We start from the raw sequence: 447,224 nt of genomic DNA, 5'->3' as shown, positions 1-447,224 counted from the left end.
GCAGCGACCCAGATCATCGCCAGCAACCAGACCGCGGTCGACGCCGCCGCCCTCAGCCTGGAGGGCGTGCGCGCCGAGAACACGGTCGGCAATCGCACGATACTCGACATCCTCAACGCCGAACAGGAACTGGTCAACGCGCGAGCGCAGCTGATCACCGCGCGGCGTAACGCCTACGTAGCCGGGTTCAGCCTGCTTGCCGCGATGGGCAGGGCGGAGGCGCGCGATCTGGGCCTCGAGGACGACGGACCGCTCTACGATCCGCAAGTCAATTACGACCGGGTCCGGAACAAGTGGAACGACTGGTCGCGGGACCCCGACCCGACCGTGCAGTCGACGCGCACCGTTGACATCCCTGCCCCGACGGCGGAGATTCGCGTTAACGATGATTCGGCGCCGCGTCGGATCGTCGATTGAAATCGAGGGCTTAGGGGGTCTGCGAACATGCGCCAGGAAGGCGAGGCTTCGGTCGAGGAAATTCTCGAATCGATCAAGAAGGTGATCGCGCGCGACAACCGCGCGACCGCGATCGAAACGCGCCGCCGCCGCGAATCGGACGGGCTCGACGCCGTTCCCGAACCCGCGGATGCCGACGAGGCCGAGGAAGTGCTTGACCTCGCCGCCGCCGACTTCGTTGAGCAGGCGCCCGAGTTCGCCGAGACGAACGCCGGTCGGTCCGATGACGACCTCGACGAAGACCATGACGAGGCGCCGAATGCCGAAGCACCCCTGCTGACCGCCAGCGCACGCGACGCGATGCGCGAAAATCTCGCCGCGCTCGCGATGCTGGCCGAACCAGGCGTCCCGCCGCAGATCGTCCGCTCGGGCGAAACCTCGCTCGAGGGGCTGACCCGCGACCTCCTGCGTCCCATGCTTGCCGAATGGCTCGACAAGAACCTGCCCGGCATGGTCGAGCGGATGGTCAAGGACGAGATCGCGCGGATCGCCGGCAAGCGCGGCTGATCCGCGTCGTTCCCACTTGGTGAATTCCCCCCACGAGATAGCAAAGGCGCGCGCCGCGCTGGCCAAGATCGGCGGCGAGCGGGTCGAACGGCAGATTTTCCTCTGCGCGATGTCGGACAAGCAGAAGTGCTGTTCGCGCGAGGAGGGCGTGCGCGCCTGGAAATACCTGAAGCGCCGGCTGAAGGAGCTTGGGCTAGCGGGCAGCTCGGTGCAGCGGACCAAGGCCGATTGCCTCCAGGTCTGCGATGCAGGGCCGATCGCTGTCGTCTGGCCCGACCGGGTCTGGTACCATTCGTGCGACGAGGCCGCGCTCGAACGGATTATCCAGCAGCACCTCATCGGCGGTGAGCCGGTCGAGGACCTGCGCTTGCGCGAGGCCCCGGGCGAGTCAACCTAGTCGCGGTCGTCGAGGGGATCGACCACCGACTGGTCGTGGCCCGTGCCGTTCGACATGAAGACGAGCCCCATCAGCGCGCTCATCAGCAGCATCGAGAGCCCCACGCCAAGACCGACCGCGATGTAGAAGTGGACCGAAACCCCGGGCAGCGCCACCCAAACGTAGGTGAGCACAGCGATCACCGCGGCCAGCGTGATCGCGGCCATGAATCGCATCATCCGCTTCCAGCGCGCCCAGGCGAAGGCAGCGTTTTCGGGATCGTCGAGCGGCGAGGGCTGGTTCATCGCGGGACATGTGGGCCCCCGGCAAGCCCGTGGCAATGCCCGCAAGCTGGCTTTCGCAGGCAATCCGTGGCATCCTGGCCGTCCTCGAAACAAGAACAAGGGAGAGTCCGATGGACATCGCCCGATTGCTGGCGAACCGCGCGAGCAGCGATGTGATCACCTGCGACGTCGACATGACCATGCGCGAGGCGCTGGGCATTCTCGCGACGCGGCGGATCGGCGCATTGCCGGTGATGCGCCACGGCGAGGTCGCGGGAATCTTCTCCGAACGCGATGTGATCTACTGCATCGAGCGCGAAGGCGAGGCGAGCCTGTCGAAGAAGGTAGGCGAAGTGATGACCGCGCCGGCGATCACCGTCGAGCCGGGCACGAAGGTCGACGAGGCGCTCGAACTGATGACCCGGCGCCGGGTTCGCCACCTTCCGGTGGTGCAGAACGGCGCCATGTGCGGCTTCGTTTCGATCGGCGACCTGGTGAAGACGCAGGTCGACAGCCTGGCGCAGGAAGCCGAGGCGATGCGCGCCTATATCCAGACCGCTTGAGCAGACAGGTCGCAGCCCCCATATCGGCGCCATGGCCGAACCGCTGACCCTGACCGAAAACGCCGCGAAGCGAGTCGCGGCAATCGCCGCACGCCAGTCGCGTCCGGCGATCCTTCGGCTGTCGGTGGAGGGCGGAGGGTGTTCCGGTTTCCAGTACAAGTTTGACCTGGCGGACGGCCCCGAGCCGGACGACAGCGTGAGCGAGACCGCCGGGGTCAGGCTGGTGGTCGATCCCGTCAGCCTCGATCTCATTGCGGGCAGCACGGTCGATTTCGTCGAATCGCTGGGCGGCGCGGCTTTCAGGGTGGACAACCCGCAGGCCGCGGCGGGATGCGGTTGCGGTTCCAGCTTCGGCATCTAAGACCGGCGGGATGCGGATAGCGTCCTTCAACATCAACGGCGTGAAGGCACGCCTGCCCAGGCTTCTCGAATGGCTTGAAGAAACTCGCCCCACGGTCGCCTGCCTGCAGGAGATCAAGAGCCAGGACGAAGGGTTTCCTCACGAGGAATTCGAGAAGATCGGCTACCAGGCGATCTGGCACGGCCAGAAGGGGTTCAACGGCGTCGCGATCCTTGCCGACGGCATAGCTCCGGTGGAGGCGCAGCGCACCCTCCCGGGCGACCCGGGTGACGAACACGCGCGCTACATCGAGGCAGACGTCAGGGGCGTGCGAATCGCGTGCATCTACCTGCCCAACGGCAATCCCGTTCCGGGTCCGAAGTTCGACTACAAGCTTGCCTGGATGGAGCGCCTGCGTGCCCGCATGCGGGAATTGTGGGCACTCGAGCGACCTGTCGCCGTGGTCGGCGATTTCAACGTGATCCCGGAAGACAGGGACGTCTGGTCCCCCGCCGCGATGGCGGCCGACGCACTGATGCAGCCTGAATCGCGCGACGCCTATGCAAGGTTGCTCGGCGAGGGCTGGACCGACGCGCTGGGCACGCTGAACCCGCGCGGCGGTGTGTGGACCTACTGGGACTACCAGGCCGGTGCATGGCCGCGCGACCACGGCTTCCGGATCGATCATCTGCTGCTGTCGCCCGAACTGGCCGACCGGCTGGTCGCCGCGGGTGTCGACAAGGATCACCGCGGGCGGGAGAAGGCCAGCGACCACGCGCCCGTGTGGGTCGAGGTCCGCGACTGAACGGAAACCGGCAGCGGCGCCCTGCCCTTGGCGCGCCGCACCGGGCCGGGTTCAGCGGTAGAAGATGTGCGTGTCGATCGTCGCTCGCGCAATCTTGGTCCGGCTCCACGACGGGCGGACGTAGTTGGCGTGAAAATAGAGCGAGTCGCCCGCCTTGCTGTCCCACAGGCCTTCATGAGCTATGCGGGCGATGGCCTTGGCGCGGGTCCACGCGGCCGACGACCGGTTGATGCGAGGCATCGTGCCGCCGCGAACGAACGAGAACTGCGACTTCTGGAACACGACGCCGCAATAGTCGGAAGGGAAGGATCCCGAATCGGCCCGGTTGATGATGACCTGGCCGACCGCGAGCTGGCCTTCGAGCGGCTCGCCGCGCGCTTCGAAATAGATCGCACCCGCAAGGCATTCCATTTCGCGCGACAGGGTTGCCGGGGCGTCGATCTGCGACACGAGTTCGCGCAGCGAGCGGGCGCGCGGAGCGTCACTCGCCTCGTCGGCGGTAGCGAGCGGCTGGACGACTTCATTGGAAACGAATTCGACCGCAGAGGTTTCAGGAACCGTCTCGTCGGTCAGGACAACCTCGGAGGGGGTTGTCGGACGAATCTCGCTGGGTTCAGCGTTGGCGCCGGATCCGTCGGCGGTGAACAGGGTAAGGACCACGGTCGCGGCAAGCGCCGCGATGGTCGAACGATGAAACTGCATTGATCCCGTCGGTCAAGGCGGTGAACTGCCTGTCGCAGGCTGGGACCCATCCGCGTTACATGCGGTGATGGTCGGGTCCGTTTGCAGCCTGCCGGCCGTTCCCCGTCTGCGCGCTGGCTGGAAGACCCCATGTCTCCCGCGCCGCCTGCGTCCGTGAAGGTGCGGGCCAGATAATTGCTGCAGCTGCGAAGTCAAATCAGGCAGGCAATCCTGCGACGAACCGTTCCCTATCCGGGACATCCGCCTCAATTAACCATAAATCGGGGTCCCGGGCGGCTCTCCCGCGCAGAAGCTCGGAAAATTCCTGTCTATTTTCAGCATCTTCCTGGACCAGACAAACGAAAGACCGGTTCCCGTCGATCTGCGGCATACGTTCGTAAAGCTCCGCCGGTTCACCGCGACCGATAATTACAATTGCAATCGTGCCCGCATCGCGCTCGCCTTTGGCGAGCACGGTCGCGAAACCACCAAGCGATTCGGCGAGCCGGCGGATCCCCGCCACTTCCAGATGCGCGGGCAGGCGGCCAGCCATGGTTCAGTCCCCTGCGGCATAGCCGGGCAGACCCGAGAGCGGGATCCGCGAACGCATGAACGTACCGGTGCCGCGACCGATTTCGTCGCCTTCGGCATCGACCAGCCGCGACTCCGCGACGAGCACGCGCTTGCGGCCACTGATCCAGCGCCCTTCGGCCACCACCTCGCCCTGCCGCACCGGCTTGGTGAAGTGGAGGTTGAACGACGTCGTCAGCAGGAAGCGGTCGGTCACGAGGGTATTCGCTGCGTAGAACGCCGCGTCGTCGAGCATCTTGAAATAGATCGTCCCGTGCGCCGCGCCCGCCGCGTGATAGACGGCCGGATCGACGGTGAAGACCAGGCGCGACCGGCCCTCTCCGATGATTTCGAGGCGTGAGGCGAACAGTGCGTTGACCGGGGCAGCCGCGTAGAGCCGCTCGAGCGCGCGATAGTGCAGGCCGGCGCCCGCGACCGCGCCCCCCGCCGCGTCAGGCCGCGTCACGATCCGAAGCGTTGGTCAGCAGCGCGTAAAGCGTTTCGGTGTCGCTGGCCTCGGTCAGGGCCCGGTGCATGTCCTCGTCGCGCACCATGCGGGAGAGCGCGGCGAGGGCATGCAGGTGCGTGGCTCCCGCGTTGGTCGGCGAGAGCAGCCCGATCGCGAGATCGACGGGCATCCGGTCGGCCGAGCCGAATTCGATCGGTCGCGCGAGCTTGAGCAGGGCGGCGACCGGGCGCCGGAGACCTTCGATCCGCGCGTGCGGCAGGGCGATGCCCCGGCCGAAACCGGTGCTGCCCAGGGCCTCGCGCTCCTCAAGCCCTTCGAGAACCACGGCCCTGTCGAGCGAATAGACCTGTGCGAATCGCGTCGCGAGCGCGGCGAGGACGCCGTTCTTGTCGGCCGGTGAATCGATCCACACGGCTTCGGGGAGGAGCTTGAAAATGGCGTTCATGGCACTGGCAATCGAAACGGCGCCGGAACCGTCCGGCAATTTTGCGGATCCCTCTGGCGATGCGTCGACCGTTTGGCGAACCCGCGCGATTGGCGTCAGCGCGGTTCGACCCACCCGATCGACCCGTCGCGGCGGCGATAGACCATATTGTGCCGGCCCGTGCCAGCGTTTTTGAAAAGCATCGCGTTGGTATCGCGCAGGTCGAGCATCATCACCGCATCGGCCACGCTTGTTTCGGGAATGTCCGATGTGGTTTCGGCGATCACCATCGGGGCATCGCTTTCCTCGACCTCATCGACCTCGGCGTCGGGCGCGGCAAAGATCGTGTAGGCGGCGGTCTCTTCCCGCAACGCGTGATCGGCCTGCTCGTGCCGATCCTTGATCCGCCGCTTGTACCTGCGCAGCTGCTTGTCGATCTTTTCCGCGGCCTGGTCGAGCGCCTGGTGCGCGTCCTGCGCGACTCCGTGCGCCTTCAGGATCAATCCCTGCATGACGTGAGTGACGATATCGCAGCTGAACGCGCCCGCCGGTGCCTTGCCGAAGGTGACCTGGCTGGACAGTGCGCGGCTGAAATACTTGTCGACGATAGAATTGAGACGATCGGTAACATGTTCCTGCAAGGCTGCGCCGGTATCGACCTGGTGGCCCGAAACGCGAATGTCCATCGGCACGCTTTCTCCTTTATTGTGCGACCCTTCGTCCGTGCAACGCTAGCCTGACCAGATGGCTCCCTCGATGGCCGCGACAAACGCGCTGTGGCGCGCGATTTCGGCGGCGGAGGGACCGTGCGGGCGAGGCGGGCGGAAAGCCCGGTCCCGGACGGGCTGAAACGCGGGCTCGACAACCGAATCGTCGCTACTGCACGCGGCCAGCGCAAAGCCGATCTGGCGGCCGCCGGTCAGTTCGACGTAGACCTGCGCAAGCAGTTCGGCATCGAGCAGGGCACCGTGCTTCACGCGGTGGCTGCGATCGATCCCGTAGCGGGTGCATAATGCGTCGAGCGACAGCTTGGCGCCGGGATGCCGCCGCTTGGCCAGGGCTACGGTGTCGACCATTCTGGTCGTGCACACCGCCTCGAGACCGCAGAGGTCGAGCTCGGCATTGAGAAAGGCGAAATCGAAGCCGGCGTTGTGCGCGACGAGGGGGGAATCGGCGATGAACGACAGCAGTTCGTCGCACTTGTCGCGGAAGCGCGGCTTGTCCGACAGGAACGCGGCGGAGAGGCCGTGGACGGCTTCGGCCTGCTCGGGCATGTCGCGATCGGGGTTGAAGTAGGCGTGATAGGTCGCGCCGGTCGGCACGCGGTTGACCAGTTCGACACAGCCGATCTCGACCATCCGGTCGCCCGTTCGCGGGTCGAGGCCGGTCGTTTCGGTGTCGAACACGATTTCGCGCATGAGAACCCTATCTATTCACCCGTTGGCCCAGCGTTGCAAGGGTCTCTAGCGATCCGCGCCGGTCAGCCGCGCGCGAGGGCGGCGATCAGCGACTTGACCGCCTCCTCGGTCCTGGCCAGCGTCGTTCCCGTGTCGATGACGTAGGTGGCCCTCGCCCGCTTTTCGGCGTCGGGCACCTGCAGTGAGAGGATGTGCGCAAACTTTTCCGGGGTCATTCCGGGACGAGCGAGCACGCGGGCCCGTTGTACCTCAGCCGGAGCCGAGACCACCGCGACGGCGTCGACCTGTTCCCAGCCGCCCTTTTCGAACAACAGCGGAATGTCGAACACCACGAGCGGCTCGCCCGCATGTTCGATCATGAACGCGTGCCGTTCCGCGGCAACGGCGGGGTGGACAATGCCTTCCAGCCGCGCAAGCGCCTCGGGATCCGCGAACACCTGCGCTCCCAGCTTTTCGCGCAGCACCCCTGCGGGGCCGGTCGAGCCGGGAAACGCGGCCTCGATCGCGGGCACCAGCGTGCCGCCTGAGCCCTGCAACCGCCGCACTACCGCGTCGGCATCGAACACCGGTACGCCGGCCGCCTCGAACATGGCGGCAACGGTCGACTTGCCCATGCCGATCGAACCGGTGAGGCCGAGGACAAAGGGACGGCTCATCGCGTCATCGCGAGCATCGCGCGCAGTTCGGCGTCGAATGCGCGAGGAGGAGGGCGTCCGAAGAACCGTTCGAATGCAAGCGCGGCCTGTCCGAGCAGCATCGCGAGGCCATCGATCGCCCGGTGCCCTGCCGCGCGCGCGTCGTCGAGGAAGGGCGTGGCCAGCGGGTCGGTGACGATATCGTAGGCGATCGCGCCGGGCGGAGCATGGCTCCAGTCGAATGCCAGCGGCGGCTGCCCGCGCATCCCCAGCGGACTCGCGTTGACCACGAGATCGAAGCAGCCCACCCGGTCGTCGAATGCGAAATCGGTCGGGCCTGCAAAATGCGCAAGGTCCACCGCATGGTGTTCGCCGGCCGGATCGAGAGCGGCGAGAACCGCGCGGGCCTTGGCCGGATCGCGACCGGCAAGGACAATCGTGAACCCCGCGTCGGCGAGCCCAGCCACGATCGCGCGCGCCGCGCCGCCGGTTCCCAGCACGCGTGCCATGCGGAAGTAATGGGTGCGGGTCAGATCCTCTGCCAGCGGTTCGAGAAATCCGCCGACGTCGGTATTGCCGCCTACCAGCGTGCCATCTTCGCACGTCACCGTGTTCACCGCCCCGACACGCTTCGCATCGGCATCGAGCCGGTCGAGCAGCGGGACGATCGCTTCCTTGTGCGGCATGGTGACGTTGCACCCGCGCCAGGCAGGATCCGAGCGGCGCTGGGCAAGATAGGCGGCGAGCCCGTCCGGCGGTACGGGAAAGGCGCGATAGTCGCCATCGATGCCAAGCTTGCCGAGCCAGAACCCGTGGATCGCCGGCGACTTCGATTGGCTGACCGGATCACCGATGACTTCAGCGAACGGGCGGCTCACGACGACAGCACTTCTAGATCGCGCAGCGCCCCGAGCACCGCGAGGAGCGGCATGCCGAGAACGGTGAAATGGTCGCCCTCGATCCTCTCGAACAACTGGACGCCGCGGGCCTCTATGCGAAACACCCCGACGCAGTGCGCGACTTCCGGCCATTCCGCGTCGAGATAGCCCTCGATGAACTCCTCCGACAGCGCACGCACGTGCAGGGTGGCCAAGGCCGAATGGCGCCAGGCCACCGTGCCGGCCACCGCGAGCGCGGCCGCGGAGTGCAACTCCATCGCCCGGCCAGAAAACGCCCGCAGATGCTCGGCCGCCTCGTCGCGGGAGGCAGGCTTGTCGAACCTCCGGTCGCCCACGACCACCAGCGAATCGCTGCCGAGGACCGGGCGTACGGGTTCCTCGACCGCGAGCGCCTTCGCCTCGGCAAGTGCCAGCGCGACACGGTCGGGCCCCGCGCCGGCCATCGATGCTTCCAGAGCGCGTTCGTCGATTGCCGCCGGCCGCGCCTCGAACCGGACGCCGGCCGCCAGGAGCATGGCGGCGCGCGAGGCACTCCTCGAGGCGAGGACGAGCGTCATATCGGCTTGGGCCCCACGACCGGCGGGGTGCTGCGAGCGCGGCGCTCGGACAGCAACCGGATCACTGCAGCGGCGGTTTCCTCGATCGATCGGCGGGTAACGTCGATCACCGGCCAGTCGTTGTCGGCGAACATCCGGCGCGCGAAACGCACCTCCTCGGTCACCCGCTCGGCGTCGGCATATGTCGATTCGCGCCCCTCGGCGATGGTCAGCAGGCGGTTGCGGCGAACCTGGACAAGCCGTTCCGGCGAGGTGGTCAGGCCCACGACGAGCGGGTGGCGGAGCGCGAACAGCGCCGGCGGGGGCGGGCTTTCGATCACGAGCGGGATATTGGCCACCTTGTAGCCCCGGTTGGCGAGGTAGATGCTGGTGGGCGTTTTGGAACTGCGCGACACCCCTGCGAGGACGATGTCGGCCGCCTCCCAGTCCTCGTGCGCGATCCCGTCGTCGTGCGCGATCGTGTACTGGATCGCCTCGACCCGGGCGAAATAGGCGGCATCCATCGCGTGCTGGCGGCCCGGTCGCCCGTGCGCTTCCTGGCCCAGGTGGCTCTCGAGCGCCGCGGTGACCGCGTCGAGAACGGGCACCGCAGGCAGGCCGAGGACGCGGCAATGTTCCTCGAGCCGGGCGCGGGTCTCGTCATTGACGAGCGTGTAGAGGACGAGCCCCGGATTGGCGGCAAGATCGGGGACGATCCGGTCGAGGTGCTGGCGGCTGCGAACCATGGGCCAGAAATGCCGCTGGATCTCCGCCTCCTCGAATTGCGCGAGCGCCGCCTTGGCAATCATCTCCAGCGTTTCACCGGTGGAATCCGACAGCAGGTGAAGGTGAAGGCGGGGCATCGGCTCCTGACGGGTGCCTGTGGAGAATGCGCGGCATAAACCACGGGAGAGAACCGGGGACAAGCAAGCGGCGCGGTTTCATGCCCGCTGGCCCGATTCCGCAACGAGGCTTGTGGACATGCCGGCTGGCTTTTCGACAGGCCGGGGATAACGGGGACAAGCTTCGGTTGACGCGGATTCATCGCGATTCGCGCACCTGCAAATTCTGGCCAGAGCGGGAAAAATCGGGCAGGGCGCCGCTGTCCCCGAAATCCACAGGGCCAACAGACTCCTTCATCTTATCTAAGAATCTAATTGAATTGGATTAGACGCGATGCCCGGTTTGCTTCTCGACACGTTGCGCGGATCGCGGACCGGGCAAGTGCCCATGTGGCTGATGCGCCAGGCCGGCCGCTATCTGCCCGAATACCGCGCGCTGCGAGCCGAGAAGGGCGGTTTTCTCGAGCTGGTCTATGACACCGGTGCCGCGGCCGAAGTCACGCTGCAACCGATCCGCCGGTTCGGCTTCGACGGGGCCATCCTGTTTTCCGACATCCTGATCGTGCCCTATGCGATGGGCCAGGACCTGCGGTTCCTTGCCGGCGAGGGGCCGCAGCTCTCGCCCCGGCTCGCCGATCATGCACTGGAAGCCCTTGAAGGGGTGCCTGAGCGTCTCGAGCCGATCTATGCGACCGTGGCCGCGGTAAAGACCGGACTCGGCCCCGAGACCACGCTCCTGGGCTTTGCGGGATCGCCCTGGACCGTCGCCACCTACATGGTGAACGGCGAGGGTTCCAAGGATCACCATGCCGCGCGTGAGCTGGCCTATCGCGACCCGCCTGCCTTTCAGGCCATCATCGACGCCATCGCGGCAATCACCGTCGACTATCTCGTGGGCCAGATCGAGGCGGGAGCCGAAGCGGTGCAGCTGTTCGACAGCTGGGCCGGCAGCCTTGCTCCCGACGAGTTCGAACGCTGGGTGATCGCGCCCAACGCGGCGATCGCAGCGGCGGTGAAGGTGCGCTGTCCGCACGCGCCGGTGATCGGATTCCCCAAGGGTGCCGGGGCCAAGCTGACCGCCTACGCCCGTGAAACCGGGGTGGACGCGGTGGGGATTGACGAGACGATCGATCCGGCATGGGCGGCGCGCGAGCTGCCGGCCGGGATGCCCGTGCAGGGTAATCTCGATCCTCTGCTGCTGCTCGCCGGAGGGGACCGGCTGGTCGAGCGAACGCAGGCCATCCTGCGCGCCTTCGCCGAGCGCCCGCACGTATTCAACCTCGGCCACGGGATCGGGCAGCACACCCCGATCGAGCATGTCGAGATCCTGCGCAACACGGTTCGCGGATGGAGGGGGTGACGATGATGCCAAGGGTTTCTACATGGCGTGGATGGAAAGCGTCCTCGCGATGACGTACCTCTGGCTCAAGGCCGGTCACGTGATCTTCGTGATCTTCTGGATCGCGGGACTCTTCATGTTGCCGCGCTACCTCGTTTATCACCAGGAAGCGGCCCCCGGCTCACCGGAAGAGGCGCTGTGGGTCGAGCGCGAGCGCAAGCTGCTCAAGATCATCCTCGCCCCCTCGATCATCGCGGTCTGGGTGTTCGGGATCTTGCTGGCGGCCTCGCAGCAGCTGTGGACCGCACCCTGGCTGCACGCCAAGCTCTTCCTCGTGCTGTTACTGTCGGGCTACCACGGGTGGCTGTCCGCCTATGCGAAGAAACTGGCACGGGGCGAGCGGACGCTGACCGGCAAGCAGCTCCGGCTCCTCAACGAGGTGCCGGGTCTCGTCGTCGCGCTGGTCGTGGTTCTGGTGGTCGTCCGGCCTTTCTGACGCCAGGGTCTGGCCCACGTGCGACGGGCCGAGCACCGAGCGAATTGACCGCGCCGCGCGGTGCGCCTATTTCCCGCGAACCAACCGGTACCCGCCGGTCCGGCAGCTTCCTTCCGGACCGGGTCGCGCTTTCCCCAAGCCCATACGACGACCGGCCGCATTTCCAGACTACGGACAACGACACATGCACCTGAGAGACCTCAAGAAGAAGACCCCGGCCGAACTCGTCGAGATGGCCGAGGAGCTGGGCGTCGAGGGCGCCAGCACCATGCGCCGTCAGGACCTGATGTTCTGCATCCTGCGCGAACTTGCCGAGGACGAGGAATACGACGACCAGATCATGGGCGTCGGCACGATCGAGGTGCTCCAGGACGGCTTCGGCTTCCTGCGCAGCCCCGAGGCGAACTACCTCGCCGGGCCCGACGACATCTACGTCTCTCCCAACCAGGTCCGCAAATGGGGCCTGCGCACCGGCGATACCGTCGAAGGCGAGATTCGCGCGCCGCGCGAAGGCGAGCGCTATTTCGCGCTGACCAGCCTGACCTCGGTCAACTTCGACGATCCCGAGGCTGTCCGCCACCGCACCAACTTCGACAACCTGACGCCGCTCTATCCGGAAGAGAAGCTGACGCTCGACACGCTCGATCCGACGGTCAAGGACAAGTCGGCCCGCGTGATCGACATCATCTCGCCCCAGGGCAAGGGCCAGCGCGCGCTGATCGTCGCCCCGCCGCGGACCGGCAAGACGGTCCTTCTACAGAACATCGCCAAGGCGATCACCGACAACCATCCGGAAGTCTTCCTCATCGTCCTGCTCGTCGACGAGCGTCCGGAGGAAGTCACCGACATGCAGCGCAGCGTGAAGGGCGAGGTCATCTCCTCGACCTTCGACGAACCCGCGACGCGCCACGTCCAGGTCGCCGAGATGGTGATCGAGAAGGCCAAGCGGCTCGTCGAGCACAAGAAGGACGTCGTGATCCTGCTCGATTCGATCACCCGCCTCGGCCGCGCCTACAACACCGTCGTGCCGAGTTCGGGCAAGGTGCTGACCGGCGGTGTCGACGCCAACGCCCTGCAGCGCCCCAAGCGCTTTTTCGGCGCGGCGCGCAACATCGAGGAGGGCGGATCGCTCTCGATCATCGCAACCGCGCTTATCGACACCGGCAGCCGGATGGACGAGGTCATCTTCGAGGAATTCAAGGGTACCGGTAACTCGGAAATCGTCCTCGACCGCAAGGTGGCCGACAAACGCATCTTCCCCGCGCTCGACGTCGGCAAGAGCGGCACCCGCAAGGAGGAACTGCTGGTCGAGAAGGACAAGCTGTCGAAGATGTGGGTCCTGCGCCGCATCCTCATGCAGATGGGCACGATCGACGCGATGGAATTCCTTCTCGACAAGATGAAGGATTCCAAGACCAACGAGGACTTCTTCGCGACGATGAACCAGTAAGGACAGGTGCGGCGGGGCGCTATTCGCCCGCCGCCGCCTTCGACCGCTCGAGCTGGGCGCCCATCATCTCCCAGACCTTGTTGATCGCCTTGAGCGGGCGGACCATGACCTTGAAGTCGGCGATCATGCCGTCGGCATCGAAGGTAATGATGTCGACGCCGTTGATGTGGATCCCGTCGAGCTCGGTGACGAATTCGAGCAGGGCGTCGTTGCCGTTGCTGAACTCGCGCACGTACCGGAACTTGTCGGTGTTGAGGACGACCCCCGCCGCGGCAAGGTAGGCAACGACCAGCGCGCGGCCCGATTGCGGCGTGTGCACGACGGGGGAGTGGAATACCGCGTCCTCGCGGATGATCGCCTCAAGGTCTTCGGGCCGGTTGCCGCCATCGAGCACCCGGTGCCAGTTCTGCAGTCCCTTGTCGGCGCTCATGGGGCCCTCGCAAAGCTGCCGGCCTGCGCGGCCGCCCAGAACCGGGCATACTGCGTCGCGCCGGGATCGTCGAGAAGCGCGCCGTCTTCGAGGAAGGCGTAGATCTCGTCGATCGGAGCGGACCGCGCGCCGTCGAGCCGCTCGCTGATGTGACAGGGGGTGATCTGCCACGGGTTTTCCAGCCCCATCGCGACGACCATCTCGCGCAGACCGTGCAGCGTCTGGCGCTGGAAGCGGGCGACCCGTTCGGCCTTGTCGGATACCACGAGGCCGCGCTGCCGGGTCGCGTCCTGAGTCGCCACGCCGGTGGGACAGGTATCCTCATGACAGCGCATCGACTGGACGCAGCCGAGCGCAAACATGAAGGCGCGCGCCGCGTTGCACCAGTCGGCACCCAGCCCGAAATTGATCGCCATGCCAGCGCCCGAATGGACCTTGCCTGCCGCGGCGAGCTTCACGTCGGCCTTAAGCGATGCGCCGACGAGCGCGTTTCGGACGAGTATCAGGCCTTCGCGCAGCGGCATGCCGACCCGGTTCGACAGTTCGACCGGAGCAGCGCCGGTCCCGCCCTCGGCCCCGTCGACGACGATGTAGTCGAGCCGAATGCCGGTTTCGCGCATCGCCTTGACCAGCGCGAACACTTCGTGCGGCTGGCCGACGCACAGCTTCACCCCGACCGGCTTGCCACCCGCCAGGTCGCGCAGCCTGGCCGCCCATTCGAGGAGCTCGACGGGGGTCGAGAATGTCGAATGCGCAGGCGGCGATACGCAGTCGTGGCCCTCGAGTACTCCGCGGGCGGCCGCGATCTCTGCACTGACCTTCGATCCGGGGAGCATGCCGCCGTGGCCCGGCTTGGCACCCTGGCTGAGCTTGATTTCGACCATCTTGATCTGGTCGATCTGTGCCGTGTCGGCAAACCGTGCGGTGTCGAACCGGCCGTCCGCGTCGCGGCATCCGAAATATCCGCTGCCGATTTCCCAAACCAGGTCGCCGCCCCCCGAGCGGTGATAGCGCGACACGCCGCCCTCTCCCGTGTCGTGATAGAAGCCGCCGGCCGCGGCGCCCTTGTTGAGCGCCATGACCGCGTTCGCGGACAGCGAGCCGAAGCTCATCGCCGAGATGTTGAGGAGGGCGGCGTCGTAGGGCCGGGCGCATCGCGAACTGCCCACCGGCACCCGCCACTCGAGCGGCGCCCCGGCATTGGGCACTATCGAATGCGCGAGCCATTCGTACTCGTTCGAATAGACGTCGAGCTCGGTCCCGAACGGATGCGAATCGAGCTCTCCTTTGGCCCGCGCGTAGACGAGTTCGCGCTCGTCGTGGTTGAACGGGCGGCCCTCGAGGTCCCCCTCGATCACGTAAGCCCGGGCATATGGCCGCAGGTCCTCCATGACCCAGCGCACGCGGGCGACCAGCGGATAGTTGCGCCGCAGCGTGTGCTCGTCCTGGAAGAAGTCCCATGTCGCGATCGCGAGAAGGGGGAGGGTGCCGATCAGCAGCCAGGCCCACCAGCCCCCGGCGAGCGCAAAAGCGATCGACAGCACCAGGCACGCCGTGGGCAGCGCGAACCGTGTGGCCACGTTCGCCGACCAGCGCCACTGGGCGCGGTTGATCATCTAGGCGAGATGCTCGGCGAAGAAGGCTTCGGTCCGGCTGTCTGCAAGCTGGGCACCCGCCTCGTCCCGGCGATTGCCGCTTTCGGTCGCGAACCCGTGGTCCAGGCCCTCGTAGTCGTGGAGGGTGACCCGGGGATGATTGTCGAGCGTGGCATGCATCCGGGCCTGCGCCTCGGGCCCCACGAAATGGTCGGCCGTCGGAATGTGGAGCATCAGCGGGTTGGCGATCGCATGGGCCTCGCCCAGCATCTGGTCGATCATGACCCCGTAATATCCCACTGACGCATCGACATCGGTGCGTGTCGCGGCGAGATAGGCCATCCGGCCGCCAAGGCAGTACCCCACGAGGCCGACCTTGCCGCAATCCTGATCGCGCTTCAGCCAGTGGATCAGCGCCTCGATGTCGCGGATGCAGTCGTCGGCGTCGAACTTTCCCATGTTCGCGATCGCCCGGTCGAACTCGGCGGACACATCGGGATCGAGTTCCTCGCCCTCGGCGAAACGCCAGAAGATGTCGGGCGCGGCCGCAATATACCCTTTTTTCGCCCAGGCGTCGCATTTTGCGCGGATACCCCGATTCACCCCGAAGATTTCGGGGATGACGATGATCGCGGCCGACGCCTCTCCCTCGGGCCGGGCGAGGTAGACCGGAAACGAGCCTTCGTTCTCGAGGGTCGGAATGCGATGCATGTCGGACAAGTGTCTTCTCCCCGTTGAGCGCGCAGCCTAGCGCCGCGCGATGGACTTTGCCAAACCCGTGTGACAGGTGTCGCCGCCACAACGCAGGAGGCTGCCATGAAGGTCCACATCGAGATCGACTGTACACCCGAAGAGGCCCGCACCTTCATGGGTTTGCCTGATGTGGGCAAGGTGAACGACGTCTACGTCGACGCGGTCACCAAGGCGATGAAGGGTGTCGGCAGCATCGAGAAGCTGCAGGAATACGCGACGCAGGTCGCGCCGATGGGGCAGATAGGGTTGAAACTGTTCCAGAATTTCGTCGAAGGCGCCGCATCGGCCAATCGTTCCACCGAGGGTGGAAAGCCAGGCAAGGGCAGCTAGTCGGATAGCCTGACAGCTGCGTACCGTGGACACGATTTTCGCCTTGTCGAGCGGGGCGCCGCCCGCAGGGATCGCTGTCGTGCGCATCAGCGGGCCGGGGGCGGGCGATGCCATTGTCCGGCTAGCCGGCAAGCTGCCGGCGCCCCGCCGCGCGGTGGCGGCGACCCTCCGCGCATCCGATGGCCACGAACTCGACCGGGCGCTGGTGCTCTGGCTGCCCGGGCCGAATACGGCGACCGGTGAAGACGTGGCTGAGTTGCATCTCCACGGGGGGCGCGCTGTTGTCGCCGCGGTCGAAACGGAACTCGCCTCGGCGCCGGGGCTGCGGCGGGCGGACGGGGGAGAGTTTACCCGGCGAGCGTTCGCGAACGGCCGGATCGACCTGGCGGAGGCCGAGGGCCTCGCCGACCTCCTGGCAGCCGAGACCGAGAGCCAGCGCCGCTCTGCCCTGGCGATGGCAGGCGGTGCGCTGTCGCGCGCGGTCGAGACGTGGCGCGAGCGGGTGCTCGCGTTGTCCGCCGCGGTGGAAGCGGTGCTGGACTTCGGCGATGAGGACGACGTCGGTGGCCTGCCGGCCGAATTCGGCGAGCGTGTTCATGGGCTGGAAGACGAGATCGCGGGTTGGCTCGCCCGCCCTTCGGCGGAGCGGCTGCGCGAGGGTATACGAATCGTTCTCGCAGGTCCGCCGAATGCCGGAAAGTCCAGCTTGTTCAATGCTTTGCTTGATACCGATGCGGCGATCGTCACGCCTGTCGCGGGTACGACCCGCGATGTAATCGAGCGTCCGGTGGCCGTCGAAGGCATCCCGTTCGTCCTCGTCGATACCGCGGGGCTGCGGGGGGGAAGCGCGGGCGAGATCGAGGCAATAGGCATCACCCGGGCCCAGGCCGAGATGGTGCGTGCAGACATCGTCCTGTGGCTGGGCAAGGAGGGCAGGGGGCCTGAAGGGGCGCTGGAGATCGATGCGAAGTGCGATCTCGGACGTGCCCAAAAACGCAGCGCGTTCGGCAGAGTGTCGGCTCTAACGGGGGCGGGAATAGCGGATCTCTGGCATTCTCTCGCCGAACGTGCGCGAACGCTCTTGCCTGCGCCAGGCGAGGTTGCGTTGAACCGGCGGCAGCGCGCGCTCATCGAGATGGCAGTTGCCGAACTCGCGCGTGCTCGGGGGGAGCACAGGCCCCTGATTCTTGCGGAGCAGTTGCGACTGGCGCGGGTCGCATTCGATCGCCTCACCGGACGGGCCTCGACCGAGGATATGCTCGATGCGCTCTTCGGGCGATTCTGCATCGGGAAGTAGTGTTTCACGTGGAACACGGCGCGCTTTGACGATATGCGCGGGCTGCCTTAGGGGCGTGCGGACATGCGCACCTATGACATCATCGTGATCGGCGGCGGGCACGCCGGAGTGGAAGCGGCGGCTGTCGGCGCGCGCATGGGCGCGCGAGTTGCGCTGGTGACCTTCGATCGGACAGCGATCGGTGCGATGAGCTGCAATCCCGCCATCGGCGGCCTCGGCAAGGGACACCTGGTCCGAGAGGTCGATGCGCTTGATGGTCTGATCGGGCGGGCTGCTGACGCCGCGGCGATCCACTATCGCATGCTCAACCGGTCCAAGGGCAGCGCGGTGTGGGGGCCGCGTGTCCAGGCAGACAGGACCCTGTTCCGCAGGGCCATACAGGCCGCCCTGCTTCGGCAAGGCGATCTGGAGGTGATCGAGGGCGAAGCCGCCGCGCTGCGCATGGCGGGTGGCAGGGTGGCCGGAGTTGATCTCGCTGACGGGACTTCGCTAGCCGCTGGCGCGGCTATCCTGTGCACCGGCACCTTTCTTGGCGGACGCCTGTTTCGGGGAGAGGACCGTTTCGAGGGGGGGCGGATCGGCGAAAGTGCCGCGCACAAGCTCGCGGCGCAACTTCGCGCTGCCGACCTGCCGATGGCGCGGCTCAAGACCGGCACGCCGCCCAGGCTCGATGGTCGCAGGATCAACTGGGCCGTGCTCGAGGAGCAGCAGTCGGATGCCGACCAGTGGACGATGTCGCCGCTGACGCCCCACCGGGTGAACCCGCAGCTCTCTTGCGCCATTACCCGCACGAACGCGCGTACGCACGATTCCATCCGTGCCGCGCTGCACCGATCGCCGCTGTTCAGCGGGGCGATCGGCGCCCAGGGACCACGATACTGCCCGTCAATCGAGGACAAGATCCACCGGTTTGGCGATCGCGACGGACACCAGGTGTTTCTCGAGCCGGAAGGACTGGACACGCATCTGGTCTATCCCAACGGGATCAGCACTTCGCTTCCCGCCGATGTGCAACTCGACATGGTTCGTTCGATGCGGGGACTCGAACAAGCCGATATCGTGGTCGCCGGCTACGCGGTGGAATACGACCATGTCGATCCTCGCGCACTCGACAGGGGTCTGCAGGTTCGGGCGATGCCGGGGCTGTATTGCGCAGGCCAGATAAACGGGACGACCGGGTACGAAGAGGCGGCTGCGCAGGGTCTCGTCGCTGGAGCCGCCGCTGCGGCTGCTGTATGCGACCGCGATGCGCTCGCGCTCGACAGGACCAACTCATATCTTGGAGTGATGGTCGACGACCTGACTCTGCACGGTGTGTCCGAACCATACCGGATGCTGACTGCGCGCGCCGAGTATCGTCTCCGTCTTCGGGCGAACAACGCCTCGACCCGTCTGACCCCGGTTGGGGCGAAGTCAGGCTGTATCGGGCCCGAACGTAGGGACTGGTTCGAGCAGCGGGCGATCACCCATGCCGTTTGGCAGGCGCGACTTACCGGCAGCCTTTCGGGGAAGGAGCTGGCCGATGCCGGGGTCGATGTTCGCCGTGATACGGCGAGGCAGCCCCTGTCGGAGTGGATGGCCCAAGGAATTGCGGCTGAATGCCTGGCCCCATGGCTACCGACTGGGTTCGCGGACGATGAACTCGGGATCGAACTGGCAGAGGATGCGGCCTACGCACCCTATATCGCGCGTCAGGAAGCCGAGCTTCGCGAGGTTCGCGCAGCAGAGGGACTTCCGCTTGGGGAAGACTTCCCCTTTCATCTTGTACCGGGGCTTTCGAACGAGATGATCGAGCGGCTTCGCGCCTCGCGCCCTTCGACCCTGGCTGCGGCCGGGCGGATTCCGGGCATCACGCCCGCAGCACTCGCTGCGCTTCTGGTCCATGCGCGGCGTCTCGAACGGCAACCGGCATGATCCTTCGGACCGAAGAGGAATCCAGGGCCTACGTTGCCGAGCGGTGCGAACCGGAGGCGATGGCGCGGCTCGAAGAATTCAGCGCCATGCTGCAGACAGAAAACGAGCGACAGAACCTCGTCTCAGCCGCATCGATCGACTGCCTTTGGCGTCGCCATATCGCGGATAGCGCCCAGTTGCTTGACCTGGCACCGGCAGTTCCACGTGGAACGTGGATGGATCTGGGTAGCGGGGCCGGCTTTCCTGGCCTTGTCATCGCGATCATGCGCCCCTCGTTTCACGTGGAACTCGTGGAAAGCCGGCGGCTGCGTACGGACTGGCTCGCTAGATGTGTTGATGCGCTCGAACTCGAGAACTGCGATGTGTTAGCCGGACGTGTTGAAACCGTGACGGATCACAAGGCGGCGGTGATCAGCGCGCGAGCGTTCGCACCGCTATCGAAGACTGTCGCGGTCGCACGGCGCTTTTCCACAGCCGACACTGTCTGGCTGTTGCCCAAGGGCCGTTCCGCGGCGCAGGAAGTGGAACAGCTTCCGCGTTCGATGCATGCAATGTTTCACGTGGAACAATCCGTCAGTGCCGCTGATGCGGGTATCCTGACGGCGCAGATAACGGAGAAAGCCGGACGATGATCACCATCGCAGTGGCCAACCAGAAGGGCGGGGTGGGGAAGACCACCACGGCTATTAACATCGCCACCGCGATGGCCGCAACCGGTTGGAAAACCTTGCTTATCGATCTCGATCCGCAGGGCAATGCCTCGACCGGAATGGGCATATCAAGCGAAGATCGAGGCCGCTCGAGTTACGACCTTCTGGTTGACGGCGCCCTGCTTGGTGACTGTATCGCTCCCACCTCGATTCCTGGGCTCGACATCGTTCCCGCAACGGTCGACCTGTCGGGTGCCGAGGTAGAGCTGGTCAACGTGGAAGACCGGACCGCTCGGCTTACGGCCGCGCTTGCTGACCACCGAGGCCATGAGATTGCCTTTATCGACTGCCCGCCATCCCTTGGCCTGCTGACGTTGAACGCTCTGGGAGCCGCGGATACGTTGCTGGTCCCGCTCCAGTGCGAATTCTTCGCGCTTGAGGGGTTGTCACAATTGCTCCTGACCGTCGAGCGAGTCCAGCAGCGCTTCAACCCCGACCTGGGGATCATCGGAGTGGTGCTGACGATGTTCGACCGGCGCAATCGATTGACGGACCAGGTGGCCGACGATGTTCGCGCGTGCCTTGGTCCCCTGGTTTTCGAATCGGTCATTCCACGCAACGTGCGCCTCTCCGAAGCGCCGAGCCACGGCCTTCCCGCGCTGGTCTACGATCACAACTGCACCGGCAGCCGCGCATACATGGCCCTCGCGCGCGAGCTGATCGGGCGTTTACCCGCCGAAAGGAAGGCCGCATGAGCGAATCGAGCGATCCAATCCGGTTCTCGATACCCGAACGGCCCAAGGACGATACGCGCAAGCGCCTGGGCAAGGGGCTGGGGGCCCTGATGGGCGAAACACGGCGGGAAGAGCCACTTGCCCGCAAGGAAAATGAGGAAAGTTCAGGGGGTTCTTCGACCGGAGGCCTCGCGTCGCTTCCCGTTTCGGCGATCGAACCGCTGCCGGGACAGCCGCGCCGCCGCTTCGATGAGGCCGCGCTGGACGAGCTTGCCGCGTCGATATCCCAGCGGGGCGTTATCCAGCCCGTTATCGTGCGACCGCTCGCCGGTGGCCGGTACCAGCTGGTGGCGGGCGAGAGGCGTTGGCGGGCTGCGCAAAAGGCTCGGCTCCACGAAATTCCCGCACTCGTCCGCGATCTCGACGAGCGCGAGGTCATGGCGCTCGCCCTGATCGAGAATCTCCAGCGCGAGGATCTCAACCCGGTCGAGGAGGGCAGGGCGTACCAGCGACTTGCCGATTCGGAAGGGATGAGCCAGGCAGAGATCGCGACCCTTGTCGACAAGTCGCGCAGTCATGTCGCCAACCTCCAGCGACTGCTGCAGCTGCCCGAACCGGTGCTCGAGCTTGTCGAGGAAGCGAAGCTGTCGATGGGACACGCGCGCGCGCTGATCGGCCATCCTGACGCCGTCATGCTCGGTGCCCGTGCAGCCCGTGACAACCTTTCGGTGCGCGAAGTCGAGTCGCTTGTCCGCCGCTCGAACGCGCGCGAAACGAGCCGGCGACAGGCTCGGGTACCCCGCGATCCGGCGAAGGATGCCGACATCGCCGCCGTCCAGAGGCATCTCGAAGAATTCCTCGGTCTGACCGTCCGGATTAAGACCGACGAGGATCCCCGTTCGGGGGCAGTAACCATTCGATACCGGACACTCGATCAACTTGATCTTGTTTGTCAAAGGCTTACAGGCGGAGATATCTGAAATCCCGCCTTCGACGAGGTCATCGCTAAGGGGCAGCCGCTTTAACTTTAACCTAAGGCATTTCCCGTAGCCCACCCTGCAGGCATAGCGGGGGAACGGTTTTTTGGGCCTGGTTCGTACCAGTGCAGCGATACTGTTCGCGGGGGCATTCGGGCTCTCCGCGCAGCCGAGTCTCGCCAACCAGGCGACTTATACCATGCCGGTCTCGGTGAACGTCACTCCGGGCTGCACCGTGTCGGCCGCCCCGCTCATCTTCCTCATGCCGGTGCCGACCAACGCGAACATCGACAGCACGTCGACCATCACGATCTCTTGCTCGCCGGATCTCGACTACACGATCGATCTGGATTTCGGACTCCACTCTCTCGGAACCAATCGCCGGGTGTACAATGCCGACGCCGACGCCTTCATGATCTATGAGATCTACAAGGATCCGCCGCGCAGCAAGGTTTGGGGCCGGGGGAACACCCGCAACCTGGCGGGCAATTCAGGTCCTACCGGAACAGCCGTCTATCCCGTCTACGGGCGTTTGCAGGCCAAGGCCAATGCCAAGGCCGGCGGATATAGCGACCTTGTGACGGTTACGCTGAACTTCTGAATAGCCGATCGCTCGATGAAGTTGGTTAAAAATCCCGGCGACGACAACTTAACGTTAACTATATTTCCCTAGGTATCGATACGTAAGCAGTTCGAAGTTTCCTCTACACCGTTAGGGAAATTTCAAGACGAATCGAGCATTGAGGCAGTCGACCATTGGGTCAGACCACTTTTGGGGGATACCAAAATGCGTAAGATTGCTCTCGGGTTCGCCGCACTGGCTGCGACCACGGCTGCGCCGGCTCTGGCCGGTACCGCCACCAACAACATGCCCGTTTCGGTGAACGTGCTCAATTCGTGCACGGTTTCGGCCACGCCGATGGCCTTCGGCTCGCCGACATCGATCGGCGGCGTCGACATCGACACCACTTCGACCGTTTCGCTCGTCTGCACCAACGGTGCGAATTACGACGTCGCGCTCGACCGCGGCCTCAACGCCTCGGGAACCCAGCGCCGGATGTCGAACGGCGCGGCCACCCCGGTCTACGTGAACTACGGAATCTTCAAGGACGCTGCGCGCACCACCGACTGGGGTGCGGGTGTCGGCGCCACGCAGGCTGGTAACGCGGGTGCAAGCGGCCTGGTTTCGCTGACCGCCTATGGCCGCATTCCGGCCTCGGCCGCGTCGGTCGGTGCGGGCACCTATACCGACACCGTGACGGTCACCGTCACGTTCTGATTTTCGAGGAAGACGAAGGATGACCCGACCCGCCACGTTACTGCGTACCGCCGTACTGGTCCTGGCGGGCGGGTCTTCCCTTCTCCTTGGTCCCCAGTCGTTGGCGAAGGCTGAGGAATCCGATGCTGCTTCCGCCCGTGCCGAAGCGCTGACTGCGCCCCTGCCGTTCGGAGGCGCTCGCCTGAACATTGCTCCGCTCCGTCTCGAATTTGGAGGGAACAATCAGGTCGCCACCATAAGCTTGACGAATACTTCGGGCCGCGAGGTTGCAGTCCAGTCCCGCCTGTTCGCCTGGAGCCAGGCAGACGGCGAGGACCAGTTCGCACCGAGCAACGCCCTTACCATCTCTCCGTCCATCATCTCGATATCGCCCGGGGCTACCCAGACGGTCCGCTTGCTCCGCAGCGGACAGCCTTCCCGGGGCGAGAAACGGTTCAGGCTGGCTGTCGATCAGCTGCCCGATCCCGCTTCGGCGCAATCCGGTGCCGCCGAGGCCCGCTTGCGGTTCACTCTTCCGGTTTTCCTCGATCGCGATACCGCCGAGCCTGCACGGCTCGAATGGGAACTGGTCGATGGGCAACTCGGGCTTGCCAACCATGGCGGTGCCACCGCCAGAGTTCTTGCCCTGGAAGTGAAGACCGCATCGGGACGCTCCGTACCTGTCGGGCGCAATTCGCTGCGCTATGTCCAGGGGGGTGTCAGGATTGCCTGGCCGATCGAGAACGCCTGCAGCCTCGGGCCGGTGACAATCACCGCCCAGGTCGATGGGCAGACGGTTGATGGCAGCGCTACGCCGGCCTGCTAACGGGATCCTTGCGCTTCTTGCGGCCGTAGCGGTCGCCCTCGGCGGAACCCCCGCTGCGGCGCAATCGGACCCGTTCGCCCTGCCCAAGGGCCTGACCACGCAGAACCTGCCGGTCGATGACGGCCCGCTCATGTCGGAAATTTCGGTCGACGGAGAACTCAAGAAGCGCCTCGTCGCGCTGGCATGGCGCGGCACCGTGCTGACCATCGACGCTGATTCGGCGCGGGTCGCCGGCTTGCCGGTCGACGATTCGGCGCAAGGACCTATCGAGATCAAGTCGCTTCCCGTAGCGAAGTGGTCGTTCGATACGCTCCGCCAGCGGCTCGAGATCCAGCTCCTGCGCCGGAGCGACAAGGGAAATTTCCTCGATCTTCACTCCGGTCCGGAGATGCGCGGCGAAACCAGGACGGTCACCGCCTTCAGGCTGGATTACGATGTCAACGCGACCGTGGCCCGCGGCCGCGCGTTCGCATCCGGTCTGTTCGACGCGGCGATCGTCCGTGGCAACCTTTCGGTATCCTCGACCATGCAGCTCGCCAGCCGCCCGCAGCCCGGCACGCGGCCATTCACGCGTCTCGACACCGTGCTGCGATTCCAGGCGCCGAAGCTGGGCGTGACCGCGATCGCGGGCGATTTCGTTTCGGCGGGGGGGCAAAGCCAGCGCGCCGTCCGGATGGGAGGCCTGCAGGTGGGCTCCGATTACTCCCTGCGGCCCGACCTGGTGACGATTCCGCTCCCAACTTTCAGCGGCCAGGTCGCGGTGCCGACCGGGATCGACCTCATAAATGGGGATCAGCGCTTCAAACTGGGCGATATCGAGCCCGGCGAATTCACCGTGCGCAATATTCCTGCACATCTGGGCAGCGGAGAAGTTGCCGTCATCACCCGCGACGCGCTCGGGCGAGAGATCGTTCAGAGCACGCGATTTTATGTATCGCGCAACTTGCTGGCGCCCAATCTTGGTGAATTTGCGGTCAACGCCGGGTTCGTCCGACGAAGATACGGGACCGCCAGCGGCGATTACGGACCGCTGGCGGGCTCAATCTTCTACCGACGGGGACTGACTTCCCAATTCACCCTCGAAGGATCAGCCGAATGGACCGCGGGCCTCTTCAACGCAGGCGTCCGCGGCGACGTCGCATTGGGGGGATGGGTGCTCCTGACGGCAGAGACGCGGTTCAGTCGTGACAGCGAATCGGGCCGGTCGGGCAAACTGCTCAATTTCGGCCTCGAATCGGCCGGGGGACGACTTTCGGGCCGTCTTGGCGCAACTTTACCCTCCTCGGGCTATCGCGACGTGGCTGCCAAGCTCGGCGATCCGTCTCCGCCCCGTCTCTTTGTCGCGCAGGTCAGCTTCGATCTGGGGAATTTCAATCGCTTGCAGCTGTCTGCCAGCCGCCAGGAGCAGGTGAAGACCTTCAGGCCCTTCGCGGGCGAACGGGTGGTCGACGTCGTCAATGCCTCTTTCCGTACCAAGATCAGCAGCTCGATCGATCTGTTCAGCTCGCTCGGCTACCGGTACGGAGACAGGACCGGCAAGGGGTACACCGCATTCGCCGGGCTATCGATCCAGCTCGGAAACGGCCGCAATTCCAACGTGACCGCCTCGCGGGGGACGGGTTCGGGGTTTTCCGGCAACGCCAGCCTCCGCCAGTTCGACACCGAGGACCGTCCGCTTGGATACGCCATCGACAAGTCGCTGGGTCAATCGTCCCGGACGGCGGGGTCGCTGGCGTTGAGGACCAATTTCGCTCGCTTCGAAGGCGAGGTCGAACGTGTCGGCAGCGCCGTTGCAACCCGCGCGAATGCCCGAGGTACCCTGATCGCATCCTCCGGGGCCTTCTTCGCGCGGAACAAGACCGGTGGGACTTATGCCATCGTGCGCACGGGCAAGGTGGGGTCGGTCCCCATTCTGCGGGAGAACAGGCCGGCCGGCACGACAGGCAAGAACGGAATCCTTCTCGTCGAGAACATTCCGCCCCAGGTGGCGATCAGTTTCGATATCGACGCAGACCGCCTGCCGCTCGACGCGCTCGCCCGCGACGTGAAGAAGCGCGTGGTCATTCCGCGGGGCGCGGTCGGGCTGGTGGCCCTCGATATCATCCGGTTCGTTCCGCGCCAGGTGCGCATTGTCGACGGGGCGAGCCGCCCCCTCGCGGCCGGCCTCGGCGTGCGCGCCATGCCGTCGGGCGAAATGACGCTGACCGGGTTCGACGGGGTGGTCGAGATCAATGCCGGAGCGGACAATAGCCGGCTGCTGATCGGCGCGCCGGGCAGCGGCTGCGTCGTCGAGCTGGAAGGCGTGGACCTTACGGAAGAGGACGCGGCGCCGCTCGTCTGCCGGCCGGCGATCATCGCGAGCGAAGACGACGGCGCTGATTCGGTGGCCGCGAAGGCTCCGTCGCCTGATGCCCGGCTAGTCGCGCGGCGCAACTAAGGCCGGGCGACCGGTCACCGGGTCTTGATCAGCTTGGTGCGCTTGCCCGCGGAGGGCGGAGCGTGCGGGGCGCTCTTTCTGCGCGGCAGGGATCTCGTCCTGGTCGGGACCGGTTCGTCGACCCATTCCTCGGTCACGTATTCGCGCACCACCGCGCGTTGCGGGACCTGGACGAGAACCGGAACATAGGTAACCGCGGGATAGCCGTACCCATAGCCATAGCCGTACCCATGGCCGTAGCCATAAGCGGGATAGCCGCCCCAGGCGGCGCCGGGCGCGGTGTAGGGACCGGCCAGGTAGCGATCGAGGTGCCAGGCGCATTCGTCCTCGCGCCTCCGGTCGCCCGCCGCGGCGATCGCGCTGCCGATCGCAAGCCCGGCGATGCCACCGACGCTTGCGCCCAGCAGCGTGCCGGCCAGGCGCTGCGAATCCCAGGCCCGGTTTCCGATCACGCCGCCGGCAGCAGCGCCCAGCAGGCCGCCGATCACCCTGGCGCGATCATCGCGGTTCACGCCGCGGATGCGATCGCGGCAATCGGCCAGCCATGCGTCCCGATCGAACACGGGCGGTGAGGATGGATGATACGCCGGGACGGCGTGCGGGGCATGGCCGTGGCCGTAATACGGGGGATGGGCCGGGGGCGTGGCTTCCGGTGCGGGAGGAAGACCGGCGGTCTCGCGCGCGGTCTCATAGATGATTACCTCTTCCTCCTGCTCGGCGACCGGCGGCGCGATGGGCGCAGGAGCGTCGACTGGCTGGACCACCGGCACGCTTTCGAACACAACCCCGCCCGGCGTATTGGGCTCCGCCGCGACGGGCGCCCCTGCGGCGATGGCTCCGGCAGCAGCTGTGAGGGCGAGCAGGCGGTGGACGGTCATGCGCTGTCTTCTCCGTGTATGCACAGGTTCCGACCCGGCGAGTCGTGCTGCGTTAACGGAAAATTTAGCATTACCTAACGCGGCGACCCAAGTGGTCGCCCCTTGCCTGTCCCGAAACGGGGCGCCTAGATGCGGCTGGCAAGCAACGCGGCGAGTGCCTCGATGCCGGTCGCATCCTCCCGGTCGAAGCGGCCGGTCTCGGGACTGTCGAGATCGATCACCGCGATCGCGGCGCCGCCACGAAGCACGGGTACGACGAGTTCGCTTCGGCTCGCCGCATCGCAGGCGATATGTCCGGGAAACGCATGGACGTCCTCGACGAGCTGGGTTTCCCCGCTCGCAGCCGCCGTGCCGCAGACCCCCTTGCCAAGCGGAATGCGGATGCACGCGGGACGCCCGACGAACGGTCCGAGGACGAGTTCGCCCTCGACCGCACGATAGAACCCCGCCCAGTTGAGCGCGGGTACGAACTCGCCGATCAGCGCCGCGACATTCGCCATGTTGGCAACCGCGTCGGGCTCGCCCGCGGTCAGCGCATCGGCGGCCGCAACGAGCTGGCGATAGAGTTCGGGTTTGGCGAGCGCCTCGTCAGGCCTGAAATCGTACATCGGCGCAGGCTCTAGCGCAGCCGGCCGTTGCCGCAAGTCGCGTCAGCGCCTATTCCGGACGCCATGAGCACCGGCCGCAAGATCCTCGCCGGCTTCCTCGTCGCTGTCCTGTTGGCCATCGGCGTCGTCGCCTACCTCGTAACCCCCGACACCGCCCGCCAATCGGTCGAAGACCTCGCGGGTACCGATCCCGAACTCCTGAGGCCACGTTACGAGACGGTGCCGACGGTGGGGGTGGCCGACGCGGTCGGCTGGCCGGGCGGTGAAGTGCCCGTCGCGGCCGAGGGGCTTGCGGTGACCCGCTTCGCACAGGGTCTCGATCACCCGCGTACTATGTACGTCATGCCGAACGGCGATGTTCTCGTCGCGCTGACCAACCGGCCGCCGTCCAAGGGGCCAGGCGGGATCGAGGGCTGGATCATGAATCTCCTTTTCAAAAAGGCCGGCGCGGGCGGACCTTCGCGGAACGCGATCGCGCTGCTCAGGGACACCGATGGCGACGGCAGTGCCGACCAGCAATCCCTCCTGACCAACGACGCCCTCAGCTCCCCGTCGGGCATGGCCTACCGGAACGGCACGCTCTACGTCGCCAACCACGATGCGCTGCTTGCCTTCCCATACGAAGAGGGCGCTACGACGCTGGAGGGCACACCGAAGAAGTTGATGGACCTGCCGCCGGCGGGCAATCACTGGATGCGCAACATCGTGCTCTCGCCGGATGGCAAGCACGTCTACGTGGCGGTGGGTTCGGCTTCCAACGTGGGCGAGCGCGGGCTCGACGAGGAAATCGGCCGGGCGGCGATCTGGGACTACAACCTCGAGAACGGCCGTCAGCGGCAGTTCGCGAGCGGCTTGCGCAATCCCAACGGGCTCGCGTTCTCCCCATGGAGCGGGGAACTTTGGACCACCGTCAACGAACGCGACATGGTCGGGTCGGACCTCGTGCCCGATTATCTCACCAATGTGCCGATCGGCGCGCACTATGGCTGGCCGTGGGTCTGGTGGCGCAACAACTTCGACGACCGCGTCGACGAACCGACCCCCGACGGGTTCAATCCCGACTACGTGCGGATTCCCGAATACGCGCTGGGACCGCACGTTGCCGCGCTAGGACTGGCCTTTACCGGCAATGGCTCGACCCTTGGTGAGAAATACGCGTCCGGCGCCGTCATCGCCCGGCACGGTTCGTGGAACCGAAAGCCGAAGTCCGGCTACGACGTGGTCTACGTTCCGTTCGACAATCGCGGCAATCCCGTCGGCAAGCCCCAGCCGATCCTGACCGGGTTCCTTGCAGAGGAGGGCGACACGACGCGCGGCCGGCCGACCTGGGTTGCCTTTGCGAAAGACGGCGCGCTGCTGGTCACCGACGACACCGCGGGAATCGTGTGGCGGGTCGCCGCGCCGGGCGCGCGTCCGTCGCCGCCGATCGAGCGCCTCAGCGGCAACCGGCTGCCGCCGCAACGCGAACTGCGCGGTGGACGAGCGACATTCGACGAGGATTACGCGCGCGTGCCCGTTCCCTAGGGGCAGCGCGCTCTCGCGGCTCGATCGCGTCAGGTGGTCCGGCCGGCCCGTCCGGCAAGTTCGGTGACGTATTGCCACGCGGTTCGGCCCGATCGGGCGCCGCGGCGGCTGGCCCATTCGAGAGCCTCCTCGCGCTCCCAGGCGAGGCCGAGCGGGCCTGCGTACCCTGCCACGATTGCGAGGTAATCGTCCTGGCTCGCGGCGTGAAACCCGACCGACAGGCCGAACCGGTCGGCGAGGGCCTGAAGATCGTCGAGCGCATCGCGGGGATTGACCGGGTCGTCCTGCTCGCTGAGATGGCGCGGCACGATCGCACGGCGATTGCTGGTGACGGCAAGGCGGACGTTCGCAGGGCGGGCGTCGACCCCGCCTTCGAGCCACGAACGCAGGTGCCGTGGTCCTACGGTATCGCCGTCGGCGAACCCGAGGTCATCGAGATAGACGAGAAAGCCGCGCGGCTGGTCACGCAGCCCTGCAAACAGGTCGGGAAGCGATGCCATCGCGTCGGGGGCGACCTGAACGAGCGCTAGCCGGTCCGGGTCACTGGCCTGGACGGCGATGGTCGCCGCGCGCACCAGCGCGCTCTTGCCCATCCCGCGCGCGCCCCACAGCAGCATGTCGTGCGCCGCCGCGCCGCTGGCAAGCCGCGCGATGTTACACGCGACCGCCTCCTTCTGCCGTTCGATACCCTTGAGCTGGTCGAGCGCGGGTGCTTCGACCCGGCTCACCGGCCGCGCCGCGACGCCGGTCCAGACATACGCCGGGGCGCATTTCCAGTCGGTCGTTTTCGCCGTCTCCCCGACGAGGGCCTCGAGCGCCGCGGCAATTCGCTCGAGCGGGTCGGTCATCCGGCCAGCGCCTCCGCCGGGAGCGCATAGAGCAGGTCCGCGCCGCCGCGAGCCGACGCGGAAAGGCCGAGTGCCTCGGGCACGATGCGGGTCGCGAAAAAGCGCGCGGTGACCGGTTTCGTCGCGGCCAGCGCTGGCGCCGCGCCATCGGCGACCGCGCGCGCCTGGCGCGAAAGCTGCCAGCCGGCGACGGCCACCGCGCACATCGCCGTGAACGGGACACTGCCAGCGAGCCGGTCGTCGATCGAGGCTTCTTCGCGCATCCAGCGCGCGATCTCGCGGCAGGTCATTGCCAGGTCCGCCAGCGACCCGTCGGAATCGCGCTCCACGTCGGCGAGCAGCGCGTCGAGCGCCTCGCCGTTCTCGAGGCCGAGCTTGCGGGTGACGAGGTCGGCGGCCTGGATGCCGTTGGTCCCTTCGTAGATCGGCGCGATCCGCGCGTCGCGATAGTGTTGCGCCGCACCGGTTTCCTCGACGTAACCCATCCCGCCGTGAATCTGGACCCCGAGGCTTGCGATCTCGACGCCCGCGTCGGTGCCCCATGCCTTGAGCATCGGGACGAGGCATTCCGCGCGCGCGCCTGCCGCAGCATCACCCAGGGTGCCCCGGTCGACCTGGCCGGCGGTATAGTAGAGCAACGCGCGCACGCCTTCGGTGAGCGCCTTCATCCTGACCAGCATTCGGCGGACGTCCGGATGCTCGGCGATCGCGACCGGGGACCTGTCGGGCGAACCGGCGCGGGCCGACTGGACGCGGTCGGCCGCGTAGGCGAGGGCGGCCTGGGTCGCGCGCTCACCGATCTGGACGCCCTGGTTGCCGACGTTGATCCGCGCGTTGTTCATCATCGTGAACATCGCCATCAGGCCGCGGTTGGGCGCGCCGACGAGTTCGCCGATGCAGTCTCCGCTGTCGCCGTAGCTCATGACGCAGGTCGGCGAGGCATGGATGCCGAGCTTGTGCTCGAGGCTGACGCACTTCACGTCGTTGCGCGGGCCGAGGCTGCCGTCGGGCGTCACGAGGTACTTGGGGACGACGAACAGCGAGATGCCCCGGCTGCCCTCGGGCGCGTCCGGCAGGCGGGCCAGGACGAGGTGGATCACGTTGTCCGCAAGCTCGTGATCGCCCCAGGTTATGAAGATCTTGGTGCCGGCAATCCGGAACCTGCCGGTATGCTCGCCATCCTTGATCGGCGTGGCGGTCGTGCGCAATGCGCCAAGGTCGCTTCCCGCCTGCGGCTCGGTCAGGTTCATCGTGCCCGACCATTCGCCGCTGATCATCTTCGGCAGGTAAAGCGCCTTCTGTTCGTCCGAGCCGTGGTGCTCGAGCGCGTCGATCGCCCCGGTCGTGAGCATCGGCAGCAGGTTGAAGGCGAAGTTCGCGGTGCCAAGGTTTTCGAGCACGTTGCACCCCAATGCGAAGGGCAGCCCCTGACCGCCATAGTCGGCGGGGGCGGCGATCGCGTTCCAGCCCTGCTCGACATAGCGTCCGTATGCCTCGGCAAACCCGTCGGGCAGTCGGACGACGCCGTTCTCGAGCACCGCGCCCTCGAGGTCGCCGGTCCGGTTGAGCGGCGCCCATTCGCCCGCGGCGAACGCCCCGATCCCTTCGACGATCGCGGACACCATGTCGGGCTCGGCCGCGGCGAAGCGTTCGCTTCGTGCCAGTTCGCCGATACCGGCGCATACCTCGAGCGCAAGGAGCTGATCGGCGGTAGCGGGGCGGTACATGGTCGGGTTTCTCCGGATCGCGGGCTTGTCGGACGCCGCCATCGCTTATAGCGGCCGGGGATGAGCGACAAGCACGCTACGGAACGGCTGGCGGCAGGCGCGGGCGGAATCGCGCGGGCAGCGAGTCTGCTCGAATCGGGCGGCCTCGTGGCGCTGCCGACCGAGACGGTTTACGGTCTGGCAGGCCGCGCCGACCGGGCGGAGACGGTGGCGGCGATCTACCGCGCGAAAGGGCGGCCCGATTTCAATCCGCTCATCGTCCACGTGCCCGACGTCGCGGCGGCGCAGCGCCTTGCGCATCTCGATGACCGGGCACTGGCGCTGGCGGCGCGGTTCTGGCCCGGTCCGCTGACGATGGTCGTGCCGCTCGCAAAGGGTGCGCATGTCGCGGCGGCAGTGACGGCAGGGTTGCCGACGATAGCGCTTCGCTGTCCGGCGCATCCGCTCATGCGCGCTGTCCTTGAGGAAACCGGTCTTCCGCTCGCCGCACCCTCGGCCAATCGGAGCGGCGCGGTCAGCCCGACGACCGCCGCCCACGTCGCCGCTTCGCTCGACGGGCGGATCGAGGCTGTGCTCGACGGAGGGCCGGCTGCCAATGGCCTTGAATCGACGATCGTCGCGCTTCGCGAAGAAGGCGGCTGGCAGTTGCTCCGCGAAGGACCCATCGCCGGGGAGGAACTGGCCCGGTTGCTCGGTCCGGCGACCCCGGTGACCGAAACGCGGATCGAGGCACCCGGGCAACTTGCGCAGCACTATTCGCCGGGAAAGCCGGTGCGTCTCGGCGTGCGCGTCGCGCAGGATGATGAATTTCACCTCGGCTTCGCGGCCGTGAGGGGCGACTGGTCGCTGTCGCCATCGGGCGATCTCGCCGAGGCGGCGGCGCGCCTTTACGACGGGCTGCACCGTGCTGCGGCGTCAGAAAGGCCGCGCGTGGCTGTCGCACCGGTGCCCGACGAAGGGCTGGGCCGGGCGATCAACGACAGGCTGCGCCGCGCGGCGAGCTAGTTCGGATCGTCGGTTTCGGCGGGCACCTGCGGCATCAGGGTCTGCATCTCGGCGTTGACCTGCGCGGCCTCGTTGCAGGCGCGCCGGTCGCCTTCGATGCACTTCTTCTCCAGCTTTTCGCGCTGGCGACCCAGCTGACCCAGGCGCTCCTCGCGCTTGCGGATCTCGCGTCCCCGCTTCTCGTCGGCTTCGGATTGACTGGTGGTGGCAAGATCGACCGCCTTGGACGCTACGCGCACCGGTGCCGTCGCGACGTCGAACGCAGTCTTGGCGAGGCATCCGGACAGACCGAATGCCGCGATTGGAAGAAGGAACAGGGTTGGGCCGCGCATCGTGCAATCCTTTCGATACGCGGCCCTAGGCACCCGGGTGTTGCGGTCCGATGAACTTCTATGGAGCGTCCGGAACCCTGGGGGGCGTCGGCGTCTCCGGTGACGGGGGGGCGGGCGGGGGCGCGTCGGAAGACGCGGCCTGGCTGCTGCCGGGATTGCACCGCAGGGTGCCCGAGCCCATCGACTTGATCGTGCAGGTGGCGGACCCGGTTACGGTCACGTCACCCGACCCCATCACGGTTGCTTTCACCTGTCCGTTCGAGGCGAACGACGATTTGCCCGATCCAGCGATGGTGATGTCGGCAGTCTGCACTTCGAGATCGGCCATGTCCGCATTGCCCGAGCCCGCCACGGTAAGGTCGAGCTTCTCGACCCTGCCGGCCGCGCTGTAGCTGCCCGACCCGGCGATGGTAACGTCGAGCTGTGACGACGAGACCGAACGCGTGCGCGCAGTGCCGCTTCCCGCGATCGTCACTTCCGACTTGCCGGCGAGCGATGTCGCATCGACCGTCCCTGAGCCCGCAAGGGTGAGTTTTTCGAGCCTCGGCATGGTAACGGTTACGGTCGCCCTGGCGTCGATGTCGGCGGTATCCTTCTTCCGCAGGATGCCCAGCGCCTCGTCGTCGAGGGTGAAGCGCAGCGCCGAGACCGCCTCGGGATCGCCGGCAACGTCGATCTCGAGCGCGGCGCCCTCCTTCACAAGGACCGTGTCGGGGCCGGCAAGCACGAGCGCCGTCGGGGCCTTGCCGGAGGTATCGAGTTCCCCGAGCGGCACGCCCTTGTCGCCGTTGATCGAGATGGTACCGTCGCAGCCACTCGCGCCGAAGGCGGCGGCCAGGGCGACAACGGGAGCTATCCCCCGCAGGAGCCGGTGCAACATGATCTGCTTCCTCCTCGCTGGTTGCGTGTTGCCGATATAATACAGCAAGCATCCCGGGGCAACCGCACGAACAGAAAGGGCCGCCCTTGCGGACGGCCCTTCATCGGCGCGAGACGACGCTTGGTCGAAATCAGGCCTCTTCGGTATTCTCGTAATACTGCGGAGCGTGTTCGCGCAGGACCTCGAGGATCTTGCCGAGTGCGGTCGGCTCGTCGGTCTTTTCCATCGCGGCAAGTTCGCGGGCGAGACGGCTCGAGGCAGCCTCGAAGATCTGGCGCTCGGAATAGGACTGTTCGGGCTGGTCTTCCGGGCGGAACAGGTCGCGGGTAACCTCGGCGATCGAGACAAGGTCGCCGGAGTTGATCTTCGCCTCGTATTCCTGCGCGCGGCGCGACCACATGGTCCGCTTGACCTTGGGCTTGCCCTTCAAGGTCTCCATGGCTTCCTTGAGCGTCTTGTCGCTCGACAGCTTGCGCATGCCGATCGATTCGACCTTGTTGACCGGCACGCGGAGCGTCATCCGCTCCTTCTCGAAGCGGAGAACGTAGAGGTCGAGCTTCATGCCGGCGATTTCCTCGCTCTGCAGCTCGATCACACGACCCACGCCGTGCTTGGGATAGACCACGTAATCGCCGACGTCGAAGGCGGGGGCCTGGCTAGCCATCAATAATCCTTTCGTGCGGGCGCGAGCCGGTGCGATCGGACAGACTTTCCTCAGGCCGGGCCCCGGTGAAAACGAGGGCGCGGTCCGGATAATCCTGTCGTATCGCTAAAGTGCTGGCGCCTTTCTGACCGTTCGCTTCGCCGCCGGGAATCGCTCACCGGCGGGCTTGTTGGATTATATAGCAAGGATGCAACAAAATTTCCACCCTGAGCTTACGCGGGCGTAAGGAAGGCTCGACGGGATGCCACGGGCGCGCGGTCGGCGCGCGCCGCTCAGTCGCCCTCGCCGGGCTCGGGCGTGAAGTATTTCTCGAACTTGCCTTCCTCGCCCTTGTGCTCGTCGGCGTCGGCCGGCGGTTCCTTCTGGCTCGTGATGTTCGGCCATTCGGCGGAGAACTTGGTGTTGAGTTCGAGCCATTTCTCGAGTCCGTCCTCGGTGTCGGGCAGGATCGCCTCGGCCGGACATTCCGGCTCGCAAACGCCGCAATCGATGCATTCGGACGGGTTGATGACGAGCATCGTCTCGCCTTCGTAGAAGCAGTCGACCGGGCAGACCTCGACGCAGTCGGTGTATTTGCATTTTATGCAGGCGTCGGTGACGACGTAGGTCATTGCGGGTGGCCCCTCTCAGGCGGTTGGTCCTCGCCCGCTGCTATGCCGCGAAGGGGGTGCGGGTCAAGCACGCGGTAGCAGGCGCGCGCTTCGGCGGGAGGACCGCGCCGAAGAGGAATTGAAGCGAGCTCGATCACCCGGACTCCGCCGGGCAGGGGTATCGTCAGCGTGTCGCCGATCGCGACGTCCTGGCTGGCGCGGACGACCCGTGCGCCGTTGCGCCGGACGTGTCCCGCCTCGACAAGTTCCTGTGCAAGGCTGCGGCTCCTGGTCAGCCGGAGCCGCCACAGCAGCTTGTCGATCCTCATGCAGGCCTCACAGCGACAGGTCCGCCAGCGCCGCGAAGGCGCTGCCTTCCCGGGGGCTTGGCCGCTGTGGCGGGGGTTCGCGGCGAGACGGACGCCAGGTCCAGCGATCGGGCGAGGGAGGCCCGAACGCACCGCCATTCAAGCGGCGGCCGCGCTGGACCCTGAACCCTGCCGCGCCGAGGAGGCGGGCCCAGCTCTCGGCCTTCAGTCCGGTCGAGACCGCCAGCGCGGGATCGAGCGCGAATTGACGGGCCTGCGCGCGAACCCGCGCATCGTGCGCCGTGCGGACCAGCTTGTCGGCGATATCGACGCGAACGGCCTGGGCGCCGGCTGGGCGGTATCCGGCCGGAAGACCGCGCGACGATGGAAGGACCGGTGGCATCTGCGCAGCGAGAGGCCGGCGATCGATCCCGGCCGCATGCAGGGCTTCGCGCGCGGCGGGCCTCAAGAGAGCTGGCGCGAACACGTCGAGCGCCCCGAATACGACGCCAAGACGCCGCAGGAACGGGCGCACTTCGCGCGGCAGGTGCTGGATGCCCGTCCGCTCGCGCGGGGCCGCGCCGTGTCCGGCGACCAGTGCAAGGAGCAGCGCGCGCGCCTCGCTCCCGGCTGCCGGGTCGCGGGTCGCCGCCTCGAGCCGCGCAAGCGGGGCGAGCGGCGCGAGGCGCGATTCGAGCCAGCCCTCGATCGCGGTGACGAGCGCGGCGCGATCGCCTTCCGCGAGCGGGGCAAGCTCGCGCGATGGCTTCAGTTTGATGCCTCCCGCGCCACCCGAAGTTTCAAGGCGCGCGACCTCGCGTCCGTGCCACCGCACGGATCCGCGGACGAGCTCCAGACCCGTGCTGTCTCCGGCGAGCGCGTTCGCGCGCGCAGCCAGCAATCGGGGCAGCGCCTTTTCCGCCGCGGCGAGCAGCATGCGGCGGTCGGCATGCCCGGCGAGCGGATCGACAACGAACCGGAATCCCTCGAGATGTCCGATGGCCTCGCCCTCGACCGTCACGATGTCATCGTCCTCGAGGGCGACAGGCAGGAGAGCGGGGTCGGTGCCCAGGCTCTTCATGAGGATCGCAGTCCTGCGGTTGACGAACCGCTCGGTCAGCCGCGCATGGAGCGCGTCGCTCAGACGCGCCTCGACCGCCCGTGCCCGGGCGGCCATCTCGTCTCGCGCGAGCACCCAGTCGGGCCGCTGGGCGATGTAGGCCCAGCTGCGAATCGCCGCGATGCGCCCCTGCAGGGTGTCGATGTCGCCCTGCGGCCGGTCGAGTTCGGCGATGCGCGCGGCGACGTAATCGGCGCCGAGATGTCCCTTGCCCAGGTCCTGCCACAGCCGCGCAACGAACCGGGCATGGGTGTCCGCGCCGCTCTGGCGGAAATCGGGAAGCGAACAGGCCTCCCACAGCCGGCGCACCTGTCCGGCGCCGCGCACCTCGGCTGCGAGCGGTTCCGTGGCCAGGCGCTTGAGCACGGCAAGATCGACCGCCTCGGGCGCACGGACGAGGCCCGGCTCGGCCGGCGGCGCCTCCAGATCGGCGATGAGGGCGGCGAGGCTGTCGAAGCGCGGTTCGGCCTCGCGCCAGTAGAGCGCGGGGACCGGCGCAAAGCGGTGTTCCTCGATCGCGTAGACTTCCTCGTCGGTGAACTCGGGCGCCTGTCCGCCTGTACCGGCCAGCGCACCGAAACTGCCGTCGGTCTGGTGCCGCCCGGCCCGCCCGGCGATCTGCGCCATCTCGGCCGGGGTCAAACGCCGCTGCCGCACCCCGTCGAACTTCGAAAGTCCGGCAAACGCGACGTGCCGCACGTCGAGGTTGAGGCCCATTCCGATGGCATCGGTGGCAACGATGTAGTCGACCTCGCCCGACTGGAACAGCGCAACCTGCCGGTTGCGGGTATCGGGCGACAGGCCGCCCATCACCACCGCTGCCCCGCCGCGGAACCGGCGCAGCATTTCCGCCACGGCGTAGACCTGCTCGGTCGAGAACGCGACCACCGCGCTGCGCGGGGGCAGCCGGCTGAGCTTGGCGGTACCGGTGTACGTAAGGGTGGAGAAGCGGGGCCGGGTGACGATTTCCGCTGCGGGGACCAGCGAGCGGACGATCGGCTCGAGGGTCGATGACCCCAACAGCATCGTTTCCTCACGCCCGCGCGCGTTGAGCAATCGGTCGGTGAAGACGTGCCCGCGCTCGCGGTCCGCGCCCAACTGCGCCTCGTCGAGCGCGACGAACGCGTGGCCGCCGCCGAGCCGCGGCATCGCCTCGGCCGTGCAGCAGAAATAGCGCGCGTCCCGAGGCTCGATGCGCTCCTCGCCCGTGATCAGCGCGACCGCGTTCTCGCCCTTGATCGCGACCACGCGATCGTAGACCTCGCGCGCGAGCAGTCGGAGCGGGAACCCTATCGCACCCGAGGAATGCCCGCACATCCGCTCGATCGCGAGATGGGTCTTGCCGGTATTTGTCGGCCCGAGGACCGCCTTGATCGTCACGCCGTTCAATGTGGCATCGCCCGCGCGCGCTGCCAACCTTTCGCCGTCCGCATCCCACAGCCCGTCTCAGCCGGGACTCGGGTCGTCGGATTTTAGCGCGACATTAACTTCAATCGGGCAGGAAAGTCGGGCACGGGACCCGTCGGGTCCGGGTCGCACGGGAAACGGGATTTTCCAACGCGCGACCCGCTTGTTTGGAGGGCGCGTTGTTCCAACCGCGCGATATTGAGGCGTCGGGGCACGGTCCCGCGGACGGCATGCCGGGCTGGCGTGCCGCGACGCTGACGCACGCCCAGATCGAGCAGGAGCGCGAACCCGCCGTGCTGCGCCGGGTGCGCGGGGTGGCCGAACGATGGGACGCATTGCGCTGGCGCGCGGAAGAACGGTTGGCACGCGTCGACCTCGCGCCGGACCTGGCCGAGGGAATCGGCAGCCGCCGCTGGTTTCGCGGGTTGGGCACGTTCATCGGCCTTGCCACGTTCAGCCTCGCCTTCTGGCCGGGCTTTGCTCCGCTCGAGGCAGCGCCCGCGACCCGGGTGGACGATGCGGTCCGCGACGAGTTTCGCAGTCAGATGATCACGCCGTTGGCACTGGGCGCCGACAGCGGCCGCCAGATGTCCGCAACCGCGAGCGTGGTTCCGCTCAGGTCCGCGCCGGAACGCCCGTCGATCGAACTCGTGGCCACGCTGGCCGGCGGAGACAGCTTTGCCCGCATGCTCCAGCGCGCCGGCATCGGCGGCGCCGACCTTGCGCGGGTGTCGTCGCTGGTCGCGCAGGCCATCCCGCTCGACGAGATCGAGCCGGGAACGAAGATCGACATCACGCTGGGGCGCCGGACCGAGCCCGGGGCTGCGCGCCCGCTCGACGCGCTCGAATTCCGCGCCCGCTTCGACCTTGCGCTGGCAATCGAGCGCGGCGATGACGGGGGCCTCGCACTCGAGCGCAGACCGATACGGGTCGACAATACTCCGCTCCGCATCCGTGGCCTTGCCGGCGAGAGCCTGTACCGCTCGATGAGGGCGGCCGGCGCGCCGGCCAGCGCGGTACAGCAATACCTGAAGGCGCTGGGCGACCAGGTCGACCTCGATGAGGGTGTGCGCCCGACCGACACGTTCGACATGATCCTGTCGTACAAGCGCGCCGCGACCGGCGAACGGCAGGCCGGCCCGCTGCTCTACGCCGGGATCGAGCGCGGCGGCAAACCGCGCGCCCAGCTGATGCGCTGGGGAAGCGACGGGCGGTTCTACGAAGCCTCGGGCGCGGGAGAGCAGCGCAGCGGGCTGCTGGCGCCGGTTTCCGGTCGGGTGACCTCGGGCTTCGGCATGCGCCGTCATCCGATCCTCGGCTACAACCGCCGCCACGCGGGGATGGACTTCAAGGCCAGCTATGGCCAGCCGATCGTCGCGGTCACCGACGGCCGGGTAGTGTCCGCCGGTCGCGCGGGTGGTTGCGGAAACGCGGTCCGCCTCGCGCACGCCGGCGGCATCCAGACGCGCTATTGCCACATGAGCCGCATGGCGGTGAACGCAGGGCAGAGCGTGCGGCGCGGCCAGGTCATCGGCTATGTCGGTTCGACCGGCCTCTCGACCGGGGCGCACCTCCACTACGAGATGTACCGCGGCGGCGTGGCGGTGAATCCCGCCAGCGTGGCCTTCGTCACGCGGGCGCTTCTCTCCGGCGAGAACCTGCGGAGGTTTCGCGAGGTCCTCGCCCAGCTCAAGACCGTCGAAGCCGGCGCCGCGCTCGCCGACCTCGCGCCCACCGGCGCGGAAACCGCCCCCGACGAGCCAGCGCGCGAGATCGACCGGGTCGAGGCGGCGAGGACCGTCCTCTGACCGCGATTGCGCCCGGCCGCGCATTGCGGCAACAGCGCAGACGATGACTTCCGCCGCCTACCCCAACCTGCGCCTTCGCCGCACCCGGGCCAGCGACTGGAGCCGGGCGCTGCACCGCGAGACCGTGCTCACGCCGGCAGACCTCGTCTGGCCGCTGTTCGTCACCGGCGGGACGAACGTAGAGGAGCCGGTCGGCAGCCTGCCGGGCGTCTCGCGTTGGTCGGTCGACGGGATCGTGCAGAGGGCGAAGGAGGCGAGGCGCCTCGGCATTCCCTGCATCGCGCTGTTTCCCAACACACAGGCTGAGCGGCGCAGCGACGACGGGGCCGAAGCGCTCAACCCCGACAACCTGATGTGCCGGGCGATTCGCGCGGTGAAGGACGCCTGCGGGTCGGACCTCGGCGTGCTGACCGACGTCGCGCTCGACCCCTACACCAGTCACGGTCAGGACGGACTGCTCGACGATGCAGGCTACGTGGTCAACGACGATACCGTTGCGGTCCTCGTCGACCAGGCGCTTAACCAGGCCGAGGCGGGGGCCGACGTGATCGCACCGTCGGACATGATGGACGGGCGGGTCCGCGCGATCCGGATGGCGCTCGAGATGAACGGCCGGCCCAACGTGCAGATCATGGCCTATGCCGCAAAGTACGCGAGCGCGTTCTACGGCCCGTTTCGCGATGCGGTGGGCTCGGGCGGACTGCTCAAGGGCGACAAGAAATCCTACCAGATGGACCCGGCCAATGCCGAGGAAGCGCTGCGCGAAGTCGCGCTCGATATTGCCGAGGGCGCCGACAGCGTGATGGTGAAACCCGGCCTGCCCTATCTCGACATCGTCCGGCGGGTGAAGGAGCGATTCGAGGTGCCGGTGTTCGCCTACCAGGTCAGCGGCGAATACGCGATGATCGAGGCCGCCGCCGCCGCCGGCGCGGGCGACCGCGACGCGCTGGTGCTCGAGACCTTGACGGCTTTCAGGCGCGCGGGGTGCAGCGGGGTGCTGACCTACCACGCGGCCCACGCCGCCCGGCTGCTGAATGGCTGACGGGGTCCGCATCGAAACCGACCGGCTGGTCCTGCGCGACTGGCGCGAAGGCGATGCGGAGCGTTTCTTCGCCGGAACCAACACGCCCGCGGTTATGCGCTGGCTGGGCGGCGTGATGGACGAGGAGGGCCGGCAGGCGCTGCTCGACAGGGTATCGGCGTGCCGGGCGCGCAACGGGTTCTGCTTCTGGATCGTCGAACGAAAGTCCGACGGCGAGGTGCTTGGTTTCTGCGGCCTCAAGCGCGCCGATGCCCCTGGCTCGTCGGTCGCGGGCCAGTTCGAAGTGGGCTGGCGCCTGCGCGAGGATGCCTGGGGACGCGGATATGCCAGGGAGGCCGCGAGCGCGGCGCTCGATGCCGCGTTCGATCGCTTTGGCGCCGACGAGGTGGTCGCGCTCACGGTTGACGGAAACGAGGCGAGCTGGGGATTGATGAAGCGGCTGGGGATGCGCCGGCGCGAAGACCTCGATTACGTCGATCCGCGCTTCGAACCGCCGCTCCGCGATACGATCGTCTACTCGATTGCCAGAAGCGACCGGACGGAGACCGAATGACCCGAAATCCGCGGACGCTCTTCGTCGCCACGATCCTGCTCGGCAGTTTCCTCCTCTTCCTCGTCCAGCCGATGGTGGCGCGGATGGCGCTGCCGCGCCTCGGGGGCGCGCCGAACGTGTGGAACAGCGCGATGCTGGTGTACCAGGCGCTGCTGCTGGGCGGTTATGCCTATGCCCATGCGCTGGGGCGGGTATCCCTGCGGCGGCAGGCGATTATCCATGTCGCCGTGCTAGTGCTCGCCGCGTTGACTCTGCCCATCGCACTGGCCGATCTCCCACCCGCCGCGCCCGGTTCGGAGGTGGTGTGGGTGCCGCTGCTGTTCTTGGCGACGATCGGACCGCTGTTCTTTGCCGTGTCGGCACAGGCGCCGCTGATGCAGCGGTGGTACGCCGCCCAGCCCGGAGCGGGCGATCCCTACCCTCTTTACGCAGCCAGCAACCTCGGCAGCTTCGCCGGGCTGATCGCCTATCCGCTGCTGGCCGAACCGTTGCTGCCGATCGCCGTCCAGAGCACGGTGTGGGCGGCCGGCTACGCGGGCCTCGTCGTGCTGGTGATCGTGGCGGGCCGCCGCCTGCCGCACGCGAACGGCGGACGGGTCGCTGTGGCCGAGGAGGCGCCCGCCAGCCCGGAGACGATCGGATGGCGGCGGATCGCGCTGTGGATCGCCCTTGCGGCGGTGCCTTCGGGACTGATGCTGTCGACGACGACCTTCCTCACCACGGATATCGTCGCGATGCCGCTGCTGTGGGTCATTCCGCTCGGCCTTTACCTGCTCTCGTTCTCGATCGCGTTCGCCGAGCGGCGCGCGGTCGCCGATGCGTTCGCGCGCCATGCCGCGGCGCTAGTCATGGTGCTCGGGTCGATCACTATCCTGGTCTCCGCCAATGGCTCGATGCCGGCGGCGATAACCAGCATCGCCCTGTTGCTCGTCGTCGCCGTCGCCCTGCACGGCCGCCTCTACGAAAGCCGGCCGTCGCCGGCGCGGCTGACCCTGTTCTACCTCGTCATGTCAGCGGGCGGGGTGCTCGGCGGGGCGATTACCGCGCTGTTCGCGCCACTCCTGTTCGACTGGACCTGGGAGCATCCGCTGCTGATCGTCGCGGCGGCACTGCTCGTCCCGCTGCCCGCCTACTCGCGCTGGACCGGACGCTTCGGGTGGTCGGACGAGCGGTCCCGCATCGTCATGGCCATTGCACTTGCCGCAGCGATCCTCGCGGTGAGCTTTCTCGCCAACGCTGTCGCCGCGAATCCTCGCTCGCCGATCCTGGTGCAGGTCCTTCTCGCCGCAGTGGTGGTGCTGGCGTTGCTGGTCGTCCGCTGGCGCGCGGCCTTTGCCGGCATTCTCGCTCTGTCGATGCTCGCGCTCGGGGGAATGGATTCGCTGCGCACCACGATAGCCGGCGATCGCAGCCGCAGCTATTTCGGCATCTACACCGTGCGCGATTTCGACAACGGACTGCGCACGCTGGCCCACGGCACCACCCTGCACGGCACGCAGAAACAGGCGGCGGGGCGCGAGCTCGATCCGACCAGCTACTACGGGCGTTCTGCGGGTGTGGGTCTCGTTCTCGGCGCGGGCGAGGGGCTGCTCGGGCGCAATGCCAAGGTCGGGATCGTCGGGCTCGGGGTGGGAACGCTCGCCTGCTACAAACGGCCGGGCCAGACCTGGACCTTCTACGAGATCGATCCGGCGGTCCTCGACTATTCGCGCGACGGCCGCTTCACCTTCATCGATCGCTGCGCGCCCGACGCGCGCATGGTGATCGGCGACGCGCGTCTGGAACTCGCCGCCGCGCCAGCGGGCACCTACGATGTCCTGGCGATCGACGCGTTCTCGTCGGACGCGGTGCCGCTGCATCTGCTGACCGACGAGGCGTTCAAGGTGTACCTGCGCACGCTGGCGCGTGACGGGCTGCTGCTGTTCCATATCTCGAACCGCTACATCGACCTTGCCCCCGCTCTCGAGGCGGCGGCGCGCGCCAATGGGCTGTCGGCGATCCTGCGCCGCGACGTCGGCGTGAAGCCACCATTGGCCCCTTCGGTCTGGATCGCCATGGCGCGCGACCCGCAACGGCTCGAGCGCGTCCGGGAGGTGACAGGGGCCGAATGGTCCGCGCTGCCGCGGGAAGACCGGGCGGTCTGGACCGATGACTACGCGTCGATCCTGTCCGACCTCAACTGGAGCAAGTTCCTGTGACCATCACCCGACCCGGCGTGACCATCATCCCGATCCACGGCAGGTCGCCCCGTATCCACGACACCGCGTTCGTCGCGCCCGGCTGCGCGATCATCGGCGACGTCACCATCGGCGCGGGTTCCAGCATCTGGTACAATTGCGTGCTGCGGGCGGATGTAAGCCGGATCGTTATCGGCGAGCGGACGAACGTGCAGGACGGCAGCGTGCTCCACTGCGATCCCGAGCGGCCGGGCGATCCGGACGGCAGCCCCCTGATCATCGGCGACGACGTGCTGATCGGCCACATGGCGATGGTTCACGGATGCCGGATCGAGAATCGCGGCTTCGTGGGCCTGGGCGCGATCGCGATGAACAAGGCGGTCATCGGCACGGACGCGATGCTCGCCGCCGGGGCAATGCTCACCGAAGGCAAGGTGATGGGCGCGCGCGAGCTGTGGGGCGGGCGCCCGGCGCGCAAGATGCGCGATCTCGACGACATGGCGGTCACCGGGATGCGGATGGGCGTGGCCCACTATGCCGAGAACGCGAAGCATCACGCTTTGGCGGTGGCGGGAGCGCTTGGACCCCACCCCGACGACGGCCGTACTCAGGGCTGACCTCGGTCCTCGGAAACCGGGCGTGAGTGCCGTGCTCCGTTGCCGAACTGTTGCGCGGCGCGACTTCGTGCGGGGAGATCCGGCCGGTCAGTCCTGCACCAGCGCGCGCAGGCTCTCGATCCGGTCGGCCTCGTGCACGGGTTTGTCCCACCGGATGCGGTGAATGCGCGGGAACCGCATGGCGAGGCCGGACTTGTGGCGCTTGCTCTCATGCACCGAATCGAAGGCGACCTCGAACACCAGGCTTCTGTCGGTTTCGCGCACGGGTCCGAAGCGGTTGACCGTGTGTGTGCGCACGTGGCGGTCGATCTTCTTCAGTTCCTCATCGGTGAAGCCCGAGTACGCCTTGCCGACCGGTAGCAGTTCGGCACCCTTGTCGGGATCGCCGTCCCAGCAGCCGAACGTATAATCGCTGTAGAAGCTCGATCGCTTTCCGCTTCCACGCTGGGCATACATAAGCACGCAGTCGATGAGCAGCGGATCGCGTTTCCACTTGTACCACAGCCCTGTCCTGCGCCCCGCGATGTAGGGGGAATCGCGGCGCTTGAGCATGAGGCCCTCGATCGCCTCGTCGCGCGCGCCCTCGCGGATACTTCCGAGCTGATCGAAGTCGATCGCCTCCACCACCTGGCTGAGGTCAAAATGGCTCTCCGGCAGCCGGTCCATCAGCCGCTCGAGCACCGCGCGGCGATCCGACCACGGCCGCTCGCGCAGGTCCTCCCCCTCGAGGATCAGCACGTCGTACAGGCGCACGAACGCCGGATACTCGGCGAGCATCTTCCTTGCGACGGTCTTGCGCCCCAGCCGCTGCTGGAGCGCGTTGAAGCTCGCCGCGCCGCCCACTTCGCCGCCCTGGGTCGCGCCGCGCACGAGCAGTTCGCCATCGAGCACGGCATCGACCGGCAACACGTCGAGCAGCTCGGGAAAGGTGGCCGAGATGTCGTCGCCCCCGCGCGAATAGAGCCGGCCTTCGCCGCCCATCCGCACGAGCTGGACCCGGATGCCGTCCCACTTCCACTCGGCGACATAATCGGCGAGGTCGACCACCGTGTCCTCGAGCGGGTGTGCGAGCATGAAGGGGCGGAACGTCGGCAGGTTGGCAGTGTCCGGCGGCGGCGCGCCATCCGCGGCCCACGCGAACAGCGGCGCATAGGGCGGGGCAAGCCCGTGCCAGTGCTCCTCGACCTCCTCGACCGGTACGTCGAAGGCCTGCGCAAACGCGACTTTGGCGAGCCTGCTCGACACGCCGATCCGCATTGCCCCGGTCGCAAGCTTGAGCAGCGCGTAGCGGCCCGACGCGTCGAGCCGGTCCATGAGGACGGGGAGATCAGTCAGGACCGACTTGCGTGTCATCTTCGACAGCAGTTCTACCGTTTCGGACACGCTGGGTGGATCGGGGTGCGCGGCGGGCTGAGGCCAGAGGAGGCTGGCGGTTTCCGCGGTGTCGCCGACGAAATCGCGGCTGAGCGTCCACAGCACGGGGTCGATCCGCTCCATCAGCAGCGTGCGGATCGCCGACGACTTGACGGCAGGAAAATCGAGCCCGTCGGTCAGCGCGGCCAGCGCCCACCCGCGATCGGGATCGGGCGTCTCGCGCAGGTACTCGGCGATGAGCCGCAGCTTCTCGTTGCGGCTGCGGGTGTAGACCAGCGCGTCGATCAGGGCGGCGAGCTCTTCCATCTAGGCGGGGTTCAGCTTCGCGGCTACAAGGCGCGCGGGCGCGGCCGGAAGACCGCCGCGCGGACAGAGGAAACCGCACGAATGAACAAGCTTGTGTTCGCCGCGATCGCGATGATCGCCGCTCCGGCCGCCGCGCAGACCGCGACCGCCACCGACCACTCGATGCACGGCGATCACGCGGGCCATGCCGGTCACGCGGCGGCGACGGCGAAGTTTACCCTCGACACGCCGATTGCCGCGATCGCAGCCGACGAGAAGGGCAAGGCGATCCTCGATGCCAACCTTCCCGGCCTGACCACCCACGAGCATTTCGAGCACATCAAGGGGATGAGCCTCAACCAGCTTGCTCCCATGGCCGGCGATCGCCTGCCCGCCGAGGCGCTGGCCAAGCTCAAGGCCGATTTCGAAGCGCTGAACTAGGTCAGTCATCCTCGTCCTCGTAGCCGACGAGGGCGAGCGCGCGCGCCCTGCGCTGGTGCAACTGGTGCCAGCGCAGGAGCGCTTCCTCCCGGCCGTGCGTTATCCAGGTCTCGGCGGGGTTCACTTCCTCGACCGTGCGGGTGAGTTCGCCCCAGTCGGCATGGTCCGAAATCACCAGCGGCAGCTCCACGTTGCGCTGCCGGGCGCGCTGGCGCACGCGCATCCAGCCCGATGCCATTGCGGTGATCGGATCGGGCAGGCGCCGGCTCCAGCGATCGTTGAGCGCGCTCGGCGGGCAGACGATCACGTGCCCCCGCATGTCGTCCTTCGAGGCTCCGCTCACCAGCCTGAGTTCTCCCAGGTCGACCCCGAATTCCTCGTAGAGCCGGCACATCTTCTCGAGTGCGCCGTGCAGGTAGATCGGCGCGTGGTGCCCCGCGGCGCGCAACTCAGCGATAACCCGCTGCGCCTTGCCGAGCGCATAGGCACCGACCAGCACGCAGCGGTCGGGATGCGCGGCGAGGCGGCCCAGCAGCTTGGCCATCTCGTCCGCGATCGGCGGGTGGGTGAACAGCGGCAGGCCGAAAGTCGCCTCGGTGACGAAGATGTCGCACGGCGTAACCTCGAACGGCGGGCAGGTAGGGTCAGGTCGCCGCTTGTAGTCGCCGGTGACCACCACCCGCTCGCCCGCGTGCTCGAGCAGGATCTGCGCGCTGCCCAGCACGTGGCCCGCCGGCACGTAGGTCGCGCTGACGCCGCCCTTCAGCCGGATCGTCTCGCCATAGGCCACCGGGGTGGCGCCGTCGCGGGTTTGGTAGCGCAGGTCCATGATGGCCAGCGTCTCGGGTGTCGCGACCGTGACGCCGTGACCGCCGCGGGCGTGGTCCGCATGACCGTGTGTGACCAGCGCGTGGGGAACCGCGCGCGAGGGGTCGATCCACGTGTCGGCGGGGACGACATGGATGCCAAACGGTTCGGGCCGGATCCAAGCGAAGTCGCGCGCCATCGTGTCGATTCAAGCGAAAGGGGCGCGAAGCGTTCCCGCTCCGCGCCCCCTGTCCCAGCAAGACCGTCCTCTCAGGACTTGCCTTCGCCCTTTTCCCTGGTGCCTTGCGCATCGGCGCCCGGCTTTTTCGCGGGTGCCTTTTTCGCTGCCGCCTTCTTCTTGCGGGCGGGGCGTGCCTTGGGCGGAGCGGGGGTAAGCTCGAAGGCCGGCTGGCCGTCCTTGAGGCTCACGTGGACCTCTCCTCCGCTGGCGAGCTTGCCGAACAGCAGCTCCTCGGCGAGCGGTTGCTTGATCTTCTCCTGGATCAGGCGAGCCATCGGCCGGGCGCCGTAGAGCTTGTCATAGCCCTTGTCGGCGAGCCAGCCGCGCGCGTCCGAGTCGAACTGGATGTGCACGTTCTGCTCGGCGAGCTGGAGCTCGAGCTGGAGGATGAACTTGTCGACCACGCGGGCGACCGTCTCGCGTCCGAGGTAGGTGAACGGGACGATCGCATCGAGCCGGTTGCGGAATTCCGGGGTGAACATCTTCTTCACCGCATCTTCCTGCGCGTCCTCCTTCGACACGTCGCCGAAGCCGATTCCCTGGCGCGCCATGTCGCTCGCGCCCGCGTTGGTCGTCATGATGAGCACGACGTTGCGGAAATCGACCGTCTTGCCGTGATGGTCGGTCAGGCGGCCGTTATCCATCACCTGCAGGAGGATGTTGAACAGGTCGGGGTGCGCCTTTTCGATCTCGTCGAGCAGCAGGACGCAGTGCGGCTGCTGGTCGATCGCGTCGGTAAGCAGGCCGCCCTGGTCGTATCCGACATAGCCCGGAGGCGCGCCGATCAAACGGCTGACGCTGTGCCGCTCCATGTACTCCGACATGTCGAAGCGCTGGAGTGGGATGCCCATGATGCTGGCGAGCTGGCGCGCGACCTCGGTCTTGCCAACGCCGGTTGGGCCGGAAAACAGGAACGAGCCGATCGGCTTGTCGGGGTCACGTAGCCCGGCGCGGCTGAGTTTCATCGCGGTCGACAGTTTCTTCACCGCGACGTCCTGTCCGTAGACGACCTGCTTCAGGTCGCGCTCGAGGTGCTCGAGCGCCTTCTTGTCGTCGCTCGAGACGGACTTGGGCGGGATGCGGGCCATCGTTGCGATGACCGCCTCGATCTCGCGCGCGGTGATCTTCTTCTTGCGGCGGCTCGGCGGCACCAGCATCTGCATCGCGCCGACCTCGTCGATCACGTCGATCGCCTTGTCGGGCAGCTTGCGGTCGTTGATGTAGCGGGCCGACAGCTCGACCGCGGTCTTGATCGCATCGGGCGTGTACTTGACCTGGTGGTGCTCCTCGAACGCGCTGCGCAGGCCCTTCAGGATCTTGACCGTGTCCTCGACCGTCGGTTCGTTGACGTCGATCTTCTGGAATCGCCGCAACAGCGCGCGATCCTTCTCGAAGTGGTTGCGGAACTCCTTGTAGGTGGTCGAACCGATGCAGCGGATCGTCCCCCCGCTCAGCGCGGGCTTGAGGAGGTTCGAGGCATCCATCGCCCCGCCGCTCGTCGCGCCGGCGCCGATGACGGTGTGGATCTCGTCGATGAACAGCACCGCCTCGGGCATCTTTTCCAGTTCATTGACGACCTGCTTCAGCCGCTCCTCGAAATCGCCGCGATAGCGCGTGCCGGCAAGCAGCGCGCCCATGTCGAGCGAGTAGATCACCGCATCCTCGAGGACTTCGGGCACCTCGCCCTCGACGATCTTGCGCGCGAGGCCTTCGGCGATGGCGGTCTTGCCGACGCCGGGATCCCCCACGTAGAGCGGGTTGTTCTTGCTGCGACGGCAGAGAATCTGGATCGTGCGGTCGACCTCCGGCCCGCGGCCGATCAGCGGGTCGACCTTGCCGCTTTTGGCCTTCTCGTTGAGGTTGACCGTGAACTGGTCGAGCGCGGACTGGTCCTTGCCGCCCTTCGCGTCGCCCTTGGCTTCCTGCTGGCCCTCGCTCTCGCTCGCACCCTGCGGGGCCTTCGATTCGAGCTGCTTGCCGCCCTTGCCGATGCCGTGGCTGATGTAGCTTACCGCATCCAGCCGGCTCATGTCCTGCTGCTGGAGAAAATAGACCGCGTAGCTGTCGCGCTCGGAGAACAGCGCGACGAGCACGTTTGCGCCCGTAACGGTATCCTTGCCGCTCGACTGCACGTGGAGGATCGCGCGCTGGATCACCCGCTGGAACCCGGCGGTCGGTTGCGGATCGGCCTCTTCGGGCGTTTCCAGCTTCTGGTATTCCTCGTCGAGGTAGCGCCGCACCACTTCGCCCAGCTCGCTGAGGTCGACCCCGCAGGCGAGCATGACTTGCGCCGCGTCCTCGTCGTCGATCAGCGCGAGCAGCAGGTGCTCGAGCGTCGCGTACTCGTGTCGCCGCTCGGCCGCGCCCGCGAGCGCGCCGTGGAGGGTCTTTTCGAGGTTCTGGGCGAAACTGGGCATTCAGGTGTCTTTCGTGGTGACGGGGACGCTCCCCCCGTTTCGGAAGTATGGGCGATGATGGTTAACGCCGCTTTTACACCCGACGGGTCGGGTGAAGTGTCGGGAAACATGCACCGATATAGGGGGCGGCCCGGCGAATGCGAGGGCCGCCCGGCTCACGATCCGGGCTTTCCGAACAGCGCATCGGCCGCGCTGCGATGCGCGGCCGCCTTGAGCCGGTGACTTTCCACCCGCGCGATCTCGCGCTCGAGCAGCGAGATGCGTTCGCTCAGTTCTTCCTGCGAATAGGGACCCAGGTCCTCCGTCGCGAGGAGGCTGGCGGCATCGCCCTTGGGTCTGGGACGGTCGTCGTCCATCGGAAGGAATCATCGCAAGGCCAGACGCTTGCTGTCAATGGCCCGCGCCGCTAGGTGCGCGAGGCGCCTGGCGCGCTGTCGCAAACCGGCAACAGGGGGCTGTTTTGCCAAAGGTCATTCCCGCAACGATGACCGCCATGGGCTACGACGCGCCCGGCGGCGCCGACGTGTTTCGCCCCGAAGAGCTGCCAACGCCCGAACCGGGTGCGGGGCAGGTGCTTGTCAGGGTCGCCTTTGCCGGGGTGAACCGGCCCGACGTGATCCAGCGCCAGGGTTTCTATCCGCCACCGCCAGGAGCCTCGCCAATCCCCGGACTGGAAGTGTCGGGTACCATTGTCGCAATCGGCAAGGGCGTCGAGCCCGAGATGCTCAACCAGCCGGTTTGCGCGCTGGTCTCGGGGGGCGGCTACGCCGAGTACTGCCTCGCCGATGCGCGGCATTGCCTCGCCGTGCCGGACGATCTGCCGATGGACCAGGCGGCGGCGCTCCCCGAAACGCTGTTCACGGTGTGGCACAACGTGTTCGAGCGCGCCTACGCCAGCGAAGGGGAGGCGCTGCTCGTACACGGCGGGACGAGCGGGATCGGGACGATGACGATCATGCTCGCCAAGGCGTTCGGACTGACCGTGATCGCGACCGCGGGCAGCGAGGACAAGTGCGCCGCCTGCCGCCAGCTCGGGGCAGATCTCGCGATCAACTACAGAGACCAGGACTTCGTCGAGGAGGTCCAGGCGTTCACCGCGAGCAAGGGGGTCGACGTCGTACTCGACATGGTGTCGGGCGATTACGTCGCGCGCAACCTCCAGTGCCTCGCCGAGGATGGGCGGCACGTGACGATCGCAGTTCTGGGCGGGCTCAAGGCGACGATCGACATGGCGCTCGTCATGCGCAAACGGTTGACGCTGACCGGATCGACCCTGCGCCCGCGGTCGGACGAGTTCAAGGCACTGCTCGCCGACGAAATCGCCGATGTCGCCTGGCCTCTCGTGCTCGACGGCACGGTCCGGCCGGTGATGGACCGCACGTTCCCGCTCGCCGAGGTGGCCGCCGCGCACCGGCGGATGGAAGGTGGGGACCATATCGGCAAGATCGTGCTACAAGTGGCGGGTGACTGACGATCCGCCTCCCCAGCTGACCCTCCACGAGGATCCCCGCAGCGGGAACTGCTACAAGATCAAGCTGACCGCCGCGCTGCTCGGCACGCCGCTGGCGGTCCGCGAATACGACATCATGCGGGGCGAAACCCGTACTCCCGAGTTTCTCGCCGCGGTCAACGCCAACGGGCGGATTCCGGTCCTGCAGATCGGCGCCGAGGGTGAGGGCGCACGGTTCCTGCCCGAATCGAACGCGGCATGCTGGTACCTTGCGGAAGGCAGCGCGCTGATACCCGAAGAACGCTTCGAACGGGCCGACATGCTGCGCTGGATGTTCTTCGAGCAATACAGTCACGAGCCGAACATCGCGACGCTCCGCTTCTGGCTGGCGTTCGTGGGCGAGGCGCACCTGTCCGAGCAGCAGCGGGCGATGATTCCCGCCAAGCGGATGGCTGGCGAGGACGCGCTGGCGCTGATGGACAGGCATCTGGCGACGCGGGAGTGGTTCGTCGGCGGCGCGATCAGCCTCGCCGACATTGCACTCTACGCCTACACTCACGTCGCCGAAGCGGGCTGTTTCCGCCTGCACGACCGGCCGAACGTGTGCCGCTGGATCGAGCGGGTGGCGGCGGTTCGAGGCTATGTTCCGATGAGCCGGCCGGGCGGCTGACGCCCGCCGTCCCGCGGGCCGCGACCGGCCGCGAAACCGTCGCCGTACTGTCGCATATGGCCGCTAACCGAACCGCACCCGAAGAAGCTTCAGAAAGGACGCGGCGATGCTCATCGAATGGGAAGCCGGCGCTATCGGCAACAATCCGGGATCAGTGGCCCGGTTGCCGCGGTGGCAGTCGGCGGCGCGCGTCGTAATTAATCCAGTGCGTGGACTGCGCGCGCGAAAGGCCGACAGGCCGGGGCTGCCCTCGGCCGCCTGACGATACCCTTGCCTCGCAGGGCCGCATGGCCTAGATCGGGTCCAACGGCCGCCCCGCGAGGGGCGGCCTCTCTATTTTCAGGACACCGATCATGGCCGACCAACCCAAGCCGCTGATGCCGCACGCGACCGCCACCTGGCTGGTCGACAACACCGCGCTCTCGTTCGAGCAGATCGCCGAGTTCTGCGGCCTCCACATCCTCGAGGTGCAGGCGATGGCCGACGATCTCGCCGGTGCCAAGTACACGGGGCGAGATCCCGTGCACGCTGGCGAGCTCACCAACGAGGAGATCGACAAGGGCCAGGCCGACAGCAGCTACTCGCTCAGGATGCACAAGGCGCCCGTCGCGGTCAGCCGCACCAAGGGGCCGCGCTATACCCCGGTTTCCAAGCGGCAGGACAAGCCCGATGGCATCGCCTGGATCCTGCGCAACCACCCCGAGGTGTCCGACGCGCAGATCGGAAAGCTGATCGGCACGACCCGCAACACGATCGCCGCCATCCGCGAGCGCAGCCACTGGAACATCCAGAACATCAATCCCAAGGACCCGGTTACGCTTGGCCTCTGCTCGCAGCGGGAACTCGACGCGATGGTCGCGAAGGCCGCCAAGAAGGCAGGCCTCGAGGAAGACACTGGCGCTCGCGAGGCGCGGCTGGGCACCGATCGCGAGGCGCTGATCGAGGAACTGCGCGCCGAGCGCGAAGCCGCCGCGAAGGCCGCGGTCGAAGCCGCGCAGGAGGCCGAGGCCGCCGCCTGGCTCGAGAACAAGCGCGCCGAAGAGGCCAGCGAAAGCTAATCCATCGACGGCTTCCCGGCGAGTCCGCTTGCCAAAAGCGAAGGATTCCAGCATCCTGCTGACATGGATGTCAGTAGGATCGACCGTCCCGCGCCCGAACACTACGCGCACCCGTGCGCCTGGGATGTCGTGCTTCCCGATCTGACCGTGCCCGGCCTGCTCGAGCGGGCCGCGGCCGATACGCCAAGCCGGCCCCTCATCGATTTCCTGGGGCGCGAGTACACCTATGCGCAGGTGCTGGACGAAGCCCGCCGGGTGGCTGCCGGACTGCTTGCCCGCGGCATCGCCGCCGGCGACCGCGTCGGCCTGTTCCTGCCCAACGTGCCGATCTACCTCTCGGCCTATTACGGCGCGATGATGGCTGGTGCGGTGGTGGTGAACTTCTCCCCGCTTTACACCGCCGAGGAACTGAGCGCGCAGGTTGCCGACTCGGGCGCGCGCATGCTGGTGACGGTCGATGTCGCCAGCCTGCTTCCCACCGCGCTCGAGGTGCTCGACCGTTCGGGGCTTGAGACGCTGGTGGTGGGAAACCTCGGCGCGATACTCCCGTGGACGAAGCGGATCGCGCTCAAGGTGCTGGGACGCAAGGCGCTGGCGCCGATTCCCACGCGCCCCGGGGTGTGTCGATGGGACAATCTGCTCCGCGAAGCCGATGGCGCGTTGCCCACCCTGGCACACGCCGACCTCGCCCTGCTGCAATATACCGGCGGCACCACGGGCCGGCCCAAGGGAGCGATGCTCACCCATGCGAACCTTGCGACCAACGCCCTGCAGGTCGAGGCGATCGACCCCCGGCAGGGCGAGCGGGACGTGATCCTGGGCGTGCTGCCCCTGTTCCACGTCTTCGCCAATACCTGCGTCCTCAATCGCACCGTCGCCAACCGGGGGTGCATCGCGATGCTGCCGCGGTTCGATGCAAAGCAGGCATTGAAGACGCTGCAGCGGGTCCGGGCAACCGCCTTTCCCGGGGTGCCGACGATGTACCAGGCGCTGCTCGACCACCCCGACCTTCAGAAGACCGACTTCTCGTCGCTACGGGTGTGCATATCGGGCGGCGCGCCGCTGCCTGCGCCGGTGCGCGAGAAGTGGGAGGCGGCCACCGGCTCGCGGCTCGTCGAGGGGTACGGCCTTACCGAAAGCAGCGGCGTGGTTTCCACCAATCCCTACGAAGGTACCCGCAAGCCGGGAACGATCGGCCAGGTCCTCCCGCATACCCGGGTCCGCCTGCTCGACAAGGAGGACCCGTCGCGCGATGCGCCGGCAGGTGCTCCCGGCGAACTCGCGGTCGCGGGACCGCAGGTCATGCAGGGCTACTGGAACCGTCCCGATGCCGCGGCCAACGCATTCGCCGACAGGGACGGCACGCGCTGGTTGCGCACGGGCGACGTCGCGGAAATCGACGCGGACGGTTTCATCGCCATCGTCGACAGGATCAAGGACATGATCGCGGTCGGGGGGTTCAAGGTTTTCCCGAGCCAGGTCGAGGCGGTGCTGCTCGATCACCCGGCGGTGAAGGAGGCGCTCGTCCTCGGGCTACCAGACCCATATCTGGGCGAGATGCCGCGAGCCTATGTCACCCTGACGGATGATGGCCCAGTTGCGGCAAGCGATCTGGCCGATTGGCTCAACGCCCGCGTCGGCAAACACGAACGGGTCAGCGGCGTCGAGATCCGCGACGAGATGCCCAAGACGATGATCGGCAAGCTCGACCGCAAGGCCCTGCTGGCCGAAGTGACGGAGCAGGCCGCGGGCGGGTGAACCCCGACGCGGCGATCAGCCCGCCAGCGTCAGCTTGGGCTCGCCGTCGTCGTGCGGCTTGGCGACTGCGGCCGGCCTCGAAGGAACGCGGTGGGCGAACCGGCCCTCTACCTCGGCGCCCTGCTCGATCGTCAGCGCGTCATAGTGAACGTCGCCGTTTATCCGCGCGCTCTTGAGCACGACCAGTTCGCGCGCGGTGATCGACCCGCTGATCGTCCCGGCAAGCCGGGCGCTCTCCGCCTCGATCGCTCCTTCGACGTGGCTGTCCGCGCCTTGGACGAGGCTGGCGCAGGTGATGTCGCCCTCGACCCGGCCGTCGATGTGAAGATCGGCCGTAGCCTCGATGTTGCCGCGAATGGTCACGTCGCTCCCGATTACCGAGAACGTCGATCCGCCGGGTGCCTGCCTAGCCATTGGCGGGCTCGATGGTGCGGACTCGTCGGGCTTCTTTGAGAACATTGGGGGCTGCCTCCAGGAAGGGGCGCGGGTTCACCGCGCGGTCGTTGACGCGCACCTCGAAGTGGAGGTGCGGACCGGTCGAACGGCCGGTCGATCCGATCGCGCCGATGACGTCGCCCGCGGCGACTTTCTGCCCCACGCGCGAACGGAACTTGGACATGTGGGCGTACCGGGTGATCATCCCGTTGCCGTGGCTGATCTCGACGACGTTGCCGTACCCGCTCTTGCGACCGACGAAGCTCACGCGGCCGTCCGCGGCGGCATAGATCGGGGCGCCGGTGGGACCGCGGAAGTCGAGCCCCTGGTGCATCGCCGACGCGCCGGTGAACGGATCGCGGCGGAACCCGAAGCTGGACGTCAGCATCTCGACCTTGGCCGGGCGGTACTGGGGAATTCCCGACAGGCTGCGATCGAGCGCTTCCATCCGGGCAAGGCTGAGGCCGAGCCGCTCGAAGCGTGGATCGATCGTGCCGTCGCTTTCGGTTGCCAGCTTCTGGAGCGGGCCGCCCATCGCGCCCCTGCTCGCGGCGCGGAGCATCGCGTTGGGGTCGAGTCCGAGTTTGCGGATCGCGGCGGCGCTCTTTTCGGCGCGCCGGTCGGCATAGCGGGTCAGTTTCTCGACATAGGCGAGCTGGCGCGCCTCGATCCGGGCAAGAGCACCGGCTTCGGGGATAAGCGCCGATACCTTGGACACCGTCTTGGCCGCTTCGCCCGTCGAATCGGTTACCGTACCGACGCGCTTTACGTCATCGGGCAGCGATTCGGTCATTTCCTCGATGAAGTCCTGGCGCCGCTGGAGGTCGTCGGCGACTTCCTGAATGTTCGCGCGGTACGCGCCCACACGCTCTTCCGACTTGGCGACGGTCGCCTCGCGCTCAAGGAGCGAGAGCCGGTCGGCGGCGGCGCGATATTGCAGCCAGCCCATGACGGCCATCGAGATGCCCCATGCCAGCAGGGCCGCGAGCGCGGCACTCGCGGCGATCATCTGCACCCGTCCGGTGATCTTGATGAAGCGGACCTGGCCCTGCGAACGCATGAAGAATTCGCGATCCGGAAACCAGGTACGCAAGCGGCCTTTCCAGCCGCCGGCGACAGCATTCATGTGAGGTACGACCCCTATGTCCCGTTCTTATCCCGGTCGGGCGGCTAGCAAACATGGCCACGTGGGTCGAATCGACTCGTTAACTCTCGGGGCGAGTCGTTAGAGTCGCGGGACGAAACGTTCTCAAGCTGCGAAATTTTCTTCTTCAGTCGGGAACTGACTCGCATGGCGGGAGTTTGAGGCCGCCCAGTTTTCCTGACTGGTTCCTGCGCGTCGGGATGATAGACGCCGCCGATGGCCTCGGGAAATTCCTCAAGTGAAGCGACTGAGCTGGTAACCCGGCTGGCACGGGCCGGCCGCGCGGCCCAGCAGGTCCTGGGGCGCATCGATCCGGAGAAAAGGGCGGCGGCGCTCGATGCCGCCGCTGCCGCTCTCCGTGCCGACGCGGCGGCGATCCTTTCTGCCAACGCGAGGGACCTGGCGGCGGGAAAAACCGCCGGCCTTGCACCGCCCATGCTCGACCGCTTGCGGCTCGACGCTGACCGGCTCGAGAATATCGCCGTCGCCGTAGGCACCGTGGCCTCGCTGCCCGACCCGTTGGGCGAGGTCATCTCGCGCCAGCACCGGCCCAACGGGCTGGTCCTCGAACGGGTGCGGATACCGATCGGCCTGATCGGCATCATCTACGAGAGCCGGCCCAACGTGACTGCCGATGCCGCGGCGCTCTGCGTGCGGGTCGGCAACGCGGCGCTCCTGCGCGGCGGGAGCGAGGCCGTGGAATCGAACCGCGCGATCCACGCGGCGATGGTGCGCGGCCTCGAGAGCGCGGGCGTGCCGGGCGCGGCGATCCAGCTGGTGCCAACCCAGAACCGCGCGGCAGTGGGCGCGATGCTCGCCGCGTCCGGCCTGATCGACATGATCATTCCGCGTGGGGGCAAGAGCCTCGTCGCGCGGGTCCAGGCCGAGGCTCGCGTGCCCGTGCTCGCGCACCTCGACGGGATCAACCACACCTACGTCCATGCCGCCGCGGACCCCGACAAGGCCCGCCGCATCGCGCTCGACGCCAAGATGCGCCGCACCGGTATCTGCGGCGCGATGGAGACGTTGCTCGTCGATGCCGCCTTTCCCGGCGCCCAGGCGGTCATCGCAGACCTCGTCAAGGCGGGTTGCGCAGTGCGCGGCGACGCGCGCGCGCAGGCGATCGATCCGCGGGTGACCCCGGCGAGCGATACGGACTGGGACACCGAGTACCTGGACGCAGTGCTTTCGGTCGCGGTGGTCGACGGTCCGGACGAGGCGATGGCGCACATCGCCGCGCACGGATCGCACCATACCGATGCGATCGTCACCGAAGACGCGCAGGTCGCGGACCGCTTCCTGCGCGAAGTCGATTCGGCGATCGTCATGCACAATGCCTCGTCGCAGTTTGCCGACGGGGGGGAGTTCGGCCTCGGCGCCGAGATCGGCATCGCCACCGGTCGCCTCCACGCCCGCGGTCCGGTCGCGCTGGAAGGGCTGACGACCTACAAGTGGCTCGTGAGAGGCAGCGGGCAGGTGCGCGGCTGACGTCCATCCGCATGCTTGACGGAGGGGCAGCGGTTGGCGAAGCTCCGTCTCATCCAACCGACGGGGGCAGATAGCATGGCTGACGTGGATTTTCGCGCATTCCAGAGGGAAATCGTGAAGCTCGGCTTCTATTCGTACGACGAACAGCAGTCGATTTTCGATCTCGCCAAGCGCTGCGCCCGCACGACGGGGCTGTCGCTGGGCGGGGCGGGAGCGGTCGGTACCGCCGCGCTTGGGCCCGGGGCCGCGGTCGGATTCCTCGCCGGCCTCGCGACGGGGACAGCGGCCTGCACGGCCGGGTCGCTGCTCTATCGCGAACAGATCAAGCAGCTTCTCGAGGAGGCGCAGTGACGGCGCGGTCGCAAGTCCTCGATGCGCGGGATTTGCCGCAACGCCGGCGCGGCTGAGGAATGAAGCGCAACGGAGCGCGCGCGGCCACGCCTGCGGCGAGGCGCCCTGGCCGCGTGACCGGCCTGCTCGGGGGCAGCTTCAATCCCGCGCACCGGGGTCACCGCCGCATAAGTCTCGCGGCGATCGACCGGCTCGGGCTGGCGGAAGTCTGGTGGCTGGTATCTCCCGGCAACCCGCTCAAGTCGGGCGGCGACATGGCCTCCCTCATAGCCCGTTTCGCCTCGGCGCGCGCGGCATCGCGCCGCGCGCCGATCCGCGCCACCGCGATCGAGAGCGAGCTGGGGACGCGCTACACCGTCGATACCCTGCGCGCGCTGGTCAGGCGCTACCCGCGCCGGCGCTTCGTATGGATCATGGGGGCCGACAACCTTGCCCAGTTCCACCGGTGGAAGGACTGGCGGGCGATCGCGCGGCTGGTCCCGATCGCCGTGTTCGCAAGGCCGGGCTACGAGGCGGCCGCGTTCGCCAGTCCGGCGATGGCATGGCTGGGCCGGTATCGCACGACACCGGCGACATTCCGGAAGGCCAGCGTGCGTGCGCCGATGCTCGTCTGGCTGCGCTACGATCCCGATCCGATTTCAGCGACCGCTTTGCGGGCTGCGGACCCCGCGTGGGCCGAACGGCACATGCACGCAAAGGGCCGGGACGAGGTCACCGGACGCCCGGTCGGCTGACGGCGGTCAGTTACCCCGCAGTTCGGTGAGCTTTCGCTCCCATGCGAGCGCGTGGCGCACGATCGTGTCGAGATCGGCGTATCGCGGCTCCCAGGGCAGGGTCGCCTTGATGCGCGCGTTGTCGGAAACGAGGCAGCCGGGATCGCCCGCGCGGCGCGGCTCGAACCGGCGCTCGATCGGGGTATTGGTCACCCGGTCGACCGCATCGAGCACCTCCAGCACCGAGAACCCCCGCCCGTAGCCGCAATTCATCTGCAGCGAGCGGCCCGGACTGGCGGCGAGCGCTTCCAGCGCGAGGACGTGCGCCGAAGCAAGGTCGGAGACATGGATATAGTCGCGCACGCCCGTGCCGTCGGGAGTGTCGTAGTCGGTGCCGAAGACCGCGACGTGTTCGCGCTTGCCCAGCGCCGCCTCCACCGCGACCTTGATGAGGTGGGTCGCCCCCGCGGTCGATTGTCCGCTGCGCCCGTCCGGGTCGGCGCCGGCGACATTGAAATAGCGCAGGGCGCAGTAGTTCATCGGATGCGCGAACGCGGTATCGGCGAGCATCCGCTCGGTCATCAGCTTCGACCATCCGTACGGGTTGATCGGGACTTGCGGGCAGTCCTCGGCCACCCGCTCGACCGCCGGCACCCCATAGGTCGCTGCAGTGCTCGAGAAGATGAAATGCGGCACGCCTGCCGAGACCGCCGCCGCGATCAGTGCCCGGCTCTTGGCGGTGTTGTTGTGGTAGTACTTGAGCGGGTCCTCGACCGATTCCGGCACCACGATCGAGCCTGCAAAATGCATTACCGCACCCGTGCCGCCGCCCATGCCCTGCTCGGCGAAGATCCGGGCGAGGAGCGCGGAATCCTCGATGTCGCCCTCGTAGAAATCCGCGTCGTCCGGCACGGCGAAGCGAAACCCGGTCGTCAGGTCGTCGATGACCGCGACCCGGTAACCCGCGTCGCGCAACGCGAGGACGGCATGGCTGCCGATGTAGCCCGCGCCGCCGGTGACGAGGACGGGGTGGGCCTGTGCGGCGCCGGATGGTTTGCTCACGTCGCTATTCGTCCTGTCCGCTGGCCTTGCCGATGGGGCGCCCTATCGCAGCCGCCCGGCGGCGGTGCAAGGCGGCGCGCGGACGCATCGTCATCGTCGTTGCAGGCCGGGCGCGCACAGGCTATCATGGGATCGTCCGGCGGGGTGCCCGCACCCGCCCGGCGCCTTCCTGACCGCGGGCAACGGGAGTGCATCGGCCGCACGTGCTGACGCGTTGGAATGTCGACAGTCTTCCGGCTCCGCGCCGGGATGCCAGCCTTCAGGCCGCGCCGCTCCCCGGTGCTCATCGCAGATCGTTCCCGGGCCCGGAGGAAACTCCGCAGGAATGACGTGCGTTGGTACATCCGTGCCGTTGTCCATTCCATCGAAGGAGCACGTCAAACGCCTATGCAACAGGCGCATCCCCTGCCGGCTGGTGCCGGCGTTTCCCCCGGAGGTCCGGTGACGCAAACCGACAAACCCGCCGACCGCCTGCACGCGCTCGTCCTCGCCCAGCTCGACGACGACCAGGCGCAGGACCTCGTCTCGATCCCGCTCGCGGGCAAGAGCTCGATCGCCGATCACATGGTGATCGCGTCGGGCCGCTCGACCCGGCAGGTCGCGGCGATGGCGCAGAAGCTCGCCGAGAAGGTCAAGGCCGAGGGCTTCGGTCCCGCACGCGTAGAGGGGCTGCCCGCCGCCGACTGGGTGCTGATCGATGCCGGCGACGTGGTTGTTCACCTGTTTCGCCCGGAAGTCCGCAGCTTCTACAACCTTGAGCGAATGTGGGGTTTCGGCGACGAGAAGGTGTCGTCGACCGGCACGGCTTGAACGCGACCGCGCGCCCTCTCGCCGCGCGACGCTGTCCGATCGAGCGCGGATAGCTCGACGTGCTGTTGCACCTGATTGCGCGCGGCAGGATCGGTCGCTCGCCCGAGGCCGAACTCGTCGCGCGGTACGAGACACGGATTGCCTGGCCGGTCAGGCTTACCGAACTGCCCGAGTCCGGGGGCCGGGTGCCCGACCCGCTCACGCCGCTGCGGACCGTCCTGCTCGATGAACGGGGCAAGGCGCTTTCGTCGGAAGAATTCGCCGGGGTCCTCGGCCGGTGGCGTGACGACGGGGTGCGCGAGGCGCGCTTCGTGATTGGCGCGGCCGACGGTCACTCCGACGGGGAGCGCGAGGCGGCGGACCTACTGCTGGCGATGGGCGCGATGACCTGGCCGCACCTGCTGGCCCGCGCCATGCTGATGGAACAGCTCTACCGCGCCACGACCATCCTGGCCGGGCATCCCTATCATCGCAGCGGCTGATCGCGCTACAGGGGGCCGATGCACGCGCGCTTTGCCTTGGCCGCTCTCGTGGCTCTCGCCCTCGGCGGAGCGGCCGTCGCCCAGATCGGCAGCGGCTATCGCGATGCGGGCGAGACGCGCACGGCGCTGGCCGAGGCGCGGGCGCAGGCGAGGGCCGCAGGCGCCCGGGCAGCCCGGCTCGAGGTCGAGGCGCGCTCGACGCGGGCCGCAGCGCAGAGGACTGCGCGCGAGGCCGCGGCCGTCGCCGCGCGCATCCAGCAGGCAGAGTCCGAGATCGCGGCGGCACGGGCACGCATCGCGCTTGCGCGGAGTGCCAGGGCGGGGATCGAGCGGCGGCTGGCAGAACGGCGCGAACCCCTGGCCCGGCTCACGGGCGGGCTGCAGAAGCTCGCGCGCCGCCCGCTTGCACTTGCCGTGTTGCGCCCGGGATCGCTGCGGGAGACGGTGTACCTGAGGGCAATGCTTGACGCCACGCTGCCCGAAGTGCGTCGCCGCACCGCTGCGCTGCGGGGCGAACTCGATCGCGCGCAGGCAATCGAGGCCGAGGCGCGCGCCGCCTACGCCGCGTTCAGGGACGGCGAGCGGGTCCTGGCCGAACGGCGCACCCGGCTTGCCGCGCTCGAGACACGCCAGCGGCTCGCCTCGCGCGAGGCGGGCGGTGCTGCCGCGCGCGAGGCGGAGCGGGCGCTCGCGCTCGCCGAGGAAGCGCGCGATCTCGATGCGCTGGTGACCCGCCTCGACGCCGCGGGCACCTTGCGGGCGCGGCTCGCGGCCCTTCCGGGACCGCTCCTGCGGCCCCCGCGGCCCGGCGCGAGCGAGGTTCTCGTCGACGGACCGGCGGCCGCCTCGCCGCGGGAAGTGACCCGCCCCCGGTTCGTGCTCCCGGTCAATGGCCGGACGGTCGCCGGTTTCGGCCAGCCGGGTGTCGGCGGCGCGCTGTCCGACGGGATTGCGCTGGCCCCGGCCGCCGGGGCCCAGGTCGTCGCCCCCGCTGCCGGACGCGTCGCGTTCGCGGGCCCGTTCCGGGGGTTCGACCGGATCGTCATCGTCGAGCATGCGGGCGGCTTCACCAGTCTGGTAACCGGGCTTGCGCGGGTCGACGTGACGGTGGGCGAGGAACTGGTGGCAGGTGCTCCTGTCGGGGTCGCCGGCGGCGGCCGGCCGATCGTGGGGTTCGAGCTGCGCCGAGAGGGCGAGCCGGTCAACCCGGTCGACTACCTGCGCTGATCGCCCCGCGCGCGCAATCCCGCCGCGGGACGGGCTTTCGCCTCATCTGGCGTTAACGCCGGCTGCGCGATACATAGCGGGCCTGTCATTCGAGGATCGCCGTTCCATGAAACTCGCCGCAATCGTCCGTTCCGCCGCCCTGGTCAGCGCCATCGCGCTGATTCCCGCGACCACGGCGGGCCTTGCCCAGGTCGACGGACGTGCGGGACCCGAGTTCGCCAAGCTGTTCGCGGTCTACCAGCGGATCAAGGCAAGCTACGTCGAGCCGGTCGAGGACGACAAGCTCATCCGCGGCGCCATCGACGGCATGCTCGCAAGCCTCGACCCGCACTCGGCGTACCTCGATGGCGGCGATCTCCAGCGGCTCGAGACGATGATTGACGGCAACTACTCGGGCCTCGGTCTGTCGGTCGTGATGGACGACGGCGCGGTCAAGGTCGTCTCGCCGTTCAAGGGCAGCCCCGCCGACAAGGTCGGCATCAAGGCAGGCGATTACATCACCCATCTAGATGGCAAGCTGATCTACGGCGGCGAGCTCGACGACGCCGTCGCCAAGATGCGCGGGCCGGCGGGTTCGACCATCCGGCTGACGATCTTCCGCACGGGCCGCGAGGAGCCGTTCGACGTTACCGTCACCCGCGGCGTGATCGAGCTCGAGCCGGTCACTCACAAACTCGAGGCGGGCAACATCGGCTACATCTCGGTCAACGAGTTCAGCCGCGATGTCGGCACCGACGTGCTGAAGGCGTGGAACGAGCTGAAGAAACAGGCGGCGGGCCGGGTCAACGGTCTCGTCCTCGATCTGCGGCAGAACCCCGGCGGTTCGCTCGACGAGGCGGTGGCGCTGTCCGACCTGTTCCTCGAGAAGGGCCAGATCGTCTCGCAACGCGGCCGCGCGAAGGGCGAATCGCTCGTCTACAGCGCGGAGAGCGTGTTCCGGGGCGACATGGCCAAGGGCGTCCCGGTGATCGTGCTGATCGATGCCGGGTCGGCCTCGGCGAGCGAGATCGTGGCCGGGGCGCTGCAAGACCAGCGGCGCGCTGTGGTGATGGGTGAGCGCAGCTTCGGCAAGGGCAGCGTCCAGACCCTGCTGCCGCTGGGCCGGACCGCGGCCCTCAAGCTGACCACGGCGCGGTACTATACGCCTTCGGGCCATTCGGTTCAGGAAGGCGGGATCGATCCCGATATCCGCGTTCCGCAGCTGTCCGATCCCGATCTCGCCAAGCGCGAGAAGTTCCGCCTGCGCGAATCGGACCTGCGCGGGCACCTCGTCAACGAAGCGGCTCTCAAGGACGAGGAACTCGAACGCGACCGCAAGGACGATCCGCGGTTCCAGATGACGGCCGAGCAGCTGAAGGAAAAGGGCATCGAGGACTTCCAGCTCACCTATGCCCTCGACACGCTTCGGCGCACCGCGCCAAGCGCGATGGCCCGCCGCAATTGATGCTGTCTGCCTCCGACAAGCTGGCCCAGCGCCTCGCGCTGGCCGTCCCGGCCCTACTGCTGGGAGGGGCGTACCTCAGCGAATACGGGTTCGGCCTCTACCCGTGCGAGATGTGCTGGTGGCAGCGCTACCCCCATTTCGCCGCGATCGGGTTCGCAGTGTTCTCGACCGTTGCCGCCCCTAAGCGGCTGTGGATTGCGCTGGCCGGCTTTGCGATCCTGGCCTCGGGCGGGATCGGGGCGTACCATGCGGGCGTCGAATACGGGTGGTGGGAAGGCATGACGGCGTGCAGCTCGCCTGCCGCTGCCGGCGGCGATCCGCTCGAATCGATCATGAACGCGCCGCTGGTGCGCTGCGACCAGGTGCCGTGGAGCCTGTTCGGGATTTCGCTCGCGGGGTGGAACGCGCTGATCTCGACCGGCACCGCGCTCGCCATACTTCGCCTTCTGGGACTGCGCAGTGAAACCTGACACTGCCCGCATGATCCGCGTCGACCAGGCCGGGGAGTACGGCGCGCAGCGGATTTACGCCGGCCAGCTCGCGGTGATGGGCGACCGTGCTCCGCACGCCGCCGAAATCGCCGGCATGGCCGAGCAGGAGCGCCGCCACCGCGAGGCGTTCGACGCGCTGATGGCCGCGCGCGGAGTGCGCCCGAGCGCGCTCCAGCCGTTCTGGCACGTCGCGGGGTATGCGCTGGGTGCGGGCACCGCCCTCCTCGGGCCGGAGGCAGCAATGGCGTGCACCGCGGCGGTCGAGGAAGAGATTGACCGCCATTATTCGGCCCAGCTGGATGCCCTGAGGGCGGACGGCAGCGATCCTGCCCTCGCCGCGATGATCGCGGAATTCCGCGACGACGAGCGCGAGCATCGCGACGCCGCTCTGGCCGCCGGGGCCGAGCAGGCGCCGGCCTACGCGCTGCTTTCGGGCGCGATCCGGCTCGGCTGCCGCATCGCGATCCGGCTCGCCGAGCGGATCTGAGGAACTTTGGCGCAGATCAATGCGCTTGGGACAGGGCGCTTCATGGACGGTTCAGCGCCGGCGAGGCCGAATGACCGCCGCTTTTCGACGAGGATGACACGATGATCCGCCAGATTGCACTTCCGTTGCTTGCCGCCGCTTCCGCGGCGTTCGCAACACCCGCCGCGGCGCAAGACGCGGGCGGGGACAAGGTCCGCATGGTCATCGTCTATGGCGACGACCCTGCTCCGCAGGCGCAGGGCGACGAGATCGTCGTCGTCGCGCGGCTGCCCGAGAACGACCGTTACCGCATTCCGGAAGCGCTGCGGTTCAGCGACGACCCGGCCAACATGGCGTGGGCGCGCCGGGTCGAGCGGCTGGACATCGTGGGGCGGTCGGGGACCATGTCGTGCTCGACCGCCGGCGCAGGCGGGTTCACCGGCTGCACCCAGCAGCTCATCGACGCGTTCTACGCCGACAAGCGCGAGAGCGCCAACGTGCGCTTCTCCGAACTGATCGCCGCGGCGCGGGCGGAGCGCCTGGCGACGATCGACCAGGAAGCCGCCGAAACCCAGGCGCGGGTCGAGCAGCTGGAGAAGCAGTACATGGAACGCCTCGAGCGCGAGCGCGCGGGTGCGTTGCCGGGCGAAGGTGACAAGACGCCGCCGCCGCCGCCGGGCAAGTAGTCACAGCCGTCTCCGGCACCCTCTGCTTGAGGGAAAATTAACCAAATCCCGCCACTCAAGCGAGAGGCAGGGATTTGGGGGGCTTCATGAACGCGACGCTGGACCGCTTCGACGGTTTTGAGGTGACCGGGATCGACCGTCCCGACGTGACCATCGTCATGCCCTGCCTCAACGAGGCGATCAGCCTGCCGCACTGCATCGGCAGGGCGCTCGAGACACTCGCCAGGCTGCGCGTCGAACTCGATCTGTCGGGCGAGATCGTCGTGGCCGACAACGGGTCCACCGACGGCAGCCAGGCGCTGGCGACCGAGCTCGGTGCACGGGTCGTTCCTGTCGCGGACCGGGGCTACGGCGCGGCGCTGATCGGCGGGTGCCGCGCGGCGCAAGGGACCTACATCCTCATGGGCGACTGCGACGGCAGCTACGACTTCACCGAAGGCGTGGCGATGATCGCCGAGCTCGTCTCGGGGCGCGACCTGTGCATGGGCAATCGCTTTCGCGGCGGAATCGCGCCCGGGGCCATGCCGTGGAAGAACCGGCACGTGGGCAATCCCGCGCTGACCGGGATCCTCAACGTCTTCTTCCGCACGGGAATGGGCGATGCCCACTGCGGGCTGCGCGCAATCCGCAAGGACGCCTTCGACCGGTTGAACCTCACCGGCAGCGGGATGGAGTTCGCCAGCGAGATGGTGATCAAGGCAGCGCTGCTGAAGCTCGACATGGCCGAGGTTCCCGCCACGCTCTCGCCCGACCTGCGCCAGCGCGCGCCGCACCTGCGGCCGTGGCGAGACGGCTGGCGGCACCTGCGCTACCTCTTCATGCTCAGCCCGACATGGGTTTTCGGCGTACCCGGCGCGCTGGCGCTTGTGCTCGCCGCGATCATCCTCGGCAGCGCCTCGCTTCATGCCACCGGAGTACTGACCAGCGAGAGCTTCTTCGGCACCAGCTGGACGATCGTGGGGGGCTTCCTTGCCACGGGCGGCCATTTCGCCCTGCTCTGCGCGGCGGCCACGCACCTTCACGGTGTGAACAGCGGCTATCGCCGGTTGCACCCGCTGATCGCGCGAATCGGACCGCTGTTCACGCTCGAGACCCTGCTGCTTGCCGGTGCGGGTCTCGTTGCGACATCGCTCATAGGGCTCGGCGCGATCGGCACGAAGTGGATCGGCAGCGGCCTCGCCGCGCTCGACAGCCAGCTGCCGCTGACGCTGGCCGTCATGACCGGTGCGATCGGCATGCAGACGCTGATCGGCGGTTTCATGCTCGCGATCATCGCCGGCAACGACAATCGCTTCACCCCGGCCGCGAGGTAGCGAGGCCGTGCCCGGCCGGCTCCTGACGGTCGTCATGCCCGTTCACGACGGGGGGCGCTGGCTGGGCGATGCGCTCCGCAGCCTGCCGGGCTACGACTCGCGAGTGGCAGTTATCATCCGCGATTCGACGCCGTCCGGACCGTGCACCGAGCTGATAGCCGCCCACGCGCAAAGACTGGCGATCGATTACGCCTGGTGGCCGGACGTGCCCAGCTGGACTCGCAAGACCAATCTTGGCGTTGAGGCTTCCACGAGCGAATACGTCTGCACGCTTCACCAGGACGATCTGTGGCTGCCCGGCCGGATGGATGCGTTCGTCCGCGATCTCGGGTGCGCGCCGGATGCGTCGCTGTATCTCGGGGCTTGCCGGATCGTCGATGCCCGCGGTCGCCAGTTCGGCACCTGGTCGGTACCGGTCTCTCCGGGACGCGTCGACCGCGCCGCGCTCTGCGACGCGCTGCTGGTCCAGAACACCATCGCCATGCCGGCTCCCGTGTTCCGGCGCGACGCCTACCTGGCCGTAGGCGGGATGGACGAGTCGCTCTGGTATACGCCCGACTGGGACCTCTGGCTCAAGCTCGCCGCGCTTGGCGCCGCGCACTACGACCCGGTGCCCCGCACCGGGTTTCGCATTCACGGCGGTTCGCAGACTATGACCGGATGCCGGAGCGACCTGGCCGCCCAGCTTGGCGCGGTGCTCGACCGGCACCTGCCTCCCGCGAGCCCGCTCGGTCCGATCTGTCACGCCTCGGTCCGGATCAACGTCCTCCTTGCGCGGGCAGCGGGCGGCAATCCCTGGGCCGCGCTGCGCGGCCTGGCGGAAGTCGCAAGGCTTGGTCCCGTCGCGGCGGCCCGCTACCTTCGGCTGTCGCGCCTCGGCCAGCGCGTGGCACCCCGCGTGCGCGCCCGCCTGTCCGGCGCGCTTTAGGATCGCTGCTAGTCCAGCGGTTTTCCGCAATCCAGATCGCCGGCCAGCCCCACCAGCGCGGCGTATCGGGGACTGCGCCGTTCGCGCCCGTCGCCCTGCACGTCGGGCGGGACCCTGACACCGTGACGGGCAAGCGCTGGCGCGTCCGCAAACGTAACGGTGCCCATCGCGCACAGGGTTGCGACCTGCTGCTCGGAAAGACCCCTGCTCGACAGCAACAGCGGCCGGTTCGACAGGTCGGCGCGGTTGCGCACCTGGTCGATGAGGGCACGGTCTGAATCGGTATCGACGATCACGAAGTCGGCGGTCTGACCTGCAAGGGCGCGATAGACCCGTTCGTGCGGCGCCAGGAAGGCATGGGCCGACCATGCGAGCCATGGGAGCGTGAGCAGCGCGGTAAGCCCGGTCGTCACCGCGAATGTGCCCCCTGCCGTCTCCCGATCCTTCTGCCGCCAGCGCACGAACCCGTAGCCCGCCAGAAGCGCGAGGTTGCCGATGAGGCCATGGACGTACCGGTATCCCCAGCCGTGGCCCTGGTACGGCAGCAGGACGAACATCGCGGCGAGGGTCAGCGCGAAACCGGCGAACAGCGGCAGCGCAATGCCGCGTCCGTGGCGCACGTCGGGCCAGGCAAGCGCGACGAATGGGGCCACGAACAGCGGCATCCAGGCGCAGAGCCGCAGCAGGTTGTACACCATGTAGCCGACCCCGCCGGTTGCCCGGTCGGTGAACAGCGGGAGAATCCGTCCCTCGACGAACGGCGCGACGCCTGCGGCCGACCCGGTCTGGGGGACGACATCCGCCATCGACGCGATGAGCGAGGGATAGGCGAACCAGAACAGGACTCCCGCGGCGTAGACGAGCGCGTAGGCGCCGAAGAGCGCCCACCGCCGCGCGGCCAGCAGCGTGAGGATAAAGGGACCGGCGAAGAGGGGATGGAACACGACCTGGTGCAGCCCCATCGCGTAGAGTCCGACAGCCATGGCGCACGCGTGAAGCCAGGGCCGGTCGCGCAGGAATAGCCAGAGCCAGACGAGGTTGAAGACAAGATGCGCGGTCATCGCGTACGGCGTCATCGCCGCCACCAGGACCTGCGCCGACAGCACGACAGTCGCGAGCGCGACCCACACGGCAGCAGGACACGAGCCGAGGGTGCGGCGCGCGATGTCCCACAGCGCAAGGATAGCGATCGCGAGGAGAACGGGGTTGGCAAGCTGGGGCTCGGCAACCCTGGCGAACAGCGTGCGCAGCAGGGCGTTACCGGGGAGGTAAGTCGACACAAGCAGGGCGTGGCCGGGAATATCCAGCAGGAAGTCGGGGATCAGTGCAAGGGCGAACGGCCGCCAGAACGGAGCCAGCGGCTGTGCGAGCTTGCCGCTTTCGAATATGCGGGCATCGAACACCGCCATCTGGGTGTCGCGCGCAAGCTGGTAGTCGAGCATCAGCCAGTGCGTGCCCGTCCATGTCGCCAGGGCAATCAGGAGCGCGATCGCGCCGGCGGCGAAAGCGCCTGGCGCCCGGGGTTCGAACCGCAACCGCACGGGCCGCAGCGCGAGGCCGACGAGCACGACGCAGAGAAGGGCGATGACCGGCGACCCCTGGGTGCTGAAGTAATGCGCCGAGAGCCCGTGATGCCCCGCCGCAAGAAGCGTGGCGCCGAGGATGCCCGCCACAAGCGCGATCCATGCGAGGAGCCTGCGCTCGGCTGTCAGGTGGACACGCTTCATACCCCCGACCCTCGCCTCATCCAGATCGGGATAGCGCGCGGTTGGCTGATGACCGCGCCCCGGTTGTCCGTCTACACGTGGGTGTCAGCCCCCCGGGACCCACGACTGCATGCCGCCCGCAATATCGATCCTGTTACCGACCTTCAACGGTGCGCGGTACCTGCGTGCCCAGCTCGATTCGATCGTCGCACAGACCTTCGGCGACTGGGAACTGCTCGCGATAGACGACGGCTCGTCCGACGACACGGTCGCGATCCTGCGCGAGTACGCCGCGCGGGATCCGCGGATCACGCTCCTCCCGTCGGAAGGGAACCGACGCCAGAAGGCGCGCCTCGTCGAGCTGCTTCGGCTGGCCCGGGGCAAATGGATCGCGATTTCCGACCAGGACGATATCTGGGCCGCCGACAAGCTCGAGCGGCTGGTCGCCGCGATCGGCGACGCCGCGCTCGCGTTCGGGCGTTCGGACCTCATCGACAGCGATGGCCGGCCATTCGGCCGCGACCTGTTGCGGGTCCTGCGTTCGAGCAGGCGGCCCGACGACCGCCTGCTGACGATCTTCCGCCCGCAGATATCGGGTCACGCGATGATCGCGGTGCGCGACGTCATGCCCGAGAGCGTGTTCGCTTCGGACGAACCGTTCGACTGGCTGATCGGTCTGCTCGCGGAATTCTCGCGCGGGATCGTCTACGATCACCAGGCGGTCGTCCAGCACCGGTTGCATGCGGCCAATTCGCACAACGACACCATCGCGCTGCGGATCAATCCACTCCTGCTCAGGCCGCGGCATTTCCTGCTCTGGCTCGAACGGATCAACCGTTCGCGCGAACGGTTGATGGCCGCGATCGATCTCTTGGCGCATTCGGAGGTCGTCCGCCCCGAGGCACGGGCGGCGTTCGGGCGTCTGCACCGGGTGTCCCGGCGCTGGGTGGCTTCGGGCGGGAAGCGGGACAGGGCCATCGTGCGAATGACGGCCTTGCGCGAACTGCGCCCCCTTGCCGGCTCGATAGAGGACTTTCGCCGCGCGGCGCGCAGCATCGATGTCGCCGTGTTGGGGGAATGGCACCCGCGGGTCCTGCTGAAGGCCTACAAGTTCTACTCCTGAGCGTCCGTCGGACCGGCGAGCGCGCTTAGTTCCCCGAACAGCGCATGCGCTTCGGCAAGGAGCCTGACGTCGTAGCGATAGGACAACCGGTTCGGGTCGGGCGGCGGGGTCGGCCGCGCCACCGAGGCGATCGGCACCGGGTCGAGCAGGAACCCGTGATCCGTCAGCCACCGGATCGCCGCATCGGCCTGCCCGACCAGGTCGGTCACCACGAAGCTTTCGCTCAGCCGGATGTGGTCCAGCAGGCAGCGGTTGTAGTGAACCCAGGCGCCGAGAAACGCGTCGTGGCTGCGATGCCGGCCATCGCGCCACGAGCGGAAGCGGTTCCGCAGGTTCAGGTTCTGCCTGACGAGGGCGCGGTCCCGCCGGTCGAGCGAGCGGACGACATCGTCGAAATGCCGCACCACCACGAGGCTTGCCGCCGCTGGCAGGATCTCGCGCCAGAGCGGCAGGAACAGGCAGGTGCGCGGCTCCTTCCAGCCGAACTGGCCGGGCCGGCTTGCGACGAGGTCGGCCGCCTCCAGTCGCGCCGCCTGCCCGATCTCGATCCCTGCGAACTGTTCGAACCGGAACGTTCGATCAGCAGGGAACCGCAGGCCGTCTTCGGGCAGGCCGTTGTCGCGCAGGATCTTCTCGTGCAGCGCGAGGAATTCGAGATCCTCGAAATGGCCCTCGTCGTTGCCCTCGGACCCGCCGAGGAGGTTCGCGCCGATGTCGAGGCCGCACCTCATCAGCCAGTGGGCAGTTAGCGAGGTGAACGAGCGGTGCATGCCCAGGATCATCAACGCGGTCATCGGGACCTCCGCGTCAGCACCATCACGGCACCAAGAAGGGTCGGGTCGAAGCCGAACCGTCGGCGCACCAGGACGACGAGAACGAGGTTCCAGGCAGCGATCCCGCCCGCCATGCCGAGCGCAGCGCCGAGCGCGCCGTAGACGGGAATGAGCGCGATCCCGATCGCGACGTTGAGGGCAAGGCCGAGCAACTGGCCGCCGAGAGCCCATCCGCTGCGGTCGCTCATGATCAGCAGCGTTCCCACCGGCCCGCACGCTGCGTTGAAGATCTGCGCCGCGGCGACGATCCACAGAAGGTGCGCGCCCTTGACGAAATCGGGGCCGAACACGCCGAGGAGCAGCGGCCCCGCCAGCGCGATCGACAGCGCCGCACCTGCCGTCATGGCGGCTGTCAGCGCGGTGAACCTGGCCGTCAGCGCGCGAATGGCATCGACTTCGCCGCGCTGCCAGTGGGCGGCCACGAGCGGCGCGAATTGCATCAGCGCGGCCTGGACCGGCAGCATGATCAGCGGCGCGATGCGCACGACCGGCTGGAATATGCCCGTCTCGAACGGGCCCGCGAGCGCGCCGACCATGAGCGTGCTGACCTCCGCTTCTAGCAGGCCGGTCAGGCCGAGGCCGAGGAAGGGCAGCGCGGCAATCACGTGTGATCGGCCAGGTCCCCTCCTGCTCGGCGCCGGAAGCGCCGAAAGTTCTGCGCGCCACAAGAGGCAGCCAAGGACGATTGCAGCGATCCACGTGCCCGCGATCGCGGTCCGGATAAACGGCACCGGCCCGAAAGCCGTACCGGTCGCGATCGCGCCCGCCATTGCCGCGATCAGGATGCCCGGCCGCACGAGGTCGCCCGGCACCTGGGCGAGCACGACCCGCCCGAAGCCCTGGGCGATGCCGCGCAAGAGGGCAATCAGCGCCAGCGGGGGAATCAGGAGGCCGCAGAGGGCTAGGATCTCGTGATAGTCCTCCGCGACCCAGCTCGCCCGCGCGACAAGCCAGACGAAACATGCTGCCGCGATCGACGACAGGATGCCCACCGCGGCGATGGACACGATCACGAATGCGGCGACCCCGGCGGTGTCTCCGGCAGCGCGGCGCGCAGGGATCTCGCGCACCGCCAGGGGGCCGAAGCCGAGCAGCGAGACCGTCGCCACGACCGAGACGAGCGACATCGCCCAGGCGACGCTGCCGTATCCTTCAGCGCCGAGCAGGCGCGCGGCGAAGAGCGCCTGGACAAAGGCCGCCCCGACCGCCGCGAGCTGGATCGCGAGGCTTGCGCCGGTCGCGCGCGCGGACGGGTCGTTCATGCGCCGGACCATGGTCCCAAGATGCGGTTTTGCGAGCGCCAAACGACCGGTTCCGTTGTGTAACAAAGGGTTGCGAGGGCGTCGCGCAGACTCCCCGGATGCGCGTGGGGTCTATCGGCTCATGGTTAATAATTCGGTCAAGGCGCTCGCGGTCCCGGCCCGCCGTTCAGACCCCGTAATAATCGCGGTACCAGGCGACGAAGCGCCGGACGCCCTCGCGGTATCCGGTTTCGGGCCGGTAGCCGGTCAGGCGCCTGAGCAGGTCGGCATTTGCCCATGTCGCGGGCACGTCGCCCTTCTGCATCGGCAGGTAGTTGCGCACGGCCTCGCGCCCGCATTCGGCCTCGATTGCCTCGACGAAGTCGAGCAGGCGTATCTTCTCGCCGTTGCCGATGTTGACCACGCGGAACGGGGCGACCGGGCTCAGGCTGTCGCCCGGTTCGATCTCTCCGGCGGATTCGGGCCGCACGGGCGGGGCGTCGATCAGCAGCCGGATCCCGCGCACCAGGTCGGTGACGTAGGTGAAGTCGCGGTACATCTCGCCGTGGTTGTAGATGTCGATCGGTTCGCCGTTGAGGATGCCGCGCGTGAACTTGAACAGCGCCATGTCGGGCCGGCCCCACGGGCCGTAGACGGTGAAGAAGCGGAACATCGTCGTGGGGATGCCCCAAAGGTGGGCATAGCTGTGGGCCATCGACTCGTTCGCCTTCTTCGTCGCGGCGTAGAGCGTCATCTGCGTCTCCACCCGCTCCAGCTCGTCGAACGGCATGTCCTCGTTGGCGCCGTAAACGCTGCTGGTCGAGGCCATCAGGAGGTGATCGACGCCCAGCTCGCGTGCGCACTCCATCACGTTGAACGTACCGACGATGTTCGCGTCGATATAGGCGCGGGGGTTCTCGAGGCTGTATCGTACCCCCGCTTGCGCGGCGAGGTGGACGATGACGTCCGGCTTCTCGGTGAGCGCCAGGTCGCGCAGACGGTCGAAATCCTCGAGCAGCCCGACATGCGCGGTGAAATGCTGGTTCTGCAGCAGCATCTGGTGCCGCCGCTCCTTGATGCGGACGTCGTAGTAGTCCGTCATCCCGTCGAAGCCGACGACGCGGAACCCCTCGTCGAGAAGGAGCTGCGACAGGTGGAACCCGATGAACCCCGCGCTCCCGGTGACGAGGACGGTGCGCATCGTCACAGCGTCCAGTCGGCCGCGGGTCCGAGGACCCCCTTGAGGTCGGCGAGCTTGCCGCCCGGTGCGACGCTACCCCGCAAGGCGTCCCCGCCTATCGCCAGGTACTCGCGGTGGGGGACGGCCAGCACCACCAGATCGTGCGGCCGCTCGAGCGCGGCGGCGTCGAGCGAGAGGCCGTACTCGTGGGCCGCCTCGGCGGGATCGGCGTGCGGATCGTGGACCGTGACGTCGTGCCCGTGACGGGCGAGTGCGGCGACAAGATCGGCGACCTTGCTGTTGCGCAGGTCGGGCACGTCTTCCTTGAAGGTCAGTCCGAGCACGAGGACGCTCCCGGTCCTGCCGCCCTGCAGCGCATGGAGCCGGTCCGCCACCCAGTCGGCCATGCCGTCGTTCGTGCTGCGCCCCGCGAGGATGACCTGGGGATGATGGCCGAGCTCCTCGGCGCGGTGCGACAGGTAGTAGGGATCGACGCCGATGCAGTGCCCGCCGACGAGGCCCGGGCTGAAGGGCAGGAAATTCCACTTGGTCCGGGCCGCGGCGAGCACGTCCCACACGGAAATGTCCATCTTGCCGAAGATCTGGGCGATCTCGTTCATGAAGGCGATGTTGATGTCGCGCTGGGCATTCTCGATCACCTTCGCGGCCTCTGCCGCCTTGATCGACGCCGCGCGGAACGTGCCGCCCGTCGTCACCGCACCATAGAGGTCCGCCACCCGGTCGAGCACGTCGGGCGTCTGTCCGGAAACGACCTTGGTGATCTTGTCGACGGTGTGTTCGCGGTCGCCGGGGTTGATGCGCTCGGGGCTGTAGGCGAGGAAGAAGTCCGTGCCGCACACCAGGCCCGATTCCGCTTCGAGGATCGGACCGCACAGGTCCTCGGTCACGCCCGGATAGACCGTGCTTTCATAGATCACCACCGGTTCGCGGCCGTCGGCTACGGCAGCCGGCAACATGCGCCCAACGGTGCGCGAAGCCGCCTCCACGATCGAAAGGTCGGGCCGGTTTTCGCCATCGATCGGGGTGGGAACAGTGACAATGTAGAAATCGGCCGGCAGACAGGCGGCCGGATCATCGGTCAGGGCAAGGGTCGAGGCGGCAAGGCGGTCGGGCTCGATCTCGCCGGTACGGTCGCGTCCGTTCCTGAGTTCGGCGATGCGGCCCTTGTCGACGTCGAGGCCGGTAACGGTGAAATGCCGTGCAAGCGCGACCGCGAGCGGAAGGCCGACGTAGCCGAGGCCGACGACGACGACACGGGTCGTTGGGATGTTCTGCGACAGGGGACGAATCCTTCGAATGGAGACCGGGGCGTTCAGCGCGCGTGCGCCTCTAGGTCGACCGGCCCGACATGGCAACGCCAAGGAAAACGGTGCCCCGCCGGTGGCTGCGTTGCAGGCCATCGATCGTTCTGCCATAGGCGCGGGCCGCTCAATCCGGAACGACGATGACCACCCATTACCACCGGCATTCCTGGCGTGTCCGGGCCACATCCTCGCTCGCGCTGCTTGTCGTCATGCTCGTCGCGGCGGCCGCGATGGGCGGCTCGGCGCGGGGCGATACCGCGTCGCTGATCGTGCTGAGGCCGCTGGCGATCGTGCTGGCGATGGTGGGCCTGGCGCGGCTCACGCGCGAAGCAGCGTCCCGCCATGCAGGGCCACTGACGCTCCTGGCAGCGTTCGCGGGGATCGTCCTGCTCCACGCCGTGCCGTTGCCACCGGCGGTCTGGTCGGCGCTGCCCGGACGCGAGATCGTCGTCGAGATCGATCGCGCGGCCCGGCTCGGCGCGGTCTGGCGTCCGTTCACCCTCGATCCATGGGCGGGTTACAACGCGCTGTTCGCGCTGGCGGTGCCGATCGCAGTTCTCGTCCTCGGTGCAGGGCTCGATCAGCGCGGACGCCAGCGCGTCCTGGCGGCGATCATCGCGATCGGCCTTTTCTCCGCGGCACTCGGCGTGTTCCAGTTCGCCAGCGGACCCAACGGCCCCCTTTACCCCTACAGGATATCGAACAACGGATCGGCAATCGGCCTTCTTGCCAACCGCAATCACCAAGGGGTGTTCCTCGGAACGCTGTTCCCGCTGATCGCCGCCTATGCGGCGGTCGTGTTCGGACGCGAGGCGCGCCGCGGCGCAGACGGACGGGTGGCGGGCGACGCCCGGCGATGGGGCGCGGCGGTCGTCGCTGCAATGATCGTTCCGGTGGTGTTCGCGACGAGTTCGCGCGCCGGCGTCGCGTCGGCCGCGATCGGCATCACCGGGGCCATGCTCGTCGCCTGGCCCCACTATCGCCAGGCGGTCCGTTCGGCCGGGCGTTCGACGCGCGCCCATCATCGCAGGGGGGTGGTCGTCAGGCCGTGGTTCAGGGCCACCCTGCTCGGCATCGGCGCGCTCGGCTTCATCGGCTTCGCCGTCGTCGCGGTCGGTCTCGCGCAGGGCAACGCGATCGACCGATTGCTCGCCGACAGCGGCGCTGCCCCCGAGCTACGCGCCCCGATCTGGAAGGCGACGTGGGAAGCGGTTGGATCCTTCTTTCCCCTGGGCAGTGGCGCCGGCTCGTTCGTCGCCGCGTTCCAGATCCACGAGCCGCGCGCGCTGCTCACCCCGCTTTACGTGAACCACGCGCACAACGACTATCTCGAGCTGCTGCTGGAGTATGGCGTGCTGGGACCGGTCCTTGTCGCTGCTGCCGCGATCGTCGTGCTGCGCGACGCGTGGACGGTCTGGCGTGCCGACGGCACCCGCGCTTCGGTGACATTCGCCCGGGCGGCGTCGATTGCCCTTGGTCAGTTCGCCTTCGGCAGCGCGTTCGACTACCCGCTCCGCACCCCGTTGCTGGCAGCGGTCGCTATTGCACTCGTCCTGCTGCTGCGCGCCGGCGCCAACGAGGTGCGCAAGGGCCGGGCCGCCGCCTAGCGCAGTTCCGAACGGGCCCGGGCGAAGCCGGTGGCGCGGATGCCGTCGGCACCGACCAGCCGGGCCCGGTTGCGCACGAGCAGGAGGCCCGCGGGCTTCGTCCAGCGCCCGCCCGGCGCGGCGAGGTCGACGCCCGAAAACCGGATCGTGCCGGTCGTATCCTGCAGGCGGATCGCGGCGGCGTCGTTCGCACCTTGCGCATCCCCGGCATTGCCAGCCGCGACACGCACGTTCTCGAACGTGACGTTGCCGCCGCCGTTGAGGATGATCCCGTTGCGGGCCGTGCCGCCGACTGCGAACCGTCCGCCGCGCACCGAGGCGCCGGCAGGCAGGTCGAGCTCGACCCGGCTGGCGGACGCCACCCGATCGATTCGGCCGACATACGCGGCCTGGCCCGGGTTGCCACCGGCGATACCGATCCATCGGCCGGCATCGTCGGGCTCGAACGCCGGGCGGTTTACCGTGAGGACCGACGAACCGCGGTCGATCGTCGCCCCCCCGCCCTCGAACTGGCGGCCGGTGCGGCGGTCCGTGATCGCGATGTTGCGCAGCAGGATGTCGGAGAAATCCTGCGACAGCACAATACCGAAGATCTCCGGACGGGCCGGGATCAGCAGCGCCGCGGGCGCGCTGCCGGGATCCTCGATCGTCACATCCGAGATCACGCCGTGGCGTGCGCCCACGAGGCCGATGCTGCCCTGCCGCGGCTCGATCGAGCGCAGCCGCTCGAACGCGAACTGCTCGAGCCACGAACCGCGCAGGAATTCGAAGTGGATGTCGCGGTGACACCGCTCGAACCGGCAGTCGGAAATGCGGTAGTTCCGCAAGGCTCCGAGTCCTGTACCCGCGCCGCCGCCACCAATCCCGCCGCCGTTGCCCGAGCCGAGCGCGTAATCGTCCATCCCGTTGAACCTGCAGCCCGTGATCGACACGTCGTTGCGGAGCGGCATGGCCCCCGAGCCTCCGTCGGCCTCGGGCACGGTGAGCGACAGCTCGATCCCGTAGTTGGCAATGTTGTCGAAGACGCAATCGCGCACCGTCACCCGGCCGCAATTGCGAAACAGGAGGCCGCTCTCCCCGCTGTTGAGGATATGCACGCCCGAGACCGCCACGTCGGAAGACCGGCGGGCGAAGATGGCGGCGTTGGCGGGTCCGGAGATGCCGCGGACCGACGCGATCGTAAGGTGACTGTACTGGTTGGGTATGCGGCCAGGGGTGCCGATTGCGCGCGGTCCCTCGCCATTGAGATCGACGGTGCCGCCGACCAGTTCGAACCGGGCGTCGTGCAGGCCGTCGAGGACGAAGATGCCGCGGGATCGGACCCCGGCCGCGCCGTGCTTGACGAGCACTGCCCCCGCGTCGAGCTGGACCCGGATCCCCCGGTGGCGCACGGCGACCTGGTCGACCCGGTACCGGCCGGGGGGAACCCGCAGGACGCCGCCGCCCCCCAGCCGGTCCAGCGCCGTCTGGAATGCCCGGGTATCGTCGCTCCGCCCGTCGCCCCGGGCGCCAAGGTCGCGCACCGAAAGGTCGCCCGGATAGGCCTTTGCGCGGCAGGCTGCTCCGCCCAGCAGGACGAGGCCCAGCGCGCCGTTCACGATCGCGCGGCGGCCAAGCGCAAGCCGCGGGCGAGAGTTTTGAGTGGTCTGAAACATTGTCATACGATAGCAGACCCTCGATTTACCGCGCCTGTCAGCGCGCTCCAGTAGTGATGAACCGTGCCCATGAACGTCCTGCGCCGGAACCTGTCCGATTTCTACCATGTCGCCACGGACCCGCGGCGCCGTGCGTTCGAGCGCCAGCGCCGGATCCAGCAACTCGCCGAGCGGCAAGAGCGTGCCGAGGCTGTCGCACAGAGGCTTCCGCGCGCGGACGACCTGATCGCGCTTGGGGGAAGCGAGGGCGCGGCCGTTGGCGAAGAGCTGGCCCGGCGCGGCCGCGCAGACCTGCCCGACCTGGTCAGTGCTGACCAAGTTCGAAAAATCCGCGATCACCTGGCCGGGCTCCTCGCCCACGACCCCTATCGCCCCGAGCTCGGCCGTTACCGCGCGCCCGAGGCGGTTCCGCCCCAGACCCACGTTTCGCACTACCGCGACGCGGATATCATGCGGGTTCCGCACCTTCTTGAATTAGCCAATCATCCGCGGGTACTGGCGCCGGTGGCGCGGTGGCTCGGCGGGCGCCCGACGTTGGCGGCGCTGCGCCTGTGGTGGTCGACGCCGTCGGGCGACGGCACGCCCGAGCACGCCGAGTTGTTCCACCGCGACGTCGACGACCTGCGGTTCGTCAAGCTGTTCGTCTATCTGACCGACGTGACCGACACCACCGGTCCGCACGTCTTCGTCGATGGCTCGCACCTCGTCGACCGGCTGACCGAGATCCGGCGCTACGAGGACGACGAGGTCGAGGCGGCGTTCGGCGCGGACAATATCCGCCGCCTGGTCGGCCCGGCGGGGACCGCATTTCTCGAGAACACCTACGGAATGCACCGGGGTGTGCCGCCGGTCGCCGGTCCGCGGCTGATATTCCAGCCGCTCTATGCGCTCAGTCCGCTGATTTACGGCCCCCGGAGGCCGGTCATCGATGCGGCCGCTGCCCCGGCCGGCCTCGACCCCTACGTCAACCGGGTTTTCGTGCGCCCCCAATAGGTCTTGCCGCTTCCTGACGCCGCGTCTAGTGCACCCCGCGAATTGGCTTGCGTGACGGACACGGATCCGCTCACGCCTGGTCGCGTGAAAAACATTGCGGACGGGAGTTGCCGGCGGTGGGCGGCGACATGTCTGGCAAGCAGCTGGCTCCGCCGGAGATTTGAATGAACGTCGCTAGCGAAGACATCCGTTTTGGCGGGAGTGCTTCCAGGGATCCGGACGCCTATTCCGGCGATGGCGATTTCGTACCCCCGATCCTGAAGCAGTACTGGGATGCGGTGCGCCGCAGGCGCTACGTCATCATCGCGATCGTCGCCGCTGCGGTTGCGGCGGGCGTCGCAATCACGCTGCTGATGCCGCCGATCTACACCGCGACGACCCAGCTCGAGATCGAGCGTGCGCAGAAACAGGTCACCAACGTCGAAGGACTCGAAGCGCAGACCGCCGCGCAGGACCAGGAGTTCTACGCGACCCAGTACGCGCTCTTGAAGACCCGCCCGGTCGTCGAGCGCGTCGCGCGCGACCTCCAGCTCGAGCGGAACGAGGAGTTCTTCGCCGCGCACGGGGTCGATCCCGACGAGCTTGCCCAGGTCGACACCGCGGCCGCGCGGCGGGCGCGGATGGACGTCGTGGTCGACCTGTTGACGAACAATGTCAGCATCGACCCGGTGCGTACCTCGCGGCTTGTCGGCGTCAGCTACTCGAGCCGGTCGCCCGACCTTTCGGCGCGCATCGCCAACGCTTGGGCGACAGCCTTCATCGCCGTCAGCATGGATCGCCAGTTCGCCTCCACGGCCGATGCCCGCAAGTTTCTCGAGGAACGGCTGGCGACGCTGAAGGAACGGCTGGAGCAATCCGAGCGGGACGCGGTCAACTATGCCGCCGACCAGGGCATCGTCGCGCTCGACCAGATCCGCGACGGCGAAGGGCGTACGCTGGGCAACCGGACACTCGCCGGGACCAATCTCGACGCGCTCAACACGGCGCTTAACGAGGCGATCGCGGAACGGGTCAAGGCACAGGCCGCGCTCGGCAGCGGCGGTGCCAACTCGCCCGAGGCGCTGGCGAGTGCAACGCTGGCCGGCCTGCGCCAGCAGCGCGAGACGGCGGCGGCCGAACGCGCGCGCCTGCTGACCCAGTTCGAACCCGGCTACCCGGCGATCCAGGCGCTCGACGAACAGATCCGTTCGCTCGACGCGGCGATTTCGCGCGAGACGGCGCGGATCGGCTCCTCGCGCAGCAGCGCCTACCGCGAGGCCGCCCAGCGCGAGGCGAGCCTGCGCTCGCAGGTCGAGACCCTGCGCAACCGGCTCACGAACCAGGACCGCGCGAGCATCCAGTACAACATCTACCAGCGCGAGGCGGATACGAACCGGCAGCTCTACGACGCGTTGCTGCAGCGCTACAAGGAGATCGGCGTCGCCGGCACCATCGGGATCAGCAACATCTCGATCGTCGAGGCGGCCGAGGTGCCCACCGCTCCGTCCTCGCCCAACCTTCTGGTCAACATCGCGCTGGCGCTGCTCGCGGGCGGCCTGCTGGCCGGGCTCGTGGTCATCGCGCTCGAACAGATCGACGAAGGCGTGCGCAATCCCGGCGAGGTGCGCCAGCGCCTCGGCATCCCGCTTCTCGGCGCATCGCCGAGCGTCGAGGGCAGCGTCATCGAGCAGATCGAGGACAGCAAGTCCGAACTCTACGAAAGCTACTTCAGCATCCGTTCGAACCTGGCGTTCACGACCGAGCACGGGTTTCCGCGCACGATGTCGGTCACCAGCACGCGGCCGGCGGAAGGCAAGAGTTCGACCTCGCTGGCGCTGGCGACGATCCTTGCCCGCCTGGGCAAGCGCGTCCTTCTGATCGACGCCGACATGCGCTCGCCGAGCGTCCACGTGCTGGCGCAGCTGCCCAACGATGCCGGGCTCAGCAACTACCTGTCGGGCAACGACGACTGGCGCGCGCTGCGCAAGCCGTCGAAGATGGCCAACCTCGAAATCATCTCCGCCGGGCCGATTCCGCCGAGCGCCGCGGAACTTCTCAGCGGGGCACGGCTCGCCACGCTGCTGGCCGAGGCGCGCAGCGATTACGACCACGTCATCGTCGATTCGCCCCCCGTGCTCGGCCTTGCGGACGCCCCGATCATCACTCGCACGGTCGAGGGTTCGGTGCTCGTGGTCGAGGCGGCCGGCCCCCCGATCCGCGGCGTCCGCGCCTCGATCGACCGGATCCGTCAGGTCGGCGGGCACGTGTTCGGGGCGATCCTGTCCAAGGTCGAGCGCGCCGACAGCGGTTATGGCTATGGCTATGGCTATGGGTACGGATACGGCCTGCGCTACGGCGACACCGCGGACGGCGCGCCGGCCGATAGGGCCTGATCGGCGTGCGCGGTCCCGGCCGGTCCGGCACGCTTGCGCGGCGCATCGCCCTCGTCGGGGCGTCGGCCGGGCTGGCCCTGATTGCCGCCTGGCATGCCACCGCGATGGCGATGCACGGCCCCAACCCGGCGCTGGTCGTGGCGATCGACCGGACCAATCCGCTCGCCTTGCCGATGGTGGTCGACCAGCTGTCGGCGGTCGACAAGAAGCCCGGCATGCCGCGGGAAAACCTCCTCGGATTGGTCCGTACCGCGCTGAAGCGCCAGCCGCTGACCCCGCGGGCGCTTCGCCAGCTCGCCGCATGGGAAGAATCGAAAGGCCAGCTGAAGGAAGCCCGTGCGCTGCTTGATGTCGGCGCGCGCGTCGGACGCCGCGACCCGCTGCTCAACATTATGCTCGCCAAGGATGCGGCCCGCGAAGGCGACGGGCCGCTTGCGCTCCGCCACCTCGATGCCGCGCTGAGCACTTTCCCCGAAGCCGACCGCGAGGTCTTTCCGTTGCTCACCCGTTCGCTTGCCGACCCCTCGCTGCGAGGAGAGTTGAAGCGGTACATGGACCGGCCCTGGGCCGAGCCGTTCATGCTCCACGCGGCGCAGAACGGCGAGCCGGAAGCCGTACTCGACCTCGCGCTGTCCGCACCGCGGGTACAGACCTCGACACGGTACGAACGTTTCCGCTCCGAGCTCGTGTCGCACCTCGTCAGCGGCGGCGCGCCCGGCAGCGCGGTCGCCTACGTGCGGAAGGTTGCGCCTAGGCCGGGCGCGCTGGAAGAAGCGAGCGTGACTGCCGCCACCACCGACACGCGGTTCGCTCCCGTTACGTGGCGGCTGCGCAATGCCGACGGACTTTACGTGACGGCCGAGGGCGGCCGGTTCATCGTATCGCTCGACCCCGCGGCCCGGGGGCGCGCGCTCGAACGGGTGTTCGATCTTCCCGCCGGACGGCACGTCCTGTCGGTCGCGTCGGAGGTCCCGGAAGGAACCGACCCCGTGATGGCCACGTGGACGGCCAGCTGCCTGCGCGGACGCGAAAGTGTCCCGCTCTCCTCGCACGAGGGGCGAATCGGATCGGGCACCGTTGCCCTGCCGTTCGTCGTGCCGGCGGGCTGTGACGCGACCGGTCTGACGCTCGACCTCGTCAGCCGCAGCGATCAGCACCCGGTCGAATACGGCATCGTGTCGATCCGCCTTTCCGGGACGGGAGCCTGAGCCATGCAGATCGCCGGCCGGCCTATCGGGAGCGAGCACCCGCCCTTCGTGATCGCGGAAGTCGCCCAGTCGCACGAGGGTAGCCTGGGCAACGCCTTTGCCTTCGCCGAGGTGGCGCGCGATTGCGGCGCCGACGCGATCAAGTTCCAGACTCACATAGCGGCCGAGGAAAGCACCCCGGGCGAGCCTTGGCGCATCCCGTTCAGCAAGCAGGACGCGAGCCGATACGACTACTGGCGGCGGATGGAATTCACATTCGACCAGTGGGCCGAGCTGAAGGCGCATTGCGACCGGCTCGGCATCGTGTTCCTCAGCTCGCCGTTCTCGCTCGAGGCCTGTCGCTGGCTCGACCGGCTCGACGTGCCCGCGTGGAAGGTCGCGTCGGGCGAGATCCACAATCCCGAACTGATCGATCACATGGTCTCGAGCGGCCGCCCGATCCTCGTATCCACCGGTCTCGCCTCGCCGGACGAGGGGATCGCCGCGGTGCGCGAAATCGCCGGTCGCGGCGCGGAGGTCGCGCTGTTCCACTGCACGACGCGGTATCCGACCCCCCCGCACGAGGAAGGGCTGAACGTCCTGAGCGACTACATCGCCGAGCTTTCGCCGATCCCGGTCGGGCTGTCCGACCATTCGGGCACCGAGGCTGCGGGCACGATCGCGGCCTACCTCGGCGCGTCGCTGCTCGAGGTGCATCTCACCCTCCACGAAAAGGCATTCGGCCCAGACGTGTCCTCATCGCTGACCCCGCCCGCGCTCGAGCGGTTGGTGAAGGCGGCGCGCGCGGCCTGGGAAATGCGGATGCACCCGGTCGACAAGCAGACCCAGCTCGGCGACCTGGCGGCGGTTCGCCAGACCTTCACCCGCAGCCTGGTCGCCGCGCGCGACATCGCGCGGGGTGAGATGATCGGCGCCGGGGACGTGGCGTACAAGAAGCCGGCCGGCGGAATGCCCTACGAACGCAAGGCGGACCTCGTCGGTCGCACGGCCCTGCGCGACCTGCCGCGCGACCACCAGTTCGGGGACGGGGATGTCGGTTAGAAAAGTTCTCGTCGCGATCACCGCGCGGCCAAGCTACTCGCGTATCCGTTCCGCACTCGAATGCCTGCGCGACGATCCCGCGGTCGATCTCTCGGTGCTGTGTTCGGGTTCGGCCCTGCTCGACCGCTACGGCCGGGTCAGTTCGCTCATCCGCGCCGACGGGTTCGACGTGATCGAGGAGCTGTACACCTTCGTCGAGGGCGACGACCTCGTGAACATGGCGCTGACAGCGGCGAACACCATCACCCACACCGCAGGAGTTCTGCGGCGCCTGCGGCCGGACATGGTGGTGACCATCGCCGACCGGTACGAGACGCTCGGCACGGCCGTCGCCGCGTCTTACCTCAACATCCCGCTGGTCCACATCCAGGGGGGAGAACTGACCGGCAACATCGACGAGAAGGTCCGCCACGCGATCACCAAGCTCGCCGATCTCCACCTCGTCGCGACCGAGCGTTCGGCGCGCCGGCTCGAACGGATGGGCGAGGCGCCCGATTCGGTCGTCGTGACCGGCTGCCCTTCGATCGACATCGCCCGCGAATCGCTCGAGATGGACCGCTCGCTGGTCGCGGCCGAGATCCAGCGTATCGCGGCGGGGCGCGACCGGACGCTGCGCGACGATTACATCGTCGTGCTCAACCACCCCGAGACCGACACCCACGAGCGGAGCTTCGACCACATGGCGATGCTGCTCGACATCGTCGAACGCACCGGCAAGCAGGCGATCGTGTTCTGGCCGAACGTCGACGCCGGTTCGGACGGGACGTCCAAGGCCGTGCGCATTTTCCGCGAGAGCGGCCGGGACGGCAATTTCGTGTTCGTGAAGAACCTCGAGGGGCACATGTTTCTCGCCCTGCTGCGCGGGGCGCTGTGCCTCGTCGGCAATTCCAGTGTCGGCGTGCGCGAGGCCTCGTTCCTCGGCGTGCCGGTCGTCAACATCGGCGATCGCCAGCAGGGCCGCGAACGCGCCGCCAACGTGCGCGACGTGCCGTGGGATGCGGAAGCCATCGCCGCGGCGGTAACCGGTCAGATGGCGCACGGGCACTATCCGCGCAGCGACCTGTACGGCGACGGCTTCGCCGGTAAACGGATCGCCCGCAGGATCGCCGCGTCCGCCCCGCATCACGTCAAGCGTTTCCACGATGCCTGAACGCGTCGCCGTCATACCCGCACGGGCCGGGTCGAAGGGTGTGCCGGGAAAGAACAAGCGGCTGGTCGCCGGCAAGCCGTTGATCGCGTACAGCTTCGCCTCGGCGATGGCGGCGCGTGCGATCGACCGGATCATCGTTACAACCGACGATGCCGAGATCGCCGCGCTCGCCCGCGCCGAAGGGATCGAGGTCGTCGACCGCCCGGCTCGGATCGCCGGAGACGAGAGCCCGGTGGTCGACGCGGTGAACCACGCCCTCTGCCAAGCTCAAATCGCCGACCCTGCTGCCGTCGTGTTGCTCCAGCCGACCTCGCCTCTGCGAACCGGGGCCGACATCGACGCGGCGCTGGCGCTGTTCGAGCAGACCGGCACTCCCGTGTGCAGCGTCGTGCGGGTCGAGGACGCACACCCGGCACGGATGTACCGGATCGAGGAAGGGCGGCTCGTGCCCGAGATTCCGGCGCTGGCTTCGGCGCGGCGGCAGGACCTGCCCGCGCTCTATCTGCGCAACGGCGCCATCTACATCGTCGGGCCGCAGGAGCTCGCGCGCGGCGAAATCATCTGCGATCCGATGGTGCCCTACGAGATGCCCGCAGACCGCTCGGCCAATGTCGATGCGGAGATCGACCTCGTGGTTCTCGAAGCGCTGCTCAAGGCCGCCCCATGATTGTCCAGGTCCTCGAGCCGGAGGATTTCCCGGGCGAGGCGCGCGAACTTCTCGCCACCCTGGGCGAAGTCGTGCCGGGCGAGATCGACGCCGCGAGACGGAGCCAGGTCGGCGTCGTCTTCACGCGGCTCGCCCGGCGGCTCGATGCGGCGTTTCATGCCGACTACCCGGCCTTGCGCTGGATTGTCTCGCCGACGACAGGTCTCGACCATATCGACCTCGACCATTTCGCCGCGGCGGGTGTGGGGGTCATTTCGCTGCGCGGCGAGACTGCGTTTCTCGACACCATCCACGCCACCGCCGAGCACACGCTGGCCCTAACCCTCGCCCTGCTGCGCGATCTGCCGGGAGCGGCCGCCGCGGTCGCCGCTGGCCGGTGGGACCGGACCCGGCACAAGGGCCGCGAACTCTTCGGCAAGACAGTCGTGCTGCTTGGCTACGGGCGGATCGGGCGGCTGGTGCATCCGATTTTCGAGGCGTTCGGGTGCCGCGTGGTCGCGCATGACATCGTTGCGGGCCGCGTCCCGGCCACGCTTGCCTGCGACTGGCCCAGGGCGCTGACAGGTGCCGACATCCTGTCGGTGCACCTGCCGCTGAACGGGGAGAGCGCCGGGTTCGTCGACGGCGCGCTGCTCGACCGCCTGCCTCCGCGCGCGATCGTGGTGAACACCGCGCGCGGGGCGGTCGTCGACCAGGAGGCTCTGCTCGATCGGCTGGAGGACGGGCGCCTCGCGGGCGCGGCTCTCGATGTGCTGGCGGGGGAGCCCGAACCACTCGACGGTGAGCTCGCTGCGCGCATCGCAGCGCTTGGTCCGCGACTCGTGGTCACTCCGCATATCGGCGGGTACACCTGGGAATCGCTCGACGCGGTCGAGATCTTCGTCGCCCGCAGGCTCCTCGAGGCGATCGATGCTGCGCGCTAGCGCCCTTTATGTCACCCGCCGCTTCGAATCGCTCATGGCAATCGCGAACTTCGGCGCGTCGAGCCTGTACTGGCTGGCGATCGCGTTCATCGTGAGCGTGAGCGACTACGGCGTCCTGATGACCGCGCAGGCGGCGATCCTCCTCGTGGTCGCCCTGTTCACCCTGCGCACGCACGACATGGTGTTCTTCCTGTCGGGCACGCACGGATATTCGATAGGGCATGCCTGGCGGGCGGCATTCACGATGGAAGTCGCCGCGCTCGCGCTTTGCCTTGCCGCCGGAAGCGCGGTGATCTTCCTGGTGGCGTCCGACACTTTTCCCAGTCGGGCCGTGGCGGCGCTGTTCCTGGCCCTTTCGGCGACAGTCATCTTCCAGCAGGCGTCGATCGCCAAGCTGAGGCGGCTCGAGCGGCTGCGCACGATTCACGCCGCCAACGGACTCATGCTCGTCCTCTGGGCGCTGGCGCTCGTCTGGCTGGCGCTCGGCACGCACGGATCGCTTGGCGATTTCCTGGTCGTCGGAGCCGTGCCGCTGGCCGGCCGCTCGCTGATTCTCGTGGTCGGCGCGCTGGCCGCTCGCGATCCGGGCGCCACGACGACGGGACCGACCGATTGGGGACGCGTCGTTCGATTCGCGGTCAGCGGGCAGGCGGTCAACTTCGTCAAAAACGGTGCAACGTCGATCGAAACGACAATCCTGGCCATCTTCGTCCCTCCGGCCCCGGTCGCGCTCTATCGTCTGACCAAGTCCGCCCAGGGCATGGCGACCGCGTTCAGCAACGTGGCCTTCCAGCAGGGTTCGGACTCGATCGCGTCGGCCTCCGCGCCCGGTCATCGCCGCGACCTGCTCCGGCGGCTGCGTCTGCGCGGGCTGCGGGGCTCGCTGGCGACCTATCCCTTCGCGGCCGCTTTCGCCGCCCTCTACGCATGGTGGAAGCCTGACGTGGGGATGGGCGAGTTCCAGCTGATCATGGCGGTCTCGTTCGTGGCGATGCTGCCGCAGATCATGCTCCAGGGCGCCTTCATCGTCCTTTCGCTCGCGGGCCGGCACGCACGGATAAACGCGATCTATCTGCTCTCGGCCGCGGCGCTGGGCCTGTTCAGCTGCGCACTCTTCGTCGTGCCGTCGATCTGGGTGTTCCTTGCCGGCCTGACTGCGGCCAACGTGCTGCGCTGGGCCCTGCTCGAACGGGCCGCGATGACCCTTTTCCGTTCGGAACAGGGATCGCCGCCGCACGCCCCGGTGGGGGCCGGCGCGGCGTGAGGCTCTTTCTGTTCGCCATCGGTGCCCGGGACCGCGCGAGTTCGCGGTTGAGGGTATGGGACCACCTCGACTGGCTGCGTGGGCAGGGCCACGCGGTCGAGTGCGACAGCCTGACCCCGCGGATGAGCGAACTGACCCGTGCCGGACTTGCGGGGCGCATCATCGCGCGGTTGCCGCGCTGGATTGCCGCGTTCTTCCGTGCCGACGCGATCGTCATCCAGGAAACGCTGCTGCTCTGGCCGCTCGTCCCCTTGCGCAACCTGGGCAAGCGCCGCCGCCTCATATTCGACTTCTCCGACCCGGTGGACCGGATCCACGCCGGACGAGGGGCCCTGGCGCGGCTGCGGGCGCTGGCATTCGACCGGATGGTGCGCGGCGCCGACGTCGTGATGGTCGAGAACCGGCGATACGAGGCGAGACTTTCGGGACGGGCGCGCCGGATTGCCCACCAGTACGGACCGGTCGATGCCGTGCGTTACGCGCAAGGCCGGGACCAGGCGCGGTCACGCGCGCAGGGCGCCGGCCAGTCCGGGCTGCGCATCGGCTGGACCGGCAGTCCCGGCACCTATCGCTTCATCGCCCCGCTGATCCCCATCATCGACAGGATCGCCGCCGAGGTGCCGATCGAGATCGCGCTGATCGGCGTCAAGGCGGTCCCCGAGACGGTCGAGCATGCGAGGCTCACCCTGATCGACTGGACCGAAGGCGGCGAGTTCACCCAGGTTCCCTCGTTCGACCTTGCGCTGTTCCGTCTCGAGCCGACCGAAGATGCGCGGTGGCGGGGCGCGGGCAAGCTGTTCATCTACATGGCATCGGGCGTCCCGTTCCTTGCGACGAAGAGCGGAATCGCGCATGACGCCATGCAGGAATCGCGGGTCGGCTTCGCTGTGGCCGATGACGCGCACTGGGAGCAGGCGCTCCGGACCGCCATCGCAGACGGGGAAGAACGGAAACGCATGTCGCAGGCGTCGATCGCATTCGCGCAAGACCAGCTGTCGTACGAACGCTATCGCACCCAGCTCGCCCGGCTCATCGAAGAGGGCGCGGCATGATCGCGGGACTCGTCTCGTTCGTCACGGTGATCTTCTGCCTCGCGCTGGCGCGGCTCGCGTGGCGCTGGTGGCCCAATTACCTGAACCCGGTGGTGATCGGCATTTTCGCCTGGATCCCGGCACTGGTGATGATCAACTTCCCGCAGTTCTTCGTCTCGGCCATCTACATCCACCAGAATCGCCCGTTCAGCTGGCTCGTCTACCTGGCGATGGCGATCGCGTTTATCGGCTTCTGGGCCGGGTGCGCGACGATCAAGGCGCTGACCCAGCAGCGCGTGTTCCAGCGCGACGCGTCGCGGCGGACGCTGACGATCGACCCCTTGCGTCTTCTCGCTCTCTACGCGCTCGGCGCGGCCATCTTCATCTACGGGTACCTGACGTCGGGCCTGCTCGACATGGCCTATATGGACGAACAGCAGGTGGCCGAGAGCCGGCTGGCCCTTCACCTCGGCCCGATCAGCTTCCTCAATCTGCTGATGGATATCGGCGCAATCGGGTTCTTCGCGCTGTTCCTGCAGAAGCGGAAATGGATCTACGCACTGCCGCTGCTGTTCGCGCTCGTCCTCTACAGCGGCACGCTGCAGAAAAGCGCGATCGTGTGGATGCTGACGGCGGCGATTTTCGTGAGCGCGCTCTACCCGCGCGCGTTCTACGAACTGCTGCTGCGCAAGGCGGTAACCCAGATCCTGCTGGTGTTCATGGGCGTCGGGTCGCTGGTGGTGCTGGCCCTCACCAACACCGCGCGGGGCATCACGGCATCGACCTTGACGACGGCATCGAGCCCGTTTCTCGAGCAGTTCTACATCTACAGCGGCGCGACAGCGATCAAGAACCTGTCGGTGACGATCGAGGGCTACCTGCCATCGGAGGGACCCACCCTCGGCGCGTACCTGATCCGCACGATCCTGTGGAACCTGGTCGACCGCGAGATCTTCGATTCGGGGCGCTATTTCGAAGGCGTGAACGCGGCGACCTACCTCAACAACGCGTGGATCGATTTCCGCTGGCCGGGGTTCTTCATCGTTCCGTTCCTGACCGGTGCCGCGGTGATGCTCTACCTGCGCTTCGCGATGACCGGGCGCCTTGTCGGCCTGATGTTCGGGGCGGTCGCGATGCGGGCGGTGATCTTCTCGATCGGGACCGACATCATCTTCGAACCGGTGACGTGGTACATGCTGATCCTCGCGATTGCCGCGGACCTGTTCGTCCAGCAGCGCGGCAAGGAACTCGCCCGCAGGCTCCCGGCGGCACGGACCGGCGTGCGCCCACCGCAGGGCCGGTCTGCGCCGCGCCCGCGCGCATGACCGCATCAGGCAGCAGGCAGCACCGGTTCCCGTGACGATCGAATCCGCCATCGACGCCGGCCGCACGGCACCGGGGCCCGGCGCGGCACGCGGCGTGCGCTTCAATAACGTAAGCCATCTGCGGTTGCTGTTCGCCGCTTCGGTGATGCTGTCGCATTCGCTGCTGCTGCTCGAACCTGACGGATTCCGGCTGATCCGCACGATCCTGAATTCCGAAGCCGCGGTGCAAGGCTTCTTCATCCTGTCGGGCATGCTCGTCTTCGGCAGTTTCTCGCGGATCGAGCGCTGGGGCACCTTCTGGCGCCGGCGCGCGGCACGGATCTACCCCGGGTACCTCGTCGCCGTTCTGTTCTTCCTCCTGCTCGCGCTGCTGCAGGCGCACCTGCGCGATACCGCGATCGCGTGGGGGCAGTTGCCGCGCTACCTCGCGGCCAATCTCTCCACGCTGAATTTCCTCCAGCCGACGATCGAGGGGGTCTTCGCGGGCAACCCGCACCCGGCGATCAACGGAGCGCTGTGGTCGATCAAGGTCGAGATCATGTTCTACGCCTGTGTGCCGGCGCTGTTCTGGATCGGACGGCGCATCGGGTTCGCGACGCTGGCGGCGGCGCTGATCGTGGCGGGTGCGTTGTGGTGGCCGGCGCTGCTCTGGCTGGGCGAACAGACGGGCCATGAGGTGGCCTTGTCATACAAGTTCCAGCTGCCGGGGCAGCTGCACTACTTTGCGCTGGGCGTGGGGCTGTTCGCCGCAACGCAGGGCACGATCGGACGCGGCGCGCTGGCCGGGCTCGTCATGCTGATGATCGCGCTGCTGGTCCTTGCCGGCCAGCCGCGCGAGGCGGTGCAGGCGCTGGTACTGGTGAGTGTGATCGGCGTGTTGACCCACCTTCCCGCCATGCGCGAGCCGTTCGGCGGACGCGACCTGTCGTACGGCATCTACCTGGCGCATTTCCCGATCGTCCAGCTTCTGGTGGCCGCGGGGATCGCGGCGGCCCTGCCGGTGCCGGCCTATGTCGGGTTGGTGGTCGCCCTTGCCGCCCTCTACGCGCTGGGCAGCTGGCATCTGGTGGAAAAGCCTGCGCTGGCACTCGGAGGCCGCAAGTGAACATCGGGATCGACCTCCACAACATCCGCGACGGGGGAGGGGTGAACTATATCCGCAACCTCCTCTCGGCCGCGGACCCCGGGCGCGACGGGTTCGAGCGCGTGCACCTGTTCGGCTCGCCCGGCAACCTGGCCAATTTTCCCGATCGCCCGTTCGTCGTGAAGCATCCGCTCGATGCGCTGGCGGGGGGATTGCTCAGCCGCGTGCGCTGCGCCTTCGGCGCGCTGCCGCGACTCGCACGCGAGGCAGGGTGCGACATCCTGTACGCGCCCGGCGGCATCGCGTTCGGACAGTTCCGGCCCTACGCCACGATCAGCCGCAACATGATGCCGTTCCGTAAGGACCTGTGGTCGCTCTACCCCGAAGGCAGCGCCGAACGGATGCGGTTGCGCGTGCTCCACCGCCTCAATGCGCGCACGTTCGCCAGGGCGGATGCGATGATTTTCCTCACCGACGGCGCGCGCGAGGCGATCGAGCCCTACATGCGTGGCAGGCCAAGGCGCACCGCGGTGATCGCGCACGGGGTCAACCGCGAGCGCTTCGTGCCCGCCGACCGCACGCGCCAAGTGCGGCCGGACGGTCCCATCCGGCTTGTCTACCCGAGCCGGTTCGAACCCTACAAGCACCAGATAGAGGTAATCGAGGCGGTGGCCGCGCTGCGCGGCGAGTTCCCCGGCCTGACGATCGATCTCTCCGGTCCGGCAAATGCCGCCTACATGGCACGGTTCGAGGCGGCGCGTGCCCGGCTGGACCCCGAAGGTGCGTTCGTGCGCTACCTGGGCGAAGTGGACAACGCCGCGCTGCCGCAGCTCTACGCGGACAGCGATCTCCTGGTCTTCGCGTCGAGCTGCGAGAACCTGCCCAACATCCTGATCGAAGCGATGAGCTGCGGCATTCCGATTGTCAGCGCGGACGCGCCGCCGATGCCCGAGGTGGTGGGCGATGCAGCGCTGTTGTTCGACCCGACCCGACCGGAGTCGATAGCCGATGCGATCCGCCGCGCGTTGCTCGACCCGGAGGCCATGCGCCAGAGGGCCGCGCGCGGGCTGGCGAGGGCGGGACACTATTCATGGGAGCGCTGCGCAACGCAGACGTTCGGTTTCCTGGCGCAAGCCGCGGAACGCTCCGACCAAGACAGGAAGGATATCGACGCGTGAAGGTTCTGATTACCGGCGGGATGGGGTTCATTGGCGGCAAGCTCGCGCGGCGACTGCTCGCCGACGGGCACGCGGTGTCTATCGTCGACAACCTGTCCGAGCAGATCCATGGCGCGAATCCCGTGCCCGATGTGCCCGCCGGGGCCGAATTCCACCGCGTCGACGTGCGCGACCTGGCCGACCGGGCGGACCTGATCGACGGGTGTGACGCGGTGTTCCACCTCGCCGCCGAGACCGGCACCGCGCAATCGATGTACGAGGTGCGCCGCTACGTCGACGTTAACGAGGGCGGCACCGCCGCGCTCCTGGAAGGGATCGCGAAGGCCGCCCGGCGTCCGCGCCGAGTAGTCCTGTCGTCGAGCCGCAGCGTCTACGGCGAAGGCGCCTACCGGGACGCCGACGGGGCGCTCGTCCAGCCCGCGCCGCGTACCCGCGAGGACATGGATGCCGGACGCTGGGAGCCGCGCGACGCGCAGGGCCGAGAACTGAAGGCCATCGCCACGCCGGAAAATCTGCCATTCGCGCCGGGGTCGATCTACGCCGCGACCAAGGCCTCGCAGGAACTGCTGCTGCGTGCCGCGGGCGAGGCCCTGGGCATCGAACCGGTGATCCTGCGCTTCCAGAACGTCTACGGCGAAGGGCAGTCGCTGCAGAACCCCTACACCGGGATCATCTCGATCTTCTTCAACCGGGCCCGCCAGGGCAAGGGCTTGCCGATCTACGAGGACGGCAGGGAAACCCGAGACTTCGTCCACGTCGACGACGTGGTCGATGCGCTCGTCGCCGCGCTCGACCCGAAGGTCCCGGCGGGAACAGTCTGCAACGTCGGTGCGGGCGTCGCGACCCCGGTGATCGACCTGGCGCACGAGCTGTCGCGCGCAGCCGGGCTGGCGCCCGAGATCACCGTGACCGGGCAGTTCCGCGTCGGCGACATCCGCCACAACTTTGCGGACATCTCGGCCGCGCGCGAGCATCTTTGCTATGAACCGAAAATCGGCCTTGCGAGCGGGCTGGCGCGGTTCTGCGAGTGGGCGGCAGGACAGCCCGAGTACGAGGATCGGCTCGACGCGGCGACCGAAGAGCTGCGCCGCAAGGGGCTTGCCAATTGACCACCGCCGCCCGCCCCCACGACGAGGCGCCACCAACCGGGGTGAGGCGGCTCGCGGTGATCGGGCCGACCTTCTTCTCGTACACCCAGACCATCGCCGCAGAATTCGCGCGGCGCGGGATCGAGGTCGCCGATTTCGACGAGAAGCGGTCGAACCGCAAGCGCAGCAAGATCGCCTACCGCCTCGGCCTCGGGGTCGGGGCCAATTCGGCGCAGTCGCGCTATCTTTCTGACCTCGCGGACCGGATCATCGCAGCCGGGTACCCGGACGTGCTGCTCGTCGGGGTAGAGGTGGTCGACCGGGCAACGGTCGCCAGGCTTTCGGCGGCGGGGGTGCGGGTTCATCTCTACATGTGGGATGGCAGTGCCAACAAGGGTCGCTTCCGCGATTACCTCGACCTGCTTGCCACGCGTGCCACGTTCGATCCGAACGACGCGAAGGCCTACGACATGGCCTACGTCCCGCTGTTTGCCGAGCCGCTGTTCGACGACGGGCAGCCGGTCGAGACGCGCTACGACCTGTCGTTCTGCGGGACGATGCACTCGCTGCGCGTGGCGATCGTGGCGCGCCTGTTGTCGGCGTCGTGGGCGAGGGGTCTCCGCCTGGGCCTGCTGCTTTACTACCATTCGCGCGTGCTGTTTTTCCTGAAATCGCTCCTACAGCCCGCAGGGCTGCGCGTGCTGCCGCTGGTTCGCGATGTGCCGTTCCCCAAGCAACAGGTCGCCCGTCTCGCGCGCGAAAGCCGGGCGGTGCTGGACATCCCGCACCCCGGGCAGGCAGGGCTCACCGCGCGGACCTACGAGGCGCTGACGGCGGGCGCGCGGCTGGTCACGTTCAATCGTCTCGCGGGCGAGATGCTCCCTCCTGCCTTTGCCGACCGGGTGGTGGTGATCGACCGGATCGACGACCTTGCCGCGCTCGACCTGACCGCCCCGCGGCCCGGTCCCCTCGAGCACGAGCAACGTTACTACCTGTCGCTCGACCGTTTCGTCGATCAGCTGCTGAGATTGATGCAGGGCGATCCGGATTGGCAGCAGCCCTCGACGCCCACTATAGCGCCCGCCCAGACCGCATGAGGACACACCAATTGGCCTATAATGACGAAGCCGCATCCGGAAGCCCGACGAAGAAATCTCTCGGCGGGTTCATCAGGGACCAGGCCCGCGACTGGGCCCGCTTTCACCGCGAACTGGGTGACGGCATCTGGCAGCGCGTGCTGGTGCGCACCGGGGGCAAGCGCTTCACCGCGCTCTACAACACCGGCGCGCGGCTGCGCGGGGTCGACGTGCGCACCGAGTTCGACCCAGCGCAAGGGCGCGCCACGGTGTCCTCGGGCGGGCACACGGTCGAGGCTTATCCGCAGCGCCGGGCGCTCAACTATGCCCGCGGCATCGAGGCCCGTGCGAAGCAGCTGGGCGAGGATTACCTACTGCCACTGGTCGCGTTCTCCGACGGCGACGTCGTGATAGACTGCGGCGCAAACGTCGGCGACCTCAAGCTCTATTTCCGGCACATCGGGGCCGACGTCGAATATGTCGCGATCGAACCGGGACCGGGCGAATTCGCGGTGTGCGAACGCAACGTCGCGCCGTCGCGCGCGATCAACGTCGGCCTGTGGGACAGCGACGGCGAACTGACCTTCTACGTCTCGTCGAACGGCGCCGATTCCTCGCTGATCGAGCCGCCGAGCTACGACAGCGTCACCCGCGTGCCGACGCGGCGGCTCGACACGCTCGTCGATTACCCGCGCATCCGCCTGTTCAAGCTCGAGGCTGAAGGGGCCGAACCCGAAGCGATCGCCGGTGCGGCGGGTCTGTTCGACCGCATCGACTACATCACCGCCGACCTCGGGGCCGAGCGCGGCAAGGAGCAGACGAGCACCTTGCCAGAGGTGACCAACTACCTGCTCGCCAATGGCTTCGAACTGGTCGCGGTCAACCACCGCCGGGTCGCGGCGCTGTTCCGGCGCAAGGGGCTGGAAGGCTGAAGCCCGGCGCTAACGGCGCGCGGCGAAGTGCGAGGCGATGACCTCGCGCAGCGGCACGAAGCCCTCCTGACCGGCCAGCAGGTTGGCCTCCGCCGCGAGCACGCTCGACGCGAACAGGCGGTCGGCGAGGCCGGGCGATACTCCGGCGAGCAGGCGGACCGCGACCTGCGGTACCGGCACGCGGGCCACAGCCAGTCCCGCTTCGCGCGCGACCTCGGCGAGGAGGTCATACGTGAATGGCTGCGGATCGGCCGCGATTGCCAGCGGACGCGGTTCGGCCTCGAGCAATTCGACCGCCCGCGCCATCGCGTCGTAGGAGATCATCGACCGCTCCACGCGGGCCCGCGGTGCCGGGACCGCTCGGATGCGCGCCGAAAGGCTCGCGAGGCGAGCGAGCTTGTCCGGTTCGCCCGCTGCGCCTGCCGGTGAAACGAGGATCGGCACCCGCAGGATGCTCGTCGCCATTGCGCCGGTTCCCTCCAGCGCCGTCTCCGCATCGCGCTTCGACATGCCATAGCCGCTTTCCGGCGCGGGAGGAGTGTCGGACCCGATCGCCGCGCGGCGGCCATAGACCGAGAAGCTCGAGATCTGGATGAACTGGCGCGCGCCGGCCGCTTCCGCCGCCCCTGCCCAGGCGATCGGGACCTCGACGTTGAGCGCGGCGAGGTCCTCGGGGTCTCCCCGGTCGGTCCCGACGCAGTTGATGACCGTCGCGTTGGCCAGCGCCGCGCCGTCGGGGATCTTCCGGTAGTCGGAGATCAGGACGCGTTCGCCGGGGCCGTCGCGGCGGGCGATCAGGACGACTTTCCGGCTGCTGCTGCGCGCCGCGATCGCCGCGGCGGCACGGCTGTCCCCTCCCACAAGGACGAGCGGGCCCGCCACGCCGGCCGGACGGGCGGACCCGGCCTGTCTATTGTCTTGTCGTGCAGGCATATCTAGAAGCCGCGGCCTATCGAAAAGCCCATGCGAACTCCATCCCCCTTTAGGCGCGCGTGCGAACTTGCGCTGGCCATCCCTGCGGCCGTGCTTGCGCTGCCCGCGGTCGTCGCGCTCCTCATCGCGGTGCGGGTCGAGACGCCGGGCGCCCCGCTGCTCGTCCAGCGGCGCGTCGGCCGCGGCAGGAAGCCGTTCCGCCTGTTCAAGATCCGCACGATGTTCCGCGACACGCCGCACGTCGCCTCGCACGAAGTGGGCGAAATGCGCGTGACCCGGCTGGGCGCGGTGCTTCGCCGCCTCAAGCTCGACGAACTGCCCCAGCTCATCAACATCATCAACGGCACGATGAGTTTTGTCGGCCCGCGTCCCTGCCTGCCGGAGCAGGCCGAACTGATCGCCGAGCGCGAGCGCCGCGGGCTGTTCGCGCTGCGGCCAGGGGTGACGGGGCCCGGGCAGGTTGCCGGCATCGACATGTCGACACCCGTCCTGCTCGCCGAAACCGAGGCGCAGTATTTTCGGGACTCGACCTTGTCTTCGGACCTCGGCATCCTCGTGCGGACCGCACTGGGTTCGGGACGGGGCGACGCAGCCAGCAGGCGGGGAGCCTGAGGCGGTGAATTCGCGCTACGACCCGGCGCCATCGCGGCGCACGTTTTCGCAGCGAATCCTCGACATCCCGCGCCCGATGAAGCGGCTGATTGCCCTGTCGATCGACGCGGCAGCGTGTGCCTTTACCGTTTGGCTCGCCTATTACCTCCGCCTCGGTTACTGGCCGGATCCGCTGCGCGATCCGCTCCACCCGATATTCGCTTCGGTGGCGATCGGCCTGCCGATCTTCGTGAGTTTCGGACTCTACCGCGCGATCTTCCGCTTCGCCGGATCGCACGCGATGCAGACCATCATCCGCGCCGTCGCGCTCTACGGGGTGATCTTCGCTGCAATCTACACCCTCTACGGGATCTCCGGCACACCGCGTACGGTCGGCCTGATTCAGCCGATCCTGCTGTTCGTATTCATCGGTGCCTCGCGGCTCGCGGTTCGCCTCTACTTCGCCGAGAGCTACACGGCGCTATGGAGCGGGCAGGAGATCGAGCGGGTGCTGATATACGGCGCCGGCAACGCGGGCCGCGAGCTGGCCGCCACCCTCCAGAATGCGCGCGACATGAAACTCGTGGGGTTCGTCGACGACGACCGCACGCTGGCGGGGTCGATTCTCGAGGGGGTAACGATCCACGGCCCCGACGGCATCGGCGGCCTGGTCAACCGGCTGCGGGTCGATGGAGTGCTTCTGGCAATCCCTTCGGCGAGCACCCAGCGCCGGAGCGAGATCATCGCCGACCTGAAGACGCTGGGCCTGCACGTCCGCACGCTGCCGAGCCTGACCGACATCGCGCGCGGGAAGATCTCGGTCGGAGATCTCAAGGAACTCGACATTTCCGACGTGCTGGGCCGCGCCCCTGTCCCGCCCGACGAAGCCCTCCTGCACAAGCTGATCCGTGGCAAGACGGTCCTCGTCACCGGCGCCGGAGGCTCGATCGGCAGCGAGCTGGCGCGCCACATCGCCGCCGGCGATCCGGCGACGCTGTTGCTGCTCGATCATTCCGAATTCAACCTCTACAGCATCGATCGCGAGCTGGGTGACCTGGCGAGGCAGGACCCGTCCCGGACCACGCCGGTCCCGCTCCTCGCATCGGTCACTGATGCCGGGCGGATCGCGCAGATCTTCGCCCGCTGGCAGGTCGACACCGTGTTCCACGCCGCGGCCTACAAGCACGTGCCGCTGGTCGAGGCAAACCTGCTCCAGGGGCTGGGCAACAACGTGATCGGCACCCGCACCGTGGCCGAGGAAGCGGCGAGAGCGGGGGTGCGCGATTTCGTGCTCATCAGCACCGACAAGGCGGTGCGGCCGACCAACGTGATGGGCGCCTCCAAGCGCTGCGCGGAAATGGTCATGCAGGCGTTCGACCGGGAATTTCCTGGCACGCGGTTCTCGATGGTACGGTTCGGCAACGTGCTGGGATCGAGCGGTTCGGTCGTCCCCCTGTTCCGACGACAGATCGAGGAGGGCGGACCCGTCACCCTGACCCACGCCGACATCACCCGCTACTTCATGTCGATTCCGGAGGCTGCGCAGCTCGTCCTGCAGGCAGGCGCGATGGCGAAGGGCGGCGACGTGTTCGTGCTCGACATGGGCGAACCCGTGCGGATCTACGATCTGGCGCGGACGATCATCGTGCTGTCGGGCCGCACGGTGCGCGATGCCGACAATCCGGCGGGCGACATCGAGATCCGCATCGACGGTCTGCGGCCGGGCGAGAAGCTATACGAGGAGCTGCTGATAGGCGGCGATACCTCGCCCACCAAACACGAGCGCATCCTTCGCTGCCATGAGCCCTTTCTCGGATGGGACGAACTCGAGCCGCTTCTCGGCGAGCTCGAGACGGCGGTCGCGGCAGGCGAGGTGGCCGAGGCCTACGAGGTCCTGCGAAAGCTGGTGAGCGAGTTTACGCCGACCACGCCGATCACGGACGCGGTCGGGTGCCCGGACGCGGTCAGCGGTCCCGCGCCAGGATCTGCTCCACCGTCTCGCGCAGCACGCGCGGATATGCAGCCGAGTTAGCGGGCACGTACATCGCCTCGAAACCGGCGTGATCGATATCGGGAACGGTTTCTCCGCCAAGATAGCCCCGAACGAAGGCGATCACGTCCTCGGGCGACCGCGCGAGCGGCGGTTTGGCTATCCGCAGCAGGTCGGCGAAGTGATTGTACTCGTAGAAACGGCAGATCGCGTCGCCCTTGCCGTCAGGCTCGAAAGCGACATTGAGGACAGGCTTGCCGACGGAAAGCGCATCGATCGTGATCGTCGAGGCCATCGAGACGACGCAGGCGGCAAGGCCGATCTGCGCGGCGAGGTGCTGCTCGTCGCTCTCGCCCATCACCCGTTCGACATAGGCGTCGCTGCGGCCGGGCACGAAGACCTTTACCCGGTCCATTCCGTCGAAGAAGCGCTCGTCGTCGTCGCGGCTGTAGGGATGGAGGCGGATTACCAGGCAGGTGTCGGCGGGCAGGGTGGGCAACAGGCTTTCGGCCACCTGCCGCAGCAGGATGAACTCGCGCGGGGTCTCGTCAGGCCGGGTGCGGGTCAGTTCGCCGTAAGAGGCGCTGTAGAGCACGAAGCGGCCGTACCCCTCCATGCCCAGATGCGCGAGGTAGCCGGCCGGATCGGTGAACGCGCCGGTATCGCGCAGCAGCGCCTGGCGCGGATACCCGGCGACGACGATCTCCTGCTCGTCCACGCCGAACAGGTCGACCAGCTCGTCGGCCATCTTGCGGTTCCACACGACGGTTTTCTCGACCGGAAAGGGCAGGAAGCCCTTGGTCGTGAAATTGTCCCAGCTGCTCGCTACCGTCATCAACGGCAGGCCACGATTGACCGCCTCGCAGATGAACGGGAATTCGAGCGAGGCGACCAGCGAGCGGGTGCCGATGACCAGGTCGGGACGCCCCTCGATGACGTGCGCGCGGCTCCGCGGGACGGCGGCCAGCAGCAGTTTCCCGAACCAGCGGACCGCGCGGCGGTTGCCCAGCGTGCGCCGGACGAGACTGAGCCCGCGTGCCATCACGATCCGCGACGGACGGTGTTGCAGCACTTTCTGCAGGTAGACGAACCGGTCGTAGAAGAGGAGCGGGTAGACATGCCGCAGCAGCTTTTCGAGCCGGCCCGGTGCGGGTTCGGGCAGCGGCTTCAGTTCGACCTGCCCGGACGCGGCGAGCGCGGCGAATTCGGGCATACCGGGGTTCTGGGTGTAGATCTGGATCCGCGCGTCGGGGATCGACAGCAGCTCGCGCAGGGTACCGGTGTGGACCACGTCGCGGATCGTCACGGCGTTTGGCAGGGCTATGGCGATTGTCGGCATGGCGGGAGGGAGGTCAGCTTTATCCGGATGCGGCCCGGGAGGGCCTGGGGCGTCGGGGTTGCCGGTCAGACCGCGGGTCGAAAGGCGCGGAGCCAGGCGTCGACGTTGATCCATTGCCAGATGAAGAAGGCGTTGTCTCCATCGCCTGCGCAGTATTCGGCGAATGCGCGGTCGACCTCGGCCGGATCGAAGAACCCGTTGGTGCGGAACGACTGGCTGGCGATGAGATCGCCGATCTTTTCGCGCAAGGGACCGCGGATCCATTCGCGCTGGGGGGTGACCACCGCGCGCTTGGGCGTGCTGCCGTAACTCCCCTCGAGCTTGCGGTCGAGCAGCCGGCGCATGATCGCCTTGCCCTCGTCGCCGCGCAGTTTCTTGTCGTCGTCGAGACGAAAGGCGAGCTCGACGACCCGGTGATCGAGGAAGGGCACGCGCAGCTCGCGGCTGTGCGCCATCGACAGCCGGTCGTTCATGCGCAGCACGCGCGGCAGCTTGGCGTGGCGTACGTCGCGGTAGAGCCGGTTGGCGAGCGTGCCTGGAAACGGTGCGGCGGATTCGGGCTCCGGCGTTCGGTCGCGCAAGGCAGGGGCCAGCGTTTCGGGCCGCAGGAAACGGCTGCCGTCCTGGTACACCCCCGCTGCGGCGGGCTGGCGGTAATAGGCATAGCCGGCGAACAGTTCGTCGACGCCCTGGCCCTCGAGCACGACGGTCACACCTTCTTCGCGGATGCGGCGGTGCAGGTTGTAATAGGCAAGCGTCGCGATGCCGCCGAACGGGGCCTCCTCGTGGCGCGTCAGCGGATCGATCAGACTCCAGGCCTGTTCGGCGCCCAGGCGCTCGATGTGCTGGGTCCAGTGGCGGCGCCGGGGCAGGCCTTCCGCGAACTGGGCCTCGTCGTATTTCGGGTCGTCGAACCCGGCGGTGAAGCAGTTGAGATCGGCGGCGGCGCCCTCTGCCTGGTCGACGAACGCGAACAGCAGGGAGGAATCGAGCCCGCCCGACAGGTTCACGCCGAGCGGCACGTCGCTGCGCAGCCGCAGCCGCACCGCGTCGGTGATCAGCGCGTCGAGCCGCTCGAGCGCCTCGTCATCGGTAAGCGAAAGCGGCGCTCCGGCAGCCTGCGCAAGCTGCCAGTAGGGCGCGATTGTCGTCTTGCCGAAGCGCCATGTCAGCGTGTGGCCGGGAGGCAGCGTCCTGACGCCGACGAAGAACGTCGCCTCGCCATGGTCGTAGAGCCCGTGCTCGAGATAGGCCCCCCAGGTATCGAGATCCGCGCGCGGGGCCATTCCCGCAGCGATCAGGGCCTTGATCTCCGAGGAGAAGGCGAACGTCTCTCCCAGCTGCGCGTAATGGAACGGCTTGATGCCGAGCCTGTCGCGGGCGCAGAACAGCGTGCCTTCGGCCTCGTCCCAGATCGCGAATGCGAACATGCCGATGAACCGCTCGACGCAGGCAGGGCCCCAGCGGTCGTAGGCCGCGAGGATGACTTCCGAATCGCTCGCACTGGTGAACGGATAGCCGGAGAGTTCCTCGCGCAGCTCCACGAAGTTGTAGACTTCGCCGTTGAAAGCCAGCCAGCGTCGGCCCGACGCGTCGGCCATCGGCTGCAGCCCGGCGTCGCTGAGGTCGATGATCGAAAGGCGGTTGTGCCCCAGCGCGGCGCGGCGCGCAGGGTCGAGGTAGACGCCCGAACCGTCAGGTCCGCGGTGGTGCTGGACCTCGACCATCGCCCCGATGCGCGCGCGGTCGATCGTGCCGCCGGCAAGCCCCGAAATGCCGCACATGGTGCCCGGTCAGCCCGCGCGCCGCGCGGTCAGTCGATGGTGTCCCTGGCCGATTACACGGTCCATCGCCTCGGTTTCGTCCATCCGTCCGGTTGCTACCTGTTCGATGAACCAGCCGATGGCCGACAAGACTTCCGCGGTCAACTCCGCTGCCCGGGCGAACAACGGGTGGAGGCCGTGATCGGCCCCGGCCGCGAGGATTTCGTACAGCGCGGCAAGATCGGCGCGGTAGGCCGCCAGATCGTGTTCGTGGTCGAGCCGGGCGGCGGCGGGCCAGCGCTCGAACGCGGTGAAGCCCGCGTCCGACAGGTCGGCAACGAGCCGGTTCCATTCAAAGAAATCGAACTTGGGGACGAAGAGGTCGTCGAGGAACGTCCGACGCTTGTTGGCGGGCGCTGCCGCAAGCGTCATGGCCTCGTCGATGAGGTCCTTGCCGATCGCGCCGGCCAGCGGCCGCAACAGCTTGATCAGCGGCCAGCGCATCCCGCCGGTGGCATAGACGAGGAAATAGATCATTCCGCCCGGCCTCAGCACGCGCGCGAGTTCGGCGAGCACGCGCGATTCGTCCGCCGTGTGCATCAGCACGCCGGCGCACCAGACCACGTCGAAATGCGCGTCGGGAAAGGGAATGTCGGTGAGCGAGGCCACCTGAAAAGTGACGTTGTCCAGCCCGGCCGCGCGCACGCGGGCGTCTTCGATGCCCCTTTCCCCGATATCGATCCCGTGCACCTGCGATGCGCCGAGCCGGGCCATGGCGATCGCGTTGCGTCCCCCGCCGCAGCCGGCATCGAGCGCGCGTGCGCCTTTCAGGAATTCGGTTCCCATCCCGGACAGCTCGAGGCGCCGGGTGAACAGGGCGACCGATTCCTCGAACAGCTTCTCGTCGTAGGGGCCCCACAGTTCGCCGAACAGCGCGCCCGTGGCGCGCGAGATGTCGCAGACCGCAAGATCGTTCACGCATTGTCTCCCAGTCGCGCGAGCACCCGGTGGTGGCCCTGCCCGATGACCGTGTCCATCGCCTGGTCCACCGGCATCAGCCCGCTCGCGGCGGCGTTCTCGAACCAGCGCACGGTGCCGATCGCCGCGGTCACAAGGTCCTCGCCGCACTGGAACAGGGATGCGCGTGCGGTGTCGCGACCGCGGCCGTGCACGAAGACCTTGCGAAGTTCGTCCATGTCATTTCTGTATTCGGCCAATCCGTGTTCGTGGTCGAGCCGCGCGGACCTCGGCCAGCGGTCGATATTCCCGTATCCGCGCTTCTCAAGCATGCCCCGCAGACGGGGCCAGTTGTAGAAGTCGAGCTTGGGGCAGTAGAGGTCGTCGAGGAAGGTACGCTGCTTGCCGGCGCTCGTTCCCGCCGCTTCCATCACCTCGAGCATCCGGTCGTGCCCGATCGCCGCAGCGATGGGGCGCAGCGCATTGATGAGCGGCCAGCGCAGGCCCTCGTCGGCGTAGACAAGCAGGTAGAGCAAGCCTCCCGGTTTCAGCACGCGCGTCAGTTCCTCCAACGCCGCGTTCTCGTCGGCGGTGATCATCAGCACGCCGGCGCACCAGACCAGGTCGAAGCTGTCGCTCTCGAACGGGATGTCGAGGATCGAGGCGACCTCGAACCGGGCGTTGCCCATACCGCGGGCGCGGCGACGGGCATCCTCGATCCCGGCAGCGCCGATGTCGATGCCGATGGCGTCGGCCGCACCGAGGCCGGCCATGGCAATCGTGTTGCGCCCCCCGCCGCAGCCCGCATCGAGCACCCTCTTGCCCTGGAAGAAACCGGTATCGAAGCCCACCGCCTCCAGGCGCCGGCGGAACAGGGCGACGGACTCGCGGAACCGATCCTCGTCGTATGGAGACCACAAGCGCTCGAATATAGCGCTGGTCCGGCTTTCGAGCCCCTCGCGGTTCATCATTCCTCGTGTCATCTGCTTGGTGCCGGACATATCGAAGGCAGGGGGACGGGGCTAGGCGCGCAGGCCTCGGTCCATCGGCAGAAGGGGGCAAGTCGTCGGAGCGACGATGCCCGTTAACTGGTTAGTTTGGCGGGATTTACTGCGAGACGATTTGGTCGATCCGGCTCCTGGCGACCACGTAACGGGCACCAGGCAGGGTGAGGTGGCCGTAGTCGAACTGCATCGGCGCGCCGCCGGGGGCGGTCAGGCGGCATTCCGGCGCGCAGATGACCCGCAGGGGCGAAACGTAGAGCGCGCCGGTCGGCCGGACGGTGCGCTCGAGAGAGCGGTCCCATTCAACGGCGTCGCTCACCCGCCAGCGATCGACGAGCGCCAGGTCGCCGCGCTTGAGCGCCCGCGCCAGGATGGCTGGGAACGTGCCCTGGTATTCGACCGTGCCCCCCATGAAAACGACGCGCGCTCCCGCGGCGCGGACGTGCGCGATGGTCGGCGCGACGGCGGGGAGATCCTCCGGCAACCAGCGCCCGGCAAGCACGACCGCGTCGATCCTGCCGGTGGCGAGCAGAGGCCCAAGGACATGGTCGACCACTTCGCGGCATCGCACGTCCCCGCCGGTTCCCACCAGCGGGCGGCAGCCCGACGCGGTCGCCTGCATGACGTTGGCGTCGGGCAGCGCCAGCGCCACCGCCCGCCAGTACTGCGCGGCGTAGCTGTCGCCCAGCACGACCACGTTCGGCCTGTCGTCGCGCAGGGCGACACACCGCTCCGGTTCGAAAGGGATGTCGGCCTGTGCCTCGCCGCGAAAGCAGGGGCCTCGGCGGAACTGGTACTGGTATTCGGGGGTCTCGATATAGTTGTCGTAGGCGGCGATCCGCTCGACCTGCGGATCGATCCGGCGCCAGTGCGGCGCGGAAACGAGGAGCGCTGCGGCCACCGCGACGCCTGCGGCGAGGCCGGCGACGCCCACCCCGACGATCCTCGCGGACGAGCCGCGCGTGCGGTAGCGGTCCATTAACGGCTTTTCGACCGCGTGGTACGATATCCCGCCGGCGGCCAGCGATGCAGCGACAAGGCCCACCGTCTCGGCCGCGCCCAGTTCGATGCCGGTCTCGATCCGCCAGAATGCGATGAGCGGCCAGTGCCACAGGTACGTGGAGTACGAGATTCGCCCGATGTAACGCATCACGCCGAGCGACAACGCCCGGCCGACGAGCGTGCCCTCGCCGAAGCCGATCACCAGCGCCGCGCCGAGCGTGGGAACCAGCGCCTCGGGCATTGGGAACGCGGGCCCGTCGCGCACGAACAGGATCGCCGCGACGAGGAGCAGCGCACCCGCCAGCGCGGCGCCCTCGCGCAGCGCGTTCCATCGTGTACCGGGCGCGGGCCTGCCGGCCGCTATGCCCGACACCGCGACCAGCGATCCGGCGAGCAGTTCCCACGCTCGCACGGGGAGAAGGTAGAACGCCGCGACGGGCGATTGCAGCGCCACGATCCAGCCCCCGGCGAACGAAAGGAGGGCGGCGAGGGCGAGCAGGGGGAGCAGCCAGCGGCGCGCGACCCGGGCCGCCACCAGCATCGCCAGCGGGAAAAAGATGTAGAATTGCTCTTCCACGCCCAGCGACCAGGTGTGCAGGAGCGGCATCAGCTCTGCCTCGGGCGCGAAATAGTCCGCGACCAGCCAGAAATGGATGTTCGAGGCGAACGCCAGCGCCGCCATCGTGCTGTGCGCGAGCCGCTCGAACTCGCCCGGCAGCAACCGCCACGCGCCCCACCCCACCGAAAGCGCGCACACCACGAACAGGGCGGGGAAGATGCGCACCACGCGCCGGCGATAGAAATCGACCAGCCGGAACCTCCCGCCGTCGATCTCGCGCACGATGATCGAGGTGATCAGGAACCCCGAGATGACGAAGAAGATGTCGACTCCGACGAACCCGCCGGCGAGCGCCGATACCCCCGCGTGGAACAGCAGGATCGGCAGGATCGCGACCGCGCGCAGCCCGTCGATGTCGGTCCGGTGGCGCAGCGCGGTGCTCATCGCGGGGACGTCCGCTCCGCCTGTCGGTCAGGAATGGTCGCGGGCGAAATCGAGCAGGTACCGCCCGTAGCCGGTCTTGGCGAACAGCTCGGCGCGCCGTCTTACCTGCTCGATGCCGATGAAGCCCTTGAGGAAGGCGATCTCCTCGAGACAGGCGACCTGGCTCGACTGGCGCTTCTGGATCGTGTGCACGAACTCGGATGCCTCGAGCAGCGTCTCGTGGGTACCGGTATCGAGCCACGCGAACCCGCGCGACATCTTCTCGACGTAAAGGTCGCCGCGCTCGAGATAGACGCGGTTCACGTCGGTGATCTCGTACTCGCCGCGCGCCGAGGGCGCCAGGTTCGCGGCGATATCGACCACGTCGTTGTCGTAGAAGTAGAGACCCGTCACCGCGTAGCGGGATTTCGGATTTGCGGGCTTCTCCTCGATCGACAGCGCCCGGCCGTCGGCGTCGAGTTCGACCACGCCGTAGCGCTGCGGATCGTCGACGAGATAGCTGAAGACCGAAGCGCCCTTCGTGCGCGCCACCGCGTTGGCGAGCAGCGCGGTGAGGCCGCTGCCGAAAAAGATGTTGTCGCCCAGGATCAGCGCGACGGGATCGCCGCCGATGAATTCGCGGCCGATGGTGAACGCCTGGGCGAGCCCCTCGGGCCGGGGCTGCACGGCGTATTCGATCGAGATTCCGTATTCGGACCCGTCGCCCAGGAGGTGACGGTAGTTGTCGAGGAATTCCGGGCTCGAGATGATCAGGATCTCGCGGATGCCGGCCAGCATCAGCACCGACAGCGGATAGTAGATCATCGGCTTGTCGTAGATCGGCAGCAGCTGCTTGTTGACCGCCAGGGTGGCGGGATGGAGCCGGGTGCCCGATCCGCCGGCAAGAATGATGCCCTTCATGTGCTCTTCTTATCCCGTGCTGCGGTGGAGGTCAGCCGAGTCCGCGGCGCTTGTCGGCGCCGCGCTCGGCGATCAGCGTTTTCCACCAGTCCTCGTTCGAAAGATACCAGTCGATCGTCTTGGCAAGCCCGCTCTCGAAGGTTTCGGCCGGCTCCCAGCCAAGTTCGTCGCGGATGCGGCTCGCATCGATCGCGTAGCGCGCGTCGTGGCCCGGGCGATCGGGCACGAACGTGATCTGCTCGCGGTACGACTTGCCGTCGGCGCGCGGGCGTTTCCGGTCGAGCGCGTCGCAGATCGCCTCGACCACCTGCAGGTTGCGCCGCTCGCAGTTGCCGCCGATGTTGTAGCTGCGCCCCGGCTCCCCCCGCTCGAACACCGCGCGCAGCGCGCGGGCATGGTCCTCGACGTAAAGCCAGTCGCGCACGTTGCTGCCCTCGCCGTAGACCGGCAGGCCCTCGCCCGCGAGCGCCTTGGCGATCATCAGCGGGATCAGTTTCTCGGGAAAGTGGAACGGGCCGTAGTTGTTCGAGCAGTTCGTGATCAGCACCGGCAGCCCGAAGCTGTGGTGCCACGCGCTGGCAAGGTGGTCCGAACCCGCCTTCGAGGCCGAGTACGGCGAGCGCGGGTCGTATGGCGTGTCCTCGGTGAACAGGCCCTCCTCGCCGAGCGAGCCGAACACCTCGTCGGTGCTGATGTGGTGAAAGCGGAAATCGTCCTTCGCCGAGCCATCCAGCCCGCGCCAGTAGGCGAGCGCGGCATCGAGCATCTCGTAAGTGCCGACAAGGTTCGTGCGGATGAACTCGCCCGGCCCGTCGAGCGAGCGGTCGACATGGCTTTCGGCTGCCAGGTGGGTGATCACGTCGGGCCGGAACTGCCCGATCGCCGCGCGCACCGCCTCGCGGTCGCAGATGTCGCCCTGCACGAACGAGAACCGGTTGCTGGCCGAGACCGGCTCGAGCGCGGTCATCGTGCCGGCATAGGTCAGCTTGTCGTAGACGCAGATCTCGGCGTCGCTGTGGTCGATCAGGTGGCGCGCGAGCGCCGAGCCGATGAAGCCGGCGCCGCCGGTGATGAACACGCGCATGTCAGGGGTTTCCGAAGCTGTCGGGGCCGAGCGGCAGCAGCGGCCGGCCGTCGTAATCGAAGGGTGAATCGAAATCCGAAAGCAGCGGCTGGACCCGGTCCTTGTCGGACAGCACCGGCGCGCCGCCGCTGGGCAGCGGCCAGTCGATGCCGATCTCGGGATCGTCCCACCGCACGCCGCCGTCGCATTCGGGAGCGTAGAAGTCGGTGCACTTGTAGGCGACCTCGCAATCGGGCTCGAGGGTCACGAAGCCGTGTCCGAAGCCGACCGGGATCAGCAGCTGGCGGCCGTTATCGGCCGACAGCTCCGCGCCGACCCACCTGCCATAGGTCGGTGAGCCACGCCGCAGGTCGACCGCGACGTCGAGGATTCGCCCGCGGGCGCAGCGCACGAGCTTGTCCTGGCCGCGGGGAGGGCTCTGGAAATGCAGCCCGCGCAGGGTGCCGGTCGGCCGGGACAGCGAGAGGTTGTCCTGCACGAACGGCCGGTCGAACCCCGCCTCGGCCAGCGCGCGCTCGTTGTAGGTTTCCATGAACCATCCGCGGGCGTCGCCGAAGCGGCGCGGGCTCAGAAGGAGGACCGGGTTGTCAGAGGGCAAAGAAAAATCCAGCGATTTCAATGGTATTTCTGCAGGAGGACTGCTCGGCGAGGTTCCTATACGCTGGTTCAGGCGAGCGCAACCCGGGCATCCTAGGGACCGTGCCGGCGTCCGGGCGACAACCGGTTGACCCGGATGCGCAAAACGGCGATTTGGCCGCAACGATCCACGGCGCCGGACCATCGAGACCGAACCGGCCTGCAGCGAGTTCACTTACGTCCATGATGCCCAAGTTCTTCCATCGCTTCGTTGCCGCGCTCGTGCCGGCGATCGCCCTGTCGGCGTGCAGTTACGGTCCGTCGGGAGGTGATCTCGGATCGACCGGCATGACTCAGGTAGTCGATACGATGCCCGCCCCCGCGGCGGGCGCCGGCGTGCCCGCCGGGCAGCCTTACGCGATCGGTCCGTATGACAAGCTGCAGATCGGCGTGTTCGGGATCGAGGGCATGGAGCCGCGCGAGGTCGTGGCCGATTCGGCGGGGCGCATCTCGTTCCCGCTCGCCGGATCGATCGATGCGGCGGGCAAGTCGCCCGATGAGGTTGCCGCGATCATCGCCCAGCGCCTTCGTGCCAACTACGTCCGCGACCCGCAGGTGACCGTGAACGTTACTGAGGCGATCAGCCAAGTCGTCACCGTCGACGGACAGGTCAAGCAGCCGGGCGTCTATCCGGTCACGGGCAACATGACGCTGATGCGGTCGGTCGCACTGGCGAAAGGCCTCGACGAGTTCGCCAAGGCCGATGACGTGGTGATCCTGCGCACCGTGGGCGATCAGCGCTATGCCGGGCTCTACAACCTCGCCGCGATCCGCCGGGGCAACTACCCCGACCCGCAGGTCTATGCCAACGACACCGTGATCGTCGGTGAAAGCCGCCAGCGCCGCATCTTCAAGGACATCCTGCAGATCGTCCCGCTGCTGACCACCCCGGTCATCGTCGCGCTGCAGAACAACTGAGCGCCGACGCGCCCGGTCATCCCAGCGCGATGTCGGGCGCGTCTTCCTGCTTCATGCCGACGACGTGGTAGCCCGCGTCGACGTGGTGGACCTCCCCGGTCACCCCGCTCGACAGGTCCGACAGGAAATAGAGGCCCGAACCGCCGACATCCTCGATGGTCACGTTGCGGCGCAGCGGGGCATTCAGCTCGTTCCACTTGAGGATGTAGCGGAAGTCGCCGATCCCGCTCGCCGCCAGCGTCTTGATCGGCCCCGCGCTGATCGCGTTGACCCGGATCCCGTCGGGGCCGAGATCGTTGGCGAGGTACTGCACGCTCGTCTCCAGAGCGGCCTTGGCGACGCCCATCACGTTGTAATGCGGCACGACCTTTTCCGCGCCGTAATAGCTCAACGTGAGGATCGACCCGCCCTTCGCCATCATCGCCGATGCCCGCTTGGCCACCGCGACTAGGCTGTAGGCGGAAATATTCATCGTCATCAGGAAGTTCTCGAGACTGGTGTCGAGGTACTTCCCGCGCAGCTCGTTCTTGTCGGAGAACCCGATCGCGTGGACCACGAAGTCGAGCGTGTCCCAGCGCTCCCTGAGCCGGTCGAACGCCGCGTCGAGCGCGGCCATGTCGGATACGTCGCATTCGAAGCAGAAATCGCTGCCGAGCTGGTCGGCCAGCGGGATCACGCGCTTGCCCAGCGCCTCGCCCTGGTACGAAAACGCGAGTTCGGCGCCATGCTCGGCAAGCTTCTTCGCGATCCCCCACGCCAGCGATTTGTCGTTGGCAAGACCCATGATCAGGCCCCGCTTCCCCGCCATCAGCTTGCTCATTCGATTCCCTCGTATTCGGCCTTCTGGGCCTCGATGCTCTCGCGCGACCGGGCCGCAGCCCGCCGCCGGTCGTCCGCCTGCCCGATGCGGTTTTCGGCCTCCTCGGGCGTTTCGGCGAGCGCGGCGTTGAGCTCGGCCCCGATCACCATCCCTAATCCGACGAGGTAGAAAAAGAAAAGCGCGATCATGATCCCGGCAAGGCTGCCGTAAGTCAGGTCGTAGCTGAAGAAGCTGCGGATCGCGGGCGGCAGCGCCGCGGTGACCGCGAGCCACCACAGCGTCGTCGCCAGCGCGCCGGGCCATTTGGGATAGCGCCGCTTGCGATAGGCCTTGGGGGTGAGCGTGTAGAACAGCAGATAGAGCGACGCGAACAGGCCCAGTGCGGGGACGATGCGCGACAGCCGCAGTTCGCCGATCGCGTTGCTGAGCTGGGGGATGTAGGCGTCGATCACTTCCTGCGCGGCGCCGATGACGACCTGCGCGAGCAGGCTCAGCATCAGGAGGACGACCGCGCCGAAGATGATGCCCGCCGACCACAGCCGGTACTTCCAGAACGCGTGCGTCGCCGGCGTGCCGTAGGCGCGGCGCAGGATGTCGCGGATCGTCTCGACCAGGCTCGACACGGTCCACAGGCCGACCAGCCCGCCGAGCCACAATACCCATCCCGTGCGCGCCTCGACCACGTTGCGGGCGACCGGTTCGATCACGTTGCCGACCATCGGCGGCAGGGCATAGAGCACCGCGTTCACGCTCGCCGCACGTTCGCCCTCGTCGCCGATGAAGCTGAACACCGCGGCGCCGAGAATGAAGAAGGGGAATATCGCGATGATCGCCATGTAGGCGAGGTTGCCGGCGTGGATGAAGCCGTCGTTGTAGGCGCCGATCGCCACCCGCTTGGCGACTTCCCAGGCCTTGGTACCCGGTCCCACGCGGCTGATGACCTCGCTGCGGAAACCCGGGCGGTGCCTGAGCGCGTCCCTGCGACGCTCCTCGGGCGAGAGGGTGTGCAACTCGCGCTCGGGCACGTCAGGAACCAGTTTTTCGCTCATGCAGCCCTTTCGGTAGCGGCCTGCCGCGCGGGGCCGCGACGCCGGACGGGCCTAGACGCCGAGCTTGCTGCGCGGGTTGCGGTCGTCCTGCCAACCTTCGAGCCGCTTGGCCAGTTCCGTGACGTCACCGGGCAGGTCGATCTCGAGCGTCACCAGCTGGTCGCCGCGCTTGCCGTCCTTCTTCGAAAAGCCCCTCCCGCCAAGCCGCATCACCGTGCCGCCGCTGGTGCCCGGCTTGATTGTCAGCATGACCGGACCGTCGACTGTGGGAACCTTGACCTTGGCGCCGTGGACCGCCTCCGCCAGCGTGATCGGCAGGTCGAGCCGCACGTCGCTGCCGTCGCGCCGGAAGAACGGGTGGCGGTCGACCGATATGGTGACGATCCCGTCTCCTGCACCCCCGGGACCCTGCTGGCCCTTGCCCTTGAGACGCATCTGGGTGCCGTCCTCGAGGCCGGCAGGCAGCTTGAGGTCGATCGTCTTGCCGTCGGCCAGCGTGATGCGCTGGTCCTTGCGGGCGGCCGCGTCGACGAAGGGCACGCGCAGCTTGTAGGCGATGTCGCCGCCCTTCTGCGGCGGGGGCGGGCGGCGCTGTTGGCCCGCAAAGCCGCCGCCCATGCCTCCGAAGGGGCCACCGCCGCGCGCCGACCGCGCGCCTCCGCCTCCGAAGAGGCCCTCGAAGAGATCGCCGAGGTCGACTCCGTCGGCCTCGCCTGCGAAGCCGCCGCCCCGGAACGGATTTTCGCCGCGCAGGTCCTCGGGCCGGAAGCCCCCGCCGCCGAAGCCGCCGCGCCCCATCCCGGCGAAGGGATTGGCAGGATTGCCCTCCGCGTCGATCTCGCCGCGGTCGAACGCGGCGCGCTTGCCCGCGTCCGACAGCAGGTCGTAGGCGCGCGTCACCTCGGAAAAGCGCTCCGCCGCCCTGGGGTTGTCCTTGTTGCGATCGGGATGCAGCTCCTTGGCGAGCTTGCGATAGGCGGACTTGATGTCCTTCTCGCTCGCGGACCTGGGGACGCCTAGGGTTGCGTAGGGATCGGCCATGGCGTGTTAGCTAGGTGACACGCCCGCCTCCTGCAAGCAGCGAGACTTTCCTACACCTCGCGCGCGGGTTAGGAGCGCGCCATGGCTCGTTCCTTCGACCGTCTCGTGCAGCGCAAGGCCGGCATCCGGCGTCGCCCCGTTTTCCTTTGCCATGACTGTGTGACAAGTGTGACACGCGCCGCCTGCGGACGGGACGTCGCCCGATGAACGACGCACGTTCCGCACTGCCCGAAGGCGACCCGCTGGCCCTGTTCGGTCACTGGTACGCCGAGGCCCGGGAAAGCGAGCCCAACGATCCCAACGCAATGGCGCTCGCCACCGCGACGCCGGGGGGTGCGCCGTCGGTGCGGATGGTTCTGCTCAAGGAATGGGGCACCCACCTGGGACCGTGGGGCGGCTTTACCTTCTACACCAACGCGCAAAGCCGCAAGGGCGGGGAAATCCTCGCCAATCCGCAGGTCGCGCTGCTGTTTCACTGGAAAAGTCTGCGCCGGCAGGTCCGCATCGAGGGACCGCTGACCGAGGTGTCGCCCGAGGCGGCCGACGCCTATTTCCATTCGCGCGCCTTCGTCAGTCAGGTCGGTTCTGCGGCAAGCGACCAGTCGCGCCCGCTGGCAGACCGGCAGACCTACATCGACCGGGTCGAAGCGATCGAGGCGGCCTGCAAGGCGGCAGGAGAAGTGCCCCGCCCGCCCTACTGGACCGGGTTCACCCTGGCGCCCACCGCGATCGAGTTCTGGCTGGACCGGCCGGGCCGGCTGCACGACCGGCGGCGGTTCACCCGGGCACAAGGGGGCGGCTGGACCAGCACGCTGCTCTATCCATGACGGGCGACGCACGCGCGACCCGCGCCAACCTTACCCGCAGCGCGGCGCTTGCCTCGATCGCGATGGCGCTGTTTCTCGGCGTGCTGAAGGGCTGGGCGACCTGGCGCACCGGATCGACCGCGATGCTCGGCAGCCTTGCCGACACCTCGCTCGACCTCGTCGCCAGCCTTGCGACGCTGTGGGGGGTGTGGTGGGCCGCGCAGCCCGCCGATGCCGAGCACCGCTGGGGCCACGGCAAGGGCGAGGCCCTGGCGGCAATTTTCCAGGTGATGCTGATCGCGATCTCGGCCGCGGCAATCGCATTCCGCGCCTTGAGCCGCCTCGTTTCGGGTGGGCCGGAAACCACGGCGGCAGGCGAAGGAATACTTGTCTCGGGCGTGGCCATCCTGGCCACCTTCGCGCTGCTCGCCTGGCAGCGCCACGTCATCCGGCGCACCGGAAGCATCGCGATCCGCACCGACGCCTTGCACTACAAGTCGGACCTCTTCCTCAACCTCGCCGTAATCGCCGCGCTGGTGCTCGACCAGTATCTGGGCTTCGCGGCGGCCGATCCGCTGTTCGGGCTGGCTATCGCAGCCTGGCTGCTGCTGGGCGCGTGGCGCGCGGCGAGCGAGGCGGTCGACCAGCTGCTCGACCGCGAATGGCCCGAGGACAAGCGGCTCGCCTTCGTAGCGGCCGCGGCCGAGCATCCCGAGCTGTCGAACCTGCACGACCTGCGCACCCGCTCCTCCGGCGCGCACGATTTCGTGCAGTTCCATGTCGACCTGCCCGCCGAGATGACCGTAGGCGAGGCGCACGACGTTATCGACAAGGTGGAAGAGGACCTGTGCCGCCGGTTCCCCGGAGTCGAACTGCTGATCCATATCGATCCCGCCGGCCACGTCGACGAGCCGGGCAACCCGCTGGTCGAGGAAGACCAGTTCTCGCGCCTCGATTCGACGCCGTGAGCCTGCGCTACTGGCACGTCGATGCCTTTGCCGCGCGGCCCTTCGACGGCAACCCGGCCGCCGTGGTGCTGGTGGAGGACTGGCCGGACGAGGGGCTTCTGCAGGCCGTGGCCGCCGAGAACGGACTGCCGGCAACCGCGTTCGTCGCGCCCGACCGGGCGATCCGCTGGTTCTCGCCTTCGGGCGAGATCGCGCTCTGCGGGCATGGCGCGCTGGCCGCCGGCCATGTCCTGCTGGAGGCCGAAGGCGGGGAAAGGGCCGCATTCCGCACTGGCGCCGGAACCGCGATCGAAGTGGTGCGGGACGCGGGAGCTTATGCGGTGGCGCTTCCCGCAATCCGTACCCGGCCTGCCGACCCGGGCGATGCGGCGCACGTGCTTGGCGCACGGCCGCTGGAAGCATGGTGCAGCAACGCGCGCCACCGCATTCTACTGTTCGCGAGCGAGGCCGCGGTGCGCTCGCTCGCACCAGACGTCGCCGCGCTCGCCGCGGGTGCGAACGACCAGCTGATCTGCACCGCGCCGGGCGACCGGACCGACGTGGTCAGCCGGGTCTTCGTCGGCGGACCGGGCGCGCGCGAGGATGCGGTGACCGGCTCGGCCCATGCCGCGCTGGCCCCGTTCTGGGCACCGCGCCTGGGCCGGGATCGCTTCACCGCGCACCAGGCCTCAGCGCGCGGTGGAGACCTCGAGTGCCGGATCGAAGGGGACCGGGTGTGGCTGACGGGGCGCTGCGTGACGATCGCCAGGGGCGCGCTCTACCTTCCGGGGTAAAGCGCGATCACGTCGGCCAGCTGGGGCATCAGCACGCCGCGCTCGTCGGCGTCGGAATGGCCGAGGCGGACCACGGTCAGCCTCCGATCGGGCGCGACGAGGACATACTGGCCCATGTGGCCTATCATTGCGAACAGGCTTTTCGGTCCGCGCTCCGCAAACAGCGGGTCGTCCCCCTCCGGCGGGTCGCGATTGAGCCAGGTCTGCGCCCCGTAGTTGCCGCGCCGGGGCGACGGGGTGGCCATGAACTCGACCCACCGGCGCGGAACGATCTGGGTGCCGCGGTAGCTGCCTTTGTTGCGCAGGAACTCGCCGAACCGCGCCCAGTCGCGCGCGGTCGCATGCATCAGGCTGCCCCCGACGAGAGTTCCCGACCGGTCGAACTCGGGCACGATGGAGGTCATTCCGAGCGGGCCGAATAGCCGCGTCTGCAGGTAATCGGCCATGGCCTTGCGCCGGGCGTCGGGGTCGGTGCTGGTCGTCAGTGCCCGTGCGGCGATGTCGGCGAGGATCACCGTGGTGTTGCTCGAATACTCGAACCAGGCGCCGGGTTCGGCCTCGAGCGGCTGGCTTTCGGCGAAGGTCGCCATGTCGTCGCGCCCGTCGAGAAAGAGCATGCGCACCTCGCTCGATTCGTAAGGTACGTCGCCCGATTCGGTGTGGCGCAGGCCGCTGCGCATCTGCAGCAGTTGCCGCAGGGTGATCTCCCCGCGCGGATCGCCCGGCCGCCGCCAGCGCGGGATCGGCGGCGGCTCGTCGAGCGTGAGACGGCCGTCGGCTATCAGCATCCCGATCATCGTCGCGGTCACGGTCTTGGCCATCGACCAGCTGACGAAGCGAGTCTGCGGGCCGTAACCCGGCGCATAGCGCTCCGCCGCGACCGATCCGGCGTGCATGACGACGACCGCACGGGTCTCGCCCAGGTCGTCGATCGCGAACAGGTCGTCGACCTCGCGCGCGATCTGCTCGGGCGGGGCGCCCGGATCCGGCTTGACCGCGCCCAGCGCCTCTTCGGTCAGCGGCGGCGGGGCTTCGGAGCGCGACGAACACGCGGTCAACACGGGCAGCAGGGGTGGCAGCAGCAGGACGGCGGCGATAAGGGGACGCATCGGCGGGGCTTCGCACGGAGGGAATCGGGTTGGCAACGGGAAAGAGGACGGCACGCGGCAGGCGAAGCACCGGCGGTCTCTTCTGGCTCGCCGCACTGGTCGTTGCCCTGCTCGCGCTGTGGTTCGCTTTCGGGACCGCGGCAACCGGGTATGCCAACGCCGCCACCGCCTACAGCGCGCGTGTCGCCTGCTCGTGCCGATTCGTCGCGGGCCGCGATATCGAGGATTGCGCGAAGGACAAACTGTCCGGGATGGAACTCGTCACGCTGTCGGCCGACGACGACGACAGGTCGGTGACCGCCCGGCTGCTGATCGTCAGCGACACCGCGCGAATGAAGCCGGGCTACGGCTGCGTGCTCGACCCCTGGGACGCCTGAACGGCGGGTTCGGTCGCGTCGATCCAACCGCCGCCAATCACCCGCTCGCCGGCATAGAGCACCGCCGCCTGCCCCGGAGCGACACCGAATTCAGGCGCCTCGAAGCGGATCGTGGCCGGCGCACCGTCTCCGAGCGCTCCCTCCACCATGACCGGCACGGGCCTGGCGAGGCTGCGGACCTTGGCCGTCACCGATCCTGCGGGGACCGGGCCGATGCGGTTGGTCTCGACCAGCCGCGCGGCCCCGACCGCGAGGAGGGCCTTGGGTCCAACGCGCACTTCTGCCGCTTCGGCATCGATTCCGACGACGTAGAGCGGTTCGGGCTGTCCGCCGATCTCGAGCCCGCGGCGTTGGCCGACGGTGAAATGGATCACGCCCCTGTGCTCGCCCAGCCGCTCCCCGGTCAAAGCGTGGACGATCGCGCCCGGCCGCGCGCCTGCGGGGCGCAGCCTGGTGACGATCTTCGCGTAGTCGCCGTCGGGCACGAAACAGATGTCCTGGCTGTCGGGCTTTGCCGCGTTGCGCAGCCCGGCGGCCTCGGCAAGCTGGCGGACCTCGGCCTTGGGCAGGGCGCCGAGCGGGAACCGCAGGAAATCGAGCTGGGCCTCGGTCGTCCCGTAAAGGAAATAGGACTGGTCGCGCGCCGGGTCGACGGCGCGGTGCAGCTGCGGTCCGGCCGTCCCGACGATGCGCCGGACGTAGTGGCCCGTCGCGAGGCAATCGGCGCCCAGCTCGCGCGCCATGCGCAGCAGGTCGGTGAACTTGGGTCCCATGTTGCAGCGGATACAGGGAACAGGAGTCCGCCCGGCGAGGTAGTCGTCCGCGAACCGATCGACCACGTCCTCGCGAAACGCGCTCTCGTGATCGAAGACATAGTGCGCGATCCCCAGTCGGTCGGCCACAGCGCGCGCATCGCGGATGTCGTCGCCCGCGCAGCACGCGCCCTTGCGGCCCGTGGCGGCGCCGTAGTCGTAGAGCTGCAGGGTCACTCCGATCACCTCGGCCCCGCTGGCATGCGCGAGCGCGGCGACGACCGACGAATCGACCCCGCCCGACATCGCCACGACGATGCGGCAATGCTCGGCATCGTGCGGCAGGTCGAACAGCGCGGCGGCGGCGCGGGGCGCGAGGAGCGCGGGAAGGGTTGCGGACGGGCTCATGGTCTTGATACGGGCGCGGCCCTTACACGCACCTGCCCCGCGGCGCCAGTTTTGCGGGCCCTGGGGCTTCCAAGCTCCTAACCGCGGGTAAATTCGCGCTTTACCGCTTCTTGACCGATAGGCGTCTATCAGCGGCGAATGTTCGAAGCAGCCATCCTGCCGGCCGCCGCGGAAAGCGGCACGGGTCTTCGCCCGCTCGAGTGGGGCGAGCTTGCCGCGCGATTTTCCGCCGCCCGCGACGTGCGCGCTCACCTCTGCCGTCCGATGATTGCGGGAAGCAGCTTCGGCGCGCGCGCGGCCACCGGACTGCCGCACGATTCGAGCCGGGAGGAATACGGCGAACGACCTGTTAACCTTGTAGGTTTAGAGGCCATGAAACCGCTTGCGACGATAACCGCAGCCACAACGCACAACGTGGCCGAGGGCGACCAGGGAACGCAATGATCGAGAACCAGAAAATCCGTCCGGCCCAGGTCATCGGCCCGCTCGGCGAGCCGCTGGGCATCGAGGACCTGCCGCCGCCCGATACCAAGCGCTGGGTCGTGCGCCGCAAGGCCGAGGTGGTCGCCGCGGTCAACGGGGGCCTGCTGACCATCGACGAGGTGCTGGAGCGCTACGGCCTCACCCTCGAGGAATTCGCCTCCTGGCAGCGCGCGGTCGACCGGTCGGGCATGCAGGGCCTGCGGGTCACGCGCATTCAGCACTACCGCGATCTTTACGAGCGTCAGCTCAAGTACTGATTCACCCCTGGCACTCCGGTCGGCTTTCCGTCCGCCCAAACCCGCAAGTCATCCCCTTCCCCCCGACTGGTCGCAGTCGGGGAACGCCTTGCCGTGCCCGCCGTTTCACCGGCATACAAGCAAGTTCGGGCGCAAAAACTAGAGGAGTGCCGGGAAAATGGGATGGATTATCGCAATTATCGTTGGCGGCGTGGCCGGCTGGCTGGCGAGCATGGTGATGGCGCGTGACGCGTCGATGGGTATCCTGTGGAACATCATCGTCGGCATCATCGGCGCCGTGATCGGCAACTGGCTGGCATCCGCGCTCTTCGGCATCGAAGGTACGATCCAGTCCTTCAACCTGACGGGCTTCATCATCGCGATCGTCGGTGCGATCGTGCTGCTGGCAATCGTCAATTTGGTCCAGCGCGGACGAGTGCGCTAAGCGTTCAATCGTTACGACACGAAAGGGCGGCGGAGCGTCGGCTCCGCCGCCCTTTTTACGTTCCCAGCGCGACGGCTCAGGCCGGGCGGAACGTCATGGCCGCGCCGTTCATGCAGTAGCGCTTGCCGGTCGGCTTGGGTCCGTCGTTGAACACGTGGCCGAGGTGCCCGCCGCAGTCGGCGCAAAGAACCTCGGTCCGCGGAATGCCGATCTTGTAATCGGTGTCGGTGGCGATCGCACCGGGCAGAGGTTTCCAGAAGCTTGGCCAGCCGGTGCCGCTGTCGTATTTCGTCGCCGAGGAATAGAGCGCGTTGCCGCAGCCTGCACACAGGAAGGTGCCCTTGCGGTATTCCTTGTCGAGCGGGCTCGAGAAAGGCCGCTCGGTGCCCGCCTCGCGCAGGATCCGGTACTGGGTCCTGGTGAGTTTCGCCTTCCACTGGGCGTCGCTCAGCCCCTTGGGCCACGCCTTCGCCTCGGCCGCCGACGAACCGCCGCAGGCTGCAACGATGGGAACCGCTGCCCCGGCGCCCAGCCAGGCCACGAACGAACGGCGTGATGTGCGGACTGTCATGCGGGCACCATAGCACGGTTTTCCTGCGGCCCGCATGAACGTCAGAACTCGGTGACCTCGACTTCCAGCTTGCGGAAGCCGTGGACGAAGTTCGCGCGGACCCGTTCGACGTCGCCCGCGACATGCACCCGCATGCGCCGCTTGTGCATTTCCTCGAGCAGGACGCGCAGTTGCAGTTCCGCCAGCCGTGCCCCGACGCAGCGATGGATGCCATAGCCGAAAGCGAGGTGACGGCGGGCGTTCTCGCGCGTGATGTCGAGCCTGTCGGGGTTCTCGAACACGCTCTCGTCGCGGTTGGCCGAGATGTACCAGAGGATGAGCTTCTCGCCCGCCTTCACGGTGTGCCCGAACAGTTCGCTGTCCTCGGTCGCCTGGCGGCGCATGTGGGCGAGCGGGGTCTGGTAGCGGATGCATTCCTGCACCGCGTTGGGAATGAGGTCCGGTTGCTCCTCGAACAGCTTGCGCTGATCGGGGAACTTGTCGAACGCATGGACGATCCCGCTCATCGTGTTGCGGGTGGTGTCGTTGCCGCCGACGATGAGCAGGATGAGGTTGCCCATGTATTCCTCGGGGCTCATCTGGTTCATCGCGGGAGAGTGGATCATCATCGAGATGAGGTCGGGCCCGGGCTCCTTCTGCGCACGCTCCATCCACAGCTGGGTGAAATAGGCCCCCATCTCGCGGATGATGCCCTGCCGCTGCAGGTCGAGGTCGCGGATCAGGCCGATCTCGGTGTCGCCCGCCCAGTCCGACCAGAACGTGAGCAGCCGGCGGTCCTTCCACGGGAAGTCGAACAGGATCGCGAGCATCCCGGTGGTCAGCTCGATCGAGACGGTGTCGACCCAGTCGAACACCTCGCGCCGCGGCAGGGTGTCGAGCAGTTCGCCGGTGCGCTGGCGGATCTCGTCCTCCATGTCGGCCATGTTGGACGGGGTGAACTTGGGCGCGACAGTGCGCCGCTGGCCGGTGTGCTTGGGCCGGTCCATCGCGATGAACATCGGCAGTTCGAACCGGTCGCGGCCGAGCTCTGCCAGCTGCTCGTCGGTAAGCCGGTCGAGAATGGTGATGCCCTCGGCTGACGAATACAGCTCGGGCAGCGCCTCGATATGCTGGATGGCCCTGTGGCTGACGACGTTCCAGTGCGGGCCGAAGGGGGTGTTTTCGACCTTGTGCAGGTCGCCCGCCGCCCGCATCTCGCGGAAGATCGGCTGCCAGCGGTCCTCGTAGTAGATGTCCGACCGGCTGACGTCCCACTTCTCGGTATGTTCGGGCACGGCCTGGGGGTTCTTGCGAAGCGCCTCCTCCAGCGCGTCGGCGGCGCGGGGCGAGGTTGTCCATTCCTTGGGCGCTTCGAGTGGCTGGGTGGCCATCGACTCTCTCCTGTTCGGGCGACTCCCTGCGGGCCGCCTCTGGTCGCGGGCTATCCTGCGCCTACTTACTGCAGTGTCAATAGCCAGTTGCTAAATGCGACCGATATTGCCGCGCGGGGAAGGCTTCCTCAGCCCCGTGCGCGTGCAAAGATGCCGCGCTTCTTCACGGGCGAGGGCCCGGACTTCATCACGCGGCGCCGGAACATCCCCGCGCCGAACCGGACGAAAAGCGCGACCCATAGCGCCTGCCACGCGAGCGCCAGAATATGGGGCCACAGCGCGGCTTCCTGCGCCGCACGGCTGACCATGGCATAGGGGTTCGAGAGCGGGAAGCCGAGCGCGGCGAGTTCGGCCGGCGAGCCGAGGCTGCTCGTCGAATAGGTCGCCAGGAAGAAGACGCCCAGTTGCAGCATGGTCGCCGGCAGCGAGAGCGTCTGCACGTCGCGCACGGTCGGCGCCATCGCCCCGATGGTGAGATAGATCGACCCGATGAGCAGGTAGGCCATCGAGAAGTAGACGAAGAACAAGAGGATGAAGAGCGGCCACCCGACCGCTGGCGCCGCGGGCGGCTGGAGCGCACCGCCACCAAGCGAGAGAACGAGCCCCGCTACCCCGCCCCACACCGCGATACCGACGAAGCTGACCCCGAGCATGGCGAACAGCTTGCCGATGAACACCGCGTCCATCGGGATCGCGGCGGCAAGGATCTCGATGATCTTGTTCGCCTTTTCCTCGACGAGGTTGGACATGACCATACCCGCGAGCAGCATGGTGAGGAGAAACATCAGCGTGAGCCCCGCGGTTGCCGTCTGGCTCCGCGCGCGCTTCTCGCTCGACTGGCTCGTGCTGGTGCGGGCGAGCGCGACCGAAGGGAAGGTCCCGGGGCCGTCGAGCGCGGCCGCGGCGATCAGCGCGACCGGCCCCTCCCAGCGCTCGATGCGCTCGGCGGTGCCCGTCAGCCTGGGCGCGGCGAGCGTCCCGCTGAGGACCGCGCCGTAGTTCCGGTCGCCTTCGCCGAGCAGCGCCGCGGGCGAAGGCGCGCGGTTGCCGGCCACGATCTCGATTCGCGGAACCTCGACCCGTTTGTCCAGCCGGGCGTGGGCCGCCTCGAAGGCCCTTGCCTCCTCCCCGGACAGCACGACCGCCAAAACCGGAGGGTCGGCATTCCGGGCCGCGCTTCTGCCGAGCGAGGCCGAGCCGAGGAGGACCAGGCCGAAAAAGACCGGCCCGAGGAGAAAGAACAGGAATGCCTTGGAAAACAGGATCGCCCCGAAATCGCGCCTGGCGATCACGAAGGCGGCCTTGGCCAGCGGCAGGCGGCTCATCGGCGTGTCATCCGGCTGCGGGGTCATCGCGCCTGCTCCGCCGGGCTCGCTTCGTCGAGCGCGCGTGCCGCCGCCTCGCCGGCGATGTGCACGAAGGCATCGTGCAGGCCCGCGCGCTCGATCGACAGCGAAAGGATGCCTGCGTCGCCCTCGATCAGGGCGCGAAGCAGCGGCTCGATCCCGCTCTCGGGGAGCGAGAACGTCCAGAACCTGCCCTCGGCGCGGGCGTCTGCCGGCAGTGCGGCGCGCCAGGGACCCTCGCGGGCTTCGGTCTCGAGCCGGACCTGCGCCGGAATCCGGTCGCGGGCGGCGTCGACGCTGCCTGCGTATGGCACCTTGCCGCCGGCGATGATCGCCACGCCCTGGCACAACCGCTCGGCGTGGGCGATGACGTGGGTCGAGAAGATCACCGTGGTCCCGGTGTCGGCCAGCGCGCGGATCATCCCTTCGAGCTTGCCCTGGTTGATCGCGTCGAGCCCGCTGAACGGCTCGTCGAGGACGACGAGACGCGGCTCATGGACCAGGGTGCCCAGCAATTGCACCGTCTGCGCCATCCCCTTCGACAGCTGCCGGATCGAACGATCCGCCGCGTGGCCGAGGCCGTGTTCTTCGAGCAGGGCACGGCCGCGCGCCTTCGCCTCCGCGAGCCGCATCCCGCGAAGCGCGCCGAGAAAGCCGATCGCCTCGTAAGCCTTCATCGAGGGATAAAGCCCGCGTTCCTCGGGCAGGTAGCCGATCAGCCGGGCGATATCGTGCGGGCGTTCGTGACCGAATATCCTGCGCACTCCCTCGTCGGGATCGATGATGCCGAGCAGCATGCGCAGCGTCGTGGTCTTGCCGGCGCCGTTCGGTCCGAGCACTCCGTAGATCGCCCCTTGCGGCACCGACAGGTCGACCCCGTCGACTGCGATCGTTCCGTCGAACCGCTTGACGAGCCCGCGCGCCTCGATCGCTAGCGGGATGCCGGGGGTGACGGGCCGGTTGTCGGGAGCGGCGGTTGCGCCTAGCGGGACGTGCATGGCTGCGGGCGTTAACCCTGCGGCGTGAACGGGAGCAACCCCAAGGTTGGTTAACGCCATGGTTCCGCCCGATCTGCGGGCACGGCTGATCGAACGGGCGCGGGTCGAGGGATTCGCCGCGGTCGGTATCGCGCCCGCGACGCTCGACCGCGGCGAACAGCTGTCCCAGTGGCTGGCGGGCGGCAATCACGGAACGATGGACTGGATGGACCGGCGCACGGACGAACGAGGCTCGCCGCAAGGGTTGTGGCCCGAGGCGCGGAGCGTGATCGCGCTGGGCATGAGTTACGCCCCCGAAGCCGACCCGCTCGCGCTCGAGGCCCATCCGGACCGCGGCAGGGTCTCGGTCTATGCCCAGGGCCGAGACTACCACGACACGGTCAAGAAGGCGCTGAAGCGGCTGGCGCGCTGGCTCGTGGCCGAGGTGCCCGGTGCAAAGGTCAAGGTCTTCGTCGATACCGCGCCCGTAATGGAAAAGCCGCTGGGCGAAGCGGCAGGGATCGGCTGGCAAGGCAAGCACACCAACCTTGTAAGCCGCGCGCACGGCTCGTGGCTGTTCCTTGGCGCGATCTACACGACGCTCGAGATCGTGCCCGATGAACCGCATCCCGACCGCTGCGGATCGTGCGACGCGTGTCAGCGCGCCTGCCCGACCGACGCCTTTCCCCGGCCGTACAGGCTCAATGCGCGGCGCTGCATCTCGTATCTGACCATCGAGCACGCAGGTCCGATCCCGTACGAGTTCCGCAAGGCCATCGGCAACCGCATCTACGGGTGCGACGATTGCCTCGCGGTCTGCCCGTGGAACAAGTTCGCCGATGCGGCGGCCGCGAACCGTGCTTTCCTGCCGCGCGCCGAACTGGCTGCGCCGCGCCTCGGCGAACTGCTCGCGCTCGACGACGCGGCGTTCCGCTCGCTGTTTTCGGGCAGTCCGATCAAGCGCGTTGGACGGGTCCGGTTCGTGCGCAACTGCCTGATCGCGGCCGGCAATTCGGGCGATCGGGCGCTGCTGCCGCAGGTTGGAATGCTGACGGGCGACCCTGACCCGGTGATCGCCGAGGCCGCGCGCTGGGCCCTGAACGAGCTTACAGCAGGTCCTTGAGGGGGCGCTCGATGTCGGCGAGAGCGGCGGGGTCGGGCGCGGCACGGGCTTCGATCAGCTTGCGGCCCTGGACGTAGTCCTTCGTCGCGTTGACGCAGTCGAGCGCGATCACCCGGCCTTCCTTGAGGTAGATCACCGAAAATTTTGCCTCGGCCGGGTCGCCGCGCACGACCGTCGCATCGTGGCCGATCGACAGCCCCGCGGTCTGCAGCCTGAGGTCGAACTGGTTCGACCAGAACCACGGGAACGCGCGGTAGGGTTCCTCCGTGCCGGTAATGTGCCGGGCGACGGTCGTCGCCATGTCGTTCGCGTTCTGCACCGATTCGAGCCTGATGACCGCGCCATCGGCCCACGGATTGGCGTGCGCCGCGCAATCGCCGATCGCGTAGATATCGTCGAGGACGGTGCGGCAGTATTCGTCGACGTCGATCCCGTTGGCGCCGGCGGCGCCCGCGGCGATCAGCGGTCCGGCCGCTGGAACGATGCCGATTCCGACGATAACCATGTCGCAGTCGATCGTTTCACCGTCGGCCAGAAAGACCCGGCGGACCCAGCCGTTTTCCCCCTCGATCCTCTCGACCGTGGCGTCGAGCCGCAAATCGACTCCGCGGGCGCGGTGAAAGTCCTGGTAGAACTCGCTCAGCGCCTCTCCCGCCACGCGCGCAAGAACGCGCGGCAGCGCCTCGAGAAGGGTGACGCGGCAATCCAGCTTGGTGAGCACGGCGGCAGCCTCGAGTCCGATGTATCCGCCGCCCACGACCACCACGCGCCTGGCGCCGTGGTCCAGCTCGGCCATGATCCTGTCGGCATCGGCCTTGTCGCGCACCGCGTGCACGCCCGAAAGGTCTGCGCCGCTGCACGACAACCTGCGCGGATCGCCGCCGGCGGACCAGATGAGCTTGCCGTAGCCCACTTCGCCGCCGCCACCCAGCTTGACGACGTGCGCCTCGGGATCAACCCCGATGACGGCTGTGCCTGCCATGATCCTCACCCCCCGCTCTTCCCAGAAGGATGGTGGGCGGATCAGAATCCGCTCGAACGGCTTCTCGCGGGCGAGATATTCCTTCGACAGCGGGGGACGCTCGTAGGGCGGCTCGGGGTCGCGGCCGATGATCAGGATCGACCCGTCGAACCCCTGCTGACGCAGCGCGATCGCCGCCTGGGCGCCCCCATGGCCCGATCCGACGATGACGACATCCGCGCTATCCATGCGCGGGGGACTTGGCCAGCGGACCGTCCATCGTCAAGCCGGTAGCTACCGGCCGAGCAGGTTGCGTGCCTGGCTGGCGATCTGCGCGAGCATGGCCGGTGCGACGGGGCTGTGAGTCTGCGCGCGTCCGATCACGCCGCGGAACTGGCGCACGGCGGCCGCATTCTCCTGCGCCCAGGTGGCGACGGCTCCGGCCGGATCGTCCTTCGCGCCCTTGCGCCGCGACAGCCGGCGGAGGAAGTCGAGCCGCATCTGCTGAAAGTCGCGCGACAGCCCCGCGACGAGCATCCGTTCCCAGACGTCAGACGGATTCATCATCGCCGCGGTCCCTTGCGCCCAGTCGAGGCCGAGCCGGTCGCCGAGATCGGTGAAGGCCGAGGTCAGCGCGCGAGCGTCGATTTCGGCCAATTGCGAGAGCGAGGCAAGGCCGACGGCCCCGTCGAGATCGTAGAGGTGCACGACCTTGGCCGCGAGTTTTTCGGGCGCGCCCATCGCGACGAACTCGGCGATCAGCGCGTCGGACTGCTTGCGCGAGGAATCGGGCAGCAGGTCGCCCGTGGCGGACGACAGCTGTTCGATCCGGCTGTGGAGCGTCGCGATCATCCTGCTGGGCGGGGTGGTGCTGGCGCCGACGCGGATCAGGTCGGCCATGTGGCTGCGCAGCGCGCCTGCGGTGTGGCGGAACATGTAGATCCGCGCGCCTTCCGGCATCCGGGCCGCCTCGAGTTCGGCCCAAAGCGCCTGCACGCCGAACAGCTTGTCCGCCGCCACGAACGACGCGCAGACGTCGGCAAGGCCGACCCCCTCCTCGTCCGACAGCTCGAAGACGTGGACGAGCCCCATCCGGTTGATCACCAGGTTGGCAAGGGCGGTCGCGACGATCGCCCGGCGCAGCTGATGGCTCTCGATCTGGCGCCGGAAGTCCTTGCGCATGGGGGTGGGAAAATACCCCGCCAGCAGGTCGTCGAGCGCGGAATCGTCCGGCAGCGAAGATTGTTCGATCGCGTCCTGCAGGACCAGCTTGGTCGACGAGAGTAGAACGGCAAGCTCGGCTCGCGTCAGGCCCTGCCCGTCGCTGGCGCGGTGCGAGAGAACGTCGCTCGGCGCGAGTCCCTCGGTCTTGCGATCGAGCGCGCCGCGCGCCTCCAGCGATTCGATCAGGCTGAGCTGGGCGGCCATCGCCTCCGGCCCGCCGGCATGTGCGATCGACAGGGCGAGCGCCTGCAAGCGGTTGTCTTCGAGCACCAGGGCGGCGACCTCGTCGGTCATCGATTCCAGCAACTTGACCCGCTTGGCCTCGCTGAGCTTGCCCGCCCGCTTGGCCGCGGCGAGGGCGATCTTGATGTTGACCTCGTTGTCCGAGCAGTTGACGCCGGCGGCATTGTCGATGAAGTCGGTGTTGATCCGGCCCCCCTGGCCATCGTCGCCACCGATCAGCGCGAACTCGATCCGGCCCGCTTGCGTAATCCCCAGGTTGGCCCCTTCGCCGATGACCCGTGCGCGCACCTCGCTAGCGTCGACCCGCAGCGCATCGTTCGCCGGATCGCCGACCTGCGCGGTCGCCTCGTGGCTGGCCTTGATGTAGGTACCGATGCCGCCGAACCAGATCAGGTCGACCGGGGCCTTGAGGATCGCCGAGATCAGCGCCTCGGGCTCGATCTCGGTCGCCTCGATGTCGAGTGCCGCGCGGACCTCCTTCGAAAGCGGGATGCGCTTGAGCGACCGCGCGAACACGCCGCCGCCCTTGCTGATCAGCTTGGGATCGTAGTCCTCCCAGCTCGACCGGGCGAGGCCGAACATCCGCTTTCGCTCCTTCCAGCTCGCGGCCGGGTCGGGATCGGGGTCGAGGAAGATGTGGCGGTGATCGAACGCGGCCACCAGCTTGATCGCCTTCGACAGCAGCATGCCGTTGCCGAACACGTCGCCCGACATGTCGCCGCAGCCGACGACGCGCGTGGTATCGGCTTGGACGTCGATGCCCATCTCGAGGAAGTGGCGCTGGACGGAAACCCACGCGCCCTTCGCGGTGATCCCCATCGCCTTGTGGTCGTATCCGTTCGAGCCGCCGCTGGCGAAGGCATCGTCGAGCCAGAAGTCGCGCGCTTCGGCGATCCCGTTGGCGATGTCGGAAAAGGTCGCCGTGCCCTTGTCGGCAGCGACGACGAAATAGGGGTCTTCTCCGTCGTGGACGACGACGTCGGCGGGATGGACGACCTTGCCGTCCTCTATGTTGTCGGTGATCGACAGCAGCGTGCGGATGAAGATCTCGTAGCTGGCGCGGCCTTCGGCCGCCCATGCCTCGCGGTCGCGCGCCGGGTTGGGCAATTGCTTGGGATAGAACCCGCCCTTCGCCCCGGTGGGAACGATGACCGCGTTCTTGACCCGCTGTGCCTTCATCAGGCCGAGGATCTCGGTACGGAAGTCGTCGCGCCTGTCGGACCAGCGCAGGCCGCCGCGGGCGATCGGACCCGCGCGCAGGTGGATACCCTCGACCCTCCGCGAATAGACGAAGATCTCTCGCCATGGCACGGGCTTGGGAAGGCCGGGAACCAGCGCGGAATCGAACTTGAGCGCCAGCGCTTCGCGCGCCGCGGGAGCGAACGCGTTGGTCCGCAGGACCGCCGAGATCGCCTCCTGGTAGAGCCGCAGCAGACGATCGTCGTTGATCGCCGCGACCTGGGTCAGGCCCTGGCGGATCGATCCCAGATGCCTCGCAGCCGCCGCATCGCGGTCGCCATCGAATGCCGGATCGTGGCGCGCCGCGAACAGCGAGACGAGCGGTACGGTAACCTGTGGCGCGCGGCGAAGCGCATCGACGACCGTGTAGATCGTGAAGCCCATGCCGGTCTGCCGCAGATAGCGATAGAACGCGCGGAGCCAGTCTGCTTCGTGGGACGACAATCCGGTCCCGAGCACGAGGCGGTTGAACGGATCGTCCTCCGCCGCGCCGTTGAGAACGTCGGCGATCGCCTCCTCGATCTGCATCGCGCGGTCGAGCAGCGGCTCGGCCGTGTCCCCTTCGCCGAGTTCCAGCGTGAAATCGTGGATGGTCCCGAACCGGCCGACCCCGTCCTCGCCCGCGCCGAGCGGCGTGGGCACTTCCTCGAGCACGCGGAAACCGAAGTTCTCGAGCGCGGGCACCGCGTCCGACAGCGCGAGCGCACCGGACATCTGGTAGACCTTCAGCCGCAACCGCCCGGGCTTGTCGCCCGGCATGCGGAACAGACGCACGTCGCGCATCGGCAGCGCGCCGTCGTCCTCGGAATCGAGCGCGGCGAGGCGGCGAAGCCGGCGCACGTCCTGCGCGGCCTCGCCCGGCCCGTAGGCAGCGCGGTAGGCGGTCGGGAAGCTTTCGGCGAAACGCGCCGCCAGCGCCGCGGCGCGAGAGGTCTCCTCGCCCGTCGCGACGAGTTCGCTCTCGACCGCTTCGCCCCATCCGCGCAGCAGCGCCTGGATCGACGCCTCGATCCCGTCGGCGTCTGGCGCGCCGGTGCTTTCGCGATAGTCGAGCACGTAGCGCAGCATCGCCAGGTTGCCGCCTTCGACCTGCAGGCTCCAGTCGAGCGCCTTGGCGCCCGATCCTTCCTCGAGCAGGTCCTCGATGCGGTTGCGCACCTGGGTCGAGAGCATGTCGCGTGGCAGCCAGACGAACGCGAAGAGGTGACGGCTGAGCGGCGCCTCGACGAGCGCGAGCCGCGGGCGCGGCCGGTCGACCAGGCTCATCATCGTCGTCGCAACGCGTTCGATGTCGTCGTCTGAAAAGCCGATCACGAGGTCATGTGGCAGCGCGGTCAGCGCGTGGACCAGCGCCTTGCCGGCGTGGCCGTGTGGATCGAATCCGAACTTCGCGGTGAGATCGGCCAGCTGAGTGCGCAGGCGCGGCACCTGCGCCGGTGGGGTCGCGAGCGAGGCGCTGGTCCATACACCCGCGTGAATCGACAGCGCGGCGACCTTTCCGCTCTCGATCACCGGGACGATGAACAGGTCGAGCGGAACCCGCCGGTGGACGTTGGATATCCGGTTCGCCTTGACGATCAGCGGTGCCCGGCCGCGCCCGGCCCCGGCGTCGTCGAACCACGCGAAGGCCCGCTCGTAGCTGGGGTCGGCGAGGATTGCCCGCGCGCTCTTGCGACAGATGCCAAGCATCGAGGTCTGGCTGCCGTCGCGCCGGCGGGTCAGGTGGCCGAGCTGGGTCAGCATCCCGTCTTCGAGCCAGCGCAGCAGGGCCGCGCCTTCGCTGTCGGCGAGCTGTGCGGCATCGTCGAGCAGCACCTCGCGCATCTTCGGCCAGTCGGCGACTGCGGCGTGTACGTCGGCCAGCGTGACCTTGAGGTCGCGCAGGAGCTCGCGGCGCTGGCGCGCGTCGGCTCGCGGCGTCTCGATGTAGATCATCGATTCGCGCGCCGCCCCGCTCGCATCGCCGCCCTCGGGAAGCGCCGTGAGATTGCCCTTCGCATCGCGCCGGACCGGCACCACGGGGTGCAGCAGGCGGTCGATCGACAGGCCGTGGGCGGCAATCGTCGAGGCGATCGAATCGACGAGGAACGGCATGTCGTCGTTGATCAGAGCCAGCCGCATGAAGCGGCGTTCCTCGCTCGCCGAGGCGATTTCGATGACCGGCTCTCCCGGCTCGCGGCACCTGGCGGCTTCGATGACGAATTCGGCCGCTTCGAGCACGCGCTTGGCTTCCAGCGCGCGATCGTCGGGCAACAGCGAATCGCGCATCCGTTCGGCCAGCGTTTCGGCGCAGGCGCCGCTCCGCTTGCGGCGCGGCGAATCGGGGTTCGAACTCGGGACTTTGGCGGCCATCCTGCGTGCTCCGTCGACCCGTCGGTCGCGCGCGGGTCGCTATTATTTTGTTGCCGCGTGTCGCAGCAATGTGGCGCGCGTTACGCTCATGCGCCGAGCCTCGCAAGTCTGCGTGAGGGCCCGCCGCATTTCCACTACGCGTGACGCGCCCGGTTTATCCGGACAGCGCCTCGACAGTCAGCTCGAGCGACCGTTCGCGCGCCTCCGGGTCGAACGTCGCGCCGGAAACGATAATCTCGTCTGCCCCGGTGCGCTCGACGAAGCGGCCGATCGTCTCGCGCACCGTTGCGGGCGACCCGATTGCGCTCGCCTGCCCGATGTGCGCGAGCAGCGACTGGGCCTGGGCCGGAAGGCCCGCGCGGTAGTTGTCCACCGGCGGAGGAAGCTTGCCCGGGCGCCCGGTTCGCAGCGCGACGAAACTCTGCTGCTGGCTGGAGGCGAGCAATTCGGCCTCCGCATCGGTCTCCGCCGCGAACACGGTCATTGCCGCCATCGCATGCGGTCTCTCGAGCCAGTCGGACGGCTGGAACCGCTCGCGATAGAGTTTCAGCGCAGCGTCGAGGTGGTCGGGCGCGAAGTGCGAGGCGAAGGCGTAAGGCATGCCGAGCCTGGCCGCGAGGTCGGCGCCGAACAGGCTCGAGCCCAGCATCCACATCTCGACCCGCGCGCCGCGTCCCGGGATCGCCTGCACTCCGAGCTGCGGGTCACCGTCGAACAGCGCGCGCAGCTCCGCCACGTCCTGCGGAAAAAACTCGGACGCCTGGTGAAGGTTCTTTCGCAGCGCGCGCTGAAGCTCCGGCCCCGCGCCGGGCGCCCGGCCGAGCCCGAGGTCGATCCGTCCGGGGAACAGCGCGTCGAGCGTGCCGAACTGCTCGGCGATGACAAACGGGTTGTGGTTGGGAAGCATGATTCCGCCCGACCCGATGCGGATGGTGCGGGTGGCATTGCCGACGTGGCCGATCACGACAGAGGTCGCGGCACCTCCGATCCCTTCCATCGTATGGTGCTCGGCGATCCAGAACCGCCTGTACCCGTGCCGCTCCGCCGCTTGGGCGAGGCGCGCCGTGGCAGCGTACGCGTCCGCCAGCGTGCCGCCCTCGCGCACCGGCACGAGGTCGAGAACCGAAAGCGGGATCATTCCTCGAGCTGCGCCAGATACGTGTTCGCCGCGGCGGCCTGGGGACTGCCCGGGAAGGCCGCGACGACCGAAGCGAACGACTGCCTTGCCGCATCATCCCTGCCGCCGAGCGCGGCGATCACCCCCGCTTCGAGCCCGATGGCGGGATCGCGCGGCTCGATCAGGGCGGCGCGCTCGATGTGCTGCTGTGCCGCCATGAGATCGCCCTGCCTCCGGGCCAGCGTGGCCGACAGAAGCCAAGCCTGCGCATCGCCGGGGACCATGGCGCGCGCTTCGCTCAGCGCCGTGGCGGCTTCGCCCTCGCGGCCGAGGGCGACCAGCGCGGCCCCCCGGTCGAGCGCGACCGCGCCGACGAGGACCGCATCTCCCGCCGCTGCCTCCCGCGCCGTGTCGAGCGCCGAAAGGGCATCGGCGAACCGTGCGTCCGCCAGCATCGCGCTGCCGGCAAGCGCACCCATCCGCGCCCTGAAACCGGTGTCGTCCGCCTCGTCGCGTGCCGCCAGGAATGCAGCCGCCGCCGCCGCCCAGTCGCCCTGGTTTCCTGCCGCGACACCAAGGCAGTGGCGTCCCGTGGCGCGCTGCAGCCCGTCGGTGCGCGCGACCCACTCTTCCGCAAAGGCGCGCGCCTTTCCCGGATCGCTGCGCGCGGTGTCGAGGCAAAGGTCGATCGCTGCCCGGCTCGCTGACCGGTCGAGCATCGGGGCGGTGCGCACCGCCTCGCGGGGGGGACGGTCCTGCAACTCAGGCGGAACCGCGGTGACCGGCGAAGCGGTCGGCGCGATGCCGACCTGCATCAGGGCGACGGGGAGGAGGAGCTCGAGCATGGGTCTCCAGATGAGAGCAATCGGGCCACGCGCAAGAGCATCGCGATGTCCTGGTCGCGGCTCAGCCGGTGGTCCCCGTCCTTGACCAGCAGCAGGTGAACGTCGCTCGAACGCAGAGCATCGACAAGGCGGCGCGATACTTCCCACGGCACGTCGTCGTCTCGCATCCCGTGGATCAGCCGCACCGGGCAATCGATCGCGATCTCGCGGTCCAACAGCAGTCCGGCTTGCCCGTCGGCCCAGAAACGCGGGTGCATCGGGGTCGGCTCCGGCCCGTAGGGATTGGTATCGAAGACCGTTTCGCCCGCCGCTAGGCGCGACTTGTCCTGCTCGCTGTATCCCCACTCGGTGAAGTCGGGAGCGGCGGCAATGCCGACGAGGCCTTCCACCCGCGCGCCAAGTCGCAAGCCGGCGAGCAGCATCAGCCAGCCGCCCATGGAGGAACCGACGAGGATGGCCGGCCCGTCGATCAACGCCTCGACGAGCGCGACTACCTCGTCGGTCCAGCGAGACAGCGTCCCGTCGGCGAAGTCCCCGTCCGATTCGCCGCAGCCGGAATAGTCGACCAGGAGGCACGCGCGCCCCTGGTCCCGTGCCCAGTCGGCCAGCGCTGTCGCCTTGCCGCCGGTCATGTCCGACATGTAGCCGGGCAGAAAAACGAACGCCGGCCCCCGGCCCGCGATGAGCCGGTAGGCGATCCGGCGACCATCGGGCATCACGTGGAACGAAACCGGGACCATGCCCGGACCATGCCCGCGGGCGCGCCGGATTGGCAAGCCGCGGTTATTCGATCAGTGGAAGCAACACGGGTGGCCTGCTTTCGCCGTCCCGCCCGTCCTGCCGATCGTTTCGATCGCACGCGGCGGCGAGCAGGGCCAGCACGACGGCGGTCAGCCTAGGCATTGGCGCAATCTCCAGGATCCGGCTCGAACACGTCCTCTATGGCAAGGGCGAAGACCGCGGCAATGCGAAACGCAAGGGGAAGGGACGGATCGTAGCGTCCCGTCTCGATCGCGTTGACGCTTTGCCGGGACACCCCGAGTCGCTGGGCGAGGTCCTGCTGGCTCCAGTCGCGCTCCGCCCTGAGGACCCTGAGGCGGTTCTTCAAAGCGCCCCCCACGACCCGTAGGCAATGCGGTTGGCGACCGCGCCGAGCATCTGGCCGAAGAACCAGACGACGGCGACCCAGTATGCATCGACATGGGGGACGACCTCGGCGGCCTCGAGAAAGCCCCACAGTGTCGCCGTGCCCAGCGCGAGGGCCGTCGCGATGAGCACCTGCCGCACGACGAGCATGCGCTGGAACTCGTCGGTCTCCTCGACGATCAAGCGACCAATCGACCAGAACACGCCAAGGACCGCAAGCGCCGGCAGCACGGCCAGCGCGGCCCGCAGGCCGACCGACGCCGAATCCTCGGCACTGACCATCGTCTGCAATGCGAAGGCGAGCAGGTAAACTGCGGTGAAGGCCATGATGCGTCGGGTATAGCGCTGCCGGGCTTTGCCCCGGTTACCGCATGCCGCGTCGCGTGACGGATCGCCTGTGAGCCGAAGCGCCCGATAGAAGAGCGCGGCAGGAACGATCAGCGAGACGACCGCGACCGGCTTTCCGATCGCCTGGGCGAGTGCGAGCATGACGACCGCGCCGAACGCTGCGAACGCGAGAAGTGCCCAGAACGGGGGCGAGCGCCAAAGGTCGCCGACCGCGGCCATCCTCAGGCCATCCCGGGCTTGCACCGGCAGCCAGTCCGGCCGCTTCCGATCCAGGCGCCGGGGAACAGCGCGAGAAGCGCGATCGGACCGTATTCGCCGGCCCATTCGGGAACGAGCCCGTATACCGCGAGAAGCGCGAGGCCGATCATCGCTGCACCAAGAACAAGCGCCTTGTAGATCTGGCTCATGTCAAATTCCCTTTTCATGATGTAAAGGTTGTTTGTCATATTAAAGGTGGGGTGTCAAGTTTGCTTTCCAGTCACGCCTGGCGCTCCAGCCGCGTGCGATGACATGGTGTCCATTGACGCAGTCCCGTGGCCAACGGAGACTACGCTGATGCGCGAATCTTCCGCCCCGCCGCCTGCCTCGAGCCCGCTCGCGATGCTTGATCGGCGGCGTTTGCTCCAGGGCAGCTTCCTTGCGGCGGGGTTCGCCGCGGCGCCGCTTTCCGCCGGTATCGGGGGCGGGTTCACCCACGGCGTGGCGAGCGGGGAGCCGCAGGCCCGATCAGTCCTGTTGTGGACGCGCTACGTCGGGACCGCGCCCACGCGGCTGCGCTACGAGCTGGCCGAAACCAACGCTTTTTCCCGCACCGTTGCCGGGGGCGAGGTGGAGGCGTCCCCTGACCGCGACTGGTGCGCCAAGGCGGTGGCGGATGGGCTCGAGCCGGGCCGGTGGTACTACTACCGTTTCGTCGCCCCGGACGGCACGATGTCGGCTACCGGACGCACGCGGACCTTGCCCGAGGGGGCGACCGACCGCTTCCGGATGGCGGTTTTCAGCTGCTCTAATCTCGGCTTCGGCCACTTCAACGCCTACGCCCATGCGAACGAGGCCGACGAATTCGACCTCGCCGTTCACCTCGGCGACTACTTCTACGAATACGGTCCAGGCACTTACCCGACCGAAAGGCAGCGAGTTGCCGGGCGGCTTGCCGAACCGCCGGGCGAGACCGTGTACCTCGCCGACTATCGCCTGCGCTATGCCAGCTACCGCCGCGATCCCGACCTGCAGCGGCTGCACCAGCTGTATCCGATGATCGCGATCTTCGACGATCACGAGACAGCGAATGATTCGTGGAAGGGCGGGGCGGAAAACCATCAACCGGCAAGCGAGGGCCCGTGGACCGCGCGCACTGCGGCGGCAATGACGGCGCGCAGCGAATGGATGCCGGTCTCGGACGCGCCGTGGGCGGGCTACGACATCGGCGATCTCGCGACACTGCTGCGCGTGGAAACCCGCATCACCGCCCGAGACAGGCCGCTCGACCTGTCCTCGCTCGCCCGCGGCCTATCGCCCGATCGCCTGGCCAGCGCGCTCGAGTCTTTCCGCGGCGGTGCGTGGCGCGACCCATCCCGCACGCTGCTGGGTGACACGCAGGAGCGGTGGGTCGCAGCGACGATGGCCGCGTCGGTGCGCGCGGGGCGCCGGTGGCAGGTCCTCGTGCAGCCGGTGGTCATGGGCGCGCTGCGCCTGCCGACCGCGATCGATCTGAGGCTAGAGCCGGACCTCGCGAAGACGTTTTCCGGCCGCATGGCGGTGGCGACAGCCGTGTCGGACGCCGGTCTCCCGTTCAACATGGACGCGTGGGACGGATATCCCGCCGCGCGCGATCGGCTGCTGGCCGCAGCGCGCGAGGCCGAGGCGAATCTCGTCGTGCTGTCGGGTGACAGCCACAACGCCTGGGCCTGCGAACTCGGCGGAGCCGGGGTGGAGTTTGCCGGCCATTCGGTCACCTCGCCGGGCGCGGAAGCCTATTTCCAGGGCATCGCCCCCGCCGATCTGGCCGCCGCGCTCGTCGCGAAGAACCCGCAGCTCAAGTGGTCCGAGGTGTCGGAACGCGGCTACATGGCGGTGGAACTCACGCCAGCGCGGGCGAGCTGCGAATGGCGTTTCACCGAAGGGGTGCGCCACCGTTCGGCGGCCCTTGCAGGAACGCGCCGGATGGGCACCGACCATGGTGCCCGCCGGTTCACGGCTTGAGAACGCGCTCCTTCGCGGCTATGCCGGCAGCGATGATCTGCGGCCGCGCTCCTGCACTGACTACCACCACCCCGGTCACCCGGGGGCGGTGGAGCTTGCGCTAGCACGATCCGCCGCCGCCCGGTTTCGTGCGGAACGGCGTCATCCTCCCGAAGCCTCGCGAACCAACTGACGCCTTCCGGCGCCGTGCCCTTTGTGCCAAGGGCGCGCCACACGAGACGAAGGTACCCATGAGCGAGCTTCTCAAGATCAGCCTCCCCGACGGTTCGGTTCGCGAGGTCGAACCCGGCACCACGCCGGCCGATATCGCCGCCGCCATCGGGCCCGGCCTTGCCAAGGCAGCGCTCGCGGCGCGCGTCGACGGCGAGCTGCGCGACCTCAACCGTCCGCTGGAGAACGATGCGAAACTCGCCCTGGTGACCAGCCGCGACGAGGACGACGCGCTCGAACTCGCCCGCCACGACTACGCGCATGTCCTGGCCGAAGCGGTACAGGCGCTGTGGCCGGGCACGCAGATCACCTTCGGCCCGGCGACCGACGACGGGTTCTATTACGACGTCAAGGCGCCCGACAGCCGCGATCCGTTCAGCATGGACGACCTGCCCGCGATCGAGGAAAAGATGCGCGAGATCATTCGCGCCGACAAGCCGCTCACGCGAGAGGTGTGGAGCCGGCAGCAGCTGATCGAGAAGTGGCAGTCCGAGGGCGAGACATTCAAGGCCGAATGGGCCGCCGAGCTGCCCGAGGGCGAGGAACTGACGGTCTACCGCAGCGGCCCAAAGGATTCAGAAGATTCCTGGCTCGACATGTGCCGCGGGCCGCATCTGGCCTCGACCGGCAAGCTCGATCCGCAGGCGTTCAAGCTGATGCGCGTGGCCGGAGCCTACTGGCGCGGCGACCAGAAGAACGCGCAGCTGACGCGGATCTACGGCACCGGCTGGCTGAACAAGAAGCAGCTCGACGCGCACCTGCACCGACTGGAGGAGGCGGCCAAGCGCGACCACCGCAAGCTGGGCCGCGAGATGGACCTGTTTCACCTGCAGGAAGAGGCGCACGGAAGCGTGTTCTGGCATCCGCAGGGATTCCGGATCTGGCGCGAGCTCGAAGCGTACATGCGGCGCAAGATGGATGCTGCCGGCTACCTGGAGATCAAGACGCCGCAGCTGATGGACGTGCGACAGTGGGAGCAGTCCGGCCACTGGGGCAAGTATGCCGAGAACATGTTCGCGGTGCCCGATATCGTCCCGGAAGTCGACGGGCTCGGCGACGGACCGGCCAACCCGCACGTCGCGCCCGATGCCGACTGGATGGCGATCAAGCCGATGAACTGCCCGGCGCACGTGCTCGTCTTCAAGCAGGGCATCACCAGCTACCGCGACCTGCCGGTCCGCCTGGGCGAGATGGGCTGCTGTCACCGCAACGAACCGCACGGCGCGCTGCACGGCCTGATGCGCGTGCGCCAGTTCACGCAGGACGACGCGCACATCTTCTGCACCGAAGCCCAGGTGGTCGACGAGGTGCGCGCGTTCTGCAAGCTCGCCGACGAGGTCTATTCGGACTTCGGTTTCAGCTACCACGTGAAGCTCGCGCTGCGGCCCGAGAAGCGCTTTGGCAGCGAGGCGGACTGGGACAAGGCCGAGCAGGAACTGCGCGACGCGGTCGCGGAGGCCGGGATGGCCAACGACGACTACGGCTGGGAGGAACTCCCCGGCGAAGGCGCGTTCTACGCGCCCAAGCTCGAATGGCACCTGACCGACGCGATCGGCCGCACCTGGCAGGTCGGCACGATCCAGGGCGACCGGGTGCTGCCCGAGCGGCTCGACGCGAGCTACGTCGGCGAGGACGGCGAGCGGCATCGTCCGGTCATGCTCCACCGCGCGATCTTCGGCTCGTACGAACGGTTCATCGGGATCCTGATCGAACACTTCGCGGGACGCCTTCCCGTCTGGCTCGCGCCGACCCAGGCCGTGGTGGCGACGATCGTGTCCGACGCTGACGGCTATGCGCGCGACGTCGTGAACCGGCTTGCCGCGGCGGGCATCCGTGTCGAGAGCGACCTGCGCAACGAGAAGATCAACTACAAGGTCCGCGAGCACTCGCTCGCCAAGGTCCCGCACCTGCTGGTGGTCGGCAAGCGCGAGGCCGAGGAGGGCACGGTCGCGGTCCGTACGCTGGGCGAACAGCACCAGAAGGTCATGCCGCTGGCCGAGGCGCTGGCGATGCTGAAGGCCGAGGCGACCCCGCCCGACCTGCGCTGAGGCAGCCGCGGCTTGGAGTCGCTGATCGGTTTCGGCTGGGCGCAGGTTGCCGGCGCGCTGGCGGCGGCGTTCGCGGCCGCCTACGTACGCGGGATCGCGGGGTTCGGGATGGCGATCCTCCTGGTCCCGGTCCTCGCGCTTGCGATGAGTCCGCTGGAGGCCGTGCTGGTCACGAACGGCGTGTCGGTGCTCATCGGTCTTGCCGACCTGCCCGTTCTCCTGCGTCAGGCCGAGCGGTCCGCCTGGCGGATCATCGGCTGGGTGACCGTCGCCACCGCACCGGGTTTATGGCTGCTTTCGGTCACTCCGCCGCCGGTCGCGCGCCTGCTCATCGCGCTCGTCGCGCTGTCGGCCTTTCTCGCGGTGCTCCTGCCCCGCCGCCCCGGGGACTTGCCCGGCCGCCTCCATACCGGCGCCACCGGCCTTGCGACCGGGCTGCTGACAGGGTTCGCCGGCATGCCTGGCCCACCGGTGGTGCCCTACTACGTGGGCAGGGACATCCCGCGCGCGGTCGCGAAGGCATCGATGCTGCTCGTGTTTGCCTCGTCGTCGGCGGTCAGCCTCGTGTCGGGCGCGGCGCTCGGCGTGCTCGAGCCGAGTTACCTCGTGCTCGCCGCGCTGCTCCTGCCCGCCGTGCTGGCGGGCAACTGGCTCGGCGCGCGCAAGTTCGGGCAGGTCGAGGAGCGCACGTGGCGGGTGATCGTCGCGCTGGTGCTGGGCGCGACAGCACTCGTCGCGCTGGCCAAGCTCGCGTTCTAGAACGGCAGCGCGCGGCCGGCGAAGATCAGAGCGAGCGGGCAGGCGGTCGCGATCAGAAAGCGGGCCACCTCGACGAGAGGCGACTCGGCGGTGCTGATATAGGCAACGGCTCTGGCCATTCGCGCAGCCTGCGCGCGGAATCCCTAATTCGGGGTTAATGCCGTCCGGACAGTCGGGGCATCTGCTGGCTCGCGCAATGGAAGCCGCCACCGCCCGCCAGTACGGCGTCGGCCGGCAGGCCGATCGTCGCGCGGTCGGGGAACAGCGCCGCGATCGCGGCAACCCCGTCGTCGTCGTGGACCGAGCCGAAGGTCGGCACGACGACGAGATGGCTCGTGATCGCGAAGTTCGCGTAGCTGGCGGGTTCGACGAGGTCGCCTCGGGTGACGAGGCCGGGCGAGGGAATCTCGGTCACTTCCACGCTGGCCGCTTCGGCCCGCGCCTTCGCGTCGGCGTAGATTGCGGCATTGGGATCGCCGGGGCCTGTGGGGCGCGGCAGGGCGAGACGGTTGGGGGCGACGAACCGCGCAAGGTTATCGACGTGACCATCGGTGTGGTCGTTGACGAGGCCGTCTCCCAGCCACAGCACTCGATCGAAGCCGAGATCGCGGCGCAAGCGGTCCTCGATCTCGGCGCGCGACAGTCGCGGGTTGCGGTTGGGATTGAGCAGGCACTGTTCCGTGGTAGCGACAAGGCCGGTGCCGTCACCGTCGATCGCCCCGCCCTCGAGGATCCAGTCGCCCTCGACAACCGGCAGGCCCGCATCCCGCGCAAGTTCGGCGCCCACGGCCTGGTCGCCTTCCATGAGGTACTTGCCGCCCCAGCCGTTGAAGCCGCACCGCAGTGCAGCTCCGTCCGCGCGGACGAGCGGCCCGGTGTCGCGCAGCCACACGTCGCCGTAGGTGCGCCGCTCGAGCGTGACCGCTGCCGAGACCAGCGAACGGGCCCGCGCCTCGTTCGCCGCGTCGCGGACGAGCAGGCGCACCTCCTGCCCGCTTTCGGCCACCGCGCTGGCGAACGCCGCGATCTGTTCCTGCGCGCGGCCCAGGTAGCCCGGCCATTCCCCGGCATCGTGCGGAAAGCCGATCCACAGCCAGTCCTGCGGCGACCATTCGGGCGGCATGAGCGCGGTCATCGGCGACTTCAGCAGCCGCCCTCGGCGGCGCAGCTCTTGTCCCGCGCGGCACGGAATTCGTCGCCCTCGTTCCAGTTAGGCCAGCTGGGGCTCATCGCCATGCTGCGGCCGATCCGGTAGTACAGCTGGAGGATCTGCATCGCCCCGTCCCAGTTCCAGTCAAGATCGAATTCGTCGCTGGGCTGGTGGTAGATCTCCTCGGTCCATTTCCTGGCGTAGGCTTCGCCGGCAGCACGGCCACCTTTCTCGAAGTCGTCGCCGCCCTTGAGGTAGAGCATCGGCACCCCGACCTTGGCGAGGTTGAAGTGGTCCGAGCGGTAATAGAACCCCTTCTCGGGGGTCGGCTCGGCGTTGATCGTCAGCTTTTCCGCTTCGGCGAACTTGCCAAGGAACGCATCGAGCGCGCTCTTGGCGCCGCCAATCGCGACCACGTCCCTTGCACGTCCCCCCATCGGCATGCCGTCGATATTGATACCGCCGACCGTGCGGTCGAGCGGGAAAATTGGGTTGGCGGCGTAGTAGTCGCTTCCCAGTAGGCCCGATTCCTCGGCGGTCACCGCGAGGAACACCTGGCTGCGGCGGGCGGGTCCGGCCTTGGCGTTGGCTTCGGCGAGCGCGATCAGCGCGGCTGTCCCCGTCGCGTTGTCGACCGCGCCGTTGCAGATATCGTCGCCCGTGGCGTCGGCCTTGCACCGGCCGAGGTGGTCCCAGTGCGCTGTGTAGAGGACGTACTCGTCCTTCGCCTCGGCGCCTTCCAAGACGCCGACGACGTTCTGCGATTCGAACTTGCGGACGGTGTTGGAAAACGAGGTCGAGGCCGTCACCCCCAGCGGAACGGGCTTGAAGCCCTTCTTGCCGGCTTGTGCCGACAGCGCGGCGAGGTCCTTACCAGCGGCGCCGAGGATCCTTTCCGCGACCTCCTTCTGGATCCATCCGTTCATCTTCGTCTGGCTCGCGCCCTTGTCGGCGCGCTGGGCATAGGCCTGCGGTCCGGTCCACGAGCTTTCCACCACGTTCCACCCGTAGGCGGCGGGAAAGTCGTCGTGAACGATCAGCGCCGCGGCCGCGCCCTGCCGGGCAGCTTCCTCGTACTTGTAGGTCCAGCGACCGTAATAGGTCATCGCGCGGCCGTTGAATTCGCCGCCCAGGTCCTTGGCCATGTAGTCGGGATCGTTCACCAGGATGACCGCGGTCTTGCCCTTCATGTCGACGCCGGCGTAGTCGTTCCACCCCTTTTCGGGGGCCACGATTCCGTAGCCGACGAAGACCAGTTCGCTCCCGTCGATGCTGACTTCGGGCGCTTCGCGGTAGGTCGCGCCTACCCAGTCCTTGCCATATTCGAACGCCATGGCCTTGCCGTTCGGACCGGTCACGGTGAGCGGCGCGTACCGGGCCCCGGTAATCTCGACCAGCGGGGCCTTCTGGATCCACGAGCCGTTGTTGCCCGGCTTCAGCCCCGCCTTCCGGAACTGTTCGACCAGGTAGGCGACGGTCTTCTCCTCGCCCGGCGTGCCCGGGGCGCGGCCTTCGAATTCATCCGAGGCGAGCCGCTCGACGGCGGTGCGAAGGGTCTCCTCGGACAGCGGCCCGGCTGCGACGTCGGGGACCTCGATGGTGCCGGACGCGGTTGCCGGCTCTCCGGTGGCGGTCATCGAACAGGCGGCCAGCGACAGCGCCGCTGCGGCAGCAAGCAAGGTGCGAACGGTCATCGGGGAAGTCCTTTTCTGCGATGCGCGCTCATCGCAAAGCGGGACCGCCGCCGCAAGACCGCAGCTTGCACGCAGCGTGCGGAAGCGGCAGGGCCCGGTGCGATGGCGGCGGACTGGACATCGGCGATCGATCGGGCGCGCAGCGAGGCGCCGTTCCTTGCCCGCGCGCTGGATCGTCTGCCGGGACTCGCCGAACTGCTCGAGAGGGGGGAAGGCGAGGCGGCCATGGCGTGGGCAAAGGCGGCGGGCGAACGCGCCGACGACGCGGGAATCGCGCTGCGCCGCGAACGGCTGGCGCTTGCCACCGCGCTGGCCGTGGGGGACCTTGCCGGCGCGTTTCCCCTGGCGCGGGTGATGGAGGAACTCTCGGATTTCGCCGACCGGGCGCTTGGCGCTGCGCTCGCCGCGGTGATGCGCGCGCGGGTTCCCGATGCCGAGCCCGCCGGCATGATCGCGCTGGCGCTCGGCAAGCACGGTGCGCGCGAACTCAACTACAGTTCCGACATCGATCCGATCCTGCTCTACGACCCCCGGCTCCTTCCCCGGCGCGAGCGCGACGAGCCGGGCGAGGTCGCCCAGCGATACGTCCGCGAGGCGGTCCGGCTGTTGAGCGAAGTGACGAGCGAGGGCTACGTGTTCCGGGTCGACCTGCGCCTGCGCCCGGCGAGCGAGGTGAGCCCGCCGGCTATACCGGTCGATGCGGCGCTCACCCATTACGAAAGCTCGGCGCTGGCATGGGAGCGCGCCGCCTTCATCAAGGCGCGCAGCGCTGCAGGCGACGTCGCCGCCGGCGAGGCGTTCCTCGCGGCAATCCGGTCGTTCGTCTGGCGGCGCAGCCTCGATTTCGGGGCGATCGGCGACATCCGCCGGCTGTCGGCGCGCATCCGGGCGAGCCACGCCGGGCCGACGAAGCCCGGCCCCGGGTTCAACGTGAAGCTTGGTCGCGGCGGGATCCGCGAGATCGAGTTCTTCGCCCAGACCCACCAGCTGATCCACGGCGGGAGAGACCCGTCGCTCCGCCAGCGCGGAACCCGGGCCGCGCTCGACGCGCTCGCCGCAGCCGGGATCGTCTCTGCCGACGATGCAGCGGCCCTGGGCGATGCATACGACAGGCTTCGCACGGTCGAACACCGGCTCCAGATGATCGGGGACCAGCAGACGCACCGGCTTCCGGACGGGGATCGGCTAGACGCGGTCGCGCGGCTTGACGGGCTGGCGGACGGGGCCGCGCTGGTGGCCGAACTCGAAGGGATTACCGCCCGCGTTGCGGCATCCTATGACCAGCTTGTCGCCGAAGACGCGGACGGTGCTCCGCCGGTCGTTGCCACCGGCGAGGCACTGGAAGGCCGCCTCGCCGAGCTGGGTTTTGCCGATCCTGCGCGCCTGTCGGAACGGATCGCCGGGTGGAGCGACGGGCGCATTCGCGCCTTGCGCTCCGAGCCGGCGCGCGCGGCGCTCGAGGCGCTGTTGCCCCTTCTCCTCGAGCGCTTCGCTGCGGCGCCCGAGCCCGACCAGGCCGTGAACCGCATGGAACGCGTCCTGACGGCGGTGCCGAGCGCGCTCAACCTCTTCAATCTCCTGCTTCAGCGGCCCGCGCTGCTCGACCAGCTGGCGCGGATCCTCATTCTCGCCCCGGCGCTGGCCGACGAGCTTGGCCGCCGGCCCGAGCTGCTCGACGCGCTCATCGGCCGGCAGGCACTCGAGTTGCCCGGCCCGGTCGCGGATATCGCGGGGCTCATGGTGGCTGCCGACGACGGCGACGACTACGAGCGCCGGCTCGACCGGATCCGCCGGGTGACCGGCGAACTGCGCTTCGCGCTCGGCCTGCAGACCGTCGCCGCGGTCCACGATCCGCTCGCGATCGGCGAGGCGCTGTCGCGCACCGCGGAAGCCGCGCTGGCGGTCGCGCAGGATGCCGCCGTTGCCGAGTTCGAGCGATCGCATGGGCAGGTGCCGGGAAGCGAACTGGTCGTTCTGGGGCTGGGGCGCTTCGGTGGGGGGACGCTGACTCACGCATCGGACCTCGACGTCGTGTTCCTGTTCAGCGGCGACTTCAGCGGGGAATCGGACGGCCCGCGCCCCCTCGGGGTCACCCACTACTTCAACCGGCTTGCCCAGCGGGTAACCGCGGCGCTTAGCGTGCCGACCGCCGAGGGCGCGCTTTACGAGGTCGACACCCGTCTCCGCCCGCAGGGCGCCCAGGGGCCGCTCGCGGTCAGTTTCGACAGTTTCGCGCGCTACCAGCGCGAGGAAGCCTGGACCTGGGAGCACATGGCGTTGGCGCGCGCGCGCGTTCTGACGGGGTCCCCCCCCGCACGCGCGGCGCTTCGCGCGATAATAGACGAGGTGCTCCGTCGCCCGCGCGACCCGGTGGTGCTGCGCGAAGACGTCCTGAGGATGCGGGCTGAAATGGCCGCGCACAAGCCGCCGCAGGGGCCGCTCGACGCAAAGCTCCTGCGTGGCGGGCTCGTCGATCTCGAGTTTCTCGTGCACTACCTGCAACTGCGCGAGCGGACCGGTTTCGATCCCGACCTCGGGCAGGCGGTTACGGCCCTGGCCAGTGGGGGGCTGGTCCGGCCGGACGTGCGCGAGGCGCTGGCCCTGATGACCCGTCTGCTGATTGCAGGGCGGCTGCTGGCGCCCGATCTTGCCCAGCCTCCTCCCGCCGCCGCCGCAGCGCTTGCCGAGGTCTGCGGATTTGCCGACCTCCCGGCGCTCTTGCGCGCATTCGCCGCGGCGCGGCAGGAGGTCGCGGCAGCCTGGACCGATTCGTTCGGCGAACCTCTCGCCGAACTCGAACCCGGAGAAAGCGAATGACCACACCCGCTCTCGGCGATCCGATGCCGGACATCGCCATGGAGACCCCCGACGGGGGGACGATCCGCCCCTCCGACTTCAGGGGCCGACCCGCCGTGATCTGGTTCTATCCGAAGGACAACACGCCGGGTTGCACCGTCGAGGCCAAGGACTTTTCTACGCTGGCCGGTGAATTCGCGCACGCCGGCGTGGCCCTGCTCGGGGTGAGCAAGGACAGCCCGCAGAAGCATCGCAACTTCATCGAGAAGCAGGATCTCGCGGTGCCGCTCGCGACCGATCCAGCCGAAGGGGGCTTGTCGGATGCGCTGGGGATCTGGACCGAGAAGAAGCTGTACGGAAAGACCTTTCTGGGGATGGTCCGCACGACCTATCTGCTCGACCCCGAAGGCCGCATCGCGCGCGTGTGGAACAAGGTGAAGGTCAAAGGCCACGCCGAAGAGGTGCTGGAGGCGGCGAAGGCGCTGTGAGTCCAGATGGCCCCGCCGTCGGCGCCGCGATCGCGGGCGCGCTGCTTACCTCCGCGCCGGCAGACAAGGTCATGGCGACGCGCAAGGTCGCGCGCGACTGGCGGCTCGGCCGGCTGACCTTTGCATTCGATGAGGCGATGCCCCCTCGGCCAGCGCGCCCGGATTCGCCGCGGTTGCTCCCCCCAGGCCAGATGCCCAAGCGCGGCAAGGCCGGGTCGCTGCGCGGCCGCATCGCCCTGTGGCATGCGCTGGCGCACATAGAGTTCGTCGCGATCGATCTGGCGCTCGACATGGCCGGGCGTTTCGGCCGCGAGATGGGGCCGGGGTTCGTGAGCGACTTTCTCTCCGTCGCCGCGGACGAGGCGATGCACTTCGCCCTCCTCGACCGGCATCTCGGCGCGATGGGCTGCCGCTACGGCGACCTGCCCGCGCATGACGGGCTGTGGCAGGCAGCTGCCGAAACGGCTCATGACGTCGCCGCGCGGCTCGCGGTCGTCCCGATGGTTCTCGAGGCGCGCGGTCTCGACGTTACTCCCGCGACGCTGGTGCGCGTGCGTGATCAGGGAGATGAAGCCGGCGCGCGCATACTGGAACGAATCCTTGACGACGAGATTCGGCACGTCGCGATCGGCGTCAAACATTTCCGGGACTGCGCCGAAATGCGCGGTTCCGAACCCGAATCCCTGTGGATTTCCCTTGTGCGCGAGCATTTTCGCGGGGGCCTTAAGCCGCCGTTCAACGACTCGGCGCGTCTTGCAGCCGGTTTGTCGCTCAGCGCGTCCCACGCACTTGCGTCATAAATCTTTCGCCGGCTAACCCATAATCCACGAGACGGCGGGGGGTTCCGATCAGTCTCAGGAAATAGTCGCGAAGGCCGGTTTTGCGGTCGTTTCGCACATGGGTTCGCTGCGGTGCCGGGGGGCATCGCAAGATAAGTAAGGACGGGAAACTTGGTCGCACAACTCATCCAGCGTCGTATCCTCGCAGCTCTCGCGGTTGCCGGTGCGTTTTTCTCGATGGGCACCGCGCCCGCTCTCGCCAACGCCAGCGCTGCTGCTGCCGACATCGCCGCTCCGGTGCGCGATGCCCGCGCCTCGGGCGTGACGTCGGGCGATGAGCAGTTCAAGCAGCTGTTCGCCAGCTGGCAGTCGCTCGACACCGGCCGCTCGCCGAACCCCGTTGCCCCGACCACTGGCGTGTCGATCCCGTCGCGCGCGCCGCTTGCGGCCGCCACGACCACCAGCAGCTACGGCATGCGCAACCATCCCGTTCTGGGTGGAATGCGCGCCCACAAGGGCATCGACCTTGCCGCGCCGACCGGAACGCCGGTCTATGCGACCGCCGACGGCGTGGTCGAGCGCGCCGAGCGCTTCTCCAGCTACGGCCTTTACGTTTCGATCGAGCACGGCGGCAACCTCGAGACCCGCTACGCCCACATGTCGCGCCTTGCGGTCGCCGCGGGCGAGCGTGTCCGCAAGGGTGACGTGATCGGTTACGTCGGTTCGACCGGCCGTTCGACCGGTCCGCACCTCCACTACGAAGTGCGTGTCGCCGGCGAAGCGGTCAATCCGATCCCCTACATGGCCGAAGCCGGCCCGGCTGCCGCTGGCTTCGATATCGCGGCGCGGTAAGCGCACCATTCATCCCGCCGGAGAGGGCGGGTGCCGGACACTTGGGAGGGTGCCGGACAAGGGCGGCGGGCCGGTGGGCTCGCCGCCCTTTTCTCTTGCCCGGGCGCGTCGAGGCGATAGGTTTCGTTCCGAAACGAAGGACGACGCACAAGCGGCGCCGAGGAGAGAGACCTGCCGATGCACCCGATCGAACACGCGCGTACGCGCCCCGACCATCCGGCGGTGATCATGGCCGGCAGCGGCGAGACGATGACCTTCGGCGAGATGGACCGCAGGGCGAACAGTTTTGCCCACCTGCTCCGCGATCGCGGGCTGGGTGCGGGCGATGCCTTTGCGGTCCTGCTCGAGAACCGGCCGGAATTCTATACCGTCATCTGGGGCTCGCAGCGCGCAGGCACTATCCTGATCCCTGTCTCGACCCGCCTGACGGCCCCCGAGATCGCCTACATCCTGGCCGACGGCGAGGCGAAGCTCTTGGTCACCTCGGCGAGTTACGCGGGCGTCCTGGGCGATGTACGCCAGCGGTGTCCCGGCCTCGACGTGCTCGTGATGGACGAAGGTGGGTCCGAAGACTTTGCCGATGCACTCGCGGCGCAGCCGGCGGAACCCATCGCTGACGAAAGCGCCGGTCTCACGATGCTCTACAGCTCGGGTACGACCGGCCGACCCAAAGGCGTGCGCCCGCGCCCCCCGGAAGACCCGTCGCCGACCGCCCCGGTCGCGCTGATGGGCCTTGCGATCATGGGCGCCGGAATGCCCGCGGACGGCTCGATGGTCTACCTCTCGCCCGCGCCGCTTTACCACGCCGCGCCGATCGGCTGGTCCTCGGCAGTCCACCGGCTGGGCGGTACGGTGGTCCTGATGGAACGGTTCGAACCCGAAGCCGCACTTGCGGCGATCGAGAAATACGGCGTCACCGATAGCCAGTGGGTGCCGACCCATTTCGTGCGCATGCTCAACCTCGATAAGGAGGTGCGCTGCCGCTACGATCTGTCGACCCATGCGCGCGCCATCCACGCCGCCGCGCCGTGCCCGGTGCCGATCAAGCGCGCGATGATCGACTGGTGGGGGCCGATCGTGATCGAGTACTACGCCGGGTCGGAAGGCATCGGCATGACCCTGGTCAAGTCGGAAGAGTGGCTCGAGCGGCCCGGCACGGTCGGCAAGGCGATCTTCGGCACCCTGCACGTCTGCGGACCCGATGGCGAGGAACTGCCGCCGGGCGAGGACGGTCTGATCTATTTCGAGAACGCGATCCTGCCGACCTATCACAACGACCCGGCGAAGACCGCCGAGGCCATGCACCCGCGCGGCTGGATGACGATCGGCGACATCGGCCACGTCGACGAGGAGGGCTATCTCTTCCTCACCGACCGCAAGAGCCACATGATCATTTCGGGCGGGGTCAACATCTATCCGCAGGAAATCGAGAACCTGCTCGTCAGTCACCACAAGGTGTTGGACGCGGCGGTGATCGGCGTGCCGGACGCGGACCTGGGCGAGCAGGTGGTCGCCGTGGTCCAGCCTGTCGAGATGGCCGCGGTCGCCGGCGATGACGGCGCAGCGCTGGAAGAGGAACTGCGCGGCTATCTCGCCCCGCAGCTCGCGCGGATCAAGATTCCGCGTCGCTTCGACTTCCGCCCCGAACTGCCGCGCGAGGCGAACGGCAAGCTCTACAAGCGCGAATTGCGCGACGAATACGCGGCCCGGGCCGAAGCCGAGGCGTCCGCAGAAACGCGGGTCAGCTGATCCTCCCCCTCCGTTTGGCGACGCGGCGAAGGCCGTGTTAGCCTTGCCAGGCAGGGAGGACAGCATGACCAGGACCCCTTCGACCGCGATCCGGATCGACCCGTCGCACGATGAATTCGACCGCGCGCGGCGCGGCTGGAACGCGATGATCGATCGCCGCCCGGCGATGATCGCCCGCTGCGCCAGCGTAGAGGACGTCGTGGAGGCAGTTGATCTCGCGGCACGGACAGGGTGCAAGGCGGTTGCGCGATGCGGCGGACACTCGGTATCCGGCGCGTCGCTGATCGAGGGTGGTGTGGTCGTCGACCTCGCCGGTCTCAAGGGTGTCGCGGTCGATCCCGATGCCCGCATTGCGCGCGTCGGCGGCGGCGCGCTGCTGGGCGAACTCGACGCGGCGACGCAGGCACATGGCCTTGCGGTGACTGCCGGGGTCGAACCCGAAACCGGCGTGGGCGGCCTGACCCTGGGCGGCGGAATCGGCTTTCTCGCGCGCAAGCTCGGATTGACCATCGACAACCTCGTCGGCGCGCAGGTCGTGCTGGCCGACGGCCGCGTGGTAGAGGCGAACGAGGGCGCGCATCCCGACCTGTTCTGGGCGCTGCGCGGGGGCGGGGGCCAGTTCGGGATCGTCACGCGATTCGATTATCGGCTGCATCCGGTGGGCCCGCAAATCGTCACCGCCTGGGCATTCTATCCGCTCGAGTGCGCGCGGGAGGTCATGCGGTTCGTGCGCGATTACATGGCTGGCGCCCCGGACGACGTCAGCCTTGTCCCCGCGTTCATGAAGATCCCGGCGACCGACGCCTTTCCAGCCGGGTGGCACGGAAAGCCATGTGCCGCCGTGGTCGCGCTGCACCTCGGCGACGAAGTGACGGCGAATGCAGACCTGCAGCCGCTGCTCGACCTCGACGGCCTGATAACCGGCTTCATCGCCCCGCAGCCTTACGTCGAGTTCCAGAAGGCGTTCGCGGGCGCATCGCCGCATGGCGGGCGGTTCTACTGGAAGTCGATCTTCGTGGACGACCTGTCGGACGAGCTCGTCGACGCGATGGTCGATGGGGTCCGGACCATTCCCGGCGAATATTCGATGATATTCATGGAAACGCTGGGCGGCGCGGTGAGCCGGGTGGGCGTGACCGAGACGGCCTTTTCCAATCGATCGGCGCGCTACAACGTCGGCATCAGCGCGGGCTGGGTCGATCCCGCGCTCGACGAGCAGGCGATAGCGACGTCGCGCGCCAGCTTCGAACGGTTGCAACCGTTCTCCGACGGGTCGGTGTACCTCAACTACCTCGATCGCGACGAAGCCGACCGGGTGCGAAAGGCGTTCGGCCCGCACTACGACCGCCTGCGCGAGATCAAGGCGCGTTACGATCCGGGAGGGCTGTTTCCGGGCGTGCTCGGCACCGGCTGACCGGGCATTCTCACCGGCCGAGCAGGCGCTCCGCCATCGCCCGCACCTCCGCCCCCATGTCCTCGCGTTCGAGCGCGAGCGCCAGCGTCGCCTCGACAAAGCCCACCTTGCTGCCGCAGTCGAAGCGACGGCCCGCGAAAGTCACCGCGTGAAACGGCTGGACGCCGATCATCTTCGCCATCGCGTCGGTGAGCTGGATCTCTCCCCCCGCTCCCTTGCCCTGATTTTCCAGCGTGCGCATGACTTCGGGCTGGAGGATGTAGCGGCCCGAGACGATCTTGTTGGAGGGCGCCTCCGCGACCGGCGGCTTTTCGACCAGGCCGCACACCTCCGTGAGAGTGGCCGAGACCTGCGCGCCGGGATCGATCACACCGTAGCTGCCGACTTCCTCGCGCGGCACCTCGAGCACCGAAATCAGGTTGCCGCCGACGTCCTCGTAGGCTTCGACCATCTGTCTCATGCAGCCGGTCCCGCCACCGCTGGCCGCGATCATCAATTCGTCGGGCAGCAGGATCGCGAAGGGCTCGTCGCCGACGATCGCGCGGGCGCACCAGACCGCGTGGCCGAGGCCGAGCGGAACCTGCTGGCGCACGGTGATGATGTCGCCCGGGGTGAACCGGGTGGGCTCGAGGATGTCGAGCGACTTGCCACGCTCCTCCATTGTCGTCTCGAGCTCGTAGGCGATGTCGAAATGCTCGACGATCGCGGTCTTGCCGCGACCGGTCACGAAGATCATCTGCTCGATCCCGGCCTCGCGCGCCTCGTCCACCGCGTACTGGATAAGCGGGCGATCGACGATCGGCAGCAGTTCCTTGGGGATAGCCTTGGTGGCGGGGAGGAAGCGGGTGCCGAGGCCGGCGACCGGGAACACGGCTTTCCGTATGGGTTTGCGACTGCTCATACAGGGCGGATAGCATCGCCCCCGCCCCGCGCAACCTTGCGGGCCGCGCGATTCGCGCTAGAGCCGGCCCCCATGGACAAGATCATCATCGAGGGGGGCAAGCGCCTCAGCGGAACCATCCCGATCTCCGGCGCGAAGAACGCCGCGCTCACCCTCATCCCGTGCGCGTTGCTTACCGACGAACCGTTGACGTTGCGCAACCTGCCCCGGCTCGCCGACATAGACGGCTTCCAGCACCTGATGAACCAGTTCGGGGTGACCACCGCCATCCAGGGTTCGCGGCCCGAGGACTTCGGCCGGGTGATGACGCTGGAAGCGACGCGGATCACCGGCACGGTCGCGCCCTACGACCTCGTGCGCAAGATGCGGGCCTCGATCCTCGTACTCGGCCCGATGCTTGCGCGGATGGGCGAGGCGACCGTCTCGCTGCCGGGCGGGTGCGCGATCGGCAACCGGCCGATCGACCTGCACCTGAAGGCGCTCGAGGCGTTCGGGGCCGAGATCGAGCTCGCTCAGGGCTACGTCCGCGCGCACGCGCCCGACGGCGGGCTGCCGGGGGGCGAATTCGATTTCCCGGTGGTCAGCGTGGGCGCGACCGAGAACGCGCTGATGGCCGCCGTTCTCGCCAGCGGCACCTGCCGCCTGTTCAACGCCGCGCGCGAGCCCGAGATCGTCGACCTGTGCAACCTTCTCGTCGCGATGGGTGCCGAAATCGAGGGGATCGGCGGGTCGGATCTGACGATCCACGGCGTCAAGCGGCTTCACGGCGCGACCTACCGGGTCATGCCCGACCGGATCGAGGCCGGCTCGTACGCGTGCGCCGCCGCGATCACCGGTGGCGAGGTCCTGCTCGAGGGCGCCAAGGCCGAGGACATGTCGGCGACCCTTCACGCCTTGCGGAACATCGGGGTCACGGTCGAGGCCGAGAAGAAGGGCGTGCGGGTGGCGGCTGACGGCAAGCTCAGGGCCGTTAACCTGTCGACCGCGCCCTACCCTGGGCTCGCGACCGACATGCAGGCGCAACTGATGGCGCTGCTGACGGTGGCCCAGGGCACCAGCGTGCTGACCGAGACGATCTTCGAGAACCGCTACATGCACGTGCCAGAACTGGCGCGGATGGGCGCGCACATCGAAACCTCCGGCCGCACTGCAATCGTCCACGGGGTCGGCGGCCTGACCGGGGCGGAAGTCATGGCGACGGACCTGCGCGCCTCGATGAGCCTCGTCATCGCGGGTCTGCGGGCCGATGGGCAGACGCAGGTTCGCCGGCTCTATCACCTCGACCGCGGCTACGAGCGGCTGGAGGAAAAACTCGCGCTGGTCGGCGCGCAGGTCGAGCGGGTGGGCGACGATTAAGGGGGCAGATCCCTAACGCGCTGCGGCTTCGCCGAGCCGCGAATCGGGGGTCCCAGCGGCTGCGCGGACGTTTAGCGATTCGCGCGATTCTTTGAATCCCGGCGGGACACCTTTTCGCCTTTGCTGCGTTGTCGTGAGCAAAGGAAAGAGAGGTCAGCATGCTCAAGCTCATCGCGCTCGGCGCACTGGGTTATGTCGGATACCGCTATTATCAGAAGAACTTCGCCCACCACGGTCGTGCCGCGTTCGCCAGCGGTCAGGGGGCGGACGGCGTGCGCCACCAGGTCCGCGATTCGGGACCCGAAGCCATGCGTGACAAACCGTCCCGTTCGTGGGACAAGACCGACGAGGCTTCCGACGAAAGCTTCCCCGCCAGCGATCCCCCGGCGACCTACTAAAGGAGCAACGGGACTGGATCGCCCTTGACGGGGCGAGAGGCGGGCGGGCCCCCACCGGGGCTCCGCCCGCTTTTTTTCAGGCGTCGAACTGCCCCGCCCCGGTGGTCGTTTCCCCGGCCGTCTGGTGCGTCACCAGCCATATCCGGATCGCGCCTGCCAGTCCGCACGGGGTGGGCGAGGCGATCCGCTCCTCGTCGATGCGCGCGACGAGCGCGTTCACCGCGGTGCCCTCGCGCCTGGCGGCCTCGCGCAGCATCGTCCAGAACAGCGGCTCGAGGCTGATGCTGGTCTTGTGACCGGCGATTTCCACCGATCGCTTGACCGGCGGATGGTACGGAGCGGATCGGTCGCGGTTATCCATCTCAGAAGCGGGTGCCCAGTCCGACGAGCGCCTGGTGGCGATAGATCCCGTCGTGGAAGTTGGCATAGCGGTATTCGCTGCGAAGGAAGAGCTTACCCCTAAGGTCGAACTCGAGGCCGCCTCCGGTCCAGAAGCCGATCAGGCGCCCGGGCCGGCTGAACTTCTCGGGCTCCGGCCCGCCCGGCACCGTCGGGATCGCGTCGAGATCACCACTGTATTCGACGCCCATGTGCGTGCTGGCGGCACCCGCCAGTCCGTAACCCATGACGCGTTCGCCGAACGGACGGCCCACGCGCAGTCCCAGGTAAAGGTCGGTTCCGTACGTCACCTCGATCCGGTCGCCGGGAACGAACAAGTCCGTTTCCACCTTGTGGGCGTTCGACCGGCTGAGGTCGACGTCGAACCCGACACGCCATGGTCCCCTTTGGTAATCCTTCCCGCCGCGCAGGCCGAACATGACCTCGGGTCCGTCCTCGTCGGGCAGCTCGGTCGCGTCGTAGCCAAGCATGAGTTCCCCGCGCGGCCCGGTGAAAGGTGCGGGTGCCGCACTTGCCCCCGTGGGAGCACTGGACAGCGCGAGCGACAGGAGAACAAGGCAATGGCGCATGGACCTGCCGCCAGCGGCTAGCTCCCGGAACCTGCGACCGTCAACATGTCACGCTCTCCCGCAGAGGCGAGGGTGAACCGGGAGCAGGTCGGCGCTTGGAGCGCGCGATGGGGTGCTTGCGTCAGTCGAGTTTCATCTTGAGTTCGCGCAGGACGTAGGTCCCCTTGATCTTGCGGATGTTGTTGTAGAGCTCGCGCACCGTCTTGTTGCTGCTGTCGATGTTCTGCTTGCCCCAGGCATTGAGAAACGCGTCGTAACGCGCCTTGTCGGCGTTGAGCGAGGCCATGCTGGGATAGTTCACGCGCAGCACCAGGTTCACTTCGTTATCCCCGTAGGGCACGGTGTAGATCCCGTAATCGCTGATCTGGCCGAGCTTTTTCGATACCTCGTTCGCCCTGACCCACGTCTGCTTCAGGCCTTCCAGGTAGCGGTCGAGTTGCCCCTCGTCGACCTTGACATAGGTCAGCTCGATGACCGTTTCCTGCGGCGTGTAGTCCTTCCAGACTTCAAGCTGGGCCTGGGCGGGCGTTGACAGGCCGAGCGTCCCGGCCGCGATGGCAAGCGTGGCGAATTTGCGCAGTGCGTTCATGGTTATCCCCTGTCGTAATCGGCGTGAACGCGACCCGTCGGGGAGAGGCAGGCGACCCTGCTGATTTTCAACCGCTCCGCCCGTCACTCTGGCGAGCGGATAGGGTGGAGTCAAACCCGGCCCCGGCCGGTCGCCGGCGCCGGGCCGCCCCGGGTCAGTACATGTGCTGTCCGCCGTTGATGCTCATCGTCGAGCCGGTGATGAAGCCGCCGTCGTCGCTGGTAAGGAAAGCGACCGCGCGGGCGATTTCCTCTGCATGGCCAAGGCGCCCAACCGGGATCTTGGCGATGATTTTTTCCAGCACCGGCTCGGGCACTGCGGCGACCATGTCGGTATCGATGTAACCCGGGGCGATCGCATTGACCGTCACGCCCTTCTTCGCGCCTTCCTGTGCCAGCGCCTTGGTGAAGCCGTGGATGCCGCTCTTGGCGGCGGCGTAATTGACCTGGCCGTACTGGCCCGCCTGGCCGTTGATCGATCCGATGTTGACGATCCGGCCCCATCCGCGGCTGGCCATCCCCGGGAAGCACGCCTTGGCCATGTTGAAGCAGCCGCCAAGGTTGATCCGCATGACATCGTTCCAGTCGTCGAAACTCATCCGGGCAAGGGTGCCGTCACGGGTGATCCCGGCATTGTTGACCACAATGTCGACCGGCCCCACTTCCTCGGTCACGCGGGCGCACCCGTCGAGGCACGCCTGGTGGTCGCCCACGTCCCACTTGTAGACCGGGATCCCGTGGGCCTCCGAAAAGCTTTTAGCCTTGGCGTCGTTGCCCGCGTAGTTGGCGACGACCGTGCGCCCCTGTTCCTTGAGCGCAAGGCTGATCGCCTTGCCGATGCCGCGGGTCCCCCCGGTCACGATTGCCACGCGTGTCATCAAATCACCTCCGCCGTCAGGTTTGCCTCACCGGCGACCTGCCTAGGGGAAGGGCGTGCGAAGGCAAAGAAAAACCCCGCACGGGCGGGGCTTTGAATACCAATTCCGTAACGGCAGGACCGGGTAGGTCAGAACCGGAGCTGGGTGCCCACATAGACCGCCTGATCGTCACGGACCGCATCGGTGAGCGGTGCGAGGCGATCGCGTTCCTGGCTCAGCCGCACGCCCGCAGTGACGTTGAAGTTCCTCGTCAGGCGATAGCCAGCGCCGAGGTCGACCGCCTGCTCGCCCGCCCCTTCAAGCGTGCGCGGGCTGCGGCCGGTGGTGCTGTCGGCCTCGAGCGCGAGGCGCGGCTGGAGCCGGCCCGGCGTTTCCTTGATCCCCTCGCTCGGGCGGAAGCTGGCGAGGTCGGGCATCTCGATCCTCTTCAGCCCAAGCGTCGGTTCGACCGGCTTGGCGAAACTCTCGTACCCGCGCGACACCCCAAGGTTGTAGCGCGCCTTGGCAAGCGTGGCGATCGAGGGGCCGGTCCCGGCATCGCCCTTCGCCGCGGCGATGGCGCTGCGCACGGAGATGGCTCGCGCTTCGTCCGGATCGACGCGGATCGCAAGGGTTACCGTGCGGTTTCGCTCGAGCCCGCCGCTGGCGGGAGTGAAGCGCATCGCCTGGCCGCGCGCAGCGATCTTCGCGGCCACGCGGCGGGCGATCGCCGGGTCGACATTCGCGGGGGTGAACGGCGCAATACCGGAAGATACGGCGCGTTCGGACGCCGCGTCGGGCACGGCGAACACAGCCGTTGGGACCGCGACCAGAAGCGCGCCCGCACCAAGCAGAAGCAGGCCCCGCACAGCGGTGCCTTCCTTCATCCTGCCGATAGTGCTCGTCTGCCTCATGGCAAAGCCCTCGAATGTTCCCCTTCCGCGTTTGAGAACCGCCCGTATTTTGACAGTGCGGCCTGAACGCTTGATGAGCCAATCGGTTTCACCTGTAACCGACTCACCCCCGTTTCCCATCTGCAGTCAAATGCTAGAATCATTTCAAGGGTTTTGCCACTTTTTCCACAAGGTTGCCCGCTTTCGGAACGCGCTGTTGCCCCGCGCCCACAATCGTGCCCCGGCGTGCGGCGATTAAGCGGTGGTTCACGGCCGGGCGGGGCAAGTGGCGCGACGATGCCTTGCCCGCGCCGCGCGGGCGCACTAGAGGCTGTGCCGACCTTCCAATCCGAGGACTTTCCTTGAGCATGACCGCCCTTTCGTGTTCCCGCCACCTGACCCGCGCCGCGCTCTCCGTCGCAGCGCTCGCCGCGCTTGCTGCCTGCGGGGGCAAGGAGCGGCCCCGGGCGGACCTCGCCGCGAGCCAGGTGACCACGATCGGCGTCAACGCCTATCTCTGGCGCGCCGCGCTCGAGACGGTCAGTTTCGCGCCCCTGCTCCAGTCCGACAGCAACGGCGGTGTTATCGTGACCGACTGGTACGCCAATCCGCGCAACCCGAACGAGCGGGTCAAGGTCACCGTCTCGATCCTCGACCGGGACCTGCGCGCCGACGCGGTGCGCGTGGCCGCCAGCCGTCAGGTCGCCCAGGGCGGGAATTGGGTCGACGCGCCGGTGCAGGCGGCGACCGTGCAGAAGCTCGAGGACATCATCCTGACCAAGGCCCGCGCGCTTCGCCGCCAGGCCATCGCCGGTTGATCGAAACAAGGGTATTTCCATGACAGACCAGCGTTTCGATCCGCAGGCGGCGGACGGGCGCTGGCAGCGCGCCTGGGAAGACGCGCAGGCCTTTCGCGCCGACAGCGCCAGCACCAAGCCGAAGAGCTACGTACTCGAGATGTTTCCGTATCCCTCGGGGCGGATCCACATCGGGCACGTGCGCAATTACACGATGGGCGACGTCCTTGCGCGGTATCGCAAGCTGACCGGGCACGAAGTGCTTCACCCGATGGGGTGGGACGCTTTCGGCATGCCGGCCGAGAACGCGGCGATGGAAAAGGGCGTTCATCCGGGCGGCTGGACCCGGGCCAACATCGACCACATGAAGGCGCAGCTGAAGCGACTCGGCTTCGCCCTCGACTGGAGCCGCGAGTTCGCCACCTGCGATCCCGAATACTACGGGCACGAACAGGCGCTCTTCCTCAAGCTCTACGAGGCAGGCCTCGTCTATCGCAAGGAAAGCGAGGTCAACTGGGACCCGGTCGACATGACCGTGCTGGCGAACGAGCAGGTCATCGATGGCAAGGGCTGGCGCTCGGGTGCCGAGGTCGAGAAACGCAAGCTTTCGCAGTGGTTTCTCAGGATTACCGACTTTGCCGAGGAACTGCTCGAGGGTCTCGGAGACCTCGACAAGTGGCCCGACAAGGTCCGGCTGATGCAGGAGAACTGGATCGGCCGGAGCCGCGGCCTGCGCTGTACGTTCAAGCTCGTCGGCGAGGACCACGGGATCGAGGTGTTCACGACCCGCCCGGACACGATGTTCGGGGCGAGCTTCGTGGCGATCGCCCCCGATCATCCGCTCGCGAAGCGGCTGGCCGCCAATGCCCCTCCGCTCGCCGACTTCATCGCCGAATGCAAGAAGGGCGGAACCACTGCGGCCGAGATCGAAACGCAGGAAAAGAAGGGATTCTTCACCGGGCTCGCGGTCGCCCAGCCGCTCGAGCCGTCGTGGCACCTGCCGGTCTACGTCGCGAACTTCGTGCTGATGGACTACGGCACCGGCGCGATCTTCGGCTGCCCGGCGCACGACCAGCGCGACCTCGACTTCGCCCGCAAATACGAGCTTCCGGTCCACCGCGTCGTATCGGACGGCGACGAGACCGACGTCGTGTTCAAGGGCGATATCGCCTATACCGGCCCCGGCAAGATCGTGAATTCGCGCTGGATGGACGGCCTCGACATCGAGGAGGCCAAGGCCGAAGTCATCGCCAAGGCACAGCACGAAGGCTGGGGGCGGGGCGAGACGCAGTACCGGCTGCGCGACTGGGGCGTCAGCCGCCAGCGGTACTGGGGCACCCCGATCCCGTTCATCCATTGCCGTGCGGAAGGGGGCGACTGCGGAATCGTCCCCGTCCCCGAGCGCGACCTGCCCGTGACCCTGCCCGAAGACGTCGACTTCCAGACCCCGGGCAATCCGCTCGAGCGGCATCCCACCTGGAAGCACGTCGAGTGCCCGCGGTGTGGCGGCGCGGCGGTGCGCGAGACGGACACGCTCGATACCTTCGTCGACAGTTCGTGGTATTTCCTGCGCTTCGCCAGCCAGCCCGCGAACGCGCCGTTCGACCGCGAGGAAGTGGCGAAGTGGCTGCCGGTGCAGCAGTACATCGGCGGAATCGAGCACGCGATCCTCCACCTGCTCTACGCCCGCTTCTGGACCCGCGCGCTTCAGCACATCGGGATGCTCGACTTTGCCGAGCCGTTTGCCTCGCTGTTCACGCAAGGGATGGTGACCCACGAGACCTACTCGCGTTCCGCGAACGGACGCGAGGTCTGGTACGGGCCGGACGAGGTGGAACGCACCGCGTCGGGCGCGACCCTCCTCGCCGACGGGGCGCCGGTGACGATCGGCAAGGTCGTCAAGATGTCGAAGTCCAAGAAGAACGTGGTCGATCCCGACACGATCATCGACCAGTACGGGGCCGACGCGGTGCGCTGGTTCATGCTGTCCGACAGCCCCCCCGAGCGCGACCTGCCGTGGTCCGAGGCCGGCATCGAGGGCTGCTGGCGCTTCGTCCAGCGGCTGTGGCGCCTGCTCGGAGAGCACGACGCGGCAGCGACAGGCGAGGACCGGCTTCTCTCCCGCAAGCTCCACCAGACCATCGACGCGGTCGCACGCGAGATCGAGGCGCTGGCGTTCAACAAGGCGGTGGCCCGCATCTACGAACTCACCAGCGCGATCGAGAAGGCGCCTCCATCGGCTGCGCGCAGCGATGCGATCCGCACGCTCGTCCAGCTCGTCGCGCCCATGATGCCGCACCTCGCCGAAGAGGCCTGGGACCGGATCGGCCAGCCAGGCCTGGTCGCCGAATCGGACTGGCCCGCGACCGACCCGGCATTGCTTGTCGAGGACGAGGTGACGATCGCCGTCCAGGTGAAGGGCAAGCTGCGCGATACGCTGACGGTCGCGAAGGGGCTGCCCGGCACCGAGCTCGAGGCGCTTGCGCTCGCCAGCGACAAGGTCCAGCGTTCGCTGGGTGGAGCCCAGGTGCGCAAGGTGATCGTGGTGCCCGACCGGCTGGTGAACATCGTCGCATGATGCGGATCGCGCTTCTCGCCGGGCTCTCGCTCGCGGTGGCGGGGTGCGGCCTCCAGCCGATGTATGCCGGCGGATCGAGCGGGGCGATCGCGCGCGGCCTTGCCGCGGTCGAGGTTCCCGCGATCGAGGGGCAGGCCGGGTGGCTCGTGCGCAATGCGCTGGTCGACCGGCTCGGAGCAGGCGGCGAGGCAGCTGCCCTCTATCGACTCGATGTCCGCCTCGACGATAGGCTCGAGGGCCTAGGCGTGCTGAGCGATGATACCGTCGGCCGTGAACGGCGGACGCTGCGCGCCCGTTACCAGCTCGTGGAATTGTCGAGCGGAGAAATCCTCGTCGATGCGACGGCGGGATCGGATGCCGGCATCGACGTCGTGTCGAGCGAATACGCGACGATTGCGGCCGAGCAGTCGGCGCTCGAGAACCTGGCGCGCGAGGTTGCCTCGCAGATCGCCACCCGGGTCGCGTTGACGCTGCGCGCGCGGCAGTAGGGCGCGCCCGCATGGCCGGTCGGACATGAAGGCGACCCAGAAGGATTTCGCCGCCGTCGCTCCCCGCGCGGTGCGGACCTGCACCACGTTCTTCTTCTGCGGACCCGACGAGGCGGGCGCGGCGGCTGCGGCGCAGCGGATCGCGGCGATGCTCGAGGAACCGGGGGAGCGGGTGGAGCTCAGCGGTGCCGACCTGCGCCGTGATCCCGTGCTGCTGGCCGATGAGGCGCGCTCCGGCTCGCTCTTCGCGGGCGCACGCCACCTGTTCGTGCGGGCGACCGGCGACGAGGCACACGATGCGCTGGCCAATCACGTGGCATCGATCGACGCGGGAGAGGGCAGGGCCTGCCCGGTGCTCGTCGTCGCGACCTCCGCGACCGACAAGTCGCGAACGGCCAAGCTGCTGGAAAAGCGCGACGATGCGCTGGTGAGCATGTTCTACCCACCCGACCTTGCCCAGCTGCGCGAAACGATCCGTACGGCGGGCGAGGAGCGGGGACTGCGCATGTCGGGACAGATCGCCGAACGCATCGCGCGGGCGACCGGCATGGATCTGCGACTCGCACGGAGCGAGGTGGAAAAGCTCGCTCTCTATCTCGACGCAAGTCCCGAGGCGCCGGTCACCCCCGATGTCGAAGCGCTCGACGCGATCGCCGCGCGAACCGAGGACGACGGGTTCATGCCGCTGGTGAACGCGGTGCTCTCGGGAAGGACCGAGATGTTATCGGCAGAGCTGGCGCGGATGCGCGAACTCTCGCTCAATCCAGTCGGCCTGCTTCTCGCGTTCGAGCGGAGGGCTGCGCAGCTCGCCCAGCTCAACGCCAGGCTCGGGCGGGGCGAATCGATCGAATCGTTCGTTGAGGCCGAGGTCCGCGCGCGCCGGGTCTTCTTCAAGGACAAGCCCGACATCGCCGCGCAGCTTCACCGCTGGCGAGGCCGCAAGCTTGCCCGGCTGGTCGCCCGACTGGTCGAGGTCCACCGCTCGCTGCTCGCGAACAGCCAGGCGAGCGATACTCTGCTGGCGCAGGCGCTTGCGGGCATTGCAGCCGCCGCGCGGCAGTGACCGACGGGCCGAACCCTGCCCCGGCACGCAGCGGGACGGTCCTTGGCCTTGCCAACCGCAAAACCTCGGTGCAAGACAAGGGCTTGCGCGTGCCGACAGGGTCGGTGGGCTCTCTTTCTCGTTCGACTGGTGATCGCCGACCGCCCATGAATGCTCCGTTTGACAGACGCCTGGGAGCAACCGGGACCGCCGACCCCCTGGCGCCCTCGCTCGAACGGCGGCGGGTGCGGCTCTACATGTCGATGGTCCTGCTCGACGTCGCGATCCTGTTCGCGGGGTTCGGCCTGATGGAACTCGCGTATCTCGGATGGTCGCGCGAAATCCATCTCTTCGAGGCGCAACTCCTGCTGCCGCTGTACCTGACGTTGGCGCTCTACCAGCGCGCCTACTCGATCCGTTCGCTGCAGGACTGGCAATACGCCGCGCTGCGCACCGCGGCAGCGCTGGGCCTCGCGGCCGGGTTGCTGCTCTTCGTGGTCTTCTACGCCAAGATCACGGCGAATTTCTCGCGCGTGGTATTCACCGGCGGGATGGCCATCACGCTCATGATGCTGGCGGCGAGCCGGCGGTGGCTGATATGGTGGATTCGGCGCGCGTGGGGGGTCAGCGTGGTCAACGAGCTGGTCATCGAGGCCGGCGGACCGCCGGTTCCCCTCGCCGATGCGATCCGGATCGATACCATCGCCCGCGGCTTGCTGCCCGATCCCTCCGACCCCGACGCGCTCGACCGGATCGGACATTGCCTGCTCAACATGGACCGGGTGATCGTCAGCTGCCCGTTCGCCCAGCGCAACCAGTGGGCAAGGATCCTGCGGGCAGCCGGCGTACGCGGAGAAATTGTCACCGACCGGCTCGACGAACTGGCGCCGATCGGTCTCACGGTTTCCAGCGGCTGGCGGGCGCTGGTCGTCTCGACCGGACCGCTCGGGATGCGCCAGCGCGTCATGAAGCGGGTGTTCGACGTGTTCGTGGCGCTGGGCGCACTGATCGTGACCGCGCCGATATTCGCGCTGACCGCGCTCGCGATCAAGCTCGAGGACGGCGGACCGGTGTTCTTCGTCCAGCGCCGGCTGGGCCGCGGGAACCGGTTCTTCTCGATGTTCAAGTTCCGCTCGATGCGGGTCGATGCCGGCGACCTTGCGGGAGCGCGTTCCGCGTCGCGCGATGACGACCGGACCACCCGGGTGGGTCGCTTCATCCGGCGAACCAGCATCGACGAACTGCCGCAACTGTTCAACGTGCTCGCTGGCGACATGAGCGTGGTTGGACCCCGGCCGCATGCAATCGCCTCACAGGCCGGAGACAAGCTTTTCTGGGAGGTCGATGGGGCCTACTGGGATCGCCATTCGCTCAAGCCCGGCGTGACGGGCCTCGCGCAGATCCGCGGCCACCGCGGCGCGACCGACGAAGAGAAACACCTGACTGACCGCCTGCGCGCGGACCTCGAGTACATTGCCGGGTGGTCGTTGTGGGGCGATGCGATGATCGTATTCAAGACCATCGGCGTGATCATCCACCCAAGGGCCTTCTAGGCCGCGGGGAATCAGCCCTGCGGGACGCTGAACGAGCCGCTGACCCGCCCGTTTCCGCTCCCGCTGACGGTGCCGGTTACCGAGGACGATCCGTTCGCGCGGCCGTCGACACTCGACACCCCGCTCTTGAGATCGATCACCAGCCGGCCGCCGTTGAGGGTATCGCCACCGCGGTTGAGCCGCACGTTGCCGGCCATGGTGATCAAACGGCGATTGAAATCGTAGACCGCGACCTCGCCGGCGGCACGCTCGTTGCCGCGGGTCACGGTGACACCACCGGTGGCGGTGATGCGCTGGATTCTGAGGCCGCCCGTGTCGCTGTAGTTGACCTGTGTGCGCGCCGCCTGCAGCCGCAGTCCCGCCTGGGTTATGTCGACGTTGCCCGAAAGCACGACCCGGTTGGCCCGGTCCTGCAGTTCGATGCGATCGGCGGCGTAGTTCACCGGAGCATTCGAGTTGTGGCCCGCGATCGCCTGGGCGCCGGCCTGAATGCCTGCCATGGCGACCAGCGTGGCGGCGAAACCGCCCAGGCCCCAGCGGGCGGCACTGGCGGCATGGCGTGAACGGAAGTGATCGAACATCAGGGCATCCTCAGCTTGCCGGGGATCATGCGCAGCCGGGCATTGCCGGCGAGCGATACGGTGCGCGCTTCGAGATCGGCTTCCAGCCGATTGGCCGAAAAGGTGCCGGCGGGAACCGCGCCGCTGACACCGCCCGATCCCACCATCCGCTTGTCCGGGATGTCGACGGTGACGCCTTTGGCCATCATCCGGTAGCCGTCGGAAGCGGTCACCAGAACCGGGCCGGGTACGCTCACCACCTCGTCGCGGATATCGTACTGTCCCGCATCCGCGCGGACGCTTGCCGGACCGCCGTCGAGCAGGATCCGCGCCACCAGATCCTGCATCCGCACGATGCCTTCCCTGCCCGAGCGCTGCACCGCCTCGCCCGCGGTAAGCGAGAAGGGTCGGCCTTGCGCATCGGCGCCTCTATACATCGCGTTGTCCACGCTGAGGCGTTCGTTGATCACCTGGACCTTGTTGCGATCGAGCAGGAAACTGACTTCGCCGCGGGGCGAAAGCGGGGTCACGATCATCAGCGCGGCGATCACCCCGATACCCATCGGCAGCGCCTTGGCAAGAAAGGCGACCACCTTGTCGTGGCTGCCGCCGGGCGCGGCGAAGTGCTGCCGCGCGCTACGCAGTTCCTTGGCTTGCTGTGTCTCTATGCGGGCGGACAGGGTCATGGCGAAGGTCTAACGCGCGAACGCCCTAATCGTGGCTGAATATGTCGCGGTCGGCCCACCCGGCCAGGTCGAGCCGCGCGCGGGTCGGCAGGAAGTCGAAGCACGCTTGCGCGAGGCTCGTGCGCTGTTCGCGATCGAGCCGTTCGACGAGAACCTCGCGCAGGCGGTGAAGGAACCGGACGTCGGACGCGGCATACTCGCGCTGCGCCTCGTTGAGGTCGGGCCCGCCCCAGTCGCTGAGCTGCTGCGCCTTCGAGATGTCGGCCGCGAGCAGCTCGGACACAAGGTTCTTGAGCCCGTGTCGATCGGTATAGGTCCGGGTCAGCTTGCTTGCGATCTTGGTGCAGAAGACGGGTGCCGCCTCGACCCCGAGATAGAACAGGATCGCAGCGAGATCGAAACGGGCATAGTGGAACAGCTTGAGCCGGGCCGGATCACCCAGCAGCGCCTTCAGGTTGGGCGCGTCGTAACTGCTTCCCGGCGAGAAGCGGACGAGATGCTCGTTACCCTGTCCGTCGCTGAGCTGGACCACGCACAGGCGGTCGCGGTGAGTGATGAGTCCCATCGTCTCGGTGTCGACCGCGATGGGGCCGTCGGCGAACTCGAGCCCGTCGGGCAGGTCTTCTTCGTGGAAATGGACTGTCATGCGGGGCGAGCCTTAGGCCGATTGGGGATAGAGGGAAAGGGTCGCTGGCGAGGCGTCGCCAGCGGGCGTAGCGGAAGGGGGATGGGCAGCGAGGCAATCCCCGAAAGCTGGCGGCCGGCGCTCGAGGGAGTGCTCGCCGGTTCCGAGGCGCGGCGACTGGGCGGCTGGCTGCGAGCCCAGGAGGAGGCGGGCAAGGCAATCTATCCGCCCCGTGGAAGCCGGTTGCGCGCGTTCGCGCTGACACCTCTCGACGCGACACGCGTCGTGATCCTCGGCCAGGACCCCTACCACGGGCCGGGGCAGGCCATGGGACTGTCGTTCTCGGTTCCGCGGGGCGAGCGGCCGCCGCCGAGCCTCGCCAATATCTACAAGGAACTGGAGAGCGACCTCGGCATCGCGCGCCCGGATCACGGCGATCTGACCAAGTGGGCGGCGCAGGGCGTTCTCCTGCTCAATTCGTGCCTGACGGTCGAGGCGGGCAATGCGGGCAGCCACGCCGGGCGCGGATGGGAAGCAGTCACCGACGCCGCGGTCGCTGCGGTCGCCGCGCGCGACGAGCCCACGGTATTCTTGCTGTGGGGCAGCCACGCCCAGGCAAAGGCCGCGCGGATCGATTCGCTGCGGGAAGGCGGCCGGCACCTCGTCATCCGCAGCCCGCATCCCAGTCCGCTGTCGGCCCATCGCGGGTTCTTCGGTTCCAGGCCGTTCAGTCGTGCCAACGCCTTCCTGCGCTCGCACGGGAGAGGTGAAGTCGACTGGAGCCTCGACCGCTGACAGGGCGGTCCTCCCTGCCGCGCGCTTAACCATTTCACCGAACGGAAGCGACAGGGTCGCCGCGCTAACCGGGGCCGATGACACGCCTTGGCCTCCTGCCCGCGATCCTCCTGTCGGCCGCCTGTTCCGCCGACGCCGGCTACGTGGTGCGCTACGATCTCGACCAGCTCGCTTACGAAACGTCCGAACGCGATGCCTCGCCCGGCTTCGAGAGCCTGCCGGAAAGCGTGCCGGCCGGCGTCGAGCCGCCCGCCGCCTGATCAGCGCGGAAGTTCGCTCACCCCCATCAGCGCCTCGTCGACCGCGCGGGCGGCCTGGCGCCCTTCGCGGATCGCCCAGACGACCAGGCTCTGTCCGCGACGCATGTCGCCGCAGGCGAACACGTTCGGCACGCTGGTGGCATAACCCGCCGTATCGGCGGCGACATTGCCGCGCGCGTCGAAATCGACCCCGGCCTGCTCGAGCAGGCCGGCCTTGCGCGGGCCGGTGAAGCCCATCGCGAGCAGGATTAGGTCTGCGGGAATGGTGAATTCGCTGCCGGCGATTTCCTCCATCTTGCCCTCGTTCCACTCGACACGGACACATTCGAGGCCGGTCACCTCGCCACCCTCTCCCGCGACGCGTTTGGTCAGCACCGCCCAGTCGCGCTCCACCCCTTCCTCGTGGCTGCTGGAGGTCCGCAGCTTGAGCGGCCAGTGCGGCCAGGTCAGTGCCTTGTCTTCCCGCTCGGGCGGCCGGGGCATGATCTCGAGCTGGACGACGCTTTTTGCCCCCTGCCGGTTGCTGGTCCCGACGCAGTCGCTGCCGGTGTCGCCGCCGCCGATGACGACGACCTTCTTGCCGGTCGCGACGAGGCTGCCCCGCGGGGCAGCGCGGACTTCGTCGTCGCCTGCGTTGCGCTTGTTCTGCTGGGTAAGGAATTCCATCGCGAGGCGCACCCCGGGAAGCTCCGCGCCGGGGATCAGCAGCTGGCGCGGTTCTTCCGCGCCGCCTGCCAGGACGACCGCGTCGAAGTTGTCGCGCAGAGAGGCGAACGAAACGTCGACCCCGACCTCGGTCGAGGTCTTGAACGTGACTCCTTCCGCTTCCATCTGGACCGCGCGCCGGTTGATGAGGTGCTTTTCCATCTTGAAGTCGGGGATGCCGTAGCGGAGCAGCCCGCCGAGGCGATCGGACTTCTCGAACACCGTGACCGAGTGGCCGACCCGGGCCAGTTGCTGGGCGCAGGCAAGGCCTGCCGGGCCGCTGCCGACAATCGCAACCCGCTTGCCGGTCCGTTCCGCCGGCGGTTCGGGCACGATCCAGCCCTCCTTCCACCCACGGTCGACGATCGCGCATTCGATCGACTTGATGGTCACCGGCTGGTCTATGATGTTGAGCGTGCACGCCGCCTCGCACGGGGCGGGGCAGATGCGGCCGGTGAACTCGGGAAAGTTGTTGGTCGAGTGCAGGTTCTCGAGCGCGTTCTTCCAGTCTCCCTCGTAGACGAGGTGGTTCCAGTCCGGGATGAGGTTGTTCACCGGGCAGCCGCTGTGACAGTACGGAATGCCGCAATCCATGCACCGGGCCGCCTGCAACCGCAGGTCCGGTTCGGGGTGCGGTACGACGAATTCCTTGTAGTGCCGCACGCGTTCCTTCGGCTCGGCATAAACGCGATCCTTGCGCTCGTACTCGAGGAAGCCGGTTTCCTTGCCCATGGTTATTCCGCCGCTTCCATTTCTGCTTCCTGACGCTCCACCTCGAGCTGCCTAAGCGCCCGCGCGTAGTCGGTCGGCATGACCTTGACGAAGCTGCGGACCGCATTGTCCCAGTCGTCGAGGATCGCTGCCGCCTTCGCGCTGCCGGTGTGGAGCTTGTGGCGTTCGATAAGCACGCGCAGCCGCTCGGCGTCGTGACGCAGCATGTCGCCAAGCCCCATGTCCTCGACCGAACGCGGGCGCTGGAGCGGCCGGCCGGTTCCTTCATCCTCGTCACGCTTCGGCGAGACCGGCGACAACTCGACCTGCGCAGTGTTGCACAGCCGTTCGAACCGTCCTTCCTCGTCGTAGACGTAGGCGACGCCGCCGCTCATGCCGGCAGCGAAGTTGCGGCCCGTTCGCCCGAGCACGACGACCGCGCCTCCGGTCATGTACTCGCAGCCGTGATCGCCGCAGCCCTCGACCACCGCCACCGCGCCCGAGTTGCGCACCGCGAAGCGCTCCCCGGCGACGCCGCCAAGGTACGCCTCGCCCGCTATCGCGCCGTAGAGCACGGTGTTGCCGACGATGATGTTGCTGCCCGGATCGCGGCCCACTCCGTCGGGCTGTCGCACCACGATGCGCCCCCCCGACAGGCCCTTGCCGACGTAATCGTTGGCATCCCCGGTCAGCCGCAGCGTGATCCCGTGCGCGAGCCACGCGCCGAAGCTCTGCCCGGCGACGCCGGTAAACTCGATGCGGATCGTTTCGGGTGCAAGGCCCTGGTGGCCATGCGCCCGCGCAACCTCGCCCGACAGCATCGCGCCGACCGTGCGGTTGACGTTGCGGATAGTGCGGGTCAGCTGGACCGGATCGCCCCTGTCGATCGCGCCGCGGCAGGCCTCGATCAGCTCGACGTCCATCGCGCCGTCGAGCGCGTGGTCCTGTTCCTGCGAATGATGGAGCGTGTGCCCCTCGACCGGGCGGACCTGGTGCAGCAGCCGCGACAGGTCGATACCGTGCGCCTTCCAGTGCCGTTCGCAGCGCGCCATGTCGATCCGGTCGACCCGGCCGACCATCTCCTCGACGGTGCGGAAGCCCATTTCGGCCATGATCGCGCGCAGTTCTTCGGCCACGAAGAAGAAGTAGTTGATCACGTGTTCGGGCGTGCCGGTGAACCGCTTGCGCAACACCGGGTCCTGCGTGGCAACGCCGACCGGGCAGGTATTCAGATGGCACTTCCTCATCATGATGCACCCGGCCGCGATCAGCGGCGCAGTGGCGAAGCCGAACTCGTCCGCGCCGAGCAGTGCGCCAATCGCGACGTCGCGCCCGGTCCTGAGGCCGCCGTCGACCTGCACCGCGATGCGGCTGCGAAGATCGTTCAGGAGCAGCGTCTGCTGGGTTTCGGCGAGGCCGATCTCCCACGGGCTGCCCGCGTGGGTGAGGCTGGTCAGTGGCGAAGCGCCGGTGCCGCCCTCGTAGCCCGAGATGGTGACGTGGTCCGCCTTGCACTTCGAAACGCCGGCGGCGACCGTGCCTACGCCGACCTCGCTGACCAGCTTGACCGAGATGCGCGCCTGCCGGTTCACGTTCTTGAGGTCGTGGATCAGCTGCGCGAGATCCTCGATCGAGTAGATGTCGTGGTGCGGCGGCGGGCTGATGAGGCCCACCCCGGGGGTCGAGTGGCGGACCCTGCCGATCACCTTGTCGACCTTGTGGCCGGGCAGCTGGCCGCCTTCGCCTGGCTTGGCGCCCTGGGCCATCTTGATCTGGATGTCGTCCGAATTGACCAGGTACTCGGTGGTGACCCCGAAGCGTCCGGATGCGACCTGCTTGATGCGGCTGCGCATCGAATCGCCGCCCGGGAGCGGCTTGAACCGGTCGGGCTCCTCGCCCCCTTCGCCGGTGTTGGAGCGCCCGCCGATGCGGTTCATCGCGATGGCTAGCGTAGTATGCGCCTCGCGGCTGATCGAGCCGAAGCTCATCGCCCCGGTACTGAAACGCTTGACGATCTCCACCGCCGGCTCGACCTCGTCGATGGCAAGAGGGGTTTCGGCGGGCTTGAGTTCCATCAGCCCGCGGATCGTCAGCATCCGTTCGGACTGCTCGTTGATCGCCCTGGCGTAGTCCGCGTAGCGATCCCGGCTGTTGCCGCGCACCGCGTGCTGCAGGTCGGCGACGGTGCCGGGGGTCCAGGCATGGTCCTCGCCACGCAGCCGGAACTGGTAGATGCCGCCGGGGTCGAGCATGTGCTCGTAGACCGGGTTGTGGCCATAGGCGATCGCGTGGCGCCGGACTGCTTCCTCGGCCACTTCGGCAAGGCCAACGCCCTCGATCGTGGTCGCGGTGCCGGTAAAGTACCTGTCGACGAACGCGCTCGACAGGCCGACCGCATCGAAGATCTGCGCGCCGCAGTACGACTGGTAGGTGCTGATGCCCATCTTGGACATGACCTTCAGCACGCCCTTGCCGATGGCCTTGACGTAGTTGCCGCGGACGGTCGTCTCGTCGAGGTGCGGCAGCTTGGTGCGGCGGATTTCCTCGAGCGTCTCGAACGCGACATAGGGATTGATGGCCTCGGCGCCGTAGCCCGCAAGAACGCAGAAATGGTGCACCTCGCGCGCCTCGCCGGTCTCGACGACCAGTCCGGTCTGCATCCGAAGGCCCTGCCTAACGAGGTGGTGATGGACCGCCGCCGTCGCGAGCGCCGCCGGGATCGGGATCCGGTCGGGGCCGTGCGCGCGGTCGGACAGCACCAGGATGTTGTGGTCCTGCAGCACCGCTTCGGTCGCCGCCCAGCACATCTCCTTGATGGCGAGCTCGACGCCCTCGACCCCGGCGCCGGCGTCCCAGCAGATGTCGATCGTCGCGCAGCGGAACGCTCCGTCGAGCGCGGCTTCGACCGAGCGGATCTTGGCGAGGTCCTCGTTGGTGAGGATCGGCTGGCTGACCTCGAGGCGCTTGTGCGTGCCCGCATCGCGGCCGAGCAGGTTGGGCCGCGGGCCGATCATGCTGAGCAGGCTCATCACCAGTTCCTCGCGGATCGGGTCGATCGGCGGATTGGTGACCTGCGCGAAGTTCTGCTTGAAATAGTCGAACAGCAGCCGCGGCCGGTTCGACAATACCGCGATCGGGGTGTCGGTCCCCATCGAACCGATCGGATCGTCGCCCGCCTGCGCCATCGGCTCGAGGAACCGGGCGATGTCTTCCTGCGTGTAGCCGAACGCCTGCTGGCGCTGAAGCAGGTCGCTTGCCGGTTCGGGAACCGCCGACAGCTCCGGCTCGATGTGATCGAGGTCCTCCAGCTTGTACTGCGCGTCGTCGAGCCACTTCGCATAGGGCTCGGCGCGGGCAAGATCGGCTTTGAGCTCCTCGTCCTCGATGATGCGTCCCTGTTCGAGATCGACGAGCAGCATGCGCCCCGGCTGAAGCCGCCACTTCCGGACGATGTCGCCTTCGTCGAACGGCAGCACCCCGCTTTCGGAGGCGAGGCAGATGAGATCGTCCCTGGTCACGCAATAGCGCGCCGGACGCAATCCGTTGCGGTCGAGCGTCGCACCGATCTGGCGGCCGTCGGTGAAACAGACCGCGGCGGGACCGTCCCACGGCTCCATCAGCGCGGCGTGATATTCATAGAACGCGCGGCGCTCGGGATCCATCAGCGGGTTCTTGGCCCACGCTTCGGGGATCAGCATCATCATCGCATGCGCAAGGCTGTAGCCGCCGAGCAGCAGCAGCTCGAGCGCGTTGTCGAGGCAGGCGGTGTCCGACTGGCCGTGCGGAATGATCGGCCACAGCTTGTCGAGATCGGCGCCGAGCAGCGGCGATTCCATCGTCCGGCGGCGCGCGTTCATCCAGTTCACGTTGCCGCGGACCGTGTTGATCTCGCCATTGTGGGCCATGAAGCGGTACGGGTGGGCGAGCCGCCAGCTGGGGAAGGTGTTGGTGGAAAAGCGCTGGTGGACGAGGCCCAGCGCCGACACGCAGTCGGGATCGCGCAGGTCGTCGTAGAAACTGCCGACCTGGTTGGCGAGCAGCAGCCCCTTGTAGACGATCGTCCGGCTCGAGAAGCTGGGGATGTACATCTGCGTCAGCCCCGCGATGCCGTGCTTTTCCTCCTGCTTGCGCAAGGGGTTCTGCGTCTGCTTGCGGATGACGATCAGCTTGCGCTCGAAGGCGTCCTGGTCAGCGCAGTTGTTGCCCCGGGCGATCACGCACTGGCGCATCACGGGCATCGAGGCGACCACCGCCTTGCCGAGGCCGTCGAGGGTAACCGGGACATCGCGCCAGCCCACGAGGCGCTGGCCTTCCTTGGCCACGAACCTTTCGAACTGTCCGGTCACGAAATCGCGCGCGGCTGCGTCCTGCGGCATCATGCACATCGCGACCGCATATTCTCCGGGACCGGGCAGGTCATGGCCTTCGGCGGCGGCCCACTTGCGAAAGATCGGATCGGGGATCTGGATCAGGATACCCGCGCCGTCGCCCAGCAGCGGATCCGCGCCGACCGCGCCACGATGATCGAGATTCGCGAGGATCTCGAGCGCACGGGTGACGATCGAATGGCTTTTCTCGCCCTTGATGTGCGCCAGCAGCCCGACGCCGCAGGCATCGTGCTCGTTGGCCTGGTCGTACAATCCCTGGGCAATCGGAAAACCCATTGCGTTTCGATCCATCCCGTCTCTGTCAAGCGACGAGGGGCAGCCAGCCGGGCAATGAAGCGCGACTTACCAAGACTCCCCGCGCAGCAAAAATGTCGCGAGAGTCGGCCATGGCGAAACGAACGGTTTTCCGCAACCGCGAAGGGATTTGAGCCGGATAAAGCGGGGCTTTCCCAGCCGCCGCCAATCGTCCCGCCTGTTCAGGCGGCGCCGCTCATCCGCTGAAGCTTCTCGAGCGCGTCACGCAAGGCGCGCTCGGCATCGGGGTGGCGCGCGTCGCGGGCCGGAAAGGCGGCGATCGGTTCGATCACGTCTTCGCAGACGTCGCCGGCTTCCGCCTCGTCGGCAAGGCGGACCGGTTCGCGCTGGACGCCCAACGGGCTCTTCATTGCAAGAAGCGATGGATAGTTCTCCTCCGAACCCCCGTCATCGGCTTCCTCGTCTTCCTCTTCGACCATCCCGGCCGCGACCGACCCGATGCCCGCGGCGGTGGCATCAGGATGGCCTGAAGGACGCGCGCTCCGGGCGAGCGAAAACGAAAGATCGAGCGCGGGCACTCCGTCGTCATCATCCTCGTCGAATTCGCTGTCGTAATCGAAGTCTATCTCGCGCAGCGCATCGGGCATGCGCGGTGAAGGGGCAAGCTCGGTCAGGCTCGGAACTGGCGGGGCCATCTCCGGCTCGGGGGCGAGCGCTTCGGCGGCGTGCATTGACGGGTCCCCGATGGGCGCGGCACGAACCGGATCGGGCAGGCCGATGTCCTCCGCAGCGCCCTCCCAAGCCTCGTTCCCCTCGGCGCTCTCACGCGCGGCCGCATCGGCCCGCAGCGCTGATCCTTCGCGATGACGGCTGAGCGCGCGCGCGAAGCGATCCACCAGTTCGACGATGGCCACGTCGGCGCTCGCGTCGCAACCGGAGTCTGCGCGGCGATCTTCGGATAGGGGGGCAACGGGCTGGTGCGCCGCTTCCATCTCGTGAGCAGGCTCGGCAGGTTCGGCGGGCGGCGCAGCGGCCGTGCCGTCGTCCCAGGTTCCGGCTTCCTGAGGGCTGTCAGCCTCATGCAGAGGGTCGCATCCCCATGCGCCGTGACTGTCTGCGTCGGCGGCTTCCTCGAATCGCCCGAGATCGAGCAGGTTTGCATCCTCTGAAGCCGGATCACGAGCCGCATCGAGGTTCTCGATGGTTCCCCCGCCGATTTCCTCGCCGATTTCTTCGATGGGGGCCGTTTCGGGTTCGGAGCGTGCACACCGGAAATCTTCGGCCTCGTTGTTCTCGAAGGTCGACGCCGGGTCCGCATCGAGTCCCCCTTCGAAGAGCTCGTCATGCGCCGAGATGGGACGCTTGGCGGTGGCCGCGGCATCATCGTCGCGCGGGGTGGGCTCGCCAGCCCCGCGTGCCGCCGGCCGCAGAGCGCGGCCCCGGGCGATCGCGCGCGCGATTCCCAGGCCGGCCAATGCTCCGAGAATCCCGGCGGCCAGCGCGATCCCGAGCCGCGTCGAAACATCCAGCGGCGGCTGGGCGGCTACGAAAGCCGCGGACAGGCCCGTCGTCTCTGCGATCCGGCCGATCAGGGGCGAGGGGAGCACCACGATGCCCAGACCGAGCAGGCCCGCGAACCATAGCGCGACGATCGCCGGGAACGCCGGATGCGCACTCACGGGCATGCTCGCCCCCGTACGTCTGCGCCTGTTGGTCACTGAACCCCTCCGTCGCTGCGGAAGCCTTGCGTCGGACCGCGCTGGTTACGCGGCGGCCGACAGCTTCCCGTCGGACTTGCGGGTTAGCAGCAGTTGGTAAACGTCCTGATAACGACGAATGTTGCGCGCCCAGTCGTGGCGTTCGCGAACGTGGTCGCGCGCGCGCTGCCGCAGGGAGGGCCACGCGTGACGGCTGTCGAGCAGGTCGGCGAGCGTGGCGGCGATGGCCTCGGCGTCGTCCGGCTCGAACAGGACGCCGGTTTCGCCGCGGGCGATGAGTTCGCGATGCCCGCCGACGTCGCTTGCGGCGACGAGGCGCCCCTGCGCCATCGCCTCGAGCGGCTTGAGCGGAGTGACGAGTTCGGTCAGTCGGCTCGCCTTGCGCGGATAGGCAAGCACGTCGATGAGCGAGTAATACCGCTCGACCTCGCGGTGCGGGACGCGCCCCGCGAAGCAGATCGCGCCTGAACAGGGCGAGCCGGCGGCCCGGGCGCGCAGGGCCCCTTCCATCGGTCCGCCGCCAACCAGAAGCAGTCGCGCACCGGGGTGCCTCGCGCGCAGCGACGGCATGGCGTCGATCAGCAGGTCCAGGCCTTCGTAATCGTAGAAGCTGCCGATGAACCCGATCACTGGGTCGCCCGCGGACAGGCCCAGCTGGGTCCCCAGCTCGTCGTCGCGCAGACCCGGCTCGCCGAACAGGGCAAGGTCGACGCCGTTCGGCGACAGGCCGATCTTGCCCTCGGGGTGCCCGCGGGCAACGAGGTCGTCGCGCAGGCCGTGGCAGATTGTGAACACCGCATCGGCTCCTTCGACGACCCTGTCTTCCAGCGCGCGTGTGAGCCGGTATTTCACCGAGCCCGCGCGGCCCGTGCCGTTGCCGACCGCGGCGTCTTCCCAGAAGGCGCGGATTTCGTAGACGACGGGAATGCCGAGAGCCCTGCCCGCTTGGATTGCCGCTTCGCCGCACAGTGCGGGCGAATGGGCATGGAGAACGTCGGGCCGCCAGGTTCCCGCCAGCGCCCCGATCGCCTCGGCCAGGCGGCTGATCTCGCGCCATTCGCGCAGGCCCGCCGGCCCGGACGCGGAGCCCGGCGATCGGTGGAACAAGAGGCCGTCCGCGACTTCGGCGACAGGCCCCGGCGCCCCATGGCGCAGGCCCGTGATGCCGCGCACCTCGAGCCCCGCGGCGGCTTGCGCATTCATCAGCGCCCGCGTGCGGAAGGTATAGCCACTGTGGAGCGGCAACGAGTGGTCGAGGACATGAAGCACCCGGGTCATGTCAGCACTGTCGCACGACAGGCTTAACGGGCCGTCAACCGCGCTGCTGTAGGCGCGGGGGCGCTCGGATGATCGATCTGTTCGCCCTCGCGCTGTCGCACGGCCTCCTGCTGCTCATGGTGTTGCGGCTGATGAGCCGTGAGGATCTCGATCGCGATCCCCCGCCGCCCACCCAGGGGAAAGCCGGGACGGAATGACCGATCTTGCGCTTCTCGGCTTCATCGCCATCGTCCTGCTGCTCGGCCTTCGCCGGCCCTTCGTCTGGGTGCTCGCCTACATCTACATCGACACGCTGGCGCCGCAGGACATCGGCTGGCGGTTCGTTTCGGCTATCCCGGTATCGCTGATCGCGTTCTGCGCCGCCTTCGCCGGGTGGCTTCTCGTCGATCCCAAGCGCGGTGCCCGGATGGGTCTGCGGCAGGTGCTGCTCTCCGCCCTCCTGGCGTGGTGCTTCGTCACCACGATGAACGCCGATTTTCCGGTCGAGGCGGCCCAGAAATGGGAGTGGGTCTGGAAAGCCCTCGTCTTCGCGATCTTCCTGCCCCTCACGCTCACCACGCGGCTGCGGATCGAAACCGCCATCCTGACGATGGTGCTTACGGCCGGTGCGATCATCATCAGCGGGGGAATCAAGACGGCGACCGGGGGCGGGGGGTACGGCGTGCTTCGCCTGTTCGTCGACAACAACACCGGTATGTACGAAAGCTCGACGATTTCGACCGTAGCGATCGCGATCATTCCGCTGGTCCTGTGGGCGATGAAGCATGGTACCGTGTTTCCGCCCGACTGGCGGGTGAAGGGGTTCGGCTATGCGCTGATCTTCGCCTGCCTGCTGATCCCGATCGGCACCGAGGCGCGAACCGGCCTGCTGTGCATCGCGGTCCTCGCGGTGCTCCTCCTGCGCGACGTCCGGCGGCGTTTCGTCTATCTTGGTCTCGCCGCCGCGCTGGGCGTGGTGGCGCTGCCCTTCGTGCCGAGCAGCTGGCATGCACGCATGTCCACGCTCGAGAACACCGATGCCGATACCTCCGCCTCGACCCGGGTGGCGGTGTGGGAGTGGACGATAGACTATGCCAGCGCCAACCCGATGGGCGGGGGGTTCGACGCCTATCGCGGCAACGAGTTCACCTACGAGGTGCCGGTCCGCACGGACCTCGGCGGCGGGAACACCGCGGTACGCTACGAGGACCACACCGACCGCGCGCGCGCCTATCACTCGGCGATATTCGAGATGCTGGGCGAACAGGGTTGGCCGGGTCTCGCCCTGTGGTTGTGGATCCACCTGCTGGGCTTGTGGCAGATGGAACGGATCCGACGCCGCTGGCGGGGACGGCCGGAGGCGGACCGGCAGTGGCAGGCGCCGCTCGCGGTCGCGCTCCAGTTCGCACAGGTCATCTATCTCGTCGGATCGCTGTTTCAGGGGATCGCCTACCAGCCGTTCGTGCTTACCCTGATCGGTGTGCAGTGCGGCTTGTGGACGTGGTGCCGGCTCGCCGATTCGCCGCGGCGCAAACCCGTTCGCGCGCCCGCGCCCTCGCCCGCGGCGGCAAATGCCGTAACGGCAGGGGCAACGCCGTTGCGCTAGCCGCCGACATGCGCCATGAGACTCGCCGGTTTACGTAAACGGCAAGTTACAAGGAGAGGCGCATGACCCCGCAGGAACTGCAGGCGAAGGTCGGCGAGACCATCGGCAAGAGCGAATGGGTGGAGGTCAGCCAGGAGCGGATCAACCAGTTCGCCGATGCGACCGGCGACCACCAGTTCATCCACATCGACGAGGAAAAGGCCAGGATGACGCCGTTCGGCGGCACCATCGCCCACGGTTTCCTCACGCTGTCGCTGATCCCGATGCTCCGCGCCAGGTCCGACTGCCCGCGTCCAGACGGCGTGAAAATGGGTGTCAACTACGGCGGCAACAAGGTCCGCTTCCTTGCCCCGGTTCGCTCCGGCAAGCGCGTGCGCGGCCATTTCAAGCTGCTCGAACTCACCGAGAAGCGCCCCGGCCAGTGGCAGGAAACCATGGAAACCACCATCGAGATCGAGGGCGAGGACAAGCCCGCCCTGATCGCCGAGTGGATCAGCCAGTTCTTCGTCTGATCCGCCTCCTCTCCGGGACCGGATCACCCAACCAGAAGTCAGGAATAGCCCATGTCTCGTGACGCCGTCATCGTCTCCACCGCCCGCACTCCGCTGACGAAAGCGGCGCGCGGAGCATTCAACAACACCACCGGGGCGACCCTGGGATCGTGGTCGATCAAGGCCGCGGTCGAGCGCGCCGGGCTCGAAGGCGCCGAAGTCGACGACGTGCTGATGGGCTGCGCGGTCCAGCAGGGCTCGACCGGCGGCAACGTCGCGCGCCTTGCCGCGCTGCGCGCCGGGCTGCCCGTAAGCGTGCCCGGCATGACGATCGACCGCCAGTGCTCGTCGGGCCTGATGAGCATCGCCACGGCTGCCAAGCAGATCGTCATCGACCGGATGGACATCTGCGTCGCCGGCGGGCTCGAATCGATCTCGAAGGTCGTCGGCAGCGGCAAGATGTTCGTCGAGCCCGACCGTGAACTGCTCGAGATGCACCCGCATATCTACATGCCGATGATCGGCACGGCCGAGGTCGTCGCGAAGCGCTACGGCATTTCGCGCGAGGCGCAGGACGAGTATTCGCTCCGCTCGCAACAGCGTACCGCGGCGGGCCAGGCGGAAGGCAAGTTCGACGACGAGATCGTCCCCTGCACCGCGACGATGGCGGTGGTCGACAAGGAGACCAAGGAAGTCTCCTACAAGGAAGTCACCGCGACCAGGGACGACTGCAACCGTCCCGACACGACCCTCGAGGGTCTCGCGAGCCTCAAGCCCGTGATGGGCGAGGGCGGGGTGATCACCGCGGGCAACGCCAGCCAGCTGTCCGACGGGTCTTCGGCCTGCGTGGTGATGGAAGCCGGGGTCGCGGCCAAGCGCGGCCTGGAGCCAATGGGCCGCTATGTCGGCATGGCGGTCGCCGGCACCGAGCCCGACGAGATGGGCATCGGCCCGGTCTTCGCCATCCCCAAGCTGCTCGACCGGTTCGGCCTCAAGATGGACGACATCGGCCTGTGGGAACTGAACGAGGCGTTCGCGGTCCAGGTGATCTACTGCCGCGACAAGCTGGGCATTCCGGACGACCGGCTCAACGTCAACGGCGGCTCTATTTCGATCGGCCACCCCTTCGGCATGACCGGCGCGCGCTGCGTGGGGCATGCACTGATCGAGGGCCGGCGCCGGGGCGTGAAGTATGCCGTGGTGACGATGTGCATCGGCGGCGGCCAGGGCGCGGCCGGACTGTTCGAAATCCTCTAGGAACCCGGCTCGCGGACTATCCGCCTATCGCGTCCTTCCAGGCGCGGTAGGGGGGATAGCCCGGCTGGTCGATCTCGATCCGCGCGATCGCGAGTTCGATCAGCCGTTCGATCGGCGCGTCGTCGGCAGGCCCCTCGCGGACATGGTCGGCGAGTGCGCGCATTTCATCGTGAGGGGCGAGCGGGCCGCGCGCGATCTCCCGTTCGGCGATCCCCAGCGCGTTGGCGGCGACCCTCTGCGCGAAGCCGGGGGCGACGCCGCGCTCGAGCGCGGCGCGAACCTCCGCGAGGATCAACGGGGCGGGCGGATCGGCGGCCATGGTGCGGGTCGCCCCGATCCCGGTGCGCCACGCCGGGTGACCGGGCGCGAGCATGCGCATGAGATCGAATTCGGTTTCGGAAGCGCGCCGTGCGATGACCGCGCCTTCGACCGACCGCGCGCCATCCATGAACGCGCGCGCCGCACCCGCGCACATCGTGCCCCAGTTCATCGTCTGATACACTTCCCAGGCATGGAGTTCGCCCCGGTCGACGGCCGCGCCGCCCGCGCGTTCGTACCCCGCGATCAGGTCCTCGCGCGTGCCGAACCCGCCCACCGGGAGGTCGGGCCGCTGGAACCGCCAGCTCGGCACGCAAAGCCAGGCGAGGTCGCTCGCCGGGACGCCGACGTGCGCCAGCTCCCAGTCGAGTACGGCGCGGATGCCGTCGGGTCCGACGACGAGGTTGCCGGTGCGAAAGTCGCCGTGCAGCAGCCGCAGCTCGCCGTGCCGGGGCAGGTTTTCCTTGAGCCAGCGGAGCGCGAATTCGAAGGCCGGTCGCGGCTGGCTGGTGTCCCGGTAGCGCTGTTCGAGCCCGGCAAGAGCGCGATCCGCGCTGCGAACCTCAAGTTCGGCCATGGCCGGGACCGCCACCGCATGCAGGCGGGCGAGGATGTCTCCGCACTGGCGTGCCATGGTCGCACGCGCCCCGGCAAGGGCGGGCGACCGGACAACGCGCGGGCCCAGCGTCTCGCCCTCGAGGCGCGCCATCCCGTAGGCATCGCCGACCGGCGAACCGTCGGGCACGACGAACGCGATAGCGGGCACCGGAACCCCCGCTTCGCCCGCGAGCCGGATCAGTCTTGCTTCGGCCGCTACACTGCCCAGCGCCTGCGACGATCGGGCCGCGCCGGGCGGATTGCGCCGCAGGACGAGCGGGCGGGGCGCTTCGCCGGGTATCGCCAGGTCGAAGCCCCACAGCTGCTTGCTGGCGCCCCCGCCGAGTCTCGCCAGCTTGGCGACGCACGCTCCCGCAAGTCCGGCGTCGCGCGCTGCCTGCTCGAGTCCGTAGCGGAGTGCCTCGACGTCGACCTCCATCGAGCCGGCGCCGCCGAGCGAAGTCCTCGATGTGTCCGCGCCTGCCGCCATCCGGCGGAAGACTGCCCGACGACTTCCGGTTGCGCAATCGGCACGCGCGCGGCACCACGCCCACCGGGAGGGACCAGCGCATGGATTTCACGATACCCGCCGACCTGGAGGCCTACTACGCCGAGCTCGAGGCATTCATCGAGGCGGAGATCGAGCCGCTCGTCGCGAAGGACGACAACGTCCGCTTCTTCGACCACCGTCGCGAGAACGCGCGGACCGACTGGGACGCGGGCGGCCTGCCCCGGCGCGAGTGGGAGGACCTGCTGCGACACGCGCGCAAGGCGGCCGACGAAGCCGGGCACTGGCGCTTCTCCGCACCGAAGGAATACGGCGGCAAGGACGGGTCGAACCTGTGGATGGCGGTCATCCGCGACCGCTTCGCGCAGCGCGGTCTGGGACTCCACAACGACCTTCAGAACGAACACTCGATCGTCGGCAATTTCCCCTTCGTGGCGATGTTCGACACCTTCGGCACCGAGGCGCAAAAGGAGGAGTTCATCCTCGGCGGCTTCGAAGGCACGCGCCGCGTCGCCTTCGGTTTGACCGAGCCGCATCACGGCTCCGATGCGACCTGGATGGAAACCCGCGCGGTGCGCGAGGAGCGCGACGGCGTTCCCGGCTGGCGGATCGACGGGGAGAAGATGTGGATCACCGGGATGCACGTCGCCACCCACTGCGCCACGTTCGCGCGCACCGGCGGTAAAGATGGCGATGCGCGCGGGATTACCTGTTTCCTCGTGCCCAATCCTTCCGCCGGCCTGAAGATCGAGGAGTGGATGTGGACGTTCAACATGCCTACCGATCACCCGCGCCTGAGCCTGAACGGCGTGTGGGTGCCTGAAGATACGATCCTTGGAGAGGAAGGCCGCGGCCTCGCGCTGGCGCAGAGCTTTGTCCACCAAAACCGCATCCGCCAGGCGGCATCGAGCCTCGGCGCGGCGCAGTTCTGCATCGAGGAAAGCGTGAAGTACGCCCGCGAGCGCAAGCCGTTCGGCGAGGAACTCGCGAGGAATCAGGCGATCCAGTTCCCGCTCGTCGAACTCGCCACCCAGTGCGAGATGCTGCGCCTGCTGATCTACAAGACCGCGTGGGAGATGGACAACATGCCCCACGAGGAGATCGAGCGGACGATCTCGGACAGGATCAGCATGTGCAATTACTGGGCGAACCGGCTGGTGTGCGAGGCGGCCGACCGCGCGATGCAGGTCCACGGCGGGATCGGCTATTCCCGGCACAAGCCGTTCGAGCACATCTATCGCCACCATCGCCGGTACCGCATCACCGAAGGGGCCGAGGAGATCCAGATGCGCAAGGTGGCGGCATATCTGTTCGGCTATCTCGGACCCCGGAAGGGCAAGTACGGCTGAGGACCTGAACACGCAGGAGAGGGGTGATGGGGATCGTTGAAATTCTCGGCGTCGCGGGCAGCGTCAGCCTTCTGGCGGGGTGGCGGCTCTACCTTGCGATCTTCGCCACGGGATTGGCGATGCGGCTCGGCGCGCTGCCGGTGCCCGAGCATCTTGCCGCGCTCGACGTGTTGGCGAACCCCTGGGTCATGGGCGCGGCGGCGATCGCCGCGCTGGCCGAATTCCTTGCCGACAAGATCGCTTGGCTCGACAGCGCGTGGGACACGGTCCACACCGTTGTGCGACCCGTCGGCGGTGCTTTGCTCGCGCTGGCGATCGTGGACCCGGGCGACCCTGCGTTCCAGGCGATGGCCTTCCTGCTCGGCGGGGGAGCGGCGTTTGCAGCGCACGCCGGCAAGGCCGGCTCGCGCGCGGTCGTCAATGCGAGTCCCGAACCGTTCAGCAACATTGCCGTCTCGTCGGTCGAGGACGTCGCCGCCGCGGGCCTGCTGTGGGCGGCGTACGAATATCCCTACATTGCAGTCGGGATTGCGGCCGTGCTGTTCGCGCTTACCGCGTGGTTGCTGGTGGTCGCCCGGCGAATGCTGCGCAGGCTGTTCGCGTCGGCCCGCCCCGCGCCGCCCGGCTAGGCGGCCGCCTTGAGCCGCCCCTTGCCGTGGCGGCCGATGAACGCCTCGACTGCGGGAGCTATGAGTTCGCGCCAGCGGCTGCCGTTGAAGATCCCGTAGTGCCCGGCGCCTTCCGCGAGGAGATATTGCTTCCGGCTCGCGGCCAGCCCGGTCGCGAGGTCGAGCGCGGCCTTCGTCTGGCCGATGCCCGAGATGTCGTCGCGCTCGCCCTCGACTGCCAGGATCGCGGTGTCGCGGATCGCGCCGAGATCGACCGGCCGGCCGCGGTGGACGAACGTGCCACCTGGCAGCGAGTGTTTCTGGAACACCTCCTCGACGGTCTGGAGGTAGAACTCGGCGGTCATGTCGCAGACCGAGCGGTATTCGTCGTAGAACGCCTTGGTCGCATCGGCACTCGCCTCGTCGCCCACCGTCAGGTGTTTGAACATCTCGTAGTGGCTCATCATGTGGTTGCCGAGGTTCATGCTCATGAACCCGGCAAGCTGGAGGAAACCGGGATAGACCCGCCGGCCCGCGCCGGCGTATTGCAGCGGCACCGTGGCAATGACGTTGTGGCGGAACCACTCGATCGGCCGCTGCATCGCCATGTCGTTGACTGTCGTGGGCGAACGACGGGTATCGATCGGGCCGCCCATCATCGTCAGCGTGGCGGGGCGCGACGGGTGCCTGGCGGCATTCATCACCGCAGTGGCGGCAAGAGCGGGCACCGACGGCTGGCACACCGCGACGACGTGCGCATCCTCTCCGATGAACTCGAGAAAATCGACCAGATAGTCGATGTAGTCGTCGAGATCGAAGCGCCCCGCGGCTGCGGGAACCGTCTTGGCGTCGGCCCAGTCGGTGATGAACACCTCGCAGCGTTCCACCATGCGTTCGACCGTGCCGCGCAACAAAGTCGCGTAATGCCCGCTCATCGGGGCGACGATCAGCACCCGCGGCGCATCGCCGGGAAGACCGTCATGCCCGAACCGGCGCAGGTCGCCGAACGGACGCGCACGCACGATCGCCTCGGTCACCGCGTGCGGCTTGCCATCGACCGTGACCGTCTCGATTCCGAAAGCCGGCTTTCCCCGCGGCTGGGTCGCATGCGCAAACACTTCCAGCGCGCTCGCGGCATAGGGGCCAAGGCCCATGTAACCCATCGGCATGCGCGGGTTGGACATCAGTTCGGCGCCGATTGAAGCCCATGCGCTGACACCGCTGAGCCAGGCGCGCTGCAATTCGTATGCGTGATAAAGCAAAACCCGTTCGTCCCCTGCTGGATAATCGCCTCTGCCGGGCGTTTGCGGTGAGCAACCTGCCCGTGTTCGTTTCGTTGTGCAACGCACAACCCGCGGTTTCGGTCCGTCCGGCTGTCGAGCTCTGTGGATTTCCCCTCCGCGCTTGCCTATGTCCGCCGCATGGACGCGAGCCCTTCCGCCGATACCGCGGTCACCGACGAACCGGGCGAGCGCGCGCCGAAGGCGCGCAGCATCCGGCCGCTGTTGATGATCTGGCGTCAGGCGCTGCACTATCCCGCGCAGGTCGCGTTCGCGCTTGTCGCGCTGGCAGTCACCGCGGCGGCCACCCTGGCCATTCCGGCCTATTTCAAGGTGCTGATCGACCGCGGGTTCTCGCAAGGCGGCGACGTCGAGGGTATCGAGCACGCGGTGCGCCTGCTGTTCGGCGTCGTCGTGGTCCTCGGGCTCGGCACGGCGATGCGGTTCTACTTCGTCAGCTGGCTGGGCGAACGGGTGGTCGCCGATATCCGCGAGCGGGTGCAGGCCAACCTCCTGCGCCTCGCGCCCGGCTTCTACGAAGAGAACAGCCCCAAGGAAATCTCCAGCCGGATGACCAGCGACACGACGCTGATCGAACAGGTCGTCGGCACGACGGTGTCGGTGGCACTGCGCAACGTGCTGATGGCCGTGGGCGGGACGATCTACCTGTTCACGCTGGTGCCGACGCTGACGATGTGGATGGTGCTGATCATTCCCGCGGTCGTGATCCCGATCACCGTCTTCGGCCGCCGCCTTCGCAAGGTGTCGCGTACGAGCCAGGACCGCGTGGCGGACATCGGTGCAATGGTGACCGAGGTCCTCGGCGCGATGAAGATCGTGCAGGCGTTCAACCAGGAAAACCGCGAGCGCGCGCGGTTCGACGCCGCGGTCGAGGCGACCTTCGCCACCGCGAGAAGGCGCATCCTGATCCGCGCGGCGATGACGGCGCTCGTCATCATGATCGTGTTCGGGGCGATCGTCCTCTTGCTGTGGCGCGGCGCGGTGGGCGTTGCGAGCGGCGAGATCTCGGGCGGCACGATCGCCGCCGTGGTCCTGACGGCGGGCCTCGTGGCCGGTGCGTTCGGCGCGCTGACCGAGGTCTACGGCGACCTCCTGCGGGGAGCGGGCGCGGCGAGCCGTCTGGCAGAGCTGCTGCACGAGGAACCGGCGATCGCGCCCCCGGCTCGGCCCGAGGCGTTGCCCGTGCCCCCGCGCGGGAGTCTCAGCTTCCGCAACGTGTCTTTCCGTTATCCCACGCGGCTCGAAAGCCCTGCACTGCGGGACTTCACGCTGGAGGTCCAGCCGGGCGAGACAGTCGCGATCGTCGGGCCGTCGGGGGCCGGCAAGTCCACCATCTTCCAGCTGGCCGAGCGGTTCTACGATCCCCAGGCGGGCACCATCCGGCTCGACGGGGTGCCGCTGACCAGCGCCGATCCGGCCGAGATCCGCAGGCGTATCGCCTTCGTCCCCCAGGAAGGGATCCTGTTCAGCGCGGATGCGCGCGACAACCTGCGCTACGGCAACTGGAGCGCGACCGACGAGCAGATCTGGGAGGCGGCGCGCGCTGCGAACGCCGATCGCTTCCTCCGCGAGCTTCCCGACGGCCTGGACACCTTTCTCGGCGAAAACGGCACGCAGCTTTCGGGCGGCCAGCGGCAACGTGTCGCGATCGCCCGCGCGCTTCTTCGCGATGCGCCGATCCTTCTCCTCGACGAGGCGACGAGCGCGCTCGACGCGGAAAGCGAACGGCTCGTCCAGGACGCGCTCGACCGGCTGATGAAGGATCGCACCACCCTGGTGATCGCCCATCGCCTTGCCACGGTGCGCGCCGCCGATCGCATCGTGGTCATGGACGAAGGCCGGATCGTGGAACAGGGCAGTCACGGCATGCTTGCCGCGGGCGGGGGTCTCTATGCCCGGCTCGCAGAACTCCAGTTCGGCGCGCACGAGGCTGCGTGAAGGCGAGCAGCCGGCCTTGGGCCGTTCATCGCGGCCTAAGCTGCTGTAATCCATCAACGCGATACCAGTTTCGACCAACGACATGGACGAGGCGGCCGCGATACGCTTGGCAGTTGCGCGGCGCGCGCGCGTTCGCGTCAGCCAGATAAAGCCGAGGGACCATAATGATCGACAGAATTTTCGCCGTTGGGGCCAGCGCGCTCGCGCTTGCATTCGCTGCCCCCGCGGTTGCGCAGGACGCTTCTGCACCGGCTGCCGAGACCGCAACTCCCACCATGAGCTTCGGTGAGTGGGGCTTCGATCCGTCCGGCATCGACCACTCGATCGACCCGGGCGACGATTTCTTCGCCTACGCCAACAGCAAGTGGCTGAAGGCGAACCCGCTTCCGCCCGAGTTCAGCCGTTATGGCGCGTTCACCCTGCTGGCCGAGAAATCGACCGCCGACGTCAAGGCGCTCGTCGATGAGCTGACGGCGAAGGATCGCGCCGCGCTGACCGCCGATGAGAAGCGGATCGTCGATGCGTACGAGGGATTCCTCGACACCGCCGCGATCGATGCGGCTGGCCTCGACCCGGCAAAACCCTACCTTGAGAAGATCCGCGGTGCGGAGACTCTCGCCGACCTCGCCACGCTGTGGGGAGCGGTCGGCTATCCCTCGCCGGTCGGGGGATACGTCTCGGTCGATGCCAAGGAACCCACCCGTTACTCGGTGTACATCGGCTCGGGCGGCCTCGGCCTTCCAGATCGCGATTATTACCTCGACGAAGGCGACAAGGGGAAGGCGATCCAGGGCAAGTATCGCGAATACCTCGCTTTCATGCTCGGCCAGGCCGGATACGACGATGCCGCGGGCATGGCTCAGAAGGTCTACGACTTCGAGGACCAGATCGCGCGCAAGGTATCCTGGGACCGCGCGACGCGCCGCAATCGCGACCTGACCTACAACGCATTGAGCCCCGCCGAACTCGGAAAGATCGATCCGGCGTTCCCGATGGCGGCGCTGCTCGCTTCGGCGAAACTGGCCGACACCGACCGCTACATCATCGGTGATCTTCCGCCCACCGCCGCACGGGCGGCCCAGCTCGGCCTCGATGCTGGCACCCTTGCGAAGATCGGCGGCGGGACCCCGGCGATGATGGCGCTGCTCCAGGCCACCCCGGTCGAAGTCCTGCAGGCCTGGACGGTCAAGGGCTTTCTCGGCGCCAACGCAGCCGCGCTGCCGAGCGCGATCGACGAGGCGCAGTTCGACTTCTACGGGCGCACGCTCAACGGCACGCCGCAGCAGCGGCCGCGCTGGAAGCGTGCCATCGGCGAGAGCGAGAGCCTGCTCGGCGAACTCGTCGGCGCGGCCTATGCGCAGCGCTACTTCCCGCCGGAAAACAAGAAGGCGATGGTCGAGCTGGTCGAAAACCTGCGCAAGGCCATGGGGATCAGCATCCGCGAGAACACGTGGATGAGCCCGGAGACGAAGAAGGAGGCCTTGGCAAAGCTAGCCGCGTTCGATCCCAAGATCGGCTACCGCGACAACCTCGAGACCTACGAAGGCCTCGAGATCATGCCGGGCCAGCCGCTGGCCAACCGCATGGCCGCCGCGCGCTGGGAGCACGCCGACATGGTCTCGAAGCTGGGCGGACCGATCGACCGCACCGAGTGGGGCATGCTGCCCCAGACGGTGAATGCCTACTACAACTCGACCAAGAACGAGATCGTCTTTCCGGCCGGCATCCTGCAGCAGCCGTTCTTCGGGCTCACTGCCGACCCTGCGGTCAATTACGGCGGGATCGGTGCGGTGATCGGCCACGAAATGGGTCACGGCTTCGACGACCAGGGTTCAAAGAGCGACGGCACCGGGATGCTGCGCAACTGGTGGACCGACAAGGACCGCGCCGCGTTCGACAAGCGTGGCGACATGCTGGTCGAGCAGTACGGCAAATTCTGCCCGTTCGACGATGGCAAGACCTGCGTGAACGGCAGGCTGAGCCTCGGCGAGAACATCGGTGATGTCGGCGGCCTTAGCCTCGCCTATCGCGCCTACCGCCTGTCGCTTAACGGGAAGGAGGCGCCAGTGATCGACGGCCTGACCGGCGACCAGCGGTTCTTCCTCGCCTGGGCGCAGGTGTGGCGCGCCCAGACCCGGGATGCTGCGATGCGCCAGCGGCTGGTGACCGGACCCCACAGCCCCGAGCAGTACCGGACCAACGGCGTCGTCCGCCAGATGGATGCCTGGTACAAGGCGTTCGACGTCACCCCCGACGATGCGCTGTACCTGCCGCCCGAACAGCGTGTGAGCATCTGGTAAGGCGGGCACGAATGCGGTGAGGGCGGGGCAGTCGCTTGACTTGCCCCGCCCTTGCTTCATGAGGCGCGCCGCATGGGACTGATACTCACCGCGATCCTGCTCGGCATGCTCGAAGGGCTGACCGAGTTCCTGCCGGTCTCCTCCACCGGACATCTCATCCTTGCCCAGGCGCTGTTCGGGTACGACCCGGCGCAATGGTCGCAATTCAACATCGTCATCCAGCTCGGCGCCATCTGCGCCGTACTGGTCAATTATCGCCAGCTTTTCTGGGACATGGGCACCGGCGTCCTGCGGCGCGAACCGGTCGCCATCCGCTTCGTGCGCAACATCCTGCTGGGTTTCCTGCCCGCCGCGGTCATCGGCCTGTTCGCAAAGGACGCGATCGACGTCATGCTGGGCAGTCCGCTGGTGGTGGCGACCGCGCTCCTCGTCGGCGGCGTCGCCATGCTCGTGCTCGAGCGAACGATCAAGCCACGCGCCGATACCGGGGTGGCAGAGCTGTCGGCCCGCACCGCTATGGCCATCGGTCTGGCCCAGTGCCTCGCGATGATTCCGGGCACCAGCCGGTCGGGAGCGACGATCCTCGGCGCGCTGGCACTCGGCGTCGGACGCAAGACCGCGGCCGAGTTTTCCTTCTTTCTCGCGGTGCCCACGATGCTTGGCGCCGCCACCGTCAAGGTGTTCGACGACCCGGCACTTATCGCGGGCGAGGCGGCGATCGGCTGGACTGACATCGCGGCGGGATTCGTGTCGGCCTTCATTGTCGCGCTGATCGTGATCCGCCTATTCGTCGCCTACGTATCACGTCACGGGTTCGCGCCGTTCGCCTGGTACCGGATAGTCGTCGGCGGCGCGGCGCTGGCATGGCTCTTGCTGCGCTAGCGGCAGTCGTCGTTTCGTCGCAATTGAAGGAACCTTCCGCAGTTTCGGAGCTTGTTCGCTCGATACGGAAGTTTTCAAGCGAGCTAAGTGGTGGGTTACATTGTATTAATGGCCGTCGGCGGCGTTTTTGCGTGGCTGGCCTCGATACTCACGCGGGGCGACGACATGCGCTCGATCGCGTTCAATCTCATCGCGGGGATCGCCGGGGCGATCGTGTTCGGCGCGCTGGTAAGTGGCGAATCGCTTGTCTTGGGCGTGTCGGCCACCGCGCTGTTCGCGGGTATTGCAGGCGCGGCCGCCTTGCTGGCTGTTCTCGCGGTTACCCGCACGCGAATGGCTCGCTGATCCTGCCACAATTTCGACTTTTTTACCGGGGCCACCCTTGATATGCAGGGGGCCCATCCAAAAAGGGGAAGACTGTAATGAAGAAGCTCATTGCCATTTCGTCGGCGCTCGCCCTCGGCCTCACCGTCGCGGCTTGCGACGGCCCGAAGGAAAACGCCATGGAAGACGCCGGCGAACAGAACGCCGAAGCCGTAAACGAGCAGGCCGAGGCCATGGAAGACGCCGGCACGATGACCGACGAACAGGCCGATGCCGTTACCGACGCGGCCGAAGACAAGGCCGATGCGATGGAAGAGGCCGGCGAAGCTGCTGACGAGACCGCTGCGCAGTAAGCCGACAACTATCGAATACAAGACGGCCCCGGAGCGATCCGGGGCCGTTTTTCGTTTGGGTTCAGACGGGTTTTGCCCCGCTGCCGCGACCCCCGCGCAGAAGATATTCCTGCGTTCCTTCGTGGACGACATTGTCGAGATCGATCACCGCGCTGTTGGCATAGGTGAAGCCCGGGGGCAGCGAACGGTACAGCCGGTCGAAGTCACGCTCGACGGTCTGCCGGTACAGGTCCTCGAAGCTCTCGATCACGAAATAGGTCGGCTGCAGATCGCTGATGACATAGTCGGTGCGCATGACCCGGTCGACGTTGAGCATGATACGGTTGGGGCTTTTCGCCTCGGTCGCATAGACCACTTCGGTCGGGCCCGAGAGGATGCCCGCCCCGTACGCCTTGATGCCGCCGGCCTCCTCGATCAGCCCGAATTCGACCGTGTACCAGTAGAGCGCGCCCAGCGCCTTCAGCCTGTTGTAGCGCATGGCCTTCCACCCCGCTCGGCCATACTCCTGCATGTAGTCGGCATAGACCGGGTCGGTCAGCATCGGCACGTGACCGAAGACGTCGTGGAACACGTCGGGTTCCTGGATGTAGTCGAAGGTCTCGCGCGTGCGGATGAAGTTGCCCGCCGGGAAGCGCCGGTTGGCAAGGTGCCAGAAGAAGACGTGATCCGGGATCAGCATCGGCACCGGGACGACGGACCATCCGGTCAAGGCCGACAGGTCCTCGCTCAGCTTGCCGAATTCAGGCACGCCCCCGCGGTTGAGGTTCAGTTTCTGCAGGCCGGCCATGAATGCGCTCGCGGCGCGCCCGGGCAATACGTCCATCTGGCGCGCAAACAGGTCGTTCCAGATCGCGTCGTCTTCGGTCGAATACTGCGCCTGCGCCGGCTCGAGCCAATCCTCGCCCACGTGCGCCGGGCGCTTGAGCGGGGCGGTGAAGACGTCCGCCGGAAGATCCGGCAGCGAGGCGAAGTCCTCTTCGGGTTTTGCGAGCGTTGCCATGGTTGCAACCGTAACTACTAGCACCGCTTGCCGGTGCCCGCAAACGGGTGTCAGGCGGCGCGTTCGAATATGGCCGCGATCCCCTGGCCGCCCCCGATGCACATTGTCTCAAGCCCGAACCGGGCCTCGCGGCGGACCATTTCATGGGCCATGTCCGCAAGGATGCGACCCCCCGTCGCGCCGATCGGGTGGCCGAGGCTGATCCCCGAACCGTTGACGTTCAGGATCTCCATCCTGCCGTCGTCAGCCGACCAGCCCCAGCCCTTCAGGACGGCGAGGACTTGCGGGGCGAAGGCCTCGTTGAGCTCGACGAGGTCGATATCGTCCCACCCCATCCCGGTGCGTGCGAACAGCCGCTCTACCGCCGGGACCGGGCCGATGCCCATCCGGCTGGGGTCGCAGCCCGCCGCGGCGTAGCCGGTGAACCACAGCATCGGTTCGAGCCCCAGTTCCCCGAGCATGTCCTCGGCGACGACAAGACACGCGGCGGCCGCGTCGTTCTGCTGGCTGGCGTTCCCGGCCGTCACCACGCCGCCCTCCAGCGCGCGGAGCCTGCCCAGGGATTCCATGCTGGCATCGGCGCGGAAGCCCTCGTCCCTCGCGAACAGGACCGGGTCGCCCTTCCGCTGCGGCACCTCGACGGGCACCAGCTGCGCTTCGAACCGGCCGGCATCCCATGCGGCGGCTGCGTTGCGGTGGCTGCGGACCGCGAAGGCATCCGCCTCTTCGCGCGATATGCCGTAGTCCCTGGCAAGGTTTTCGGCGGTCTCGATCATGCCGGAGATTACCCCGAATCGCTCGACCGGCTGGCTCATAAGGCGTCCGCGGGTAAGCCGGTCCCACAGCTCTACGTTGCCCGCCTTCACGCCCCCGCGCAGGGCAGTGGTGTAGTGCTCGACGTTCGACATGCTCTCGCAGCCGCCGGCAACGACGACGTCGGCATGGCCGCTTTCGATCATCATCGCTGCGTTGACGACTGCCTGCAGGCCCGATCCGCAGCGGCGGTCGAGCTGGTAGCCCGGCACCTCGATCGGAAGGCCCGCGGCGAGCCACGCCCAGTGACCGATCGCCGGCGCCTCGGCGTTGCCGTAGCCCTGGCTGAACACGACGTCGTCGACGCGGGCCGGATCGATCCCGCTGCGCTCGACGAGTGCCTTGAGGATGACGGCACCAAGCTGGCCCGCCTCGAGCGGGGCGAGCGTGCCGAGAAACCTGCCCACCGGCGTACGCAGCGGGCTGACGATCGCGGCCCTGCGCCCGGTCCTTCCGATGCTCATGCGCGCTTCCTCAATCCTGTCCTGTCACTGGTGTCGACCACGCCGCGGTCGATCAGATCCCCGATCACGCCGGATGACAGCCCCAGCCGCTCGGCCAGGACTTCCTCGCTGTGCTGGCCGAGATAGGCGGCGGGTCGCGGGTTGCCGGCGTGCTCGCCGCCAATATGGGCGAGCGACCGCGGGGCGGGGTATTCGAACCCGCTCGGGTTGGCGGGCGAAGGGCCGAAAAGCGGATTGTCCGTCACCAGTTCGCGGTCGGTCACCGCCTCGTGCATCGTGCGATAGCGTTCGAACGTCGCGCCTGCCGCCGCCAGCGCTTCGGCAAGGTCGGCGTAATTGCGGCGCCCCGCCGCGTCCTGGACGATGGCGAACAGCGCATCGCGGTGGACAAAGCGATTGTGGTCGGAATGCGCGAACTCCACCCCGGTCTCGCCCTCGAGCGCGGCGACCGGGGCGGCGATGTCGAGCGCCTCGACCATCGCCCGCCACTGTTTGGCGGTCAGCACTGCCACCATGAACCGCTTGCCGTCGCGGCTGGTGAAGTCGCGGCCCAGCGCCCCCCAGATCGCGTTGCCGAGGCGCGGTCGGTCGGCACCACGATAGAGCATTTCCGCGAGCGCGCCCGAATTGGCGACGGTGCCGATCATCACGTCGCCCAGCGGCAGGCGTACCTCGCTTCCAGCGCCCGTAAGGGTCCGGTGGTGCAGCGCCGCCAGTAGCGCGAATGCGCCGTACGCGCCGGTGATGAAATCCCACGCTGGCAGGACCTGGTTGACCGGCGGAGCCGTGGCCGCGTCCCAGTCCTCCGGCCCTGTCATCAGGGGATAGCCGCTCGCGGCATTGACGGTGAAGTCCATCGCCTGCCGACCGTCGTGCCAGCCCATCACGCGGACCGAGATCAGGTCGGATCGCCCCTCGCTTACCGCCGCGTGGTTCAGGAAGCTCTGCTCGGGCAGGTTGGTGACGAGCTGGCCGGTCCTTCGCGCCAGCTCGACGCACAACTCGCGCCCCTCTGGCGAACGCAGATCGAGCGCGACCGACTTCTTCGCGCGGTTGAGGTTTTCCCACGCAAGACTGCGGCCCTCGTGCGTCTGCATGTAGCGATCGTAGTCGAGCCCGCCGCCGATCTGGTCGACCCGGATGACCTCGGCCCCCATCTGCGCACAGTAAAGCCCGATCGTCGGCGAGGCGACGAAGCTCGATACCTCGATGATCGATAGGTCGGAAAGAAGACGGTACATCTAGGCGTGCGCGGCGAAATCGCGCAGCATGTGCTTGGCGATCTGCAGCTGGAGGATCTGCGTGGTGCCCTCGTAGATGCGGTAGATGCGCGCATCGCGGAAGAACCGCTCGGCGTCGTATTCGGCGAGGTAGCCCGCTCCGCCGTAGATCTGGACCACCCGGTCGACCACGCGGCCGCACATCTCGGAAGCGAAGACCTTGAACGCGGCCGCCTTGCGCAGGATGTTCTCGCCCGCGTCGGCCCGCGCGGTCACGTCGGCCATCATGCATTCGGCGGCGTAGATCTCGGTTTCGCTCTCGGCGAGCATCTGCTGGATCAGCTGGAAATTGGCGATCGGCTCGCCGAACGCCTTGCGCTCCGTGGCGTAGCGCAGCGCGCTGTCAAGCGCGCGGCGGGCATAGCCGGTCGAGGCCGCGCCGACCGATATCCGCCCGTTGTCGAGACTCTTCATCGCGAAGACGAAGCCCTTGCCCGTCTCTCCGCCCAGCAGCGCATCGCCAGGGACGTGCACGTCGTCCAGGATAACGTCGGCGATGTGGCTGCCGGCCTGGCCCATCTTGTGATCGGGACTGCCGACCGACACCCCGGGGGTGTCCATCGGCACGATGAAGGCGGATACGTGCGCGTTCTTGGGCAGATTGTCCTTCTCGGTGCGCGCCATGATCAGGCCGACCGACGCATGCGGCGCGTTGGTAATGTAACGCTTGGTGCCGTTCAGTATCCAGCCGTTGCCAGCCGGGTCGGGTTTCGCGGTGGTCGCCATCGCCGCGCTGTCGGACCCGCTGCCGGGTTCGGTGAGGCCGAAGCAGGCGATCTCGCCCGCGGCGATGCGCGGCCACCACTCGGCCTTCTGCGCCTCGGTGCCGCCGTTCTTGATCGCGGAGTTGAACATCCCAACGTTGATCGAGAAGATCGAGCGGAACGCCGGCGCGGCGTAGGCCATCGTCTTCACGACGCGCGCATATTGCGACGTGCTGAGGCCGGCGCCCCCATATTCCTCGGGCACGGTCAGGCCGAACAGGCCCATCTCGCGCATCTCGTTCACGATCGCGTCGGGAATGCGGTCTGCCTCGATCACCTCCCGCTCGGCGGGGATCAGGCGCTCGCGGACATAGCGCTCGAGCTGGTCGATGAACTGCTCGAACAGGTCCGGATCCATACCGCTCATTTAATCCTCTCCCGCAAACTCCGGTGTCTGTGTCGCCGATGGCGCCGCGCTCGGCAAGGCCTCTGGGGGAGGGCGGCGTTCGTCCAGCATCGCGGCCGCCTCGTCGAGCGCCTTCGCCTCGTCCACGGTGACGCCGCCGGGGCCGGGATCGGTGTCGGCAGGCGTGCAGGCGGACAGGACGACGGGGGCGAGAGCCAGCGGAACGGCGATCCGGATGCGCATCACGGATGCCATACTCGCATATCGAAAAAGAAAAAGCGGGCGAATCGCGCCAGCCGCGATCCGCCCGCCCCCTGGCGGCACAATGGCGAGTGCCCTTACTGGGCGTCGGTTGCCGTCTCGGCGGCAGCGGCTGCAGCCTGCGCGCGCGCGGCCACCTCGGCGGCGTTTGCTCCGGCCTCCTCGGCGGTGGCCTGCGCGGCATCCGTCGCCTCGGCGGCGGTATCCGCGGCAGCATTGGCCTTCGGATCGGCTACCGGTTCCTCGGTCACGCCGGCCATCGCCTCGTCGGCGGGCATCTCGACGGTATCGGCCTCGGCCGCGGTCGAGGCGTCGTCGGTGCTGCCGCACGCGCCAAGGACAAGGGTCAGCGGCAGGGCGACGAGGGCAAACTTCTTCATGGGTGGTCTCCTTGATCGGGTTCGCACTGCTCCTACTCGCGCCACATTCGCGCCGCAATCGCCTCTGTCCACAAGCGGTGCATTTCCATCGTACGGCAGCCTGTGCCAAGGCGGCGCGCAATGGCGACGGTCGCATCTGCTCCCCCTGCCGGACCTGCGCTGTCTGAAGCGCGCGCGAAGCTGCGCACGATCTTCGGGTTCGACGATTTCCGCGGAGTCCAGCCACAGGTCGTCGAGCGCGTGCTGGCCCGGCGATCGACGCTGGCTGTCATGCCGACCGGCGCGGGCAAGTCGCTCACTTACCAGCTGCCCGCGACGATGCTGCCGGGAACCTGTGTCGTCGTCAGCCCGCTGATCGCGCTGATGCACGACCAGCTGCGCGCCGCCCGCGCGAACGGCATCGCCGCCGCCACCCTGACGAGCGCCGATTCCGACTGGCGCGAGACGGTCGGCGCGTTCCGAGCCGGCGAGCTCGACCTGCTGTACGTCGCGCCCGAGCGCGCGTCGCAACCCGCCTTCCGCGAGCTGCTGGCAAGCGCCGAGCTGGCGCTGTTTGCGATCGACGAGGCGCATTGCGTCAGCGAGTGGGGCCACGATTTCCGGCCCGACTACCGCCAGTTGCGACCGTTGATGGATGCCTTCCCGACGGTCCCCCGGCTGGCGCTGACCGCGACCGCCGACGCGCACACGCGAACCGACATCCTGGCGCAGCTCGGCATCCCGGAGGACGGCGCGATCATCGCCGGGTTCGACCGCCCGAACATCCACTACGCGATCCGCCACCGCGACAATCCTGTTCGCCAGCTCGCCGACCTGCTGCTGAACGAACCGGGGCCCGGGATCGTCTATGCGCCGACCCGGGCGAAGGTCGAACAGATCGCCGGCAAACTGGCGGCTGCGAGCGAGCGCCCGGTCCTGCCTTATCACGCGGGCCTGGAACCGGGCGTGCGCGCCGCCAACCAGGCCGCGTTCGTCGAGAGCGAGGACATGGTAATCGTCGCAACGATCGCGTTCGGAATGGGCATCGACAAGCCCGACGTGCGTTTCGTCGCACATGCCGGAATCCCCAAGTCGATCGAGGCCTATTATCAGGAAACGGGCCGCGCCGGTCGCGACGGCGACCCTGCCCGCGCGATCATGCTGTGGGGCGCAGGCGATTTCGCCACCGCGCGCCAGCGCATCGCGGAGGTGGCCGAGGACCGGCGCGCGTCCGAACGCACCCGACTGGATGCGCTGGGGGGTCTGGTAGAAACCGCCGGGTGCCGACGCGCGGTCCTCCTGCGCCATTTCGGCGAGGAACCGCCCGATCGCTGCGGCAACTGCGACAACTGCATCGAGGCGCCCGGCGTGATCGACGCCACCCAGCTTGCGCAGAAGCTGCTCAGCGCGGCCTACCGAACCGGGCAGAGCTTCGGTTTCGGCTACCTGCAAAAGGTCCTCACGGGGATCGAGGACGAAAGGGTCGTCCAGCGTGGTCACGACGGGCTGAGCGTTTTCGGCATCGTCAGCAGCGACGAAGCACGGCTGCTTCCGCCGCTCGCCCGGGCACTGCAGGCACGCGGCAGCCTCGTTGCGACCGAGCACGGCGGTCTTCGGCTCGGCGGCGATGCCAAGGCGATCCTCAAGGGCGAACGCGCAGTGTCGATCGCAAGCCCTCCGGTGCGGGGTCGCTCACGGCGGCGGGGCGCGGACGGCGCAGCCAACCCGGTGGGCGACCCGCTGTTCGATGCGCTGCGCGAGGAACGCCGCTCGATCGCGCGCGAGGCGGGAGTGCCGCCCTACGTGGTGTTCCACGACGCCACCTTGCGCGAAATGGCTGCCGCAAGGCCGCGCACGCTGGCACAACTAGCGCAAATCGCCGGGGTCGGGACCAAGAAGCTCGAAGCCTATGGCGAGGCGTTTCTGGCGGTCCTGCGCCAACACTGACCGGCACCGCCAGCCACATCCGGTTGCCCCCGGGGAGCAAGAGTGGCGGCGACCGCCGGACAGCACCCGGCGATCGCCGCAGGGAGGCTACTTGGCCGAGTAGGGCAGCGAAGAGTGGTGAAGGACTATGCGCAGCTTGCCCTCGCCGTCGCGCACGTACCCCCAGGTCTTGTCGACCCGCGTCATGTTGCCCTTGTCGTCCCACATCGACACGTTGCCCATCGACATCGCGCTGCTGCCGGCGATCAGGATGCCGGCGTTCTCACTCTTGCAGCTGCGCCAGTGCTTCAGCGCGAAGCCGCCATCGTCAGGATAGGCGGTGTTGTCGCCCACGAAATAGGAGAGCGCTCCGTCACGGGTCGTGCGGAAGGTCCGGGGGGCCACCGTCAGGGTCGGTTTGAACAACACCGGACCCTTTTGATAAGCATACGCGCTATCGATCACCTGCCCCGCCAGTGTCTTGGCGGCAGAAAGACCGTTGGTATCGGCCTCGGTCGCGATCGCGACGAGCGCGTTGCACCAGGCCTTTTGCGCATCTTCGACCTCGCCAACCGTGATCGGCGCGTAGGTGGCGACCTGTGCGGCCGGGGCGCCGCCTTCGTGGTGTTTGGCCTGGACCGGCGCTGCGACAAGGGCGAGGCCCGTGGCCAGCGGGGCCAGCAGATAGGTGGTCTTCATCGGCATTCTCCTTTTCGTGCGGTTGCTGGGGTGGATTATGGCTGGCTCGGGTTGTGCGGCAGCTGCGGGGCGGCGTCCTCTCCGTGGCGGGTCTTCCACAGCGAAAAGAGCACGCCGCCCGCGATCAGCGCGGCGGTGACGCCAAGGCTGAGCACCGGAGGAAACTTGTCCCCACCCAGCACGAAGTCGGCGACGAAGATTTTAGACCCGATGAACACCAGCACGGCGGCGAGCGCGTACTTCAGGTAATAGAAACGGTGCACCATCGCTGCGAGCGCGAAGTAGAGCGCGCGCAGGCCGAGGATCGCCATGATGTTGCTGGTGTAGACCACGAAGGTGTCGGTCGTGATCGCGAAAATCGCCGGGACGCTGTCGACCGCGAACACGAGGTCGGCGAGGTTGATGACCACCAGGGCAAGGAACAGCGGGGTCGCTGCGGTGACCGTCCGTCCGGTCTTATCGTCGGCGATCTTCACGAAGAAATGCTGACCGTGCAGCTCGCGCGTCACCCGCATGCGGGCCGAAATCCAGCGGATCACGGGATTGCGCGCGATGTCGGGCTCTTGATCGCCGGCGAAAAACATCTTCACGCCCGTGAAGACGAGGAACGCGGCGAAGATGTAGAGCACCCAGTACGCTTCGGCGACGAGCGCTGCACCGCCGGCGATCATCAGCCCGCGCAGCACTATGACGGCGACGATGCCCCACAGTAGCGCGCGGTACTGGTACCTGGGCGGTATTGCGAAATAGGTGAAGATCAGGCTGATGACGAACACGTTGTCGATCGACAGCGCCTTCTCGATGAAGAAGCCGGTATAGTACTTCATGCCGAGATCGGCCCCGCGTTCCAGCCAGATCCACGCACCGAACGCGAGCGCGATTCCGATATAGAACGCACTCAGCCGCAGGCTTTCCGCGATCCCCATCTCGCGGTCCTCCTTGTGAAGGACACCGAGATCGAAGGCGGTGAGCGTGATGACGATGCCCAGAAAGGCCAGCCAGAACCAGACCGGCGTTCCGAGCCAGTCGTAGACGAGGAAATCCATCGGGATGCGCTCCGCGAGAAACCTTGAAATGCCGGGCGCGCCGACATGGCACGCCCGGCAAAGAGCCTAGCGGGCGGGTGCCGGTCGCCGCATCGCGCGCGCTAGGCGGTCCCTGACCGCGAGCTTGAGCTTCCTGAGGCGGAGGATTTCGAATGGATCGGGCAGCCTGCGCATTTGCGCTGCCGCGATCATCCGGTCGAGTTTCTGATGACGTTCCATAAGGCGGTAGAGCCGGTCGGACATGTGTCGTCTCCCTGTCGAACGAGTTGCAGTTCGATCGGAGTTGCCGACACCGGCGGGCGTTGGGGAAGGGGGTGAGCCCAGGCCCGGCATCGGCAACATCCGATGCGGTCCGACATCACGCGACGCCCGGGCCTGGTGGCCCCTGCGCCGCGCCAGAGGGGCCCGGTTCCGCGTCATCGAGATGGGGCGCCTCGATCCGGGTTCAAGTGCAGCTTGCAAAAAATCATGGTCGATATAAAAGTGATATCAAATTAGTATCGAGGGAGTGATTCGCATGTCGGTCGAACTCAGGGGAATGACGAAGAGCCGCGAGGTGCCGGCATCGGCATTCAACGGATACGTCATGCTGTTGGTGCTGCTGGCGGTAATCGCGGTGGGCACCTGGCTGGTCGTGGGCGGCGCGCCGCCGGCGGGCGCGGACAAGGCCGCCAAGCTGGCGTTCGCCGGGCGGATCGTGGGCGCGATCATCGCCGCTCTTTTCGTCAGTATCGGCTTCTACATGATCCAGCCCAACCAGGCGGCGGTGCTGACGCTGTTCGGGGCGTACAAGGGGACCGACCGGACCGAGGGACTGCGCTGGGTGTGGCCGTGGATCGCCAAGAAGAAGATCTCCGCCCGCGCGCACAACGTCCACTCGGACCGGGTCAAGATCAACGACCTGAAGGGCAACCCGATCGACATCGCCTGCAACGTCGTCTGGCGGGTCGCCGATACCGCCCAGGCCAGCTTCGACGTCGACGACTTCAAGGAGTTCGTGAATATCCAGATCGAGGCGGGCCTGCGTACTGTCGGAGCTCGCCATCCCTACGACGATCTCGAGGAGGAGGAGACGACTCTGCGGGGCAGCCCCGACGTCGTCAATTCCGAGCTCCAGGCAGAGCTCAACGAACGGCTCCACGTGGCCGGCATCGTGGTCGACGAGGCGGGCCTGACTCACCTTGCCTATGCGCCCGAGATCGCCGGCGCCATGCTCCGCCGCCAACAGGCGGAGGCGGTGATCGCGGCGCGGGCCAAGCTGGTCATGGGCGCCGTGACGATGGTCCAGATGGCGCTCGAGAAGCTTAGCGCCGACGAGATCGTCGAACTCGATGACGAGCGCAAGGCGACGATGGTGTCGAACCTGATGGTGGTGCTCTGCGGCGAGCGCGAAGCGCAGCCGGTGGTCAACGCCGGCACGCTCTACCAGTAGGGCGTACATGGCCGATCCGCCGCCAAGGAAGGCCTTCGCGCTCCGACTCGATCCGGCGGTCCACGCCGCGGTCGAGCGGCTGGCGGCGGCCGATCTTCGCAGCGTAAACGCCGAAATCGAAGTGCTCGTGCGCGAGGCGCTCAGGGCCCGCGGAATCGAGATCGGTACCACGCGGGCGCCGCGTCGCGGCCGCCCGCCCACGAAGGACTAGACTTATGCTGCACCGCATCTTCGGGCCGGGCGACTGGTTCGCGGCCAAGAAACACGGCCGGGGATCGGGATTTCCCGTCGCCTGGCAGGGCTGGGCCGTCGTCGCGGCCTATGTCGGTATCGTCGCGGGGCTGTCGCTGCTGCTCGATCCGCCAAGCCCGACCGGTTATGCGCTCTATGTCGCGGGGCTGGTGTCGTCGACCGTCGCATTCATGCTGATCGCGCGCGCGCGGACGCCGGGCCGCTGGCGCTGAGCGCCTTAGACCCCGGTTAACCATTCTTGCCTATCGAGGGCGGCATGGACAGTCTTGCCCGCACTCCGACCGCCCGGCCTCCGCTCAGGTTTGTCCTGCTCGTCGCAGTGCTGGCCGTGGCCGCGATCCCGGCCGCCGCGGTCGTCGCGCAAGGAGGGACAGCGGCCTTCACGGTGCTCGAGACGGGGCGCGGCTATCCCACCCTTCAGCAGGCGGTGGACGCGATCGGCAGCGGCCGGGGGACGATAGCCGTAGCGCCGGGGACCTATCGCCAGTGCGCGGTGCAGCAAGCCGGCGAAGTGACTTACGTTGCCTCTGAACCCGGCAGATCGGTGTTCGAGCGCGCCACCTGCGAGGGCAAGGCCGCGCTGGTCCTGCGCGGCCGGTCCGCGCGCGTGGCCGGGCTGACCTTCCGCGGCATGCGCGTCGCGGACGGCAACGGGGCGGGCATTCGCCTCGAACGGGGCGACCTGACGGTCGCCCAGAGCTGGTTCCTCGACAGCCAGCAAGGCATCCTCAGCGCGAGCGATCCCGCAGGCACTGTCGTCATCGACAAGAGCACGTTTTCCGGCCTCGGCACGTGCGAGAACGAGGCGGGCTGCGCGCATTCCATCTACATCGGCGATTACGGACATCTGCGGGTCACCCGCAGCCGCTTCGAGCGCGGCACCGGGGGGCACTATGTCAAGGCGCGGGCGAAGCGGGTGGAAATCGCCAGTTCCAGCTTCGACGATTCGCAGGGGCGGGGAACGAACTACATGATCGACCTGCCGGATGGATCCACCGGCCAGATCACGAACAACTGGTTCGTCCAGGGAGCCGACAAGGAAAACCACTCGGCGTTCATCGCGGTGGGCGCCGAGGATGGTTTGCATTCCGCCGACGGGCTTTCGATCGCGGGCAACGATGCCCGCCTCGCGCCGGGGGTGCGGCGTTCGACCGCCTTTGTCGCCGACTGGTCCCGCGATCGTCTCGCGGTCGGACCCAACGCGCTCGGCGTCGGCATCAGGCCCTACGAGAAGCGCTGAGACGGAACCCGAGGTCGCCAGTGCCCGTTGTGCGGGCAAGGAGAGCGGCATGGCAGGCGGATGGACGCGCGACGGCGCTGTTCAGGACCAGATCGACGACACCGTGAGCGACGCGGTCGCCGCCGCCCGCGCGCGCACGCCGAAAGGGGCCGGCGCGGACCATTGCGACGATTGCGGTGAGCCGATCCCCCGGCGCCGGCGCGAGGCCCTGCCGGGAGTGCGCACCTGCGTCGCCTGCCAGGCGGAAAGGGACGGGGCCGTGCGCCATTCGGCGATCAACCGGCGGGGCAGCAAGGACAGCCAGTTGCGTTGACGAACCGGCCGCATGCCGCCAACGCGGGCCGCATGAGTTCGGCTTTCATCCGCCTTCAGCACCTTGCGCCGCAACACGCCCTGTCGAAACTCGCCGGCCGGTTCGCCGACAGCACGACGCCATGGATACGCGACCTGCTGATCCGCCGCTTCATCGCCGCGTACGACGTCGACATGGGCGAGGCGGCCGAGCCGGCCGATGCCTATCCCACCTTCAACGCCTTCTTCACCCGCGCCCTCAAGCCCGGATCTCGTCCTCTCGCCGACGCTGAGCAGTTCGTGCTCAGCCCCGCCGACGGCGTGGTCAGCCAGGCCGGACCTGTCGCCGACGGCCGAATCGTCCAGGCGAAGGCGCGGGACTATTCGGTCGCGGAATTGCTGGCGTGCGACGCGGCGGATGCGCACCGGTTCGACGGCGGGCGGTTCGTCACCATCTACCTGTCGCCCCGGGACTATCACCGCGTTCACATGCCCGCCGCCGGGACGCTGCGGCAGACCCGCTACGTGCCGGGCGACCTGTTCTCCGTGAACGGGGTTACTGCGGAAGGGGTCGAACGGCTGTTCGCCCGCAACGAGCGGCTCGCCTGCCTGTTCGACGGGCCCCCCGGGCGGTTCGCCAGCGTGATGGTCGGGGCGATGATCGTCGCGGGTGTGGAGACTGTCTGGAGCGGCCGAGTGCAGCCGCACGGCAAGGTGATCGACGCCCGTGATTTCGCCGCCGGGCCGCAATTCGCGGCCGGGGATGAGATGGGCCGCTTTTACCTGGGGTCGACCGTGGTGCTGCTGTTCGAGCCCGGCACGGTCGAATGGCTCGACGGGATCGCGGCGGGGACCGCGGTGCGCATGGGGCAGGCGATCGGCCGCCGGCTCTAGGCGATCACCCGAACGCGGGTGCGTATCGGACGATCCCGCGCGCCCCTTCCCCCGACAGACTCAGCCTCTGCAGGTATTCGCCGCCCGGGTGGGGATAAATGAGCCGCGGATCCCGCTCGAACCCGAAGCGGGCGTAGTACGAAGGGTCTCCGACGACAACGACGCCCAGCGCGCCGCGTGCTCGCAGTTCGGCAATACCGGCGTCGATCAGGCGGGTGCCGATGCCCTGCCGCTGCCTGCCCGGCAGGACCGATACCGGACCAAGGCCGAACCAGCCGCCCTCCACCCCGTCGATGACGACGGGCGAGAATGCGACGTGGCCCACGATGTCGTCGGTAGCCTCGGCCACGAGCGAAATCGCAAGGTCGCCGCCCGCGCGCAGGGCTTCGACGATTTCCGGCTCGCTGTCGTCGCTGTAAGGCACGTCCGCGAAAGCCGCGGCGACCAGCGCGCGGATCGCCGCTTCGTCACCAGGCCGCTCGGCGCGGATCGCCGGTTTCACGTCAGCAGGTGCCCTGCGCGATCACGCTTGGTCGCGAGGTAGCGCGCGTTGTGGGGATTGTCGGGCAGCTGGTGGGGAACGCGTTCGACCACGCGGACACCGGCAGCTTCGAGCGCGACCACCTTTTCGAGGTTGTTGGTCATCAGCCGTGCGCTGCGGACGCCCAGCAGGCCGAGCATCCGGGCCGCCACCGGGAAATCGCGCGCCTCGTCGGGCAGGCCGAGGCGGCGGTTGGCGTCGATCGTGTCGAACCCCTCGTCCTGCAGGCGATAGGCGCGCAGTTTGTTGACAAGGCCGATCCCGCGCCCTTCCTGGCGCAGGTAGAGCACGATGCCCCAGCCGCCCGCGCGGGCCTCCCCGGAAGCCGCGTGGAGCGCGGCGTCGAGCTGCGGACCGCAATCGCACTTGAGGCTGCCGAGCACATCTCCGGTCAGGCACTCGGAATGAAGCCGCACCAGCGGCGGCAGGTCCGTGCGCGGCTCGCCGAACACCAGTGCAACGTGTTCGCGCAGGTCGTCGGGGGCGCGAAACGCCACGATCTCGCAGTCCTCGCCCGCGGCGACCGGCAGGCGCGCGCGCGCGGCTATGGCGAGCCGGGCGGGGTCGTCGAACGCCGCAAGGTCGGCGGCTGAGAACGGCTGCGCCTCGCCCGCATCGGCGGGATCGACCAGGAAGGCGGGCAGGATCCCGGCGATGCGCGCGAGTCCGAGTACCGCCGCCGCTCCCTCGGTCCAGTCGAGCGGCTCGGCGCGGAATGGCCCCTTGAGCGGGTTGGCCAGATCGAGCGCCGGGTCGGCCAGAATGCGCGCGGCGGCAAGGTCGAAAGGTTCGGCCGCGCGTACCAGCACCGGTGCTTCCGGGACCGCTGCTTCACGCTGGTTGGCAAGCTTGAGCGTCTCGGCCCGCGCAACGCCGAGCAACATGCACCGCGCCTTCGCGTTCGGTGCGAACGCCGTCTCGGCAGGTAACAGCACGCGGCGGTAGCCTGTCGTGTCGGTGAGCGCGATCGGCCATCCGTGACGCAAGGCATCGACCGCCTGCGCCGCACGGCGAGACGGAGTGGCGCTCAGAGGACGAACTCCGTTACCAGCGGAACGTGGTCGCTGGGACCCTCCCACCGGCGGGTTTCCTCGACGAACCGGTGAGCGGTCGCCTGCTTTGCCAGGTCCGGGCTGGCCCACATGTGGTCAAGCCGCCGGCCCTGGTCCTTCTGCCGCCAGTAGCTGCGGTACGACCACCACGAATAGTTGCGTTCGGGTGCGGGGATGAACTTGCGGCCAAGATCGACCCAGCCGTGCGCATCGCCGAGCCGCCCCAGCGCCTCGACCTCGATCGGCGTATGGCTGACGACCTTGAGCAGAGCCTTGTGGTCGTAGACGTCGCAATCGAGCGGGGCGACATTGAAATCGCCGACGAGGAGCGTGGGCCGGTCGAGCGCATCGGCCCAGCGCGCCATCCGGTCGAGGAAGTCGAGTTTCTGGCCGAACTTGGGGTTGACCTCCCGGTCGGGCACGTCGCCCCCTGCCGGGATGTAGACGTTCTCGACGACCAGGCCCGATCCCTCGAGCTCGACGCCGACGTGCCGGGCTTCCCCGTTGTCCTGCCAGTCGTGACGGCCGAACTCGCGGAACGGGAGGCGGCTGACCGTGGCGACCCCGTGGTAACCCTTCTGGCCGTGCACCGCCTGGTGAACGTAACCGAGATCGGCGAGAGCCTGCGCCGGGAACTGGCTCTCCTGGCACTTGATCTCCTGCAGGCACAGGACGTCGGGCGATTGCTCCTGCACCATGCGCAGGACCTGATCTATGCGCAGGCGAACCGAGTTGATGTTCCAGGTGGCGATCGAGATCATGGCACGCGGATAGCAGGCGAACCGCGCGTCGCAACCGCCAACGAAAAACCCCCGCGCCGGGGGCATTGGCGCGGGGGTTCCTCTTGAGCGTTCGTCACGCTTGCGGAAGGCCTCGTTCGAGGTCGGACAACAGGGGGGAAATCCGCCTCCAGCCGTTCCGCTGGATTGGGTCTACTCCCCGACGGCTTTCACCTCGATGAACGTACCGATTCGGCTCGTCGCACCGGGCCAACGCTGCTCGGCTCAAACGGTCGCTAGCGGCGACGGGACGAGGGGCGGGGGTCCTTGAAGGAGAAGGCGCTGTCCGCCACCGCGACGCCGTAGCGCTGGTTCGACAGGCGCACGGTGGTGCGCCCGTTCTGCGAATCAAGCGCGACCCAGTTGGTCAGCTGAAGACCGCCGGGAGCCGACGCGTTCCGGACGAAGATCATCGTGATCACGCCGTATTCGGGGTGCTTGGGGTCCTTCACCTCGACCGCGACGACATTGTCGCTGCCCGAAGGGACGAGCTTGCCGTAGCGCTTCACGTCGCGATTGGGATCGAGCAGTGCGCCCAGCGGCGAATTGCCGATCGGCCAGCGCTGGACCTGCTTGACCTCGTAATCGACTAGGTAAAGCGACTTCCCGTTCGAGACGACGAGCATGTTGGCGCCCTTTTCGTACTCGAACCGGATCTTGCCCGGACGCTTGAGCGTGAGCTCGCCCGAAAGGGTCTGACCCTTACGGTCGGTCTGGGTGAAGTCGGCCTTCATGGTCGAAATGCCGCGCAGAGCGGCGACGGCCTGGTCGAGCTGGCTCGACTGCGCGGCGGCCGGGACTGCGGGAAGCGTCAGCAGCGCTGCGGGCGCGCCAACGGCAAGCGCGCCGGCGATCGCGGCGCGCAGCGGAAATGCGGAAAGCTTGGTCAAGTTTCTCATGCTCCGGTAATTGGGTGCGGAGCGTTGAACCACCACTGAACCCGAGCGGTTCCGGCGGTTCAGGAAGATCACTTGATCTTGGCTTCCTTGAATTCGACGTGCTTTTTGGCAACCGGGTCGTACTTGCGGAAGGTGAACTTCTCGGTGTGGTTGCGCGGGTTCTTCTTCGTGACGTAGAAGAAGCCGGTGTCGGCGGTCGAGACCAGCCGGATCTTGACGGTTGCGGGCTTCGCCATGGCAAATTCCTGATTCGTTTGGGTGAGGCCTTGGCGGCCCGAAATACCAAGGGCGGCGCACGCGCACCGCCCGTCGGGCGCGGCCTTTGATGGAAACGGCGCGGAAAGTCAAGCCGCGGGAGCGTGCCGGATGGCGGGGCCTTACCAGTCCACCCTGCCGCGATTGGCCTTAACCTCGCCGCGCGATTTCTTCTCCCGGATACGCGCTTCCTTGCCCACGCGGTTCAGCCTGCTCTTTGCACGCCTTGCGGGAGCCTCGAAGGCTCCACGGATCAGTCCCTCGAGCCGCTCGCGCGCATCGGCGCGGTTCGCATCCTGCGTGCGGAACCGCCGTGCGGTGAGCACGATCATGCCGCCCGAAGTCATCCGGCTTCCCGCGGCCGTCTTGAGCCGCGCGAAGACCTGCGGCTGGAGCTTCAGCGCATAGACGTCGAGCCGCAGCTGGACCGCGGTGGCGACCTTGTTGACGTTCTGCCCCCCTGGCCCTGAAGCGGCGATGAAATTTTCCTCGACCATGCCGAGCGCGCGCGACACCGTTTCGTCGGCATCACTCATGCGCGAACCCGAGCTGGGCAAAATCGGCGGGCAGGGGTGCGTGGGCGAGGATCGCCGGCTTGCCGTCGCGGGGGACGACAAGATCGGCCGCGTGAAGCATCGTGCGGGGGCCGCTCCGCGGGCTGCCGTACACAGGGTCGCCCGCGAGCGCCGCGCCCAGTCCGCTCGCCGCATGCACCCGGATCTGGTGCGTGCGGCCGGTTTCGGGGCGGAATTCGACCAGCGTCAGGGACCCCACGGCACCAACCTTGCGCCAGTGCGTGACCGCAGGCTTGCCCTTTTTCGCGGGGATCATGCGCCAGCCCTTTTCCACCGAGCTGATCTTGCTCAATGCGAGCTCGATCGTCCCTTCATTGGCTGAAACCTCGCCCGCGACGATTCCGAGATAGCGCTTGGTGACCATGCGCTCCTCGAAGGCCCTGTTGAAGCGGACGAGCGCCTTCGGGTTGCGGGCGAGGAGCAGGCAGCCGCTGGTATCGGTGTCGAGACGATGCACCGCGACCGGATCGCGCTGGAAGCCCAATCGCAGTTCGGGGAGGTGATCCTCGAGCGAGCGCCCCCCGGCGCGCGGCCGCTCGATCGGCAGGCCCGCCGGCTTGTCGATCACGAGCGCCTCTGCGTCCTCGAACAGGATCGGGATCATGATTGCAGCTTTGCGGGCATCAGCCCGCGAACCGAGTTGCCCAGCAGGAAGCCGTCCTGGAGGTCATCGAGCATCAGTTCCGCCTCGCGGGCTCGCCCGGCCTCGATCAGCGAGCGCCGCAGGACGCCTGGCAGAAGACCGAGGCCAACAGGGGGTGTGAGCAGGACGCCCTCCCGCTCAATGAAGAGATTCGCGCTCATGCTTTCGGTGACGAGCCCATCGTCGCGCACGAACAGGGCCTCGTCCGCCCCCGCTGCGCGCGCGGCATCGTGGCCGGCCTCGTAGAACCAGCGATCGGTCGTCTTGTGGGCAAGCCGGATGTCGCCCGGATCGACCGGAAGCGGCAAGGCGATGCACCGTGTCTCGTCGGGCGCCGCGCCCAGGGCCCGGGCCTCGAGCGCGGTCGCGCCGCTCCGGGCCAAAAGCAGCCGGACCTTGGCAGGGACCTCGAGTTCGAAACACAGCGCCTGGATGGCGTTGCGGGCCGCGTGACGATCGAACGCGAAACCGAGTTGCGACGCGCTGTCCTTCATTCGTTCAAGGTGCAGTTCGAGCAGCGCGATCCCCTCGTCCGGGTCGAAGCGCATCGCTTCGATCAGATCGAAACCGGCAGCGGCCCGGCCGGCGAACCCCGCTTTCAGCACGCACTCGCGCCACTCGGGGATCGCTTCGCTGTCGGCGACGATGGCCGAACCGACGCCGAGCACGGCAGTGCCCTGCGCGTTCTCGATTTCGGTCAGGCGAAGCGTGCGGATCGCGACGTTGAACGCGGCGTCTCCATCGCCGGCGATCCGCCCGATCGCCCCGCAGTAGGGGCCGCGCGCGTCGCGCTCGACCGAGTCGATGAGTTCCATCGCCCGGATCTTGGGCGCGCCGGTGATCGAACCGCACGGGAACAGCGCCCGCACCAGGTCCATCGCGCCCCTGCCCTCGGCCAGCCGGGCGCGGACGGTCGACACCATCTGGTGTACGGTCGGGTAACTCTCGACCGCGAAGGGCGCCTCGACCCGCACCGTCCCGACCTCGGCCACGCGGCTGAGATCGTTGCGCATCAGGTCGACGATCATCAGGTTCTCGGCCTTGTCCTTGGGCGAGCGGGCGAGTTCTTCCGCGAATGCCGCATCCTCCGCCTCGCTGCCGCCGCGCGGACGGGTGCCCTTCATCGGTTTGGCCTTCGCCTCGCCGTCCTTCAGGCTGAAGAACAGTTCGGGCGACAGGCTCAGGAGCCAGTGCTGCCCGTCGAAGATCGCGCCTCCGTAGCCGCTGGCGGCGTCCCGGCGGAGCGCGGCGTAAAGGGCAAGCGGATCGCCCCGGAAGCTGCCGGCGAGGGGGAAGGTAAGGTTGGCCTGGTAGATGTCCCCCGCGCGGATCGCATCCTGCAACCGCGCGAATGCATCTGCGTAACCGCCAGGGGACAGCTGCGGGTCGAGCGGTCCGATACTCGCCGTGCCCTCGCCGCGCTCGGCCAGCCATGCGCCGACAGCCTCTGCTGGCACGACGCGCGGCGCGTCGAACAGACCCAGCCAGACGAGCGGCCCGCCGGCGCCGGTACGCGGGTGGGCAAGGGGGGCCAGCTTTTTCTCGAGTGCGAGCCCGGCCTCGTACGCGATGTATCCTGCCAGCGTGCCCCCGGACTGCCGCGCGGCGTCCGCGTCCGCGAGTACGCCTTCCACCTCTTCCGGCCGATGCGCGACGAATGTCTCGCGCGGGTCCTCGAACAGGTGCGCGTCCGCCGCGCCGGCGGCGCGTGCGTCGTCGAGCAATACAAAGGGAGTGCGCCCGGGCATCGCCCCTGCCTTAGCGTTTCGCGCATTCGTGTCGAGGGCGCTTGACCGCGTGCGGGGCTGTTGCGAGACGATGCGGAAGCACGGGGACAGGCGCATCGGGAGGAGCCAGCGAGTGGGTCAGATATTCATCGGCCTCGCCGACAACGGCGAGCAGCAGTTTCTGGAACTCGGCCGTGCCAATCGCCACGGTCTGATTGCCGGTGCCACCGGTACCGGCAAGACCGTTACCCTGCAGGGACTTGCCGAAAGCTTTTCCGCAAGCGGCGTGCCGGTGTTCCTTGCCGACGTGAAAGGGGACCTGTCCGGTATCTCGATGCCGGGCTCGCCCGCGCTCAAGCACGCCGCCAAGCTGGAGGAGCGGGCCAAGCAGCTCGGAATGGACGATTACGCCTATTCCGACAATCCAGCGGTGTTCTGGGACCTCTACGGCGAACAGGGCCATCCGATCCGCACGACAATCTCGGAAATGGGGCCGCTGCTGCTCGGCCGCCTGCTCGATCTCAACGAGACCCAGCAGGGCGTTCTCGACGTGGTCTTCCGGTTCGCCGACGACGAGGGGCTGCTGCTTCTCGATCTCAAGGATTTCCAGGCGATGCTCGCCCACGCGGCCGAGAACGCGAGCGATCTTTCCGCGAAATACGGCAACATCTCGAAGGCCAGCGTCGGCGTGATCCAGCGGCAGGTGTTGAGCCTGGACAGCCAGGGCGGCTCGCAGTTCTTCGGTGAGCCGGCGCTCGAGATCGCGGATTTCATCCGCGTCGACGAAAAGGGCCGCGGGATGATCAACGTGCTCGCGGCGGACAAGCTGATGCGCAGCCCGAAACTCTACGCGACCTTCCTGCTCTGGCTTCTCGCCGAGCTGTTCGAGGTTCTTCCCGAGGTGGGCGACCCCGAAAAGCCGAGGCTCGTGTTCTTCTTCGACGAGGCCCACCTGCTGTTCGACGACGTCCCCTCCGCGCTCGAGGACAAGATCGAGCAGGTCGTCCGCCTGATCCGGTCGAAGGGCGTGGGGGTCTACTTCGTGACGCAGAACCCGATCGACGTGCCCGAGGAAATCGCGGGTCAGCTGGGCAACAGGGTCCAGCACGCCCTCAGGGCATTCACCCCGCGCGACCAGAAGGCGATCAAGGCCGCGGCCGACACCTTCCGGATCAACCCCAAGCTCGATGTCGCGCAGGCGATCACCGAACTCAAGACCGGCGAGGCGCTGGTCTCGACCCTGCTCGAGGACGGCGCGCCGTCGGTGGTCCAGCGCACGCTGATCAAGCCGCCGCGCAGCCGCCTCGGGCCGATCGACGCAAAGGAGCGCGCGATCATCCAGTCGGTCAGTCCTTTCGAGGGCAAGTACGATGAGACGGTCGATCGCGAGAGCGCATCCGAGGTGCTGGCGCAGAAGGCCGCCGACGCCGCCGCGACCGCCGAGGAAGTCGAACAGACGAGCCGCCGCGAGGTGGGCAAGCGCGAGCGGCTGCACACCGGAATCTGGGGGGCAATGGTCTCCAAGGCGGGCAAGCGGGCGGCAGGAGCCGCGCTGGGTTCCGGGGCATCGATCGCGGCAGGGGCGATCCTCGGCAAGAAATCGCGCGCGAACCCGATGAAGACCGCCGCGAGTTCTGCGGCAGGGTCGATCGCCACCGATCTTGCCGGACCCTATGTCGGCCGGTTCGTGCGCAACCTCATCGGCGGGCTGATGCGCTGATGGCCGATTTCTTCGCTTCGCTCGGTCCCGACCACGTCGCAATGATCGAGGCGCAGCCGGTGTTCTTCGTCGCGACGACTGCGGGAGACGGACGGATCAACCTCAGCCCGAAGGGCGTGCACGATACGTTGAAGGTCCTGTCCCCGACCCGGGTCGCCTATCTCGACCTTGGCGGTTCGGGCAACGAAACGCATGCGCACCTCGCGGCGGATGGCCGCATCACGCTGATGGCGTGCAATTTCCGTCAGCCGGCGCTGATCCTGCGGATCTACGGACGCGGCCGGCCGGTGCTGCCGCAGGACCCCGACTGGGCGGACGTGGCCGGGCATTTCAACCTGCTCGCGGGAACGCGGCAGATCTTCGACATCGCGGTCGAGAGTGTCCAGACGAGCTGCGGCTGGGGCGTCCCGCTCATGGATTACGCGAGCGATCGGCAGACGCTCGTCAAGTATCATGCGCAAGCAGACCCGGCGGCGTGGGCCGCCAAGACGGCCGGACGCACGCAAAGCATCGACGGCCTGCCGACCCGCGCAACCGACAGGTACATCGCTGGCGAGACACGGCCCTGAAGCCTGCCCGGCCGCGGGCACCATTTCCGGCCGGCGTGCGTTGGACCGACGAGTGAAGCTGACTTTCGCCAGTTACAACATCCACAAAGGGGTGGGGACCGACGGCAGGCGCGATCCGGATCGCGTCCTGACGGTCCTGCGCGAAATCGATGCCGACGTAATCGCGTTGCAGGAATGCGATTTGCGCTTCGGCACGCGGGACAGCGTCATCGAGCGCGCCGCACTCGACGATACGCCATGGCGGCCGTTGCCGGTTGCGCGACGCGCCACGAGCCTTGGCTGGCACGGCAACGCGCTTCTGGTGCGCCGCAGCTTCACCCCGATCGAGGCCGAGGCGGTCGCGCTTCCCATGCTCGAGCCGCGCGGCGCGGTGCGTGGCGACTTCGCCGTCGCTGGCCTGCGGCTTCGCGCGGTCGGTATGCATCTCGACCTGTCGGGCCTCAGGCGGCGCGACCAGGTCCGCGCGATCCTCGAGCACGTCGACGGGTGCGAAAATGGGTGTCCCACCGTGCTTCTGGGCGATTTCAACCAGTGGGGCGTGGGTACGGGCGCGATGCGCGAGTTCGCGGACCGCTGGCATTCGCTCGCGCCGGGACGAAGCTTTCCCAGCCGCCAGCCGATCGCACACCTCGACCGCATTGTCGCCTCGCGCGACTGGACCATCGTCGATCAGGGCGTGCACCATAGCGCGCTCGCCTCGCAGGCATCCGACCACCTGCCTGTCTGGGCCACGCTCGAACTGCCCGAAGAATAGTCAACTGATTAATTTCTGGGCATCGGATGAATGCCTGTCCCCTCACCTTCGGAAAATAACGTTCGGTCTTCTCCTCGTCAGACGGGTCTGCTGACCTCGTTGGCACGGGTCTTGCTGCACTTGCGAAGTCGGGCCGGTCCCGACCGCAAACGAGGGGGCATCGATGAAGTTCATCATCGCCGTAATCAAACCGTTCAAGCTCGACGAGGTGCGAGAGGCGCTTTCGGGAATCGGCGTCGCCGGGATGACCGTTACCGAAGTGAAGGGCTTCGGCCGGCAGAAGGGCCAGACCGAAATCTACCGCGGCGCGGAATACTCGACCAACATGTTGCCCAAGGTGAAGCTCGAGATCGCTGCCAGCGACGCGGTTGCACCGCAAGTCGTCGAAACCATCCAGCAGGTCGCCCGCACCGAAGCCATCGGCGACGGCAAGATCTTTGTTCTCGACCTTGCCTCCGCGACCCGCATCCGCACCGGCGAATCCGGCGACACCGCGCTCTGATCCGCGCGCCTTGATCCGCAATGAGGGGTAATCAGATGATCCGCAAATACGTAACCGGCGCGGTTGCCCGAGGTGCCGTCCTTGGCGCCTCGATGTTCGCCGCCACCACCGCCGCCGCCCAGGATGCCGCCGCGACCGAGGCAGCCGCCGCGGTTGCCAACCCGGGCAACAACGCCTGGATGATGACCGCGACGCTGCTCGTGCTTCTGATGATCCTGCCGGGGCTCGCCCTGTTCTACGGCGGCCTGACCCGCAGCAAGAACATGCTTTCCACGATGACCCAGGTCGGCGGGGCCGCCTGCCTCGCGATGCTGATCTGGGTGATCTACGGATACGGCCTTGCCTTCGGCCCCGAAGGCAATGCCTTTATCAGCTGGGGCAAGTTCTTCCTCGCCGGGGTCGACAGCGACAGCACGGCCGCGACCTTCTCCGACGAGGTCATCAGCGAATACGTCTTCATCTCTTTCCAGATGACCTTCGCCGCGATCACGGCCGCGCTCGTCCTCGGCGCCACGGTGGAGCGGCTGAAGTTCTCGGCCGCGATGCTCTTCACGGCGATCTGGCTGACGATCGTCTACTTCCCTATCGCTCACATGGTCTGGGCGGGCGGCGGCCTGCTGTTCGAGATGGGCGCACTGGACTTCGCAGGCGGCACGGTCGTGCATATCAACGCCGGCGTGTCGGCGCTGGTCCTCGCGATGTTCCTCGGCAAGCGCAGCGGCTACCCGTCGGAGCCGATGCCGCCGCACAGCCTCACGCTGACGCTGGTGGGCGCCGGGCTGCTCTGGGTGGGCTGGTTCGGCTTCAACGCGGGTTCGGAGCTTGAGGCCGACGGCACCGCGGGCCTGGCGATGATCAACACCTTCGTTGCAACCGCCGCGGGCGCGCTGGCGTGGATGCTGATGGAGCGCTTCGCCGGCCACAAGGGTTCGGCTCTGGGCTTTGCTTCGGGCATCGTCGCGGGCCTCGTCGCGGTCACCCCGGCTGCGGGCAACAGCGGGCCGTTCGGCGCCATCGTGCTCGGCATCGTGGCCTCGGTCGTCGCCTATTTCGCGGTCTCCAAGCTCAAGTCGAAGCTCGGCTATGACGATTCGCTCGACGTATTCGGCATCCACGGGATCGCCGGAATCGTCGGCGCCATCGGCACCGGCATCGTCTACCAGCCGGCTTTCGGCGGTCCCGGTGACGGTTCGACCGCCATGGGCGCGCAGGTGACGACACAGATCATCGCCGTGGCAGTCGCGGTCGGCTGGGCCGCGGCCGGCACCGCGCTCGCCGCCTCCATCGTCAAGCTCGTCACCGGCCTGAGGGTCAGCGCCGAGGTCGAATACGACGGTCTCGACATCGGCGAGCACGGAGAGCGCGCCTACAACTGATTATCCAGCTTGGCGCGGGCCAGGGGGTTTCCTCTCCTTCTCCCTGGTCCCGCCATCCGATGTTCCTCCTGCGAACACCGCCTTCGACGGGCCGGAAGCCAAGCGCTTCCGGCCCCTTTTTTTGTTGCATCAGGAACACACCGGCAAGCCGCGAAGCCGGCGATTGCCGCACAGGCATTGCGAAAATTGCAAATTGAATGAACCTTGCGGAAAGTTAGGGAGAGAGATCATGGGGCAACCGTTTTCAACCTTCGCCAAGGTTCGTTTCGTTCTTCTTGCCGGTGCGGCATCGGTCGCCACCCTGTCCCCGGCCGCGGCACAGGATCTTGCCGGGCCCGCTGATGCCCCGGCGATCATCGTGACCGGCACGCGCCAGCTCGACCGCTCGGCCGCCGACACGGTCGCGCCCGTCGATGTCGTGTCGGGGGCGGAATTGCAGAACCAGGCGCCCAACGACATCGGCGACGCCATCCGCATTTCCGTGCCGTCGTACAACGTCAGCACCCAGCCGATCTCCGACGCAGCAACGCTCGTCAGGCCGGCTAACCTGCGAGGTCTTTCGCCGGACAACACGCTGGTCCTGGTCAACAGCAAGCGCATGCACCGCGCTTCGGTGATCGCTTTCCTCGGCGGCGGCATTTCCGACGGCTCGCAGGGACCCGACATTTCGGTCATCCCCTCGATCGCGATCAAGCAGCTGGAGGTTCTTCGCGACGGCGCGTCCTCGCAATACGGTTCAGACGCCATCGCGGGCGTGCTCAACTTCATCCTCAAGGACAGCGCCGACGGTATCGAACTGACCGCCAAGTACGGGCAAACCTATAAGGGCGACGGCGAGAACTACCAATTTGGGGCCAACGTCGGCCTCCCGCTGGGCGATGCCGGTTTCCTCAACCTCAGTGCAGAATACGGCGAATCGAACGCGACCGACCGTTCGGTGCAGCGCGATGACGCGGCGGCGCTGATCGCGGCCGGAAACACCGCGGTCGCGAATCCGGCGCAGATCTGGGGCCAGCCGAACGTCAACGACGACTTCAAGTTCTACGCGAACTCGGGGATCGACCTGACCGACGACATCACCCTCTACGCCTTCGGCAACTATGCCACCCGCAACGTCGATGGGGGCTTCTTCTTCCGCAATCCGACCAACCGCGGCGGGGTCTACGCCGGGCCGATGGTCGATCCGGTGACCGGCTTTGCGTCGACCGGGCCCAACGCGGTTCCTTCGGTTCTCGTGGGCGACCTGTCGATCAACACCGCGGGCGATTGCCCCGCGGGCATCCCGCTCACGCAAGGGGGCGGGCTCATTCCCAACCCGACCGTGCTTGCGGCGGTTAGGGCCAACCCGAACTGCTTCTCGTTCGTCGAGCTGTTCCCCGGCGGCTTTACTCCCCGCTTCGGCGGCGACGTGGAGGATTACTCGATCGCCACGGGTGTGCGCGGCAAGGTCCTCGGCGGAATCGACTTCGACCTCAGCTACCGGCACGGCCGCAACAAGGCGGATTTCATGATCCGCAACACGGTCAATGCCTCGCTCGGGCCCAACACGCCGACCGAGTTCAACCCGGGCGGCTACTCGCAGACCGAAAACGTCTTCAACCTCAACCTCGGATACGAGATCCCTCTGGGCGGCGGCAGCGTCTACGTGGCGGCGGGCGGCGAATACCGCGACGAGGAGTTCACGATCTTCCCGGGCGATCCGGCCTCGTTCGAGCTGGGCCCGTTGGCGCAGCCGACGGCCGCGTTCCCCTTCGGCCAGGGGTTCTCGACCAGTTCGAACGGCTTCCCCGGCTTCGCGACGAACTCGGCTGGTTCGAGCAAGGAAGACACCAAGGCGGCCTATCTCGACATCGAGGCTGACCTCACCGAAGCGCTGACGCTGCAGGGAGCGGTCCGCTACGAGGATACCAAGAGCTTCGGCAACACCACGACGTGGAAGGTCGGCGGGCTTTACAAGCTGAGCGAGGCGCTGCGAGTCCGGGGCACGTATTCGACCGGGTTCCACGCGCCGACAGCCGGCCAGGCGAACGTGATCAATGTCACCACGCAGTTCTCGAACGGGATGCTGCAGGACGAGGGCACGTTCCCGCTCTTCAGTGCGCCCGGCCTGATCGCCGCCGACTACATCGCCGCGCCGGTCGCCAGCGGGGGCCTGGGTGGTACCCGCCCGACCCTCGGGCCCGAAAGGTCCGACAGCTTCACCGCGGGCCTCGCGGGCGATTTCGGCCGGACCACGTTCACGATCGACTACTTCAATATCAAGCTGAAGGACCGGATCTCACGCTCGTCGGCGATCGATTTCCCCGCGGCGCTCTGTTATCTGGCGAGGCGCGAAGGGGTGGCGAACAATTGCACCCCGACATTTACCCCGCCGACCGCGCAGCTGCTCACCCAGCTCGCCAATGCCAACGTGATCGACCGGGCGGACTTCACCGGGTTCGAGGATCTCACGGCGTTCACGTTCTTCAACAACGATTTCGACACGCGCACGCAAGGTGTCGATTTCGTGGTGAACTCGCGGTTCGCGATGGTTCCGGCCGGAGATACTCGCGCCACGCTGGCGATCAACTACACCAAGACCGACGTGACCAATGTCGGCGCCACGCTCAACAGCACGCGCGTCCGCCAGCTGGAAGAGGGGCTGCCGCGCTGGAAAGGGTTCCTCAACCTGACACATGACCAGGGGCCGCTGCGCGGCCTGCTGCGGTTCAATTACTTCGGTAAGTACTTCGAAGCCCACCTCGAGGACGATACCCTGCCGATCTTCGCCAAGGCCAAGATGACGGTCGACGCTGAAATCGGGTACGAGGTCGTCGACGGGGTCGAGCTGGCGGTCGGGGCGCAGAACCTGTTCGACACCTACCCGACGCTCAACCCGTGGCGCGGCATCGTGGGCGCCCAGTACGGCGAGCGCTCACCGTTCGGATTCAACGGCGGCACCTGGTACGTCCGGGCGAACGCACGGTTCTGACCGGGCCGGAGGCGCGCGCCGGGGGGGGGGGCACCCCGGCGCGCCCTTCAACTAAGGAGATACCACGCGCTCGCCCCGGCCGAAGCGATCCACGCGCCGACTATGGCGATTGCCGCCCCGCGCGAGACCGGCCTCTCCGCCACCTGCGCGGCCGCCGCGCGAAATTCCTTCATGAGCGGGGCGGGGACGAGCTTGAGGGCCAGCCATATGCCCGCCGGCACGATCACGAGGTCGTCGAGCAGTCCCAGCACGGGAATGAAATCGGGAATGAGGTCGACCGGGCTAAAGGCGTAGGCGGCGATTGCCCCCGCGAGCAGCTTTGCGGCAAGCGGCGTTCGCGGATCGCGCGCGGCAAGCCACAGCGCGATCGCCTCCCGCTTGAGCGCCTTCGCCCGCTCGCGGAAACTAGGCAGCGAGCCGCGCCTCGACAAACCCGGCGCACCGTTCACCGATCATGATGCTTGGCGCGTTGGTGTTTCCGCTGACCAGGCGCGGCATGATCGAGGCGTCGGCGACCCAAAGCCGGTCGATGCCGCGGACGGCCAGGGTAGGATCGACCACGCTGCCCTCGTCGCCCCCCATCCGGCAGGTGCCCACCGGATGATAGATCGTGTCGGCCACTTCGCGGATGCGCGCTTCGAGTGCGTCGTCGTCGTCGTAGTCGATCGGGTTCCGGTCGCGCGCGCCCAGCGCCCGGAAACTCGGCGCATCGGCGATGCGGACCATCAGCCGCGAGCCCTTTTTCAACAGCGCCATGTCGCGTTCATCGGACAGGAAGTTGGGGTTGATCGCTGGCGCTGCCGTGGGATCGGCGCTGTGCAGCCTGACCCAGCCGCGGCTGTGCGGTCGCAGCACGCAGGCGTGGAGCGAAAAGCCGTGCTCCTTCAGCCGGTCGCGGCCGTGATTCTGGATGATCGCGCGGATGAAGTGATACTGCACGTCGGGAGCGGGCGCGTCGGGTTCGATTGTCACGAACCCCCCGCTCTCCGCGAAGTTCGTGGTCAGCATGCCGGTGCGGCGACGTCGGTGTTCGACGAAGGCCCTGGCAAGCGTCCACAGCCCCTTGAGGGAACCTCCGAACAGGCTGGTGTCATCGAGTTCGTAGCTGGTGAGGAAGTCGCAATGGTCCTGCAGGTCGGCGCCCACGGCGGACCGGTCGAGCCGTACCTCGATTCCGTGGCGGGCAAGCTCATCGCCCGGGCCGATCCCCGACAGCATCAGGATCTGCGGACTGCCGAACGCGCCGGCGCTCAGCACCACGCCGCCCGAGGCGCGGATGGTCTCGCTTCCTGCGCCCCTGCGCACGGTCACGCCGGTCGCCCGGCCATCCTCGACCTCGATCCGTTCGATCACGACGCCGGTGCGAACGTCGAGATTCGGAGCACCCTCGAGTGGCTCGACGAAGGCGCGCGCCGCCGACCAGCGCTCGCCGTCCTTCTGGGTAACCTGATAGAGGCCGAACCCTTCCTGGCGAGGCCCGTTGAAATCGTCGTTGCGCGGAAGCTGCAGTTCGGCGGCCGCATCGACGAAGGCGCGCGCAACGTGACTGGGACTGACCTGGTCGCTGACCGGCAGCGGACCTTGCGCGCCATGCCACGCGTCGGCGCCGCGCGCATTGTTCTCTTGCCGCTTGAACACCGGCAGCACGTCGTCCCATGCCCAGCCGGTGCAGCCGAGCGCGGCCCAATTGTCGTAATCCCACGGGTGGCCGCGGATATAGACCATGCCGTTGATCGCGCTCGACCCGCCGAGGCCGCGCCCGCGCGGCTGGTATCCCACCCGTCCGCCGAGGCTCTCCATCGGTTCGGTATCGTACTTGAACATGCTGCGGTCGGGCATCATCGCGAGAAGGCCTGGGGTCCGCGTGAATACGTGCCGGTTCGCGCCGCCGGCCTCCAGCAGGCAGACGCGCCGGCCGCTCTCGACCAGGCGCCCGGCCACCGCGCTTCCCGCGCTGCCGCCGCCGATCACGATGATGTCGAAAGTATCGCTCAAACCCGCCTCTCCTCCACGGGGAACGGGTTAGGCAGCCTCGCGCGGCACGGCAACCGGGTTTTCGTCCGCAACCGGTTTTGCCGCCCCCTGCCGCGCCTCCTCCCAGCGGGCGCGGATCATCTCGCTCGTTTCGCGGCTGCCGTCGTGAGACCAGCCGGGCGCGCGCACGAGGTAAGACAGCTTGTGCCGCCACGGCGCGCGGACCACGTCCTGCGCGATTCCGATCCACTCGTGAAACACGGCCCACAAGAGGTTGAAGCTGCCGAGCTGCCTGACGATGCCGTACCGTATCCGCTCCTCGCCGGGACGCTCTTCCTCGAAGGTGCCGAACAATCGGTCCCACACGATGAACACGCCTGCATAGTTCCGGTCGAGATACCGGGGATTGGTCGCGTGATGGACCCGATGGTGGCTCGGCGTATTCATCACCGCCTCGAACCAGCGCGGCATCTTGCCGATCGCCTCGGTGTGGATCCAGAACTGGTAGATCAGGTTGAACCCGCCGCAGATCGCGATCATCACCGGATGAAAGCCGAGCAGGACGAGCGGCAATTTGAACGCGAAGCCCAGCGTGAGGAACCCCGTCCAGGTCTGCCGCAGCGCGGTCGACAGGTTATAGTGCTGGCTCGAGTGATGGTTCACGTGGCTCGCCCAGAACCACCGCACGCGGTGGCCGAAGCGGTGGATCCAGTAATAGGCCAGATCGTCGAGCACGAAGCAAAGCGCCCATGCCCACCACGTCCACGGCACGTCGAACAGCCGGAACTGCCAGGCCCACAGGAACAGCGCGAGAAACGCCCCGCCTGTGAGGAGTCCTGCGACCGTACTTCCGAGGCCGAAGGCGAGGCTGGTGAGCGTGTCCTTCGGTTCGTATGCCTCGCGCCGCAGCCTGCGGGCCCAGACCATCTCGATCAGGACCAGCAGGACGAAGCCGGGGACGGCATAGTCGACGGGCGAAAAGTCAGGCATCGCGCGGGCCCTTATAAGCGCCGAAGGCTGGCCGCCCAAGCCTGTGCTTCGGGGCCGAGGTCGAGCGTGATTTCCCCGAACCGCCTGTCGCTGGTGCCGACCACGAGGAAATTCCGGTCGAGCCGCACGTGGGCGTGGCCGTCGAGGAGGCGCGATGCGAAGTGGCTGCCGTGCCGCCGCAGCAGCAGCACCCGCCCGTCGGCATCGCGCGCGAGCGCGGCGAGACCGGCGCGGTCGATTGCGATCTCCACCGGATCAAAGCCGTAGAGGGCTTCCCCGGCCAGCGCGCGCAGGTGCGCTTCGTCACGGATGCGGGCATCGCCACCCAGGCCGAGCCGGAGTGCGATCCACGCAAGGGTGAGGATGGCGATAAGCGAGGCACCCATCTGGATCAGCTTGCCGGTCACTTCAGGGCAGTTGCCACAGCCGAACGGCCCGCGCTAGGCACAGCATCAAGAGGAGAGATAACGCGATGATGATCCGACTTGCCGTGCCGGCTGGCGCGGCCCTGTTCCTTGCAACGCCCGTTGCTGCCCAAACCCACGAACCCGCAGCGCTGGTCGACAGGCACGAGGCCGATACCGCCCGCATCGCGCGCCAGATCTGGGAATGGGCGGAGGTCGGCTACCAGGAGGACAAGTCGAGCGCCCTCCTCGCCTCGGAGCTTTCGCATGCCGGATTCAAGGTCACCCGGGGCGTCGCGGGGATACCGACCGCCTTTACCGCCGAGTGGGGCGAGGGCGGACCGCTGATCGCGATCCTCGGCGAATACGACGCGCTTCCCGGCATCAGCCAGGATGCGCTTCCCACCCGCGAGCCGATCGACGGAAAGCCGGCCGCACATGCCTGCGGACACAACCTGTTCGGTGCTGCCTCGATGACTGCGGCCATCGCCATCAAGGAATGGCTCGAGAAATCCGGCACGCCGGGGCGTATCCGGTTCTACGGCACGCCCGCCGAGGAAGGCGGATCGGGCAAGGTCTATATGGTCCGCGAAGGGTTGTTCGACGACGTCGATTTCACAATCCACTGGCATCCCGGAGACGAGAACAGCGCCGCCGCGAAAACCAGCCTTGCGAACCGGTCGGCCAAGTTCCGCTTTCGCGGAACCTCGGCCCATGCGGCGGGCGCTCCCGATCAGGGGCGCAGCGCCCTCGACGGGGTCGAGGCCATGAACATGATGGTCAACCTGATGCGCGAGCACACGACGATGGATTCGCGCATCCACTACGTCATAACCGAGGGCGGCAAGGCGCCCAACGTCGTCCCCGATTTCGCCGAAGTGTTCTATTACGTGCGCCACCCACGGACCGGAGAGGTCGAGGCGATGTGGGAAAGGCTGGAGGCCGCGGCGAAAGGAGCCGCGATGGGCACCGGCACCCGGGCCGAATGGGAAGTCATTCACGGCAACAACCCGTTGCTTGTCAACGAGACCCTTCAACGGATGATGGACGCCAAGCTGCGGTCGCTGGGCGGGATCGCCTACACCGCCGAGGAACGCGCCTTCGCCGAGCGGCTGGCGCCAACGCTTGCGCAGGCCAAACCGCTCGAATCTGCCGGAATGGTCGCGCCCTTTGGCAGGACGCTGGGCTACGGATCGACGGACGTCGGCGACGTCTCGTGGGCCACGCCGACAGTGGGCCTCAGCACTGCCACATGGGTGCCGGGCACGCCTTCGCACTCGTGGCAATCCGCGGCGGCAAGCGGGATGTCGATCGGCTTCAAGGGCGCCCAGCTGGCGGCCAAGGCGATGGCGCTCGCCGCGGTCGAACTGTACACCGACCCCGCCTTGCGTGCCGCGGCCAAGCAGGAATTCGACGCTGCGCGAGGGAAGGACTACAAGTATCGCTCGCTGCTCGGCGACCGAGAGCCGCCGCTCGATTACCGCAACTAGCGCGACTGCGCGTGGAGCGCGTCCATCGCCGGACGCACCGGGTCGACATCGTACCCCGCGCTCACGGCCGCTTGGACGATGGAGTCGGGGTCGTCGCCCATGCTGGCGCGGGCGAGTGCCCAGAGCAGGGTCGAGCGCGTGCCCGACCGGCAGTAGCCGAGCACCGGGCCGGCAGCCTTCTCGAGCGCCTCCGACATCGCGGCAACCTGCGGGTGGCTGAACCCGGCATGGGTGATCGGAATGGCGAGATAACCGATGCCGGCCGCGCGCGCTGCCGCTTCGATCTCGGGACCCGGCACCTGCTCGGTGCTTTCACCCTCGGGCCGGTTGTTGACGATCAGCGCGATGCCCATGTCCCTTGCCGCGGCGACGTCCTCCACCCCGATCTGCGGGCTGGCGTACATCGTGTCGGACAGCTTGCGAAATTCCGTCATGCCTGGGCCTTGCGGGCGCGGCGGCGGCGCTGGACGATATTGAGTATCTCGACGCCGACCGAGAAGCCCATCGCCGCGTAGATGTAACCCTTGGGCACGTGAAACCCAAACCCGTCGGCGATCAGGACGAGACCGATCATCACCAGGAACGCGAGCGCGAGCATCACAAGCGTTGGGTTCTTCTCGATGAACCGTGCCAGCGGGTCTGCGGCGACCATCATCACGCCGACGGTGATGACCACGGCGGTGACCATGATCGGGATCTCGTCGGTCATGCCCACGGCGGTCAGGATCGAATCGACCGAGAACACGAGGTCGATCGCGATAATCTGCGCGATCACCGCGCCGAACGTGGCCTTCGCAGCGGCTCCGATACCAGGTGTCTTGTCGAGCAGCTCGCCCGACTCGTCCTCGGGCTCCATCGAGTGATGAATTTCCTTGGTCGCCTTCCACAGCAGGAAAAGACCGCCGGCAAGAAGGATCAGGTCGCGTCCGGAGAAGGAAGTCTCGAAGCTCGGCTCGCCATAGGCGTTGGGCGCACCCGTGAGGCCGAGGTCGAACAACGGCTGGGTCAGCGTTACCAGCCAGCCGATCAGCATGAGCAGCCCGATGCGCATGACCAGCGCGAGCGTCAGCCCGATCCGGCGCGCGCGCGACTGCTGCTCGACCGGAAGCTTGTTCGACAGAATGGCGATGAAAATGAGGTTGTCGACACCCAGAACCACCTCGAGCGCGATCAGCGTAAGCAACGCGAGCCAGGCCGCAGGGTCCGAGAGCAGGGCGACGATATCCATGGGCGCGCCATGCCGAAACGCGGTCCTTCTGACAAGCGGCCTGGCGGGAGATTCGGCGCGGTCGAACGGGCCGCGGTTAAATCGTTCGCAACACGGCAGGACTTACGCTATGAATTGCCACTGACTCACGGGGGAGGGGGCCGATTCTGGCCTTCCCGACCTGTCCCGGCGCGCTCCGTCCGCGCGTGCGGGAAGGTATGACGGACGGCGAGAATACGAAGGTACGTTTCAGGTTATGGGTTACGATAGAGGGAAACGTCGGGGCCGGGACAAGCGCGACGGATTCGGTGAAGACGGCTTCGATCCCTTCGGCGGCGGCGGCGATTTCGGCGGTGATCGCGGCGGCTTCGGCGGTGGTGATCGCGGCGGCTTTGGCGGCGGCGACCGCGGCGGCTTCGGCGGCGGTGGCGGTGGTGGCTTCCGCGGCGGCGGCGGCGGCGGCTTCGGCGGCCCGCGCGGCGGCGGCGGTGGTGGCGGGGGCGGTTTCAACCGCATGCCCCCCCAGGTCGTGGGTGCCGGCAAGGGCACGGTCAAGTTCTTCAACGGCCAGAAGGGCTTTGGCTTCATTGCCCAGGATGGCGGCGGCGAGGACGTGTTCGTGCACATCAGCGCAGTCGAGCGCGCGGGGCTGGAAGGCCTCGGCGAGGGCCAGGAGCTCGAGTTCAACCTGGTCGACCGCGGCGGGAAGATCTCCGCACAGGACCTGCAGATCGTGGGCGATGTCGTTCCGGTCCAGAGCCGCGGCCCGCGTGAGGATCGCGGTGCGGCCGGCGGTTTCGGCGGGGCCGATCGCGGCCCGCCGCGGCGCGAGCTCACCGGCGAAAAGGCCACCGGCACGGTCAAGTTCTTCAATTCGATGAAGGGCTTCGGCTTCCTCGTCCGTGACGATGGGCAGCCCGACGCGTTCGTGCACATCAGCGCCGTGGAACGCTCGGGTCTGTCGGGACTCAACGAGGGCGAGAAGTACGAGTTCGACCTCGAGGTCGATCGACGAGGGAAGTACTCGGCGGTCAACCTGGTGCCCGTCCAGGGCTGACACGTCGGCCAGGACCGGCGGTTTGACCGGGCCTGTGCCTCACCTTAACGGTGCGAATGGCGGTTCCCTTCCGGGGCCGCCATTTGTCGTTGCGATTGCGCTACCCACGCCAGATTCTCGAGGACCAAGTCTATGTCGATCACCCCGCTCATGCCTGTCTACCCCCGGTGCGGCGTGCGCCCCGTCCGTGGCGAGCACTGCCACCTGATCGATGAAGACGGCACGCGCTATCTCGATTTCGCAAGTGGCATTGCCGTCAACCTGCTCGGCCACAGCCACGAGGGGCTGATCGGCGCGATCCAGAAGCAGGCCGCGACGCTGATGCACGTGTCCAACCTGTACGGCAGCCCGCAGGGCGAACGGCTGGCGCAGCGATTGGTAGACCTGACCTTCGCCGATACGGTATTCTTCACCAACTCCGGCGCCGAAGCGGTCGAATGCGCCATCAAGACCGCGCGTGCCTATCACAGCCACGTCGGCAACGACGACCGGTACGAGCTCATCACATTCAAGAACGCCTTCCACGGCCGCACGATGGCGACCATCAGTGCGTCGAATCAGGACAAGATGCACAAGGGGTTTTTGCCCCTGCTTGCCGGCTTCAAGTACGCCGAATTCGACGACCTCGAGAGTGCGAAGGCGCAGATGGGCCCGCATACCGCCGGGTTCCTCGTCGAGCCAATACAGGGAGAAGGCGGCATCCGTCCTGCATCGCAGGAGTTCATGCAGGGATTGCGGCAGCTGGCCGATGAGCATGATCTCATGCTCGTCCTCGACGAAGTCCAGTGCGGGGTGGCGCGGACCGGCAGGATGTATGCGTACGAGCATTACGGCATCGAACCCGACATCATGGCGACCGCAAAGGGCATCGGCGGCGGTTTCCCGCTCGGCGCGTGTCTGGCGACCGAGAAAGCGGCACGCGGCATGGTAGTCGGGACGCATGGATCGACCTACGGCGGCAACCCGCTGGCGATGGCCGCCGGGGAGGCCGTGCTCGATGCGGTGGGCAACGAGGACTTCCTCGCGAGCGTGGCCGAAAAGGGAGAGCGCCTGCGTGGGCGGCTCGAGCAGTTCATCGGCAACTACCCGGAGCTGTTCGAGTGCGTGCGCGGCAAGGGACTGATGCTCGGCATCAAGATGAAGGTCGAGAGCCGTCCGTTTTTCGTCCACCTGCGCGACAGCCATCAGCTCCTGACTGTGGCAGCGGGCGACAACACGCTGCGCATCCTGCCGCCCCTTGTCGCCGGCGAGGCCGAGTTCGACGAGTTCTTCGAAAAACTCTCTGCCGGGGCGGCGGATTACGATCCTTCGGCTGCGGGATGAGCGGCCCGCGACACTTCATCGACCTTTCGGACGCCGGGGCCGACGCACTGCGCTCGATGCTGGCAGATGCGCGGACTCGCAAGGCTGCGCGCCGCGGCTGGGCGAAGGGCAGGGCTGACGCCGATGCGCCGCTGGCCGGGTACGTGCTGGCGATGATCTTCGAAAAGAATTCGACCCGGACCCGCGTGAGTTTCGACATGGCGATGCGCCAACTCGGCGGCAGCGCGCTGTTGCTGGATTCGGGATCGACGCAACTCGGGCGGGGGGAATCGCTTGCCGATACCGCGCGGGTCCTCAGCCGGATGGTCGATGCGATCATGATCCGGACGGACGATCACGCGAAGATCGAAGAGTTGGCCAGGCACGCGAGCGTGCCGGTGATCAACGGCCTCACCGACAGGTCCCATCCCTGTCAGATCATGGCCGACCTGCTGACGATCGAGGAGCAGGGCAAATCGCTCGAAGGGCTCGAGCTCGCGTGGCTGGGCGATGGCAACAACGTGCTCCATTCGATCCTCGAGGCCGCAGCGCTGTTCGGCTTCAACGTGCGCATCGGGGTGCCGCCAGGGTACGAACCAGACGACGAATTCATCGAGATGGCGCGCGCGGCGGGCTCGCGCGTGACGATCACCCGCGATCCGGCCGAGGCCGTTGCCGATGCCGATATCGTCGTGACCGACACCTGGGTCTCGATGGGCCAGGAGCACGTGCACAACAAGATCGCAGCGATGGCGCCGTTCCAGGTCGATAGTCGGCTGATGGCGGCGGCGAAAGGCGACGCGCGGTTCCTTCATTGCCTGCCGGCCCACGTCGGCGACGAGGTGAGCGAAGACGTTTTCGAAGGCGATCAGTCGGTCGTTTTCGACGAGGCGGAGAACCGGGTCCACGCGCAGAAGTCGGTTCTGTTGTGGAGCGTGGGAAAGCTCTGACCTAGCGCAGCGCGCGCTCGCCCCCATATCGGGCGCGATGACTGATACACCAGAGACATACGCGGGCCGCGTGCTCGGCTTTTCGATCCCCGCGCGCCACGCGCGGGGCCGCGCAGTGCGCATCGACGGCGTGCTCGACGAGATCCTGTCGGCTCACTCCTATCCCGCCGCGATCACCCACCTGCTGGCCGAAGCGCTGGTCCTGACCGCGCTGATCGGCGGGCTGCTCAAGGACAGCGACAACGAGAGCGGCGGTGGACAGCTGACCCTGCAGGCGCAGACCGAGGGAGGCGTCGTCCGACTCCTCGTCTGCGACTGGCGGGGCGGTGAATTGCGCGGTTATGTCGACTTCGACCGCGAACGGCTCGCCGCGCTGGGGGCCAATCCGTCGCTGTTCGCGCTGTTCGGCAAGGGGTATCTGGCGATGACCTTCGACCTGCCCGCCGGCGGTGGGCGTTATCAGGGTATCGTGCCGCTGGAGGGTGAATCGCTCTCGCAGGCGTGCGAGAGCTATTTCACCCAGTCGGAACAGGTTCCCACGCTCATCCGCGTCGCCGTGCGCTCTGGCGGAAGCGGCGCGGTTGCGGCCGGCATGCTCGTTCAGCATCTGGCCGACGGGGAGGAAGGCCGCGAACGGCTTCATGTGCGGATGGACCATCCAGAATGGGAGCACGTCGCAATCCTTGCCGAAACCATACGCCACGAAGAACTGCTCGACGAGGCGCTTTCGCTGGAGGCGATCGTGTGGCGCCTGTTTCACGAAGAAGACGAAATACGGGTCCAGCCCGGTTCGCCGGTATCGCGAGGTTGCCGCTGTTCGGCGGAACATTATGCCCAAGTCCTGTCGCGTTTTCCCGAAGAGGAGCGCGCCGAGATGCGCAACGACGAGGGCGTGATCGTAGTCGACTGCGCCTTCTGTTCGCGCGAATTCCCGATCCGGGACTGATGACTCCCTGGGGTTTGGGGACATTTCCGGGGGCGTTGGTCCGTGCTAGACTATGTGCAGGCGACAACTCGCGGGCGCATTGAGGAGTTCAGGTTCGATGCGATTGCCAATGGCAACCGTCCTGCGATCCGTGACGATCGTTTCCGGTGTCTATGCGGCCGGACTGCTGGCTCCTGCCGCCGCCCAGGGACCTGCCCTTGCGATGCTGGGCGGGCTGGACAGCGGGAAGTGGGAGCTGCGCTTTCGCGACGGCAGCGAAAGCAGGAGCATCTGCGTGCGATCAGGGTACGAATTGATCCAGATCCAGCACGGACCTGCGTCCTGCAGCCGTTTCGTCGTCGACGACAGCGCGCGAGAGATTACCGTCCAGTACACCTGCCGCGGAAACGGATACGGTCGGACAACGATCCGCAAGGAAAATGCCGGCCTGGTTCAGATCGACAGTCAGGGGATAGCCGCCGGATTGCCGTTCGACTTCTCGGCGGAAGCACGGCGGATCGCGGACTGCGAGTAGACGGGATTGCCCGGGCGTTCGCCAGCGACTAGCGCGGGACAATGCCAGCTGACCGGACCCTCGCCGTCATCCTGCTATCCGGCGGGCTGGATTCGATGGTAGCTGCCGCTATCGCCCGCGAGCGCGGGTTCGCTCTCAACGCATTGTCGATCGACTATGGCCAGCGCCACGCGCGGGAGCTCGAATGTGCGCGGGACATCGCCAAACGCCTCGACATCGATAGGCACGTCGTGCTGCCGCTCGATCTGCGCCAGTTCGGCGGTTCGGCTCTGACCGACGATATCGACGTGCCGAAGACCGGGACGGAAGGCGGCATCCCGGTAACCTACGTCCCCGCCCGCAATCTCGTGTTCCTCGCGCTGACCACTGCGTTCGCCGAAAGCGCCGGCGCGCGCGATATCTTCATCGGTGTGAACGCGCTCGATTATTCGGGTTACCCGGACTGCCGGCCGGAATTCATCGCCAGCTTTTCCGAAACCGCCCGCCTTGGCACCAAGGCTGGCGACGAGGGAAGCCCGTTCGTGATTCATGCCCCGTTGCAGTTCATGACCAAGGCAGACATCGCCCGGGAGGCCAACCGACTGGGCCTCGATCCGGTCTGGAGCTGGTCGTGCTACGATCCTGCGCCCGACGGGAAGGCATGCGGCTCGTGCGACAGTTGCCGGCTGAGATTAAAGGGCTTCGCGGAGGCTGGTTTGACAGATACGGTGCCGTATTCCGGCGGCTGACCGGCGATCGGGGAGACACTTCTTGAAGGACAACGACAGGGTCGTCGCAGACACGACCGACGGAGCGCGGGTGCCTGCGTACAGCTGGTATGCCCTGAGCGTGCTCGTAGTGATCTATGTGCTCAATTTCGTCGATCGCAACATCCTCTCGATCCTCGCGGAGGACATCAAGGCCGATCTGGGGCTGCGCGATGACCAGATCGGTTTTCTTTACGGAACCGCCTTCGGCGTTTTCTACGCACTTTTCGGCATTCCGCTCGGCAAGCTGGCAGACAGCTGGCACCGTGTTCGGCTGATGACAGCTGGCCTGGCCATCTGGTCGGCCTTCACCGCCCTGTCGGGATTTGCGAGGAACTTCGGCACGCTGAGCGTAGCCCGCATCGGCGTCGGGATCGGCGAGGCGACTGCGAGTCCGAGCGCGTATTCGCTTATTTCCGATTGGTTTCCCAAGAAAATGCGGGCCACGGCGCTCGCGATCTATTCTTCGGGGCTGTATATCGGCGGGGGTATTTCGCTGCTGATCGGCGGTGAAATCGTCGAGCGCTGGAATGCCGCTTATCCGGCGGGTGCGCCGCTGGGCCTGGCGGGCTGGCAAGCGGCGTTCATCATCGTCGGCCTGCCCGGTCTTCTGCTTGCCTGCCTCGTGTTCACGTTGCGCGAACCGATGCGCGGCGAAAGCGAAGGGATTCCCACCCCGCCGCCGCCCAACCCGTTTCGCGGCTTCTTCCATGAACTGGTTGCCGTCATACCGCCGTTCACGCTGATCGGCGCGGCGCGCGCAGGTGGGCGCGGGATCGCGTTGAACCTTGTCGGGGCGCTGGTCATCGGGGGTATCGCCTACGTCATGGCGGTCGCCACCGACAATTACCAGCAGTGGGGCGCTATCGGGATCGGCTATTACGCGATCTTCTCGTGGGCCTCGACGCTCAAGCGTCGGGACGAGCCGACCTTCCAGCTGATCTGGGCCACACCCGCCTTTCTCACCACCATCCTCGGCTACGGGATGGTCGCATTCATGTCCTACGCGGCATCGTTCTGGGCCGCTCCCTACGCCATACGGATTCTGGAAGAAGCCCCATCGACTGCAGGCTGGTGGATTGGCGGTCCGGGCGCCGTCGGGGGTTTTCTCGGCGTGATCCTCGGGGGACGCGCTGCCGACTGGCTTCGCGAGCGCAACCCGGCCGGTCGCCTGATCGTCGTCGCGTTCGGGTTGACAGCGGCCGCGCCCTTCCTGTTCGTCATGTTTACCACCCAGAACCCCACCGTGTTCTACGTTTGCGCCTTCCTTCAATCGCTGTGTGCCAGCTCGGCGCTCGGAGGGGCTGCGGCGACCACGCAGGACCTCGTCCTGCCACGCATGCGTGGTACCGCGACGGCGACCTTCTTTCTGTCGACTACGCTCGTGGGGCTCGCCCTTGGTCCGTACATGGCGGGACAGGTTTCCACGGTGACGGGTAGCCTTTCCACCGGCGGCCTTAGCCTGCTGGTTGCCGTGCCGATCGGCCTCGTCCTGCTTATAATGGCCTACCGCAGCGTCCCGGAAGCGGAGCGTACGCTTCTGGATCGGGCCAGAGCGGCCGGAGAGGTGTTCTAGACGGGCGCTAGCCTCTCTTGAGGACTCCGCATGCGATCCGGCCGCCGGCGTTGCCGGTCGGGTCCGTGCGGTAGTCGTCGGCGTTCGCATGGACCACTACGGCAGTGCCGTCGGTGTCGAACAGCCAACCGAGAATCTCGGCCCGGGTGCCGGGCAGTTCGGCTGACAGCGAACCGCTGCCGCCCGCCTTGACGTCAAGGTTCGGAAGATCGCCCAAGTGGCGCCCGTCGGCATTCAGCGAGCCGTGCTCTTTCCCGAGCGGGTTGAGGTGTCCGCCCGCCGACGAAAAATCGGGTCGCTGACAGCTCCCGGTCGTATGAAGGTGAAAGCCATGAAGTCCAGGTGCCAGACCGGTCGCTCCGGCGACCAAGGTAACCTCGTCCCCGCGCGCTAGCACCTGGACAGTTCCCGCCGGTACGCCGCTTGCCAGCAGAAGCGTCGCGCTGCCAAGCCGTTCGGAAGGCAGTTCGGACATTGTGCTACAGGCCGCAAGGGCGATCAACGCGGCGGGAGCGAGGTTTCGGGCAGCGAGCAGCATGGTCAGGGTCCTCTGGTTATTTACGGGACCAACGAAAAAGGGGCCGGATTTCTCCGGCCCCCATTCCTTTTTTCGACTTTCGCCGAACCTTACATGCCCGAACCCGGACCGTAGGTGATTTCCACCCGGCGGTTCTGAAGCTCGCGCACCCCGTCCGCGGTCGGAACGCGGGGCTGCGATTCGCCGAATGCTTCGGTGGAGATCCGGGTGTCCGGAACGCCGCGCGCAGCCATGTAGGACCGCACCGCGTCCGCACGACGCTGCGACAGGCCGACGTTGTAAGACGACGAACCCGAACGGTCGGCGTGACCCGCAAGCATGACCGAGGCCGCGCCGCAGTTCGCGTAAGCCGACACAGCGTTGTTGAGAATGGTCGCAGCTCCCGGAGTGATGTCCGACTTGTCCCATTCGAAGAACACGATGTACGGGCCCTTGTTGCACACGGGTGCGGCGACCGGCGGCGGGGGCGGCGGGGGCGGCGGCGGCGGAGCCGGGCGAGCCGGGCAGGTCGCGTCCATCGGCAGCTGCGTTCCATCCCAGCAGGTCTGCATCGGGGCCGGTGCACCGCCGAAGTTGAACCCGATGGTGCCCAGCAGCGAGTGGGACTTCCACTTGCCTTCGACGTCCCGACCACGGCTATCGACGAGGTCGAGGTTCGAGGTGTTGAAGAAGCGGTACTTGAGGCCAACGTCGATCGTGTCCGTCAGCGGTGCGCGAACGCCGGCAAGAACCTGCCAGGCGAAGCCGCTGTCCGAATCGTCCAGGAAGCCCGCGCCGTTCCGGTCGATGGTCGCGCCGTCGAACTTGGTACGAGCGACACCTGCGCCGCCGCCGACGAAGCCCTGAAGCCCATCATCGGGACCGAAGTCGACCAGGCCGTTGAGCATGAAGCTCAGCACGCTGGCATCGCCGCCGGCGTTGTAGGACCCGGCGTTGGCGGTTGCGTTGCCGCTCGTCGGCAGGACAACGGCCGAGCTGCTCAGCGAGCCGAGGTCCGCGCCCCGATAACCGGCTTCGGCCTCGAGGCGGAACGAACCGAAGTCGTAACCGACGATTCCGCCGAAATCGTAGCCGGTGTGGAAGTCGGCCGTAACGACGTTGGAAGCGCCGTTCACGTCGAAGTCGATGTCCTCGACGAGCATCGGGCCGCCGTCGAGTTCGACGTACCAGGCGCCATCGCGCGCGAGTGCAGGCGAAGCGATGGCAGTCGATGCCAGCGCCATGCCAATGACGAGTTTCCGCATTATGTAATTCCCCTTTTTAGCGAATTTGAGCCATCGAGCGGTTCAATTTCTAACTTTTCCCCACTTGGGTGGCAAGCAGGCTTTCGCACCAGACTGTTGCACATAAGCATCGGTATCGATGTTTGATTGCGACAATCCGGCGGTCATGCCCTCCTTGTGCCCGCTAAACGCCGCTTTTCCATGCCGGTTCCCGTCAATCGCCGGCGAAAATCCCGGACCGCGATAGCGCCGCGATCAACTCGCTGATCGCGGCTCTTGCTTCCACGTCGACGGTTTGGCCCCCCACGGGCTCCGCCACCCCGGCCTCCCGCCGCCAAACTCCTGCGAACAGGAGATATTGTCCGGCCGATTTGTCGAACACCCGCAGGCCCTCCCGCGGCTCGACGAAGGCCCATGCGCCGGCTTGTCGGAAGGCAAGTTGCCCCTCCCGGCCGGCAAAGGCATCGCCTCCATTGGCAGCTACCAGCCAGCATCCGTCTTCGGCCGGGTCGGCGGGCGGGGCGAGCACTTCCCCGTCGATTGCCGGGTGGGCCAGGGCGTCGAAGCGGGACAGCGCGGCATTCACGAAGAATTCCTTCTGCGCCTGGCCCGCGAAGAGCAGGGGCAAACCCCAGCGCGGGGTGGTCGAAGGGAAATCGGCAGGGTCGGTCATTTGAGGTCTCCACGTCAGGGCAAGCGGGTCAGGAACAGGGGATCGGACAGGGAAAAGCTGCCGACCTGGCGAACCCACAACGCCACGCCGGGATGGGCGCTCGCCAGTGGTGCGAGAACGTCGCCCGGGATTGTCGCAGCGGGTTGGGCGACGACCCATTCCGCCAGAGGCGCGTCAACAGGACCGAGGCCGACGCGATACTGCTCCGCCTGTTCGACCAGCGGCGCATCGACACCGTCCAGCCAATGCCACGATCCGCGGGCGCGCCGTGTCCAGCCGAGCACGAGACCGGTGTCGATGCTGCCCGAGACACGAGGATGCACAGGTGACGGCGGCCGCCTCGACAGGCCGGCGTTCGCGAGGGGCGCAAGCACCGGCTCGGGGTCGCCGAGGCCGATGGCGGCGATCGTGGTTGACGGATCCGCGAGGACCGCGGGATCGAGAGCGACAATCGCGTCGTCGAGAAGCACGGCGGTCGTCCCGGTCGGATGCCCCCTAAGCGCGGCGGGTTCGGTTCCCCCCCGTCCGCGCAGGAGTCCGGACAGCACCCATGAACCCGATACCGTCTTTCGGGCATCGAGGAACTGCAGCACTTCTTCACCGACCAGGAGGCGGTTCGCGCCCTGTGCGATCGCCGCGATCGTGGCGGGATCGAATCGTCCGTCGGGGTCGACCAGAGCTAACTCGATTGTGCCGGCAGCCTCGAGATGGAGGCCGGGAGAGGACCCGATCGGTCGCACCACCTTGCCAAGGGTCGCGCGGACGCGGCCGGTGGACCCGATGGGCAGGAGTTTGCCGGCTCTATCGACGAACAGCGCTGCTCCCGCCCAACCCCGCTCAGCGGAGGTCGCGGCCGCGAACAGCGTGCGTTCTTCGGCAGCGGTGCCAGCGGCGGGAACCTCGAACGCATGCAGCGACGTAGGGCCCGACAACATATCAGGTGGTCTCGGCATGTCTCCCGGATCGCCGGATGCCGGACCGGCTGCGAGCGGGCTGCGCCGGACAAGGTCGAGTTCGATCCCGCGCGATCGCCACTCCCACCCATCGACCCGCCACACGCCGGTGCGCCCGGGAACCCTCACCTCGGTCCCGGGAGCCAGCGCCGGGTCGAGTTCGGCCACGCGCCACTGGACGCGATCCCGGTCCCAGCCGGCCCTTCGCACGACTGCCTCGGTCAGCGAACGCGCGTCGTCGGCCGCGAGCGAGCCGGGAAATTCGATGGTCCGGCCAGGTCCTGTGCCGGCGCGACCGGCGGGCCGCTGGACGCCGGGCTGGTAATCGCGCGCGACGTCGTAATAGCGGACCGCGTCGGGGCGATTGCCGTTGAGGGTAACGCGGTTCAGGCGTTCCCCGTCAGCGGGACCGAAGTCGCCCTCGTCCCAGCCGCGCACGGCTGGTGGTAGCAGGCGAGGCTGGCTGCCCCCCTCTCCTTCGGCCTTGATGCTGAGGCGTTCTCCGCCCGCATCGCAAGCAAGGGGAAAAAGGGTGTCGACGGTGGCGAGCGTCGCGGCCATGGGGCCGCCGTCGACCGCGAATCCCGCGAGCGGAGAAAGGACGCTCGTTGCCGCACCATCGGTGTCCAGGGGATCGACAATATCGCCGAGCGTTATCGCGCCCTCGTCGGCAATGATCTCGAAACTGAGAGCCGGGATCCGGTTTCCGAAATTCTCGAGGGCGAGGTCCTCGAACACCACGTAAGCGCACCCCCGGAAAGCGGGACAGGACGCTGCCCCCTTGTCGGCAACGATCAGGGGATCCGGCGCCTGGTCGCCCTCGCCGGTAAGAACGCGCAGGTTACCGGCGGCCTTCAGATCCCCTTGAGTGCCGCGCAACAGGTTGCCATCGGCCCAGATCCGGCCGACCCCGCGGATTGGCCGGCTCGAAATGACGACCGCGAACGAGGTGGTATACGAATAGCTCGTGACCGATGGCTGGCCCTTCTTGCCACCGGACTTCGTCTTGTGCTCGACGAGGTCGGTTGCCCAGACGATCGTGCCACCGGCCCGCATGCGGCCGTGGTGGCGCGGGATCGGTTGCCCATAGCTCGACGTGGTGATTGCCAGTTCCTTGAGGCGGGCGCCCTCGCGCTTGCCGCCGCCGATCAGGGCTCCGTCCAGGGTCCGGCCTGCCAATGCGCCGATTGCGCCGCCGACCGGCCCGCCGAGCAACGTGCCGACGGTCGTGAGAACCAGGGTTGCCATCGAATTATTCCTCTTCGGCGATGCGCCAGCGGCGCTCGACGGGCCAGGGCAACGGCCCCGGCTGAATGACGACGCGGCGCAAGCCCGCGTGCGCGTGAACGAAGCGGTCGCGGTCCAGCGCGAGAAGCAAATGATGTTGCCCGGCCCCCGGGCGCACGAGGATGACGTCGCCGGGCTTCGCGCCGCCCGCCGCGTCGACGAGGCCGACGAGGCTGGCCAAATCGGTCCAGCGGTGGATCGCGGTGTTGCGCAGGCCATAGCCGCACAGCTTTGGCGGCGAGTGTCCGCAGGCCGCGAACGCCGCGGCGACAACCCCTACGCAGTCGAGCCCGCTGGCAGGATCGCGCCCGTGAAGGCGGAAGGGCGTTCCGGCAAGCGCCTCGGCCGCGGCGGCGAGGCGGGCGCCGCTAACGGCCCGGGTCACGCCGGACCGGCGTAGCGCGAAAGCAGGTCGTTTCCCGGCAGGAACGGCTCGCCGCGAAAGTTCACGGCGTTGCCGAAACGGCCCGAACACGTTGCCAGGGTGTGGTCGCACCCTTCGCGCAGGATCGCCGGCATGCCAGGGGCGAGCAGAGGGGACAGCGCGGCATCGAGGATGACCTGGGCTCCCTCCACCGCCGCTATCTCCATTGCCAATCCGGCGTGCGGACCTTCGAGCCAGCGGACCGTTCCATGCAGAAGGTCGGCGCTCGCGCCGCAGTCGAACGTGACTGCGTTCCGGTCGGGATCCGCGCTGGTCAGCACCGCGCGATGCAGGAAGCGGGATGCCGAAAGCCCGCATCCGGGACCGCAGAACGCCGCGCGGCATGTCGGGCTCGTGCGCGGAACCGGGTCCGCCTCGAGCGCGGTCTTGGCGGAGTCGAGCTGGGCGGTGAACCCGGTATCCTCCTGAACCACCTGGCCGATCGCGCCGTTGAACAGAACCGCGTGATCGAACGTTTCCCAGTCCACCGCGCCGACCTCGATTCGCGCCCCGTCGAAGCGTCCCCCGGCAAGATCGTCGGCCCGGATCGAATCGTGCGCAAGCGCGCCGCGCATCTCTGCGCTGTCGCCGTCGAGCCCCGCCGTACGGCGTATTGCGCTGGGCAGCAGTCCCGGCGCGGCACGATGCAGCATGCCCCCGAACCGCAGATCGCGGTCATGACTGGTGAAGCCGAGCGTGACCCCGTCCTTGCGGTGGATTCGCCAGAACGTCGCTACGCCTTCGAGCTCGGCCGTGAAGAAGACGTGGCTCACTGTACGCTCTCGCGGATCTCGACCAGCGGAACCGACGGAGCCTCGCCCGCGGCAAAGGCCGCACCGGTCACGTCAAGACGGTCTTCCGCGAAGCGGACGGGAACGTCGAACAGGAACCCCGCTCGCACCTCGACCCCGACACCGGGCGGCGAAGCGAGCACCACCTTGCCGCCGGGCTCAAGCGTGAAAGCGGAGGTTTCCGTCCCGTCCAGGCTCACCCGGACCGACCCCTCGCGCGGGCGGGTGATCGGCCGAATCTGCGGCTCGGCGCCGCCACCGTAGCTCTTTGACAGCTGAAATGTCGAAACAAGTCCGTTGCCCGTGCCGATGAACTGGTCGTCGGCGCGCGGCACGCCGGTCATCCCGTTGGAGCTGAAATCGTAAGGATCGGTCAGCCGGAAGCCCCGTGCGGCCCCGCGCCGCGCGCGGAAAAAGGCGATCAAGGTCCCGAGTTCCGCTTCCGAACGGATGCCGGGTCCGACGTCGAACCGCAGCCGGGCGTCGGACCACAGCGAGTTTCGTCGCTCATGTCCCGAAGCGGTAACCGCGACGCTGGTCGAGAACTCCGGGCTGACTCCCGCGTCCCGTCCCAGGGCGAGCGGATACAGCACATCGTCGAAGGATTGCATGGCGGTCTCCTCTGGCGCAGGGCCAAGCCTCACGTAGCCGTCTCGTGCGATCTGCGGTGCGGCCCACACGAACGTGCGGCCGACACCGCGCCCGGCCGCTTCGTCGATACCGGCGTCGATCCGGGGCCAGAAAACCTCCGCGTCGGCCGGATCGAGAACGAAGCCGGCAAGATAATCCTGCTCGGCCCGCGGATATCCGAAGCGATCGTCGATGATCGCGTATCCGGCGCGGCGCAGGTGGTCGGCACCCGCCGTCAGCCAATCGTAGTCTTCGACCTGCAGGCGATCGAACGCCGGGTTCGCCCACGCCAGAGGCATGTTGAGCGTCGGGAGATCGGGAGCCGCCGTGTCGATCAGCGTAGGTGTGAAAACCAGGAGCATGACCGCGGCATTGCCGCCGGCCGCGTCGCGCACCGCGTCGCGCAGGGCGATTGTTGCCCCGCCCAGAGCCGCCCCGGCTTCAGCGACGAGAGCCTGCTGCTCCGCGCTCAGCGCGGCCCGCATCGTCGGAATCGGCGGTGCGCCTCCCGACAAGCGGGCACGCATCGCGTCATCATAGATGCACGGTGCCCCGTCGGGCATTAGCCACCACCACGGTTCCCCGATCTGGAAGGCGACTGGAAGACCGGCCTCGCGCACCAGTGCAACGAACCTGATCGCAACCGCCCGCAACCAGCCCTGTGCCGCATCGTTGGCGGGAGATAGTAGGGCCGATGGCGGGTCCCACCCGGTTCGCCCCGGCGCACCGTCGTGCGAACGCTGCTGCCACGGATCCGGACAGTGCCCGGCAAGCAGTTCGAAGCTGAGCGAGGTTATCGGTTCGAACCCGCGTGCCGCGCATTCTGCGTAGAAGGCGCGATGCCAGGCTTCGGCCGGCGTGCAGAGCGAGCCGTCGGCGAGTGCGAGGCCGTCCGCACCGATGCGGAAGAAGTGGCTCATCCCCACGTAATGGACCAGCGGCCCCCGATAACCGAGACACTCGGCCATGCGCAGCAGCCGCGCCGGGGTCTGATCGAAGGCGTCGTCGTAAGCAGTCGCTATGCCGGTCCCGTGGGGGGGAAGCAGCACGTCGCCGATCTCGAGCATCGCGCGGTCGCCATCACAGTTGATGCTCGACAACTCGACCCATCGCGCGGGCGGGCAGGGGGTCCCCGCTGTCGGGCACGTATCCCGGCGGCACGAGGCTGATGAACATGCGATCGACGTCCGCGGGGTGAATCGCCTCGCCGGGAAGTTCGAAGCCGCTTTCAAGCGCGGAAAACGGCAGGGTGACGGCCGCGTTATCGGGCGCGCCCTCGGCGTAGTTCCACAGCCGGACGAACCAGGTCCGCGTCGCCCCCGTCATGTCGCGTCCCTCGATGGTGAGTGTAGGGCCGTTGACCGCGTCGAGCGCAATCACTCCCGAAGAGCGCCAGCGAAACGACAGCGTCGTTCGCGAATAGTCGCGGTTCGTTGCATAGGCGGCGAGCGGATGGTCGTGCGTGTCCTCGCTCGCCCAGATCAGGCCTGCGAGTTCGCCCGCGTGATGGAACTCGCACTCCACCCGCAGCGAATCCGGGCCGGTCGTGACCACCGAGGCCATCATCGGGCGCGGGAAATTGACCGTCCAGAAGCGCGGATCGAACCGCTGGATCCAGTCGCTGTCCTGCCCCCGGCGCTCCTTCGCCAGCCAGAATGCCATGACGTCAGAACTCCATCAGCGTCCGCCGGATGGCGCTGGCCACCTGGCGGCTCGATCGTTCGAGCGACTGGGGGGCGGCACTGCCTCGCGGCGCGTTGAGCGAAATCGCGACCCGTACGTCGCGCGGCCGGAATGCGGCGCCCGGCTCGACCCGGCCGGCGCTCGTGGGGACGAACATCTCGGGTCCGCGCTCCCCGACCAGATACGGCCGCCCGGGGCTCACCGGACCACCGGTCGCGCGGCCCGGAATGCCAAGAAGACTGCCGAGTATACCACCAATACCGCCACCGAGGCCCCCGCTGGGCGCGGTGCCGCCTCCGAACAGCTTGTCGAAGCCAAGATGAAGCGCCTGCGCGGCGATCTGGTCGAGCGTGGAAAGGGCAATCCGCTTGAGGTCGTCGAACCCCAGGCTGCCGCGCCGGAGCGCCGACAGCAACCCGCGTTCGAGCACCTGGCCTGCACGTTCGAAGCCATCGACCAGCGTGCCGTCGAAACTTGCGCGCATCGCCGCGATGTCGCTGGCGAAGCCCTGCGTGCTCGCGCGCACTTCGACCAGCAGTTCGTCAACCGTGTCCATCGGGGTCGCTTTCCATCAGGCGTTGAAGGTCGCAGCGCCCCAACGGCGCTGCGGCAGGGGCGGCGGGATCGGCGAGGCACGCGGCCAGTTCCGCAGGCGTCGCGGCCCAGAATTCGTCGGGCCGCCAGCCGAGCGCGCGGGCGGCGAGCGCGCACAAGTACATCGCCGCGCCGCCGAAACGGTCGTTCACCCCGTCCGCCCCTGCAGAATCGCCGCGAGCAGGGCGCGTAATGGCCTGGCGCAAGCTGCCAGCCCGTGTGCGATCACCGCTTCACCGACCTGATCGCGCTCGATGCCGTCGCGATCGGCAAGGCAGTGCCAGAACAGGGCTGCCATCTCGGCAAGTTTGAGTTCGCCCGAGCCGGCGCGCTCGACAAGCGTGAACAGGGGACCCAGTTCGTCTTCCGCGGCCACGAGCGCCGCGAACGACGGGCGCAAGGTGCATGCGCGTCCGGCGATCACCAGGCTTGCCTCGCCGCGCAGGCAGTTCGCCGGGGGGGTCACGTGGAGACCACCGGGCCGGAACTTTCGAGCTGCATCGTGTAGTTTCGCTCGCCGTTGAAGTCCCCGGCATAGTCGAGCCGCTGGACCAGGAACTTGCCGCGCATCTTCTCGCCGCTCTCGAACGAGAGCTCGAATTCCTCGATCGTGCCGTCGAGCGCGTAGGAACGGATCTTGGTCTCGGCTATGCTGCCGAGAAAGATGCCGGCTGCGCTGACCGAGACCGACCGGCTCCCGCCGCCCGAAAGCAGGTCGCGCCACCCGCCCGAATCCTTGCTGGTGATCACGACCGGATCGCCGTTGATCGACAGCTGCGTCGTGCGCAGCCCGGCGACCGTATAATAGGTTGCAGGGACGTTGCCGTCCCCGATCTTGAGGAGGAATGCGGCACCTTTCTGGGCGGTCATGAAGGTCACTCCGGTTGGGCTGCGAGGCAGCGAAAGCGGTATTCGAGCAGGGTGGCGCGGGCGTTGGCGGGGCGTCTTTCGGTGCGGGCGCGCAGAAACCGGATCGAGACGACCTCGAACCCGGCCTGCTGGCGCGAAAGGGCCTCGACCCGGCGGTCGATCGCGCTCACCAGCGGGGCGTCGGCGCGCGGGTCGTCGGCGCGGCTGTGGAGTTCGAGCGCGATGCGGATCTCGCGTCCCTGGCGGTCCTTGACCGACCAGTCGGCGCTCGCGCTGGCGACCGTGGCCAGCCAGGGAGGCGTTGCACGCGCGGGGACTTCTTCTTCTATGGCGGTCAGATCGGCGAGCGCCTCGTCGGCGCGCAGCCAATCGAGCAGCGCGGCGCGCAGGAGCGGTTCCATCTAGCGATCTCCGAACAGCGGCCAGAGAAGCCTGGCCATGCGCCAGCGGGCGGGGTTTCCGCGCGCGGCGCGCACACGCATCTCGGCCTGCGCCTTTCCGGCAAGCTGCGCCTTTCTGGCGAGACGCGCGACGAACGAGGCGGCGGACGGACTGGTCCGGGCGCGGATCACAGCCGCATCCTGCGCCACGGGCGCCAGAGCGCGGCGATGGCGGCGGGCGGTCCCGTATCGACGGCGGTATCGCGCACGCGCCAGTGATGCGCGGCGAGCCGGACGATACCGTGGCGCAAGCTTTCGGGAAGCAGTTCCCATGTCGGGGCGAGGCCGGCGGTGAATCGGGCCGCCACTCGCCCGGCGCTGCCCTGGCGGGTCACGCGGACGCGTCCGGTGCCGTCGGCCTCGAGTTCGATTTCATAGGCATCGGGGGCCAGCGTGAAACGGCCGCCCTCGGCGGGAATGCCTTCGAGTCCCGAAATCGCGACGACCGGGCGCGCGGCCAGTGAGCGCCAGTCGGCTGAAGCGGGGAGTATCTCTTCGCACAGGCACGCGATCGGCACGGACCCGGTAAAGGCCTCGCACGTCTCGAGCGCGGTACGCAGGAGCGCGGTCAGCGCCGCATCGTCGGTCGACGAACGAACGGCCAGCCACTGTTTCAGCTCGTCTAGCGCCGCGCCGGGCAATTCAGCGGGCACGACTATGGTCCGCTGCATGGGCGGTCTCCGTCAGGTCTGACACAAAAGGGGTCCCGCGCCGGGCAAGGGGGAGCCCGGCGCGGGATAGGGATCGGCCAGGCTCCCCGATCCGGGGGACGAGCCGGGGCCGAGACGCGAGGCGTCAGGCCTCGATGCGCAGGAGCTTGATCGCGGCGCTGTCGAGCACCTGGCCGCCGATGCGACGGCAGGCGTAGAAGTGCACGAACGGCTTGTGCGTGAACGGATCGCGCAGGATGCTGGTCGCCGATCGCTCGGTGATGAGGTAGCCCGCGCGGAAGTTGCCGAAGGCGATGGGAAATGCCCCGGTGGCGATGTCGGGCATGTCCTCGGCCTCGACAACCGGATAGCCGAGCAGACGGTCGGGCTGGCCCTCGACCAGTCCCGGCTGCCACAGGAACGCGCCGTCGGCCGTCTTGAGCTTGCGCACTTCGCTGAGCGTCGCCGAGTTCATAACCCAGCTCGCGCCCTGGCGGTGCCCGGCCTTCATCGTGTGAACGAGGTCGATCAGCTTGGATTCGGGGGCGGCGCCGAACCCGGCGGCATCCCCGGTACCGACGTATTGCAGCGTTCCGAACGGCCGGGCGCCGTCGCCGATTACCGATACCGGGGCGGTGAGGAAGCCCTGCGGCATGTCGATGCCGCTGCCGCCGACGAACGCCGCGCCCTCGGCGCGGGCGAATTCCATCGCGATCTCGCTCGCGAGCCAGCTCTCGAGATCGAACGCGGCATCGTCGAGCATCGCCTGGCTCGCCGCCGGGTTGGCGTAGAGCTCGCCCGAGGGCGGGGCGATCTCCGCAAACGTCGGAGTGTCTGTTTCGGGCCGGCCGGTGGTCTCGCTGACCCAGCCCGAAGCGGTGCCGCCGGTGGAAACGAGCTTGCGGTACCCCGACGATCCGGTCTGGACGACCTGCGCAATGGAGCGGATCGGGCTGATCTCGACCAGCTCGCGGACGATCATCGCGTCAATCTCGCGCGGGACGGCATACCCGCCGTCCGACGGGATCGCGGTGGTCAACGACTTCAGCTCGGTGGTGCGGCCCGTGCGGAGGTACCCGTCGACGAAGCCCTTCACCTCCGGGTTGGCGGTTTCGGAGCCGATCGCGGGGCGCTGGGCCGCGCGGCCGACCCGGTCGAGGCGGCTTTTTACCTCCTCGACATCCGTGCGCAGGGCCTTGATCTCGGTCTCGGCCGCGTCCTGCCGGGCGACGATGTCGAAGCTCTGCTCGAGCTGGTCCGCCGCGGCGGAAGGGGTAACGAGGGTATCCATGGGCATTCTACCTTTCTTCGGGGTCAATGAAATGCACCCGTGCCCCGTGCTGGAGCGGGTGGGTGACGAGGCTGACCTCGACGAGGTCGACGTCCTTCAGAAGGCGGCCCGACGGGGAATGCCGGGCGGCGCGGGCGCGGTAGCCGAAACTCAATCCACTAGCCGCATTGGCACGCAAACTTACGCCAGCTAGGCCATCGGGGTTATCAATCGTCCCGATGACACGCAGCCCCCGCAGGTCCTCGGCTGCCACCTCGATCCAGCCAATCCGCTGATCGGGGCGGTGCTGCCAGAACAGGGGAAGTGGTTCGCGGCGCTCGGCCAGTGTCCGCGCGAAGGCTCCCTGGCGGATCGTGTCGCGCGCAGCGTCGGGGCGATCGAAAAGCGCGGCATATCCCGCAAAGCGCAGGGCCTTCACCGGAGCAGTCCCAGTGCACCGATGCGCACCGCAATGCCGATCAGGAGCAGGGCGAGCAGACCGCGGACCAGCCATTCGACCGCGGCCTTCCACGCACTCGCCTTCGCGGCGCGCCACGCGGCGAGCAGGTCGCGAAGCTCGTCGATGTCGTCCTGCGCGCTTGCATCGCCAAGGCCGAGCCGGCCGAGCACGCGCAATGCGCCAACCTCGCTCGCTTCCTCGACGATCGCGCGCAGGGTGACAAGGTCACTGCCCTCGGCCGCGGCCTGCGCGATCAGGCGCGCAAGCATCTCTTCACGGGTCATCCGCCGTCTCCGATGTTGAGCAGCCGCCGCTTCTCCTCCGGCTGCAGGAAATCAGCCGCCGACACCTGGGCCCAGAGCTTCTCGCGGTCCTCCGCGAGCGCGGGCACCCGGTCGAGGTCGACCGCGAGTCTCGCGCCGCCGAACCACGAGCCGAGCGCTTCGGAGATTCCTCCGAGGATCTTGTCGGCCAGCGGCAGGAGGGTAAGCCGCCAGAGCGCGCGGTTCGCCTCGCGGTAGTTGGCGTAGGTCGCGTCACCCGGGAGGCCGAGCAGCATCGGCGGCACCCCGAACGCGAGCGCGATGTCGCGCGCCGCGGCGGCCTTGAGCGCGGCGAAGTCCATGTCCGCCGGGGTCATCGCCATCGACTGCCACTTGAGCCCGCCTTCGAGCAGCATCGGACGCCCAGCATTGCCCGCTCCGGCGTATGCCCCGGCAAGTTCCGCCTTCAACCGGTCGAACTGGTCGGGTGACAGCGCGCCGCCGTCGCCGGGATCGAACACCAGCGCACCGGAGGGCCGCGCTGCGTTCTCGAGCAGCGCCCGGTTCCACCGGGAGGCCGCGTTATGGATTGCCACCGCCTGCTCCGCGGCGGCAAGGCACCCGGCGCCGTAGTGATCATCCGCCGGGTGGAAGCCCTTGAGGTGGACGAGGTTCGGCCACCCCTCCTCGTCCTCGAGCGGGATCGTCAGCGACCGGTCAGCGAGCCGGTAAGCGAATGCGGTCGGCCATCCGTCCGGGCCGGCGATGACGCTCATCCGTTCAGGCCTCAGCGCGAACAGTTCGACCGGCCTGCCGGCGGCATCCTTCATCACCTGCACGAAAGCATTTCCGTGGAGCACGAGCTGGCTGGCGAGGGTTTCGAGCAGCGACTGCCCCGCGCTCGTCGCCGTCACGAGCGCCGCCAGCCTGGCGTCGCCTGGCTGCAGCGGGGCCGACGCCACCCCTTCGGCGACCAGCCGCACGCTGCGCTGGGCGACCGGATTGTCGAGATAGGCCTGGCGCACCGATCGCGCGTATTCGTACGGCGGCGGGCCGGGTTCGAACGCGTTCGCCCACGGCGAGACGAAGCCGCGGCTGATCGGCACACGACCGGGCTCGCCCCCGCCCTTGAAGGCGGAAGCAAGCGTTTCAAGCAGGGACATCGATGTTCCTTTCCTGTCCTCTCCGATGGGGAGGCGCCCTGACCGGGCGGAATTGCGGCACCGGGCGCCGACTAGAGCGCGCGTACCTTTGGCCCCTTTATCCGGCCCAGCATCAGGTCGGTCAGCGCCCAGACCAGCGCGTCGGCGCGATCGGGCGAGCGGCCCGGGCCTTCGTAGCGGCCACCTGCCAACAGCCCGCACATCTGGTCCTCCAGCTGCGCGAACATGGCGGCGTGCTTCACCCGGCCGCTCTCGTACAGCGCGGCGACCGGCTCGGCCCGTGCGACCTTACCTCTCGAAGCGTGGACGAGCGTGACGGGCAGCACTTCGTCGGCTGCCCGCAGGACGGCGCGGACCATCGCGCCGCCCTGGTTGGCTTCGGCGACAACCCGGTCGACTTGCCAGGCGCGCGCCGTGCTGGCCGCGACGCGCGCCCAGCGTTCCGGACTTGCCTTTTCCACGCTCGCGTCGGCGAGCACGATAGCGTTGCCGTCCTCGAGCAGGGCGGCGACGACGATCCCGCAGGCGTCGCCCCGTTCCCCGGCAGGCGGATCGATCCCGACCACGGTGCGCGTGCGCACCGGCTCCTGCGTGCCATCCGCACGGCAGCGTTCGAGCAGCGCGCGGCTCCACAATGCGCCTTCGACCTCCTCGATCAACTCGCCATGGATTTCCTGACGCCCCAGCGCGCTGCCGCGATAGAGCCGGCTCATGTCGGCCACGTACCGCGAGGGCAGGTTGTAGGCGTTGTCGAGGCTGGTGCCGCCGGAAACGGCAACCGACCCGTCCTCCCGTCCTTCAAACAGCGCGCGCATCAGGGGCACGCTGCGGGGCGTCGTGGTGACGCACACGCGCGGCCGTTCGCCCAGGCGCAGGCCGAGCAGCAGGTTGTCCCAGGCGCGCTGGGCGCGGTTCGAGACCGTCTCCCACTTGCCCAGCTCGTCGGCCCAGCAGATTTCATGCTGCGGTCCGCGCAGCGATTCTGGCTCGGCGGCCGAATATAGAAAGGCTTGCGCCCCGTTTCCCCAGCTCAGCCGTTTGAGCGAGGGCTCGAACACCGGCAGGTTTTCCGGCGGGCAGACAGCGAGCAGGCCGCTTTCCCCCTCGACCATCACGCTGCGCACTTCGCCCAGCGACGCGCCGACGAGGGCGATCCGGCAATCCGGATGACGGCGGGCGTACTCGCGCACCCATTCGGCGCCCGCGCGGGTCTTGCCGAGCCCGCGACCGGCGCTGATCAGCCAGGTTCGCCAGTCTCCTGCCGGTGGCAGCTGCTCGGGCCGCGCCCACAGCTTCCAGAAGTAACGCAGTTCGCGCTGCTCGATCTCGCTCAGCTTGCGCAGCTCTGCAGGGCGATTCTCCTGCGGGCAATCGAGCAATGCCCGCAGCAGGTCAGTCCGCGCCGTCATCGCCGCCAGGTGTCCCGCCCGCCGAAGAGGCTGCGCCATCGTCGATCAGTGCCCGCGCGGCCTCCTGGCGTTCCTTCATCTTCTCGAGCTTCCCGGTAATGGATGCGATGATCGCATCCTCGTCCTCGCTCGCCCGCAGCGCCTTTTGCCGGCCCACCGCCTCCCGGTGCGCAATCAACAGGCGAAACGCGATCGCGTTGTCGAACTTGCGCCGGGCCTGGGCCTTGCCCCCCTCGAGCTGGCCGATGCGCAGCCGGTGGAGCAGGTCCATCTCGAGATTGTCGTAGCCCTCCGCCAGCGCTTCCTGCCAGCGGCGGTAGAATTCGGGCTCCGCGCGCCGCAGGCGATAGACCGTGCTCACGTCGATACCTGCCTTGGCGGCCGCCAGCGTTACATTCGAAGTCTGCGCGAGCGCGGCGAGGAAATCGGCCTGCCGCTTCGCCATGGACGACTTCCTTGCGCGCGCCCCCGCCGTTTTCCTGACCCGAGCTGCCATGCCGTGCGATCCCGTGCTGGCGACGGCGCATGCGAAAACGGGCGGTGCCAAAAGGCCCGCCCGTCGACGCCGCCGGTGCGGCGAATCACACCATCGCGATGTTCCGTTTCTCTAACCAATGATCGTCACTATGTCAACCAGAAAGTGCCAATCTGGTTATTTCAACCGGGTCCCGTCATAGTGGCTGCAGCACTCGCTCGACAGGATGACCGTTTCACCCAGTTCGCTGCGCATGCGCGTATTGTTGTAAACGAGCCAGTCGGCGCCCTGTTCGGCCGCCTTGAGGATCACGCCGGGTCCCTGGGGGTTGGGCATCCAGCGACCCTTGACCAGTCTTTCTCCCGAGCCTTCCTGCACGCGCCAGCTGTAACTGCCGTCGCCAGATATCCGCAGGGGGGGCAGGCGAAGCCCGCCGCTGACCGTCCGGTAGACGTAGCGCCCGTCGGTCACAGCGCCCATCGCCATCGGCACGCTGATCCGCCAGTCGCCCATGAAATGCTCGGTCCAGAAGGGCGCCCGTTCAGGCGCGACGACGAAGTTGGGATCATAACTGCCGCTGACCCCCTCGATGTTGTAACCATAGACGGGGTCGATGCTGCGGATCGTCCCGCGCTCCCAGGTCTTGCCGGCGTTGCCGCTGTACAGGACCTCCTGGCCGACACGATATGTGCCGAGCGGCGGCCAGCCGCGGGCTGTTCCTGCGCCCGCGAGTTTGACGGGCGACGGCGATCGCGCGTCAGGCTTTCGATCCGCTACCGCCGGCTTTGCCGCAGGCGGGGCCGCGACCGCCGGGCGGGCGCCGTCGTTCGCCAGCAGGGCCTGGATCTTTGCATAGCGGTTCATCTTCGCCAGGTCGGCGGCGGTGCCGAACGTCGGGTGGCGCAATCGGGTGTCGGCACCGGCCTCGACCAGCATCTCGGCAACCTCGAGGCACCCATAGGACGCGGTCATCATCAACGGCGTGTAGCCGCCCGAGTTGGTGGTATCGACGTCCGTTCCGCTTGCGATCAGCCGGCGCGCCTCTTCGGTCCGGCAATCCTGAGCCGCACTCACCAGCTCCATTTCGGCGGCGGTCTGCTGGGCCATCGCCGGGATCGGAACGGCCATTGCCCCCATCGCTAACGACAACACGGTCAAACGCATCCACATGCTCCTGAATTCAATTGAAACTGGCAAAAAATGACCAGCTAACAACGACATGTCAAATCGGAGCAGCGTCCCGAAAACTGTTTTCCGCTCGGGCGGCGAGGGATCATCACGGGACTCTTGCCGGGACACGGCCGCTCGCCTAGGCGGGGGGCAATGCTGCGCCGCCTCTACGACTGGACCATGGAAAAGGCGGCGCATCGACACGCCGTCGGCTGGCTGGCGTTCATCTCGTTCATCGAGGCGAGCTTCTTCCCGATACCACCCCACCCACTGCTCGGGCTGATGTGTCTTGCCGAGCCGAAGAAGGCGATCCGTTTCGCAGCGGTCGCGACGCTGGCCTCGGTCGCGGGCGGGCTGTTCGGATACGCGATCGGTTACCTGCTTTACGATGCGGTCGGCCAGCCGCTTCTTGCGGCGCTCGGGCTCACCGAATCCTTCCCGATTGCGGCCTGTCACCTGCGCGAACGCGACTGGGAGGTGATCTTCCTCGCGGGCGCCACTCCGGTTCCGTTCAAGCTGCTGACGATCACCGCCGGGTTCATCGAAATGGCACTGGTGCCGTTCATCCTCGCCAGCATCGCCGGCCGCGCGCTGATCTTCATGACGGTCGGCGTCTTGTTCCGCGTCTTCGGCGCCCCGATCAAGCGGATCATCGACAAGTATCTCGGCATCCTGACCACCGTGTTCGCGGTCCTGGTCGTCGCCGGGTTCGTCGCACTGGCCTACATGTCGGATGGCGAATCCGGACCTGTTGACAGGTGCTCGACCGAACGCACCGCCTGACCGGTGGGTCGGTATGCCCCCGGGACGATCGGAGGAGGCGGACGCAGCAATCCCTGCGAAGGGTAAGAGGTGGCTATCCGCTCTCCCCGAGCCTCAGAGGCTGGTCGCGGTCACGAACGCGCCGACCGCAATCACCACCACCGCGAATCCCCGCTCGAGCAGGTTCTTGCGCGCCGCGAGACGGCTTCCGGCCATGCGGCCCAGCACGGAGCCGGCGATGCCGCCCCCGACGAGCCAGGCAACGAGAGCCCAGTCCACATAGCCGGACAGCGCGTAGGACCCCGCGGTCGTCGCGCCCACTGCGGTGACAACCACGAGCGAAGTCCCGACTGCTATGCCGATCGGCATAGCAGTGGCCGCGGTGAGTCCCGGCACGATGAGGAAGCCGCCCCCGATGCCGAAGAAGCCCGCGAGCAGGCCGACGGCGAGGCCATATCCTGTCAACCGCGGCAGCAGGTGGCGGGCGCTCGAGGAATCAAGGTGCACGTCGGGGTTCGACCCGGCCTTGCGCCCGCGCAGCATCAGCGCGCCGACCAGGACCATCAGGGCGCCGAAAGCGGCAAGCAGGTGCTGGCCATTCATCGCCTTGCCCGCTTCGGCGCCGAGCGCCGCGCCGAGAATGCCGGAGCCGGCGAAGACGATCGCGCAGTTCCATTTGACGTTCCCGGCCCGTGCGTGACCTGCCAGTCCCGCCCCCGCATTGAGGGCTACCGCGACGGCCGCGGTTCCGATCGCAGCGTGAGGGCTGTCGACGCCCACGAGGTAGACGAGCAGCGGGACGGCGAGGATTGACCCGCCTCCGCCGACGAGGCCGAGGACGAAGCCGATGACGGCGCCAGACACGAGCGCCGCGGCGATGGTGAGAACGTCCATCAAATCACCCCGGTATACGTCCGCAATGGGAATACATTAGAGATAGCTAATGTTTCTGCGCCCGCCGGAAGTCAAGAACTGGCCGCCGCACGAAGACGGGCGCGGTCGGGAATTGCCACGATACCGTATCCTCGTTCAATTACGCCTTCGCCCTCCAGTGCGCACAACGCCTGGTTCGCGGTGGCGCGAGTGATGCCGAGGAGATCGGCGAGTTCCTGTTGCGTGACCGCCAGTCGGCGCGAGCCGGGGTCCTTGCCGGCGAAGTTGAGGAGCAATCGGGCCATCCGGGTCCGCGCCGACCCGCGTCCCACCCCGGCGAGCAGGACGATCGAGTCCTGCAACTGCAGGGCGAGAGCGGCGAGAAGACTGCGCATGGCCTCCGGGTGTCGGTCCAGCATCGCGCCGAACGTGGCCGCGCGGATGGCCCGCAGCGTTGCCGGACCGCGGGCGATCGCATCGACGATACGGGGCTGGTTCGACAGCATCGCCAGTTCGCCGTAGGAATCGCCGGGCCCCAACATGGCAATCGCGCGGAATTCGCCCCCCGGCTCGAACAGGCCGACCGATACCCGCCCCGCCTCGATCAACCAGAAACCGTCGGGTACATCGCCTCGGCTCTGTATCAACTGCCCGTCGGCGAACTCCTTTGGCGAAGCGGTCGCGCGGAGGGTTTGTTGCAGGTCCTCGGGCAAAGATGAAAACAGCATCGGCGTGCCGAGCGATCGACCGGTAGACGAATTAATCTTGAATTGTCTGGTTTTCGACATTTCAAATCGCGGATTAGCGTTACTTGCGTTTGAGGGGAAGGGAGATAGGCGTGGCCGGACAGGGCAAAGCGACCCCGGCAAGGGCGGCCGCTGTTACCGGTCTCCGGGGGTCAGGTCTTTCACCGGCAATTCGAGTCCGGTCGATCTGGAATGGGGGAGAGGCGGCCACATAGCAGCCGCCCGCTTCGGGCGAGGCGGTGGGAGTTCGATCGCGCTCCCACCGCCTTTGCAGCCCTGATCGACCTCAGACGATTCCGACCGCCTTGCCCGCGCGCTCGAACATGCCGAGGATTGTTTCGACCTCTTCGGCCGAGTGCTCGGCGCACAGCGAACAGCGCAGCAGCGTCATGTTCGCCGGCGTCGCCGGCGGGCGCGCGAGATTGACGTAAAGGCCTTCCCTGAGAAGCGCTTCCCACATCGCCGCGCCGCGTTCGAGATCGGGCATGATCACTGCGACGATCGCGCTCTGCGGTTCCTTGGTGCCGAGCTGGAAGCCGAGTCCGGTCAGGCCCTGGTGCAGCCGCCGCGAATTCTCCCACAGGTGCGCGCGCTTGTCCGACCCGTGCATGAGCTTTCGGATCGACGTCGCCGCGGTCGCCACCACGCTCGGGGGCAGGCTGGCGGTGAACACGTAGGGGCGGCAGACCAGCCGCATGATCTCGAACTTCGGGTGGTTCGACACGCAGAACCCGCCGACGGTGCCCACGCTCTTCGAGAAAGTGCCGATGATGAAGTCGCAGTCGTCGATCACCCCCGCTGCTTCGCAGACCCCGCGGCCGTGTTCGCCGATGAAGCCCATCGAGTGCGCCTCGTCGACCAGCACCATCGCGCCGTGTTTCTTGGCAACCGCGACCATTTCCTTCAGCGGCGCGACATCCCCGAGCATCGAGTAGACGCCCTCAAGCACGACCAGCTTGCCGGCACCCTCGGGAATGCGGCCCAGCCGCCTGTCCATTGCCTCGATGTCGTTGTGCTTGAAGGGCACCACTTCGGCATTGCCCAGAGCGCAGCCGTCCCAGATCGATGCGTGGCTGTCGATGTCGAGCACGATGTAATCGCCCTTGCCGGCGATCGTCGAGATAATCCCAAGGTTGGCCTGGTACCCGGTCGAGAAGACCATGGCGTGGTCCATGGCGTAGAAATCCTTCAGCGCGTCCTCGCACGCCTTGTGACCCTGGTAGGTGCCGTTGAGCACGCGGCTACCGGTGGTGCCCGACCCGTATTCGTCGAGCGCACGCTTGCCCGCCGCGATCACGTCCGGGTCGAACGTCATGCCCATGTAGTTGTAGGTGCCCAGCAGGATCGTGTCGCGCCCGTTGCAGATCGCGCGCGTGGGCGAGAGCACCTTCTCCATGACGAGGTTGAAGGGGTCTTCCTGACCGCTCGCGAGCAACCGCTCGCGCATGGCGATGAGGTCGTCGAACTTGGAGAACAGGTCCCTGCTGTCGCCTTCCAGCACGGGCGGCTGATCGGGTTGCGAGATGCCTTCGCTCACGTGTTCACCATCGCCGTGACCGCGTCGATCAGGTCGCCCCACGTCTCGATCTCGGCCTGCTGGTTCATCGAGATGATGATGTCGAATTCGTCCTCGATCGCGGCGACGAAGTCCATCACGGTCAGACTGTCGAACTCGAGGTCCCCGGCAAACGAGGTGTCCTCGTCGATGGTGACGTCCTTCTTGTTGAACGGTTCGGCCAGGGTGCGGATGCGGGCGTCGACTTCTGCGCGGTCCATGATCGTCTTCTTGTCCTGTTCTCGTGCGACCGGCTCCGGTGGACGGGCGCCTGCCACTGCAATACGGCGGAAAAGCGGCTAGACCGCCCGCTTGTCAAGGCCGGGGCCGCTTGGCAACCTCGGACTTGCTGCACGGGAGGAGGGAGCGGATGGACAAGACCGAACCAGGTGCCTTCGCCACCAATGCGGTGCAGATGCTGCGCACCGCGCAGGCGAGCACGCTCCAGTTGTCGCAGATGGCCGACCAGAAGGCGTCGATCCTGATGGGGGCGACGTTCGTCGTGTTCTCGCTTTCGGTCGGCCGCGCGCTGACCCTGAACCAGGCGCTTTCGTGGTCGCTCACCGTGCTGGCGGTGTTCTCGTTCCTCAGCGCGCTGTGCGGCGTTTCGGCGGTGCTTCCCGCGGTGAAGACCGCGCCCCGACCCCATCCGGGATTCAAGCCCAACAAGCTGTTCTTCGGTCATTTCGCCCAGATGGACGAAGACGAATGGACCGCCGCCATCCTGGTTGACCTCAAAGACGAGGAGGCGATGTTTCGCATGATGCTGCACGACCTCTACCAGAACGGGCAGGTGCTCCATCGCAAGAAATACCGGTTTCTCGGTTATGCCTATCGCCTGTTCATCGTGGGCTTGGTGGCGACGATGATCACCTTCGTGGTCGAACTGGCGATCCTGTACTAGCGCCGGACCCGCCTGGACCTTATTCGCCGGCCTGGTCGGGCCGGGGGATCGGTCCGCGGAACGTGCAGCACAGGCCCTCGGGCCGATAATCGAGGACGATCTCGCCGCCGAGGTCGGAGGCCAGGCCTCTCTCGATCATGCGCGTACCGAAACCCTTGCGCGTGGGCGTGGCCACCGCCGGTCCGCCCGACTCGCACCAGCTGAACCGGAAATTCTCGCGATCGGCGTCGTAGCCCCACTCGATCGAAACACGGCCCTCGTTGGTCGAGAACGCCCCGTATTTCAGGGCGTTCGTCGCGAGCTCGTGGATGGCGAGCGAAATGGTCACCGCATGGCGCGGCGAAACGGTGACTGCCGGTCCCGAAAGAGTGGTCTTTTCGCTGTCGATCCCCGTTCCCGCCAGCGCGCCCTCGATGATGTCCCCCAAGACCGCGCCGCGCGTGGTCTGCTGAAAGAGGATGTCCTGCGCCTTGGAGATCGAGACGAGACGCCCCGCAAGGACCGCTCGCGCGTCCTCGAGCGACTTTGCGGAGCGGAATGTCTGCTGGGCGACCGCATGCACCACAGCTAGGATGTTTTTCACCCGGTGGTTGAGTTCGTGAAGAAGGAGCTTCTCGTGGTCGCGGGTCCGCAGTCGCTCGAACACGCGGCCGGCCTGTTCGCCGAGCGCCTGCACGGTCAGCAGGATGCTCTCATCGGGCGGTACGGGATCTTGCGAAAAGAACTCGAGGATCGCGATGATCCGCCCCTCGCCCTTGAGGGGAAACGCGAACGCTCCGCGAAAGCCCGCGTCCTTGCGAAAGAAGTTTCGGTCCGCCGAAGTGTCCGATACCCATTGGGCCTTGCGGGTTTGGAGAACGGTGCCGGGGAGCCCGAAGCCCGGCCTGAACGTAAGTTCCTCGGTCCGCCTGCGTATCTCTGCCGCGATTCCGGGCTGTGTCTCGAACCAGACGTCCGACGAGCGGATGTCCTGCTGATTGTCATGGGACACGACGAATGCATGGCCGACCGGCCAGCCTGTGATCTGGCATATCGCACCCAGCGCCCGGCGAAGCGCGTCTTCGAACGAATCCGAATCAGCCGCCATGCTCGCTACCTCGAACATCAGCCGATTCCTGACCGCTTCGCGTTCGACGCTACGTGCCGCCTCGTGGCGGTCCGATATGTCCCTGATGAACCCCACGAAGATCTCGCCATCCGGGCCTGGCGCGGTCGTGATCGAGAGCTCGACCGGCAGTTCGTGCCCGTCACGATGCAAAGCCGTGATCTCGATGCGCCGGTCGAGTACGCGGGGCTCTCCGCCCTCGGCAAGGCGCTGCATGCCCCGGCGATGCGCGGCCCGGTGCTGGGGAGGAACGATAAGCTCGGCCAGGCTGAAGCCCCGAACTTCGTCACTCGACCAGCCGAAGGTGTCCTCGGCGACGCCGTTCCACCCGGCGATCCGCCCGTCGGCTGTCATGACCACGACCGCGTCGAGCGCGGTGGCGAGCACCCCTTCGAGCGCGGGATCGAGCCGGGGTGAGATCATGCCGGACATGACGGCCGTATGCCGCATGCGCCAGCAGAGGTCGACCCGGCGACAATCGGGGGGAGCAACCCGGTTATTCGACCAGACCCTTCACCGCCGCCATGAACGGACCGATGCTGACCGGCTTCGACAGGTAACCGGTCGCGCCCGCATCGCGGATGCGGTCCTCGTCACCCTTGCCGGCATAAGCGGTGACAGCGAGCACGGGTGTGTCGGCGAGCGCGGAATCGCGTCGCATCGCCGTAATCAGGTCGACGCCCGAGACGCCGGGCAGCTGGATGTCCATGATGACGAGGTCCGGCGCGAATGCGCGCGCCGCATTGAGCACCAGTTCGCCGTCGGCCACCGGCTCGACCTCGAACCCGCTTGCACGCAGAACATCGCAGAACAGTTTGCGGTTGAGATCGTTGTCCTCGACAACGAGGATTCTCTTTGCCACTGCGGGCCAGCCTCCGGTTGCGTCCTGCAGGCGCGACTAGGGCCTATCGAGGACGCTGACAATTACTGCCGATACCGATCACCGATCCGGCTACGCCGACACCCTGGCGCTCTCGGCCCTGGGCTGGGTGCTTGCCGACGAGGCCCGTGCTGAGCGGTTGCTTGCACTGACCGGGCTGACCCCGCAGGTTCTGCGGGACAGCCTGACCGAGCGCTCCACGCTGGCTGCGGTGCTCGATTACCTCGCGGGCCACGAGCCTGACCTCGTGCTCGCCGCCGATGCGCTCAACATCACACCGGAACGGCTGGTGGCGGCGCGCCGGGAACTCGCCGGATGAGCCGGCCGCTCATCGTCTCGGATTGCGACGAGGTGCTTCTGTTCATGGTCGCGCATTTCAAGGCGTGGCTCGAGGAAAGCCAGGGCGTGACCTTCAACATGGTCGGGAACGATTTCGGCGCCGCGATGCGCTGGATGCACAGCGGCGAGGTGGTCGAACCGGCCGAGATCTGGGGCTTCCTGCGCCGCTTCTTCGACAGCGAAATGCACCGGCAGGACCCGATCCCCGGCGCCGTCGAGGGGTTGGCGGCGCTTGGCGAGCACGCGGACGTGGTCGTCCTCACCAACCTTACCGACCGGCACCGCGATATGCGCGCCGAGCAACTCGCGGGACACGGCATCAATGCGCGCGTGTTCACCAACCAGGGGCCCAAGGGACCGGCGCTCAAGGCGATAGTCGATGAATACGCGCCGAGCAGGACGATCTTCATCGACGATCTTGCCCAGCACCACAAGTCGGCTGCCGAGACAGTGCCCGACGTGCACCGGCTCCACTTGTGCGGCGAGCCGATGCTTGCGGCCCGCATTGCCTGCGCTCACCAGGCCGGCGATGCGCACGCCCGGATAGATACGTGGGAGCATGCGCTCCCTTGGCTGATGGACCGAATTGAAGGAGTTGAAGGATGAGCATCGAGGCACGCCTCGCAGAACTTGGCATCGAACTGCCCGAGGCCGCGGCGCCGGTCGCGGCCTACGTGCCGGTGGTCATATCGGGGGGGCTTGCCCATGTTTCGGGCCAGCTGCCGTTCGTCGACGGCAACCTCGTCAAGGGCCGGCTCGGGGAAAGCGTGCCGCTCGAGGACGGAGTCAGGGCGGCGCGGGCGTGCGGGCTGATGATCCTGGCCCAGTTGAAGGCCGCACTCGGGTCGCTCGACCGGGTGGAGCGGATCGTGAAGCTCGGTGCCTTCGTCAACTCGACCGGTGAATTCGACGCCCAGCCGAAGATCGCGAACGGCGCCAGCGAACTGATGGTCGAGGTGTTCGGAGATGCTGGCAAACATGCCCGAAGCGCGGTCGGCGTGCCCGTGCTGCCGCTGGGGGCCGCAGTAGAGGTCGACGCCATCGTCGCGGTGAGGGACTGATTCACGGGTTTCTCGACACCCTGATCGCCTCCGCACCCGATCCCGGACGGGGCGCCTGGCTGCGGGCGCACGAATATGCGCACCGCGGCATCCACGGTCATGGTGCAGTCGAAAACTCACCATCGGCGTTCGCAAAGGCGATCCGCAAGGGCATGGGCATCGAGTGCGACGTTCAGGTGAGCCGGGACTGCCGGGCGATGGTGTTCCACGACTGGACTCTCGACCGGCTTACCCGCGAAAGCGGCGCGGTCGCGGCGCGCGATGCTGCCGAGCTTGCACGGATAGAGCTGGCGGTTGGCGGAGACCGGATGCCGACCCTCGAAGCCGTGCTTGATCAGGTCGACGGGCGGGTACCGCTGTTGATCGAGGTGAAGTCGCGACGCGAGCGCGATCCTGCGCCCTTGTGCCAAGCGGTGCGGACAGCGCTGAACGGCTACCATGGCATGATTGCGGTTATGAGTTTCGATCCGCGAGTGCCGAAATGGTTCGCTCACTACGCGCCATCGGTCATTCGCGGGCTGGTGATGACCGAGGAGGACAGCCGCGGCTGGAAGGGCCGCTTAAATCGCCGCCTGTCTGTCTGGCACGCGAAGCCCGATTTTCTGGCCTACGATGTGCGCGACCTGCCGAGCCGGTTCGCCGCCGCGCAGCGTCGGCGGGGTCTGCCCGTGCTGACGTGGACCGTGCGCACGCCGGAACTGCGCGCCCGGGCCGCAGCCCATGCCGACGCCCCGATCGCGGAGGGAGCCGGTTTCGCATGAGCGAGCGCGAACTCGTCGCGCGGGTGGCTGGCGGGGTCAGGGAGTTCGCGCCCCGTGAGTGGGATGCGCTCGACGCGACCGGCAATCCGTTCATGCGTCATGCGTTTCTGGCCGCGCTGGAGGAATCGGCGAGCGTGGGCGGCGGCACCGGGTGGCAGGCCGCGCCGTTGGTGATCGAGGACGATGGCCGGCTCGTCGCTGCGCTGCCCGCCTATCTCAAGGGGCACAGCCAGGGCGAATACGTTTTCGACCACGCCTGGGCCGACGCGTGGCACCGGGCGGGCGGGCGCTACTACCCCAAGCTGCAGGTCGCGGCGCCCTTCACGCCGGCGAGCGGTCCGCGGGTCCTCACCCGCTCGCCCGGAATGGTGCCGCACCTGCTGCGGTTCGCGGAGCGGTTCGCGGAAGCCAGCAACCTGTCATCGATCCACGCGACCTTCGTCGAGGATGCGCAGGTGGCATTGTTCGAGGCCGCGGGCTGGCTGATCCGGCACGATATCCAGTTTCACTGGCAAAACCGGGGGTACCGCACCTTCGACGATTTCCTGGGCGAACTGGCCAGCCGCAAGCGCCGTGCGATCCGCAAGGAGCGCGCGGCAGCGCAGGAGGGGGTCACCATCCGCCGCCTGTCGGGCGCCGAAATCCGGACCGAGCACTGGGACGCCTTCTGGATTTTCTATCAGGACACGGGCAGCCGGAAATGGGGAAGTCCCTACCTCACCCGCCGGGCGTTCGACTTCGTGGGCGAGGCGATGGCGGACGACATCGTGCTGGTCCTGGCCTTCGACCGCGACAGGCCGATCGCGGGGGCGCTCAATTTCGCTGGACCGGATGCGCTCTACGGCCGTTACTGGGGCTGCGTGGAAGACCGCCGCTTCCTGCATTTCGAGCTGTGTTATTATCAGGCTATCGATGTGGCGATCGAGCGCGGCCTGTCCCGGGTCGAGGCGGGTGCACAGGGTCAACACAAGATCGCCCGCGGCTATGGCCCGGTGCAGACGACCTCGGCGCACTGGATCGCCGATCCGGGCTTTCGATCCGCGATCGCGGATTTCCTCGAGCGCGAACGCGAAGGAGTAGCTGTCGATGCCGAATGGCTATCCGCTCGCACCCCTTACAGGAGCGGTTGAGAACGCTACCCCGGCACGCGCGGTCAGGCCGCCCGGCGGTCGCCCGCCAGCAGCCATTCGCGCGCACGGCGCTGGGCCTCGGCAATCTCGCGTGCCGTCATCTCGTCGGAAATGTCCGCGCGGCTCCAGGCCGCCTCTTCGTGTCCGCGCGAGGCGGCCAGGTTGAACCACTTGTGAGCCTCGATCAGGTCGCAGGCAACGCCGTGGCTCCCGGTCGAGTAGGCGACCCCGAGGTCGAAGTATGCCGAAGTATCGCCCTGCGCGGCCGCCGCAAGGCATTGCGCCACGAGCATGCCTGTATCGTCCGGCCGTGTCCGCGCGGTTCCGATGTCGATCTTGCGAAATTCCATTTGCCTGTCCCCCATCCGGCAAGCCCCCGTGCTGCCGTAGCGGGAGTTCAACCGTGTTATGGTCAACAACTGGTTAATTTCGAATGCAGAAACTTCCGGTCTGATGGCCGTCTGTTCGGTCGCGCTTAAGTTTTCCCCGTCTAGGGGCCCGCTTTGGGCAAGCCGACTTGTGCAGGTCCCGGCCCGTGCCTATAGGCGCGCCAAAGGCCGCCCGAACGATGCTGCCAGCGGAGACTCCCCGGGGCAGCGGGGGACGGCGGGACAGGATGATTGAGGGCGACGATGGCCAGTTTGGCGAGCGAAGACATCGATGTACTCGAAAAGGCCCGTCGGGCCTTGGCGCCTGACTATAGCCCGTCCGAAGACGAAGAATACATGAGCGCAGCCCAGCAGGATTATTTCCGCCTGCTGCTGCTCGAATGGAAGCGGTCGATCCTGACGGCTTCGAATGCCACCCTTCAATCGCTCCAGGACGGGCCGATTCGCGAAGCTGACCTCAACGACCGGGCTTCGAGCGAGACCGACTGGGGGATCGAGCTGCGCACCCGCGACCGCCAGCGCAAGCTGATCGCCAAGATTGATTCGGCGATCCGCCGGATCGATGCGGGCGAATACGGCTTCTGCGAAGTGACCGGCGATCCGATCGGCCTCAAGCGTCTGATCGCCCGTCCGGTCGCCACGATGACCGTCGAGGCGCAGGAAGCGCATGAGCGGCGCGAAAAGATCTCTCGCGACGACTGATTCTCCTGCCTTTGCGAAAGCCCTGCTTAAGCAAAAGTTAGACTGTTCAGCCTAGTAATCACCGACGGAGCGCCGTTCGCGGGGTGACCGAGGTTGCAACTGGTTATCGGGAGTTCGAACCCGCAATGTCTGGTGTCGATACGCGGCATGTCAATCGGGACAGCCTGTTTCTGATGGCCGAGCTTCAGCTCGAAGGCGAGAGCGTCGCGCACCGGGTGCGCGTGCGTAACCTGTCAGCCTGCGGGATGATGGCCGAAGGAGACCTGCGTGTCCTTGCCGGCGCCCGCGTGACGGTGAACCTCAGGAATCTGCGCCCGGTCGAGGGCAGCGTGGCCTGGGTTCACGAGCGGCGATTCGGAATTGCCTTTGCCGAGGAGATCGACCCCAAGGCGCCCCGCAGTCCCGTCAAGACCCAGGACACGGCAGCACCCCGGTTCATCCGTCCATCCTCGCTCGTTCCCGCCGGGTTCGAGACGGACCCCAAGAGGCTTCGCAATATTTGACCTTCGGCGCTGACGGGTCCGCGCGGACCTGCTAACCGGTCGGGCGATGCCGGTTCGCCCGTACGCTCCCCTCGCAGCTCTTCTGGTCCTGGCGCTCGCGGCCTGCGATTCGGCCGGCGATACGGGGATCGTCCGTATCGCGTTGATTGGCCAGCCCGAGGAAGTCTTCGAAAAGGGCCTGCGGCTTGCCCCCTCGGCGCAGCAAGTCCGGGCCGCCACGACCGAGGGTCTCGTTGCCCTTGATGGTAGCGGGGCGGTCGTGCCCGCCATCGCCGAACGCTGGATCGTAACCGACGACGGCATGTCGTACATTTTCCGGTTGCGGAACGCACAGTGGCCCGATGGCCGGCCGATGACTGCCGAACAGGTCCGCGATGCGCTGCGCAGGACAATCCGCGAACTTCAAGGGACCTCGCTCGGCCTCGACCTAGCACCAGTCTCGGAAGTGCGGGCGATGACCGGCCGAGTCATCGAAATTCGCCTCTCGAGTCCGATGCCCGACTTCCTCCAGTTGCTCGCCCAGCCCGAGCTTGGCGTGTTCCACCGCGGGATGGGCACCGGACCGATGACACTCGAGCGCACCGGAGCGACAGGGCGGTTGACGTTGCTGCCGCCCGAGGCGCGCGGGCTTCCCGCCCGGGACGATTGGCAGGAAGGCACCCGGATTCTCGCGTTCCGTGCGCTTCCCGCCCGCGGCGCGGTCGAACTTTTCCGCTCAGGCGAAGTGGACCTCGTGTTCGGGGGGACGATCATCGACCTGCCGCTTGCGCCGACCGGCCCCTTGTCCCGCGGCACGATCCGCCTCGATGCCGCGCAGGGCCTGCTCGGGCTCAAGGTCTTGCGCGATCAAGGGCTGCTTGCCGAACCCGCGCGCCGCGAAGCGCTGGCCATGGCGATCGAGCGGGAGACGCTGCTTGCGCCGTTCAACATCGCGGGCTGGATAGCGAGCACGCGCATCGTCCCGGCGCCGGTTGTGGGCGAAGGGGCAGGCGAACGCTGGAGCGGCAGCACGATCGATGCGCGCCGCGCAGATGCAAGGCGCCGCATTGCGGGATTCGACGGTCCCAGAACGGTCACGATCACCTTGCCCCAGGGGCCGGGTGCCGATCTGCTGTTTCGCGAGATCGCATCCGACTGGCAGGAAATCGGGGTGACAGCGGTGCGGGCGCGAAAGGGGGAAAGGGCCGATCTCGAACTCGTCGATACGCTTGCCCGCTTCGGTGGCCGGCGTTGGTATCTGGACCAGTTCGCCTGCACGGTGAGGCGGGCGTTATGCGATCCCAAGGCCGACGAGCTGGTGCGGGAAGCTGTAGGAGAAGCGGACCCCGCGTCGCGCGCGACCTTGCTGGCCGAGGCGGAGACGCGGTTGACGGCCCGCCAGGGGTATATTCCGCTCGGCGCGCCGGTTCGCTGGTCGCTGGTGCGCGGTGACATTGCCGGATTCGTGGAGAACGCGTGGGCGGTCCATCCGTTGTATCCGCTCGCGCTTCCCCCCACATAGCACAGGTGAGAGAGGAGCCGAGATCGATGGAGCCGACCCGTCCCGCCCGGTCCGACCGCGCCGATCCGGTGCGACCTGGCGCGATGCGGGCCGAACTGCCGCTCGGCACCGATCCGCTTTCGGTTCGTCGCAGGATCGAGGCGATGGAGCAACTGCTCGAGAACAGCTTCACCATTCCCGGTATCAATTACCGGATCGGGCTCGATTCGATTGCGGGATTGATCCCGGTCGTCGGCGATTTCGTCACCGCGGCGATGGGGATGTACATCGTCTGGGAAGCCAGGAACCTCGGCCTGCCCAGGTGGAAGCTCTGGCGCATGACGGGGAATATCGCGTTCGACACGGCGCTGGGGGCCGTGCCGCTCGTGGGCGATGCGTTCGACCTCGTCTTCCGCTCGAACACCCGCAATCTCAAGATCGTCAAGCGACACCTCGACAAGCACCATCCGGCCAGCCGAACGATCGAGGGGTAGTTTCACTCGCTACCGCTTTGGCGTAGGCGTCGCGCCATGGCCGACGTCACCTATTCATCCTATCTCGATCTCGACAGGATTCTCTCCGCGCAGCACCCGGCCTCGGGCGCGCACGACGAGATGCTGTTCATCATCGTCCACCAGGCGAGCGAGCTGTGGCTCAAGCTCTGCCTGCACGAACTGTTCGCCGCGCGCGACGAGATCAGGGTCGACGATCTCAGGCCCGCCTTCAAGATGCTTGCCCGAGTGGCGCGCGCGCAGGGGCAGCTGATCCATTCGTGGGAAGTGCTGAGCACGATGACCCCGGCGGATTATTCGCAAGTCCGCCCGCACCTCGCCAGTTCGAGCGGATTCCAGAGTGCGCAGTACCGGCTGATGGAATTCCTCCTCGGCGGACGAAACCCGGACATGGTGACGATGCACGAGGCGACACCCGAGGTGGCCGCCGAATTGCGCGCCGAGCTTTCCCGGCCGAGCCTCTACGACGAGGCGGTGCGGCTGTTGGCACGGCGTGGCTTCGCCATTCCGCGCGAAGTCCTCGAACGCGACCCCTGTGGCGGCTGGATCCCGTCGGCCGGGGTCGAGGCCGCATGGGCCGAGATCTACCGCGATCCCGAGGGGCACTGGGACCTATACGAGCTGGCAGAAAAGCTCGTCGACCTCGAGTACCACTTCCAGCGCTGGCGCTTCGGCCACCTGAAGACGGTGGAGCGCATCATCGGTTTCAAGCGCGGGACCGGCGGGACGGCGGGAGTGGCTTACCTCGAAGGCGTGCTCAAGCAGGTGTTCTTCCCCGAATTGCTGAGCGTCCGTACGGCGATCTAGGCTTCCAGTTCGATGTCCCAGTAGAGCCAGTCGCGCCACGTTTCGTGGAGGTAGTTGGGCGGAAACGCCTTGCCGTGCTGGTGCAGCTGCCAGCTCGTCGGGCGGATCGGGCGCACGATGTTCATGTGCGCCTGCTGCGGCGTTCGCCCGCCCTTTTTCATGTTGCACGGCGCGCAGGCGGTCGCGATGTTTTCCCATGTCGTGCGTCCGCCGAGGCGGCGCGGGATCACGTGGTCGAAGGTCAGGTCCTTCTCGCTGCCGCAGTACTGGCAGGCGAACCGGTCGCGCAGGAACAGGTTGAACCGCGTGAAGGCCGGAAACTCGCTCGGGCGAACGTATTGCCTCAGCGCGATCACGCTCGGAATCTGCATGTCGAGGCTGGGCGAATGGACGCAGCGTTCGTAGCTCGCGACGATGTCGACACGTTCGAGGAACACCGCCTTTATCGCGGTCTGCCAGGGCCACAGGCTGAGCGGATAGTACGACAGCGGGGTGTAATCGGCGTTCAGCACAAGGGCCGGGCAACTTTCGAGCGCCCGCGCCGGGTCGTCCTCGGCCCGCCGGAAATGCGCTGCGCGCTCGATCAGTTCGGCCCTGAACACCTGTCCGCCTGCCTCCCGATACCGACAAGGACCATTTGCCGATTCCTTAGTCAAGTTGATGACACCGGCTGAATCCACAGCCGTTTGCGGCTAGGGCGGGTCCATGGAAGTCACGCGCTTCGCCCCGAGTCCCAACGGGTCGCTTCATCTCGGTCACGCGTTCTCGGCGATAATTGCGCACGATCTCGCCCGCGAACGTGGCGGGCGGTTCCTGTTGCGGATCGAGGACATAGACGGCGCGCGGTCCCGGCCGGAGCTAGCGGACGAGTTCCGCGCCGACCTCGTATGGCTTGGCCTGGACTGGACCGAGGTCGCCCGGCAGTCCGCGCGGCTCGCGTCGTACGAGGATGCCGCCGAGCGGTTGCGTGCGGCGGGATTGCTCTATGCATGCACTTGCACGCGCGCCGAAATCGCCGCCGCGGCAAAGGCCAGCGGACCGGAGGGTCCGGTCTACCCGGGCACCTGCCGGGGCAAGGATGCCCGACCAGGCGATGCGGCGTGGCGGCTTGACGTCGGCAAGGCGCTCGAGTTGACCGGTCCGATCGAGTGGGCTGACGACCTGGCGGGCGTGCAGCGGGCGCGGCCCGACCTTGCGGGCGACCCGGTCCTCGTGCGCAAGGACGCGCCCGCCAGCTATCACCTTGCCGTAACGCTTGACGACGCGGCGGACGGCGTGACGCTGGTCACGCGAGGGCAGGACCTGTTGGCCGCCACCCATGTCCACCGGCTGCTGCAGGAGTTGCTCGGCCTGCCGGTGCCGCGCTGGCATCATCACGCGCTGCTGGTCGAACCCGACGGGCGGAAACTCGCCAAGCGGCGCGGCTCTCCCGCACTGCGCGATCTGCGACTGGCCGGAAGGGACGGCGCTGCCCTTGCCGAAAGGCTGCGCGCGAAACGCTTCCCTGCTGGCATTTCGCTCGCGACATCCTAGATTGGTGCCATGACCACCCTCCTCGTCATCGTCCTCGTCGTCCTCATGGCGCTCGTCGTCTATTCGCTCGTGCGGGGCATCGTCGCCTTTCTCCAGTCGCACCGCGCGGACATCGACGCAGGCTCGGAACGCCAGCACGAGATGCAGCTCCTGCAGAACCGGATGATGTTCAACCGCATCAAGTACCAGGCGCTGGCGATCGTGGTGGTCGCCGTGATCCTGATGGCGACGCGCTGAGCGCGATACCGGGTTCGGACACGGCCGCTTGGTCAAGCTCAACAGGATCTATACCCGGACGGGCGACGACGGCACCACCGGCCTCGTCGACGGTTCGCGCTGTCCCAAGCACTCTGCCCGGATCGAGGCGATCGGCGCGGTCGACGAGGCAAACTCTGCTATCGGGTTCGCGGCTGTCGTTCTCGAAGGCGACGAATGGACCGCCCTCGCCCGGATCCAGAACGACATGTTCGACCTCGGTGCCGACCTCGCGACCCCGCTGGGCGGCATCGGCGGGGAGGACTTCGCGCCGTCGGAAATGGTCCTGCGGATGATCCCGGCGCAGGTCGAATGGCTCGAAGGGCAGATCGATGCTGCGGGGGAGCGGTTGATGCCGCTCAAGAGCTTTGTCCTGCCCGGCGGAACCGAAGGAGCTGCACGCGTTCATCTCGCCCGCGCTGCGGTCCGGCGGGCGGAGCGGGCCATGACCGCGCTCGCCAGTCACGATCCGGTCAATCTCGCCGCGCTGGCTTACGTGAACCGGCTGTCCGATTACCTCTTCCAGCTCGCCCGCCTGCTCAATGACGAAGGGCGCTCGGACGTAACCTGGACGCCCGGCGCCAGCCGCTAGCCAATCCTTCCTCCGCTCGCTAACGCGCTTCGCTGCAATTGCGAAGGAAGCTGGCGATGGACACGATCGGGGTCATTGGCGCGGGACAGATGGGCGGGGGAATAGCGCAGACTCTCGCGCAAGCGGGGTATCGGGTCCTGCTTTCCGACATCGACATCGCGGCGGCCGAGAAGGGCAAGGCCGGGATCGGCAAGGGAATCGCCCGGCTGGTCGACAAGGGCAAGCTCGAGGCGACAGCCGCTGACAGCGCGATGGCCCGGATCGAGCCGGTCGCATCGCTTGCGCCGATGGCCGACGCGGTCTTCATCATCGAGGCAGCCACCGAGAGCGAGGCGATCAAGAAAGCGATCTTCGAAAGTGCTGGCGCGGTGCTGGATGCCGGTGCCATCCTTGCCTCGAACACCAGTTCGATCCCGATCACCCGGATGGCGGCATGGACGCCGGATCCGGCGCGATTCATCGGGCTGCACTTCTTCAACCCGGTGCCGGTCATGGGCCTTGTTGAGGTGATTGCGGGTCTGGCCACGTCCGACGAGACTCTCGCGCGCACGAAAGCGCTCGGTGAAAGCCTGGGCAAGCACGTCGTGGAGGTGCGCGATGCGCCGGGTTTTGTCGTCAACCGGGTTCTCATGCCGATGCTCAACGAGGCGGTATTCGCGCTGGGCGAAGGCACGGCGACGGTTGCCGACATCGACGCCGCATGTCGGCTCGGGCTCAATCATCCCATGGGGCCGCTGCAGCTGGCCGATTTCATCGGACTCGACACGTGTCTCGAGATCGTGCGGGTCCTGTTCAATTCGACCGGCGATCCCAAGTTTCGCCCTGCGCCCTTGTTGGTCCAGTATGTCGAGGCGGGGTGGCTCGGCCGCAAGACAGGCCGGGGGTTCTACGATTATTCCGGCGAGGCGACGGTGCCCACGCGCTGACCGTCGGGAACAGGGCCGAGGCGCAAACGGTTGATAGCGCAAAGGAGACAGGCCCGATGAACACCACCGACCATGACGACGCCGGGACCCGCGACGCGCTCGCTCCCGAGACCCATAACGACGAACAGGACGACGAGCGCAGTCAGGCGCAGACCGTCGCCGAACAGGCGCAGGACCTTCGCAAGGGCGATCCCACCTCGAGCGTGAAGCACGATACGACCGAGAGCCCCGACCTGGTCGACCACATGCGCGACATGGAAAGTTCCGGCCGGATCGACATGGGCGCCTATCGCGGCGAACCCAATCTCGACGACAACGAGGACAAGTACGGCAAGGACAACAAGGTCGACCCCGATCTTCCATCGGACGGCGCCTGAAGGCGGCTTACGCGCCGGGGAACGCTGACTTGTCGGCGTCTCCGGTGCCGAGGTCTCCGTCATTCAGGATCCACAGCCCGGCAATCAGAAGGGCCGACCCCAGCATCACGGCATAGGCGAGCAGCCGGAAATTGGGTGCTGCGGGGGTCTCGAGCGTATGCGGATTAAGGCGTGCCAGCGTCGCGCACGTGCGCCGCTGCGCCGACCACGCGAGCGCGGCTCCGGCACCGATGAACAGCGTGGCAATCGCGCGGGCGAGCCACGGCGGGTCGAATTCGCCGAATACCGCGCGAAAGGCTAGGCCGATGCCAATTGCCGCGAATGCGGTCCGCATCCAGCCCGCGAAGGTCCGCTCCATCGCCATGATGTTGCGGTCTTCGGCGAGCTCGGTGCGCTCTTCGGCGAGTTCGTTACTGTCCCGGTTGTCGTCCGCCATCGGGCGCAACGATAACGACCTGAGCGCCGGGAACAACCTCTCGGGAGACCTCTTGCGCGACCGCGAAGTCATCGACGGGCGTTGGATCATAGCCCGTCGCGGGGTCGATAAGTTCCTCGTCCTGTGCGAATTGCAGCGTCACGTCGTCCGTTTGCTGGCCGGCGGGACTGTACTGGGTAAACGCCTCGGCCTGGTCGTGCTGGCCGGAAAATTGTGCGCGTGCCGCGTCGATTGCCCCGCCGTCTTCCTCGGTGCCGACAAGATTCGCGACGCCAAACAGGACCAGGCCCACGAAAAGCAGGGCCGACCAGCGGCTGCGAAACATGTACCCGCGCATGGCGCGAGCGTAACCCGTCAACGGTTAAGGAGCGCTTTCGCCGGCTTCGCGCTTGAGAGCGTAGAGCAGATCGAGCGCCTCTCGCGGGGTCAGCGCGTCCACGTCGAGGTCGCGCAGGGTCTCACGAAGCGAATCGCAGGCCTCTTCCTCCGCGTGCGCAGCTGCGGCGAATAGCGGCAGGTCGCCAAGGCCCACCGCCAGCCCCCCTGTTTCCGCGCGTCCCTTCTCCAGCCGGTCCAGTACCGTCTTTGCCCGCGTGACGACATGCGGCGGCACGCCCGCGAGCCGCGCGACGGCAAGACCGTAGGACCGGTCTGCCGGACCTTCGGCCAGTTCGTGAAGAAGAACGAGATCGCCCTTCCACTCCCGTGCGCGGACGTGATGCAGCGTAAGGGCGTCGCAGCTTTCCGCGAGCCGGGCGAGCTCGTGATAATGCGTGGCGAACAGGCAGCGGCTTCGGTTCGTGGTGTGCACGGCTTCGGCCACGGCCCAGGCCAGCGCCAGCCCGTCGTAGGTCGAGGTGCCACGCCCCACTTCATCGAGGATGACAAAGCTGCGCTCGGTCGCCTGTGACAGGATGGCCGCGGTTTCGACCATCTCGACCATGAACGTCGAACGCCCGCGCGCAAGCTGGTCGCTGGCGCCCACGCGGCTGAAGACCCGGTCGGCGAGGCCGCACGTTGCCGAAGCCGCAGGCACGAATGCGCCGGCCTGTGCGAGCAGCAGGATCAGCGCGTTCTGGCGCAGAAACGTCGATTTGCCGCCCATGTTCGGGCCACCGATCAACCACAGCCGGTCGTCGGGACCGAGCGTGCAATCGTTGGCGACGAAACGCTCCCCGCCCGCTGCAAGCGCAGCTTCGACCACCGGGTGCCGACCGGCCGCGATCCGCAGCACCGGCTCGTCGACAATCTCCGGTCGAACCCAGTCACCCTCGGCCGCGCGCTCCGCGTGACTGGCCGAAACGTCGATCCGGGCAAGCGCGGCAGCCGTCCGTGCGATGCCTTCTCGCGCGGTTACGGCGCGTTCGACGAGGTCCTCAAAATGCGTCTCTTCGGCGGCGAGCGCATGACCGCCTGCCTCGGCGATGCGGCCCGCTTCCTCGTGCAGGCGGACCGAATTGAAACGCACCGCGCCGGCCATTGTTTGGCGATGGGCAAAGCCGCTGTCCGGCGCCATCAAGGCGTCGGCGTGTTTCGCGGGCACCTCGATGAAATAGCCCAGCACGCCGTTATGCTTGATCTTGAGCGCGGCAATGCCGGTCTCGGCCCGATATTTTGCCTCGAGCGCGGCGATGGCGCGGCGCGCGTTTCCGGCGGTCGCGCGCAGTTCGTCGAGCGCCGCGTCGTAGGCATCGGCGATGTAGCCCCCCTGGCCACGCTCGGTCGGCGGAGACGGAACGAGGGCCCGCGACAAATGATCGGTCAGCGCGCCGTGCCCGCCGAGATCGGGGAGAATGCGGTCGAGCAGCGAGGGACGGTCGGCCTGGGAAGCGAGGTGATCGCGCAACCGCCGGGCTCCTGCCAGTCCGTCGCGCAGCTGGCCGAGATCGCGGGGGCTGCCTCGCCCGGCGACGACGCGGCCTATCGCGCGGCCGAGGTCAGGCAATGCACGCAACGCCGTGCGTATATCGGCCCGCAGGAGGGGGTCTGCGTGGAGCCAATCGACCAGCGCGAGGCGCGCCTCGATGTCCGCACGATCGGTCAGCGGAGCCGAAAGGTCCTCGGCAAGCTGGCGCGCGCCGGCTCCCGTCGCGCATCTGTCGACGGCGTCGAGCAGACTGCCCGCGCGTCCTCCGCGGCTGGCTTCGACGATCTCGAGGCTTGCGCGGGTGGAGGCGTCCATGGCGAGAGTGCGGGCGGTGTCCACCGCCTTGGGCGGAAGCAGGAACGGCAAGGTGCCGCGCCCCACGTGGTCGAGGTAGGCGAGAAGGCCGCCCGCCGCGCCGAGCATGGCGCGGGTGAACTGGCCGAAGCCGTCGAGGGTTGCGACACCGTGGATCCGGCACAAGCGTTCGGCACCTGTCTCGCTGCCGAAGTCGTTACGGGGCCGCGCTGCCGCTTCCTCGGGGGCATTCTCCCATCCTTCAGGGACGACGACCTCGCTCGGGGAAAGCCTCGCAAGGGCCGCCGCCAGATCCGCGGGCGCGCAATCCTCGAGCGTCATCCGTCCGGTCGAAACATCCGTCGCGGCAATCCCGCAGGTGCCGCGCACCTCGCACACTGCGGCCAGCACATTCGCCCGGCGCGGTTCGAGCAAGGCTTCTTCTGTCAGGGTGCCCGCGGTGACGAACCGTACGATCGCGCGCGCGACCAGCGCCTTCGAGGAGGGCGTGCCTTCGCGTTTCGCACGGGCCTTGGCCTGGTCGGGGCTCTCCGTCTGCTCGGCGATGGCCACGCGGTGCCCGGCCTTGATCAACCGGGCGAGATACCCTTCGGCAGAATGCACGGGGACCCCGCACATCGGGATCGGCGCGCCGTCGTGCTCGCCCCGGCTGGTCAGCGCGATGTCGAGTACTCGCGCCGCGATCCTCGCGTCCTCGAAGAACAGCTCGAAGAAATCGCCCATCCGGTAGAACAGCAGGCAGCCCTCGGCCTGGCGCTTGAGCGCGAGGTACTGGGCCATCATCGGAGTCGCACTTCCCGCCACGGCGAGGGGGGTAGCCGCTGGCAGGTCGATTCGGAACGGCACAGCGAGCGCCTTTCCCCTGTTGCGCTCGTCCAACTTCCGTTAGGGCGACGGGGGTCATTGCAAGAGAGGGGGCCCCATTGGCCGACGAGAAGCCCACCGCATTCACCGAGCGCGAGGCGCTGTTCTATCACGAGACGATTCGGCCGGGAAAGATCGAGATCGTCGCCTCCAAGCCCATGGCGACGCAGCGCGATCTCAGCCTTGCCTATTCGCCCGGGGTCGCCGCCCCGGTCCAGGCGATCGCCGACGATCCTGCCAACGCGGCGCGCTACACCGCGCGCTCGAACCTCGTCGCGGTGATCTCGAACGGCACCGCGATCCTTGGGATGGGCAACCTCGGCGCGCTCGCCTCGAAGCCGGTGATGGAAGGCAAGGCGGTGCTGTTCAAGCGGTTCGCCGACGTCGATTCGATCGACATCGAACTCGACACCGAGGACCCCGACAAGTTCATCGAGGCGGTCGCGTTGATGGAACCGAGCTTCGGGGGCATCAACCTCGAAGATATCGCCGCGCCCGAATGCTTCGTCATCGAGCAGGCCCTGCGCGAGCGGATGAACATTCCGGTCATGCACGATGACCAGCACGGGACGGCGATCATCGCCGCCGCGGGGCTTATCAACGCCTGCCACCTGACCGGCCGCGATCTCAAGGACGTGCGCATGGTGGTGAACGGCGCGGGCGCGTCCGCGCTCGCGTGCACGGCGCTGATCAAATCGGTCGGCGTGCCGCACGATCACGTCATCGTGTGCGACCGCAGCGGCCCGATCTATCCGGGCCGAGAAGGCGTGGACCAGTGGAAGAGCGCGCACGCGGTCGAAACCGACGCGCGCAGCCTCGAAGAGGCGTTGGTGGGCGCGGACATCTTCCTCGGCCTGTCGGCCAAGGGTGCGCTCAAGCCCGAATGGGTGGAGAAGATGGCGCCGAGTCCGATCATATTCGCGATGGCTAACCCCGATCCAGAGATCCGGCCCGAGGATGCCAAGGCGGTGCGGCCCGATGCGATCGTCGCAACCGGCCGCTCCGATTATCCCAACCAGGTCAACAACGTGCTCGGCTTCCCGTTCATCTTCCGCGGCGCGCTCGACGTCCAGGCGACCGCCATCAACGAGGAGATGAAGGTCGCCGCGGCGCAGGCCATCGCGAGCCTGGCGCGGGAGCGGGTGCCCGACGAGGTCGCCGCAGCCTACGGCGTGAACCACAAGTTCGGCACCGATTACATCATTCCCGCGCCCTTCGACCCGCGGCTGATGGAAGTCGTTTCCAGCGCAGTCGCCAAGGCGGCAATGGATTCGGGCGTCGCCCGCGCACCCATCGACGATTTCGACGCCTACCGGCTCAGCCTCAAGGCCCGGCTCAATCCTACCACGTCGGTCCTCACGCGCGTCTACGAGGATGCAAAGGCCAACCCGAAGCGGGTCGTCTTCGCCGAGGCGGAGGAGGATGTCGTCCTGCGCGCGGCGATCCAGTTCCGCGATTTCGGTTACGGTACGCCGATCCTAGTTGGTCGGACCAAGGCGATCGTCGACAAGCTGCACATGCTCGGCGCGAGCGATCCGGGCGGTTTCGAGATCCAGAACTCGGCCGACAGCAAGCTGGTCCCGCAGATGGTCGAGTTCCTCTATGACCGGCTCAAGCGGCGCGGGCGCACAATGCGCGATGTGCGGCGCATGGTGAATCAGGAACGCAATGTCTTTGCCGCCCTGCTCGTGGCGCTCGGTCATGGCGACGCGATGATCTCGGGCCTCACCCGCACGTTCGCCCAGACCGCGCGCGAGGTGAATCTCGTGCTCGACGCCAAAAAGGACGCGCTTCCGTTCGGCATCCACCTGCTGATCGGCAAGAACTACACCGTGTTCCTTGCCGACACGACGATCAACGAGCGGCCCACCTCCGCGCAACTGGCGCACATCGCGACCGAGACCGCAGCGGTCGCGAAGCGGCTCGGGCACGAACCGCGGGTCGCATTCCTGTCCTATTCGACCTTCGGCAACCCGCCGGGCCAGTGGCTCGGCAACATCCGCGAAGCGGTGGCCATCCTCGATGCCCAGCAGCCCGCCTTCGAGTACGAGGGCGAGATGGCCCCCGATGCCGCGCTCAACCCGAAGGTCATGGAGCTCTATCCGTTCAACCGGCTATCCGGTCCCGCCAACGTGCTGGTCATGCCCGGGCTGCAATCGGCGAACCTGTCGGCCAAGCTGCTGCGCGAACTCGCGGGGGCAAGCACGATAGGACCGATGATGGTCGGCATGGAAAAACCCGTCCAGATCGCGCCGATGACCGCCACGGCACCCGAAGTCCTGACCCTGGCCGTACTCGCCGCGGCCGGAATCGTCGGATAACCGGGGCGCTGACGCGGCGTTAACCCATCGCCTTCAGTCGATCCTAAGCCGCGCGCTTCAGGCGTCGTGGCATGGGGATCGCAAAAAGGCCGAAGCTGGCTACCAGATATACCGGCCCGCGCACGGGCGAACGCGATGTCGTCTCGCTCGACGCGCGGTGCCGGATCGGTGAACGCGAAATCGAATCCGTGGCGGTGCTGGATCTCGACGCGCGGGGGTGCCGTATTCGCGGGATCCTGATCGCCGTGACGAAGAACGAGCAAGTGACGCTCTGGCTCGGGACGGTCGGACCCATCGCTGGCCGGCTCCGCTGGCTCAAGCGCGGCAGCGCGGGAGTCGCGTTCGAAACGCCGCTGTCGGAGCGCGATCTTGACGAGGCGCGGGCGAGCGCGGTGCCGCCACCCGCCGCTCGCGGGAACCCGTTGCGCCGGCTGGAAATTCCCCCCGCCGGCTAGCGACGCCGGAATCGGAAGTACCACACCTCGTGCCCGAACACGGTGCGCGCCTTGTGTTCATAGCGTGTCTCCGGCCACCCGGAGGGCCGGTCCTGCCAACTGGCCTTCTCCTCGACAACCCATTCGAATTCGTCGGTGAAGCGCCTCATCACCATCAGCGCGTGTCGCAGGTAGACCGCGTGGTCGGTGCCGAAACGGAATTCGCCGCCGGGTTTCAGCTTGTCGGCGATCATCCTGACGGGGCCATCGTTCATCATCCGCCGCTTGGCATGGCGCGCCTTCGGCCACGGGTCGGGATGGAGCAGGTAGACCATCGCCAGCGAGCTGTCGGGGATCCGCCGCAGGACCTCCAGCGCGTCGCCGTGATGGATGCGCACGTTGGCCAGGTTTTCGTCGCGCACGTGGGTCAGTGCCTGGGCAACGCCGTTGAGGAACGGCTCGGCTCCGAGGAACCCGTGGTCGGGCAGGAGATCGGCGCGGTAGGCGAGGTGTTCGCCGCCCCCGAACCCGATCTCGAAATGGAGCGGGCGCTCGTCGCCGAAGAGAGTGCGCGATGTCACCGGTCCGACGGCGGGCGGGGCCAGCTGCGGCAGCAGGCCATCGACGAGGGCCTGCTGTCCGGCGCGCAGCGGCTTGCCCTGGCTGCGGCCGTAGAGCCGGTTGAGCGTCGTCGGGTCGCCTTCCTTGTGTGCGGTCATGCGGCCGCGCCTAGCCGCACTCGAGCCGGGCGGTCCAGACCTGTCCGCTCCACTCCGGCGGTCAGACGCTCATCCGCAATTCGTCGTAAGCCGCGTCGTACCGGACCGCGATCCCCGAATCGCGCAGCTGGTCGAGCGTGACGAACGAGGCCGCGGCCGACGACCGCCGCAGCGCCTCGTACTGCTCTGGCGGCATGCGCTCCGCGACGAGGTCGAGCAGATCACCCAGCTGCACCGCGAGCGCGCGAGTGTCGGTGAGCGCGACCGCGACCGCGCCCACGGGCAGTCCATCGATGCGCACGACCATGCTCTCGGGTGCGCCGGCAAGCAGGCTGGCGCGCTCCTCGTCCGTGAACACCGGCGGCGGCGGCAAGGCCACCTGCATCGCCGCAGTGGCATCGGCCAAGCTGTCTGGCTGTCTCGTCCACCCGGCGGAGACCTGCGGCATCGATTCACGGCTTTGCGACGGCACCGAGATCTGCGCAACGCGGGTGGCCCTTTCGGCGGCATCGTGATGCGCTAGTGCAGTCGGAGCTGCTGATTCAGGTGCGCCGGAAGGAGGGGCGGCGTATGCGGGCAGGTTCTCTAGCATCACCTCCACCGCACCGGGAATGAAGGGATGGAGCGGCGGCTGAAGCTCTCGAAAGGCCGCTATCTCCACGGGATCGGCCGCAGGATGACTTGGAGCCGGTTGAGACGCGATCCGGGCTGGGGATTCCTGCGCGACCGGAGCTGATGGGACGGTCGCAATCGTGGGAGCGACGGCTTCGACAGGGGACACCCACGACAGCGATGGCGGTGCCGGGACGGGGGCCACGGGCGCATGGGCCGGGAGAGCAGTCGCCACGACAAGTCCGCCGCCTGCCAGCAACCAGCGCCGCGAGGGCGGCGCGGGCAAGCGGGCCGGAATTTGCCAGGTACGCGCGCTTGCAGGCATGATCACCTCCCCGGCGGCGGTTATCTCGGATGATCGGGCCACGGGCAACCCCCTCGGCTGCTGCAGGCAATGCCCGGGCCGATCGTTCCCGGATCGGGACAGCAATCAGCGAAAGATTGCCGTTACTTGAGCCAGGCGTTCCAGACTCCGTAGGAACTCGTGATCGTGAGAACGATTCCAACCGCGATCAGCATCCACTTGGCGGGCAGGTGCTTGGCGAAGTACGCGCCGAACGGAGCGGCGATCAGTCCGCCGATCAGGAGCCCCAGCGTGGCCCCCGCGAGATCCGCGAGGCCGAGGTGATAGATGAACGTCGCTGACACGGCGACGGTCAGGAAGAACTCGACCGAGTTTACCGTTCCCACGACCTTGCGCGGATCTGCGCCCTGGATCAGCAGGTTGGACGTGACGACAGGCCCCCAGCCGCCTCCACCCGCCGCATCGAGGAATCCGCCCACCAGGCCGAGCGGCGCGACATACTTCGCCTCGCGCAGCTTGGGCGGGTAGAGCAGACCCCTTGCGAGCAGGTAGAGCCCGATCCCGGCCAGATAGAGCAGGACGAAGGGCTTCACCGTGCTCGCATCGACAGTCGACAGCAGGTAGGCTCCGGTGACGCCGCCCAGGACACCCGGCACGAGCAGCCGCATGAAAAGCTTGAAGTCGATGTTGCGGTGGAACAGGTGGCTCAGCCCGCTCGTCGCGGTAGTGAAGCACTCGACCACGTGAACCCGCTGCGATGCAAGGGCGGGCGGAACGCCAAGTACGCCGACGAGCAGAGTGTTCATGATGACGCCGAACGCCATGCCGAGAGCGCCGTCGACGAGCTGGGCAGCGAAGCCGACCGCGATGAATGGCAGAAGCGCCCAGAGATCGAAACTGCCTATCTCGAACATAGCCGCGCTCCGCGTGGTGCCCGGCATCGGATGCTACGCTGCCCTCCCGGCGGACAGAAAGAAATTCTACCGCTATCGTTCGGAAAGGAGCGAAGGGCCGGCCCCAGTCTGCGGACGCCAAACGAAAACCGCCCGGAGTGCGAACACTCCGGGCGGCCGTCCCCCGTCCAAAAGGAACAGTAATTTCGCGGCTGTCAGGCCGCCTCGGCCTCTTCGCCCGGATCGCGCAGCACGTAGCCGCGGCCCCAGACGGTCTCGATGTAGTTCTCGCCACCGCAGGCATGCGAAAGCTTCTTGCGCAGCTTGCAGATGAACACGTCGATGATCTTGAGTTCGGGTTCGTCCATCCCGCCGTACAGATGGTTGAGGAACATTTCCTTGGTCAGCGTGGTGCCCTTGCGCAGGCTGAGCAGCTCGAGCATCGCGTATTCCTTGCCGGTCAGGTGGACCCGCGCGCCGTCGACTTCCACGGTCTTGGCGTCGAGGTTCACCGCCAGCTTGCCGGTGCGGATGACCGACTGGCTGTGACCCTTGGAGCGACGCACGACCGCGTGGATGCGCGCCACCAGCTCCTCGCGGTGGAACGGCTTGGTGACGTAGTCGTCGGCGCCGAAGCCGAAGCTGCGAATCTTCGAATCCATCTCGCTGATGCCCGACAGGATCAGCACTGGCGTCTGCACCTTGGCGACGCGCAGTTTCTTGAGCACGTCGTACCCGTGCATGTCGGGCAGGTTCAGGTCGAGCAGGATGATGTCGTAGTCGTATAGCTTGCCGAGGTCCAAGCCCTCCTCGCCGAGATCGGTCGAGTAGACGTTGAAGCCCTCGGTAGTGAGCATGAGCTCGATCGCCTTGGCCGTCGTCGGCTCGTCTTCGATCAGCAGTACGCGCATGGCCAGGTTCCCCCCTGAGTGCCCAATTCCCCGCGGTAACGACCCGTCAACGGGAGTTGCCGTGGATTAACCACAAAACATCTGAAGGAAAAAGGTTAACGACGGGTAAAGCGCAGCGCCGGAAATTAACGAGTCTTTTGTGCAACAGTGGGTTGGGTGAATCTGTCCGGGTCCGAGCCGACTTCGCATGTCCCGGGCTCGGCACTTCCCCCCTGCCGTGCACTCGCGACTTTTCCTAGCGCACCCCGGCGAGCTTCGTGGCCCTGCGCCGCTGAACGCTCGAGCCTATGCCCATCGCCTCGCGGTACTTAGCGACGGTGCGGCGGGCGAGGTCGAAACCCTTGCCCTTCAACAGGTCGACCAGGGTGTCGTCGCTGAGAATCGCCTTGGGATCCTCCGCCTCGATCAGCTGGCGGATCGCGGACTTGACCGCTTCGGCGCTGGCGCCCTCGCCGTCGGCCGAGGCTACCCCGCTGGTGAAGAAGTATTTCAGTTCGAACGTTCCCCGCGGGCACGCGAGGTACTTGTTGCTGGTCACCCGACTGACCGTGCTCTCGTGCAGTTCTATTTCCTCCGCGACGGCGCGAAGGGTCAGTGGCTTGAGTTCGCTCACGCCCTTGCGGAAGAAGCCGTCTTGCCGCTTCACAATCTCCGCCGCGACCCGCAGGATCGTACGCGCTCGCTGGTCGAGCGCCTTCAATAGCCAGTTCGCCTCGACCAGCTGGTCGCGCAGCCAGGCGTTCGCCGCCTTGTCGCCCCCCGCCCCGTCGCGCAGCTGCGCGTAGTAGGTGCGGTTGACGATCAGCCGCGGCAGGGTCGCCTCGTTGAGCGTGATGTCCCACCCCTTGCCCACAGGCTTCAGCAGGATGTCCGGCACCACAGCGGTCTCGCCGCCGCCGCCGAATCGCAATCCGGGCTTTGGATCGTAACCGCGCAGTTCGGCAAGCATGTCGGCGAAGTCCTCGTCGTCGACCTCGCACAGGCGCTTGAGCCGGGTGACATCGCCGCGCGCGACCAGTTCGAGGTTGTCGATGAGCCGGGCCATGCAGGGATCGTAGCGGTCGGCTTCCTTCGCCTGGAGCGCGAGGCATTCGGAAAGATCGCGCGCGCCGACACCGGTGGGGTCGAGCGTCTGGACGATCCCGAGCGCACGCTCGACCTCGGCCACGGGTACCGCCAGCGCGGCAGCGACTTCGCCGGCCGGGAGCGTCAGATACCCCGCCTCGTCGAGCTGGTCGATCAGCGCGCGGGCGATGAACTCCTCGCGCCCGTCGCGCGCCGCCGCCCCGATCTGCGCATGGAGGTGCTCTGCCAGCGTCGGACCGCGTCGGTCTTCCCGCTCGTTAATCGATGGCCCCTCGTCGCCACCCGGCGATGCAGGAGCCGCGCTCCAGTCGGCGTCTCCGGTGTCCCGGTCGCGGTCGAGCGCGGCGGGGTCGAGGTCAAGCGCCGCCTCTCCGTCGCCCGCCGAGTCGGCACCGGCCTCCGATGGCATAGTCTCGAGCGGGGTATCGGCTGCCTCTTCGCGCCGCAGATCGCCTGTTTCGAGCAACGGGTTGGCCTCGAGCGCTTCGCCGATGAAGGCCTCGAGTTCCAGGTTCGACAGCGCGAGCAGGCGGATTGCCTGCTGCAGCTGCGGGGTCATGACCAGTGATTGCGACTGCCTGAGATCGAGACGGGGACCCAGTGCCATCGGTCAGATCACAGCGTGAAGTTCTCGCCGAGATAAAGCCGCCGCACGTTCTCGTCGGCGACGAGATCCTCGGGCGTGCCCGCGAACAGGACCTGGCCGCCGTAGATGATGCAGGCGCGGTCGACGATCTCGAGCGTCTCGCGCACGTTGTGGTCGGTGATCAGAACTCCGATGCCGCGGGTCTTGAGGTCCTTCACCAGGTCGCGGATGTCGCTGATCGACAGGGGATCGATGCCCGCGAACGGTTCGTCGAGCAGCATGATCGAAGGCTTCGCCGCCAGCGCGCGGGCGATCTCGCAGCGTCGCCGCTCGCCGCCCGACAGCGCCATCGCCGGGCTTTCGCGCAGCCGCGTCAGGCCGAATTCGTCGAGCAACCGGTCGAGTTCGGCCTCGCGCGTCTCCTTGTCGGGCTCGACCAGCTCGAGCACGCAAGCGATGTTCTGTTCCACCGTCATGCCGCGAAAGATGCTCGTTTCCTGCGGCAGATAGCCGAGGCCGAGAACCGCGCGGCGGTACATCGGCAGCTTGGTGACATCTTCGCCGTCCATCAGGATGCGGCCCGAATCCGGCCGGACCAGGCCCATGATCGAATAGAAGCAGGTGGTCTTGCCGGCTCCGTTCGGACCCAAGAGGCCCAGGACCTCGCCCTTGCCCACGGTGAGCGAGATATCGGTGAGGACCGATCGCTTGTCGTAACTCTTGGCGATCGAGATTACCTCGAGCCCTCCGTTGGGAAGCGGCGCGTTGGCGTCAGCGGCAGGGGCCGGCTTGTGCGTCGTGTCGGGGTCGAGCATGCTCATCGCGACCAGCGTGTAGCATCCCACGCCCGACTGAAAAGCCCCCCCCGCGCGCAGTTGGCAGGGTTCGTGCATGGTTCGGGACGAACTGGCGCGACGGGGGACGACAGCACGGGAGATTGCCGCCCCTTGCCGCGGCTCCGGCAATCTGGAATACTTCGCGGCGGAGAGAGGACCTGGGAGAAACGGCTCATGGCCAAGGCGGTCGATCGCACCCGTGACGCGCACCCGCGCAAGCTCGACTGGCGCAAGCGGATGAGCGACAACATCGCCTATGCCCTGCTGGTTTATACCGGCCTGCAGATTTTCGTCACCGTCCATGCGCTGAAGGCGGGCTCTGCCTCGCTCCTTCCCTATCTTGCCCTCGTCGTTCTGGTCGCCGCGATCATCCCGGCGTGCCGGATGTTCGAAGGGCGATGGATGAAGATTTCCGACGAAGCGGCGGCCGATCCCGCGCTCAGATCGGCGTACCGCCGCGATCAGGCCTACCTCTGGGCGCTTGCGATCGGGTTGCCCTTTGCATTGACGGCCCTGTTCAGGCTGATCGCGGCGACGGTCTGACCGGCTTGCAGTTCGACGCGTGCTTGCCGCGCGCCGCCTCGCCCCCTAGCGGCGATCCATGAATTACAGCGCGTTGCTCGATGCCGCCGAGGCGCTTGTCGCTGCTGCCCGCCGTCATGGCGCCGATGCGGCAGACGCGGTCGGGCGCGCCAGCGTGTCCCGGGGAGTCGCCGTTCGTTTGGGCGCGCTCGAGGACGTCGACGCGTCCGAGGGGCGCGAGGTCGGACTGCGCGCCTTCGTGGGCCGCCGGTCCGCCAGCGTGTCGAGCGCCGACCTGTCGGCTGCGGGAATCGAGGAACTGGCTGAGCGGGCCGTTGCAATGGCCCGGCTGGCGCCCGAAGATCCCTATGCGGGAATCGCACCCGCCGAAGCTCTCGCGTCGGGCTCATTCCCGGATCTAGCGATAGCGGACAGTGCGGAGCCGACCCCGGAAGATCTGCGTGCGAAGGCCCTGGAAGTCGAGGATGCCGCGCGCACGGTACACGGCGTGACCAACAGCGAAGGGGGGTCCGCAAGCGCGACCCGCGCCCACGCTGCGCTGGTGACCAGCGCCGGTTTCGCGGGCCACTACGGCGGCACGGCCTTCAGCCTGTCCGCAAGCGTGATCGCTGGCGAAGGCGAAGGGATGCAGCGCGATTACGCGATGCGCAGCGCGCGCCACGCGGCCGACCTCCCGAAAGCGGCCGACGTCGGCAGGCTGGCGGGGGAGCGCGCCGTTGCGCGGCTAACGCCGGCATCGGTGCGTAGCGGCGCCGTTCCGGTGGTCTTCGACCGGCGCGTGTCGGCTTCGCTCGTCGGTCACCTCATCGGCGCGATCGGTGCCCCCTCGATCGCACGCAAGGCGAGCTTTCTTGCCGGACGGGAGCACGAAGTGCTGTTCGCCCCGGGCATCCGCATCGTCGAAGACCCGCTCAAGGCCCGCGGGCTGCGCTCGCGTCCGTTCGATGGCGAAGGGATCGCCTGTATGCCGCGCACTCTCGTAGAGGAAGGCCGGGTCACCGGGTGGCTGACCAATGTCGCGTCCGCGGCCCAGCTCGGACTGCCGCTGACCGGCCACGCGTCCCGGGGGGGCAGCGGGGCGCCGGGCGTGGGAACCTCGAACGTCGACCTGCACGCAGGAGAGGAGACGCTGAGCGAGCTGATCGCTGACATCGCCGACGGCGTCCTCGTGGACTACCTGATCGGGCAGGGGGTCAATCCGGTGACCGGCGACTACAGCCGCGGCGCGGCAGGCCGGCGCATCGTCAACGGGCGGATCGAGGGACCGGTGGCAGGCTTCACGATCGCCGGTAATCTGCTGGCGATGTTCGCCGGCATGCGGGTAGCGAACGATGCGGAGTCATGGCGGGCGATCAACGCCCCGAGCCTGAGGGTCGACGGCATGACGGTGGCCGGCGGGTGAGGGCGGCGGTTGCGTCCTTGCTGGTCCTGTTCGCCTGCATCGCGGGCCCGGTCGCCGGAGCGCTTCCGGCATTCGGCACGGACCCCACTGGCAGCCCGGCCGCCACGCCGAGCCCAACGATCGAAGCGACCTCCGAGGCGGGTTCCGACGACCGCATCGCCCGGCGTCTTGCAGGCATATTTGGCGAACTGCCGGCTTTCTCCGAGGTCGATGTCGCGGTGCGTGAGGGCGTGGTGACGCTGTCGGGCACCGTCCCCGAAGACAGCGACATCAGCCGTGCGGAAGCGATCGCGGGGCGGATTTCGGGAGTGGCGACGATCGAGAACCGGCTCAAGCGCGACGTCTCGCTGGATACCGGGGCGGCCGTCGGCAGCCTGGCCGACAGGATCGCGGGTTTCACCCGGATGTTGCCCCTGATCGGCCTCGCCCTCGGAGTCTGGCTGGCGATCTCTCTTGCCGGCTACCTTCTCGCCGGAGTGGGCGCACTCTGGCACCGGATCGCACCGAACTCGTTCCTCGCCGAACTGATTGCCAGCGCGATCCGATTTGCGTTCGTCGTGGGAGGGCTGGTGGTCGCACTCGACATCATCGGGGCGACCGCGCTCCTGGGCGCGGTGCTGGGCGGGGCGGGCCTGGTCGGGATCGCGCTGGGGTTCGCGATGCGCGACACGATCGAAAACTACGTCGCGTCGCTGATGCTTTCGCTGCGCCAGCCTTTCCGGGCGAACGACCACGTGGTGATCGACGGGTCCGAGGGCAGGGTGATCCGCCTCACCAGCCGTGCCACCGTGCTGATGACGCTCGACGGCAACCACCTGCGCATTCCTAACGCCAACGTCTTCAAGGCGACCATCCTCAATTATACCCGCAATCCGAAGCGGAGGTTCGATTTCGTTCTCGGGATCGATGCCGACGACGATCCCGATGCCGCCCGCGGGCTGGGCCGGGAGACGCTTGCCGGATTGCCGTTCGTCCTGTCGGACCCCGCGCCGGAAGCGCGCACCGAGGAGGTGGGCGATTCGAACATCGTTATCCGGTTTCTCGGCTGGATCGACCAGACCGAGGCCGACTGGTACAAGGCCCGCAGCCGCGCGATCGCGGCAGTCAAGGCCGCGCTCGAGGAAGGGGGATTCGCCCTGCCCGAACCGATATACCGCCTGCGCTTCGACGCGCGGACGGACCCGTTGCCGTTCTCCGAGATCGCTTGGGGCGATACGCCGCACGGACAAAGGCCCGACACGCGGGCGCCCGCCCCGGCCTCTTCCACCGCCGCCGACGAGGACGTGACCCCTACGGAGGAAGTCGCAGACATGGTCGAGGACGAGCGGCGGACGGCCGGAAGCGAACAGGAACGCGACCTGCTCGATGCGAGCAAGCCGGTCGAATAGGGTTCAGACCTTCGCGGCCTTCGCCCGCTCGATAGATTCCTCGACGATCCGGCGCGCCTCGGTGGCATCGCCCCAGGCGCCAACGCGCACCCACTTCTCGGCCTCGAGGTCCTTGTAGTGGGTGAAGAAGTGCTCGATCTGCTGGAAGATGATCGAGGGCAGGTCCTGGCGTTCGGCTACGTCGGAGTAGTACGGGAATGTCGTGTCGATCGGCACGCAGATGAGCTTTTCGTCACCGCCATGTTCGTCCTCGAGGTTGAGAACCCCGATCGGACGCGCCCGCACGACGCAGCCTGCGATGAACGGGCTGCGCGCGATCACCAGCGCGTCGAGCGGGTCGCCGTCGGGCGACAGGGTATGCGGGACGAAGCCGTAGTTCGCCGGGTAGCGCATCGGGGTGTGGAGGATACGGTCGACGAACAGCGCACCGCTGTCCTTGTCGAACTCGTACTTCACCGGCTCGCCGCCGGTCGGGACCTCGATGATGACGTTCAGGCTTTCGGGCGGATTGTCGCCCACGGGAATCTTGTCGATCTGCATGATGCGCGGCCCTTACGCGCGCTCATATTGCATCGCAACACGTATGAGGCCGATCGATTCAGCGTGCCCTGCGCGGGGCGAGCAGGCGGTCGAGCGGTTGCTCCCCGGAAGACGCCGCTTCGAGCCACGGCCACCGCAGGCCGCCGTGATAGGCGATCGGGACAATCGCAAAGCTCGTTCCCCGCTTGACCAGCAGTTCGATCGGTTTCTTCGTGCCGGCAGCACCGGTGATGGCCGCCTTGAGCGTGTCGGGCGTATAGGCTTCGCCGTCTACCGCGACGATTCGCGCACCCTTCACGATGCCGGCATCGAACGCGGGACCGTCCCACAGGGCCGAGGTGACATCCCCTTCCTTGTCGAGCGCGAACCCAAGCGAATAGGTGAGGTCGAGCGATTTCGCGTGTTCCATCCGTCCCTTGTCGAACGGGTTGGGCACATCCCGCCAGACCAGACGATAGCCCGCCATCTCGATGCCCTTGAGCGGTGCCGGCTGGCCCGGCGTCAGCAGGCGCGTGGTCACGAAATCGGCCCAGTCATAGGGGTAAATCCCGTTCAGCGCCGCAACGACATCGTCGAAGGTATAAGTGATCTGGCCCCAATCTCCCTCGGACGACCCGCCGGGCGTGCCGAAGAACGACCGGGCGAAATCGTCGAGGCCCCTTGCGCCCTCGGTGCCCCTGCGGATGATCTGGTCCGCCTCGAGCCAGGTCAGCGCGCCCTCGGTATAGTAGTCCTCGCTGCGTTCGAGCGACGGATAGGGATGGGGCTTCCGCGCAGCCATGACGGGGTCGTTCGTCGTATCGCCCACATCCCGCCAGGCGCGCCCCGGCTGGCCTTCGGCATAATAGGCCGCCGAACGGGCGATCGTGCCGAGGATCGTGTCCTTGTTCTGCAGCCCCGACCGTGCGGCCAGCACCCAGCCCCAGAACTGGGTCTGGCCTTCGTAGAGCCACAGCAGCGATCCCTGCATCGGGGTGCGGTAATCGGGGGTCCACAGGTCGGCCGGCCGGCGGAACTTGCCGTTCCAGCTGTGCACGAGCTCGTGTGCGACCACGTTGTGGTCCCAGTCCATCGCGTCCCAGTTGGTGAAGGAAGTCGGCTCGTACTGGTTTTCGGACGAGCGATGATGCTCCAGACCGATGCCGCCCATCCGCTCGGTTAGCGCAAGGAGGAAATCGTAGTGATCGAAATGGCGGGCGCCGAACAATGCGTCTGCCTCGGTGACGAGATCCCTGAACTGTTGCAGGTTCTGCGGCGCGAGCGCGAGCTGGGCGGGCCTGTCGGCCACCACGTTGAGGCGAACGTTCTGGCCGATCTCCCAGCTCTTCGCGTGCGCGCCGGCAAAGATCGGCGAATCGACGAGCGTTTCGTAATCGGTCGTCGCCCAGGTCACGGCGTCACCGGTGATCTTCTTCCCGTCGAGTGCAGTATAAGCGGTCCAGCCGGCGGGAAACCTGACCGTGGGCTTCACCGCGATGCGCCGGGTGTAGTGCCCGGCGGGATAAAGGCTCATTTTCTCCCACTGGAGGTTGAGCATCTCCTGGGTCATCGTGATGCGCCCTTCGCTCGAGGCGAGAGGCGAGGTGTGGACGAAGCGCGCGACGAGGGTCTGCGTGCCGCGGGGCACCGGGACGTGAAAGGCATAGACGTCCAGCGGATCGCGCCGCCAGGCGACGGGCTTGCCGTCGGCCAGGAAGCGGATGTCGCTGATCAGTGCGATGGGTCCGCGCGGGGCGTGATTGCCCGGCAGCCACTCGGGATAGAGCAGCGTCACCGCCTCGGTCCCGGGGGCGAGGGGGATCGTCTGCGTGACGCGGTAGAGACCGCGGCGGGTATCGCTCGCGTCGATCGAAAGGTCGATCGTCCCGCCCGGCCAGGCGGTGTCCGCGGGCATCGGCGTTCGATCCTCTACCGCGGCCGCGACCGGCGCCGACCTGTCTTGCGGGGAACCCTGCGAAAGGACGGGAGCGGAAAAGGCGAGAAGGGCGAGCGGGGCGACCGCGAGGGCGAATTTCATGCCGCGCCCATGCGTGAACGGCCCATCCGTGGCAAGCCACGGCTCGACGAGCGGCTTTCATGGGACCGACGAACGCGCTAACGGCGCGGGCGATGAGCAACCCAGCCGGCAAGACCCCGCAAGCAATCCGCGGAACGCAGGACATATTCGGCGCCGAGGCCGAGGCCTTCGCGTACGTGGTCGAGACCTTCGAACGCGTTCGCAAGCTGTACCGCTTCCGCCGGGTGGAGATGCCCGTATTCGAACGGACAGAGGTGTTCGCGCGCTCGATCGGCGAGACGACGGACATCGTCTCGAAGGAGATGTATTCGTTCGAGGACCGCGGCGGTGAAAGCCTGACCCTTCGCCCCGAGTTCACGGCGGGCATCGCCCGCGCATTCATCACCGATGGCTGGCAGCAGCACGCGCCCTTGAAGGTCGCGACGCACGGGCCCCTCTTCCGCTATGAGCGCCCGCAGAAGGGCCGCTACCGCCAGTTCCACCAATTGGACGCCGAGATCATCGGCGCGGGCGAGCCACAGGCCGACGTCGAGCTGCTGGCGATGGCCGACCAGCTTTTGAAGGAGCTTGGCATTTCAGACGGCGTGACGCTGCGCCTCAACACGCTCGGCGACGGCGACAGCCGCGAGGCGTGGCGGGCCGCGCTGGTCGAGCACTTCCGCGCCGTGAAGGGCGAACTCAGCGAGGATTCGCAGGAGCGGCTCGAGAAGAACCCGTTGCGAATCCTCGACAGCAAGGATCCGCGCGACAGGGCGTTCGTGGCCGATGCGCCGAAGATCGACGACTACCTGTACGAAGAGGCGCAGGATTTCTTCGCCAGGGTGACGGCGGGCCTCGATGCCGCAGGGGTGGCATGGGAGCGCGACCCGGCACTGGTGCGGGGCCTCGACTACTACCGTCACACTGCGTTCGAGTTCGTTACCGACCGCCTCGGCGCGCAGGGCACCGTGCTTGGCGGGGGGCGCTACGACGGCCTGATGGAAAGCCTCGGCGGCGCGCCCACCCCCGCGGTCGGCTGGGCGGCTGGAATCGAGCGGTTGGCGATGCTGGTCGGGGAACGACCCGGCGAGCAGCTGGAAGCCATGATTTTGCTCGAGGACGATGCTGGCCTGCCTGCGGCGAATGCCTTGCTGGCGGATCTGCGGACGGCGGGATTCGTTTCCGACATGATCGCGTCCGGCTCACCAAAGAAGCGCTACGACAAGGCAGTGAAGCAAGGGCCGCGCGCCATTCTGAGAGTGGGGGCGGATGGCTATTACGGAATGTCGCAAGAGGAGGACGATTCCCGCCTGAACGCATTCCTGAGGTCGCGAGTTTGACCATCCCCGCCGAACGGCTCGACCAGATCGCGCATCGCTTCGCCGAGCTCGAGGCGCGTCTCGCCTCGGGCACGCTGGAGGGCGAGGCGTTCGTCGCCGCGAGCCGCGATTATGCCGAGCTTGAACCCATCGTGCGGCTGGCAGAACGGGTCCGTACGATGCGCGGCGAGCTGGCAGAGCTTGAAACGCTGGACGATGCCGATCCCGACATGAAGGCACTCGCCGAAGAAGAGATCATGCGGCTGCGCAACGAACTGCCGGTTGCCGAGCGCCAACTCGCCATCGCGATGCTGCCGCGAGACAGCGCCGATGCGCGCCCGGCGATGCTCGAAATCCGCGCCGGCACGGGCGGCGACGAGGCGGCGTTGTTCGCTGCCGACCTCTACCGGATGTACGAGCGCTTCGCGGCGGAGCAGGGCTGGCGGGTCGAGCCGGTGAGCATGAACGCGAGCGACATCGGGGGTTTCAAGGAAATCGTCGCCAACGTCGCCGGTTCGGGCGTGTTCGCCAAATTGAAGTTCGAAAGCGGTGTCCACCGTGTCCAGCGCGTGCCGGTGACCGAGAGCGGCGGGCGCATCCATACTTCCGCCGCCACCGTCGCCGTCTTGCCCGAGCCCGACGAGGTCGACGTCCAGATCGAGGACAGGGACCTCAAGATCGACGTCTATCGCGCCAGCGGGGCGGGCGGGCAGCACGTCAACACGACCGACAGCGCGGTGCGCATCACCCACCTGCCGACGAACACGATCGTGACCTGCCAGGACGCGCGCAGCCAGCACAAGAACAAGGAAAAGGCGATGCAGGTCCTGCGTGCACGCCTTTACGAGGCGCAGCGGGAGGCGACCCAGGGTGCCGAGGCCGAGGCGCGCAGGGCCATGGTAGGATCGGGCGACCGGTCGGAACGCATCCGCACCTACAACTTTCCGCAAGGCCGCGTGACCGATCACCGTATCGGCCTGACGCTGCACAAGCTCGATGAAGTGCTCGCAGGGCCCGGCCTTGCCGAACTTGTCGACGCCTTGACCGCCGAGGACGAGGCCAAGCGGCTCGCCGCCCTCGGTGAGTGAACCGACCCCCATGAGCGTCCGGCGCGCGATTGCGGATGCGACCGAGGCGCTGGCGGCGACCAGCGATACCCCGAGGCTCGATGCAGAGCTGCTGATGGCCGGGCTGCTCGGGGTCGGTCGCAGCGAGATGCTGTTGCGGCGGATGGCCGACGAGGTCCCGTCGGGATGGGGGCACCTCGTCGACCGGCGGATGCGCCGCGAGCCGGTCGCATATATTCTCGGCGAGGCGGAGTTTCGCGGCCTGACGCTTTGCGTGTCGCCGGCGGTTCTGATCCCCCGAGGCGACAGCGAGACGATCGTGGATGCTGCAATAGAGAGCTTCGCCGGTGGACCACCGCCCGCGAAGATACTCGATCTCGGCACCGGGTCGGGCGCATTGCTGCTCGCGCTGCTCGATCACTGGAGGGGGGTGCACGGTGTCGGAATCGACGCCAGCGCGCCGGCCTGCGCGATCGCGCTCAAGAACGCCGAACGGCTGGGCCTGGCGGCTCGGTGCCGGATCGTGCAGGCAGACTGGAACCTGGATTGCTGGCACGCGGGCCTCGGCCGGTTCGACCTCGTCGTGGCGAACCCGCCGTATGTCGAAGAGGATGCGCCGCTCGAATCCGATGTGAGCGATTACGAGCCTGCCACCGCGCTGTTCGCCGGGAAGGACGGGCTGGACGATTACCGCGCGCTCATTCCGCAGTTGCCCTTGCTCCTCGAACCGGGCGGGATCGCGGTGCTCGAGATCGGTCACGCACAGACCGAGGCGGTAACGGGAATCGCCGCTGCGTCGGGGTTCGTAAGCGTGCTTCGCCGGGACCTCGCTGGCCGTCCCCGGGCGGTTATCCTCCGGCGTAACTGACTTAGGGCTTGGCAAACGGGTGCACGATGTCTAACTCGGGTGCAGACCCACCGGTCATGGCATGCGCCTCACCGGCCGGGTCTAGCTCCGACATTTGCTAGGCCGTCCGGGTGCGAAGCCCGCTGGACAGGGCAAATGGGGCACCGCGCATCCATGTCGGGTCGCGGCGATAAGGGGTCACGCGGCAGCAGATCGAACCGGGACAGTTCGGGCAGCCACTCAGAAGGAAGCGTTTTTCCTTGAATAACAATCGCAACAATCGCCGCCGCGGGCGCGGCAATCGCCAGCAGGGCGGCGGCAACCAGAATCGCATCGACAGCCGGGCGCGGGGCAACGCGCCGCAGCTGCTCGACAAGTACAAGAAGCTTGCGCAGGACGCCGCGCACAATGGCGACCGGGTGCAGGCCGAGTACTATCTCCAGTTCGCTGACCACTATTTCCGCGTCATCGCGGACAACAAGGCGCGTCAGGACGAGGCCCGCGGTGGTGGAAACCGCCGTGACGGCTCGGACGACGACGATGGCGACGAGGAAGATTTCGATACGTCGCGGCAGAACGAAGGGCGCCATGGCGGGCGCAACGACCGGCGTGACGATCGTGGCGGCGATCGCAACGATCGCCAGCGTGGCCGCAATCGCCGCGACGACACGGACGAGGGCCGTTCGCGCAACGACAGCTCCGATGCGGACGACGACGCCGACGATTTCGATTCCGGCGCCAATCCCTTCACCCGGGGTGATCGCGATCGAGGCCGCCCGCAGAAGGAACCGGCCACCGATGCCCGTCGCCCCCGTGGTCGGCGTGTTGCGAACCGCGAGGACAATGTCGCCGGCGACGCAGGTGAGATCGACGCATCGGCGCTGCCGCCGTCGATCTCCGGCAGCGACGAGCCGTCGGGGGCGGAGGAAAAGCCCAAGCGCAAGCTTCCGCCGCGCCGCCGCCGTCCCGCTGCGGACGATGCGGGCGAGGACGGCGAGAGCCTGAAGGCCGTCGGCTGACCGCGTAGGGCCGGGCAGGGGCCGTGAAAGACTGGCCAACCCGTGTGTGGGCCGCGCTCGCGGCGCATCCCCGGCTCGCCGCGATCGGCTTCGGACTGCTGGCCGCGACGGGTTTCCCGCCACTCGGGCTGTGGCCGCTCGCGCTTGCTGGCGTGGGGGGATTTGTCGGCCTGCTCGCCCAAACCCGCGGATGGAAGCAGGCCGCCGGACTGGGGTGGCTGTTCGGCGCCGCGCATTTCACTTTCGCCAACAACTGGATCGCGGCCGCCTTCACTCACCAGTCGGAGATGCCCGCTTTCCTCGGCTGGATCGCGGTCCCGCTGCTCGCCATGTATCTCGCGGTCTATCCCGCGATCGCAGCGGCGCTCGCGCGAGCGGCGGGGGGCACCGCGCCCCTGCCGCTCGGAATCGCCTTTGGCGGCGCATGGGCGGTTGCCGAGTGGCTGCGGAGCTGGGTCTTCACCGGCTATGCCTGGGATCCGCTGGGGCTGGTATTCCTGGGTCCGTTCGACCGGCCGGGCCTCGCTGCGCTGCTTCCGTGGCTGGGGACCTATGCGCTGTCGGGCCTCGTGGCGCTCGTCGCGGGCGGCCTTGCAGTGTTGGGGGCTGCTCGCGCCTGGGCCCGCATCGCGGCCGTCTTCACTCTGCTGGCGGTGGGCATGTACCTGCCGGGCCCGGCCAGCCCCGAGGGCACCCTCGAATTCACGCTGATCCAGCCGGGTTTCCGGCAAGCCGAGATCGACGATCCGACCGAGTATGAGAACCAGTTCCAGACGCTGGCCCGCCTCACCGCGCCGCGGAGGGACGGGGGTGAGCGGCTGGTGCTCTGGCCAGAATCCGGCTTGCCCGATTACCTGCGGCCCGGGTACCCGAAGCGCTATTACCTCGCGACGACCGCGGGCGGGGACCCCGATTTTGCCCGCAGTCGCATCGCCGAAACGATAGGGGAAGGCAGCGTCCTGTTGACCGGCGCGGTGGACCTTGAAGTCAAGGGCGGCCAGGCGGTCGGTGCATACAACGCCGTGACCGCGCTCGACGCGAACGGCGAATTCGTGGGCAGCTATCACAAGGCGCACCTCGTCCCTTACGGCGAATACCTGGCGCTGCGCTGGCTGCTCGAGCCGCTCGGCGCGACCCGGCTGGTGGCCGGCAGCATCGATTTCATCCCGGGCCCGGGACCGCGCACGGTCGATCTCGGGAACTTGGGCCGGGTGGGGATGCAGATCTGCTACGAGATTGTCTTTTCCGGCCAGGTCGTCGACCGGAGCGACCGGCCCGACTTCATCTTCAATCCGTCGAACGACGGCTGGTTCGGATCCTTCGGGCCGCCGCAGCACTTCGCGCAGGCTCGGATGCGGGCGATCGAGGAAGGGCTGCCGGTCCTTCGCGCCACGGTGAACGGGATCAGCGGCGTGATCGATGCGCGCGGCGTGGTGCGTGCCCACCTGCCGACAAGCTTTACCGGCGGCCGGATCGACGGCCGCGTGCCGCCGCCGCTGGCTCCGACCTGGTTTGCGCAGGCCGGCAATCTCCTGCCGCTTGGCTGGGCCGCATTGCTGATTTCGCTTTCGTTGCTTGTCAGGCGGCGGAGGGGTCGCTAGTCCGCGTCCGCATCCAGACATAAAGCTTTCCTTATATGGGGTCCCGACACACCATGCGTTCCGACTTCCTCTTCACGTCTGAATCGGTTTCCGAGGGCCACCCCGACAAGGTTTCCGACCAGATTTCCGATGCCATCGTCGACCTCTTCCTGACGAAGGACCCGCAGGCCCGGGTCGCCTGCGAGACGCTGACGACTACGCAGAAGGTCATCCTCGCGGGCGAGATTCGCGGCGAAGGGATCATGGACAAGGATGGCAACTGGGCACCGGGCGTCGAGAACGAAATCGAGGACACGGTGCGCGCGGTCGTCCGCGATATCGGTTACGAGCAGTCCGGTTTCCACTGGAAGACGCTCCACTTCTCGAACAACCTCCACCCCCAGTCCGCGCATATCGCGCAGGGAGTCGACGCAGCCGACAGCAAGGACGAGGGCGCGGGTGACCAGGGAATCATGTTCGGTTTCGCCTGCGACGAGACGCCCGACCTGATGCCGGCGACGCTCGACTACAGTCACAAGATCCTTGAGCGCATGGCCCGGGATCGCAAGAACGGAACCGCGTCATTTCTCGAGCCGGACGCCAAGAGCCAGGTCACGCTGCGATTTGCCGGCGGCAAGCCCGTCGCGGCGACCGCGATCGTCGTCTCGACCCAGCACAAGCGGGGATACTGCCTCAAGGGCGAGCATGCGGATCCGAAGCTCTATGCCGAGCTCGACAATTACGTGCGCGGCGTGGTCGCCGACGTGCTCCCGCGCGAATTGCTGACGAACGAGACCGTCTATCACATCAACCCGACCGGCTCGTTCGAGATCGGCGGCCCGGATGGTGATGCCGGCCTGACGGGGCGCAAGATCATCGTCGACACCTATGGCGGGGCGGCTCCTCACGGCGGCGGCGCCTTCAGCGGCAAGGACCCGACGAAGGTCGACCGCTCGGCGGCCTACGTCACGCGCTATCTTGCCAAGAACGTGGTGGCGGCGGGCCTTGCCAGCCGCTGCACGATCCAGGTCGCGTACGCGATCGGCGTGTCGCAGCCGCTGTCGCTCTACGTCGATACCCACGGCACCGGCACCGTCGCGGACGAGAAGCTGGAGGAGGCGATCACCCAGGTCGCGGGCGAGAGGCTGGGCGGCCTGACCCCGCGCGGCATCCGCGAGGGACTCGGCCTCAACAAGCCAATCTATCGCAAGACCGCGGCCTATGGCCATTTTGGCCGGCAGGCATCGGGCGATAACTTCCCGTGGGAGAAGACCGACCTCGTCGACGCGCTCAAGGCAGCGCTCGGCTAGTCAGATCCTCCCTTCGCGCACGCGGGCCATGTCCGCGGCCACCGTGCGCGCGGCTAGGAAATAGTGCGCGGCCGCCCATAAGGACAGCAGCGCAGCGCCCGCCATCGCGTGGCCGAGAGCGAGATGCGAAGGGAGGCCTGCGGCGGCGAGCCGGTCGCTCAGCGTGCCGATGACGACAGGCCCCATGCCGCCGATCAGGCCGCCGAAGATGTTGGTGAACGCGTTCGCGGTTGCCCGCATCCGCGGGTGCATCATGTTCTGCAAAGTGCCGACCGTCACGCCCAGAAAGCTGAACTGCAGCACCGCAGCCAGCATCGTGAAGACGACGAACGGCGCAAGGTCGCCGCGCGTGAAGGCGATCAGGTAGAGCGGGGCGGCCACGAGGAGGCTCACCGCCGGCACGAGCGCGTACGACGCCGGAAAACGCGGCGCGAGCCGGTCGGCGATGATCCCGCCCGCGATCGTCGAGATCGCGGCCGGTATGCTCGAGATCAGCGCCGTGGTCAGCCCCGCCTCGCCGACCGGCAGTCCAAACCGGCGGGTCAGCAGCGCCGAAAGGAATGCGATCAGCCCCAACCCGATCATCGACCCAAGGGCCGACCCGATCACCAGGTGGCGCGCGCTCGGCAGTTCGATAAAGCGCCTGACGACGGCTCCGATCGGGGGGACCGAACCGTCCGTCGCGGCATCGTGACCGCCGCGCACGGGCTCCTTGAGGAAGAGCCAGATCACCCCCGCGATCAGGATCCCCGGAACGCCTGTGACTATGAACGCCCAGCGCCAGCCCCAGATCTGCGCGATGAAGCCGCCTCCGGCCAGTCCAACGAAGGCGCCGAGCGGCGCTGCCAGCAGCAGCACTGACATCGCCGTCGCGCGCCGATTGGGCGGGAAGTAGTCGGCGACGAGCGACTGGTTGGCCGGAAGCCCGACCGCCTCGCCTACGCCCACCGCGATCCGGGCGGCGAGGAGCTGGTACCATCCCTGGACGAAACCGCATGCAGTCGCCGCGATCGACCACATCAAGGTGCCCACCGCAGTGAACGTCAGCCGCCGGCGGCTTTCGGCATAGCGGGCGATGACCACGCCAAGAGCAATGTTGAGAGCGGAATAGGCAAAGCCGAGAAGCCCGATCTGCTGGTCCGACAGGCCGAATTCGGCCTTGAGCGGTTCGACCAGGGCGTTGACGACGATCCGGTCGACGAAGCCTATCAGCCCGACGAGCGTGATGAGGAACAGCGCGAACCGCGGGGACGAACGGCGCCAGCGTTTCATCGGGTCAGCCGAGCGAACCGGAGAGCCGCTCGACAGCCTCGATGTATTCCTCGCGGAAGGCCTGGACCACCGCGCGGGCCGGCCGGATTTCTTCCACCAGTCCGACGCCCTGTCCCACGAAATAGGTCACCAGTTCGCGCGCGCGCTCGTTGCCTGTTTCGGCGGCGCGCTCGACCCGTGCGAGCGCGGGCTCGGAGATCATGCCCATCAGCGGCATGGGCAAGGCTCCCGGGCCGTGCTCGTCATCCCAGGCTTCATGCCACGCAGTCTTCAGCTGGCGCGCCGGCTTCCCGGTGCGGCTGCGCGAGCGGACCGTGTCGCGACTGCGCGCCGCGACCATCTTCTGCCGGAAGGCCTCGCTCGCCTCGCTCTCCGGGGTCGCCAACCAGACGCTGCCGGTCCATGCGCCGTCCGCCCCTGCCGCCATCATCGCAGCCATCTGGCCGCCGGTCATGATACCCCCGGCCGCCAGTACCGGTGTGTCGTGGCCGCAATTTCGAAGTGCGCGCACCACCTCGGGGATCAGCACGAGGGTCGATACCTCGCCGCAGTGCCCTCCGGCCTCGCCTCCCTGCGCGACGATGATGTCCACGCCCGCCTGCGCCTGCCGCAATGCGTGTTCCTTCGCACCGACAAGGGCGGCGACCGCGACCCCGCGGCGCTTGCCCTCGGCGATCATCTCGGGCGGCGCGATGCCCAGCGCGTTGGCGATCAGGCGGATCGGGTGGCGAAATGCCACCTCCATCAGGGCCATCCCGTTTTCGGGCGTGATGCCCATCCGTTCGCGCAGAGGGGCGACGGTTCGGCCCGTCTCGACGCCATGCCGGGCAAGCAGGTCGGCGGCGAACTCGGCGTACTTCGGATCGATCGCGGCAGCCCGCGTGGCGTTGTCCTTTAGGCCTGCGACCCTGGGATCGATGGTCTCGGGGACGATCACGTCGACCCCGTAGGGCGCCCCGTCGACGTGAGCATCGATCCAAGCGAGCTCTTCTTCGAGCTGCTCGGGGCTGAACCGGGTCGCGCCCAGCACGCCGAAGCCGCCCGCCTTGCTCACCGCGGCGACGACGTCGCGGCAATGGCTGAATGCGAACAGCGGAAACTCCGCGCCGGTAAGCGCGCAGGCGCGATTATCCATTACCTCTCCCGCGGGGACATCGATGCCCGTGACACGCGCAACACTGTGCTACGATTGACCCCGGGCGGGCAAGCGGTTCCTCGCGCCGGTGGGATCAGCTTTCGTAATGCGCCGTCGTCTTCGCCGCGACTTCCTCGGCGGTGACGCCGGGAGCGAGTTCGACCAGCCGGAAGGGGCTTCCGTGATCCGGGCGCTGGAACACGCAGAGATCGGTCACGATCATGTCGATCACGTTCCGGCCGGTCAGCGGCAGGGTACATTCGGGAATGAACTTGGGACTGCCATCCTTGGCGGTGTGCTCCATCACCACGATGATCTTCTTGACCCCGGCGACCAGGTCCATCGCCCCGCCCATGCCCTTGATCATCTTGCCGGGGATCATCCAGTTAGCGATATCGCCGCCTTCGGACACCTCCATCGCGCCGAGCACGGTCAGATCGATGTGCCCGCCCCGGATCATGGCGAAGCTGGCCGCGCTGTCGAAATAGGCGCTGTGCGGCAGTTCGCTGATCGTCTGCTTGCCGGCGTTGATAAGGTCGGCATCGACCTCGTCGTCGTAGGGAAACGGGCCGATCCCCAGCATGCCGTTCTCGCTCTGCAGCGTGACGTGCATTCCGTCCGGAATGTGGTTCGCCACCAGCGTCGGGATGCCTATGCCGAGATTGACGTAGTAGCCGTCCTTCAGTTCGCGGGCGGCGCGGGCGGCCATGTCGTCGCGGGTCCAGGGCATCTGTGTTCAATCCTCAATTGGTTGCGAGTGGGGGCGGGGCCATGAACCATCCGGCCCCGATCAGTTTGTCGAGCGGCAGGGCGAGCGCCGGGTCGCGCAGATAGGCGAAAAGCTCGTCGAAGTCCGCCTTCTCGTCGCCCGCAATTGCCAGGACGCAATGGCTCTTCGCGAAGTCATCGCGGCGGGTCTGCTTTCGCTCCTCGGGGAAGCGCAACAGGACGAGCTCGTCGCGGCCGTCCGGATCGAGACCGCTCTGGCGCAAGGCTGCGCGCACCATGCCGGCCCGGTCTGCCGTGTGGCCGGACACCCAGCCGATAATCACGCCCATGTCACGCAGGGCGGCGAGGCGGCGCGCGAGATCGGGTTCCGCGGGCTTTCTTGCCCCCGGATCGAAGGCGGACTGGCCCGGGTCGAGATCGATGAGCACGCTCGCGGGCTGCACTGAACATTCCCGGGTGTTCGGGACCATGACGGTCGGATCCGCGAGCATGGCAGAATGGCGCTGTGTCCCGATGACCGGTTGCGCGGCGTGCATGGCGGCATAATCCGCGAAGGCCGTGTACCCCTTCGTGCGCCCGTCGGGGGAGATTGCGGAGCGAGGTCCGCCGCTCGTGGGCACGGGCAATTCGGTCAGAGCGGTGAGGCGATAGCCGGTTTCGGTGCCCTGGCTTGCGACCGGGCGCGACGAAGCGACCGGGGAGCCCTCATCTGCGGCCATTCCGGTCTGCGCGGCCGGGGATACCGGCACGCCGTCGGTCCTGGCCTTCATCACTCCCCCCGCGGCGAGAACTGGCAGCGCCGCCGCCGCGACGCAGCCCGAGAGCGCCGGCGCGGCAGCGAGCGCGAACAATGCCGCGCCGGCCCTCCGGGTTCGGCCCGAGCGGGCCATGGGCCTCACGCCGCCTCGCGCTCGCGCACGGTGCGGAACTCGATCTTCTTGTCGTAAGGCGCCCCGACGATCATCCGCTGGACGTAGACCCCGGGCAAGTGGATGCAGTCAGGGTCGAGGCTGCCGACCGGAACCACTTCCTCCACTTCGACCACGCAAACCTTGCCGCAGGTCGCAGCGGGCAGGTTGAAGTTGCGTGCGGTCTTGCGGAACACGAGATTGCCGGTCTCGTCGGCCTTCCATGCCTTCACGATCGCCAGATCGGCGAAGATTCCGCGCTCGAGGATGTACCCCTCGGGCCCGTTGGGGCCTCCGAAGACCTTCGTCTCCTTGCCCTCGGCGACCTTCGTGCCCACGCCCGTCTTGGTGTAGAAGCCCGGAATGCCGGCGCCGCCTGCGCGCATGCGCTCTGCCAGGGTTCCCTGGGGGCAGAATTCGACTTCGAGTTCGCCCGAAAGGAATTGCCGCTCGAATTCCTTGTTCTCTCCGACGTAGGACGAGATCATCTTCTTCACCTGCTTGGTGCGCAGAAGCTTTCCGATACCCTCGTTGTCGATACCCGCGTTGTTGCTGGCAAACGTGAGGCCAGTGACCCCGCTGTCGCGGATGGCGTCGAGCAGCCGCTCGGGAATGCCGCAGAGACCGAAGCCTCCGCTGGCGATCAGCATGTCGTTCCTGAGAATGCCGTCAAGCGCGGCGGCGGCGTCCGGGTAGAGTTTGTTCATCGCGGACGGCTTAGCCCGCGAAACTCCCTCTGTCACGAGGCTGGACGAACGCGATCCGGCTGATTGGGTTGAGGAAATTGCAACTTCCCATGTTTTTTTCGCACTTGCACAATGTGCCGCAGTGCAACATATCCCCTCTTGCCTTTCAGGCATCCTCTCCCAAGACTTCCAAGGCCCGGCGGGTTCGTCCCCCGGGTCTTTTTTTGTCTCCGGCGGATCCCTTCTCCCCGGCACCGAATCGCCGCCCGTTCATTGGCAAAGAGCAACCCGCTTCCTAGCTGAAGGGGGCACGATACCAATCGACGAGGAAGGGGACCCAGACATGGCCGATGCGGACGCCGGGCCGGCGGGAGACGAACGAACGATCCGGTTGCAGGTCGCAGCGGCGCGCCAGGAAGAAAGCGGTCAGGGCATCGCGCGCATGCCGCGCAGCGCCTTTCAGTCGCTGGGCATCACCGAAGGAGACGTGGTCGAGATCGCCGGCAAGCGCACGACCGCGGCGATTGCTGCGCCCGCGTATGACGAGGACCAGGCGCTCGAGGTGATCCGCCTCGACGGGCTCCAGCGCGGTAACGCCGAGGTCGGCAGCGGCGAACACGTCGTCATTCGCGTGGCCGAATCGCGCCCTGCGACCCGGGTCGTCTTCGCCCCCGCCCAACGCGAGATGCGCCTGCAGGGACCAACCCAGGCGCTGCAGCGCAATTTCTTTCGCAAGCCGCTGGTGGCGGGGGACATCGTCGCGACGACCGGGCAACAGCCGGTCAACAACATGCCGCCCGAAGTGCGCCGGATGTTCAACCAGCCCGCCTATGCCTTGACGCAGATCCGCCTGTCGGTCGTGTCGACCGCGCCGAAGGGCATCGTCCATATCGACGAGAATACCGAAGTCGAACTGCGCAGCGAATTCGAGGAACCGCGCGACGGCCGCGCCGTGGTCAACTACGACGACGTCGGCGGCATCGGCGACACGATCCAGCAGCTGCGCGAGATGGTCGAGCTGCCGCTGCGCTATCCCGAGCTGTTCACCCGCCTTGGCGTCGATCCGCCGAAGGGCGTGCTGCTGCACGGCCCGCCGGGGACCGGCAAGACCCGCCTTGCCCAGGCGGTCGCCAACGAGAGCGACGCGCATTTCATCACCATCAACGGGCCCGAGATCATGGGCTCGGGATACGGCGAGAGCGAGAAGCGCCTGCGCGAGGTTTTCGAGGAAGCCGCCAAGAGCGCGCCCGCGATCATCTTCATCGACGAGATCGATTCGATCGCGCCAAAACGAAGCCAGACTCCGGGCGAGGCTGAAAAACGCCTCGTCGCACAGCTATTGACCCTGATGGACGGGCTGGAAGCTCGTTCCAACATCGTCGTCATCGCGGCAACGAACCGGCCCGACGCGATCGACGAGGCGTTGCGCCGGCCCGGCCGGTTCGACCGCGAAATCGTGATCGGAGTGCCCGACGAAAAGGGGCGGCGCGAGATCCTGAGCATCCACACCCGCGGCATGCCGCTGGGGGACAAGGTCGACCTCGGCGAACTCGCCAGGACCACGCACGGTTTCGTCGGCGCCGACATCGCCGCCCTCGCGCGCGAGGCGGCGATCGAGGCGGTCCGGCGGATCATGCCAAAGCTCGACCTCGACGCGCGCGAGGTTCCCCCCGAAGTGCTCGAGGAGCTCTACGTCGGCCGAGAGGACTTCCTCGAGGCGCTGAAACGCGTCCAGCCCAGCGCGATGCGCGAGGTCATGGTCCAGGTGCCGGATGTCGGCTGGGCGGACATCGGCGGGATCACCGAGGCGATCGACAAGCTCAAGGAAGGGGTCGAACTTCCGCTCAAGAACCCGGACGCCTTTCGCCGCCTGGGCATCAGGCCCGCGAAGGGCTTTCTCCTCTATGGCCCTCCGGGGACCGGCAAGACCCTGCTCGCGAAGGCGGTGGCGAAGGAAGCCGAAGCGAACTTCATATCGATGAAGAGCTCGGATCTTCTGTCGAAATGGTACGGCGAAAGCGAGCAGCAGATCGCCCGCCTGTTTCAGCGAGCGAGGTCGGTCGCGCCGTGCGTGCTGTTCATCGACGAGATCGACAGTCTGGTACCCGCGCGCGGATCGGCGCAAGGAGAACCGCAGGTTACGGGCCGGGTCGTCAACACGATCCTCGCCGAGATGGACGGGCTCGAGGAACTCCAGTCGGTGGTCGTCATCGGGGCGACCAATCGTCCCACGCTTGTCGATCCCGCTTTGCTTCGGCCCGGGCGGTTCGACGAACTGGTTTACGTCGGGACCCCCGACAAGGCGGGACGCGAAATGATCCTCGGCATCCATACGCGCAACATGCCGCTTGGGCCCGACGTCGATCTCGGCAAGGTCGCAGCGGAAACCGAACGCTTCACCGGCGCCGATCTGGAGGACGTGGTGCGCCGCGCCGGCCTGAACGCCCTGCGCCGGGTCGGCAGCGAGGTTTCCGAGGTCTCGGCAAAGGATTTTTCCGAGGCGCTCGAAGACTCGCGCGCCACGGTCACGCCGAAGATGGAAGAGGAATACAAGAAGATGCGTGGCGAGCTGAAAAAGCGCGCGGCGGAAATCGGCACCAGCATCGGCTTCATCAGCGAAGGGATGCTCGAGCCCACGCGCGAGCACAAGCACGCCCCGGCCGTGGTCGACCGGAAGGAGAGCTAGGCGCGCGCGCCCTCGGCCGCCACGGCGGCGTGAAGCAGGGCCTGGGGCTGCTCGCGCCGGAGCCAGTCGAGCATGTGTTCGCGCACTGCGCAGCGCAAGTCGAACAGGCCGCCGATCGTTGCCGAGCTCATCGCGAGGCGCAACTCGACGGACCCTGCGCGGGCTTCGGTCATGACCAGCGCGGCTGTGCGTTCGTCCCATTCGGGTCGCGAAGCCACGAAGCGCAGGAACTCGGCGCGTATCGGCTCGACCTGCGCCTCGGGCGCAAGCTGAAGGTAGACGGGCCCGGTCAGCATCTCGTTCACGCGGGACCAGTTTTCGAAGCTGTTGTCGAGGAAGCGGCTGGTTGGCACGATCGCGGCGCGCTCGTCCCACATCCGCACGACGATGAAGCTCATCCGGATTTCCTCGACCCGGCCGGTGTGGCCGTCGATCGAAACGAGATCGCCAAGCCGAAGCGGCTCCGTCAACGCCATCTGCAACCCGGCGATCAGCGATTTCAGGGCCGGTTGCGCGGCCGCGCCGACCGCTAGGGCGGCGAGACCGGCCGAGGCGAGCAGCGTCGCACCGACCTGCTTCACGCCGGGGAGCTGGAACAGCATCAGTCCGACCGTCACGAACGCGATCGCGAAGGTTGCCGTGCGCGAAAGGATGGCCACCCGGGTCCGCCGGCTGCGCGCGGCGGCAAGGTCGGTCGAGGTTTCCGCCTTGTAATCGAGCGCCGCCGCGAACGCCTTGACCAGCGAAAAGGCGATCCAGCCGATCAGGGCAGGGACGACAAAGGGCCCGACAGCCAGCCAGCCGGCCGCGATCGTCGCGTCGACCTGGGCTGCCAGAGCGATCGCGATCGCGACCGCGGCCCACCGCGTCGGGCTGCGCAGCGTATCGAGGATCATTTCGTCGGTGCCCGTCTCGGTGCGGGCGGCGAGCCGGCGCAGGATCCCGAACACCGTGCGGTGAAGCACTGCCGCGAGCAGGATCGCGCCAATGCCGACGGCCGCAGCTTGTCCTGCGGCCGGCCAGTCGATCGAGTAGTCCGGAAGTTCGAATTCGCGAAACATGCGAGCGGCCCTAATGGGTCACGCGGGTCGCTGGCAACCCGGGCCGGGGGTCAGGCTACGGGGAGCTTGATCGTCACACGCACGCCGTCCCTGGTGAATGCGCGGTCGATCGAGCCGCGAAGCTGCTTGGCAGAACTGGTCATCAGCAGGCTGCCGAAGCCCTGCCGTTCGGGCTCGACGCCTTCGCCCGGGCAATTCTCGTGCCAGCGGATAACGATCTGGTCGCCTTCGCGCGTCCATTTCACCTCGAGGACCCCGCCGGACTGCCAGCACCCGTATTTCACGGCATTCGTGGTGAGCTCGTGGAGCACGAGGCCGAGCGGGGTGACTTGCTTGGCCGGCAATTCGACGAGGGGGCCGCCCAGGTCCACCTTGCGGGTCGATGTCAGGTAGGGCCGCACGGTGGTTTCGATCAGCGCCTGAAGCGATGCGACGGGTGTTTCGAGGGTTCCCTGCGTGACCTCGTGGGCGGTGAGCAACGCGTTGATCCGTTCGGCAATGCGGTTGACCACCGGCTTCGCCTCGGGCTCGTCCTTCGCGCTCATCCGAACGATCGCGAGGATCACCGCAAACAGGTTCTTGACCCGGTGGTTGAGTTCGCGTGCGAGGAGATCCGCCCGGTCACGGGCTTCCGCGAGCGCCGTTGCCTGCGCGGCTTCGGCCTCCGCCCGGGCGGTCCGGACGGACAGTCGAAGGCCGAGCCAGAGCGCGACGAAGATCAGCGCCAGCAGGCCGACCAGCAGAGGCATTACGCGCGCCTCGGCCCGTGCCGAGCTTTCGGACGCATCGAGCAGAAGCCCACGTTCGATGTCTTCCAGTTCCCGCACGGCGAGGCGCAGGCGTTCCATGGCCTCCTGGCCCTCGTCGGTGAGGACAAGCCGGCGCGCGCCGATCAGATCGCCGCTGTCGATGAGGCGCAGCGACTGGTCGATCTCTGCAAACTTCGCATCGCCGAGATTCTCGATCTCGTCGAGAAGGTCGCGCTGGCGGGGCGTAGCCGCATCGCCGAGCAGGGTGCGCAGGCGATCCATCGTCGGGCCATACTGCTCGCGACCCAGGTGGTATGAGGCAAGGTACCGGCGGTCGAGCGTGATCAGATAGCCCCGTTGGCCGGTCTCTGCGTTGACCGCCGACCGCCCGATGTTGCCGAGTTCGGTCAGTACGGCGCTCGTCCGCTGAACCTGCGCGCGCTGCGCGCGTTCCGCGTCGATCGTGTTGAAGATGAGGAACATCGCCAGCAGCAACGCGGCCGCGACCACGCCGAATGTCGCGAACGTGCTCCACTGTCGGCCCAACCGGGGCAGCGTGAAGGGCGCGGCGGGTTCGCCGGCCTGGGTTGACCTCTCCTCCATCGAATTGCCCGGTTAGGACCCGATCGGCGCGTCCACAAGGATTAGTGCGCCGCGCCCCAGCTGACCCCGTGGCCGATCTCGATCCCGAGTGGCACGTCGAGCGATATCGCGGGTAGCGCGGCGTCGGCCATCACGCGCTCGATCACCGGCGTTGCCCGGGCGACGTCGCCCTCGGGAAGTTCGAACACCAGTTCGTCGTGAACCTGCAGCAGCATCCGGACATGGCCGAGTCCCGCGGCCTCCAGTGCGGGCATCATCCGCGCCATCGCGCGCTTGATGATGTCCGCACTCGTTCCCTGGATCGGCGCGTTGATCGCAGCCCGCTCGCTTCCCTGGCGCTCGGCCTGATTGCCCGACCGGATGCGGGGGAACCAGGTCTTGCGGCCGAACAGTGTCTCCGAGTAACCGAGGTCGCGCACCCGTTCGAGCGTGCTGTGAATGTAGGCCTGAATGCCGGGGAAGCGCTGGAAATAGGTGTCGATGATGGCCTGCGCCTCGTCCGCGTCGATCCCGAGCCGCCCTCCCAGGCCCCAGCGGCTGATGCCGTAGAGAATGGCGAAGTTGACCGTCTTGGCGCGGGCGCGCGTATCCCGGTCGACCGTTCCGAACATCTCGTGCGCGGTCCGCGCATGGATATCCTCACCGTTGGCGAAGGCTTGTTTCAGCTGCGGCACGTCGGCCATGTGCGCGGCGAGGCGGAGCTCGATCTGCGAGTAATCGGCCGCGAGAAGGACGTTGCCCGGCTCGGCCACGAACGCCTCACGGATCTGCCGGCCGATCTCGGTGCGGATCGGAATGTTCTGCAGGTTGGGGTCGGTCGACGAGAGCCTGCCGGTCTGCGCGCCGACGAGGCTGTAGCTCGTGTGGACCCTGCCCGTTTCGGGGTTGATGGCCGCCTGCAACGCGTCGGTATATGTGCTTTTGAGCTTGGTGAGCTGGCGCCATTCGAGCACCTTGGTGGCGACCTCTGCCCCCTGTGCCGCGAGACCTTCCAGTATCGCCTGGTCGGTCGAATACTGCCCGCTCTTTCCCCTGCGGCCGCCCTTGTAGCCCATCCTGTCGAACAGCACGTCGCCGAGTTGCTTGGGGCTGCCGATGGTGAACTCGATCCCGCAGCAGTCCCATACCTCGCGCTCGATCCGTGCGGTCTCGCGGGCGAACTCCTCGCTAAGTTTCGCGAGTGCCGCGCGGTCGACCTTGATCCCGTGCCGCTCCATCCGGGCCACGACCGGGATCAGCGGCCGGTCGACGCGCTCGTATACCCGCGTGCCGGCTTCGTCAGCGAGCCGGGGCTTGAGCGCGCGGTAGAGGCGCCAGGTCACGTCCGCGTCCTCGGCTGCGTACTCGGTGGCCCGGTCGAGCGGAACCTCGCCGAACGGGATCGCCTTCTTGCCCGTCCCGCAGATGTCCTTGAACGTCAGCGTGGTGTGCCCGAGGTGCCGCTGCGACAGTTCGTCCATCCCGTGGCCGCCGCCGATTCCTCCCGCCCCGATCCCGTCCAGGCTGCGGCCGGCGTCGAGCGCGAAGCTGACGATCATCGTGTCGTCGATCGGCGCGACATCGATCCCCGCGCACCGCTTGAGGATGTTGAGATCATACTTGATATTGTGGCCAACCTTCAGGACCGCATCGCTCGTCAGCAGCGGGCGCAGCGCATCGTAGGCGGCCTGGCGGTCGACCTGCTCGGGCTTGCGCGCGAACATGTCGCTGCCTCCCCCGTCGGTGACGATATGGCCGAGGGGGATATAGCAGGCGTCGTTCGGACCCAGCGCGAGGCTGATCCCGGCAAGCTCGGCCCGCATCGCATCGAGGCTGCTGGTTTCCGTATCGATCGCGACAAGACGCGCGGTGAAGGCACGCTCGATCCAGTGCTGCAGTCGCTCGATGGTCGTCACGCACTCGTAGGCGGCGCGATCGATGGCCGGCAGGTCGGGGGGCGGCTGCCGGTTGCCGCCGGACGATGCTGCGGCGCCTGTGGTCTGCTGCTTCGCGGGGTTGAGCTGGGTCGGCCGGTCGGGGCTGCCGCGTCCGGCGTCGAGGCGCTTCAGCAGGCTGGTAAACCCGTGCTCGGCAAGGAACGCGGACAGCGGTTCGGCCGGCACGCCAGCTAGCTTCATGTCGTCGAGCGGGATGGGCAATTCGCAATCGCTCTTGAGTTCGACCAGCACCCGGCTGAGCTCCGCCATCTCGCGGCCCTCGACGAGGCGCTCCTGGAGTTTCGATTTCTTCATCTCGGGCGCCGCATCGAGCGCCGCGGCAAGGCTGCCGTATTCCTGGATGAGCTTCGAGGCGGTCTTCGGCCCCACGCCGAAGATGCCGGGAATGTTATCGACGCTGTCCCCCATCAGGGCGAGCACGTCGCCGACCAGTTCCGGCGGGACCCCGAACTTCTCGACCACTTCGTCCCGGCCAATGCGGGCGTTCTTCATCGTGTCGAGCATGTCGATGCAGCCGCCCCGTTCAACCCCCGGCTCGAGGTCGCCTTCGGCGCACTCGCCGATGAGCTGCATCAGGTCCTTGTCCGAGCTCACGATCGTCACGTCCCACCCCCGGCGGGTCGCCGCCTTGGCGTAGCTCGCGATGAGGTCGTCGGCCTCGAGGTCGTCCTCCTCGATGCACGGCAGGCTGAATGCGCGCGTCGCGTCGCGAATGAGCGGGAACTGCGGGACCAGGTCTTCCGGAGGCGGTGGACGATTGGCCTTGTACTGGTCGTAGAGCGCGTTGCGGAAGCTCGTCGAACCCTTGTCGAGAATGACCGCGAGATGGGTCGGTCCGTCGGCCTTGTCGAGGTCGTCGGCGAGCTTCCACAGCATCGTCGTGTATCCGTAGACCGCTCCGACCGGGGTCCCGGCGGGGTTGGTCAGCGGCGGCAGCCGGTGATAGGCGCGAAAGATGTAGGCCGATCCGTCGACCAGGTAGAGATGCTGCTTGTCTGCCATCGCGGTCCTGCTAGCAGCCGCCGGGCCCGGGGTCAGCCTCAATTCCCACGGGGCAAAAATGGCGGAAATCCGGCAATTCCGGGGCGAATTGCGGCGAAAATCGGGCCGAATCGCCACAATTCGCTTGCAGCGCCACAAAGCGGCCATTATTTGGGAGCGGCACGGCGGTTGCGCCGGGCTTTTACAAACGCTGTTCAAGGAACAACGACTATGCGTAAGATCATCCTCGCCGCCGCCGCTGGCGCCGCCGCCCTGACCCTCTCGGCTTGCTCGGAAAAGACCGAAGACGCCGCGGAAGTGACCGCCGATTCGGCGATGGCCGACACCGAAGCCAATGCCGACGCCATGGGCGAAGCTGTCGAAGGCGCTGCGGACACCACCGCCGCCGCCGCTGACGAAGCTGCCGCCGCTGCGGAAGCCGAAGTCGAAGGCGAGACGACCGCCGAAGCGCAGGCCGACTGATCCTTCGCTTCTAGCGAAAGACACGAGAGGGCGGTGCCGCGAGGCGCCGCCCTTTTCGTTTGCCCTGGCTGGGCGTCTGCGCCCACCGGCGTTAGGGTGCGCGGATGACCTCTGTCGTGTTCGTCCTGTTCCCCGGCGTGACGCAGCTTGACATGGCCGGGCCGGCGCAGGTGTTGTCGCGCATGCCCGGCGCGCGCCTCACAGTGGCTGCGGCGTCCGCCGAACCGGTCGCCACCGATTCGGGTTTCGCGCTCGTTCCCAATGCCACGTTCGACAGCGCCCCCGTTACCGACATACTCTGCGTGCCGGGCGGCCACGGCGTCGTCGACGCGCTCGGCGACGCGCGAACGATCAATTTCATCCGTTCCGCGGCTGCGCGCGCCCGCTGGGTGACCAGCGTATGCACGGGCGCGTTCCTCCTCGGCCGGGCAGGATTGCTGGAAGGCAGGCGGGCGACCACGCACTGGGCCTATACGCACCTGCTCCCGCTGGTCGGCGCGGCGCATGAACCCCGCCGGGTCGTCGAGGATGGCAACGTCGTGACCGCGGGTGGGGTGACCGCCGGAATCGATTTCGCCCTGACCCTCGTCGCTCGAGAAGCCGGCAAGGAGACGGCGAAGAGGATCCAGCTTGCGCTCGAATACGATCCCGATCCGCCGTTCGCCTGCGGGACGCCGGCGGCCGCCGGCAAGCGTCTGAGCGCCGCGCTAGGGTCGGCGGTGTACGATGCTGCGGCAGCGCGTATGTCTGCCGCGTTGCAGGAATCCGGGTCGATCCGTCAGTAGGTCGCGTTGGCGTAGGCGCGGGCCGGTGTCGCCTGGTAGCCGTCATACAGGGCCCGGGCGATGCTGGCGATCTTCGCATCGCGCGCCGGCTTCGATCCCTGGCCGGTGACGTAAACTGCAACCGCGATCGCGCGTCCGTCGGGCGTGTGGATGATGCCGATATCGCTCGCGGTGTTGTTGAGCGTGCCGGTCTTGTGGGCAACCTGCGCGCCCTCGGGCAGCATGCCTTTAAGCCGTTTTGCGCCGGTACGGGTGCGCTCCATTGCACCCAGGATCACCTTGCGGCTCGATTCCTTGAGGAATTTGCCCTGGTAAAGGCCTGCGAGCATGCGGACCATCGTCTGCGGAGTAGCGCTGTCGCGAATATCGATGCGCTTCGCGGGATCGATCTCGCCGTCATCGCGCACCAGCGTGGCGATGTCGCGCGTCAGATTGAATTCGGGCATCCCGTTGCGGCTCGCCCAGGCGTTGACCGCGCGCGGGCCACCGACGACAGCGAGAAGCGCGTCGGTCGCCGGATTGTTCGAGCGGGTGATCATCATCTCGATCAGATCGATCGCCTGGTAACGCTGGCCGGGCACGACCGGTGCCTTCTCCGTGGAAAACCGGGCCGATGCGACCGGCACCAGCAAGGGAAATTCGCTCGTCAGGCTCCACCGGCCCTGTTCGACGCCTTCCATGAAGGTGGCGGCAATCGCGATCTTGCTGGTCGACGCCATCGGAAATCGCTGGTCGCCGAGGACCGAGACCGCGCGTCCGCTCGCCAGGTCGACCGCGTAGACGCCGATCCGCCCGGCGGAGCCGTCGGCTATCCGCGCCACGGTGGCCTCGAGCGACCAGTCCGGCTGCGTGTCGAACTTGTGCGGCGCGCGCACGTCGGTGCCGAGCATCGAATCGAAGAGCTCGGTGAATTCGGCGTTGTCGGCCGCCTGCGCCGAGGTGGCGCTCGCCAGACCGAGTGCGATTGCGGCCCCCAGCCGCCCTATCCGTCCTAGTGCCATGACCCCATTTTCATCCCATCATGCTTATCAGGGACTTAACGGCATCGCGGAAATCCGATCAATGCCGCCACGATGAAGAGTGGCTCAGCAGCGACATGGAGCGCAAGCCCTATCTTGTTCCGGTTCTGCGGAGAGACAAAACGGCGCCGCACCTTTTCGGAATTATGGCATCTTGGCCTACCGGGCCGGCGTCACAGTTGCCGGACCGCGCCGCCCCTAGCTGCCTACTCATTCAGCTATATGCTTGATGCAGTTTAGTCTCCGGGCACGGTTCCGGGAAGGAGCGGCACGAACCGCACGTCGATGAGATGCCGTTCGGTCCATTCGTCAGGGCCCGTACGGGTGACGCACAGCAAACGCTGCACATCCTCGGCCCCGACGGGCATCACCAGTCGGCCCCCTATCGTGAGCTGGCGTTTCAGCGCGCCCGGCACGCTCTCAGAGCGGGCGGCGACAAGAATGGCATCGAAGGGAGCATGCCCGGACAGCCCGGCCATCGCGTCTCCCTCGATCACCTCGCAGTTGGCGTAGCCGAGCGCGGCGATCCGCCTCCGGGCCTCGCGCGCCAATATCCCGTGCCGCTCTACCGCAAGAACCCGGGCCGCCATGCGCGAGAGCACCGCGGCTGCGTAGCCCGAACCGGCTCCGACCTCGAGCACCCGGTCGCACGGACCGATCGCGGCTGCTTCGATCATTACGGCGACGATATAGGGCTGACTGACTGTTTGTCCTTCGCCAATGGGGAGCGGACCATCGCGGTAGGCGGATCCGCGCATGTCCTCGGGCACGAAGTTCTCGCGCGGGACGGTCCGCAACGCGGCAAGCAAGCGCTGGTCGGTCACGCCGCGACGCACGATCTGGTGCTCGACCATACGCGCTCGCGCGGTTTCGCTGCTCGCCATGGTCTGCTTCAGGCTGCCTCGATGACCTCGAGAATTTCGGGACCGGGCATTCCGGTCACCTGCTTGTCGAGTTCGGCGACCAGCACGCCCCTGGTTTCGGTGTGGTAATGGCGGCGCATCTCGCCCAGCGTATCCGGATCGGCGACGATCACGAGGTCCTCGATCCGGTGCTGCAGGACCGCGCGGTTGAGCCAACCTGCGACCGAGGCCGCGTGATCAAGCTTTTCGTGGGTGTTGTAGTCGTCGCTCCTGGGATCGTGGTGACCGAAGCCGCCGCTCTCAGGCTCGCCTTCGAGCGACGGCTCTTCCACGAGTTCCAGCCTTGCATCCTCTGGCGTGCCGGCGTTGCGCATCAGCAGGAAGCGCTCGCCATCGGCGATCGCCACGTGGGCCTTGGCGGGTAATTGCATCGTCTTTCTCCTCTCCTCCCCCAACGAACAGCCTGCCCCAGGGTGCCGGAAAGTCTGGCCCGGGGCGGGTTAGGCGAGCGCCTTTTGCGGCAGGGCGGTCTCCTGCGGCGGGCGCGTCAGGTCGGTGCCGGCAACCTCGTCGGTGTGGACATCGAACCGTGTCAGCCGGGCCTCGCCGAAGGCGGTCGTGATGGCCGTGTCGGTCGCGTCGCGGCCCCGAGCCATCACGATCCGCCCGATCCGCGGCGTGTTGTGCCGCGCATCGAACGTGTGCCAGCGCCCGCCGAGGTAAGCCTCGAACCATGCGGAGAAGTCCATCGGGGCGTCGATGGGATCGATCCCGATGTCGCCGAGGTACCCGGTGCAATAGCGGGCCGGAATGTTGACCGCGCGGCAGAACGTGATCGCGAGGTGGGCGAAATCCCGGCAGACACCGCAGCGCTCGTCGTAGACCGACCGTGCGGTCTTCTCCGTGCTGGCTTTCGTGTAATCGAACGCGATCCGCTCGTGCGCGGCAGATACCAGCGCTTGCACCCGGTCCCATCCGGCCTTGTAATCGCGGGCGATCTCCCATGCCTCGTCCGCCAGCTGGCTGACCTCGCAATAGCGCGAGCTCATCAGGAACGGCAGAGTCTCGTCCGGCAGCTCGTCGATCGGGTGCTGGACCGCATCGGGCATGACGGGATCGGGCTTTCCGCTGTCCTCGATAACGAAATCGGCGCTCAAGGCGATCCCTCCCGCGGGGACGACGAGCCGGGTCGCCACGTTGCCGAAATCGTCGATGAACTGGCGGCACGGAACTGGCGGATCGGTCCGGAGAACTTCGGGCGTGCGCAAGTCCGGCTGTCGCTCGGGGCGCACGTTGAGCAATGCGACCATCGGTACGGGGACATCGGTCTCGAAGGTGATGTCGTAGCCGGTTCGGATGAGCATCAGGCGGGTTCCTTGTGGGGGAATTCGGGATGGCGGGTTTCGACGTCGACCTGCTTGATCCGCACGTCGACGTTCATGTCGATCTGGCTGCCCTTGACTCCGCGCCAAGTGCCCGAGAGCGGAATGGCCTGGTCGGGGTCGCGCGCCACCGCCACGCGGATCAGCCCGCGGTTACCGACGATTCCGTTGGTCGGGTCGAATTCCACCCAGCCCGATCCCGGCAGGAAGACGCGCACCCAGGCGTGCGTCGAATGGCCGCCCACCCGGGCGTTCTCGTTGTCGGGCTGATACAGGTATCCCGACACGAACCTTGCCGCGAAGCCGAGCGATCGCACGGCCTCCATCATCAGCAAGGCGTAGTCTCGGCAGGTCCCCGATCCCAGCGAGAGCGTGGTCAGTGGCGGCTGGATGCCCTTCGTCTCGCGCGGCTGGTACTCGAAGTCGCTCCGGATCGCCTCGGTCATCTGCGTGAGAAGTGCCAGCGTATCGGCGGGGCGCCCGGTCTCGACGAAACTCATCGCCCAGTCGTCGATTACCCGGTCGCGATCCGGGTAGTCGCGCTCGATCGAGCGGAGCAGGTCGGGCATGTCCTCGGCTGAATAGGTGAACGGATAGCAGGCGGCATAGGGTTCGATCTGGATATCCGCCGGGTGGGTCGGCAGATGCTCGACCTCGGCCGAGCCGCGAATCTCGAGCGCGTCGGCGCGGCGATCGAAGGTGGCGATCGCGACCGCATTGCCGAACACGTCCTGCAGCCACCGCAGCGAAACGGGTTCGGGATCGATGTCGAGTGACGCCGACAGCACTCGCTGGTCATAACTCTCGCGTGGGCGCACGAGTATCCGGTGCTCCCCGAAGGCGACGTCGCGGCGGTAGCGGTACCGGGTCACATGGTTGATCGAGACGGTGGGCATCGTGACGATGGAGTGCGGGTTGGCCTGGCTGCGATATTCGTGCGAAGGACACGGGCCTGATGGCCGCGCCTGTCCTTCTCAACCATCGAGACCCGAATCCGGTCCGCACCATCCCGCCGATGGCGGCAGACAGCCCGTTCGTGCTGGTCGGCGACCACGCCGGCAGCGCGGTTCCCCAGGCGCTCGGCGACCTGGGGCTGGGTAAGGCCGACCGTTCGCGCCATATCGCCGTCGATATCGGCACGCGGGCGCTTGGCGATGCGCTCGCGGCCAGACAGGGTGTGCCGTTCGTTTCGCAGGTCTATTCGCGGCTGGTGATCGACTGTAACCGCGATCCGGCGCACCCGGACTCGATCGTCACGAGGAGCGATGGGACGCGTGTTTCCGTCAATGCCGATTTGCCGCCCCTGGAGCGGGAAGCGCGACGGATCGAGATATTCGACCCCTACCACGCGGCGATCGGTGCCCGGCTGGATCGTCTGCCGGGTGCCGCTCTGGTATCCCTGCACAGCTTCACCCCGGTGATGAACAGCAAGGTGCGCCCGTGGGACATCGGCATCCTGCACGATGGCCACCACGACGCTCTCGCGCTGCGACTGCTTGCAACGCTGCAGGGACGGGGCGATCTGGTCGTGGGCGACAACGAGCCCTACCGCATGGACGCAACAGACTACACCGTCCCGCACCATGCCTACCCCCGGGGCCTGCGGTATGCAGAAATCGAGGTCCGGCAGGACAGGCTGTCGGACGCGCGCGGCATTGATGCGATGGCCGATGTCCTCGCCGCCGCGCTTGGCGAGGCGTTCGGCGGGTAAACCCGGTCCCGCGGACAAACGAAACGGGCCGGGGGATCGCTCCCCCGGCCCACTCGTGTCCGGCTGGACGGCGTATGCGCTTAGAAGCCCATGCCGCCCATGCCGCCCATGTCGGGCATGCCGCCGCCGGCAGCCGGCTTGTCTTCCGGCTTCTCGCTGATCGCCGCTTCGGTGGTGATCAGGAGGCCGGCGACCGACGCCGCATTCTGGAGCGCGGTGCGGACGACCTTGGTCGGGTCGATCACGCCGGCCTGCACCAGGTTCTCGTAGGTGTCGGTCTGGGCGTTGAAGCCCATCGTCTCGTCGTTGCCGTCCATCAGCTTGCCCGAAACGACCGCGCCGTCGTGGCCGGCGTTCGAGGCGATCTGGCGGACCAGCGAGGTAAGCGACTTGCGGACGATGTCGATGCCGCGGGTCTGGTCCTCGTTGGCGCCGGTCAGGCCTTCGAGGGCCTTCTGCGAGTACAGCAGCGCGGTGCCGCCGCCCGGGACGATGCCTTCCTCTACCGCGGCGCGGGTTGCGTGGAGCGCGTCGTCGACGCGGTCCTTGCGCTCCTTCACCTCGACTTCGGAAGCGCCGCCGACCTTGATCACGGCCACGCCGCCGGCGAGCTTGGCAAGGCGCTCCTGGAGCTTCTCGCGGTCGTAGTCGCTGGTGGTCGCGTCGATCTGGGTACGGATTTCACCGACGCGCGCCTTGATGTCGTCAGCCGAGCCGGCGCCATCGACGATCGTGGTGTTGTCCTTGTCGATCGACACCCGCTTGGCTTCGCCGAGCATTCCGAGGGTGACGTTCTCGAGCTTGATGCCGAGGTCCTCCGAAATCATCTCGCCCTTGGTCAGGATCGCGATGTCCTGCAGCATCGCCTTGCGACGATCGCCGAAGCCGGGCGCCTTGACGGCCGCGACCTTGAGGCCGCCGCGCAGCTTGTTGACGACGAGAGTGGCAAGCGCCTCGCCCTCGATGTCCTCGGCGATGATCAGCAGCGGACGTCCCGACTGCACGACCGCCTCGAGGATCGGAAGCATCGACTGGAGCGACGACAGCTTCTTCTCGTGGATCAGGATATAGGGGTTATCCAGCTCGACGGTCATCTTGTCGGGGTTGGTGATGAAGTAGGGGCTGAGGTAGCCGCGGTCGAACTGCATGCCCTCGACGACGTCGAGCTCGAACTCGAGACCCTTCGCCTCTTCGACGGTGATCACGCCTTCCTTGCCGACCTTTTCCATCGCCTCGGCGATCTTCTCGCCGACTTCGCGGTCGCCGTTGGCCGAGATGATGCCGACCTGGGCGATTTCCTGCGAGCCGGACACTTCCTTCGAGCGGCCCTTGATGTTCTCGACGACCTTCTCGACCGCGAGGTCGATGCCGCGCTTGAGGTCCATCGGGTTCATGCCGGCCGCAACCGACTTCATGCCCTCGGTCACGATGGCCTGGGCGAGCACGGTGGCGGTGGTGGTGCCGTCACCCGCGTTGTCGTTGGTCTTCGAGGCCACTTCGCGCAGCATCTGCGCGCCCATGTTCTCGAACTTGTCCTTGAGCTCGATTTCCTTGGCGACGGTGACGCCGTCCTTGGTGATGCGGGGAGCGCCGAAGCTCTTGTCGATCACGACGTTGCGGCCCTTGGGACCGAGGGTGACCTTCACCGCGTTGGCGAGGGTGTCGACGCCGGCGAGAATGCGTTCGCGCGCGTCGCGGCCGAACTTTACGTCCTTGGCAGCCATGTTGGATTCTCCTGGAATTCGTCTGGTTTGTGGAAAGCGTCAGGACCCGGCGATCAGCCGATGATCCCCATGATGTCGCTTTCCTTCATGATGAGAAGGTCTTCGCCGTCGATCTTGACCTCGGTACCCGACCACTTGCCGAACAGCACGCGATCGCCCACCTTGACGTCGAGCGCGATGCGGTCGCCGTCATCGTCACGGGCGCCGTCGCCGATGGCGACGATCTCGCCCTCGCTCGGCTTTTCCTGGGCGCTGTCGGGGATGATGATGCCGCCGGCGGTCTTGCTGTCAGCCTCGATGCGGCGGACGAGAACGCGGTCGTGCAACGGACGGAATGCCATGATGCTAGCCTCTCTCGATTGAGTGAACTCTTGGCACTCTCGGGAGGAGAGTGCCAGCGCCGGCGCATTTAGTGCGCGCGCAGGCAAGGTCAACCGGTTGCAGGCAAGAATTTCGCCGGTCATCCGGCCGCGGGCAGCAGCCCGAAACGTTCGCGCATCAGCCACCGGCCGAGCAGTCCGGCCGAAACCGTCACCAGCGCAACGAGCAGCCCGATCCACACGCCCAACCCGCCGAGCGGGGTGTAGAAACCGAGCCAGAGCATGGTCGCGAGGCCGGGCACCCAGAAGCCCGTCAGCGCGATCCACATCGGAGCGCGGGTATCCTGCAACCCGCGCAAGGACCCCGCAGCGACCGCTTGGAACCCGTCGAACAGCTGGAAGGCCGCCGCGACCCGAAGGTAAAGCACCGCGTGCCCGACCGTCGCGGCATAATATGGCGCGCGCGGATCGATGTAGAGCGACAGCAGGGCAAGCGGGACCAGCAGCATCGCCGTGGCCGTGGTCAGCATGAAACCGGTGCCGACGACGATCGCCGACCAGCCCGCCCGGGCGATGCCGTCGCGGTCGCCTGCGCCATAGTGGAAGCCGACCCTGATGGTGGCGGCTTGCGATATGCCGAACGGCACCTGGAACGCGAACGCGGCCAGCTGCAATGCAAGGGTGTGCGCGGCAAGCTGATCGGCGCCGATCCGTCCCATCATGAATGCGGCGCTGTTGAACAGTCCGCCCTCGGCGATGATGGTCAGCGTCACCGGGGTGCCCAGCACGACGAGCCGCCGCAGGTAAGCCCAGTCGGGACTCCACCACCGGCCGAAGATGTGAAACGCCCTCAGGCGGCGGTCGGACTGGATCAGCGCGGCATAGGCGAGCACGCCGAGCCACGCCGTCACGCTGCTCGCGATCGCGGATCCGATCATGCCGAGCGCGGGAAATCCGAAATGGCCGAACACCAGCGCATAGTTCGCAAGCGCCGCAACGCCCACCTGCAGCGCGACCACCATCGTCGCGATGACCGGACGGTCTAGGGCCGAAACGAAACTCCTGAGGACATTGCCCACCAGCATGGGGATCGCGGCCCAGCCGAGTACCGCCAGAAATTCGCCCGCGCGCGCGGAGATCGTGGGGTCCTGGCCGGTCAACAACATGAACGATTCGCCGCCATACATCGCCAGCGCGAGCAGCAGTCCGCTACCCACGGCGAGCCACAGCGCCATGCGCGTTGCCCGCCGGACCTCGCGCAGCACGCCGGTGCCGCGGCCAAGCGCGGCGGCGATAAGCGCAGACACGATGCCAGTGAGTCCGCTCAGTGCCCACATCAGCGTGCCGAACAGCGCGAACGAGAGGCTTGCCGCGGCTAGAGGGATCGTGCCAAGCCGCGCGATGAACATCACGTCGATCGCCCACACCATCATCTGCAGCAGGTTCGCCGCAGCCAGCGGCCAGGCGAGCGCGAGCGTCGCGAGAATTTCGCGCTTCCACGCCGCCCGGGCGTCGGGAATGACTGCGTCCGGCATAAAGCCGGCCCGGATAGGCCGGCGCCCATGCCCGCGAAAGCGCCGCCTGAACGGGCCGCGCATTTTCGCTTCAGCTTGCGGCAAGCGTGTCACAGCCTAAAGCGCGGGCCATGATCCGCTTCCTTCTGGCCGCCTCCGGAGCGGCATTCGCCCTCGCCGCCACGCCCGCAACCGCCGGCGAGTTGTATGGCGGGGTATACAAGCACGCCGTCGACACCCCGTTCACGCTCGATTCGGGCGAGCGGGGAGCCGACCTGCAGCTGGGCTACAGGTTCGACCCGGTCCTGCCGGTCGCGCAGGTCGAACCGTACGTCTTCGGTTCGATCAATACCGCCGATGGAGGGACCGATCTCGTGGGTGTTGGCCTCAGCCGCAAGTTCGGCCTCGGCGGTTTCTACGTGCGGCCCGGGGTAGGGCTCGTCCTGCACAACGCACCCGAAAGGCGCGTAAGCACGGCGAGCGGGCTGCGGACCGACCTTGGCAGCCGCGTGCTGTTCGAACCCGAGATTGCCGTGGGCATCGCGATTGCTCCGCGGGCCAGCATCGAGGCGAGCTGGGTGCACATTTCCAACGCGCGCCTGTTCGACAGCCAGCAGAACCCCGGCATCGACATGATCGGGCTGCGCGCGAATCTGAAGCTTTGACGCCAAACCGTCTGCGCCTACAGCGGCGTTGATGGAGCACGAGGCCGCTACCCACTTCCTGCGCGACGGCGTGGTCATGCTCGGCTTCGCGCTGGGCTTTGTGCTGCTCTTCCGCCGGCTCGGCCTCGGCGCGACGCTGGGTTACCTCGTCGCCGGCGCGGTCATCGGCCCACAGGTCTTCGCGCTCACGGGCGAGGCCGAGGGCAAGATCGCCATCGCCGAACTCGGCATCGTCCTCCTCCTGTTCGTCGTGGGGCTTGAACTGGCCCCGCAGCGGCTGTGGCGGATGAAGAAGGAAATACTGGGACTGGGTTTCGCGCAGGTCATGCTGTGCGGACTGGCGCTCACCGGCGCGATCGGCCTGTTCACCGGCTTCAGCTGGCCCGCCGCGATTGCGCTCGGCCTGCCGCTCGCGCTGTCGTCGACCGCGCAGGTCCTGCCGATGCTGCAATCGGCGGGCCGCCTCAGGACACCGTTCGGGGAACGCGCGTTCTCGATCCTGCTGTTCCAGGACCTGTCGATCATCCCGATGATCACGGTCGTTGCCGCGCTTTCGCGCAACCCCGCGGACGAGGGTGGACCACCCGGCTGGCAGCTCGCCGCGATCACCGTGGCCGCTATCGTCGGACTGCTGCTCGCCGGCCGCTTCCTGATCCGGCCGCTGTTCCGGATGATCGGCCGCTTCGGCGAGCGCGAGATGTTCATCGTCGCCGCCCTGTTCACCGTGATGGCCAGCGCCGCGACGATGGAACTGCTCGGCCTGTCGACCGCGCTCGGCGCGTTCATTGCGGGCGTGATGCTGGCCGACACCCCTTATCGTCACGAGCTCGAGACCGACGTCGAGCCCTTCCGCTCGATCCTGCTCGGCCTGTTCTTCCTGGCCGTGGGCATGATGCTCGACCTTCAGGCAATTGCCGAAAGGCCGGTGTTCGTGCTCGTCGCGGCGGTTGGCCTGATAGCGATCAAGGCCGCGGTCATCGGCGGGATCGGAATGCTGATGGGCATGGGCTGGCGCGGCGCGCTCGCGCTTGGCACGCTCCTCAGCCAGGGGGGCGAATTCGGCTTCGTCATGTTCGCCCAGGCCCAGCAGGGGATGCTGATCGAACCGGAAGCCGCCAGCCTGTTCGGCGCGGTGGTCACGATCTCGATGGCCACAACGCCCCTCCTGATGATGATAACGGCGCCGCTGCGCCGCGCGCCCGACGCGAAGGAAGGGCGCGAGGGGCCGCGAAAGGACGGGGCTGCGGTGCTCGTCGTCGGCTATGGCCGGTTCGGCCAGACGGTGGCCCAGCTGATGATCGCCAGCGACATCGCGGTGACCCTGATCGATACCGACACCGACATGATCGACGTCGCGGAGGAATTCGGCAGCAAGGTCTATTTCGGCGACGGCACGCGGATCGACCTGCTGCGCCAGGCAGGAGCCGACGAGGCCGCGGCGATCTGCTTCTGCATGGACGGCAAGCAGGTGAACGCCGAGCTGCTGACGGCCGTGCGAGAGGCGTTCCCCGACGCGAAGATCTTCGTCCGCGCGTTCGACCGGCGAACGCTGATCGACCTGCGCGACGCACCGCACGACTACGCGATCCGCGAGGTCATGGAATCGGCAGTCGCGATGGGCCGGGCGGCGCTGGAGACGCTGGGCGACTCGCAGCAGGACATCGACGAGGCGGAAGACACCTACCGGAAGGCCGATCGCGAGCGGCTCGACGTGCAGCGCGAGGCCGGCGATTACCGGGCCGCCCGCGACATGATCATCCGCCAGGGCGTGCGGCCCGGTCAGGCCGGTTCGTGATGGTAACCGGCGGTCAGTTCGAAACGCGTGATGACTTCACGATCTTCCCGGCGGTGTCCGTTACCACCTCGTAGAGTGCGCCGTCGGAACCGCGAAGCCGGCGCACGGTCTGCCCCGCCGAGTTCAGGGTCGAGGATACGACCGAAAGCCCGCTGTTCGCGACGTCGAGCACCTTTCCGGTGCCCAGGATACCCCGGGTCAGGTCTCCCACCGTGGAAACCGTGTTGTTCACCACGCCGCCAGTGACATTGACTGCATTGTCGAGCGTGCCGGTCAGCTGCTCGATGATCTGAGGGTTGTTGTCGAGCGTCTGCAGCGTCCGTTCGATGATCGCCCGCACGTTGTCGAGCCGGACGATCAGCGCAGCCTGCGCCTTCACTCCCTTGATCGACAGGTCGACCTGGTCGATCGAGGCGTCGGCCCCGGCAGTCAGCTTCAGCAGGTTGGCTAGCTGGGCGTTGAGCGCGACGTGCGCTTGCAGGTTGTCGACCTTGAGCGTGATCTCGTCGACAGACAGGTTCGGAATGTCGAGGACGACGTCGGGCTGCTGGTCGGCGGGGACCTGGCTCAGATAGCTGACCGCGGGGCTGTTGGCGCTCGCCGGTGCGTTGCGGTTCTGCGCCAGGGCTGGAGTTGCCGCAACTACGGCGCAGGCGGCGGCAAGGCGGATGGCGGTTTTCATTCGGAGTCCCCTGTTTTGCCATGGATGGCGGCGATCGGTTCCGGCGCGGAAAGCCGGGCGATCGCGGTTAATTCAATGCGCAGGTCGCGATAGCGCGCCGCGCCCGCAGGTGCCGAACGCGCGATGCGGACCGGCGGCGCGTCGCCGGGCCGGGCGTGCACGGAAAGGGTAGCCTGGCCGGCCGACCGGAGGTCGACCGACCGGGCGCTTGCGGTGGCGCGGATTTCTATGTCGGGCGGCGACGGGGACGCTTCGGCCGTGCTCGCCGCACCTGCCTGCGCCAGAATTACGAGAAGCGGCCCCATGTGCGGCGAAACGGGCGCCCCTTGAGCGGGTTCCCGGACTGGCCGTGGGGCATGCGAAAAGGGCGGCCCGCTTGCGCAGGCCGCCCTTCGTGTGTCTCTCGAAGAGACGAGGTTCGGAAGCGCGAAGGCTTACTTGAGCTCGACGGTGCCGCCGGCTTCCTCGATCTTCTTCTTGATGTCTTCGGCTTCCGCCTTGTTGACGCCTTCCTTGATCGCCTTCGGCGCGCTCTCGACGAGGGCCTTGGCTTCGGTCAGGCCGAGGCCGGTGATGGCGCGGACTTCCTTGATCACCTGGATCTTCTTGCCGCCGTCACCGGTCAGGATGACGTCGAACTCGGTCTGCTCTTCGGCAGCGGCGCCACCGGCGTCACCACCGGCGGCCGGCGCGGCGACGGCCACGGCGGCAGCGGCGCTCACGCCCCACTCTTCTTCGAGCGCCTTGGCAAGCTCGGCGGCTTCCAGGACGGTCAGCTTCGACAGTTCTTCAACAAGCTTGGCGATATCAGCCATGATGTTTCACTCCAAATTCGGGCCGGGACACGTGTCCCGAGAAAAGTTGCTTCAGGGAAAAACCGCTTACGCAGCGTCCTTGGCGGCATAGGCGCCAAAGACACGGGCAAGCTTGCTGGCGGGCGCGTTGACGAGCTGGACGACCTTGGTCGCCGGCGCGTTGACGAGGCCGATCAGCTTGGCACGCAGCTCGTCGAGGCTGGGCATCGAGGCGAGCGCCTTGACCCCTGCTTCGTCGAGCACCTGGCTACCCATCGATCCGCCGACGATTTCGAGCTTGTCGTTCGTCTTGGCGAATTCCACCGCGGCCTTGGCCGCCGCCACCGGGTCGGTCGACCAGGCGAGCCCCGTCGGGCCGGTGAGGAAGTCCTCGAGGCCAGAATAGGGGGTGTCGTTGAGTGCCAGCTTGGCCAGACGGTTCTTCGCCACCTTGTAGGTCGCACCGGCGTCGCGCATCTTCGTGCGCAGGTCGGTGGACTGGGCCACCGACATGCCGAGGTTGCGGGTGACAACCACCACGCCCACCTCGTTGAAGACCTCGCTCAGCTCGGCGACCGCGTCGGCTTTCTGCGAACGATCCATGCCTTGCTCCTTCTAATGACCCCGCGCGGACGCGGAGCCGGCTCACGTTGCCACGGACGCCGGGGCGCCGTGGGCGGGTCCACCGATGGGGAAGGAGCGGTGCGAACACCATGACGGCGGGCACGCAAGGTGGCCGCCGGAAAATCTCGTTTCCCCGTCTAGGCTGGAAATTAAGAGGGAAACCCTCGCCAGCTGTCTCGGACGGACGACCGGACGGCACGCAGCCACCGGTCGGAGCGGGCCTCTAGAGGAAGCGGCCGCGAAGTCAACCGGCGAGTTTCCGACGCCCGTCGAGCGAACCCGAGCGACCGCGTTTGACTCGCCCGAATTGCCCCCCTATATGCGCCCCCGACCGCTCGCTTCGAGCACGGTCCGGCGATGCGCGGCGACGGACCCAGGATGGAAGCGGCGTTTCCATAATCGCGACGCACGACCTGCAGCAGCGGCCCCGGGAGGGGTGCGCCCATTGCTGCGGGCTTTTTGCGTCTCGCGGTTTCTCGCCCGCGCACGAGATTCGAAGGCACAGCCGCTTTTTGCGGCGACAATATAGAGGCGATATCCCTCCTATGGCGACCAAGGCAAAGGCACCGGCGATCAGCCGCGGCAAGCAGACCGGCACCGCGAAGAAGCGCATCCGCCGCATCTTCGGCGACATCCACGAAGTCGTGCAGATGCCCAACCTGATCGAGGTCCAGCGCGAGAGCTACGAGCAGTTCCTGCGTTCGGACAAGTCCACGGGATACGTCTCGGGCCTTGAAAAGACATTGCGTTCGGTGTTCCCGATCCGCGACTTCGCGGGCACCGCCGAGCTTGATTTCGTCCACTACGAACTCGAAGATCCCAAGTACGACACCACCGAGTGCCGCCAGCGCGGGATCACCTATGCCGCGCCGATGAAAGTCACCCTGCGCCTCATCGTGTTCGAGGTCGACCAGGAGACCGAGACCCGCTCCGTTCTCGATATCAAGGAGCAGGACGTCTACATGGGCGACATGCCGCTCATGACCGAGAACGGCACCTTCATCATCAACGGCACCGAGCGCGTGATCGTCTCGCAGATGCACCGTTCGCCGGGCGTGCTGTTCGACCACGATCGCGGCAAGACCCACTCCTCGGGCAAGCTGCTGTTCGCCGCGCGGGTCATCCCCTATCGCGGCTCGTGGCTGGATTTCGAATTCGACGCCAAGGACATCGTCAACGTCCGCATCGACCGCAAGCGCAAGCTGCCGGTCACCGCGCTGCTCTACGCGCTCGGTCTCGACAGCGAGGACATCCTCCACCACTTCTACGATACCGTCGCGTGGGAGCGGGTGAGCGGCAAGCAGGGTGACGGGTGGAAGATCCCGTTCACCGCGGAAGCGTGGCGCGGCCAGAAGCCGGCGTTCGCGCTCATCGACGCGAAGACCGGCGAAGAGGTGTTCCCCGCTGGCCAGAAGATCAGCCCTCGTGCCGCCAACAAGGCGGCCAAGGATGGGCTCGAGGCGCTGCTGATCCCGACCGAGGAGATTTTCGGACGGTTCGCCGCGAACGACCTGATCGACGAGAAGACCGGCCGCATCTGGATCGAGGCGGGCGACGAGGTATCGCCCGAGAACCTCGAGGCGCTCGACAAGGCGGGCGTCGACCGGCTGTCGCTGCTCGACATCGACGACGTCAACACCGGCCCGTGGATCCGCAACACGCTCAAGGTCGACAAGGCCGAGAACCGCGAGGAAGGCCTCGAGGCGATCTACAAGGTCATGCGCCCTGGCGAGCCGCCGACCAAGGAAACAGCCGAGGCGCTGTTCGAGGGCCTCTTCTTCGATTCCGAGCGTTACGACCTGTCGGCCGTCGGCCGCGTCAAGCTCAATATGCGCCTGAACCTCGACGCCGAGGACACCGTGACCACGCTGCGCAAGGAAGACATCCTCGCGGTGGTGAAGGAGCTCGTCGGGCTGAAGGACGGCAAGGGCGAAGTCGACGACATCGACAACCTCGGCAACCGGCGCGTGCGTTCGGTCGGCGAGTTGCTCGAGAATCAGTACCGCGTCGGTCTGCTGCGCATGGAGCGCGCGGTGAAGGAGCGGATGAGCTCGGTCGACGTATCGACCGTCATGCCGAACGACCTAATTAACGCGAAGCCCGCCGTGGCCGCGGTGCGCGAGTTCTTCGGCTCGTCGCAGCTCTCGCAATTCATGGATCAGACCAACCCGTTGTCGGAAGTGACGCACAAGCGCCGCGTCTCGGCGCTTGGCCCGGGCGGTCTCACTCGCGAGCGCGCCGGGTTCGAGGTGCGCGACGTGCACCCGACGCACTACGGCCGCATCTGCCCGATCGAGACGCCAGAAGGCCCGAACATCGGCCTCATCAACTCGCTTTCCACCTTCGCGCGCGTCAACAAGTACGGCTTCATCGAAACCCCGTACCGCCTCGTGAAGGACGGCAAGGTATCGGGCGAGGTCGTCTACCTCTCGGCGATGGAAGAGCAGAAGCACGCGGTCGCGCAGGCTTCGGCGGAAACCGACGCTGACGGCAAGTTCGTCGAGGACCTCGTCTCGGCCCGCCAGGGCGGCGAGTTCGTGATGCTGCCGAGCGACCAGATCACGCTGATGGACGTTTCGCCCAAGCAGCTCGTATCGGTCGCCGCCTCGCTGATCCCGTTCCTCGAGAACGACGACGCGAACCGCGCGCTCATGGGTTCGAACATGCAGCGCCAGGCCGTGCCGCTCGTCCGCGCCGAGGCGCCGTTCGTCGGCACCGGCATGGAAGAGACCGTGGCGCGCGACAGCGGCGCGGCGATCACCGCCAGCCGCGGCGGCGTGGTCGACCAGGTCGACGCCACCCGCATCGTCATCCGCGCCGTCGGCGACGTCGAGCCGGGACAGTCGGGCGTCGACATCTACCGGCTGCAGAAGTTCGAGCGTTCGAACCAGTCGACCTGCATCAATCAGCGTCCGCTGGTGAAGGTGGGCGAGACGGTCGAAGCCGGCGACATCATCGCCGACGGCCCGTCGACCGAGTTCGGCGAGCTCGCGCTTGGCCGCAACAGCCTCGTCGCGTTCATGCCGTGGAACGGCTACAACTACGAGGACTCGATCCTGATCTCCGAACGCATCGTCAAGGACGACGTGTTCACCTCGATCCACATCGAGGAATTCGAGGTCATGGCCCGCGACACCAAGCTGGGCCCCGAGGACATCACCCGCGACATCCCGAACGTCGGCGAGGAAGCCCTGCGCAACCTCGACGAGGCGGGCATCGTCTACATCGGCGCCGAAGTGCACCCGGGCGACATCCTCGTCGGCAAGATCACGCCGAAGGGCGAAAGCCCGATGACGCCGGAGGAAAAGCTTCTCCGTGCGATCTTCGGCGAAAAGGCGAGCGACGTGCGCGACACCTCGCTCCGCCTGCCGCCGGGCGTGACCGGGACGATCGTCGACGTGCGCGTGTTCAACCGCCACGGCATCGAGATCGACGACCGTACCCGGGCGATCCAGAACCAGGAGATCGAGGCGCTCCGCAAGGACAGCCAGGACGAACGGGCGATCCTCAACCGCGCGACCTACAATCGCCTGAGGGAAATGCTCGTCGGCCAGACCGCCAGCGCGACGCCGAAGGGTGTCAAGAAGGGCGAAACGATCACCGAGGAGCTGCTCGAGGGAGTCGAGAAGTTCGAATGGTTCAAGTTCGCCGTGGCCGACGACCAGCGCCAGGCGCAGATCGAGGCGATCAAGGGCCAGTACGACGAGGCCGTGAAGGGCATCGACGAGAAGTTCGAGGACCGTAAGGAAAAGCTCGAACGCGGCGACGAACTCGCTCCCGGCGTGCTCAAGATGGTCAAGGTCTTCGTCGCGGTGAAGCGCAAGCTGCAGCCGGGCGACAAGATGGCCGGCCGCCACGGCAACAAGGGCGTCATCAGTCGCATCCTGCCGGCGGAGGACATGCCGTTCATGGAAGACGGCACCCCGGTCGACATCGTGCTCAATCCGCTCGGCGTGCCGAGCCGCATGAACGTCGGGCAGATCTTCGAAACGCACCTCGGCCTCGCGGCCCGCGGCCTTGGCCAGCAGGTCACCGCGGCGCTCGAGGAATGGCGCGAGGCCAATCCCGATCCCAAGGCGGCGAAGGCGCCGAGCGCGGTGATCGAGAAGCTGAAGGACGTCTACGGCGAGCAGTACCACGCCGACATCGACAGTCGTTCGGCCGAGGACATCGTCGAGATGGCCGGCACGCTCAAGGACGGCGTACCGTTCGGCACCCCGGTGTTCGACGGCGCGCGCGAGGCGGACGTCTCCGCGATGCTCGAGAAGGCGGGCCTGCCCACTTCGGGCCAGGTCACTCTCTTCGACGGGCGCACCGGCGACGCGTTCGACCGCAAGGTGACCGTGGGCTACATCTACATGCTGAAGCTCCACCACCTCGTCGACGACAAGATCCACGCGCGTTCGATCGGGCCGTACAGCCTCGTCACCCAGCAGCCGCTGGGCGGCAAGGCGCAGTTCGGCGGCCAGCGCTTCGGCGAGATGGAGGTCTGGGCGCTCCAGGCCTACGGCGCGGCCTACACGTTGCAGGAAATGCTCACCGTGAAGTCGGACGACGTGGTCGGCCGGCAGAAGGTCTACGAGGCGATCGTCAAGGGCGACGACACGTTCGAGGCCGGCATCCCGGAGAGCTTCAATGTGCTCGTCAAGGAAATGCGCAGCCTCGGCCTCAACGTCGAACTCTCCTCGCTCGGCGAGGACGAGGACGACGACGGCCTGCAGATCGCGGCGGAATGAGGGGAGCGGCTCCGGCCCTCCCCAACCCGTCCCGAAGAATTCACCCGTAAGGGATTAAAGTCATGAACGAACTGACCAAATTCACCAACCAGCTCGCCAAGCCCGAGACGTTCGACCAGATCCAGATCGGCATCGCCTCGCCCGAGCGCATCCGCAGCTGGTCGTTCGGCGAGATCAAGAAGCCGGAAACGATCAACTACCGCACGTTCAAGCCCGAGCGCGACGGCCTGTTCTGCGCGCGCATCTTCGGTCCGGTGAAGGACTACGAGTGCCTGTGCGGCAAGTACAAGCGCATGAAGTACAAGGGCGTCGTCTGCGAAAAGTGCGGCGTCGAGGTAACCGTGACCAAGGTCCGCCGCGAGCGCATGGGCCACATCGAGCTCGCCGCTCCGGTCGCGCACATCTGGTTCCTGAAGTCGCTGCCGAGCCGCATCGGCCTGCTGCTCGACATGCAGTTGAAGCAGCTCGAGCGAGTGCTCTACTTCGAGAGCTACATCGTTACCGAGCCGGGTCTGACCCCGCTCGAGAAGTTCCAGCTCCTCACCGAGGACGAGCTGCTCGACGCGCAGGACGAGTACGGCGAGGACGCGTTCAGCGCCGGCATCGGCGCCGAAGCGGTCAAGATGATGCTCATGGACCTCGACCTCGAGGGCGAGCGCGACGCGCTGCTCGAAGAACTCGAGACCACCAAGTCGACCCTCAAGCCCAAGAAGATCATCAAGCGGCTGAAGGTCGTCGAGAGCTTCATCGATTCGGGCAACCGCCCGGAATGGATGATCCTCGAGGTCATTCCGGTCATCCCGCCCGAACTGCGCCCGCTGGTGCCGCTCGACGGTGGCCGGTTCGCGACGTCGGATCTGAACGACCTCTACCGCCGCGTAATCAACCGCAACAACCGGTTGAAGCGCCTGATCGAGCTGCGTGCGCCGGACATCATCGTCCGCAACGAGAAGCGCATGCTGCAGGAGGCGGTCGACGCGCTGTTCGACAACGGACGTCGCGGCCGCGTGATCACCGGCGCGAACAAGCGTCCGCTGAAGTCGCTGTCCGACATGCTCAAGGGCAAGCAGGGCCGCTTCCGTCAGAACCTGCTCGGCAAGCGCGTCGACTATTCGGGCCGCTCGGTCATCGTGACCGGCCCGGAACTCAAGCTGCACCAGTGCGGCCTGCCCAAGAAGATGGCGCTCGAGCTGTTCAAGCCGTTCATCTACGCCCGGCTCGACGCCAAGGGTCTGTCGATGACCTTGAAGCAGGCCAAGAAGTGGGTCGAGAAGGAGCGCAAGGAAGTCTGGGACATCCTGGATGAAGTCATCCGCGAGCACCCCGTCCTCCTCAACCGCGCGCCGACCCTCCACCGCCTCGGCATCCAGGCGTTCGAGCCGGTCCTCATCGAGGGCAAGGCGATCCAGCTTCACCCGCTGGTCTGCGCCGCGTTCAACGCCGACTTCGACGGCGACCAGATGGCCGTGCACGTCCCGCTGAGCCTCGAGGCGCAGCTGGAAGCGCGCGTGCTGATGATGAGCACCAACAACATCCTCTCGCCCGCCAACGGCAAGCCGATCATCGTTCCCTCGCAGGACATGGTGCTGGGCCTCTACTACCTGTCGATGGATCGCGAGGGCGAGCCGGGCGAGGGCATGATGCTGGCCGACATGGCCGAAGTGCACCAGGCGCTCCATGTCGGTGCCGTGACCCTGCACTCGAAGATCATCAGCCGGGTTCCGCAGACCGACGAGAACGGCAAGGAGTATATGCTCCGCGTCGAGACCACGCCGGGCCGGATGCTGATCGGCGAGTGCCTGCCCAAGCGGCACACCGTCCCGTTCGAGGTGATCAACCGGCTCCTCACCAAGAAGGAGATCGGCGACGTCATCGACCAGGTCTATCGCCACACCGGCCAGAAGGACACGGTGCTGTTCGCCGACGCGATCATGGCGCTGGGCTTCCGCCACGCGTTCAAGGCCGGCATCTCGTTCGGCAAGGACGACATGATCATCCCCGACAGCAAGGAAGGGATGATCGAGGAGGCCAAGGCGCTCGTCGCGGATTACGAGCAGCAGTACCAGGACGGCCTGATCACCCAGCAGGAAAAGTACAACAAGGTGATCGATGCCTGGAGCCGGACCGGCGACAAGGTGGCCGACGCGATGATGGACGAGATCCGTGCCCGTCCCAAGGACGAGAACGGCCGCGAGGCGCAGATCAACTCGATCTACATGATGAGCCACTCCGGTGCGCGCGGCAGCCCGGCGCAGATGAAGCAGCTCGCCGGCATGCGCGGCCTGATGGCCAAGCCTTCGGGCGAGATCATCGAGACGCCGATCATCTCGAACTTCAAGGAAGGCCTGACCGTTCTTGAATACTTCAACTCGACCCACGGCGCCCGCAAGGGCCTGGCGGATACCGCGCTCAAGACGGCGAACTCGGGCTACCTGACCCGCCGCCTTGTCGACGTGTCGCAGGACTGCGTGATCGTTCAGGACGATTGCGGCACCGAGCGGGCGCTCGAGATGCGCGCGATCGTGCAGGGCGGTTCGGTGATCGCCTCGCTCGGTGAGCGCATCCTCGGCCGCACAACGGCGGAAGACCTCGTCAACGCCAAGACCGGCGAAGTCATCGTTAAGGCGGGCACGCTGCTCGACGAGCCGATGGTTGCCGAGATCGAGGCCGCCGAGGTGCAGTCGGCGAAGATCCGTTCGCCGCTGATCTGCGAGGCCGAACAGGGCGTCTGCGGCACGTGCTACGGCCGCGACCTTGCGCGCGGCACGCCGGTCAACATCGGCGAGGCCGTGGGCGTGATCGCGGCGCAGTCGATCGGCGAGCCGGGCACCCAGCTGACGATGCGGACCTTCCACATCGGCGGCGCGGCGCAGCTCAACGAGACTTCGCACCTCGAGGCGATTTCCGACGGCAAGGTCGAATACCGCGACATGCCCACGATCGTCGACAAGCGCGGCCGCATCCTCAGCCTCGCGCGCAACGGCGAGATCGTGGTGATCGACGCAGAGGGCCGCGAGCGCGAGCTGCACCGCGTGCCCTACGGCACCGTGCTGATGCACAAGAGCGGCGACAAGGTGAAGATCGGCGAGCGACTCGCCGAGTGGGACCCGTTCACGCTGCCGATCATCACCGAGCAGTCGGGCACCGTGCGCTTCCAGGACCTCGTCGACGGCGTGACGATGGAAGAACGGGTGGACGACGCGACGGGCATCGCCCAGCGCGTGGTCACCGAACTCCGCGCGTCGAGCCGCAAGAAGAAGGACGACCTGCGTCCGCGCCTCACCCTGCTGGGCGAGGAAGGCGGCAAGAAGGGCGAAGAGACCGAGGCCGCGCGCTACATGCTGGCGCCGGGCACCTCGCTGTCGGTCGAGGACGGCCAGCACGTCGAGGCGGGCGACATCCTCGCCCGCGCCTCGCGTGAAGCCGCCAAGACCCGCGACATCACCGGCGGTCTGCCGCGCGTCGCCGAGCTGTTCGAGGCGCGCATGCCCAAGGACGTCTCGGTGATCGCCAAGATCAGCGGCCGGGTCGAGTTCGTCCGCGAGTACAAGGCGAAGCGCAAGATCGCGATCGTGCCCGAGGAGGGGGATCCGGTGGAATACCTGATCCCGAAAACCAAGGTCATCGACGTGCAGGAAGGCGACTTCGTCAAGAAGGGCGACACGCTGATCTCGGGCAGCCCGAACCCGCACGACATTCTGGAAGTGATGGGGATCGAGGCGCTTGCCGAGTATCTCGTGAACGAGATCCAGGAAGTCTACCGGCTCCAGGGCGTGAAGATCAACGACAAGCACATCGAGGTGATCGTTCGCCAGATGCTGCAGAAGGTCGAGATCACCGATGGCGGCGATACCGTGCTGCTGCCGGGCGAGCAGGTCGACCGCGAGGAGATGGACGAGATCAACGCCAAGCTGGCCAAGGGCAAGAAGCCCGCGACCGGCACCCCGGTGCTTCTCGGCATCACCAAGGCCTCGCTCCAGACGCGTTCGTTCATTTCGGCCGCCTCGTTCCAGGAAACCACCCGCGTGCTCACGCAGGCGGCGGTCGAGGGAAAGAAGGACTCGCTCATCGGGCTCAAGGAGAACGTCATCGTCGGCCGCCTCATCCCGGCGGGCACCGGCGCGGGCATGAACCGCATGCGCATCGCGGCGAGCAGCCGCGACGCCGCCCTCAGAGCCGCGTGGAAGAAGGCGCAGGAGCACCTCATCATGGCGAATTCTGCCGAGGAGGAGCACGAGGCCGAACTCGAACAGGGGCCGGAAGCGGCGATCGGCGACGATCCGCTGGCGGTCATGGAGGGCGAGACCCACGGCACCGATGCCGATGCGGGCGACTACCTCGAGCAGAGCGACGAAGGCCCGGTCGAGGACGCCGAGACCGAGTAAGCTACGCTCAGTGCGATACGAAAAGCCTCGCCGGAGCGATCCGGCGGGGCTTTTCTTTTCTTCGCGGGCGCGCAACATGACCGCATGCGCGACGCCGCGATATTGCTCTTGCTGGTTCTCTCCGGTTGCCGGGACGGTCCTCCTGGCGATCCCTCACCGGCACCTGCCGAAACATCCGTGCAGGCCGTTTCCGCCATTGCCACGCTCGAGGGCGAGTGGCGGGTTGCCGGGATCGACGGTGAACCGTTCGACGAGCCCTACGGCGCCGCGCTCAGGGGAAATGCCAGCGACGTGTGGTGGGAACCCCCCTGCGCGGGGCTGGTGCGCACGTACCGCATCGACGGTGCAGCCGTCGCCTTCGGACCCCGCCTGCCGGCCTCTCCACCCCCGGGGCCGGACGCGGCCCCGCCAGCGGTCTGTGCAATCGGGGTTCCCGCTGCGATGCAGGAGGTCTTTCGCGCGCTCGACGTGGCGACCGCCCTTCGCAGGACCCCTGAAAACGGCATTCTCGTCTCCGGCGGCGGCCGCAGCGTCCTGCTGTTTTCCCAGTAATCAGGCGTCCTCGATCGCGGGGATCCGTGCCGCACGCGGCTCGTGTCCCCAGTGACGCAGGAGACGCAGGACGTCACTCCCCGCCAGCCCGAGCGTGCCGGTGTTGCGCAGCGGATGAACGTTGATCCGGTCCGCCGCGGCCAGTCCCTCGTCGAGCACGACCGTCACGCTTCCGGGCGCCGCGTTGATCATCGCCAGCGGAGTGACCGAGCCCGGCTCGATGCCGAGCAGCCGGATCATGTCGTCCGGCTTGCCGAAACTCACGCGCTTGCAACCGATGGCCGCGGGTAGCGCCTTGAGATCGACGCGCGCTTCGGCGGGCACGGTGACGAGCCAGAATTTGCCACCGGCATCCTTGAGGAACAGGTTCTTGGTGTGCGCACCGGGAATGTCCCGGTCGATCGCACGGCTCTGCTCGACCGTGAACACGGCCTCGTGCTCATGGGAGGTGAAGGGGACGCCGAGCGCGGCGAGGTCGGCCATGAGGCCAGCCTCTCCGCGCATCGGCATTCTCACATCCGGTGAAGCGCGCAAAGCTTATTGCCGTCGGGATCGCGCAGGTATGCCAGGTAGAGATCGCCCATCCCCCCCGAACGCACGCCCGGCGGGTCCTCGATCGCAGTGCCGCCGTTGTCGACCCCCGCCTTGTGCCAGGCGTCGGCCTGCTCGGGCGTCATGGCGAACCCGATCGTGCAGCCGTTCCCGTGAGTCGCGGGCTGGCCGTCGATCGGCGTGGTCACGATGAAGATGCCGCCGTTGTGCATGTAGATCAGGCGACCCTTGTCGTCCTTGCGGCCTTCCTGTCCGCCCATCGCCTTGAAGGTGGCGTCGTAGAAGGTCTTTGACCGGTCGATATCGTTCGATCCGACCATCATGTGGCTGAACATTGGGCTCTCCCTTCTGGTTGCAGGTTGCCACGCATATCGCCGCGGCGCGGGCGGTCAATAGACGGGCGCATCACCCCTCGTGCACGGCTTTCGGCACCATGCAGGCCATCACGCCCTCGCGCCCGTCCTCGCTGCCGTAGCCGGACCACTTGACCCCGCCGAACGGTGCGTCGGCCGCTGAAACCCCGCCGGTGTCGATCGCAACCATCCCTGCCTCGACCTCGGCGGCGAGACGGCGGCGCCGCGCCGGGTCGCTTGTCCAGGCATAGGCCGCCAGGCCATACGGCAGGCGGTTGGCCTCTTCGATCATCGCGTCCTCGTTCGCCATGGGATTGAGGATCGCAACCGGCCCGAACGGCTCCTCGTTCATGATTTCGGCACCGGTGGGCACCTCGCTCAGCACGGTGGGCTGGTGGAAGAAGCCCTGGTTGCCGATCCGCTCGCCGCCAGCGAGCAGATGCGCGCCCTGCGCCTTCGCGTCGCCGACCAGGCTTTCCATCCGTTCCAGGCCCCGGGCAGATGCCATCGGACCCATCTGGGTGTCCTTCTCCATCCCGTTGCCCACCACGATCGCTTTCGCGCGCTCGACGAAGCCGTCACGGAACCTCTCGAACACGGGCTCCTCGACGAGGAAGCGGGTGGGACTGACGCACACCTGTCCCGCATTGCGGTACTTGTTTGCGGCCATCGTATCCAACGCCTTGTCGATGTCGCTGTCGGCGAACACGAGCACAGGGGCGTGGCCACCGAGTTCCATGGTCGCGATCTTCAGATCCTCGGCGGCAAGTTTCGCGAGGTGCTTGCCGACCGCAGTCGATCCGGTGAACGTCACCTTGCGGATGATCGGGCTCGCGAGGAGGTGCCGGCTGACCTCGTCGGGCACGCCGAACACGCACTGCGTGGCGTCGCCCGGCACTCCGGCATCGACGAACGCCTGCACGATGGCGAATCCGGCCGACGGCGTTTCCTCAGATGGCTTGACGATCGTCGAGCAACCCGCGGCCAGCGCGCCGCCGATCTTGCGCATGACGTTGAGGGCGGGAAAGTTCCACGCCGCGAACCCGGCGACGGGACCCACCGGGTGGTATTGCACCTCGACCCGCGCCCCTGCAGGCCTGACGAGAGTGCGCCCATAGATGCGCTTGCACTCGCCGGCGTAGAACTCGAGCAGCATCGCGCAGTAGATAGTCTCGCCGACCGCCTCCTTGATCGGCTTGCCCTGTTCGCGCGTGATCGCGGCTGCGATGTCGTTAGCCCGCTCGCGGATGAGACCGGCAGCCTTCATCAGGAGGGCAGAGCGCTGGTCGGCGCCGGTGTTGCGCCATGCCCTGAACCCGCGCGCGGCGGCCTCGAGCGCGCGGTCGAGATCGTCCGCGGTAGCCTGGGCCACCCGGCCGACGGTGTCGCCGGTCGCCGGGTCGAGCACGCCGACCGTCTCGCGCCCGTTTCCGGAAAGCGTTTCGCCGGCGATCAGCAGGGGGGTGTCGGTCATTGTCTCGCGGTCTCCAGTGGCTTGCATGCGCGGCCGAGTTGCGAACGGAGGAGGCCGAATGCAAGCGAAACGAGACGTCTGGCGCGGTTCATGTCGGGCGGGCTATGTAGAATTATGTCTTTCACCCTTATCGCGGCCGCGATCCTGGCCGCCGCTCCCGCAGCGGCTTCACCCGCAGGGCCTGCCAGGTCCCTCTCGATGCAACAACAGGCCGCGCTCAGGTGTTCGGCCGCCTTCGCGCTCGGTGCTGCAGAACAGGAGAGGGGCGCCAACAAGGCCTGGCCGCTCCTTGCCGGACGCGGCAAGGAGTTCTTCGTGCGTGCGTCCGCGGCGATCATGGATGAAGCGGGCTGGACGCGTGACCAGGTCGCCGCCGAACTAACGGTGCAGGCGCGCATTCTCGGACGCCCGGGAGAGCTCGAGGCGGCGATGCCGCCGTGCCTGCTTCTGCTAGACGCATCGGGCTTCTGACGCGGCGGGGTGAAGCGGCGTTCAGGCGCAGGCAAGCGCGGCAGCCGTAGCCTGACGGCGATTCGTCCGGCCTCGTCAGGCCGCTTGCCCAGGAGGTTCGCCATGCGCGTTCCCGTGATGACCATCGCCGCTGCTGTGTTTGTGGCGCCGCTTCCCGCGCTTGCGCAGGAAGCCCGGCCGGTCGATGAGACCGAACTCGCGACCGCCGAGATTGAAGCTACGCTGAAGAACCCCGCAATGCAGGCGGCGGTGGCGGAAGGCATCGCCGCGGCCAGCGAGGTCTTGCTCGACGTGCCGCTCGCACCGCTCGCCCGGGCTGTCGCCGAGGCGGCGGGCGAGGATCCCGACGCGGTCGACCCGCGCATGACGATGCGCACTGTATCCCCCGACGCGCAGGACGTGCCCGACAAGGTGCGCGAGGCGATGCCGCGGATGATGGGCGCGATGGGGTCGATGGCCGGCGGGATCGGGGCGATGATGCCCGCACTGCGCGAGATGGCCGAGCGGATGCGCGCGGCGATCGAAACCGCCGGTGCCGCGCCCCGCTATTGAAAGAATTCTGCCGCTTAATTGCCTACCGCCCGGTGGATTTGCGCCGCGCTGTCGTGCATGACGGCAGCCGATGTTGCGCCTGTACCAGTTCCCTCTCTGCCCTTTCAGCCGCAAGGTTCGCCTGCTGCTGAGCGAGAAGGGCGTCGGCTATGAACTCTGGCGCGAGAACCCGTGGGAGCCGTCGGAAGGGTTCTGGCGTCTGAACGCCGCCGGGCGCACGCCGGTGCTCGAGGACAAGGCGAAGGGCGTCATCCTCGCCGACAGCCGCGCGATCTGCGAATACTTCGAGGAAACCGTCGACAAGGCGGCGATGATAAACGGCACCGCGGCCAATCGTGCGGAAATCCGCCGTCTCGTCGCGCTGTTCGACGAGAATTTCTACGGCGATGTCGTCGCGCCCCTGCTTCACGAGCGGATGAAGAAACGCCTCGTCCTGCGCCAGCCACCCGATTCCCGGGTCCTGCGCGAGGCCATGAAACTCGCCCACGAACACCTTGAATACGTCGACTGGCTGGTCGAGACACGGCCCTGGCTCGCGGGGTCCACGATGAGCCTCGCCGATCTCGCCGCCGCGGCGCAGATTTCGGTCGCGGACTACCTCGGCGGCATCGACTGGACCGGCCATGACGAGGCGCGCGGATGGTATGCGGTCTTCAAGAGCCGCCCGAGCTTTCGCCCGCTGCTGACCGAGCGGATGGAGGTTATCCAGCCCCCCGCCCATTACGGGAAGGTCGACGCCTGACCCCGCGCTTGAGGTGCGCACGGCAATCCCCATATCCCGCACGAAGGAGATTGCCCGATGAGCATCGATCCCAGGGACCTGACCGACGACCAGTGGCGTCAGAAGCTCAGCCCCGAGCAATACCAGGTGCTGCGGCAGGCGGGGACCGAGCGGGCCTTCACCGGCAAGTACGACAAGAACTACGACCCCGGGCAGTACCGCTGCGCCGGTTGCGGCCAGCTGCTGTTCGAAAGCGACGCGAAATACAACAGCGGGTGCGGTTGGCCCGCCTTTACTGCACCCGCTGACGGGAGCGCGGTCGAGGAACACCGCGATGTCAGCCACGGGATGATCCGCACCGAGGTCGTATGCGCGAACTGTGCCGGGCACCTGGGACACGTGTTTCCCGACGGCCCGCGGGAGGCGGGCGGTCTGCGGTACTGCATCAATTCCGCCGCGCTCGATTTCGAGCCGAGCGACGCCGCACAGGAATAGCCGTTCACGCGGGGTTACATCTCGCCTATGCACCCCGGCGACGGATGGTAACGAGGGTGCGGCTCTAGAATGGCCAAGCGAGGAAGCCGGCGCGCGGCAGGTGAAGCGCAGCGGCGGCGGCAAGCTGGAAAGACGTCGCGTGCAGTAACCGGCTGGCGCCTGTGGCTGCGCCGCGGGCTGACCTGGGGCGGCGGAGCGGCCATCCTCGTCGCGATCTTCGTCGCGCTCGCGGTGCTGTTCGCGGCGCGCTCGCTGCCCAGTTACGCCTCGCTCAAGGCGAGCCAGCCTGGCCAGACGATCGTCGTGCGCGCGCGCGACGGGACCGAGCTCGTCGAACTGGGCCCGAGCTACGGCAAATGGCTCGACAGTTCGCAGATACCCCAGGTGATGAAGGACGCGATGGTCTCGGTCGAGGACCGGCGCTTCTACTCGCATCCGGGCGTCGACCCGATCGGCCTGATGCGCGCGGTCTATGTCTGGATAACCGGGGAGCGGCGCCTTCAGGCAACCTCCACCCTCACCCAGCAGCTCGCGCGCAACCTGTTCCTGAATTCGAACCGTTCGGTCGATCGCAAGGCGCGAGAGATCATTCTGGCGATGGCGCTCGAGAGCAAGTTCACCAAGGAGCAGATTCTCGAGCTTTATCTCAACAAGGTCTATTTCGGGGGCGGCGCTTACGGCGTCGATTCGGCCAGTCGCAAGTTCTTCAGTCACGACGCGACCCGGCTCTCGACTGCCGAGGCGGCGATCATCGCGGGTCTCGTGAAAGCGCCCAGCCGCTATTCGCCCACGGCCGACATCGATGCGGCGGTCGGTCGCGCGAACGTCGTCCTGCGGCTGATGCGCGAGCAGGGCCGGATCAGCGCGAGCGAGGCGTCGGTGGATCCGAGCGCGGTCAAGCTGAAAAAGGATGCGAGCCAGAATTCGGTGCGCTACTTCACCGACTGGGCGCTGCCCCAACTGGAAATCCTCCTGCCGGAAACGTTCGAGCCGATCGAGGTCTGGACTACTCTCGACGTCGGCATGCAGCAGGCCGCTGCGACCGCGATCAAATCGAACGTGCCGAACGGGGCGCAGGGTGCGCTGGTATCGCTTGACCGCGACGGGTCGATCCTGGCGATGGTCGGCGGGACCGACTACGTCACCACCAACTACAACCGCGCGACCGAGGCCGTGCGCCAGCCCGGCTCGGCGTGGAAGCTGTTCGTCTATCTCGCCGCGCTGGAAGCCGGGTATACCCCCGACGACCGGGTCAAGGACGTCCCGGTGACGATCGACGGCTGGAGTCCACGCAACGACGGACGCAGCTTCGCCGGCGAAATCGACGTGCGAACCGCCTTCGCCTACTCGAAGAACACGGTCGCCGCACAACTCGGCAACGAGGTCGGGTTTGGCACCGTCGCCTCGATGGCGCGGCGATTCGGGATCACCACGCCGATTTCGACCTATCCCTCGATGGTCCTCGGCACGAGCGAAGTTCGCGTGCTCGACCTCACGCGCGCGTTCGCCGCGGTGGGTGCGGGTGGAGTCAGCCTCGAGCCGTATGGGATCGTCAAGGTGACCACGACGGGCGGCGAGGTGCTCTATCAGCACGAGGATGCGCATTCGACGCGGCTGGTGCCCGACTACGTCGCGGCGGGGATGACCGACCTGTTGCAGACCGCCGTCAGCACGGGGACGGGTCGGGCCGCGCAGATCGGACGTCCGGTCGCCGGCAAGACCGGCACGACCAGTTCGAGCAAGGACGGCTGGTTCCTCGGCTTCTCGAGCGGCATCACCACCGGCGTGTGGATGGGCCGCGACGATGCCCGGCCAGTCGCGGGCCTGCATGGCGGAACCGCGCCTGCGCGCGCGTTCGCTGCCTACATGCGCTACGCCGTAAAGGATCGCCCCGTCGAACAGTTCGACACCGACCTGAAATTGCCCGATTGGCAACTCGAGCCCGACGAGGAGTACCTCTTCGGCGGCGATCCCGGCGAGTATTATTACATCGACGAGCAGGGCAATCTGGTCGAGCCCTCCCGTCCGGGACCGGGGCAATCCCCGCCTGCTGACCAGTTCCCGGTGGAGGGCGAACAGGTGCCCGGCGCCTCGCCACGCCGGCCGGGCCCGCCCGACGAGGCGACCCAGGCGGCAAGCGACGATTTTCTCGATCGTGCAACGGGGGCCAGAACGCCCGCCCCGGCACCGCCGCCACGCCCACGGCAGAATGCGCTTCCACCGCAGCCCGCGCCAGGGCAGCGCCCCCCAGGAAATTAGATCGCCTGTTCCATTCCCGGCCGACGCGATGAAATCATTAATTCAATTTTTAATCTTCGTCCGCAAATATCCGCACCAATAACAAGGTCGCTCTCCATACTTCATTGAAGAAAGAGCAGGGCGGTGCAGTCGACTATTTCTGATGACAGGCGGGAAAACAGCCGCCGTACGACGTTCATCCGGGGGTTTCTTGCCAGCAGCCGGGGGCCGCGCAGGTCCGTGGTGATCGTGGACCTGTCGCCGCAAGGATTCAGGGCCGAGGTCGGACCGCATCCGGTGGCAAGCGGCGGGGCCTTCAGCCTGAAGATGGGAAATCTGGAGGCATTGGGTGCGGCATTGCGATGGACACGGGACACGAGCGCGGGTTTCGCTTTCGACAGGCCGATCCATCCAGCGGTCCTCGACCACATTGTCCGGGTCCATCCACCCAGCGATCCGCAGGCCTGAGGGGTGGACCGGGGAGGGCAGTGATGCATGCTGAACACGAACCGGCAACGATGACCGCAGGCGCCGGTTCGCGCGATCGCCGGGGCGACGAGCGCATCGTGTCGGGCGCATCGGCCATCGCGCGCATCCCCGCGAGCCCGCACCGCGTGACCCTGGTCGACGTTTCGCGCACGGGCTGTCAGATTCGCGTCGATGGGCTCGCGGTTCCCCTGGGGGCTACGGTGAACCTCGACTTTGGACCCGGCCGCCAGATCACGGGACAGGTCATGTGGGCGCAGCCTCGAACCGCCGGCATCCGGTTCGATCGAACCCTTTCGGCTATAATGGCGGCCGCGCTGGGGGTGGAGCCCGCCGTCGGCGTCGAAATCGAGGAGGTTTGCGAAAAGCCTCCCGTGCAGGAACGGGCTTTGCGGCTGCCCCACTGGCTGCGTTCGCTGCTGGGGCGCGCAGCCTGACGGCTTTCGAGCGACCCCAACGAAAAGCCCCGCCGCGGAGTTACCGGACGGGGCCTTTCTTACTTAACTAGAGGGTCGGTCGTTCAGCGAAGGCGCACCGGCACATAGGTTAGCGGCCGTCCGCGGCGCTGGATCCGCAAGAGAACGCTCTCCCGGCCGGCCGACTTCGCCTGGCGCACAATTTCCTCGAGTTCGCCGACCGCGTTGACCGGCCGGTAATTGGCCGTGACCACAATGTCGCCGCGTTGCAGTCCTTTCTGTCCGGCATCCGAATTCGCATCCACGCCAAGGATTACGAGGCCCCCGGTGTCCGCCGGGACGCCGAGTTGCTGAGCGTAACGGGGCGTCAGTGGCGACACCTGCAGGCCGATGTCCCGCGCCAGCGCCTCGCCGCTCGATGCGCCGGGGGCCGGACGATCCTCGTCCTGCTGGGGATCGCCATTGAACATCTGCGACTGGGCGAGTTCCTCCTCGCTCGGCCGCTTGCCGACCGTAACGGTTACGGTGCGGCGCTGCCCTTCGCGGTAGAGTTCGATGGGAATGCGCTTGCCCGGCGCGATATTGGCGACGAGGAACGACAGGGTCTGGTCGTTCGTCACCTCCTTGCCGTCGACCCGCGTAATCACGTCGCCCGCCTTGATCCCGGCCCTGTCGGCTGCCTGACCGGGTTCGACGGACTGGACGAATTCGCCCTGGTTCGGCGGCAGGTCGAGCGAGTTGGCAAGGTCGCCCGCCACCGGCTGGATCTGCACGCCCAGATAGCCGCGCTCGATCTCCTGGCCCGTGCGCAGCTTTTCCACGATCGGCGCGGCGATCTCGGCCGGGATCGCAAACCCGATACCCACGCTCCCGCCCGAGGGCGAGAAGATCGCGTTGTTGATGCCGATGACGTTGCCCTGCATGTCGAACAGCGGGCCGCCCGAGTTGCCGCGGTTGATGCTCGCGTCGGTCTGGATGTAGCGGTCGTAGGCCCCGCCCGACCCGGTGTTGCGATAGACCGCCGAGACGATCCCGCTCGTCACCGTCCCGCCGAGAGCGAACGGATTGCCAATCGCGATCACCCAGTCCCCTACGCGGGCCTGGCTCGAATCGCCGAACCTGACGAACGGAAACGGTTCGCGCCGCTCGATCTTCAGGACCGCAAGATCCGATGAAGCGTCGTTGCCGACGAGCCTGGCCGGCAGGACCGTACCATCGGTCAGGGTGACCGAGATCTCCTCGACCTCGCCGCGGCCCTGCGGGGCAATCACGTGATTGTTGGTCACGACGTATCCGTCGGCCGAAATGATGAAGCCCGAGCCGAGCGATTGCGCTTCGCGGGTCTGCGGCTGTCCGCCGCCCCGGTTGCCGAACAGTCCTTCAAACGGGGTACCCGCGAACGGGTTTTGCGCCGACCCGACCTGGATGCGCTGGCGAGTCGAGATGTTGACCACCGCGGGTTGGAGCTGGGCAGTAAGGTCGGCGAAGCTCGCGGGCGCTCCGGCGCGGGGCACCATGCGGGCCATCTGGCTGTCGTCGTTCTGTGCGACCTGGGCACCCGCGGGATGCCCGGTGATCAGGGAAATCGCGGCACCGCCGAGGAGCAGCGCCGAGGTCAGTCCATAGGAGTATCGCACGCGCCTGGTTTCCTTCACTTGCATCTCTTTTCAAATCTCCCTCGGGCGCGCACTCTCGCCCGCGGGGCTTAACCCCCATTGAACATACCGACGAACGGTCAACGCGATCCGCGGAACTGCTTCAGATACTCGTTGTTCGGGTCGAGCACGAAGGTGCTGCCCGACTTGGAGTCCGCCGCGAACGTCGTGTCGTAGCTCTGCATCGCGCGGTAGAAGTCGTAAAACTGCGGGTCCTTGCCATAGGCCTCGGCATAGATCTTCGCGGCCTGCGCGTCGGCCTCTGCGCGGATGATCTGCGCGTTCTTCTGGCCCTGCGCGCGCAAGGTCGCGGCTTCCTGCTGGCGCGCGGTTTCCATCCGCCGGAACGCGGAGATGAGCGGGCTGCCGTCGGGAAGATCGGCCTGCTTGATCCGCACGTCGATCACCTGCGCGCCATACTTTCGCGCCTGCGCGTCGAGCAGCCGGGTGATGTTGCTCATCGTCGTTCCGCGCTCTGCGGTCAGCAGCGAAGCGAAGCTGCGCCGACCAAGCTCCTGACGGACCACCGACGAGAGGATCTGGGACAGCTGGCTGTCGACCGTAGACAGGGTGCCGGCCGTCTGGACCATCTTCACGGGGTCGATGATGCGGTAGCGAGCATACGCGTCGACGTTGAGGCGCAGCTGGTCGGTCGACAGCACCGTCTGCGGCTCCATGTCGACCTTGAGCACGCGCTTGTCGATCCGCTCCACGCGCTCGTAGAACGGAACCCTGAGGACGATCCCCGCGCCCGTCTCGCCGAAAGGCTTGTTGGGCTGGAAGCGGTTGGCCACGCGATCGGGGCGGCCCGCCTGGATGATCACCGCCTCTTGCGTCTCGGGCACGACGACCAGGCTCGACCACACCGCGACGAGTGCCAGGGCGACGGCGACGATCGAGGTCTTGTGGGTTTCCCAGAACGTTTCCATCACTGGCCCTCCGCCGCCGATTGGCCGGCCGCCTGCGCGCGCTTTCTCAGTTCGGGCAGCGGGAGGTAGGGCGTCACGCCCTGCGCCTCGATCACGGTCTTGTCGTTGTTGCGCAACACGCGCTCCATGGTTTCGTAATAGAGGCGCCGCTTGGTCACTTCGGGTGCGAGCCTGTATTCGGCATAGATCTTGTCGAAGCTGGCCGCGTCGCCCTGCGCGCGGGCCAGGACCTGCTGCGCATACGCCTCTGCACGGTTGATCTCGGCATCGGCGTCCTGCTGTGCCGCCGACACGTCCTTGAACGCCTCCTCGACCTCCTTGGGCGGATCGGTCTTGCGGATCTGCACGCCCTGGACGGTGATGCCCGATCCATAGGCGTCGAGAATGGCCTGCATCCGGCGCATGACCGAGCCTTCGATATCCGCGCGGCCCGCGCCCGACAGGACCTCGTCGAGCGACTTTTGCGCGACCGATGCCCGCATCGCGGCTTCGGCGGTATCGCGCAGAGTCTCTTCGGGATCGGCGAGCTGGAAGCGGAACTGCTTCAGGTCCTTGATCGACCAGCGCACGTTGTAGCTGAGATCGACGAGATTCTGGTCACCGGTCAGCATCAGCTTCTGCGCGGTGCCTTCGGGAATCTGCTCGTCGCGGAACTGGCTGACTTCCTCGATGTCGACTTGCTGGATCGGCCAGGGCAGCGTGGTGTTGAGACCCGGCGTCAGTGTGCGGGAATACTGGCCGAAGGTGGTGACGATGCCCTCTTCCTTGGGGCCGACCTGGTGGACCATCGACACGCCCAGCCAGACGAGCACGATCGCACCGACCGCGAACGGGAACCAGCTCTTGCCGCCGGGCCTTTCGGGCAGGCGAAAGCCCGGGCCGCCACCACCGCCCCCGAGCCTGCGGCGCGGGCCTTCTGGGCCGCGATGCTTGAAGATGTCCTCGATGCTGGCGGAACGGCGCGGCTCGTCCCCGGCGGGAAGCCACGGATTGCGCGGTCCCTTGCGCGCCGGCTTGTCGGCCGCCGGTTCCTCGGGACCGGCGGGCTCGCCGCCCGTCGTGCTTGCATCCGGTTCCTCACCTGGCGTCTTGCCGCCGCCGGGCTTGGGCCCCCACGGGCTTTTGCCAGCCATCGCGAGGCCGATAACGCGTCCCAACCCATCCTTCATGTCCATGGTCCCACTTATAGGAACGCCGCGACGGAAAAACAGGGGTTGTGCTCGCGATTTTGCTGCTAGTGCCGCGCTTCTATGGACGAGAATTCGCTGATGGATCGCCTGCCCGGGACAATCGCGGAGCGGGTGCGGTCGCTTAAACTGCGCGGCGGCACGGTCACCGCGATTCTCGACGGGACCGGTCTTGCGCCGGGCGGGCGGGGCGATCTCGAAAACGCGGTGCGGGATCTGCTCGGCGATGCCGAGGGCGTTTCCGATGTCCGGGTCGCCGTAATGAGCGACAGGCCCGCCGCGCCGGTCATAGTCGCCGTGGGATCGGGCAAGGGCGGGGTCGGCAAGTCGACGCTGACCGCCAACCTCGCGGTGTCGCTCGCGCGGGTCGGCCGCAAGGTCGGTCTCGTCGATGCCGACATCTACGGTCCGAGCCAGCCGACGCTGCTCGATACCGAGGGGGTACGACCCGAGGCGAGGGGCGAAAAGCTCATTCCGGTCGACAGCCGGTTCGGGGTGCCGATGCTTTCGATGGGTCACTTGGTGGAGCCGGGCAAGGCGCTCGCGTGGCGGGGCCCTATGGCCTCCGGCGCGCTCGGCCAGCTGATCGATGCGGAATGGGGCGATGTCGAGCTGCTCCTGCTCGACCTTCCGCCGGGCACCGGCGACGTGCAGATAACGATGCTGCAGAAGCACCGCCCGGCCGGTGCGGTGATCGTTTCTACCCCGCAGGACCTCGCACTCATCGACGCGCAGCGCGCCGCCGAACTGTTCGCCAAGGGTCCGGTCCCGGTGATCGGACTGGTCGAGAACATGGCCGGCTATACCTGCCCGCATTGCGGCGAGGTGAGCGATCCGTTCGGTCGCGGCGGCGTCGAGGCGGCGGCCGGGGCGGCGGGATTGCCGTTTCTGGGACGCATCCCGCTTACCCTTTCCTTGCGCGAGGCGAGCGACGCGGGCGAGCCGCCCGCGGCGGGCGATGGGGACATTGCCGATACGTTCGCCGAAATCGCGCGCAAGATCGGTACCTGGCTCGACAGGAAGGCCGGCTAGGCGATGCAGGTCAGCCGCCGCGGTCTTGTTGCAGGCGCCGCGATCGGCGGCGGCTTGCTGGTTGCCTGGGGCCTGTGGCCGCGCGAGTACCGGGCTCCGCTGACGCCCGGAAGAGGCGAATGGGCCTTTTCGTCGTGGCTCAAGATCGCTCGCGACGGGGTGGTCACGGTCGCGGTGCCGCAACTCGAGATGGGCCAGGGCGTAACCACATTGCTGCCGCAGGTCGTCGCCGCGGAACTGGGCGCGGACTGGCGCACCGTCGCGGTCGAGCCCGCACCTGTTTCGGGTGCCTACGCGAACCTTCCGCTCGCGGCGAAATGGGCCCCACTGTGGATGCCGTTCGCGCCCGGCCTGGCGGACGAGCCGGACGGGCTGGTCACTCGGCGCTGGGCCGAGGCGGCCGGATTCACAGCGACCGCGGAAGGCACCTCGCTTGCGGCCTACGAAGGACCGGCCAGAGAGGCGGCCGCGGCGGCGCGCGCGATGCTGTGCATGGCAGCGGCCGACCGCTGGGACGTCGCCTGGGAGGAGTGTCAGGTGCACGACGGCCTTGTCGTGCACGGAGAGAGGCACCTCGCATTTGCCGCCCTGGCCGAGGATGCCGCCGGCTACGATCCGCCCGATCCCGCTCCGGTCCTTCCGGGCCCTTGTCGCGAGGAACCCTCGGTTCAGGGTCTCGGGTCGGACCCCGTCTATCCCCGGCTCGACCTGCCGGCGAAGGTCGACGGCACGTTCCCCTTTGCGGGCGACATCCGGCTCCCGGGGATGCTTTATGCGGCGATCCGTCAGGGTCCGATAGGCGATACCGAGCTTGCGGGCTTCGACGAGGAAGCGGCTGCGCGGGTCCGGGGCCTGCGCGCCGTGGTGAAGTCGCGCGGATGGATCGCGGCGGTGGCGGATACCTGGTGGGCGGCGGAAAAGGCGTTGGCGGCGATGAGTCCCGTCTTTCGAACCACTGGCCGCGCCAGCAGCGAGCGGATCGCCGAGGCGCTCGACGGCGCCCTGACCGAAGGCGAGGCAAGCCGGGTGGCAACCCGCGGCGCGGGCGATTCCGGCAAGGGCGACCCTTCCGCCACCTATCGCTACGAGATCGCGCCCGCCACGCACGCCATGATCGAAACTGCGACGGCGACTGCCCGCCTTGCCGACGGCAGGCTCGAACTGTGGGTCGCCTCGCAGGCGCCGGCGCTCGCCAAGGCGGCGGCGGCAAAGGCCGTCGGCCTCTCCGCGGATGAAGCGGTGCTCTATCCGATGGCTGCCGGGGGCAGTTTCGACCGGCGGCTCGAACACGATCACGCGATCCAGGCCGCCGTCATCGCGCAGGCAGCCGGAGCGCCGGTCCAGCTGATCTGGTCGCGATGGCAGGAGCACGTCGGTGGGCGGCCCCGCGCCGCGGTGGCGGCGCTCGCAAGCGCGTGGACCGCGCGGGAAGACGGTACTCCCATCGCCATGCGCCTGCGGGTGGCGATGCCCGCGACCAACGCGGAATTCGGCGCCCGCCTCTTCGGCAACAAGACCGCGCTCGCGGCGCGGAGGGTGGCGGGAGCGGCGCCCGATCCCCTCGCGTTCGAGGGCGCAGCCTCCCCCTACGCGATCCCCGACGTGGCGATCGACCACGTGCCGGTCGACGTCGGGCTGCCGAGCGGGCGCCTGCGCGGCAATGCGCATGGCTATCTGGCCTTCATCGTCGAGAGTTTCGTCGACGAGCTGGCCGCGCGCGTCGGACGCGAACCATTGGGCTTTCGTATGGGAATGCTGGGCGGCGATCCGCGGCTCGCAGAGTGTCTTCAGCGCGCGGCGCGGCTGGGAGAGTGGGACGGAGGGGCCAGGCAGAGCGGCAACGGCATCGCGTGCTGGCGCATCGGCGATCCCGACGGGGGCGGGCCTGTCGCTCGAATTGCCTGTGTCGCGACCGCCCGCGCTGGCGAAGGCGGGGTTCGGGTCGAGAAGCTGAGCGTCGCGGTCGACCTCGGGCGGATCGTCAATCTCGATGTCGCCCGCCAGCAGGTTGAAGGCGGACTACTCTTTGGCGTCGGTATCGCGACGGGTTCGGCGCTACAGTACCAATCAGGCTTGCCGACCACGAGCCGGCTCGCCGGTCTCGGTCTGCCCGCACTCCCCGACTGTCCCGAGATCGCGGTCGATTTCATTTCGGGAGAGGGCGAACCCGCCGATCCCGGCGAGATCGGGGTGGCCGTCGCGCCGCCGGCGATCGCCAACGCGCTTCATTCGGCGACCGGCCTGCGCCTGCGCCGGCTTCCCCTGCTGTCCGAGGGCCTATGACCTGGCAACCGCAATCGCTACCCGCCGACCACCCGTCCGTCATGAGCGGCAGGATCGGCGTGCTAATCGTGAATCTCGGCACGCCCGACGCGCCGGACCCCACAAGCGTGAAGCGATACCTTGGCGAGTTCCTTTCCGACCGGCGCGTGGTGGAGATCCCCGCGCTCATTTGGCAGCCGATCCTGCGCGGAATCATCCTCAACACCCGGCCCAGAAAGAGCGCGGAGGCTTACCGCCAGGTCTGGACCGACGATGGTTCGCCGCTCGCCTCGATAACCCGGGCGCAGGCGCAGGGCCTGGCGGATCGTCTCGGCAACGGCGTCATCGTGCGCCACGCGATGCGCTATGGCCGCCCCGCGATCGGAGCCGAGTTGCAGGCGCTGATGGATGCCGGATGCGACCGCATCCTGCTTGCGCCGCTGTACCCGCAGTACAGCGGGGCCACGACCGCGACCGTTGTGGACAAGGCGGCGGACAAACTGCGGACAATGCGGTGGCAACCCTCGTTGCGCACGCTGCCGCCGTATCACGACGAGCCCGCGTACATCGATGCGCTCGCCGGCGATATCGGTGCCCAGCTCGACCGGCTGGACTTCGCGCCCGAGGTGCTGCTGCTGAGCTTCCATGGGATGCCGCTGCGCACCCTCGAACTCGGCGACCCCTATCACTGCCATTGCCGCAAGACGGCCCGCCTGCTCGAAGAGGCGCTCACCCGGCCCGACTTGCGGATCGTCACCACCTTCCAGAGCCGGTTCGGGCGCGCGAAATGGCTTGAACCCGCCACCGACGCAGTTCTGTTGGAAGAGGCGAAGGCGGGAACCAGACGTCTCGCTGTCGCCGCACCGGGATTTTCGGCCGACTGCCTCGAAACGCTCGAGGAGCTGGCGATCCGCGGCCACGAGCAGTTTGTCGAGGCCGGCGGCACCGAGTTCGCGGCCCTGTCGTGCCTCAACGCCGGCGAGATCGGGATGACGATGCTCGAAACGCTCGTGCGGCGCGAACTTGCCGGGTGGGTCTAGGCGGCTTACAACGGTGTAAGTTGTCAGGAGCTACCCGTGGCCAGTCTCGCAGAATCGACCCTTGCGGCGCACCAGCCGGCCGAGATGCCTCCCTCTCACTGGTCCGAGGGACGGCTGACCGATGCCGATCTCGCGCACATCCCCGGCGAAGCCGGACCGCCGGTGGTGGGCAACCTGTTTCGCATGCTAGCCGATCCGCACGGGTTCCACTGGCGCATGTTCCGCGAATACGGCCCGGTCTACAAGAACAAGACCCTCGGCTACTGGCACGTCATGCTGATCGGGGCCGAGGCGAACGAGCTCCTGCTGTTCGATCGCGACAAGATCTTCTCGAGCGAACAGGGCTGGGGTCCTACCCTGCACCAGCTGTTCCCCCGAGGGCTGATGCTGCTCGATTTCGATCATCACCGGGCCGACCGGCGCGCGCTGTCGATCGCCTTCAAGCCCGAGCCGATGCGGCACTATGCCGACGCGCTCGACCGCGGGATAGCGGACGAGGTGGCGCGCTGGCGGGGCGAGATGCTGTTCTACCCGGCGATCAAGAAGCTCACTCTCGACCTTGCCGCCGACAGCTTCCTCGGCCTGCCCTGGGGTCCGGAAGCCGACCGCATCAACCAGGCGTTCGTCGACATGGTCGCAGCGTCGGTGACGCCGGTGCGCAAGCCGCTGCCGTTCACCCAGATGCGCAAGGGCGTGAAGGGGCGGGAGTTCCTTGTCGATTATTTCACCAGGGAAACCCTGAAGCGTCGCGCGGGCGAAGGGCTTGGGCAGGACATGTTCAGCCAGTTCGCCACCGCCACCCGCGAGGACGGCGAGATGCTGCCTGTCGACGAGGTCGTCGACCACATGAACTTCCTGATGATGGCTGCCCACGACACCATCACGTCGTCCGCGACGAGCCTTGTCTGGCTCCTCGCCAAACACCCCGAATGGCAGGAAAGGGTCCGGCAGGAGGTTTTCGCCGTGACCGGCGGGCCCGACGCCCACGGAAATCCGCGGGGTGCGACCTACGACGACCTGCCGAAGTTCGACCTGCTCGAGATGGCGTTCAAGGAAGCGCTGCGCCTCATCACCCCGGTGCCCTCGATTCCGCGCCGTGCGCTGCGCGGCTTCGAGTTCAATGGAGTGAAAATTCCCGCGGGCGCCGCGTGCGGGTTCAACGCGCACCTTACGCACCACATGGAGGAATACTGGGACAGTCCGGACAAGTTCGACCCGATGCGGTTCACGCCGGAAAAGGTAAAGGCCAGGCACAAGTATGCCTGGATCCCCTTCGGTGGCGGGGCGCACATGTGCCTCGGCCTGCACTTCGCCTACATGCAGGTGAAGATCCTCATGGCGCAGCTGCTCCAGCGGTATCGGATCGAAGTCGCCGACGGCTACGAACCCGAGTGGCAGCCGTGGCCGATCCCCAAGCCCAGGGACGGCCTCCGGATTGAGCTGCGCCAGCTCTAGAAATCGACCGCAATACCGTCCCTGACCCAGTCGCCGTAGCGGGTGGGGCTGAGATTCTCGTCGACCTTCGGCGGCGCCGGTTCGGGCGCCGGTTCGCTCGTCCAGTGCGGGGGCTTGTCGAACTGTTCGGGACGTTGGGTGGCGCGCTTGGTCACGGGGGCAAGATGGGCGCGCTGGCGCCCGAGTGCAATCGTCGATAGGGGCGCAGCCTATGGCAAGGATCCAGGGTCTCCCCGCGCGCGCCGCCGCGCTGCGCATGCTCGACGCGGTGCTGCGCCGGGGCGAAACGCTGGAAATGGCCGAGCGCGCCTGCGCCAAGGGGCTGACGCCGAGCGACCGCGGCCTCGCCCGCGCGATCGCGAGCGAGTCCCTGCGCTGGCTCGTCGATCTCGACGCCCTGATAGACAGCGCGACGAAGCAGGCCCTGCCGGCCGACGCCAAGCCACGCACGGTTCTGCGGATGATGCTCGCGCAGGTGCTGCGCCTGGAGACCCCTCCGCACGCCGCGATCGCGACCGGCCTCGAGTTGCTCGATGGCGGACCGAGGCGGCTGGCGCACGGGGTGTTTTCCGCGCTGGTGAAGCGTGGCGCCGCCCTGCCGGCGGTGCCCACGCTGCCGCCCGCGGTCGCTGATCGCTGGGGCGAGCGCGCCGGCGCGGTTGCCGCGGCACTCGCCGAACCGCCCCCGCTCGATCTTGCGCTCGGCGACTGGTCCGCGACCGACGACTGGGCCACCAGACTGGGCGGCATTTCGCTTGCGGCGGGCCATGTCCGCCTGCCGCGCGGCACCGCAGTCGAACGCCTGCCCGGTTTCGATGAGGGTGCATGGTGGGTCCAGGATCTCGCCGCATCGCTGCCCGCGAGGCTGCTGGGGCGAGGGGATGGCCGCAGCGTCCTCGACCTGTGCGCCGCGCCCGGCGGGAAAACACTGCAACTCGCTGCGGCCGGCTGGCTGGTCACAAGCGTCGACAAGAGCGTCAAGCGGCTCGACCGCCTGGTCGAAAACCTCGATCGCACCCGGCTGTCGGCCGAAGTCGTCGCCGCCGACGCGTTGGCATGGGAGCCGGGCCGCACCTGGGATGCGATCCTGCTCGACGCGCCGTGCACCGCAACCGGTACATGCCGGCGTCATCCCGATGTACTGCACCGCATCGGCCCACGGCAGATCGAGGAGATGGCAGAACTGCAGTCAGCCCTTCTCGATCGGGCCCGGGGCTGGCTCGCGCCCGGCGGCACGCTGGTATACGCAACCTGCTCGCTCGAACTTGCCGAGGGGGAGGCGCACGCGGCACCCGTCGCGCTCGATCGATTGCCTATCGGGGCGGGCGAGCTTCCCTCGGGACTGGCCCCCACTCCCGAGGGGTGGCTGCGGACCGAGCCATGGATGCTCGGTGAGGCCGGCGGCATCGACGGCTTCTTTGCCGCGCGGTGGCGACGGGGTTAGGCCTTGACCTTTTCCTGGAAGCTCTTGCGCAATTTCAAGAGCTTGGGTGGAATGACCGCAAGGCAGTATGGGTTCCGCTGGCCTTCGCCTTCCCAGTACTCCTGGTGATAATCCTCCGCGGGGTACCATTCGGCCGGACCTTCGACCGTCGTGACTGCCTGCTGTCCCGGATGCTCGTCGTTCCACCGCGCGATGGCTGCTTCGGCCTCGGTGCGCTGGGCATCATCAAGCGGGAATATCGCGCTGCGATACTGCGTGCCGACGTCGTTGCCCTGACGGTTGAGCTGGGTTGGATCGTGAGTACCCAGGAACACATCGTAGATTTCCGGCAGGCTGATGATCGCGGGATTGAACGTCACCCGGATCGCCTCCGCGTGACCGGTCCCGCCCGAACAGACCTCCTTGTAAGTCGGGTTCTCCACGTGGCCGCCGATGTATCCGCTTTCGACCTCACTCACCCCGATCACGTCGCGGAACACCGCCTCGGTGCACCAGAAGCACCCGCCCGCCAAGATTGCCTGCTCGCCCATGTCCGAAAATCTCCTTCGCGCGCCGAGATAGGAAGCGCAGCTCCGCTTGTCACCGCCCGCAGCCGCACTAGAGTGGCGCGGACTTCAAGGGAGAGTTTTCCGATGCGCTTGCTCATTGCCGCCGCCGTATCCGCCATCGCGATCGCCGCTCCAGCCGCCGCACAGGATCATTCGGAGCACGGTGCCGCGACACATGCCAGCCACGCCGCGCTCAAGGCGGCGGTCGACAACCCCAACCGCGACGCCGACCGTGCTCGCGACCAGTACCGCCATCCGATGGAGACGCTCGCCTTCTTCCAGGTGGAACCCGGCATGAAGGTCGGCGAGTACGCTCCCGGCGGCGGCTGGTATTCACGTGTGCTCGGCAACTACCTCGGCGACAGCGGGCAACTCGTGGGCCTTTATTTCACCCCCGACGGTGACGCGTTCAGCGCCGAGGCGCAGGCCGGTATCCGCAAGGGCGCAACCGATTTCCCCGGCAAGGTGGCCGGCTGGACTGGCAAGCCCGCCGCGCGTTTTTCCGGCCTGACGCTCGAAGATGTCAGCGACGCCGACAAGGGCACGTTCGACCGCGTCCTCGTCATCCGCATGCTGCACAACATGATGCGCTGGAACATCGCCGACCAGGAACTGAAGGTGATGCGCGAACTGCTCAAGCCGGGCGGGATGCTGGGGGTCGTCCAGCATCGCGCCCCCGAAACGGCAGACGGCGACTATGCTGGCGGCACCAAGGGATACCTGCGGCAGAAGGACGTGATCGGCTTCGTCGAGGCGATGGGCTTCGAGCTTGTCGGCGCGAGCGAGATCAACGCCAATCCGCGCGATACCGCCGATCATCCCCAGGGCGTGTGGGAAATGCCCCCCACGCTGAGCACCAAGCGCGACGACCTGCGCGGGATGGGCGAAAGCGACCGGATGACCTTGCTGTTTCGCAAGCGTTGAGAGCGCCGCGGGGCACGCGGCGGTCATACGGGTGGACTTAATGCAGCCAGAGAAATAGGCCGCTTGCATGTCCGACAGCGAACGCTCCGTAACAGTCGCCGCGCTCCAGCTCGACCTGTCGTCGCAGGACGAGGCGGAGAACATCGGCGCCGTGTCGGCGCTGGTCGAGGAGGCTGCAGGCCGCGGCGCGCAGATCGTCCTGCCGCCCGAACTTTTCTCGGGCCCCTATTTCTGCAAGGTCGAGGACGAGGCGCTCTTTGCACTCGCGCGCCCCACAGCGGAGCATCCGTCGGTGACGGCGATGCAGAAGGTAGCCCGCGCACTCGGAGTTGCAATCCCGACCAGCTTCTTCGAGCGCGAGGGGCACCATTACTACAACACGCTCGCGATGATCGGCGCCGACGGCGAGATCATGGGCACCTACCGCAAGAGCCACATTCCCGATGGTCCCGGGTACGAGGAGAAATACTACTTTCGTCCCGGGAACGACGGTTTCAAGGTATGGGGCGTGTTCGGGACCCGCATCGGCGTGGGTATCTGCTGGGACCAGTGGTATCCCGAATGCGCGCGGGTGATGGCGCTGATGGGTGCCGAACTGCTGTTCTACCCCACCGCGATCGGGTCGGAACCCTATGACGCCGATCTCGACACCAGTCGCATGTGGCGCCGCGCGATGGTGGGCCATGCGGTGTCCAACTGCATGCCGGTGATCGCCGCCAATCGCATCGGGACCGAACGCGAATGCGGCGGGGACGGTCAGGGCTTCTACGGGCACAGCTTCATCACCGACGAATGGGGCGATTACCTGTGCGAATACGGTGCCGGCGAAACCGGCGCCCTGGTCGCGACAATCGATCTCGCGCAGGCGGCCCGGCACCGCGCGGGGATGGGCTTCTTCCGCGATCGCCGGCCCCAGCTTTACGGACGCATCTGCGAGGACGTCTGAGCGGGCATCGCTACCTGGTCGCGCTCGGCTCGAACGTGCGGCATCCCCGCTTCGGCGACCCCCGGCGGGTGGTATCCGCGGCGCTCGCCTCGCTGAAGGACGACAGCGCAGTCGAGGCGGTTTCCCGGGTCATCTCCAGTGCTCCGCTCGGACCCTCGCGCCGCTGCTACGCAAACGCCGCCGCTCTGCTCCGAAGCGGATTCGAGCCCGAAGGGATGCTCGACAGGCTGCAGGCGATCGAGCAGGACTTCGGCCGCCGCCGGCGCGGCGCGCGGTGGGGGCCGCGCGTGCTCGATCTCGACCTGATACTGTGGAGCGGCGGTTCATGGGCAAGCGATCGCCTCGTCATTCCCCACCCGCGGTTTCGCGAGCGCCGGTTCGTTCTCGCCCCCGCGGCGACCATTGCGCCGGGCTGGCGCGACCCGCTGACGGGCCTCACGCTCGCCCAGCTCCATGCGCGCTTGACCCGCGCCAACCCGCTGGCCTAGGGCCGCGCCTGCCGCATGGTTGCGTCGGGCCCTTAGCTCAGTCGGTAGAGCAACTGACTTTTAATCAGTAGGTCGCTGGTTCGAACCCAGCAGGGCTCACCACCGGTCGCCTGGTCGGCAGATGTCCTCCCCGATCCAGTTATAGTTGCCCGATTGGCCCGCCCCGCCATGCAGCGGGTTGCGAAGCGGGCCGATGTGCCCCATGCCTTCGCATACGGTGCAAGCCAGAGGGGACGGAGACATGAGCGACCTCATTCTTCCGGTCACGCGCAGGGCGCTGCTGGGCAGTTCGGCGGCGAGCGTCGCGCTCCTGTCGGCCGCGGAAGTCAGCGCCGGGACCGACGCGACCGGAGTCGCTGCGATGAAAATGCCCGTGTCGATGTCCGTCAACGGAACCGAGCGCATGCTGACGCTCGATCCGCGCACCACCCTGCTCGACGCGCTGCGCGAACATCTCCGGCTTACCGGCACGAAGAAGGGATGCGACCACGGCCAGTGCGGGGCGTGTACCGTGATCGTGAACGGCGAGCGGATCAATTCATGCCTTACGCTTGCGGTCCAGCACGCTGGCGACGAGGTGACGACGATCGAGGGGCTGGGAACCCCCGACAGCCTGCACCCGATGCAGGATGCCTTCGTCGAACACGATGGCTACCAGTGCGGTTACTGTACTCCAGGCCAGATCTGTTCGGCGGTCGCCATGCTCGACGAAATCGCCCGCGACGTGCCGAGCCACGTGACGCACGACCTTGGGGGCAAGATGCGGGTCACCGACGCCGAAATCCGTGAGCGGATGAGTGGCAACATCTGCCGCTGCGGGGCCTATTCGAACATCGCCGCGGCGATAGCCGAAGTCGGGGGAGGCTGATCATGCGCAGCTTCACCTACGAACGCGCCGTCACCCCGCAACAGGCGGCCCGCGCCGTCGCCGCGCGACCGGGGGCAAAGTTCATCGCCGGGGGCACCAACCTGCTCGACCTGATGAAGCTCGAGATCGAGACGCCGACCCATCTCGTCGACGTGCAGGACGCGGGCCTTGGCGAGATCGAGGATACCGATGAGGGCGGCCTGAGGATCGGTGCGTTCGTCAGCAATACCGCGCTTTCCGCCCATCCGCGCATCAGGCGTGATTACCAGGTTCTGACCCGCGCCATCCAGGCTGGCGCGAGCGGGCAGCTGCGCAACAAGGCGACTACGGCGGGCAACCTCTTGCAGCGCACCCGCTGCCCCTATTTCTACGACACCAACATGCCCTGCAACAAGCGCAGCCCCGGCAGCGGGTGCGCGGCGATCGGCGGCTATTCGCGCCAGCTTGGCGTCGTCGGCGTGTCGGACAAGTGCATTGCTACGTATCCGGGCGACATGGCGAACGCACTCGCGGTGCTGGATGCCGTTGTCGAGACCATCAGGCCCGATGGCAGCACCCGCTCGGTCCCGATCGGCGAGTTTCACCGGTTGTGGGGCGACACGCCGGAACGTGAAACCATGCTCGAGAGGGACGAACTGATCACGGGCGTCGTCCTTCCCGAACCGCCGGGGGGGCGCCACTTCTACCGCAAGGTGCGCGACCGGGCATCCTATGCGTTCGCGCTGGTGTCCGTTGCCGCGGTGATCCAGCCCGATGGAAGCGGGAGGGTTGCGTTCGGCGGCGTGGCGCCGAAACCGTGGCGCAGCAATCAGGGCGACGATGCACTGCCGCTCGGTGCCGGGGCTGTCGTCCAGCGGGCGTTCGCAGGTGCGACTCCGCGGGACGATAACCGGTTCAAGATCGCCCTCGCCGAGCGCGCGCTCGCGGGGATCCTGGCCGAGGCGAGGAGCTGAGACATGAAATTCGAGGCACCCGCCGGCAAGACGTTCGTCGACGATCCGAAGATCATCGGCAGGGCCACCCGCCGGATCGACGGACCGAGGAAGACCACCGGCACCGCGCCCTATGCCTACGAACGGCACGACGTCGTGCCGGGCCAAGTCTATGGATACATCGTCGGATCGGCGGTCGCCAAGGGACGGATCGCGTCGATGGACCTGGAGGCCGCCCGCAAGGCGCCCGGCGTCATCGCGATCGTCGCTGCGACCGAGCACGAGCCTGTGGGCACGAGCCCGTTCAACACCGCCCCGCTTTTCGGGGGACGCGACATTGCGCACTATCACCAGGCGATCGCCTGCGTCGTGGCGGAGACGTTCGAGCAGGCGCGCGCCGCAGCCGCGTTGATCCGGACCACGTATGACCGCGACAGGGGCGAATACGAACTTGCCAAGGTGAAGAACGGGGCGAAGATCGCCCGTGGCTGGAGTGTGCCGGAGGACGTCAAGCGCAACGGGGACTTCGCCGGGGCCTTCGGGGCCGCACCGGTCCAGCTCGACCAGACCTATACCACGCCCGACGAGGCGCACGCGATGATGGAGCCTTTTGCCACCGTCGCTGCGTGGGAGGGTGAAAAGCTGACGCTGTGGACCAGCAATCAGATGATCAACTGGTCAAGACAAGCGCTCGCAAGCATCCTGAAGATGCCGAGGGAGAATATCCGGCTCGATTCGCCGTTCATCGGGGGCGGGTTCGGCGGCAAGCTGTTCGTGCGCGCCGATGCCGTGCTCGCCGCGCTGGGTGCCAGGGCTGCGGGCCGCCCGGTCAAGATCGCGATGCAGCGACCGCTCATGTTCAACAATTCGACCCATCGGCCGGCGACGATCCAGCGCCTGAGGATCGGCGCGGACAAGGACGGCAAGATCCTTGCGATGGGTCACGAATGCTGGTCGGGCAACCTCCCCGGGGGCAGCGCGGAAAACGGGGCGGCGCAGACCCGTTCGCTCTATACGGGGCCGGACAACCTGACTGTCAGCTACATTTCGGACCTCGACCTGCCCGAAGGCAACGCGATGCGCGCGCCGGGCGAAGCGGTCGGCCACCTCGCGCTCGAGGTCGCGATGGATGAACTGGCCGAAAAGCTCGGGATGGACCCGATCGACTTTCGCGTTCTCAACGAACCGGACCGGGTGCCAGGCGATCCGTCGAAGAGGTTTTCGGGGCGCCACCTCGTCGAATGCCTGCGGCAGGGCGCGGACCGCTTCGGATGGTCGGCCCGCAAGGCAACGCCGGCAAGCGTGCGCGACGGGCGCTGGCTGGTAGGCCTGGGAGTCGCGGCGGGCTACCGCGGGGCGCCGATCACGAAGTCGGCAGCGCGGGTCAGTATCGATGCGGCGGGCAAGGTGCGGGTCGAGACCGACATGACCGACATCGGTACGGGCAGCTACACGATCATCGCGCAGACCGCGGCGGAATGCATGGGCGTGCCGCTCGAGCAGGTACGCGTCGATCTTGGGGATTCCCGGTCGCCCGTGTCGTCCGGTTCGGGCGGGCAATGGGGCGCCGCGAGCTCGACCGCGGGGGTCTATGCCGCCTGTGTCGAGCTGCGCGGAATGATTGCCGCGAAGTTCGGCATGGACCCCGATCGTGCCGCTTTCGAGAGCGGACGGGTCTCGGACGGCAAGGCCACGAAGACGCTGGCCGAGGTGGGTCCGCTCTCGGCCGAGGGCGAGATGGATTATGGCCCGTTCCAGGACGACTACGACATGGGCACCTACGCGGCGCACTTCGCGGAAGTCGGCGTCGACGCCTATACCGGCGAAGTGCGCATCCGGCGCATGCTCGCGGTCTGCGACGCAGGGCGAATCCTGAACCCCCTCTCTGCGCGCAGCCAGGTCATCGGCGCGATGGTCATGTCGGCCGGCTCGGCGCTGATGGAAGAACTGGTGGTCGACAGGCGGTTCGGCTTCTTCGCCAACCACGACCTTGCGGGGTACGAAGTGCCGGTCCACGCCGACATTCCGCACCAGGAAGTCGTGTTCCTCGACACGCTCGACGACGTGATAAGTCCATTGAAGGCCAAGGGTGTGGGCGAACTGGGAATTTGCGGTCCCGGAGCGGCGATCGCGAATGCCGTCTACAACGCAACCGGCGTCCGGGTGCGCGACTACCCGATTACGCTCGACAAACTCATCGGGAAGCTTCCCGCCGTCGCCTGAACGCTTCCGCCTGCGCCTGCCGCAGGCTCTCCGGAGTATCGATGTCGATCAGGCTTTGGACCGAACGGGGCCTGACCACGGCGGCATCCGGCCAGTCGAGCGTGGCGGCGCCGCGATCACCGTTGAGAGACAGGAGTTTCTCGTAATCGCTGCGGGGAAACCCGGCCGGCACGCCCGACCGGCCACCACTATACCCAGTGAAGACGGCACCCGGTCCCCGCGCCAGACGTCCGAGGTGTGCGGGTTCCACGAACGGCATGTCCGCAAGCGCGATGACGATCCGCCGGGCGCGGCGCCCCGCCTCCACGGCGACAGCGATGGACGATGCGATCCCCTGATCTGCTGCCGGGTTCGGGTGGACGGTCGCGCGGACCGCCTCGCTGCCGGCGGCGACCAGCGGGTCGTTGGTGACGACATGCAGGTCGGCAAAGCCGGCCTGCCGCGCGCTTTCCAACGCCCAGCGCCAGACCGGCCACCCGGCGAGGTCGGCAAGAAGCTTGCCTCCGCCGAAGCGCGAGCCCCGTCCCGCAGCCAGCAGGACGAAGGCGCAGGGCTGTTCAAGCCTCGGGACGGAGCCGCTCGTAGTCATGGGCGATCTCGGTCAGGGCGGACAGCGCCAGCGTCTGCGGCGTGCGGCTGCCCGCGACGGTGCCGATCGGGCTGCGGATGCGCGCCAACGCGGCATCGTTCGCGCCCCGCCGGCGCAGCTCGGCGATCCTGGCACGGCGCGCCTCCCTGCCTCCCTGGGCACCGATGTAGAAGGCGTCCGTCCGAAGGGCCTCCTCGATCAGCGCCAGGTCCCACTCGTGGTCGTGGAAAAGCAGCACTACCGCGGACCATGCGTCCGCTTCCGCGCGGCCGCTCGATCTTCCCAGCGCCAGGTCGTCCTTGCCGGTCGCCTCGATCTCGACCCCCGCGGCCCGCGCCAGCCGGACGAGTGCTGCCAGCTCCGGCCCCTCGCCGAATGCCGCGACCCGGAGCCGCGGGATATACGAGCGGAAGAGGGCGCCACTATCCGCAGGCAGCCGGAGCGATGCGGGACGCCGCGCGAGGAGTCTGTCCATGGCAGCCGCGCAGGCCGCGTGGTCCGGACGGGGATCAATCAGGATGTCGAGCCCGCCGCCGCAGGGGAGCCGGAAGTCGATGTGCGGCGATCCGGTTCCATACCGTTGGATGGTCGGCTTTCGCGCATCGCGGCAGTCGGCCGCGAGCTGGCGTTCAAGACAGCCGTCGGACAGGCTGCCGACAATTTCCCCGTCGGGCAGTATCGCGAGTTGCGCTCCCATCCGGCGGGAAAAGGTGCCGTCGATCCCGACGATCGTGCACAGGCCAGCCCCCGGCATTCGCGCTGCCGCGAGCGCGGCATGATCCTCGTCGAACTGCTCGGCAGGGCAGGCGCAGGGCGAAGGGTCGGGCACGCGTGGCTTGTGTTGTCCCTTGCGCCTCTACGCAAGCGAATCGTTCGCGGGGGGTTACCTGCCGGGCGGTCCGCCTCCTGCGGCAAGCGCCGCCTGCGCGTCCCGAACACGCTGTTTGCTGCACTCCGGCTTGGCGTTTTCAAGGCCAGCAAGTAACCTCGTGCGGTGGACAGCGGCAAACTTCCTCCCCCGATCAATTTCTGCCAGGCCTGCGCGGTGCGAAATCGCGCGATCTGCGCGGACCTCGACGAGGACGAGATCGCGATCCTCAACCAGATCGGACGCCGGCAGACGTTACGCGCGGGCCAGCCGCTCATGTGGGAAGGCGACGAGGCGGTGGTCGTCGCAAACGTCGTCGAAGGCGTCCTCAAGCTGTCGAACTACACGACCGACGGGCGGGAGCAGATTCTCGGTCTCGCCTATCCGTCGGATTTCCTCGGCCGCCCGTTCGGCCCGACGTCTCCCTACGGGGTCGAGGCACTCACCGAGACCCTGGTCTGCGTGTTCCACCGGGCCGATTTCGAGCGCTTCGCCCGCACGCACCCCCGGCTCGAGCACAAGCTTCTCGAGCGCACGCTGACCGAACTCGACCGTTCGCGCCGCTGGATGCTGCTGCTCGGCCGGATGAGCGCGGAACAGAGGCTCGCGGCCTTCCTGCTCGAGATGTCCGAACGCCTGTCGCCCGCGACCTGCGCCCGGGAGCCCGGGTTCGCAGATTCGCTCGAACTCCCGCTGTCGCGGCAGCAGATCGCCGATGTTCTCGGCCTGACGATCGAAACGGTGAGCCGTCAGTTCACCCGCATGAAGGCCGAGGGACTCATCGATCTTCCCTCGCGCCGCGGCATACTGATCGTGCACCGGGAAGGTCTGGAGGCACGCACCGTCTGACGGCCTGTCGGGCTTGCGGGCACCCGGGACCGCTCAGAACTGCTTCGTGTCGAGCCAGCGGGCCAGGGTCACGCCCAGTGCGATCAGCGGCGGAACCAGCACGACCGACAGGACGACTTTCGCCAGCACCTGCCCGATGAGCAGGCTGCTGATGTCGAACTCTCCGTAAAACGCCAGCGTGATGAAGATGACCGAATCGATCGCCTGGCTGAGCGCCGAAGCGATGGCGCCGCGAACCATGATGCCTAGTGTTCCGCCGTCTCCGCTGCCGCGCAGCTTGGAAAAGATCCACACGTTGAGCAGCAGGGAAACGAGGTAAGCCGCCGGACCGGCCATGTAGACGCGCCAGAGTTGCGCATGCACCCGCTCGAACGCGGCAAGGTCGTCGCCCCTGAACTGGACCATCTCCGAGGAGGCGGGGAGGGCGAGGACCAGCTGCATGAGGAGCGACGAGACCAGCAGCGGAAGGAAACCCCACCATACCAGTCGCCGCGCCATCGCGTCCCCGTAAAGCTGCGACACCGTGCTCGAGATCACGACGAGCAGCAGGAAGGCGAAGATGCCCGATTCGACCGCGAGGGCGGTCGGCACGAGAGCGACCTGCTTGTAGGCCATGACCCCCGCCAGCACGGTCATGCCGCCGTAGAGCAGCAGATAGACGAACAGCGCGCGGGGAACGTTCAGGCTCGATGTTATCGGGCTCGGAGAGACAGTGTCGTTCATGCGCGACACGATTGGCACTCGGCCCGAGAAAAGGAAAGCGTGCACAAACGAGCCTTGCGCGTTTGTTTGTGGAGACACAAAAGCACTCCGGATGAGGGAGTCGCGAATCCGGTTTCAAAAGTAACCGGCCGTCGCTATCGGGGAGCGCCATGCCGCCAGTCGTCGCCAGTATTCTGGGGATCGTCGCGATCCTCGCCATCGCCCTTGCGCTGTCCAACGGCAGGCGCCGGATCCGCCTGCGTATCGTGGGGGCGGCGTTCGCGCTCCAGGCCCTGCTGGCCTTCATCGTTCTTCGCACGCCGTGGGGAGTCGCGGGAATCCAGGCGATGTCCGACGGGGTGGCCGCGCTGCTGTCGTATGCCAACGAAGGCACAGCCTTCCTGTTCGGGCGCGACAACCCGCTCGCGAACACGTTTGCCCTCGGCGCGCTGCCGGTGATCGTGTTCTTCGCCGCGCTCGTCTCGATCCTCTACCACCTGGGGATCATGCAGCGGCTGGTCCGCTGGCTCGGCGGGGCGATCGGCTGGGTCACCGGTGTGAGCCGGGTCGAGGCGCTGGGGTCTGCCGCCAACATATTCGTCGGCCAGTCGGAAAGCCCGCTGGTCGTGCGGCCCTATCTCGCCGCGTTGAGCCCGAGCCGGCTGTTCACGCTGATGACCGTCGGCATGGCGGGTGTCGCGGGCACGATCCTGGCGGCCTATGCCGGGCTGCTCGGGGAGCGCTACCTTCCCTATCTCCTTGCCGCCGCGTTCATGTCGGCCCCCGGCGGGATCCTAATGGCGAAGATCATCATGCCGGACGAGGACGAGCCTTCGGGCGCTGCGGAGGGCGAGATCGTCCTGCCCACCTCGCGCATCAGTGCCGAAGGGCCGGCCGCGATCGTAGAGGGGGGCAAGCCGCACGAGGTCGAACTGGCGGAAACCTTCGAAGAGGGCACCCGCCCGGCGAACGTCATCGAGGCTGCCGCCCAAGGCGCGCAGACGGGCGTCAAGCTGGCCGTGGCGGTGGGCGCGATGGTGCTCGCCTTCGTCGCGCTGGTCGCGCTGGCCAACGGCATCCTCGGCTGGTTCGGGGCCCTGCTCGGGTTCGAAGGGTGGAGCTTCCAGGCTGCGCTGGGCGCGGTGTTCGCGCCGGTCATGTTCCTCATCGGCGTGCCGTGGGACCAGGCGCCGGTGGCGGGGGGGCTGTTCGGCACCAAGGTCGTCCTCAACGAATTCGTGGCCTTCATCGACCTCGGCCAGCTCGGCGCCGAGGTCCTGTCCGAGCGCAGCCGCGCGATCGTGACCTTCGCGCTGTGCGGTTTTGCCAACTTCTCGTCGATCGCCATCCAGATGGCCGTCACCGGCGGCCTGGCCCCGAACCAGCGACCGGTCATCGCCAGGCTCGGGCTGAAGGCGCTTGCCGCCGGCTCGTTGTCCAACCTCATGTCCGCCGCGCTCGCCGGTCTGTTTCTTCCCTACTGAGTCTTTGAACAATGTCCGAAATCGCTTCCGTCTCGATTGCCCGTCCGCTTGACGAGGTTGCCGACGAACTCGGCCGGTCCTTCCGCGAATACGGGTTCGCGGTGATCCGCGACCACGGCATTCCCGCCGACCTGATTGCGCGGGCAGAGGAGCTGTCGAAGGCGTTCTTCGCGCTGCCGGAAGAGGTCAAGAAGGGATACAAGATCGAAGGCGGCGGCGGCGCGCGGGGGTACACTCCCTTCGGCGTCGAACGCGCCAAGGACGCCGAGGTTCACGATCTCAAGGAGTTCTGGCACGTGGGCCGCGAACTGCCCGCAGGGCATCCGCTGGCCGAATACATGGCCGCCAATGTCTGGCCGGAGGAAATCGAGGGCTTCCGCGAGACCTTCACCGAACTGTACGCCGCGTTCGAAAAAGCCGGCGGGCGCGTGCTCGAGGCGATCGCCTTGCACCTCGGCCTGCCGCGCGAATGGTTCGCGCCCACGGTCGAGGATGGCAACTCGGTCATGCGCCTGCTGCACTATCCGCCGCTCGACGGGCCGCACGCCGAGGGCGCGATCCGCGCCGCCGCGCACGGCGACATCAACACGATCACCCTGCTGCTCGGCGCCGAGGAAGCCGGGCTCGAGCTTCTCACCGCGAGCGGCGAATGGAAGGCCGTCGATACGCCCGACGGCGCACTGGTGGTGAACATCGGCGACATGCTCGACCGGCTCACCAATGGCCGACTCAAGTCGACCCAGCACCGCGTGGTCAATCCGAAGGGTGCGGCGGCCTACCGGAGCCGGTACTCGATGCCGTTCTTCCTGCACTTCCGTCCCGACTTCGAAATCGTCACGCTGGAAAGCTGCATCGACCCGGCCCGGCCGGACGATCATCCGGAGCCGATTTCGAGCCACGCGTTCCTCCAGCAGCGGCTGCGCGAGATCAATCTGGCCTGATTCGAACGGTCTCGAGCCCTCCAGAGGGGCGGGACACAGTTTTCTGAGATTTTGTTGCATCGCGGCAACACAGGAAGCCCTTTCTATTTCAAAGGCTTAGGCCTCGCTTCCTGCGGGGGGGAAAATTCTGTGGGCGGATGCCACACAATCGTAACGCAAGGGCCTTTTGGCCGCGGCAGGAAGTTCCTATCGGGCGACCCAGTCGTCTTCCTCTCCTCATCGAATGCAAGGGATCGTATTCCATGAAGCTCAAGTATCTGCTGGCCGCGAGCGCCGTCAGCCTATCCGCCGCCGCCGTGCTGCCGGCTCCCGTCATGGCCCAGCAGATCACCTCGGGCATCCAGGGCACCGTGAGCGACGCAAGCGGCACTCCGCTGGGGGGCAGCACCGTCGTCGTCACCGACACCCGCACGGGTGCCAGCCGCACGATCGTGACCGGTTCCGACGGCGCGTTCCGCGTCGACAGCCTGGTGACCGGCGGTCCCTACACGGTCACCGCGACCTCGCCCGGCCGCGAGGGGCAGACCGTCGAGGACGTCTTCATCAACCTGCAAGGCAACACCAACCTCGCGTTCTCGCTCGAGGCGAGCGACGCGGGCCAGACGATCGTCGTCACCGGCTCGCGCGTGCAGCTTACCCAGCGCGCGATCGGCCCCGGCCAGTCGTTCGGCACCGACACGATCGAGGCGTTTCCGTCGATCAGCCGCGACGTTCGTGACATCATCCGCATCGACCCGCGCGTCAGCCTCGACCGCAGCAACGAGGTCGACCGCGTCTCCTGCCTCGGCGGCAACGACCGCTCGAACGCCTTCACCGTCGACGGCATCGCCCAGTCCGACCTGTTCGGCCTCAACGGCACCCCGTTCGCCAGCCGCAACTCGCTCCCGCTTCCGTACGATGCGGTCCGCGAGACCTCGGTCGAGTTCGCTCCGTTCGACGTCCAGTATGGCCAGTTCACCGGCTGCGCGATCAACGTGGTGACCAAGTCGGGCACCAACGCGCTGCATGGCTCGGCATTCTTCACCTATGCCAGCGACAGCCTGCAGGGCGACAGCGCGGGCGGCCTCAATTTCTCCGCCAGCCCCTACAAGGAATACCGCTGGGGCGCGACGCTCGGCGGCCCGATCATCAGGGACCGGCTGTTCTTCTTTGCCGGTTACGAAGAGACCGACCTGTCGGACAGCTTCGAGTTCGGTCCCGCGGGCAACGGCTATCCGAACGAGCTGACCTACGTCACCAACGCGGACTTCGACCGGTTCTCCCAGATCCTGTCGTCGACCTATGGCTTTGAAACCGGCGGCCTTCCCACCAACCTGGCGGAAAGCAGCCAGCGCTATTTCGGCCGGCTCGACGCGTACATCACCGATGGCCAGCGCCTCGAGGCGACCTATCAGCGTCTGGAAGAGATCAACGTCGAGGAAGACGATTTCTCGCAGACTGCGAACATCTACACCGGCATCAACAGCTTCGAGGCCGAGGGCACCGAGAGCGACTACTACTCGCTGCGCCTGTATTCGGACTGGTCCGACACGTTCTCGACAGAGCTGCGCGCCAGCCGCGCGATCGTGCAGGACGTCCAGGGGCCGGTCGGCGGCGGTGAAGCGCAGAGCGACAACCCGATGCCCCGTTTCGTGGTCGGGGTGACCAACAACGGGCAGAACGGCTCGCTCCTGGCGGGGCCTGGCTTCTCGCGCACGTCGAACGACCTCAAGACGACGGTCACCCAGTTCAAGGCGCTCGGCCGCATTTCGCAAGGCGCGCACACGATCACCCTCGGCGGCGAGATGAACGAGCTGAAGGTGTTCAACCTGTTCGCTCAGAACTCGACCGGTACGCTGACGTTCAACAACCTCAACGATTTCGCTGCCGGCATCCTGTCGGGCGGGTCGAACACCTTCCCCAGTGCCGACCAGATCGTCGCCGGCCAGTCCGCGGGTGCCTACGGAAACTTCACCGCCAGCGGCGACATCAACGACGCCGCGGCCCGCTGGAAGCGCACCACCTGGTCGGCCTACGTCCAGGACGAGTGGGCGGCGACCGACCAGCTCGACGTTGTCGGCGGCGTGCGGATCGACTGGCTTTCGGGCAATGCGCCGACGGCCAATCCGAACTTCTTCGCGCGGTATGGCCACACCAATGCGATCAGCTTCGGCAAGATCGACCCGGTGATCCTCCCGCGCTTCGGTCTGACCTACAACCTCTACAATCAGGGGTTCTTCTCGGACACGCAGGTCAAGGCCGGCGTGGGCCGGTTCACGGGCGGCGACCCGGCGGTCTATTTCTCGAACGCGTTCTCGAACAACGGTTTCGTCACCGGCTTCGGTCAGACCGGCGTGACCGCGAGCACGTCGGCCGGGCGCATCGCGTGCTTCCCGACCACCGGACCGCGCGCCAACGTCGTTTCGGGCGGACAGTTCACGGGCATTCCGCAGTGCGTGCTCACCAACGCCGCGACCCAGTCGGCGCGGGGCCTCGCCGACACCCAGTCGACCGATCCCAACTTCAAGATGCCGACCGTCTGGCGCGCCAACTTCGGCGTCGCGACCACGTTCGGTGCGCCGAGCGGGTTCTTCAGCGACTGGCGCCTGAGCGCGGACTTCATCTGGTCCAAGTTCCAGAACCCGGTGGACTTCGTCGACCTGTCGCAGGTCGTGAACCCGGCGCTCGGCGTCAACGGATTCACTGCCGACGGCCGCCCCATCTACCGTGCGATCGATCCGACCGCGGCCGGCTGTGCCGCGCAGCTGCAGAACCAGGGCGGCAGCCCGCCGACCTACACCAACGTCACCCCGGCCTGCTTCAACACCAGTCGCGACGACGAGATCCAGCTGACCAACGGCAAGAGCTACGAGAGCAAGATCGCCTCCGCGATCCTGTCGAAGAACTGGCGCCGCGGTATCTTCACCGATGGCGGCCGGATCAACTTCAACCTCGGCTACGCCTACACCGACTCGAAGAACAACCGGAACAACAACAGCTCCACGGCGACCTCGAGCTTCGACATCGTCGCGGCTTACGATCGCCAGGCGGTGGACGTGGCACGCAGCGAGTACGCCTCGCGGCACAACCTCACGATGGGCCTCAATGTCCGCGAGCAGTTCTTCGGCGACAACGACACCAGCTTCGGCTTCGTGTTCGTCGCCCGCTCGGGGCGTCCGTTCTCGGTGGTCTGGGACAACGCTCCGTCGGAGGTCCTCAACGACAGCGCGAGCGGCGACTTCAACTCGCTGTTCTACGTTCCGACCGGCACCAGCGACCCGAACGTCGTGATTGCCGACGCGGCCTTCGCCGGCGCGCTCGACAGCTTCATCTCGAACAACAAGTGCATCGCCAAGTATCGCGGCCAGGTGCTGCCGCGCAACTCGTGCGAGAACTCGTGGTTCTACGATCTCGATCTGCGCTTCAGCCAGGAAATCCCGGGACCGATGAGCGCGTTCGGGCTGAAGAAGGACAAGGTGAAGCTTTTCCTGGACTTCGACAACTTCCTGAACTTCATCGACAGCGACAGCAACGTCTTCCGGCGGTACAGCTACACCGAAGCGCTCGTGCGCGCCGACATCCAGTCGGGCACGGGGAAGTACGTCTACACCCCGATCAGCTCGCAGTACCGGAACGGTGCGGTCAGCTTCCGCGACCCGGTGGTGCAGAGCTCGTCCTCGCTGTGGAAGATCCAGCTGGGCGTCAGCTACGACTTCTGATCCGGGCACGATCCTGAAACACGGCGGCGGCGCTCCTTCGCGGGAGCGCCGCCGTTCGTTTTTGGCTGGCGGAACGCGTGAGAGTGCCGCATCGTTGACGCCAGCATGGCGGCCCCCGGCTCAGCGACCAACGACAACTTCGCCAGCGCGCGGCGCCGGCCCCGCCCGGCTACTCTCGTGGCGATCGTCCTGCTGCACGTCCTCGGCATCTACGCTCTTGCCAAGGCCTTCGCGCCGAACGCGACGGCTTCGGTCGAGGACGCAGTGCTTTCGACCTTCACCGTCACTGTCGAGACGAAGGAATACGAGCCTCCCCCCGAGCCGGAGCCCGACGCCGGTGCATCGGGTGAGGAAGGCACGAAGGCGGTCCCAAAAGCGACCATTGCGCCCGAACCCAGGATCAAGGTCAAGCCCGACCCGCCCGCCCCGAAGGCAAGCTCAACCGGTTCGGCCGACACCTCGGGAGCGCGGGAACAGGGCGCCGGGACAGGTGCCGGCGGGACGGGTTCGGGAACCGGCAGCGGTAGCGGCGGCAGCGGGCAGGGAGGCGGTATCGCCACCAACCCGGTTCATGTCTCGGGGGGCATCAACAACGCCCGCGACTATCCCACGCCGCCTGGCGGCCGCCAGGCCCGCATCGGCACCGAGGTTATCGTGAAGGTGATCGTCGGCCCCGACGGACGCGCGTCGAACTGCAGCGTGTACAAACCCAGTCCCGATCCCGAGGCGGACGCGATCACCTGCCGCCTCGTCGTCGAGCGGCTGCGCTTCAAACCGGCGACCGATGCGGCCGGAAACCCGGTGGCCGCTCCGTTCTACTGGCGACAGCGGTGGTTCTGAAATTTCGACCGCCCGAAACGAAGGGAATCGCCAGTCCGTTTTTTCGTGCTAGGTCGCGCCGGAGATGAGCATTTGTCCGATCACCCCGGTCGTCCTGTGCGGGGGCAGCGGTACGCGCCTGTGGCCCCGCAGCCGCAAGGACAAGCCCAAGCCATTCCTTCCGCTGGTCGGCCAGTCGACGCTGTTCCAGGCCACGCTCGAGCGCTGCCGTGGCGAGGGATTCGCCAGTCCCGTCATCGTCGCGGGAGCGGCGCACGTGGCCCTGATCGAGGAACAGGCGGACGAGGACATTACCCTGATCGTCGAGCCGGCGGCGCGCAACACGGCCCCGGCGATCGCGCTCGCCGCCGCGCTTCTGCCCGCCGACGCTATCATGCTGGTCTGCCCCAGCGACCACCATATCGCCGACGCTGACGCATTTGCCGCAGCGGCGCGGGTCGCGGCCGGGCTTGCGGAAGAGGGCTGGATGGTGGCGATGGGCATTTCCGCCGATCGGCCCGAGACCGGATACGGATATATCCGCCTGGGCGAACCCATTGGCGAAGGAGGCGCGGCGCACCGGATCGATCGCTTTGTCGAGAAGCCCGATCGGACCACTGCAGAACGCTTCCTGGCGGAAGGCGGTTACGCGTGGAACGGCGGCATATTCGCCTTTCGGGCCGGTGCATTCCTCGGCGAGCTCGCCGCGCACCGTCCTGCGATGGCCGAGGCTGTCCGGCAGGCTGTCGCAGGCGGCTTGCGCGACGGTCATGCGTTTCACCCGGAGGCGGCACCGTTCGAGGTGATCGCGGGCGAATCGGTGGACTACGCGGTGATGGAGAACACTAGCCGTGCCGCTGTCGTTCCGGCCGACATGGGATGGTCCGACATCGGCAACTGGCAATCCCTTCGCGACGTGCTCGACCGCGACGGCGACGGGAACCGCGCCCCCGGAAATGCAGATCTGGTCGACTGCCGCAACGTGCTGGTGGAGAGCGACGGCCCGCGGGTGTCGGTCGTCGGCCTCGATGACGTGATCGTGGTGGTCGACGGCGACGAGGTGCTCGTCACGAACGCCGCGGGCGCCCAGTCGGTGGGCAAGCTGCGCGGGGCCGCTGCCCAATAGGGTTCCAAGGCCCGGCTCTTTCCGGTGGGAACGCTTCCGGTTTCAGGAACGCCTTCGCGGGCACCGCAGCTGAATGCTTGACTGACAGTCGCCGTGTGGCACCCTGCGAAAGGGGGGCGACATGGGCAATCCGATCCGCGACCTTGCACTCGTGAGCGCGCTGCTTTGCACGGCCGCCTGCGACATGACGGTGACCGGTGCGGGCGGCAGCGCAAGCGCCGCGGCGCGCGGTGACGGCAGCGGCAGGGTGCCAGTGACCCCCTATCCCGAGCGGGTCCTGTGGGGCGATACCCACCTTCACACGGACAATTCGATCGACGCTTTCGGCTTCGGCGTGCGGCTGGGTCCCGAGCAGGCGCTGCGCTTCGCGCGTGGCGAAAAAGTAACTTCGACCATCGGCATCCCCGCGCAGCTCGACCGGCCGCTCGACTTCCTCGTCATCGCCGACCATTCCGACGGACTAGGCGCCACGCGCCGCCTTTACGATGCGCCGCGCATGCTGATCCGCGACCCGGTGCTGCGCCGCTGGCACGACATGATGCACGCGGGCCCGCACGAATCGCAGCGGGCGGTCGCCGAACTCATCACCGCCGCCGCCGACGGCACGCTTCCGCCCGGGCTGCGCGATCCCGAGGCCCAGGCCGAGGCCACCGAGGATATCTGGCAGGCGCATCTCGATACGATCGACCGGTTCAACGAGCCGGGCCGATTCACCGCGCTTGCGGGGTTCGAGTACACCCTGATGCCCGACGGCAACAATCTGCACCGCGTGGTGATGTTCCGCGACGGCAGCGACCGGACCAGCCAGGTCCGGCCCTTCCCGGGGCTGGGCGGACAGGTCGACGGCCTCTGGGATTACATGGACGCCTACGAAAGGAAAACGGGCGGCCGGGTCCTCGCGATCCCGCACAACTCCAATCTCTCGAACGGCCTGATGTTCGAACTGACGATGCCGGGCGGCGGGCCGATGACCGCGGCCTATGCGCGCCGCCGCGCGGCGCGCGAGCCGGTGGTCGAAGCGACGCAGATCAAGGGCGACAGCGAGGCGCACCGGTTCCTCAGCCCCAATGACGAATACGCCAGTTTCGGCGTGGCCGGATGGGAACTGGGCAACCTTCCGCTCACCCGCAGGTCGACGCCGGACATGTTCGGCGGAAACTACGTGCGCGAGGCCCTGAAGCGCGGTCTGACGATCGAGGCGCGAACCGGCGCGAACCCCTATCGCTTCGGGTTGATCGGATCGACCGACAGCCACACCGCGCTCGCTACGGGCGATGAAGACAATTTCTTCGGCAAGCACACGGGCAACGAGCCGCAGGCGCGCCGTTCCATCGAGCCCCAGAACCTCGGAACGCGGCAGGGCCGTTTCGGTTGGCACTACCTCGCCGGTGGTTACGCCGGGGTCTGGGCGAAGGCCAACACCCGCGCGGAAATCTTCGACGCGTTCGTCCGCCGGGAAGTCTACGCCACGACCGGCCCTCGGATGACCGTCCGGCTGTTCGGCGGGTTCGACTTCACCCCGGACGATTTCACGAAGCAGGGCTGGGTCGCGCTCGGCTACCGGCGCGGGGTCCCGATGGGCGGGGAACTCGCCGACAGGGGCAAGGCGCCGGTCTTCATGATCGAGGCACTAAAGGATCCCCGCGGCGCGAACCTAGACCGGGTCCAGGTGGTCAAGGGCTGGATCGACGCCGGCGGCCGCGCGCAGGAGAAAGTGTTCGACGTCGCATGGTCCGATCCCGACCGGCGCACGAGGACGGGCGGCAAGGTGCCCGCGGTCGGCGACACGGTGGATCGTGCCCGCGCCACCTACACCAACTCCATCGGTGCCCGGCAATTGCGGACGCTGTGGACGGACCCCGAATACCGTAGCGGACAGAACGCTTTCTACTACGTCCGCGTGCTGGAAATCCCCACCCCGCGGTGGATCCTGTTCGATGCGCTGCGGTACGGCGTCAAGCTGCCGCCCGAAGCGATGAAGGATGCAGTCGCGCAGGAACGTGCCTATTCGTCGCCCATATGGCTGACAGCACAGAACCCGGCACCCGAGGCCTAACCCTCGCCCGGCTCATCCGCGAGCCGCTCGTGCATTTCCTGCTCCTTGGCGCGGCCATCTTCGCGTTCCTCGGATGGCAGGGCGAGCCGGCGGATCCGGAAACCCGGACGATCGTCCTCACCCGCGAGGACCAGGCCCGGCTCGCGGCCAACTTCGCCGAGATAATGGGGCGGCCGCCAAGTGCGGCGGAACTCGATGGCGTCATCGGCGGCTGGGTGCGCGACGAGGTGCTCTATCGCGAGGCGCTGCGGCTCGGACTCGACGATGGCGATGCGGTCATCCGCAAGCGGCTGGCGCAGAAGATGGATGCGATCGCGGCCAGCGCGGCCGACGCCGAAAGCCCGGACGAGGCGACCCTGCGCAAGTGGCTGGCCGACCACCCCGAACGCTTTGCGGTCGACGCCGCGCTGACGTTTGACCAGATCTTCTTCACCTCGCGGAGCCGGGCAACGGTGGGCAAGACGTTACTCGACGGGGGAGCCGACTGGCGCTGGGTCGGAGACCCCGTCTCGCTGCCGCCGCGGTTCGAGCGCGCCGGGCGCGAAGCGATCGCACGCGAATTGGGCGAGGAATTCGCAAGAGCGCTCGACACGCTCGCGCCGTCGAAGTCGTGGCAGGGGCCGATCGAAGGGGCGCTCGGCTGGCATCTCGTTCGCCTGACTGAGCGCACGCCGGGCAAGCTTCCTCCTTTCGAGGCCGTCCGCGGCCGGGTCGAGGACGACTGGCGCACGGCGACCGCGGGCTCGCGCAGGGATGCCGCCTACAAGCTCCTGCGTGACGCCTACACGGTCACGATCGACAAGTGAGCAGACTGCTCGCCGTCGTGCTTGTGCTGCTGGCCGGACTGTCGGCGCCTGCTGCCGCAGACGAACTGCGTCCTGGATACATTGAATACCGTCAGCGCACCGCCGGGGAATGGAGCATGGCCTGGAAGCAGCCGCTCGTTTCGCGCCGCACGCCACGGCTGGCGATGCCGCTGGTCCCTGCCGGATGCCGCGTCACCGATGGGCCGCACGGCCGGACCGGCGCGCTGGCTCTCATCGGAAACGCCCGCCTGACTTGTGAAGGCACGCTGACAGGAAAGCGGATCGGCTATCGCGACGTTCCGGGAGGCGGGGATGTCCTCGTACGGGTCATGCCGCTGGCGGGAGAGCCGCAGAACTACCGCCTCGTCCCGTCGCGCCCGTTCGCGACCGTCGCGGCCGCCCCAGCATCCACGCAGGTCTGGCGCACCTATGGCACGCTGGGGGTGCATCACATTCTCGCCGGATGGGATCACCTGCTCTTCGTCATCGCGCTCGTCCTGCTAGTCCGGCGCGGCTGGGGGGTGGTCAAGGCAGTGACGGCCTTCACGCTCGCCCATTCGCTGACCCTCGCCGGCGTGACCCTGGGCCTCGTGGGCCTCCCGCAGCGACCGGTCGAGGCGCTGATCGCGCTGTCGATCGTGCTGGTTGCACGCGAACTGCTGCGCCCGCCCGAGCCGGCCACTCTCGCCCGGCGCTTCCCCTGGCTCGTCGCCTTCGTTTTCGGGCTCATCCACGGTTTCGGATTCGCCGGGGCCCTTGCCGAGATCGGCCTGCCCGAAGGCGAGGTGCCGGCCGCGCTTCTCGCCTTCAACCTGGGGGTGGAAGCGGGACAGCTCGCGGTCGTGGGCAGCGTGATCCTGGTGCTCGCCGCGGCGCGCAGGATCGCGCCGGGAAGTCTGGGCCCCGGTATCCGGCTGGCAGCATACGCAACCGGGGCCACCGCCTCATACTGGCTGGTCGCGCGGCTCGTCGCTTAAACGCCCCCGTTATCTTGCCATTCAACCCTTCGGCCCTACATTCGGTGGCGAGGAAAGGACGCTTCACCCGATGAACGACGACAACGATCCCCGCGAGCCCGGCCCGGGCGGCAACCCCTGGGTGAAGAGCCTGATGGTGTGGGGCGGCATCTTCCTTGCCCTGCTGCTCGTCGTTTCGATGTTCGGACAGGCCGGTCAGGCCCCCGGGTCGACGATCCGGTATTCCGAATTCCGCGAGCGCGTGGCCGCGGGCAGCGTGAAGGACGTTTCGATCGCGCCAAACGCGATCACCGGCACGATGAAGAACGGAGATACCTTCGCCACTACCCCTGTCGCGGGCGACACCAGCCTGCCCAAGCTGCTCGACGACAACGGCGTGTCCTATTCGGGCAAGGAAGCCGACCAGCCGAACGTCTTTCTCTACCTTCTGATCCAGTCGCTGCCGTTCATCCTAATCCTCGGCATCGCCTTCTTCGCGCTGCGGCAGGTCCAGAAAGGCGGGGGCGCTGGCGGCGCGATGGGCTTCGGCAAGTCGAAGGCCAAGATGCTGACCGAGAAACAGGGCCGCGTGACGTTCGCGGACGTGGCCGGGATCGACGAGGCGCGTGAGGAGCTCGAGGAGATCGTGGAGTTCCTGCGCGATCCGCAGCGCTTCTCCAAGCTCGGCGGCCAGATTCCCAAGGGCGCGCTGCTGGTCGGCTCGCCCGGCACCGGCAAGACGCTGCTCGCCCGTGCGATCGCGGGCGAGGCGGGCGTACCGTTCTTCACCATTTCGGGCTCCGACTTCGTCGAGATGTTCGTTGGCGTCGGTGCAAGCCGCGTGCGCGACATGTTCGAACAGGCCAAGAAGAACGCGCCCTGCATCGTCTTCATCGACGAGATTGACGCAGTCGGCCGCCATCGCGGCCACGGTCTCGGCAACTCCAACGACGAACGCGAACAGACGCTCAACCAGCTTCTCGTCGAGATGGACGGGTTCGAGGCTAATGAAGGGATCATCATCATCGCGGCGACCAACCGCCCCGACGTGCTCGACCCGGCGCTGCTGCGCCCGGGCCGCTTCGACCGCCAGGTCGTCGTCCCCGTGCCCGACATCGAGGGGCGCGAAAAGATCCTCGCCGTCCACATGAAGAAGGTGCCGCTCGCGCCCGACGTCAACGCCCGCACGATCGCCCGCGGCACCCCGGGCTTTTCAGGCGCGGACCTCGCCAACCTCGTCAACGAGGCAGCGCTGCTGGCAGCGCGCCGCAACAAGCGCCTCGTCGCAATGCAGGAGTTCGAGGACGCGAAGGACAAGGTCATGATGGGCAGCGAGCGCCGCTCGATGGTCATGACCGACGACGAAAAGAAGATGACCGCCTACCACGAGGCGGGCCACGCGCTCGTCTCGCTCAACGAACCGGCGTCCGACCCGATTCACAAGGCGACGATCATCCCGCGCGGCCGGGCGCTGGGCATGGTGATGCGCCTGCCCGAGCGCGACAACTACTCGTACCACCGCGACAAGATGCACGCCGATCTTGCGGTCAGCATGGGTGGCCGGGTGGCGGAGGAGATCATCTTTGGCCACGACAAGGTGTCGTCGGGCGCCTCGAGCGATATCCAGTACGCGACGAGGCTCGCACGCAACATGGTCACCAAGTGGGGCATGAGCGACAAGCTGGGGCCCCTGCAGTACGAGGAAAGCCAGGAAGGCTACCTCGGCATGGGGCAGACCGCGCGCACGATGGGCTCCGCCGAAACCAACAAGCTGATCGATTCCGAGATCCGGGAACTGGTCGACGGGGCGCACAAGCGCGCGACCGAGATCCTCAAGGCGCAGGAGGACAAGCTTCACCTGCTCGCGCAGGCCATGCTCGAATACGAGACGCTGACCGGCGACGAGATCAAGGCGCTGCTCGAGACGGGGAAGATCGACCGACCCGACGAGCCTGCCGCGCCCGCGGCAAAGCCGGTCCGCGGTTCGGCCATCCCGAAGGCGGGTCGCCGCTTCGGTGGCGAGGCCCCTGCCGCGTCCTGACCGCTAACGCCTGATCCCGAGCTGGCGGGCGGCCGCATCGAATTCCGCCTTGCGCGACGGGTTGGCCGCGATCGCCTCGGCCAACGCGGCCGCGGCGGCGGCATCCTGACCGAGCGTCTTGCGGCTGCGCAACAGCATCATCCACCCATCGACGTTCGACGGGTCGTTCGCCAGCCGCGCCTCGAGGCGGGCAACCATCCCTTCGGCCATCGCGCGCTGCTCGCCTGGCGGAATGCTTCCCGCCGCGGCCAGCTGCTCCTGCGTCGGCCCCGGTATCGCGTCGAATGCCGGATGCGCAGGTGCAGGCGCGGGGCGCTTTGCGGTCAGTTGCGCGATTCGCGAGGAAACCTCGATGCCGTTGATCTTGCCGACCTGTTCGATCGTGCGTGTGAGATCGGCTTCCCACGGCGCGCCAGGCGGGGTGTCGGCAAGCAAGGCAAGCCAATCGTCGATCGCGCCGCGATGATCGCCCGACAGGTCCTTGTCGACGGCGAGGAAGTAGCGCGCGCGCGGGTCCTTGGGGTCGAGCGCGATGGCCTTGGCGAACGCCTCCCGAGCGCTTTCCGGCATCGGATCGCGCTCGCTGGCCATCACCAGCGCTTCGCCCCTGCTCGACCACAACGCGGCGTTGTCCGGATCGGCGTCTGAAGCGTGGGCATAGGCCGATGCCGCATCGGCAAAGCGGCCTGCGTCGAACAAGGCGATGCCCAGCCTTTGCCACGCCCCCGCATCGCCGGGATTTTCCCGCGCGGTCTGCTCGAGCAGGTCGAGCGGATCGTCAGCCGATTGCGCGGAATCGGGTACGTCGGCGTTATCGCTAAGCCGGTACCCGATCGCTGCCGCGGCAAGCACCAGCGCCCCCGCCGCGATCACGCCGCCCTTGCCGATTGCCGCCATTCGCCGTCCCCCCTGCCTCGCCTTCGCCTAGCAAGCCGGCCGCTTTCCCGCAAACGCGACTGGATTAACGCGGCATCACGGGTATGATGCGTCGGGCCGGGGGGTGGCATGTCAGGAACCGACACGGGGATTGTGGATGTTGCGATCGTGGGGTCGGGCCCCGCGGGCTTGAGCGCTGCGGCCCATGCAGCCACCAAGGGCATGAGCCACGTCCTCCTCGAAAAGACCGACCACCTTTCCGATACCATCTTCAAGTACCAGAAGGGCAAGCACGTCATGGCGACGCCCGCTCACCTGGTGCTGCGGGCCGATCTCGATTTCGATGCCGGCAAGCGCGAGGCGATCCTCGAGACCTGGGATCGCCAGATCGCCGAGCGCAAGGTCGAGGTCATGCTCGACGCAGACGTAACCGCGATCGAGGGCGAGGCGGGGAACTTCACCCTGACGCTCAAGCGCGGGGCGACCGTCCGCGCAAAGGCGGTCGTGCTGGCGATCGGAACGCAGGGCAATCCCAACCTTCTCCGACTTCCCGGAGCGGACCTGCCGCACGTCCAGTACCAGCTGGATGATCCCACCGAATACATCGACGAACACATCACCGTGATCGGTTCGGGCGATGCAGGGATCGAGAACGCGCTCGGGCTCGCGGCCGATGCGGCGCAGGGCAACGTGGTGACAATCCTCAATCGCGGCACCGATTTCGCCCGCGCGAAAGGCGCCAACGTCAAGCTGCTGATGGAGGCCGAAAGCGAGGGGCGCATTTTCGTCCGGCGCGAGACCAGCCCGGCCGAAGTGAAGCCAGGCGAACTGGTGCTCGAGACCCGCGACGGGCAGGAGACCATCCGCTGCGACCGCATCATCGCGCGCACCGGTTCGAAACCGCCGCGCGCATTCGTCGAGGGCGCTGGTGTGGGCTTCACGAGCGAGGAGCGCGAATCGTTCCCCGCGCTTTCGCCCGCATTCGAATCGACGAAGCCCGGGATCTACGTGATCGGCGCGCTCGCCGGATATCCGCTCATCAAGCACTGCATGAACCAGGGCTACGACGTGATCGAGTTCCTCGCCGGAAACACCGATCTCAAGCCGGCGGACGAACCGATCCTCGAGGAAAAGTTCGCCCCGCTCCCCGGCAACCGCTCGGTCGACGAGTGGCTCGCGCTGTTCGGCCGCAACGTGGAGATCCTGCGCGAGCTCTCGGTGCTCCAGCTGCGCGAGCTGATGATCGATTCGCGGGCACATTTCTACCGCAAGGGCGAGGTGATCTTCGAGCGCAACGCGCCGGGGTCATCGATGTTCGCCATCGCCCAGGGCTCGGTGCTGGTCGAGGTCAATCCGGCCGATCCCTCGATCACGGTGCCCATCGGCGAGGGTTCGATCTTCGGCGAGGTGGGCCTGATTTCGGGACGCCGCCGCGGCGCGACGATCCGCGCGGCCGAGGATACGGTGGCGCTCGAGTTCTCGCGGACCGCCGCGCTCAAGCTGATCGCCACCACGCCGAGCGCGGCGCGGGCGGTCAACCGCATCTCGATCGAACGCCAGCTCCTGCAGATGTTCGGTTCGGGGCTGACGCCCGACGACCTTGCCGAGATTACCGCCGCCGCCGTGGTCGAGGACAAGCGCGCCGGCGAAGTCATCATCAAGGAAGGCGACGACGACAAGGACGTGTTCGTGATCCGGCGCGGTTCGATGATCGTGGAAAAGGACATCGGCGGCCATCCGGTGTTCCTGAGCTACCTGCCCGCCGGGTCCTACTTCGGCGAGATGGCGGTAATCGACGGCTCGAAGCGGACTGCCACCGTCAAGGCGGCGATCAAGAGCCAGGTCGTCCGCTTTCCCGGCGAGGCCTTCGTCAAGCTGCTCGACCGCAAGCCCAAGCTGCGCGAGAAGGCGCTCGCCGACATGGCCGGGCGCCGCGAGGTCAACGCCTTCATCGAAAGCCGCAAGGACAGTTTCGGCGACGCGGCCGACTACTATTCGCAGACCGCCAAGTTCCTCGTCGACCAGGGAATCGGCGAAGCGACCGACGTGCTGCTGATCGACGAGACGCTGTGCGTCGGGTGCGACAATTGCGAAAAGGCCTGCGCTGACAGCCACGATGGATTGTCGCGCCTCGACCGCGAAGCGGGCAAGACTTACGCTCACCTGCACGTTCCCACATCGTGCCGCCACTGCGAGCATCCGCACTGCATGGCCGATTGCCCGCCCAACGCGATCAAGCGCGGGCCCGATGGCGAGGTCTTCATCGACGAGACCTGCATCGGCTGCGGAAACTGCCAGCGGAACTGCCCCTATGGCGTGATCAGGATGGACGCAAAGCCGCCCAAGAAACCGGGCCTGCTGTCGTGGATGTTGCTCGGCCTGGGGCCGGGGCCGGGCGAGGCGAGCTATGCCTGGCGCAAGAAGAAGGCCGAGGCGTCGGGCAAGGAAACGCCCAAAGTCGCGATCAAGTGCGACATGTGCCTGGGGATCGAGGGCGGTCCGGCCTGCGTGCGCGCCTGCCCCACCGGCGCTGCGATTCGCGTCGGTCCTGAAAAGTTTCTCGCGGTCAGCCAGTCGGAGCGCGGCGGCTGATGGCGACGCTGGCGGGCGATACAGGGCGCGAGCAGCGACCCACCGACCACGAGGGTTTTCTCGTCCACAAGCGGTTCCGCTGGCTCAAGATCGCGCTCGCGCTCTCGATCGTGTCCGGCATCGGCTATGCCTTCGCCGACGTCTCTCCGCGACCCAACGGCGGCACCTGGTACGGATATACGCTCGGCACGCTCGGCGTCGTGCTGATCCTGTGGCTGTCGCTGCTCGGGATTCGCAAGCGGGCCATGACCGAAGGGCGGTGGTCGCTCAAGGCCTGGACCTCGGCCCACGTCTACCTGGGACTGTCGCTCGTGGTCATCGGGACCCTGCACACCGGGTTCCAGCTCGGCTGGAACGTCCATACGCTTGCCTGGGCGCTGATGATGCTGGTGATCGTGTCGGGGATCTACGGCGTGATCGTCTACGCGACCCTGCCCGAAAAGCTCTCCACCAACCGCGGCGACATGTCGAAGAAGGAGATGATCGAGGCGCTGGGTGCGATCGATCGCCAGCTTGAAAGCGCCGCCCAGCCGTTGCCGCGGGAGGAGAGCGACCTCGTGATCGCCGCGCTCGAGCAGGACGTGTTCCAGGCAGGCGTGATCGCCCGACTTTCGGGCCGCTATCCCGGGTGCAGGACCGAGCGCGCCCGCGCCGCCTTCGCTGCGAACCGTAGCCGCGACGAGCACGAGGAGCGGGTATTCGGCTTGCTTCAGCGCCGCGCCGCCCAGCTTGGACAGATCCGTCGGCAGATGCGGTTGCGGGCCCTGCTCGACATCTGGCTCTACGTTCACGTTCCCGCGACGGTCGCGTTGCTCGGCGCGCTCACCGCGCACGTGATCAGCGTGTTCTACTACTGGTAGCGGCGGCGTGAGTTTCCGTATCCGCCAGATCCAGACTACCGCCACCGGGCGCGAGATCGTTCGCGAGCGCGTGGTCGAGGGTGCTCGGCTGACCATCGGACGGGCAGCACAGAACGATGTCGCCATACCCGACCTCGCGGTCGAGCAACATCACGTGATCGTCAGCCAGGGCGAGGGGCGGTCGCTCGCGTTCGAGGCTGCGGGCACGCTCGGCTTCACGCTCGACGGGCGCACGCGCACCAGCGAGACGGTGCGGGGCGGGGGTGCCGAATTGATCCTCGGCGCGTTCCGGGTCGATTTCGCGGCCGGGCCCGAAGACGAGATCGAAGTCACGGTCCGGCGGCACGAGGAGCGCGAAAGCGGTGCGGGAGTGGGCACGCATGGCTTCCGCCTGACGAATACCTGGCTGCCCGCCAAACGGCCGGTGGCCTGGGCCCTGCTGGCCGCGATCTTCGTCGCCTTCCTCGCAGTGCCCATCTGGACCAATCTCGGACGGGAGCCGGTCAAGCCCGACTACCGAGTACGCGGACAGACGGTCATGGACGCGAGCTGGTCGACCGGGAAACTGAGCCTCGCGCACCACGGACTCGAGGACAATTGCGAGGCGTGCCACGTCCAGCCTTTCGTGGCCGTGCGCGACAGCGCTTGCCTGACCTGCCACGAAACGATCGGCGACCATTCCGCCAAGCCGCGCCTGTCACTGGCACGCGGTCCGCTGGACTGGGGCGACCAGGTGCAGCGCGACATCGCCGACGTGTTTCACAAGCCCGGCGCCGGCGCCTGCACCGATTGTCACACCGAACACGAGGGCGAAGGCCGCATGGAGCCGCCTGCGCAGAAGTTCTGCGCCGATTGCCACGGCGCAATGGACAAGCGGCTCAGGACCCCGCTCGGCAATGCATCCGACTTCGGCAAGGCGCACCCCCAGTTCCGTGTCGCGGTCCTCACCGGTCAGGGCGACAAGACGCCCAGGCGGGTTTCGCTCGATGCCGATCCACGGGAATTCAACGGCATCAAGTTCCCCCACGAGCTTCACCTCGCTTCCTCGGGCGGGGTCGCCCAGATGGCCCGGCGACTGGGTGCCGGGAAAGGCTACGGCGCTCCGCTCGATTGCGCCGACTGTCACCAGCCCACCGCGGACGGCGTGCGGTTCCAGCCCGTCGACATGGAGACCAACTGCGGATCGTGCCACAGCCTCGTCTACGACCGCGTAGGGGGTACCTTCCGCACGCTGCGGCATGGGGACATCCGCCAGATGCGCGCCGATCTTGCCGCCGCTGATCGCGTGCCACGCCGGCCGATCGCAAGCGGTCGCAAGCGGCCCGGCGCCTATTCGCCGGGCGGCCTCTATTACGGCAACTTCGCGCCGCCGCAGCGCGCCTCGGTTCCGCTCGCCTCGCGCATGCTGTCGACGCGGGGCGTGTGCACGGAGTGCCACTTCCCGAGCGGCGACGGGGTCATGCCCGTCGTCCAGCCAAAGCGCTACATCGAACACGGCTGGTTCGATCACGAGCCTCACAAGAGAGAAAAGTGCACGACATGCCATGCTGCGCCGACATCAGGGTCGGCAACCGACGTCCTGCTTCCGGGTATCGAGACCTGCCGCACCTGTCACCTCGGCGAAAGCGCGGCCAAGCCGAAGATCCCGTCGACCTGCGCGATGTGCCACAGCTACCATCCCAGGGGCACGGCGGCGCCCGCACGGGTCGGCAAGGACGCCGCGGCGCGGAAAACCCAGACGTGAAATTGCATGATCGCCGCGCGGCGCGAAACAGGGGATGCGCGGGAAGGGGGCCGCGATGCTGATAGCGCAGATGACCGATATCCACATCGGGTTCGATCCGGACGAGGAGCCGGAGGAACTGAACCTGCGCCGCTTCCGCGCGACGCTCGCGCGGCTGCTCGGCGGTCCGAACCGGCCCGACCTGCTGGTCCTGTCCGGTGACATCACCGACAAGGGCGATATCGAGAGCTTCGAGGACGCCGCGGCGCTGCTCGCCGGCTGTCCGTTCCCGGTATGGCCCATGGTGGGCAACCACGATACCCGCGAGGCGCTGCTCCATGCCTTCCCGCAGATTGGCAGCGACGGCGGCTTCATCCACTATGCGCTCGATGCTCAGGGATTGCGGATACTTCTTCTCGATACGCTTGAGCCGGGGCGCCACGGCGGCGCGTTCTGCGAACAGCGTGCGGACTGGCTATCGGCGCAGCTGCTCGCCCACCCCGACACCCCCACGCTGATCTTCATGCACCACCCGCCGGTGGTCAGCGGAATCGACTGGATGGATCCCGCGCCTGATGAGAACTGGATCGCGCGGTTCCGCGGCGCGATCGATGGCCATCGCCAGATTCAGGGCATACATTGCGGGCACCTGCACCGTCCCCTTCACACGACCATTTCCGGGATTCCGCTCAACGTGACGGGTTCGGTCGCGCCGCTGGTGGCGATGGACCTTCGCCGGGTGGATGCCGATCATCCGGACGGACGCGACCTCATCACCACCGAACCGCCAAGCTACGCGCTTCACCGCTGGGACGGAAAGAAAGTGGTCAGTCACTACGAGCAGGTGAGCGGGTGGCATGCGCTCGCGCACTTCACCGACAAGTTGCAGCCGATGATCCACGAGATGTTCGGCGAGCGGGAGTAGCCGCCGGAGCCTTCACTCGCCGCTGACGAGCGGCCCCCTGCCGGCGACCCACCGCGTCATGTCGGGCGTGTCGGACACCTTCCAGGGCACGCCCTTGCTGGTGAGGAACAGCTTTTCCATTTCCGTGCGATTGAACGGGCGCGAGCCCAGCCGGCCGAACACCGCGATCTGCCCGCCCGTCTCGTCCACCGCGCGGTCGCGGTCGAGGCCTTTCGACATGGAAATGGCCGGCCACGGCGTCTTCGCCCAGGCGATCAATTCGGGCACGGGGGCCGGACTGAACCCGTAGAAGTTGGGTTGGCTGTCGGGGCTCGTCAGTTGCAGCACCTTCATGCCGTTGCGCCCATCCGCGACATAGGCGAACAGCGAGGCGTTGGTCGATGCGACGACGACATCCTCGACGTCGTTCATCCGGCCACCGAAGGTTTCCCTGCGGTAGATCGCAGGTGCGCGGGGATTCTCGATGTCGACGATCACGAGGCCCTCGCCCTTCGCCGCGACGTAGGCATAGGTCCGCGCCAGGTAGACCCTGCGTGCGTCTGCCAGCGGGACCGTTCCGGACGGCACCGCGACCGGGTTGCGCAGGTCGGTCACGTCGAAAAGTTTCATTCCCTCGCGGTCGGTGACCCAGAGATAGCGGAACTGGATGGCGCTTGCCCGCGCGTCATCGAGAGGGACGACCGATGAGAGACGGGGCGCGAGGGGATTGCTGAGGTCCACCGTGACCAGGCCCTGGGTCGCGGCGATGTAGGCCACTTCTCCGGCCAGCACGATGTGCCGCGCGCCGTCGAGCACCCCTTCGGGGTTCCATGTCACCGTACGCTTCAGCTTGTTATTGCGAAATTCGCCGTCGGCCATCGTATCAACGTTGACGAGAATCAGGCCTTCTTCGGCGTCGGTCACCGCGGCATAGTGATAGATCGGAAGGAACGGCTGTTCCTGGTTGATTTCGCGCATCTCGGGCGTCGAACGAGTGGGGGCGATCGGCTGGTTGGTCGGCAAGGCCATGCACGTCGCGTTTCTGGTCGACACGTGGGTGTCGTGGCCCAACGCCGAGAACGGCGCGGTGACGATCCGTTCCGAGAATCCCTTGTTGGCGATCGACGCGACGTCGTAGACCCGGAAACCGCCCTTGCCCTCGGCCACGAACATGTATTCGCCGCGCACCTGCAGGCAGCCTACGCGGTCGCGCGTGCCCTCGACCACGTTGGCGAAGCGTTCGTATGCCTTGGTCTCGCCCGACAGGTCGCCGTCGAAAGTCTTGCCCCGGGTCCAGTCCTTGAGCTCGCGCCCGTGCTCTTCCACGAACTGCGCATAGTAATCGGGGTACGCGTACTTGTGCAGGTAGCTGCCGAGCACGGCCTGCGGCTCGTCCCACTCGGTCACACGCACGGCCTCGAACCCGCCCTCGAGGCCGGTCCAGGCGTTGAGGCCAACGAAGTTCACGTAGTTAGTGCCCAGCAGCAGGAGCTGGGCCATGATAGCGTTGTTGTCGTCCTTTTCCGACAGGTGGCAGTCCGAGCAGGTCTTGGTCTCGGTCGTGCGTACGGTGTGCGGAAAGTGCGGAGCGAACGCCTGGCTTGAGAAGCCGATCGAGCTGATGGGCGGCTGCTGTACGTATATCCGTTCGCGGTTGATGTTGGTCGAGCTCAGGATCAGGGCGCTCGAAGAGCGGACCGGGGCGGTCTGGTTGCCCTTGGTGGTCATGTGCTTGCCGAGCTGGAACATCTCGTCGCGCGCGACCTGCGGGTTGTAGGTCGCGAAATTGCGCGTGGTCTCGCCATCGAAGTGGTGGTCCGTGGACTTCCAGTTCGCCTCGATCGGCAAGTGGCAGCCGCCGCAGCTCGTCGTCCAAGAAAGATGGCAGGTGAAACATGCCATCTCGTTTTCCTTGTGCGCGCGCTTGTCGGGCGCGATGCCCGGCCCGAACGAAAACAGGCCGTCCTCTGCCCCGCTTTCGCTCATCAGCTTGGCACGCGCCGACTTCGCGTTGAACCGGGGGCTTGCGGGATCGACGGTGTCCTTCACCAGGCTCACCCGCCATTCGAGGTCGGGATCGATGATCGAACGCTGGATCAGCTGCTGGCGACCCGCGCTGTCGAACGTCCATTCGAACCGGCGCTGGCCATCCGGGTTGCGCAACAGGGCAAGGTTGTTGCCCTTGGGCGGTGCGGCGGGTCCGCTGGTGAGGAGATTGGGATAGGCGTCGGCGGTGCCGTGGCAGTCCTTGCAGCCGATCTCGATCGCGTTGGCGACCTCTCCGTAGATCAGGCCATTGCCGTGGCTGTCCTGCGCGAAGTGGCAATCGGCGCACTGCATTCCCTTTTCGGCATGGATGTCGACCAGGTGTACCGTCTTGCCCGGATTGATGCCGACGGGGACAAACTTGCCTTCGCCCTCCCGGCGCCACTTTTCGGGATCGTCGGGTGGAAGGATGTTGCCGTCCTTGTCGAGCAGGTTGCCCTTGCGGTCGCGCTTGAACACGCCGCGGAAATTCCACCCGTGACCGTGGTAATCGGCGAACTGAGTGTCCTTGAGGTTGGGGTTGAGGTCGTAGACGTTGCGCAGGAAGTCGATATCGGCCCACTTGCCCTTGGGCGCCGCGCCTTCGGGATTGCGCTCGTTGACCTTCCGCACTTCCTCGGCGGTCGGATATTTTTGCTGTTCCGGCCACATCGCCGGCGCATCGGATTCGTAGTCCCACATGGTGTAGCCGAGGAACGAGTTCAGGAAGATGTTCGGCTGGTGCATGTGGCAGTTCATGCACTGCGCGGTCGGGATCGATCGCGTGAATACATGCTGGAGCGGGTGACCCTTTTCGCGAACGGGCTCGCCCGTCTTCCCGTCGCCGTGGGCATCCCCGTAGCCGGCCTTGAGAGCGCCATGGCCCTTGCCGTGGGTGTCGTGCGCATCGCCTTGCTCGAGCTTGTCGGCGATCGTCGGATCGACGGTTATGGTTTGCCCGTCCCGGCCGAACTGGGCGTATGTCAGCGAATGGCGGGGTTCGCGGTCGTTGGCGTAGATGACGTGGCAACTCGCGCAGCCGGAGTGGCGATAGTCTCCCGGCTGGTCGTTGGTGCCCATGAACCACGTGAACGGATCGTTGAGCCGGGTCTTGTGGATGTTGAGAACGGGGATAGCGACGCGCAGGCCGGTGCCGGGGCCGCGGTTCGACTGCTTGAGGTCCGGCCGGCCCGGCTCGTCGAGCCGCTGGATCTGCCCGGTGGGGTTGGGAAGGCCGATCTCGGGGAAGATCGGATTGATCGTCCGACCGCCCCGCTCGAACACCCGGAACACGTCCGCGGGCGGGACGACGTGCCACGTGGGCAGCGGGTAGAGCGCCGCGAGCGCGCCGCGATCCTTCTGCTTGTCGGTGATGGTGCCGGGCGGATCGCCCGCGCTGACCACCTTGGCCGGCTTGCCGTCGCGGGTGAAGGCTTCGCCAAAGATGTAGTTCTTATAAGGGACGATGCCGTTGTTGTACGAGGCGCCGCCCCACAGCATCGCGCCGGTCGCCATCAGCGACCGCTCGGCGGCCTCGATCACCGGCATGTGGCACGCGCCGCACGCCTCGCGCGCGACCCTGTAGTCGCTCGGGTTGACGAACCGGACGAATTCCGGGGCCTCCCGGTTGAGGAGCGCATAAGTGCGCTTCGGATTGGCCGAAGAGGGGTAATGCCAGCTTTCGGGATACTTCGGCAGCACGTGCGCCGCGTCGCGTGCGGCAACGTACTCCGGGGTGTCGCGGGCAAGCTCGGGATTGCCGACGATCTCCGCGTCGCCGCCGTGGCAATCGGTGCAGCCCAGCCGAACCGCAGGCGAGAGGTGCATCGTCGGCGCGTCGCTGGCGACGTGGCAACTCGTGCAGCCGTCGCTCTTGGCGGCCATCTCGGCGATGGTCTGCGTCAGCGGGGCAGCGGGATAGACAGGGTAGACGCGCTTGACCGGCTTTTCCCCCTCGGCCGCGCGCGAGGTCGACCAGCCGATCCCGCAGACGAGAACCAGTAGCGCGAACAGGGCAAGGAAACGGTCGGCCCGCATCAGTAGCTCAATACCACGTTGGCAAGGACCGAGTAGTAGTTACGGTTGCCGTTCGAATTGTCGAACAGGTCGCGGAAACCCGCCCCCGGAACCAGGGCGGCAGCCGACAACCGGGCGACCGCGTTCTGGTTGGCCCATGGCCGCCAGATCGCCGAGGCCGAGAGATCCCACCCGATTTCCCGGGGTATCGACCCTTCGTTGCGCAGGGCCTGCAGGCTGCTCGTGTTCTCGAACCACAGATGGTTTGCGTTCGCCGAGACCCGCAGCGTCGGGGTAAGGTCGAAGTCGGCGCCGACGCCGACCATCATCGTGCCGGGGTTGTTGAAATTGGACTGGCCCTCTTCCTTTGACGAGCGCAGCGAGTTGAGAATCCCGTTCCGGCCGTTGACTGATACCGCGCGGCTGCCCCCGGCGAACGGGATCGTCTGGCGAATCCAGTAGCTGGTGTCCGCGCCGGCGAAGACCGGGTTCTCGAATACCGCGTCGAAACCGCCCTCGCGGTTGTCGTGCGGATCCTTGTCGCCGCTGGCCCACAGCCCGGACAGCCGGAAGCGCATCCAGTCGCGATCATAGCTGAGCTCGGCCGCGCCGAAGAACGCCCGGATGACTGCAGTCTTGTCGGTAAAGAAGTTGAACCGGTCCTGCCCGAAGGCGCCATAGGTGCTCGCGGTGAGATTGATCCGACCGATCCGGCCATCGGCGTTGTAGCCGACATAAACGACATCGTAGTTGCGCGGGCGGATGTTGCCGAGGAGGGCCGGACGCACCGGGAACCCGTTCTTGTCCGACGTGAACTCGTCCCCTTCGCGGTTCATGTTGTAGGCGACAGTCACCTGGCTGGTCAGAGCGGGGATGAGGAAGTCCTGACGATAGACGTTGGCGACGAAAAGCCAGTCGTCGCGCGGCCGCGTGGTCAGGTCATTGAGGCCCGAATTGGTGTCCTTCGATATGCGCCAGAAAGCGGCAAGGTTATACTGGAACCGGTTGTTGTCGCGGTTGCCGAACAGCCTGATGCCCAGGTTCTGGTCGTTGAACAGGAAACCGCGGAAGTCGGCCTGGAACGGCTGGATGCCGACGCGGATCGAATCGAAGTCGTACCGGTCCGACGTGTTGCGGATGTGGTAGTCGATGAAGGCTTCCTGCACGCCGACGAAGTGGTCGAACCGGTGGCTGGGCGCCGAGGGCTCGACCAGCAGCACCCGGCGCTCGGGCACGTCGACGTAGTTGAGGTTCACCGCCACCGCGAGGCGATACTCGATGTCGGGCGGCTTGAAGGCCGTCGAGCCCTTCGTCAGCGCCGCGCCGGCGATGAACGTCTGCGACAGCACGTAGCTCGCATCCTTCCCGAACACGTCGAGGCTGCCCGGCCGCTCGGTCGTCTGCAGGCCCACGGGGATCGGGAAGGTCCGGGGTTCGATCACGGTGTCGCTGATCAGGCTTGCGGTGAAGAACCAATCGTGCCCCTCGATCAGTGGCCACTTGTCGGGATCGAGCGGCCGGTCTCCCTTGAGGGTGTTCTGGTGGTAGGGATCGAACCAGCGTTCCTTGACCACGCCCAGCGTTTCGATCAGCCGCCAGCGATCGGGGATGGGGATCTGGTCGGTCGGGAAGGCTTCGGGCGGCGGTGCGCGCACCGCTCCCGGATTGTCCTGCGTCAGGCGATCTGGCAGCGGGGCGTCATAGCCCGGCCGCCGCCGGCCATCGATCGATTCGTTGTCGACGGGCGGCGGATCCTCGGCTCCGGAAAGAGGCGATGGCCGCGTGTCGTTCTGCGGCTCAGCCGGGGGCGAATCGGCTTCGACAGCGGGCGATTGGCCCTCTGTCTGCAAGGACAGGGCCAGTGCGGACAACAGTGTCAGCGCGGCAGCCATAGGAATTTTGCCCCTTCCCACTCGGAAAAGTGAGGAAAATCTGCCACAATTGCAATTGAGAACTTGCGGAATCTCGCTGGAGGCAGAGAATGTCTCCGCTTCGATGGAGGGACGCGCACCAGCCGCGGGGAGATACGTCGATGCCCAGGATTGGGAAATTCACTGTAGGTGCAGGGGCTTCGGCCGCCGTGCTCCTTGCCGTGGTCACCTTCGCGGGCGCGCCCAACCGGGCCGCAGACCATCTCGATCCGCCCACCCGCACCGATCCTTCGGTCGATTCGACTCCCGATCTGGCGGCCGATATCGCCGACGTATTCGCGTGGCATGGTCCGGGAACGGTGCGCCTGGCGATGACGTTCGGCGGCCCGAACAACCCGAACGCACCCGCGTTCTACGACCGCGACGTGCTCTACAAGCTCTTCATCTCGACCGCGCCGCCGGACGACACCCCTGAAATCACCATCCGCGTGCAGTTCGGCCAGGGCACCCGTCCGAACGAGCACGGCGTGCGGTTCCAGGGGGTTCCCGGCGTGACCGGCACGATCGAAGGGCCGGTCGAGACGGTGCTCGAAAAGGACGGGGTCCGCGCGCGTGCGGGGCTGCACGACGATCCATTCTTCTTCGATTCGCGAGGCCTGCGCGAATCGCGGACCACCGGCCAGATCCGTTTCAACAACACGCGCGATTTCTTCGCCGCGCAGAACGACACGGCCTTCATTCTCGAGGTTCCGCGCGACCGGTTCGCCGGCGGCAACGGGACGATCAAGGTCTGGGGCACGACTCAGCGGTTCGGAGGGCAGCTGTGATGCGCGCCGCCGCTTCGGCCATCGTGCTCGTCGCCGCACTGGCCCTCTCGGCCTGCGGGGGCGGGGGATCGCCCACGGCAACTGCGACACCGACTCCCGCGGCCACCGCGACAGGGGGCAGCGGTAGCCAGACCACCTTCAGTTACGATGTCGAGCCGTGTTTCACCCAGATCGTACCCAATACCGGTGGGCGCACCGTGCGCGAGATCATCGTGCCCGACGCGCTGACCTTCGACCTCTCGCGCCCGGCGGATTTTCCCAACGGCCGCGATCTGGACGACCAGACGGTCGACATCACCATCGCTTTCCTGTTTCTCGACCTGACCGAAAGCGGGCAGAGCCTCCGCACGTTCGCCAACCTGCCGCTCAATCCGCCCGCGAGCGACCGGGCGCCGATCAGTACATTCCCCTATCTCGCTCCTCCGCAGGGCAACCCGCCGATCGCGGCGACGACCGGGACCAGCTTCAATTTCCGCAACGATCCCGAATCGGCCTATGTCTCGGTCGACCGGATGGGAATGCCCGCGATCGCCCCGGCCATCATCGGGGGACCGATGCGAATCGCCTACAACGACGCCCCGCAGACGGCGGACCTGCAAGGAACCTTCCGCGCCGAGCTGTCGGCGCAGCTTACCAATCTGATGAACGCGATCGGCGACGACCTGACGAACATCGGCCTCGAGATCTGCGCGCGGCGGATTTGACGCTCTAGAGGCCCTGGCAGACGTTCTGGGCGTTGGTGTCGAGAAACGGCGCGAACGGACAATTGACGTAGCGCAGCCGTACCCCCGCCCCCACCGGGATAACGATCTGGTCGGCGCGGATGGGGCTGGGTGCGTTGCCGATGCCGCCCACCCGCAGGCCGCCGTTGTGCACGCCGAGGAAGCTGATCATGTCGTCCTGGTCGATGCCGTCGCCCGACACCCCGATGCCGCCGACGAGTTGTCCGTTGCGGTAGATCGGCACCCCGCCCGAGAATATCTGCATCCCGTTGGCCAGCCGGGGTTTGCCCGTCGGGGTAGGGGGCAGGAGCGTGCACTGCGGCGCGGTGTCGTTGAACGGCTTGCCTTCGGTGAACAGCGCATGCTGGAGCACGTTCGACTTGATGAGCGCGACCTGCAGGCCCGTGGCGAACGGATTGAAATCCTCGATCGGGCGACCAAACGGGCCTTCGGGTCGGCCGGCCTCGCCATCGGGGAAGTGCGGCCGCGCAAGGTTGCCGATGGACCGCGCGCCGAACGCCCACCTGCCGGTCAGCGCGGCGGCATCGTTGAAGAACGTGCGCGCGCGGGCAACGTAGTTGCCGACTTCGGCATCGGGATTGGCGATAAGGTCCTGCGCCGCGTTGGGACCGGAGAAGAACGTGACCGTGCGCGCCTTCTGGAGCGAAACGTCGGTGCCGAAGATTGGCGCGTCGGGCGCACGGACGATGCCCAGCACGCTGCCGTGGGTATCGACGAGGCTTATCGTCACCTGCGCCCGGCTGTCGAGCGGCCGGCGGATCTGCGCGCGCGAGCGGCTCATGATCTTGTAGGCTTCTTCGAGGATCGCGCGGGATTCGGCGGCGGTCAGCGGCTGCGCGACGCTCCCCGCGTCGGTGCCGCCGCGGATCGGATAGCGGTTCGTGCCGCTCCCGTTGGAAAGAACGAACGCGTCTGGAAACGCGAACTCCGCCGCGGTTGCGAAGCGGTAGCCGCTCGCCTCGGTGCCATAGGGCGTGCCGGGGACGATCGCGCCCGCGTTGTAGCCGGTGACCGCGACGAGTAATCCGATCGTGCCCTGGATTGCCGCGAAATTGGTCTTTAACGGGCTGAGGTCCGCGACCCGCATGTCGCTGTAGCGCAGCGCCACGCCGTCGACGGTGATCCGGTCTGCGGTGATCGTGTCGGGTGCGGCAAAGCCCTGAAGCCCGGCGAGAGCGATCGCTTCCTCGTCGTCGATCTGCAGGTCCGTCACGTTGGTGTCGAAGGCGTAGTCGCCATCGGCCATTACCCCGATTCCGCCGACGAGAACGCCGTTCTTGTAGAGCGGGAACCCGCCGGGGTCGGCCGCCAGGCCCAGCGGGGCGCGCTTGGGGCCGATGAACGCTGCCGGCCCCCCACTCGGCACGAAGCGGGTATTGAGGTCGGAACAGGGAAGCTGGCTGAACTGCACTCCCGACAGCGGACCGCTTTCGAGGCCGACCGTGCTGGGCGCGGGCGGAAAATTGGCTTGGACGATCTCGCTCGCAGTGCGGGTGGAAAACGCGTTGCCGCCCGACGAGAGGTAGGCACCCGTCAGCGCCTTGGAGATCGCCGCGATCACCGAGTCGACGTTCGTGCCCTGCAGGTCGACGTCCTTGTCGTTGAGCACACCGGTCGCGGTGAGTCGGCTGGTCAGCGAACGGTTGATCGTGCCGTTCATGACGAACACGCCGAGGACGTTGCCGACCCGGTCGGTCACCGCAATCGTCGCCGGCCGCCTGCGGGTGTCCGCTTCACCGGCCGCCTGGGCGATGATCCGCTGGACGTCGACAACGGTCAGCGCTTCCTGCGCAGGCGCCGAGTAAACGGCAGTCGGCGTGGTCGGGGCGGTCGGGGCGGGGGCCGCGGTCGATCCGCCCGAACTGCTTCCCCCGCCGCCGCCGCACGAACCGAGCAGCAGCGCGATCGTGAGGCAGCCAGTAAGCCGGGACGGTTTCATCGCAGCGCGCCGATGCTGCGGGCCGCCTGGCCGAGTGCGGCGCGAAATGCCGCGGGGTTGTAGCTCTCGGGACTCGCGACCGCGGTGTAGGCGCGGTTGATCGAAGCCCGGATTCCCGCTGCTGCGCCCACGGTGACCTTGCCCTCCCGAACCATCGCGTTCAGCAGGGTGTCGAGCGCCATGACCGCCTGCGCCGAGCCGGCGTAGTCGGTGAAGCGCGGCGTCGTCGTCCGGTCAGCGATCTCGGCCACCACGCGGAAGCCGTCGGCCGAATCATAGCCCCGGCGCGACAGTGCGTCGGACAACGCCCCGGCCGCCGCCTCCAGCCGCTGCGCGGCCGCCACGGTCTGGGGCCGTCCCTGGCCCATCGCGCGGTGGAAGGCGGCCGTCGCTTCGGCAAAAGCGGCCGCCTGACCGGGCGCGAGAGTGCGCGCGGCGGCCGCGAGCATGATCATGTTCTCGTCATTGAAGGGCGGCGTGGCGAAGGGAATCGGCCGGCCGGGATTGGTCTCGAAGGTCAGGCGCCGCTGCGGCCCGTCGGTGATCGGGCGATGGCAGCTGTGGCAGTCGAAAAAGTAGAATTCCGGAAACAGGCCCTGGCTGCTGCGTGCCGGGTCGCGGAACACCGCCATCTGGCGCCGCACCGCTTCCGCCTGGCCGACTGCCCAGAGTCGGATGCTCGACAGGTTGCCCTTTCGCGCGACGTAGTCGCCATCGACGTCGTGGTGCTGCTGGAGCGCCGAGAACAGGTCTAGCTCGAAGGATAGCCGGGGATGGCCGGCCGCCATGACGTTGTGGGTCACGAACTGGCCAGCCTGTGAACCGGCGTAATGACAGTCGAGGCACAGCCGCGCCCGGACCTGAGGATTTTCGAGCGGCACCAACCCGGCGGCGACATTGGCCGCGTGAGTGCCCGAAACGGTATAGTGGGTCGCCAGCCAGCGATCGGCAGCTCCGTGGCAGCTTTCGCATCCAACGCCGTCGGACAACTGGAACCGCGCCCCGCGCTCTCCCGGAGCGGCCGGGGTGGCATGGCACTGGATGCACTGGCTGGATGATGTAGCGGATTCGATGCCGAGCGACGCGGCGATCTGGCGGCCCCGCAGCGAGTTGAGCACCGCGTAGGCCCGGCTGTGCGCGCCCGACGGGCTGCTCGGTTCCTGCCAGGTGGCGATCTCGTCCTGCCGGACGACGGCACCGTTGCCTTCCGCCCGTCCGTGACAGGTCGATCCTGCGCAGCTGGCGACCCCGAGGTATCGGCCGCCCGCCGCGTAGGCCGAGCCGGCGGCCATCAGCGCGCCGACCAGCAAGAGCATCGCCGGGATTGCCGAGAGCGGGCCCCTTACCGCCTGGAAGCGCACAGCTAGTCCTCCCTGTCCCCTGCCGGACATTCTGCCTCATCCATTCCCACCTCGCAATGGACTTGCCAGAAGGCGGCGGCGCCGGCCGCCAGTAACGGCCGCGGCGTCGATCAATATCGGGAGCTCGTAGACCCCCTTACGAATGCGACCCGCCCCTGCGGCAGCTATTCGGCTGCGGCGAGGGCCGACGTCAGGACTTCGAGCTGGGCCGTGCAGCCCTTTTCGATGAGCCGGGCGGCGAGGTCCTCCGGATCTTCTGGGATCGAATCGAGCACGCGGAAAGTGATCTCGTTGGGTTTGCCGTCTCCGCCAGCGATGACGTAGGTCGAGCCGTCGGTAATCGGGGCCTGCGACAGGTCCCATACCGTGATCATGTCGCCGTCGTTGAAGCTGGCCTTGCTCGACGCAGTCCCGCTGTCCATCCCGATCGCGTAGAGTTGCTCGCCCGAAGTGACCGGGCGCCACAGTCGTACCTCGGACGTATCGGCGATGCACATCGGGCCGGCCTGCCGGACATCGACATACCACAGGTTTGGCCGGCTGACCGGTCCGGTATTGACGTCGCGCACGGCCCCCGTCCGCATCCGCTGCGCTGAGCGCTGGCGGGTCAGCAGCGCATAGGCGCTGCCGCGGTCGCTCGCCGCCGAATTCGCGAGCACGTAAGTACCCGACCCGCGCAGGACGCGGGTGCCCCCGGCTCCGAGCACCGTCAGCGTGTCGCCGGCCTGAAGTACGATCTTGTCGTTCGGGCCGATCTTCTTGCCGACGGGATAGGTCTTGGCCGACGGTCCGCTGACTGCCACGACCACGTCGGCCGCCGCCGGCGCGACCGGCAGCGCCGCCAGCACAAGTCCAGCGATCGCCCGCATGATCCACTTTTCAGAATGTGACATAAGCGCCCTCCTCGTTCAGGGTCCTGATCCTTCTTAGCAGATTTTCCACCGCTGCGTCAGTGTCGTAGCGCGCAGCGATGGCGCCAATCTTGGCAGCAGCCTCATCGGGATCCTCCCTTGCGAGCGCGATGGCTTCGCCCAGCGCGTCGCGATCTTCGCTTGACCATTCGGGCGCCACGTCGAAAACCTCTACGGGCTTGCTGCGACCTCGGAGCACGATCCGGCCCATCGGTCGCCACCAGTCGAGTTTGCTGCGCTCGACGATTTCGCGGCTGGCCAGCATCCGCGTCTGGAGCGCCTTGTTCGCCGCTTCCAGCCGCGCGGCGGTGTTCATGCTGTCCCCCAGAGCGGTGTACTGGATGCGGTTCTCGCCGCCGAAATTGCCGACGACCGCTTCGCCGAAGTGGATGCCGACCCGCGTGCGGCCGATCGGCGGCAGGTCGGGCTCTGCCGCTGCCACTTCGGCGCGAAACGCCTCTCCGGCTTCCCAGAGGGCAAAGGCCCCTCGGGAAGCGCGCTCGGCATCGTCGGTCCGTGCGATCGGCGCGCCCCAGAATGCCACCACCGCGTCGCCCACGAACTTGTCGAGCACCCCGCCGTGATCGAGAACCGCGTTGCTCAGCATCGACAGGTAGCGGTTGACGAGCCGGGCGACATGCTCCGGTTCGAGCGCGTGGCTCATCTTGGTGAACCCTTCGAGATCGCTGAACACGACGCACAGATCGCTCTTCACCCCGTGCAGGCGCAAGAGCTCGGGGTGCTCGATGATCTCGTCCGCCATTTCGCGCGGAAGGTACTTGCCCAGCGCGCCTTGCGCGAAATTGCGCTGTACCGCTCCCGCCGTTCGCGCCGCAGAGGTCACCGCGGTGAAGGCGAGAATCCATCCCACCAGCCAGCCGACCGCCGGCAGGCCGTAGGTGTCGACGCCGCGGTACGCGAGAGCGAAGGGGATACCCAGCATCACCGCGAATTGCGCGCCGAGCAACACGTAGATGCGCCAGCTGCCCCATTCGAGCAGGCCGGTCAGGACCGCCATCGTGACGAACAGCGCCGCGAACGCCCACAATGTAATCGGAAGCGGCCGGGGAAGCGCCTTGTCGTCGAGCATCTGCGCGATCATCGTCGCGTGGACCTGAAGCCCGGGGGGCTCGGGCAAGCCGGCCCATTCGCTGAGCGGGGTCGCGACCCGGTCGGTATCGACGATGTCGCCGCCAATGAGGACGTAGCGCCCCTCTATAGCGGGGCGCAGCGCCTCGTTCAGCGCAGGGTCGGTGAAGGTCTGAATCGGCAACGAGGCGAACTCGGGGATTTCGGTGGTGTTGGTCGTCAGGCGGTAGCGAATCGCACCGGTGTAGCGGGGCAGCGTGGTCGCCCCGTCGCCCGCCTGCTCGATCATCCGGCGGCCGAGAACGGGCGGCAGGTCGGAGCGGATCTCGGGCCATTCGCGCGTCACGCCGAAATTGTCGCTGATCCGCACGCTGGCCGGCCTTGCCATGCTGCCTTCGAGCCGGGCGAGGAACGCCTTGAGGTATTGCTCCTGGTCGTATCCGATGCTCGTTTCGTTCGTCGCGACATCGGCATAGCCGACCGCGACAGGTGTCTTCATCGAGCGCAGCACCTCGACCAGCTCATCGTCCTCGTCCTGGGGCTGGTCGAACAGGATATCGATCCCGATTGCCTTCGCACCCATCGTGTCGAGGTTGGCGAGCGCGCGGGCGAGCAATCCACGGTCGAGTGGCGAGCGCTTGCGCAGGTCGGCCAGCGTCTGGTCGTCGTAAACGACCAGCACCACGCGCTGATCCTGCTCGATGCGCGCGCCGTCCGCCACGAGATAGGTTCGCAGATCGTACATCGCGCGCTCGGCCGGCCCGATTGCGGGCACGTCGCTGCCAGGGGTCAGGCCCCAGCTGAACCGGGCGATGACAAGCGCGATCATTACCAGCATGCCGGTCAGCACGAGCCGCTTCGGCCCGGCCTCGCGGACGTTGCGCCATCCGCGCTGCAGGAAATTCATCGCGACCCCCTCGCTCAACCGCAAGCCCCCTTCCATCCCTCAGTTTGCGCCAGACAGCAGGTGCGCCCCGTTGCTGTCCATCGTCGCCCGCCGATCCTGCGCCCCCAAGCCGAGACCGGCAAGGTGCCATTTTTACATGGCGAAAGAAAGATTTGCGGGAAAGGTTGCGGGCGGCCGCCTTTTGGTATGTCCTACGTGCAAAGAACAAGAAGCCGGGTCGAGTCGCGCAAGCAGGGGGATCCATCATGGCCGTTTCCGACCACGTCGACTTCAACCAGTTCATGGAGGGCGTGAAGCGCCGCAATCCGCACCAGCCCGAATTCGTGCAGGCCGTCCAGGAGGTGGCCGAGGACATATTCGACTTCATCCAGGACAAGGAAGCCTACCACGAAGCGCAGATCCTGCGCCGCATTGCAGAACCCGATCGGGTGGTCTCGTTCCGCGTTTGCTGGGAGGACGACAACGGCAACGTGCGGGTCCAGCGTGGCTGGCGTGTCCAGAACAACAACGCGATCGGTCCATACAAGGGCGGCATCCGCTTTCACCCCAGCGTGACCGAAAGCGTGCTCAAGTTCCTCGCCTTCGAGCAGACCTTCAAGAACGCGCTCACCGGATTGCCGATGGGTGGGGGCAAGGGCGGGGCGAACTTCAACCCCAAGGGCAAGTCCACCCGCGAAATCATGCGTTTCTGCCAGAGCTTCATGACCGAGCTTTACCGCCACATCGGCGCCGACACCGATGTGCCGGCCGGCGACATCGGCGTCGGCGGACGCGAGATCGGCTACATGTTCGGCCAGTACAAGCGCATCACCAACCGGTTCGAAGGCGTGCTCACGGGAAAGGGCCTGGAGTGGGGCGGCTCCCTGATCCGCACCGAGGCGACGGGGTACGGCGCGGTCTATTTCCTCGCCGAGATGCTCGCGACTAAGGGCGACGATCTTGTCGGCAAGACCGCGGTGATCTCCGGCTCGGGCAACGTGGCGACCCACGCGGCCGAGAAGATCGTCCAGCTAGGGGGCAAGGTGCTCACGCTGTCGGATTCGGGCGGCTTCGTGCACGACCCCGATGGCTTCACCCAGGACAAGATCGACTGGGTCAAGACGCACAAGACCCACCGCCGCGGCCGCATCAGCGAATACTGCGAGGAGTTCAAGGGAGCGACCTTCCATGAGGGCAAGACCCCCTGGGGGGTCCCGTGCGATGTCGCGCTGCCCTGCGCGACCCAGAACGAACTGCTCGGCGAGGATGCCAAGACCCTGGTCGCCAACGGGTGCAAGGCGGTGAGCGAAGGTGCCAACATGCCCACCGACCTTGCCGGCGTGCACGTGTTCAAGGACGCCAAGATCCTCTTTGCGCCCGGAAAGGCCTCGAACGCGGGAGGGGTGGCGGTCTCCGGTCTCGAGATGAGCCAGAACTCCGAACGCCGCGCCTGGAAGGAAGAAGAACTGCAGCAGATGCTCAAGGACATCATGTCCGGCATCCACAACACCTGCCGCCAGTACGGCGACCGGGGCGGCGGCTACATCGACTACGTCAAGGGCGCCAACATCGGCGGCTTCAAGAAGGTGGCCGACGCCATGCTGGCGTTCGGAGTGGTTTGATCCGCCCCCGTCCCTGTTCCGCTGCTGCTGGCGAATGACCGAACGCGGAGTTCTTTCGGGCTGGTCCCGCGGGGCGAGCCGGCGCTAGCTAGCGGGTAAAGAAAAAGGGCCGCCCAGCGGCGGCCCTTTCGTGAAGTCCAGGAGGCGAAAGGTTCAGCCTTCGTAGTCGCCGCCGACCGATGTCTGGCGGGCAGGTGCGGAAGCGGTGATCCGCAGCGCCTCGGCCGACTGGCTGAGGCTGCCGATCTCGTCGGCCTCGTCCTCGTCGTCGGGCAGGATCTTCTGCAGGCCGACGACGACCGATTCGTGGAGGTCCTTGGGGCCGACAGTCTGTTCGGCAATCTCGCGCAGGGCGACGACGGGGTTCTTGTCGCGGTCGCGATCGATCGTCAGCTCCGCGCCGCCAGAGATTTCGCGCGCGCGCTGCGCGGCGAGCAGGACGAGATCGAAACGGTTGGGAATCTTGTCGACGCAATCTTCGACGGTAACGCGCGCCATGTGGCACTCCGGTAAATCTGGTGCTTCGGGAAAGCGCGCCACCTAGGCGCAGGTGGTCGCCAAGTCAAGGAAATGCGCCTAGGCTCGCACGGGATGGAGTTCACCGAGCCGCCGCCCTTTACCGTCGAGGCGCAAGGACAGAAGCTGACGTTCTACCCGGGCGGCCGCGACCGGCGCGAGGCATTGCTCGCGCTCATCGCCTCGGCGCGCAGTTCGATCCGGATGTGCTTCTACATCTTCGCCGAGGACGCAAGCGGTGTGGCGGTCCGCGACGCGCTGACCGACGCGGCTCGCCGGGGCGTGGCGGTCGACCTGCTGCTCGATGGATTCGGCGCGAAGGCCGGCGAGGAATTCTTTGCTCCGATGTGCGCGGCCGGGGGCACGTTTTCCTGTTTTTCGGCAAGGTGGAGCCAGCGCTACCTGATCCGCAACCACCAGAAAATCGTCGTCGTCGACGACCGGGTCGCGATGATCGGCGGCTTCAATGTAGAGGACAGCTATTTCGCTCCGCCTGTCGAGGGAGGGTGGGCGGATCTTGCCATCGCCGTCGAGGGTTCCGCGGTGGCGGATTTCTCGCGCTGGTACGACGAACTGGATGCTTGGACCCACGCAAAGCGGCAGAGCTGGCGCAAGGTGCGCCGCATGGTGCGCGAGTGGGACCCCGGAAACGGGCCCGTAAGGGTGCTTATCGGCGGGCCGACCAGGGGACTGTCGAGCTGGGCGCGGTGCGTGCGCGCCGATCTGATGGGCGCGCGCCGGCTCGACATGGTCATGGCTTATTTCTCGCCGTCGAACAAAAGCCTGCGCGCAATCGGCAATGTCGCATGCCGCGACGGCGCAAGGCTGGTCACGGCGGGCAAGAGCGACAACGGCGCCACGGTCGGCGCGACCCGGTCGCTCTACGACTATCTGCTCAAGCGGCGAGCGAGGATCTGGGAATTTTCGGCGACCAAGCTGCACACGAAACTGATCGTCATCGACGGCATCAGCTACATCGGCAGCGCCAATTTCGACATGCGCAGCCTTTACCTGAACCTCGAGGTCATGCTGCGGATCGAGGACGCCGGGCTAGCGGCGCGGCTGTCCGAATATGTCGACCAGACGATCACGGGCTCGATCGAGATCACGCCCACGCTGCACAAGAGGCGGGCAGGCCTTCTCAACCGCATCCGCTGGAACGCCTCGTGGTTCCTCGTCGCGGTGGTCGACTACACGGTCAGCCGGCGGCTCAACCTCGGACTCTAGTCGTATCCGCCATATCCACGCGCGTCCTCTGCGAGGTCGGAGAACCGGGTGATCTTGGGCTCGAACTTGAGGCGTACCTTGCCCGTCGCGCCGTGCCTTTGCTTGGCGATGATGAGTTCGGCCAGTCCGTGGACGCGTTCCATTTCGGCGGCCCAGGCGTTGTGAGCATCGTGGATCTTCGCGTCGTCGTCGGCCTGCGGCACCTTGGGCTCGCGCGCGGCGACGTAGTAGTCCTCGCGATAGACGAACCAGACCATGTCTGCGTCCTGCTCGATCGAACCTGATTCGCGCAGGTCCGACAGCATCGGCCGCTTGTCCTCGCGCTGTTCGACCGCACGGCTGAGCTGCGACAGCGCGATGACCGGCAGTTCCAGTTCCTTGGCCAGTGTCTTGAGGCCGCGGCTGATCTCCGAAATCTCGTTCACGCGGTTGTCGTTCGCGCGGCCCGTGCCCTGTAGAAGCTGCAGATAGTCGACCACGATCAGCCCGATGTCGTGCTTGCGCTTCAGGCGCCGCGCGCGGGTCCGGAGCGCCGCGATGGTGAGCGCCGGGGTATCGTCGATGAAGAGCGGAAGGTCGGCGAGCTTCTGGCTGGCGAACGAAAGCTGCTGGAACTCCTCTCGGCTGAGCTTGCCCATGCGCAGCGCCGAGGAGGAAATGCCGGCAGTCTCGGCGAGGATGCGGGTGGCCAGCTGATCGGCGCTCATTTCCAGGCTGAAGAACGCGACCCCCGCGCCGACCGAATCCTTGGGCTCGATCCCGTCCCGCAGGTCGCGCAGCATCCGGTCTGCGCAGTTGAACGCCACGTTGGTCGCAAGCGAGGTCTTGCCCATGCCCGGGCGGCCCGCGAGGATCACAAGGTCGGAATCGTGCAGGCCGCCGATCTTGTCGTTGATCGATACGAAGCCCGTGGTCGTGCCCGCGATGTGCCCTCCCGAACCGATCGCCTTTTCGATCTGCCTCAGCGCCTTGGTCGTCGCCATGCCGAAAGTCGCGGCTTCCGAATTGCTCGCCGCGCCCTCGGCGACCTCGAACAGCGCCGCTTCGGCGGCTTCGATCTGCTCCATCGGCGCGACTGAATCGCTGGTGTCGAGCGCATTCTCGACGAGAGTGCGGCCGACGCTGACCAGTTCGCGCAACAACGCCAGGTCGTAGATCTGTTCGGCGAGTTCGCGAGGAGCGAGCAAGCCCTGCCCGTCGGCGGTCAGCCGCGCGAGATAGTTGATCCCCCCGAGTTCCCTCAAGGCCTCGTCGGCCTCGAAGTAGGGCTTGAGCGTCACCGGCGTGACCACCGCGCCGCGATCGAGCAGCGTCAGGATGCGCTCGAAGACGCGCTGGTGCACCGGCTCGAAGAAGTGCTGCGGACGCAGCGGCGTCGACAGCTCCTCGAGCACGCGATTGTCGATCAGCGCCGCGCCGAGAAACGCGGCTTCGGCCTCGATGTTCGCGGGCAGCGAGCGGATCGGGGGCGAATCGGTGTCGTTGGACGCGGGGCGGAGGAGGAGGTCGGTATCGGCCATGGGTGGCACCATGGGCGAATGAGGGGTGCGCGAAAAGCACGTTGGCGAGAAACCTCGCGGACAGGCTTGTGGAAACCCTTGCCGCCGCCCCTTTGCATCTGCGAGAGGCTGGCGGCCATGGCCGACTACCGGATCGCGACGATTGCGCTCGACGAGGACACGATCCTCTGGCGCAATGCGGACATCGAGCAGGAGCGGCGGGTCGCGATTTACGACCTCATCGAGGAAAATACCTTCAAGCCGCTGCGCGGGGTCGAAGCGGGCCAGCATGGGCCCTACGATCTGCGACTGGCGGTGCGGGACGGGCGCCTTGCACTGGCGATCGCGGCGGCTGGCGGGGCCGAACCGTTCGAGACGCTCGTCCTGGGCCTCGCGCGGTTCCGCCGCCCGATTCGCGAGTACTTCGCGATCTGCGACAGCTATTACCAAGCGATCCGCAAGGCGACCCCGGCGGAGATAGAGACGATCGACATGGCGCGACGCGCGATCCACAACGATGCCGCCGACCTCCTCCTCGAACGGCTGGAAGGCAAGGTCGAAACCGATCACCCTACCGCGCGGCGCCTGTTCACGCTCATCTGCGTGCTGCATATCAAGAACTAGGTACGCGCTGGGGTTACGAGGGGTCGCGATTCGTGGGCAGGAAGCGGAGAACCATCGGCTGGCGCGCGCGCGCGCTCGGGGCGGTGCTGCTCGCGGTGCTGCTCGCGGCCGGCTGGGGTTGGTGGACGCTGCGTCACTGGACCCCCGATGCCAGCGCCTATCCTGACCAGGGCGCGGAAATCTCTGCGCGCGACGGGGCGGTGCGTTTCATGACCCTCAAGGCGCTTGGCGCGGGATTCGTCTATGTCGATGCGGGAAGCGGAAGCCGGCGCGACCCGGCGTTTGCGGCAAACCTCGCCGCTGCGCGCGATGCGGGGCTCAGGGTCGGCGCCGTGCACGGCTTCGATCCCTGCCTGATGGCCGACGGGCAATCGGCGAGCTTTGTCGTGGTCGTCCCGCGCGGCAGCGACATGCTGCCCCCGGCGATCGCGCTCGACAAGACTGCCGATGACTGCCCCGCTCCAGTCGGGGAGGCCGAGGTCGAGAGCGAGCTCATGACCTTCATCAACCAGATCGAGGCCCATTCGGGCAAGCCGGCCATTCTTCAGGTTTCGAAGGCGTTCGAGGATCGGCATGGCCTTGCCGGCCGGCTGGAACGGAACCTGTGGGTCGTTGGCACCTTCCGCCAACCGACCTACGCCGGGCGGCCCTGGCTGATGTGGACCGCTAACGAGAGCTTGTTCACCGAGGCGTCCGAAGATCCGCTGCGTTGGGTAGTGGTGCGGCCCTGAAATCGCGCTAGGAGACCGCGAATGACCGACGACGATCTCATCGCCGCCGCGCGGGCGGCGGCAACCCACTCTTATTCCCCGTATTCCCGATTCGCCGTGGGCGCTGCGCTCCTGTTCGAAAACGGCGAGGTCGTGACGGGCACCAATGTAGAGAACGCCAGCTACGGTCTTGCGCTGTGCGCCGAGACGGTCGCGGTGTCGAAGGCGATGGCCATGGGCGCGCGCGGCGGGCTCGTCAAAGTCGCGGTCACTGGTCCCGGCGCCGATGTGATCACCCCGTGCGGCCGTTGCCGGCAGGTGCTCAACGAACTCGCGCAGCTGGGGGGCACCGATCCGGAAGTGCTGTGCGTCGGCCCGCAGGAGGTGCGGCGCACGACCCTTTCGGCGTTGCTGCCCGACGCCTTCGGACCCGCCAGCCTCGGATGATCAGGCGGCGCGCGCTGCTGGCCGGGGCCGGGGCGCTGGCGGGGGCGGCTCCGCTGGCTGGTATCGCGGCAAAGCCGACACCACGGCAAAAGCCCCCGTTCCTCAATCCCGGTGACACCGTTGCGGTCATATCGCCGGCAAGCGCCGTGGAAGCCGAGGACCAGCTGGAACGAGCCGGCTGGTGGATAAGGGGCATGGGCCTCGTGCCGAAGTTCGGCGCCCACGCGGACGATCGCTTCGGCTATCTTGCCGGGACCGATGCAGCCCGCGCGAAGGACTTCAACGCGGCCTTCGCTGATCCCGAGGTCCGCGCGGTCTTCGCGGTGCGCGGGGGGTGGGGCGCGGCCCGCATCCTGCAGCTCATCGACTGGTCGGCGGTCCGCGCCAATCCCAAGCTCCTGATCGGCTTCAGCGACGTGACGGCGCTGCACCTCGCGTTCGCGGTGCGGGCCGGCTACGCGACGATCCACGGAGGCAACGCGTCGAGCAGCTGGCCCCGGGTGAGCTGGGACAGCCTGTGGCAGCTGGCGTTCGCCGGCGGCACCCCTGTTCTGGGCGGCCCGGCGGTCGAGGTCGACGCGGGTCGCGCAGGGCGCACCATCACCGGCGGAACGGCGCGCGGGCGGCTGCTCGGCGGCAACCTGACGATCGTGTCGACGCTCATGGGAACGCCGTGGCTACCTGATTTCTCGGACGCGATCCTGTTCCTCGAGGATATCGACGAGGCCGAGTACCGTATCGACCGGATGCTGCAGCAGCTGAAACTGGCCGGAATTCTCGACAGGGTCGCCGGCGTGGTGTTCGGCCAGTGCACGGACTGCGCCACAAGTAACGCGAATTACGACGGGTTCACGCTCGATCAGGTGATCGACCAATATCTCCGCCCGCTCGGAGTGCCCGCGTTCAGCGGCGCAAACATCGGCCATGTTTACGGTCAGCTGTGTCTGCCATCTGGCGCGCGTGTCGAGATCGACGCCGGTGCCCGGACGATCAGATTACTCGAAGCGATCGTGGGCTAGGCAGCCCCGTCCTCCAGCCATTCGAGCAGCGCGGCCAGACAGTCGCGCGCAAGCAGCTTGCTGCGCTCGGGGCTCCACCCCTGTTCGGCATCGGGCAGGTCGTCGTTGTCCTTGAACGGCATCTCCAGTGTCATCGAGCACGCCCCGAAGCGTTCGGCGAGCTGGTTGGTGCTCATCGAAAGGTTCGCGGTTCCGGGCTTGGCCACGGCATACCCCTTGGCGGTCTGGAAATCGGGCGTACGCCGCTCGAGGATGCGCTGGTAGCGGTAGAACTTCTCGCCCAGCTCGTCGGTCCACGCCGGGATGCCCTCGAACCCGGCAAGGAAAACGGCAGCGATCGCCTCGTCGCCGTGAACGTCGATGGCGAAATCGACCCCGGTCTCGTCCATCGCGTTCCGGATCGCGAGGACTTCGGGCGACTTGTCGGCGCTCGGTTCGTGCCATTCGCGGTTGAGATTGGTGCCGACCGCGTTGGTGCGCAGATGACCGCGCCGGCTGCCGTCAGGGTTGCAGTTGGGCACGACATGGAAGCGGCACTTCTGCCGCAGCGCACGGGCGACAGGGTCGGCGGGGTCGGTCAGGCACTCGAGCGCGCCCTCCATCCACCATTCGGCCATCGATTCGCCGGGGTGCTGGCGGGCGTAAAGCCAGACCTGCGTCTCGCCGTCCCCCATCTCAAGACAGTCGAGCGGTTGGCCATCGAGCGTCTCGCCGAGGTGGCGATACGTCACCCCCTCGCTCGCGGCAGCTTCGGCGACGAGGTCGTGGTGCCGCTCCATCGAGTAGGGGGCGAAATAGGCGAACCATGCAACGTCGCTTGCAGGCGTATAGCGAATGGTGAGGGCGCCGCCGTCGGCCGATCTGTCGTAGCTGGTTTCTGCGCGGCTCCAGAAATCGCGGTCTTCCGAAACGCAGGCGCGGTATCCGGGCCAACCTTCGGGATAGGCCGAGGTGCCGAGGTCGACAATCGTCAGTTCGACCTCGCGTCCGGCCGCTCCGGTGACGCGGAAATGGAACCACTGGCGAAACTCGCTCTTGTGGTCGGCCGGAATGGCGAGGCGCGCGCTGGCACCGTCTATCTGGAGGACTTCGATGTTGCCGCTGTCGAACTGGCTGTCGATGCGGATGGGGGCGGAACCGGTTTCGGGTGCAATCATCGCGCCCCGATAGTCGCTCCGGATTCGCCTGGGAAGCCGGAGAAAAGCGTGTCGGCCATTTCGTTGGCCAGTTCGCGCGTCTGCGCGTCCTTCGACTTCGTGCGCGGGCTGGCTACGGCCCGCCCCTCCCATGCGTGCGCGCCGTCGGGTCCCATGATCGTCACCGACAGCACGCTGTCGAGGACCTCGCCAGCGCCCTTGCCGCCGATGCGAAAGCCCAGCCCCAGGCCCAGGTTGACACCGCTACGGCGGCCGTACCATCCGCCGCCCGAACCGGCGCCCACACCGATGCTGACCCCGGAGCGGGACCGCGCGGCTTCGCTGCGGATGACTTCCTGGTCGAGCGACACCCGGGCAACGCGCTCGGCGTCGGGCACCACGGTGAAGCCCTGACGGGTCAGCGCGGCGGCGACCGCGTCGAGCCACACCCGGTTTTCGAGCGTCTCGGCCTCGAGACCGTCGCCGGCTCGAACCGCGATGGGACCGGGCGCCGCCGCGGCAAGCGATCGGACGGTGTGAAACCGCGTCGCTTCAACGTCGGTTGCGATTGCCGGCGCCGCCAGCGCGAGCGCGGCGAGAGCGGTGAGCGAAAACTTGACGATCTTCATGCAGGACCCCTGTTGAACAGATTGCATCTACTCCAGCGCTAATGGCCCGGCGATGAATGCGGCCGGCGCGCGTCGCACGGCCTTGACGCGAATCGCTGCTCCCACTAGGGGCGCGGCTTGCTTTTTCCGGCATCGGGGCCACCTCCGGTGCCGAAACTTTTTCAAGGCCAAGTCATGAAGATCCGCAACAGCCTCAAGTCGCTCAAGGACCGTCACCGGGATTGCCGCGTGATCCGCCGTCGGGGCCGGACCTACGTCATCAATAAGACCAACCGCCGTTTCAAGGCCCGCCAGGGCTGATGATCCGCGCGCCGCGGCTCGACCGCGGACGGTTGAACGAAGAGAGCCCCTGCGAATGCGGGGGCTTTTTGCGTGCCTGACGTCGAGGCGGTCGTATTCGATGTCGGCCGGGTGCTGGTGCAGTGGGATCTGCGCGCGCTGTTCGCCAAGCTGATCTCCGACAGCGAGGAACTGGACTGGTTCCTCGCGCATGTCGTTACCGAGGAATGGCACTTCCAACACGACGCGGGGCGGCCGCTGGACGAGATGGTCCCCGAACTGAAGTCGCTTCACCCTGCGCACGCCCATCTCGTCGATGCTTACAGGGCGCGGTTCCTGGAGACGATACCGGGTCCCGTGCCCGGTACCGCCGAACTGGTCGACCGGCTCGCCGCGCGCTCGGTGCCGCTTTACTCGATCACCAATTTCGGTGCCGAGTTCTGGCCGCAGTTCCGGCCGACGCTGGCAGTTCTCGATCACATGCGCGACATCGTCGTGTCCGGCGAGGAACGGATCGCCAAGCCCGATCCTGCGATCTTCCAGCTTTCGGAAAGGCGCTTCGGTCATGCGCCGGGCGCCATGCTCTTCGTCGATGACAACCGCGCCAACGTGGAGACTGCGCGGTCGCTGGGCTGGCAGGTGCACCATTTCATCGCGGCATCGGCGCTCGAGGCCGATCTTGAGCAGTACGGCCTGCTGTGAAGAAAAAGGGCCTCCGGCACCATGACCGGAGGCCCGCGAGGCACCGCCCTGGGATGACGGGGGGTCGGAGAGGGCAGGGCGGTCGGGAAAGCTTGCTACGCTGCGTTGCAGCGCGCGAGATCATCCGCATCGATCGGCTTACCGTTCGCGGCAAATGCGCTGATCGGACCGAGTTCCTTGGCGAGGCGCTTGCACACGATCACGGGGCGGCTGGTGCCCCTGTTCGCGGTGCAGTCGGTACCCGCGCAGGTCCAAACGAGGCCACTGGCGATCGTTCTCGTGTCTTCGGCCGGCGCGGCAAGCTGCGCGTGGTAGAAGGCGCCGCGGCTCGCGGCCTCGGCGGGCGAAGGGGCAATCGTGGCGCCGAAAGTCATCGCGGTGTAGGCGAGCGCAATCACGGCGGCCGAGGGCTTGAACGAGGGGGCGCGGTAAAAGGTCATGATCGTGATCCTTTGCTGTCGAGCATCCAGCGGGCAGTCAGTTGCGAATCGCTACCCGTTGCGAATCACTACCTAAATATTTAGATTGCAAGTTGCAACCTAAAACGTATGTTTTGCCGATCACACGGATTTACGCTACGGCATCAGACGGCGAACACGAGAGGACGACGATGGGTGACCTGCGCGAACCGCTTAACGAACTGACCGCCTGCGGGCTGCCCGAGGCGCTGGAGGTCATGGGCGAACGCTGGAGCTTCATGATTCTGCGCGCAAGCTTCAACGGGCTGCACCATTTCGAGGAATTCCTGAGCGAACTCGGGATCGCCCGCAACATCCTGTCGAACAGGCTGGCCAAGCTGGTCGAGCACGGCATCCTCGACCGTCAGCCGTGCGCCGACGATCGCCGGCGAATCGAATACCGGCTCACCGCGAAGGGATTCGATCTCCTGCCTGCGATGATCGCGCTGCGTCAGTGGGGGCAGAAATACGGCGGTGAACTGCTCGAGGATCCGGTGCTCGTCGACGAAGCCGACCGCTTGCCGATCGGCCCGACCTCCATTCTCTCGCACGACGGCCGCATCCTCGGCCCCAAGGACCTGCGCTTCGTCAAGCGCGACAACCTCGGCCTGCGCGAGGACGGCACGCGCGCGACGCCCGCCGAGGGGTTCGATCGCGCCACCGGCAAGGGCTTCGGCCGGCCCGCCGTTGCAGCCATCCGCTGAGCGCCGGGTCCGGCGCTCCGCCGCGCACCCCTGACGGGCGCTACATCGTCGTGCGCGAACGGCTCTGGCGAGCCTCCAATCCAGCGCTGGGCGAAGACGAGCGGCAGCGGCTGGTGAACGAACTCATGGCCGCCCGCCGCGCGGTCCGGGATGCGAGGGACGACCCCTCCGCGCTGCGACGGGCACGCTCCCGGGTAAACGAGGCGAAGGTGGCTCTTGGCGAGCGCGGTCCGCCGTGGTGGGACGACGGCGCCCCCGATTACAATCGACACCTGATCGGACACACGCCTTATGCCGACTGGTGGACGGCCGGGCCGGGGGCGGTGCCGCGAGGCGAGCAGTGACGGCGCCTAGCCCCGCTTGAGGTCGTAGGTGATGCGGATGCGGACCCATTCGCCGACCATGATCCGACCGCCGACCTGCGGGGGACGCACCTTGAATTGCCATGCAGCCGCGAGCACCGCGCGGCCAAGTCCGGCATTGCCCGGATATTCGTCCACCAGCACGCAGCTATCCACCTTGAAGTCGGGCACCGTGCGGCAGTTGATCAGGGCGTAGCCGGGACTCGTGGCGGTGGACAGATAACCCCTCAATTCGTCGGCGTAGGGCTCCCTGTACCACCGCGCAGCATAGACTGGCTCGCCATTTGGCCCCGATCCCACGAGCTGCGAATCGCCAGCCGGGGCGCGGTAGGCGGGACCCGCCGGACCGCTGTCGCCGCTGCGGATCACTGCCTTGATCCTGGGCTGCTCGGGCGCAGGAGCGGGCTCTATCCTTGGCGACAGCACGGCCGCCGGCGGCGACACTTGCTGGACGGGGAGGGGCGGCGCTGGACTGTCCGGCTCGGGCACGGGTTGCGTGCGCGGCAGCGCGGTTGGAATGGCGGATTCCTCCGGCGGGGCCGCAGGACTGTCCGGGCGGGGCGGGTCGGATGCGAACTCGATCGTCGTCAGCGCCTCGTTGGACTGGCGCGAACCGGTAATGCCGTGCCCCAGCGTTAGCAGGAGCATTAGCAACCCGGCTTCCAGTATCAGCGCAATGGCCATGCCGCCGGCGCGCCGCGACCAGTCGGGCCGGCCCCAAGTGCGCTGGGAAAACGACGCGGGCATCGGGTGCTGGCTGGAAGGTAATTGGGCAGGCACGGACTGAAAGCGTTCGTTCGATGGACCCGCATGCCGGGCCGGCGGCTCGCCTTACACCGTGCCTCCGCGGTTGGCCATCCGCGCCGCCGGCGAGCTGACCGACGGGGCAGCCTCGTGCGCCTCCGATTGCCGGAATCAGGCGCGCGGCGCCTGCCGGCGATAGCTCAGCGCCTCGGCAACGTGGATACGGCCGACCGCAGGCGATTGCGCCAGATCGGCGATCGTCCGGGCGACCCGGAGGATCCGCGTATAGCCGCGCGCCGACAGGCGCATCGCTTCGGCCGCCTGCATGAGCAGTTTGCGGCCTGCCTCGTCCGGAGTGGCGAAGCGTTCGAGCGGCTCGCCCTCGAGCTCGGCGTTGGTCCGCGCGCCAGTCTCCTGCAACCGCGCAGTCTGGCACGCGCGCGCGGCGGCAACGCGCGCACCGACCTCGGCGCTGCCTTCGGCGGGCGGGGGCAGCCCAAGGTCGGCGGCGTTGACCGGATCGACCTCGACGTGGAGGTCGATGCGGTCGAGCATCGGACCCGATACCTTGGCTTGGTAGTCGGCGGCACACCGCGGCGCACGGCTGCAGGCGAGCGCCGGATCGCCGAGATGCCCGCAGCGGCACGGGTTCATCGCCGCGACCAGCTGGACCCGCGCCGGAAAGCTGACGTGCGCGTTCGCACGGGCGACATCAACTTTGCCCGTTTCGAGCGGCTGGCGCAGCGAATCGAGCACCGCGCGCTGGAACTCGGGCAGTTCGTCGAGGAACAGCACGCCGAGGTGGGCGAGGCTGACCTCGCCCGGCCTCACCTTCAGGCCCCCACCGGTAAGCGCCGCCATGCTTGCCGAATGGTGCGGCGCGCGAAACGGGCGGGCGCGGCTGATCCGCCCGCTCTCGAGGAGGCCCGCCACGGAGGAAATCATGCTCGTTTCCAGAGCCTCGGCGGGTGTCAGCGGCGGCAGGATACCGGGCAGGCAACTCGCCATCAGCGACTTGCCTGCGCCGGGGGGGCCGATCATCAACAGGTTGTGTCCGCCGGCCGCCGCGATCTCGAGCGCGCGCTTGGCGGTTTCCTGCCCCTTGACCTGCTTGAGGTCAGGCCCGTGACCCGGATCCTCGACCTCACCCGGCGGCGGGTCGGGCAGCCGTTGCGTGCCCTTCAGATGGTTGAGCAGGCTGACGAGGTCGGGCGCGGCGATGACGGGCACACCGCTCGCCCAGCGCGCCTCGCTACCCTGTGCCGCGGGACAGATCAGCCCGGCCTCCCGCTCGCTCGCGTGGATCGCTGCGAGCAAGACCCCGGGGGAAGCCGCGATGCGCCCGTCGAGCGCGAGTTCGCCCACCGCGATCCAGTCGCCAAGATGCTCGGCATCGGTGACGCCCATCGCCGCGAGCAGCGCCAGCGCGATCGGCAGGTCGTAATGGCTGCCTTCCTTGGGCAGGTCGGCAGGGGACAGGTTAATCGTGATCCGCTTCGGGGGCAGAGAGAGTCCCATCGCGGCGAGCGCGGCCTGGACCCGCTCCCGGCTCTCGCCAACGGCCTTGTCCGGCAGGCCCACGAGACTGAACCTGGGCATTCCGGCAGCGACCTGGCACTGCACCTCGACTGCGCGCGCCTCCAGCCCGAGATAGGCCACCGTACGGACCAGTGCGACCACGAAACCCCCTCACGTAATCAGTAGGTTGTGGCCGCAATTCCGGAGGAAGTCGAGGCCGCCCGGCGGTTAGTCTCAACCGATTGTTAACCATGAAGCTTGGCCCTTTCTCAAGGGCAGGCGGGTTAGGCGCGCGTTCGTGCGCTACGCTTTCACTCTCGTCGCACTGGCTGCATTGTTCGCTGCACATCCGGCGGCCGCGGGAGATCGCGGCGCATCGGTCGCAGAGCGGACCATCGCGCATGCTGCACCTGCGCCTTCGCCCGGAGCCGCCGCTTACGGTCCCTTCCGCGTGCTCGACGACGGCCGCGCCGCGCTTGTCGACGCGACCGACGGCGCCAGCGTGAGTGCGTTCCAGGCGATGTTGCGCGACCATCCCGGCATCTCGGTGATCGAGATGGTCGAATGTCCCGGGACCGACGACGACAGCGCCAACCTGCGGCTTGGACGGCTGATCCGCGCGCGCGGAATCGCCACCCACGTGCCCCGGGGAGGATCGGTCCGTTCGGGAGGCGTGGAACTGTTCCTCGCCGGCAGCCGCCGGTCGATCGACGATGGCGCCGAATTCGCGGTTCACGCCTGGAGAGATACCGATGGCCGTGAACCGGGCGATTACGCCACCGATTCGCCCTACAACCGCGCCTATGTCGACTATTACCGCGAAATGGGTGTCGCCGACCCGCAAGGGTTCTACGACATGACCAACGCGGTGCCCAATTCGCAGGCCCGTTGGCTGACGGCGCAGGACATGCGCAGCTGGCTGGGCGAACCGCGCGCCGGCGACGTCAAGGCGCACGCGCCAGGCGGCGAAGAGAGTGGTTTGCCCGCGATCGCCTACCTTGACTCGGGGACCGGCTTCCCATAGTGGCCCGCCCCTGACGGCGGTCCGCCAGCTTTTGTTGGCATGGCTGCCCCTTTTTGCATACTTTAGACTTTCGAGGATCCGATGAAGCGGACGTTCCAGCCTAGCAATCTCGTGCGCGCCCGCCGCCACGGCTTCTTTGCCCGCAAGGCCACCCCGGGTGGACGCAAGGTCCTGCGCGCTCGCCGCGCCCGAGGCCGCAAGAAGCTTTGCGCCTGACGACCCCATGGGGCGCGCCAGGTCGCGCCCGTTAACCCCGCTCGCCGCGTTGGCCAGCGGCGGTCGGCCGATCGGCCTTCCGGGCTCCCGCTTCGGGAGCCCGTTTGCTTGCGCGCATGAATCCCGTGCTCAGACGTCGTCGGCGCTGATCAGCTCGCCGCGGTCGATCTCGCCGGTAAGCGCGGCGACGGTCGTGGTGACCGTGCCGTCGCCGGTGACGTTCGTCGCCGTGCGCATCATGTCCATGATCCGGTCGATTCCCGCGACGAAGGCAATGGTCTCGAGCGGTACTCCGACCGCGCCGAACACCAGTGCCATCATGATGAGGCCCGCCCCCGGGATCCCCGCCGCGCCGACCGATCCGAGCGTGGCGAGAACCGAGATCATCACGTAGTCGGCGAAGTCGAGCGGAACCCCGAAGATCTGCGCGCCGAAGAGCGTTGCCAGCCCCAGGTACATCGCGGTGCCATCCATGTTGATCGTTGCGCCGAGCGACACCACGAAGCTCGACGTCGGAGGGCTGACACCTAGATTGCGCTGGGTGCAGCGCAGGGTCACCGGAAGCGTGGCATTCGAGGACGCGGTCGAATAGGCGACCGCGATCGCGTCGATCATGCCGCGGAAGAAATCGTGGATCGGCACTTTCGCGACGAAGCGGATCAGCGAGCAGTACACGACCCCGATGATGATCAGGCAGCCCGCGTAGTTGAGCGCGACCAGCTTCGCGAGCGCGACAAGCGCGTCGCGGCCCAGCGTGCCGGTGACCCAGGCCATCAGCGCAAAGACGCCGAATGGGGTCAGTTCCATCACCACGATGGTGACCTTCTGCATCACCACCGCGCCCGAATTGAAGATCCGCGCGGCCGGTGCGCCGTCCTCCCGCGCCATGACGATGCCGATGCCGACAAGCAGGGCAAAGATGATCAGCGGCAGCACGTTGGCGTCCGCCATGACCTGGACCGGGCTCTGCGGGACCATCCCCAGAAGCATGTCCCGCCACGTCGCCTCGTTGGGTTGCGGAGGCTCGCCCAGCGCAATCCCGCTGGTATCGACGCCGACCCCCGGAAGGAAGACGGCGCCCAGCGCGAGCCCCAGCCAGACCGCGATCTGGCTCGTTACGACGAAAAGCAGGAGCGCCCGCCAGCCGACTGCGCCCAGTTTCCTCAGGTCGCCGATCGAGGCCACGCCGGACACGATCGAGAAGAAGATCAGCGGCACCACCAGCATCTTGATGAAGGCGATGAACAGGTCGCCGACGATCTTGATGCTTTCTGCGCCGGGCCCCCACATGAAGCCGGCCAGGACCCCGAGAAGAAGGGCGGCGATGACGCGCTGCCACAACGGAATGGCGAACCAGCGACCGATAATGGGATGTCCCTTCCTGTGAGGCGCCTTGGCGACGCGAGGATAGGGAAACCTACCGGACCGGCACCGCCGTGACTACCCGCCTGATTGCGTGCGCCAAACCGGTCAGGCCGGGTGCCGGAAATTATCCTCGTCGAGCACGAGCCCGGCGCGCCCGTCGGCCGCCGTGTGGTGCGGGGCGACGGGGAAGTCCTCGTCCGGGTCGCGCATCGGCTGGAGCATGCCTTCCCATTTCGTGATGACGCTGGTCGCCACGGAATTGCCGAGCACGTTGGTGGCGGTGCGGCCCATGTCGAGAAACTGGTCGATGGCCAGAACCAGCGCGATACCCTCTGCAGGCAGGTCGAACATGGCGAGCGTGGCGGCGATGACCACCAGGCTCGCGCGGGGAACCGCTGCGATGCCCTTCGAACTGATCATCAGGGTCGCCAGGATCGCGATCTGGGTGCCGAGCGACAGCTCGATGCCGTAGGCCTGGGCAATGAAGATCGTCGCGAAACTCGCGTACATCATCGAGCCGTCGAGATTGAAGCTGTAGCCGAGCGGAATCATCAGGCCCGACACCCGGCGCGGAATGCCGAACCGGTCGAGTTGCTCGAACAGCTTGGGCATCGCCGCCTCGCTCGAGGCGGTCGAGAACGCGATCAGCACCGGCTGGCGCACGTAACGCACCAGATGGAATGCCCGGCCCCGCAGGAACGCGAACGCGGCGGCCAGGAGCAGGGCCCAGAGCACTGCCAGCGCCAGGTAGAACTCGCCCAGCAGCTTGGCGTAAGTGACGAGGATGCCGAGACCGTTCTGCGCGACGACGTTGGCGAGCGCGCCGAAGACCGCGAACGGGGCGAAGCGCATTACGTAGCCCGTGATCTCGAGCATCAGCTCGCCGAGCGACTCGGCCGCCTTGACGAGCGGGCGCCCCTTTTCCCCCAGCGCGGTCAGGCCGACGCCCGCGAAAAGCGCGAAGACGAGGATCTGGAGGACGTTGTTATCGGCCATCGCGCCGATCACGTTCTTGGGAAAGACGTGCTCGATGAACTCGAAGAAGTCGAGCTTCCGAACTTCCCCGACGGCCTGCGTCGGCGCGGCGATGTCGATCCCCACGCCGGGCTGGAACAGGTTGACCATGACGAGGCCGAGCCCGATCGAAATGACGCTCGCGACGATGAACCAGAGGATCGCCCGCACGCCGATCCGGCCAACCGCAGTCGTGTCGCCCATGTGCGCAAGTCCCGCGACGATCGTCGCGAGGACCAGCGGCGCGACGAGCATCTTGATCAGGTTCAGGAAGATCGTGGACAGCATCTGGAACCCGCGCGCCCAGGTCTCGGGCGCCGCCACGCCCGAAAGCAGCCCGGCGTGAACCAGCCAGCCGGCCAGCACGCCCAGCACCAGCCCGACCATGATCGACGCGGTAAGATGGCGGCTGAGCGCGTGCAGCAGCCAGCCGAATGCCGACCGGGGCCGGTCGCGCATGATCAAGTCCCCGGTGCCCGCAGTGGCCATCGCAACCCCTTCACTTTCCAATGTAGAATGGTCCGGTTGCGTGACCCGCCCCGGCGCGCCCTTTCAGCACGCCAGCGCCGCGCGCGCAATCCGGGAGTAGATCCGCGCCAGCATCTCCAGATCGGCGACCGCGACCGCCTCGTCGCGCTTGTGCATCGTCGCGTTGCAAAGGCCGAACTCGATCACCGGGGCCAGGTCCTTGAGGAACCGCGCGTCGGACGTGCCGCCCGTCGTGGAGAGCTCCGGAACGATGCCGGTCTCGGCTTCCACCGCCTCGCTGATCATGGCCGAGAACTCGCCGGGAGGGGTCAGAAACGCCTCGCCACTGATGATCGCCTTTGCCCTTCCGCCGTGACGTTCGGCGACCTCCGCGACGCGCCGGGCGAGCGAGGCGCCGGTGTGCCGGGCATTGAACCGGATCGAAATGCGCGCCGTTGCCCTGGCTGGAATGACGTTGTGCGCCGGATTGCCCACCTCGATATCGGTCGGTTCAATATTGGAAGGCTGGAACCATTCGTCGCCGTCGTCGAGCGTCAGCGACTCGAGTTCGGCGAGGATGGCGACGAGCCTTGTGATCGGGTTGTCGGCCAAGTGCGGATAGGCGACATGGCCCTGTACCCCTTCGACTTCGAGCCAGATGTTGACCGACCCGCGCCGGCCGATCTTGACCGTGTCGCCGAGCCGGTGCGCAGAGGTGGGCTCGCCGACGAGGATGAGGTCAGGAAGGTCGCCGCGCGCGCGCATCCGATCGATCAGCGCGCGGGTGCCGTGGACGGCGGGGCCTTCCTCGTCGCCGGTGATCACGAAGCTCAGCGTACCGGCCTCGGTCGGCACGTCGCGTACGGCGGCCGCCATCGCGGCGATGGCACCCTTCATGTCGACTGCGCCCCGGCCATAGAGCAGCGCGCCGCCCGGCCCGGGGCGCGTTTCGGGCGCGAACGGCGCGCTGGTCCAGCCCTCTCCCGGCGGGACGACATCCAGGTGCCCGGCGAATGCGAAGTGCCGGCTGCCCTCGGGGCCGCGGCGGATCGCCAGCATGTTCTCGACGGGGCCGTCTGGCGCGTCTCCGGCGACGAACCGGTCGATCTCGAAACCCAATGGCGCGAGCATGGCCTCAAGCGCGTCGAACACCAGGCCCTGCGCTGGCGTTACGCTGGGACAGGCGATGAGTTTTTCGGCGAGTGCGGCAACGCTGGCGTCGGTCATGACCGCACCGCTATACGAGCAGCGATCGCCGATCCAGCAACGAGAATGCAGTCATGCCCAAGGTTGACCTGACCTCGATCCCGCAGACCAGCGCGACCGGGTACCCCCCGCCATTCGACGCGGCGGTGGCCGGCCGCCGCTATCGCCGCCTAGCACCCGTCGCGGGTTTGTCCCGCATGGGCGCGAGTCACGTCGTGCTGGAGCCTGGCGCATGGTCGTCGCAGCGGCACTGGCACGCCGAGGAGGACGAATTGCTCGTCATGCTCGAGGGCGAGGCGGTGCTGGTGGAGGACGACGGCGAGACCTTCGTCCGACCCGGCGACGTGTGCGCCTGGCCCGCCGGGGTGCGCAGCGGCCATCACCTGCAGAACCGGAGCGACAGGGCCTGCGCGTTCGTCGTCGTCAGCGCGGGGGACAGCGAGGCCGATCACGGCGAATATCCCGACATCGACATGCGTTTCGGGCCGGAAGGGTACACCCGCAAGGACGGCACGCCCTATCCCTCGCGCCGGCTGCCCTAGCGTTCCGGCATGGAGAGCGGGTCGGGCGCGAACGCCGCGTCGAGGTATCCGGCAATGCGCAGGCCGGCCTGCGCGATCCGGCGCTGCGCAACAGGCACTGCGGCGACGATCGCGTCCTGGGTCAGTGCCGCCGAGTCGGAAGGCGGCGCGTCTCCGAAGGCGTTGGGGTAGACGAATCCTCGGGCCAGTTCCCAGCTTTCGCGTCCCCAGTCGGCGGCATTCCCGCCCCCGAGCGCCGCGCGCTCGGCGTCCGAATAGCGGCGCACGAGCGGAGGGTTCGCGCCCGAAATGGCGCGTTCGGCAAGCGCGCCGTCCCACACCCAGTGGAGGTTGAGGCCGGGGACTATCCCGTACCGGGTGACGACGTCATTGCCGCCCCGGTCGTCGTTGTCGCCCGAATGAAGCGGCATGTGGATGTCGCCTGCGAAATGGACCATGAACGCCATCGCCTCGAGCCGCACGTTTGCCGGCAGACTCTCGTCGGCGAGGATGCGCTGGTTGCGCTCGATCTGCGCCGATACGCAGGCGCCCGACGAACAGTTCTTGCGCGCATCGTACGGCTCGCCGATCGGCTCGGTCTGGTAGTGCCAGGGAAAGGTATAGGCCCAGCGCCACGCGTCGCGGCGCAGGCAGTCGGGCCAGGTCGAGGCATCGGCAAGGTCGCGGATACGGCAATCTGGCGTGCCGAGTTCGCGCTCGTGCGCGATCAGTCGCAAGATCGCTGTGCGGGTCTGGGGCCGCACGTTCGCCCAAGCAATCCGCGCTGTCGTCTCGTGCCCGTAATACCCCCACGCCAGCGCGGGCGCAGGAAGAAGGAGCGCGAGCAGCGCGGCTGCCGCGGCAGCGATGCAGGCTATCCGGCCGATGGTACGCTGTCCCACTGTTCGATAACCCATTGCTCGTCCTCTGCGGCCCTGATCCAGGCCTGCATCCATTCGTGTTCCCAGACCGCCTCCATATAGGTCTGCGCGAAACCCGGCACTCCGATGCCGTACGTGACGAACCGGCTGACGACGGGCGCGTAGAAGATGTCGGCGGCGCCGAACGTACCGAACAGGAACGGGCCGCCGCGGCCGAACCGCGCGCGCGCCTCGGCCCAGAGCTGAAGAACCCGCACGATGTCGGCCTTGGCCTCGTCGGTGATCGAAATCCCCTCGTGGCGCATGCGGATGTTCATCGGGCATTCGCGGCGCAGGGCAAGGTAACTCGAATGCATCTCGGCGACCATTGCGCGGGCCATGCCGCGCGGAGTATCGTCCTTGGGCCAGAAGCGGTCCCGCCCGACCTTGTCGGCAAGGTATTCGAGGATCGCGAGGCTGTCCCAGATGACTGTGTCGCCGTCCCACAGGATCGGCACCTTGCCGCGGCTGGGCTGGATCTCGCCCATTGCGCGCTTGGCCTCCTCCCACTCCTCGCCCGAAATGTTGACCGTCAGTTCCTCGAACGCGAGGCCCGACTGCTTTGCCGCGAGCCAGCCGCGCAGCGACCAGCTCGAATAATTCCGGTTGCCGACGATCAGCTTCATGAAATCCACCTGTTGCCCACCCGGCGCGGGCCCTAGGCATTCAGCGTGACGCTGTCGAGGCTGAACGACGCAGCCGGTTAACCGTCGTCCCGGCCACGACTCTCTCGCTGTAGGAAATTGGATGTCGCGGCATTAGAGGAGCGCCATGAGCCTGCGTCCGTTCCATCTCGCCGTTCCCGTCCGCGACATTGCCGAGGCGCGCGCGTTCTACGGCGGCGTCCTCGGCCTGCCCGAAGGCCGCAGCGCCGAAACGTGGGTCGACTTCGACTTCTTCGGCCACCAATTCGTGGTCCACCACGCGCCCGGCCGAGCGGGTGGCGACGCTGCGGTCAACCCGGTCGACGGGCACGGCGTGCCGGTGCCGCATTTCGGGGTGGTGCTTACCCTCGAGGCGTTCGACGACCTGGCGGACAGGATGCGCGCGGCGGGCACGCGGTTCGAAATCGAACCCTACACCCGCTTCGCCGGCGAACCGGGCGAGCAGAGGACGATGTTCTTCCGCGATCCCAGCGGCAACGCGATCGAGATGAAGGCTTTCAGGAGCTTGGCCAGCCTGTTCGCCAGCTGAGCAGCGCCGTTTACGCAAAGTAAACCAGCAATTTCATTCTCTTGAGGAACCGAAATTCCCGGGCCGGGTAGATTGCCCAGGTCGCGAAGGATTTTCGGGTGTCGTCTATTGCGTGCGCGCCGGGTCGAAGCCCGGTCATTGATCGCGAACACGTGTCGAGCGGGGTCGAGGCATTGATCGGGCGACGGCAGAATTGCCGGCATCCGATCGACCTCGCCGCGCGTTTCGTTTCGTCCGATCTGAACATTCGCCTGCAATTGGCGGACATTTCACCGACGGGGGCCAGCGCGCGCCTGATCCATCCGCGAACCCTTCGTGAGGGGCGGCTTCTCTGGCTGGATTACGCCTGTCTCGTATCCGTCGTCTGGCAAGCCGGGCTGCAATGCGGCTTCAGGTTCGAGGAACGACTGGAGACCGATCAGCTGCGGCGCACGCTCGAATTCGGTGAGGCGGCGGCGGGCACGGCGACGGTCACGCTTCGCAAACTCGCCTCGGCGTGGGTCCACGGGCCGGGAGACTACTGATCCGGCGAAAGGCCTTAGCTCTCCGCGTCCGCCAACACCGCGGCGCGCAGTTCGGCAATGCCCATGCCCTTTTCGCTCGAGGTGACGTGAATCTGCGGGAAGGCGGCGACGTGCTTCTTCGCCTCCGCCTCGGTCGCGGCGGTGACCGCGGCAAGGTCGCTCGCCTTTATCTTGTCGGCCTTGGTCAGGACGATCCGGTAGCCGGCCGCCGCTTCGTCGAGCATCTTCATCATCTCGCGGTCGACGTCCTTGAGGCCGTGGCGGCTGTCGACCAGCACCAGCGTGCGCTTGAGGACCTGCCGCCCGCGCAGGAAGTCGCGCACCAGCATCTTCCACCGCTCGACCACCTTCACCGGCGCCTTGGCGAACCCGTAGCCCGGCATGTCGACCAACCGCATAGCGAGCGGCTCGCCGACGTCGAAGAAGTTGAGTTCCTGCGTGCGACCCGGGGTGACCGAGGCGCGGGCAAGGCTCTTGCGGCCCGTGAGCGCGTTGAGCAGCGAGCTCTTGCCCACGTTCGACCGGCCCGCGAAGGCGACTTCCGGCACCTCGGGTTCGGGCAGGAACTTGAGCTGGGGAGCCGACAACAGGAACTCGACCCGCCCCGTCAGGAGCTTGCGGGCGCGTTCCTCGTGCTCGGCGGCGGCAATCTCGTCCTCGGTCACCGGGCGGCCTAGCTCTTGGCCTTCGCTTCGCGCTTGGCCTCTCGCTCGCGGTCTTCCTTGTCCTTGCTCGCCTGCGCGCGCAGTTGCGGGTGCTTGGAATAGAGGTAGCTCTGCTGCGCCAGCGTCAGGATGTTGTTGGTGATCCAGTAGATCAGCAGGCCGGCCGCGAACGGCGCCATCACGAACATCAGCAGCCAGGGCATGAACTTGAACATCTGCGCCTGGATCGGGTCGGTGGCGGGCGGGTTGAGCCGGAACGTCGCCCACATCGAGATACCGAGAAGCACCGCCAGCGGTCCGATCGCGAGGAAGCTGGGCGGGGTGAACGGCAGCAGGCCGAAAAGGTTCAAAATGTGGGCCGGATCCGGCGCCGACAGGTCGTTGATCCACAGCGCGAACGGCTTGTGGCGCATGTCGATCGACAGCATCAGCACCTTGTAGAGCCCGAAGAAGATCGGGATCTGGAGCAGGATCGGCAGACACCCGGCAAGCGGGTTCACGCCTTCCGACTTGTAGAGCGCCATGATCTCCTGCTGCTGCTTGGGCTTGTCGTCCTTGTAGCGGTCCTGGATGGCCTTCATCTTGGGCTGGATGGCGCGCATCGCCGCCATGCTGGCGAACTGCTTCTGTGCGATCGGGAACATGAAGATGCGCACGATCACCGTCAGCAGGATGATCGCCACGCCGAAATTGTGGACGAGGCCGTAGAGCTGGTTGAGCAGCCAGTGGATCGGCTTTTCGATCACGCCGAACCAGCCCCAGTCGATCGCGTTCTGGAATCCGGCGATGCCGGTCTCCTCGTAGTCGCCGAGCAGGTCGGCATCCTTGGCACCGGCGAACAGCCGGGTGGTGCGGGAGATCGCGCGCCCGTTGGGCACGGTAAGGGGGTCGTAGATCGCATCGGCCCGGTGGACGCCGCCGCCGAGCGAGCGGAAGTCGGCGTCGACTTCGGTGGTGTCCTGCGGGATCAGCGCGGACAGCCAGTAGATGTCGGTAAAACCCAGCCACTTCGGGCTTCCCTCGGGGCTGACCTTTCCGGCTTCAGTCACGTCGTCGTAATCGGTGCCGAAGTCGACCCCGTCGCCAAAGTAGCCGATCGGCCCCGAATGGATGGTGTAGGTGCTTTCGCTGGCGGTCGCGCTGGTGCGGCTGATCGTCGCGAACGGACGCACAACGATCGGCGCGCCGCTGACGTTGCCCACCGTCTGCTTGGCCGTGATCATGTAATCATCGTCGATCGACAGCTCGATCGTGAAGATCTGACCCGAACGGTTGTTCCAGCTGAGCTTGACCGGGTTGCCGGGCGCCAGCGGTCCGCCCTCGGCCGTCCACACGGTCTTCGCATCGGGCACGGTCACCCCGTCGCCGAGCCAGCCGAACTGGGCAAAGTGCTGCGCGGGCGTGCCGGCGGGGCTGAACAGGCGCACCGGCCCCGATTCCCGCTCGACCGCCTGGCGATGATCCTTCAGCGTCAGGTCGTCGATCCGCGCACCGACGAGATCGATCGATCCCGAAAGTTCGGGCGCGTCGATGCGCACGCGCTGGGGGCTCTTGAGCGCGGTCTCGAGATCGCGCGCCTCGAGCGCGATCGCCGCTGGGTCGGTCAGGCCCCCCTCGCGGGTGGGCCCAGCAGCCGCGGGCGCCCCGGGCGCACCAGCCGGCGCTTCCGCGCGCACGGGTTCCTTCGGTTGCGGATAGAAGTAGTTCATCCCGGCGTCCCACCCGAACAGGAGCAGGCCGCACAGCACCACGGCGAGGAGAAGATTGCGCTGGTTATCCAAGAAGGTCGATCCCGAAATCCGTCACTGGTCGTATGTCAGGGCACCGGGTCATAGCCGTGCCCGCCCCAGGGGTGGCAGCGCATTATACGCTTGAAGGCCATCCATCCACCCTTGATTGCGCCGTGCTTGCCAAGCGCCTCGATCGCGTATTCCGAGCAGCTCGGGGCATAGCGGCAGGAGGGTGGAAGAATCCGGCTGGGACCGAGTTGCCATGCACGGGCGAGAAGGATCAGGAACCGCTTCATCCCGGCCTGCGCCGCCGCGGAGGGTCGCCCTTGCCCGCACCTGCGCGGGCGAGCGCTTCGGCCAGCTCGGCGCGCATCGTCGCAAAGTCTCGCTCGATCCCTCGATCGCGACCGATGAGCACGTGATCGTGGTCGGGCAATCCGTTCTCGGGCAGTGCGTCGCGCAGCAGTTCGCGAAAGCGGCGTTTCATCCGGTTGCGCACGACCGCGTTGCCGATCTTCTTGGTCACGGTCACGCCGCACCGCTTGCCGCGCCCCCCGTTCGGGTGGGCAAGCAGCACGAACCCCGGGCGGGCAACCCGGATGCCGCGGTTGGCGGCGAGGAAATCGGCACGCTTGCGGATGGTCGCGATGGTCATGTCGAGAGCCGAAATAGGGAACTGACACAGCGGTGGGAAGCCTCACCGCCCTTTCGGCTTCTCGAGCACCTTGTTCCGGTAGCTGCACAGGTCGACCACGGGGCAGCGCCAGCATTCGGGCGTCCGGGCCTTGCAGACGTAGCGGCCGTGGAGGATCAGCCAGTGGTGCGCGCCCAGTCGGAACGGAGCGGGCACGCGCTTTTCGAGCTTGGCCTCGACCGCCTCGGGCGTCTTGCCCCTGGCAAGACCGGTACGGTTGCCGACCCGGAATATGTGCGTGTCGACCGCGAACGTCTCCTGCCCGAACCAGCAGTTGAGCACGACGTTGGCGGTCTTGCGCCCCACGCCCGGCAGCCTGACGAGGTCCTCGCGCGTGGCGGGCACCTCGCCGCCGTATTCGTCGACCAGCATTTGCGAAAGCGCGATGACGTTCTTCGCCTTGGAGTTGAACAGCCCGATCGTCTTGATGTGGTCCTTGAGGCCCTCCTCGCCCAGATCCAGCATCTGTTGCGGCGTTTCGACCTTCGCGAACAGCGCGCGAGTGGCCTTGTTCACGCCCACGTCGGTCGCCTGCGCGCTCAGCGCCACGGCGACGACGAGCTGGAAGGCATTGCCGTATTCGAGCTCGGTCTCGGGCGACGGGTTGTCCTCCGCCAGTCGGCGGAAGAACTCGAAGATCTGGTCCTTGGTCAACCGGTCAGGCCATAAAGAGCGAACGCGGCCTGCCGCCACGCCGGCGTATCGAAGGCCAGCGTTTCAAACGTCTGTTCGGCGATCAATCCGATCCCCGCGATCAGGTAGGCGGGGTGGACCGCCCCGTAGAGCAGCCGGTCGCGAACCATCGCGATCACGATCGGCAGGTCAGCGAGAATCAGGCTGAGGGTGATTTCGGGGCGGGGCATTCCGGGGAGGAAATGCCGCCAGCGAAACCAGGCCGGCCAGAGTATCGAGCCCGTCGCCACGAAGATCAGACGCTTGTGCCACTGGGGCTTGCCGCGCAGCGCGATCGCCGCGATCACGAGGGCGAGAAAGATCGCCGGTGCGGTGACCGTGCCCAGGAACCCCGAATAGGCGATGGGTCCGTCCCCCCGCGCCAAGCCAAGGGCCACCGACTCGCGGCCGATGGCGGTCGTGCTCAGGGCGACCAGCGGCGCCAGCACCACGCCCCCCCAACCGATCGTGCGGTGCAGCGGCAGCCGCCCCTGCGACAGCCAAGCCTGCAGGGCGACCAGCATGAGCCAACCCGCCATCAATGCGCCGTGAACGTGCGACCACGACGGACCGTCGAACGTCCCCCTGGTCATCGGAACCGTGTAGGTCAGGTGGAAACCCGCAATCGCCACTCCGATCGCGGCGACGGCGGCGAGCCGGTAGAAACGGGTCCTCCGGTCTCCCCGCCACCGAGACCCGGTGGTCACAGGCCCAATACCTCCGGCATGGTATAGCGTCCTGCCTCGCGCCCGATGAGCCAGGCCGCGCCGGCGACCGCGCCGCGGGCGAAGATCATCCGGTCCTCCGCCACGTGGCTGAGCGTCAGGCGCTCCTCGTCTCCGGCCAGGATCACGCTGTGTTCGCCGGCGACGGTTCCTCCGCGCAGCGACGCGAATCCGATCGTCCCTTCCACCCGGCGCCCAGTGATCCCGTCGCGCCCGCGCTCGCTGTTCCCGTCCAGCGCGATGCCGCGTCCCTCGGCAGCCGCCTCGCCCAGCAGCAGCGCAGTGCCGCTCGGCGCGTCGACCTTCATCCTGTGGTGCATCTCGAGCACCTCGATGTCCCACTGCGGCCCGAGCCGCGCCGCGGCCTCGCGCACGAGGTGGGCGAGCAGCGTCACGCCGAGCGAGGTGTTCCCGGTCTGGAGCACGGGGATCGCGCCTGCCGCAGAATCGATCGCCGCGTGGTGGCGCGCCTCGAGTCCCGTGGTGCCGATCAGGATCGGAATTCCGGCGCCGATCGCGGCATGGAGATTGCCCTCGAGCGCGGGCGGAGCGGTGAAGTCGACGAGCACGTCGCTCGCTTCGGCGAGGTTTGCGGTGTTGCCGCCCTGGTCGACCCCGCCGGCGAGGTCGTGCCCGGCGTCGGCAATGGCGCGTGCAAGGGCCTGCCCCATGCGACCCTGACTGCCGATGATCCCGATACGCGCCATTGCCACCCCCGCTGTGCGCGTGCTTCATGCGCGACATGAGCAGCATCCGCAATATCGTCATCCTTACCGGGGCCGGGGTCAGCGCCGAAAGCGGCATCGACACCTTTCGCGCCGGTTCGAACGGCGGGCCGAGCCTGTGGGAACAGCACCGGGTCGAGGATGTCGCGACGCCCGAGGCGTTCGAACGCGATCCCGAACTCGTGCTGCGCTTCTATGACATGCGGCGCGAGGCGATCCAGACGAAGCAGCCGAACCCGGCGCACTTCGCGCTCGCCAAGCTGGACCGGGAGTGGGACGGCGATCTGCTCATCGTCACCCAGAACGTCGACGATCTGCACGAGAAGGCGGGCGCCCGGCGCGTGCTGCACATGCACGGCGAGCATCTCAACGCGTGGTGCACCGGATGCGACGTGCGCAGCCGGTGGACCGGCACGCTGATCGACCGTCCCGCGTGCCCGGCCTGCGGCGAGCGCGCGCTGCGCCCCGACGTCGTGTGGTTCGGCGAGATGCCCTACCGGATGGAGGACATCTACGCCGCGCTGCGCGAGGCGGACCTGTTCGTCTCGATCGGCACCTCCGGCGCGGTGTACCCGGCCGCCGGTTTCGTGCGCGACGCGCGCCGGTGCGGCGCGCGCACGCTGGAACTCAACCTCGAGCGCAGCCAGGGGTCGTCGTGGTTCGACGAGACCCGGCTGGGACCGGCGGGCCTACTGGTGCCGGACTGGGTGGATGAATTGCTGAGCGGCTGAAGCCATGGCGTCAGGCCGACTTCCAGCGTCCTCTCAGCCGTTTCCAGAAGGAAGGGTGCGGCGCTTCGTACAATGCCTCGCTTGTCGGCCTTGGTCCGATGCCCGAATCGGCCAGCAGGGCCTCGACGTCGATGGGTTCTAGCGACCGGATCCCCATCCGCGATCGCGCCTTCCAGATCACCTTCCCGATGACGCAGCACCCGCGGTGGCGAAGTTCGACCGTTTCGCCCGCCGCGGGCGGATCGGCGAGGCGCACCAGCAGCCCCGTCGATGAAACATTGCCGATCTGCACGTCCTGCCAGCCGTCCCCCTTGCGGAGCTTGGCCTTGACGAACGCGAGGCGGCGCCGGGCGCGACCCTCGTGCACGGGGGATGGATACCACGGGTTGCAGGTGTCGCAATTGATCGAGGTTAGGCTTCGGCGTTTTGTCCACTGCCGGCCGGCGTGCCGCACGCGGTGCATTGCGGGTCCTTGGCGATCCGGAAGCTGCGCATCGCAGGCGCCAGCCCGTCAAGCGTGCGGAGCATGCCCCAACCGGGTTCGCCCATCGCGGGCGCGACGAGAACCCGCACCGCTTCGAGCGCGGCAAGCGTGCCGGTCCAGCCCGCCATCGCGCCGAGCATGCCGTCATCGGCGCAGGTATCGCAATCGTCGGCATCGAACGCGTCGCCCACGAAGCAGCGGTAGCAGGCATGGTCGGCCAGATGCCCGGCAAACGCGCCCACCTGGCCCTGGAAGCGTCCGACCGCAGCGGACAGCAGCGGCACGCCGCTTGCCACACAGGCGTCGCTGACCGCGAGCCGGGTCGCGAAGTTGTCGGTCCCGTCGACCACGAGATCGGCCCCTGCAAAGGCGTCTGCCGCGTTGTCCCGGGTCAGCCGCCGGTCGACGAGCGCGACCTCGATGCCCGCATCGAAGTTCGCCAGCCAGCGCCGCGCGGCAACCACCTTGCCGTGGCCAATGTCGCGCTCCGAATAGATCGTCTGCCGCTGGAGGTTGGACAGTTCGACGTCGCCGTCGTCGATCAGCGTCAGTCTGCCGATCCCTGCTCCGGCAAGGTACTGGAGCGCCGGCGAGCCGATGCCTCCGACACCGACGATCGCGACATGGGCCTGGGCAAGCGCGAACTGTCCCGCGCCGCCGACCTCTGGCAGCACGATATGGCGTGCGAAGCGGTCGAGGCGCTCGGGGGAAAAGGTCATGGACAGGCTGTTGGCAGCCTGTGGGCGCGCTGTCGACAAGGCTGTGAACAGCCCTGTCGATCAGCGGTGCAACGGTGGTGGAGGGATCAGCTCTCGAGCTGGCGCAGGAGCGAGCGCACGTCACCGTCCATGTCGGCGTCGCGCTGGCGCAGGTCCTCGATCAGGCGAACGGCGTGGATCACCGTCGAATGGTCCCGCCCGCCGAACTTGCGGCCGATCTCGGGATAGCTGCGCGGGGTGAGCACTTTGGACAGGTACATCGCCACCTGCCGCGGGCGGACCACCGCGCGTGCGCGGCGCTTGGATGCCATCTCGGCCCGGTCGATGCGGTAGAACTGGCACACCGTGCGCTGGATCTCATCGATCGTGATCCGGCGGCGATTGGCCGACAGGATGTCGGTCAACTGCTCCTCGGCGAGCTGGAGCGAGACTTCCTGTCCGGTCAGCTGGGCATAGGCGATCAGCTTGTTGAGGCCGCCGACCAGCTCGCGCACGTTGCGCGTGATCGTGCGGGCAAGGAAGTCGACGACGTCCTCGGGCACATCGAGCGGAGCGAACCGGGTGAGCTTTGACTGCAGGATCGACTTCCTGAGTTCGATGTCCGCCGCGGCGATGTCGGCGACGAGACCCATCGACAGGCGGCTGAGGAGGCGCGGCTCGACGCCGTCGAGGGCTTGCGGCGCGCGGTCGGCGGCGAACACCAGCCGCTTGCCCTCCGCGAGCAGGGCGTCGATCGTGTAGAGCAGTTCTTCCTGCGCCGACGCCTTGCCGATGATGAACTGGATATCGTCGACCAGCAGCAGGTCGAACGAGCGCAGGCGGGCCTTGAACTCGATCGTCTGGTTCGACTTCAGCGCCTGGACGAATTCCACCATGAACCGTTCGGCGCTGCAGTAGAAGATGCGCGCGCGCGGGTGCGCCCCCAGGTAGGCGTGACCGATCGCGTGCAGCAGGTGCGTCTTGCCCTGACCGGTCGCGGCCTTGAGGTAGAGCGGCGAGAACTGCGGGGTCTCGGTCGCCGACATGCGCTGCGCGGCATTGCAGGCGAGCACGTTGGCCTCGCCGGTGACGAAGGCGGCGAACGTCAGCGACGGGTCGAGGCCGATCGAGGAGGTGAAGCCGCGCTCGCCGATGGTGCCGGCTGCGACCGCGATCATGCTGGTGTCGCTGCCGTCGTTGGCCGGCCGGCGACCGTCGCCGAACGAGAGCTCGGGCAGCTTGCGGCGGCCCGGGTGGACCTTGATCTCGACGTTGCGGACCTCGCTGCGGGCGATCTTCCACGCCAGGCTCAGCCGGTCGTGGAAACGGTCCTTGACCCAGTTAGCGCTGAAGTCGGTCGGCAGGAACAATTCGAGCGTGCCGGTGTCTTCGGCGAAGCCGCCAACCTGGATGGGCTTGATCCACTGGCTATGGAGCTGGTGGCCCAGATCCTTGCGCAGTCCCTGGCTGATGTCCGCCCAGTCGGCCGCCAGGTTTACTGCTTCAAGATCTTCCATGCCGTCCTCTGCACCCCTGCGTTTGGCGGCGTTGTTGCCGCTCACGTTGACGTTCATCGCTGGTCCCGTTCCCCGTCTTGCGACCCATCGAAGGATCGCCGTATCCCCTGCTCTCCGGGCACGACCGATCACTGCCCGAAATAACGCGATTCGAGTGCGAGGGGTCAGTCCAGAGATGTAGTCGCCAAGCTGTCCAAGGCCGGCGGACCCTTCTTTTCAACAGCCGCGTGCCGCTGGCAAGGGCGGCTCCGAAAAAAAACTGAAATATTGGCTGTTGACTCGGCAAAATCGGCGGACCTGCGTTCAAGATATTGAAAACGCGCGGTTAACCTTGTCGGGATTGTGCGAATCGCGGGATTTGCGTGCTTTTCGAAAGCTCGCGCTGAACAAACGACGACGCCGGCACTTCGCAGCGCCGGCGTCGTTTGCTTTTCGTTCCGTAGCAGATCCAGACCGACCGGTCCGGGATCCGCGAATCAGAGCGCGCCGACTCGCTTCGACAGGCGGCTCATCTTGCGGCTCGCGGTGTTCTTGTGCAGCACACCGCGGGCAACCCCGCGGGCGAGCTCGGGCTGGGCAGCCTTGAGCGCCTCGGAGGCAGCGGTCTTGTCGCCGCCGGCGATCGCGGTCTCGACCTTCTTCAGGAACGAGCGGATGCGGCTCATGCGCGCGCCGTTGATCTCGGCACGGTTGGCGTTGCGGCGGATGCGCTTCTTGGCTTGCGGCGTGTTGGCCATGTCTGTCCTCGGTTGACCGCTTGCATGCGGCCGGAAAATCTCGTCTCGGTGGGTTGCCCTGGGCGGGCGGACCCGCCGGGAAAGGCGCGCCCCTAGCGGCGTCGCCCGATTCCGTCAAGCTCGCGCGGGCGCTATCGCTGGCAGCGGGGACAGAACCACGTGCTGCGCCCGCCCTGGGCGATCCTGCGCACCGTGCCGCCGTCCCCGAGCAGGCACGGCTGTCCCTCCCGTCCATATACCGCGAAACGGGTGGCGAAGTAGCCCAGCTGGCCATCGGGCCGGGCATAGTCGCGCAAGGTCGAGCCGCCGTCGCCGATCGATTGCTCGAGCACGTCGCGAATGGCGGGCACGAGGTGTTCGAGCCGTGCGCGGCCGACGTTGCCCGCGGCCTTGCGCGGGTCGATGCCGGCGCGCCAGAGCGCTTCGCACACGTAGATGTTGCCCAGGCCCGCCACGATCGACTGGTCGAGCAGCAGCAGTTTGACCGCCTGCCTGCGGCCCGCGAACGCGGCGCGGAGGTATCCGGCATCGAGGCCGGGTCCCAGCGGCTCGGGGCCGAGCGCGGCAAACGCGGGCCAATCGTCGAGCGCGGCTGTGTCGAGAAGGTCGACCGAGCCGAATCGCCGCGCATCGTTCAGGGCGAATCGGTGGTCCGCGGTCTCGATGACGAGGTGGTCGTGCTTCTCGATCTCCGCGGGATCGATTCGCCAGCGGCCACTCATGCCGAGGTGGAACACCAGCGTCGTGCCTCGGTCGGTGTGGATGAGGCCGTACTTCGCGCGGCGGGCCAGCCCCGTCACCAGGGCGCCCACGAGCGACTGGACGAGGCCGGGCGGGAAAGGGCGGCGCATGTCGGGCCGGTTGACCCGCGCGCGCTCGATCCGCTCGCCCTCGAGGAACGCGGCGAGCCCGCGGACGGTGGTCTCGACCTCTGGCAGTTCCGGCATGGCGGGCGCTGTAACAGTCTTTGCCTAGGGGGCAATTGCCCCTATGCGCCGCCCCCATGAACGACACCGTTTCCTTCGGCTACGAAGAGGTCGCCCCCGAAGAGAAGACCCGCCGGGTAGGCGAAGTCTTCTCCAATGTCGCTGCCAAGTACGATCTCATGAACGATGCCATGTCGGGCGGCATGCACCGGCTGTGGAAGGACCAGTTCGTGCGCCGCGTGAAGCCGCGTCCGGGCGAGGCGGTGCTCGACATGGCGGGCGGCACGGGTGACATCGCCTTCCGGATGGCCGCCCGCGGCGCGCGGGTAACGGTGGCCGACATCAACCAGGAGATGCTCGACGTCGGCATCGAGCGCGCGATGGAGCGGGGCATCGACGGGTTGGTCTGGAGCCGCCAGAACGCCGAGGCGCTGGCGTACGAGGACCGCGTGTTCGACGCCTACACGATCGCTTTCGGCATCCGCAACGTGACCGACATTCCGAAAGCGCTCGGCGAAGCGCACCGGGTGCTGAAATACGGCGGCCGGTTCTTCTGCCTGGAGTTCTCGACGAACGAATGGCCGGGATTCCGCGAGGCCTATGATCTCTATTCGCACAAGCTGGTGCCCCGGATCGGCGAGGCGATCGCGGGCGATGCGGACAGCTATCGCTACCTGATCGAATCGATCCGCCGCTTCCCCTCAATGCCCGCGTTCGAGACGATGATCCGCGACGCCGGCTTTGCCCGCACGAAGGTCGAGCCGATCATGGGCGGCCTCGTCGCCATCCACTCGGGTTGGAAAGTCTAGGGTGACGCGGCCGGCGACGCATATCTGGCGGCTGCTCAGGTGGGGCCGCAGCCTCGCGCGGCACGGTGCGCTTCGCGGGATCGAGAACGATCCCAACACCCCGCCGCAGGTGAAGCGGCTGGCGCGCGTGGCGCGGCTGGGAACGATCCAGCCGCGCGAGCCGAACTATGCGGAGGCTTTCACCGATATCGGGCCCGCGGCGATCAAGCTGGGTCAGTCGCTCGCGACGAGGCCCGACCTCGTCGGCGAAGTCGCGGCGCACAATCTGCTCAGCCTGCAGGACAGCCTGCCGCCGGTCGCGTTCGCGGCGATCGAGGCCGAGATCGCCCGCAGCTTCGACGCACCGGTCTCCACCCTGTTCGCGGAGATCGATCCCGTGCCGGTCGGCTCTGCCTCGATCGCGCAGGTTCACCGCGCGGTGACGACGGCCGGCCAGCCGGTCGCGATCAAGGTTCTGCGCCCGGGCATCCGTGAGCGGTTCGCCCGCGACATCGCGACGTACGAATGGGCCGCAGCGCACCTCGAGGCGATGGGCGGCGAGGCGACTCGCCTGCGCCCGCGGCTCACAATCGCCAACTTCAAGCGGTGGACAAATCGCGAGCTCGACCTGCGGCGCGAGGCGGCCAGTGCTTCGGAACTCGCCGAGGCGATGAAGGGGTTCGACGGCTACTGCATCCCGTCGATCGACTGGGACCGGACCAACGGCCGGGTGATGACCATCGAGTGGATCGACGGCATCAAGATTTCCGACCGCGAGGCGCTGGTTGCGGCGGGCCACGACCTTCCCGTGCTGGCCCGGCGGCTGGTGCTCGCCTTCCTGACCCAGGCGATCAGCGCGGGCTTCTTCCATGCAGACATGCACCAGGGAAACCTGTTCGTGCGGAGCGACGGGACGATCGTGGCGATCGATTTCGGCATCATGGGCCGGATCGACCGCCGCGCGCGCCAGTGGCTGGCGGAAATCCTCTACGGCCTCATAACCGGCAACTACCGCCGGGTGGCCGAAATCCATTTCGAGGCGCAGTACGTGCCGAGCTATCACTCGGTCGACGAGTTCGCGACCGCGCTGCGCGCCGTCGGCGAACCGATGCGCGGCAAGCCGGTCAGCGAGCTGAGCGTGGGCCAGATGCTCGACGGGCTGTTCGCGATCACTCGCGATTTCGACATGGCGACCCAGCCTCACCTGCTCCTTCTCCAGAAGACGATGGTCATGGTCGAGGGACTGGCGACGAGCCTCGACCCCTCGATCAACATGTGGGACGTGTCCGCTCCGTTCGTTCGCGCGTGGATCCGCGACGAACTCGGGCCCGAGGCCGCGCTCGCCGACCGCATCCGCACCGACGTCGAGACGTTGCTGCGGGTGCCCGAGCTGGTCCGGCGTATCGAGGATCGCTATCCGGCGCGCGGCGGCGCGCCCGAACCGCCGCCGCTGCCCGACATTCCGCTGATGTGGGAACGGCGCGGAGAACGGTCGCGCTGGCCGGGCTACATCCTCGCGGCCGTGCTGGGCGGTGCCGCCGTCGCGGCCGCGTTTGCCGCCGGAGTGGTCTAGCCGACGCGGTGCGGCAGGACCCGGCTGCCGACCACGCTCAGGATCACCGCGACCGCTTCGACAAGCATCGGGAACCAGAAGCCCGGATAGGCGCCGTCGGCGAGCAGGCTCACGAACCGGCCGAACAGGGCGATGCCGAAGATCGCCGCCGGTACCAGCAGCAAGTCGCCGTTGCGTTTCCACGCGCCCCAGATCATCCCGGCGCCGCCGACGAAGAACAGCGCCGGAAAGTCCGCGCGCAGCACCGCGAGGCCCGCCGCTCCGTTGGGCGAAAGGCCGAAGCCGACCGCCGCGCTCGACGGCATCACGAGGAAATTGAGGCCTAGGAGCAGGAAGAACAGCCCCTCGACGAAAATCAGCGCGGTCAGGATCAGGCGCATGAGTAGTCCCCTCTTGTCGGTGTCCGACCATAGGGAAGCGGGGCGCTGACGCAATCTTAACCAACGTCGGCCTAGGGCTGGCGCGGGTAACGCGCGGGCGCTATCCCACGCGCCATGGTTCGAGGGGCTTCATGCACGAGCAGGTCGGCCAGTGGCCGCAATCCGAGGCACACCGCGTGAGCGGGCCGAAGGTGCTGCTCGTCGTGGGCGGCGGGATAGCGGCGTACAAGGCGTGTGAGCTGGTTCGCCTGATCCGCAGGGGCGGGGGCGACGTTACCTGCGTGCTGACCGAGGGCGGCAGCCAGTTCGTCACCCCGATGGCGCTCGCCGCGCTCAGCGAGAACAAGGTCTACACCAGCCTGTTCGACCTCAAGGACGAGGTCGAGATGGGGCACATCCAGCTCAGCCGGCAAGCCGACCTCGTGGTGGTCTGCCCGGCGACTGCGGACCTGCTTGCCAAGATGGCGGCGGGGATCGCCGACGACCTTGCGACTACGCTGATCCTCGCCACCGACAAGCCGGTGATGGCAGTTCCGGCGATGAACGTGAAGATGTGGCTGCACGACGCTACCCGGCGCAACGTCGCATGGCTGCGCGAAGCGGGCGTCGAGGTGATCGAGCCCGACGAGGGTCCGATGGCTTGCGGCGAGTTCGGCCCCGGGCGACTGCCCGAACCGGAGATCGTCTGGGCCGAGATCGCCGCCCGCTTCGGCATCGCCGCCGATTGCGAGCCCGTGCCCGATCTGCTCGAGGCGCTCGAGCCGGAGGCCGAAGTCCAGGCGCGGAGCGGCAGTTCGCTGGGCAGCCTCCTGTCCTCCCTCATCCCGCGCAAGACACCGACACGCGGGCCGGGCGCGGAAAAAGAGGTGTATGAGCACGAGCTTCCCGAGGGTCTAGCGGCCGAGGATCAAGCCGGTCCCGAGGTCGTCCCCGATCTCGCCGCGCCGATCATGGCGAAGAAAGGCAAGGCCAAGGCCGCGCCGCCGACCGACGTCGAAGCGCTCAACCATACCGTCGTGACCGGAGCGGGCGACCAGTTGCCCGAAGCACTGGTCCCGCAAGCCGCTGCCGACGTTCCGGCCGACCCGCTCGAGGGACAGCCCGCGTTCGACATCGCTCCCGACCATCGCCCGCTTTACGGCCGCCATGTGCTGGTGACCGCCGGGCCGACGCACGAGCCGATTGACCCGGTGCGCTACATCGCCAACCGGTCGAGCGGCAAGCAGGGGTTCGCCATCGCCGCCGCGGCGGCCGCGCTGGGCGCGCGCGTCACGCTGATCGCGGGACCGGTGACCCTGCCGACGCCGCTTGGCGTCGACCGGGTCGACGTGATCTCCGCGCGCGAAATGGCCGACGCGGTCAAGAAGGCCCTGCCCGCCGATGCAGCCGTCATGGTCGCCGCGGTCGCCGACTGGCGGAGCAAGGAGTACGCGTCCGAGAAAATGAAGAAGCGGGGCTCGGCGCCGCCCGCGCTCCTGCTGACCGAGAACCCAGATATCCTCGCGCAGGTCGCGGCAGGCAAGCAGCGGCCCAAGCTGCTGGTCGGCTTCGCGGCGGAGACCGAGGACGTGATCGAGAACGCCAAGACAAAGCGCAAGCGCAAGGCCGCCGACTGGATCGTCGCCAACGACGTCACCTCGGTGAACGGCAAGGGCGTGATGGGCGGCGATGCCAACGCGGTGCACATCGTCACCGGCGAGGGGGTCGAAGACCTGCCCGAGATGCCCAAGCATGCGGTCGCCCTTGCCCTCGCCGAGCGCATGGCCCGCGCGCTCGATGCGATCGATCCGCGCGATGAGTGATCCGGTAAGAGTCGCGGTCAAGCGGCTGCCGCACGGCGAAGGTCTCGAGCTTCCGAAATACGCGACGGTCGGGGCGGCGGGAATGGATGTCCTGTCTGCCGAGGACGTCACGATCGCGCCCGGCGCGCGGCACGCCGTGGCGACCGGCCTGGCGCTCGCCATCCCGCCGGGTTTCGAGATCCAGGTGCGGCCTCGTTCGGGCCTGGCCCTCAAGCACGGGATCACCGTGCCCAACACGCCCGGCACGATCGATTCCGACTATCGCGGCGAACTCAAGGTCATCCTCATCAACCACGGCGGCGAAGCGTTTGCGATCGAGCGCGGAGACCGCGTGGCCCAGCTCGTGCTCGCCCCGGTGGTTCAGGCCACGTGGGACGAGGTCGAGACGTTGGACGACACCGATCGCGGCGCGGGCGGGTTCGGCTCGACCGGCGGGCATGCCCGCCTGGTGGAGTAGGGCCGGCGATGGCGCTTATCTTCTACGCCGAGGACGATCCCGACATGGGCGAGCTGGTGCAGGAAACGCTGCTCGGCGCGGGCCATGCGGTGGGGGTACTGGAAGACGGGCAGGATGCGTTGCGGGCGCTTCGGCGCCGCAAGCCGGCGCTCGCGATCGTCGACATGGGGCTGCCGCAGATGAGCGGGGCCGAGCTTATCAAGATCATCCGCCGCGACGAGCAGCTATACGACCTTCCGATCCTCGTGCTGACCGCGCGGCGCTCGGATGAGGACGAAGCGATCGCGCGCCAGGCCGGCGCCAACGGTTACTTGCGCAAGCCCTTCGATCCGACGCGGCTGATCGGGATGGTCGACCAGATCCTCGACTGGGCGGCCAACCGCCGGCCCCCGGCAAGGCCGCAGCGGCACGGACTCTGACGGCGCGTCAGGGCCGCAATGCTTCCAGTCGCTGGAGGTACCGGGCGACCGTATCGATCTCCAGATTGACCTCGCTCCCCTGCGCGAGCTCGCCGAGCGTCGTCACCTCGGCGGTGTGGGGGATGATGTTGAGCCCGAAACGCACCGAGCCGTCGGGATAGTCCTTCAGCGAATTGACCGTCAGCGACACGCCGTCGACGGTGATCGATCCCTTGGCGGCGACGAAGGGGGCGAGGGCCTGCGGGGCGGCGATCGTCACCCGCATCGAATCGCCCTCGGGCTCCCAGTCTGCCACCGTCCCGACCGCGTCGACGTGACCCGAAACGATATGCCCGCCCAGCTCGTCGCCCACGCGCAGCGACGGTTCCAGATTGATCCGCGCTCCTTTGCGCCACATGTCGCGGGCGGTCCGACTGACCGTCTCGGCGGACACATCGACCGCGAACCATGCGTCTCCCGGCTCTCCGCCGCGCTCAACCACCGTCAGGCAGACCCCCGAGCACGCAATCGAAGCACCTATCGCGATCCGCTCGGGGTCCCACGGGCACGCGATCCGCACCCGCAGGTCGCCCCGCTGTTCGACGTTTTCGATGGTTCCGATCGCGGTGACGATGCCGGTGAACATGGTCTGTTTTCAATCCCCTTGCCGGGTCCGGCGATAGGCGGTGAAGCGGTCGCTGCCAAGCTGGACATCCTCGACCTGGGTCCACCGGCCATGCGCCTGTGCGAGCTGGTCGAGCCCGGTTTCCCCCACCGCCCGCAACCCGCCGCCGATCACGATCGGTGCACGGTAGATCTCGAGCCGATCGACGAGGTCGGCAGCAAGGAAGCTGGAGGCTGTAGCGGCGCCGCCCTCGACGTAGAGATACTGCACGTCCTCGAGCCGGGCGATGCCTTCGAGCGAATTGATCACCTTCACTCCGTCAGGCGCGACGCCGCGGCTGAGCAGCACGCGCTGCGGACTGCGCGCCGCGAGGCCGGGCAGCCGCACGTCGAGCCGGGGCCGGTCGGCCCGCCAGGTTTCGCCGCCAACGAGAATTGCATCGGCGCGTGCGCGCGAGGCATGGACGTGCGCGCGGGCCGGCTCGCCGGTGATCCACCGGCTTTCGCCGTTAGCCAGCGCGACGCAGCCGTCGAGCGACATCGCGAGCTTGAGCGTGACGTGCGGGCGTCCAAGTCGCGCACGGACGAGATAGCCGGCAAGGCTCTCGTCGACCTGGTTCAGGGAGAGCATGGTGACCGCGATGCCCGCGGCGCGCAGGCGCGCGATGCCTTCGCCGGCTGTGCGGGGATCGGGGTCCGCGTGCCCGACCACGACGCGCGCGGGCGCGGCAGCGACGAGCAGGGCGGCGCAAGAGGGCCCGCGCTCCGATTGGTGGGCGCAGGGCTCGAGCGTGACGTAGACGTCAGCGCCGCTTGCCGCGCTGCCCGCTTGCTCGAGCGCCACCGCCTCGGCGTGCGGCCGCCCGCCCTCGCAGGTCCAGCCGCGCCCCGCCACGCGGCCGTCCTTGACGACGACGCATCCGACGGCCGGATTGGGGCGCGACTGCGGCCTGCCACGCGCAGCAAGGCGCGCGGCCGCCTCCAGCCAGTCGGCGTCACTCGGCAGGGCGGGCAACCGGGGTGTTCCGGCCATCGGCGTGGCGCGCGGCGCGCTCTTGTGCCTCCTGCTCGGCGATGCGGCGCTCCATCGCGTCGACGTCGAGACCCGAAGCCCGGCCCAATGCGCGATAGGCGTCCTTCGCTTCCTCCTCGCGCCGCGCCTGCTCGGCCCGCAGCCGGTCCTGTCGGGCCTGGTTGGCGCGGTTCGAAGCCGCGATCTGGGCATCGGTACGGCCGGCCTCGAAGGTCGAGATGTAGGTCACCTCCGGCGGCGGAGGCGGAATGCGCCAGCGTTCCTTCCCGAATTGCCAGAAGACGAGGGCGGGGACGATCGCGGCCAGCAGCAGCACGCCGAGGCGGATCTTCACGTGCTCGGCGATCATCGCGGCGAGCGCGGTGCCGCCGACGAGCGCGAGCGCGGCTCCAACCAGCCAGTTCAGGCTGACCGCGTCGTCGGTGAGCAGGAACAGGAGCGAGCCGGTCAGCAGCGCCGAGGCGGCAAGCACGGGCCAGCGATAGGGATTGGGCCGTTTGAACTCCGTCCAGAAATCGGCGATGCCGGGACCGGGGTTGAGGCGCTGGATCATTCGCATCGCCCCCAGATAAGGCGAGATCGGCGCTGGCGCTAGTGAGCGGCTCAGCCGAACGCCGCGTACAAGGTGCGCCCGTGCGCCTTGATCCAGGCGTCGGCCTCGGCGATGTCGCCGTCGTAAATGCGGGCGAGCGCGGCATGGAACGCCGGGCTGTGGTCGAAGTGAAGGCAGTGCGCGATCTCGTGCGCGACCACCGAACGGCGCACCGCATCGGGTGCCTGGATCAGCCGCCAGTTGATCCGCACCGTCCCGCTCGTCGAGCATGAACCCCAGCGTCGCTGAGCGCGGCTGAGCCGCAGCGCGGGCCTGGCGATGCCGGCGCGTTCCGAGAAGAAATCGATGTCCTGGCCCAGATGGCGCAGCGCCTCGCGCTCGAGCCAGCGCTGCAGCCGCGGCCCGAGGTTGGCTGCAGGTCCGCCAACGACGATGCGACCGGGTTCGAGGATGGGCGAACGGCCGCAACGCTCGCGCCAGTCAATGACGAGATCGCGCCCGCGATAGAGCAGCGATCCGCCGGGCTCGGGCGCGCGGCGCTCCGGCACCTTGCCGAGCTGCTCCGCAAGCCAGCCGGTCCGAGCGTGGACGAAGGCCAGTGCCTCGCGACTGGCGCACCAGCCGGGGAGGGTGACCCGCACCTCGCTGCCGTCCGGGGCAAGCCGCAGGGTAAGCCGGCGGGCCCGTGCGTTGCGACGGATCGTGACCGGCACGGTGCGGCCGCCGATCTCGATCTCAGGCGGCGGCGCCTCGCGGCGGAGCCAGTCGATCACGCCGCTTCCCCGGTCGCATCATCGTCGTCGATCCATTCGACGATGTGGTGCTCGAGCGGGCCTGCATCGGTCTCGCTGACCACCCGGCCGGCGACCCCGGGGCCGCGGCGATGAACCGCCGCCGGGTCACCGCAGATCAGGTGGTGCCACTCGGCAAGCGGCTTGCCCGCTGCGCGCAAGCGATAGGCGCAGCTGTCGGGCAGCCAGGAAACCTGATCGACCAGTCGCGGGGTGAGCCGCAGGCAATCGGGGACGAAGGCCTTGCGGTGGCGGTAGTCGCTGCACCGCGCGCTGCGCGTGTCGAGCAGCTTGCAGGCAACGTTCGTGTGAGCGATCTCGCCGGTCTCATCGTCCTCCAGCTTGTGCAGGCAGCATTGCCCGCAGCCGTCGCAGAGCGCCTCCCACTCCTCGCGCGACAGGTCGCCGAGGGGAAGCTCCCAGAAGCGGTCCCTCACCTCACCGGACCCACTTGGCGAGTTCGGCGGCAACTGCGTCGGCACCCTGGTCGGTCGGCAGCGTCGCCAGCGGCTCGCCGTCCGGCCCGAACAGGTAGGTGACGGTCGAATGGTCGACCATGTAGGTGCCGGGGCGCTCGCTCTCGCCCTTTGAGTAATAGACCTTGAACGCCCTGGCGGCGGCTGCGACCTGCTCGGGAGTCCCGGTCAGGCCGACGATGTCCTTGCCGAATGCCGAGGCGAATTCCCCGACCACCTCGGGCGTGTCCCGCTCGGGGTCCACGCTGATGAATATCTGCCTGACTTTCGCGGCGTCTTCGGGGTGTTCTTCGGCGAACCGGCGCAGGCCCTGCGCTGTGCGCTGGACATCGGTCGGGCAGACGTCCGGGCAGTAGGTGAAACCGAAGTAGACCACCGCGTATCGGCCGCGGAAATCGGCCCACCGGCGGGTCTGCCCGGTCTGGTCGACAAGCGTGAAGTCGCCGCCGATCGCGGCTCCGGCAAGCGGCGGCTGCTCGGCGGGAACCGGCTGGCAGGCGGCGATGGCGAAGAGCGCCAGAATCATCAGGGAACGGGGCATGGCGCCGCGGTTCATGGTCTGCTAACCGGCGGGCGGCAAGGGCCTCTCATGCCCTTGAAGATAGGGTTGCGACGGAGACAGGGAAGATGCGATCGGGGGTTATCCGCAAGGCAGGTCTGGCATTGGCCGCATTCGCCAGCATGCTGGCCGCGCCCGCCGCGGCGCAGTTCTCCGACTCCTACAACTTTCTCAAGGCCGTGAAGGAGCGCGACGGGACCGAGGCGACCAGGTTCCTGAACGAACCGGGCACGACGATTGTCAACACGCGCGACATCACCAGTGGCGAGACCGCGCTGCACATCGTGGTGCGCCGCCGCGATGAGTTGTGGCTGAAATTCCTGCTCGACAGGGGGGCAAACCCCAACATCGCCGACCGCGACGGGGTCACCCCGCTGGCGCTCGCCGCGGGCCTCGGCTTCGTCGAGGGCGTCGACCGGCTGCTCAAGGCGGGGGTGCGGGTCGATGTGAGCAATTCGGCCGGCGAAACGCCTCTGATCTCGGCAGTGCACCGGCGAGACATTCCGATCATCCGCCTCCTGCTCAAGAGCGGGGCCGATCCCGACAAGTCCGACAACTCCGGCCGAACGGCGCGGGACTACGCGGCCCTGATGGGCTCGGCAGGCGGCGTCCTGCAGGAAATCCAGCGGGTCGAGGCGGAGCGCAAGGAATCGGGTGCCGACAAGGGCGTGTACGGGCCCGGTCGCTGATCGTGACCGCACCCGCTGCCGACCTCACGCTCGACGAGCTCCGCATCGCGCTCGCGCCGGCGCTGGCCGATGCCGCAGTATTCGACGGGTGGAGCGAGGCCGCGCTGGTATCGGCGAGCGAAGCGCAGGGAATCGACTCCGATGTCGCGCGCCTCGCCTTTCCCGGCGGCGCAATGGACATGATCGCGGCTTGGATCGCCAGCATCGACGTGGCGATGTTCGCCGCGCTGTCTCCCGGCGACCTCGCCGCCATGAAGATTCGCGAGCGGATACGCAGCCTCGTTCAGGCCCGACTCGATGCGATCGCGGGGCGCGAGGAGGCGCTGCGGCGCGCGCTGGCGATCATGGCGATGCCTCAGAACGTCGTGCGTGCCGGACAGCTCGGCTGGGCAAGCGCCGACGCCATGTGGCGTCTCGCCGGCGATACCGCGACCGATTACAACCACTACACCAAGCGGGCGATCCTGGCCTCGATCTATGCCGCCACGCTCGCGGTGTTCGTTGACGACGCGAGCGAGGGGAAGGCGGACACGCGGGCCTTCCTCGACCGACGGATTGACGGCGTCCTGCGGTTCGAGAAGACGAAGGCTCGCCTGCTGCGGCCCGGCGCCGAACGCTTCAGCCTGACCCGGTTTCTCGGCCGCCTGCGTTACCCTGCTCGGTGAGGCTCTATTGATAATCAGTTGCAAAAAGCGTCCGCATCCCTAGGGGAGGGATCGATGACGCTGGAAGGTCTCGAACGCGGGAAGCGCGCGCTGATCGTCGCTGTCGACTGGGGCCGGCTGCCGGCTGAGGACGGTGCGCGGCTCCGCGCGCTTGGGCTCGATGCCGGGGCCAAGGTCGCCATCGCGCACCGCGGCGTCATGTGGGGCCGCGACCCGCTCGCGGTGACGATCGGGCGGATGACCGTCGCCGTCCGCCGGGTCCACGCCGCGGCGATGGAGATCGAGCCTCTGTGAACCGGGTCACGGTATGAGCAGGCTGCGCACCGCGGCGCTCGTCGGCAATCCCAATGCCGGCAAGAGCGCGCTGTTCAACGCGCTGACGGGCGCCCGGCAGAAAATCGCCAACTATCCCGGCGTGACCGTCGAGCGGAAAGCCGGCCGGCTCGTGCTGCCGGGCGGCGAACCGGTTGAACTCGTCGATCTTCCCGGCGCCTATTCGTTCGATCCGTCGAGCCCGGACGAGGAGGTTACCCGCAAGGTCGTCCACGGCGAGTTCGCCGGCGAGGCGACGCCCGAGGTGCTGATCGTGGTGCTCGACGCGGCCAACCTCGAACAGCACCTCGTCTTCGCCCAGGAAATCATCGAGCTGGGGCGGCCCACGGTGGTCGCGCTCAACATGATCGACATGGCCGAGCGCGACGGGCTGGTCCTCGACCCGAACGCGCTCGCGCAGGCGCTGGGTGTCCCGGTGGTGCCGACGGTGGCGGTCCGCCGCCGCGGGCTCGGGGATCTTGTCGCCGCGATCGAGAGCGCGGAGGCGCGTGCCGAGGGCGACAGGCACGATCATCCGCAACCGCATCTCACCTTGCCTGAGCGGCGCCTCGCGGCCGCCAATATCGCCCGTGGCGCGATCCTCTCGGAAACCGCGCAGCACCGCCTGCATGCCGGCCTCGACAAGGTCCTGCTGCACCCGTGGCTGGGACTGCCGATCCTGTTCGCGCTGCTGTTCGTGGTGTTCCAGGCTGTTTTTGCATGGGCAACGCCTTTCGCCGACGGGCTCGAGGCGTTGGTCGTGCTCCTGTCGGAACAGGTTTCAGCCCTGCTTCCCCCGGGGTTCGTGCGTGACCTGATAACCGAGGGGGTGCTGGCCGGCGTCGGATCGGTCGTCGTGTTCCTGCCGCAGATCGTGATCCTGTTCGCCTTCATCCTGGCGATGGAGGCCAGCGGCTACATGGCGCGCGCGGCCTACCTGATGGACCGCATGATGCAGGGGGTCGGGCTGTCGGGCCGCAGTTTCATCCCGCTCCTGTCGAGTGTCGCTTGCGCGATCCCCGGGATCATGGCGACACGCAGCATCGCTGATCCGCGCGACCGGCTGACGACGATCCTGATCGCGCCGCTGATGACGTGCAGTGCGCGCCTTCCGGTCTACGCCGTGATCATCGCCGCATTCATCCCGCAGACGAGCGTGGGGCCGGGGGTAGGCCTGCAGGGACTCGTGCTGTTCGGCCTGTACGTGGCGGGTATCTTCGGTGCTATGGCTGCCGCGCTGATCCTGCGCCGGACGGTCACCAGGGGCGGCGCGAGCGGGTTCATCATGGAACTGCCGCGATACCAGTTGCCGCGCGCGAAGGACCTCCTGATCGGCCTCTGGCAACGGGCATGGGTATTCCTGCGCCGGGCAGGCACGATCATCTTCACCGTGACCATTGTGCTCTGGCTGCTGCTTACCTTTCCCAGGGCCGCGCCGGGCGAAAGCCAGGTCGAGGCCTCGGCGGCGGGGCAGATCAGCAGGGGTCTCGCCGTCGTGGTCGAACCGATCGGCTTCAACCGCGAGATCGCGCTGGCACTGATTCCGGCGATGGCCGCGCGCGAGGTCGCTGTTGCGAGCCTTGCGACAACATATGCCGTCGACGCGCCCGACGAGGAGGCCGCCGCCGCGGGCCTCGCCAGCCAGCTTTCGAACCGCTGGAGCCTGCCGACCGCGCTCGCCTTCCTCGCATGGTTCGTGTTCGCACCGCAGTGCCTTTCGACCATCGCGGTGACCAGGCGCGAGACGAACGGTTGGAAATGGCCGGCGTTCATGCTCGCCTACCTCTTCTCGCTGGCCTATGTTTTTGCCGGGCTGACGTACTGGAGCGCGGTCGCATTGGGACTTTGAGCGGGGTTTGGGGCAGGTCCCGGGCATAATTGCTTTCGTGCCGGTTGAGGCCGGCACGGCGGCAGCCTATCTCCACCTTCCAGAATCACCCATCGGGGCGCGCAGCGCCGCCGATCCAGCGAAGGGATGCAGGAAAATGGCGGGCAGCCTCAACAAGGTCATGCTGATCGGCAATCTCGGGGCCGACCCCGAAGTGCGCAGCTTCCAGAACGGCGGCAAGGTCTGCAACCTGCGCATCGCTACCTCGGAAAACTGGAAGGACCGGCAGACGGGCGAGCGCAAGGAAAAGACCGAGTGGCACACCGTCGCGATCTTCTCCGAAGGTCTCGTCAACGTGTGCGAAAACTACCTGCGCAAGGGCAGCAAGGTCTACGTCGAGGGCAAGCTGCAAACCCGCAAGTGGCAGGACCAGTCGGGCAACGACCGCTATTCGACCGAAGTCGTGTTGAGCGGCTTCGACGGCACGCTCACGATGCTTGACGGCGCCCCGGGCGGCGGCGGTCAGCGTGGCGGCGGCGGCGGCGGCGGCGGCGGGGGCGGCGACTGGAACCGCGGCGGTTCCTCCGGCGGCGGCGGCGGGGCTTCCCAGGGAGGCGGCTTCGGCGGCGGCGCAGCGGGCGGCGGCGGGTCGAACTACGACGATCTCGACGACGACATCCCGTTCTGACCGCGCAGCGGGGACTCAGTCCTTCGAAAGTCTTGCAAGCGTCTCGGCGAGCGGCCCGCGGGGGGCGCCGTCGTCGGTGATCCCGGATTCGCGGCGCGCCCGGTCGGCGTCGGGCCCGACTGCGTAGGGGTCGATCGCAAGGCCAAGGGTCTGCGCCACCGCCTCGCCCAAGTCGATCGTCTCTCCCTGGTACTCGATCTCGTCGGGTCCGCTCGAATCGAGTTCGACGTCCTCTTCTTCGCCGGAAGGAAGCGATCCTTCGGCTACGAACAGCAGGTCGATCGCCTCGTCGATCCGCACCGCGAAATGATCGCCCGAAACCGCGCAGGCCTGAACGAGGTCGGCGGCGAGCCATCCCTTCGCAACCAGGGTGCTGCCTTCCGCGACGAGATTGACCTCGGCCGCCAGCGCGCGGATTTCGGGGACGGCGAAACGCTCGGCAAGGGCAGCCCGCTCAGCCTCGTCCGCGGTCACCGTGATCCGCTCGGGCGGTTGCGGACGCAACTTGACGATGCGCGACAGCTCGGATCCGTTCACGGCGCGATTTCGCCTGCCAGCAACGCGTCGTCCGGCGTGCGGGCGAGACGATCCGCGAGAGCGCGCAGCTCCGCCGCCACTAACGCCGGGTTCCCCCTTTCGCCGAAACTGACGTTGCGATCGACCGAATGCGCCAGCGCGCCCTCGTCGCCCGAGAGCCCCTCGCGATAGGCGCCAAGCCGCCCGCCCATGGCGCCCACGAGCTTGCCGACGTGCTTGCCCACGACCACGTCGCCGACGCCGAACTCGCGCAGCTGCCCGTCCATGTCGTGAACGAACAGCTCGGTGAGGAGCACCGACTCGTCGCCCAGCCGCCCGTCGCGCTCTATCCGCAACAGCACCGCGGCGAGTACTGCGCAGACCATGTCGAAGCGGCCCGCCACGGTATCGGCAACTCCCCCCTCTGCGTACCACGCCGGCCGCCGCGCTTCGGCGACGACCGCGTGCCACAGCGGGCGGAGCCGCTCGCGCGGATCGGGTTTCGTGGCGAAAAGGCGCTGGAGAAGGCTCATACGGGCCCATGTCGCGTGCATTCAGCGGCAATTCAAGCGGGCACGTACAGGCGGCAGGGCCACGTGCGATTGCCAGCGCCCGCGCGCTTGCCTAAGGCGCACCACGAATACGAAACGAAAAGGCTTTGTCGATGATGGCTTTCCGAGGCTTCGGCCGGTTCCTGGGCGCAGGACTTCTGGCGGCGGCGACGCTGGCGGCGGGCGGCTGCTCCTCGATCAGGGAGAACCGCGGTTTCATCGTCGACCAGGCGCTGACGAACTCGATCGCGGTGGGTGTCGACAACAAGCAGTCGGTCCAGGCGGCGCTCGGCCATCCCAGCTTCGAGAGCCAGTTCGGGGACCCGACCTGGTACTACGTGTCGAGCGTGAACGAGCGCAAGCCGTTCGTTCGCCCGCGTATCGGGGCGCACTCGGTTCTCGCGATCGAATTCGACTCCGCGGGCAACGTCGCCTCGGTCGAACGCAGCGGGGTCGACAAGGTGGTCTACCTCACCCCCGACGGAGACAAGACCCCGACGCTCGGGCGCGAGCGCGGCTTCTTCGAGGACCTGTTCGGGAACATCGGAGCCGTCGGCGCGCCCGGTGCCCAGGGTCCGGGCGGACCGGGCGGCCGCTGACGCTTGACCCTCAATCGCCGCGCCCCATATCGCGCGGCATGGACGAGAGACATTCGGCGCACGGTCTGACCCCGTGGCACGGCACCACCATCATCGGCGTCAGGCGTGGCGACAGGACCGTCGTCGCGGGTGACGGGCAGGTCTCGATGGGCAACACCGTGATGAAGCCCAATGCGAAGAAGGTCCGCCGGATCGGCAAGGACGGCGCCGTGGTCGCCGGTTTCGCGGGCGCGACCGCCGACGCGTTCACCCTGTTCGAGCGGCTGGAAAAGAAGCTCGAGCAGTATTCCGGCCAGCTGATGCGCGCCGCGGTCGAGCTTGCGAAGGACTGGCGGACCGACAAGTACCTGCGCAACCTCGAGGCGTTGATGATCGTCGCCGACAAGGACGCGTTGCTCGTCCTCACCGGGAACGGCGACGTGCTCGAGCCCGAGGGCGGCATCGCCGCGATCGGATCGGGCGGAAATTACGCGCTCGCCGCCGCCCGAGCCTTGTCCGACTACGAGAGCGACCCGGAAAAGATCGCCCGCCGCGCCATGGCGGTTGCGGCCGAGGTCTGCGTGTTCACCAACGACCAGGTCACCCTGGAAACCGTCTGAGACCCATGGAAAAGCTGACCCCCAAAGCCATCGTCGCGGCGCTCGACGAGCACATCGTCGGCCAGAAGGAAGCCAAGCGCGCGGTCGCCGTGGCGCTGCGCAATCGCTGGCGGCGCCAGCAGCTCGGTCCCGAGCTGCGCGACGAGGTGACGCCCAAGAACATCCTGATGATCGGCCCCACCGGCTGCGGCAAGACCGAGATCAGCCGGCGGCTTGCCAGACTTGCCGAGGCGCCGTTCGTCAAGGTCGAGGCGACCAAGTTCACCGAGGTCGGCTATGTCGGACGGGACGTCGAACAGATCGCCCGCGACCTCGTCGAAGAGGCGATCCGGCTCGAGAAGGACCGCCGCCGCGAGGCGGTGCGCGAGGCGGCCAGCAAGGCAGCGATGGATCGTTTGCTCAAGGCGCTCGTCGGCGAGAACGCGAGCGAGGCGACCCGCGAGGCGTTTCGCCAGCGCATCGTCGACAACTCGATGAACGACACCGAGGTCGAGATCGAGGTCGAGGAAGCCCCCGCCATGCCGTTCGATCTGGGCGGGATGGGCGGCAACGTCGGCATGATCAACCTGTCCGACATGATGTCGAAGGCAATGGGCAAGACTCCCCTCAAGCGCCGCAAGCTCAAGGTCCCCGACGCATGGGACAAGCTGGTCGACGAGGAAGCCGAAAGGCGCATGGACCAGGACGACGTCGCCCGCGTCGCGCTCGCCAACGCCGAAACCAACGGCATCGTCTTCCTCGACGAGATCGACAAGATCGCCGTTTCAGACGTGCGCGGCGGATCGGTCAGCCGCGAGGGCGTCCAGCGCGATCTCCTGCCGCTGATCGAGGGTACCACCGTCAGCACCAAGTACGGGCCGATGAAGACCGACCACGTGCTGTTCATCGGCAGCGGCGCGTTCCACCTCGCCAAGCCGAGCGACATGCTGCCCGAACTGCAGGGTCGCTTGCCGATCCGGGTCGAGCTGCGCGCGCTCACCGAAGAGGACTTCGTGCGCATCCTGACCGAGACGCGGGCGAACCTCGTTACGCAGTACAAGGCGCTGCTCGGTACCGAGAAGGTTACCGTCGAGATCGACTCCGAGGCAATCGCCGAGATCGCCCGGATTGCCGCGCAGGTGAACGAAAGCGTCGAGAACATCGGCGCTCGCCGCCTGCAGACCGTGATGGAAAAACTCCTCGAGGACCTGAGCTTCGAGGCCGAAGATCATCAGGGAGAGACGGTGACGATCGACGCGGACTACGTGCGAGACCGGCTTGCCGACCTCGCCGGCGACAGCGATCTTTCGAAATATATCCTCTGATCATCGGGGCGGGCCGCGTCGCTCGCAGTGAGCGACCGGCTCCTCGTCGGGCGAAGTGGTTGAAACCCGGCGAAAGACTGGGCTACCCTTATCCTTCGTGAGGGTTTGAGGGAGGTCGCCGCAATGTATCGTTCTTTTCTGGCCGCTGGGGCCGCGTTCGGCGCGCTCGTCGGCACCATGCCCGCGGCCGCGGCCGATCCCGCGCCCGCCGCGATCGTGGCTCCCCCGATAGAGTTCACCGAGTGGACGCTGGGCAATGGCCTGCGGGTGATAGCCCTGCCCGATCCCACGACCGCATCGGTCACCACGTCGGTCTGGTACGAGGTCGGCTCGAAGCACGACCCGGAAGGACGCAGCGGGTTTGCCCATCTGTTCGAGCATATCCTCAGCCGCAAGACCGAGAACATGCCCTACAACATGATCAACCGGCTGACCGAGGACGTCGGGGGTCAGCGCAATGCGTCGACCGGGGACGACCGCACCAACTACTACGAGACCGTCCCCGCCGAGTACCTCGAGACGATGCTGTGGACCCACGCCGAGCGCATGGCGCGTCCGGTGGTCGACGCCGAGGTGTTCGAGAACGAGCGCTCGATCGTAAAGGAGGAGCTGCGCCAGCGGATCATGGCGCCGCCCTATGGGCGAATCCGCATGGTCATCGCGGAAAACGCCTATGACGTGCTGCCCAACCGGCGGCCGGGCATCGGCAGCCTCGAGCAGCTCAATTCGGCAACGCTCGACGACGCGCGCGCCTTTCACCAGGCGTATTATGGACCCGACACGGCAACCCTCATCGTCGCGGGCAACTTCGACGTGGCTCGCCTGCGCACGCTGGTAGACGAATATTTCGCCGCCATTCCGCAGCGGGCGAATCCCGTGCCGCTGGAGATCACCACGAGGGAGCCCCAGCGCACGAGCCCGCGAACCGTCGTCGCGACCGCCCCCAACGTGCCGCTGCCGGTCACCGGCCTATTGTGGAAGATGCCCCCCGTAGACCATCCCGACGTGCCCGCGCTCGAGGTTCTCGATACCGTCCTGTCGTCCGGCGACAACAGCCGCCTCTACGAGGCGCTGGTGCGCACGGGCAAGGCGGTAAGCGTAAGCGAGGCGCTCGGGACTAACGAGGAGGGCGGATACCTCGCCGCCTTCGCGGTCCTCAACCCGGCTGCCGACAAGGCCGAGGTGGCAGAGATCCTGGCAAAGCAGATCGCCGCCGTACGCGACGCGCCCGTGAGCGGGGCCGAGCTTGCCGAAGCGAAGAACACCCTTTTCGCCAGCGCGCTGCGGCGACGCGAGACGGTACGCGGGCGCGCCTTCGAACTGGGGGAGGCTCTCGTTTCGACCGGCGACCCGCGCGCAGCCGACGTCCGGCTCGAGCGGATCGGCAGGGTCACCGCCGCCGACGTGCAGCGCGTCGCCCGCACCTGGCTCAAACCCGAAGCCGTAGTCGCCTGGCGCTATGAAGCGGGAGAGGACAACCCGGCGAGCTATGCCAATCCGGTCCCGATGCCGACTTTCGCCAGCGTCCCTCCGGCGACCGGTGAACCGGCGCGGCTCAAGGATGAAGGCGCCCGCCAGGAACCGCCCGCACCTGGCGCGAAGCCCCAGGTCGCGATGGCTGAGCTGGTCGAGGACCGGCTCGCCAACGGCATTCCGCTGGTGTCGGCACGGACGGGCGATGTCCCCATCGCGACGATCACGCTGGTCCTGCCGGGCGGAAGCGCAAGCGACCCGGCAGGGAAGGCCGGGCTTGCATCGCTGGCCGCTTCGGTTGCCGACAAGGGAACCCCGACACGCAGCGCGGCCCGGATCGCGGAGGAACTCGAAAGCCTTGGTGCCTCGCTCGGCGTGGGCACCGCCAACGACGGCAACTTCGTCAGCCTGACCGCGCCGACCGCCAACCTTGCCGCGGCGGGCAAGGTCCTTGCCGACGTCGTGCGCAACGCCAGCTTCCCGGACAAGGAAGTCGACCTTGAGCGCAAGCGCGCCATCGACAGCCTCGCGGTGGCAATGAAGGACCCCGGCTCGCTCGCCGGGATGGTGACGACCCGCCTGCTGTATGGCGATGCGCCTTACGGCAGCATTCCCACCGTGAACTCGCTGCCCGCGATCGGTCCGGGCGATCTCGTTGCCTGGCGCGAGGCGCACTGGCACCCCGCAAATGCCAAGATCGTCGTCAGCGGCGGGATTTCGTCCGAGGAGGCAAAGACGGTAACCGACGCCCTGTTTGGCGACTGGACGAGCACTGTCCCGGCCCCCCCGCCGATCACCAACCCGGCCGGTGCGGACCAGCCGGCGCGCACCGTGGTCATCGACATGCCCGATGCAGGACAGGCGGCCGTGGTCGTGGGCACGAGGGTCGTGTCGCGTGGCAGCGACCGGTACTGGTCGCTGCAGATCGCGAACGCGGTGCTCGGGTCGGGATCGAACGGGCGCCTGTTCGAGGAGATTCGCACCAAGCGCGGGCTGAGCTACGGGGCGTACAGCGGTTTTGGCGCAACCGCCGACACCGCGCTTCTGACCGCCAGCGCGCAGACCAAGAACGATACGGCCGACGAGGTGGTCGGGGTCATGCTCGACCAGTTCGACCGGCTGGGTACCGAACCGCTCGAGGCGGACGCGGTCGAGAAGCGCCGCCTTTACCTCGGCGGCAGCGTCCAGCGCTCGCTCGAGACCAGCGCCGGGTTCAACGGCATCGTCGCCAACCTCATGCTGCAGGGCATCGCGCCGACCGAATCGGGCATGATTGCCCAGCGGCTTGGCGCGGTCACGCCCGCCGCCGCGCAGGCGGTGGCGAAGGCCTTGCTGCCGGCGCAGAAGGCGTCGGTCGTTGTTGTCGGTAACGCGGCCGAGTTTCTCGACGAACTCAGGAAGCTGCGTCCCGACCTGACGGTTATCAAGGCTGCGGACCTCGATCTCGACGGGGCGGTGGCGGCGGGCGGCTGACGCGCAGGGCGCGGCCCGTCCTCAGGCGTGGGGCGCGAGCCCCGTCTCGACGCCGGTCTTGTCGGTCAGGGCGAACCGGTCGACCAGATCCGCGCTCGCCTCGTTGAGGCCGACGACCTGCACGCTGCGCCCGTTGCGGCGCATCCGTTCGACCACCTTGTCGAGTACGGCGACGCCCGAAATGTCCCAGAAGTGCGCGCGGGTGACGTCGATCACCACATGGTCGGCGGGATCGGGCCGCAGGCTCTCGCGCCCGAACGCGCGGGAGAACCGGTCGACCGAGGCGAAGAAGATCTGTCCGCGCACGTGATATGTCGCCGTCTCGCCGTCGCGAACCCGTTCGACGCCGAACATCGTGCGCACCTTTCCGGCGAAGAAGATCCCCGAAAGCAGCACGCCCGTCAGCACGCCTATCGAGAGGTCGTGAGTGCCGACGACGGTCGCCACCGTCGCCAGCATGACCACCGACGACTGCCACGGGTGACGCCGCAGGTTCGGGATCGAGTTCCAGCTGAAGGTGCCGATCGAAACCATGATCATCACCGCGACGAGCGCGGGCATCGGAATCTGGCCGAGCAGCGTGCCCGCGAGCGTCAGCGCGCCGAGCAGGACCGCGCCTGCGGTAAATGTCGACAGCCGCCCGCGCCCGCCGGAAGTGATGTTGATCACCGACTGGCCGATCATCGCGCAGCCGCCCATGCCGCCGAACAGCGCGGCGACGACGTTGGCGCTGCCCTGGCCCGCGCACTCGCGGCGCTTGTCGCTGTCGGTATGGGTCATGTCGTCGACGATCTGCGCGGTCAGCAGCGATTCGAGCAGGCCCACCGCCGCCATCGCGAGCGAGAAGGGCGCGATGATCCGCAGCGTCTCGATCGTCAGCGGCACGTCGGGCAGGGCGAAGAACGGCAGCCCGCCGGGCAGTTCGCCCATGTCGCCCACGGTGTTGACCGGCGCGTTGCTCCACAGCGCTACTGCGGTGAGCACCGCGATCGCAACGAGAGGGGACGGCACGGCCGTGGTCAGGCGCGGGAGAAGATAGATGATCGCTAGCCCCGCGGCGACCATCGCGTAGGTCTGCCATCCGACGTTCACGAGTTGCGGCAACTGCGCCATGAAGATCAGGATCGCCAGCGCGTTGACGAAGCCCGTGATGACTGAACGGCTGACGAACTGCATGAGGAGGTCCAGCCGCAGCAGCGCGGCGATCGCCTGAAGCACGCCCATCAGGATCGTGGCGGCGAACAGGTATTCGACCCCGTGCTCGCGCACCAGCGGCCCGACGAGGACGGCCACCGCTGCGGTGGCCGCCGAGATCATGCCCGGCCGCCCACCCGTGAAGGCAATCACCATCGCGATGGCGACCGAGGCGTAAAGCCCGACGCGCGGATCGACCCCGGCGATCAGCGAGAAGCCGATCGCTTCGGGCACGAGCGCGAGCGCGACGACGATCCCCGCCAGGATGTCGGCGCGCGGATTGGCGAACCAGTCGCGCCGGAGCGCGTCGAATGAAGGCATGGCGATGTCCGAAAGCCGCTCGTGCGAGCAGGGGGGAAGCGGGGGGCAGTGCACTATTGTGCAGTGCAGCGCAACCGGCGGGTCTATTCGGCCGCTTCGCCCAGTTGCTCGCTCTCGTCCTGCTGGCGCGCCCACATATCGGCGTAGAGCCCGTCCAAGCGCAGGAGTTCACCGTGCCGGCCGCTTTCGGCCAGACGCCCGCTATCGAGCACGAGGATGCGATCCGCATCGGCGACCGTCGACAAGCGGTGCGCGATCGAAATCGACGTCCGGTGCTCGCTGACCTTGTGCAGCGTCGCCAGGATATCCTGCTCGGTTCGCGAATCGAGCGCGCTGGTCGCCTCGTCCAGCAACAGAATGGGCGGGTCCTTCACCAGCGTGCGCGCGATCGCGACGCGCTGCTTTTCACCGCCGGACAGCTTGAGGCCGCGCTCGCCGACCTCGGTGTCGAAGCCGAGCGGCAGGCTCTCGACGAAAGGCAGGATTGCCGCTCCGCGCGCGGCCTGCACGACATCGTCGCGGGTTGCCCCGTCGCGGCCATAGGCGATGTTGTACCCGATCGTGTCGTTGAACAGCACGCTGTCCTGCGGGACGATGCCAATCGCGGCACGCACGCTGTCCTGCGTCACCGTGCGGATGTCCTCACCGTCGATCAGGATCCGGCCCGACCAGGGATCGTAGAAACGGAACAGCAGCCGGGCGATCGTGCTCTTGCCCGCGCCCGAGGGGCCGACGATCGCGTAATGGGCCCCCGCGGGCACCTCGAACGACAGACCGTGAAGGATCGTGCGGTCGGGTTCGTAACCGAACACGACCTCGTCGAAGGTCACCACCGGCCTGGCGATCATCAGCGCGGGGGCACCGGGTGCGTCGGCGATCTCGACCTCGGTGTCGATCAGCCTGAACATCGCCGCCATGTCGATCAGCCCCTGGCGGATCGTGCGATAGACGAAGCCGAGCATGTCGAGCGGGCGGAACAGCTGGGTGAGATAGGTCTGCACCGCGACGAGGTCGCCCACGGTCAGGCGGCCCTTGCTCCACTGCCAGACCGAGAAGCCCAGCGCGAACAGCATCAGCGCGTTCATGATCAGCGCCTGGACGATGTTGAGAACGCCGAGCGAATTCTCCGACTTGATTGCGGCCTTCGCATACGAGCGGGCCGCTTCTCCGTAGCGCTCGCGCTCGCGCGCCTCCGCGCCGAAGAACTTGACCGTCTCGTAGTTGAGCAGCGAATCGACCGCGCGGGCCAGCGCGGTGCCGTCGAGGTCGTTCATCTTCCTGCGCAGGTGTGTGCGCCACTCGGTTATCCAGCGCGTCGCGGCGATGTAGACGACCACGGTGGCGGCGGTGGCGACGACCAGCGGTAGCCCGAACATCGTGTAGAAGATGATCCCTACCGCGAGCAGCTCGACGATCGTCGGGGCGATGTTGAACAGCAGGAAATAGAGCATCGAATCGATGCTTTTGGTGCCGCGCTCGATGGTCTTCGTGATTTCGCCGGTGCGCCTCGACAGGTGGAAACGCAGCGAAAGCTGGTGCAGCCGGCCGAAGGTGTCTTCGGCGAGCACGCGGGTCGCTTCCTGGCCCACGCGCTCGAAGACGATGTTGCGGACCTGGTCGAACGTTCCACCCAGGAAGCGTCCCGCAGTGTAGGCGATCGCGAACGACAGCGCGACCCACACCAGCGGGTCGCCCTGCGCAGCCATGGTGTCGACGACCTTCTTCATCGCCAGCGGGGTCGCCAGCACGACCGACTTGGCCAGCAGAACCAGCACCATCGCGCCGACGATCCGCGCGCGCAGGTCTGCCCGGCCGGCAGGCCAGAGGTAGGGAAGGAACCGCCTGAGCGTGGCCCAGCCGTCGTAGTCCGGCGGAGGGTGGGGAGTATGGTCGGGCGGCATCGGGGCCCATGTGGGCGGCGCGGCGGCCGTAGGCAAGCGACCCCGAAGGGCGACGCGGCGGGGCCCGGGCTAGAGTCGCTTGAAGCGACCGGACGCTTCGCCGGGCGGCGGACGGCGCGAGCCGCTCGGCAGGTCGAAGAGCACCGTCCGCTCGGCGAAGTCGATCGCGATCCGGTCGAACATCCGCAGGTCCTCGACGCCGAGCACCATCGCGGGCCGGTCCGCCAGGCCGAGCGCGGCGAAGGCCGGTGCATCGGCATAATGGACGTAAAGACCCTCCAGCATCATGTTTCGCTCGCCCGCGCCGCCAATCTGCAGCGTGCGGGGCGCATCGAGCCGGCCGACGATCTCGGCCCCGGTCACGTCGGTGGAGGTGACTTCCTGCAACTTGCGCGCGCGCAGCCGTCGCTGCAGCACGAGATTGCCGATCGAGCCCTGCGATCCGGTGTCGACGATCACCGCGGTGCGCACACCGTCGATTTCGGCGTCGGTTATGATCAGGCGCCCCTTCTTGTTGCGCGCCCGCACGACGATTTCGTAACCGCGATCGCCCCCGAGCGCGCGCGCATCGTCGACCGCTATGCTGTCGGCCCGGAAATCGATGACCACGCGCAGGTCCTGGAGCGAATCGAGGCCGAGGATCCCGTCCGCGCCCATGTGCTCGGCCTCGAGCACGGGGACCTCGAGGTTGTCGAACATCCGGGATGCGAGCTCGAGCCCGTCGAGGCGGACCAGTTCCACCTCCTTGGACCCCGCCATGCCGATGACCGTCGCGGTGCCGAGAGACGGCAACCGGAGCCGCGCGCCGAGGCGCCGGCTGACGACAGTGGTTTGCGAACCGGTGTCGACCATGAAGTTGTAGGGACCTTCGCCTTCGATCGTCACGGGCACGGTCATCCGGCGATACCGGTCGGTCTCGGCATCGACGACATCTGCCAGCGGATCGGCAAACGCGGCTGCGTCGGCCAGGGTATAGCCGGGTTCCTCCGGCGATTGCGGGGCGGCGCCCGCGAGCGTCAGCGCGGCGATTGCGGCGATGGCGGGCATGGGTGCCATGACCTGCTCCTCTCGCGTCCGAGAATACCACCATTCCCCGCGGCGCGCCAATTGGATCGCGGCGAAGGGGTCAGGCCGGGGCGACCTCGCGCCGCGTCACGAATACAACGATCTCGCCGACCATCTCGCGGGCGAAGATCAGCAGCACGGCGAGATAGGTTGCAGCGCCGGTCGAGG

Annotated in this window: 440 protein-coding genes, 1 tRNA gene and 1 pseudogene (2 of these 442 running past the window's edge); 223 read left to right on the top strand and 219 right to left on the bottom strand. The window is 67.5% G+C overall.

All coding sequences use genetic code 11. The features are described 5' to 3' along the window. The 3 genes in view from ACPV3N_RS08765 to ACPV3N_RS08755 are tightly spaced (at most 27 nt apart) and all read left to right on the top strand, a layout consistent with a single transcriptional unit that may run on beyond the window. On the top strand, positions 1-417 hold the end of the coding sequence (locus ACPV3N_RS08765) for a TolC family outer membrane protein (RefSeq protein ID WP_440117506.1). Its footprint begins 1,068 nt before the window's first position; 417 of the gene's 1,485 nt are visible here — the last part of the coding sequence; its start codon lies off the left edge, out of view; it ends in the stop codon at positions 415-417. 27 nt (positions 418-444) lie between these two features. Further along, complete coding sequence (locus ACPV3N_RS08760; protein WP_440116703.1) at positions 445-963, top strand: DUF2497 domain-containing protein; 519 nt, start codon at positions 445-447, stop codon at positions 961-963. Between the two features lie 19 nt (positions 964-982). Then, positions 983-1,360 carry a (2Fe-2S) ferredoxin domain-containing protein gene (locus tag ACPV3N_RS08755; protein WP_440117504.1) on the top strand — a complete coding sequence of 126 codons (378 nt, stop codon included), beginning with the start codon at positions 983-985 and terminating at the stop codon, positions 1,358-1,360. Here the strand turns inward: ACPV3N_RS08755 and ACPV3N_RS08750 are convergent. Beyond that, positions 1,357-1,644, bottom strand: a complete 288-nt coding sequence (locus tag ACPV3N_RS08750; protein ID WP_440116701.1) for a hypothetical protein — start codon at positions 1,642-1,644, stop codon at positions 1,357-1,359. The two genes, ACPV3N_RS08755 and ACPV3N_RS08750, sit on opposite strands and share 4 nt — an antisense overlap. Positions 1,645-1,754: 110 nt before the next feature. On the opposite strand from ACPV3N_RS08750, the gene ACPV3N_RS08745 reads away from it, so the two are divergent. Genes ACPV3N_RS08745 through xth form a run of 3 tightly spaced genes read left to right on the top strand, consistent with a single transcriptional unit; the run spans position 1,755 to position 3,331 of the window. Continuing rightward, positions 1,755-2,186 carry a CBS domain-containing protein gene (locus ACPV3N_RS08745; RefSeq protein WP_440116699.1) on the top strand — a complete coding sequence of 144 codons (432 nt, stop codon included), beginning with the start codon at positions 1,755-1,757 and terminating at the stop codon, positions 2,184-2,186. 31 nt (positions 2,187-2,217) lie between these two features. After that, positions 2,218-2,547 carry a HesB/IscA family protein gene (locus ACPV3N_RS08740; RefSeq protein ID WP_440116697.1) on the top strand — a complete coding sequence of 110 codons (330 nt, stop codon included), beginning with the start codon at positions 2,218-2,220 and terminating at the stop codon, positions 2,545-2,547. 10 nt (positions 2,548-2,557) lie between these two features. Further along, entirely contained in the window at positions 2,558-3,331 is a 774-nt protein-coding gene (xth, locus tag ACPV3N_RS08735) for an exodeoxyribonuclease III (protein ID WP_440116695.1), read from the top strand. Positions 3,332-3,382: 51 nt separating this feature from the next. Here the strand turns inward: xth and ACPV3N_RS08730 are convergent, their stop codons facing one another. From ACPV3N_RS08730 to ACPV3N_RS08685, 10 genes are all read right to left on the bottom strand, one after another. Next, positions 3,383-4,033: a cell wall hydrolase gene (locus ACPV3N_RS08730; RefSeq protein WP_440116693.1), complete on the bottom strand. Its 651-nt coding sequence runs from the start codon at positions 4,031-4,033 to the stop codon at positions 3,383-3,385. Between the two features lie 196 nt (positions 4,034-4,229). Beyond that, on the bottom strand, positions 4,230-4,565 hold the full coding sequence (locus ACPV3N_RS08725; protein WP_440116691.1) for a DUF1491 family protein: 336 nt from the start codon (positions 4,563-4,565) through the stop codon (positions 4,230-4,232). A 3-nt stretch (positions 4,566-4,568) separates the two neighbouring features. Beyond that, positions 4,569-5,048 (bottom strand): PaaI family thioesterase, encoded by a 480-nt coding sequence (locus ACPV3N_RS08720; protein WP_440116689.1) that lies wholly within the window; start codon positions 5,046-5,048, stop codon positions 4,569-4,571. Continuing rightward, on the bottom strand, positions 5,035-5,496 hold the full coding sequence (locus ACPV3N_RS08715) for a PTS sugar transporter subunit IIA (RefSeq protein ID WP_440116687.1): 462 nt from the start codon (positions 5,494-5,496) through the stop codon (positions 5,035-5,037). Before ACPV3N_RS08715 ends, ACPV3N_RS08720 begins: the two co-directional genes overlap by 14 nt. A 95-nt stretch (positions 5,497-5,591) precedes the next feature. Further along, the gene (hpf, locus tag ACPV3N_RS08710; protein ID WP_440116685.1) at positions 5,592-6,161 is read right to left on the bottom strand and encodes a ribosome hibernation-promoting factor, HPF/YfiA family; all 570 of its coding nucleotides are present in this window, start codon (positions 6,159-6,161) and stop codon (positions 5,592-5,594) included. Between the two features lie 45 nt (positions 6,162-6,206). Further along, positions 6,207-6,893, bottom strand: a complete 687-nt coding sequence (gene dnaQ / locus ACPV3N_RS08705; protein ID WP_440116683.1) for a DNA polymerase III subunit epsilon — start codon at positions 6,891-6,893, stop codon at positions 6,207-6,209. 62 nt (positions 6,894-6,955) lie between these two features. After that, positions 6,956-7,549 carry a dephospho-CoA kinase gene (coaE, locus tag ACPV3N_RS08700; protein ID WP_440116681.1) on the bottom strand — a complete coding sequence of 198 codons (594 nt, stop codon included), beginning with the start codon at positions 7,547-7,549 and terminating at the stop codon, positions 6,956-6,958. Then, a complete protein-coding gene (locus tag ACPV3N_RS08695; protein ID WP_440116679.1) occupies positions 7,546-8,406 on the bottom strand; it encodes a shikimate dehydrogenase family protein in 861 nt (286 codons plus the stop codon). Before ACPV3N_RS08695 ends, coaE begins: the two co-directional genes overlap by 4 nt. Further along, positions 8,403-8,984 (bottom strand): Maf family protein, encoded by a 582-nt coding sequence (locus tag ACPV3N_RS08690; RefSeq protein WP_440116677.1) that lies wholly within the window; start codon positions 8,982-8,984, stop codon positions 8,403-8,405. Before ACPV3N_RS08690 ends, ACPV3N_RS08695 begins: the two co-directional genes overlap by 4 nt. After that, on the bottom strand, positions 8,981-9,826 hold the full coding sequence (locus ACPV3N_RS08685; protein WP_440116675.1) for a pyruvate, water dikinase regulatory protein: 846 nt from the start codon (positions 9,824-9,826) through the stop codon (positions 8,981-8,983). Before ACPV3N_RS08685 ends, ACPV3N_RS08690 begins: the two co-directional genes overlap by 4 nt. Before the next feature lie 313 nt (positions 9,827-10,139). Here ACPV3N_RS08685 and hemE point away from each other — a divergent pair, with 313 nt between their 5' ends. From hemE to rho, 3 genes are all read left to right on the top strand, one after another. Continuing rightward, positions 10,140-11,165, top strand: coding sequence for a uroporphyrinogen decarboxylase (gene hemE / locus ACPV3N_RS08680; RefSeq protein ID WP_440116673.1), 1,026 nt, complete (start codon positions 10,140-10,142; stop codon positions 11,163-11,165). Between the two features lie 31 nt (positions 11,166-11,196). Then, on the top strand, positions 11,197-11,640 hold the full coding sequence (locus ACPV3N_RS08675; protein ID WP_440117502.1) for a CopD family protein: 444 nt from the start codon (positions 11,197-11,199) through the stop codon (positions 11,638-11,640). A 184-nt stretch (positions 11,641-11,824) separates the two neighbouring features. Next, a complete protein-coding gene (rho, locus tag ACPV3N_RS08670) occupies positions 11,825-13,090 on the top strand; it encodes a transcription termination factor Rho (RefSeq protein ID WP_440116671.1) in 1,266 nt (421 codons plus the stop codon). Between the two features lie 19 nt (positions 13,091-13,109). On the opposite strand, the gene ACPV3N_RS08665 is transcribed toward rho, so the two are convergent. From ACPV3N_RS08665 to ACPV3N_RS08655, 3 genes are read right to left on the bottom strand one after another with little or no spacing between them, the layout of a single operon-like run. Then, positions 13,110-13,520 carry a nuclear transport factor 2 family protein gene (locus tag ACPV3N_RS08665; protein WP_440116669.1) on the bottom strand — a complete coding sequence of 137 codons (411 nt, stop codon included), beginning with the start codon at positions 13,518-13,520 and terminating at the stop codon, positions 13,110-13,112. Further along, a complete protein-coding gene (locus ACPV3N_RS08660; protein WP_440116667.1) occupies positions 13,517-15,136 on the bottom strand; it encodes an FMN-binding glutamate synthase family protein in 1,620 nt (539 codons plus the stop codon). Before ACPV3N_RS08660 ends, ACPV3N_RS08665 begins: the two co-directional genes overlap by 4 nt. After that, positions 15,137-15,826 carry a dienelactone hydrolase family protein gene (locus ACPV3N_RS08655; RefSeq protein WP_440117500.1) on the bottom strand — a complete coding sequence of 230 codons (690 nt, stop codon included), beginning with the start codon at positions 15,824-15,826 and terminating at the stop codon, positions 15,137-15,139. A gap of 105 nt (positions 15,827-15,931) precedes the next feature. Between ACPV3N_RS08655 and ACPV3N_RS08650 the strand changes: the two genes are divergently transcribed. The 10 genes from ACPV3N_RS08650 (at position 15,932) to ACPV3N_RS08605 (ending at position 26,291) form a co-directional block, all read left to right on the top strand. Then, positions 15,932-16,198, top strand: a complete 267-nt coding sequence (locus ACPV3N_RS08650) for a DUF6489 family protein (protein WP_440116665.1) — start codon at positions 15,932-15,934, stop codon at positions 16,196-16,198. Between the two features lie 25 nt (positions 16,199-16,223). Then, the gene (mnmE, locus tag ACPV3N_RS08645; RefSeq protein WP_440116663.1) at positions 16,224-17,495 is read left to right on the top strand and encodes a tRNA uridine-5-carboxymethylaminomethyl(34) synthesis GTPase MnmE; all 1,272 of its coding nucleotides are present in this window, start codon (positions 16,224-16,226) and stop codon (positions 17,493-17,495) included. A 63-nt stretch (positions 17,496-17,558) separates the two neighbouring features. Further along, the gene (gene mnmG / locus ACPV3N_RS08640; protein ID WP_440116661.1) at positions 17,559-19,409 is read left to right on the top strand and encodes a tRNA uridine-5-carboxymethylaminomethyl(34) synthesis enzyme MnmG; all 1,851 of its coding nucleotides are present in this window, start codon (positions 17,559-17,561) and stop codon (positions 19,407-19,409) included. Further along, positions 19,406-20,041 carry a 16S rRNA (guanine(527)-N(7))-methyltransferase RsmG gene (gene rsmG, locus ACPV3N_RS08635; RefSeq protein WP_440116659.1) on the top strand — a complete coding sequence of 212 codons (636 nt, stop codon included), beginning with the start codon at positions 19,406-19,408 and terminating at the stop codon, positions 20,039-20,041. Before mnmG ends, rsmG begins: the two co-directional genes overlap by 4 nt. Continuing rightward, entirely contained in the window at positions 20,038-20,814 is a 777-nt protein-coding gene (locus ACPV3N_RS08630) for a ParA family protein (protein ID WP_440116657.1), read from the top strand. The genes rsmG and ACPV3N_RS08630 overlap by 4 nt, the downstream gene beginning before the upstream one ends. Then, positions 20,811-21,773: a ParB/RepB/Spo0J family partition protein gene (locus ACPV3N_RS08625; protein WP_440116655.1), complete on the top strand. Its 963-nt coding sequence runs from the start codon at positions 20,811-20,813 to the stop codon at positions 21,771-21,773. The genes ACPV3N_RS08630 and ACPV3N_RS08625 overlap by 4 nt, the downstream gene beginning before the upstream one ends. A 103-nt stretch (positions 21,774-21,876) precedes the next feature. Beyond that, a complete protein-coding gene (locus ACPV3N_RS08620; protein ID WP_440116653.1) occupies positions 21,877-22,371 on the top strand; it encodes a Csu type fimbrial protein in 495 nt (164 codons plus the stop codon). 186 nt (positions 22,372-22,557) lie between these two features. After that, positions 22,558-23,049 (top strand): Csu type fimbrial protein, encoded by a 492-nt coding sequence (locus ACPV3N_RS08615; protein ID WP_440116651.1) that lies wholly within the window; start codon positions 22,558-22,560, stop codon positions 23,047-23,049. A 19-nt stretch (positions 23,050-23,068) separates the two neighbouring features. Then, positions 23,069-23,854, top strand: coding sequence for a fimbrial biogenesis chaperone (locus ACPV3N_RS08610; protein ID WP_440116649.1), 786 nt, complete (start codon positions 23,069-23,071; stop codon positions 23,852-23,854). Further along, positions 23,829-26,291, top strand: coding sequence for a fimbria/pilus outer membrane usher protein (locus ACPV3N_RS08605; protein WP_440116647.1), 2,463 nt, complete (start codon positions 23,829-23,831; stop codon positions 26,289-26,291). The genes ACPV3N_RS08610 and ACPV3N_RS08605 overlap by 26 nt, the downstream gene beginning before the upstream one ends. 14 nt (positions 26,292-26,305) lie before the next feature. Here the strand turns inward: ACPV3N_RS08605 and ACPV3N_RS08600 are convergent, their stop codons facing one another. After that, positions 26,306-27,169, bottom strand: a complete 864-nt coding sequence (locus ACPV3N_RS08600; protein ID WP_440116645.1) for a hypothetical protein — start codon at positions 27,167-27,169, stop codon at positions 26,306-26,308. A gap of 125 nt (positions 27,170-27,294) precedes the next feature. Further along, positions 27,295-27,777 (bottom strand): free L-methionine (R)-S-oxide reductase MsrC, encoded by a 483-nt coding sequence (msrC, locus tag ACPV3N_RS08595; protein ID WP_440116643.1) that lies wholly within the window; start codon positions 27,775-27,777, stop codon positions 27,295-27,297. 63 nt (positions 27,778-27,840) lie between these two features. On the opposite strand from msrC, the gene ACPV3N_RS08590 reads away from it, so the two are divergent. Beyond that, positions 27,841-29,301, top strand: a complete 1,461-nt coding sequence (locus ACPV3N_RS08590; RefSeq protein ID WP_440116641.1) for a PQQ-dependent sugar dehydrogenase — start codon at positions 27,841-27,843, stop codon at positions 29,299-29,301. Positions 29,302-29,330: 29 nt separating this feature from the next. On the opposite strand, the gene ACPV3N_RS08585 is transcribed toward ACPV3N_RS08590, so the two are convergent. Then, a complete protein-coding gene (locus ACPV3N_RS08585; protein WP_440116639.1) occupies positions 29,331-30,149 on the bottom strand; it encodes an ATP-binding protein in 819 nt (272 codons plus the stop codon). After that, complete coding sequence (locus ACPV3N_RS08580; RefSeq protein WP_440116637.1) at positions 30,146-31,918, bottom strand: acyl-CoA dehydrogenase family protein; 1,773 nt, start codon at positions 31,916-31,918, stop codon at positions 30,146-30,148. Before ACPV3N_RS08580 ends, ACPV3N_RS08585 begins: the two co-directional genes overlap by 4 nt. An 18-nt stretch (positions 31,919-31,936) precedes the next feature. On the opposite strand from ACPV3N_RS08580, the gene ACPV3N_RS08575 reads away from it, so the two are divergent. Continuing rightward, complete coding sequence (locus ACPV3N_RS08575; RefSeq protein WP_440116635.1) at positions 31,937-32,881, top strand: L-threonylcarbamoyladenylate synthase; 945 nt, start codon at positions 31,937-31,939, stop codon at positions 32,879-32,881. Here ACPV3N_RS08575 and ACPV3N_RS08570 read toward each other — a convergent pair. The 6 genes from ACPV3N_RS08570 to ACPV3N_RS08545 form a co-directional block, all read right to left on the bottom strand. After that, entirely contained in the window at positions 32,878-33,213 is a 336-nt protein-coding gene (locus tag ACPV3N_RS08570) for a hypothetical protein (protein ID WP_440116633.1), read from the bottom strand. The genes ACPV3N_RS08575 and ACPV3N_RS08570 overlap by 4 nt on opposite strands. Positions 33,214-33,271: 58 nt before the next feature. Further along, on the bottom strand, positions 33,272-34,093 hold the full coding sequence (locus tag ACPV3N_RS08565; protein WP_440116631.1) for a head GIN domain-containing protein: 822 nt from the start codon (positions 34,091-34,093) through the stop codon (positions 33,272-33,274). A 130-nt stretch (positions 34,094-34,223) separates the two neighbouring features. Continuing rightward, on the bottom strand, positions 34,224-34,757 hold the full coding sequence (locus tag ACPV3N_RS08560) for a CarD family transcriptional regulator (RefSeq protein ID WP_440116629.1): 534 nt from the start codon (positions 34,755-34,757) through the stop codon (positions 34,224-34,226). A gap of 272 nt (positions 34,758-35,029) precedes the next feature. Then, complete coding sequence (gene fdxA, locus ACPV3N_RS08555) at positions 35,030-35,368, bottom strand: ferredoxin FdxA (protein ID WP_440116627.1); 339 nt, start codon at positions 35,366-35,368, stop codon at positions 35,030-35,032. Beyond that, a complete protein-coding gene (locus ACPV3N_RS08550) occupies positions 35,365-35,676 on the bottom strand; it encodes an RNA-binding S4 domain-containing protein (RefSeq protein WP_440116625.1) in 312 nt (103 codons plus the stop codon). The genes fdxA and ACPV3N_RS08550 overlap by 4 nt, the downstream gene beginning before the upstream one ends. Before the next feature lie 7 nt (positions 35,677-35,683). Continuing rightward, positions 35,684-38,164: a helicase-related protein gene (locus ACPV3N_RS08545; protein ID WP_440117498.1), complete on the bottom strand. Its 2,481-nt coding sequence runs from the start codon at positions 38,162-38,164 to the stop codon at positions 35,684-35,686. A gap of 248 nt (positions 38,165-38,412) precedes the next feature. Here ACPV3N_RS08545 and ACPV3N_RS08540 point away from each other — a divergent pair, with 248 nt between their 5' ends. From ACPV3N_RS08540 to ACPV3N_RS08520, 5 genes are read left to right on the top strand one after another with little or no spacing between them, the layout of a single operon-like run. Further along, positions 38,413-39,990, top strand: coding sequence for a peptidoglycan DD-metalloendopeptidase family protein (locus ACPV3N_RS08540; RefSeq protein WP_440116623.1), 1,578 nt, complete (start codon positions 38,413-38,415; stop codon positions 39,988-39,990). A 43-nt stretch (positions 39,991-40,033) separates the two neighbouring features. Then, positions 40,034-41,032: a porphobilinogen synthase gene (gene hemB, locus ACPV3N_RS08535; protein WP_440116621.1), complete on the top strand. Its 999-nt coding sequence runs from the start codon at positions 40,034-40,036 to the stop codon at positions 41,030-41,032. After that, entirely contained in the window at positions 41,025-41,585 is a 561-nt protein-coding gene (locus ACPV3N_RS08530; protein ID WP_440116619.1) for a GNAT family N-acetyltransferase, read from the top strand. The genes hemB and ACPV3N_RS08530 overlap by 8 nt, the downstream gene beginning before the upstream one ends. After that, positions 41,582-43,783: a spermidine synthase gene (locus ACPV3N_RS08525; protein WP_440116617.1), complete on the top strand. Its 2,202-nt coding sequence runs from the start codon at positions 41,582-41,584 to the stop codon at positions 43,781-43,783. Before ACPV3N_RS08530 ends, ACPV3N_RS08525 begins: the two co-directional genes overlap by 4 nt. Positions 43,784-43,785: 2 nt before the next feature. Continuing rightward, positions 43,786-44,379, top strand: a complete 594-nt coding sequence (locus ACPV3N_RS08520; RefSeq protein WP_440117496.1) for a gamma carbonic anhydrase family protein — start codon at positions 43,786-43,788, stop codon at positions 44,377-44,379. 87 nt (positions 44,380-44,466) lie between these two features. Here the strand turns inward: ACPV3N_RS08520 and ACPV3N_RS08515 are convergent, their stop codons facing one another. After that, positions 44,467-46,059 carry a cisplatin damage response ATP-dependent DNA ligase gene (locus ACPV3N_RS08515; RefSeq protein ID WP_440116615.1) on the bottom strand — a complete coding sequence of 531 codons (1,593 nt, stop codon included), beginning with the start codon at positions 46,057-46,059 and terminating at the stop codon, positions 44,467-44,469. Between the two features lie 81 nt (positions 46,060-46,140). Here ACPV3N_RS08515 and ACPV3N_RS08510 point away from each other — a divergent pair, with 81 nt between their 5' ends. Next, the gene (locus ACPV3N_RS08510) at positions 46,141-46,479 is read left to right on the top strand and encodes a hypothetical protein (protein WP_440116613.1); all 339 of its coding nucleotides are present in this window, start codon (positions 46,141-46,143) and stop codon (positions 46,477-46,479) included. A 1-nt stretch (position 46,480) separates the two neighbouring features. On the opposite strand, the gene ACPV3N_RS08505 is transcribed toward ACPV3N_RS08510, so the two are convergent. The 3 genes from ACPV3N_RS08505 to ACPV3N_RS08495 all read right to left on the bottom strand — a co-directional run bounded on the left by ACPV3N_RS08505 (position 46,481) and on the right by ACPV3N_RS08495 (position 50,300). Beyond that, positions 46,481-47,485 carry a ligase-associated DNA damage response exonuclease gene (locus tag ACPV3N_RS08505; protein WP_440116611.1) on the bottom strand — a complete coding sequence of 335 codons (1,005 nt, stop codon included), beginning with the start codon at positions 47,483-47,485 and terminating at the stop codon, positions 46,481-46,483. A gap of 71 nt (positions 47,486-47,556) precedes the next feature. Next, positions 47,557-49,944: an ATP-dependent Clp protease ATP-binding subunit ClpA gene (clpA, locus tag ACPV3N_RS08500; RefSeq protein ID WP_440116609.1), complete on the bottom strand. Its 2,388-nt coding sequence runs from the start codon at positions 49,942-49,944 to the stop codon at positions 47,557-47,559. 155 nt (positions 49,945-50,099) lie between these two features. Beyond that, positions 50,100-50,300 carry a DUF1192 family protein gene (locus ACPV3N_RS08495; RefSeq protein WP_440116607.1) on the bottom strand — a complete coding sequence of 67 codons (201 nt, stop codon included), beginning with the start codon at positions 50,298-50,300 and terminating at the stop codon, positions 50,100-50,102. Between the two features lie 137 nt (positions 50,301-50,437). Here ACPV3N_RS08495 and ACPV3N_RS08490 point away from each other — a divergent pair, with 137 nt between their 5' ends. From ACPV3N_RS08490 to ACPV3N_RS08475, 4 genes are all read left to right on the top strand, one after another. Beyond that, on the top strand, positions 50,438-51,415 hold the full coding sequence (locus ACPV3N_RS08490) for an NAD(P)H-quinone oxidoreductase (RefSeq protein ID WP_440117494.1): 978 nt from the start codon (positions 50,438-50,440) through the stop codon (positions 51,413-51,415). Beyond that, positions 51,408-52,064, top strand: coding sequence for a glutathione S-transferase family protein (locus ACPV3N_RS08485; RefSeq protein WP_440116605.1), 657 nt, complete (start codon positions 51,408-51,410; stop codon positions 52,062-52,064). Before ACPV3N_RS08490 ends, ACPV3N_RS08485 begins: the two co-directional genes overlap by 8 nt. Before the next feature lie 353 nt (positions 52,065-52,417). Then, entirely contained in the window at positions 52,418-53,122 is a 705-nt protein-coding gene (locus ACPV3N_RS08480) for a DUF1013 domain-containing protein (RefSeq protein WP_440116603.1), read from the top strand. A 63-nt stretch (positions 53,123-53,185) separates the two neighbouring features. Then, positions 53,186-54,880, top strand: a complete 1,695-nt coding sequence (locus tag ACPV3N_RS08475) for a long-chain-fatty-acid--CoA ligase (RefSeq protein ID WP_440116601.1) — start codon at positions 53,186-53,188, stop codon at positions 54,878-54,880. A gap of 15 nt (positions 54,881-54,895) precedes the next feature. Here the strand turns inward: ACPV3N_RS08475 and ACPV3N_RS08470 are convergent, their stop codons facing one another. Then, positions 54,896-55,294 (bottom strand): bactofilin family protein, encoded by a 399-nt coding sequence (locus ACPV3N_RS08470; protein ID WP_440116599.1) that lies wholly within the window; start codon positions 55,292-55,294, stop codon positions 54,896-54,898. After that, positions 55,287-56,441, bottom strand: a complete 1,155-nt coding sequence (locus ACPV3N_RS08465; RefSeq protein ID WP_440116597.1) for a M23 family metallopeptidase — start codon at positions 56,439-56,441, stop codon at positions 55,287-55,289. The genes ACPV3N_RS08470 and ACPV3N_RS08465 overlap by 8 nt, the downstream gene beginning before the upstream one ends. A 234-nt stretch (positions 56,442-56,675) precedes the next feature. Between ACPV3N_RS08465 and ACPV3N_RS08460 the strand changes: the two genes are divergently transcribed. From ACPV3N_RS08460 to ACPV3N_RS08450, 3 genes are all read left to right on the top strand, one after another. Further along, a complete protein-coding gene (locus tag ACPV3N_RS08460; RefSeq protein WP_440116595.1) occupies positions 56,676-57,947 on the top strand; it encodes a glutamate-5-semialdehyde dehydrogenase in 1,272 nt (423 codons plus the stop codon). A 75-nt stretch (positions 57,948-58,022) separates the two neighbouring features. Beyond that, entirely contained in the window at positions 58,023-58,298 is a 276-nt protein-coding gene (locus ACPV3N_RS08455) for a hypothetical protein (protein ID WP_440116593.1), read from the top strand. Positions 58,299-58,357: 59 nt separating this feature from the next. Further along, positions 58,358-59,032 carry a nicotinate-nucleotide adenylyltransferase gene (locus tag ACPV3N_RS08450; RefSeq protein ID WP_440116591.1) on the top strand — a complete coding sequence of 225 codons (675 nt, stop codon included), beginning with the start codon at positions 58,358-58,360 and terminating at the stop codon, positions 59,030-59,032. A 6-nt stretch (positions 59,033-59,038) separates the two neighbouring features. On the opposite strand, the gene galE is transcribed toward ACPV3N_RS08450, so the two are convergent. Beyond that, entirely contained in the window at positions 59,039-60,073 is a 1,035-nt protein-coding gene (galE, locus tag ACPV3N_RS08445) for a UDP-glucose 4-epimerase GalE (protein WP_440116589.1), read from the bottom strand. A gap of 387 nt (positions 60,074-60,460) precedes the next feature. On the opposite strand from galE, the gene rsfS reads away from it, so the two are divergent. The 9 genes from rsfS (at position 60,461) to ACPV3N_RS08400 (ending at position 67,920) form a co-directional block, all read left to right on the top strand. Then, positions 60,461-60,883: a ribosome silencing factor gene (gene rsfS, locus ACPV3N_RS08440; RefSeq protein ID WP_440116587.1), complete on the top strand. Its 423-nt coding sequence runs from the start codon at positions 60,461-60,463 to the stop codon at positions 60,881-60,883. A 59-nt stretch (positions 60,884-60,942) separates the two neighbouring features. Next, a complete protein-coding gene (locus ACPV3N_RS08435) occupies positions 60,943-61,365 on the top strand; it encodes a 23S rRNA (pseudouridine(1915)-N(3))-methyltransferase RlmH (protein ID WP_440116585.1) in 423 nt (140 codons plus the stop codon). Between the two features lie 18 nt (positions 61,366-61,383). After that, on the top strand, positions 61,384-62,592 hold the full coding sequence (locus ACPV3N_RS08430) for a murein hydrolase activator EnvC family protein (protein ID WP_440116583.1): 1,209 nt from the start codon (positions 61,384-61,386) through the stop codon (positions 62,590-62,592). A gap of 106 nt (positions 62,593-62,698) precedes the next feature. Further along, positions 62,699-64,036, top strand: coding sequence for a S41 family peptidase (locus ACPV3N_RS08425; RefSeq protein WP_440116581.1), 1,338 nt, complete (start codon positions 62,699-62,701; stop codon positions 64,034-64,036). Continuing rightward, entirely contained in the window at positions 64,036-64,506 is a 471-nt protein-coding gene (locus ACPV3N_RS08420) for a disulfide bond formation protein B (RefSeq protein WP_440116579.1), read from the top strand. The genes ACPV3N_RS08425 and ACPV3N_RS08420 overlap by 1 nt, the downstream gene beginning before the upstream one ends. Before the next feature lie 10 nt (positions 64,507-64,516). Continuing rightward, positions 64,517-65,014, top strand: a complete 498-nt coding sequence (locus ACPV3N_RS08415; protein ID WP_440117492.1) for a demethoxyubiquinone hydroxylase family protein — start codon at positions 64,517-64,519, stop codon at positions 65,012-65,014. Between the two features lie 101 nt (positions 65,015-65,115). Continuing rightward, complete coding sequence (locus tag ACPV3N_RS08410; protein ID WP_440116577.1) at positions 65,116-65,679, top strand: hypothetical protein; 564 nt, start codon at positions 65,116-65,118, stop codon at positions 65,677-65,679. A gap of 86 nt (positions 65,680-65,765) precedes the next feature. Continuing rightward, complete coding sequence (locus tag ACPV3N_RS08405) at positions 65,766-66,992, top strand: glycosyltransferase family 2 protein (protein WP_440116575.1); 1,227 nt, start codon at positions 65,766-65,768, stop codon at positions 66,990-66,992. Positions 66,993-66,999: 7 nt separating this feature from the next. Further along, the gene (locus ACPV3N_RS08400; protein ID WP_440116573.1) at positions 67,000-67,920 is read left to right on the top strand and encodes a glycosyltransferase family protein; all 921 of its coding nucleotides are present in this window, start codon (positions 67,000-67,002) and stop codon (positions 67,918-67,920) included. Between the two features lie 8 nt (positions 67,921-67,928). On the opposite strand, the gene ACPV3N_RS08395 is transcribed toward ACPV3N_RS08400, so the two are convergent. Then, positions 67,929-69,647 (bottom strand): hypothetical protein, encoded by a 1,719-nt coding sequence (locus ACPV3N_RS08395; protein WP_440116571.1) that lies wholly within the window; start codon positions 69,645-69,647, stop codon positions 67,929-67,931. 109 nt (positions 69,648-69,756) lie between these two features. Between ACPV3N_RS08395 and ACPV3N_RS08390 the strand changes: the two genes are divergently transcribed. Beyond that, entirely contained in the window at positions 69,757-70,749 is a 993-nt protein-coding gene (locus ACPV3N_RS08390) for a glycosyltransferase (RefSeq protein ID WP_440116569.1), read from the top strand. Here the strand turns inward: ACPV3N_RS08390 and ACPV3N_RS08385 are convergent. The 4 genes from ACPV3N_RS08385 to ACPV3N_RS08370 all read right to left on the bottom strand — a co-directional run bounded on the left by ACPV3N_RS08385 (position 70,740) and on the right by ACPV3N_RS08370 (position 75,304). Continuing rightward, positions 70,740-71,543 carry a sulfotransferase family protein gene (locus ACPV3N_RS08385; protein WP_440116568.1) on the bottom strand — a complete coding sequence of 268 codons (804 nt, stop codon included), beginning with the start codon at positions 71,541-71,543 and terminating at the stop codon, positions 70,740-70,742. The two genes, ACPV3N_RS08390 and ACPV3N_RS08385, sit on opposite strands and share 10 nt — an antisense overlap. Continuing rightward, the gene (locus ACPV3N_RS08380) at positions 71,540-72,844 is read right to left on the bottom strand and encodes an oligosaccharide flippase family protein (RefSeq protein WP_440116566.1); all 1,305 of its coding nucleotides are present in this window, start codon (positions 72,842-72,844) and stop codon (positions 71,540-71,542) included. The genes ACPV3N_RS08385 and ACPV3N_RS08380 overlap by 4 nt, the downstream gene beginning before the upstream one ends. Before the next feature lie 166 nt (positions 72,845-73,010). Continuing rightward, positions 73,011-74,024 (bottom strand): NAD-dependent epimerase/dehydratase family protein, encoded by a 1,014-nt coding sequence (locus tag ACPV3N_RS08375; protein ID WP_440116564.1) that lies wholly within the window; start codon positions 74,022-74,024, stop codon positions 73,011-73,013. A 2-nt stretch (positions 74,025-74,026) separates the two neighbouring features. After that, positions 74,027-75,304 carry a nucleotide sugar dehydrogenase gene (locus ACPV3N_RS08370; RefSeq protein ID WP_440117490.1) on the bottom strand — a complete coding sequence of 426 codons (1,278 nt, stop codon included), beginning with the start codon at positions 75,302-75,304 and terminating at the stop codon, positions 74,027-74,029. Between the two features lie 164 nt (positions 75,305-75,468). Here ACPV3N_RS08370 and ACPV3N_RS08365 point away from each other — a divergent pair, with 164 nt between their 5' ends. Next, on the top strand, positions 75,469-76,935 hold the full coding sequence (locus ACPV3N_RS08365; RefSeq protein WP_440116562.1) for an O-antigen ligase family protein: 1,467 nt from the start codon (positions 75,469-75,471) through the stop codon (positions 76,933-76,935). On the opposite strand, the gene ACPV3N_RS08360 is transcribed toward ACPV3N_RS08365, so the two are convergent. Continuing rightward, positions 76,932-78,596, bottom strand: coding sequence for a right-handed parallel beta-helix repeat-containing protein (locus ACPV3N_RS08360; protein WP_440116560.1), 1,665 nt, complete (start codon positions 78,594-78,596; stop codon positions 76,932-76,934). The genes ACPV3N_RS08365 and ACPV3N_RS08360 overlap by 4 nt on opposite strands. 63 nt (positions 78,597-78,659) lie before the next feature. Between ACPV3N_RS08360 and ACPV3N_RS08355 the strand changes: the two genes are divergently transcribed. From ACPV3N_RS08355 to ACPV3N_RS08285, 15 genes are all read left to right on the top strand, one after another. Continuing rightward, on the top strand, positions 78,660-79,583 hold the full coding sequence (locus tag ACPV3N_RS08355; protein WP_440116558.1) for a phytanoyl-CoA dioxygenase family protein: 924 nt from the start codon (positions 78,660-78,662) through the stop codon (positions 79,581-79,583). 164 nt (positions 79,584-79,747) lie between these two features. Beyond that, complete coding sequence (locus ACPV3N_RS08350; RefSeq protein WP_440116556.1) at positions 79,748-81,955, top strand: GumC family protein; 2,208 nt, start codon at positions 79,748-79,750, stop codon at positions 81,953-81,955. A gap of 5 nt (positions 81,956-81,960) precedes the next feature. After that, a complete protein-coding gene (locus tag ACPV3N_RS08345; protein WP_440116554.1) occupies positions 81,961-83,163 on the top strand; it encodes a tetratricopeptide repeat protein in 1,203 nt (400 codons plus the stop codon). A 3-nt stretch (positions 83,164-83,166) separates the two neighbouring features. Next, positions 83,167-84,204, top strand: a complete 1,038-nt coding sequence (locus tag ACPV3N_RS08340; RefSeq protein ID WP_440116552.1) for an N-acetylneuraminate synthase family protein — start codon at positions 83,167-83,169, stop codon at positions 84,202-84,204. Further along, entirely contained in the window at positions 84,194-85,354 is a 1,161-nt protein-coding gene (gene neuC, locus ACPV3N_RS08335; RefSeq protein WP_440116550.1) for a UDP-N-acetylglucosamine 2-epimerase, read from the top strand. The genes ACPV3N_RS08340 and neuC overlap by 11 nt, the downstream gene beginning before the upstream one ends. Next, positions 85,347-86,021 carry an acylneuraminate cytidylyltransferase family protein gene (locus tag ACPV3N_RS08330; protein ID WP_440116548.1) on the top strand — a complete coding sequence of 225 codons (675 nt, stop codon included), beginning with the start codon at positions 85,347-85,349 and terminating at the stop codon, positions 86,019-86,021. Before neuC ends, ACPV3N_RS08330 begins: the two co-directional genes overlap by 8 nt. Then, complete coding sequence (locus ACPV3N_RS08325) at positions 86,018-86,944, top strand: NAD(P)-dependent oxidoreductase (protein WP_440116546.1); 927 nt, start codon at positions 86,018-86,020, stop codon at positions 86,942-86,944. Before ACPV3N_RS08330 ends, ACPV3N_RS08325 begins: the two co-directional genes overlap by 4 nt. Then, on the top strand, positions 86,931-88,208 hold the full coding sequence (locus tag ACPV3N_RS08320) for a hypothetical protein (RefSeq protein ID WP_440116544.1): 1,278 nt from the start codon (positions 86,931-86,933) through the stop codon (positions 88,206-88,208). The genes ACPV3N_RS08325 and ACPV3N_RS08320 overlap by 14 nt, the downstream gene beginning before the upstream one ends. Next, the gene (locus tag ACPV3N_RS08315) at positions 88,205-89,260 is read left to right on the top strand and encodes a glycosyltransferase family protein (protein WP_440116542.1); all 1,056 of its coding nucleotides are present in this window, start codon (positions 88,205-88,207) and stop codon (positions 89,258-89,260) included. Before ACPV3N_RS08320 ends, ACPV3N_RS08315 begins: the two co-directional genes overlap by 4 nt. Further along, a complete protein-coding gene (locus tag ACPV3N_RS08310) occupies positions 89,257-90,564 on the top strand; it encodes an O-antigen polymerase (protein WP_440116540.1) in 1,308 nt (435 codons plus the stop codon). The genes ACPV3N_RS08315 and ACPV3N_RS08310 overlap by 4 nt, the downstream gene beginning before the upstream one ends. A gap of 31 nt (positions 90,565-90,595) precedes the next feature. Beyond that, a complete protein-coding gene (locus ACPV3N_RS08305) occupies positions 90,596-91,669 on the top strand; it encodes an acyltransferase family protein (protein ID WP_440116539.1) in 1,074 nt (357 codons plus the stop codon). Beyond that, entirely contained in the window at positions 91,666-92,826 is a 1,161-nt protein-coding gene (locus tag ACPV3N_RS08300) for a glycosyltransferase family 4 protein (RefSeq protein ID WP_440116537.1), read from the top strand. The genes ACPV3N_RS08305 and ACPV3N_RS08300 overlap by 4 nt, the downstream gene beginning before the upstream one ends. Next, entirely contained in the window at positions 92,823-93,935 is a 1,113-nt protein-coding gene (locus tag ACPV3N_RS08295) for an NAD-dependent epimerase/dehydratase family protein (protein ID WP_440116535.1), read from the top strand. The genes ACPV3N_RS08300 and ACPV3N_RS08295 overlap by 4 nt, the downstream gene beginning before the upstream one ends. Next, positions 93,932-95,011: a WaaS/CpsH family glycosyltransferase gene (locus tag ACPV3N_RS08290; RefSeq protein WP_440116533.1), complete on the top strand. Its 1,080-nt coding sequence runs from the start codon at positions 93,932-93,934 to the stop codon at positions 95,009-95,011. The genes ACPV3N_RS08295 and ACPV3N_RS08290 overlap by 4 nt, the downstream gene beginning before the upstream one ends. Then, on the top strand, positions 95,008-95,922 hold the full coding sequence (locus tag ACPV3N_RS08285) for an FkbM family methyltransferase (RefSeq protein WP_440116531.1): 915 nt from the start codon (positions 95,008-95,010) through the stop codon (positions 95,920-95,922). Before ACPV3N_RS08290 ends, ACPV3N_RS08285 begins: the two co-directional genes overlap by 4 nt. Positions 95,923-95,931: 9 nt before the next feature. On the opposite strand, the gene ACPV3N_RS08280 is transcribed toward ACPV3N_RS08285, so the two are convergent. Beyond that, positions 95,932-96,804 (bottom strand): NAD-dependent epimerase/dehydratase family protein, encoded by an 873-nt coding sequence (locus ACPV3N_RS08280; RefSeq protein ID WP_440116529.1) that lies wholly within the window; start codon positions 96,802-96,804, stop codon positions 95,932-95,934. Between the two features lie 81 nt (positions 96,805-96,885). Between ACPV3N_RS08280 and ACPV3N_RS08275 the strand changes: the two genes are divergently transcribed. Together ACPV3N_RS08275 and ACPV3N_RS08270 are read left to right on the top strand one after the other, a co-directional pair. Next, positions 96,886-97,467, top strand: coding sequence for a sugar transferase (locus tag ACPV3N_RS08275; protein ID WP_440116527.1), 582 nt, complete (start codon positions 96,886-96,888; stop codon positions 97,465-97,467). Between the two features lie 4 nt (positions 97,468-97,471). Beyond that, positions 97,472-99,478, top strand: a complete 2,007-nt coding sequence (locus ACPV3N_RS08270; RefSeq protein ID WP_440116525.1) for a polysaccharide biosynthesis protein — start codon at positions 97,472-97,474, stop codon at positions 99,476-99,478. On the opposite strand, the gene ACPV3N_RS08265 is transcribed toward ACPV3N_RS08270, so the two are convergent. The 8 genes from ACPV3N_RS08265 to rfbC all read right to left on the bottom strand — a co-directional run bounded on the left by ACPV3N_RS08265 (position 99,411) and on the right by rfbC (position 109,086). Beyond that, complete coding sequence (locus tag ACPV3N_RS08265; RefSeq protein ID WP_440116523.1) at positions 99,411-100,775, bottom strand: CDP-glycerol glycerophosphotransferase family protein; 1,365 nt, start codon at positions 100,773-100,775, stop codon at positions 99,411-99,413. The two genes, ACPV3N_RS08270 and ACPV3N_RS08265, sit on opposite strands and share 68 nt — an antisense overlap. Positions 100,776-100,840: 65 nt before the next feature. After that, a complete protein-coding gene (gene asnB / locus ACPV3N_RS08260) occupies positions 100,841-102,559 on the bottom strand; it encodes an asparagine synthase (glutamine-hydrolyzing) (protein ID WP_440116521.1) in 1,719 nt (572 codons plus the stop codon). 9 nt (positions 102,560-102,568) lie between these two features. Further along, positions 102,569-103,516 carry a class I SAM-dependent methyltransferase gene (locus ACPV3N_RS08255; RefSeq protein ID WP_440116519.1) on the bottom strand — a complete coding sequence of 316 codons (948 nt, stop codon included), beginning with the start codon at positions 103,514-103,516 and terminating at the stop codon, positions 102,569-102,571. Next, the gene (locus ACPV3N_RS08250; protein WP_440116517.1) at positions 103,513-104,496 is read right to left on the bottom strand and encodes a class I SAM-dependent methyltransferase; all 984 of its coding nucleotides are present in this window, start codon (positions 104,494-104,496) and stop codon (positions 103,513-103,515) included. The genes ACPV3N_RS08255 and ACPV3N_RS08250 overlap by 4 nt, the downstream gene beginning before the upstream one ends. Before the next feature lie 106 nt (positions 104,497-104,602). After that, the gene (locus ACPV3N_RS08245) at positions 104,603-106,504 is read right to left on the bottom strand and encodes an acyltransferase family protein (protein ID WP_440116515.1); all 1,902 of its coding nucleotides are present in this window, start codon (positions 106,502-106,504) and stop codon (positions 104,603-104,605) included. Positions 106,505-106,531: 27 nt separating this feature from the next. Beyond that, complete coding sequence (gene rfbA, locus ACPV3N_RS08240; RefSeq protein ID WP_440116513.1) at positions 106,532-107,404, bottom strand: glucose-1-phosphate thymidylyltransferase RfbA; 873 nt, start codon at positions 107,402-107,404, stop codon at positions 106,532-106,534. A gap of 31 nt (positions 107,405-107,435) precedes the next feature. After that, positions 107,436-108,488, bottom strand: a complete 1,053-nt coding sequence (gene rfbB / locus ACPV3N_RS08235) for a dTDP-glucose 4,6-dehydratase (protein ID WP_440116511.1) — start codon at positions 108,486-108,488, stop codon at positions 107,436-107,438. A 1-nt stretch (position 108,489) separates the two neighbouring features. Then, a complete protein-coding gene (gene rfbC, locus ACPV3N_RS08230) occupies positions 108,490-109,086 on the bottom strand; it encodes a dTDP-4-dehydrorhamnose 3,5-epimerase (RefSeq protein WP_440116509.1) in 597 nt (198 codons plus the stop codon). 224 nt (positions 109,087-109,310) lie between these two features. Here rfbC and ACPV3N_RS08225 point away from each other — a divergent pair, with 224 nt between their 5' ends. Continuing rightward, on the top strand, positions 109,311-110,042 hold the full coding sequence (locus ACPV3N_RS08225; protein ID WP_440116507.1) for a polysaccharide biosynthesis/export family protein: 732 nt from the start codon (positions 109,311-109,313) through the stop codon (positions 110,040-110,042). 16 nt (positions 110,043-110,058) lie between these two features. On the opposite strand, the gene fabI is transcribed toward ACPV3N_RS08225, so the two are convergent. From fabI to ACPV3N_RS08210, 3 genes are read right to left on the bottom strand one after another with little or no spacing between them, the layout of a single operon-like run. Beyond that, on the bottom strand, positions 110,059-110,862 hold the full coding sequence (gene fabI, locus ACPV3N_RS08220) for an enoyl-ACP reductase FabI (RefSeq protein ID WP_440116505.1): 804 nt from the start codon (positions 110,860-110,862) through the stop codon (positions 110,059-110,061). Beyond that, positions 110,859-111,911 (bottom strand): YihY/virulence factor BrkB family protein, encoded by a 1,053-nt coding sequence (locus tag ACPV3N_RS08215; protein WP_440116503.1) that lies wholly within the window; start codon positions 111,909-111,911, stop codon positions 110,859-110,861. The genes fabI and ACPV3N_RS08215 overlap by 4 nt, the downstream gene beginning before the upstream one ends. Positions 111,912-111,962: 51 nt before the next feature. Further along, entirely contained in the window at positions 111,963-112,952 is a 990-nt protein-coding gene (locus tag ACPV3N_RS08210; RefSeq protein ID WP_440116501.1) for a DnaJ C-terminal domain-containing protein, read from the bottom strand. A gap of 203 nt (positions 112,953-113,155) precedes the next feature. On the opposite strand from ACPV3N_RS08210, the gene pdxH reads away from it, so the two are divergent. Genes pdxH through ACPV3N_RS08195 form a run of 3 tightly spaced genes read left to right on the top strand, consistent with a single transcriptional unit; the run spans position 113,156 to position 115,499 of the window. Beyond that, on the top strand, positions 113,156-113,779 hold the full coding sequence (gene pdxH / locus ACPV3N_RS08205; protein WP_440116499.1) for a pyridoxamine 5'-phosphate oxidase: 624 nt from the start codon (positions 113,156-113,158) through the stop codon (positions 113,777-113,779). Further along, positions 113,776-114,726 (top strand): cation diffusion facilitator family transporter, encoded by a 951-nt coding sequence (locus ACPV3N_RS08200; RefSeq protein ID WP_440116497.1) that lies wholly within the window; start codon positions 113,776-113,778, stop codon positions 114,724-114,726. Before pdxH ends, ACPV3N_RS08200 begins: the two co-directional genes overlap by 4 nt. Then, on the top strand, positions 114,723-115,499 hold the full coding sequence (locus ACPV3N_RS08195) for a PhzF family phenazine biosynthesis protein (RefSeq protein WP_440116495.1): 777 nt from the start codon (positions 114,723-114,725) through the stop codon (positions 115,497-115,499). The genes ACPV3N_RS08200 and ACPV3N_RS08195 overlap by 4 nt, the downstream gene beginning before the upstream one ends. On the opposite strand, the gene ACPV3N_RS08190 is transcribed toward ACPV3N_RS08195, so the two are convergent. Further along, a complete protein-coding gene (locus ACPV3N_RS08190) occupies positions 115,484-116,608 on the bottom strand; it encodes a serine hydrolase domain-containing protein (RefSeq protein ID WP_440116493.1) in 1,125 nt (374 codons plus the stop codon). The two genes, ACPV3N_RS08195 and ACPV3N_RS08190, sit on opposite strands and share 16 nt — an antisense overlap. Before the next feature lie 29 nt (positions 116,609-116,637). Here ACPV3N_RS08190 and ACPV3N_RS08185 point away from each other — a divergent pair, with 29 nt between their 5' ends. Beyond that, positions 116,638-116,985: a hypothetical protein gene (locus ACPV3N_RS08185; protein WP_440116492.1), complete on the top strand. Its 348-nt coding sequence runs from the start codon at positions 116,638-116,640 to the stop codon at positions 116,983-116,985. On the opposite strand, the gene mnmA is transcribed toward ACPV3N_RS08185, so the two are convergent. Further along, a complete protein-coding gene (mnmA, locus tag ACPV3N_RS08180) occupies positions 116,952-118,145 on the bottom strand; it encodes a tRNA 2-thiouridine(34) synthase MnmA (protein ID WP_440116490.1) in 1,194 nt (397 codons plus the stop codon). The genes ACPV3N_RS08185 and mnmA overlap by 34 nt on opposite strands. Before the next feature lie 138 nt (positions 118,146-118,283). Between mnmA and ACPV3N_RS08175 the strand changes: the two genes are divergently transcribed. The 3 genes from ACPV3N_RS08175 to ACPV3N_RS08165 all read left to right on the top strand — a co-directional run bounded on the left by ACPV3N_RS08175 (position 118,284) and on the right by ACPV3N_RS08165 (position 119,309). Then, on the top strand, positions 118,284-118,589 hold the full coding sequence (locus ACPV3N_RS08175) for a hypothetical protein (protein WP_440116488.1): 306 nt from the start codon (positions 118,284-118,286) through the stop codon (positions 118,587-118,589). Further along, positions 118,586-118,885 (top strand): CtrA inhibitor SciP, encoded by a 300-nt coding sequence (gene sciP, locus ACPV3N_RS08170; protein ID WP_259960525.1) that lies wholly within the window; start codon positions 118,586-118,588, stop codon positions 118,883-118,885. Before ACPV3N_RS08175 ends, sciP begins: the two co-directional genes overlap by 4 nt. Before the next feature lie 157 nt (positions 118,886-119,042). Then, complete coding sequence (locus ACPV3N_RS08165) at positions 119,043-119,309, top strand: GlsB/YeaQ/YmgE family stress response membrane protein (protein ID WP_259960524.1); 267 nt, start codon at positions 119,043-119,045, stop codon at positions 119,307-119,309. A gap of 76 nt (positions 119,310-119,385) precedes the next feature. Here ACPV3N_RS08165 and msrB (ACPV3N_RS08160) read toward each other — a convergent pair whose 3' ends face one another. From msrB (ACPV3N_RS08160) to ACPV3N_RS08145, 4 genes are all read right to left on the bottom strand, one after another. Next, positions 119,386-119,880 (bottom strand): peptide-methionine (R)-S-oxide reductase MsrB, encoded by a 495-nt coding sequence (gene msrB, locus ACPV3N_RS08160; protein ID WP_440116485.1) that lies wholly within the window; start codon positions 119,878-119,880, stop codon positions 119,386-119,388. Positions 119,881-119,921: 41 nt separating this feature from the next. Then, entirely contained in the window at positions 119,922-121,250 is a 1,329-nt protein-coding gene (locus tag ACPV3N_RS08155; RefSeq protein WP_440116483.1) for a cytochrome P450, read from the bottom strand. Positions 121,251-121,378: 128 nt separating this feature from the next. After that, a complete protein-coding gene (locus ACPV3N_RS08150) occupies positions 121,379-122,602 on the bottom strand; it encodes an ABC transporter permease (RefSeq protein WP_440116481.1) in 1,224 nt (407 codons plus the stop codon). Then, positions 122,599-123,594, bottom strand: a complete 996-nt coding sequence (locus tag ACPV3N_RS08145) for an ABC transporter ATP-binding protein (protein WP_440116479.1) — start codon at positions 123,592-123,594, stop codon at positions 122,599-122,601. Before ACPV3N_RS08145 ends, ACPV3N_RS08150 begins: the two co-directional genes overlap by 4 nt. A gap of 58 nt (positions 123,595-123,652) precedes the next feature. On the opposite strand from ACPV3N_RS08145, the gene queG reads away from it, so the two are divergent. Continuing rightward, positions 123,653-124,696 carry a tRNA epoxyqueuosine(34) reductase QueG gene (gene queG / locus ACPV3N_RS08140; protein ID WP_440116477.1) on the top strand — a complete coding sequence of 348 codons (1,044 nt, stop codon included), beginning with the start codon at positions 123,653-123,655 and terminating at the stop codon, positions 124,694-124,696. On the opposite strand, the gene ACPV3N_RS08135 is transcribed toward queG, so the two are convergent. From ACPV3N_RS08135 to ACPV3N_RS08100, 8 genes are all read right to left on the bottom strand, one after another. Next, complete coding sequence (locus ACPV3N_RS08135) at positions 124,680-125,906, bottom strand: NAD(P)/FAD-dependent oxidoreductase (protein ID WP_440116475.1); 1,227 nt, start codon at positions 125,904-125,906, stop codon at positions 124,680-124,682. The two genes, queG and ACPV3N_RS08135, sit on opposite strands and share 17 nt — an antisense overlap. Before the next feature lie 45 nt (positions 125,907-125,951). Beyond that, positions 125,952-130,715 (bottom strand): NAD-glutamate dehydrogenase, encoded by a 4,764-nt coding sequence (locus ACPV3N_RS08130; RefSeq protein ID WP_440116473.1) that lies wholly within the window; start codon positions 130,713-130,715, stop codon positions 125,952-125,954. 154 nt (positions 130,716-130,869) lie between these two features. After that, positions 130,870-131,853 (bottom strand): LLM class flavin-dependent oxidoreductase, encoded by a 984-nt coding sequence (locus ACPV3N_RS08125; protein ID WP_440116471.1) that lies wholly within the window; start codon positions 131,851-131,853, stop codon positions 130,870-130,872. After that, complete coding sequence (locus ACPV3N_RS08120) at positions 131,850-132,677, bottom strand: tetratricopeptide repeat protein (RefSeq protein ID WP_440116469.1); 828 nt, start codon at positions 132,675-132,677, stop codon at positions 131,850-131,852. Before ACPV3N_RS08120 ends, ACPV3N_RS08125 begins: the two co-directional genes overlap by 4 nt. Next, positions 132,647-133,417, bottom strand: a complete 771-nt coding sequence (locus tag ACPV3N_RS08115; RefSeq protein ID WP_440116467.1) for an alpha/beta fold hydrolase — start codon at positions 133,415-133,417, stop codon at positions 132,647-132,649. The genes ACPV3N_RS08120 and ACPV3N_RS08115 overlap by 31 nt, the downstream gene beginning before the upstream one ends. A 155-nt stretch (positions 133,418-133,572) precedes the next feature. After that, on the bottom strand, positions 133,573-133,785 hold the full coding sequence (locus ACPV3N_RS08110) for a helix-turn-helix transcriptional regulator (RefSeq protein ID WP_440116465.1): 213 nt from the start codon (positions 133,783-133,785) through the stop codon (positions 133,573-133,575). Beyond that, complete coding sequence (locus ACPV3N_RS08105; RefSeq protein WP_440116463.1) at positions 133,782-134,390, bottom strand: hypothetical protein; 609 nt, start codon at positions 134,388-134,390, stop codon at positions 133,782-133,784. The genes ACPV3N_RS08110 and ACPV3N_RS08105 overlap by 4 nt, the downstream gene beginning before the upstream one ends. Positions 134,391-134,392: 2 nt before the next feature. Next, a complete protein-coding gene (locus ACPV3N_RS08100) occupies positions 134,393-134,578 on the bottom strand; it encodes a hypothetical protein (RefSeq protein WP_440116461.1) in 186 nt (61 codons plus the stop codon). Between the two features lie 148 nt (positions 134,579-134,726). On the opposite strand from ACPV3N_RS08100, the gene ACPV3N_RS08095 reads away from it, so the two are divergent. The 3 genes from ACPV3N_RS08095 to ACPV3N_RS08085 all read left to right on the top strand — a co-directional run bounded on the left by ACPV3N_RS08095 (position 134,727) and on the right by ACPV3N_RS08085 (position 139,390). Beyond that, the gene (locus ACPV3N_RS08095) at positions 134,727-136,373 is read left to right on the top strand and encodes an alkaline phosphatase D family protein (protein ID WP_440116459.1); all 1,647 of its coding nucleotides are present in this window, start codon (positions 134,727-134,729) and stop codon (positions 136,371-136,373) included. Between the two features lie 230 nt (positions 136,374-136,603). Then, a complete protein-coding gene (thrS, locus tag ACPV3N_RS08090; protein WP_440116457.1) occupies positions 136,604-138,631 on the top strand; it encodes a threonine--tRNA ligase in 2,028 nt (675 codons plus the stop codon). 12 nt (positions 138,632-138,643) lie between these two features. Then, positions 138,644-139,390, top strand: coding sequence for a TSUP family transporter (locus tag ACPV3N_RS08085; RefSeq protein ID WP_440116456.1), 747 nt, complete (start codon positions 138,644-138,646; stop codon positions 139,388-139,390). On the opposite strand, the gene ACPV3N_RS08080 is transcribed toward ACPV3N_RS08085, so the two are convergent. From ACPV3N_RS08080 to ACPV3N_RS08070, 3 genes are read right to left on the bottom strand one after another with little or no spacing between them, the layout of a single operon-like run. Next, positions 139,387-139,509 carry a hypothetical protein gene (locus ACPV3N_RS08080; protein WP_440116454.1) on the bottom strand — a complete coding sequence of 41 codons (123 nt, stop codon included), beginning with the start codon at positions 139,507-139,509 and terminating at the stop codon, positions 139,387-139,389. The genes ACPV3N_RS08085 and ACPV3N_RS08080 overlap by 4 nt on opposite strands. A 35-nt stretch (positions 139,510-139,544) precedes the next feature. Further along, positions 139,545-140,525, bottom strand: coding sequence for an agmatine deiminase family protein (locus tag ACPV3N_RS08075; RefSeq protein WP_440116452.1), 981 nt, complete (start codon positions 140,523-140,525; stop codon positions 139,545-139,547). An 8-nt stretch (positions 140,526-140,533) separates the two neighbouring features. Continuing rightward, positions 140,534-142,234: a M28 family metallopeptidase gene (locus tag ACPV3N_RS08070; protein WP_440116450.1), complete on the bottom strand. Its 1,701-nt coding sequence runs from the start codon at positions 142,232-142,234 to the stop codon at positions 140,534-140,536. Between the two features lie 102 nt (positions 142,235-142,336). Between ACPV3N_RS08070 and ACPV3N_RS08065 the strand changes: the two genes are divergently transcribed. From ACPV3N_RS08065 to ACPV3N_RS08040, 6 genes are all read left to right on the top strand, one after another. Then, positions 142,337-145,051 (top strand): bifunctional [glutamine synthetase] adenylyltransferase/[glutamine synthetase]-adenylyl-L-tyrosine phosphorylase, encoded by a 2,715-nt coding sequence (locus ACPV3N_RS08065; protein WP_440116448.1) that lies wholly within the window; start codon positions 142,337-142,339, stop codon positions 145,049-145,051. Continuing rightward, a complete protein-coding gene (locus ACPV3N_RS08060) occupies positions 145,048-145,518 on the top strand; it encodes a peroxiredoxin (protein ID WP_440116446.1) in 471 nt (156 codons plus the stop codon). The genes ACPV3N_RS08065 and ACPV3N_RS08060 overlap by 4 nt, the downstream gene beginning before the upstream one ends. Next, complete coding sequence (locus ACPV3N_RS08055; protein WP_440116444.1) at positions 145,515-146,318, top strand: ferritin-like domain-containing protein; 804 nt, start codon at positions 145,515-145,517, stop codon at positions 146,316-146,318. Before ACPV3N_RS08060 ends, ACPV3N_RS08055 begins: the two co-directional genes overlap by 4 nt. A gap of 216 nt (positions 146,319-146,534) precedes the next feature. Further along, positions 146,535-147,149, top strand: a complete 615-nt coding sequence (locus tag ACPV3N_RS08050; protein WP_440117488.1) for a M23 family metallopeptidase — start codon at positions 146,535-146,537, stop codon at positions 147,147-147,149. A 177-nt stretch (positions 147,150-147,326) separates the two neighbouring features. Then, complete coding sequence (locus tag ACPV3N_RS08045; protein ID WP_440116442.1) at positions 147,327-148,898, top strand: acyl-CoA synthetase; 1,572 nt, start codon at positions 147,327-147,329, stop codon at positions 148,896-148,898. A 64-nt stretch (positions 148,899-148,962) separates the two neighbouring features. Next, entirely contained in the window at positions 148,963-150,312 is a 1,350-nt protein-coding gene (locus tag ACPV3N_RS08040; RefSeq protein WP_440116440.1) for an FAD-binding oxidoreductase, read from the top strand. A 10-nt stretch (positions 150,313-150,322) separates the two neighbouring features. On the opposite strand, the gene ACPV3N_RS08035 is transcribed toward ACPV3N_RS08040, so the two are convergent. After that, positions 150,323-151,213, bottom strand: coding sequence for a UTP--glucose-1-phosphate uridylyltransferase (locus tag ACPV3N_RS08035; protein WP_440116438.1), 891 nt, complete (start codon positions 151,211-151,213; stop codon positions 150,323-150,325). A gap of 72 nt (positions 151,214-151,285) precedes the next feature. Here ACPV3N_RS08035 and murA point away from each other — a divergent pair, with 72 nt between their 5' ends. Together murA and ACPV3N_RS08025 are read left to right on the top strand one after the other, a co-directional pair. Further along, on the top strand, positions 151,286-152,569 hold the full coding sequence (gene murA, locus ACPV3N_RS08030) for a UDP-N-acetylglucosamine 1-carboxyvinyltransferase (RefSeq protein ID WP_440116436.1): 1,284 nt from the start codon (positions 151,286-151,288) through the stop codon (positions 152,567-152,569). Between the two features lie 158 nt (positions 152,570-152,727). Next, positions 152,728-152,967: a hypothetical protein gene (locus tag ACPV3N_RS08025; RefSeq protein ID WP_440116434.1), complete on the top strand. Its 240-nt coding sequence runs from the start codon at positions 152,728-152,730 to the stop codon at positions 152,965-152,967. Positions 152,968-153,043: 76 nt separating this feature from the next. On the opposite strand, the gene ACPV3N_RS08020 is transcribed toward ACPV3N_RS08025, so the two are convergent. The 5 genes from ACPV3N_RS08020 to ACPV3N_RS08000 form a co-directional block, all read right to left on the bottom strand. Then, a complete protein-coding gene (locus ACPV3N_RS08020; RefSeq protein WP_440116433.1) occupies positions 153,044-153,328 on the bottom strand; it encodes a ribbon-helix-helix domain-containing protein in 285 nt (94 codons plus the stop codon). 1 nt (position 153,329) lies between these two features. Next, on the bottom strand, positions 153,330-153,935 hold the full coding sequence (locus ACPV3N_RS08015; protein ID WP_440116431.1) for an outer membrane protein: 606 nt from the start codon (positions 153,933-153,935) through the stop codon (positions 153,330-153,332). Between the two features lie 121 nt (positions 153,936-154,056). Beyond that, the gene (locus tag ACPV3N_RS08010) at positions 154,057-154,524 is read right to left on the bottom strand and encodes a hypothetical protein (RefSeq protein ID WP_440116429.1); all 468 of its coding nucleotides are present in this window, start codon (positions 154,522-154,524) and stop codon (positions 154,057-154,059) included. A gap of 154 nt (positions 154,525-154,678) precedes the next feature. Next, positions 154,679-155,401, bottom strand: a complete 723-nt coding sequence (phbB, locus tag ACPV3N_RS08005; protein WP_440116427.1) for an acetoacetyl-CoA reductase — start codon at positions 155,399-155,401, stop codon at positions 154,679-154,681. 128 nt (positions 155,402-155,529) lie between these two features. Next, complete coding sequence (locus tag ACPV3N_RS08000) at positions 155,530-156,294, bottom strand: hypothetical protein (RefSeq protein WP_440116425.1); 765 nt, start codon at positions 156,292-156,294, stop codon at positions 155,530-155,532. 347 nt (positions 156,295-156,641) lie between these two features. Here ACPV3N_RS08000 and ACPV3N_RS07995 point away from each other — a divergent pair, with 347 nt between their 5' ends. The 5 genes from ACPV3N_RS07995 (at position 156,642) to ACPV3N_RS07975 (ending at position 162,731) form a co-directional block, all read left to right on the top strand. Continuing rightward, positions 156,642-157,091, top strand: coding sequence for a DUF3576 domain-containing protein (locus tag ACPV3N_RS07995; RefSeq protein WP_440116423.1), 450 nt, complete (start codon positions 156,642-156,644; stop codon positions 157,089-157,091). Positions 157,092-157,110: 19 nt separating this feature from the next. Then, a complete protein-coding gene (gene leuS, locus ACPV3N_RS07990; RefSeq protein WP_440116421.1) occupies positions 157,111-159,648 on the top strand; it encodes a leucine--tRNA ligase in 2,538 nt (845 codons plus the stop codon). After that, on the top strand, positions 159,645-160,136 hold the full coding sequence (gene lptE / locus ACPV3N_RS07985) for an LPS assembly lipoprotein LptE (RefSeq protein ID WP_440116419.1): 492 nt from the start codon (positions 159,645-159,647) through the stop codon (positions 160,134-160,136). Before leuS ends, lptE begins: the two co-directional genes overlap by 4 nt. Before the next feature lie 25 nt (positions 160,137-160,161). Continuing rightward, the gene (gene holA, locus ACPV3N_RS07980) at positions 160,162-161,199 is read left to right on the top strand and encodes a DNA polymerase III subunit delta (RefSeq protein WP_440116417.1); all 1,038 of its coding nucleotides are present in this window, start codon (positions 160,162-160,164) and stop codon (positions 161,197-161,199) included. Positions 161,200-161,345: 146 nt separating this feature from the next. Beyond that, positions 161,346-162,731, top strand: coding sequence for a sugar transferase (locus ACPV3N_RS07975; RefSeq protein WP_440116415.1), 1,386 nt, complete (start codon positions 161,346-161,348; stop codon positions 162,729-162,731). 11 nt (positions 162,732-162,742) lie between these two features. Here ACPV3N_RS07975 and ACPV3N_RS07970 read toward each other — a convergent pair whose 3' ends face one another. From ACPV3N_RS07970 to ACPV3N_RS07960, 3 genes are read right to left on the bottom strand one after another with little or no spacing between them, the layout of a single operon-like run. Beyond that, positions 162,743-163,312 (bottom strand): LptA/OstA family protein, encoded by a 570-nt coding sequence (locus ACPV3N_RS07970; protein WP_440116413.1) that lies wholly within the window; start codon positions 163,310-163,312, stop codon positions 162,743-162,745. Continuing rightward, the gene (gene lptC, locus ACPV3N_RS07965) at positions 163,312-163,977 is read right to left on the bottom strand and encodes an LPS export ABC transporter periplasmic protein LptC (RefSeq protein ID WP_440116411.1); all 666 of its coding nucleotides are present in this window, start codon (positions 163,975-163,977) and stop codon (positions 163,312-163,314) included. Before lptC ends, ACPV3N_RS07970 begins: the two co-directional genes overlap by 1 nt. 25 nt (positions 163,978-164,002) lie before the next feature. Beyond that, positions 164,003-164,623, bottom strand: coding sequence for a ribonuclease D (locus ACPV3N_RS07960; protein WP_440116409.1), 621 nt, complete (start codon positions 164,621-164,623; stop codon positions 164,003-164,005). Positions 164,624-164,704: 81 nt separating this feature from the next. On the opposite strand from ACPV3N_RS07960, the gene ung reads away from it, so the two are divergent. After that, complete coding sequence (ung, locus tag ACPV3N_RS07955) at positions 164,705-165,397, top strand: uracil-DNA glycosylase (protein ID WP_440116407.1); 693 nt, start codon at positions 164,705-164,707, stop codon at positions 165,395-165,397. 77 nt (positions 165,398-165,474) lie between these two features. Beyond that, entirely contained in the window at positions 165,475-165,657 is a 183-nt protein-coding gene (locus ACPV3N_RS07950) for a hypothetical protein (RefSeq protein ID WP_440116405.1), read from the top strand. Here ACPV3N_RS07950 and ACPV3N_RS07945 read toward each other — a convergent pair whose 3' ends face one another. The 4 genes from ACPV3N_RS07945 to ACPV3N_RS07930 form a co-directional block, all read right to left on the bottom strand. Further along, positions 165,658-167,094 (bottom strand): glutamate synthase subunit beta, encoded by a 1,437-nt coding sequence (locus ACPV3N_RS07945; protein ID WP_440116404.1) that lies wholly within the window; start codon positions 167,092-167,094, stop codon positions 165,658-165,660. Positions 167,095-167,096: 2 nt separating this feature from the next. Beyond that, positions 167,097-171,737 carry a glutamate synthase large subunit gene (gene gltB, locus ACPV3N_RS07940; protein WP_440116402.1) on the bottom strand — a complete coding sequence of 1,547 codons (4,641 nt, stop codon included), beginning with the start codon at positions 171,735-171,737 and terminating at the stop codon, positions 167,097-167,099. 200 nt (positions 171,738-171,937) lie between these two features. Further along, entirely contained in the window at positions 171,938-173,401 is a 1,464-nt protein-coding gene (locus ACPV3N_RS07935; RefSeq protein ID WP_440116400.1) for a hypothetical protein, read from the bottom strand. Between the two features lie 78 nt (positions 173,402-173,479). After that, complete coding sequence (locus ACPV3N_RS07930) at positions 173,480-174,712, bottom strand: TIGR04063 family PEP-CTERM/XrtA system glycosyltransferase (protein WP_440116398.1); 1,233 nt, start codon at positions 174,710-174,712, stop codon at positions 173,480-173,482. A 68-nt stretch (positions 174,713-174,780) separates the two neighbouring features. Between ACPV3N_RS07930 and ACPV3N_RS07925 the strand changes: the two genes are divergently transcribed. The 4 genes from ACPV3N_RS07925 to ACPV3N_RS07910 all read left to right on the top strand — a co-directional run bounded on the left by ACPV3N_RS07925 (position 174,781) and on the right by ACPV3N_RS07910 (position 178,045). Then, positions 174,781-174,909, top strand: coding sequence for a hypothetical protein (locus tag ACPV3N_RS07925; RefSeq protein WP_440116396.1), 129 nt, complete (start codon positions 174,781-174,783; stop codon positions 174,907-174,909). Beyond that, complete coding sequence (locus tag ACPV3N_RS07920) at positions 174,906-176,297, top strand: DUF5935 domain-containing protein (protein ID WP_440116394.1); 1,392 nt, start codon at positions 174,906-174,908, stop codon at positions 176,295-176,297. Before ACPV3N_RS07925 ends, ACPV3N_RS07920 begins: the two co-directional genes overlap by 4 nt. A gap of 62 nt (positions 176,298-176,359) precedes the next feature. Further along, complete coding sequence (locus ACPV3N_RS07915) at positions 176,360-176,809, top strand: MaoC family dehydratase (RefSeq protein WP_440116392.1); 450 nt, start codon at positions 176,360-176,362, stop codon at positions 176,807-176,809. A 51-nt stretch (positions 176,810-176,860) separates the two neighbouring features. Continuing rightward, positions 176,861-178,045 (top strand): acetyl-CoA C-acyltransferase, encoded by a 1,185-nt coding sequence (locus ACPV3N_RS07910; RefSeq protein WP_440116390.1) that lies wholly within the window; start codon positions 176,861-176,863, stop codon positions 178,043-178,045. A gap of 16 nt (positions 178,046-178,061) precedes the next feature. On the opposite strand, the gene ACPV3N_RS07905 is transcribed toward ACPV3N_RS07910, so the two are convergent. Next, a complete protein-coding gene (locus ACPV3N_RS07905; protein ID WP_440116388.1) occupies positions 178,062-179,450 on the bottom strand; it encodes a phosphotransferase in 1,389 nt (462 codons plus the stop codon). Positions 179,451-179,530: 80 nt separating this feature from the next. Here ACPV3N_RS07905 and ACPV3N_RS07900 point away from each other — a divergent pair, with 80 nt between their 5' ends. After that, a complete protein-coding gene (locus tag ACPV3N_RS07900) occupies positions 179,531-180,817 on the top strand; it encodes an acyl-CoA dehydrogenase family protein (protein WP_440116386.1) in 1,287 nt (428 codons plus the stop codon). 26 nt (positions 180,818-180,843) lie between these two features. Continuing rightward, positions 180,844-181,446, top strand: coding sequence for a DUF4126 domain-containing protein (locus ACPV3N_RS07895; protein ID WP_440116384.1), 603 nt, complete (start codon positions 180,844-180,846; stop codon positions 181,444-181,446). Here the strand turns inward: ACPV3N_RS07895 and ACPV3N_RS07890 are convergent. Beyond that, the gene (locus ACPV3N_RS07890; protein ID WP_440116382.1) at positions 181,443-182,687 is read right to left on the bottom strand and encodes a polyhydroxyalkanoate depolymerase; all 1,245 of its coding nucleotides are present in this window, start codon (positions 182,685-182,687) and stop codon (positions 181,443-181,445) included. The genes ACPV3N_RS07895 and ACPV3N_RS07890 overlap by 4 nt on opposite strands. Before the next feature lie 159 nt (positions 182,688-182,846). Between ACPV3N_RS07890 and ACPV3N_RS07885 the strand changes: the two genes are divergently transcribed. The 5 genes from ACPV3N_RS07885 to ACPV3N_RS07865 all read left to right on the top strand — a co-directional run bounded on the left by ACPV3N_RS07885 (position 182,847) and on the right by ACPV3N_RS07865 (position 188,523). Then, complete coding sequence (locus ACPV3N_RS07885) at positions 182,847-184,664, top strand: ABC transporter transmembrane domain-containing protein (RefSeq protein ID WP_440116380.1); 1,818 nt, start codon at positions 182,847-182,849, stop codon at positions 184,662-184,664. Positions 184,665-184,828: 164 nt separating this feature from the next. Continuing rightward, complete coding sequence (locus ACPV3N_RS07880; RefSeq protein WP_440116378.1) at positions 184,829-186,964, top strand: M13 family metallopeptidase; 2,136 nt, start codon at positions 184,829-184,831, stop codon at positions 186,962-186,964. A gap of 72 nt (positions 186,965-187,036) precedes the next feature. Beyond that, positions 187,037-187,846 carry an undecaprenyl-diphosphate phosphatase gene (locus ACPV3N_RS07875; protein ID WP_440116376.1) on the top strand — a complete coding sequence of 270 codons (810 nt, stop codon included), beginning with the start codon at positions 187,037-187,039 and terminating at the stop codon, positions 187,844-187,846. A gap of 108 nt (positions 187,847-187,954) precedes the next feature. Next, a complete protein-coding gene (locus ACPV3N_RS07870; RefSeq protein ID WP_440116374.1) occupies positions 187,955-188,191 on the top strand; it encodes a hypothetical protein in 237 nt (78 codons plus the stop codon). A gap of 77 nt (positions 188,192-188,268) precedes the next feature. Next, positions 188,269-188,523, top strand: coding sequence for a hypothetical protein (locus tag ACPV3N_RS07865; protein ID WP_440116372.1), 255 nt, complete (start codon positions 188,269-188,271; stop codon positions 188,521-188,523). A 61-nt stretch (positions 188,524-188,584) separates the two neighbouring features. On the opposite strand, the gene phhA is transcribed toward ACPV3N_RS07865, so the two are convergent. From phhA to ACPV3N_RS07835, 6 genes are all read right to left on the bottom strand, one after another. Further along, positions 188,585-189,523, bottom strand: coding sequence for a phenylalanine 4-monooxygenase (gene phhA / locus ACPV3N_RS07860; RefSeq protein ID WP_440116370.1), 939 nt, complete (start codon positions 189,521-189,523; stop codon positions 188,585-188,587). Between the two features lie 50 nt (positions 189,524-189,573). Further along, positions 189,574-190,800 (bottom strand): acetyl-CoA C-acetyltransferase, encoded by a 1,227-nt coding sequence (locus tag ACPV3N_RS07855; RefSeq protein WP_440116368.1) that lies wholly within the window; start codon positions 190,798-190,800, stop codon positions 189,574-189,576. Beyond that, positions 190,797-192,041 (bottom strand): CoA transferase, encoded by a 1,245-nt coding sequence (locus ACPV3N_RS07850; protein WP_440116367.1) that lies wholly within the window; start codon positions 192,039-192,041, stop codon positions 190,797-190,799. The genes ACPV3N_RS07855 and ACPV3N_RS07850 overlap by 4 nt, the downstream gene beginning before the upstream one ends. After that, positions 192,042-193,202: an acyl-CoA dehydrogenase family protein gene (locus ACPV3N_RS07845; protein ID WP_440117486.1), complete on the bottom strand. Its 1,161-nt coding sequence runs from the start codon at positions 193,200-193,202 to the stop codon at positions 192,042-192,044. Positions 193,203-193,211: 9 nt separating this feature from the next. Further along, positions 193,212-193,445: a hypothetical protein gene (locus ACPV3N_RS07840; protein ID WP_440116365.1), complete on the bottom strand. Its 234-nt coding sequence runs from the start codon at positions 193,443-193,445 to the stop codon at positions 193,212-193,214. Positions 193,446-193,528: 83 nt separating this feature from the next. Further along, positions 193,529-193,831, bottom strand: a complete 303-nt coding sequence (locus tag ACPV3N_RS07835) for a hypothetical protein (RefSeq protein ID WP_440116363.1) — start codon at positions 193,829-193,831, stop codon at positions 193,529-193,531. Positions 193,832-193,951: 120 nt separating this feature from the next. Here ACPV3N_RS07835 and recQ point away from each other — a divergent pair, with 120 nt between their 5' ends. Next, positions 193,952-195,757 carry a DNA helicase RecQ gene (recQ, locus tag ACPV3N_RS07830; protein ID WP_440116361.1) on the top strand — a complete coding sequence of 602 codons (1,806 nt, stop codon included), beginning with the start codon at positions 193,952-193,954 and terminating at the stop codon, positions 195,755-195,757. A gap of 87 nt (positions 195,758-195,844) precedes the next feature. Here recQ and ACPV3N_RS07825 read toward each other — a convergent pair whose 3' ends face one another. The 3 genes from ACPV3N_RS07825 to ACPV3N_RS07815 form a co-directional block, all read right to left on the bottom strand. After that, positions 195,845-196,435 (bottom strand): metal-independent carbonic anhydrase family protein, encoded by a 591-nt coding sequence (locus ACPV3N_RS07825; protein ID WP_440116359.1) that lies wholly within the window; start codon positions 196,433-196,435, stop codon positions 195,845-195,847. A 35-nt stretch (positions 196,436-196,470) separates the two neighbouring features. Next, complete coding sequence (locus ACPV3N_RS07820; RefSeq protein ID WP_440116357.1) at positions 196,471-197,481, bottom strand: TerC family protein; 1,011 nt, start codon at positions 197,479-197,481, stop codon at positions 196,471-196,473. A 66-nt stretch (positions 197,482-197,547) separates the two neighbouring features. After that, positions 197,548-197,724 carry an HP1242/YdcH family protein gene (locus ACPV3N_RS07815; RefSeq protein ID WP_440116355.1) on the bottom strand — a complete coding sequence of 59 codons (177 nt, stop codon included), beginning with the start codon at positions 197,722-197,724 and terminating at the stop codon, positions 197,548-197,550. Between the two features lie 274 nt (positions 197,725-197,998). On the opposite strand from ACPV3N_RS07815, the gene ACPV3N_RS07810 reads away from it, so the two are divergent. Genes ACPV3N_RS07810 through asd form a run of 6 tightly spaced genes read left to right on the top strand, consistent with a single transcriptional unit; the run spans position 197,999 to position 201,590 of the window. Next, positions 197,999-198,913 (top strand): SPFH domain-containing protein, encoded by a 915-nt coding sequence (locus ACPV3N_RS07810; protein WP_440116353.1) that lies wholly within the window; start codon positions 197,999-198,001, stop codon positions 198,911-198,913. Positions 198,914-198,920: 7 nt separating this feature from the next. After that, the gene (locus tag ACPV3N_RS07805) at positions 198,921-199,124 is read left to right on the top strand and encodes a type II toxin-antitoxin system antitoxin (protein ID WP_440116351.1); all 204 of its coding nucleotides are present in this window, start codon (positions 198,921-198,923) and stop codon (positions 199,122-199,124) included. A 4-nt stretch (positions 199,125-199,128) separates the two neighbouring features. Beyond that, positions 199,129-199,377: a hypothetical protein gene (locus ACPV3N_RS07800; protein ID WP_440116349.1), complete on the top strand. Its 249-nt coding sequence runs from the start codon at positions 199,129-199,131 to the stop codon at positions 199,375-199,377. A gap of 44 nt (positions 199,378-199,421) precedes the next feature. Beyond that, complete coding sequence (locus ACPV3N_RS07795; RefSeq protein ID WP_440116347.1) at positions 199,422-200,405, top strand: right-handed parallel beta-helix repeat-containing protein; 984 nt, start codon at positions 199,422-199,424, stop codon at positions 200,403-200,405. Positions 200,406-200,454: 49 nt separating this feature from the next. Next, positions 200,455-200,718 carry a DksA/TraR family C4-type zinc finger protein gene (locus ACPV3N_RS07790; RefSeq protein WP_440116345.1) on the top strand — a complete coding sequence of 88 codons (264 nt, stop codon included), beginning with the start codon at positions 200,455-200,457 and terminating at the stop codon, positions 200,716-200,718. Positions 200,719-200,750: 32 nt separating this feature from the next. Beyond that, positions 200,751-201,590, top strand: coding sequence for an archaetidylserine decarboxylase (asd, locus tag ACPV3N_RS07785; protein ID WP_440116343.1), 840 nt, complete (start codon positions 200,751-200,753; stop codon positions 201,588-201,590). 4 nt (positions 201,591-201,594) lie between these two features. On the opposite strand, the gene ACPV3N_RS07780 is transcribed toward asd, so the two are convergent. The 8 genes from ACPV3N_RS07780 to pabB form a co-directional block, all read right to left on the bottom strand. After that, entirely contained in the window at positions 201,595-202,092 is a 498-nt protein-coding gene (locus ACPV3N_RS07780; protein WP_440116341.1) for a GNAT family N-acetyltransferase, read from the bottom strand. Then, positions 202,089-203,117: a GTP cyclohydrolase II gene (gene ribA, locus ACPV3N_RS07775; protein ID WP_440116339.1), complete on the bottom strand. Its 1,029-nt coding sequence runs from the start codon at positions 203,115-203,117 to the stop codon at positions 202,089-202,091. Before ribA ends, ACPV3N_RS07780 begins: the two co-directional genes overlap by 4 nt. A 41-nt stretch (positions 203,118-203,158) precedes the next feature. Then, positions 203,159-203,944: an exodeoxyribonuclease III gene (locus ACPV3N_RS07770; protein WP_440116337.1), complete on the bottom strand. Its 786-nt coding sequence runs from the start codon at positions 203,942-203,944 to the stop codon at positions 203,159-203,161. Positions 203,945-204,198: 254 nt separating this feature from the next. Continuing rightward, positions 204,199-204,861 carry a LolA family protein gene (locus tag ACPV3N_RS07765; protein WP_440116335.1) on the bottom strand — a complete coding sequence of 221 codons (663 nt, stop codon included), beginning with the start codon at positions 204,859-204,861 and terminating at the stop codon, positions 204,199-204,201. Positions 204,862-204,929: 68 nt separating this feature from the next. Next, positions 204,930-205,097 carry a 50S ribosomal protein L33 gene (gene rpmG, locus ACPV3N_RS07760; protein WP_057882031.1) on the bottom strand — a complete coding sequence of 56 codons (168 nt, stop codon included), beginning with the start codon at positions 205,095-205,097 and terminating at the stop codon, positions 204,930-204,932. Between the two features lie 141 nt (positions 205,098-205,238). Beyond that, positions 205,239-205,652: an alternative ribosome rescue aminoacyl-tRNA hydrolase ArfB gene (gene arfB / locus ACPV3N_RS07755; RefSeq protein WP_440116333.1), complete on the bottom strand. Its 414-nt coding sequence runs from the start codon at positions 205,650-205,652 to the stop codon at positions 205,239-205,241. Next, positions 205,645-206,295 carry an RluA family pseudouridine synthase gene (locus tag ACPV3N_RS07750; RefSeq protein ID WP_440116331.1) on the bottom strand — a complete coding sequence of 217 codons (651 nt, stop codon included), beginning with the start codon at positions 206,293-206,295 and terminating at the stop codon, positions 205,645-205,647. The genes arfB and ACPV3N_RS07750 overlap by 8 nt, the downstream gene beginning before the upstream one ends. Further along, positions 206,292-208,082 (bottom strand): aminodeoxychorismate synthase component I, encoded by a 1,791-nt coding sequence (gene pabB, locus ACPV3N_RS07745; protein ID WP_440116329.1) that lies wholly within the window; start codon positions 208,080-208,082, stop codon positions 206,292-206,294. Before pabB ends, ACPV3N_RS07750 begins: the two co-directional genes overlap by 4 nt. A 112-nt stretch (positions 208,083-208,194) precedes the next feature. On the opposite strand from pabB, the gene ACPV3N_RS07740 reads away from it, so the two are divergent. From ACPV3N_RS07740 to ACPV3N_RS07715, 6 genes are all read left to right on the top strand, one after another. Then, the gene (locus ACPV3N_RS07740; protein ID WP_440116327.1) at positions 208,195-209,781 is read left to right on the top strand and encodes a helicase HerA-like domain-containing protein; all 1,587 of its coding nucleotides are present in this window, start codon (positions 208,195-208,197) and stop codon (positions 209,779-209,781) included. Continuing rightward, positions 209,781-210,350 carry a pyridoxamine 5'-phosphate oxidase family protein gene (locus ACPV3N_RS07735; RefSeq protein WP_440116325.1) on the top strand — a complete coding sequence of 190 codons (570 nt, stop codon included), beginning with the start codon at positions 209,781-209,783 and terminating at the stop codon, positions 210,348-210,350. The genes ACPV3N_RS07740 and ACPV3N_RS07735 overlap by 1 nt, the downstream gene beginning before the upstream one ends. A gap of 52 nt (positions 210,351-210,402) precedes the next feature. Continuing rightward, the gene (locus ACPV3N_RS07730) at positions 210,403-211,104 is read left to right on the top strand and encodes an endonuclease/exonuclease/phosphatase family protein (RefSeq protein ID WP_440116323.1); all 702 of its coding nucleotides are present in this window, start codon (positions 210,403-210,405) and stop codon (positions 211,102-211,104) included. Positions 211,105-211,267: 163 nt separating this feature from the next. Next, on the top strand, positions 211,268-211,606 hold the full coding sequence (locus ACPV3N_RS07725; RefSeq protein WP_440116321.1) for a P-II family nitrogen regulator: 339 nt from the start codon (positions 211,268-211,270) through the stop codon (positions 211,604-211,606). 35 nt (positions 211,607-211,641) lie between these two features. Further along, entirely contained in the window at positions 211,642-212,982 is a 1,341-nt protein-coding gene (locus ACPV3N_RS07720) for an ammonium transporter (RefSeq protein ID WP_440116319.1), read from the top strand. A gap of 229 nt (positions 212,983-213,211) precedes the next feature. Further along, positions 213,212-215,953 carry a TonB-dependent receptor plug domain-containing protein gene (locus ACPV3N_RS07715; protein ID WP_440116317.1) on the top strand — a complete coding sequence of 914 codons (2,742 nt, stop codon included), beginning with the start codon at positions 213,212-213,214 and terminating at the stop codon, positions 215,951-215,953. 47 nt (positions 215,954-216,000) lie between these two features. Here the strand turns inward: ACPV3N_RS07715 and ACPV3N_RS07710 are convergent, their stop codons facing one another. The 4 genes from ACPV3N_RS07710 to ACPV3N_RS07695 are packed head-to-tail and all read right to left on the bottom strand — an operon-like array spanning position 216,001 to position 219,324. After that, entirely contained in the window at positions 216,001-216,384 is a 384-nt protein-coding gene (locus ACPV3N_RS07710; RefSeq protein WP_440116315.1) for a YkvA family protein, read from the bottom strand. Then, positions 216,359-217,948, bottom strand: coding sequence for a GMC family oxidoreductase (locus tag ACPV3N_RS07705; RefSeq protein WP_440116313.1), 1,590 nt, complete (start codon positions 217,946-217,948; stop codon positions 216,359-216,361). The genes ACPV3N_RS07710 and ACPV3N_RS07705 overlap by 26 nt, the downstream gene beginning before the upstream one ends. Positions 217,949-217,975: 27 nt before the next feature. Continuing rightward, on the bottom strand, positions 217,976-218,917 hold the full coding sequence (locus ACPV3N_RS07700; RefSeq protein WP_440116311.1) for a sterol desaturase family protein: 942 nt from the start codon (positions 218,915-218,917) through the stop codon (positions 217,976-217,978). 11 nt (positions 218,918-218,928) lie between these two features. Beyond that, on the bottom strand, positions 218,929-219,324 hold the full coding sequence (locus ACPV3N_RS07695) for a hypothetical protein (protein WP_440116309.1): 396 nt from the start codon (positions 219,322-219,324) through the stop codon (positions 218,929-218,931). Between the two features lie 68 nt (positions 219,325-219,392). Here ACPV3N_RS07695 and ACPV3N_RS07690 point away from each other — a divergent pair, with 68 nt between their 5' ends. Further along, on the top strand, positions 219,393-220,811 hold the full coding sequence (locus ACPV3N_RS07690; protein WP_440117484.1) for an amidohydrolase: 1,419 nt from the start codon (positions 219,393-219,395) through the stop codon (positions 220,809-220,811). Here ACPV3N_RS07690 and ACPV3N_RS07685 read toward each other — a convergent pair. Together ACPV3N_RS07685 and ACPV3N_RS07680 are read right to left on the bottom strand one after the other, a co-directional pair. Beyond that, on the bottom strand, positions 220,808-221,245 hold the full coding sequence (locus ACPV3N_RS07685) for a protein tyrosine phosphatase family protein (protein ID WP_440116307.1): 438 nt from the start codon (positions 221,243-221,245) through the stop codon (positions 220,808-220,810). The two genes, ACPV3N_RS07690 and ACPV3N_RS07685, sit on opposite strands and share 4 nt — an antisense overlap. Then, positions 221,242-222,039, bottom strand: coding sequence for a TerC family protein (locus tag ACPV3N_RS07680; RefSeq protein WP_440116305.1), 798 nt, complete (start codon positions 222,037-222,039; stop codon positions 221,242-221,244). Before ACPV3N_RS07680 ends, ACPV3N_RS07685 begins: the two co-directional genes overlap by 4 nt. Positions 222,040-222,274: 235 nt before the next feature. Here ACPV3N_RS07680 and ACPV3N_RS07675 point away from each other — a divergent pair, with 235 nt between their 5' ends. From ACPV3N_RS07675 to ACPV3N_RS07645, 7 genes are all read left to right on the top strand, one after another. Continuing rightward, the gene (locus ACPV3N_RS07675) at positions 222,275-223,075 is read left to right on the top strand and encodes a cold-shock protein (RefSeq protein WP_440116303.1); all 801 of its coding nucleotides are present in this window, start codon (positions 222,275-222,277) and stop codon (positions 223,073-223,075) included. A 132-nt stretch (positions 223,076-223,207) separates the two neighbouring features. Further along, a complete protein-coding gene (locus ACPV3N_RS07670; RefSeq protein WP_440116301.1) occupies positions 223,208-224,398 on the top strand; it encodes an aspartate aminotransferase family protein in 1,191 nt (396 codons plus the stop codon). After that, the gene (gene argF / locus ACPV3N_RS07665; protein WP_440116299.1) at positions 224,395-225,327 is read left to right on the top strand and encodes an ornithine carbamoyltransferase; all 933 of its coding nucleotides are present in this window, start codon (positions 224,395-224,397) and stop codon (positions 225,325-225,327) included. The genes ACPV3N_RS07670 and argF overlap by 4 nt, the downstream gene beginning before the upstream one ends. A 37-nt stretch (positions 225,328-225,364) precedes the next feature. Next, positions 225,365-226,273: an Hsp33 family molecular chaperone HslO gene (hslO, locus tag ACPV3N_RS07660; RefSeq protein WP_440116297.1), complete on the top strand. Its 909-nt coding sequence runs from the start codon at positions 225,365-225,367 to the stop codon at positions 226,271-226,273. 130 nt (positions 226,274-226,403) lie between these two features. Beyond that, positions 226,404-226,787, top strand: coding sequence for a DUF3617 domain-containing protein (locus tag ACPV3N_RS07655; RefSeq protein WP_440116295.1), 384 nt, complete (start codon positions 226,404-226,406; stop codon positions 226,785-226,787). Between the two features lie 41 nt (positions 226,788-226,828). Then, the gene (gene queC, locus ACPV3N_RS07650; protein WP_440116293.1) at positions 226,829-227,515 is read left to right on the top strand and encodes a 7-cyano-7-deazaguanine synthase QueC; all 687 of its coding nucleotides are present in this window, start codon (positions 226,829-226,831) and stop codon (positions 227,513-227,515) included. Positions 227,516-227,537: 22 nt separating this feature from the next. After that, positions 227,538-229,109, top strand: a complete 1,572-nt coding sequence (locus ACPV3N_RS07645; RefSeq protein WP_440116291.1) for a spinster family MFS transporter — start codon at positions 227,538-227,540, stop codon at positions 229,107-229,109. A 7-nt stretch (positions 229,110-229,116) separates the two neighbouring features. Here ACPV3N_RS07645 and ACPV3N_RS07640 read toward each other — a convergent pair whose 3' ends face one another. The 21 genes and pseudogenes from ACPV3N_RS07640 to ACPV3N_RS07540 all read right to left on the bottom strand — a co-directional run bounded on the left by ACPV3N_RS07640 (position 229,117) and on the right by ACPV3N_RS07540 (position 246,033). Beyond that, positions 229,117-229,584, bottom strand: coding sequence for a superoxide dismutase family protein (locus ACPV3N_RS07640; protein ID WP_440116289.1), 468 nt, complete (start codon positions 229,582-229,584; stop codon positions 229,117-229,119). Positions 229,585-229,736: 152 nt separating this feature from the next. Beyond that, positions 229,737-230,891 (bottom strand): OmpA family protein, encoded by a 1,155-nt coding sequence (locus tag ACPV3N_RS07635; RefSeq protein WP_440116288.1) that lies wholly within the window; start codon positions 230,889-230,891, stop codon positions 229,737-229,739. 193 nt (positions 230,892-231,084) lie between these two features. Continuing rightward, positions 231,085-231,543, bottom strand: coding sequence for a DUF2793 domain-containing protein (locus ACPV3N_RS07630; RefSeq protein ID WP_440116286.1), 459 nt, complete (start codon positions 231,541-231,543; stop codon positions 231,085-231,087). Between the two features lie 14 nt (positions 231,544-231,557). Further along, a complete protein-coding gene (locus ACPV3N_RS07625; RefSeq protein ID WP_440116284.1) occupies positions 231,558-233,744 on the bottom strand; it encodes a phage tail protein in 2,187 nt (728 codons plus the stop codon). Between the two features lie 4 nt (positions 233,745-233,748). Beyond that, positions 233,749-234,168, bottom strand: a complete 420-nt coding sequence (locus tag ACPV3N_RS07620; RefSeq protein ID WP_440116282.1) for an NlpC/P60 family protein — start codon at positions 234,166-234,168, stop codon at positions 233,749-233,751. Beyond that, complete coding sequence (locus tag ACPV3N_RS07615; protein ID WP_440116280.1) at positions 234,165-234,980, bottom strand: phage/gene transfer agent baseplate hub protein; 816 nt, start codon at positions 234,978-234,980, stop codon at positions 234,165-234,167. Before ACPV3N_RS07615 ends, ACPV3N_RS07620 begins: the two co-directional genes overlap by 4 nt. After that, a pseudogene (locus tag ACPV3N_RS07610) lies at positions 234,977-237,290 on the bottom strand (phage distal tail protein, Rcc01695 family). Before ACPV3N_RS07610 ends, ACPV3N_RS07615 begins: the two are co-directional and overlap by 4 nt. Before the next feature lie 4 nt (positions 237,291-237,294). Then, positions 237,295-237,867 (bottom strand): tail tape measure protein, encoded by a 573-nt coding sequence (locus ACPV3N_RS07605; RefSeq protein ID WP_440116278.1) that lies wholly within the window; start codon positions 237,865-237,867, stop codon positions 237,295-237,297. Next, positions 237,854-238,057, bottom strand: a complete 204-nt coding sequence (locus tag ACPV3N_RS07600; protein WP_440116276.1) for a phage tail assembly chaperone — start codon at positions 238,055-238,057, stop codon at positions 237,854-237,856. The genes ACPV3N_RS07605 and ACPV3N_RS07600 overlap by 14 nt, the downstream gene beginning before the upstream one ends. Next, positions 238,054-238,371, bottom strand: a complete 318-nt coding sequence (locus tag ACPV3N_RS07595; RefSeq protein WP_440116274.1) for a gene transfer agent family protein — start codon at positions 238,369-238,371, stop codon at positions 238,054-238,056. The genes ACPV3N_RS07600 and ACPV3N_RS07595 overlap by 4 nt, the downstream gene beginning before the upstream one ends. Beyond that, a complete protein-coding gene (locus ACPV3N_RS07590; protein WP_440116272.1) occupies positions 238,368-238,775 on the bottom strand; it encodes a phage major tail protein, TP901-1 family in 408 nt (135 codons plus the stop codon). The genes ACPV3N_RS07595 and ACPV3N_RS07590 overlap by 4 nt, the downstream gene beginning before the upstream one ends. 5 nt (positions 238,776-238,780) lie before the next feature. Beyond that, the gene (locus ACPV3N_RS07585) at positions 238,781-239,176 is read right to left on the bottom strand and encodes a DUF3168 domain-containing protein (RefSeq protein WP_440116270.1); all 396 of its coding nucleotides are present in this window, start codon (positions 239,174-239,176) and stop codon (positions 238,781-238,783) included. Beyond that, on the bottom strand, positions 239,177-239,347 hold the full coding sequence (locus ACPV3N_RS07580) for a hypothetical protein (protein WP_440116268.1): 171 nt from the start codon (positions 239,345-239,347) through the stop codon (positions 239,177-239,179). It abuts the gene before it with no gap. Next, positions 239,344-239,886, bottom strand: a complete 543-nt coding sequence (locus ACPV3N_RS07575) for a head-tail connector protein (protein ID WP_440116266.1) — start codon at positions 239,884-239,886, stop codon at positions 239,344-239,346. Before ACPV3N_RS07575 ends, ACPV3N_RS07580 begins: the two co-directional genes overlap by 4 nt. A gap of 124 nt (positions 239,887-240,010) precedes the next feature. Then, complete coding sequence (locus ACPV3N_RS07570; RefSeq protein WP_440116264.1) at positions 240,011-241,156, bottom strand: phage major capsid protein; 1,146 nt, start codon at positions 241,154-241,156, stop codon at positions 240,011-240,013. A 7-nt stretch (positions 241,157-241,163) separates the two neighbouring features. Next, entirely contained in the window at positions 241,164-241,565 is a 402-nt protein-coding gene (locus ACPV3N_RS07565) for an HK97 family phage prohead protease (protein WP_440117482.1), read from the bottom strand. Positions 241,566-241,570: 5 nt separating this feature from the next. Further along, positions 241,571-241,879, bottom strand: a complete 309-nt coding sequence (locus ACPV3N_RS07560) for a DUF6127 family protein (RefSeq protein WP_440116262.1) — start codon at positions 241,877-241,879, stop codon at positions 241,571-241,573. Beyond that, on the bottom strand, positions 241,876-243,021 hold the full coding sequence (locus ACPV3N_RS07555; RefSeq protein WP_440116260.1) for a phage portal protein: 1,146 nt from the start codon (positions 243,019-243,021) through the stop codon (positions 241,876-241,878). Before ACPV3N_RS07555 ends, ACPV3N_RS07560 begins: the two co-directional genes overlap by 4 nt. Positions 243,022-243,092: 71 nt before the next feature. After that, positions 243,093-244,430 carry a DNA-packaging protein gene (locus ACPV3N_RS07550; RefSeq protein WP_440116258.1) on the bottom strand — a complete coding sequence of 446 codons (1,338 nt, stop codon included), beginning with the start codon at positions 244,428-244,430 and terminating at the stop codon, positions 243,093-243,095. Continuing rightward, positions 244,414-244,875 (bottom strand): hypothetical protein, encoded by a 462-nt coding sequence (locus ACPV3N_RS07545; protein ID WP_440116256.1) that lies wholly within the window; start codon positions 244,873-244,875, stop codon positions 244,414-244,416. Before ACPV3N_RS07545 ends, ACPV3N_RS07550 begins: the two co-directional genes overlap by 17 nt. 207 nt (positions 244,876-245,082) lie before the next feature. Further along, complete coding sequence (locus ACPV3N_RS07540; protein ID WP_440116254.1) at positions 245,083-246,033, bottom strand: ankyrin repeat domain-containing protein; 951 nt, start codon at positions 246,031-246,033, stop codon at positions 245,083-245,085. 195 nt (positions 246,034-246,228) lie between these two features. Here ACPV3N_RS07540 and ACPV3N_RS07535 point away from each other — a divergent pair, with 195 nt between their 5' ends. Further along, on the top strand, positions 246,229-246,858 hold the full coding sequence (locus ACPV3N_RS07535; protein WP_440116252.1) for a YqaA family protein: 630 nt from the start codon (positions 246,229-246,231) through the stop codon (positions 246,856-246,858). 93 nt (positions 246,859-246,951) lie between these two features. Here ACPV3N_RS07535 and ACPV3N_RS07530 read toward each other — a convergent pair whose 3' ends face one another. The 4 genes from ACPV3N_RS07530 to ACPV3N_RS07515 form a co-directional block, all read right to left on the bottom strand. Next, entirely contained in the window at positions 246,952-247,731 is a 780-nt protein-coding gene (locus tag ACPV3N_RS07530) for a sulfite exporter TauE/SafE family protein (protein ID WP_440116250.1), read from the bottom strand. A gap of 71 nt (positions 247,732-247,802) precedes the next feature. Then, positions 247,803-248,438, bottom strand: a complete 636-nt coding sequence (locus ACPV3N_RS07525; RefSeq protein WP_440116248.1) for a Crp/Fnr family transcriptional regulator — start codon at positions 248,436-248,438, stop codon at positions 247,803-247,805. Between the two features lie 304 nt (positions 248,439-248,742). Continuing rightward, complete coding sequence (gene spt, locus ACPV3N_RS07520; RefSeq protein ID WP_440116246.1) at positions 248,743-249,993, bottom strand: serine palmitoyltransferase; 1,251 nt, start codon at positions 249,991-249,993, stop codon at positions 248,743-248,745. Next, entirely contained in the window at positions 249,990-250,232 is a 243-nt protein-coding gene (locus ACPV3N_RS07515; protein WP_440116244.1) for an acyl carrier protein, read from the bottom strand. Before ACPV3N_RS07515 ends, spt begins: the two co-directional genes overlap by 4 nt. A 149-nt stretch (positions 250,233-250,381) precedes the next feature. On the opposite strand from ACPV3N_RS07515, the gene ACPV3N_RS07510 reads away from it, so the two are divergent. Then, a complete protein-coding gene (locus ACPV3N_RS07510) occupies positions 250,382-250,915 on the top strand; it encodes a Pycsar system effector family protein (protein WP_440116242.1) in 534 nt (177 codons plus the stop codon). A gap of 19 nt (positions 250,916-250,934) precedes the next feature. Here the strand turns inward: ACPV3N_RS07510 and ACPV3N_RS07505 are convergent, their stop codons facing one another. Together ACPV3N_RS07505 and ACPV3N_RS07500 are read right to left on the bottom strand one after the other, a co-directional pair. Further along, positions 250,935-252,452 carry a sensor histidine kinase gene (locus ACPV3N_RS07505; protein ID WP_440116240.1) on the bottom strand — a complete coding sequence of 506 codons (1,518 nt, stop codon included), beginning with the start codon at positions 252,450-252,452 and terminating at the stop codon, positions 250,935-250,937. A 64-nt stretch (positions 252,453-252,516) separates the two neighbouring features. Then, entirely contained in the window at positions 252,517-252,882 is a 366-nt protein-coding gene (locus ACPV3N_RS07500) for a response regulator (protein WP_440116238.1), read from the bottom strand. Positions 252,883-253,009: 127 nt separating this feature from the next. Here ACPV3N_RS07500 and ACPV3N_RS07495 point away from each other — a divergent pair, with 127 nt between their 5' ends. The 5 genes from ACPV3N_RS07495 to ACPV3N_RS07475 are packed head-to-tail and all read left to right on the top strand — an operon-like array spanning position 253,010 to position 256,191. Further along, a complete protein-coding gene (locus ACPV3N_RS07495; RefSeq protein WP_440116236.1) occupies positions 253,010-253,219 on the top strand; it encodes a DUF3572 family protein in 210 nt (69 codons plus the stop codon). Further along, positions 253,216-253,845, top strand: a complete 630-nt coding sequence (locus ACPV3N_RS07490) for an HAD family hydrolase (protein ID WP_440116235.1) — start codon at positions 253,216-253,218, stop codon at positions 253,843-253,845. Before ACPV3N_RS07495 ends, ACPV3N_RS07490 begins: the two co-directional genes overlap by 4 nt. Further along, the gene (locus ACPV3N_RS07485) at positions 253,842-254,300 is read left to right on the top strand and encodes a RidA family protein (RefSeq protein WP_440116233.1); all 459 of its coding nucleotides are present in this window, start codon (positions 253,842-253,844) and stop codon (positions 254,298-254,300) included. The genes ACPV3N_RS07490 and ACPV3N_RS07485 overlap by 4 nt, the downstream gene beginning before the upstream one ends. Further along, positions 254,297-255,061 (top strand): glycerophosphodiester phosphodiesterase family protein, encoded by a 765-nt coding sequence (locus tag ACPV3N_RS07480; protein ID WP_440117480.1) that lies wholly within the window; start codon positions 254,297-254,299, stop codon positions 255,059-255,061. Before ACPV3N_RS07485 ends, ACPV3N_RS07480 begins: the two co-directional genes overlap by 4 nt. Next, the gene (locus tag ACPV3N_RS07475; protein ID WP_440116231.1) at positions 255,058-256,191 is read left to right on the top strand and encodes a GNAT family N-acetyltransferase; all 1,134 of its coding nucleotides are present in this window, start codon (positions 255,058-255,060) and stop codon (positions 256,189-256,191) included. Before ACPV3N_RS07480 ends, ACPV3N_RS07475 begins: the two co-directional genes overlap by 4 nt. Before the next feature lie 23 nt (positions 256,192-256,214). On the opposite strand, the gene ACPV3N_RS07470 is transcribed toward ACPV3N_RS07475, so the two are convergent. Further along, the gene (locus ACPV3N_RS07470; RefSeq protein ID WP_440116229.1) at positions 256,215-256,541 is read right to left on the bottom strand and encodes an SEL1-like repeat protein; all 327 of its coding nucleotides are present in this window, start codon (positions 256,539-256,541) and stop codon (positions 256,215-256,217) included. Between the two features lie 282 nt (positions 256,542-256,823). Here ACPV3N_RS07470 and dksA point away from each other — a divergent pair, with 282 nt between their 5' ends. From dksA to ACPV3N_RS07445, 5 genes are all read left to right on the top strand, one after another. Beyond that, positions 256,824-257,282, top strand: coding sequence for an RNA polymerase-binding protein DksA (gene dksA, locus ACPV3N_RS07465; RefSeq protein ID WP_440116227.1), 459 nt, complete (start codon positions 256,824-256,826; stop codon positions 257,280-257,282). A 125-nt stretch (positions 257,283-257,407) separates the two neighbouring features. Then, on the top strand, positions 257,408-257,785 hold the full coding sequence (locus ACPV3N_RS07460) for a PilZ domain-containing protein (RefSeq protein WP_440116225.1): 378 nt from the start codon (positions 257,408-257,410) through the stop codon (positions 257,783-257,785). Positions 257,786-257,831: 46 nt separating this feature from the next. Further along, positions 257,832-259,286, top strand: coding sequence for an ABC transporter substrate-binding protein (locus ACPV3N_RS07455; RefSeq protein ID WP_440116223.1), 1,455 nt, complete (start codon positions 257,832-257,834; stop codon positions 259,284-259,286). 26 nt (positions 259,287-259,312) lie between these two features. Further along, a complete protein-coding gene (locus tag ACPV3N_RS07450) occupies positions 259,313-259,759 on the top strand; it encodes a DUF4112 domain-containing protein (RefSeq protein WP_440116221.1) in 447 nt (148 codons plus the stop codon). Between the two features lie 36 nt (positions 259,760-259,795). Beyond that, on the top strand, positions 259,796-260,584 hold the full coding sequence (locus ACPV3N_RS07445; RefSeq protein WP_440116219.1) for a tryptophan 2,3-dioxygenase: 789 nt from the start codon (positions 259,796-259,798) through the stop codon (positions 260,582-260,584). Here the strand turns inward: ACPV3N_RS07445 and ACPV3N_RS07440 are convergent. Then, a complete protein-coding gene (locus ACPV3N_RS07440; protein ID WP_440117478.1) occupies positions 260,581-261,168 on the bottom strand; it encodes an HNH endonuclease in 588 nt (195 codons plus the stop codon). The two genes, ACPV3N_RS07445 and ACPV3N_RS07440, sit on opposite strands and share 4 nt — an antisense overlap. A gap of 121 nt (positions 261,169-261,289) precedes the next feature. On the opposite strand from ACPV3N_RS07440, the gene gluQRS reads away from it, so the two are divergent. From gluQRS to ACPV3N_RS07415, 5 genes are read left to right on the top strand one after another with little or no spacing between them, the layout of a single operon-like run. Continuing rightward, positions 261,290-262,117 (top strand): tRNA glutamyl-Q(34) synthetase GluQRS, encoded by an 828-nt coding sequence (gene gluQRS, locus ACPV3N_RS07435; protein WP_440116217.1) that lies wholly within the window; start codon positions 261,290-261,292, stop codon positions 262,115-262,117. 9 nt (positions 262,118-262,126) lie between these two features. Next, entirely contained in the window at positions 262,127-262,354 is a 228-nt protein-coding gene (locus ACPV3N_RS07430) for a hypothetical protein (RefSeq protein ID WP_440116215.1), read from the top strand. A 28-nt stretch (positions 262,355-262,382) separates the two neighbouring features. Next, on the top strand, positions 262,383-262,964 hold the full coding sequence (locus tag ACPV3N_RS07425) for a cob(I)yrinic acid a,c-diamide adenosyltransferase (protein WP_440116213.1): 582 nt from the start codon (positions 262,383-262,385) through the stop codon (positions 262,962-262,964). 56 nt (positions 262,965-263,020) lie between these two features. After that, complete coding sequence (locus ACPV3N_RS07420) at positions 263,021-263,890, top strand: 3-hydroxyacyl-CoA dehydrogenase family protein (RefSeq protein WP_440116211.1); 870 nt, start codon at positions 263,021-263,023, stop codon at positions 263,888-263,890. 56 nt (positions 263,891-263,946) lie between these two features. Then, positions 263,947-264,267 (top strand): hypothetical protein, encoded by a 321-nt coding sequence (locus ACPV3N_RS07415; RefSeq protein ID WP_440116209.1) that lies wholly within the window; start codon positions 263,947-263,949, stop codon positions 264,265-264,267. A gap of 7 nt (positions 264,268-264,274) precedes the next feature. Here ACPV3N_RS07415 and ACPV3N_RS07410 read toward each other — a convergent pair whose 3' ends face one another. From ACPV3N_RS07410 to mutS, 3 genes are read right to left on the bottom strand one after another with little or no spacing between them, the layout of a single operon-like run. Then, complete coding sequence (locus ACPV3N_RS07410) at positions 264,275-264,703, bottom strand: YidH family protein (protein WP_440116207.1); 429 nt, start codon at positions 264,701-264,703, stop codon at positions 264,275-264,277. Further along, positions 264,678-265,061 carry a hypothetical protein gene (locus tag ACPV3N_RS07405; protein ID WP_440116205.1) on the bottom strand — a complete coding sequence of 128 codons (384 nt, stop codon included), beginning with the start codon at positions 265,059-265,061 and terminating at the stop codon, positions 264,678-264,680. The genes ACPV3N_RS07410 and ACPV3N_RS07405 overlap by 26 nt, the downstream gene beginning before the upstream one ends. 3 nt (positions 265,062-265,064) lie before the next feature. Next, complete coding sequence (gene mutS, locus ACPV3N_RS07400) at positions 265,065-267,668, bottom strand: DNA mismatch repair protein MutS (protein WP_440117476.1); 2,604 nt, start codon at positions 267,666-267,668, stop codon at positions 265,065-265,067. A 140-nt stretch (positions 267,669-267,808) separates the two neighbouring features. Between mutS and ACPV3N_RS07395 the strand changes: the two genes are divergently transcribed. Together ACPV3N_RS07395 and ACPV3N_RS07390 are read left to right on the top strand one after the other, a co-directional pair. Beyond that, positions 267,809-270,070 carry an NADP-dependent malic enzyme gene (locus ACPV3N_RS07395; RefSeq protein ID WP_440116203.1) on the top strand — a complete coding sequence of 754 codons (2,262 nt, stop codon included), beginning with the start codon at positions 267,809-267,811 and terminating at the stop codon, positions 270,068-270,070. 71 nt (positions 270,071-270,141) lie between these two features. Continuing rightward, the gene (locus ACPV3N_RS07390) at positions 270,142-270,525 is read left to right on the top strand and encodes a hypothetical protein (RefSeq protein ID WP_440116201.1); all 384 of its coding nucleotides are present in this window, start codon (positions 270,142-270,144) and stop codon (positions 270,523-270,525) included. On the opposite strand, the gene trmB is transcribed toward ACPV3N_RS07390, so the two are convergent. From trmB to lptB, 6 genes are all read right to left on the bottom strand, one after another. Next, the gene (gene trmB / locus ACPV3N_RS07385) at positions 270,522-271,223 is read right to left on the bottom strand and encodes a tRNA (guanine(46)-N(7))-methyltransferase TrmB (protein WP_440116199.1); all 702 of its coding nucleotides are present in this window, start codon (positions 271,221-271,223) and stop codon (positions 270,522-270,524) included. The genes ACPV3N_RS07390 and trmB overlap by 4 nt on opposite strands. A 61-nt stretch (positions 271,224-271,284) precedes the next feature. After that, positions 271,285-271,671 carry a hypothetical protein gene (locus tag ACPV3N_RS07380; protein WP_440116197.1) on the bottom strand — a complete coding sequence of 129 codons (387 nt, stop codon included), beginning with the start codon at positions 271,669-271,671 and terminating at the stop codon, positions 271,285-271,287. A gap of 611 nt (positions 271,672-272,282) precedes the next feature. Further along, positions 272,283-273,053 carry a sulfite exporter TauE/SafE family protein gene (locus ACPV3N_RS07375; RefSeq protein WP_440116195.1) on the bottom strand — a complete coding sequence of 257 codons (771 nt, stop codon included), beginning with the start codon at positions 273,051-273,053 and terminating at the stop codon, positions 272,283-272,285. Positions 273,054-273,247: 194 nt separating this feature from the next. Beyond that, a complete protein-coding gene (gene ctrA, locus ACPV3N_RS07370) occupies positions 273,248-273,943 on the bottom strand; it encodes a response regulator transcription factor CtrA (RefSeq protein WP_259960391.1) in 696 nt (231 codons plus the stop codon). 235 nt (positions 273,944-274,178) lie between these two features. Continuing rightward, the gene (rpoN, locus tag ACPV3N_RS07365) at positions 274,179-275,636 is read right to left on the bottom strand and encodes an RNA polymerase factor sigma-54 (protein WP_440116193.1); all 1,458 of its coding nucleotides are present in this window, start codon (positions 275,634-275,636) and stop codon (positions 274,179-274,181) included. An 8-nt stretch (positions 275,637-275,644) separates the two neighbouring features. After that, positions 275,645-276,430: an LPS export ABC transporter ATP-binding protein gene (gene lptB, locus ACPV3N_RS07360; protein WP_440117474.1), complete on the bottom strand. Its 786-nt coding sequence runs from the start codon at positions 276,428-276,430 to the stop codon at positions 275,645-275,647. A 195-nt stretch (positions 276,431-276,625) separates the two neighbouring features. On the opposite strand from lptB, the gene ACPV3N_RS07355 reads away from it, so the two are divergent. Genes ACPV3N_RS07355 through ACPV3N_RS07345 form a run of 3 tightly spaced genes read left to right on the top strand, consistent with a single transcriptional unit; the run spans position 276,626 to position 279,784 of the window. Further along, positions 276,626-276,994 carry a hypothetical protein gene (locus ACPV3N_RS07355; protein ID WP_440116191.1) on the top strand — a complete coding sequence of 123 codons (369 nt, stop codon included), beginning with the start codon at positions 276,626-276,628 and terminating at the stop codon, positions 276,992-276,994. Between the two features lie 58 nt (positions 276,995-277,052). Then, the gene (locus tag ACPV3N_RS07350; protein ID WP_440116189.1) at positions 277,053-278,396 is read left to right on the top strand and encodes a TldD/PmbA family protein; all 1,344 of its coding nucleotides are present in this window, start codon (positions 277,053-277,055) and stop codon (positions 278,394-278,396) included. Next, positions 278,393-279,784, top strand: a complete 1,392-nt coding sequence (locus ACPV3N_RS07345; protein ID WP_440116187.1) for a mechanosensitive ion channel domain-containing protein — start codon at positions 278,393-278,395, stop codon at positions 279,782-279,784. The genes ACPV3N_RS07350 and ACPV3N_RS07345 overlap by 4 nt, the downstream gene beginning before the upstream one ends. Before the next feature lie 3 nt (positions 279,785-279,787). Here the strand turns inward: ACPV3N_RS07345 and ppa are convergent, their stop codons facing one another. Both ppa and ACPV3N_RS07335 read right to left on the bottom strand, forming a co-directional pair. Continuing rightward, positions 279,788-280,324, bottom strand: coding sequence for an inorganic diphosphatase (ppa, locus tag ACPV3N_RS07340; RefSeq protein WP_440116185.1), 537 nt, complete (start codon positions 280,322-280,324; stop codon positions 279,788-279,790). Between the two features lie 58 nt (positions 280,325-280,382). Then, positions 280,383-282,341 carry a M61 family metallopeptidase gene (locus ACPV3N_RS07335; protein WP_440116183.1) on the bottom strand — a complete coding sequence of 653 codons (1,959 nt, stop codon included), beginning with the start codon at positions 282,339-282,341 and terminating at the stop codon, positions 280,383-280,385. Positions 282,342-282,433: 92 nt separating this feature from the next. Between ACPV3N_RS07335 and hisS the strand changes: the two genes are divergently transcribed. From hisS to metK, 6 genes are all read left to right on the top strand, one after another. Continuing rightward, positions 282,434-283,660: a histidine--tRNA ligase gene (gene hisS, locus ACPV3N_RS07330; protein ID WP_440116181.1), complete on the top strand. Its 1,227-nt coding sequence runs from the start codon at positions 282,434-282,436 to the stop codon at positions 283,658-283,660. Continuing rightward, on the top strand, positions 283,657-284,727 hold the full coding sequence (prfA, locus tag ACPV3N_RS07325; protein ID WP_440116179.1) for a peptide chain release factor 1: 1,071 nt from the start codon (positions 283,657-283,659) through the stop codon (positions 284,725-284,727). The genes hisS and prfA overlap by 4 nt, the downstream gene beginning before the upstream one ends. A gap of 10 nt (positions 284,728-284,737) precedes the next feature. Further along, positions 284,738-285,574, top strand: a complete 837-nt coding sequence (gene prmC, locus ACPV3N_RS07320) for a peptide chain release factor N(5)-glutamine methyltransferase (RefSeq protein ID WP_440116177.1) — start codon at positions 284,738-284,740, stop codon at positions 285,572-285,574. Between the two features lie 239 nt (positions 285,575-285,813). Then, entirely contained in the window at positions 285,814-286,572 is a 759-nt protein-coding gene (locus ACPV3N_RS07315; protein ID WP_440116175.1) for a DUF4167 domain-containing protein, read from the top strand. A gap of 23 nt (positions 286,573-286,595) precedes the next feature. Beyond that, positions 286,596-288,173, top strand: a complete 1,578-nt coding sequence (lnt, locus tag ACPV3N_RS07310; protein WP_440116173.1) for an apolipoprotein N-acyltransferase — start codon at positions 286,596-286,598, stop codon at positions 288,171-288,173. 53 nt (positions 288,174-288,226) lie between these two features. Continuing rightward, positions 288,227-289,462, top strand: a complete 1,236-nt coding sequence (gene metK / locus ACPV3N_RS07305) for a methionine adenosyltransferase (protein WP_440116171.1) — start codon at positions 288,227-288,229, stop codon at positions 289,460-289,462. Here metK and ACPV3N_RS07300 read toward each other — a convergent pair whose 3' ends face one another. The 5 genes from ACPV3N_RS07300 to ACPV3N_RS07280 all read right to left on the bottom strand — a co-directional run bounded on the left by ACPV3N_RS07300 (position 289,463) and on the right by ACPV3N_RS07280 (position 294,213). After that, on the bottom strand, positions 289,463-290,734 hold the full coding sequence (locus ACPV3N_RS07300) for a spinster family MFS transporter (protein WP_440116169.1): 1,272 nt from the start codon (positions 290,732-290,734) through the stop codon (positions 289,463-289,465). It abuts the gene before it with no gap. Between the two features lie 4 nt (positions 290,735-290,738). Then, positions 290,739-291,869 carry an NAD(P)H-dependent flavin oxidoreductase gene (locus ACPV3N_RS07295; RefSeq protein WP_440116167.1) on the bottom strand — a complete coding sequence of 377 codons (1,131 nt, stop codon included), beginning with the start codon at positions 291,867-291,869 and terminating at the stop codon, positions 290,739-290,741. Positions 291,870-291,963: 94 nt separating this feature from the next. Beyond that, on the bottom strand, positions 291,964-292,599 hold the full coding sequence (locus tag ACPV3N_RS07290) for a CoA transferase subunit B (protein ID WP_440116165.1): 636 nt from the start codon (positions 292,597-292,599) through the stop codon (positions 291,964-291,966). 13 nt (positions 292,600-292,612) lie between these two features. Beyond that, positions 292,613-293,488, bottom strand: a complete 876-nt coding sequence (locus ACPV3N_RS07285) for a hypothetical protein (protein ID WP_440116163.1) — start codon at positions 293,486-293,488, stop codon at positions 292,613-292,615. A 5-nt stretch (positions 293,489-293,493) separates the two neighbouring features. Beyond that, positions 293,494-294,213: a CoA transferase subunit A gene (locus ACPV3N_RS07280; RefSeq protein WP_440116161.1), complete on the bottom strand. Its 720-nt coding sequence runs from the start codon at positions 294,211-294,213 to the stop codon at positions 293,494-293,496. Positions 294,214-294,535: 322 nt separating this feature from the next. On the opposite strand from ACPV3N_RS07280, the gene ACPV3N_RS07275 reads away from it, so the two are divergent. Then, entirely contained in the window at positions 294,536-296,878 is a 2,343-nt protein-coding gene (locus tag ACPV3N_RS07275; RefSeq protein ID WP_440116159.1) for a CDC48 family AAA ATPase, read from the top strand. Here ACPV3N_RS07275 and ACPV3N_RS07270 read toward each other — a convergent pair. From ACPV3N_RS07270 to polA, 3 genes are read right to left on the bottom strand one after another with little or no spacing between them, the layout of a single operon-like run. Continuing rightward, positions 296,875-297,939 (bottom strand): mechanosensitive ion channel family protein, encoded by a 1,065-nt coding sequence (locus ACPV3N_RS07270; protein ID WP_440116157.1) that lies wholly within the window; start codon positions 297,937-297,939, stop codon positions 296,875-296,877. The genes ACPV3N_RS07275 and ACPV3N_RS07270 overlap by 4 nt on opposite strands. 50 nt (positions 297,940-297,989) lie before the next feature. Further along, positions 297,990-299,291, bottom strand: coding sequence for a sensor histidine kinase (locus tag ACPV3N_RS07265; RefSeq protein WP_440116155.1), 1,302 nt, complete (start codon positions 299,289-299,291; stop codon positions 297,990-297,992). 41 nt (positions 299,292-299,332) lie between these two features. Beyond that, positions 299,333-302,230: a DNA polymerase I gene (gene polA, locus ACPV3N_RS07260; protein ID WP_440116153.1), complete on the bottom strand. Its 2,898-nt coding sequence runs from the start codon at positions 302,228-302,230 to the stop codon at positions 299,333-299,335. A gap of 210 nt (positions 302,231-302,440) precedes the next feature. Here polA and ACPV3N_RS07255 point away from each other — a divergent pair, with 210 nt between their 5' ends. Both ACPV3N_RS07255 and ACPV3N_RS07250 read left to right on the top strand, forming a co-directional pair. Further along, a complete protein-coding gene (locus ACPV3N_RS07255; protein ID WP_440116151.1) occupies positions 302,441-302,692 on the top strand; it encodes a hypothetical protein in 252 nt (83 codons plus the stop codon). Positions 302,693-302,796: 104 nt separating this feature from the next. Beyond that, positions 302,797-303,477, top strand: coding sequence for a DJ-1/PfpI family protein (locus tag ACPV3N_RS07250; RefSeq protein ID WP_440116149.1), 681 nt, complete (start codon positions 302,797-302,799; stop codon positions 303,475-303,477). Here the strand turns inward: ACPV3N_RS07250 and ACPV3N_RS07245 are convergent. The 5 genes from ACPV3N_RS07245 to ACPV3N_RS07225 all read right to left on the bottom strand — a co-directional run bounded on the left by ACPV3N_RS07245 (position 303,471) and on the right by ACPV3N_RS07225 (position 307,637). Beyond that, positions 303,471-304,478 (bottom strand): serine hydrolase, encoded by a 1,008-nt coding sequence (locus ACPV3N_RS07245; RefSeq protein ID WP_440116147.1) that lies wholly within the window; start codon positions 304,476-304,478, stop codon positions 303,471-303,473. The genes ACPV3N_RS07250 and ACPV3N_RS07245 overlap by 7 nt on opposite strands. A gap of 254 nt (positions 304,479-304,732) precedes the next feature. After that, a complete protein-coding gene (locus ACPV3N_RS07240) occupies positions 304,733-305,380 on the bottom strand; it encodes a protein-L-isoaspartate(D-aspartate) O-methyltransferase (RefSeq protein ID WP_440116145.1) in 648 nt (215 codons plus the stop codon). Positions 305,381-305,388: 8 nt separating this feature from the next. Next, on the bottom strand, positions 305,389-305,790 hold the full coding sequence (locus ACPV3N_RS07235; RefSeq protein ID WP_440116143.1) for a baeRF12 domain-containing protein: 402 nt from the start codon (positions 305,788-305,790) through the stop codon (positions 305,389-305,391). Between the two features lie 69 nt (positions 305,791-305,859). Further along, positions 305,860-306,723, bottom strand: coding sequence for a transglutaminase-like domain-containing protein (locus tag ACPV3N_RS07230; protein WP_440116141.1), 864 nt, complete (start codon positions 306,721-306,723; stop codon positions 305,860-305,862). Continuing rightward, a complete protein-coding gene (locus ACPV3N_RS07225; RefSeq protein WP_440116139.1) occupies positions 306,723-307,637 on the bottom strand; it encodes a transglutaminase family protein in 915 nt (304 codons plus the stop codon). The genes ACPV3N_RS07230 and ACPV3N_RS07225 overlap by 1 nt, the downstream gene beginning before the upstream one ends. A gap of 59 nt (positions 307,638-307,696) precedes the next feature. On the opposite strand from ACPV3N_RS07225, the gene ACPV3N_RS07220 reads away from it, so the two are divergent. After that, complete coding sequence (locus ACPV3N_RS07220) at positions 307,697-308,452, top strand: N-formylglutamate amidohydrolase (RefSeq protein WP_440116137.1); 756 nt, start codon at positions 307,697-307,699, stop codon at positions 308,450-308,452. 80 nt (positions 308,453-308,532) lie between these two features. Here ACPV3N_RS07220 and groL read toward each other — a convergent pair whose 3' ends face one another. From groL to ACPV3N_RS07205, 3 genes are all read right to left on the bottom strand, one after another. Next, positions 308,533-310,176, bottom strand: a complete 1,644-nt coding sequence (gene groL / locus ACPV3N_RS07215; RefSeq protein ID WP_440116135.1) for a chaperonin GroEL — start codon at positions 310,174-310,176, stop codon at positions 308,533-308,535. A gap of 53 nt (positions 310,177-310,229) precedes the next feature. Beyond that, the gene (gene groES / locus ACPV3N_RS07210) at positions 310,230-310,517 is read right to left on the bottom strand and encodes a co-chaperone GroES (RefSeq protein WP_440116133.1); all 288 of its coding nucleotides are present in this window, start codon (positions 310,515-310,517) and stop codon (positions 310,230-310,232) included. Positions 310,518-310,636: 119 nt separating this feature from the next. Further along, positions 310,637-312,031, bottom strand: a complete 1,395-nt coding sequence (locus ACPV3N_RS07205) for an MATE family efflux transporter (RefSeq protein ID WP_440116131.1) — start codon at positions 312,029-312,031, stop codon at positions 310,637-310,639. Positions 312,032-312,141: 110 nt separating this feature from the next. Between ACPV3N_RS07205 and ACPV3N_RS07200 the strand changes: the two genes are divergently transcribed. Both ACPV3N_RS07200 and ACPV3N_RS07195 read left to right on the top strand, forming a co-directional pair. Further along, positions 312,142-312,675, top strand: a complete 534-nt coding sequence (locus ACPV3N_RS07200) for an acyloxyacyl hydrolase (protein WP_440116129.1) — start codon at positions 312,142-312,144, stop codon at positions 312,673-312,675. Between the two features lie 31 nt (positions 312,676-312,706). Further along, positions 312,707-314,470, top strand: a complete 1,764-nt coding sequence (locus ACPV3N_RS07195) for a cation:proton antiporter domain-containing protein (RefSeq protein WP_440116127.1) — start codon at positions 312,707-312,709, stop codon at positions 314,468-314,470. Between the two features lie 13 nt (positions 314,471-314,483). Here ACPV3N_RS07195 and ACPV3N_RS07190 read toward each other — a convergent pair whose 3' ends face one another. The 4 genes from ACPV3N_RS07190 to rplJ form a co-directional block, all read right to left on the bottom strand. Continuing rightward, on the bottom strand, positions 314,484-315,152 hold the full coding sequence (locus tag ACPV3N_RS07190) for a hypothetical protein (protein WP_440116125.1): 669 nt from the start codon (positions 315,150-315,152) through the stop codon (positions 314,484-314,486). Continuing rightward, positions 315,149-315,457, bottom strand: coding sequence for a hypothetical protein (locus ACPV3N_RS07185; RefSeq protein WP_440116123.1), 309 nt, complete (start codon positions 315,455-315,457; stop codon positions 315,149-315,151). Before ACPV3N_RS07185 ends, ACPV3N_RS07190 begins: the two co-directional genes overlap by 4 nt. Before the next feature lie 129 nt (positions 315,458-315,586). Then, positions 315,587-315,967, bottom strand: a complete 381-nt coding sequence (gene rplL / locus ACPV3N_RS07180) for a 50S ribosomal protein L7/L12 (RefSeq protein WP_440116121.1) — start codon at positions 315,965-315,967, stop codon at positions 315,587-315,589. A 66-nt stretch (positions 315,968-316,033) separates the two neighbouring features. Next, positions 316,034-316,549: a 50S ribosomal protein L10 gene (gene rplJ, locus ACPV3N_RS07175; RefSeq protein WP_440116119.1), complete on the bottom strand. Its 516-nt coding sequence runs from the start codon at positions 316,547-316,549 to the stop codon at positions 316,034-316,036. A gap of 566 nt (positions 316,550-317,115) precedes the next feature. On the opposite strand from rplJ, the gene rpoB reads away from it, so the two are divergent. The 3 genes from rpoB (at position 317,116) to ACPV3N_RS07160 (ending at position 326,243) form a co-directional block, all read left to right on the top strand. After that, positions 317,116-321,306: a DNA-directed RNA polymerase subunit beta gene (gene rpoB / locus ACPV3N_RS07170; protein WP_440116117.1), complete on the top strand. Its 4,191-nt coding sequence runs from the start codon at positions 317,116-317,118 to the stop codon at positions 321,304-321,306. Between the two features lie 62 nt (positions 321,307-321,368). After that, entirely contained in the window at positions 321,369-325,691 is a 4,323-nt protein-coding gene (gene rpoC / locus ACPV3N_RS07165) for a DNA-directed RNA polymerase subunit beta' (RefSeq protein WP_440116115.1), read from the top strand. 177 nt (positions 325,692-325,868) lie between these two features. Next, positions 325,869-326,243, top strand: coding sequence for a hypothetical protein (locus ACPV3N_RS07160; RefSeq protein WP_440116113.1), 375 nt, complete (start codon positions 325,869-325,871; stop codon positions 326,241-326,243). Here ACPV3N_RS07160 and ACPV3N_RS07155 read toward each other — a convergent pair whose 3' ends face one another. The 3 genes from ACPV3N_RS07155 to ACPV3N_RS07145 form a co-directional block, all read right to left on the bottom strand. Next, a complete protein-coding gene (locus ACPV3N_RS07155) occupies positions 326,244-326,747 on the bottom strand; it encodes a prolyl-tRNA synthetase associated domain-containing protein (RefSeq protein ID WP_440117472.1) in 504 nt (167 codons plus the stop codon). Between the two features lie 8 nt (positions 326,748-326,755). Then, positions 326,756-327,130 (bottom strand): VOC family protein, encoded by a 375-nt coding sequence (locus tag ACPV3N_RS07150; protein WP_440116111.1) that lies wholly within the window; start codon positions 327,128-327,130, stop codon positions 326,756-326,758. Positions 327,131-327,200: 70 nt separating this feature from the next. Then, positions 327,201-328,622, bottom strand: coding sequence for an NAD-dependent succinate-semialdehyde dehydrogenase (locus ACPV3N_RS07145; protein ID WP_440116109.1), 1,422 nt, complete (start codon positions 328,620-328,622; stop codon positions 327,201-327,203). A gap of 198 nt (positions 328,623-328,820) precedes the next feature. Between ACPV3N_RS07145 and ACPV3N_RS07140 the strand changes: the two genes are divergently transcribed. The 7 genes from ACPV3N_RS07140 (at position 328,821) to ACPV3N_RS07110 (ending at position 334,022) form a co-directional block, all read left to right on the top strand. Beyond that, positions 328,821-329,093 (top strand): hypothetical protein, encoded by a 273-nt coding sequence (locus ACPV3N_RS07140; RefSeq protein ID WP_440116107.1) that lies wholly within the window; start codon positions 328,821-328,823, stop codon positions 329,091-329,093. Between the two features lie 102 nt (positions 329,094-329,195). Next, the gene (locus ACPV3N_RS07135; protein WP_440116105.1) at positions 329,196-329,645 is read left to right on the top strand and encodes a hypothetical protein; all 450 of its coding nucleotides are present in this window, start codon (positions 329,196-329,198) and stop codon (positions 329,643-329,645) included. A 70-nt stretch (positions 329,646-329,715) separates the two neighbouring features. After that, positions 329,716-330,387: a glutathione S-transferase family protein gene (locus ACPV3N_RS07130; protein WP_440116103.1), complete on the top strand. Its 672-nt coding sequence runs from the start codon at positions 329,716-329,718 to the stop codon at positions 330,385-330,387. A 57-nt stretch (positions 330,388-330,444) separates the two neighbouring features. Continuing rightward, the gene (gene msrB, locus ACPV3N_RS07125; RefSeq protein WP_440116101.1) at positions 330,445-330,861 is read left to right on the top strand and encodes a peptide-methionine (R)-S-oxide reductase MsrB; all 417 of its coding nucleotides are present in this window, start codon (positions 330,445-330,447) and stop codon (positions 330,859-330,861) included. Positions 330,862-330,930: 69 nt separating this feature from the next. Then, the gene (locus ACPV3N_RS07120) at positions 330,931-333,120 is read left to right on the top strand and encodes a transglycosylase domain-containing protein (protein ID WP_440116099.1); all 2,190 of its coding nucleotides are present in this window, start codon (positions 330,931-330,933) and stop codon (positions 333,118-333,120) included. 228 nt (positions 333,121-333,348) lie between these two features. Further along, positions 333,349-333,567, top strand: coding sequence for a hypothetical protein (locus ACPV3N_RS07115; RefSeq protein ID WP_440116097.1), 219 nt, complete (start codon positions 333,349-333,351; stop codon positions 333,565-333,567). 23 nt (positions 333,568-333,590) lie between these two features. Beyond that, complete coding sequence (locus ACPV3N_RS07110) at positions 333,591-334,022, top strand: PilZ domain-containing protein (RefSeq protein ID WP_440116095.1); 432 nt, start codon at positions 333,591-333,593, stop codon at positions 334,020-334,022. Positions 334,023-334,105: 83 nt separating this feature from the next. On the opposite strand, the gene ACPV3N_RS07105 is transcribed toward ACPV3N_RS07110, so the two are convergent. From ACPV3N_RS07105 to hflK, 3 genes are all read right to left on the bottom strand, one after another. Then, a complete protein-coding gene (locus ACPV3N_RS07105) occupies positions 334,106-335,638 on the bottom strand; it encodes a Do family serine endopeptidase (protein WP_440116093.1) in 1,533 nt (510 codons plus the stop codon). A 98-nt stretch (positions 335,639-335,736) separates the two neighbouring features. Further along, positions 335,737-336,585 (bottom strand): protease modulator HflC, encoded by an 849-nt coding sequence (hflC, locus tag ACPV3N_RS07100; protein WP_440116091.1) that lies wholly within the window; start codon positions 336,583-336,585, stop codon positions 335,737-335,739. After that, the gene (hflK, locus tag ACPV3N_RS07095; protein ID WP_440116089.1) at positions 336,585-337,718 is read right to left on the bottom strand and encodes an FtsH protease activity modulator HflK; all 1,134 of its coding nucleotides are present in this window, start codon (positions 337,716-337,718) and stop codon (positions 336,585-336,587) included. Before hflK ends, hflC begins: the two co-directional genes overlap by 1 nt. 117 nt (positions 337,719-337,835) lie before the next feature. Between hflK and ACPV3N_RS07090 the strand changes: the two genes are divergently transcribed. The 4 genes from ACPV3N_RS07090 (at position 337,836) to ACPV3N_RS07075 (ending at position 343,561) form a co-directional block, all read left to right on the top strand. Further along, complete coding sequence (locus tag ACPV3N_RS07090; RefSeq protein WP_440116087.1) at positions 337,836-338,804, top strand: Mrp/NBP35 family ATP-binding protein; 969 nt, start codon at positions 337,836-337,838, stop codon at positions 338,802-338,804. 3 nt (positions 338,805-338,807) lie between these two features. Continuing rightward, complete coding sequence (locus tag ACPV3N_RS07085; protein WP_440116085.1) at positions 338,808-341,087, top strand: molybdopterin cofactor-binding domain-containing protein; 2,280 nt, start codon at positions 338,808-338,810, stop codon at positions 341,085-341,087. Beyond that, the gene (hemH, locus tag ACPV3N_RS07080) at positions 341,084-342,106 is read left to right on the top strand and encodes a ferrochelatase (protein ID WP_440116083.1); all 1,023 of its coding nucleotides are present in this window, start codon (positions 341,084-341,086) and stop codon (positions 342,104-342,106) included. The genes ACPV3N_RS07085 and hemH overlap by 4 nt, the downstream gene beginning before the upstream one ends. An 84-nt stretch (positions 342,107-342,190) precedes the next feature. Next, a complete protein-coding gene (locus ACPV3N_RS07075) occupies positions 342,191-343,561 on the top strand; it encodes a cytochrome P450 (protein ID WP_440117470.1) in 1,371 nt (456 codons plus the stop codon). Here the strand turns inward: ACPV3N_RS07075 and ACPV3N_RS07070 are convergent. After that, positions 343,558-343,716, bottom strand: coding sequence for a DUF1674 domain-containing protein (locus ACPV3N_RS07070; RefSeq protein ID WP_440116081.1), 159 nt, complete (start codon positions 343,714-343,716; stop codon positions 343,558-343,560). The genes ACPV3N_RS07075 and ACPV3N_RS07070 overlap by 4 nt on opposite strands. A 56-nt stretch (positions 343,717-343,772) precedes the next feature. Here ACPV3N_RS07070 and ACPV3N_RS07065 point away from each other — a divergent pair, with 56 nt between their 5' ends. Further along, positions 343,773-345,005 carry an RsmB/NOP family class I SAM-dependent RNA methyltransferase gene (locus ACPV3N_RS07065; RefSeq protein WP_440116079.1) on the top strand — a complete coding sequence of 411 codons (1,233 nt, stop codon included), beginning with the start codon at positions 343,773-343,775 and terminating at the stop codon, positions 345,003-345,005. Here the strand turns inward: ACPV3N_RS07065 and msrA are convergent. Further along, entirely contained in the window at positions 345,002-345,535 is a 534-nt protein-coding gene (gene msrA, locus ACPV3N_RS07060; protein ID WP_440116077.1) for a peptide-methionine (S)-S-oxide reductase MsrA, read from the bottom strand. The genes ACPV3N_RS07065 and msrA overlap by 4 nt on opposite strands. Before the next feature lie 102 nt (positions 345,536-345,637). Between msrA and ACPV3N_RS07055 the strand changes: the two genes are divergently transcribed. The 7 genes from ACPV3N_RS07055 (at position 345,638) to paoC (ending at position 351,934) form a co-directional block, all read left to right on the top strand. Then, positions 345,638-346,477, top strand: a complete 840-nt coding sequence (locus ACPV3N_RS07055) for a class I SAM-dependent methyltransferase (RefSeq protein ID WP_440116075.1) — start codon at positions 345,638-345,640, stop codon at positions 346,475-346,477. Positions 346,478-346,544: 67 nt separating this feature from the next. Then, entirely contained in the window at positions 346,545-347,423 is an 879-nt protein-coding gene (aguB, locus tag ACPV3N_RS07050) for an N-carbamoylputrescine amidase (protein WP_440116074.1), read from the top strand. Then, the gene (folK, locus tag ACPV3N_RS07045; protein ID WP_440117468.1) at positions 347,420-347,911 is read left to right on the top strand and encodes a 2-amino-4-hydroxy-6-hydroxymethyldihydropteridine diphosphokinase; all 492 of its coding nucleotides are present in this window, start codon (positions 347,420-347,422) and stop codon (positions 347,909-347,911) included. Before aguB ends, folK begins: the two co-directional genes overlap by 4 nt. 26 nt (positions 347,912-347,937) lie before the next feature. Continuing rightward, positions 347,938-348,013: transfer RNA gene (locus tag ACPV3N_RS07040), tRNA-Lys, on the top strand. A 139-nt stretch (positions 348,014-348,152) separates the two neighbouring features. Continuing rightward, a complete protein-coding gene (paoA, locus tag ACPV3N_RS07035; RefSeq protein WP_440116072.1) occupies positions 348,153-348,779 on the top strand; it encodes an aldehyde dehydrogenase iron-sulfur subunit PaoA in 627 nt (208 codons plus the stop codon). Positions 348,780-348,781: 2 nt separating this feature from the next. Continuing rightward, positions 348,782-349,732 carry an FAD binding domain-containing protein gene (locus ACPV3N_RS07030; RefSeq protein WP_440116070.1) on the top strand — a complete coding sequence of 317 codons (951 nt, stop codon included), beginning with the start codon at positions 348,782-348,784 and terminating at the stop codon, positions 349,730-349,732. 3 nt (positions 349,733-349,735) lie between these two features. After that, positions 349,736-351,934 carry an aldehyde oxidoreductase molybdenum-binding subunit PaoC gene (paoC, locus tag ACPV3N_RS07025; RefSeq protein WP_440116068.1) on the top strand — a complete coding sequence of 733 codons (2,199 nt, stop codon included), beginning with the start codon at positions 349,736-349,738 and terminating at the stop codon, positions 351,932-351,934. On the opposite strand, the gene ACPV3N_RS07020 is transcribed toward paoC, so the two are convergent. Continuing rightward, positions 351,906-352,523 carry a nucleotidyltransferase family protein gene (locus ACPV3N_RS07020; RefSeq protein WP_440116066.1) on the bottom strand — a complete coding sequence of 206 codons (618 nt, stop codon included), beginning with the start codon at positions 352,521-352,523 and terminating at the stop codon, positions 351,906-351,908. The two genes, paoC and ACPV3N_RS07020, sit on opposite strands and share 29 nt — an antisense overlap. Then, positions 352,492-353,352, bottom strand: coding sequence for an XdhC family protein (locus ACPV3N_RS07015; protein WP_440116064.1), 861 nt, complete (start codon positions 353,350-353,352; stop codon positions 352,492-352,494). Before ACPV3N_RS07015 ends, ACPV3N_RS07020 begins: the two co-directional genes overlap by 32 nt. Positions 353,353-353,517: 165 nt before the next feature. Between ACPV3N_RS07015 and ACPV3N_RS07010 the strand changes: the two genes are divergently transcribed. Further along, the gene (locus tag ACPV3N_RS07010; RefSeq protein ID WP_440116062.1) at positions 353,518-354,240 is read left to right on the top strand and encodes a Crp/Fnr family transcriptional regulator; all 723 of its coding nucleotides are present in this window, start codon (positions 353,518-353,520) and stop codon (positions 354,238-354,240) included. Positions 354,241-354,273: 33 nt separating this feature from the next. On the opposite strand, the gene ACPV3N_RS07005 is transcribed toward ACPV3N_RS07010, so the two are convergent. Beyond that, on the bottom strand, positions 354,274-354,963 hold the full coding sequence (locus ACPV3N_RS07005; RefSeq protein WP_440116060.1) for a queuosine precursor transporter: 690 nt from the start codon (positions 354,961-354,963) through the stop codon (positions 354,274-354,276). Positions 354,964-355,112: 149 nt separating this feature from the next. Between ACPV3N_RS07005 and ACPV3N_RS07000 the strand changes: the two genes are divergently transcribed. The 9 genes from ACPV3N_RS07000 to ftsH all read left to right on the top strand — a co-directional run bounded on the left by ACPV3N_RS07000 (position 355,113) and on the right by ftsH (position 368,869). After that, positions 355,113-356,426: a NupC/NupG family nucleoside CNT transporter gene (locus tag ACPV3N_RS07000; RefSeq protein WP_440116058.1), complete on the top strand. Its 1,314-nt coding sequence runs from the start codon at positions 355,113-355,115 to the stop codon at positions 356,424-356,426. Positions 356,427-356,437: 11 nt separating this feature from the next. Next, the gene (locus tag ACPV3N_RS06995; protein WP_440116056.1) at positions 356,438-357,367 is read left to right on the top strand and encodes an isopenicillin N synthase family dioxygenase; all 930 of its coding nucleotides are present in this window, start codon (positions 356,438-356,440) and stop codon (positions 357,365-357,367) included. A gap of 242 nt (positions 357,368-357,609) precedes the next feature. Next, complete coding sequence (locus ACPV3N_RS06990; RefSeq protein ID WP_440116054.1) at positions 357,610-361,065, top strand: TonB-dependent receptor; 3,456 nt, start codon at positions 357,610-357,612, stop codon at positions 361,063-361,065. Positions 361,066-361,170: 105 nt separating this feature from the next. Next, the gene (locus ACPV3N_RS06985) at positions 361,171-361,905 is read left to right on the top strand and encodes a TonB family protein (RefSeq protein ID WP_440116052.1); all 735 of its coding nucleotides are present in this window, start codon (positions 361,171-361,173) and stop codon (positions 361,903-361,905) included. Between the two features lie 70 nt (positions 361,906-361,975). After that, a complete protein-coding gene (locus ACPV3N_RS06980) occupies positions 361,976-363,010 on the top strand; it encodes a mannose-1-phosphate guanylyltransferase (protein ID WP_440117466.1) in 1,035 nt (344 codons plus the stop codon). 121 nt (positions 363,011-363,131) lie between these two features. Next, positions 363,132-365,066, top strand: coding sequence for a DUF3604 domain-containing protein (locus ACPV3N_RS06975; RefSeq protein ID WP_440116050.1), 1,935 nt, complete (start codon positions 363,132-363,134; stop codon positions 365,064-365,066). Further along, entirely contained in the window at positions 365,030-365,872 is an 843-nt protein-coding gene (locus ACPV3N_RS06970; RefSeq protein WP_440116048.1) for a peptidylprolyl isomerase, read from the top strand. The genes ACPV3N_RS06975 and ACPV3N_RS06970 overlap by 37 nt, the downstream gene beginning before the upstream one ends. Next, a complete protein-coding gene (locus ACPV3N_RS06965; protein WP_440116046.1) occupies positions 365,869-366,849 on the top strand; it encodes a HupE/UreJ family protein in 981 nt (326 codons plus the stop codon). The genes ACPV3N_RS06970 and ACPV3N_RS06965 overlap by 4 nt, the downstream gene beginning before the upstream one ends. Positions 366,850-366,919: 70 nt before the next feature. After that, positions 366,920-368,869, top strand: a complete 1,950-nt coding sequence (gene ftsH, locus ACPV3N_RS06960) for an ATP-dependent zinc metalloprotease FtsH (RefSeq protein WP_440116044.1) — start codon at positions 366,920-366,922, stop codon at positions 368,867-368,869. A gap of 3 nt (positions 368,870-368,872) precedes the next feature. Here ftsH and ACPV3N_RS06955 read toward each other — a convergent pair whose 3' ends face one another. After that, complete coding sequence (locus ACPV3N_RS06955; RefSeq protein WP_440116042.1) at positions 368,873-369,766, bottom strand: tetratricopeptide repeat protein; 894 nt, start codon at positions 369,764-369,766, stop codon at positions 368,873-368,875. A 108-nt stretch (positions 369,767-369,874) separates the two neighbouring features. Here ACPV3N_RS06955 and ACPV3N_RS06950 point away from each other — a divergent pair, with 108 nt between their 5' ends. From ACPV3N_RS06950 to ACPV3N_RS06935, 4 genes are read left to right on the top strand one after another with little or no spacing between them, the layout of a single operon-like run. Further along, entirely contained in the window at positions 369,875-372,337 is a 2,463-nt protein-coding gene (locus ACPV3N_RS06950; protein WP_440116040.1) for a cyclic nucleotide-binding domain-containing protein, read from the top strand. Further along, positions 372,337-373,197, top strand: coding sequence for a hypothetical protein (locus tag ACPV3N_RS06945; protein ID WP_440116038.1), 861 nt, complete (start codon positions 372,337-372,339; stop codon positions 373,195-373,197). The genes ACPV3N_RS06950 and ACPV3N_RS06945 overlap by 1 nt, the downstream gene beginning before the upstream one ends. A 7-nt stretch (positions 373,198-373,204) precedes the next feature. Then, on the top strand, positions 373,205-374,941 hold the full coding sequence (locus tag ACPV3N_RS06940) for a cytochrome c3 family protein (RefSeq protein ID WP_440116036.1): 1,737 nt from the start codon (positions 373,205-373,207) through the stop codon (positions 374,939-374,941). 34 nt (positions 374,942-374,975) lie between these two features. After that, complete coding sequence (locus ACPV3N_RS06935) at positions 374,976-375,845, top strand: phosphodiesterase (RefSeq protein ID WP_440116034.1); 870 nt, start codon at positions 374,976-374,978, stop codon at positions 375,843-375,845. A gap of 12 nt (positions 375,846-375,857) precedes the next feature. Here the strand turns inward: ACPV3N_RS06935 and ACPV3N_RS06930 are convergent, their stop codons facing one another. Both ACPV3N_RS06930 and ACPV3N_RS06925 read right to left on the bottom strand, forming a co-directional pair. Further along, entirely contained in the window at positions 375,858-379,886 is a 4,029-nt protein-coding gene (locus ACPV3N_RS06930; RefSeq protein WP_440116032.1) for an LVIVD repeat-containing protein, read from the bottom strand. Then, positions 379,886-381,757, bottom strand: coding sequence for a hypothetical protein (locus tag ACPV3N_RS06925; protein WP_440116030.1), 1,872 nt, complete (start codon positions 381,755-381,757; stop codon positions 379,886-379,888). Before ACPV3N_RS06925 ends, ACPV3N_RS06930 begins: the two co-directional genes overlap by 1 nt. Positions 381,758-381,897: 140 nt before the next feature. Here ACPV3N_RS06925 and ACPV3N_RS06920 point away from each other — a divergent pair, with 140 nt between their 5' ends. Continuing rightward, complete coding sequence (locus tag ACPV3N_RS06920; protein WP_440116028.1) at positions 381,898-382,563, top strand: hypothetical protein; 666 nt, start codon at positions 381,898-381,900, stop codon at positions 382,561-382,563. Continuing rightward, a complete protein-coding gene (locus ACPV3N_RS06915; protein ID WP_440116026.1) occupies positions 382,563-383,267 on the top strand; it encodes a DUF4331 family protein in 705 nt (234 codons plus the stop codon). Before ACPV3N_RS06920 ends, ACPV3N_RS06915 begins: the two co-directional genes overlap by 1 nt. Before the next feature lie 4 nt (positions 383,268-383,271). Here the strand turns inward: ACPV3N_RS06915 and ACPV3N_RS06910 are convergent, their stop codons facing one another. From ACPV3N_RS06910 to ACPV3N_RS06895, 4 genes are all read right to left on the bottom strand, one after another. Continuing rightward, entirely contained in the window at positions 383,272-385,245 is a 1,974-nt protein-coding gene (locus ACPV3N_RS06910) for a heme-binding protein (RefSeq protein WP_440116024.1), read from the bottom strand. Further along, on the bottom strand, positions 385,242-386,636 hold the full coding sequence (locus ACPV3N_RS06905) for a multiheme c-type cytochrome (RefSeq protein WP_440116022.1): 1,395 nt from the start codon (positions 386,634-386,636) through the stop codon (positions 385,242-385,244). Before ACPV3N_RS06905 ends, ACPV3N_RS06910 begins: the two co-directional genes overlap by 4 nt. A 134-nt stretch (positions 386,637-386,770) precedes the next feature. Next, a complete protein-coding gene (locus ACPV3N_RS06900; protein WP_440116020.1) occupies positions 386,771-387,499 on the bottom strand; it encodes a hypothetical protein in 729 nt (242 codons plus the stop codon). Beyond that, positions 387,486-389,531, bottom strand: coding sequence for a CHASE2 domain-containing protein (locus ACPV3N_RS06895; protein WP_440116018.1), 2,046 nt, complete (start codon positions 389,529-389,531; stop codon positions 387,486-387,488). The genes ACPV3N_RS06900 and ACPV3N_RS06895 overlap by 14 nt, the downstream gene beginning before the upstream one ends. A gap of 227 nt (positions 389,532-389,758) precedes the next feature. Between ACPV3N_RS06895 and gdhA the strand changes: the two genes are divergently transcribed. Then, positions 389,759-391,114 carry an NADP-specific glutamate dehydrogenase gene (gene gdhA, locus ACPV3N_RS06890; protein ID WP_440116016.1) on the top strand — a complete coding sequence of 452 codons (1,356 nt, stop codon included), beginning with the start codon at positions 389,759-389,761 and terminating at the stop codon, positions 391,112-391,114. Between the two features lie 153 nt (positions 391,115-391,267). Here the strand turns inward: gdhA and rpoZ are convergent, their stop codons facing one another. Next, positions 391,268-391,612 carry a DNA-directed RNA polymerase subunit omega gene (gene rpoZ / locus ACPV3N_RS06885; RefSeq protein ID WP_259960238.1) on the bottom strand — a complete coding sequence of 115 codons (345 nt, stop codon included), beginning with the start codon at positions 391,610-391,612 and terminating at the stop codon, positions 391,268-391,270. A 93-nt stretch (positions 391,613-391,705) separates the two neighbouring features. Between rpoZ and ACPV3N_RS06880 the strand changes: the two genes are divergently transcribed. Then, positions 391,706-392,857: a phospholipase D-like domain-containing protein gene (locus ACPV3N_RS06880; RefSeq protein WP_440116014.1), complete on the top strand. Its 1,152-nt coding sequence runs from the start codon at positions 391,706-391,708 to the stop codon at positions 392,855-392,857. On the opposite strand, the gene ACPV3N_RS06875 is transcribed toward ACPV3N_RS06880, so the two are convergent. After that, positions 392,854-394,377, bottom strand: a complete 1,524-nt coding sequence (locus ACPV3N_RS06875) for a replicative DNA helicase (RefSeq protein ID WP_440116012.1) — start codon at positions 394,375-394,377, stop codon at positions 392,854-392,856. The two genes, ACPV3N_RS06880 and ACPV3N_RS06875, sit on opposite strands and share 4 nt — an antisense overlap. A 117-nt stretch (positions 394,378-394,494) precedes the next feature. Here ACPV3N_RS06875 and ACPV3N_RS06870 point away from each other — a divergent pair, with 117 nt between their 5' ends. Genes ACPV3N_RS06870 through ACPV3N_RS06855 form a run of 4 tightly spaced genes read left to right on the top strand, consistent with a single transcriptional unit; the run spans position 394,495 to position 397,156 of the window. Continuing rightward, a complete protein-coding gene (locus ACPV3N_RS06870; RefSeq protein ID WP_440116010.1) occupies positions 394,495-394,980 on the top strand; it encodes a UPF0262 family protein in 486 nt (161 codons plus the stop codon). A 32-nt stretch (positions 394,981-395,012) separates the two neighbouring features. Next, entirely contained in the window at positions 395,013-395,711 is a 699-nt protein-coding gene (locus ACPV3N_RS06865) for a glycoside hydrolase family 25 protein (protein WP_440116008.1), read from the top strand. Between the two features lie 21 nt (positions 395,712-395,732). Beyond that, positions 395,733-396,137, top strand: a complete 405-nt coding sequence (locus ACPV3N_RS06860) for a cytidine deaminase (RefSeq protein WP_440116006.1) — start codon at positions 395,733-395,735, stop codon at positions 396,135-396,137. Then, positions 396,134-397,156, top strand: a complete 1,023-nt coding sequence (locus tag ACPV3N_RS06855) for a S66 peptidase family protein (RefSeq protein ID WP_440116004.1) — start codon at positions 396,134-396,136, stop codon at positions 397,154-397,156. The genes ACPV3N_RS06860 and ACPV3N_RS06855 overlap by 4 nt, the downstream gene beginning before the upstream one ends. On the opposite strand, the gene ACPV3N_RS06850 is transcribed toward ACPV3N_RS06855, so the two are convergent. Together ACPV3N_RS06850 and ACPV3N_RS06845 are read right to left on the bottom strand one after the other, a co-directional pair. Further along, entirely contained in the window at positions 397,153-398,313 is a 1,161-nt protein-coding gene (locus tag ACPV3N_RS06850) for a M14 family metallopeptidase (protein ID WP_440116002.1), read from the bottom strand. The genes ACPV3N_RS06855 and ACPV3N_RS06850 overlap by 4 nt on opposite strands. Continuing rightward, positions 398,310-398,921, bottom strand: coding sequence for a hypothetical protein (locus ACPV3N_RS06845; protein WP_440116000.1), 612 nt, complete (start codon positions 398,919-398,921; stop codon positions 398,310-398,312). The genes ACPV3N_RS06850 and ACPV3N_RS06845 overlap by 4 nt, the downstream gene beginning before the upstream one ends. 174 nt (positions 398,922-399,095) lie before the next feature. On the opposite strand from ACPV3N_RS06845, the gene ykgO reads away from it, so the two are divergent. Further along, positions 399,096-399,221 (top strand): type B 50S ribosomal protein L36, encoded by a 126-nt coding sequence (gene ykgO / locus ACPV3N_RS06840; protein WP_029941846.1) that lies wholly within the window; start codon positions 399,096-399,098, stop codon positions 399,219-399,221. 72 nt (positions 399,222-399,293) lie between these two features. Continuing rightward, positions 399,294-399,902, top strand: coding sequence for an HAD family hydrolase (locus ACPV3N_RS06835; RefSeq protein WP_440115997.1), 609 nt, complete (start codon positions 399,294-399,296; stop codon positions 399,900-399,902). Between the two features lie 95 nt (positions 399,903-399,997). Here ACPV3N_RS06835 and ACPV3N_RS06830 read toward each other — a convergent pair whose 3' ends face one another. After that, a complete protein-coding gene (locus ACPV3N_RS06830) occupies positions 399,998-400,342 on the bottom strand; it encodes a CC_3452 family protein (RefSeq protein WP_440115995.1) in 345 nt (114 codons plus the stop codon). Positions 400,343-400,512: 170 nt separating this feature from the next. Between ACPV3N_RS06830 and ACPV3N_RS06825 the strand changes: the two genes are divergently transcribed. Together ACPV3N_RS06825 and ACPV3N_RS06820 are read left to right on the top strand one after the other, a co-directional pair. Further along, positions 400,513-401,064 carry a winged helix-turn-helix transcriptional regulator gene (locus tag ACPV3N_RS06825; RefSeq protein ID WP_440115993.1) on the top strand — a complete coding sequence of 184 codons (552 nt, stop codon included), beginning with the start codon at positions 400,513-400,515 and terminating at the stop codon, positions 401,062-401,064. A gap of 50 nt (positions 401,065-401,114) precedes the next feature. Further along, positions 401,115-401,408 (top strand): hypothetical protein, encoded by a 294-nt coding sequence (locus ACPV3N_RS06820; RefSeq protein WP_440115991.1) that lies wholly within the window; start codon positions 401,115-401,117, stop codon positions 401,406-401,408. A gap of 6 nt (positions 401,409-401,414) precedes the next feature. On the opposite strand, the gene ACPV3N_RS06815 is transcribed toward ACPV3N_RS06820, so the two are convergent. Both ACPV3N_RS06815 and ACPV3N_RS06810 read right to left on the bottom strand, forming a co-directional pair. After that, positions 401,415-402,110, bottom strand: coding sequence for an energy transducer TonB (locus tag ACPV3N_RS06815; protein ID WP_440115989.1), 696 nt, complete (start codon positions 402,108-402,110; stop codon positions 401,415-401,417). Positions 402,111-402,341: 231 nt separating this feature from the next. Then, positions 402,342-403,850 (bottom strand): YifB family Mg chelatase-like AAA ATPase, encoded by a 1,509-nt coding sequence (locus ACPV3N_RS06810; protein WP_440115987.1) that lies wholly within the window; start codon positions 403,848-403,850, stop codon positions 402,342-402,344. Positions 403,851-403,986: 136 nt separating this feature from the next. Between ACPV3N_RS06810 and ACPV3N_RS06805 the strand changes: the two genes are divergently transcribed. Further along, the gene (locus ACPV3N_RS06805) at positions 403,987-404,712 is read left to right on the top strand and encodes an alpha/beta hydrolase (RefSeq protein ID WP_440115985.1); all 726 of its coding nucleotides are present in this window, start codon (positions 403,987-403,989) and stop codon (positions 404,710-404,712) included. 81 nt (positions 404,713-404,793) lie between these two features. After that, positions 404,794-404,928: a 50S ribosomal protein L34 gene (rpmH, locus tag ACPV3N_RS06800; protein WP_057884309.1), complete on the top strand. Its 135-nt coding sequence runs from the start codon at positions 404,794-404,796 to the stop codon at positions 404,926-404,928. 129 nt (positions 404,929-405,057) lie between these two features. Here the strand turns inward: rpmH and ACPV3N_RS06795 are convergent, their stop codons facing one another. The 3 genes from ACPV3N_RS06795 to dapE form a co-directional block, all read right to left on the bottom strand. Continuing rightward, entirely contained in the window at positions 405,058-406,296 is a 1,239-nt protein-coding gene (locus ACPV3N_RS06795; protein ID WP_440117464.1) for a dicarboxylate/amino acid:cation symporter, read from the bottom strand. A gap of 102 nt (positions 406,297-406,398) precedes the next feature. Beyond that, the gene (locus tag ACPV3N_RS06790) at positions 406,399-407,766 is read right to left on the bottom strand and encodes a dicarboxylate/amino acid:cation symporter (RefSeq protein WP_440117462.1); all 1,368 of its coding nucleotides are present in this window, start codon (positions 407,764-407,766) and stop codon (positions 406,399-406,401) included. 93 nt (positions 407,767-407,859) lie between these two features. Beyond that, positions 407,860-409,002: a succinyl-diaminopimelate desuccinylase gene (dapE, locus tag ACPV3N_RS06785; protein ID WP_440115982.1), complete on the bottom strand. Its 1,143-nt coding sequence runs from the start codon at positions 409,000-409,002 to the stop codon at positions 407,860-407,862. A gap of 53 nt (positions 409,003-409,055) precedes the next feature. Between dapE and ACPV3N_RS06780 the strand changes: the two genes are divergently transcribed. Then, positions 409,056-409,523 (top strand): cupin domain-containing protein, encoded by a 468-nt coding sequence (locus ACPV3N_RS06780; protein WP_440115980.1) that lies wholly within the window; start codon positions 409,056-409,058, stop codon positions 409,521-409,523. Here the strand turns inward: ACPV3N_RS06780 and ACPV3N_RS06775 are convergent. Together ACPV3N_RS06775 and ACPV3N_RS06770 are read right to left on the bottom strand one after the other, a co-directional pair. Beyond that, positions 409,520-410,419, bottom strand: a complete 900-nt coding sequence (locus tag ACPV3N_RS06775; protein ID WP_440115978.1) for a S1/P1 nuclease — start codon at positions 410,417-410,419, stop codon at positions 409,520-409,522. The two genes, ACPV3N_RS06780 and ACPV3N_RS06775, sit on opposite strands and share 4 nt — an antisense overlap. Then, positions 410,377-411,048, bottom strand: coding sequence for a glutathione S-transferase family protein (locus tag ACPV3N_RS06770; protein ID WP_440115976.1), 672 nt, complete (start codon positions 411,046-411,048; stop codon positions 410,377-410,379). Before ACPV3N_RS06770 ends, ACPV3N_RS06775 begins: the two co-directional genes overlap by 43 nt. 145 nt (positions 411,049-411,193) lie before the next feature. Here ACPV3N_RS06770 and ACPV3N_RS06765 point away from each other — a divergent pair, with 145 nt between their 5' ends. Then, positions 411,194-411,616 (top strand): VOC family protein, encoded by a 423-nt coding sequence (locus ACPV3N_RS06765; protein WP_440115974.1) that lies wholly within the window; start codon positions 411,194-411,196, stop codon positions 411,614-411,616. A 98-nt stretch (positions 411,617-411,714) separates the two neighbouring features. Beyond that, positions 411,715-412,140: a PilZ domain-containing protein gene (locus ACPV3N_RS06760; RefSeq protein ID WP_440115972.1), complete on the top strand. Its 426-nt coding sequence runs from the start codon at positions 411,715-411,717 to the stop codon at positions 412,138-412,140. 14 nt (positions 412,141-412,154) lie between these two features. On the opposite strand, the gene yihA is transcribed toward ACPV3N_RS06760, so the two are convergent. From yihA to dapB, 7 genes are read right to left on the bottom strand one after another with little or no spacing between them, the layout of a single operon-like run. Further along, positions 412,155-412,805 carry a ribosome biogenesis GTP-binding protein YihA/YsxC gene (gene yihA / locus ACPV3N_RS06755; RefSeq protein WP_440115970.1) on the bottom strand — a complete coding sequence of 217 codons (651 nt, stop codon included), beginning with the start codon at positions 412,803-412,805 and terminating at the stop codon, positions 412,155-412,157. An 8-nt stretch (positions 412,806-412,813) separates the two neighbouring features. After that, positions 412,814-414,586, bottom strand: coding sequence for a membrane protein insertase YidC (yidC, locus tag ACPV3N_RS06750; protein ID WP_440115969.1), 1,773 nt, complete (start codon positions 414,584-414,586; stop codon positions 412,814-412,816). Positions 414,587-414,621: 35 nt separating this feature from the next. Beyond that, complete coding sequence (yidD, locus tag ACPV3N_RS06745) at positions 414,622-414,831, bottom strand: membrane protein insertion efficiency factor YidD (protein WP_440115967.1); 210 nt, start codon at positions 414,829-414,831, stop codon at positions 414,622-414,624. Next, complete coding sequence (gene rnpA, locus ACPV3N_RS06740) at positions 414,828-415,190, bottom strand: ribonuclease P protein component (RefSeq protein WP_440115965.1); 363 nt, start codon at positions 415,188-415,190, stop codon at positions 414,828-414,830. Before rnpA ends, yidD begins: the two co-directional genes overlap by 4 nt. 42 nt (positions 415,191-415,232) lie before the next feature. After that, positions 415,233-415,883, bottom strand: a complete 651-nt coding sequence (nth, locus tag ACPV3N_RS06735; RefSeq protein ID WP_440115963.1) for an endonuclease III — start codon at positions 415,881-415,883, stop codon at positions 415,233-415,235. Next, the gene (locus ACPV3N_RS06730; RefSeq protein ID WP_440115961.1) at positions 415,880-416,608 is read right to left on the bottom strand and encodes a hypothetical protein; all 729 of its coding nucleotides are present in this window, start codon (positions 416,606-416,608) and stop codon (positions 415,880-415,882) included. The genes nth and ACPV3N_RS06730 overlap by 4 nt, the downstream gene beginning before the upstream one ends. Continuing rightward, a complete protein-coding gene (gene dapB / locus ACPV3N_RS06725; protein ID WP_440115959.1) occupies positions 416,605-417,333 on the bottom strand; it encodes a 4-hydroxy-tetrahydrodipicolinate reductase in 729 nt (242 codons plus the stop codon). The genes ACPV3N_RS06730 and dapB overlap by 4 nt, the downstream gene beginning before the upstream one ends. A gap of 35 nt (positions 417,334-417,368) precedes the next feature. Here dapB and ACPV3N_RS06720 point away from each other — a divergent pair, with 35 nt between their 5' ends. Next, on the top strand, positions 417,369-418,082 hold the full coding sequence (locus tag ACPV3N_RS06720) for an NAD-dependent deacylase (RefSeq protein WP_440115957.1): 714 nt from the start codon (positions 417,369-417,371) through the stop codon (positions 418,080-418,082). A gap of 10 nt (positions 418,083-418,092) precedes the next feature. Here ACPV3N_RS06720 and ACPV3N_RS06715 read toward each other — a convergent pair whose 3' ends face one another. The 5 genes from ACPV3N_RS06715 to mutM form a co-directional block, all read right to left on the bottom strand. Beyond that, the gene (locus tag ACPV3N_RS06715; RefSeq protein WP_440115955.1) at positions 418,093-418,449 is read right to left on the bottom strand and encodes a PilZ domain-containing protein; all 357 of its coding nucleotides are present in this window, start codon (positions 418,447-418,449) and stop codon (positions 418,093-418,095) included. A gap of 44 nt (positions 418,450-418,493) precedes the next feature. Further along, positions 418,494-419,285, bottom strand: coding sequence for a HesA/MoeB/ThiF family protein (locus ACPV3N_RS06710; RefSeq protein WP_440115953.1), 792 nt, complete (start codon positions 419,283-419,285; stop codon positions 418,494-418,496). An 86-nt stretch (positions 419,286-419,371) separates the two neighbouring features. Next, positions 419,372-420,838 carry a chromosomal replication initiator protein DnaA gene (dnaA, locus tag ACPV3N_RS06705; RefSeq protein ID WP_440115951.1) on the bottom strand — a complete coding sequence of 489 codons (1,467 nt, stop codon included), beginning with the start codon at positions 420,836-420,838 and terminating at the stop codon, positions 419,372-419,374. A 419-nt stretch (positions 420,839-421,257) separates the two neighbouring features. After that, on the bottom strand, positions 421,258-421,518 hold the full coding sequence (rpsT, locus tag ACPV3N_RS06700) for a 30S ribosomal protein S20 (protein ID WP_440115949.1): 261 nt from the start codon (positions 421,516-421,518) through the stop codon (positions 421,258-421,260). Between the two features lie 131 nt (positions 421,519-421,649). Further along, entirely contained in the window at positions 421,650-422,465 is an 816-nt protein-coding gene (gene mutM, locus ACPV3N_RS06695) for a bifunctional DNA-formamidopyrimidine glycosylase/DNA-(apurinic or apyrimidinic site) lyase (protein WP_440115947.1), read from the bottom strand. A gap of 56 nt (positions 422,466-422,521) precedes the next feature. Here mutM and ACPV3N_RS06690 point away from each other — a divergent pair, with 56 nt between their 5' ends. Then, on the top strand, positions 422,522-423,253 hold the full coding sequence (locus tag ACPV3N_RS06690) for a class I SAM-dependent methyltransferase (protein WP_440115945.1): 732 nt from the start codon (positions 422,522-422,524) through the stop codon (positions 423,251-423,253). Between the two features lies 1 nt (position 423,254). Continuing rightward, positions 423,255-424,805, top strand: coding sequence for a 2-polyprenylphenol 6-hydroxylase (gene ubiB / locus ACPV3N_RS06685; RefSeq protein ID WP_440115943.1), 1,551 nt, complete (start codon positions 423,255-423,257; stop codon positions 424,803-424,805). Here ubiB and ACPV3N_RS06680 read toward each other — a convergent pair. Then, positions 424,802-425,185: a hypothetical protein gene (locus tag ACPV3N_RS06680; protein ID WP_440115941.1), complete on the bottom strand. Its 384-nt coding sequence runs from the start codon at positions 425,183-425,185 to the stop codon at positions 424,802-424,804. The genes ubiB and ACPV3N_RS06680 overlap by 4 nt on opposite strands. A gap of 131 nt (positions 425,186-425,316) precedes the next feature. On the opposite strand from ACPV3N_RS06680, the gene ACPV3N_RS06675 reads away from it, so the two are divergent. Genes ACPV3N_RS06675 through ACPV3N_RS06665 form a run of 3 tightly spaced genes read left to right on the top strand, consistent with a single transcriptional unit; the run spans position 425,317 to position 427,863 of the window. Beyond that, positions 425,317-426,987 carry a bifunctional phosphopantothenoylcysteine decarboxylase/phosphopantothenate synthase gene (locus ACPV3N_RS06675; protein WP_440115939.1) on the top strand — a complete coding sequence of 557 codons (1,671 nt, stop codon included), beginning with the start codon at positions 425,317-425,319 and terminating at the stop codon, positions 426,985-426,987. Then, complete coding sequence (gene dut, locus ACPV3N_RS06670; RefSeq protein WP_440115937.1) at positions 426,962-427,444, top strand: dUTP diphosphatase; 483 nt, start codon at positions 426,962-426,964, stop codon at positions 427,442-427,444. The genes ACPV3N_RS06675 and dut overlap by 26 nt, the downstream gene beginning before the upstream one ends. 8 nt (positions 427,445-427,452) lie before the next feature. After that, entirely contained in the window at positions 427,453-427,863 is a 411-nt protein-coding gene (locus tag ACPV3N_RS06665; protein ID WP_440115935.1) for a response regulator, read from the top strand. A gap of 7 nt (positions 427,864-427,870) precedes the next feature. On the opposite strand, the gene ACPV3N_RS06660 is transcribed toward ACPV3N_RS06665, so the two are convergent. Genes ACPV3N_RS06660 through ACPV3N_RS06635 form a run of 6 tightly spaced genes read right to left on the bottom strand, consistent with a single transcriptional unit; the run spans position 427,871 to position 431,875 of the window. After that, entirely contained in the window at positions 427,871-428,488 is a 618-nt protein-coding gene (locus ACPV3N_RS06660; RefSeq protein ID WP_440115933.1) for a riboflavin synthase, read from the bottom strand. Positions 428,489-428,497: 9 nt separating this feature from the next. Then, a complete protein-coding gene (gene ribD, locus ACPV3N_RS06655; protein ID WP_440115931.1) occupies positions 428,498-429,499 on the bottom strand; it encodes a bifunctional diaminohydroxyphosphoribosylaminopyrimidine deaminase/5-amino-6-(5-phosphoribosylamino)uracil reductase RibD in 1,002 nt (333 codons plus the stop codon). Beyond that, positions 429,462-430,052, bottom strand: coding sequence for a hypothetical protein (locus ACPV3N_RS06650; protein ID WP_440115929.1), 591 nt, complete (start codon positions 430,050-430,052; stop codon positions 429,462-429,464). Before ACPV3N_RS06650 ends, ribD begins: the two co-directional genes overlap by 38 nt. 50 nt (positions 430,053-430,102) lie before the next feature. After that, positions 430,103-430,825 (bottom strand): M48 family metallopeptidase, encoded by a 723-nt coding sequence (locus tag ACPV3N_RS06645; protein WP_440115927.1) that lies wholly within the window; start codon positions 430,823-430,825, stop codon positions 430,103-430,105. Continuing rightward, on the bottom strand, positions 430,822-431,280 hold the full coding sequence (locus ACPV3N_RS06640) for a YcgN family cysteine cluster protein (protein WP_440115925.1): 459 nt from the start codon (positions 431,278-431,280) through the stop codon (positions 430,822-430,824). The genes ACPV3N_RS06645 and ACPV3N_RS06640 overlap by 4 nt, the downstream gene beginning before the upstream one ends. A 1-nt stretch (position 431,281) precedes the next feature. Next, the gene (locus ACPV3N_RS06635; protein WP_440115923.1) at positions 431,282-431,875 is read right to left on the bottom strand and encodes an SCO family protein; all 594 of its coding nucleotides are present in this window, start codon (positions 431,873-431,875) and stop codon (positions 431,282-431,284) included. 71 nt (positions 431,876-431,946) lie between these two features. Between ACPV3N_RS06635 and ACPV3N_RS06630 the strand changes: the two genes are divergently transcribed. The 5 genes from ACPV3N_RS06630 (at position 431,947) to ssb (ending at position 436,060) form a co-directional block, all read left to right on the top strand. Continuing rightward, entirely contained in the window at positions 431,947-432,567 is a 621-nt protein-coding gene (locus ACPV3N_RS06630) for an ankyrin repeat domain-containing protein (protein WP_440115921.1), read from the top strand. A gap of 2 nt (positions 432,568-432,569) precedes the next feature. Continuing rightward, the gene (locus ACPV3N_RS06625) at positions 432,570-433,232 is read left to right on the top strand and encodes a COQ9 family protein (protein WP_440115919.1); all 663 of its coding nucleotides are present in this window, start codon (positions 432,570-432,572) and stop codon (positions 433,230-433,232) included. 54 nt (positions 433,233-433,286) lie between these two features. Continuing rightward, a complete protein-coding gene (locus tag ACPV3N_RS06620) occupies positions 433,287-433,526 on the top strand; it encodes a FeoA family protein (RefSeq protein ID WP_440115917.1) in 240 nt (79 codons plus the stop codon). Between the two features lie 13 nt (positions 433,527-433,539). Next, positions 433,540-435,393 carry a ferrous iron transporter B gene (gene feoB / locus ACPV3N_RS06615; protein ID WP_440115915.1) on the top strand — a complete coding sequence of 618 codons (1,854 nt, stop codon included), beginning with the start codon at positions 433,540-433,542 and terminating at the stop codon, positions 435,391-435,393. Positions 435,394-435,529: 136 nt separating this feature from the next. Continuing rightward, positions 435,530-436,060 carry a single-stranded DNA-binding protein gene (gene ssb / locus ACPV3N_RS06610; RefSeq protein ID WP_440115913.1) on the top strand — a complete coding sequence of 177 codons (531 nt, stop codon included), beginning with the start codon at positions 435,530-435,532 and terminating at the stop codon, positions 436,058-436,060. Between the two features lie 15 nt (positions 436,061-436,075). Here the strand turns inward: ssb and ACPV3N_RS06605 are convergent, their stop codons facing one another. Together ACPV3N_RS06605 and ACPV3N_RS06600 are read right to left on the bottom strand one after the other, a co-directional pair. Beyond that, entirely contained in the window at positions 436,076-436,597 is a 522-nt protein-coding gene (locus tag ACPV3N_RS06605) for a YceD family protein (RefSeq protein WP_440115911.1), read from the bottom strand. Further along, on the bottom strand, positions 436,594-437,109 hold the full coding sequence (locus tag ACPV3N_RS06600; RefSeq protein ID WP_440115909.1) for a ubiquinol-cytochrome C chaperone family protein: 516 nt from the start codon (positions 437,107-437,109) through the stop codon (positions 436,594-436,596). Before ACPV3N_RS06600 ends, ACPV3N_RS06605 begins: the two co-directional genes overlap by 4 nt. A 134-nt stretch (positions 437,110-437,243) precedes the next feature. Here ACPV3N_RS06600 and ACPV3N_RS06595 point away from each other — a divergent pair, with 134 nt between their 5' ends. The 4 genes from ACPV3N_RS06595 to ACPV3N_RS06580 all read left to right on the top strand — a co-directional run bounded on the left by ACPV3N_RS06595 (position 437,244) and on the right by ACPV3N_RS06580 (position 442,575). Next, positions 437,244-437,726 carry an outer membrane protein assembly factor BamE gene (locus tag ACPV3N_RS06595; RefSeq protein ID WP_440117460.1) on the top strand — a complete coding sequence of 161 codons (483 nt, stop codon included), beginning with the start codon at positions 437,244-437,246 and terminating at the stop codon, positions 437,724-437,726. Between the two features lie 38 nt (positions 437,727-437,764). Next, positions 437,765-438,325: an ATP-dependent protease subunit HslV gene (gene hslV, locus ACPV3N_RS06590; RefSeq protein ID WP_440115907.1), complete on the top strand. Its 561-nt coding sequence runs from the start codon at positions 437,765-437,767 to the stop codon at positions 438,323-438,325. 5 nt (positions 438,326-438,330) lie between these two features. Beyond that, positions 438,331-439,629, top strand: a complete 1,299-nt coding sequence (gene hslU / locus ACPV3N_RS06585) for an ATP-dependent protease ATPase subunit HslU (protein WP_440115905.1) — start codon at positions 438,331-438,333, stop codon at positions 439,627-439,629. Positions 439,630-439,752: 123 nt separating this feature from the next. Beyond that, on the top strand, positions 439,753-442,575 hold the full coding sequence (locus ACPV3N_RS06580) for a M16 family metallopeptidase (protein WP_440115904.1): 2,823 nt from the start codon (positions 439,753-439,755) through the stop codon (positions 442,573-442,575). A gap of 21 nt (positions 442,576-442,596) precedes the next feature. On the opposite strand, the gene ACPV3N_RS06575 is transcribed toward ACPV3N_RS06580, so the two are convergent. The 4 genes from ACPV3N_RS06575 to ACPV3N_RS06560 form a co-directional block, all read right to left on the bottom strand. After that, positions 442,597-444,090, bottom strand: a complete 1,494-nt coding sequence (locus ACPV3N_RS06575) for a SulP family inorganic anion transporter (RefSeq protein ID WP_440115902.1) — start codon at positions 444,088-444,090, stop codon at positions 442,597-442,599. Positions 444,091-444,173: 83 nt separating this feature from the next. Beyond that, positions 444,174-445,991 (bottom strand): ABCB family ABC transporter ATP-binding protein/permease, encoded by a 1,818-nt coding sequence (locus ACPV3N_RS06570; RefSeq protein WP_440115900.1) that lies wholly within the window; start codon positions 445,989-445,991, stop codon positions 444,174-444,176. Positions 445,992-446,060: 69 nt separating this feature from the next. Next, the gene (locus ACPV3N_RS06565) at positions 446,061-447,047 is read right to left on the bottom strand and encodes a retropepsin-like aspartic protease (protein WP_440115898.1); all 987 of its coding nucleotides are present in this window, start codon (positions 447,045-447,047) and stop codon (positions 446,061-446,063) included. Between the two features lie 70 nt (positions 447,048-447,117). Beyond that, a protein-coding gene (locus ACPV3N_RS06560) for a lipopolysaccharide biosynthesis protein (protein ID WP_440115896.1) crosses the window boundary here: on the bottom strand, positions 447,118-447,224 show its 3' end. The gene runs 1,384 nt beyond the window's last position; 107 of the gene's 1,491 nt are visible here — the last part of the coding sequence; its start codon lies off the right edge, out of view; it ends in the stop codon at positions 447,118-447,120.

The organism is Tsuneonella sediminis, assembly GCF_051912845.1.
GTDB lineage: Bacteria > Pseudomonadota > Alphaproteobacteria > Sphingomonadales > Sphingomonadaceae > Tsuneonella > Tsuneonella sediminis.
Note: the sequence above shows the minus strand (reverse complement) of the source record. Positions and strands in the feature narration are given on the sequence as shown.

Bases quoted from the DNA above. Each gene is read 5' to 3' on its own strand.
- ACPV3N_RS06875 (WP_440116012.1), bottom strand. From the start codon at position 394,377: ATGGCCGATACCGACCTCCTCCTCCGCCCCGCGTCCAACGACACCGAT.
- hemE (WP_440116673.1), top strand. From the start codon at position 10,140: ATGCCCGGTTTGCTTCTCGACACGTTGCGCGGATCGCGGACCGGGCAA.
- ACPV3N_RS08215 (WP_440116503.1), bottom strand. From the start codon at position 111,911: ATGAGCGAAAAACTGGTTCCTGACGTGCCCGAGCGCGAGTTGCACACC.
- ACPV3N_RS08250 (WP_440116517.1), bottom strand. From the start codon at position 104,496: ATGTCCGGCACCAAGCAGATGACACGAGGAATGATGAACCGCGAGGGG.
- ACPV3N_RS06775 (WP_440115978.1), bottom strand. From the start codon at position 410,419: ATGGGTTATCGAACAGTGGGACAGCGTACCATCGGCCGGATAGCCTGC.
- ACPV3N_RS07155 (WP_440117472.1), bottom strand. From the start codon at position 326,747: ATGCGCGGAGAGGCTGGCCTCATGGCCGACCTCGCCGCGCTCGGCGTC.
- coaE (WP_440116681.1), bottom strand. From the start codon at position 7,549: ATGAGCCGTCCCTTTGTCCTCGGCCTCACCGGTTCGATCGGCATGGGC.
- ACPV3N_RS07350 (WP_440116189.1), top strand. From the start codon at position 277,053: ATGAATTACAGCGCGTTGCTCGATGCCGCCGAGGCGCTTGTCGCTGCT.
- ACPV3N_RS07825 (WP_440116359.1), bottom strand. From the start codon at position 196,435: ATGAAGACCACCTATCTGCTGGCCCCGCTGGCCACGGGCCTCGCCCTT.
- ACPV3N_RS08475 (WP_440116601.1), top strand. From the start codon at position 53,186: ATGGATGTCAGTAGGATCGACCGTCCCGCGCCCGAACACTACGCGCAC.
- msrB (WP_440116485.1), bottom strand. From the start codon at position 119,880: ATGACAGTCCGCACATCACGCCGTTCGTTCGTGGCCTGGCTGGGCGCC.
- dapE (WP_440115982.1), bottom strand. From the start codon at position 409,002: ATGACCGACGCCAGCGTTGCCGCACTCGCCGAAAAACTCATCGCCTGT.
- ACPV3N_RS07335 (WP_440116183.1), bottom strand. From the start codon at position 282,341: ATGAAATTCGCCCTCGCGGTCGCCCCGCTCGCCCTTCTCGCCTTTTCC.
- ACPV3N_RS08630 (WP_440116657.1), top strand. From the start codon at position 20,038: ATGATCACCATCGCAGTGGCCAACCAGAAGGGCGGGGTGGGGAAGACC.
- ACPV3N_RS07190 (WP_440116125.1), bottom strand. From the start codon at position 315,152: ATGAAAACCGCCATCCGCCTTGCCGCCGCCTGCGCCGTAGTTGCGGCA.
- ACPV3N_RS07455 (WP_440116223.1), top strand. From the start codon at position 257,832: ATGCCGGTTCGCCCGTACGCTCCCCTCGCAGCTCTTCTGGTCCTGGCG.
- ACPV3N_RS07725 (WP_440116321.1), top strand. From the start codon at position 211,268: ATGAAGTTCATCATCGCCGTAATCAAACCGTTCAAGCTCGACGAGGTG.
- phbB (WP_440116427.1), bottom strand. From the start codon at position 155,401: ATGACACGCGTGGCAATCGTGACCGGGGGGACCCGCGGCATCGGCAAG.
- pabB (WP_440116329.1), bottom strand. From the start codon at position 208,082: ATGCCCGGGCGCACTCCCTTTGTATTGCTCGACGACGCACGCGCCGCC.
- mnmG (WP_440116661.1), top strand. From the start codon at position 17,559: ATGCGCACCTATGACATCATCGTGATCGGCGGCGGGCACGCCGGAGTG.
- rsmG (WP_440116659.1), top strand. From the start codon at position 19,406: ATGATCCTTCGGACCGAAGAGGAATCCAGGGCCTACGTTGCCGAGCGG.
- ACPV3N_RS07585 (WP_440116270.1), bottom strand. From the start codon at position 239,176: ATGGAACCGCTCCTGCGCGCCGCGCTGCTCGATTGGCTGCGCGCCGAC.
- rpoZ (WP_259960238.1), bottom strand. From the start codon at position 391,612: ATGGCGCGCGTTACCGTCGAAGATTGCGTCGACAAGATTCCCAACCGT.
- ACPV3N_RS07055 (WP_440116075.1), top strand. From the start codon at position 345,638: ATGCGCTTGCTCATTGCCGCCGCCGTATCCGCCATCGCGATCGCCGCT.
- ACPV3N_RS08715 (WP_440116687.1), bottom strand. From the start codon at position 5,496: ATGAACGCCATTTTCAAGCTCCTCCCCGAAGCCGTGTGGATCGATTCA.
- ACPV3N_RS06925 (WP_440116030.1), bottom strand. From the start codon at position 381,757: ATGGCTGCCGCGCTGACACTGTTGTCCGCACTGGCCCTGTCCTTGCAG.
- ACPV3N_RS06990 (WP_440116054.1), top strand. From the start codon at position 357,610: ATGAAGCTCAAGTATCTGCTGGCCGCGAGCGCCGTCAGCCTATCCGCC.
- hemB (WP_440116621.1), top strand. From the start codon at position 40,034: ATGACTTCCGCCGCCTACCCCAACCTGCGCCTTCGCCGCACCCGGGCC.
- ACPV3N_RS07505 (WP_440116240.1), bottom strand. From the start codon at position 252,452: ATGTCCGGCATGATCTCACCCCGGCTCGATCCCGCGCTCGAAGGGGTG.
- ACPV3N_RS08325 (WP_440116546.1), top strand. From the start codon at position 86,018: ATGATTGTCCAGGTCCTCGAGCCGGAGGATTTCCCGGGCGAGGCGCGC.
- ACPV3N_RS08450 (WP_440116591.1), top strand. From the start codon at position 58,358: ATGAAGCGCAACGGAGCGCGCGCGGCCACGCCTGCGGCGAGGCGCCCT.
- ACPV3N_RS06830 (WP_440115995.1), bottom strand. From the start codon at position 400,342: ATGACCTTTTACCGCGCCCCCTCGTTCAAGCCCTCGGCCGCCGTGATT.
- ACPV3N_RS08550 (WP_440116625.1), bottom strand. From the start codon at position 35,676: ATGAGGATCGACAAGCTGCTGTGGCGGCTCCGGCTGACCAGGAGCCGC.
- groES (WP_440116133.1), bottom strand. From the start codon at position 310,517: ATGGCATTCCGTCCGTTGCACGACCGCGTTCTCGTCCGCCGCATCGAG.
- ctrA (WP_259960391.1), bottom strand. From the start codon at position 273,943: ATGCGCGTACTGCTGATCGAAGACGAGCCGACGACGGCCAAGGCGATC.
- ACPV3N_RS08035 (WP_440116438.1), bottom strand. From the start codon at position 151,213: ATGAGCAGTCGCAAACCCATACGGAAAGCCGTGTTCCCGGTCGCCGGC.
- ACPV3N_RS07975 (WP_440116415.1), top strand. From the start codon at position 161,346: ATGAATGCTCCGTTTGACAGACGCCTGGGAGCAACCGGGACCGCCGAC.
- ACPV3N_RS08510 (WP_440116613.1), top strand. From the start codon at position 46,141: ATGAACAAGCTTGTGTTCGCCGCGATCGCGATGATCGCCGCTCCGGCC.
- ACPV3N_RS08415 (WP_440117492.1), top strand. From the start codon at position 64,517: ATGATCCGCGTCGACCAGGCCGGGGAGTACGGCGCGCAGCGGATTTAC.
- rfbB (WP_440116511.1), bottom strand. From the start codon at position 108,488: ATGCGCGTGTTCATCACCGGCGGCGCCGGCTTCATCGGCTCGGCGCTC.
- ACPV3N_RS08330 (WP_440116548.1), top strand. From the start codon at position 85,347: ATGCCTGAACGCGTCGCCGTCATACCCGCACGGGCCGGGTCGAAGGGT.
- ACPV3N_RS07200 (WP_440116129.1), top strand. From the start codon at position 312,142: ATGATCCGCTTCCTTCTGGCCGCCTCCGGAGCGGCATTCGCCCTCGCC.
- ACPV3N_RS07085 (WP_440116085.1), top strand. From the start codon at position 338,808: ATGCAGGTCAGCCGCCGCGGTCTTGTTGCAGGCGCCGCGATCGGCGGC.
- ACPV3N_RS07850 (WP_440116367.1), bottom strand. From the start codon at position 192,041: ATGTACCGTCTTCTTTCCGACCTATCGATCATCGAGGTATCGAGCTTC.
- ACPV3N_RS07560 (WP_440116262.1), bottom strand. From the start codon at position 241,879: ATGACCCGTGAAGAGATGCTTGCGCGCCTGATCGCGCAGGCCGCGGCC.
- ACPV3N_RS07130 (WP_440116103.1), top strand. From the start codon at position 329,716: ATGTTGCGCCTGTACCAGTTCCCTCTCTGCCCTTTCAGCCGCAAGGTT.
- ACPV3N_RS07750 (WP_440116331.1), bottom strand. From the start codon at position 206,295: ATGATCCCGATCCTGTTCGAGGACGCAGAGGCGCTCGTGATCGACAAG.
- ACPV3N_RS08175 (WP_440116488.1), top strand. From the start codon at position 118,284: ATGTTCGAAGCAGCCATCCTGCCGGCCGCCGCGGAAAGCGGCACGGGT.
- ACPV3N_RS08430 (WP_440116583.1), top strand. From the start codon at position 61,384: ATGCACGCGCGCTTTGCCTTGGCCGCTCTCGTGGCTCTCGCCCTCGGC.
- ACPV3N_RS06970 (WP_440116048.1), top strand. From the start codon at position 365,030: ATGGCTGACAGCACAGAACCCGGCACCCGAGGCCTAACCCTCGCCCGG.
- ACPV3N_RS06720 (WP_440115957.1), top strand. From the start codon at position 417,369: ATGAGCAGCATCCGCAATATCGTCATCCTTACCGGGGCCGGGGTCAGC.
- ACPV3N_RS06855 (WP_440116004.1), top strand. From the start codon at position 396,134: ATGATCAGGCGGCGCGCGCTGCTGGCCGGGGCCGGGGCGCTGGCGGGG.
- ACPV3N_RS08465 (WP_440116597.1), bottom strand. From the start codon at position 56,441: ATGAATGCTGTCGCCGGCGGCTGGAAAGGCCGCTTGCGTACCTGGTTT.
- ACPV3N_RS06950 (WP_440116040.1), top strand. From the start codon at position 369,875: ATGTCAGGAACCGACACGGGGATTGTGGATGTTGCGATCGTGGGGTCG.
- ACPV3N_RS07225 (WP_440116139.1), bottom strand. From the start codon at position 307,637: ATGCCCACCGTCTCGATCAACCATGTGACCCGGTACCGCTACCGCCGC.
- rpmH (WP_057884309.1), top strand. From the start codon at position 404,794: ATGAAGCGGACGTTCCAGCCTAGCAATCTCGTGCGCGCCCGCCGCCAC.
- ACPV3N_RS07485 (WP_440116233.1), top strand. From the start codon at position 253,842: ATGAGCATCGAGGCACGCCTCGCAGAACTTGGCATCGAACTGCCCGAG.
- ACPV3N_RS08155 (WP_440116483.1), bottom strand. From the start codon at position 121,250: ATGGCCACCCAGCCACTCGAAGCGCCCAAGGAATGGACAACCTCGCCC.
- ACPV3N_RS08460 (WP_440116595.1), top strand. From the start codon at position 56,676: ATGGCCTCGGGAAATTCCTCAAGTGAAGCGACTGAGCTGGTAACCCGG.
- ACPV3N_RS07790 (WP_440116345.1), top strand. From the start codon at position 200,455: ATGGCAGGCGGATGGACGCGCGACGGCGCTGTTCAGGACCAGATCGAC.
- ACPV3N_RS07185 (WP_440116123.1), bottom strand. From the start codon at position 315,457: ATGGGGCCGCTTCTCGTAATTCTGGCGCAGGCAGGTGCGGCGAGCACG.
- ACPV3N_RS07075 (WP_440117470.1), top strand. From the start codon at position 342,191: ATGCCTCCCTCTCACTGGTCCGAGGGACGGCTGACCGATGCCGATCTC.
- xth (WP_440116695.1), top strand. From the start codon at position 2,558: ATGCGGATAGCGTCCTTCAACATCAACGGCGTGAAGGCACGCCTGCCC.
- ACPV3N_RS08100 (WP_440116461.1), bottom strand. From the start codon at position 134,578: ATGAGCCAGATCTACAAGGCGCTTGTTCTTGGTGCAGCGATGATCGGC.
- ACPV3N_RS07805 (WP_440116351.1), top strand. From the start codon at position 198,921: ATGGCCGATCCGCCGCCAAGGAAGGCCTTCGCGCTCCGACTCGATCCG.
- ACPV3N_RS06880 (WP_440116014.1), top strand. From the start codon at position 391,706: ATGGAGTTCACCGAGCCGCCGCCCTTTACCGTCGAGGCGCAAGGACAG.
- dnaA (WP_440115951.1), bottom strand. From the start codon at position 420,838: ATGAACGTCAACGTGAGCGGCAACAACGCCGCCAAACGCAGGGGTGCA.
- ACPV3N_RS07720 (WP_440116319.1), top strand. From the start codon at position 211,642: ATGATCCGCAAATACGTAACCGGCGCGGTTGCCCGAGGTGCCGTCCTT.
- ACPV3N_RS07670 (WP_440116301.1), top strand. From the start codon at position 223,208: ATGTCGATCACCCCGCTCATGCCTGTCTACCCCCGGTGCGGCGTGCGC.
- ACPV3N_RS06620 (WP_440115917.1), top strand. From the start codon at position 433,287: ATGACGCTGGAAGGTCTCGAACGCGGGAAGCGCGCGCTGATCGTCGCT.
- ACPV3N_RS07030 (WP_440116070.1), top strand. From the start codon at position 348,782: ATGCGCAGCTTCACCTACGAACGCGCCGTCACCCCGCAACAGGCGGCC.
- ACPV3N_RS06635 (WP_440115923.1), bottom strand. From the start codon at position 431,875: ATGAACCGCGGCGCCATGCCCCGTTCCCTGATGATTCTGGCGCTCTTC.
- mutS (WP_440117476.1), bottom strand. From the start codon at position 267,668: ATGATGGCCCAGTACCTCGCGCTCAAGCGCCAGGCCGAGGGCTGCCTG.
- ACPV3N_RS07835 (WP_440116363.1), bottom strand. From the start codon at position 193,831: ATGAAGAAGTTTGCCCTCGTCGCCCTGCCGCTGACCCTTGTCCTTGGC.
- ACPV3N_RS07005 (WP_440116060.1), bottom strand. From the start codon at position 354,963: ATGAACGACACTGTCTCTCCGAGCCCGATAACATCGAGCCTGAACGTT.
- ACPV3N_RS07800 (WP_440116349.1), top strand. From the start codon at position 199,129: ATGCTGCACCGCATCTTCGGGCCGGGCGACTGGTTCGCGGCCAAGAAA.
- ACPV3N_RS07535 (WP_440116252.1), top strand. From the start codon at position 246,229: ATGCTGCGCCGCCTCTACGACTGGACCATGGAAAAGGCGGCGCATCGA.
- ACPV3N_RS08025 (WP_440116434.1), top strand. From the start codon at position 152,728: ATGCTCAAGCTCATCGCGCTCGGCGCACTGGGTTATGTCGGATACCGC.
- ACPV3N_RS07135 (WP_440116105.1), top strand. From the start codon at position 329,196: ATGCGCGTTCCCGTGATGACCATCGCCGCTGCTGTGTTTGTGGCGCCG.
- ACPV3N_RS08145 (WP_440116479.1), bottom strand. From the start codon at position 123,594: ATGCACGTCCCGCTAGGCGCAACCGCCGCTCCCGACAACCGGCCCGTC.
- ACPV3N_RS06870 (WP_440116010.1), top strand. From the start codon at position 394,495: ATGGCCGACTACCGGATCGCGACGATTGCGCTCGACGAGGACACGATC.
- ACPV3N_RS07275 (WP_440116159.1), top strand. From the start codon at position 294,536: ATGGCCGATGCGGACGCCGGGCCGGCGGGAGACGAACGAACGATCCGG.
- trmB (WP_440116199.1), bottom strand. From the start codon at position 271,223: ATGACCGCACACAAGGAAGGCGACCCGACGACGCTCAACCGGCTCTAC.
- ACPV3N_RS07430 (WP_440116215.1), top strand. From the start codon at position 262,127: ATGACCACCCTCCTCGTCATCGTCCTCGTCGTCCTCATGGCGCTCGTC.
- ACPV3N_RS08385 (WP_440116568.1), bottom strand. From the start codon at position 71,543: ATGACCGCGTTGATGATCCTGGGCATGCACCGCTCGTTCACCTCGCTA.
- ACPV3N_RS06790 (WP_440117462.1), bottom strand. From the start codon at position 407,766: ATGCGCGACCGGCCCCGGTCGGCATTCGGCTGGCTGCTGCACGCGCTC.
- lptB (WP_440117474.1), bottom strand. From the start codon at position 276,430: ATGCTCGACCCCGACACGACGCACAAGCCGGCCCCTGCCGCTGACGCC.
- ppa (WP_440116185.1), bottom strand. From the start codon at position 280,324: ATGCAGATCGACAAGATTCCCGTGGGCGACAATCCGCCCGAAAGCCTG.
- ACPV3N_RS06985 (WP_440116052.1), top strand. From the start codon at position 361,171: ATGGCGGCCCCCGGCTCAGCGACCAACGACAACTTCGCCAGCGCGCGG.
- ACPV3N_RS07415 (WP_440116209.1), top strand. From the start codon at position 263,947: ATGAACACCACCGACCATGACGACGCCGGGACCCGCGACGCGCTCGCT.
- ACPV3N_RS08045 (WP_440116442.1), top strand. From the start codon at position 147,327: ATGCACCCGATCGAACACGCGCGTACGCGCCCCGACCATCCGGCGGTG.
- ACPV3N_RS07545 (WP_440116256.1), bottom strand. From the start codon at position 244,875: ATGGCGAAGCGGCAGGCCGATTTCCTCGCCGCGCTCGCGCAGACTTCG.
- mnmA (WP_440116490.1), bottom strand. From the start codon at position 118,145: ATGAGCCCGTCCGCAACCCTTCCCGCGCTCCTCGCGCCCCGCGCCGCC.
- ACPV3N_RS07065 (WP_440116079.1), top strand. From the start codon at position 343,773: ATGGCAAGGATCCAGGGTCTCCCCGCGCGCGCCGCCGCGCTGCGCATG.
- ACPV3N_RS07290 (WP_440116165.1), bottom strand. From the start codon at position 292,599: ATGCCCTGGACCCGCGACGACATGGCCGCCCGCGCCGCCCGCGAACTG.
- msrA (WP_440116077.1), bottom strand. From the start codon at position 345,535: ATGGGCGAGCAGGCAATCTTGGCGGGCGGGTGCTTCTGGTGCACCGAG.
- ACPV3N_RS08760 (WP_440116703.1), top strand. From the start codon at position 445: ATGCGCCAGGAAGGCGAGGCTTCGGTCGAGGAAATTCTCGAATCGATC.
- ACPV3N_RS08095 (WP_440116459.1), top strand. From the start codon at position 134,727: ATGCGCGAATCTTCCGCCCCGCCGCCTGCCTCGAGCCCGCTCGCGATG.
- sciP (WP_259960525.1), top strand. From the start codon at position 118,586: ATGATCGAGAACCAGAAAATCCGTCCGGCCCAGGTCATCGGCCCGCTC.
- neuC (WP_440116550.1), top strand. From the start codon at position 84,194: ATGTCGGTTAGAAAAGTTCTCGTCGCGATCACCGCGCGGCCAAGCTAC.
- ACPV3N_RS08150 (WP_440116481.1), bottom strand. From the start codon at position 122,602: ATGACCCCGCAGCCGGATGACACGCCGATGAGCCGCCTGCCGCTGGCC.
- ACPV3N_RS07475 (WP_440116231.1), top strand. From the start codon at position 255,058: ATGAGCGAGCGCGAACTCGTCGCGCGGGTGGCTGGCGGGGTCAGGGAG.
- ACPV3N_RS07220 (WP_440116137.1), top strand. From the start codon at position 307,697: ATGGCCGCGCCTGTCCTTCTCAACCATCGAGACCCGAATCCGGTCCGC.
- ACPV3N_RS07795 (WP_440116347.1), top strand. From the start codon at position 199,422: ATGGACAGTCTTGCCCGCACTCCGACCGCCCGGCCTCCGCTCAGGTTT.
- ACPV3N_RS08070 (WP_440116450.1), bottom strand. From the start codon at position 142,234: ATGACCGTTCGCACCTTGCTTGCTGCCGCAGCGGCGCTGTCGCTGGCC.
- ACPV3N_RS07140 (WP_440116107.1), top strand. From the start codon at position 328,821: ATGCAACAACAGGCCGCGCTCAGGTGTTCGGCCGCCTTCGCGCTCGGT.
- ftsH (WP_440116044.1), top strand. From the start codon at position 366,920: ATGAACGACGACAACGATCCCCGCGAGCCCGGCCCGGGCGGCAACCCC.
- ACPV3N_RS06565 (WP_440115898.1), bottom strand. From the start codon at position 447,047: ATGGCACCCATGCCCGCCATCGCCGCAATCGCCGCGCTGACGCTCGCG.
- ACPV3N_RS07120 (WP_440116099.1), top strand. From the start codon at position 330,931: ATGGCCAAGCGAGGAAGCCGGCGCGCGGCAGGTGAAGCGCAGCGGCGG.
- aguB (WP_440116074.1), top strand. From the start codon at position 346,545: ATGTCCGACAGCGAACGCTCCGTAACAGTCGCCGCGCTCCAGCTCGAC.
- hisS (WP_440116181.1), top strand. From the start codon at position 282,434: ATGAGCAACCCAGCCGGCAAGACCCCGCAAGCAATCCGCGGAACGCAG.
- ACPV3N_RS08495 (WP_440116607.1), bottom strand. From the start codon at position 50,300: ATGGACGACGACCGTCCCAGACCCAAGGGCGATGCCGCCAGCCTCCTC.
- ACPV3N_RS07235 (WP_440116143.1), bottom strand. From the start codon at position 305,790: ATGCAATTACCCGCCAAGGCCCACGTGGCGATCGCCGATGGCGAGCGC.
- ACPV3N_RS07295 (WP_440116167.1), bottom strand. From the start codon at position 291,869: ATGGATAATCGCGCCTGCGCGCTTACCGGCGCGGAGTTTCCGCTGTTC.
- ACPV3N_RS08225 (WP_440116507.1), top strand. From the start codon at position 109,311: ATGCCCAAGTTCTTCCATCGCTTCGTTGCCGCGCTCGTGCCGGCGATC.
- ACPV3N_RS08740 (WP_440116697.1), top strand. From the start codon at position 2,218: ATGGCCGAACCGCTGACCCTGACCGAAAACGCCGCGAAGCGAGTCGCG.
- ACPV3N_RS06995 (WP_440116056.1), top strand. From the start codon at position 356,438: ATGTCCGAAATCGCTTCCGTCTCGATTGCCCGTCCGCTTGACGAGGTT.
- holA (WP_440116417.1), top strand. From the start codon at position 160,162: ATGAAGGCGACCCAGAAGGATTTCGCCGCCGTCGCTCCCCGCGCGGTG.
- ACPV3N_RS07390 (WP_440116201.1), top strand. From the start codon at position 270,142: ATGGGGATCGCAAAAAGGCCGAAGCTGGCTACCAGATATACCGGCCCG.
- ACPV3N_RS08665 (WP_440116669.1), bottom strand. From the start codon at position 13,520: ATGAGCGCCGACAAGGGACTGCAGAACTGGCACCGGGTGCTCGATGGC.
- ACPV3N_RS06900 (WP_440116020.1), bottom strand. From the start codon at position 387,499: ATGTCACATTCTGAAAAGTGGATCATGCGGGCGATCGCTGGACTTGTG.
- ACPV3N_RS07490 (WP_440116235.1), top strand. From the start codon at position 253,216: ATGAGCCGGCCGCTCATCGTCTCGGATTGCGACGAGGTGCTTCTGTTC.
- ACPV3N_RS06935 (WP_440116034.1), top strand. From the start codon at position 374,976: ATGCGCGGGAAGGGGGCCGCGATGCTGATAGCGCAGATGACCGATATC.
- ACPV3N_RS06630 (WP_440115921.1), top strand. From the start codon at position 431,947: ATGCGATCGGGGGTTATCCGCAAGGCAGGTCTGGCATTGGCCGCATTC.
- ssb (WP_440115913.1), top strand. From the start codon at position 435,530: ATGGCGGGCAGCCTCAACAAGGTCATGCTGATCGGCAATCTCGGGGCC.
- ACPV3N_RS07355 (WP_440116191.1), top strand. From the start codon at position 276,626: ATGGCCAAGGCGGTCGATCGCACCCGTGACGCGCACCCGCGCAAGCTC.
- ACPV3N_RS07915 (WP_440116392.1), top strand. From the start codon at position 176,360: ATGACCCCGCAGGAACTGCAGGCGAAGGTCGGCGAGACCATCGGCAAG.
- hemH (WP_440116083.1), top strand. From the start codon at position 341,084: ATGACCTGGCAACCGCAATCGCTACCCGCCGACCACCCGTCCGTCATG.
- ACPV3N_RS07540 (WP_440116254.1), bottom strand. From the start codon at position 246,033: ATGGCCGTTCCGATCCCGGCGATGGCCCAGCAGACCGCCGCCGAAATG.
- ACPV3N_RS07515 (WP_440116244.1), bottom strand. From the start codon at position 250,232: ATGGACCGCGCAGAAGTCGACGCCCGCATCCGCACCCTGGCCGAACCG.
- ACPV3N_RS08060 (WP_440116446.1), top strand. From the start codon at position 145,048: ATGACCACACCCGCTCTCGGCGATCCGATGCCGGACATCGCCATGGAG.
- hpf (WP_440116685.1), bottom strand. From the start codon at position 6,161: ATGGACATTCGCGTTTCGGGCCACCAGGTCGATACCGGCGCAGCCTTG.
- ACPV3N_RS07090 (WP_440116087.1), top strand. From the start codon at position 337,836: ATGGACGAGAATTCGCTGATGGATCGCCTGCCCGGGACAATCGCGGAG.
- dapB (WP_440115959.1), bottom strand. From the start codon at position 417,333: ATGGCGCGTATCGGGATCATCGGCAGTCAGGGTCGCATGGGGCAGGCC.
- ACPV3N_RS07575 (WP_440116266.1), bottom strand. From the start codon at position 239,886: ATGCAGCGGACCATAGTCGTGCCCGCTGAATTGCCCGGCGCGGCGCTA.
- hflC (WP_440116091.1), bottom strand. From the start codon at position 336,585: ATGGAAACGTTCTGGGAAACCCACAAGACCTCGATCGTCGCCGTCGCC.
- ACPV3N_RS08320 (WP_440116544.1), top strand. From the start codon at position 86,931: ATGCTGCGCGCTAGCGCCCTTTATGTCACCCGCCGCTTCGAATCGCTC.
- ACPV3N_RS07250 (WP_440116149.1), top strand. From the start codon at position 302,797: ATGACCTCTGTCGTGTTCGTCCTGTTCCCCGGCGTGACGCAGCTTGAC.
- ACPV3N_RS06595 (WP_440117460.1), top strand. From the start codon at position 437,244: ATGGCTTTCCGAGGCTTCGGCCGGTTCCTGGGCGCAGGACTTCTGGCG.
- ACPV3N_RS06955 (WP_440116042.1), bottom strand. From the start codon at position 369,766: ATGGCGGCAATCGGCAAGGGCGGCGTGATCGCGGCGGGGGCGCTGGTG.
- ACPV3N_RS08725 (WP_440116691.1), bottom strand. From the start codon at position 4,565: ATGGCTGGCCGCCTGCCCGCGCATCTGGAAGTGGCGGGGATCCGCCGG.
- ACPV3N_RS07895 (WP_440116384.1), top strand. From the start codon at position 180,844: ATGGGGATCGTTGAAATTCTCGGCGTCGCGGGCAGCGTCAGCCTTCTG.
- ACPV3N_RS07885 (WP_440116380.1), top strand. From the start codon at position 182,847: ATGGACGCGAGCCCTTCCGCCGATACCGCGGTCACCGACGAACCGGGC.
- asd (WP_440116343.1), top strand. From the start codon at position 200,751: ATGAGTTCGGCTTTCATCCGCCTTCAGCACCTTGCGCCGCAACACGCC.
- clpA (WP_440116609.1), bottom strand. From the start codon at position 49,944: ATGCCCAGTTTCGCCCAGAACCTCGAAAAGACCCTCCACGGCGCGCTC.
- ACPV3N_RS08580 (WP_440116637.1), bottom strand. From the start codon at position 31,918: ATGGCGGCGTCCGACAAGCCCGCGATCCGGAGAAACCCGACCATGTAC.
- ACPV3N_RS08310 (WP_440116540.1), top strand. From the start codon at position 89,257: ATGATCGCGGGACTCGTCTCGTTCGTCACGGTGATCTTCTGCCTCGCG.
- ACPV3N_RS07855 (WP_440116368.1), bottom strand. From the start codon at position 190,800: ATGAGCATCGGAAGGACCGGGCGCAGGGCCGCGATCGTCAGCCCGCTG.
- rpmG (WP_057882031.1), bottom strand. From the start codon at position 205,097: ATGGCGAAGCCCGCAACCGTCAAGATCCGGCTGGTCTCGACCGCCGAC.
- pdxH (WP_440116499.1), top strand. From the start codon at position 113,156: ATGAACGACGCACGTTCCGCACTGCCCGAAGGCGACCCGCTGGCCCTG.
- ACPV3N_RS07020 (WP_440116066.1), bottom strand. From the start codon at position 352,523: ATGACTACGAGCGGCTCCGTCCCGAGGCTTGAACAGCCCTGCGCCTTC.
- rfbA (WP_440116513.1), bottom strand. From the start codon at position 107,404: ATGAAGGGCATCATTCTTGCCGGCGGATCGGGCACCCGGCTCCATCCC.
- ACPV3N_RS07930 (WP_440116398.1), bottom strand. From the start codon at position 174,712: ATGACCCGGGTGCTTCATGTCCTCGACCACTCGTTGCCGCTCCACAGT.
- ACPV3N_RS07905 (WP_440116388.1), bottom strand. From the start codon at position 179,450: ATGGCGGCAGGCGCGGACACATCGAGGACTTCGCTCGGCGGCGCCGGC.
- ACPV3N_RS08605 (WP_440116647.1), top strand. From the start codon at position 23,829: ATGGCAGCGCTACGCCGGCCTGCTAACGGGATCCTTGCGCTTCTTGCG.
- ACPV3N_RS08040 (WP_440116440.1), top strand. From the start codon at position 148,963: ATGACCAGGACCCCTTCGACCGCGATCCGGATCGACCCGTCGCACGAT.
- ACPV3N_RS07530 (WP_440116250.1), bottom strand. From the start codon at position 247,731: ATGGACGTTCTCACCATCGCCGCGGCGCTCGTGTCTGGCGCCGTCATC.
- ACPV3N_RS07380 (WP_440116197.1), bottom strand. From the start codon at position 271,671: ATGCCGCAGGTCTCCGCCGGGTGGACGAGACAGCCAGACAGCTTGGCC.
- ACPV3N_RS07570 (WP_440116264.1), bottom strand. From the start codon at position 241,156: ATGGATACCCTCGTTACCCCTTCCGCCGCGGCGGACCAGCTCGAGCAG.
- ACPV3N_RS08420 (WP_440116579.1), top strand. From the start codon at position 64,036: ATGCTGTCTGCCTCCGACAAGCTGGCCCAGCGCCTCGCGCTGGCCGTC.
- ACPV3N_RS07820 (WP_440116357.1), bottom strand. From the start codon at position 197,481: ATGGATTTCCTCGTCTACGACTGGCTCGGAACGCCGGTCTGGTTCTGG.
- ACPV3N_RS06580 (WP_440115904.1), top strand. From the start codon at position 439,753: ATGTATCGTTCTTTTCTGGCCGCTGGGGCCGCGTTCGGCGCGCTCGTC.
- rnpA (WP_440115965.1), bottom strand. From the start codon at position 415,190: ATGACCATCGCGACCATCCGCAAGCGTGCCGATTTCCTCGCCGCCAAC.
- ACPV3N_RS08390 (WP_440116569.1), top strand. From the start codon at position 69,757: ATGCCGCCCGCAATATCGATCCTGTTACCGACCTTCAACGGTGCGCGG.
- ACPV3N_RS07960 (WP_440116409.1), bottom strand. From the start codon at position 164,623: ATGACAGTCCATTTCCACGAAGAAGACCTGCCCGACGGGCTCGAGTTC.
- ACPV3N_RS08340 (WP_440116552.1), top strand. From the start codon at position 83,167: ATGCAGATCGCCGGCCGGCCTATCGGGAGCGAGCACCCGCCCTTCGTG.
- dut (WP_440115937.1), top strand. From the start codon at position 426,962: ATGCGATCGATCCGCGCGATGAGTGATCCGGTAAGAGTCGCGGTCAAG.
- ACPV3N_RS07230 (WP_440116141.1), bottom strand. From the start codon at position 306,723: ATGCTCATCCGAACCGGCTACGACATCACCTTCGAGACCGATGTCCCC.
- ACPV3N_RS07590 (WP_440116272.1), bottom strand. From the start codon at position 238,775: ATGACCGCCCAGAAAGGTGCCGCATTCCTCCTCAAGATCGGGGACGGC.
- ACPV3N_RS08360 (WP_440116560.1), bottom strand. From the start codon at position 78,596: ATGACAATGTTTCAGACCACTCAAAACTCTCGCCCGCGGCTTGCGCTT.
- ACPV3N_RS06915 (WP_440116026.1), top strand. From the start codon at position 382,563: ATGCGCGCCGCCGCTTCGGCCATCGTGCTCGTCGCCGCACTGGCCCTC.
- dnaQ (WP_440116683.1), bottom strand. From the start codon at position 6,893: ATGCGCGAAATCGTGTTCGACACCGAAACGACCGGCCTCGACCCGCGA.
- ACPV3N_RS08350 (WP_440116556.1), top strand. From the start codon at position 79,748: ATGAACGTCGCTAGCGAAGACATCCGTTTTGGCGGGAGTGCTTCCAGG.
- ACPV3N_RS06600 (WP_440115909.1), bottom strand. From the start codon at position 437,109: ATGAGCCTTCTCCAGCGCCTTTTCGCCACGAAACCCGATCCGCGCGAG.
- ACPV3N_RS07450 (WP_440116221.1), top strand. From the start codon at position 259,313: ATGGAGCCGACCCGTCCCGCCCGGTCCGACCGCGCCGATCCGGTGCGA.
- ACPV3N_RS08200 (WP_440116497.1), top strand. From the start codon at position 113,776: ATGACGGGCGACGCACGCGCGACCCGCGCCAACCTTACCCGCAGCGCG.
- ACPV3N_RS07690 (WP_440117484.1), top strand. From the start codon at position 219,393: ATGATCCGACTTGCCGTGCCGGCTGGCGCGGCCCTGTTCCTTGCAACG.
- ACPV3N_RS08075 (WP_440116452.1), bottom strand. From the start codon at position 140,525: ATGACCGCGCTCATGCCGCCCGAATGGTCGCCGCAGGACTGGCTGTGG.
- ykgO (WP_029941846.1), top strand. From the start codon at position 399,096: ATGAAGATCCGCAACAGCCTCAAGTCGCTCAAGGACCGTCACCGGGAT.
- rpoC (WP_440116115.1), top strand. From the start codon at position 321,369: ATGAACGAACTGACCAAATTCACCAACCAGCTCGCCAAGCCCGAGACG.
- ACPV3N_RS07770 (WP_440116337.1), bottom strand. From the start codon at position 203,944: ATGATCTCGATCGCCACCTGGAACATCAACTCGGTTCGCCTGCGCATA.
- ACPV3N_RS07285 (WP_440116163.1), bottom strand. From the start codon at position 293,488: ATGGCCCGCTCGGGCCGAACCCGGAGGGCCGGCGCGGCATTGTTCGCG.
- ACPV3N_RS07245 (WP_440116147.1), bottom strand. From the start codon at position 304,478: ATGGCACTAGGACGGATAGGGCGGCTGGGGGCCGCAATCGCACTCGGT.
- lptC (WP_440116411.1), bottom strand. From the start codon at position 163,977: ATGACCCTGTCCGCCCGCATAGAGACACAGCAAGCCAAGGAACTGCGT.
- ACPV3N_RS08265 (WP_440116523.1), bottom strand. From the start codon at position 100,775: ATGCCGACAATCGCCATAGCCCTGCCAAACGCCGTGACGATCCGCGAC.
- gltB (WP_440116402.1), bottom strand. From the start codon at position 171,737: ATGGGTTTTCCGATTGCCCAGGGATTGTACGACCAGGCCAACGAGCAC.
- ACPV3N_RS08685 (WP_440116675.1), bottom strand. From the start codon at position 9,826: ATGCCCCGCCTTCACCTTCACCTGCTGTCGGATTCCACCGGTGAAACG.
- ACPV3N_RS07255 (WP_440116151.1), top strand. From the start codon at position 302,441: ATGCGTAAGATCATCCTCGCCGCCGCCGCTGGCGCCGCCGCCCTGACC.
- ACPV3N_RS08610 (WP_440116649.1), top strand. From the start codon at position 23,069: ATGACCCGACCCGCCACGTTACTGCGTACCGCCGTACTGGTCCTGGCG.
- rplL (WP_440116121.1), bottom strand. From the start codon at position 315,967: ATGGCTGATATCGCCAAGCTTGTTGAAGAACTGTCGAAGCTGACCGTC.
- ACPV3N_RS07510 (WP_440116242.1), top strand. From the start codon at position 250,382: ATGGACAAGACCGAACCAGGTGCCTTCGCCACCAATGCGGTGCAGATG.
- ACPV3N_RS06930 (WP_440116032.1), bottom strand. From the start codon at position 379,886: ATGCGGGCCGACCGTTTCCTTGCCCTGTTCGCGCTACTGGTTCTCGTC.
- ACPV3N_RS07635 (WP_440116288.1), bottom strand. From the start codon at position 230,891: ATGCGGAAACTCGTCATTGGCATGGCGCTGGCATCGACTGCCATCGCT.
- ACPV3N_RS06845 (WP_440116000.1), bottom strand. From the start codon at position 398,921: ATGAAGATCGTCAAGTTTTCGCTCACCGCTCTCGCCGCGCTCGCGCTG.
- hflK (WP_440116089.1), bottom strand. From the start codon at position 337,718: ATGGCTGGCAAAAGCCCGTGGGGGCCCAAGCCCGGCGGCGGCAAGACG.
- ACPV3N_RS07765 (WP_440116335.1), bottom strand. From the start codon at position 204,861: ATGAGAAACTTGACCAAGCTTTCCGCATTTCCGCTGCGCGCCGCGATC.
- ACPV3N_RS08600 (WP_440116645.1), bottom strand. From the start codon at position 27,169: ATGACCGTCCACCGCCTGCTCGCCCTCACAGCTGCTGCCGGAGCCATC.
- dksA (WP_440116227.1), top strand. From the start codon at position 256,824: ATGGCCAGTTTGGCGAGCGAAGACATCGATGTACTCGAAAAGGCCCGT.
- ACPV3N_RS08120 (WP_440116469.1), bottom strand. From the start codon at position 132,677: ATGCTCGAGCTCCTCCTCCCCGTCGCCCTGATGCAGGTCGGCATCGCG.
- recQ (WP_440116361.1), top strand. From the start codon at position 193,952: ATGGCGACGGTCGCATCTGCTCCCCCTGCCGGACCTGCGCTGTCTGAA.
- ACPV3N_RS07815 (WP_440116355.1), bottom strand. From the start codon at position 197,724: ATGTCCGACCGGCTCTACCGCCTTATGGAACGTCATCAGAAACTCGAC.
- ACPV3N_RS06575 (WP_440115902.1), bottom strand. From the start codon at position 444,090: ATGCCTTCATTCGACGCGCTCCGGCGCGACTGGTTCGCCAATCCGCGC.
- gdhA (WP_440116016.1), top strand. From the start codon at position 389,759: ATGGCCGTTTCCGACCACGTCGACTTCAACCAGTTCATGGAGGGCGTG.
- ACPV3N_RS08380 (WP_440116566.1), bottom strand. From the start codon at position 72,844: ATGAACGACCCGTCCGCGCGCGCGACCGGCGCAAGCCTCGCGATCCAG.
- ACPV3N_RS08750 (WP_440116701.1), bottom strand. From the start codon at position 1,644: ATGAACCAGCCCTCGCCGCTCGACGATCCCGAAAACGCTGCCTTCGCC.
- ACPV3N_RS07205 (WP_440116131.1), bottom strand. From the start codon at position 312,031: ATGCCGGACGCAGTCATTCCCGACGCCCGGGCGGCGTGGAAGCGCGAA.
- ACPV3N_RS08675 (WP_440117502.1), top strand. From the start codon at position 11,197: ATGGAAAGCGTCCTCGCGATGACGTACCTCTGGCTCAAGGCCGGTCAC.
- ACPV3N_RS08615 (WP_440116651.1), top strand. From the start codon at position 22,558: ATGCGTAAGATTGCTCTCGGGTTCGCCGCACTGGCTGCGACCACGGCT.
- ACPV3N_RS07880 (WP_440116378.1), top strand. From the start codon at position 184,829: ATGATCGACAGAATTTTCGCCGTTGGGGCCAGCGCGCTCGCGCTTGCA.
- ACPV3N_RS07735 (WP_440116325.1), top strand. From the start codon at position 209,781: ATGGCCGATTTCTTCGCTTCGCTCGGTCCCGACCACGTCGCAATGATC.
- polA (WP_440116153.1), bottom strand. From the start codon at position 302,230: ATGGCAGACAAGCAGCATCTCTACCTGGTCGACGGATCGGCCTACATC.
- ACPV3N_RS08650 (WP_440116665.1), top strand. From the start codon at position 15,932: ATGAAGGTCCACATCGAGATCGACTGTACACCCGAAGAGGCCCGCACC.
- rpsT (WP_440115949.1), bottom strand. From the start codon at position 421,518: ATGGCCAACACGCCGCAAGCCAAGAAGCGCATCCGCCGCAACGCCAAC.
- hslO (WP_440116297.1), top strand. From the start codon at position 225,365: ATGACTGATACACCAGAGACATACGCGGGCCGCGTGCTCGGCTTTTCG.
- lptE (WP_440116419.1), top strand. From the start codon at position 159,645: ATGATGCGGATCGCGCTTCTCGCCGGGCTCTCGCTCGCGGTGGCGGGG.
- ACPV3N_RS06660 (WP_440115933.1), bottom strand. From the start codon at position 428,488: ATGTTCACCGGCATCGTCACCGCGATCGGAACCATCGAAAACGTCGAA.
- thrS (WP_440116457.1), top strand. From the start codon at position 136,604: ATGAGCGAGCTTCTCAAGATCAGCCTCCCCGACGGTTCGGTTCGCGAG.
- ACPV3N_RS07875 (WP_440116376.1), top strand. From the start codon at position 187,037: ATGGGACTGATACTCACCGCGATCCTGCTCGGCATGCTCGAAGGGCTG.
- ACPV3N_RS06765 (WP_440115974.1), top strand. From the start codon at position 411,194: ATGAGCCTGCGTCCGTTCCATCTCGCCGTTCCCGTCCGCGACATTGCC.
- ACPV3N_RS07950 (WP_440116405.1), top strand. From the start codon at position 165,475: ATGACACGCCTTGGCCTCCTGCCCGCGATCCTCCTGTCGGCCGCCTGT.
- ACPV3N_RS08530 (WP_440116619.1), top strand. From the start codon at position 41,025: ATGGCTGACGGGGTCCGCATCGAAACCGACCGGCTGGTCCTGCGCGAC.
- murA (WP_440116436.1), top strand. From the start codon at position 151,286: ATGGACAAGATCATCATCGAGGGGGGCAAGCGCCTCAGCGGAACCATC.
- asnB (WP_440116521.1), bottom strand. From the start codon at position 102,559: ATGTGCGGCATTTCGGGGCTTGCCGGCGGCACGATCGACCGCGCGCGC.
- ACPV3N_RS08000 (WP_440116425.1), bottom strand. From the start codon at position 156,294: ATGAGGCAGACGAGCACTATCGGCAGGATGAAGGAAGGCACCGCTGTG.
- ACPV3N_RS08115 (WP_440116467.1), bottom strand. From the start codon at position 133,417: ATGGTCCCGGTTTCGTTCCACGTGATGCCCGATGGTCGCCGGATCGCC.
- ACPV3N_RS08105 (WP_440116463.1), bottom strand. From the start codon at position 134,390: ATGGCCGCGGTCGGCGACCTTTGGCGCTCGCCCCCGTTCTGGGCACTT.
- ACPV3N_RS08480 (WP_440116603.1), top strand. From the start codon at position 52,418: ATGGCCGACCAACCCAAGCCGCTGATGCCGCACGCGACCGCCACCTGG.
- ACPV3N_RS06770 (WP_440115976.1), bottom strand. From the start codon at position 411,048: ATGAAGCTGATCGTCGGCAACCGGAATTATTCGAGCTGGTCGCTGCGC.
- ACPV3N_RS07935 (WP_440116400.1), bottom strand. From the start codon at position 173,401: ATGCCCGTGAGTGCGCATCCGGCGTTCCCGGCGATCGTCGCGCTATGG.
- ACPV3N_RS07675 (WP_440116303.1), top strand. From the start codon at position 222,275: ATGGGTTACGATAGAGGGAAACGTCGGGGCCGGGACAAGCGCGACGGA.
- ACPV3N_RS08375 (WP_440116564.1), bottom strand. From the start codon at position 74,024: ATGCGCACCGTCCTCGTCACCGGGAGCGCGGGGTTCATCGGGTTCCAC.
- ACPV3N_RS08065 (WP_440116448.1), top strand. From the start codon at position 142,337: ATGGCGGCGGACTGGACATCGGCGATCGATCGGGCGCGCAGCGAGGCG.
- ACPV3N_RS08410 (WP_440116577.1), top strand. From the start codon at position 65,116: ATGATCCGCCAGATTGCACTTCCGTTGCTTGCCGCCGCTTCCGCGGCG.
- rplJ (WP_440116119.1), bottom strand. From the start codon at position 316,549: ATGGATCGTTCGCAGAAAGCCGACGCGGTCGCCGAGCTGAGCGAGGTC.
- ACPV3N_RS08020 (WP_440116433.1), bottom strand. From the start codon at position 153,328: ATGGATAACCGCGACCGATCCGCTCCGTACCATCCGCCGGTCAAGCGA.
- ACPV3N_RS07700 (WP_440116311.1), bottom strand. From the start codon at position 218,917: ATGCCTGACTTTTCGCCCGTCGACTATGCCGTCCCCGGCTTCGTCCTG.
- ACPV3N_RS07605 (WP_440116278.1), bottom strand. From the start codon at position 237,867: ATGGACACGGTTGACGAACTGCTGGTCGAAGTGCGCGCGAGCACGCAG.
- ACPV3N_RS08285 (WP_440116531.1), top strand. From the start codon at position 95,008: ATGAGGACACACCAATTGGCCTATAATGACGAAGCCGCATCCGGAAGC.
- ACPV3N_RS06945 (WP_440116038.1), top strand. From the start codon at position 372,337: ATGGCGACGCTGGCGGGCGATACAGGGCGCGAGCAGCGACCCACCGAC.
- ACPV3N_RS07920 (WP_440116394.1), top strand. From the start codon at position 174,906: ATGACCGATCTTGCGCTTCTCGGCTTCATCGCCATCGTCCTGCTGCTC.
- ACPV3N_RS07470 (WP_440116229.1), bottom strand. From the start codon at position 256,541: ATGGAATTTCGCAAGATCGACATCGGAACCGCGCGGACACGGCCGGAC.
- ACPV3N_RS08470 (WP_440116599.1), bottom strand. From the start codon at position 55,294: ATGGCTAGGCAGGCACCCGGCGGATCGACGTTCTCGGTAATCGGGAGC.
- ung (WP_440116407.1), top strand. From the start codon at position 164,705: ATGGGCAGCGAGGCAATCCCCGAAAGCTGGCGGCCGGCGCTCGAGGGA.
- ACPV3N_RS08585 (WP_440116639.1), bottom strand. From the start codon at position 30,149: ATGACCGACCCGCTCGAGCGAATTGCCGCGGCGCTCGAGGCCCTCGTC.
- ACPV3N_RS08130 (WP_440116473.1), bottom strand. From the start codon at position 130,715: ATGGCCGCCAAAGTCCCGAGTTCGAACCCCGATTCGCCGCGCCGCAAG.
- yidD (WP_440115967.1), bottom strand. From the start codon at position 414,831: ATGAAGCGGTTCCTGATCCTTCTCGCCCGTGCATGGCAACTCGGTCCC.
- ACPV3N_RS07445 (WP_440116219.1), top strand. From the start codon at position 259,796: ATGGCCGACGTCACCTATTCATCCTATCTCGATCTCGACAGGATTCTC.
- ACPV3N_RS08080 (WP_440116454.1), bottom strand. From the start codon at position 139,509: ATGGCCAGAGCCGTTGCCTATATCAGCACCGCCGAGTCGCCTCTCGTC.
- ACPV3N_RS06975 (WP_440116050.1), top strand. From the start codon at position 363,132: ATGGGCAATCCGATCCGCGACCTTGCACTCGTGAGCGCGCTGCTTTGC.
- ACPV3N_RS07300 (WP_440116169.1), bottom strand. From the start codon at position 290,734: ATGAAACGCTGGCGCCGTTCGTCCCCGCGGTTCGCGCTGTTCCTCATC.
- feoB (WP_440115915.1), top strand. From the start codon at position 433,540: ATGAGCAGGCTGCGCACCGCGGCGCTCGTCGGCAATCCCAATGCCGGC.
- ACPV3N_RS08135 (WP_440116475.1), bottom strand. From the start codon at position 125,906: ATGGATAGCGCGGATGTCGTCATCGTCGGATCGGGCCATGGGGGCGCC.
- ACPV3N_RS08275 (WP_440116527.1), top strand. From the start codon at position 96,886: ATGCGAACTCCATCCCCCTTTAGGCGCGCGTGCGAACTTGCGCTGGCC.
- mutM (WP_440115947.1), bottom strand. From the start codon at position 422,465: ATGCCGGAACTGCCAGAGGTCGAGACCACCGTCCGCGGGCTCGCCGCG.
- ACPV3N_RS08565 (WP_440116631.1), bottom strand. From the start codon at position 34,093: ATGTTGCACCGGCTCCTGCGGGGGATAGCTCCCGTTGTCGCCCTGGCC.
- msrB (WP_440116101.1), top strand. From the start codon at position 330,445: ATGAGCATCGATCCCAGGGACCTGACCGACGACCAGTGGCGTCAGAAG.
- ACPV3N_RS08190 (WP_440116493.1), bottom strand. From the start codon at position 116,608: ATGCGTCCCCTTATCGCCGCCGTCCTGCTGCTGCCACCCCTGCTGCCC.
- ACPV3N_RS07910 (WP_440116390.1), top strand. From the start codon at position 176,861: ATGTCTCGTGACGCCGTCATCGTCTCCACCGCCCGCACTCCGCTGACG.
- ACPV3N_RS07870 (WP_440116374.1), top strand. From the start codon at position 187,955: ATGGCCGTCGGCGGCGTTTTTGCGTGGCTGGCCTCGATACTCACGCGG.
- ACPV3N_RS07270 (WP_440116157.1), bottom strand. From the start codon at position 297,939: ATGTTTCGCGAATTCGAACTTCCGGACTACTCGATCGACTGGCCGGCC.
- ACPV3N_RS06665 (WP_440115935.1), top strand. From the start codon at position 427,453: ATGGCGCTTATCTTCTACGCCGAGGACGATCCCGACATGGGCGAGCTG.
- ACPV3N_RS08395 (WP_440116571.1), bottom strand. From the start codon at position 69,647: ATGAAGCGTGTCCACCTGACAGCCGAGCGCAGGCTCCTCGCATGGATC.
- rsfS (WP_440116587.1), top strand. From the start codon at position 60,461: ATGCAACAGGCGCATCCCCTGCCGGCTGGTGCCGGCGTTTCCCCCGGA.
- rho (WP_440116671.1), top strand. From the start codon at position 11,825: ATGCACCTGAGAGACCTCAAGAAGAAGACCCCGGCCGAACTCGTCGAG.
- ACPV3N_RS06650 (WP_440115929.1), bottom strand. From the start codon at position 430,052: ATGATCCAGCGCCTCAACCCCGGTCCCGGCATCGCCGATTTCTGGACG.
- ACPV3N_RS06570 (WP_440115900.1), bottom strand. From the start codon at position 445,991: ATGCCGCCCGACCATACTCCCCACCCTCCGCCGGACTACGACGGCTGG.
- ACPV3N_RS08515 (WP_440116615.1), bottom strand. From the start codon at position 46,059: ATGGAAGAGCTCGCCGCCCTGATCGACGCGCTGGTCTACACCCGCAGC.
- ACPV3N_RS08570 (WP_440116633.1), bottom strand. From the start codon at position 33,213: ATGCGCGGCCCAACCCTGTTCCTTCTTCCAATCGCGGCATTCGGTCTG.
- fdxA (WP_440116627.1), bottom strand. From the start codon at position 35,368: ATGACCTACGTCGTCACCGACGCCTGCATAAAATGCAAATACACCGAC.
- ACPV3N_RS06780 (WP_440115980.1), top strand. From the start codon at position 409,056: ATGCCCAAGGTTGACCTGACCTCGATCCCGCAGACCAGCGCGACCGGG.
- phhA (WP_440116370.1), bottom strand. From the start codon at position 189,523: ATGGCAACGCTCGCAAAACCCGAAGAGGACTTCGCCTCGCTGCCGGAT.
- ACPV3N_RS08365 (WP_440116562.1), top strand. From the start codon at position 75,469: ATGACCACCCATTACCACCGGCATTCCTGGCGTGTCCGGGCCACATCC.
- ACPV3N_RS06850 (WP_440116002.1), bottom strand. From the start codon at position 398,313: ATGATTGCACCCGAAACCGGTTCCGCCCCCATCCGCATCGACAGCCAG.
- paoA (WP_440116072.1), top strand. From the start codon at position 348,153: ATGAGCGACCTCATTCTTCCGGTCACGCGCAGGGCGCTGCTGGGCAGT.
- ACPV3N_RS07555 (WP_440116260.1), bottom strand. From the start codon at position 243,021: ATGTCCCTGCTTGAAACGCTTGCTTCCGCCTTCAAGGGCGGGGGCGAG.
- ACPV3N_RS07845 (WP_440117486.1), bottom strand. From the start codon at position 193,202: ATGGATCCGGACCTGTTCGAGCAGTTCATCGACCAGCTCGAGCGCTAT.
- ACPV3N_RS08010 (WP_440116429.1), bottom strand. From the start codon at position 154,524: ATGAACGCACTGCGCAAATTCGCCACGCTTGCCATCGCGGCCGGGACG.
- ACPV3N_RS06910 (WP_440116024.1), bottom strand. From the start codon at position 385,245: ATGAAACCGTCCCGGCTTACTGGCTGCCTCACGATCGCGCTGCTGCTC.
- ACPV3N_RS07240 (WP_440116145.1), bottom strand. From the start codon at position 305,380: ATGGCGAGCAGCGAAACCGCGCGAGCGCGTATGGTCGAGCACCAGATC.
- ACPV3N_RS08560 (WP_440116629.1), bottom strand. From the start codon at position 34,757: ATGGCTAGCCAGGCCCCCGCCTTCGACGTCGGCGATTACGTGGTCTAT.
- ACPV3N_RS07420 (WP_440116211.1), top strand. From the start codon at position 263,021: ATGGACACGATCGGGGTCATTGGCGCGGGACAGATGGGCGGGGGAATA.
- ACPV3N_RS06675 (WP_440115939.1), top strand. From the start codon at position 425,317: ATGCACGAGCAGGTCGGCCAGTGGCCGCAATCCGAGGCACACCGCGTG.
- ACPV3N_RS08425 (WP_440116581.1), top strand. From the start codon at position 62,699: ATGAAACTCGCCGCAATCGTCCGTTCCGCCGCCCTGGTCAGCGCCATC.
- hslU (WP_440115905.1), top strand. From the start codon at position 438,331: ATGGAAAAGCTGACCCCCAAAGCCATCGTCGCGGCGCTCGACGAGCAC.
- ACPV3N_RS07625 (WP_440116284.1), bottom strand. From the start codon at position 233,744: ATGGCAACCCTGGTTCTCACGACCGTCGGCACGTTGCTCGGCGGGCCG.
- rpoB (WP_440116117.1), top strand. From the start codon at position 317,116: ATGGCGACCAAGGCAAAGGCACCGGCGATCAGCCGCGGCAAGCAGACC.
- ACPV3N_RS08405 (WP_440116575.1), top strand. From the start codon at position 65,766: ATGAACGCGACGCTGGACCGCTTCGACGGTTTTGAGGTGACCGGGATC.
- ACPV3N_RS08165 (WP_259960524.1), top strand. From the start codon at position 119,043: ATGGGATGGATTATCGCAATTATCGTTGGCGGCGTGGCCGGCTGGCTG.
- ACPV3N_RS07925 (WP_440116396.1), top strand. From the start codon at position 174,781: ATGATCGATCTGTTCGCCCTCGCGCTGTCGCACGGCCTCCTGCTGCTC.
- ACPV3N_RS07945 (WP_440116404.1), bottom strand. From the start codon at position 167,094: ATGGGCAAGGAAACCGGCTTCCTCGAGTACGAGCGCAAGGATCGCGTT.
- metK (WP_440116171.1), top strand. From the start codon at position 288,227: ATGCGTTCCGACTTCCTCTTCACGTCTGAATCGGTTTCCGAGGGCCAC.
- ACPV3N_RS07195 (WP_440116127.1), top strand. From the start codon at position 312,707: ATGGAGCACGAGGCCGCTACCCACTTCCTGCGCGACGGCGTGGTCATG.
- ACPV3N_RS07810 (WP_440116353.1), top strand. From the start codon at position 197,999: ATGTCGGTCGAACTCAGGGGAATGACGAAGAGCCGCGAGGTGCCGGCA.
- ACPV3N_RS08655 (WP_440117500.1), bottom strand. From the start codon at position 15,826: ATGCATCGCATTCCGACCCTCGAGAACGAAGGCTCGTTTCCGGTCTAC.
- ACPV3N_RS07680 (WP_440116305.1), bottom strand. From the start codon at position 222,039: ATGGATATCGTCGCCCTGCTCTCGGACCCTGCGGCCTGGCTCGCGTTG.
- ACPV3N_RS07410 (WP_440116207.1), bottom strand. From the start codon at position 264,703: ATGGCGGACGACAACCGGGACAGTAACGAACTCGCCGAAGAGCGCACC.
- queC (WP_440116293.1), top strand. From the start codon at position 226,829: ATGCCAGCTGACCGGACCCTCGCCGTCATCCTGCTATCCGGCGGGCTG.
- ACPV3N_RS07970 (WP_440116413.1), bottom strand. From the start codon at position 163,312: ATGTTCGATCACTTCCGTTCACGCCATGCCGCCAGTGCCGCCCGCTGG.
- ACPV3N_RS07460 (WP_440116225.1), top strand. From the start codon at position 257,408: ATGTCTGGTGTCGATACGCGGCATGTCAATCGGGACAGCCTGTTTCTG.
- fabI (WP_440116505.1), bottom strand. From the start codon at position 110,862: ATGAGCAAGCTGATGGCGGGGAAGCGGGGCCTGATCATGGGTCTTGCC.
- ACPV3N_RS07900 (WP_440116386.1), top strand. From the start codon at position 179,531: ATGGATTTCACGATACCCGCCGACCTGGAGGCCTACTACGCCGAGCTC.
- ACPV3N_RS08540 (WP_440116623.1), top strand. From the start codon at position 38,413: ATGCCGGGCTGGCGTGCCGCGACGCTGACGCACGCCCAGATCGAGCAG.
- ACPV3N_RS07995 (WP_440116423.1), top strand. From the start codon at position 156,642: ATGACCGCCCTTTCGTGTTCCCGCCACCTGACCCGCGCCGCGCTCTCC.
- ACPV3N_RS07550 (WP_440116258.1), bottom strand. From the start codon at position 244,430: ATGACGGCGCGGACTGACCTGCTGCGGGCATTGCTCGATTGCCCGCAG.
- ACPV3N_RS07150 (WP_440116111.1), bottom strand. From the start codon at position 327,130: ATGTTCAGCCACATGATGGTCGGATCGAACGATATCGACCGGTCAAAG.
- ACPV3N_RS08210 (WP_440116501.1), bottom strand. From the start codon at position 112,952: ATGGCCGATCCCTACGCAACCCTAGGCGTCCCCAGGTCCGCGAGCGAG.
- ACPV3N_RS07630 (WP_440116286.1), bottom strand. From the start codon at position 231,543: ATGACCGACCCTGCCGATTTCCCTTCGACCACCCCGCGCTGGGGTTTG.
- ACPV3N_RS08525 (WP_440116617.1), top strand. From the start codon at position 41,582: ATGACCCGAAATCCGCGGACGCTCTTCGTCGCCACGATCCTGCTCGGC.
- ACPV3N_RS07865 (WP_440116372.1), top strand. From the start codon at position 188,269: ATGAAGAAGCTCATTGCCATTTCGTCGGCGCTCGCCCTCGGCCTCACC.
- ACPV3N_RS08455 (WP_440116593.1), top strand. From the start codon at position 58,023: ATGGCTGACGTGGATTTTCGCGCATTCCAGAGGGAAATCGTGAAGCTC.
- ACPV3N_RS07000 (WP_440116058.1), top strand. From the start codon at position 355,113: ATGCCGCCAGTCGTCGCCAGTATTCTGGGGATCGTCGCGATCCTCGCC.
- groL (WP_440116135.1), bottom strand. From the start codon at position 310,176: ATGGCTGCCAAGGACGTAAAGTTCGGCCGCGACGCGCGCGAACGCATT.
- queG (WP_440116477.1), top strand. From the start codon at position 123,653: ATGGTTCCGCCCGATCTGCGGGCACGGCTGATCGAACGGGCGCGGGTC.
- ACPV3N_RS06905 (WP_440116022.1), bottom strand. From the start codon at position 386,636: ATGTCCGGCAGGGGACAGGGAGGACTAGCTGTGCGCTTCCAGGCGGTA.
- paoC (WP_440116068.1), top strand. From the start codon at position 349,736: ATGAAATTCGAGGCACCCGCCGGCAAGACGTTCGTCGACGATCCGAAG.
- gluQRS (WP_440116217.1), top strand. From the start codon at position 261,290: ATGGAAGTCACGCGCTTCGCCCCGAGTCCCAACGGGTCGCTTCATCTC.
- ACPV3N_RS06860 (WP_440116006.1), top strand. From the start codon at position 395,733: ATGACCGACGACGATCTCATCGCCGCCGCGCGGGCGGCGGCAACCCAC.
- ACPV3N_RS07375 (WP_440116195.1), bottom strand. From the start codon at position 273,053: ATGTTCGAGATAGGCAGTTTCGATCTCTGGGCGCTTCTGCCATTCATC.
- ACPV3N_RS08575 (WP_440116635.1), top strand. From the start codon at position 31,937: ATGAGCGACAAGCACGCTACGGAACGGCTGGCGGCAGGCGCGGGCGGA.
- arfB (WP_440116333.1), bottom strand. From the start codon at position 205,652: ATGAGTGATGCCGACGAAACGGTGTCGCGCGCGCTCGGCATGGTCGAG.
- ACPV3N_RS08015 (WP_440116431.1), bottom strand. From the start codon at position 153,935: ATGCGCCATTGCCTTGTTCTCCTGTCGCTCGCGCTGTCCAGTGCTCCC.
- ACPV3N_RS08125 (WP_440116471.1), bottom strand. From the start codon at position 131,853: ATGATCCCGCTTTCGGTTCTCGACCTCGTGCCGGTGCGCGAGGGCGGC.
- ACPV3N_RS06825 (WP_440115993.1), top strand. From the start codon at position 400,513: ATGGGTGACCTGCGCGAACCGCTTAACGAACTGACCGCCTGCGGGCTG.
- ribD (WP_440115931.1), bottom strand. From the start codon at position 429,499: ATGGCCGGAACACCCCGGTTGCCCGCCCTGCCGAGTGACGCCGACTGG.
- ACPV3N_RS08625 (WP_440116655.1), top strand. From the start codon at position 20,811: ATGAGCGAATCGAGCGATCCAATCCGGTTCTCGATACCCGAACGGCCC.
- argF (WP_440116299.1), top strand. From the start codon at position 224,395: ATGAGCGGCCCGCGACACTTCATCGACCTTTCGGACGCCGGGGCCGAC.
- ACPV3N_RS07685 (WP_440116307.1), bottom strand. From the start codon at position 221,245: ATGACGGAATTTCGCAAGCTGTCCGACACGATGTACGCCAGCCCGCAG.
- ACPV3N_RS08245 (WP_440116515.1), bottom strand. From the start codon at position 106,504: ATGAGCACCGCGCTGCGCCACCGGACCGACATCGACGGGCTGCGCGCG.
- ACPV3N_RS08050 (WP_440117488.1), top strand. From the start codon at position 146,535: ATGGGCACCGCGCCCGCTCTCGCCAACGCCAGCGCTGCTGCTGCCGAC.
- ACPV3N_RS07525 (WP_440116248.1), bottom strand. From the start codon at position 248,438: ATGCTGTTTTCATCTTTGCCCGAGGACCTGCAACAAACCCTCCGCGCG.
- ACPV3N_RS06710 (WP_440115953.1), bottom strand. From the start codon at position 419,285: ATGACCTTTTCCCCCGAGCGCCTCGACCGCTTCGCACGCCATATCGTG.
- rpoN (WP_440116193.1), bottom strand. From the start codon at position 275,636: ATGGCACTGGGTCCCCGTCTCGATCTCAGGCAGTCGCAATCACTGGTC.
- ACPV3N_RS07280 (WP_440116161.1), bottom strand. From the start codon at position 294,213: ATGAACAAACTCTACCCGGACGCCGCCGCCGCGCTTGACGGCATTCTC.
- ACPV3N_RS06920 (WP_440116028.1), top strand. From the start codon at position 381,898: ATGCCCAGGATTGGGAAATTCACTGTAGGTGCAGGGGCTTCGGCCGCC.
- ACPV3N_RS08690 (WP_440116677.1), bottom strand. From the start codon at position 8,984: ATGACGCTCGTCCTCGCCTCGAGGAGTGCCTCGCGCGCCGCCATGCTC.
- ACPV3N_RS07145 (WP_440116109.1), bottom strand. From the start codon at position 328,622: ATGACCGACACCCCCCTGCTGATCGCCGGCGAAACGCTTTCCGGAAAC.
- ACPV3N_RS08590 (WP_440116641.1), top strand. From the start codon at position 27,841: ATGAGCACCGGCCGCAAGATCCTCGCCGGCTTCCTCGTCGCTGTCCTG.
- ACPV3N_RS08730 (WP_440116693.1), bottom strand. From the start codon at position 4,033: ATGCAGTTTCATCGTTCGACCATCGCGGCGCTTGCCGCGACCGTGGTC.
- ACPV3N_RS08505 (WP_440116611.1), bottom strand. From the start codon at position 47,485: ATGGCGCGCGACTTCGCTTGGATCCGGCCCGAACCGTTTGGCATCCAT.
- ACPV3N_RS08355 (WP_440116558.1), top strand. From the start codon at position 78,660: ATGAACGTCCTGCGCCGGAACCTGTCCGATTTCTACCATGTCGCCACG.
- ACPV3N_RS08745 (WP_440116699.1), top strand. From the start codon at position 1,755: ATGGACATCGCCCGATTGCTGGCGAACCGCGCGAGCAGCGATGTGATC.
- prmC (WP_440116177.1), top strand. From the start codon at position 284,738: ATGAGCGTCCGGCGCGCGATTGCGGATGCGACCGAGGCGCTGGCGGCG.
- ACPV3N_RS08660 (WP_440116667.1), bottom strand. From the start codon at position 15,136: ATGATCAACCGCGCCCAGTGGCGCTGGTCGGCGAACGTGGCCACACGG.
- ACPV3N_RS07640 (WP_440116289.1), bottom strand. From the start codon at position 229,584: ATGTCCGAACTGCCTTCCGAACGGCTTGGCAGCGCGACGCTTCTGCTG.
- ACPV3N_RS06680 (WP_440115941.1), bottom strand. From the start codon at position 425,185: ATGCGCCTGATCCTGACCGCGCTGATTTTCGTCGAGGGGCTGTTCTTC.
- msrC (WP_440116643.1), bottom strand. From the start codon at position 27,777: ATGTACGATTTCAGGCCTGACGAGGCGCTCGCCAAACCCGAACTCTAT.
- ACPV3N_RS07110 (WP_440116095.1), top strand. From the start codon at position 333,591: ATGCATGCTGAACACGAACCGGCAACGATGACCGCAGGCGCCGGTTCG.
- ACPV3N_RS08490 (WP_440117494.1), top strand. From the start codon at position 50,438: ATGGGCTACGACGCGCCCGGCGGCGCCGACGTGTTTCGCCCCGAAGAG.
- hslV (WP_440115907.1), top strand. From the start codon at position 437,765: ATGGACGAGAGACATTCGGCGCACGGTCTGACCCCGTGGCACGGCACC.
- ACPV3N_RS07265 (WP_440116155.1), bottom strand. From the start codon at position 299,291: ATGGAGGAGAGGTCAACCCAGGCCGGCGAACCCGCCGCGCCCTTCACG.
- leuS (WP_440116421.1), top strand. From the start codon at position 157,111: ATGACAGACCAGCGTTTCGATCCGCAGGCGGCGGACGGGCGCTGGCAG.
- ACPV3N_RS07840 (WP_440116365.1), bottom strand. From the start codon at position 193,445: ATGGCATCCGTGATGCGCATCCGGATCGCCGTTCCGCTGGCTCTCGCC.
- ACPV3N_RS06815 (WP_440115989.1), bottom strand. From the start codon at position 402,110: ATGGCCATTGCGCTGATACTGGAAGCCGGGTTGCTAATGCTCCTGCTA.
- ACPV3N_RS06690 (WP_440115945.1), top strand. From the start codon at position 422,522: ATGAACGACACCGTTTCCTTCGGCTACGAAGAGGTCGCCCCCGAAGAG.
- ACPV3N_RS07715 (WP_440116317.1), top strand. From the start codon at position 213,212: ATGGGGCAACCGTTTTCAACCTTCGCCAAGGTTCGTTTCGTTCTTCTT.